The 461,373-nt window shown below is 63.0% G+C and carries 378 protein-coding genes, 5 tRNA genes and 6 pseudogenes (2 of these 389 only partly in view); 175 read left to right on the top strand and 214 right to left on the bottom strand.

The annotated features are described in order from the left end of the window. On the bottom strand, positions 1-742 hold the 5' portion of the coding sequence (gene sfnG / locus AC6I6U_RS14185) for a dimethylsulfone monooxygenase SfnG (protein ID WP_497882544.1). 359 nt of this gene lie to the left of the window's left edge; 742 of the gene's 1,101 nt are visible here — the first part of the coding sequence; it begins with the start codon at positions 740-742; the stop codon falls past the left edge of the window. Positions 743-1,103: 361 nt separating this feature from the next. Between sfnG and AC6I6U_RS14180 the strand changes: the two genes are divergently transcribed. Together AC6I6U_RS14180 and AC6I6U_RS14175 are read left to right on the top strand one after the other, a co-directional pair. Continuing rightward, complete coding sequence (locus AC6I6U_RS14180; RefSeq protein WP_497882543.1) at positions 1,104-2,342, top strand: acyl-CoA dehydrogenase family protein; 1,239 nt, start codon at positions 1,104-1,106, stop codon at positions 2,340-2,342. Between the two features lie 109 nt (positions 2,343-2,451). Beyond that, positions 2,452-3,231, top strand: coding sequence for a TSUP family transporter (locus AC6I6U_RS14175; protein WP_497882542.1), 780 nt, complete (start codon positions 2,452-2,454; stop codon positions 3,229-3,231). Here AC6I6U_RS14175 and nudC read toward each other — a convergent pair. The 5 genes from nudC to gnd form a co-directional block, all read right to left on the bottom strand. After that, the gene (gene nudC, locus AC6I6U_RS14170) at positions 3,199-4,029 is read right to left on the bottom strand and encodes an NAD(+) diphosphatase (protein WP_497882541.1); all 831 of its coding nucleotides are present in this window, start codon (positions 4,027-4,029) and stop codon (positions 3,199-3,201) included. The genes AC6I6U_RS14175 and nudC overlap by 33 nt on opposite strands. Before the next feature lie 30 nt (positions 4,030-4,059). Further along, positions 4,060-4,872 carry a crotonase/enoyl-CoA hydratase family protein gene (locus tag AC6I6U_RS14165; protein ID WP_497882540.1) on the bottom strand — a complete coding sequence of 271 codons (813 nt, stop codon included), beginning with the start codon at positions 4,870-4,872 and terminating at the stop codon, positions 4,060-4,062. A gap of 237 nt (positions 4,873-5,109) precedes the next feature. After that, complete coding sequence (locus tag AC6I6U_RS14160) at positions 5,110-5,934, bottom strand: HAD family hydrolase (RefSeq protein ID WP_497882539.1); 825 nt, start codon at positions 5,932-5,934, stop codon at positions 5,110-5,112. Continuing rightward, a complete protein-coding gene (gene zwf, locus AC6I6U_RS14155; RefSeq protein WP_497882538.1) occupies positions 5,931-7,454 on the bottom strand; it encodes a glucose-6-phosphate dehydrogenase in 1,524 nt (507 codons plus the stop codon). The genes AC6I6U_RS14160 and zwf overlap by 4 nt, the downstream gene beginning before the upstream one ends. After that, positions 7,451-8,434: a phosphogluconate dehydrogenase (NAD(+)-dependent, decarboxylating) gene (gene gnd / locus AC6I6U_RS14150; RefSeq protein WP_497882537.1), complete on the bottom strand. Its 984-nt coding sequence runs from the start codon at positions 8,432-8,434 to the stop codon at positions 7,451-7,453. The genes zwf and gnd overlap by 4 nt, the downstream gene beginning before the upstream one ends. Positions 8,435-8,731: 297 nt before the next feature. On the opposite strand from gnd, the gene AC6I6U_RS14145 reads away from it, so the two are divergent. The 3 genes from AC6I6U_RS14145 (at position 8,732) to AC6I6U_RS14135 (ending at position 11,347) form a co-directional block, all read left to right on the top strand. Further along, complete coding sequence (locus AC6I6U_RS14145) at positions 8,732-8,911, top strand: DUF6026 family protein (protein ID WP_497882536.1); 180 nt, start codon at positions 8,732-8,734, stop codon at positions 8,909-8,911. A 192-nt stretch (positions 8,912-9,103) separates the two neighbouring features. Then, entirely contained in the window at positions 9,104-10,840 is a 1,737-nt protein-coding gene (locus tag AC6I6U_RS14140) for a phosphoethanolamine transferase CptA (protein ID WP_497882535.1), read from the top strand. A 282-nt stretch (positions 10,841-11,122) separates the two neighbouring features. Beyond that, positions 11,123-11,347 carry a DUF2790 domain-containing protein gene (locus AC6I6U_RS14135; RefSeq protein WP_497882534.1) on the top strand — a complete coding sequence of 75 codons (225 nt, stop codon included), beginning with the start codon at positions 11,123-11,125 and terminating at the stop codon, positions 11,345-11,347. Between the two features lie 884 nt (positions 11,348-12,231). Here AC6I6U_RS14135 and AC6I6U_RS14130 read toward each other — a convergent pair. From AC6I6U_RS14130 to AC6I6U_RS14110, 5 genes are all read right to left on the bottom strand, one after another. Further along, positions 12,232-12,723, bottom strand: coding sequence for a GNAT family N-acetyltransferase (locus AC6I6U_RS14130; RefSeq protein WP_497882533.1), 492 nt, complete (start codon positions 12,721-12,723; stop codon positions 12,232-12,234). A gap of 140 nt (positions 12,724-12,863) precedes the next feature. After that, a complete protein-coding gene (locus AC6I6U_RS14125) occupies positions 12,864-17,750 on the bottom strand; it encodes a dermonecrotic toxin domain-containing protein (protein WP_497882532.1) in 4,887 nt (1,628 codons plus the stop codon). A 172-nt stretch (positions 17,751-17,922) separates the two neighbouring features. Continuing rightward, entirely contained in the window at positions 17,923-19,032 is a 1,110-nt protein-coding gene (gene zapE, locus AC6I6U_RS14120) for a cell division protein ZapE (RefSeq protein WP_497882531.1), read from the bottom strand. 46 nt (positions 19,033-19,078) lie between these two features. Further along, on the bottom strand, positions 19,079-19,426 hold the full coding sequence (locus AC6I6U_RS14115; RefSeq protein WP_497882530.1) for a nuclear transport factor 2 family protein: 348 nt from the start codon (positions 19,424-19,426) through the stop codon (positions 19,079-19,081). Positions 19,427-19,478: 52 nt separating this feature from the next. Next, the gene (locus tag AC6I6U_RS14110; RefSeq protein WP_497882529.1) at positions 19,479-20,198 is read right to left on the bottom strand and encodes a helix-turn-helix transcriptional regulator; all 720 of its coding nucleotides are present in this window, start codon (positions 20,196-20,198) and stop codon (positions 19,479-19,481) included. A gap of 129 nt (positions 20,199-20,327) precedes the next feature. Here AC6I6U_RS14110 and AC6I6U_RS14105 point away from each other — a divergent pair, with 129 nt between their 5' ends. Continuing rightward, a complete protein-coding gene (locus tag AC6I6U_RS14105; protein ID WP_497882528.1) occupies positions 20,328-20,795 on the top strand; it encodes an LEA/WHy family protein in 468 nt (155 codons plus the stop codon). 125 nt (positions 20,796-20,920) lie between these two features. On the opposite strand, the gene AC6I6U_RS14100 is transcribed toward AC6I6U_RS14105, so the two are convergent. Further along, on the bottom strand, positions 20,921-21,847 hold the full coding sequence (locus AC6I6U_RS14100) for a carbon-nitrogen hydrolase family protein (protein ID WP_497882527.1): 927 nt from the start codon (positions 21,845-21,847) through the stop codon (positions 20,921-20,923). Positions 21,848-21,933: 86 nt separating this feature from the next. On the opposite strand from AC6I6U_RS14100, the gene AC6I6U_RS14095 reads away from it, so the two are divergent. Then, positions 21,934-22,848, top strand: a complete 915-nt coding sequence (locus tag AC6I6U_RS14095) for a LysR family transcriptional regulator (RefSeq protein ID WP_497882526.1) — start codon at positions 21,934-21,936, stop codon at positions 22,846-22,848. A gap of 140 nt (positions 22,849-22,988) precedes the next feature. Continuing rightward, a complete protein-coding gene (locus tag AC6I6U_RS14090) occupies positions 22,989-23,984 on the top strand; it encodes a FecR family protein (RefSeq protein WP_497882525.1) in 996 nt (331 codons plus the stop codon). A gap of 107 nt (positions 23,985-24,091) precedes the next feature. On the opposite strand, the gene pvdQ is transcribed toward AC6I6U_RS14090, so the two are convergent. Beyond that, positions 24,092-26,404, bottom strand: a complete 2,313-nt coding sequence (pvdQ, locus tag AC6I6U_RS14085) for a bifunctional acylase PvdQ (protein ID WP_497882524.1) — start codon at positions 26,402-26,404, stop codon at positions 24,092-24,094. A 301-nt stretch (positions 26,405-26,705) separates the two neighbouring features. Between pvdQ and AC6I6U_RS14080 the strand changes: the two genes are divergently transcribed. Continuing rightward, positions 26,706-27,080: a fe2+ zn2+ uptake regulation protein gene (locus AC6I6U_RS14080; RefSeq protein WP_497882523.1), complete on the top strand. Its 375-nt coding sequence runs from the start codon at positions 26,706-26,708 to the stop codon at positions 27,078-27,080. 108 nt (positions 27,081-27,188) lie between these two features. On the opposite strand, the gene AC6I6U_RS14075 is transcribed toward AC6I6U_RS14080, so the two are convergent. Next, on the bottom strand, positions 27,189-27,377 hold the full coding sequence (locus AC6I6U_RS14075; RefSeq protein WP_186683971.1) for a hypothetical protein: 189 nt from the start codon (positions 27,375-27,377) through the stop codon (positions 27,189-27,191). 177 nt (positions 27,378-27,554) lie between these two features. Here AC6I6U_RS14075 and AC6I6U_RS14070 point away from each other — a divergent pair, with 177 nt between their 5' ends. Continuing rightward, positions 27,555-27,713, top strand: a complete 159-nt coding sequence (locus AC6I6U_RS14070) for a hypothetical protein (protein WP_017905539.1) — start codon at positions 27,555-27,557, stop codon at positions 27,711-27,713. Positions 27,714-27,772: 59 nt separating this feature from the next. Here the strand turns inward: AC6I6U_RS14070 and AC6I6U_RS14065 are convergent, their stop codons facing one another. Next, complete coding sequence (locus AC6I6U_RS14065; RefSeq protein ID WP_497882522.1) at positions 27,773-28,684, bottom strand: LysR family transcriptional regulator; 912 nt, start codon at positions 28,682-28,684, stop codon at positions 27,773-27,775. A gap of 121 nt (positions 28,685-28,805) precedes the next feature. On the opposite strand from AC6I6U_RS14065, the gene AC6I6U_RS14060 reads away from it, so the two are divergent. Then, complete coding sequence (locus tag AC6I6U_RS14060; RefSeq protein ID WP_497882521.1) at positions 28,806-29,810, top strand: aldo/keto reductase; 1,005 nt, start codon at positions 28,806-28,808, stop codon at positions 29,808-29,810. Between the two features lie 164 nt (positions 29,811-29,974). Here AC6I6U_RS14060 and AC6I6U_RS14055 read toward each other — a convergent pair whose 3' ends face one another. The 3 genes from AC6I6U_RS14055 to AC6I6U_RS14045 all read right to left on the bottom strand — a co-directional run bounded on the left by AC6I6U_RS14055 (position 29,975) and on the right by AC6I6U_RS14045 (position 36,093). Next, positions 29,975-33,652 carry a translocation/assembly module TamB domain-containing protein gene (locus AC6I6U_RS14055; protein WP_497882520.1) on the bottom strand — a complete coding sequence of 1,226 codons (3,678 nt, stop codon included), beginning with the start codon at positions 33,650-33,652 and terminating at the stop codon, positions 29,975-29,977. After that, entirely contained in the window at positions 33,649-35,376 is a 1,728-nt protein-coding gene (locus AC6I6U_RS14050; protein ID WP_497882519.1) for an autotransporter assembly complex protein TamA, read from the bottom strand. Before AC6I6U_RS14050 ends, AC6I6U_RS14055 begins: the two co-directional genes overlap by 4 nt. Before the next feature lie 66 nt (positions 35,377-35,442). Then, the gene (locus AC6I6U_RS14045; RefSeq protein WP_497882518.1) at positions 35,443-36,093 is read right to left on the bottom strand and encodes a GNAT family N-acetyltransferase; all 651 of its coding nucleotides are present in this window, start codon (positions 36,091-36,093) and stop codon (positions 35,443-35,445) included. 193 nt (positions 36,094-36,286) lie between these two features. Between AC6I6U_RS14045 and xthA the strand changes: the two genes are divergently transcribed. Further along, positions 36,287-37,099 (top strand): exodeoxyribonuclease III, encoded by an 813-nt coding sequence (xthA, locus tag AC6I6U_RS14040; RefSeq protein ID WP_497882517.1) that lies wholly within the window; start codon positions 36,287-36,289, stop codon positions 37,097-37,099. Positions 37,100-37,270: 171 nt separating this feature from the next. Next, complete coding sequence (locus AC6I6U_RS14035; RefSeq protein WP_497882516.1) at positions 37,271-38,599, top strand: substrate-binding domain-containing protein; 1,329 nt, start codon at positions 37,271-37,273, stop codon at positions 38,597-38,599. 234 nt (positions 38,600-38,833) lie between these two features. On the opposite strand, the gene AC6I6U_RS14030 is transcribed toward AC6I6U_RS14035, so the two are convergent. Then, a complete protein-coding gene (locus AC6I6U_RS14030; protein ID WP_497882515.1) occupies positions 38,834-40,063 on the bottom strand; it encodes an acyl-CoA dehydrogenase in 1,230 nt (409 codons plus the stop codon). Positions 40,064-40,216: 153 nt separating this feature from the next. Here AC6I6U_RS14030 and AC6I6U_RS14025 point away from each other — a divergent pair, with 153 nt between their 5' ends. The 3 genes from AC6I6U_RS14025 to AC6I6U_RS14015 all read left to right on the top strand — a co-directional run bounded on the left by AC6I6U_RS14025 (position 40,217) and on the right by AC6I6U_RS14015 (position 42,638). Next, on the top strand, positions 40,217-41,146 hold the full coding sequence (locus tag AC6I6U_RS14025) for a LysR family transcriptional regulator (protein WP_497882514.1): 930 nt from the start codon (positions 40,217-40,219) through the stop codon (positions 41,144-41,146). 170 nt (positions 41,147-41,316) lie between these two features. Beyond that, positions 41,317-41,700 carry a MerR family transcriptional regulator gene (locus AC6I6U_RS14020; protein ID WP_497882513.1) on the top strand — a complete coding sequence of 128 codons (384 nt, stop codon included), beginning with the start codon at positions 41,317-41,319 and terminating at the stop codon, positions 41,698-41,700. Positions 41,701-41,738: 38 nt separating this feature from the next. Beyond that, a complete protein-coding gene (locus tag AC6I6U_RS14015; protein ID WP_497882512.1) occupies positions 41,739-42,638 on the top strand; it encodes a hydroxymethylglutaryl-CoA lyase in 900 nt (299 codons plus the stop codon). Between the two features lie 675 nt (positions 42,639-43,313). Here the strand turns inward: AC6I6U_RS14015 and AC6I6U_RS14010 are convergent. Further along, positions 43,314-43,931, bottom strand: a complete 618-nt coding sequence (locus tag AC6I6U_RS14010; RefSeq protein WP_497882511.1) for a LysE family translocator — start codon at positions 43,929-43,931, stop codon at positions 43,314-43,316. A 66-nt stretch (positions 43,932-43,997) separates the two neighbouring features. Here AC6I6U_RS14010 and AC6I6U_RS14005 point away from each other — a divergent pair, with 66 nt between their 5' ends. The 9 genes from AC6I6U_RS14005 (at position 43,998) to AC6I6U_RS13965 (ending at position 55,251) form a co-directional block, all read left to right on the top strand. Next, positions 43,998-44,915, top strand: a complete 918-nt coding sequence (locus AC6I6U_RS14005) for a LysR family transcriptional regulator (protein WP_497882510.1) — start codon at positions 43,998-44,000, stop codon at positions 44,913-44,915. Positions 44,916-45,271: 356 nt separating this feature from the next. After that, positions 45,272-45,655, top strand: a complete 384-nt coding sequence (locus AC6I6U_RS14000; RefSeq protein WP_497882509.1) for a hypothetical protein — start codon at positions 45,272-45,274, stop codon at positions 45,653-45,655. A gap of 12 nt (positions 45,656-45,667) precedes the next feature. Continuing rightward, positions 45,668-47,038: a dermonecrotic toxin domain-containing protein gene (locus AC6I6U_RS13995; RefSeq protein WP_497882508.1), complete on the top strand. Its 1,371-nt coding sequence runs from the start codon at positions 45,668-45,670 to the stop codon at positions 47,036-47,038. Next, a complete protein-coding gene (locus AC6I6U_RS13990) occupies positions 46,947-48,566 on the top strand; it encodes a leucine-rich repeat domain-containing protein (protein ID WP_497882507.1) in 1,620 nt (539 codons plus the stop codon). The genes AC6I6U_RS13995 and AC6I6U_RS13990 overlap by 92 nt, the downstream gene beginning before the upstream one ends. A 33-nt stretch (positions 48,567-48,599) precedes the next feature. After that, positions 48,600-49,265 (top strand): NEL-type E3 ubiquitin ligase domain-containing protein, encoded by a 666-nt coding sequence (locus AC6I6U_RS13985; protein WP_497882506.1) that lies wholly within the window; start codon positions 48,600-48,602, stop codon positions 49,263-49,265. A 229-nt stretch (positions 49,266-49,494) separates the two neighbouring features. Next, positions 49,495-50,658, top strand: coding sequence for an isovaleryl-CoA dehydrogenase (locus AC6I6U_RS13980; protein WP_497882505.1), 1,164 nt, complete (start codon positions 49,495-49,497; stop codon positions 50,656-50,658). An 11-nt stretch (positions 50,659-50,669) separates the two neighbouring features. Then, a complete protein-coding gene (locus AC6I6U_RS13975) occupies positions 50,670-52,277 on the top strand; it encodes a carboxyl transferase domain-containing protein (protein ID WP_497882504.1) in 1,608 nt (535 codons plus the stop codon). A 218-nt stretch (positions 52,278-52,495) separates the two neighbouring features. Continuing rightward, positions 52,496-53,308, top strand: coding sequence for a gamma-carboxygeranoyl-CoA hydratase (locus tag AC6I6U_RS13970; RefSeq protein WP_497882503.1), 813 nt, complete (start codon positions 52,496-52,498; stop codon positions 53,306-53,308). Next, positions 53,308-55,251 carry an acetyl/propionyl/methylcrotonyl-CoA carboxylase subunit alpha gene (locus tag AC6I6U_RS13965; RefSeq protein ID WP_497882502.1) on the top strand — a complete coding sequence of 648 codons (1,944 nt, stop codon included), beginning with the start codon at positions 53,308-53,310 and terminating at the stop codon, positions 55,249-55,251. The genes AC6I6U_RS13970 and AC6I6U_RS13965 overlap by 1 nt, the downstream gene beginning before the upstream one ends. Before the next feature lie 170 nt (positions 55,252-55,421). On the opposite strand, the gene AC6I6U_RS13960 is transcribed toward AC6I6U_RS13965, so the two are convergent. Continuing rightward, positions 55,422-56,078: a LexA family protein gene (locus tag AC6I6U_RS13960; protein WP_497882501.1), complete on the bottom strand. Its 657-nt coding sequence runs from the start codon at positions 56,076-56,078 to the stop codon at positions 55,422-55,424. 128 nt (positions 56,079-56,206) lie between these two features. Between AC6I6U_RS13960 and AC6I6U_RS13955 the strand changes: the two genes are divergently transcribed. The 3 genes from AC6I6U_RS13955 to AC6I6U_RS13945 all read left to right on the top strand — a co-directional run bounded on the left by AC6I6U_RS13955 (position 56,207) and on the right by AC6I6U_RS13945 (position 59,554). Continuing rightward, the gene (locus tag AC6I6U_RS13955; RefSeq protein WP_497882500.1) at positions 56,207-56,575 is read left to right on the top strand and encodes a DUF6124 family protein; all 369 of its coding nucleotides are present in this window, start codon (positions 56,207-56,209) and stop codon (positions 56,573-56,575) included. A 548-nt stretch (positions 56,576-57,123) separates the two neighbouring features. Next, positions 57,124-58,275 (top strand): M14 family metallopeptidase, encoded by a 1,152-nt coding sequence (locus AC6I6U_RS13950; RefSeq protein WP_497882499.1) that lies wholly within the window; start codon positions 57,124-57,126, stop codon positions 58,273-58,275. Between the two features lie 127 nt (positions 58,276-58,402). Next, positions 58,403-59,554, top strand: coding sequence for an MFS transporter (locus AC6I6U_RS13945; RefSeq protein WP_497882498.1), 1,152 nt, complete (start codon positions 58,403-58,405; stop codon positions 59,552-59,554). Between the two features lie 82 nt (positions 59,555-59,636). Here the strand turns inward: AC6I6U_RS13945 and AC6I6U_RS13940 are convergent, their stop codons facing one another. The 3 genes from AC6I6U_RS13940 to AC6I6U_RS13930 all read right to left on the bottom strand — a co-directional run bounded on the left by AC6I6U_RS13940 (position 59,637) and on the right by AC6I6U_RS13930 (position 63,708). Next, positions 59,637-62,087, bottom strand: a complete 2,451-nt coding sequence (locus AC6I6U_RS13940; protein ID WP_497882497.1) for a TonB-dependent siderophore receptor — start codon at positions 62,085-62,087, stop codon at positions 59,637-59,639. 96 nt (positions 62,088-62,183) lie between these two features. Beyond that, complete coding sequence (locus tag AC6I6U_RS13935; RefSeq protein WP_497882496.1) at positions 62,184-63,167, bottom strand: FecR family protein; 984 nt, start codon at positions 63,165-63,167, stop codon at positions 62,184-62,186. A gap of 40 nt (positions 63,168-63,207) precedes the next feature. Next, complete coding sequence (locus AC6I6U_RS13930; RefSeq protein ID WP_497882495.1) at positions 63,208-63,708, bottom strand: sigma-70 family RNA polymerase sigma factor; 501 nt, start codon at positions 63,706-63,708, stop codon at positions 63,208-63,210. A gap of 223 nt (positions 63,709-63,931) precedes the next feature. Here AC6I6U_RS13930 and potE point away from each other — a divergent pair, with 223 nt between their 5' ends. Together potE and AC6I6U_RS13920 are read left to right on the top strand one after the other, a co-directional pair. Next, complete coding sequence (gene potE / locus AC6I6U_RS13925; RefSeq protein ID WP_497882494.1) at positions 63,932-65,332, top strand: putrescine-ornithine antiporter; 1,401 nt, start codon at positions 63,932-63,934, stop codon at positions 65,330-65,332. Beyond that, on the top strand, positions 65,325-67,610 hold the full coding sequence (locus AC6I6U_RS13920; RefSeq protein ID WP_497882493.1) for an Orn/Lys/Arg family decarboxylase: 2,286 nt from the start codon (positions 65,325-65,327) through the stop codon (positions 67,608-67,610). Before potE ends, AC6I6U_RS13920 begins: the two co-directional genes overlap by 8 nt. Before the next feature lie 42 nt (positions 67,611-67,652). Here the strand turns inward: AC6I6U_RS13920 and AC6I6U_RS13915 are convergent, their stop codons facing one another. Beyond that, positions 67,653-68,330, bottom strand: a complete 678-nt coding sequence (locus tag AC6I6U_RS13915) for a phytanoyl-CoA dioxygenase family protein (RefSeq protein WP_497882492.1) — start codon at positions 68,328-68,330, stop codon at positions 67,653-67,655. Between the two features lie 63 nt (positions 68,331-68,393). After that, a complete protein-coding gene (locus tag AC6I6U_RS13910) occupies positions 68,394-69,581 on the bottom strand; it encodes an MFS transporter (protein ID WP_497882491.1) in 1,188 nt (395 codons plus the stop codon). Between the two features lie 94 nt (positions 69,582-69,675). Here AC6I6U_RS13910 and AC6I6U_RS13905 point away from each other — a divergent pair, with 94 nt between their 5' ends. Further along, positions 69,676-70,569, top strand: a complete 894-nt coding sequence (locus AC6I6U_RS13905) for a LysR family transcriptional regulator (RefSeq protein ID WP_497882490.1) — start codon at positions 69,676-69,678, stop codon at positions 70,567-70,569. Positions 70,570-70,572: 3 nt separating this feature from the next. On the opposite strand, the gene AC6I6U_RS13900 is transcribed toward AC6I6U_RS13905, so the two are convergent. Continuing rightward, positions 70,573-71,502 (bottom strand): LysR family transcriptional regulator, encoded by a 930-nt coding sequence (locus AC6I6U_RS13900; protein ID WP_497882489.1) that lies wholly within the window; start codon positions 71,500-71,502, stop codon positions 70,573-70,575. Positions 71,503-71,773: 271 nt separating this feature from the next. Between AC6I6U_RS13900 and AC6I6U_RS13895 the strand changes: the two genes are divergently transcribed. The 6 genes from AC6I6U_RS13895 (at position 71,774) to AC6I6U_RS13870 (ending at position 77,245) form a co-directional block, all read left to right on the top strand. Beyond that, on the top strand, positions 71,774-73,210 hold the full coding sequence (locus tag AC6I6U_RS13895) for an NAD-dependent succinate-semialdehyde dehydrogenase (protein ID WP_497882488.1): 1,437 nt from the start codon (positions 71,774-71,776) through the stop codon (positions 73,208-73,210). Positions 73,211-73,220: 10 nt separating this feature from the next. Then, positions 73,221-73,559: a carboxymuconolactone decarboxylase family protein gene (locus AC6I6U_RS13890; protein WP_497882487.1), complete on the top strand. Its 339-nt coding sequence runs from the start codon at positions 73,221-73,223 to the stop codon at positions 73,557-73,559. Continuing rightward, entirely contained in the window at positions 73,556-74,563 is a 1,008-nt protein-coding gene (locus AC6I6U_RS13885; RefSeq protein ID WP_497882486.1) for an NAD(P)H-quinone oxidoreductase, read from the top strand. Before AC6I6U_RS13890 ends, AC6I6U_RS13885 begins: the two co-directional genes overlap by 4 nt. A gap of 120 nt (positions 74,564-74,683) precedes the next feature. Then, positions 74,684-75,052: a hypothetical protein gene (locus tag AC6I6U_RS13880; RefSeq protein ID WP_497882485.1), complete on the top strand. Its 369-nt coding sequence runs from the start codon at positions 74,684-74,686 to the stop codon at positions 75,050-75,052. Positions 75,053-75,308: 256 nt separating this feature from the next. Continuing rightward, a complete protein-coding gene (locus AC6I6U_RS13875; protein ID WP_497882484.1) occupies positions 75,309-76,388 on the top strand; it encodes a type IV toxin-antitoxin system AbiEi family antitoxin in 1,080 nt (359 codons plus the stop codon). Then, positions 76,376-77,245 (top strand): nucleotidyl transferase AbiEii/AbiGii toxin family protein, encoded by an 870-nt coding sequence (locus AC6I6U_RS13870; RefSeq protein WP_497882483.1) that lies wholly within the window; start codon positions 76,376-76,378, stop codon positions 77,243-77,245. Before AC6I6U_RS13875 ends, AC6I6U_RS13870 begins: the two co-directional genes overlap by 13 nt. Here the strand turns inward: AC6I6U_RS13870 and AC6I6U_RS13865 are convergent. Continuing rightward, positions 77,211-77,465, bottom strand: a pseudogene (locus AC6I6U_RS13865) (hypothetical protein); the annotation flags it as partial. The gene AC6I6U_RS13870 and the pseudogene AC6I6U_RS13865 sit on opposite strands and share 35 nt — an antisense overlap. A gap of 106 nt (positions 77,466-77,571) precedes the next feature. Between AC6I6U_RS13865 and AC6I6U_RS13860 the strand changes: the two are divergent. After that, positions 77,572-77,748: a DUF2986 domain-containing protein gene (locus AC6I6U_RS13860; protein ID WP_497882482.1), complete on the top strand. Its 177-nt coding sequence runs from the start codon at positions 77,572-77,574 to the stop codon at positions 77,746-77,748. Positions 77,749-77,808: 60 nt separating this feature from the next. On the opposite strand, the gene AC6I6U_RS13855 is transcribed toward AC6I6U_RS13860, so the two are convergent. The 11 genes and pseudogenes from AC6I6U_RS13855 to AC6I6U_RS13805 form a co-directional block, all read right to left on the bottom strand. After that, entirely contained in the window at positions 77,809-80,055 is a 2,247-nt protein-coding gene (locus AC6I6U_RS13855; RefSeq protein ID WP_497882481.1) for an ATP-binding protein, read from the bottom strand. Then, a complete protein-coding gene (locus tag AC6I6U_RS13850; RefSeq protein ID WP_497882480.1) occupies positions 80,052-80,666 on the bottom strand; it encodes a biliverdin-producing heme oxygenase in 615 nt (204 codons plus the stop codon). The genes AC6I6U_RS13855 and AC6I6U_RS13850 overlap by 4 nt, the downstream gene beginning before the upstream one ends. Before the next feature lie 652 nt (positions 80,667-81,318). Continuing rightward, positions 81,319-81,726 carry a hypothetical protein gene (locus AC6I6U_RS13845; protein ID WP_497882479.1) on the bottom strand — a complete coding sequence of 136 codons (408 nt, stop codon included), beginning with the start codon at positions 81,724-81,726 and terminating at the stop codon, positions 81,319-81,321. A gap of 82 nt (positions 81,727-81,808) precedes the next feature. Continuing rightward, a complete protein-coding gene (locus AC6I6U_RS13840) occupies positions 81,809-82,117 on the bottom strand; it encodes a DUF2845 domain-containing protein (protein WP_497882478.1) in 309 nt (102 codons plus the stop codon). A 54-nt stretch (positions 82,118-82,171) separates the two neighbouring features. Continuing rightward, positions 82,172-83,278 carry a hypothetical protein gene (locus tag AC6I6U_RS13835; RefSeq protein ID WP_497882477.1) on the bottom strand — a complete coding sequence of 369 codons (1,107 nt, stop codon included), beginning with the start codon at positions 83,276-83,278 and terminating at the stop codon, positions 82,172-82,174. A gap of 201 nt (positions 83,279-83,479) precedes the next feature. Continuing rightward, positions 83,480-84,337, bottom strand: a pseudogene (locus tag AC6I6U_RS13830) (IS5 family transposase). A gap of 207 nt (positions 84,338-84,544) precedes the next feature. After that, entirely contained in the window at positions 84,545-85,480 is a 936-nt protein-coding gene (locus tag AC6I6U_RS13825) for a hypothetical protein (RefSeq protein WP_497882476.1), read from the bottom strand. Beyond that, positions 85,477-86,418 carry a hypothetical protein gene (locus AC6I6U_RS13820; RefSeq protein ID WP_497882475.1) on the bottom strand — a complete coding sequence of 314 codons (942 nt, stop codon included), beginning with the start codon at positions 86,416-86,418 and terminating at the stop codon, positions 85,477-85,479. Before AC6I6U_RS13820 ends, AC6I6U_RS13825 begins: the two co-directional genes overlap by 4 nt. Positions 86,419-86,437: 19 nt before the next feature. Continuing rightward, a complete protein-coding gene (locus AC6I6U_RS13815) occupies positions 86,438-87,478 on the bottom strand; it encodes a hypothetical protein (protein WP_497882474.1) in 1,041 nt (346 codons plus the stop codon). A 196-nt stretch (positions 87,479-87,674) separates the two neighbouring features. After that, positions 87,675-88,472 (bottom strand): GNAT family N-acetyltransferase, encoded by a 798-nt coding sequence (locus tag AC6I6U_RS13810; protein WP_497882473.1) that lies wholly within the window; start codon positions 88,470-88,472, stop codon positions 87,675-87,677. Positions 88,473-88,557: 85 nt separating this feature from the next. Next, positions 88,558-89,880, bottom strand: coding sequence for a sigma-54 interaction domain-containing protein (locus AC6I6U_RS13805; protein WP_497882472.1), 1,323 nt, complete (start codon positions 89,878-89,880; stop codon positions 88,558-88,560). A 260-nt stretch (positions 89,881-90,140) separates the two neighbouring features. Between AC6I6U_RS13805 and AC6I6U_RS13800 the strand changes: the two genes are divergently transcribed. From AC6I6U_RS13800 to AC6I6U_RS13785, 4 genes and pseudogenes are all read left to right on the top strand, one after another. Further along, positions 90,141-91,025 (top strand): MBL fold metallo-hydrolase, encoded by an 885-nt coding sequence (locus AC6I6U_RS13800; protein ID WP_497882471.1) that lies wholly within the window; start codon positions 90,141-90,143, stop codon positions 91,023-91,025. A 16-nt stretch (positions 91,026-91,041) separates the two neighbouring features. Then, positions 91,042-92,310 carry an NAD(P)/FAD-dependent oxidoreductase gene (locus AC6I6U_RS13795; RefSeq protein ID WP_497882470.1) on the top strand — a complete coding sequence of 423 codons (1,269 nt, stop codon included), beginning with the start codon at positions 91,042-91,044 and terminating at the stop codon, positions 92,308-92,310. Further along, entirely contained in the window at positions 92,307-93,131 is an 825-nt protein-coding gene (locus AC6I6U_RS13790) for a sulfite exporter TauE/SafE family protein (RefSeq protein WP_497882469.1), read from the top strand. Before AC6I6U_RS13795 ends, AC6I6U_RS13790 begins: the two co-directional genes overlap by 4 nt. Positions 93,132-93,281: 150 nt before the next feature. Continuing rightward, positions 93,282-93,617, top strand: a pseudogene (locus AC6I6U_RS13785) (helix-turn-helix domain-containing protein); the annotation flags it as partial. Here AC6I6U_RS13785 and AC6I6U_RS13780 read toward each other — a convergent pair. After that, positions 93,596-94,483, bottom strand: a complete 888-nt coding sequence (locus AC6I6U_RS13780; protein ID WP_497882468.1) for a hypothetical protein — start codon at positions 94,481-94,483, stop codon at positions 93,596-93,598. The pseudogene AC6I6U_RS13785 and the gene AC6I6U_RS13780 sit on opposite strands and share 22 nt — an antisense overlap. 96 nt (positions 94,484-94,579) lie before the next feature. Beyond that, complete coding sequence (locus tag AC6I6U_RS13775; RefSeq protein WP_497882467.1) at positions 94,580-95,020, bottom strand: carboxymuconolactone decarboxylase family protein; 441 nt, start codon at positions 95,018-95,020, stop codon at positions 94,580-94,582. 171 nt (positions 95,021-95,191) lie between these two features. Here AC6I6U_RS13775 and pdxR point away from each other — a divergent pair, with 171 nt between their 5' ends. The 4 genes from pdxR to AC6I6U_RS13755 all read left to right on the top strand — a co-directional run bounded on the left by pdxR (position 95,192) and on the right by AC6I6U_RS13755 (position 100,740). Then, on the top strand, positions 95,192-96,619 hold the full coding sequence (gene pdxR / locus AC6I6U_RS13770; protein ID WP_497882466.1) for a MocR-like pyridoxine biosynthesis transcription factor PdxR: 1,428 nt from the start codon (positions 95,192-95,194) through the stop codon (positions 96,617-96,619). 119 nt (positions 96,620-96,738) lie between these two features. Continuing rightward, positions 96,739-97,236 carry a sigma-70 family RNA polymerase sigma factor gene (locus AC6I6U_RS13765; protein WP_497882465.1) on the top strand — a complete coding sequence of 166 codons (498 nt, stop codon included), beginning with the start codon at positions 96,739-96,741 and terminating at the stop codon, positions 97,234-97,236. After that, entirely contained in the window at positions 97,236-98,201 is a 966-nt protein-coding gene (locus AC6I6U_RS13760) for a FecR domain-containing protein (RefSeq protein WP_497882464.1), read from the top strand. Before AC6I6U_RS13765 ends, AC6I6U_RS13760 begins: the two co-directional genes overlap by 1 nt. A gap of 106 nt (positions 98,202-98,307) precedes the next feature. Continuing rightward, on the top strand, positions 98,308-100,740 hold the full coding sequence (locus AC6I6U_RS13755; protein ID WP_497882463.1) for a TonB-dependent siderophore receptor: 2,433 nt from the start codon (positions 98,308-98,310) through the stop codon (positions 100,738-100,740). 75 nt (positions 100,741-100,815) lie between these two features. Here the strand turns inward: AC6I6U_RS13755 and AC6I6U_RS13750 are convergent, their stop codons facing one another. Together AC6I6U_RS13750 and AC6I6U_RS13745 are read right to left on the bottom strand one after the other, a co-directional pair. After that, positions 100,816-102,279 carry a mechanosensitive ion channel domain-containing protein gene (locus AC6I6U_RS13750; RefSeq protein ID WP_497882462.1) on the bottom strand — a complete coding sequence of 488 codons (1,464 nt, stop codon included), beginning with the start codon at positions 102,277-102,279 and terminating at the stop codon, positions 100,816-100,818. A gap of 77 nt (positions 102,280-102,356) precedes the next feature. Next, positions 102,357-103,223, bottom strand: coding sequence for a pirin family protein (locus AC6I6U_RS13745; protein ID WP_497882461.1), 867 nt, complete (start codon positions 103,221-103,223; stop codon positions 102,357-102,359). A gap of 250 nt (positions 103,224-103,473) precedes the next feature. On the opposite strand from AC6I6U_RS13745, the gene AC6I6U_RS13740 reads away from it, so the two are divergent. After that, positions 103,474-104,025, top strand: coding sequence for a DUF2975 domain-containing protein (locus AC6I6U_RS13740; RefSeq protein ID WP_497882460.1), 552 nt, complete (start codon positions 103,474-103,476; stop codon positions 104,023-104,025). A gap of 9 nt (positions 104,026-104,034) precedes the next feature. Continuing rightward, the gene (locus tag AC6I6U_RS13735; RefSeq protein ID WP_497882459.1) at positions 104,035-104,256 is read left to right on the top strand and encodes a helix-turn-helix domain-containing protein; all 222 of its coding nucleotides are present in this window, start codon (positions 104,035-104,037) and stop codon (positions 104,254-104,256) included. A gap of 151 nt (positions 104,257-104,407) precedes the next feature. On the opposite strand, the gene AC6I6U_RS13730 is transcribed toward AC6I6U_RS13735, so the two are convergent. The 4 genes from AC6I6U_RS13730 to AC6I6U_RS13715 form a co-directional block, all read right to left on the bottom strand. Beyond that, positions 104,408-105,034 (bottom strand): response regulator, encoded by a 627-nt coding sequence (locus AC6I6U_RS13730; RefSeq protein ID WP_497882458.1) that lies wholly within the window; start codon positions 105,032-105,034, stop codon positions 104,408-104,410. A gap of 236 nt (positions 105,035-105,270) precedes the next feature. Continuing rightward, positions 105,271-105,987, bottom strand: a complete 717-nt coding sequence (locus AC6I6U_RS13725) for an MgtC/SapB family protein (protein WP_497882457.1) — start codon at positions 105,985-105,987, stop codon at positions 105,271-105,273. 276 nt (positions 105,988-106,263) lie between these two features. Further along, complete coding sequence (mgtA, locus tag AC6I6U_RS13720) at positions 106,264-109,029, bottom strand: magnesium-translocating P-type ATPase (protein ID WP_497882456.1); 2,766 nt, start codon at positions 109,027-109,029, stop codon at positions 106,264-106,266. Between the two features lie 496 nt (positions 109,030-109,525). Beyond that, positions 109,526-110,008, bottom strand: a complete 483-nt coding sequence (locus AC6I6U_RS13715; protein WP_497882455.1) for a sigma-70 family RNA polymerase sigma factor — start codon at positions 110,006-110,008, stop codon at positions 109,526-109,528. 278 nt (positions 110,009-110,286) lie between these two features. Here AC6I6U_RS13715 and AC6I6U_RS13710 point away from each other — a divergent pair, with 278 nt between their 5' ends. Genes AC6I6U_RS13710 through AC6I6U_RS13700 form a run of 3 tightly spaced genes read left to right on the top strand, consistent with a single transcriptional unit; the run spans position 110,287 to position 114,817 of the window. Beyond that, complete coding sequence (locus AC6I6U_RS13710) at positions 110,287-111,462, top strand: efflux RND transporter periplasmic adaptor subunit (protein WP_497882454.1); 1,176 nt, start codon at positions 110,287-110,289, stop codon at positions 111,460-111,462. Beyond that, positions 111,463-113,436: a MacB family efflux pump subunit gene (locus AC6I6U_RS13705; protein WP_497882453.1), complete on the top strand. Its 1,974-nt coding sequence runs from the start codon at positions 111,463-111,465 to the stop codon at positions 113,434-113,436. 7 nt (positions 113,437-113,443) lie between these two features. After that, the gene (locus AC6I6U_RS13700; protein WP_497882452.1) at positions 113,444-114,817 is read left to right on the top strand and encodes an efflux transporter outer membrane subunit; all 1,374 of its coding nucleotides are present in this window, start codon (positions 113,444-113,446) and stop codon (positions 114,815-114,817) included. A 256-nt stretch (positions 114,818-115,073) separates the two neighbouring features. Here the strand turns inward: AC6I6U_RS13700 and pvdP are convergent, their stop codons facing one another. Further along, positions 115,074-116,687, bottom strand: a complete 1,614-nt coding sequence (gene pvdP, locus AC6I6U_RS13695) for a pyoverdine maturation tyrosinase PvdP (protein ID WP_497882451.1) — start codon at positions 116,685-116,687, stop codon at positions 115,074-115,076. A gap of 180 nt (positions 116,688-116,867) precedes the next feature. Between pvdP and pvdM the strand changes: the two genes are divergently transcribed. The 5 genes and pseudogenes from pvdM to AC6I6U_RS13670 all read left to right on the top strand — a co-directional run bounded on the left by pvdM (position 116,868) and on the right by AC6I6U_RS13670 (position 125,013). Further along, complete coding sequence (pvdM, locus tag AC6I6U_RS13690; protein ID WP_497882450.1) at positions 116,868-118,199, top strand: pyoverdine-tailoring dipeptidase-like protein PvdM; 1,332 nt, start codon at positions 116,868-116,870, stop codon at positions 118,197-118,199. A gap of 88 nt (positions 118,200-118,287) precedes the next feature. After that, positions 118,288-119,577: a pyoverdine-tailoring periplasmic protein PvdN gene (gene pvdN, locus AC6I6U_RS13685; protein ID WP_497882449.1), complete on the top strand. Its 1,290-nt coding sequence runs from the start codon at positions 118,288-118,290 to the stop codon at positions 119,575-119,577. Between the two features lie 106 nt (positions 119,578-119,683). After that, positions 119,684-120,532, top strand: a complete 849-nt coding sequence (pvdO, locus tag AC6I6U_RS13680; RefSeq protein ID WP_497882448.1) for a dihydropyoverdine dehydrogenase — start codon at positions 119,684-119,686, stop codon at positions 120,530-120,532. An 82-nt stretch (positions 120,533-120,614) separates the two neighbouring features. Then, the gene (locus AC6I6U_RS13675) at positions 120,615-122,279 is read left to right on the top strand and encodes a cyclic peptide export ABC transporter (RefSeq protein ID WP_497882447.1); all 1,665 of its coding nucleotides are present in this window, start codon (positions 120,615-120,617) and stop codon (positions 122,277-122,279) included. Positions 122,280-122,526: 247 nt separating this feature from the next. Beyond that, positions 122,527-125,013: pseudogene (locus AC6I6U_RS13670) on the top strand (TonB-dependent siderophore receptor). 358 nt (positions 125,014-125,371) lie between these two features. Here the strand turns inward: AC6I6U_RS13670 and AC6I6U_RS13665 are convergent. From AC6I6U_RS13665 to AC6I6U_RS13640, 6 genes are all read right to left on the bottom strand, one after another. Beyond that, a complete protein-coding gene (locus AC6I6U_RS13665) occupies positions 125,372-135,937 on the bottom strand; it encodes an amino acid adenylation domain-containing protein (protein ID WP_497882446.1) in 10,566 nt (3,521 codons plus the stop codon). Between the two features lie 15 nt (positions 135,938-135,952). After that, positions 135,953-143,890 carry an amino acid adenylation domain-containing protein gene (locus tag AC6I6U_RS13660; RefSeq protein ID WP_497882445.1) on the bottom strand — a complete coding sequence of 2,646 codons (7,938 nt, stop codon included), beginning with the start codon at positions 143,888-143,890 and terminating at the stop codon, positions 135,953-135,955. Position 143,891: 1 nt separating this feature from the next. Then, a complete protein-coding gene (locus AC6I6U_RS13655; protein ID WP_497882444.1) occupies positions 143,892-150,455 on the bottom strand; it encodes an amino acid adenylation domain-containing protein in 6,564 nt (2,187 codons plus the stop codon). Positions 150,456-150,492: 37 nt separating this feature from the next. Then, on the bottom strand, positions 150,493-158,322 hold the full coding sequence (locus tag AC6I6U_RS13650; protein WP_497882443.1) for an amino acid adenylation domain-containing protein: 7,830 nt from the start codon (positions 158,320-158,322) through the stop codon (positions 150,493-150,495). Beyond that, the gene (locus AC6I6U_RS13645) at positions 158,319-161,726 is read right to left on the bottom strand and encodes an amino acid adenylation domain-containing protein (protein ID WP_497882442.1); all 3,408 of its coding nucleotides are present in this window, start codon (positions 161,724-161,726) and stop codon (positions 158,319-158,321) included. The genes AC6I6U_RS13650 and AC6I6U_RS13645 overlap by 4 nt, the downstream gene beginning before the upstream one ends. A gap of 167 nt (positions 161,727-161,893) precedes the next feature. Continuing rightward, a complete protein-coding gene (locus tag AC6I6U_RS13640) occupies positions 161,894-162,877 on the bottom strand; it encodes a TauD/TfdA family dioxygenase (protein ID WP_497882441.1) in 984 nt (327 codons plus the stop codon). A 288-nt stretch (positions 162,878-163,165) separates the two neighbouring features. Here AC6I6U_RS13640 and AC6I6U_RS13635 point away from each other — a divergent pair, with 288 nt between their 5' ends. From AC6I6U_RS13635 to AC6I6U_RS13585, 11 genes are all read left to right on the top strand, one after another. After that, the gene (locus AC6I6U_RS13635) at positions 163,166-164,374 is read left to right on the top strand and encodes a PepSY-associated TM helix domain-containing protein (RefSeq protein ID WP_497882440.1); all 1,209 of its coding nucleotides are present in this window, start codon (positions 163,166-163,168) and stop codon (positions 164,372-164,374) included. Next, positions 164,371-164,910: a PA2404 family protein gene (locus tag AC6I6U_RS13630; RefSeq protein WP_497882439.1), complete on the top strand. Its 540-nt coding sequence runs from the start codon at positions 164,371-164,373 to the stop codon at positions 164,908-164,910. Before AC6I6U_RS13635 ends, AC6I6U_RS13630 begins: the two co-directional genes overlap by 4 nt. Further along, complete coding sequence (locus tag AC6I6U_RS13625) at positions 164,907-165,263, top strand: hypothetical protein (RefSeq protein WP_497882438.1); 357 nt, start codon at positions 164,907-164,909, stop codon at positions 165,261-165,263. The genes AC6I6U_RS13630 and AC6I6U_RS13625 overlap by 4 nt, the downstream gene beginning before the upstream one ends. Next, on the top strand, positions 165,260-165,835 hold the full coding sequence (locus tag AC6I6U_RS13620; protein WP_497882437.1) for a DUF6162 family protein: 576 nt from the start codon (positions 165,260-165,262) through the stop codon (positions 165,833-165,835). The genes AC6I6U_RS13625 and AC6I6U_RS13620 overlap by 4 nt, the downstream gene beginning before the upstream one ends. Positions 165,836-165,876: 41 nt before the next feature. Further along, positions 165,877-166,806: a metal ABC transporter substrate-binding protein gene (locus tag AC6I6U_RS13615; protein WP_497882436.1), complete on the top strand. Its 930-nt coding sequence runs from the start codon at positions 165,877-165,879 to the stop codon at positions 166,804-166,806. After that, entirely contained in the window at positions 166,803-167,555 is a 753-nt protein-coding gene (locus AC6I6U_RS13610; RefSeq protein WP_497882435.1) for a metal ABC transporter ATP-binding protein, read from the top strand. The genes AC6I6U_RS13615 and AC6I6U_RS13610 overlap by 4 nt, the downstream gene beginning before the upstream one ends. Next, a complete protein-coding gene (locus AC6I6U_RS13605; protein ID WP_497882434.1) occupies positions 167,552-168,451 on the top strand; it encodes a metal ABC transporter permease in 900 nt (299 codons plus the stop codon). The genes AC6I6U_RS13610 and AC6I6U_RS13605 overlap by 4 nt, the downstream gene beginning before the upstream one ends. Further along, positions 168,452-169,414 (top strand): metal ABC transporter substrate-binding protein, encoded by a 963-nt coding sequence (locus tag AC6I6U_RS13600; RefSeq protein ID WP_497882433.1) that lies wholly within the window; start codon positions 168,452-168,454, stop codon positions 169,412-169,414. An 86-nt stretch (positions 169,415-169,500) separates the two neighbouring features. Then, the gene (locus AC6I6U_RS13595) at positions 169,501-170,634 is read left to right on the top strand and encodes a cupin-like domain-containing protein (protein ID WP_497882432.1); all 1,134 of its coding nucleotides are present in this window, start codon (positions 169,501-169,503) and stop codon (positions 170,632-170,634) included. 141 nt (positions 170,635-170,775) lie between these two features. Beyond that, on the top strand, positions 170,776-174,267 hold the full coding sequence (locus AC6I6U_RS13590; RefSeq protein ID WP_497882431.1) for a hypothetical protein: 3,492 nt from the start codon (positions 170,776-170,778) through the stop codon (positions 174,265-174,267). A gap of 82 nt (positions 174,268-174,349) precedes the next feature. After that, positions 174,350-177,202 carry a membrane-targeted effector domain-containing toxin gene (locus AC6I6U_RS13585; RefSeq protein WP_497882430.1) on the top strand — a complete coding sequence of 951 codons (2,853 nt, stop codon included), beginning with the start codon at positions 174,350-174,352 and terminating at the stop codon, positions 177,200-177,202. 41 nt (positions 177,203-177,243) lie between these two features. Here AC6I6U_RS13585 and AC6I6U_RS13580 read toward each other — a convergent pair whose 3' ends face one another. From AC6I6U_RS13580 to AC6I6U_RS13560, 5 genes are all read right to left on the bottom strand, one after another. Further along, complete coding sequence (locus tag AC6I6U_RS13580; protein WP_010446886.1) at positions 177,244-177,468, bottom strand: MbtH family protein; 225 nt, start codon at positions 177,466-177,468, stop codon at positions 177,244-177,246. 83 nt (positions 177,469-177,551) lie between these two features. Beyond that, positions 177,552-178,964 (bottom strand): aspartate aminotransferase family protein, encoded by a 1,413-nt coding sequence (locus AC6I6U_RS13575; protein WP_497882429.1) that lies wholly within the window; start codon positions 178,962-178,964, stop codon positions 177,552-177,554. Between the two features lie 144 nt (positions 178,965-179,108). Further along, positions 179,109-179,585 carry a GNAT family N-acetyltransferase gene (locus AC6I6U_RS13570; RefSeq protein WP_497882428.1) on the bottom strand — a complete coding sequence of 159 codons (477 nt, stop codon included), beginning with the start codon at positions 179,583-179,585 and terminating at the stop codon, positions 179,109-179,111. Positions 179,586-179,674: 89 nt separating this feature from the next. Further along, positions 179,675-181,006 carry a sensor histidine kinase gene (locus tag AC6I6U_RS13565; protein ID WP_497882427.1) on the bottom strand — a complete coding sequence of 444 codons (1,332 nt, stop codon included), beginning with the start codon at positions 181,004-181,006 and terminating at the stop codon, positions 179,675-179,677. Next, positions 181,003-181,677 (bottom strand): response regulator, encoded by a 675-nt coding sequence (locus AC6I6U_RS13560; protein WP_497882426.1) that lies wholly within the window; start codon positions 181,675-181,677, stop codon positions 181,003-181,005. The genes AC6I6U_RS13565 and AC6I6U_RS13560 overlap by 4 nt, the downstream gene beginning before the upstream one ends. A gap of 179 nt (positions 181,678-181,856) precedes the next feature. Between AC6I6U_RS13560 and dsbD the strand changes: the two genes are divergently transcribed. The 3 genes from dsbD to dsbG are packed head-to-tail and all read left to right on the top strand — an operon-like array spanning position 181,857 to position 185,245. Continuing rightward, on the top strand, positions 181,857-183,620 hold the full coding sequence (dsbD, locus tag AC6I6U_RS13555) for a protein-disulfide reductase DsbD (RefSeq protein ID WP_497882425.1): 1,764 nt from the start codon (positions 181,857-181,859) through the stop codon (positions 183,618-183,620). Then, on the top strand, positions 183,621-184,490 hold the full coding sequence (locus AC6I6U_RS13550) for a TlpA family protein disulfide reductase (RefSeq protein WP_497882424.1): 870 nt from the start codon (positions 183,621-183,623) through the stop codon (positions 184,488-184,490). It begins immediately after the preceding gene. Continuing rightward, positions 184,466-185,245, top strand: coding sequence for a thiol:disulfide interchange protein DsbG (dsbG, locus tag AC6I6U_RS13545; RefSeq protein WP_497882423.1), 780 nt, complete (start codon positions 184,466-184,468; stop codon positions 185,243-185,245). The genes AC6I6U_RS13550 and dsbG overlap by 25 nt, the downstream gene beginning before the upstream one ends. 174 nt (positions 185,246-185,419) lie before the next feature. On the opposite strand, the pseudogene AC6I6U_RS13540 reads toward dsbG, so the two are convergent. From AC6I6U_RS13540 to AC6I6U_RS13530, 3 genes and pseudogenes are all read right to left on the bottom strand, one after another. After that, a pseudogene (locus AC6I6U_RS13540) lies at positions 185,420-195,159 on the bottom strand (non-ribosomal peptide synthase/polyketide synthase); the annotation flags it as partial. Then, positions 195,144-195,857 (bottom strand): substrate-binding periplasmic protein, encoded by a 714-nt coding sequence (locus AC6I6U_RS13535; RefSeq protein ID WP_497883028.1) that lies wholly within the window; start codon positions 195,855-195,857, stop codon positions 195,144-195,146. The pseudogene AC6I6U_RS13540 and the gene AC6I6U_RS13535, both read right to left, overlap by 16 nt. Before the next feature lie 164 nt (positions 195,858-196,021). Next, positions 196,022-196,645: a TetR/AcrR family transcriptional regulator gene (locus AC6I6U_RS13530; protein WP_497882422.1), complete on the bottom strand. Its 624-nt coding sequence runs from the start codon at positions 196,643-196,645 to the stop codon at positions 196,022-196,024. Between the two features lie 172 nt (positions 196,646-196,817). Here AC6I6U_RS13530 and AC6I6U_RS13525 point away from each other — a divergent pair, with 172 nt between their 5' ends. The 8 genes from AC6I6U_RS13525 (at position 196,818) to ppnP (ending at position 206,137) form a co-directional block, all read left to right on the top strand. After that, the gene (locus tag AC6I6U_RS13525; protein WP_497882421.1) at positions 196,818-198,608 is read left to right on the top strand and encodes an acyclic terpene utilization AtuA family protein; all 1,791 of its coding nucleotides are present in this window, start codon (positions 196,818-196,820) and stop codon (positions 198,606-198,608) included. Positions 198,609-198,621: 13 nt separating this feature from the next. Continuing rightward, the gene (locus tag AC6I6U_RS13520; protein WP_497882420.1) at positions 198,622-199,491 is read left to right on the top strand and encodes an SDR family oxidoreductase; all 870 of its coding nucleotides are present in this window, start codon (positions 198,622-198,624) and stop codon (positions 199,489-199,491) included. Positions 199,492-199,494: 3 nt separating this feature from the next. Then, positions 199,495-201,111, top strand: a complete 1,617-nt coding sequence (atuC, locus tag AC6I6U_RS13515; RefSeq protein WP_497882419.1) for a geranyl-CoA carboxylase subunit beta — start codon at positions 199,495-199,497, stop codon at positions 201,109-201,111. A 24-nt stretch (positions 201,112-201,135) separates the two neighbouring features. Beyond that, positions 201,136-202,293 carry a citronellyl-CoA dehydrogenase gene (gene atuD, locus AC6I6U_RS13510; protein WP_497882418.1) on the top strand — a complete coding sequence of 386 codons (1,158 nt, stop codon included), beginning with the start codon at positions 201,136-201,138 and terminating at the stop codon, positions 202,291-202,293. Continuing rightward, entirely contained in the window at positions 202,290-203,081 is a 792-nt protein-coding gene (locus tag AC6I6U_RS13505; RefSeq protein ID WP_497882417.1) for an enoyl-CoA hydratase/isomerase family protein, read from the top strand. Before atuD ends, AC6I6U_RS13505 begins: the two co-directional genes overlap by 4 nt. 67 nt (positions 203,082-203,148) lie before the next feature. Beyond that, positions 203,149-205,110 (top strand): acetyl/propionyl/methylcrotonyl-CoA carboxylase subunit alpha, encoded by a 1,962-nt coding sequence (locus AC6I6U_RS13500; protein ID WP_497882416.1) that lies wholly within the window; start codon positions 203,149-203,151, stop codon positions 205,108-205,110. A 69-nt stretch (positions 205,111-205,179) separates the two neighbouring features. Beyond that, entirely contained in the window at positions 205,180-205,722 is a 543-nt protein-coding gene (locus AC6I6U_RS13495; RefSeq protein ID WP_497882415.1) for a 3'-5' exonuclease, read from the top strand. Positions 205,723-205,855: 133 nt separating this feature from the next. After that, a complete protein-coding gene (ppnP, locus tag AC6I6U_RS13490; protein WP_497882414.1) occupies positions 205,856-206,137 on the top strand; it encodes a pyrimidine/purine nucleoside phosphorylase in 282 nt (93 codons plus the stop codon). A 61-nt stretch (positions 206,138-206,198) separates the two neighbouring features. Here the strand turns inward: ppnP and AC6I6U_RS13485 are convergent. After that, a pseudogene (locus AC6I6U_RS13485) lies at positions 206,199-207,226 on the bottom strand (Fic family protein). Between the two features lie 62 nt (positions 207,227-207,288). Next, a complete protein-coding gene (locus AC6I6U_RS13480; RefSeq protein WP_497882413.1) occupies positions 207,289-209,064 on the bottom strand; it encodes an ABC transporter transmembrane domain-containing protein in 1,776 nt (591 codons plus the stop codon). 248 nt (positions 209,065-209,312) lie between these two features. Here AC6I6U_RS13480 and AC6I6U_RS13475 point away from each other — a divergent pair, with 248 nt between their 5' ends. Further along, a complete protein-coding gene (locus tag AC6I6U_RS13475; RefSeq protein ID WP_497882412.1) occupies positions 209,313-209,489 on the top strand; it encodes a PA1571 family protein in 177 nt (58 codons plus the stop codon). Between the two features lie 165 nt (positions 209,490-209,654). Here AC6I6U_RS13475 and pdxB read toward each other — a convergent pair whose 3' ends face one another. Next, positions 209,655-210,797, bottom strand: a complete 1,143-nt coding sequence (pdxB, locus tag AC6I6U_RS13470; RefSeq protein ID WP_497882411.1) for a 4-phosphoerythronate dehydrogenase PdxB — start codon at positions 210,795-210,797, stop codon at positions 209,655-209,657. Between the two features lie 191 nt (positions 210,798-210,988). Between pdxB and AC6I6U_RS13465 the strand changes: the two genes are divergently transcribed. Then, positions 210,989-212,383, top strand: coding sequence for an MATE family efflux transporter (locus AC6I6U_RS13465; protein WP_497882410.1), 1,395 nt, complete (start codon positions 210,989-210,991; stop codon positions 212,381-212,383). 15 nt (positions 212,384-212,398) lie between these two features. Here AC6I6U_RS13465 and tusA read toward each other — a convergent pair whose 3' ends face one another. Together tusA and rlmM are read right to left on the bottom strand one after the other, a co-directional pair. After that, a complete protein-coding gene (gene tusA / locus AC6I6U_RS13460; protein WP_497882409.1) occupies positions 212,399-212,650 on the bottom strand; it encodes a sulfurtransferase TusA in 252 nt (83 codons plus the stop codon). A 26-nt stretch (positions 212,651-212,676) separates the two neighbouring features. After that, on the bottom strand, positions 212,677-213,744 hold the full coding sequence (rlmM, locus tag AC6I6U_RS13455; RefSeq protein WP_497882408.1) for a 23S rRNA (cytidine(2498)-2'-O)-methyltransferase RlmM: 1,068 nt from the start codon (positions 213,742-213,744) through the stop codon (positions 212,677-212,679). 190 nt (positions 213,745-213,934) lie between these two features. Here rlmM and acnA point away from each other — a divergent pair, with 190 nt between their 5' ends. The 4 genes from acnA (at position 213,935) to AC6I6U_RS13435 (ending at position 221,547) form a co-directional block, all read left to right on the top strand. Next, positions 213,935-216,676, top strand: a complete 2,742-nt coding sequence (gene acnA / locus AC6I6U_RS13450) for an aconitate hydratase AcnA (RefSeq protein ID WP_497882407.1) — start codon at positions 213,935-213,937, stop codon at positions 216,674-216,676. Positions 216,677-216,796: 120 nt separating this feature from the next. After that, entirely contained in the window at positions 216,797-217,588 is a 792-nt protein-coding gene (locus AC6I6U_RS13445) for a CPBP family intramembrane glutamic endopeptidase (RefSeq protein ID WP_497882406.1), read from the top strand. Between the two features lie 209 nt (positions 217,589-217,797). Next, positions 217,798-219,363 carry a methyl-accepting chemotaxis protein gene (locus AC6I6U_RS13440; RefSeq protein WP_497882405.1) on the top strand — a complete coding sequence of 522 codons (1,566 nt, stop codon included), beginning with the start codon at positions 217,798-217,800 and terminating at the stop codon, positions 219,361-219,363. A gap of 345 nt (positions 219,364-219,708) precedes the next feature. Further along, on the top strand, positions 219,709-221,547 hold the full coding sequence (locus AC6I6U_RS13435) for a hypothetical protein (RefSeq protein ID WP_497882404.1): 1,839 nt from the start codon (positions 219,709-219,711) through the stop codon (positions 221,545-221,547). Positions 221,548-221,609: 62 nt separating this feature from the next. On the opposite strand, the gene AC6I6U_RS13430 is transcribed toward AC6I6U_RS13435, so the two are convergent. Further along, positions 221,610-223,826, bottom strand: coding sequence for an autotransporter outer membrane beta-barrel domain-containing protein (locus AC6I6U_RS13430; protein ID WP_497883027.1), 2,217 nt, complete (start codon positions 223,824-223,826; stop codon positions 221,610-221,612). Positions 223,827-224,190: 364 nt separating this feature from the next. On the opposite strand from AC6I6U_RS13430, the gene AC6I6U_RS13425 reads away from it, so the two are divergent. The 3 genes from AC6I6U_RS13425 (at position 224,191) to AC6I6U_RS13415 (ending at position 228,795) form a co-directional block, all read left to right on the top strand. Further along, positions 224,191-226,089, top strand: coding sequence for a hypothetical protein (locus tag AC6I6U_RS13425; RefSeq protein ID WP_497882403.1), 1,899 nt, complete (start codon positions 224,191-224,193; stop codon positions 226,087-226,089). 126 nt (positions 226,090-226,215) lie between these two features. Then, positions 226,216-228,033, top strand: a complete 1,818-nt coding sequence (locus AC6I6U_RS13420) for an addiction module component (protein ID WP_497882402.1) — start codon at positions 226,216-226,218, stop codon at positions 228,031-228,033. Between the two features lie 36 nt (positions 228,034-228,069). Then, on the top strand, positions 228,070-228,795 hold the full coding sequence (locus tag AC6I6U_RS13415; RefSeq protein ID WP_497882401.1) for a hypothetical protein: 726 nt from the start codon (positions 228,070-228,072) through the stop codon (positions 228,793-228,795). A gap of 41 nt (positions 228,796-228,836) precedes the next feature. Here AC6I6U_RS13415 and AC6I6U_RS13410 read toward each other — a convergent pair whose 3' ends face one another. Continuing rightward, on the bottom strand, positions 228,837-229,496 hold the full coding sequence (locus tag AC6I6U_RS13410; RefSeq protein ID WP_497882400.1) for an alpha/beta family hydrolase: 660 nt from the start codon (positions 229,494-229,496) through the stop codon (positions 228,837-228,839). Positions 229,497-229,679: 183 nt separating this feature from the next. On the opposite strand from AC6I6U_RS13410, the gene AC6I6U_RS13405 reads away from it, so the two are divergent. The 15 genes from AC6I6U_RS13405 (at position 229,680) to hemN (ending at position 251,624) form a co-directional block, all read left to right on the top strand. Further along, entirely contained in the window at positions 229,680-237,116 is a 7,437-nt protein-coding gene (locus tag AC6I6U_RS13405) for an immunoglobulin-like domain-containing protein (protein WP_497882399.1), read from the top strand. A 214-nt stretch (positions 237,117-237,330) separates the two neighbouring features. Next, positions 237,331-238,755, top strand: coding sequence for a cytochrome-c oxidase, cbb3-type subunit I (ccoN, locus tag AC6I6U_RS13400; protein WP_497882398.1), 1,425 nt, complete (start codon positions 237,331-237,333; stop codon positions 238,753-238,755). Between the two features lie 10 nt (positions 238,756-238,765). Continuing rightward, complete coding sequence (gene ccoO / locus AC6I6U_RS13395) at positions 238,766-239,374, top strand: cytochrome-c oxidase, cbb3-type subunit II (protein WP_497882397.1); 609 nt, start codon at positions 238,766-238,768, stop codon at positions 239,372-239,374. Between the two features lie 3 nt (positions 239,375-239,377). Beyond that, positions 239,378-239,572 (top strand): cbb3-type cytochrome oxidase subunit 3, encoded by a 195-nt coding sequence (locus AC6I6U_RS13390; protein WP_275959756.1) that lies wholly within the window; start codon positions 239,378-239,380, stop codon positions 239,570-239,572. Further along, positions 239,569-240,507, top strand: coding sequence for a cytochrome-c oxidase, cbb3-type subunit III (gene ccoP / locus AC6I6U_RS13385; RefSeq protein WP_497882396.1), 939 nt, complete (start codon positions 239,569-239,571; stop codon positions 240,505-240,507). The genes AC6I6U_RS13390 and ccoP (AC6I6U_RS13385) overlap by 4 nt, the downstream gene beginning before the upstream one ends. A 334-nt stretch (positions 240,508-240,841) precedes the next feature. After that, positions 240,842-242,284, top strand: coding sequence for a cytochrome-c oxidase, cbb3-type subunit I (gene ccoN / locus AC6I6U_RS13380; protein ID WP_497882395.1), 1,443 nt, complete (start codon positions 240,842-240,844; stop codon positions 242,282-242,284). After that, entirely contained in the window at positions 242,284-242,892 is a 609-nt protein-coding gene (ccoO, locus tag AC6I6U_RS13375; protein WP_497882394.1) for a cytochrome-c oxidase, cbb3-type subunit II, read from the top strand. The genes ccoN (AC6I6U_RS13380) and ccoO (AC6I6U_RS13375) overlap by 1 nt, the downstream gene beginning before the upstream one ends. 6 nt (positions 242,893-242,898) lie before the next feature. Next, the gene (locus tag AC6I6U_RS13370) at positions 242,899-243,084 is read left to right on the top strand and encodes a CcoQ/FixQ family Cbb3-type cytochrome c oxidase assembly chaperone (protein ID WP_032831505.1); all 186 of its coding nucleotides are present in this window, start codon (positions 242,899-242,901) and stop codon (positions 243,082-243,084) included. Continuing rightward, complete coding sequence (gene ccoP, locus AC6I6U_RS13365; RefSeq protein ID WP_497882393.1) at positions 243,081-244,055, top strand: cytochrome-c oxidase, cbb3-type subunit III; 975 nt, start codon at positions 243,081-243,083, stop codon at positions 244,053-244,055. Before AC6I6U_RS13370 ends, ccoP (AC6I6U_RS13365) begins: the two co-directional genes overlap by 4 nt. A gap of 314 nt (positions 244,056-244,369) precedes the next feature. Beyond that, positions 244,370-245,785: a cytochrome c oxidase accessory protein CcoG gene (gene ccoG, locus AC6I6U_RS13360; protein WP_497882392.1), complete on the top strand. Its 1,416-nt coding sequence runs from the start codon at positions 244,370-244,372 to the stop codon at positions 245,783-245,785. A gap of 14 nt (positions 245,786-245,799) precedes the next feature. Beyond that, on the top strand, positions 245,800-246,339 hold the full coding sequence (locus AC6I6U_RS13355; protein WP_497882391.1) for a FixH family protein: 540 nt from the start codon (positions 245,800-245,802) through the stop codon (positions 246,337-246,339). Positions 246,340-246,567: 228 nt separating this feature from the next. Next, positions 246,568-249,018, top strand: coding sequence for a heavy metal translocating P-type ATPase (locus AC6I6U_RS13350; RefSeq protein WP_497882390.1), 2,451 nt, complete (start codon positions 246,568-246,570; stop codon positions 249,016-249,018). Between the two features lie 22 nt (positions 249,019-249,040). Continuing rightward, on the top strand, positions 249,041-249,259 hold the full coding sequence (gene ccoS, locus AC6I6U_RS13345) for a cbb3-type cytochrome oxidase assembly protein CcoS (protein WP_497882389.1): 219 nt from the start codon (positions 249,041-249,043) through the stop codon (positions 249,257-249,259). Continuing rightward, a complete protein-coding gene (locus AC6I6U_RS13340; RefSeq protein ID WP_497882388.1) occupies positions 249,252-249,935 on the top strand; it encodes a sulfite exporter TauE/SafE family protein in 684 nt (227 codons plus the stop codon). The genes ccoS and AC6I6U_RS13340 overlap by 8 nt, the downstream gene beginning before the upstream one ends. A gap of 306 nt (positions 249,936-250,241) precedes the next feature. Further along, complete coding sequence (gene hemN, locus AC6I6U_RS13335; RefSeq protein ID WP_497882387.1) at positions 250,242-251,624, top strand: oxygen-independent coproporphyrinogen III oxidase; 1,383 nt, start codon at positions 250,242-250,244, stop codon at positions 251,622-251,624. Here hemN and AC6I6U_RS13330 read toward each other — a convergent pair. After that, positions 251,617-252,156, bottom strand: coding sequence for a hypothetical protein (locus AC6I6U_RS13330; protein ID WP_497882386.1), 540 nt, complete (start codon positions 252,154-252,156; stop codon positions 251,617-251,619). The genes hemN and AC6I6U_RS13330 overlap by 8 nt on opposite strands. 156 nt (positions 252,157-252,312) lie before the next feature. On the opposite strand from AC6I6U_RS13330, the gene fnr reads away from it, so the two are divergent. Continuing rightward, a complete protein-coding gene (gene fnr / locus AC6I6U_RS13325; RefSeq protein ID WP_054061459.1) occupies positions 252,313-253,047 on the top strand; it encodes a fumarate/nitrate reduction transcriptional regulator Fnr in 735 nt (244 codons plus the stop codon). A 90-nt stretch (positions 253,048-253,137) separates the two neighbouring features. Next, positions 253,138-253,686 carry an adenine phosphoribosyltransferase gene (locus AC6I6U_RS13320; RefSeq protein ID WP_497882385.1) on the top strand — a complete coding sequence of 183 codons (549 nt, stop codon included), beginning with the start codon at positions 253,138-253,140 and terminating at the stop codon, positions 253,684-253,686. Positions 253,687-253,689: 3 nt separating this feature from the next. Here AC6I6U_RS13320 and AC6I6U_RS13315 read toward each other — a convergent pair whose 3' ends face one another. The 3 genes from AC6I6U_RS13315 to moaB form a co-directional block, all read right to left on the bottom strand. Continuing rightward, positions 253,690-254,838: an acyl-CoA dehydrogenase family protein gene (locus tag AC6I6U_RS13315; protein ID WP_497882384.1), complete on the bottom strand. Its 1,149-nt coding sequence runs from the start codon at positions 254,836-254,838 to the stop codon at positions 253,690-253,692. A 184-nt stretch (positions 254,839-255,022) separates the two neighbouring features. Continuing rightward, the gene (locus tag AC6I6U_RS13310) at positions 255,023-256,249 is read right to left on the bottom strand and encodes a molybdopterin molybdotransferase MoeA (protein WP_497882383.1); all 1,227 of its coding nucleotides are present in this window, start codon (positions 256,247-256,249) and stop codon (positions 255,023-255,025) included. Continuing rightward, positions 256,233-256,772, bottom strand: a complete 540-nt coding sequence (gene moaB, locus AC6I6U_RS13305; protein WP_218224995.1) for a molybdenum cofactor biosynthesis protein B — start codon at positions 256,770-256,772, stop codon at positions 256,233-256,235. Before moaB ends, AC6I6U_RS13310 begins: the two co-directional genes overlap by 17 nt. Before the next feature lie 103 nt (positions 256,773-256,875). On the opposite strand from moaB, the gene mobA reads away from it, so the two are divergent. The 3 genes from mobA (at position 256,876) to AC6I6U_RS13290 (ending at position 258,394) form a co-directional block, all read left to right on the top strand. Continuing rightward, on the top strand, positions 256,876-257,475 hold the full coding sequence (mobA, locus tag AC6I6U_RS13300) for a molybdenum cofactor guanylyltransferase MobA (protein ID WP_497882382.1): 600 nt from the start codon (positions 256,876-256,878) through the stop codon (positions 257,473-257,475). A gap of 64 nt (positions 257,476-257,539) precedes the next feature. Continuing rightward, positions 257,540-257,761 carry a YgdI/YgdR family lipoprotein gene (locus tag AC6I6U_RS13295; protein WP_010447001.1) on the top strand — a complete coding sequence of 74 codons (222 nt, stop codon included), beginning with the start codon at positions 257,540-257,542 and terminating at the stop codon, positions 257,759-257,761. 147 nt (positions 257,762-257,908) lie between these two features. Further along, the gene (locus AC6I6U_RS13290) at positions 257,909-258,394 is read left to right on the top strand and encodes a type II 3-dehydroquinate dehydratase (protein ID WP_497882381.1); all 486 of its coding nucleotides are present in this window, start codon (positions 257,909-257,911) and stop codon (positions 258,392-258,394) included. Here AC6I6U_RS13290 and AC6I6U_RS13285 read toward each other — a convergent pair. From AC6I6U_RS13285 to AC6I6U_RS13260, 6 genes are all read right to left on the bottom strand, one after another. Beyond that, positions 258,378-259,271 (bottom strand): pseudouridine synthase, encoded by an 894-nt coding sequence (locus AC6I6U_RS13285; RefSeq protein WP_497882380.1) that lies wholly within the window; start codon positions 259,269-259,271, stop codon positions 258,378-258,380. The two genes, AC6I6U_RS13290 and AC6I6U_RS13285, sit on opposite strands and share 17 nt — an antisense overlap. An 81-nt stretch (positions 259,272-259,352) precedes the next feature. Continuing rightward, entirely contained in the window at positions 259,353-259,688 is a 336-nt protein-coding gene (locus AC6I6U_RS13280; protein WP_054058809.1) for a hypothetical protein, read from the bottom strand. A 148-nt stretch (positions 259,689-259,836) separates the two neighbouring features. After that, positions 259,837-260,037, bottom strand: coding sequence for a hypothetical protein (locus AC6I6U_RS13275; RefSeq protein WP_026145429.1), 201 nt, complete (start codon positions 260,035-260,037; stop codon positions 259,837-259,839). 135 nt (positions 260,038-260,172) lie between these two features. Further along, the gene (locus tag AC6I6U_RS13270) at positions 260,173-260,409 is read right to left on the bottom strand and encodes a glutaredoxin family protein (RefSeq protein ID WP_497882379.1); all 237 of its coding nucleotides are present in this window, start codon (positions 260,407-260,409) and stop codon (positions 260,173-260,175) included. A gap of 76 nt (positions 260,410-260,485) precedes the next feature. Then, on the bottom strand, positions 260,486-261,457 hold the full coding sequence (locus AC6I6U_RS13265; protein ID WP_497882378.1) for an acyltransferase family protein: 972 nt from the start codon (positions 261,455-261,457) through the stop codon (positions 260,486-260,488). 6 nt (positions 261,458-261,463) lie between these two features. Then, complete coding sequence (locus AC6I6U_RS13260; RefSeq protein ID WP_497882377.1) at positions 261,464-262,570, bottom strand: acyltransferase family protein; 1,107 nt, start codon at positions 262,568-262,570, stop codon at positions 261,464-261,466. A gap of 186 nt (positions 262,571-262,756) precedes the next feature. Here AC6I6U_RS13260 and AC6I6U_RS13255 point away from each other — a divergent pair, with 186 nt between their 5' ends. After that, positions 262,757-264,712: a monovalent cation:proton antiporter-2 (CPA2) family protein gene (locus AC6I6U_RS13255; RefSeq protein ID WP_497882376.1), complete on the top strand. Its 1,956-nt coding sequence runs from the start codon at positions 262,757-262,759 to the stop codon at positions 264,710-264,712. Between the two features lie 3 nt (positions 264,713-264,715). Here the strand turns inward: AC6I6U_RS13255 and AC6I6U_RS13250 are convergent, their stop codons facing one another. Then, entirely contained in the window at positions 264,716-265,924 is a 1,209-nt protein-coding gene (locus tag AC6I6U_RS13250) for an ammonium transporter (RefSeq protein WP_497882375.1), read from the bottom strand. A gap of 327 nt (positions 265,925-266,251) precedes the next feature. On the opposite strand from AC6I6U_RS13250, the gene AC6I6U_RS13245 reads away from it, so the two are divergent. The 9 genes from AC6I6U_RS13245 to AC6I6U_RS13205 all read left to right on the top strand — a co-directional run bounded on the left by AC6I6U_RS13245 (position 266,252) and on the right by AC6I6U_RS13205 (position 278,380). Beyond that, entirely contained in the window at positions 266,252-266,566 is a 315-nt protein-coding gene (locus AC6I6U_RS13245) for an ElaB/YgaM/YqjD family protein (RefSeq protein WP_497882374.1), read from the top strand. Between the two features lie 2 nt (positions 266,567-266,568). Further along, entirely contained in the window at positions 266,569-266,946 is a 378-nt protein-coding gene (locus AC6I6U_RS13240) for a phage holin family protein (RefSeq protein WP_497882373.1), read from the top strand. Continuing rightward, positions 266,943-267,284 carry a hypothetical protein gene (locus AC6I6U_RS13235; protein WP_497882372.1) on the top strand — a complete coding sequence of 114 codons (342 nt, stop codon included), beginning with the start codon at positions 266,943-266,945 and terminating at the stop codon, positions 267,282-267,284. Before AC6I6U_RS13240 ends, AC6I6U_RS13235 begins: the two co-directional genes overlap by 4 nt. A 132-nt stretch (positions 267,285-267,416) precedes the next feature. After that, positions 267,417-268,580, top strand: a complete 1,164-nt coding sequence (locus tag AC6I6U_RS13230; RefSeq protein WP_497882371.1) for an EAL domain-containing protein — start codon at positions 267,417-267,419, stop codon at positions 268,578-268,580. Positions 268,581-268,652: 72 nt separating this feature from the next. Beyond that, the gene (locus AC6I6U_RS13225) at positions 268,653-269,984 is read left to right on the top strand and encodes a deoxyguanosinetriphosphate triphosphohydrolase (protein WP_497882370.1); all 1,332 of its coding nucleotides are present in this window, start codon (positions 268,653-268,655) and stop codon (positions 269,982-269,984) included. A 266-nt stretch (positions 269,985-270,250) separates the two neighbouring features. After that, positions 270,251-270,649, top strand: coding sequence for a response regulator (locus AC6I6U_RS13220; protein ID WP_497882369.1), 399 nt, complete (start codon positions 270,251-270,253; stop codon positions 270,647-270,649). Positions 270,650-270,963: 314 nt separating this feature from the next. Next, positions 270,964-271,593, top strand: a complete 630-nt coding sequence (locus AC6I6U_RS13215) for a response regulator transcription factor (protein ID WP_026007590.1) — start codon at positions 270,964-270,966, stop codon at positions 271,591-271,593. Positions 271,594-271,601: 8 nt separating this feature from the next. Beyond that, on the top strand, positions 271,602-275,285 hold the full coding sequence (locus AC6I6U_RS13210) for a transporter substrate-binding domain-containing protein (protein ID WP_497882368.1): 3,684 nt from the start codon (positions 271,602-271,604) through the stop codon (positions 275,283-275,285). Between the two features lie 143 nt (positions 275,286-275,428). Continuing rightward, complete coding sequence (locus AC6I6U_RS13205; protein WP_497882367.1) at positions 275,429-278,380, top strand: HD-GYP domain-containing protein; 2,952 nt, start codon at positions 275,429-275,431, stop codon at positions 278,378-278,380. 7 nt (positions 278,381-278,387) lie between these two features. Here AC6I6U_RS13205 and AC6I6U_RS13200 read toward each other — a convergent pair whose 3' ends face one another. Both AC6I6U_RS13200 and AC6I6U_RS13195 read right to left on the bottom strand, forming a co-directional pair. Continuing rightward, on the bottom strand, positions 278,388-278,870 hold the full coding sequence (locus AC6I6U_RS13200; RefSeq protein ID WP_497882366.1) for a GAF domain-containing protein: 483 nt from the start codon (positions 278,868-278,870) through the stop codon (positions 278,388-278,390). Continuing rightward, entirely contained in the window at positions 278,867-279,757 is an 891-nt protein-coding gene (locus tag AC6I6U_RS13195; protein WP_497882365.1) for an ATP-binding protein, read from the bottom strand. Before AC6I6U_RS13195 ends, AC6I6U_RS13200 begins: the two co-directional genes overlap by 4 nt. 177 nt (positions 279,758-279,934) lie before the next feature. Between AC6I6U_RS13195 and AC6I6U_RS13190 the strand changes: the two genes are divergently transcribed. Next, entirely contained in the window at positions 279,935-282,253 is a 2,319-nt protein-coding gene (locus AC6I6U_RS13190; protein WP_497882364.1) for a hybrid sensor histidine kinase/response regulator, read from the top strand. Here the strand turns inward: AC6I6U_RS13190 and AC6I6U_RS13185 are convergent. The 3 genes from AC6I6U_RS13185 to msrB all read right to left on the bottom strand — a co-directional run bounded on the left by AC6I6U_RS13185 (position 282,246) and on the right by msrB (position 283,864). Then, positions 282,246-282,698 carry a MarR family winged helix-turn-helix transcriptional regulator gene (locus AC6I6U_RS13185; protein ID WP_497882363.1) on the bottom strand — a complete coding sequence of 151 codons (453 nt, stop codon included), beginning with the start codon at positions 282,696-282,698 and terminating at the stop codon, positions 282,246-282,248. The two genes, AC6I6U_RS13190 and AC6I6U_RS13185, sit on opposite strands and share 8 nt — an antisense overlap. Next, a complete protein-coding gene (locus AC6I6U_RS13180) occupies positions 282,695-283,180 on the bottom strand; it encodes a glutathione peroxidase (protein ID WP_497882362.1) in 486 nt (161 codons plus the stop codon). Before AC6I6U_RS13180 ends, AC6I6U_RS13185 begins: the two co-directional genes overlap by 4 nt. 282 nt (positions 283,181-283,462) lie before the next feature. Continuing rightward, positions 283,463-283,864 carry a peptide-methionine (R)-S-oxide reductase MsrB gene (gene msrB, locus AC6I6U_RS13175; RefSeq protein ID WP_497882361.1) on the bottom strand — a complete coding sequence of 134 codons (402 nt, stop codon included), beginning with the start codon at positions 283,862-283,864 and terminating at the stop codon, positions 283,463-283,465. 227 nt (positions 283,865-284,091) lie between these two features. Between msrB and AC6I6U_RS13170 the strand changes: the two genes are divergently transcribed. Next, complete coding sequence (locus AC6I6U_RS13170) at positions 284,092-285,303, top strand: pyridoxal phosphate-dependent aminotransferase (protein WP_497882360.1); 1,212 nt, start codon at positions 284,092-284,094, stop codon at positions 285,301-285,303. Positions 285,304-285,623: 320 nt separating this feature from the next. Next, entirely contained in the window at positions 285,624-286,511 is an 888-nt protein-coding gene (htpX, locus tag AC6I6U_RS13165; RefSeq protein ID WP_497882359.1) for a protease HtpX, read from the top strand. A gap of 49 nt (positions 286,512-286,560) precedes the next feature. Here htpX and AC6I6U_RS13160 read toward each other — a convergent pair whose 3' ends face one another. Further along, complete coding sequence (locus AC6I6U_RS13160) at positions 286,561-287,226, bottom strand: thiopurine S-methyltransferase (protein WP_497882358.1); 666 nt, start codon at positions 287,224-287,226, stop codon at positions 286,561-286,563. 103 nt (positions 287,227-287,329) lie between these two features. On the opposite strand from AC6I6U_RS13160, the gene AC6I6U_RS13155 reads away from it, so the two are divergent. Continuing rightward, a complete protein-coding gene (locus AC6I6U_RS13155) occupies positions 287,330-288,097 on the top strand; it encodes a DODA-type extradiol aromatic ring-opening family dioxygenase (RefSeq protein WP_497882357.1) in 768 nt (255 codons plus the stop codon). 75 nt (positions 288,098-288,172) lie between these two features. On the opposite strand, the gene AC6I6U_RS13150 is transcribed toward AC6I6U_RS13155, so the two are convergent. Together AC6I6U_RS13150 and AC6I6U_RS13145 are read right to left on the bottom strand one after the other, a co-directional pair. Further along, complete coding sequence (locus tag AC6I6U_RS13150; RefSeq protein ID WP_497882356.1) at positions 288,173-289,846, bottom strand: DEAD/DEAH box helicase; 1,674 nt, start codon at positions 289,844-289,846, stop codon at positions 288,173-288,175. Positions 289,847-290,222: 376 nt separating this feature from the next. Next, the gene (locus AC6I6U_RS13145; RefSeq protein ID WP_497882355.1) at positions 290,223-290,978 is read right to left on the bottom strand and encodes a spermidine synthase; all 756 of its coding nucleotides are present in this window, start codon (positions 290,976-290,978) and stop codon (positions 290,223-290,225) included. Positions 290,979-291,132: 154 nt separating this feature from the next. Here AC6I6U_RS13145 and AC6I6U_RS13140 point away from each other — a divergent pair, with 154 nt between their 5' ends. Beyond that, positions 291,133-292,479: a class II 3-deoxy-7-phosphoheptulonate synthase gene (locus AC6I6U_RS13140; RefSeq protein WP_497882354.1), complete on the top strand. Its 1,347-nt coding sequence runs from the start codon at positions 291,133-291,135 to the stop codon at positions 292,477-292,479. Positions 292,480-292,510: 31 nt separating this feature from the next. Here AC6I6U_RS13140 and AC6I6U_RS13135 read toward each other — a convergent pair whose 3' ends face one another. Beyond that, entirely contained in the window at positions 292,511-293,722 is a 1,212-nt protein-coding gene (locus tag AC6I6U_RS13135) for a winged helix-turn-helix domain-containing protein (RefSeq protein ID WP_497882353.1), read from the bottom strand. Positions 293,723-293,792: 70 nt separating this feature from the next. Next, positions 293,793-294,020 carry a DUF1127 domain-containing protein gene (locus AC6I6U_RS13130; protein WP_497882352.1) on the bottom strand — a complete coding sequence of 76 codons (228 nt, stop codon included), beginning with the start codon at positions 294,018-294,020 and terminating at the stop codon, positions 293,793-293,795. 98 nt (positions 294,021-294,118) lie between these two features. Between AC6I6U_RS13130 and AC6I6U_RS13125 the strand changes: the two genes are divergently transcribed. After that, positions 294,119-294,973 carry a LysR family transcriptional regulator gene (locus AC6I6U_RS13125; RefSeq protein WP_497883026.1) on the top strand — a complete coding sequence of 285 codons (855 nt, stop codon included), beginning with the start codon at positions 294,119-294,121 and terminating at the stop codon, positions 294,971-294,973. Here the strand turns inward: AC6I6U_RS13125 and AC6I6U_RS13120 are convergent. Further along, entirely contained in the window at positions 294,963-295,712 is a 750-nt protein-coding gene (locus tag AC6I6U_RS13120) for a sulfite exporter TauE/SafE family protein (protein WP_497882351.1), read from the bottom strand. The genes AC6I6U_RS13125 and AC6I6U_RS13120 overlap by 11 nt on opposite strands. 103 nt (positions 295,713-295,815) lie before the next feature. On the opposite strand from AC6I6U_RS13120, the gene AC6I6U_RS13115 reads away from it, so the two are divergent. The 4 genes from AC6I6U_RS13115 (at position 295,816) to AC6I6U_RS13100 (ending at position 299,195) form a co-directional block, all read left to right on the top strand. After that, on the top strand, positions 295,816-296,775 hold the full coding sequence (locus tag AC6I6U_RS13115) for a LysR family transcriptional regulator (protein WP_497882350.1): 960 nt from the start codon (positions 295,816-295,818) through the stop codon (positions 296,773-296,775). A 69-nt stretch (positions 296,776-296,844) separates the two neighbouring features. Next, the gene (locus tag AC6I6U_RS13110; protein ID WP_497882349.1) at positions 296,845-297,297 is read left to right on the top strand and encodes a MarR family winged helix-turn-helix transcriptional regulator; all 453 of its coding nucleotides are present in this window, start codon (positions 296,845-296,847) and stop codon (positions 297,295-297,297) included. Between the two features lie 430 nt (positions 297,298-297,727). Beyond that, positions 297,728-298,147, top strand: a complete 420-nt coding sequence (locus AC6I6U_RS13105; RefSeq protein WP_497882348.1) for an organic hydroperoxide resistance protein — start codon at positions 297,728-297,730, stop codon at positions 298,145-298,147. 28 nt (positions 298,148-298,175) lie between these two features. Continuing rightward, the gene (locus AC6I6U_RS13100) at positions 298,176-299,195 is read left to right on the top strand and encodes an alpha/beta hydrolase (protein ID WP_497882347.1); all 1,020 of its coding nucleotides are present in this window, start codon (positions 298,176-298,178) and stop codon (positions 299,193-299,195) included. Between the two features lie 68 nt (positions 299,196-299,263). On the opposite strand, the gene efp is transcribed toward AC6I6U_RS13100, so the two are convergent. Both efp and earP read right to left on the bottom strand, forming a co-directional pair. Continuing rightward, positions 299,264-299,833 carry an elongation factor P gene (gene efp / locus AC6I6U_RS13095; protein WP_497882346.1) on the bottom strand — a complete coding sequence of 190 codons (570 nt, stop codon included), beginning with the start codon at positions 299,831-299,833 and terminating at the stop codon, positions 299,264-299,266. Between the two features lie 48 nt (positions 299,834-299,881). Continuing rightward, positions 299,882-301,015, bottom strand: coding sequence for an elongation factor P maturation arginine rhamnosyltransferase EarP (gene earP / locus AC6I6U_RS13090; RefSeq protein WP_497882345.1), 1,134 nt, complete (start codon positions 301,013-301,015; stop codon positions 299,882-299,884). A gap of 125 nt (positions 301,016-301,140) precedes the next feature. Here earP and AC6I6U_RS13085 point away from each other — a divergent pair, with 125 nt between their 5' ends. Further along, positions 301,141-301,566, top strand: coding sequence for a hypothetical protein (locus AC6I6U_RS13085; RefSeq protein ID WP_497882344.1), 426 nt, complete (start codon positions 301,141-301,143; stop codon positions 301,564-301,566). A 14-nt stretch (positions 301,567-301,580) separates the two neighbouring features. Continuing rightward, positions 301,581-302,063 (top strand): GreA/GreB family elongation factor, encoded by a 483-nt coding sequence (locus tag AC6I6U_RS13080; protein ID WP_497883025.1) that lies wholly within the window; start codon positions 301,581-301,583, stop codon positions 302,061-302,063. Positions 302,064-302,072: 9 nt separating this feature from the next. Here the strand turns inward: AC6I6U_RS13080 and AC6I6U_RS13075 are convergent, their stop codons facing one another. Beyond that, positions 302,073-302,327 (bottom strand): hypothetical protein, encoded by a 255-nt coding sequence (locus AC6I6U_RS13075; RefSeq protein ID WP_497882343.1) that lies wholly within the window; start codon positions 302,325-302,327, stop codon positions 302,073-302,075. Between the two features lie 166 nt (positions 302,328-302,493). Between AC6I6U_RS13075 and AC6I6U_RS13070 the strand changes: the two genes are divergently transcribed. After that, on the top strand, positions 302,494-302,814 hold the full coding sequence (locus tag AC6I6U_RS13070) for an ElaB/YgaM/YqjD family protein (protein WP_497882342.1): 321 nt from the start codon (positions 302,494-302,496) through the stop codon (positions 302,812-302,814). A 41-nt stretch (positions 302,815-302,855) separates the two neighbouring features. On the opposite strand, the gene AC6I6U_RS13065 is transcribed toward AC6I6U_RS13070, so the two are convergent. Further along, positions 302,856-303,884: an Ldh family oxidoreductase gene (locus AC6I6U_RS13065; protein ID WP_497882341.1), complete on the bottom strand. Its 1,029-nt coding sequence runs from the start codon at positions 303,882-303,884 to the stop codon at positions 302,856-302,858. Between the two features lie 469 nt (positions 303,885-304,353). Between AC6I6U_RS13065 and AC6I6U_RS13060 the strand changes: the two genes are divergently transcribed. Together AC6I6U_RS13060 and AC6I6U_RS13055 are read left to right on the top strand one after the other, a co-directional pair. Beyond that, complete coding sequence (locus AC6I6U_RS13060; RefSeq protein WP_497882340.1) at positions 304,354-305,865, top strand: NCS1 family nucleobase:cation symporter-1; 1,512 nt, start codon at positions 304,354-304,356, stop codon at positions 305,863-305,865. Positions 305,866-305,927: 62 nt separating this feature from the next. Continuing rightward, on the top strand, positions 305,928-306,656 hold the full coding sequence (locus tag AC6I6U_RS13055) for an aspartate/glutamate racemase family protein (RefSeq protein ID WP_497882339.1): 729 nt from the start codon (positions 305,928-305,930) through the stop codon (positions 306,654-306,656). 190 nt (positions 306,657-306,846) lie between these two features. Here the strand turns inward: AC6I6U_RS13055 and AC6I6U_RS13050 are convergent, their stop codons facing one another. Next, the gene (locus tag AC6I6U_RS13050) at positions 306,847-307,779 is read right to left on the bottom strand and encodes a LysR family transcriptional regulator (RefSeq protein ID WP_497882338.1); all 933 of its coding nucleotides are present in this window, start codon (positions 307,777-307,779) and stop codon (positions 306,847-306,849) included. A gap of 134 nt (positions 307,780-307,913) precedes the next feature. Between AC6I6U_RS13050 and AC6I6U_RS13045 the strand changes: the two genes are divergently transcribed. Further along, entirely contained in the window at positions 307,914-308,666 is a 753-nt protein-coding gene (locus AC6I6U_RS13045; protein WP_497882337.1) for a 3-oxoacyl-ACP reductase family protein, read from the top strand. A 105-nt stretch (positions 308,667-308,771) separates the two neighbouring features. Here AC6I6U_RS13045 and AC6I6U_RS13040 read toward each other — a convergent pair whose 3' ends face one another. After that, positions 308,772-309,662 (bottom strand): LysR family transcriptional regulator, encoded by an 891-nt coding sequence (locus AC6I6U_RS13040; protein WP_497882336.1) that lies wholly within the window; start codon positions 309,660-309,662, stop codon positions 308,772-308,774. A gap of 105 nt (positions 309,663-309,767) precedes the next feature. Between AC6I6U_RS13040 and AC6I6U_RS13035 the strand changes: the two genes are divergently transcribed. Continuing rightward, positions 309,768-310,961, top strand: a complete 1,194-nt coding sequence (locus AC6I6U_RS13035) for an MFS transporter (RefSeq protein ID WP_497882335.1) — start codon at positions 309,768-309,770, stop codon at positions 310,959-310,961. 15 nt (positions 310,962-310,976) lie between these two features. Here the strand turns inward: AC6I6U_RS13035 and AC6I6U_RS13030 are convergent, their stop codons facing one another. Further along, on the bottom strand, positions 310,977-311,681 hold the full coding sequence (locus AC6I6U_RS13030) for an HAD-IA family hydrolase (RefSeq protein ID WP_497882334.1): 705 nt from the start codon (positions 311,679-311,681) through the stop codon (positions 310,977-310,979). A 247-nt stretch (positions 311,682-311,928) separates the two neighbouring features. On the opposite strand from AC6I6U_RS13030, the gene AC6I6U_RS13025 reads away from it, so the two are divergent. The 3 genes from AC6I6U_RS13025 to AC6I6U_RS13015 all read left to right on the top strand — a co-directional run bounded on the left by AC6I6U_RS13025 (position 311,929) and on the right by AC6I6U_RS13015 (position 313,112). After that, positions 311,929-312,228: a DUF6388 family protein gene (locus tag AC6I6U_RS13025; protein ID WP_497882333.1), complete on the top strand. Its 300-nt coding sequence runs from the start codon at positions 311,929-311,931 to the stop codon at positions 312,226-312,228. Between the two features lie 93 nt (positions 312,229-312,321). Further along, positions 312,322-312,663 carry a hypothetical protein gene (locus AC6I6U_RS13020; protein WP_497882332.1) on the top strand — a complete coding sequence of 114 codons (342 nt, stop codon included), beginning with the start codon at positions 312,322-312,324 and terminating at the stop codon, positions 312,661-312,663. Positions 312,664-312,731: 68 nt separating this feature from the next. After that, the gene (locus AC6I6U_RS13015; protein WP_497882331.1) at positions 312,732-313,112 is read left to right on the top strand and encodes a termination factor Rho; all 381 of its coding nucleotides are present in this window, start codon (positions 312,732-312,734) and stop codon (positions 313,110-313,112) included. 26 nt (positions 313,113-313,138) lie between these two features. On the opposite strand, the gene AC6I6U_RS13010 is transcribed toward AC6I6U_RS13015, so the two are convergent. Then, a complete protein-coding gene (locus tag AC6I6U_RS13010; protein ID WP_497883024.1) occupies positions 313,139-313,399 on the bottom strand; it encodes a DUF1652 domain-containing protein in 261 nt (86 codons plus the stop codon). A 174-nt stretch (positions 313,400-313,573) separates the two neighbouring features. Here AC6I6U_RS13010 and AC6I6U_RS13005 point away from each other — a divergent pair, with 174 nt between their 5' ends. Beyond that, on the top strand, positions 313,574-313,834 hold the full coding sequence (locus AC6I6U_RS13005) for a hypothetical protein (RefSeq protein ID WP_497882330.1): 261 nt from the start codon (positions 313,574-313,576) through the stop codon (positions 313,832-313,834). Here the strand turns inward: AC6I6U_RS13005 and AC6I6U_RS13000 are convergent, their stop codons facing one another. Next, a complete protein-coding gene (locus tag AC6I6U_RS13000) occupies positions 313,835-314,353 on the bottom strand; it encodes a DUF4142 domain-containing protein (protein WP_497882329.1) in 519 nt (172 codons plus the stop codon). It lies immediately after the preceding gene. 375 nt (positions 314,354-314,728) lie between these two features. Between AC6I6U_RS13000 and AC6I6U_RS12995 the strand changes: the two genes are divergently transcribed. After that, positions 314,729-315,223 (top strand): DUF1543 domain-containing protein, encoded by a 495-nt coding sequence (locus AC6I6U_RS12995; RefSeq protein WP_497882328.1) that lies wholly within the window; start codon positions 314,729-314,731, stop codon positions 315,221-315,223. 7 nt (positions 315,224-315,230) lie between these two features. Here the strand turns inward: AC6I6U_RS12995 and AC6I6U_RS12990 are convergent, their stop codons facing one another. Continuing rightward, positions 315,231-316,148 carry a LysR substrate-binding domain-containing protein gene (locus tag AC6I6U_RS12990; RefSeq protein WP_497882327.1) on the bottom strand — a complete coding sequence of 306 codons (918 nt, stop codon included), beginning with the start codon at positions 316,146-316,148 and terminating at the stop codon, positions 315,231-315,233. Positions 316,149-316,268: 120 nt separating this feature from the next. Here AC6I6U_RS12990 and AC6I6U_RS12985 point away from each other — a divergent pair, with 120 nt between their 5' ends. Then, entirely contained in the window at positions 316,269-316,904 is a 636-nt protein-coding gene (locus AC6I6U_RS12985) for a LysE family translocator (protein ID WP_497882326.1), read from the top strand. 96 nt (positions 316,905-317,000) lie between these two features. Further along, positions 317,001-317,969, top strand: coding sequence for an alpha/beta fold hydrolase (locus AC6I6U_RS12980; RefSeq protein ID WP_497882325.1), 969 nt, complete (start codon positions 317,001-317,003; stop codon positions 317,967-317,969). Positions 317,970-318,295: 326 nt separating this feature from the next. Here AC6I6U_RS12980 and AC6I6U_RS12975 read toward each other — a convergent pair. Then, positions 318,296-318,385: transfer RNA gene (locus AC6I6U_RS12975), tRNA-Ser, on the bottom strand. Between the two features lie 318 nt (positions 318,386-318,703). Here AC6I6U_RS12975 and AC6I6U_RS12970 point away from each other — a divergent pair. The 3 genes from AC6I6U_RS12970 (at position 318,704) to AC6I6U_RS12960 (ending at position 321,376) form a co-directional block, all read left to right on the top strand. Continuing rightward, on the top strand, positions 318,704-319,393 hold the full coding sequence (locus AC6I6U_RS12970; RefSeq protein ID WP_497882324.1) for a crotonase/enoyl-CoA hydratase family protein: 690 nt from the start codon (positions 318,704-318,706) through the stop codon (positions 319,391-319,393). A 194-nt stretch (positions 319,394-319,587) separates the two neighbouring features. Continuing rightward, positions 319,588-320,316, top strand: a complete 729-nt coding sequence (locus AC6I6U_RS12965; RefSeq protein ID WP_497882323.1) for a 1-acylglycerol-3-phosphate O-acyltransferase — start codon at positions 319,588-319,590, stop codon at positions 320,314-320,316. 88 nt (positions 320,317-320,404) lie between these two features. Beyond that, positions 320,405-321,376: a magnesium and cobalt transport protein CorA gene (locus AC6I6U_RS12960; RefSeq protein WP_497882322.1), complete on the top strand. Its 972-nt coding sequence runs from the start codon at positions 320,405-320,407 to the stop codon at positions 321,374-321,376. Positions 321,377-321,475: 99 nt separating this feature from the next. Here the strand turns inward: AC6I6U_RS12960 and AC6I6U_RS12955 are convergent, their stop codons facing one another. From AC6I6U_RS12955 to AC6I6U_RS12945, 3 genes are all read right to left on the bottom strand, one after another. Next, positions 321,476-322,204 carry an amidotransferase gene (locus AC6I6U_RS12955; RefSeq protein WP_497882321.1) on the bottom strand — a complete coding sequence of 243 codons (729 nt, stop codon included), beginning with the start codon at positions 322,202-322,204 and terminating at the stop codon, positions 321,476-321,478. 106 nt (positions 322,205-322,310) lie between these two features. Further along, positions 322,311-324,452, bottom strand: coding sequence for a 3-hydroxyacyl-CoA dehydrogenase NAD-binding domain-containing protein (locus AC6I6U_RS12950; RefSeq protein ID WP_497882320.1), 2,142 nt, complete (start codon positions 324,450-324,452; stop codon positions 322,311-322,313). A gap of 19 nt (positions 324,453-324,471) precedes the next feature. Beyond that, entirely contained in the window at positions 324,472-325,677 is a 1,206-nt protein-coding gene (locus tag AC6I6U_RS12945) for an acetyl-CoA C-acetyltransferase (RefSeq protein ID WP_497882319.1), read from the bottom strand. A gap of 563 nt (positions 325,678-326,240) precedes the next feature. Between AC6I6U_RS12945 and AC6I6U_RS12940 the strand changes: the two genes are divergently transcribed. Further along, entirely contained in the window at positions 326,241-326,717 is a 477-nt protein-coding gene (locus AC6I6U_RS12940; RefSeq protein WP_497882318.1) for a rhodanese-like domain-containing protein, read from the top strand. Positions 326,718-326,726: 9 nt separating this feature from the next. Beyond that, entirely contained in the window at positions 326,727-327,536 is an 810-nt protein-coding gene (locus AC6I6U_RS12935) for a c-type cytochrome (RefSeq protein ID WP_497882317.1), read from the top strand. A 328-nt stretch (positions 327,537-327,864) separates the two neighbouring features. On the opposite strand, the gene AC6I6U_RS12930 is transcribed toward AC6I6U_RS12935, so the two are convergent. The 11 genes from AC6I6U_RS12930 to AC6I6U_RS12880 all read right to left on the bottom strand — a co-directional run bounded on the left by AC6I6U_RS12930 (position 327,865) and on the right by AC6I6U_RS12880 (position 336,159). Further along, positions 327,865-328,203 carry a ribonuclease E inhibitor RraB gene (locus tag AC6I6U_RS12930; protein WP_010447113.1) on the bottom strand — a complete coding sequence of 113 codons (339 nt, stop codon included), beginning with the start codon at positions 328,201-328,203 and terminating at the stop codon, positions 327,865-327,867. Between the two features lie 211 nt (positions 328,204-328,414). Next, positions 328,415-328,651, bottom strand: a complete 237-nt coding sequence (locus AC6I6U_RS12925) for a hypothetical protein (protein WP_497882316.1) — start codon at positions 328,649-328,651, stop codon at positions 328,415-328,417. 125 nt (positions 328,652-328,776) lie between these two features. Continuing rightward, positions 328,777-329,382, bottom strand: a complete 606-nt coding sequence (locus AC6I6U_RS12920; protein ID WP_497882315.1) for an START domain-containing protein — start codon at positions 329,380-329,382, stop codon at positions 328,777-328,779. A gap of 34 nt (positions 329,383-329,416) precedes the next feature. Further along, complete coding sequence (locus AC6I6U_RS12915) at positions 329,417-329,671, bottom strand: YkgJ family cysteine cluster protein (RefSeq protein ID WP_497882314.1); 255 nt, start codon at positions 329,669-329,671, stop codon at positions 329,417-329,419. 149 nt (positions 329,672-329,820) lie between these two features. Next, positions 329,821-330,339, bottom strand: coding sequence for a hypothetical protein (locus AC6I6U_RS12910; protein WP_497882313.1), 519 nt, complete (start codon positions 330,337-330,339; stop codon positions 329,821-329,823). A gap of 129 nt (positions 330,340-330,468) precedes the next feature. Next, positions 330,469-331,911: an aminotransferase-like domain-containing protein gene (locus AC6I6U_RS12905; protein ID WP_497882312.1), complete on the bottom strand. Its 1,443-nt coding sequence runs from the start codon at positions 331,909-331,911 to the stop codon at positions 330,469-330,471. A gap of 417 nt (positions 331,912-332,328) precedes the next feature. Continuing rightward, complete coding sequence (locus AC6I6U_RS12900) at positions 332,329-333,141, bottom strand: OmpA family protein (protein WP_497882311.1); 813 nt, start codon at positions 333,139-333,141, stop codon at positions 332,329-332,331. After that, positions 333,138-333,494, bottom strand: a complete 357-nt coding sequence (locus AC6I6U_RS12895) for a DUF4398 domain-containing protein (RefSeq protein WP_497882310.1) — start codon at positions 333,492-333,494, stop codon at positions 333,138-333,140. The genes AC6I6U_RS12900 and AC6I6U_RS12895 overlap by 4 nt, the downstream gene beginning before the upstream one ends. Positions 333,495-333,503: 9 nt before the next feature. Then, on the bottom strand, positions 333,504-334,325 hold the full coding sequence (locus tag AC6I6U_RS12890) for a transporter substrate-binding domain-containing protein (RefSeq protein WP_497882309.1): 822 nt from the start codon (positions 334,323-334,325) through the stop codon (positions 333,504-333,506). 152 nt (positions 334,326-334,477) lie between these two features. Next, on the bottom strand, positions 334,478-335,407 hold the full coding sequence (locus tag AC6I6U_RS12885) for an electron transfer flavoprotein subunit alpha/FixB family protein (protein ID WP_497882308.1): 930 nt from the start codon (positions 335,405-335,407) through the stop codon (positions 334,478-334,480). 2 nt (positions 335,408-335,409) lie between these two features. Next, positions 335,410-336,159, bottom strand: a complete 750-nt coding sequence (locus tag AC6I6U_RS12880) for an electron transfer flavoprotein subunit beta/FixA family protein (protein ID WP_497882307.1) — start codon at positions 336,157-336,159, stop codon at positions 335,410-335,412. A gap of 558 nt (positions 336,160-336,717) precedes the next feature. On the opposite strand from AC6I6U_RS12880, the gene AC6I6U_RS12875 reads away from it, so the two are divergent. Continuing rightward, positions 336,718-338,382 carry an electron transfer flavoprotein-ubiquinone oxidoreductase gene (locus AC6I6U_RS12875; RefSeq protein WP_497882306.1) on the top strand — a complete coding sequence of 555 codons (1,665 nt, stop codon included), beginning with the start codon at positions 336,718-336,720 and terminating at the stop codon, positions 338,380-338,382. A 138-nt stretch (positions 338,383-338,520) separates the two neighbouring features. Here the strand turns inward: AC6I6U_RS12875 and AC6I6U_RS12870 are convergent, their stop codons facing one another. Beyond that, on the bottom strand, positions 338,521-339,426 hold the full coding sequence (locus AC6I6U_RS12870) for an AraC family transcriptional regulator (RefSeq protein ID WP_497882305.1): 906 nt from the start codon (positions 339,424-339,426) through the stop codon (positions 338,521-338,523). A gap of 182 nt (positions 339,427-339,608) precedes the next feature. On the opposite strand from AC6I6U_RS12870, the gene AC6I6U_RS12865 reads away from it, so the two are divergent. The 3 genes from AC6I6U_RS12865 (at position 339,609) to AC6I6U_RS12855 (ending at position 342,709) form a co-directional block, all read left to right on the top strand. Continuing rightward, a complete protein-coding gene (locus AC6I6U_RS12865; protein ID WP_497882304.1) occupies positions 339,609-340,661 on the top strand; it encodes an NAD(P)-dependent alcohol dehydrogenase in 1,053 nt (350 codons plus the stop codon). 106 nt (positions 340,662-340,767) lie between these two features. Then, positions 340,768-341,472, top strand: coding sequence for a TetR/AcrR family transcriptional regulator (locus AC6I6U_RS12860; RefSeq protein WP_497882303.1), 705 nt, complete (start codon positions 340,768-340,770; stop codon positions 341,470-341,472). 157 nt (positions 341,473-341,629) lie between these two features. Continuing rightward, positions 341,630-342,709: a nucleoside hydrolase gene (locus AC6I6U_RS12855; RefSeq protein ID WP_497882302.1), complete on the top strand. Its 1,080-nt coding sequence runs from the start codon at positions 341,630-341,632 to the stop codon at positions 342,707-342,709. Between the two features lie 136 nt (positions 342,710-342,845). Here the strand turns inward: AC6I6U_RS12855 and AC6I6U_RS12850 are convergent, their stop codons facing one another. Beyond that, positions 342,846-343,388 (bottom strand): cysteine hydrolase family protein, encoded by a 543-nt coding sequence (locus tag AC6I6U_RS12850; RefSeq protein ID WP_497882301.1) that lies wholly within the window; start codon positions 343,386-343,388, stop codon positions 342,846-342,848. Between the two features lie 215 nt (positions 343,389-343,603). Continuing rightward, positions 343,604-344,149: a histidine phosphatase family protein gene (locus AC6I6U_RS12845; protein ID WP_497882300.1), complete on the bottom strand. Its 546-nt coding sequence runs from the start codon at positions 344,147-344,149 to the stop codon at positions 343,604-343,606. Positions 344,150-344,639: 490 nt separating this feature from the next. Here AC6I6U_RS12845 and copC point away from each other — a divergent pair, with 490 nt between their 5' ends. The 3 genes from copC to AC6I6U_RS12830 all read left to right on the top strand — a co-directional run bounded on the left by copC (position 344,640) and on the right by AC6I6U_RS12830 (position 347,530). Further along, a complete protein-coding gene (gene copC / locus AC6I6U_RS12840; RefSeq protein WP_497882299.1) occupies positions 344,640-345,014 on the top strand; it encodes a copper homeostasis periplasmic binding protein CopC in 375 nt (124 codons plus the stop codon). A gap of 4 nt (positions 345,015-345,018) precedes the next feature. Beyond that, on the top strand, positions 345,019-345,870 hold the full coding sequence (gene copD / locus AC6I6U_RS12835) for a copper homeostasis membrane protein CopD (RefSeq protein WP_497882298.1): 852 nt from the start codon (positions 345,019-345,021) through the stop codon (positions 345,868-345,870). Positions 345,871-346,159: 289 nt separating this feature from the next. Further along, positions 346,160-347,530, top strand: a complete 1,371-nt coding sequence (locus tag AC6I6U_RS12830) for a GntT/GntP/DsdX family permease (RefSeq protein ID WP_497882297.1) — start codon at positions 346,160-346,162, stop codon at positions 347,528-347,530. 7 nt (positions 347,531-347,537) lie between these two features. Here AC6I6U_RS12830 and AC6I6U_RS12825 read toward each other — a convergent pair whose 3' ends face one another. The 3 genes from AC6I6U_RS12825 to AC6I6U_RS12815 all read right to left on the bottom strand — a co-directional run bounded on the left by AC6I6U_RS12825 (position 347,538) and on the right by AC6I6U_RS12815 (position 348,777). Beyond that, complete coding sequence (locus AC6I6U_RS12825) at positions 347,538-348,023, bottom strand: GNAT family N-acetyltransferase (RefSeq protein WP_497882296.1); 486 nt, start codon at positions 348,021-348,023, stop codon at positions 347,538-347,540. A gap of 63 nt (positions 348,024-348,086) precedes the next feature. Beyond that, positions 348,087-348,212 (bottom strand): hypothetical protein, encoded by a 126-nt coding sequence (locus tag AC6I6U_RS12820; protein WP_497882295.1) that lies wholly within the window; start codon positions 348,210-348,212, stop codon positions 348,087-348,089. After that, positions 348,199-348,777, bottom strand: coding sequence for a DUF4865 family protein (locus AC6I6U_RS12815; protein ID WP_497882294.1), 579 nt, complete (start codon positions 348,775-348,777; stop codon positions 348,199-348,201). The genes AC6I6U_RS12820 and AC6I6U_RS12815 overlap by 14 nt, the downstream gene beginning before the upstream one ends. A gap of 109 nt (positions 348,778-348,886) precedes the next feature. On the opposite strand from AC6I6U_RS12815, the gene AC6I6U_RS12810 reads away from it, so the two are divergent. Continuing rightward, positions 348,887-349,753, top strand: coding sequence for a LysR family transcriptional regulator (locus AC6I6U_RS12810; protein WP_497882293.1), 867 nt, complete (start codon positions 348,887-348,889; stop codon positions 349,751-349,753). Between the two features lie 9 nt (positions 349,754-349,762). Here AC6I6U_RS12810 and AC6I6U_RS12805 read toward each other — a convergent pair whose 3' ends face one another. The 13 genes from AC6I6U_RS12805 to AC6I6U_RS12745 form a co-directional block, all read right to left on the bottom strand. Beyond that, entirely contained in the window at positions 349,763-350,512 is a 750-nt protein-coding gene (locus AC6I6U_RS12805) for an iron-containing redox enzyme family protein (protein WP_497882292.1), read from the bottom strand. 217 nt (positions 350,513-350,729) lie between these two features. After that, positions 350,730-351,629, bottom strand: coding sequence for a lipid A hydroxylase LpxO (gene lpxO, locus AC6I6U_RS12800; protein ID WP_497882291.1), 900 nt, complete (start codon positions 351,627-351,629; stop codon positions 350,730-350,732). A 197-nt stretch (positions 351,630-351,826) separates the two neighbouring features. Next, positions 351,827-352,702 (bottom strand): PfkB family carbohydrate kinase, encoded by an 876-nt coding sequence (locus tag AC6I6U_RS12795; protein ID WP_497883023.1) that lies wholly within the window; start codon positions 352,700-352,702, stop codon positions 351,827-351,829. A 66-nt stretch (positions 352,703-352,768) separates the two neighbouring features. Then, complete coding sequence (locus tag AC6I6U_RS12790; protein WP_497882290.1) at positions 352,769-354,235, bottom strand: purine-cytosine permease family protein; 1,467 nt, start codon at positions 354,233-354,235, stop codon at positions 352,769-352,771. 106 nt (positions 354,236-354,341) lie between these two features. Continuing rightward, a complete protein-coding gene (locus tag AC6I6U_RS12785; RefSeq protein WP_497882289.1) occupies positions 354,342-355,346 on the bottom strand; it encodes an ADP-ribosylglycohydrolase family protein in 1,005 nt (334 codons plus the stop codon). Continuing rightward, the gene (locus AC6I6U_RS12780) at positions 355,343-356,056 is read right to left on the bottom strand and encodes a GntR family transcriptional regulator (RefSeq protein ID WP_497882288.1); all 714 of its coding nucleotides are present in this window, start codon (positions 356,054-356,056) and stop codon (positions 355,343-355,345) included. The genes AC6I6U_RS12785 and AC6I6U_RS12780 overlap by 4 nt, the downstream gene beginning before the upstream one ends. 186 nt (positions 356,057-356,242) lie before the next feature. After that, complete coding sequence (locus AC6I6U_RS12775) at positions 356,243-356,806, bottom strand: DUF1285 domain-containing protein (RefSeq protein WP_497882287.1); 564 nt, start codon at positions 356,804-356,806, stop codon at positions 356,243-356,245. A gap of 17 nt (positions 356,807-356,823) precedes the next feature. Then, the gene (locus AC6I6U_RS12770) at positions 356,824-357,429 is read right to left on the bottom strand and encodes a DUF4823 domain-containing protein (protein ID WP_017905750.1); all 606 of its coding nucleotides are present in this window, start codon (positions 357,427-357,429) and stop codon (positions 356,824-356,826) included. Between the two features lie 78 nt (positions 357,430-357,507). Next, positions 357,508-358,476, bottom strand: coding sequence for a GTP 3',8-cyclase MoaA (locus tag AC6I6U_RS12765; protein WP_497882286.1), 969 nt, complete (start codon positions 358,474-358,476; stop codon positions 357,508-357,510). Positions 358,477-358,653: 177 nt separating this feature from the next. Then, complete coding sequence (locus AC6I6U_RS12760) at positions 358,654-359,292, bottom strand: TetR/AcrR family transcriptional regulator (protein ID WP_497882285.1); 639 nt, start codon at positions 359,290-359,292, stop codon at positions 358,654-358,656. Positions 359,293-359,731: 439 nt separating this feature from the next. After that, the gene (locus tag AC6I6U_RS12755; RefSeq protein ID WP_497882284.1) at positions 359,732-360,514 is read right to left on the bottom strand and encodes a TatD family hydrolase; all 783 of its coding nucleotides are present in this window, start codon (positions 360,512-360,514) and stop codon (positions 359,732-359,734) included. 14 nt (positions 360,515-360,528) lie between these two features. After that, complete coding sequence (locus AC6I6U_RS12750) at positions 360,529-360,885, bottom strand: PilZ domain-containing protein (protein WP_017905754.1); 357 nt, start codon at positions 360,883-360,885, stop codon at positions 360,529-360,531. A 37-nt stretch (positions 360,886-360,922) separates the two neighbouring features. Further along, a complete protein-coding gene (locus AC6I6U_RS12745) occupies positions 360,923-361,909 on the bottom strand; it encodes a DNA polymerase III subunit delta' (protein WP_497882283.1) in 987 nt (328 codons plus the stop codon). Between the two features lie 151 nt (positions 361,910-362,060). Here AC6I6U_RS12745 and AC6I6U_RS12740 point away from each other — a divergent pair, with 151 nt between their 5' ends. Next, positions 362,061-362,876: a deoxynucleotide monophosphate kinase family protein gene (locus tag AC6I6U_RS12740; protein ID WP_497882282.1), complete on the top strand. Its 816-nt coding sequence runs from the start codon at positions 362,061-362,063 to the stop codon at positions 362,874-362,876. 25 nt (positions 362,877-362,901) lie between these two features. On the opposite strand, the gene prfH is transcribed toward AC6I6U_RS12740, so the two are convergent. From prfH to AC6I6U_RS12725, 3 genes are all read right to left on the bottom strand, one after another. Next, complete coding sequence (gene prfH, locus AC6I6U_RS12735; protein ID WP_497882281.1) at positions 362,902-363,519, bottom strand: peptide chain release factor H; 618 nt, start codon at positions 363,517-363,519, stop codon at positions 362,902-362,904. After that, positions 363,519-364,655, bottom strand: coding sequence for an RNA ligase RtcB family protein (locus AC6I6U_RS12730; protein WP_497882280.1), 1,137 nt, complete (start codon positions 364,653-364,655; stop codon positions 363,519-363,521). Before AC6I6U_RS12730 ends, prfH begins: the two co-directional genes overlap by 1 nt. A 326-nt stretch (positions 364,656-364,981) precedes the next feature. Beyond that, complete coding sequence (locus AC6I6U_RS12725; protein WP_497882279.1) at positions 364,982-365,602, bottom strand: TetR/AcrR family transcriptional regulator; 621 nt, start codon at positions 365,600-365,602, stop codon at positions 364,982-364,984. 209 nt (positions 365,603-365,811) lie between these two features. On the opposite strand from AC6I6U_RS12725, the gene AC6I6U_RS12720 reads away from it, so the two are divergent. Beyond that, complete coding sequence (locus tag AC6I6U_RS12720; RefSeq protein WP_497883022.1) at positions 365,812-367,035, top strand: MFS transporter; 1,224 nt, start codon at positions 365,812-365,814, stop codon at positions 367,033-367,035. A 273-nt stretch (positions 367,036-367,308) separates the two neighbouring features. Here the strand turns inward: AC6I6U_RS12720 and AC6I6U_RS12715 are convergent, their stop codons facing one another. From AC6I6U_RS12715 to AC6I6U_RS12665, 11 genes are all read right to left on the bottom strand, one after another. Continuing rightward, complete coding sequence (locus AC6I6U_RS12715; RefSeq protein WP_497882278.1) at positions 367,309-367,623, bottom strand: helix-turn-helix domain-containing protein; 315 nt, start codon at positions 367,621-367,623, stop codon at positions 367,309-367,311. Between the two features lie 5 nt (positions 367,624-367,628). Beyond that, complete coding sequence (locus AC6I6U_RS12710) at positions 367,629-367,982, bottom strand: type II toxin-antitoxin system RelE/ParE family toxin (protein ID WP_497882277.1); 354 nt, start codon at positions 367,980-367,982, stop codon at positions 367,629-367,631. Between the two features lie 228 nt (positions 367,983-368,210). Next, positions 368,211-369,395 carry an endolytic transglycosylase MltG gene (mltG, locus tag AC6I6U_RS12705; protein WP_497882276.1) on the bottom strand — a complete coding sequence of 395 codons (1,185 nt, stop codon included), beginning with the start codon at positions 369,393-369,395 and terminating at the stop codon, positions 368,211-368,213. Between the two features lies 1 nt (position 369,396). After that, positions 369,397-370,212 (bottom strand): aminodeoxychorismate lyase, encoded by an 816-nt coding sequence (pabC, locus tag AC6I6U_RS12700; protein WP_497882275.1) that lies wholly within the window; start codon positions 370,210-370,212, stop codon positions 369,397-369,399. Beyond that, positions 370,212-371,456, bottom strand: coding sequence for a beta-ketoacyl-ACP synthase II (gene fabF / locus AC6I6U_RS12695; RefSeq protein ID WP_497882274.1), 1,245 nt, complete (start codon positions 371,454-371,456; stop codon positions 370,212-370,214). The genes pabC and fabF overlap by 1 nt, the downstream gene beginning before the upstream one ends. 108 nt (positions 371,457-371,564) lie before the next feature. Beyond that, positions 371,565-371,801: an acyl carrier protein gene (gene acpP / locus AC6I6U_RS12690; protein WP_497882273.1), complete on the bottom strand. Its 237-nt coding sequence runs from the start codon at positions 371,799-371,801 to the stop codon at positions 371,565-371,567. Positions 371,802-371,998: 197 nt separating this feature from the next. Then, the gene (gene fabG, locus AC6I6U_RS12685; protein ID WP_497882272.1) at positions 371,999-372,739 is read right to left on the bottom strand and encodes a 3-oxoacyl-ACP reductase FabG; all 741 of its coding nucleotides are present in this window, start codon (positions 372,737-372,739) and stop codon (positions 371,999-372,001) included. A 16-nt stretch (positions 372,740-372,755) separates the two neighbouring features. Beyond that, positions 372,756-373,694, bottom strand: coding sequence for an ACP S-malonyltransferase (gene fabD / locus AC6I6U_RS12680; RefSeq protein WP_497882271.1), 939 nt, complete (start codon positions 373,692-373,694; stop codon positions 372,756-372,758). Between the two features lie 137 nt (positions 373,695-373,831). Continuing rightward, positions 373,832-374,842 carry a phosphate acyltransferase PlsX gene (gene plsX / locus AC6I6U_RS12675; protein WP_497882270.1) on the bottom strand — a complete coding sequence of 337 codons (1,011 nt, stop codon included), beginning with the start codon at positions 374,840-374,842 and terminating at the stop codon, positions 373,832-373,834. Between the two features lie 3 nt (positions 374,843-374,845). After that, positions 374,846-375,028, bottom strand: a complete 183-nt coding sequence (gene rpmF / locus AC6I6U_RS12670; RefSeq protein ID WP_009406838.1) for a 50S ribosomal protein L32 — start codon at positions 375,026-375,028, stop codon at positions 374,846-374,848. A gap of 13 nt (positions 375,029-375,041) precedes the next feature. Then, positions 375,042-375,569, bottom strand: coding sequence for a YceD family protein (locus AC6I6U_RS12665; RefSeq protein WP_497882269.1), 528 nt, complete (start codon positions 375,567-375,569; stop codon positions 375,042-375,044). Between the two features lie 105 nt (positions 375,570-375,674). On the opposite strand from AC6I6U_RS12665, the gene AC6I6U_RS12660 reads away from it, so the two are divergent. After that, the gene (locus AC6I6U_RS12660) at positions 375,675-376,253 is read left to right on the top strand and encodes a Maf family protein (protein ID WP_497882268.1); all 579 of its coding nucleotides are present in this window, start codon (positions 375,675-375,677) and stop codon (positions 376,251-376,253) included. A gap of 199 nt (positions 376,254-376,452) precedes the next feature. On the opposite strand, the gene AC6I6U_RS12655 is transcribed toward AC6I6U_RS12660, so the two are convergent. Genes AC6I6U_RS12655 through rluC form a run of 3 tightly spaced genes read right to left on the bottom strand, consistent with a single transcriptional unit; the run spans position 376,453 to position 379,068 of the window. Beyond that, on the bottom strand, positions 376,453-377,439 hold the full coding sequence (locus AC6I6U_RS12655) for a S49 family peptidase (RefSeq protein WP_497882267.1): 987 nt from the start codon (positions 377,437-377,439) through the stop codon (positions 376,453-376,455). Positions 377,440-377,459: 20 nt separating this feature from the next. Next, a complete protein-coding gene (locus AC6I6U_RS12650; RefSeq protein ID WP_497882266.1) occupies positions 377,460-378,122 on the bottom strand; it encodes an HAD-IA family hydrolase in 663 nt (220 codons plus the stop codon). Next, on the bottom strand, positions 378,112-379,068 hold the full coding sequence (gene rluC, locus AC6I6U_RS12645; protein WP_497882265.1) for a 23S rRNA pseudouridine(955/2504/2580) synthase RluC: 957 nt from the start codon (positions 379,066-379,068) through the stop codon (positions 378,112-378,114). Before rluC ends, AC6I6U_RS12650 begins: the two co-directional genes overlap by 11 nt. Before the next feature lie 711 nt (positions 379,069-379,779). Here rluC and rne point away from each other — a divergent pair. Further along, positions 379,780-383,130: a ribonuclease E gene (rne, locus tag AC6I6U_RS12640; RefSeq protein ID WP_497882264.1), complete on the top strand. Its 3,351-nt coding sequence runs from the start codon at positions 379,780-379,782 to the stop codon at positions 383,128-383,130. A 196-nt stretch (positions 383,131-383,326) separates the two neighbouring features. Here the strand turns inward: rne and AC6I6U_RS12635 are convergent, their stop codons facing one another. The 9 genes from AC6I6U_RS12635 to AC6I6U_RS12595 form a co-directional block, all read right to left on the bottom strand. Beyond that, complete coding sequence (locus AC6I6U_RS12635) at positions 383,327-383,926, bottom strand: nucleotidyltransferase family protein (protein WP_497882263.1); 600 nt, start codon at positions 383,924-383,926, stop codon at positions 383,327-383,329. 114 nt (positions 383,927-384,040) lie between these two features. Next, positions 384,041-385,060 (bottom strand): UDP-N-acetylmuramate dehydrogenase, encoded by a 1,020-nt coding sequence (gene murB, locus AC6I6U_RS12630; RefSeq protein ID WP_497882262.1) that lies wholly within the window; start codon positions 385,058-385,060, stop codon positions 384,041-384,043. Beyond that, positions 385,057-385,521, bottom strand: coding sequence for a low molecular weight protein-tyrosine-phosphatase (locus AC6I6U_RS12625; RefSeq protein ID WP_497882261.1), 465 nt, complete (start codon positions 385,519-385,521; stop codon positions 385,057-385,059). Before AC6I6U_RS12625 ends, murB begins: the two co-directional genes overlap by 4 nt. After that, positions 385,521-386,285, bottom strand: coding sequence for a 3-deoxy-manno-octulosonate cytidylyltransferase (gene kdsB / locus AC6I6U_RS12620; protein ID WP_497882260.1), 765 nt, complete (start codon positions 386,283-386,285; stop codon positions 385,521-385,523). Before kdsB ends, AC6I6U_RS12625 begins: the two co-directional genes overlap by 1 nt. Next, on the bottom strand, positions 386,282-386,467 hold the full coding sequence (locus tag AC6I6U_RS12615) for a Trm112 family protein (protein ID WP_017905777.1): 186 nt from the start codon (positions 386,465-386,467) through the stop codon (positions 386,282-386,284). The genes kdsB and AC6I6U_RS12615 overlap by 4 nt, the downstream gene beginning before the upstream one ends. Before the next feature lie 26 nt (positions 386,468-386,493). Continuing rightward, positions 386,494-387,504: a tetraacyldisaccharide 4'-kinase gene (gene lpxK / locus AC6I6U_RS12610; RefSeq protein WP_497882259.1), complete on the bottom strand. Its 1,011-nt coding sequence runs from the start codon at positions 387,502-387,504 to the stop codon at positions 386,494-386,496. Further along, positions 387,504-387,932: a flagellar polar localization protein PocB gene (gene pocB, locus AC6I6U_RS12605; RefSeq protein ID WP_497882258.1), complete on the bottom strand. Its 429-nt coding sequence runs from the start codon at positions 387,930-387,932 to the stop codon at positions 387,504-387,506. Before pocB ends, lpxK begins: the two co-directional genes overlap by 1 nt. Beyond that, complete coding sequence (pocA, locus tag AC6I6U_RS12600; protein ID WP_497882257.1) at positions 387,929-388,564, bottom strand: flagellar polar localization protein PocA; 636 nt, start codon at positions 388,562-388,564, stop codon at positions 387,929-387,931. The genes pocB and pocA overlap by 4 nt, the downstream gene beginning before the upstream one ends. Positions 388,565-388,901: 337 nt before the next feature. After that, positions 388,902-391,115 carry a DNA internalization-related competence protein ComEC/Rec2 gene (locus AC6I6U_RS12595; RefSeq protein ID WP_497882256.1) on the bottom strand — a complete coding sequence of 738 codons (2,214 nt, stop codon included), beginning with the start codon at positions 391,113-391,115 and terminating at the stop codon, positions 388,902-388,904. 136 nt (positions 391,116-391,251) lie between these two features. Between AC6I6U_RS12595 and AC6I6U_RS12590 the strand changes: the two genes are divergently transcribed. After that, positions 391,252-391,776, top strand: coding sequence for a DUF2062 domain-containing protein (locus AC6I6U_RS12590; RefSeq protein WP_497882255.1), 525 nt, complete (start codon positions 391,252-391,254; stop codon positions 391,774-391,776). A gap of 9 nt (positions 391,777-391,785) precedes the next feature. On the opposite strand, the gene AC6I6U_RS12585 is transcribed toward AC6I6U_RS12590, so the two are convergent. The 4 genes from AC6I6U_RS12585 to AC6I6U_RS12570 all read right to left on the bottom strand — a co-directional run bounded on the left by AC6I6U_RS12585 (position 391,786) and on the right by AC6I6U_RS12570 (position 395,001). Continuing rightward, entirely contained in the window at positions 391,786-392,565 is a 780-nt protein-coding gene (locus tag AC6I6U_RS12585) for an ABC transporter permease (RefSeq protein ID WP_497882254.1), read from the bottom strand. Further along, positions 392,562-393,494, bottom strand: coding sequence for an ABC transporter ATP-binding protein (locus tag AC6I6U_RS12580; protein ID WP_497882253.1), 933 nt, complete (start codon positions 393,492-393,494; stop codon positions 392,562-392,564). Before AC6I6U_RS12580 ends, AC6I6U_RS12585 begins: the two co-directional genes overlap by 4 nt. A gap of 180 nt (positions 393,495-393,674) precedes the next feature. Continuing rightward, entirely contained in the window at positions 393,675-394,298 is a 624-nt protein-coding gene (locus AC6I6U_RS12575) for a glutathione S-transferase family protein (protein WP_497882252.1), read from the bottom strand. Positions 394,299-394,341: 43 nt separating this feature from the next. After that, complete coding sequence (locus tag AC6I6U_RS12570) at positions 394,342-395,001, bottom strand: transglutaminase-like domain-containing protein (protein WP_497882251.1); 660 nt, start codon at positions 394,999-395,001, stop codon at positions 394,342-394,344. Between the two features lie 227 nt (positions 395,002-395,228). Here AC6I6U_RS12570 and AC6I6U_RS12565 point away from each other — a divergent pair, with 227 nt between their 5' ends. Together AC6I6U_RS12565 and AC6I6U_RS12560 are read left to right on the top strand one after the other, a co-directional pair. Continuing rightward, positions 395,229-397,676 carry an acyl-CoA dehydrogenase gene (locus AC6I6U_RS12565; protein WP_497882250.1) on the top strand — a complete coding sequence of 816 codons (2,448 nt, stop codon included), beginning with the start codon at positions 395,229-395,231 and terminating at the stop codon, positions 397,674-397,676. Between the two features lie 106 nt (positions 397,677-397,782). Next, entirely contained in the window at positions 397,783-398,190 is a 408-nt protein-coding gene (locus AC6I6U_RS12560) for a PA2817 family protein (protein WP_497882249.1), read from the top strand. Positions 398,191-398,324: 134 nt separating this feature from the next. On the opposite strand, the gene AC6I6U_RS12555 is transcribed toward AC6I6U_RS12560, so the two are convergent. Then, positions 398,325-399,269: a LysR family transcriptional regulator gene (locus tag AC6I6U_RS12555; RefSeq protein WP_497882248.1), complete on the bottom strand. Its 945-nt coding sequence runs from the start codon at positions 399,267-399,269 to the stop codon at positions 398,325-398,327. Between the two features lie 118 nt (positions 399,270-399,387). On the opposite strand from AC6I6U_RS12555, the gene AC6I6U_RS12550 reads away from it, so the two are divergent. From AC6I6U_RS12550 to AC6I6U_RS12540, 3 genes are all read left to right on the top strand, one after another. Beyond that, positions 399,388-400,029, top strand: a complete 642-nt coding sequence (locus AC6I6U_RS12550) for a LysE family translocator (RefSeq protein WP_497882247.1) — start codon at positions 399,388-399,390, stop codon at positions 400,027-400,029. A 401-nt stretch (positions 400,030-400,430) separates the two neighbouring features. After that, the gene (locus tag AC6I6U_RS12545; RefSeq protein WP_497882246.1) at positions 400,431-401,387 is read left to right on the top strand and encodes an alpha/beta fold hydrolase; all 957 of its coding nucleotides are present in this window, start codon (positions 400,431-400,433) and stop codon (positions 401,385-401,387) included. A 184-nt stretch (positions 401,388-401,571) separates the two neighbouring features. Beyond that, a complete protein-coding gene (locus AC6I6U_RS12540; RefSeq protein ID WP_497882245.1) occupies positions 401,572-403,308 on the top strand; it encodes a dipeptidase in 1,737 nt (578 codons plus the stop codon). A gap of 130 nt (positions 403,309-403,438) precedes the next feature. Here AC6I6U_RS12540 and AC6I6U_RS12535 read toward each other — a convergent pair. From AC6I6U_RS12535 to AC6I6U_RS12520, 4 genes are all read right to left on the bottom strand, one after another. After that, a tRNA-Gly gene (locus AC6I6U_RS12535) sits at positions 403,439-403,514 on the bottom strand. 3 nt (positions 403,515-403,517) lie between these two features. Further along, positions 403,518-403,593: transfer RNA gene (locus AC6I6U_RS12530), tRNA-Glu, on the bottom strand. 104 nt (positions 403,594-403,697) lie between these two features. Then, positions 403,698-403,773: transfer RNA gene (locus AC6I6U_RS12525), tRNA-Gly, on the bottom strand. A gap of 2 nt (positions 403,774-403,775) precedes the next feature. Then, positions 403,776-403,851, bottom strand: a tRNA-Glu gene (locus AC6I6U_RS12520). 348 nt (positions 403,852-404,199) lie between these two features. On the opposite strand from AC6I6U_RS12520, the gene AC6I6U_RS12515 reads away from it, so the two are divergent. Beyond that, positions 404,200-404,964 (top strand): hypothetical protein, encoded by a 765-nt coding sequence (locus AC6I6U_RS12515; protein ID WP_497882244.1) that lies wholly within the window; start codon positions 404,200-404,202, stop codon positions 404,962-404,964. A 223-nt stretch (positions 404,965-405,187) separates the two neighbouring features. Here the strand turns inward: AC6I6U_RS12515 and AC6I6U_RS12510 are convergent, their stop codons facing one another. Continuing rightward, on the bottom strand, positions 405,188-405,532 hold the full coding sequence (locus AC6I6U_RS12510; RefSeq protein ID WP_017901935.1) for a YggL family protein: 345 nt from the start codon (positions 405,530-405,532) through the stop codon (positions 405,188-405,190). Between the two features lie 233 nt (positions 405,533-405,765). Here AC6I6U_RS12510 and dacB point away from each other — a divergent pair, with 233 nt between their 5' ends. Beyond that, a complete protein-coding gene (gene dacB / locus AC6I6U_RS12505; protein WP_497882243.1) occupies positions 405,766-407,238 on the top strand; it encodes a D-alanyl-D-alanine carboxypeptidase/D-alanyl-D-alanine endopeptidase in 1,473 nt (490 codons plus the stop codon). Positions 407,239-407,250: 12 nt separating this feature from the next. Here the strand turns inward: dacB and AC6I6U_RS12500 are convergent, their stop codons facing one another. After that, positions 407,251-409,200, bottom strand: coding sequence for a sensor domain-containing diguanylate cyclase (locus tag AC6I6U_RS12500; protein WP_497882242.1), 1,950 nt, complete (start codon positions 409,198-409,200; stop codon positions 407,251-407,253). A gap of 133 nt (positions 409,201-409,333) precedes the next feature. Then, positions 409,334-411,550, bottom strand: a complete 2,217-nt coding sequence (gene rlmKL, locus AC6I6U_RS12495; RefSeq protein ID WP_497882241.1) for a bifunctional 23S rRNA (guanine(2069)-N(7))-methyltransferase RlmK/23S rRNA (guanine(2445)-N(2))-methyltransferase RlmL — start codon at positions 411,548-411,550, stop codon at positions 409,334-409,336. 620 nt (positions 411,551-412,170) lie between these two features. Between rlmKL and rmf the strand changes: the two genes are divergently transcribed. Then, positions 412,171-412,386, top strand: a complete 216-nt coding sequence (rmf, locus tag AC6I6U_RS12490; RefSeq protein ID WP_010448881.1) for a ribosome modulation factor — start codon at positions 412,171-412,173, stop codon at positions 412,384-412,386. Between the two features lie 133 nt (positions 412,387-412,519). On the opposite strand, the gene AC6I6U_RS12485 is transcribed toward rmf, so the two are convergent. The 28 genes from AC6I6U_RS12485 to AC6I6U_RS12350 form a co-directional block, all read right to left on the bottom strand. After that, a complete protein-coding gene (locus AC6I6U_RS12485; protein ID WP_497882240.1) occupies positions 412,520-413,542 on the bottom strand; it encodes a quinone-dependent dihydroorotate dehydrogenase in 1,023 nt (340 codons plus the stop codon). 71 nt (positions 413,543-413,613) lie between these two features. Then, a complete protein-coding gene (locus tag AC6I6U_RS12480; protein ID WP_497882239.1) occupies positions 413,614-414,033 on the bottom strand; it encodes a hypothetical protein in 420 nt (139 codons plus the stop codon). Beyond that, positions 414,020-414,733 (bottom strand): invasion protein OrgB, encoded by a 714-nt coding sequence (locus AC6I6U_RS12475; protein WP_497882238.1) that lies wholly within the window; start codon positions 414,731-414,733, stop codon positions 414,020-414,022. Before AC6I6U_RS12475 ends, AC6I6U_RS12480 begins: the two co-directional genes overlap by 14 nt. Beyond that, positions 414,714-415,271 (bottom strand): OrgA/MxiK family T3SS sorting platform protein, encoded by a 558-nt coding sequence (locus AC6I6U_RS12470; protein WP_497882237.1) that lies wholly within the window; start codon positions 415,269-415,271, stop codon positions 414,714-414,716. Before AC6I6U_RS12470 ends, AC6I6U_RS12475 begins: the two co-directional genes overlap by 20 nt. Then, on the bottom strand, positions 415,268-415,978 hold the full coding sequence (locus AC6I6U_RS12465; protein WP_497882236.1) for an EscJ/YscJ/HrcJ family type III secretion inner membrane ring protein: 711 nt from the start codon (positions 415,976-415,978) through the stop codon (positions 415,268-415,270). Before AC6I6U_RS12465 ends, AC6I6U_RS12470 begins: the two co-directional genes overlap by 4 nt. Continuing rightward, on the bottom strand, positions 415,975-416,283 hold the full coding sequence (gene sctI / locus AC6I6U_RS12460) for a type III secretion system inner rod subunit SctI (RefSeq protein WP_497882235.1): 309 nt from the start codon (positions 416,281-416,283) through the stop codon (positions 415,975-415,977). The genes AC6I6U_RS12465 and sctI overlap by 4 nt, the downstream gene beginning before the upstream one ends. Positions 416,284-416,337: 54 nt before the next feature. After that, positions 416,338-416,595: a type III secretion system needle filament subunit SctF gene (gene sctF / locus AC6I6U_RS12455; RefSeq protein WP_497882234.1), complete on the bottom strand. Its 258-nt coding sequence runs from the start codon at positions 416,593-416,595 to the stop codon at positions 416,338-416,340. A gap of 3 nt (positions 416,596-416,598) precedes the next feature. Next, complete coding sequence (locus AC6I6U_RS12450; protein WP_497882233.1) at positions 416,599-417,756, bottom strand: PrgH/EprH family type III secretion apparatus protein; 1,158 nt, start codon at positions 417,754-417,756, stop codon at positions 416,599-416,601. 109 nt (positions 417,757-417,865) lie between these two features. After that, positions 417,866-418,306, bottom strand: a complete 441-nt coding sequence (locus AC6I6U_RS12445; protein WP_497882232.1) for a transglycosylase SLT domain-containing protein — start codon at positions 418,304-418,306, stop codon at positions 417,866-417,868. Beyond that, a complete protein-coding gene (locus tag AC6I6U_RS12440) occupies positions 418,303-419,685 on the bottom strand; it encodes a winged helix-turn-helix domain-containing protein (protein WP_497882231.1) in 1,383 nt (460 codons plus the stop codon). The genes AC6I6U_RS12445 and AC6I6U_RS12440 overlap by 4 nt, the downstream gene beginning before the upstream one ends. 226 nt (positions 419,686-419,911) lie before the next feature. Beyond that, a complete protein-coding gene (locus AC6I6U_RS12435) occupies positions 419,912-420,190 on the bottom strand; it encodes a phosphopantetheine-binding protein (RefSeq protein ID WP_497882230.1) in 279 nt (92 codons plus the stop codon). Between the two features lie 85 nt (positions 420,191-420,275). Next, on the bottom strand, positions 420,276-421,427 hold the full coding sequence (locus tag AC6I6U_RS12430; RefSeq protein ID WP_497882229.1) for an IpaD/SipD/SspD family type III secretion system needle tip protein: 1,152 nt from the start codon (positions 421,425-421,427) through the stop codon (positions 420,276-420,278). Continuing rightward, positions 421,427-422,620, bottom strand: a complete 1,194-nt coding sequence (locus AC6I6U_RS12425) for an IpaC/SipC family type III secretion system effector (RefSeq protein ID WP_497882228.1) — start codon at positions 422,618-422,620, stop codon at positions 421,427-421,429. The genes AC6I6U_RS12430 and AC6I6U_RS12425 overlap by 1 nt, the downstream gene beginning before the upstream one ends. A 14-nt stretch (positions 422,621-422,634) precedes the next feature. Then, positions 422,635-424,416 carry a type III secretion system translocon subunit SseC family protein gene (gene sctE / locus AC6I6U_RS12420; protein WP_497882227.1) on the bottom strand — a complete coding sequence of 594 codons (1,782 nt, stop codon included), beginning with the start codon at positions 424,414-424,416 and terminating at the stop codon, positions 422,635-422,637. Beyond that, the gene (gene sicA / locus AC6I6U_RS12415; RefSeq protein ID WP_497882226.1) at positions 424,413-424,904 is read right to left on the bottom strand and encodes a type III secretion system translocator chaperone SicA; all 492 of its coding nucleotides are present in this window, start codon (positions 424,902-424,904) and stop codon (positions 424,413-424,415) included. Before sicA ends, sctE begins: the two co-directional genes overlap by 4 nt. Before the next feature lie 114 nt (positions 424,905-425,018). Next, a complete protein-coding gene (locus AC6I6U_RS12410; RefSeq protein WP_497882225.1) occupies positions 425,019-426,053 on the bottom strand; it encodes an EscU/YscU/HrcU family type III secretion system export apparatus switch protein in 1,035 nt (344 codons plus the stop codon). A gap of 1 nt (position 426,054) precedes the next feature. Further along, positions 426,055-426,834: a type III secretion system export apparatus subunit SctT gene (sctT, locus tag AC6I6U_RS12405; RefSeq protein WP_497882224.1), complete on the bottom strand. Its 780-nt coding sequence runs from the start codon at positions 426,832-426,834 to the stop codon at positions 426,055-426,057. Between the two features lie 7 nt (positions 426,835-426,841). After that, on the bottom strand, positions 426,842-427,096 hold the full coding sequence (locus AC6I6U_RS12400) for an EscS/YscS/HrcS family type III secretion system export apparatus protein (RefSeq protein ID WP_497882223.1): 255 nt from the start codon (positions 427,094-427,096) through the stop codon (positions 426,842-426,844). 10 nt (positions 427,097-427,106) lie between these two features. Further along, positions 427,107-427,766, bottom strand: a complete 660-nt coding sequence (locus tag AC6I6U_RS12395; protein ID WP_497882222.1) for an EscR/YscR/HrcR family type III secretion system export apparatus protein — start codon at positions 427,764-427,766, stop codon at positions 427,107-427,109. Beyond that, positions 427,763-428,680, bottom strand: coding sequence for a FliM/FliN family flagellar motor switch protein (locus tag AC6I6U_RS12390; protein WP_497882221.1), 918 nt, complete (start codon positions 428,678-428,680; stop codon positions 427,763-427,765). Before AC6I6U_RS12390 ends, AC6I6U_RS12395 begins: the two co-directional genes overlap by 4 nt. After that, positions 428,677-429,321 carry a hypothetical protein gene (locus tag AC6I6U_RS12385; RefSeq protein WP_497882220.1) on the bottom strand — a complete coding sequence of 215 codons (645 nt, stop codon included), beginning with the start codon at positions 429,319-429,321 and terminating at the stop codon, positions 428,677-428,679. Before AC6I6U_RS12385 ends, AC6I6U_RS12390 begins: the two co-directional genes overlap by 4 nt. A gap of 230 nt (positions 429,322-429,551) precedes the next feature. Beyond that, on the bottom strand, positions 429,552-430,007 hold the full coding sequence (locus AC6I6U_RS12380) for a SpaM family type III secretion system protein (protein WP_497882219.1): 456 nt from the start codon (positions 430,005-430,007) through the stop codon (positions 429,552-429,554). Next, complete coding sequence (gene sctN, locus AC6I6U_RS12375) at positions 429,991-431,280, bottom strand: type III secretion system ATPase SctN (RefSeq protein WP_497882218.1); 1,290 nt, start codon at positions 431,278-431,280, stop codon at positions 429,991-429,993. The genes AC6I6U_RS12380 and sctN overlap by 17 nt, the downstream gene beginning before the upstream one ends. Next, on the bottom strand, positions 431,277-431,684 hold the full coding sequence (locus AC6I6U_RS12370) for an InvB/SpaK family type III secretion system chaperone (protein WP_497882217.1): 408 nt from the start codon (positions 431,682-431,684) through the stop codon (positions 431,277-431,279). The genes sctN and AC6I6U_RS12370 overlap by 4 nt, the downstream gene beginning before the upstream one ends. A gap of 13 nt (positions 431,685-431,697) precedes the next feature. Further along, complete coding sequence (locus AC6I6U_RS12365) at positions 431,698-433,752, bottom strand: EscV/YscV/HrcV family type III secretion system export apparatus protein (RefSeq protein WP_497882216.1); 2,055 nt, start codon at positions 433,750-433,752, stop codon at positions 431,698-431,700. A 5-nt stretch (positions 433,753-433,757) separates the two neighbouring features. Next, a complete protein-coding gene (gene sctW / locus AC6I6U_RS12360; RefSeq protein WP_497882215.1) occupies positions 433,758-434,864 on the bottom strand; it encodes a type III secretion system gatekeeper subunit SctW in 1,107 nt (368 codons plus the stop codon). 1 nt (position 434,865) lies between these two features. After that, positions 434,866-436,500, bottom strand: coding sequence for a type III secretion system outer membrane ring subunit SctC (gene sctC, locus AC6I6U_RS12355; RefSeq protein ID WP_497882214.1), 1,635 nt, complete (start codon positions 436,498-436,500; stop codon positions 434,866-434,868). A 20-nt stretch (positions 436,501-436,520) separates the two neighbouring features. Continuing rightward, complete coding sequence (locus AC6I6U_RS12350) at positions 436,521-437,231, bottom strand: helix-turn-helix domain-containing protein (RefSeq protein WP_497882213.1); 711 nt, start codon at positions 437,229-437,231, stop codon at positions 436,521-436,523. A 254-nt stretch (positions 437,232-437,485) separates the two neighbouring features. On the opposite strand from AC6I6U_RS12350, the gene AC6I6U_RS12345 reads away from it, so the two are divergent. The 4 genes from AC6I6U_RS12345 (at position 437,486) to AC6I6U_RS12330 (ending at position 442,404) form a co-directional block, all read left to right on the top strand. Continuing rightward, positions 437,486-438,697: a CmpA/NrtA family ABC transporter substrate-binding protein gene (locus tag AC6I6U_RS12345; RefSeq protein WP_497882212.1), complete on the top strand. Its 1,212-nt coding sequence runs from the start codon at positions 437,486-437,488 to the stop codon at positions 438,695-438,697. 14 nt (positions 438,698-438,711) lie between these two features. Next, positions 438,712-439,287, top strand: a complete 576-nt coding sequence (locus AC6I6U_RS12340) for an ANTAR domain-containing response regulator (RefSeq protein WP_497882211.1) — start codon at positions 438,712-438,714, stop codon at positions 439,285-439,287. Positions 439,288-439,514: 227 nt separating this feature from the next. Next, on the top strand, positions 439,515-440,726 hold the full coding sequence (locus AC6I6U_RS12335) for a nitrate/nitrite transporter (protein WP_497882210.1): 1,212 nt from the start codon (positions 439,515-439,517) through the stop codon (positions 440,724-440,726). A gap of 7 nt (positions 440,727-440,733) precedes the next feature. Next, positions 440,734-442,404 carry a bifunctional protein-serine/threonine kinase/phosphatase gene (locus AC6I6U_RS12330; protein ID WP_497883021.1) on the top strand — a complete coding sequence of 557 codons (1,671 nt, stop codon included), beginning with the start codon at positions 440,734-440,736 and terminating at the stop codon, positions 442,402-442,404. Positions 442,405-442,478: 74 nt separating this feature from the next. Here the strand turns inward: AC6I6U_RS12330 and AC6I6U_RS12325 are convergent, their stop codons facing one another. The 8 genes from AC6I6U_RS12325 to ppsA all read right to left on the bottom strand — a co-directional run bounded on the left by AC6I6U_RS12325 (position 442,479) and on the right by ppsA (position 450,513). After that, positions 442,479-443,459, bottom strand: a complete 981-nt coding sequence (locus AC6I6U_RS12325; protein ID WP_497882209.1) for an OmpA family protein — start codon at positions 443,457-443,459, stop codon at positions 442,479-442,481. Positions 443,460-443,565: 106 nt separating this feature from the next. Next, entirely contained in the window at positions 443,566-444,156 is a 591-nt protein-coding gene (sigX, locus tag AC6I6U_RS12320) for an RNA polymerase sigma factor SigX (RefSeq protein WP_026007354.1), read from the bottom strand. A gap of 90 nt (positions 444,157-444,246) precedes the next feature. Next, positions 444,247-445,071, bottom strand: a complete 825-nt coding sequence (locus tag AC6I6U_RS12315; RefSeq protein WP_186682396.1) for a mechanosensitive ion channel family protein — start codon at positions 445,069-445,071, stop codon at positions 444,247-444,249. 2 nt (positions 445,072-445,073) lie between these two features. Then, entirely contained in the window at positions 445,074-445,322 is a 249-nt protein-coding gene (locus tag AC6I6U_RS12310) for a CrfX protein (protein ID WP_497882208.1), read from the bottom strand. Between the two features lie 64 nt (positions 445,323-445,386). Next, positions 445,387-446,382 carry a divalent cation transporter CmaX gene (cmaX, locus tag AC6I6U_RS12305; protein ID WP_497882207.1) on the bottom strand — a complete coding sequence of 332 codons (996 nt, stop codon included), beginning with the start codon at positions 446,380-446,382 and terminating at the stop codon, positions 445,387-445,389. A gap of 27 nt (positions 446,383-446,409) precedes the next feature. Next, entirely contained in the window at positions 446,410-446,901 is a 492-nt protein-coding gene (gene rraA, locus AC6I6U_RS12300; protein ID WP_497882206.1) for a ribonuclease E activity regulator RraA, read from the bottom strand. A 159-nt stretch (positions 446,902-447,060) separates the two neighbouring features. After that, positions 447,061-448,050, bottom strand: a complete 990-nt coding sequence (locus AC6I6U_RS12295) for an alpha/beta fold hydrolase (RefSeq protein WP_497882205.1) — start codon at positions 448,048-448,050, stop codon at positions 447,061-447,063. 93 nt (positions 448,051-448,143) lie between these two features. Next, positions 448,144-450,513, bottom strand: a complete 2,370-nt coding sequence (gene ppsA, locus AC6I6U_RS12290) for a phosphoenolpyruvate synthase (protein ID WP_497882204.1) — start codon at positions 450,511-450,513, stop codon at positions 448,144-448,146. A gap of 176 nt (positions 450,514-450,689) precedes the next feature. Between ppsA and ppsR the strand changes: the two genes are divergently transcribed. Beyond that, on the top strand, positions 450,690-451,508 hold the full coding sequence (gene ppsR / locus AC6I6U_RS12285) for a posphoenolpyruvate synthetase regulatory kinase/phosphorylase PpsR (RefSeq protein ID WP_497882203.1): 819 nt from the start codon (positions 450,690-450,692) through the stop codon (positions 451,506-451,508). 161 nt (positions 451,509-451,669) lie between these two features. Here ppsR and prpF read toward each other — a convergent pair whose 3' ends face one another. The 5 genes from prpF to AC6I6U_RS12260 all read right to left on the bottom strand — a co-directional run bounded on the left by prpF (position 451,670) and on the right by AC6I6U_RS12260 (position 458,726). Then, entirely contained in the window at positions 451,670-452,860 is a 1,191-nt protein-coding gene (gene prpF / locus AC6I6U_RS12280; protein ID WP_497882202.1) for a 2-methylaconitate cis-trans isomerase PrpF, read from the bottom strand. A gap of 146 nt (positions 452,861-453,006) precedes the next feature. Next, positions 453,007-455,601 (bottom strand): Fe/S-dependent 2-methylisocitrate dehydratase AcnD, encoded by a 2,595-nt coding sequence (acnD, locus tag AC6I6U_RS12275; protein ID WP_497882201.1) that lies wholly within the window; start codon positions 455,599-455,601, stop codon positions 453,007-453,009. Between the two features lie 241 nt (positions 455,602-455,842). Further along, positions 455,843-456,970, bottom strand: a complete 1,128-nt coding sequence (prpC, locus tag AC6I6U_RS12270) for a bifunctional 2-methylcitrate synthase/citrate synthase (protein ID WP_497882200.1) — start codon at positions 456,968-456,970, stop codon at positions 455,843-455,845. 137 nt (positions 456,971-457,107) lie between these two features. Then, the gene (gene prpB / locus AC6I6U_RS12265) at positions 457,108-458,007 is read right to left on the bottom strand and encodes a methylisocitrate lyase (protein ID WP_497882199.1); all 900 of its coding nucleotides are present in this window, start codon (positions 458,005-458,007) and stop codon (positions 457,108-457,110) included. Then, the gene (locus AC6I6U_RS12260; RefSeq protein WP_497882198.1) at positions 458,004-458,726 is read right to left on the bottom strand and encodes a GntR family transcriptional regulator; all 723 of its coding nucleotides are present in this window, start codon (positions 458,724-458,726) and stop codon (positions 458,004-458,006) included. Before AC6I6U_RS12260 ends, prpB begins: the two co-directional genes overlap by 4 nt. Positions 458,727-459,004: 278 nt before the next feature. Between AC6I6U_RS12260 and rloA the strand changes: the two genes are divergently transcribed. The 3 genes in view from rloA to AC6I6U_RS12245 are tightly spaced (at most 5 nt apart) and all read left to right on the top strand, a layout consistent with a single transcriptional unit that may run on beyond the window. Next, positions 459,005-459,544, top strand: a complete 540-nt coding sequence (rloA, locus tag AC6I6U_RS12255; RefSeq protein ID WP_497882197.1) for a retropepsin-like aspartic peptidase RloA — start codon at positions 459,005-459,007, stop codon at positions 459,542-459,544. Between the two features lie 5 nt (positions 459,545-459,549). Continuing rightward, the gene (gene rloB / locus AC6I6U_RS12250; RefSeq protein WP_497882196.1) at positions 459,550-461,082 is read left to right on the top strand and encodes an osmotic stress tolerance membrane protein RloB; all 1,533 of its coding nucleotides are present in this window, start codon (positions 459,550-459,552) and stop codon (positions 461,080-461,082) included. Continuing rightward, positions 461,082-461,373, top strand: the beginning of a protein-coding gene (locus tag AC6I6U_RS12245) for an alpha-L-glutamate ligase-like protein (protein ID WP_497882195.1). Its footprint extends 695 nt past the window's final position; 292 of the gene's 987 nt are visible here — the first part of the coding sequence; its start codon is at positions 461,082-461,084; its stop codon lies beyond the right edge, outside the window. Before rloB ends, AC6I6U_RS12245 begins: the two co-directional genes overlap by 1 nt.

Here is a 461,373-nt window from a genome sequence, read left to right as displayed (position 1 = left end):
CCTCGGTGTCGCGGGCGATGACGAAGGCATTCACCCCGACTTTCACCGAATGACCGTTGGCCGCAGCCTTGGCACGGATGTCGTCGACCTGGGCCTTGATACCTTCCGGGGTGTTGCCGTTGGTGAAGTACCAGTCCGACACCCGCGCCGCCATGTCCCGCGCGGCCCGCGAGCTGCCGCCCTGGAAAATTTCCGGATGCGGCTGGCTCAGCGGCTTGGGCTTGAGGCTGTAGTCGTTGAAGCGGTAGAAATCGCCCTTGAGGGTGAACGCGTCCTCGGTCCAGATGCCCTTCAGTGCACGAATGAATTCTTCGGAACGGCGGTAACGTTCGTCATGCTCCAGCCAGTGCTCGCCAATGGCGTGGAACTCGCCGCGGAACCAGCCGCTGACGATGTTCACGGCGATCCGTCCGCCGGTCAGTTGGTCGATGGTCGCCAGTTGCTTGGCCGCCAGCGCCGGCTGCCAGGGACCGGGCAGGATCGCCGCGATCACCTTCAGCTTGCTGGTGGCGGCCAGCAGTGCATGGCTGAAGGCGACCGACTCGTGCTGGTACTCGGCGCCGTAGCCAGCGGTGAAGCGGATCTGGGTCAGGCCGTACTCGAAGCCGGCCTCCTCCGCCAGTTGCGCCAGCTTGCGGTTGTAGTCGATGTCCCAGCGGGTACGCTGCTCGATCTTGCTGACCACCAGGCCACCACTGACATTGGGTACCCAGTAGGCGAATTTCACGGCTTGCTGACTCATGGTGTCGTACCTCGGTCCAGGGGAATGTGAGCTCACTGGAGCAGCAAGCGTGCCAGAGCCGAAACGTCCCAGCACGACACCATCTGGATGGCCCCATCCAAAATGCTCAACACCCCCTGTGGGAGTTGAACCAACCCTGTTCGCGGATGAATCCAGCTCCTACACGGGAAAAGCCTGGCGGCGCCAATGGGAGTCTGTAGCCGTACAGGACGATTTGTTGAAGATCTGTTGCCCAGACAACAGTTGCCGCCCCGCCCGACGAGACAAAGCCCTGATAACAGGGGGCCGGCGCCAACGGCATGGACCCTGCAACCGCTCCCGGCAACCACAGTTTTCTCTGCCTGTCCCAAGGAGCTGTCCCATGACCGAACACCAGGTAATCAATCCGCTGTCCCTCGGCGTCGACTACGAGTCACTGGCCGCGCGCTTGCGGCCGGTCTTCGCGCGCATCGCCGCCGGGGCCGTGCAACGGGAACTGGCTCGCGAGCTGCCCCACGAACCGATCCAGTGGCTCAAGCAGGCCGGCTTCGGCGCGGTACGGGTGCCGGTGGAATACGGCGGCGGCGGCGCGTCCCTGCCGCAACTGTTCCAGTTGCTGATCGAGCTGGCCGAAGCCGATTCCAATGTGCCGCAGGCCCTGCGCGGCCATTTCGCCTTTGCCGAGGATCGTCTCAACGCCGCGCCCGGCCCCAACCGCGACCTGTGGTTCAAGCGTTTCGTCGACGGCGATATCGTCGGCTGCGCCTGGACCGAGATCGGCAACGTGGCCATCGGCGACGTGGTGACCCAGGTCTCGCCGGACGGCGAACAGTGGCGCCTCAACGGCGAGAAGTTCTACAGCACCGGCAGCATCTTCGCCGACTGGGTCGACGTCTACGCCCGCCGCAGTGATACCGGTGGCGACGTGATCGCTGCCGTGCGCGCCCGCCAGCCGGGTGTCGAGCACAGCGACGACTGGGACGGTTTCGGCCAGCGCACCACCGGCAGCGGCACCTCGCGGTTCGTCGATGCCGTGGTGGAAAGCGGCCATGTCATCGACTTCGCCACCCGCTTCAAGTACCAGACGGCGTTCTACCAACTGGTACTGCTGGCAACCCTGGCCGGGATCGGCCGTGCCGCACTCAGGGACGTCGCGCAACAGGTTCGCGAACGCAAGCGTATCTATAGCCATGGCAACGCCCAGCGGGTCAGCGAGGATGCCCAGGTACAACAGGTGGTCGGTGAAGTCGCCGCCCGGGTGTATGCCGCCGAGGCTGCCGCAGTGCGTGCCGCGCAACCGGCACAGCGGGCCTACCTGGCGCGCTTCGGGGGCGATGACAAGGAGGAGCGCCAGGCCAATGTCGATGCCGAGATCGAGTCGGCCACGGCGCAGGTGGTGGTCTCGGAGCTGATCCAGCGCGCCACCACCGAACTGTTCAATGCCCTCGGGGCCTCCGATGTCCGCCAGGGCAAGGCGCTGGACCGTCATTGGCGCAACGCGCGGACGGTGTCGTCGCACAACCCGGTGATCTACAAGGCACGGATCATCGGCGACTGGGCGATCAACGGCAGCGAGCCGCCATTCGTCTGGCAGATCGGCAACGGACCGGCCAACGGCTGACGATATCCAGGAGGCCGGCCACCACGAGATTCGCGATGAAATCCGCAAGCCGGTAAGATGGCAGCCTTCCAGCGCCCATGGCGCCACCCTGCCAACCTAAGCCGACTCCATGCCTTTCGATCTCAGCGTAGACCTGACCACCCTCGCCATTCTTGCTGTCGTAGCCTTCATCGCCGGCTTCATCGATGCCATCGCCGGCGGCGGTGGCCTGTTGACCACTCCGGCCTTGCTGACCGTCGGCCTGCCACCGCACCTGGTGCTGGGCACCAACAAGCTCAGTTCGACCTTCGGCTCGGCCACTGCCAGCTTCACCTTCTACCGGCGCAAGCTGTTCCACCCGCGCCAATGGAAACTGGCGATCCTGGGCACCCTGGCCGGCGCACTGATCGGCGCGGTGACCGCGCACTACATGCCGGCCGAATGGCTGAACAAGATGCTGCCGGTGATCGTCTTCGCCTGCGGCCTGTACCTGCTGTTCGGCGGCACACCCAAGGCGCCGCTGGACAGCGACGCACCGATCCGCAAGAAGTGGCAGTTCCCCCAGGGCTTCAGCCTGGGCTTCTACGACGGTGTGGCCGGGCCTGGCACCGGGGCCTTCTGGACCGTCAGCAGCCTGCTGCTCTACCCCCTCGACCTGGTCAAGGCCAGCGGCGTGGCGCGCAGCATGAACTTTGTCAGCAACATCGCCGCGCTGTCGGTATTCGTGTTTTCCGGCCAGGTCGACTGGATCATCGGCCTGTGCATGGGGGTTTCGGTGATGCTCGGGGCGTTCTTCGGCGCCCGCACCGCCATCAGCGGCGGCGCGAAGTTCATCCGCCCGGTATTCATCACCGTGGTCCTCGGACTGACCGTGCGCCTAGCCTGGCAGCACTGGTTCAGCGTGGCCTAGACGACGGGCCACATAGAGGTCGATCAGGTAGCGGGCGATCGACTTCGCCGCCGGCAGCGGCGGTAGCTCGCGGATGTTGAACCACTGCGCATCCTCGATCTCGTCGACCTGGGGCACGATCTCGCCCCCGGCGTATTCGGCATGGAACCCCAGCATCATCGAATGCGGGAACGGCCAGCACTGGCTGCCGACGTACTGGATGTTGCTGACCTCGACCTGCACCTCCTCGCGCACTTCCCGCACCAGGCAATCCTCGGCCGACTCGCCCGGCTCGGCGAAACCGGCCAGGGTGCTGTAGACACCCGGCACGAAACGCGGAGAGCGGGCCAGCAGCACTTCATCACCACGGGTCACCAGCACGATCATGCTCGGCGAGATCCGCGGGTAGGCGCGCAGGTCGCATGGCTGGCAATACATCGCCCGCTCAAGCGGTACCTGGCGGGTCGGCTGGCCGCAACTGCCGCAGAAACGGTGCTCGCGAGCCCAGGTGCCGATCTGCGCGGCATAGCCGAGCATGCGGTAGGTGGTGAAGTCGCCTTCAAGCATGAACCGCCGCAGCCCCTGCCAGCGGCAACCCGGTACCTCGGCCGTCGACTTCAGCTCCAGCAGGTACACCGGCTCGCCCTCGTGATGGCCGATGCCGTGCTCGCAGAGCACTGGCAGGTCCTGGCGCTTGAGCCACTCACGGGGGAACAGCACGCCGTTGTCATCCAGCAGGAACCCCTCGGGACTGCGGGCCACGGCCCAGCCACCGGGTTGTTCGGTATCCAGTACTGCGGTTGTCCAGCCTTGAGTCATTGCGGTTCCTTAGGGACCGGGGAACCTTCCTCAGTCCAGAAATTCGGGTTTCTGCTTGCTCATGTGCGCCGCGATGGCCACACGCAGGTCGTTCGATTGCAACATGGCGGCGTTCCAGGTGGCAACGTATTCCAGGCCGTCGTCGATCCGGTGGTCGCGCATGTAGCTGAGCATTTCCTTGGTGCCGGTCACGGCGATCGGCGATTTGCTGGCAATTTCCCGCGCCAGGCCCATCACGCCGTCGAGCAGTGTCGCCTGGTCAGGATAGACACGGTTGACCAGGCCGATGCGCTGCGCCTCCTCTGCACCGAACTGCCGCCCGGTGTAGGCCAGCTCACGCAGCATGCCGTCTCCGATGATACGCGGCAAACGTTGCAAAGTGCCGACATCGGCGGCCATGCCGATATCCACTTCCTTGATCGAAAAGTGCGCGTCTTCGGCGCAGTAGCGCATGTCACAGGCGGCGATCAGGTCGATGGCACCGCCCAGGCAGTAGCCCTGGATCGCCGCCAGGACCGGCTTGCGACAGTTGTCGACGGCATTGAAGGACGCCTGCAACTGGAGAATCTTGCGCCGTAGCAGACGGGCATTGCGCCTGACATCCTTGCCCAGTTCGTTGCCGACCGAGGCCAGCAGCATCAGGTCGATGCCGGAGGAAAAGTGCTTGCCTGCCCCGCTCAGGACCACCACCCGGACCTCGTCGGTGTCGTCGGCCCACTGGAAGATCTCGGTGATCTCGCTCCAGAACGCGGCATTCATCGCGTTGATTTTTTCCGGGCGGTTGATCTGCACATGGGCGATGTTGTCGGCCAATTCGACGCGGAAGGCTTGGTATTCGGACATGACGGGCATCCTTGGCAGGGCAGTGGAAGATTGGGGAATATAGCAAGCAGGTCTGTCCGGCATAGGTAGCGGATATGCCAAAAGCCGGACTCTGGAGGGCTGGCCGCCTGCGGCGGTTCGCGGGCAAGCCCGGCTCCTACAAGTGATCGGGCCGTACAAAAGATTTGAGTTCGACGCCGGTCGCTGTAGGAGCCGGGCTTGCCCGCGAACCGCCAGAGGCGACCAGCCTCCACCAACCTACCGAGGCCCCAGGATCAATTGCTCGATGGCCTGCGCCGCCCCATCCTCGGTATTGCTGCCGGTCACCACATCCGCCTGCCGCTTGACCACCTCTTCAGCCTGGCCCATGGCTATCGCCAGTCCCGCCCGATGGAACATCGCCGGATCATTGCCGCCATCGCCGATCGCCGCGGTCTGCGCCAGCGGTACTCCAAGGAACCTGGCCAGCGTCACCAACGCCTCGCCCTTGTTGGCCTGCATCGCGGTGATATCCAGGTAGGCTGCCTGCGAACGACTGGCCAATGCCTGGTCCGCCACCAGCGGCTGCAACACCGCCTCGAGGTCGATCAGCAATTGCGCATTGCCGCTGGCGCCAACAATCTTGTCGATACGATCCAGGTAAGGTTCGAAACTCTCGACCACCTTCGGTGGATAACCCAGTGCATGCTCCTCCCGCGGCACCATCTTGCCGCGGGGATTGCGCAACAACCATTCGTTGTCGGCAAACACCCAGGTCTCCACTTCCTCATGCCGTGCAAGCAATTCCAGCGTGCAGATCGCCGCTTCCCGTGGCACGTAATGGGTGACCAGGTAACTGCCATCGGGACGCATCAGCGTACCGCCGTTGAACGCCGCCACCGGCAGTTCGACGCCCAGGGCCTCGATCAACTCGCGCATCGCCCGTGGCGGCCGGCCAGTGGCCAGGCTGAAGAACACTCCCGCCGCCTTCAGCGCCTGTACCGCCTCGACGGTACGCGGGCTGAGGCTGTGATCGGGAAGCAACAGGGTGCCGTCCATATCGCTGAGCAGCAGGCGGATGGGGTACTGCACCGAGCCGCTCATCCGATGCCATGCCAGGCACGCCCGTCGCGCGCCAACAGTTCATCGGCCGCCTCGGGACCGTTCTCGCCCGCCTTGTACAACTGCACCTGGTTGTCCTCGCGCCAGGCATCGAGGAACGGCTGCACTGCCCGCCAGCCGTTCTCGATGTTGTCGGCGCGCTGGAACAGCGTCTGGTCGCCGGTCAGGCAATCGTAGATCAGCGTCTCGTAGCCGGTGGACGGCTGCATCTCGAAGAAGTCCTTGTAGGCAAAGCCCAGCTCGATATTGGCCATGTCCAGCGCCGGCCCCGGCCGCTTGGCCAGCAGGTCGAACCACATGCCCTCGTTCGGCTGGATCTGGATCTTCAGGTAGGTCGGCTGCAACCGATCGACGTCAGTATCGCGGAACTGCGCATACGGCGCCGGCTTGAAGCAGATGGCGATTTCCGTGTCACGCACGCTCATGCGCTTGCCGGTGCGCAGGTAGAACGGCACGCCGACCCAGCGCCAGTTGTCGATCATCACCTTGAGGGCAACATAGGTTTCGGTGTTGCTGTCGGGCGCCACATTGCTTTCTTCGCGGTAGCCGGGCACGGCCTTGCCCGCCGATTCGCCTGCCGCGTATTGGCCACGGACCGAGTTGGCCCGGGCTTCCTCAAGACTCCACGGGCGAATCGCGCCAACCACCTTCGCTTTCTCGCCGCGCACCGCATCGGCGCCGAAGGCCGCTGGCGGTTCCATGGCAACCATCGCCAGCAACTGGAACAGGTGATTGGGCACCATGTCGCGCAAGGCCCCGGTGTGTTCGTAGAAACTGCCGCGGGTCTCCACGCCGACGGTTTCCGCCGCGGTGATCTGCACGTGGTCGATGTAGTGGTTATTCCAGAACGCCTCGAACAGGACGTTGGAAAACCGGCTGACCAGGATGTTCTGCACGGTTTCCTTGCCCAGGTAATGGTCGATCCGATAGATCTGCTTCTCGCTCATCACCTTGAGCAGGCAGGCGTTCAGCGCCTCGGCGGTGGCCAGGTCGGAGCCGAACGGCTTTTCGATCACCACCCGCCGGAACGCCTCGGGCGTTTCCTCGAGCAGCCCGGCCGCACCCAGGCGCCGCGCCACTTCACTGAAGAAGCGCGGCGCGGTGGCCAGGTAAAACACCGCATTGCCGGTGCCACTGGCGGCAATCTTCTCGGTCAACGCGGTGTAGGTCGAATCGTCGAGAAAATCGCCCTGTACATAGCTGATGTTCTTCGCCAGCTTGCTCCAGAGCGCGGCGTCCAGCGCCTGCTCCGGGGCCTGCCCGCTCTTGGCGGCGACCTCGGCGCGACTGAAGTCCTCCAGCTTCCTGGCGAACTCGGCGTCGGTGACGGCATTGTGATCGACGCCGACGATATGCAGGCCGTCGTCGAGCAAACCGTCGCGACTCAGGTTGTACAGCGCCGGCATCAGCAGGCGCTTGACCAGGTCACCGTGGGCACCGAACAGGAACAGCGTGGTCGGCGGGGCGGCCTCAACCTTGCTTTTCTTGCCGGTGGCATTCATTTTTTCGGTGTCTCCACGTGGCCGCCGAAGCCGAAGCGCATCGCCGACAGCAGTTTGTCACCGTAGGTGCTCTGCTGGCGCGAGCGGAAGCGGGCGAACAGCGAGCTGGACAACACCGGTACCGGCACCGCCTGCTCGATCGCCGCCTCGATGGTCCAGCGGCCTTCGCCACTGTCGGCCACGGCGCCGGAGTAGTTGTCCAGCTTGGGATCGGTGGCCAGGGCATCGGCGGTCAGGTCCAGCAGCCAGGAGGACACCACGCTGCCGCGGCGCCAGACTTCGGCGATGTCACCCAGGTCCAGGTCGAACCGTTGGTCGGCTGGCAGGCTCTCTGAGTTCTTGGTCTTGAGGATATCGAAGCCTTCGGCGAAGGCCTGCATCATGCCGTACTCGATGCCGTTATGGATCATCTTGACGAAGTGTCCGGAACCCGGTGGGCCGGCATGGATGTAGCCGCGCTCGGCACGGGCGTCGGTCGCCGGATTGCGATCCTTGGTCCGCGGAATATTGCCCAGGCCCGGCGCCAGCGCGTCGAACAGCGGATCGAGACGGCGTACCACCTCGGCATCACCGCCGATCATCATGCAGTAGCCGCGCTCCAGGCCCCAGACGCCGCCGGAGGTGCCGACGTCGATATAGTGCAGGCCCTTCTGCGCCAATTCCTGGCCGCGACGGATATCATCCTTGTAGTAGGTGTTGCCGCCGTCGATGATCACATCGCCCGGCTGCAGCAGCTTGCCCAGTTCGGTAATGGTGTCTTCGGTGGGCGCGCCCGCCGGCAACATGACCCAGACCGCTCGCGGCGCAGTCAGCCCGGCGACCAGCGCCGGCAGGTCGGCGACACCGGTGGAGCCTTCCTTGCTCAGGGTCGCGACGAAATCGGCGTTGCGGTCGTAAACCACGGTCTCATGGCCCTTGAGCATCAGTCGCCGTGCGATATTGCCGCCCATGCGGCCCAGTCCGATGATTCCAAGTTGCATGTAGCGTTACTCCAAAACGACGAGTTCGAAAAAACTCGAAAAAGATAAAGGCGACACCTTAGCCCACCGTAACGGCATGTGTCCTGCCAAAGGTTAGTCAAATACGACGGTTATTGGTTCGCGGGTATCGCGGGCGACCCTCTTCTTACGCTCGAACTCGCTGCCAAGACACGGCGACAGCAAAAAATAAAAAAGTTCCCATAAACTGAAAAAGAATCCAAAATTGTCTTGAACGAACCGCCAGCCTCCATCCGGCCGGATCGGTTCCACCGAAACAGACCCTTCGCGAGGTGAGCAATGGGTACGGTATCCGCAGTACGTCCCCCACAAACCCTGTACGTCACGATCCGCCGCGATGAGTTGCGGCAATTGCGCGACGAACGCGAGGCCCTGCTGCTGCAGGTCGCACAATTGCAGGACGCTTTGCAGGCCCAATCCCTGACGGCCCAGGCCCCGCTCCCGCGACTCGGTAACTGAAGGCCGCTCGACCGCACCTGATACATCCCCTTCCAGGCGCGCCGCCGGTGCGCCTACCCCCTGAACGTTTTTTTCACACGCCGTTACAGATACTCCAAGCCTTCCAGCCGTGCGCAATTCGTGCGGCCATTGCCCATGGCGACCGTTTCAGTCTCGTCCCATGGTTCAGTTGGCGATTGATGGGAGTGCTAAATGGCGCGGTACGAACGCAGCAACAAGTCTGCGAAAGGTTTTGATTGGGCCGGACTCGGCTGGCTGTTCCTGTTCTTCTGGTATTTCTCCGGCATCACCCAACTGCTGATCCAACTGAGCGGAACCTCCGGCTTCAGCGGTTTTCGCCAGGCGTTCTTCCTCAGTGCCATCTGGCTGGCGCCGATGTTGCTGTTCCCCGGCCGCACCCGCCTGCTCAGCGCCCTGATCGGCCTGGTGCTGTGGGCCTGCTCGCTGGCCAGCCTGGGCTACTTCTTCATCTATCAGCAGGAATTCTCGCAGAGCGTGATCTTCATCATGTTCGAATCGAACCTGGCCGAGACCCGCGAGTACCTGACCCAGTATTTCCAATGGTGGATCGTGTTGGCGCTGCTCGCCCACAGCGGCGTGGCGTTCCTGCTCTGGAGCCGCGTGCGCCCGGTCCACCTGCCACGCGGCCAGGCCCTGGCGGCGGCCACGGCGATCCTGGCATCGGTGATCGGCTATCCACTGGTCAGCCAGATCAATCGCAGCGCGAACCTCACCGAAGGCCTGGAACGCTTCGAAAGCCGGATCGAGCCGGCAGTGCCCTGGCAGATGCTGGTGGCCTACCGCAGCTATCGCGACCAGTTGGACAACATGCAGGGCATGCTCGACAGCGCCAGCAAGATCCCGCCGCTGCACAACCTCAAGGACCGCCAGGCCGGCTTGCCGACCACGCTGGTGCTGGTCATCGGCGAGTCGACCAACCGCCAGCGCATGAGCCTGTACGGCTATCGTCGGGAAACCACGCCGAACCTCGACAAGCTCCGCGAGCAACTGGCGATCTTCGACAATGTCGTGACCCCGCGCCCCTACACCATCGAGGCCTTGCAGCAGGTCCTGACCTTCGCCGACGAAGAAAACCCCGACCTGTACCTCAAGACCCCGTCGCTGGTCAGCGTGATGAAACAGGCCGGCTACAAGACCTGGTGGATCACCAACCAGCAGACCATGACCAAGCGCAACACCATGCTGACGACGTTCTCCGAGCAGGCTGACGAGCAGGTGTACCTGAACAACAACCGCAACCAGAACGCCCGCCAGTACGACGGCGACGTGCTGGAGCCGTTCAACAAGGCCCTGGCCGACAGCGCCCCGCGCAAGTTGATCGTGGTCCACCTGCTGGGCACGCACATGAGCTACCAGTACCGCTACCCGCCGGCCTTCGAGAAATTCACCGACCGCAACGGCGCTCCGCCCGGCCTGAGCGACGACCAGATCCCGACCTACAACAGCTACGACAATGCGGTGCTGTACAACGATTTCGTGGTGTCGAGCCTGATCAAGGACTACGCCAGGACCGACCCGAACGGCTTCCTGCTGTACCTGTCGGACCACGGCGAAGACGTCTTCGACTCTGCTGGCCATGGCACCCTGGGGCGTAACGAAGCCAAGCCGACGGCGCCGATGTACACCATTCCGTTCATCGCCTGGGCTTCGCCGAAATGGCGCGAAACCCATGACTGGAGCTTCGCTTCGGACCTGGGCCGACCCTACAGCAGCTCGCACCTGATCCACACCTGGACCGACCTGGCGGGCTTGAGCTTCGATGAACAGGACCTGAGCAAGAGTGTGGTCAACGATCGGTTCAAGACACGACCATTACTGATTGGCGATCCCTACGCTCGCCCGCAGAAGGCACTGATCGATTTCAGCCTGATCAAGCCGAAGTCACAGGGAGATGTGGCGAAGAAATGAGGGTTTGGCCTGTTCTCGCGGCTGGCGTGGGAACAGGTCACTTGCCTGCTCGCCGTTGTGCAAGATCAAACAGACCGGCTTCAAGGCCGGCATTAACTTGTAAAGATTAAATAAACATTATGTAGCTTGAATATTTTTAATCTTCGCAGTACCTGACAAGTAAGCTACCGCTCATCCGGCATTATTTCATGTTAATTACCACTTAATATCACATCCCTAGAGTTGTCCTGAATTTCAGATCGCCACGGCGACACCCTCTCAACAATTCAGGAAACATGACTCATGAAACTGCCTACCCTGCTTATCGCTGGCTTATTGTCCGTTACTTCTTTCGCGGCACTCGCCGAAGGTGGCTCCGACCGCGCCCGTGAGCGCTGGGAGAACTTCCAGGCCAGCCAGCAACTGGCCCGCGAACAGGCCGAACAGAAGACGATGACTGCCCAGGCGCAGAAGAACGACGCGGCTTCGGGTGAAGTGAAAGCTGTTCAGCAACAACCTGAAACCTGATTTGCTTGATCGAGCTCCCGATAACACCTCTGAATGCTCCGCAAGTTTTCTTGTGAGAGGTGTTTTCTTTTAGCGCCCTGTGATTGGGCGCTTTTTTCGTTTGGATTTTATTTAACTGGGCGTGCGGATACATAGCCGTTTGTGCGGTTGACTGATGTATTGGTTTCGCCCCTTATGGGCGAGTTCTCCATTACACGAGGGCGCCATTCGGCCTGCTGGACGGAGCCGGGTAGATCAACAGCTAAAGCGATGACACAGATATCGCAAACGGCCTGAACGTTTCCGGAGATTTCAATGGCCCATTCGCGGGCAAGCCCGGCTCCTACAAGGATAGGAGTACACGGAGCCTCTGTACGACACAAAACTGTAGGAGCCGGGCTTGCCCGCGAATGGGCCCGCAAAAACACCACACAAACCAGATTGTCCCTGGCCTCTCGCTTTTGATCTGGCGTTGGCGTTGGCTTTTGCTTTGGTTTTTGATCTACCCGGCCCCGCCCAGCAGGCTGAGTGCAGGTTCTGTTTCGAGAGACGCCCGGCAGGGATGCCGGGCGAGCCGTGTTGGGCCATGGATGGCCCATCGCGGCGTGCTCTCGAAACGGGACAGGAGCGAAGGAACCCTCGCATGGCGAGGGCCGAATGGAGGGGCAAGCCCTTTTGGTTCCTTTTGGGGCGTTTGCCAAAAGGGACTCGCCCGTAAGGGGCGAAACCGCGCCATCAGCTAAACGCGCCGACGGATATACACCCAAAACCCGACGGGCAAACAGACCCAGATGGGTCGATCGGGTTGCCAAACGAGGTCAACCCCAATCGCAGAAAGATAACACCGCCCATAAACGCCTCGCACCGGCCAGGTGCCCCTGTTGGCTCATGCCAACCCTCGACGGTTAAAGGTATTTGTTCCAGAACATCATCTGGCCATGGCTCGGATCGAGCTGAGTCCCACTGAAACCGAACTTCTCGTAGGCAGCCCGAGCCACCGCATTACCTTCGAGCACTTCGAGCGTGATCTTGCAGCAACCGCGCTGACGAGCGATGTCCTCGACCTTCTGCAGCATCTTCTGGCTCAAGCCCAGCCCGCGGAACTTGCTCAGCACCGCCACGTCATGCACGTTCACCAGGGGCCGGCAGGCGAAGGTAGAGAAACCTTCGAAGCAGTTCACCAGGCCCGCCGGCTCGCCACCGACAAACGCCAGCACGCTGAAGGCATGGGCACGCTTGGCCAGTTCGGCGGGCAGTTGTTGCAGCAGGTCCGGGTCCAGCGACTGGCCGCCACCCATCGGATCCTCGGCATAGTGATTCAGCACCTGGGCAATCGCCTCGGCGTGCACCGGGTTGGTATAGCTCGCTTGCAGTACCAGTACTTCCGCAACGTCCATGTTCATCCTCGACGGCATCATGAAAAGTAAGATCTTGTTTCTGAAAAGCCGATTGTAAGCCCGCGCCAGAGTCCGCATGAAGGAAATTCGGCCTGCGCGACAGGCCAGCGATGGCCTGCAATTGCAACCGGTCATTCGAATCAGGCAATCGGGAAAAAGTATTTCTGCGCCGACGCCAGGTCAATGGCACTGCGATGGATCTGTAGCGCCAGTCTGGCCCGGCCGCCTTGTCCGGCCTGAATCTTCCTGAACGCCTCTTCCTCCTGCTGCGACTGGTAGTGGCCGCCGATCTTGCGTTGCTCCTGGGTTTTCAGGTGGGCGGCGGTGAAATCCACCTCGGCGGCCTGCAGGCTCGGGTAATGAAAGTGGGCGTACCAGAGCGGGTTGCCGCTGGTATCGACTATCGCGAACTCCTGCAGGCAATCGTCCTTGTGTTTCTTCTGCCTGGCCAGTTGAATCCGTCGCCCCTCCCGGCGCACGGTCACTTCGCCCAGCCCCAGCAGGTACTCGATTCGCGGCAACTGCGGCGGATTGGCCTTGATGACGTCGATCCGCACCTGTCGCCCCGCCGCGATGAGCCTGGGCGCCGCTTCACGCAACTGCCGGGCCACCGAGCGTGCACTCTTGACCCGGTCCGGGTTGCGCGGGGGCGTTTGCGGCAGGTCCAGCACCTTGTCGATCTCGGCGGCCTGGTGCTCCATCATGTCGGCGCGAATGCGCAGGATATCCTGCTGGGCGCCGGGTGCATCCGAGTGCCTGGCCTGCGCGGTCACCCGCCGGATAATCGCCACCTCGTCGTCAAGCCACTGTTGTCCGGTGCCCAGCAGCTTCTCCAGGCCGATCGCCGGCCGGGGCGGTGCCGGTAGCGCCGGAGCGAGCGTGACCCGGTCCCACAGGCCATCCGCGGCACTCTGGCGAAAGCGTTCCGCCGCACGCCCATGGGGATCGCTGACCTCGACCTCTTCCGCGCCATCCTGCGAGGTCTGGACCTCACCGGAGAGCATCTGGTCGTGCCGGGTGCGGATGATCTTTTTCCGGCCGTGGCCGGCCGATGTCGACGCCACCGGCAACGGTGGCAGATCCCAGTCCCCCTGGCTCAACTGCTTGCGCAAATCCTCCTCGGTGTCCTGCTCGAGCTGCCCCAGCAAGCCGAGGACCTTCTCCAGTTGTCCAGTCGCGGGTTGACGGTGGTCGAGGCTGATTCGACAGAATTCGAGCTTCTGCCGAAAATCGGCGGACTGCCCGAGCAGCGACTCCAGCAGCCTTATGCATTCGCTGGTCGGCAGCTCACTGTGCTGTATGGCATCGAACGACGAGTAATAGGATTGGTACACGCGCTCGCCCTGGCTCCAGACTTCCTCGAGCATCTGCCTGCCGATATCGTCAGTATGGATTTCGGCCCTTACAAAACGCGTATAGAACTGCTCGATGCGCCACAACCGCGCCTCTGTTTCGGGGGACAGGTTGGACTTGAAGCTGGCGACCAGCCGCTGGTGCTCCTCGCGCCCCTCCCGAATGGCGTCCAGCCGCACCAGCAAATCCCGTTTGCGAGCGGACCAGTCGACCATCTTGTCCATGATTTCGGCGTTACGCTCCAATATCGCGTAGCTGCCGACGCGCGCTGCCGGCTCCAGGTCCTCCAGCAACAGTTGCTGGCGTGCCGGCGACATCAGCACGGACGAAGACGGTGATTTTTTCCACACCTCGAACAAGTCCGGCAAGGGGATTTTCCAGCGTTCCTTGAGCCAGGTGGAATGCGAGTGCAGCAACGCGTGCAGATCGAGCAGGGTGTTTTTCAGCACACTGACGGTGGCCCTCGGGTCAAGCCGGCGCAAAGCCTTGTACTGATCGATCAGTTTCAACTGTTCCAGGTAACGTTCCAGCCGCGGTTCGAGCATCCGGCTCAAGGCCTCGAGTTCCTGGGTGAAACGCTCGAAGCCGAGCCGTTCGATCATGGCTGCGGAGGACACCGTGACCCAGCGCTTCTGGGCGCTCATCAACGCCTCGTCCTGCGCCTCGTTCAACCGGTCGAACCTGAGGAGTTCATCCTGGAGCACACGCAGTTGCTGCTCGACCGGCGCCGAGACACTCGACACGACACGCCGGGGAGAACCACCGCGCAAGCGCTGGTCGAGGCTCCAGCGCCCTTCGGCATCGGCACGCACCCAGGGGCCGGCGTTGCCGCTGGCATCGACGATACGCACCCCCTCGCCATCGGCCTCCCAGGCCACTTCATACAGATCGTGCTGGATCAGCGCGCACCATTTCCCACGGGTGTCCTGCTGGATGTACACCAAGCCACGCGCCGGCCCCGACGTGACGACGGTACCCAGTTCGGACAGGGCTGAGGCCGGCTTGTCGAAGGCACGCAGACGATAAGGCCTGACCCGCTTCATCAGTGCCTCCGATGCCGGCCAGCCGAACGACCACGGCTGCACCAGCGGACGGGGCAGATCGGCGACCCGGCTGATGCTGACGGCTGCCGTGCCCACAGGTACCGACGGTTCCGCCGTGTGCGGCGCGACCCTGCCGGGCGCGCTGGCGATACGCTTGTGCAACAGCAGCGTGGCGAGGTTGAACAGCAGGTCCGCCAACCCCGCCGACTGCTCCTCTCGGCTGCCCTGACCAAGGATCTGCAGGTCGTCGTGGACGATCTTCACCCCCACCAGCCAGGACAGCACTTGCACCAGGCGTCCGAAATAAGGCACCAGCCCGGCAAACGGCAACTGGCTGATGGTGAGCAGGACCAGCCAGGCGCCAGACTTCCACTGTGCCCAACGCTGCTCGGCATTCGATACCGAACGCCGGTCGGCCTGCTCGACCAGGGCGGTGACCGTCGCGGCAAAGATCGCCCGCAGGCAATCCCCTTCGACAGGCGCCTCGGCCAGGGTCGCCGGGCCGTCCGGGCGAGGCTCGGGAGCGAACTCGTCACCCTGGCGGAACGTCTGGATATGCGGCTCGGCAAAACCACCCGACTGATAGCGCTGGCGAGCCGAATCGCTCATCCAGGTCAACACGCCGTCCTGCAGGTCACCGGCCTGGCGAATCGCCGCGAGCAGCGCCTGACCATTGTCGAACTGTTGCAGTGGCTGCTGCAGGAACAACGGCCGATAGAGGACCACCGGTCCACGGGCCATGTCCCGTGGGCCGATGAGGAACATCGCCATCACCGGGTCCGCCGGCCAGTCGGCCCTGGCCTTGAACGCCAGGGGCCGCAGCACCACCTCCATGCCCTGCCACTGCCGGGCGCCGGCCTCCGGGTGGACCATCGCCCGAACCAGCCCGGCACCGTCCTCGTCGAACCCCGCCAGCGCCCGGATCTTCAATTCCAGGGCCCGCAACGGCAGGCTGGCGCGCACCTGGGCGACGAACAACGCCTCGCGGCGTGAAGCCTCGGCGGCATCGGTGAGCAGCCGCGCCTTCAGCAGGTCGGGGTACGACTGGCCGATATCCGCCCGCGTCACCAGGCTGCGGACGTAGTCGGGCGTGAGCCAGGCCGGCAGCGGCGACTCGATCCCCCGCCGACGAATCGCGATCCGCAGGTTCACATGCCGAAAGCCCCCGAGATTGGCCAGGGCGAACTCCGTGAGGCTCATGTGCACCGTTTCCACCGTGCCCACCACCGAACCCGCCGCACCGGGCGATGGCACGGCCTGCGCGAAGGTCTTGTCCAATTGCAGGTGGATGTCGCCCGGATGGGCGATGCCGACGACATCGGGATGATCCTTGTGCATCAGGTCTTGCAATTGCCGGACAGCGAACTGGTCCAGGGTGCCGATATCCTCCAGGTAATGCCGGCCTTGCGAAGCGCACTGCACCCGCGCCAGTTCAGTCAGGTGGTCACTGTAGAGCGCACGATCGGCCGCACTGGCCTGCCACAGCCAGTCCGGCAACGAATCGCTGCCCAGCGTGAAGGCCGGCGTGCCGCAACTTTCCGGGCGGACGACACGGACGCCGCCACTCGCGTGATTTCTCGCGGGCAGGGCGAACCAGCGGCCCGGATCGGTGATCAGGTCCAGCCGCTGCTGCAGCGCATGGCGACCGTGCCATTGACCGCGCTCCAGCAGGTCCAGTGCCTGCAACTGATATTCGAGCAGGCCACGTGCCAGGCTCTCGCCGATCTGCTCCACGGGCTCGTTCCAGCGCCAGATGACCTGCTCGGCGATTTCCAGATCGCGCCCGGCCATGCCCTGGCCGATCAGCAGCCCGACCAGTTCGCCGTGCGTCTCCCGCCCCGCACGCAGGCCGCCTTCGGCCGGATGGAAGTACAGCGGGTAAGGCAGCGGACGGTTCTGTTCATAACGGGTGAAGCTGATCACCGGGAACAGTTCCGGATAACGCCGGCCCTGGGCATCGACGCTGAAGACGCGGATCTGATGGGCACGGATATCCAGCGCCGCCAGGTCCGCGTCTGCCGTGTCAGCGCCGGACGGTGCGTAACCCATGTAGAACGGCAGGCGCGCCAGATCGGCCCGGCCGCCCGCCACGGGCGTCTGTCCGGGAACCAGCAGGCTGCCCAGCGCCGCCGCCAGGCGTTCCCAACGGCTGGCGCCGCGCCCCTGCGGCGAGGCATTCCAGGTTTCGAGCAACTGCCGCTTCAGCGCCGCGGGCAAGCCCTGCGCGGCCCGGTCCAGGTGCTGCAGCATTTCGTTGAGATCGATCGCCAGCGGCTTGCGCGTCGCCGTCGGCCGGTCACGCCACAACAGGCTGCGGGTGTCCCAATCCTGGCCGGTGGATTGCGTCCAGGCCGGACGGCCCTGGGCAAACCCTTCCACCAGCACTTCGCCGAGGCTGTAGTAATGATGCCCGGCGGGCTCGGCGTCGATCCCCTGGGCCAGCGACCAATAGGGGACCGAGAGGCACACCCGCTCGGCCGCCAGCGAGAAAGCGCCATAGTGCTCGTCCAATACCGCCTGGACCAGCGGCAGGGCGGCGGCGACCACGCTCGGAATGTCCGGGAACGGCGCTTTCGCGGCCTGTGTCGGGTCCATCGGTGGAGGTTGTACAGTGGAGGTCCGCGTTGACATGGTGAATGCCCTCGTTCAAATGACGCGTTCAAATGATGGGAACGAGCCATGACCTCCTGCAGCGTCTTGCCGGACACGACTCTGGCAGCATTCAAACCTGCGGGCACACCGCATTGGCGTTACATAACTGGCCCCTGCGCCGCAGGGGGGCATGCCTGCCGGGGCGATGCGGTCACTGGCCGAAGCGTTGCAACTGCATCTCGTGCAGGCGACTGAGGGTGCGGCGAAACGCGAACGCCAGGTAGCCTTCGCTGTACAACGCGTCCAGCGGCACCTGCGCGGCGATGTACAACGGCACCTTGCGGTCGTAGCACTCGTCCACCAGGGCGATGAACCGCCGCACGCTGTCATCGTGGATCGACAGTTGTGGCAGCTCACGATCCCCGGCGTCGACGCGCTGCGCGCCATCCTCGGTGCCGCGGGCGATCCGGCCGGGACGCTGGCGGGCACTGAGGTTCGGGACCTCGTCGAGGAAGATCGCCGCATAGCGATCACACAACGCCATGAAGTCCATGGCCGCCAACGGCTGTTCGCACAGCTCGGCATACCGGCACCAGAGCACGTTCGGCGAGGCCTGCACCACCGCCAGGTGGCGATGCCCCATGGCGACCGGCTGGTCGCCCAGGGCCTGCCCGGCCGTCAATCCCCTGAACGCCTCGGCAAAGGCCGTCCGCCCTTCCAGCGGCACCACCCAGTAACGCTGCACGAGCGTCCCGGGATGCCGACGGTGGTCCTCACCGCCGTCGACATCGATCACCGCCATGTGTCGCTCGATTGCAGCGATCGCCGGCAGGAAGCGCTCGCGATTGAAGCCATCGGCATACAACTGGGCGGGCGGCTGGTTGGAGGTGCAGACGATGACCACGCCTTCGTCGAACATGACCTGGAACAGCCGCCCGAGAATGATCGCATCGCCAATGTCATTGACGAACAACTCGTCGAAGCACAGCACCCGAACTTCCGTCGCCAGCTCGCGGGCCAGGGCACGCAACGGATCGGCGATGCCGCTCAACTGGAAGGAGCGCTGGTAGACCCAGCCCATGAAGTGGTGGAAATGCTGGCGTCGGGACGGTACCTGCAAGGTCTGGTGGAACTGGTCCATCAGCCAGGTCTTGCCACGCCCGACCGGCCCCCACAGATATACCCCGCGCGGTACCTGCCCCTGGTGCAACGCCTCATGGCAGCGCTGCAGCGCCTGCACCGCCAGCCGCTGGGCCTGGTCATCGACGAAGCCCTGCGCGACGGCTTGCTGGTAGGCATTGAGGGGAGAGTCGACAATCATGGGTGGGGCCGTTGCAAGACATGGCCCCGCAGTATGCCAGTTCGATTCAGAGGGAAATATCCAGCCGGGCGATCTTGCCCTGCTCGTCCAGGCGAAACGTGTAGCGCAACTCCACCGGACTGCCGGGAAAGCTGCCCGAGACGAGCTTGCGCACCAACACCTTGCCGGTGCGTTGCGCGACATCGAGGACTTCGACCCGCGGCTGGTATCGGCGCCCGGTTTCATCCATCCACCGAGTGATTTCCAGGGTGCCGACCTGGTGCCGGCCTTCGTCGAAGACGTTTGCGTCCGCGGCGAAGAAACTCTCGACGGTCGAGCTGTCATGGGCATTGGCGGCGGCAATATAGGCTTCGATAGCCGGGGCCAGGGTGGTCATTGCGGATGAGGTGGTCATGGGGCACAGCTCCTTGCTGGTGGGACTGGCACCATCCTAAGCCAGGCCCGCGTCAGTTTTTGTCAGGAGTGAAAGGCTGGGTTTTCTGCATCTGTACACAGGCCTGCTGCCAGCCGCGCAACAGGTCGCTGCGCCGCCCCGGATAACGCTCGCCCTGCTCGCAGGCAGCCGCTATACGGTCGGTACGAAAGGTCCGATAGTCGCTGCGCAGCTCGCACCAGGCGACGATCACCCGCACCTCGTTCAGGAAGCCCAGGGCCAGGGGCCATATCAGCCGCTGGCTGGGGACCTGGTTCGCGTCGGCATAGTCGATGTACAGCTTGGTCTGCTGGCCGATCGCCTGGCGCAGCACGTTCAGCGGCACGATGTTCTCCGGGAAACCAAAGCCGGCGGGGCCGGCCAGCACGGTGGGATTGCGCAAGGCTTCCTGGGCCGCCGGCCCGAGCACTGCGCAGATCTTCGCCAGCGCACCAGAGGCCGCCTTGCCCAGTACATCATCGCCACGCTGGTTGACGTACTGCAGCCCCAGCATGATTGCCTCGGCTTCATCGGCATCGAGCATCAACGGCGGCAGGAACAACCCGCTGCGCAGCACGTAGCCGATCCCCGCCTCTCCCTGGATCGGTGCGCCAAGGGCGATGAGTTCGGCAATATCGCGATAGACCGTGCGCTCGGAAATCTCCAGCTCACAGGCCAGGGCCGCCGCGGTGGCCGGGCGGCTCCGGGCCCGCAGCACCTGCAGCAGCGTCAACAGACGGGAAGTACGGGACACGATGGACTCAACCTGGGCAGACGCGGATGCGCGCAGCCTAGCAGAGAGCCCTGTCAGAATCTGTCAGGAGCCGTGTTGTCCAAGCTTTGTTGTATCGTGACGCCAGCCATTCATCCAGGAGACTTCACCATGCGCAAACTCCTCGGCCTGGGCCTGCTGTTCCTGACCCTCAGCGCCTGTGCCCTGTTCTCCGGGCGCGACCCACTGAACATCAACGTGGTCGGCATCGAACCGTTGCCCAGCCAGGACATGGAGGTGCGCTTCGCCGTAACCCTGCGCGTGCAAAATCCTAACGATACGGCAATCGCCTACAACGGCGTGGCCCTCGACCTGGAGGTGAACGACCAGCCACTGGCCTCCGGCGTCAGCAACCAGCAGGGCACGCTCCAGCGCTTTTCCGAAACCACGCTGACGGTGCCAGTCAGCGCCTCGGCCTTTTCCATGCTGCGCCAGACCCTCGGCCTGAGCCGGGCGCGCAGCCTCGACGGGCTGCCCTACGTGTTGCACGGCAAATTGGCCGGCGGGCCGTTCGGCACGATGCGTTTCGTCGAACGGGGCCGGCTGGACCTGGGCGGGTCGGGAGCCAGCGGTTGGTGAATGCTGTATCGCTGACATCAAAGGCTGTTATGGGACGGGGGCCTTGAGCTAACTGCGGGATGTCGCCCTACCCGCCGCCGAGCGCGGCGAGCAGTGGCGGCACAACCAGTCAGTCGCCCGGCGCTTCAGTCCTGGATGAAGCGCACGCCCGGCTTGGCTCGCTCGTCCACCCGCAGTTCGAACACGTCCGGGCGCGAGTAGTGACCGGTCACGTCGAAGTCATAACGGGCACGCACCAACTCGTCGGTGTCGATCTCGGCGGTGAGCAGACCGGCTTCGCCCACCAACGGCCCGGCCAGTACGTCGCCCATCGGCCCGACGATCAGGCTGCCACCGTTGATCAGTGGGCGCTCATCCGGCCAGTTCTCGACGCTGCTGCCCAGCGCCGCCGGCGACGGCTGGACCTGGCAGGCAGTGACCACGAAGCAACGGCCTTCACAGGCGACATGACGCATGGTCACCCGCCACATTTCCCGCTCGTCCACCGTCGGCGCGCACCAGACGTCAACGCCCTTGGCGTACATCGCGGTGCGCAGCAACGGCATGTAGTTTTCCCAGCAGACCGCCGAACCGATCCGCCCGGCCTTGCCTTCCACCACCGGCAGGGTCGAACCATCACCCTTGCCCCAGATCAGCCGTTCGGTGCCGGTCGGCATCAACTTGCGGTGCTTGGCCACAAGGCCAGCCTGTGGGTCGAAGAACAGCACGGTGCAAAACAGGCTGTGGCCGCTGCGCTCGATCACACCAATTACCAGACTGGCCCCGGTGCGGGCGGACAGGCCGGCCAGCGCGTCGGTTTCCGCTCCCGGAACGTCGATCGCATTGGCGTGATAACGGGCGAACGCCTCGCGCCCCTTCGGCAGGCGATAACCCAGCTGCGTACCGAAGGTCTCGCCTTTCGGGTACCCCCCGAGCAGCGCCTCCGGCATCACCACCAGGCAGGCACCGGACTCGATGATCGCCTGTTCGTAGGACAGAATCTGTTCCAGGGTCTCGGCCTTGCCTCCCGGCAAGGAACCAATCTGCAGCGCGGCAACGATTGATTTGGACATGAGCGGTTCTCCATGACTTGAGTTCGTGTTGCGGATTGTCGTGGCGGAGCCGATCATGAATAAAGACCCCTTCATCACTGAATGATATGAACAGCACGAATATCAAGACACTGGACCTGAACCTGCTCAAGGTTTTCGAAGCCCTGCACGACGAGTCCAGCGCCAGCCGTGCGGCAGTGCGCCTGGGCGTCACCCAGTCGGCCATCAGCGCGGCCCTGCGGCGGCTGCGCGAGGTCTACGGTGACCCGCTGTTCGTCCGCACCGGTCGCGGGTTGGCGCCGACCCTGTGTGCCAACCAGCTCAAGCCGGTGATCAGCGAAGCGCTGAACAAGTGTCGACAGAGCCTGGCGCTGGTCGATCCGCAGGCGCAGCACTACGAAGGCCGCTCGGTGATCATTGGACTGTCGGACGATTTCGAGATGGCCTACGGTCGCCGCCTGATGGAACTGATCGCCAGCCAGGCACCCCGCCTGCGCCTGATTTTTCGCCAGACCCACAGCCAGATCGTCGGCGAGGCCCTGATGCAGCGCCAGTTCGACCTGGCCATCACCGCTGGCGGCTTCGCCGAACGCCTGCTCAGCCGACGGGTGCTGGGCGAAGGTGACTACCGCTGCCTGGTCGACCCCGCGAGCCTGGAGGCCGACCAGGCCGAGTTGAGCCTGGAGCAGTTCGTGACCCGCGAGCATATCCTGGTGTCATCCGGCGGTTTCATCGGCATCACCGATGAAACACTGGCTGGCCTGGGCCTGGGCCGACATGTCAGTGCCTCGACCACGCATTTCGCCGCGTTGCCCTACCTGCTCAAGGGCAGCCAGGCGGTCGCCACCATACCGGCCCACGCGGCCCAGGCCATCGCCGAACTCAGCGGGTTGAGCCTGCTACCCTGTCCCCTGACCCTGCCACGCTACCCGATCGAGTTGGGCTGGCGCACCAGCGCCTCCCTCGACCCTGCGGTCCTGAAAGTGCAGGCAGCGATTTTTCAATGTTTTCACATCTCATGAGTCATGATGGAAACCTGAGCGTCAGACCGTTTTTCAGGACAATCCGAGGAAAAATTCGACCCGAACTGATATGCATTTGCCATCTAGTGTTCTCGGCAGGCCCCAGGGAAGGTTAGAATGTAGGAAATAGGGAAGAGTCAATGACAGAGCAGATCCTCTCAGAAGCCGAGTACGATGCGATCACCGATGCTGCCGCGCACTGGTGCATGCGTCTGCATGAGCAGGATTGCACGGCGGCCGAACGCGCGGAATTCGACGCCTGGCTCAAGGCCGCCCCCCTGCACGCCATCGAATACAAGGCGATGCTGGAAATCTGGGACGTCGCCGACCACCTGCCGCGTCCGCCCCAGGCCGAGGTCATTCCACTGCCCGTCAAGCGCCGCACCTGGCCGCGCTATGGCATCGCCGCCAGCAGCCTGCTGGCGATTCCCCTGGCCGGCTATCTCGGCTGGAGCCTGGGCTGGATTCCCAACTCATACCAGACGTTCGAGGCCGGCAACCGGGTCGAGCACATCACGCTCGCCGATGGCAGCCAGGTTGAACTGAACCTGGGCAGCCAGCTGACCTACAGCAACTACAAGGATCAGCGGCGGGTCACCCTGAAAAAGGGCGAAGCCTTTTTCGAAGTCAGCCACGACGCAGAGCACCCCTTCGTGGTGAAGGCGGCCAAGGGCCAGGTTCGCGTCACCGGGACCAAATTCAACGTCTGGATGTATGAGGACCAGGTGCGGGTGACCTTGCTGCAAGGGTCCGTGCTGGTCAGCAGCGACAGCAGCAAACCCGGCGGTTATCGCCTCGATCCGGGCATGCAGGCCCGCTACAAGGCCGGTGATTATGAGCCGCAGATCAGCCAGACCTACGCCAATGACACGTCGCTGGCCTGGCGCAACGGCAAGCTGATTCTCGACAACCTGAGCCTCGCCGATGCCCTGCCGCTGATCAACCGTTATCTGGCCACGCCGGTGTTGCTGGCCGATCCGGCGACCGGTGCGATTCGTATCGGCGGGATCTACAGCACCGGTGAGGTGAATAAGCTGGTCACTTCGCTGCCCAAGGTCCTGCCGATCTACCTGACCCAGAACAAGGACGGCAACCCGGTGCTCAACTCGATTCCCTGGGCAAAACCACGGGCCTGATCCCACCTGTAGGAATGGGCTCGCCCGCGAAGAAGACCTCCAGATCGCCAAGGCCTTCCTCCACGGAGGACGGGCCGGCCTCCAAGGCCAGCCCCGGAGGATTTGCCTCACTCCTTCGCGCGGATCACCTGCAACCGATACGCCTTGTCAGCCTTGATCTGCGCTTCGGTAAACGGCAGCACACTCCACTCCTTCCTCGAGAACGCCTCGGTCTGGTCACGGAAATGCGCCGACGCCGGATCACTGGACAATGACGGCGCCAACATCCCTACCGCCCGCGGCCCCTGCTCATCGAAGCTGACCACTTGCAGATAGCTGGTGCCACTGATCACCTCACGCTTGCCAGCCTCGCCCGGCACGCTCTGGATCGCGTTGTACACCCCGAGCGTCGCCGGCCCGCCATGCACCGGCACCGGATGCCCGCCCAGGCTGACCTGCTGGACATCGCCCCAGCGCGCCTGCGCCGTCAGCCCGGCCTTGCCGACACTCTCCAGCGACGCCAGCATCGCCTCGCGAACCGCCTTGGCCACCTCGGCCTGCTCGATATTCAGCCCACGCGGCGTGTGCTGCGGATCGGCCGGATCGAACTTGACCCGCCAGATATCACCCTGCTCGAACAGGTGCGCCATGACGTTCTGGAAGTGCACGAAGCCCACGCCGCTGTCCAGGTTGGCATGCTGGTCCCAGCTCTTGAGGCTCCCGCAGAGGGGCGCCAGGGTCGCGGCGTCCGCACCCAGATCACCGGCGCAGAACTGCAGCAGGTCAGGCAGCACCTGGCTGGCGAGATAGACCTGGTTGTCCATCACCATCCCCTGCAGGTCCTCGACCTTGACCGGCCCGGCCTGCTTCAACCGCTCCAGCTGGTCCAGGGCAAAGCGCGCACGCGGCCCCAGTGGCTGGCCGTCACGACTGATCAACGGCGAGAAGCCCTTGAGCGGTGCCGCCGGGTTGACCATCCACGCCGAATCGTTGGAGTTCTGCACGTAGTCGCCACGCTCCAGTTGCGGCAAGCGGTCCGCCGGGAAAATCCCCTTCTGCGCAGCGTTGGCGGCGACACCCCAGGCACAGTCGCGGCGCGAACCGTCGAGCACGATCAGGTCGTAGCCGGCGCGCGGATCGCTGCACTTGGCCAACTTGTCGGCGTCCACGAATGGCACTACCGACAGGTTCATGTACAGCGCGCGCCCGCGGTCATCCACCGCCAGGGTGTTGACCCACGGAATGCCCTGGATCTTGTGCACCGCCGCCTGGAAGGCCTTGAGGTTGTCGGCGCGATTCATTTCACTCCACTGCTGCAGCACCCGGACGTTGTCCTGGTTGGCATCGCGCAGACTGAACGCCACATCGTGGTTCCAGTCGAGCTTGCCGGGCCATTGCACCACCGGGCCGAACACCGAGCTGTAGACCAGCCGCGAGACCGGTTTCAGGCTGCCATCTTCCTGCTTGACCTGGACGGTCACCTGGCGCTTGTCCATGGCCTTGGACTTGCCGTCGAGCAGGTAGCGGGTCGGGTCCTTGGGATCGAGCTGCAGGCGGTACAGGGTGAAGTGTTTGGACGTGTCGACGGTATGGGTCCAGGCCAGGTGCTGGCTGAACCCGATATTGATCAGCGGCAGGCCCGGCAGCGCCGCGCCCATCACATCGAGCTTGCCGGGGATGGTCAGGTGCATCTGGTAGAAACGCATGCCGCCCACCCAGGGGAAATGCGGGTTGCCCAGCAACAGGCCACGACCGTTGAAAGAGCGTTCGCCACCGATCGCCACACCGTTGCTGCCGCGGTCCAGGGCGAACCGCTGCATGCGCTCGGCGGCCACCTGGAATCTTGCCGACGAGAGTTGTGCCGTCTGCTCCGGCGGGGTCGCCGCGGCCAGGGCCTCGACAAACTGGCCGACGCCACCTTCGACCAGCAGTCGACGGGTCAGCTTGACCTGGTCGAGCACGGTGATCGGCCGCACCCAGCTGCCCTGGCATTGCTCCGGCAGGCCCTGGGCCTGGCGCTCGCGCAACAGGCGGTTGTAGCCCGCCACGTAGCCTTCGACCCGCTGCTTCATCTCCGGGGGCTGCGCTTGCCAGAACGCGGAGACTGCCTGCGGGGTATTGAACCAGTTGAAGAACAGGTCGCTGGCGAGGTTTTCCGTCTGTTCGACGGTGGTCTCGTGGGGGCCGAAAAACTTCGACCGTTCGCCATTGACCGTGACGATTTCATTGGCCAGCAGGCACAGGTTGTCCTGGGCATAGGCGTAGCCAATGCCATAGCCCAGACCGCGCTCGTCTGCGGCCCGGATATGCGGGACACCGAAAGTGGTGCGACGAATGTCGGCGCTCAGTTCGACATTCTGGGAACGGGCATGGGCGCCCAGGCTCAGGCCGATCAACAACGTTGCAAGACAGCACCTGGGAAATGGCCGGGAAATGATCACGCAGACTCCTGATAAGACCGTCGAAAACCAGGCCGCGCGGGGGCATCACACCATCCGGGCGCCTGGAAAAACCGGCGCCCACGCCAAAGCACGGGGCAGCCGATGCCTGCCCATAAAAACGAATGGAACTGCATAAATTTAGTCGCCCGGACAGCTGCGGTTCAGCCCGGCAACAGCGCTGCGAGCTGATTCCAACAAAATTTCTACATCACAGGCTTCATGATTTATCCGTCTCGTTCGTCTTTATCTAAAGAGAGCAGACATCACTTTCCTGATCAGGCTCTGAAAAGGAGTTTTTCGCATGTACGACCAGCACAGGCCAACGGACGGTATCTCATTGCAACGTGATCCAACCTACAGCTCGGGCGCCATGTTTGCCAAACCTGCCGAGCGCAATGGCAACGAGCGTATTCGCCAACTGCTCAAGCACTTCGGCCTGCGCACCAGCCTGATCCGGCTGAAGGTGATCGACGCCCTGCTCAACGCTGGCGAACAGCGTCGCCTGGGCGTGCGTGGCGTTCACGGCCACCTGCTGGAACTGGACATCCCGCTGTCCTTTCTCAGCGTGCGCGAAGTGCTCAAGCGCTTGTGCAGCGAAGGAGTAGTGGTGCTTAACACGGACAAGACCTACAGCCTGCACTCCGACGCCCTGACGGCACTGGAACAGCAGGACTGAGGATGAGATAACGCGGTACCGGGATGTACCGCGTTGACGTTCAGCGTCGGCACGCCGCCCGAGGCAGGCTGGCGGGCACCCGCATTGCATCAGTTACGGCCAGAGGCTTCAGGGCTTGACCTTGCGGCGCATCACGCCGTTGATGATCACCACCACCACCGCTACGCCAATGGCGATGTACTGGAACAGCTTCTCGCTGATCACGCCGGTGTTCTGCAGGTAGGTGAGGCCGAACATGATCCCCAGCACTACCAGGACCACCAGAATCGAGTATTTCAAACGTTGTGCCTGGGTCATTGCCTGTTTCCTGAAAGAAGCCTGGAACGCCAGGCCTCGGGTGAAATGTATCCGCTTTGTATCGCCCTTCATGCCAAGCACCTACAGTGCACGACGAATAAGCCGACCAAAACGCAGTCTCATGATACAGGCGGGCAAATGTTTTCGCTGCCCGGCTTTAACCATGAGGATGTGTCCATGTTTCGTCGAATCACACTGCTGATTCCTGCGTTGATCCTGTTGTCACTGAGCGGCTGCATCATCATGCCGCGCGATCACGGTGGCTGGCATGACCACCGCTACTACGGCGGCGGCCCCGGTTATTACGGTGGCGGCCCCGGCTACTACCATCGCTGACATTCACGGGTGAGCCAGAGGCTCACCCGTTTCATTTCTGCCCCGGCTTTCACCCTCCCTTATCGCTTGAATCCAATGCCCGGCCGGGCACACACCTGCACCAGCCAATCGACGAACACCCGCACCCGTGGGGACAACTGCCGGTGCGGCGGATACAGCGCGGCCAGCGGCAAGCCGGGTTGCGGCACTCCCGGCAGCACTTCGCACAAGCGCCCGTCACGCAGTTGTTCGACCACGTGATAGTACGGAATCTGCACCAGGCCAAAGCCGGCCTCGCAGGCTGCCAGGTAACCATCGGCACTGCTCACTGAAACCTGCTTGGGCAGGTGCAGCTCCCGGGCCTGGCCGCCCTGGAGAAACTCCAGGCCAAAGCGCCTGCCACTGACGCTGGAAAAATACTCGACCATCCGATGCCCCGACAGCGCTTCCAGCGACTGCGGCACACCATGCTCGCGCAGATAGGCCGGGCTGGCGCAGATCAGTTGTTCGATGGTCGCCAGCGGCCGGGCAACCAGCGACTCGTCCAGCACCGCACCGCCGCGCAGCACGCAATCGACGCCGTCGCGAATCAGGTCGACAGGACGATCATTCAAGCCGATTTCCAATTCGATCAGCGGGTAGCGCTCGGTGAACTCCGGCAACGCGGGGATCACGATCAGCCGGCCGATGGCCGCCGGCATATCGACCCGCAGGGTGCCGCGAGGATTCAGGCGCGAGGAGCGAAACACCGCCTCGGTTTCCTCCAGGTCCGCCAGCAATTGCACGCAACGCCGGTAGTAGGCCTCGCCATCCAGGGTCGTGCTGACCTGGCGGGTGGTGCGATGCAGCAACTGCACGCCCAGGTGCGCCTCCAACTGCTTGACCAGGATGGTCACCGAGGCCCGTGGCAATTGCAGGCTGTCCGCAGCCTTGGCGAAACCGCCCAGTTCGACGATCCGGGTAAACACGCGCATGGCGTTGAAACGATCCATTGGCCACCCGTTCTTGGGAAACTGTTTAGATAATACGAATAGTGATAGTGCTTTTAGCCGGTTTATCGCGGTTTTGTCGAGGAACACAATGGACCACCATCCCCTCAACGGAGCGTCAGCGATGCACACTCGTCAACTGGGCAAGAACGGCCCGCAGGTTTCCGCCATCGGTCTTGGCTGCATGGGCATGAGCGACTTCTACACCACCGGCAACGCCAGCCAGGACAACCGCGAAGCCACCGCCACCCTACACCGCGCCCTCGAACTGGGTGTAACCCTGCTCGATACCGCCGACATGTACGGCCCCTACCGCAACGAGGAACTGCTCGGCCAAGCGCTTGCCGGCAAGCGCGACCAGGCCTTCCTCGCAAGCAAGTTCGGCATCCTGCGTGATCCGGCCAACCCGACGCTGCGTGGGGTCAACGGGCGACCGGAATATGTGCGTAGCTCCATCGACGGCACCCTGAAGCGCCTCGGTATCGAAACACTCGACCTGTACTACCTGCACCGGGTCGACCCAGAGGTGGCCATCGAGGAAACCGTCGGCGCCATGGCCGAGCTGGTCAAGGCCGGCAAGGTCCGTTACCTGGGCCTGAGCGAAGCCTCGGCGAGCACCCTGGAGCGGGCGCACCAGGTCCATCCGATCAGCGCGCTGCAAAGTGAATACTCATTGTGGAGCCGCGACCCGGAGCACAATGGCTGCCTGCAAGCCTGCCAGCGGCTGGGAATCGCCTTCGTGCCCTACAGCCCCCTGGGTCGAGGCTTCCTCACCGGGGCGCTGAAAACCCCGGAAGACTTTGCCGCCGATGACTTCCGGCGCACCAACCCGCGCTTCCAGGGCGAGAATTTCGCCAGAAACCTGCAACTGGTGGAGCAGGTCCAGGCCCTGGCAACGGAGAAAGGCGTCAGTACCGGTCAGTTGGCCCTGGCCTGGGTACTGGCCCAGGGTGACTACCTGATCCCGATTCCCGGGACCCGGCAGCGCAAGTACCTGGAAGAGAACGTCGCGGCGCTGGACGTGCGCCTGAGCGCGGCCGAGTTGCGGGCACTGGATGAGGTGTTCCCGGTGGACGCGGCGGCCGGTAGCCGTTATGCGGAGTCGGTGATGCAGGGTCTCAACCGCTGACGCTCAAGCAGCGACCACGATCCTCTGTGGCGAGCGGGCTTGCCCGCGATGGGCCGCCAAGCGGCCCCAAAACCTGTCCCGGGGAATTCCTGGCACACCGAGCCGGTTGGTTTGCGGCTGCCATGCAGCCGAGCGCGGGCAAGCCCGCTCGCCACCAGGCCAATTCAGAAATCACGCTTGTAGAAAATGTCCAATGAACTGGCCACGCCACTCGCCGCCTCCAGGTACACCCGCTTGCTCAGCAGGTAGCGCAAGGCGATGGTGTTGGCCGGTTCGAACACCCCGACGCCATAACGCAGGCTCAGTTTCTCGGTGATCTTGCCACTGGCGACCACTGCGGTCTTGGTGCCGCTGCCCTGGGTATCCAGTTCGAAATCCTGGACACCGAGGTTCTTCGCCAGGCTCGACGTCACCGACGAACTGCCCATCAACCCCAGCCCCAACGCCGCCTGGGCGAGCATGTTGTTGTCTTCACCGGTAGTGCTCAACGGACGCCCCAACACCAGGTAGGACAGCGCCTGCTCCTGGCTCATCGCCGGCTCGGAGAAAATCTGCGTGGTCGGTTGCTCGGCACTGCCGCTCAGGCGAATTCCGGCAATCACATCGCCCGTCTGGCGGATCGCCTCGATATCCAGGAACGGCTGGTCGACCGGGCCGGCAAACAGCAGGCGCGCCCGGCGCACATTCAGTTTCTGGCCGTAGGCGCGGTAACGCCCGTCGTTGAGCCACAACTCGCCACGGGTGTCGAGGTTGTCGCCAATGTGCACCTGGCCCTGCAAGGTCGCGGTCAGGCCAAAACCGCTGAAGCTGAGCTTGTCCTGGCCGACGATGACATCGATGTCCATGGCGATCGCCAGCGGTGGCTTGCCCTCCTCGGTCTGGTTGCCGACGATCACCGTGTCGTCGGAGACCTTCACCGTCGACGGCGGCAACTCGCGCACAGTGATTTCGCCCTTGGGCACCAACACCTTGCCGACCACCGCCAGCTTGTCGCCGTGCATCGTGATCCGCAGATCCGGGGCCACCTGCAACGCCGCGTAGGGCTCGACGTTCACCGGCAGTTGCTGGCCCCTGAGGGCAATGTCCATTGTCAGGGCGTCGGCCCAGCCGATGTGCCCGCTCAAGTTGCCCTGCCCCGACTCGCCGCCCTTCCAACTGCCGTTGAGCTGGACATTTTCCCCGGCGATCTGCGCCTGGGCCCGCAGGTCGCTGATGGTGGTCGGCAGTTCCGGTCCCGACACCGCGCCATCGCTGAGCAACAGGTTGCCGTTGACCTGCGGCGCCAGCAGTCCACCGGAAAGACGGCCACTGCCGTCCAGGCGTCCGGCCAATTTCTCGACCATCGGCACGAATGGCCGGATTACCGCGATATCGAGGCCACTGAGACGGAAGTCGCCGCTCAGCGGCTTGTTCTTCGCCAGCGGATTGATCTGTGCCTGGAGAGTCAGCTCACCGAGCTTGCCACCGCGAAAGTCCAGGTTGCTGTCGACCCGGCGCGGCGTCAGGTCGCTGGTCAGCCTGAGGGTTTCATAGGGGAACTCCAGCCACTGCCGGCGCTTCTCGCGCACGCGCAAGGTGCCGCCGCTGGCATCGACCATGATCCGGCCTTTCGGGCCGCTGGCCGGCAGGTCCAGTTGCAGGTCGGCATTGAGCCGGCCCTGCCAGGCGAAATCCCGAGGCATCCACTGCGCCAGGCTCTCCAGCGGGAACTGCTTGAGGTGCATGCGCAACCTCGGCTCGGGCATCAGCCGCTGGTCCTCGCCGCACAGACTGGCCTCGCCGGACGCCCAGCAGTGGGCACCCAACGTCAGGCGGCCATCGGCCAGCCGTTCAAGCTTGGCCGGGGCCTGCAGTATCCAGTCCTGCCCGCCGGTGCGGACGTCGCCCGAAGCCAGCCGGCCGCGCCAGTTGCCCCGGTCCAGGGTACCGTCAACCCCTAGGCCCAGCTTCAACAGCGGACCTTGCAGATCCAACTGCACCGCCTGGCGCTTGATATCGCCCTGGCCATTGACCAGCAGGTTGCCCAGGTCGGTTTCGCCGAGCTGGATCGCATTGCCCTTGAGCTCCAGGCGCGCACGCTGGGCCTTGTCGAGGTTGGCATCGAGGCTGAGGCTCTGCAGGCGGTTGTCGGCGAACGCCAGTTGCTGGCCCTGCAGGCTGGCCTTGCCCTGGGGCGCCTTGAGGCTGCCAGCGACGTCGACGCGGCCCTTGAGCTGGCCGCGCAACTGCGGCCAGAGCTGGCCGAGGCGCGGCATGTTCAGGTCGAGCTGGCCGGCCAGTTGCTGCTGCAGACGGCCGTTGCCGCTGATGCGGTTGTCACCCAGGCGAATCTCCAGGGCAGCGAGGCTCCACTGTTCGCCGGTGCCGCCGGCCTTGGCCTGCAGCACCGCCGGTTGGCCCCGCAGCTTACCCTTGAGGTCGATATCGGCATTCAGGTCAAGCTTGTCGTTCTTGAACTCGCCCTTGCTACGCAAGGGACCGGCCAGGGTACCGGGCAATTCCGCCACCCAGTAGGCGGGGTTGAGTGCGCTGAGGTCCAGTGACGTATCCCAGGCCACGCCATCGGCAAACTGCAGCTTGAGGTAACCACTGGCCTTGCCCTGCCCCGCCGTCAGTTCGAGCTGCGGCAGGGCAATCTGCTGCAGGTCGCCGCTGAACGGGCTGAGCAGGCTGAAACGCCCGGCCGGACCGTCGAGGTCGGCCTTGAAGTTGCCCAGGTAATTGCCATCGGTGTAGTGCACTTCACCGACGAAGGTCCGCGCTTTCACCGCCGGCTCGTCAATCAGCGGGTACAGGCGGTGCCAGGGAAAATCCAGCCAATCGACATTGGCATCGGCGCTGAAACCCTTCTGCCAGTCCAACTGGCCGCTGACTTTCAGGTGCTGGTCGGCGCCAGCATCCAGCTCCAGCGCGACGATCTGTGCGCCCTTGGCGTCGACCCGGCCATTCAGCGCCAGGCCCACGGCCCCCTGCTCGGCCGGCAGGCTGGCCTTGCCCTGCAACAGGTAACCGTTCTTCAGGTCGCCGTTGCCGGTCAGCTCCAACTGATTGAGCTGCAGGGTATCCGGCAGATCGGCACTGGCCTTGAAACCATCGGAGGTGATCTTCACCTGGGCCGGGAGGTTCTCCGCCAGGGCCTGCAATTGCCCGGTCAGTTGCCCCTGCAGATAGCCACTGCTGTCGGCCTTGAGGTTCAGGGTCTTGAGCAGGTCGCCCTGGATATCCAGCGCCAGTGCCCACGGCGTACCGCCGGGAGCCGGCAGCATCAGCTTGCCCTGCAAGGCCAGCGGCCACTGGGCAAGCGGTTGCAGCAGGCCGGACAGCTCCAGGCTCAAATCGTCGCGGCGCACGTGCAGGGTGTCGACCTGCAAGCCAGCGGCGGTCCAGTGGGCGGCCAACTGCAACTCACGGAACTGCTCGCTGCCGTCGAGCTGCAGGCTGCCGACCCGTACCTGGCCAAGACGAACACTCAGCGGCAGTTTCAAGTCCGGCAGGGTCAGTGGCTCGCTGTCGCTCTGCGGCGCGCTCGGCGGGAAATGCAGCTCGACCCGCTCGACGTCCAATTGATCGATACACAGGCTCAGTTGTGCCAGGCACGGCAACGACCAGTCGAAGCGTGGCTGGCTCACCTCGACGCGACTGCCGCCTTGCTCCCAATGCAGGCGGTCGGCACTCCACTGGCCACCCAGGCGGCCTTGAAAGTTGTCCACCGTCAGCCCCGGCACCTGCGCCAGGGCCCAACGGCTGCCACCCTGGGTGCCCAGCAGCGTGGCGACAGTCGCCACCACCAGCAACACTAGGGCAATCAGGACCAAGCCGAAGATTTTCAAACCACGCGTCACAGCTCAGGCCCCATGGAGAAGTGCAAACGGATACCGCCCGGATCATCCAGGGCATGGGCCAGGTCGAGGCGGATCGGCCCGACCGGCGAGACCCAGCGCACGCCGATGCCGACACCGGTCTTCAGGCTGGGAAAATCCAGGGTGTTGAAGGAGTTGCCCTGGTCGACGAAGGTCGCGATCCGCCACTTGTCGGCAATCGAGTACTGGTACTCGACACTGCCAGCGACCATGTAGCGGCCACCGATCCGGTCGCCGTCGGAGTTCTCCGGGGACAGGGTCTGGTACTCGTAGCCGCGCACGCTCTGGTCGCCACCGGCAAAGAAACGCAACGATGGTGGAACCGACTTGTAGCCGTTGGTGGCGCTGCCACCGAACTGCACCCGGCCGAGGAACCGGTGCTTGTCCCACACCGTGGTCAGCCCCTTGAGCAAGGCGGTGCCGTACAACAGGTTGTTGTCCGAGCCCAATCCTTCCTTGGCGACCTTGGCATCGAACTGCAGGCGATAACCGTTGTGCGGGTCGATGCGATTGTCGCTGCGCAAGTATGAATAGCTGACGCCAGGCATCAACAAGGTACTGAGCCCCGAGTCGTCGCCCAGGCGATATTCCTCGCGCTGCCATTTCAGCGAAATGACCCGCTGCCAGCCGTTGGGCAACTTGCTGTGCCACTCGGGGCCGACGGTGAGCAGCTTGCTCAGGCTGTCGGTGTTGGCCAGTTCTTCGTACTGGTAGCCGGCCGCCCAACGCAGCTTGTCGGTCAGTGGCGGGTCCAGTGGGTGGTCATACCAGACGCCGACGTTCTGTCGTGGCGCGGAGATTTCACTCTCGATGCCGTAGCTGTCGCCCTCGCCATTGACCCAGTGCCGGGTCCAACTGGCCTTGCCACGCGGCCCGACGTCGGTCGAAAAACCCAGGCCCAGGCCAAGAGTACGGGGTTTGCGGGTGTCCAGCTGGACATTCACCGGAATCACCTGGGCAGTGGCGGAAGTCGGCACGGCGTCGACCCGCACGCCCTCGAAGTAGCCGCTCGATTGCAGCGCCTGGTTGAGTTCGGCGATCAGTTCGGAGTCGTACGGGGTGTCGGGCTTGAACGGCACCATGCGTTGCAGCAGGTCATCGTCGAACGGCGTGTCGCCGGAAAAATGCACCGAGCCCAGGGCATAGCGCGGGCCGCTGTCGTAGATCAGCTCGATATCGGCCACGCCGGCCTGCGGGTCGACCAGCAGTTTCTGCGCGGTGAATCGCCCACTGAAGAAACCGTAGCGCGAGGCCTGGTTCTGGATCAGCCGCTTGGCGTCTTCATAATGACCATGATTGAGTACGGCACCGGGGCGCAGGGCATCGCTCTTGGGAACACGGAACGCCTTGAGGCTGGCGGCGGGCCCGTCGATGCGCACCGTCACGTTGCGCAAGTGCACCGGTTCACCGGGGTCGATCTTGAGGATCAGGCGCGGCGTCTTGCCGCCCTCGACCTCGCTGTCTATCTGCGGCTGGTAGTAGCCAAGGGCCTGGGCGGCCTTCTTCGCCTGCTCTTCGGCCCCCCGGCTGAAACGCTCGAGTGCACGCTCGCTGCGATCGCCGAGGCTGCCGATATAGCCTTCCACATTGGACTTCAACTCATCGTTGGCCGGTTTGACCCGAACATCGAGTTCACTCTGTGCCAGCGCCGCCGTGCTGCAGAGAAGCAGAAGCAGGCCGCTGGTGAATCTTCCTGAAAACGTCATAGGGGCGGATGCTACCACGGGCTGGGGACCGTCATAGAACCCCGACAGCGGTTAAAAGTTCGACCCTCAAGCCGTTGCTGTTTGTAACGCCTGCGGATTGGCGTGGTAAAACACGTGTTCAAGGACAGGTCCTACAGCAACCTCTCCGATTTCCTCGTACCCCTGGCGTTTGTAGAATTCCAGGTGGCGCGGATCGCCGGTATCGAGAATCACCCCATCGGAATGTTCGTCCTCGGCGCACCAGTCGTGTACCGCCGCCAGCAATTGTTCACCGTAGTGATGGCCCTGGAACTCCGGATGAATCCCCAACAGCGGCAGCCTATGCACCGTGTTCGAAGGCACGCAGGCCTGCACCGCCTGGTGATACTCCAGAAAACGGCGGGTGCACTTGACGCCGGTACCGAGCAGCATGCGCATGCGCCAGGCCCAGCTTTCGGTGATACCCAGGCGGCGTTGCGGCGGGGTGATCAGGGCGATCCCGACCAGCCGGTCGTTGACCAGCAGGCCGATGGCCGGCAGTTCCTGGAAAAAATGCTGCCTGACCAACTCCCGCACCGTGGCACGCACCCGCTGCTCGTAACCGGGCCGTTCGGACTCGAAGAGATAACCGAAGGTCGGCTCATGGCGGTAGGCGTGGTACAACAGGGAACGGGCTTCGCGGGAATAGCCGCTGTCGAGCAGGTGAATCCGGGCGGTGGTGTCTGGAGTGTCGGGCATTTCGGTCGATCTCCCTGAACGCTACGGGAACATAGCTTGCTGTCATGTACGAGCCCTTGACCCGCCCGACAGTTCAAATCGACTACCAAGCCAAGGCTTGTCAGCTAACGTTAGCAGTGCATTTGTCCTACCGCCACGCTGGCCCGGATCGGACTTGTCGGCTAGCATCGCTGTTTTGCCAGGACTGCCGCCCATGAAGATCGTCTCGTTCAACATCAACGGCCTGCGCGCCCGGCCCCATCAGCTGGCGGCGCTGATCGAGAAATACCAGCCGGACGTGATCGGCCTGCAGGAAACCAAGGTCGCCGACGAACAGTTTCCCCAGGCGGAAATCGAGGCGCTGGGCTACCACGTCAGTTTCCACGGGCAGAAGGGCCATTACGGCGTCGCCCTGCTCTCGCGCCAGGCGCCGCTGAGCCTGCACAAGGGTTTCGAAGGCGATGACGAACAAGCCCAGAAACGCTTCATCTGGGGCACCTTCGCCGACGAGAACGGCAACCCGGTAACCATCATGAACGGCTATTTCCCCCAGGGCGAAAGCCGCGACCACCCGACCAAGTTCCCGGCCAAGGCCAAGTTCTACCAGGACCTGCAACGGCTGCTGGAGAGCCGCTTCAGCAACGACACACCGCTGGTGGTGATGGGCGACATCAACATCTCCCCCGAGGACAGCGACATCGGCATCGGTGCCGACAATGCCAAGCGCTGGCTGAAGACCGGCAAGTGCAGCTTCCTGCCGGAAGAGCGCGAGTGGCTGGGACGCCTGAAGAACTGGGGTTTGGTGGACAGCTTCCGCCACCTGCACCCCGAGGTGAACGACCGTTTCAGCTGGTTCGACTACCGCAGCCGCGGTTTCGAGGACGAGCCCAAGCGCGGACTGCGCATCGATGTGATCATGGCCTCCAACGGGCTGCTGTCGCGGGTCAAGGCCGGTGGCGTCGACTATGAGCTGCGGGGCATGGAAAAACCTTCCGATCATGCGCCGATCTGGCTGGAACTGAGCTGATTCGCTTTCTTTAGCCTGTCTTCGCCCTTTCGCGGGCAAGTCTCCTGCAGGGGACGATGCAATCCTGCAGGAGCAGGGCTTGCCCGCGAAGAGTCCCGGCCAGCTGTCATCTTTCTGCAACCACACTGACTCATTCTTGCCGCACTTTTGTTTCCAGAAGGTGCCGCCCTCATGCTGCGTGCGCTCTCCCTGCTGTTCCTCTGCGCCCTCACATCCATCACCCACGCCGCCCTCCCCGCGCCGCCTGACGATGGCCTGGTCTTGCGTATCCAAGGCTCCAACACCATCGGCGCCACTCTCGGCCCCGCGCTGGTCAAGGCCTGGCTCATCGAGCAGGGGCTGCGCGGCGTGCACGACGCAGCCACCGGCAAGGACAATGAACAGCGGATCCTGGCCACCACCGACCAGGGCCGACGGGTGCGCGTCGAAGTGGCCGCCCACGGTTCCAGCACCGGCTTTGTCGCCCTCAAGGCCGGCACCGCCGACCTCGCCGCCGCCTCCCGCGCCATCAAGGATAGCGAACGCCAGGCCCTGGAAAACCTCGGCGACCTGAAAAGCCCCGAGGCCGAACAGGTGATCGCCATCGACGGCGTGGCGATCATCCTTCACCCGCAGAACCCGCTGACCCAACTCGATAGCCGGCAATTGGCGCAGATCTTTTCCGGAACGGTGAAAACCTGGGAAGAACTGGGCGGCATCGGCGGGGCCATCCACCTATACGCCCGCGATGACCAGTCCGGCACCTGGGACACCTTCCGCAACCTGGTCCTGCACGACAAGCCCCTGGCCAGCGGCGCCAAACGCTTCGAGTCCAGCGAGCAACTGTCCGATGCGGTCAGCCAGGACCGGGCCGGCATCGGTTTCATCGGCCTGCCCTATGTGCGCCAGGCCAAGGCCGTGGCGATCGTCGATGGCGACTCGCAACCGATGTTGCCGTTGGCCAGCCTGATCGCCACCGAGGACTATCCGCTGTCACGCCGGCTGTTCTTCTACCTGCCGCCGAACAGCGGCAATCTGTGGGCCCGGTCGCTGGTGAAGTTCACCCAGGGCCGGGCCGGCCAGGCGATCGTTGCCCGCAGCGGCTTCATCGCCCAGACGGTACAGGCCATGCCGGTGCCCGCCAGCGCGCAGATGCCCGCCGACTACCGGGCGTTGGCGAAACAGGCCCAGCGTCTATCGGTGAACTTCCGTTTCGAGGAAGGCAGTGCCAGCCTGGACAGCAAGGCCCGCCAGGATGTGCAGCGAGTACTCGATTACCTGCGCGACCGCGGCAAACTGAACGATCGGGTGACGCTGGTGGGATTTGGCGATGCCAAGAGCGACCCGGAGCGGGCGCAGTTGCTGTCGAAGCTGCGGGCCATGGCGGTGCGCCGGGAACTGCTCAAGGGTGGCGTGGTGTTTCGCGACATCATCGGTTTTGGCGAGCAGATGCCGGTGGCGGCCAATACCGCCGATGAAGGCCGGATCAGGAATCGCCGGGTCGAGGTGTGGGTCTATTGATCGACGATCTCCGGTCCGGCCAGCATTGGTGGCGAGCGAGCTTGTCGGGACGCCGCACCGCCGCGCCGGGCCGCGAAGCGGCCCCAAACCCGGCAGCATCAATCTGCCTGGTACACCGTGGACTCAGGTTTCAGGGCTGCTGCGCACCTCAGCGCGGGCAAGCCCGCTCGCCACAAAAGCAGTTGGCCAGCAGGCCCACCCAGGAAGGTGAGCTCGCCACAAGGGTTCACTCAATCAACGCTCTGGGCGCATCATTTCCCGCGGCACATACTTGCCGATCTCATACTTGCCGATCGCTGCCCGGTGCACCTCATCCGGGCCATCGGCCAGGCGCAGGGTCCGCTGCATCGCATACATGTACGCCAGCGGGAAATCATTGGATACCCCCGCTCCGCCATGAATCTGGATCGCCCGGTCGATGACCTTCAAGGCCACGTTCGGCGCCACCACCTTGATCTGGGCGATCTCGCTCTTCGCTACCTTGTTACCCACGGTGTCCATCATGTACGCCGCCTTCAGGGTCAGCAGGCGGGCCATGTCGATTTCCATCCGTGAATCGGCGATCTTGTCGATGTTACCGCCCAGGCGTGCCAGCGGCTTGCCGAACGCGGTACGGTTGACCGAACGCTTGCACATCAACTCCAGCGCACGCTCGGCCATGCCGATCGAACGCATGCAGTGGTGAATCCGCCCAGGCCCCAGGCGCCCCTGGGCGATCTCGAAGCCACGACCCTCGCCCAGCAATACATTCTCGTAAGGCACCCGCACATTCTCGAACAGCACTTCGGCGTGACCGTGCGGCGCATCGTCATAGCCGAACACCGGCAGCGGCCGGACGATCTTCACACCGGGGGTATCGACCGGCACCAGGATCATCGAGTGCTGCTGGTGACGCGGTGCATCCGGGTTGCTCAAGCCCATGAAGATGAGGATCTTGCAGCGCGGGTCGCAGGCACCGGAGGTCCACCACTTCTTGCCGTTGATCACCCACTCGTCGCCATCACGCACGGCGCGGGCGGCCATGTTGGTGGCATCGGACGAGGCCACGTCCGGCTCGGTCATGGCGAACGCCGAGCGGATCTCGCCACGCAGCAGCGGTTCGAGCCAACGCTGCTTCTGTTCTTCATTGGCATAGCGCACCAGTACTTCCATGTTGCCGGTGTCCGGCGCCGAGCAGTTGAACGGCTCCGGGCCCAGCAGCGAACGGCCCATGATTTCCGCCAGCGGCGCGTATTCCAGGTTGGTCAGCCCCGCCCCCAGTTCGGATTCCGGCAGGAACAGGTTCCACAGGCCTTCAGCGCGAGCCTTGGCCTTGAGCTCCTCCATGATCGCGGTGGGCTGCCAGCGGTCACCTTCGGCGACCTGGCGTTCGAACACCGGTTCGGCCGGGTACACGTAGGTGTCCATGAATGCGGTGACACGCTCACGCAGTTCCTGAACCTTGGGCGAATAGGCGAAATCCATGGGCAGCTACCTTCCTGTAACAGGTGGTTGGGGATATGGAATCGATGCTAGTCCCGGCTACGAAAATTTACCAAAGCTATTCTCGGCGTGTATTAACATTCATCACCGATATATGATCGGCTGATCGAATACTGACAATAAGAGCGCCGCGAAATGAATCTGAGCAAGGTCGACCTCAATCTTTTCATCGTCTTCGACGCCATCTACACCGAAGCCAACCTGACCCGCGCCGGGCAGATCGTCGGCATCACCCAGCCTGCGGTGTCCAACGCCCTGGCCCGACTGCGGGAAACCTTCAACGACCCGCTGTTCGTGCGCACCGCCCAAGGCATGGTGCCCACGCCAATGGCGCAGAACATCATCGGCCCGGTCCGCAACGCGCTGTCGCTGCTGCGCACCTCGGTCCAGGAAAGCCGCATCTTCAACCCGCTGCAGGCGAACAAGACCTACCGCATCAGCATGACCGACCTCACCGAGGCGGTGATCCTGCCGCCGCTGTTCCAGCGCCTGCGCCGCCTGGCGCCGACCGTGGCGATCGAGAGTTTCCTCTCCAAGCGCCGCGAGACCACCAAGGAACTGGCGGCCGGACGCATCGACTTCGCCGTCGACGCGCCGCTCAACACCGACCCGCAGGTACGCCACGTGCGGCTGATGGAAGACCGCTACGTCTGCGCCATGCGCAAGGGCCACCCGCTGGCGGGCAAGGACAAGCTGAACCTGGACGATTACCTGGGGCTGACCCACATCCATATCTCCAGCCGACGCAACGGCCTGGGCTACGTCGACCTGGCCCTGGGCAAGATGGGCATCCAGCGCAAGATCGCCCTACGCTCGCAGCACTACCTGATGGCTTCACAGGTGCTGCAGCAGACCGACATGGTCATGACCGTACCGGAACGTTTCGCCCGCCGGCATGAATTGCACTACTTCCAACTGCCGGTCAACGACGTGCCACCGGTGGAAACCCATCTCTACTGGCACGAAAGCACCGACCAGGACCCGGCCAACCGCTGGATGCGCGAACAGATCATCGAGCTGTGCCAGCAGGTCACCGCCCACGAGAAGAAGCTCGACAAGGCCTGAGCCACTGTGACAAGCGAGCGCCTGTGGCGAGCGGGCTTGCCCGCGCTGGGGAGCACAGCTCCCCTCACCCTCTGATGCCCCCCTCATTGCCCGCACTCAGCCGCCACCAGCTTGACGTATACGTCAACCAGCCTTTAGTTTACCCCTCATGCCCCTCCCCGAGCGCCTTCATGAGCAGCCAGACCTACAGCATCTCCGACCTCGCCCGCGAGCTCGACATCACCACCCGTGCCATCCGCTTCTATGAAGAACAGGGCATGCTCGCCCCGGAGCGCCGTGGCCTGGAGCGCATCTACTCGGCCCGTGACAAGGTGACCCTGAAACTGATCCTGCGTGGCAAGCGCATCGGCTTCTCCCTCGCCGAGTGCCGCGAGCTGATCGAGTTGTACGACCCTTCCGGAGGCAACCAGAAGCAGCTCAACAGCATGCTGGCAAAAATCTCCGAGCGCCGTGCGCAACTGGAGCAGCAACTGCTGGACATCGAACAGATGAAACTGGAACTCGACACCGCCGAGGAGCGCTGCATCCAGGCGCTGGCCCAAACCGTCGAATGATCAAGCACCGCCCCCCACATTCCAGAAGGTACCCGCCCATGTCCCTCCCCACCCACGTACGTCTGGTCGAAGTCGGCCCCCGCGACGGCCTGCAGAACGAAGCCCAGCCCATCAGCGTCACCGATAAGATCCGCCTGGTCGATCGCCTGACCGATGCCGGCCTGGACTACATCGAAGTCGGCAGTTTCGTCTCGCCCAAATGGGTACCGCAAATGGCCGGCTCGGCCGAGGTTTTCGCCGGCATCCAGCGCAAGCCCGGTGTGACCTATGCCGCCCTGGCCCCCAACCTGCGCGGGTTCGAGGATGCCGTGGCCGCCGGGGTAAAAGAGGTAGCGGTGTTCGCTGCTGCGTCCGAGGCCTTTTCCCAACGCAACATCAACTGCTCCATCAAGGAAAGCCTCGAGCGCTTCGTGCCGATCATGGATGCCGCCAGCCAGCACGGCGTGACCGTGCGTGGCTACGTGTCCTGCGTGCTGGGCTGCCCGTATGAAGGCGCGGTTAAGGCCGAGCAGGTCGCGGTGGTCGCCCGCGAGCTGTATGCGATGGGCTGCTACGAAGTGTCCCTGGGTGACACTATCGGCACCGGTACCGCCGGCGCCACCCGCCACATGTTCGAGGTGGTATCCGCCAGCGTGCCGCGGGAGAAGCTCGCCGGGCATTTCCACGACACCTACGGCCAGGCCATGGCCAACCTCTACGCCAGCCTGCTCGAGGGTATCCAGGTGTTCGACAGTTCCATCGCCGGCCTCGGCGGCTGCCCGTATGCCAAGGGCGCCAGCGGTAACGTCGCCACCGAAGACGTGCTCTACCTGCTCAATGGCCTGGGGATCAGCACTGGCGTCGACCTCGACCGCCTGCTGCTGGCCGGCCAGGAAATCTGCAGTGTGCTCGGCCGTGCTACCGGTTCGCGGGTAGCCAGGGCGCGACAGGCGGGCTGAGTGTGACAGTGTGTTACCAAGCGGAAACACAAACGAGTAACACGGAAACAGATTCGCCGATGTTGCCCACGGAAGATTGTCCTACAAAATCATCAACCAATTGATTTTAAAGGATTTTAAAAAGTTGGCACGCCACCTGCTATATCTCTGGCATAACAAGAACAAAAAGCAGCAAACCAATAAAAATAAGACGTACCGACTCTGACATAACAAGAACAACACGGCAGAGACGCAGCTAACAGATTCTTTTGGAGCAGGTGTGTTTTCAGGGAACCTCCGGGTCACCCGCAACCGGGCAGAGAACAATAAAACTACCTCAAGGTAGCTCCCGAACTGGTTGGATCTCCTGATAAAGCAGATCAGCGCTCAAAAAAATATGTTTGCTCTTGACCCCGGATGGGGGTCGCAAAAAAACAGCGGTAAAGGGTCACGGTTGACAAAAACAACAACAGACCGCCCCTCAATAACAAGAAAAGAGCACACAAAACGCATTCAAGGGGAGCTTCGGCTCCCCTTCGTGTTTCTGGTCTTCGTTGAAATCCTCCCCTGCCCCGGCCCCCGGAACACAATCGGCGCTCAGCGCCAACGGCACGATCCTTCCACTTGCCCCCAACTCCAGCCTCGACAGAAACACGCTGAAAGCCGGTATGAACAGCTTGGCAAGGCCAATCCAGCTCAACCTGAACGCTGAGTGGCGGTCAGTAAAATCCCAAAGCCTACGAGCAATCCACCAAAAACCCGGTCAATCGATTGTCGTGCGGCCACCATTTTCTCGCGTACAACTCCGGCTGAGAAACACAGCGCGACCAGGCTGAACCAAACCACATGCGCTGCTGCGATAAACAGCCCATACGCGATTTGCACGGTCAGTGTGGTGTCCTGGTGCACTACCCCCATGAACAAGCTGACGATGAAAATCGACGTCTTGGGGTTCAACACGTTCGTGAGAAATCCCGCACGTAAAGCTGCCCGGCCTGACATCGCAGCCGCCGATGCGTCCGGCGGTTCCGTCGCAGGCCTGGAGCACAGCATTTTGATCCCCAGATAGATGAGATATGCAGCTCCAGCCAACTTTAGCGCAGTGAATAACCAAGGCGTTTGCTGAAGCACCAACCCTAGCCCGAGCAGCGTGTAGCACACGTGAACAAGTACCCCCATCCCGATCCCCACCGCAGTGAGAACGCCCGCGCGTCGAGACAGCAGCAACCCGTTGCGAGAAACCATGGCGAAATCCGGCCCTGGACTGATGCATGCGAGTACCGTAATAGTGATCACTGCTATCCATTCGCTCATGCTTTATCCTTCGAGTAGTTAATGTTAGAAGTCCATATTCACTGATCCTGCACTCTGGCACTAACGATGATTTCTGACGAAAAAGGTGACTACAGCTCACTGGTTTCCGAAGTGCGCATGCCGTCTCTGCTCGCGCTGCGTTGCTTCGAATCAGCTGGGCGGCTCGAAAGCTTCGCTCGTGCTGCTGACGAACTTCACTTATCGCCCGGCGCTATCAGTCGCGCAGTGCGTTTGCTTGAGGAAGACTTGGGAGTCGATCTATTTGAGCGGCGTAACCGAAGGGTTTTTCTGACAAATACCGGAAGGCGCCTGGCGAAGGCGGTGAGTGACGGGTTTGGGTTGATGAGCCAGGCAGTCGGCGAGATTCGCACCGACGCTCGTCGCGCTCGTCAGTTGGTTTTGTCCTGCGAGCCAACCTTGTTAATGCGTTGGTTGATCCCTCGCTGGAGCGACTTCAAGGCACGTCATCAGGGGATTGACATTCATCTTGTAGCGGGGGGTGGCATCTTTTCATTCGACCACGGCATAGACCTGGCCATCCGGCGGGACGATTTTCCTCGCCCCCACAATTATCGTGCCGAGACGTTGTTTCCAGAGAAGATCGGCCCTGTATGTCGGCCAGAGATGACAGATCACTGGTTTGGCAAAAGCAGCGAATGCCTGAGCGACTGCGCCCCATTACTTCAAACCGCCAGCCGACCTGCAGCTTGGCAGGAATGGGCCAATGCAAAAGGATTGCCCACTCCAACAGTGGAGATGCAACCTTTTGAACACTTTTACTTCAGCATCCAGGCAGCTGTCGCAGGCCTCGGTGTAGCCATTGGCCCGTGGCACCTGGTGCGCGACGATATCCAGAGTGGTGTGTTGGCAGCGCCATTGGGATTTGTCGAGGACGGCTCGCGCTACTGTCTTTTCTCCTCCACAGTCCTTAAGCCCGGCAGCCTGGAAATGGATTTGCTTGAATGGTTACGGGCAGTTGGCTGAAGGCTTTTACTGGTACCCGACAGAGAAAGGCATTGGCCGTGTGCACACGCTAATCGAGCCTATCGCCCTTCCCTGCGACGGTGAAATCTGAAAATCCACTTCCTGAGACACGATCAGTCGTAGCCGGGCTGCGGCGCGCAATGGCCACGCAGCCAGGCAAGGACGTGAGCCACCGTTGAGCAGGCACATTGGCCACGCAGGCCATTAGCACAAGCCCCAGTTCCACAGGCCATAACCGGCTATTTGAAATGCTCGAATTACTAATACTAACCAACTGAATTTGCTCAGTTTTTAAACTTTTACGCGCGAATATTCGGCATAAGCTGAAAGGCTCATTCAGCCAAAAGTCGATCCTTATGAGTCCCCAGAAAACCCCACTCGCCAGCACTGCCGCAGCGCGACGCTCGACCAGAAACCATCGCCTGATACTCAAACAACTGCCCTCCTGGCTGACCCAGGCCTCTGTCGAACGACGCCAGGCCTTCGCCACGCGCCTCAAACAGAGCCAGACTTCCAAAACCACGCTGGCGAGCCTGCTGGAAGGGTTCAAGAGCGTCGAGAGCTTTCTGCTGCCCACCGTACACGGTCAGTCCAGCCCGCTGTTCAACATTGTCTTCGAACAACAGGCCCGCGACGAGCTGGCGCTGCAGGCGGAAATCGCCCTGATCAAGGGACACGTGGACGCGTCGGCGCACCAGATGCTGCAAAGCCTGCTCGACACCCGGCAGCCAACCCGCTGAGATGGTCGTCCCGTGCGCTGCTACTCCCTGACCCTGCTCGACTTCCCGAACATCGACAGCGGCGCCTGGGGCACCTTGCTCAAGGGTGTCCTGTTGATTGAACACAGTCTCGCCTCGAGTAACGGCGACCTGCCGTGCGTGGCCTGCCTCTCGGGCGATGGGCAGCAGGCCGTCAAGCGCTACCCCTCCGTCAACGCCTTCCACAACGAACTGCGCGAACGCCTGCGGGACAAGACCTACCAGGGGTTCTTCAAGCGCTATGTTCACGTACGCACTCAACCGGCGTTTTTCCAGGCCCTCGATGACCGCCTGAATCCGCTCGACCCGACCACCCGGCAGCGCAAGCCGGATCTGAACGCCAACCTGCATTTTGAAAAAAACTCGCTGGGAGACAACCCCTTCAGCGAGTTCTGTGTCCTGCAGACGGTCAAGATGCTCGACGACGCCCGTGTCACGGCAGTTCCCACGGACGAAGAGGACAAAAAGACCCGTGCCGCGCGCCTGCACTCACTGATGAACTGGACCGTCAACCTGCTGTTCCTCGTGCCCGGACTCGGCGAAGCCATGCTGGCGGTCGCGGGCGCGCAAATGCTTGTCCAGCTCTACAACGGCATCGAGCAATGGCGCCACGACGAGAAAATGCAGGCGGTACTCGGCTGTATCGGCGTACTGCTGAACGTCGAGCTGCTGGGCCTGGGCACCGCAGTGACGATGGATTTTGAAGGCTCGTCGTTTATCGAGGGGCTCAAGCCGGTCAAGCCGCCGCAAGGCGCAGAGGTCCTGCGTCAGCTGCACCTGGACCAGCAATCGCCTCCCGCCCTGCTCGAAGACAGCGTGACCCGCTTCAAGCTCGACCGTGACCTCAACCAGCTGGTGCAGAGCCTGCAAAGCGGTGGTGCGGCCGACAGTTCCCTGGATGAATTGCACATGGAACTGCAACTGCTGACCACCGAGCCGGTGTGGCCGTCGAGCAAAGTCTTGCGGTTGCTGGACGGCCGTGGCGCGCCGCTCAAGGAATACCCCGCCGGCCAGGCAAGCGCGCTGAAAACGCATCGACGTTCGATGGCCCGGGCTCAACGCCAACCAACTGCTGCGAAAGGTCCTGCAGAACCTCGACGAAAGCGAAATCCGCAGCTTGTTGGGCGAGGACTTCAGAACCGGGCCCATCAGCCGGGATGCACGCACCGTAGCCCTCAGGCGCAAACTCGCGACCCAGGCCAGCAGTCGCCAAACGGCACTGTTCGACTCCCACTACAGCTATCGCAGCCAGACCAGCGACCCCGCCGTAGCCTTGATCCGCCAGACGTTCCCGGACCTGCCGGGGCCGGTCGCGCAGGAGCTGCTCGCCAACGCCACCCCAGCCGAACGAGGCCTGCTCTATGACGCCCGCAAGGTGCCGCTGCGACTGGCCGAAGAGGCCCGCTACTACCGCCGCACGACACGTCTTGCACGGACCGGCGAGGGCCTGTACCTGGACGCGATACACAACCCCGACAGTGACAGATTGATCCTGAGCCAGATCGGCAAGCTGCCCGGCTGGTCGGATCAGGTCCGCCTGGAAATACGCGAATCCCACTTCAGCGGCACGCTGCTCGACAGCCTCGGCGCACCGCAGGCACCGATTCGCAAGGTACTGGTCAAAACCGGCAACCAGTATGAGGCCTACGATGCCCTGGGCCAGGACCTGCACGGCCCGGACACGCTCTACAGCAGCGTGCTGCACGCGCTGCCCGATGCCGAACGCAAGGCCCTGGGTTTTGCGCAAACCCAGGAAGCGGCCGGCCTGAAACAGACCGTACTCGATCAACCCCTGCCCCCGCGCAAGGAGATGGAAAAACTGCTCGGCCTGCCCCCCATCAGACCTGACTACACTCCGCCCATGCGCCTGGCCGCCCGCCGCCCTGCGGCGGCGGCAGAGACAGGGCAACGAGGCCCCGCCACCCGCTCCGTGGCCTTCACCGAGCTGGCCCAACGCCTTTACCCCGACCATCACTGGCGAACGGTCGAGACGTTTCTCGGCATGCGCGGCCTGAACGACGTCGCGGCGGTCAACCGCCTCGGGGAACTGGAGGTCGAGTACCAGACCCTGTGCAACGAGCTCGACGCCTGGGTCGGAACACTGCCGCAAACCGGACCGCAGTCGTCGGCCCGACACTACATCGCCAGATCGATCAAGCAATGCTGGCGCCGTGACCACTTCCAGGGCGCCAACTCGCAGCCGGGACGCTATCACCTGAGTCTCTTGCTGTTCGACTCGACAGTCCGGCTACCGGTACTGTCGGCCAACTTCAGCCATGTCAGCAATCTGCTCCTGACCTTGGCCCTCCCCGATCTCATGGAGGGCCTGAACGCGTTCCTCGAGACGTTCCCCCAGTTGACCCAGCTGTACATCGGCGGCGGCTTCCTCAACGAGATTCCGCCAGCGGTGGGCTCGATGTCCGGTCTAACGCTCCTCAAGCTGGGCAACAACCGCATCGTCCTGACGGAGGAATCCGCCAATCACCTGTCCGGGCTGACTCAACTGAGGGAGCTGAACCTGGCGAACAACCCGCGCCTGGGTCGCTCACCGGATTTCACCGCCCAGCCGGAACTGATCCATATCGAACTGCAGAACACCGGGCTCACCACTTGGCCGACCGGCCTGCAGAACCTGACGCAACTGACCCGGCTGGACCTGAGCGCCAACCACCTGAGCACCATCCCCGAGTCAATCCTGGGCACCAGCGAGGAAGGTCAACGGATCGCCAGTGCCATCTACCTGCATGGCAACCCCCTCGAGGACGAGGCCGTGAGCGATGTCGTGGACTACTTCACGGAAACCGGGATCGACCTGGGACTGGACATGCCGCTCGACTCGGAATCGGATACCGACTTGAGCGATGACTCGCCGGTGCATAGCCCGCAGGGCTAGCGCGAGCCTGTTTCACGCGATGAAAGCGCCTGGGTGGAGGGACTCGACCGAGGGGGGCAGGACGCCTTTCGCAACAACTGGCTGCGCCTGGCCGGCGAGGAGCCGATCGATCAGTCCGAAGCCTTCTTCCGGGTCATCGGTGACCTCAGGGAATCGGCCGACTATGCCGACCCACTCACCCGTCCCGGACTGCTGGACAAGGTTCGGCGCATGGTCGATGCCGCCGTCGAGGACACCGCGCTGCGCGAGAAACTCTTCGCCAAGGCCAACGCGCCGCAAGGTGACGCCTGTGCCGACGGCATCGCCGTGGCGTTCAGCGACATGGGCTTCGATGTGTTGGTGCATGAAGCCTACACCGAAACGGACGCCAGCAGGATCGAGGCGAAACTGCTGCAACTGGCCAAGGGCAAATCACGCCTGGATCGCGTCAACGCCGAAGCCCGGGCAGTGATCAGCAGACGCCGGGCCAGGGGCGGGCGCCCGGATGAAGCAGAAGTCTACCTGGCCTTCCGTGTCGGCCTGGGGGAAAAGCTGCAATTACCTTGGCAAGCTTCGAAGATGTACTACACCCGGATTGCCGGGATCACTCCGGAACAGGTGGAGACGGCTTACCAGCTTATCCTCGCCCAGGAAAGCCAGCCGATGGACAGGGTCAGGCAGATTCTCGGGCGATCGTGTCCCGAGAAGTGGTGTAACTGAACCAGCCGAAGGTGCCCAGTGGGCAAAAGAGGATGGTCATCGTGGTTCTTGGCTAACGTTGAGTTTGCGGACTTAACCTTCACCAGAGAAACCACGATGACCAAGCCCACTATCGCATTGACCGAGCTGGAAATGTTCAATTGACAGCTGGCCCGATCAGACTTACGTTAACGTAAAGGTAAATACAAACACCTCTTCTACTGTGCTCAGTCCATAACAAAGGTGCCCCATGAGCTATCCGACCCTGAACTTCGACCTCGGCGAAACCCTCGACATGCTCCGTGATCAGGTGCAGGGCTTCGTCGCCCATGAGCTGGCCCCGCGTGCCGCACAGATCGACGCGGACAACCTGTTCCCCGCCGACATGTGGCGCAAGTTCGGCGAGATGGGCCTGCTGGGTATCACCGTAGCAGAAGAATACGGCGGTGCCGGTCTCGGTTACCTGGCGCACGTGGTGGCAATGGAAGAAATCAGCCGCGGCTCGGCCTCGGTCGCCCTCTCCTACGGCGCCCACTCCAACCTGTGCGTCAACCAGATCAACCGCAACGGCAACCACGCGCAGAAGACCAGGTACCTGCCCAAGCTGATCAGCGGCGAGCATGTCGGCGCCCTGGCCATGAGCGAACCCAACGCCGGTTCCGACGTGGTGTCGATGAAACTGCGCGCCGACAAGCGCGGCGACCGCTTCGTACTCAACGGCAGCAAGACCTGGATCACCAACGGCCCCGACGCCAACACCTACGTGATCTACGCCAAGACCGACCTGGAAAAAGGCCCCCATGGCATCACCGCCTTCATCGTCGAGCGCGACTGGAAAGGCTTCAGCCGCAGCAACAAGTTCGACAAGCTGGGCATGCGTGGCTCCAACACTTGCGAGCTGTTCTTCGATGACGTCGAAGTGCCCGAGGAAAACATCCTCGGCCAGCTCAACGGCGGCGTGAAAGTGCTGATGAGCGGCCTGGACTACGAGAGGGTGGTGCTCTCCGGCGGCCCGACCGGAATCATGCAGGCGTGCATGGACCTGGTGCTGCCCTACATCCACGACCGCAAGCAGTTCGGCCAGAGCATCGGCGAATTCCAGCTGATCCAGGGCAAGGTCGCCGACATGTACACCCAGCTCAATGCCAGCCGCGCCTACCTGTATGCCGTGGCCCGTGCCTGCGAACGCGGCGAAACTGCCCGCAAGGATGCCGCCGGGGTGATCCTCTACACCGCCGAGCGCGCCACCCAGATGGCCCTCGAAGCGATCCAGATCCTCGGCGGCAACGGCTACATCAACGAATTCCCCGCCGGACGCCTGCTGCGCGACGCCAAGCTCTACGAGATCGGCGCCGGCACCAGCGAGATCCGCCGGATGCTGATCGGTCGCGAACTGTTCAACGAAACCCGCTGAGGGGCGCGCACATGGCTATCCTGCACACGCAACTCAACCCGCGCTCTGCCGAGTTCGCCGACAACCGCGCGGTGATGCTCGAACAGGTCGGCGCCCTGCGCTCGCTGCTCGCCCAGGTCCGCCAGGGCGGCGGGCCCAAGGCCCAGGAACGGCATACTTCGCGCGGCAAGCTGTTGCCCCGCGAGCGGATCAACCGCCTGCTCGACCCCGGCTCGCCGTTCCTGGAAATCAGCCAACTGGCTGCCCATGAGGTCTATGGCGAAGACGTTCCGGCCGCCGGGGTGATCGCCGGCATTGGCCGCGTCGAAGGCATCGAATGCATGATCGTCGCCAACGATGCCACGGTCAAAGGCGGCTCCTACTACCCGCTCACCGTGAAGAAACACCTGCGCGCCCAGGCTATCGCCCAGCAGAACCGCCTGCCATGCATCTACCTGGTGGACTCCGGCGGCGCCAACCTGCCACGCCAGGACGAGGTGTTCCCGGACCGCGAACACTTCGGACGGATCTTCTTCAACCAGGCCAACATGAGCGCCCAGGGCATCCCGCAGATTGCCGTGGTCATGGGCTCCTGCACCGCCGGCGGCGCCTATGTGCCGGCGATGGCCGACGAAACCATCATGGTCCGCCAGCAGGCGACCATCTTCCTCGCCGGCCCGCCGCTGGTGAAAGCCGCCACCGGTGAGGTGGTGAGCGCCGAGGACCTCGGCGGTGCCGATGTGCACTGCAAGGTCTCCGGCGTTGCCGACCACTACGCCGACAGCGACGAACACGCGCTGGCCCTGGCCCGGCGTAGCGTCGCCAACCTCAACTGGCGCAAGCTCGGCGAACTGCAACAACGCACGCCGATTGCCCCGAACTATCCGGCCGACGAGTTGTACGGAGTGATCCCGGCCGATGCCAAGCAGCCGTTCGACGTGCGTGAAGTGATCGCCCGGCTGGTGGATGGTTCGGGGCTCGACGAGTTCAAGGCGCTGTTCGGCACCACCCTGGTGTGTGGTTTTGCCCACCTGCATGGCTACCCGGTGGCGATCCTGGCGAACAACGGCATCCTCTTTGCCGAAGCGGCGCAGAAAGGCGCGCACTTCATCGAACTGGCCTGCCAGCGTGGCATCCCGCTGCTGTTCCTGCAGAACATCACCGGGTTCATGGTCGGCCAGAAATACGAGGCCGGCGGCATCGCCAAGCACGGCGCCAAGCTGGTGACCGCAGTGGCCTGCGCCAAGGTGCCGAAGTTCACCGTGATCATTGGCGGCAGCTTCGGGGCCGGTAACTACGGCATGTGCGGACGCGCCTACGACCCCCGTTTCCTGTGGATGTGGCCGAACGCACGGATCGGCGTGATGGGCGCCGAACAGGCGGCCGGCGTGCTGGTGCAGGTCAAGCGCGAACAGAGCGAGCGCAGCGGACAGGCGTTCACGGCGCAACAGGAGGCCGAAATCAAGCAGCCGATCCTCGACCAGTACGAACATCAGGGCCATCCGTACTACTCCAGCGCGCGCCTGTGGGATGACGGCGTGATCGATCCGGCGCAGACCCGCGACATCCTCGGCCTGGCCCTCTCGGCGGCGCTGAATGCGCCGATCGAGCAAAGCCGGTTCGGCGTATTCCGCATGTGACCTTGAGGCCCTATCGCCAGCAAGCCGGCTCCCACAGGGGCCACGTCAGGCCAGTACCTTGCGTGGGATTTACCGAGGCGTCGGACCGCCGTGAATAAGAATCCCCCACAAGGTTGTGCATGACTGCCAACTCGTGCAACGCCGCCGGACCGTGGGAGCCGGCTTGCTGGCGATAACGATCAACCAAACGCTGCAACCCTCCAGCCGGAGCGCTCAGAATGACCGATTTCAATACCCTCGAACTGCAGACCGACCCACGGGGTTTCGCCACCCTCTGGCTCAGCCGCGAAACCAAGAACAATGCGTTCAACGCCGAAATGATCCGCGAGCTGATCATCGCCCTGGACCGGGTCCAGGCCGACCCGGCCCTGCGCTTTTTGCTGCTGCGCGCCCGTGGCCGGCATTTCAGCGCCGGCGCCGACCTGGCCTGGATGCAGCAATCGGCCGAGCTGGACTACCACACCAACCTCGACGACGCCCGTGAGCTGGCCGAGCTGATGTACAACCTGGCCCGGTTGAAACTTCCCACCCTCGCCGTGGTGCAGGGCGCGGCCTATGGCGGCGCGCTGGGCCTGATCAGTTGCTGCGACATGGCCATCGGTGCCGAGGACGCCCAGTTCTGCCTGTCGGAAGTGCGCATAGGCCTGGCTCCGGCAGTGATCAGCCCGTTCGTGGTCCAGGCCATCGGCGAACGAGCCACCCGCCGCTACGCACTCACCGCCGAACGCTTCAGCGGCGTGCGCGCCCGTGAACTCGGGCTGTTGGCCGAATGCTACCCGGCCGCCGACCTGGACCAGCAGGTCGAGACCTGGATCGACAACCTGCTGCACAACAGCCCGCAAGCGATGCGGGTGAGCAAGGACCTGCTGCGCGAAGTCGGCGGCGGTGCCCTCACCCCTTCCCTGCGCCGCTACTGCGAAAACGCCATTGCCCGCATCCGGGTCAGCACCGAGGGCCAGGAGGGCCTGCGCGCCTTCCTGCAAAAACGCCCGCCTGCCTGGCAAGCCGGATCCAACAAGGAGTCCCATTGATGAACGCCCCCGTGATCACCTCCCTGCTGGTCGCCAACCGGGGCGAAATCGCCTGCCGGGTGATGCGCACCGCCAAGGCCATGGGCCTGACCACTGTCGCCGTGCACAGCGCCATCGACCGTGACGCCCGCCACAGTCGTGAAGCCGATATCCGCGTCGACCTGGGCGGCAGCAAGGCCGCCGAAAGCTACCTGCAGATCGACAAGCTGATCGCCGCGGCCCAGGCCAGCGGTGCCCAGGCGATTCACCCCGGCTACGGTTTCCTCTCGGAAAACGCCGACTTCGCCCGTGCGGTCGAGGCGGCCGGGCTGGTCCTGCTCGGCCCGCCCGCTACGGCCATCGAGGCTATGGGCAGCAAGTCCGCCGCCAAGGCACTCATGGAAACCGCCGGGGTGCCGCTGGTGCCCGGCTATCACGGCGAAGCCCAGGACCTGGAAACCTTCCGCGAGGCCGCCGCGCGCATCGGTTACCCGGTGCTGCTCAAGGCTACCGCCGGCGGTGGTGGCAAGGGCATGAAGGTGGTCGAGGACCCCGCCCAACTGGCCGAAGCCCTGGCCTCGGCGCAACGTGAAGCACAGTCATCGTTCGGCGATTCGCGGATGCTGGTGGAAAAATACCTGCTCAAGCCGCGTCACGTGGAAATCCAGGTGTTCGCCGACCGCCATGGCAACTGCCTGTACCTCAACGAACGCGACTGCTCGATCCAGCGTCGCCACCAGAAGGTCGTCGAGGAAGCCCCCGCCCCCGGCCTCAGCCCGACGTTGCGCCAGGCCATGGGTGAGGCCGCTGTACGTGCCGCACAAGCCATTGGTTATGTCGGTGCCGGCACCGTGGAGTTCCTGCTCGACTCGCGCGGCGAGTTCTTCTTCATGGAAATGAACACCCGCCTGCAGGTCGAGCATCCGGTCACCGAAGCCATCACCGGCCTCGACCTGGTCGCCTGGCAGATCCGCGTGGCCAGCGGCGAGCCGCTGCCGATCAGCCAGCAGGAAGTGCCATTGCTGGGGCATGCCATCGAGGTCCGCCTGTATGCCGAAGATCCGGGCAACGACTTCCTCCCCGCCACCGGGCGTCTCGCAGTCTATCGGGAGTCGGCAGCCGGACCGGGGCGCCGGGTCGACAGCGGCGTGGCCGAGGGTGACAGCGTCTCGCCATTCTACGACCCGATGCTGGGCAAGCTGATCGCCTGGGGCGAAACCCGCGAACAGGCCCGCCTGCGCCTGCTGGCGATGCTCGACGAATTCGCCGTCGGCGGGCTCAAGACCAACCTGGCTTTCCTGCGACGGATCATCGCTCACCCGGCCTTTGCCGCGGCGGAACTGGATACCGGTTTCATCCCACTCTACCAGGAACAGCTGCTGCCAGCGGCCGAGCCACTGGGCGACGAGTTCTGGCAGGTGGCGGCCCAGGCCTGGGTGCAGAGCCTTGGCGAGCCCCGTCGCAAGGACGACCCCTTCTCGCCGTGGGCCGAACGCAACGGTTTGCGCAGTGGGTTACCCAGTGAAACCGTGCTGCACCTGAGCTGCCGCAACGAAGACCGCGCGGTGACACTGGCGGCGAATGCGACCATTACGCTGCAAGGCGACGAGCTGTCCATCGAGCAGCAAGGCTTGCGCCAGCGCCATCGGGCGATCCGCCGCGGCGACGAGCTGTACCTGCAGTGGCAGGGAGAACTGCTGGCGCTGAGCGCGTTCGATCCGATCGCTGCGGTCGAGGCCAGCCACGGTCAACAGGGCGGCCTGACGGCACCGATGAACGGCAGCATCGTTCGGGTGCTGGTGGAGGTTGGCCAGTCGATCGAAGCCGGGACGCAGCTGGTGGTGCTCGAAGCCATGAAGATGGAGCACAGCATCCGCGCGCCCCAGGCCGGGGTAGTCAAGGCGCTGTATTGCCAGGAAGGCGAGATGGTCGCCGAGGGTAGTGCATTGGTGGAGTTGGAGTAACCCGCCCACCTACGCCCCACTCGTGTAGGAGCGGGGCTTGCCCGCGAAGAGGCCTGTAAGGTCGCCAAAAGCTTCGCGGGCAAGTCGCGTCGTTGCACCGCTTGCTCCTGCAACAATCACGGCCCCTCAGATCTGTGCACACCAACAGCCTGCGTACAGAAACAGATTCTTCAGAACTTCGCAGTCGCCTGCACGACCACTCCGATAATGCTGTAGTCATCGGTAAACAGAATCTTCGGATAAGTCGGGTTCAAAGGCTTCAGATAATTCTGACCACCCTCCTGAACCCATTGCCGGAAAACCGCTTCCTCGCTGTCCCGCAGACGCGCAACCACCAGCTTTCCAGGCTCGGGCTCAATGTCCGGGTCCACCAGGATCAACATCCCCTCCGGCACGCTGATCCCCAATGGCGCGGTCATCGCGTCTCCCGACACCTTGAGCCAGAACGCCTCGCCCGAAGCATAGTGATCCGCCACTTCGTAACAGGCGCCGGCGACGTCCTCGGCCCCTGGCTCACAAGTGCGCACCACCGTCCGCCAGTCACTGACCGGATAACGGAACGCCGACGTGGTGTCGTAAGGCTGTCCATCGCGCTCGCCAGGCAACTGCACCGCCACCGAACGGTCGCGGATCACCAGGGCGATTTCCAGATGCCCCATGCCCAGGGCCAGGAAAACCTTGTTCATGGTTTCGAGATCCGGCTGGCGACGCTTGTTCAACCAGTGGCCGACGCCGCCCTGGGATACCCCAACGCGCTCTCCGAGTTTTTCTTGGGTGAGGCCAAGTTCACGTAACTTGGCTCTCACCAGTGCAATCCATTTATCCATGGACGGCACAATACGGGCTGTACTCAACGGATCAATACACAAAATGTATTATATGTCACAAGCATCAGAGTACAGTTGGTACTAATCTGGGACTGCTGTTTCGAATTCCCCTCAAAGGCAGGCTCTCCATGACTTCCACCATCAAGAACAAGGTCGATATCGACCCCACGCCCCCCTACGAATCGCTCAGGGACGGGCCCGCAACCCGGCGGGCGCTCGATTATTATTTGAAACCAACCGTTTCAACCTCGCTTTCCGAGGGGAACACCCATCGGGTCTGCGAGGACCGGTTGTTCGCCGTGCGCCAGAATCTCAGCGCCGAAGAAGCAATGATCCATGCTTCCGATCTACTGCGCTGCGCCGCTGCCACCGCCTATGAGGCGGCCGACGCCCTGCAGGGTTCGTCCCGCGACCTGGCCTTTTCCGTGGTGCACATGATCGACATGGCCAAGGCCATGGTCGACCGCGCCGTGAATGTCCAATATCCGGCGCCGTGACACGCGCACGCGCGTAGCGGCCAATACCCGGCTACTGACAGAGAAAATCGAAGTCTGGAGAGGAGTGGAAAAATAATTTCCAAAAGGGACAGGAAAACATTTGACTTGCAAATGATAATGATTATTATTGCAAGCAGCTGATCGCGAGATCAGTCGATAACCCCGGAGACCTTAGGTCGGACTCCTGGATTATCTCCTCATCAGGCTAATCACGGTTTTTGACCCGGCTTTTTGCCGGGTCTTTTTTTTTGCACCCGTTTTACGGGTTCGGCTTCAGGCTAATGAAGACTTTGGCGCTGCCATCTTGAGGGGGCAGTCGCGATGGCGCGCATGATAGCAAAGGACTATCTATCAATGAAAGACCGCCTGGCCAGGCAGTCGAGCGGAAAAATCGCTGAAGTACTTGAGAATCAATATCATAAACACTACCCTGAGATTGCGTCAGGGACGACGCCCCCTTCCCCGTGTCAGGTCTGACACGCCTCGGCCAACCGCCGCTTGCCGTGTACAGTAGCAACCACAAGACATCATATTCGAGAACACAGACTATGACCGTGGTTCTGCCTTCACTCAAAATCAGCAGCGATTTCGACAGCGGCAACATTCAGGTACTGGACGCCAGCAACCCCCGGCACCTGCTGCTGGCCATCGAGCCGGACACCCGCAGCCAGCACTTCCAGTGGTTTCACTTCAAGGTCGAGGGCCTGCAACCGGGCCAGCTCTATACCTTCGAACTGACCAACGCCAGCCAGTCCTCCTACAACAAGGCCTGGACCGGCTACCGTGCCGCGGCCTCCCACGACCATCATGACTGGTTTCGCACCGACACCCGCTTCGATGGTGAAAGCCTGCACATCCAGTTCCAGGCCGAGCAGCCGCAAGCCTGGTTCGCCTACTTCGAGCCCTACAGCCGCGAGCGACATGGCTGGCTGATCGAGCAGGCCCTGACCCACGCCGGTACCGAACGGCTGGCCACTGGCAAGAGCGTCGAGGGCCGTGAAATCCCGTTGCTGCGCAAGGGCAACGGCGACGCGGGCAAGCGCAAGGTCTGGCTGATCGCCCAGCAGCATCCTGGCGAACACATGGCCGAGTGGTTCATGGAAGGGGTGATCGAACGCCTGCAGAACCGCGACGATGCGGAGTTGAACGCACTGCTGGCCGTTGCCGACCTGTACCTGGTGCCGAACATGAACCCGGACGGCGCATTCCATGGCCACCTGCGCACCAATGCCATGGGCCAGGACCTCAATCGCGCCTGGCAAAGCGCCAGCCCGGAAATCAGCCCGGAAGTATTCTTCGTCCAGCAGCAGATGGCCCAGTATGGCGTGGACCTGTTCCTCGACATCCACGGTGACGAGGAAATCCCCTACGTGTTCACCGCCGGCTGCGAAGGCAACCCTGGCTACACCCCGCGAATCGCCGAGCTGGAACAGCAGTTTCGCAGCCACCTCAGCGCCCTGACCCGGGACTTCCAGACCACCCATGGCTACACCCGCGACCTGCCCGGAGAGGCCAACATGACCCTGGCCTGCAACAGCGTCGGCCAGCGATACGATTGCCTGTCGCTGACCCTGGAAATGCCGTTCAAGGACAACGACGACGCCCCGGACGCGCGTACCGCCTGGTCGGGCAAGCGCTCGGCGCAACTGGGCAAGGACGTGCTGACCAGCATCGCCGATATCGTCGGACGTCTGCGCTGAGGCTGGAACTGTTTGCACCCGGCATTCCTCGAACGCAGAGGCTGCACCGTGAGGAGCCGGTTTGCCGGCTGCCACAGAAATCAGAGCAAGAGCCCAGCGTGGCTCGCCGTACCGACAAGGATTCCGCATGACCGCCCTCACCACCCAGGCCCCCACCCGTCCGGGGCGCCTGGAACAGATGTCGACCCGCATCGCCTTCTTCATCGCCGGCTTCGGCGTCGCCGCCTGGGCACCGCTGGTGCCCTACGCCAAGGCCCGGACCGGGCTCGACGAAGGTACCCTCGGCCTGCTCCTGTTGTGCCTGGGCGTCGGCTCGATCATTGCCATGCCGGTGGCCGGTGCCCTCGCCGGGCGCTTCGGCTGCCGCCGGGTGCTGACCGTCGGCACCCTGCTGATCTGTGCCGCCCTGCCCCTGCTGGCCACCGTCAGCTCGGTCCCCTTGCTGGTGATCAGCCTGTTCCTGTTCGGCGCCGGACTCGGCACGGTGGACTCCACCGTCAACCTGCAGGCAGTGATCGTCGAGCGGGCCAGCGGCAAGACCATGATGTCGGGTTTCCATGGCCTGTTCAGCCTCGGCGGCATCGCCGGTGCGGCCGGGGTCAGCGCCCTGCTTGGCCTGGGCCTGTCGCCGCTGGGCGCCATCGGCGTGGTGATCCTGTTCCTGCTGGTGTCGCTGTTCAAGGCCGCGCCGCACCTGCTGCCCTATGGCAGTGAAAGCTCCGGGCCGGCGTTTGCCGTGCCCCACGGCGTGGTGCTGTTCATCGGCCTGCTGTGCTTTACCGTGTTTCTCGCCGAAGGGGCGATGCTGGACTGGAGCGCGGTATTCCTCAGCGCCGAGCGCCAGGTGCCGGATGCCTATGCCGGACTCGGCTACGCCGCCTTCGCCCTGACCATGACGATCGGTCGCCTGACCGGTGACGCTATCGTCCGGCGCCTGGGGGCCAAGCGGGTCATCGTGATGGGCGGGCTCACCGCTGCGGCAGGATTGGCCCTGGCCACCCTGACTCCCGACTGGGAGGCGGCGCTGGTGGGTTACGCGCTGGTCGGTGCGGGTTGCTCGAATATCGTGCCGGTACTGTACACCGCTGTCGGCAAGCAGAAGGTCATGCCGGAAAGCATCGCCGTGCCGGCGATCACCACCCTGGGTTATGCGGGGATTCTGGCGGGCCCGGCGGCGATCGGTTTCATCGCCCATGCGAGCAGCCTGGGCCTGGCATTCCTGTTGATTGCGCTGATGCTGGTGGGGGTCGCGATCAGCGGCAAGATCCTGCGGGTCTGAGCCACTGCTGGCGCGCACTCGCTCGTCGCACCTGTGGCGAGCGGGCCCGGTTCCTCCAGGCCCTGTAGCGGCCACCAGCGCATCAGAAACCCACGCTTGCCTGCACGAAGAACGTCCGTGGCTCGCCCGCATAGATCCCCGCGTTGTTGTCACTCGAGCGAGTGAAGTAACGCTGGTCGAACACGTTGCGCACCCCCGCCCCAAGCTTCAGGTTCGACAACTGCGCACCGAAGTCGTACGCACCACGCACATCCCAGGTCATGTAGCCGGGAATGTTGCCGTACTGGCCATCGGCAGTCGGCTGGGTGATGTAGTTGCCGTTGAAGCTGCCGTCGGCATTGGTTCCGGTCCCCGGCGCCCGCTGGGCGGACTGGGCGAAACCGTCGAGGTTGTAGGTCCAGCGATTGACCGCATAACGCAAGCCGACATTGAGCACCTGGCGCGAGTACAGCGGCAGGTCGCGGTCCTTGAAGCCCGGGATATCGCCCTGGGAAGTGGCCTTGGTGTAGGTGTAGCCCAGGTTCGCCGTCAGGCCGTCGAGCGCCGGGTTCAGGTCCGACAGATCGTAGTGCACGGAAGTCTCGATCCCCTGGTGCCTGGTCGCACCGAGGTTGGTCCAGCCCACGTCGTTGCTGACATACTGCAGCTCATCGGCGAAGTCGATGTAGAACAGCGTCATCTCGCCGCCCCACACACCATTGTCATAGCGCGTGCCCAGCTCGTAGGTCTTGGCCTTCTCCGGCTGCAGGCCGTTGGCAGTGCTGTCGCCATTGCCGCCCTGGGCGACCTGGAAGTACTGCAGGCTGCCAAAAGAGGTCTCGTAGTTGGCGAACAGTTTCCACGCATCGGAGAGGTGGTACATCACACTCAGCGCCGGCAGCGGCTCATTGCTCTCGACACTGCGATTCTTCTCCTGGACCCGCACGCCGTTGGTGCCCAGCACCGCCCGATCATGCCAGTCGGTGTTGATGCGCTCGAAGCGGATGCCCGGGGTGATGGTCCACTTGCCCACATCGATCTTGTCGTCGATGTAGAAGGCGTTGGCCTCGGTGCCACCCGTACGGTCCTGGTAGACATGGCCATCGGACGTCGGAGTGACGGTCGGCACGTTGTTGAGCAGCGCCAGCCGGCTGGTCGATTCGTGCATCGCTTCGCGCAGGTAACGGTAGCCGACACTGACTTCCTGGCTGGTCTCGCCCAGTTCAAATACCCGGGAGGCCCGCGGCTCGACACCGATGGTGTAGTAGCTGCGCGGGAAGGAACCGAGGGTCTTCTGGTCGCGGGCGGCAATGTTGCTGCCACGGAAGCTGTCGGTGTAGTAGGTCAGCACCTCGACCTGGGTCTGGTCATCCACCTGCCGCTTGTATTTGAAGGAAATGTCCTTGCGCCGACCGGTGAAGTTGTCGTGGTCGCGCACCGACTGGTACGGCTTGGCATCGTACTGCTGCTGGGTCAGACCGCCGGGCATGTCGGCATTGGCATCGTAGTAATGCAGGTTCAGCGAGAAGTCGTCGACATCGGTCGGCGCCCAGTGAGTCTTGAGCAATACGTCGTTGATGTCGTTGCCGTTGTTGCTTTCGCGATAGCCCTGGCCCTTCACGCCGGAGTACAGCAATGCCGCGCCGAAGCCGTTATCGGCGGTACCGCCGAGGAATGCCGTGTCCAGGTGCTTGACACCACCGTAGCGGGTGGTTTCCAGGGTGGTGCCGACTTCGCCGGAGAACTTCTCGGGAATCGCCCGGGTCACGAAGTTGATCACCCCACCGACGTTCTGTGGCCCATAACGCACGGAACCGGCGCCGCGGACCACGTCGATGCTGTCCAGGTTGCCGACCGACACCGGCGCCATCGACAGTTGTGGCTGACCGTACGGCGCGAACGCCGCCGGCACGCCATCGATCAACACGGTGGAGCGTGGCGACAACCGCGACGTCAGGCCCCGCACGCCGACATTGAGGGAAATATCGCTGCCACCGGTGCCGTTGTTTTCCTGCACCTGCACGCCGGGCACGGTCTTGAGCGCATCCTTCACGTTCATCGCACCCTGCTCGAGCATCGCCTGGCGACGCACCACGGTACGCGCGCCCGGATGGTTCTGCACGATCGCCTGGTCGGCATCGCCCAGCCAGTCACCCACCACCTTGACGTCCAGCGGGGCCAGCTCCAGCGAACCGCTGGCGGCCGGAGCGGCCTGGCGCAGGGTCACCGAACCGTCCTGCAGGTCGTAGTCCAGGCCACTGCCGCGCAGCAGCACGTTCAGCGCCTCTTCCGGCGACAGGTTGCCATCGACCGCCGGGGCCTGCTTGCCGGCCACCAGTTGCGGATTGAAGAACACTTGCAGGGAGGTCTGCTGACCCAGCTGGCTCAGGGCCGATGCCAGCGGCTGGGCCTGGATATGAATGGCGCTGTCGGCCTGGGCCGCCTGGCTCACGGCCGCGGTGCCAGCTACGGCCAGCGCCAAGGCGAAGGCCTGGGAGCTGGGCAGTGCGTTACGGATCGCCTGGTAAAGCGCGTTGGGCTTGTTGTTGTTCACGTCTGACCTTGTCCTGTTGTTCGCAAACAGATGCGAGCGTTAATGCAAACCAGTTGCAGTTGGACAGAAGACGACGAGCTCGAAAAAAACCTGAATCTATTTTGAAATTATTTCCTGGCCGCCATCGGCACGGCTGCGCACGGCTACCGGCAGGATGTTCGGCAAGGCCTTGAGCAAGGCGTCGGTGTCGTTGACCTTGAACACGCTGGTCAGGCGCAGGTTACCCACCGCCGGGGTCGCGACCGTCAGCGGCTTGTCCCGGTAGCGCGAAACTTCGGCGACCACCTCGGCCAGGCTGGCGTTGTTGAACACCAGCTTGCCACTACGCCAGGCAGTCAGTTCCTCGGGTTTCACCGATTGGGCCGGCGCGACGTGGCCCTGGGCATCGATCCGCGTGCCAAGGCCGGCAGTGAGGCTGACAAACTGGTCGTCAGCGGCGTTGCGCCCCTGCACCTTGACCGTCCCCGCCTCGACCACCACCTGCGTCTGGGTCGGATCGCGGCGCACGTCAAAACGGGTGCCGGTGACCGTCACCTTGCCGACGCCGGCCTGCACCACGAAGGGTCGACTGCTGTCGTGTTCGACGCTGAACATCGCCTCACCCTGCTCCAGCTCGACCGAACGCCGGTCACGCTCATAGTTCACCAGCACCCGGCTGCGGCTGTTGAGATCGATCACCGAACCATCCGGCAACGCCACCTGGCGGCGCTCGCCGAGCACCGTGGTGAACGTCGCACTGTAGGGCGCCGGATGATCCAGGCCACTGAACAAGCCCAGCCCGAGCGCGACCGCGACCACCCCGGCAGCCACCGCATGACGCAGCAGTGGCCGACGCCGGGCACGCTCCGGCGGCACCTCGCAGAGTGCCTGCAAGCGCGCCTGGGGCAGCTGGTCGGTGGCGCTCCAGAGTCCCTTGAGCAGGTCGAACTCGTCCTGGTGCAACGGATGTTCGTGGCGCCAGGCATCGAACTCGGCCTGCTGTGCAGCGCTCAGAGGCGCCTCCTGTACCCGCACGAACCAGGTGGCGGCTTCGTCGCGAACCGTGTTGGGATCGCAACTGCAATCACGGGTATCCATCATGGAAAGTCCTGTCCGGGTGAAGTGTGCATCGCCTTGTCCATCATTGACCCGGACCATCCAGGCGCTCACGCAGATGCCGCAGGGTGCGGATCATATACTTCTCGACCATGTTCTTGGACAGTCCCAGGCGCTCGGCGATCTCCGCCTGGCTCAGGCCTTCGATCTTCTGCCAGACAAATGCCTTGCGGCAGTTGACCGGCAACTCGGCCAGGGCCCGCTCAATGGAATCGGCCAGCTGGATGGCATGCATGAAATGCTCCGGGTCGCCGCTGGACGGCGCACTGTGATCGATCGCTTCCAGTTCCAGGGTGCCACGCCGGTCTTCGCGACGATAGGCATCCACCGCGATATTGCGTGCGGTCTGGTGCAGGTAGGCCCGCGGCTGCTCGACGCTCCCGGCCTTGCTCTCCAGCACTCGCACGAAGGTATCGTGCGCCAGATCCTCGGCTTTCTGCCGGTTGCGCAGGCGGCGAGTCCAGGTGCCGATCAATTCTTCGTAATGCTCGAAAAAACCGGGTCTGCGAGGTGGCTGGAGGTTCATGGCGGCGGGCTATGAAGGCGGGGCGTTAATAGTAATGCTTCCTATTAATAGCCGCAATTCATTACCGAACCCGAGCCGACAGGAAGGGATGAATCGGAAACATTCTTGCTTAGCGGGGCGGCTCTGCTATAGCTAAACCCACTCACCTTTTCTTGTAGGGCAACGGACTGCCAGTGGTCGGGACATGCCGGTAGCCACCGCCCTCGTATCGGAGGAAAAAGGAATGGCTGCGGCGAAAAAGATGAGTGTCGTACAGTTGACCATGCTCACCGCGGTGAACATGCTCGGTTCCGGCATCGTGCTATTGCCGACCAAGCTGGCCGAGGTAGGCGGCATCTCGATCCTGTCATGGCTGGTCACCGCCACCGGCTCCCTGGCCCTGGCCTATGCCTTCGCCCGCTGCGGCATGCTCAGCCGCAAGACCGGCGGCATGGGCGGCTACGCCGAATATACCTTCGGCAAGGGTGGCAACTACATCACCAACTACACCTACGGCCTGTCGCTGTTGATCGCCAACGTGGCGATCTCGATCACCGCCGTCGGCTATATCCAGACCCTGTTCCACCTCACCCTCACACCGGTGCAGATCTGCCTGACCACCATCGGCCTGCTGTGGCTCACCACCTTCGCCAACTTCGGCGGTGCGAGCATCACCGGGCGCATCGGCGCGGTGACGGTATGGGGCGTGATCGCCCCGGTGCTGTTCATTTCCACGGCAGGCTGGTTCTGGTTCGACGGCGCCAAGTACATGGCCGCCTGGAACCCCCACGGCCTCAGTTGGTGGCAGGCGGCCAACGCTTCGGTGGCGATCACCTTGTGGGCCTTCCTCGGCCTGGAGTCGGCCTGCGCCAATACCGACGCGGTGGAAAACCCCGAGCGTAACGTGCCCATCGCCGTGCTCGGCGGCACTCTCGGTGCGGCAGTCATCTACATCGCCTCCACCAACGCCATTGCCGGCATCGTCGACAATGCCGAGTTGGTCTCCTCCACCGCGCCGTTCGGCCTGGCCTTCGCACAACTGTTCACGCCCATGGTGGGCAACGTGGTGATGGGCCTGATGGTGATCGCCTGCATCGGCTCGCTGCTCGGCTGGCAGTTCACCATCGCCCAGGTGTTCAAGAGTTCGGCCGACACCGGCTACTTCATCCCGATCTTCGCCAAGGTCAACAAGGCCGGCACGCCGATCATCGGCATGCTGATCCTGCTGGCGGCGCAGACCGCCATCGGCCTGCTGACCATCAGCCCGGACCTGTCCAAGCAGTTCGACGTGCTGGTGAACCTGGCCGTGGTGACCAACCTGGTGCCGTACATCCTGTCGATGGCCGCCCTGATGACGATCCAGAAAGTCGCCAACGTGCCACCGGGCAAGGCCCTGGCCTCGAACGTCGTGGCCCTGATCGCCGCGGCCTACAGCTACCTGGCGCTGTTCAGCTCCGGCGAGCAGGCGCTGATGTGGGGTGGGCTGGCCACTTTCTTCGGCTACACCCTGTTCGGCTTCGTCAACAACCGCCTGATCCGCCTGGAAACCGAGGGCCGCGTCAGCGTACCGGTACAATCGGTCAGTGCCCGGCACATCAGCCCTGAAGAGCGGGCCGCGTCCCGCCTGGAGACCCTCCATGAGTGAGCCCAGGAGCAACCTCGGCATGCTGGCCCTGCTCGTCAGCACCGCCCCCGACAAGCGCACCGTGTTCGGCCGCGCCCTTGGCCAACTGATCACCGAAGTCGAAGAGCGCTCGATCAGCGTGCTGCTGTCCGAGTCATTGCCCGACGCCAGCGCCATCCTCCGTTCGGACCCGGCCATCCAGTGCCTGCTGCTGAACTGGGGCATGGACCACAGCGAGGGCCACCAACAGTGCATCGACCTGCTGCACAACCTGCGTGAACGCAACACCCGGGTCCCCGTGTTCCTGATCAGCGACCGCAGCACCGCCAGTAACATTCCGCTGGTGGTGATGCAGCATGCCGACGACTTCATCTGGCTGCCCGAAGACACCAGCCGCTTCCTCAGCGGGCGCATCCTGGCGGCCATCGAGCGCTACCGCCAGGCCGTGCTGCCACCGATGCTCGGCGCGCTGCTGCGCTTCTCGCGCTCCTACGAATACTCCTGGCACACGCCGGGCCATGCCGGTGGTACGGCGTTTCTCAAGAGCACGGCGGGACGGGCCTTCTACGAGTATTTCGGTGAGAACCTGCTGCGCTCGGACCTGTCGATCTCGGTCGGCGAACTCGGCTCGCTGCTCGACCATTCCGGCCCCATCGGCCAGGGCGAGCGCTATGCCGCCAAGGTGTTCGGCGCCCACCGCACCTACTACGTCACCAACGGTTCGTCGACCTCGAACCGGGTGATCCTGATGGCCAGCGTCACCCGCAACCAGATCGCCCTGTGCGACCGCAACTGCCACAAGTCCGCCGAACACGCCATGACCCTGTCCGGAGCGCTGCCCACCTACCTGCAGCCGACCCGCAACCGCTACGGCATCATCGGCCCGATCCTGCCGCAAACCCTGGAGGCCGGCGCCATCCGCGAGGCCATCGCCCGCAACCCGCTGGTCAAGCCCGGCATCGACCCGACGCCGATGCACGCGATCATCACCAACTCCACCTATGACGGCCTGTGCTACAACGTCACCCGCGTGGAAGAGCTGCTCGGCGCCAGCGTCGACCGCCTGCACTTCGACGAGGCCTGGTACGGCTACGCGCGCTTCAACCCGCTGTACAAGGACCGCTTCGCCATGCACGGCGACCCGGACGAGCACGACGCGGACAAGCCCACGGTGTTCGCCACCCAGTCCACCCACAAGCTGCTCGCGGCCCTGTCACAGGCCTCGATGATCCACGTGCGCAACGGCCGCAAGGCCATCAGCCACGCGCGCTTCAACGAGTCGTTCATGATGCACGCCTCGACCTCGCCGAACTACGCGATCATGGCTTCGTGCGACGTCAGCTCGGCGATGATGAGCGAGCCCAGCGGGCAGATCCTCACCAACGAATCGATCGAGGAAGCGATCTCCTTCCGCCAGGTGATCGCGCGCATGCACGCCGACCTCGAAAGCCAGGGACAATGGTTCTTCTCATGCTGGCAGCCGCCCTCGGCGAATGTCGACGGCCAGACCGTGGACTTCCACCAGGTCGACCCGGCGCGCCTCAAGAGCGAACCGCAACACTGGGTACTGCACCCGAACGACCTATGGCATGGCTTCGGCAACATCGAAGACGGCTACTGCATGCTCGACCCGATCAAGGTCTCGGTGCTCACCCCCGGCATGGGCGACGACGGCAAGCTGCAGTCGTTCGGCATTCCCGCCTATGTGCTCAGCGCCTACCTGTCGCGCCAGGGCATCGTGGTGGAGAAAACCACCGACTTCACCATCCTCTTCCTGTTCTCCATCGGCATCACCAAGGGCAAGTGGGGTACGCTGGTGAATGCCCTGCTCGACTTCAAGCGCGACTACGACACCAACCTCGACCTCGAACTGTGCCTGCCCGATCTCGCCCAGGCGCACCCGGACCAGTACCAGAACCTGGGCCTCAAGGATCTGTGCGAGCGGATCTTCCAGGCCATGAAGCAGCACAACACCACCCGCGCCATGGCCAATGCCTTCGCCACGCTGCCCGAGGCGGTGTACAGCCCGGTGGAAGCCTACGAGAAACTGGTCAAGGACGACGTGGAACTGGTGACGCTGGAGGAAGCCGCCAACCGCGTGGTCGCCACTGGCATCGTGCCCTACCCGCCGGGCATCCCGCTGCTGATGCCGGGTGAAAATGCCGGTCCGCTCGACGGCCCGCAACTGACCTACCTGCGCGCCCTGGAAAGCTTCGACCGGGCGTTCCCGGCCTTCGCCCATGACACCCACGGCATCGAGAGCCTGGGCGGAGTGTATCGGCTGCTGGTCATCAAGTAGGGCCATGGGCGGGTGATTGCCGGTGGCAGGCGCTACCGGCAATCAGCGCTGCCAGGGCAAGTCCGCAGGGTCGAAGCGTTCGCTCGTGTCCATGCGGATATTTCGCAGGCCCAGTGTCTCCAGGTGCGAGGTGTACAAGGGCTCGGCAAAATAGCTGGCCAGCAGCGAGCGACGACGCCTGCCACTGGGATTCAGGCTGCCGGCATGCACCAGGTCGGCATCGAACACCAGGATGTCGCCCGCGCTGCCGCAAAGCTGCACGGCGCAGGACTCATCATTGAAATCGAAGGGCGGTGCAGCAGGGTCCGGGCGATGGCTGCCGGGGACGATACGGGTCGCGCCGTTGTCGGAGCCATAGTCGTCGAAATACACCAGCGCGTTGACCGTATCGCCGGGCCGCAGCGCCGACAAGTCCCGGTGCAATACCTGATGACCGCCATCGGCCTGCGGCTCACGGCCTTCCACCTGGGACAGGAAGAACCGCTCGCCGATCAACTCGCCGACCGCCATCAGCACCGGGGGCAGCCGACACACCGCCTGGACCTGGGTATCGACATCCAGCAGGGAATGTCGCCAATCCAGGCCCCGTGGCACCGGCCAATGCTGCGAGGGTACGACACTGGCATCGAACACGGCGCGAAGCCCATCCAGCCACGGCGCCGGGATCGCCCGGCGCAACAGGACATAGCCGTCTCGATGAAGTTGTTCGCGGTCGATCATGCTTGCCCTGGCTCCGTCATTTCGATTCCGTTGCCAGCAATGTCCAGAACGGCGCGATACTCGTCAAGCCGCCGCGTCCGGCTTGTAGCCACTCGTCGCCGTCGCCGCCCGGGAACGCCAGCTAAACACCAGTACCATCGCCAGCCCCAGAGCCGCCATCGCCGCGCCGGCCAGGGAAATCGCCGGATAACCCAGCCCGGCATTGATCACCGCCCCACCCAGCGCCGCGCCAATGGCATTGCCGAAGTTGAACGCGCCGATGTTCACCGCGGAGGCCAGGTTGGGCGCATCCTTGGCGGCTTCCATCACACGCATTTGCAGCGGTGGCACCAGGGCAAAACTCGCAATACCCCAGATCAGGATCGCCACCGCAGCCGGCAGTGGCCAGCGCACCAGCACCGAGAACGCCAGCAACACGGCGATCAGCACCACCAGCGAAACGACCAGCGTACGGTCGATCGAGCGATCCGCCGCCTTGCCACCCCACATGTTGCCCAGCGTCAACCCGACCCCGAACAGCACCAGCATGCCGGTAATGAAGGTAGTGGAGGCATGGGTTTCACTGCTCAGGATCGGCGCAATATAGGTGAAGACGGTAAACATCGCCGCCGAACCGACCACGGTCAGTGACAACGCCGACAGCACCGGTCCACGGCCCAGCACGCGGATCTCGGCCAGCACGCCATCGTTCTTCGGCAACGGCAGGTTGGGCAAGGCGAACCACAGCGAAACCATCGCTACCAGCCCCAGGGCCGCGATGCCCCAGAACGCGGTACGCCAGCCCATCAACTCACCGAACCATGTAGCCAGCGGCACGCCGCCGATGGTCGCCAGCGTGAGCCCCATGAACATCGCGGCGACGGCGCCCGCCCGCTTGTCCGGCGGTACCACGCTGGCCGCCACGATCGAACCGACACCAAAAAAGGCGCCGTGGTTGAGCGAAGTCACCACGCGGGCGACCAGCAGGCTCTCGTAACTGGTCGCCAGTGCCGACATCAGGTTGCCCAAGGCAAAAATGGCCATCAGGCCGATTAACAGGTAACGCCGTGGCACCCTGACCGTGGCCAGGGTCATCAGCGGCGCGCCGATCAGCACGCCCATGGCATAGGCGCTGACCAGCAACCCGGCGGCTGGAATGGAAACACCGAGATCGGCGGCGATGCTCGGCAACATGCCCATGGGGGCGAACTCCGTGACACCGATGCCAAAGGCACCGATGGAAAGCGCTACAAGGGGGGGATTGATACGCATGGCTGACTCCTCATCTATGCCGCAAATGCTACAATTCGTCACTTCTCGGCAGTAGCCCGCCTTCACGACAATCACCTTTGCTTATGAGGCACAAATGGATTTCAACGGCCGCTCCGGCGAGATGGAGGTGTTCGTCAAGGTGGCGCAGGAAGGCAGCCTGTCGGCCGCGGCACGGGCCCTGGGCCTGACGCCTTCGGCGGTCAGCCGCATCATTGCCCGCACCGAGCAGCGCATCGGCAGCCGCCTGCTGCTGCGCACCACCCGTGCCATCACCTTCACCGCCGAAGGCGAAGCGTACCTGCGCGGTGCACGGCGGATCCTGGCCGACATGAATGAAGTCGAGGAAGCGATCGCCGACCAGGGCGTACCGAAGGGCCGGCTGCGAGTCAGCGCGGCACTGGCCCACGGCCGGCTGACCGTGGTGCCGCTGATCGCGGCGTTCAGCGCCCGGTACCCGAAGATCCTGGTCGACCTGATGCTCGGCGACGAAGTCGTCGACATCCTCGGCGGCCAGGCGGATGTCGCCCTGCGCTTCGGCCACCTGCCCGACAGCCCCTTGAGTGCCCGCTGCATCGGCGAAACCGGCCAGGTGGTGGTCGCATCCCCCGAGTACCTGGCACGTCACGGTACCCCGCAAACGCCGGAAGACCTGCTGCGGCACAACTGCCTGCGCTTCAACTTCCGCCGGGCCGAGCCCGACTGGCCGTTTCTGCGGGAGGGGGAACATTTTTCGTTGAAAATCGCCGGCACCATCGAATGCAGCAGCGGCGAAGCGCTGGCCCAGTTGGCGCTACTGGGCGCCGGTATCGCCCGTATTGGCGCGTTCTCGGTGACCACCGAACTGAAGAGCGGCCAACTGGTGCCACTGTTGGAGGACTACAACCCCGGAGACCGCGAGCCGATTCACGCAGTGTTTGCCGGGGGCAGCGCGATGACGGCCAGGGTCAGGGTGTTCGTGGACTTTCTACTGGAACACCACAGGGTTTGACGCTCAAGCGCCGACCAGCTCCCCGGCGATCTCCGCCAACTGGCCCCCCACCCGAGTCTTCAGGGTATCGATGAAGCGGGTGATTTTCGCGTCGACGAATTGCCGGGAAGAGTAAACGGCGTACACATTGCGCTCCTGCGTGTGGTAGTCCGGCAACACCCGCACCAGCCTGCCCGAACGCAGGTCGTCAATCGCCGAGAAGCCAGCCAACAGGCCGATACCCGCACCTTCGCGCACCGCCACCGTCATGGCTTCCATGTCGTTCACGCTGAAGCTCGGTCCGGCGGGTACGAAGGTCCTGCTGCCGGCGTTGCTGCTCAACTGCCATTCATCCCGGGCGTAGTCGACGGTGCCCAGCAACAGACATGCGTGATCGACCAGATCTTCCGGTTGGGCCGGCGCCCCATGCTTGGCCAGGTATTCGGGAGACGCAACCAGCACACAATGGCTGACCCCGATCTTCTGGCTGACGTACGTCGAATCCGGCAGCGTCCTGGCGATCAGGATCGACACATCCAACTGGTCCTCAAGCAGATTGGGCATACGCTGGGACAGCAGCAGATCGACCGAGACTTCCGGATGTTCCTGGCGATAGCCGAGTATGGCGTGGGTCACCAACTGACGGGCCAGGCCCGGCACGCAATGCACCCGCAGCATCCCCCTGGGCTCCTGGAGCGCATTGCCAGCCTCCGCTTCCGCATGTTCGAGGTCGGCCAGGATCGCCGTGCAACGCTCGTAGAAACGGCGCCCCGCATCGGTAACCGAGAGGCGCCGCGTCGAGCGCTGCAGCAGCCGGGTATTGAGCAATGATTCGAGCGCCGAAACAGCCCGGGAGACGTTGCCGACCGTCGAGTCGAGGTAGTTCGCCACCGCGGTGAAGCTGCCCATCTCGACCACCTTCACGTACACCGCCATGTTTGCAAACTTGTCCATGCCTACCGTCCTCATGCCCGTGCCAGGCGTTGTCGATGAATGCCGTGCAGCAAGCCTGGGCGGCAAGTGACGGCGCGTGGTGGATGAGAGTACCGCATATCGCTCGCCGGATATTTCCTCTGCGCACAACAGTCCTTCCCTCCTGCCCGGCTAAATCAACGGGACCGTCCTCCATAGACTGGATTGCACGGATCGCCTGAACGGCCTCCTCGACAAGCCGCCGCTGGCGACATTGCCATCAACTCCAGACAACTCAATGAAGGCCACAGCCATGCACACGTCCTATGACACGCTCTACCTTTTCATCGGTGGTGAATGGATCGGCACCCAAGGTCGCGAGACCGCCGCCGTCATCAACCCGGCCACCGAAACCGAAATCGGCCGGGTACCGCTGGCCACCCCGGCCGATCTGGATCGCGCCCTCGACGTGGCCCAACAGGGCTTCGCCACCTGGCGCCAAACCGTGCCCGACCAGCGTGCCAAGGTGCTCAAGCGCGCCGCCGACCTGATCCTGGAGCGGGCAGCGCCTATCGCCACGCAGATGACCCTGGAGGAAGGCAAGCCCCTCGCCGAGGCCATGGATGAAGTCACCCGCGCCGCCGAGTATTTCGAGTGGTTCGCCGAAAGCGCCCGGCGTATCGATGGCCGTGTGGTGCCGGCCAACCGTCCGGGCGTGCTGCAACTGGTCAAGCGCCAGGCGATTGGCCCGGTGGCCGCGTTCACCCCGTGGAACTTCCCGGCGATCACTCCGGCGCGCAAGCTCTCGGCAGCTCTGGCGGCCGGTTGCAGCGTAATCCTCAAGCCCGGCGAGGAAAGCCCCTCCACCGCCCTGGCACTAGCCCGCGCGCTCGACGATGCGGGGCTGCCCAAAGGGGTCCTGCAGGTGGTTTTCGGTGTACCGGACCAGGTTTCCAGCCACCTGATCGCCTCGCCGATCATTCGCAAGGTGACGTTCACCGGTTCGGTGCCGATTGGCCGCCTGCTGTCAGCCAGGGCCGCCGAAGGGGTCAAGCCGATCACGCTCGAACTGGGCGGCCACGGGCCGGTCCTGGTCTTCGATGACGCCGAGGTGAGCAAGGCCGCCCGCGAAGGCGTGGCGAACCGCTTCCGGGGCACCGGCCAGGTGTGCATTTCCTCCACCCGGTTCCTGATCCAGCGCGGGGTGTACGCACAGTTCGTCGATGAGTTCGTGACCGCAACCAAGGCCCTGCGCATCGGCAATGGCCTCGATCCCCAGACCCAGGTCGGGCCGCTCGCCAACCCGAGGCAACTGGCCAAGATGGAAGAGCTGGTCGCCGATGCGGTCGCCAAGGGCGCGCGGGTACTCGCCGGCGGAGAGCCACTGCCAGGCCCCGGTTTCTTCTTCGCACCCACGGTGCTGGTCGATGTGCCCATGGAAGCGCGGGTGATGCATGAAGAGCCCTTCGGCCCCATCGCCATCCTGATGCCGTTCGATGAATTGGCCGACGGACTGGCGGAGGCCAACCGCCTGCCCTACGGGTTGTCGGCCTACGCCTTCACCCGCGATGCCCGCACCGCCATCGACGTCGCCGACGGGCTGGAAGCCGGCATGATCGGTATCAACCAGTACCGCATCGTCGCCACCGAGCTGCCGTTCGGCGGCCTGAAGGAAAGCGGTCACGGATCGGAAGGCGGCATCGAAGGCATCGAACACTACCTGACCCACAAATTCATCAGCCAGATCTGAGGACTGCCCCATGTCGAACATCAACTTCAACAGCCCGCGCGAAGCCGCGCGGGCCTTCACTCCCCAACTGTCGCACTTCGTCGACTCGACCCTCTACCCACAGGTCTGGAGCGACCCGGCCCTCTCGCCCCGCGAGCGCAGCCTGATCACCGTCGCGGCGCTGATCGCCGCAGGCCACGCCGACGAACTGCCGGCTCACTTGCGCCGTGCAGTCGCCAACGGCGTCAGCCACGAGGAACTGGCCGCGGCGATCACCCATCTGGCGTTCTACATCGGCTTCCCGGGCGCCATCAGCGCCTCGGCCATCGCCAACGCCACCCTCAACCCGGCACAGGACACCCCAGCATGAAAGCCATCACCTTCGAAACCTTCGGTGACGCCGATGTACTGGAACTGACAGACGTGCAACGACCCGAAGTGCGTCCCAGCGATCTGTTGGTGCGGGTATACGCGGCGGGCGTCAATCGCGCCGACCTGACCCACCGCAAGGGCGGCTACGGTCGCCCGAACTTTGGCGACTCGTCGATCATCGGCCTTGAAATCGCTGGGGAAGTCATCGAAGTCGGCAGTGATGTCGTCGGCTACAAGGTCGGCGACCGGGTGATGGGTGTCGTCGGCGGGGGTGCCTATGCCGAGCTGGCGCGCATCCACTACCGCATGGCGATGCCGATTCCGGCGCAGTTGGACTACGTGCAGGCTGCCGCTATCCCCGAAGTCTTCGTCACCGCCCATGAGGCGATGCTCCACCTGGGCCGGCTGAAGCCCGGCGACTCGGTGCTGATCCATGCCGCCGCCGGCGGCGTGGGCTCCGCCGCGGTCCAACTGGCCTATGCAACGGGCGCGACCATCTACGCCACCACCGACGCCAGCAAGCTCTCTCGCGTCGAGCACCTGGGAGCCGACTTCGCCATCGACTACAAGACCCTGGACTTCGCTGAATTCATCGCGAACAAGACCGACGGCCGAGGCGTCGACGTGGTGATCGACTTCATCGGCGAGCCCTACTTCGCACGCAATATTGCCTCACTGGCCAAAGGCGGGCGGCTTATCCAGGTCGGTATCCTCGGCGGTGGCGGCGACGTGGCGTTGAAACTGGAAGACATCCTCTACCGGCACTTGCAGATCATCGGCACGGTGATGAAATCACGCACCCAGCACGAGAAGCACGAGATGATCCGGCGATTCCGCGAGCATTGGCTGGAACGTTTCGAAGGCGGTGAAAGCCTGGAGCCGGTGGTCGACAGCACCTTCGCGCTGTCCCGTGCCGCCGATGCCCACCGCCGCATGGAGTCCGCTGAGAATATCGGCAAGATCATCCTGACGATGCAGCCCGAGGACCTGCTTCACCCATGATCGCACCACTCGTCGAGTGACTGCCGTTGCAGGGCCCCGCCCCCTGGGGCCCTTGCCAGGGTGCAAGGCATCGTTATCTACTTCCTGCCCCCGTATCGCCACGGAGCAGGTAGACAGTCGATGGACATCCAATTTCTCGGCAACGCGCAACCACATAACCCGTCGGCCGGCACCTGCGACGAGTACAGCGTAAGCGCCATTTCCAACCTGGATGAACTGATCGAGGCTCACCGGACGATCGCCGCCAACCACCCCGGCTTCATCCCCCTGTTCTCTCTCGATGACCTGCCCCAGGCCCGCTATACCTCCGGACATGCGCGCCACAGCATTGATCTGGACGACGCCTCGGAAGAAGACATCGCCAAGCTGCCAGTGGAGTGTTTCGAAAATGGCGAGTACCTGGGTTATCCCACGACCAAAGCCGAGTTCGCCATCTGCCTGCACAACTTCACCCAGCTGATTGCCGGCAGCTCGTTCGAGGACGCCTGAGCCCATGGCCTGACTCTCGATGAAGGGGCCCTCCAGATTTCTGTGCGCTCTACAACGTTGCCGAAGAGCATCGACAGGCCTTGGTTTCAGCCTTCACCACAGCTATTTCCGGCCGAAGGCATTTGTGGATGCGTTACGTGGAGTGACGCTCACCTACATGAATTTCACTACTCGCAAAGCTTTCAACACTTGTTGAAACAACTAAACCCAGTGAACACCATTGACCAATTTTCACTGAAAGTAGTAGTTTCAGCAAATGATGAAAAACCATGATTCAGTGAAAATTGAACAACAGGCAGCCGAGGCGCTTCGCAGCATCCTGGCGGAAGTACCGGCTATCGATCGGCTGGAGATTCTGCCCCGTGCAAGAGAAGGCAACAGCGATATTGACCTGATGGCCTATATCGAGGTTTTCGGGCATCGGCATACGCTGGTGGCCGAAGTGAAATCCAGCGGACAACCCCGGTACGTACGGTCTGCCTTGCTGCAACTGCAGGAGTACGTGAAGCAGCGAACCGACCTCGTCACGCCCGTGTTCATTGCCCCCTATCTATCAGCCGAAGCGCAAGACCTTTGCCGCAAATACCAGACAGCCTACCTCGATCTGGAGGGCAACGCGCGGCTGGCCTTTGGCACCTTCTTCATCTCCCGTCATGTCGACAGCAGACCCCCGGTTGAACGACGTGAACTGCGCTCACTGTTCAAGCCAAAATCCGCCCAGGTACTACGACAGATGCTGCGTAATCCCAGCTATGCATGGCGGGTCGCGGAGCTGGCACAAGTAGCTGGAGTCAGTCTCGGCCTGGTGAGCAACGTTCGCACCGGCCTGCTGGATCGGGAATGGGCCAAGCTATCGAACGCCGGCATGTTCCTGTCAGATCCGGATGCACTACTGGACGCCTGGAACACTGAGTACGAATCCCCTCCCCACCAACGCCTTGGTTTCTACACAACGTTGCACGGTGCGTCATTCGACGAGGCCGTGCGCAGGCTGCCCGCCCCTTCGACTGAAACAGGCTCGACCGCACTGGCGTCGTTCTCCGCAGCACAGTGGCTTGCTCCCTACGGGCGAACCGGCACCCAGTGCTTCTATGCCGATCAACAAGGCCTGGAAAACCTGCGTTCAACCCTGAGGCTCTCCCCTGCCAGCAAGGGAGAAAATGTGGTCGTGATGCTGCTCGACGACCCAGGTCTTTTTCTGGACATCGTAGAACCGGCACCCGGAGTGATTTGCACCAGTCCTGTCCAAACTTACCTGGACCTCTTTAAAGCCGGAGAACGTGGACAGGAGGCGGCCGACCATCTTCGGCGGGAGCAATTGAAATGGTCGCAATGACGCCCAACGAACCGCAGCACGCCAGCGATTACGACGACCGTACGACTGCGGCAGTCAAGTCTGTCCTGATCGAGATCGGACAGATTCTCGGTAGTTTCAAGGGTAAGTTCGCCGTCGTGGGCGGTGCCGTACCCTGGCTGTTGCTGGGCGATAACGATGACATGCAGCATGTGGGAACACTGGATATCGACCTAGGGCTGAACCCCGAAGCACTCGGCAACGGCGAATATGCACATCTGGTCGAGGAGTTGCTGAAGCATGGTTATGCACAGAGCAATGGATTCAGAAAGTTCCAACTGGTTCGTCAGCTTAATGTGGACGATGGCGGACCACCCATCAATATCGTCATCGACTTCCTGAGACCCAAGGATGTCGAACTGGTCAAGAACGTACCACCGCTGATTAGCGACTTTGCCGTGCAACGTGCCGACGGCACCGACCTTGCGCTGCGCTTCTACCAGATGGTCGCCATGTCCGGTGAAATGCCCAACGGCGGCACCAACTGTGTAGAGGTTGCGGTTTGCTCCATCCCGGCATTACTGGCGATGAAGGGGCATGCCATTGCCGGGCGCTACAAACAGAAAGATGCCTACGACATCTACTACTGCATCCGGAATTATCCAGGGGGAATAGAAGCGCTGGCCACGGAGTGCAGGCAATTGCTTGAAGTAGCCAGCGGTTTGGCTGGCTACGGCTACATTGCCCAGAAGTTCGACTCTGTTGAGGGTTTTGGCCCGACCTGCGTGCGCAGGTTCGTCGAAGAAACGCAGATCCTGGGGGAGCGCACCCCGGAGCAATGGCAGCAGGATGCGTTCGGACAAGTCAATGCATGGTTGCAGGCTTTGGGTCTGCGATAACTCCACCGCGCCTCCGGGTCACCCAGGCGCCCCAAAACAAGCTGCTGAAGAAGCGCTGACTCTCGCCAAAACCGCACTCACACAAGAGGCTGCAAACCGCCTCTTCGGAGCCGGGCGGATCGGCGCCCTGCATGATCTTGGCACGCTTGGCCTTGACCTCATCCGGCGTCGCCCCCTGCTGTCGCCAGCGCTCGGCCCAGGTCTGGAGCAGCAACGTTTCATGATGGCCTCTGTTCATCTTGAAACCACTCTATGCCGCAGAAGATAATTACTGAAACTTATAATTTTTATTTATTTCATTCCCACAAGGAATAGGACGCCGCGACATGAACCGCCGTAAGAAAATCAGCCAGCTATTGAAAGCCCACGCCAAAAAGGCCAGTGCCAAATTGGCGCCGAAGAACAAGCCCAAGTACATCAGCAAGGCTGACCGCCTGAAGATGGCTGAAGAGGCCAGCCAGAACGAAACGTCGTCTTCGCAGACGGATCAGGCGTCGCAATAACTAGAGGCGTTACTTTTACGCCTGAGCGGCGCTATCGATCCATCTGAGGCCGACACGCCGTCAGGTACTCTCCATGAACATCGGCAAGGTGAAACGAAACTCGGCACCCTGCCCCGGTTCGCTATTGGCAACGATTTGCCCACCGTGGGCATGAACGATGCCCTGGGTGATATACAAGCCAAGGCCGGTGCCGGTCGGATTGCCTTCCTTCATCGTCCAGTAGCGACTGAACACATGCGGCAAGTGTTCCTGGGCGATGCCCTCACCGCTGTCACGCACGGTGAAGACGATTTCATCACCGGAGGACTGCGCGCGTACCCCGACCTTGCCCAGCCGCGGGGTGAACTTGATCGCGTTGCCCACCAGGTTCGACAGCACCTGGAACAACCGCTCGGGGTCGGCATGGATACGCAGGTCTGGGCCTGCCTCGAAGGAAATGCTGATGTCCTTGTCGTGCGCCAACGGCGCCAGCAGCGATTGCGCCTCTTCGAACATTTGCGCGACATCGAGCTTCTGCGGCTTGATGGTGTAGCGCCCGGCGTCGATCTTCGACGTGTCGAGCAGGTCTTCCAGCAGCGTGTTCATGCGCCCCGCAGCCTGCTGCATGGTGTCGATGGCGGTGGAAATGCGCCGCGAGGTATGCGGGCCGTCCGAGCTGAAGGTCTTCTGCATCATGCCGCAGAGCATCGAGATGACCGTCATCGGATTGCGCAGGTCATGGGAGACCACCGCGACCAGGTCATCCCGGGCACGCACCGCCTCCTGCTCGCGGCGCACCTGCCGGGCCAGGTCGTTTTCCAGCGCCGAGCGGCGCAGGTCGTTCGCTGCGAACAGGTCGCCGTGGCTCCACTTGGTGGAGATCCCGGCCATCTCGACCTTCCAGATCTCGAATGACGTCCGCGGCCGCAGGCGCAGGCCGGTTTCGGAGTTTTCCATATTCAGCGGCTTGCGCGGATCGCCGCTCCAACTGAGGCTCTCCTTGACCTCCGGACGGAACCACAACACGCCGTTTTCCACCGGTTTGGGCAGACTCATGGCGAGCACACCGCTGGCCACCTGCTGGTAACGCTCGGCCAGAGGATAGACGCTAGACAGATGATGGCTGGCGAACACCGGCTCGCCGGACGCCTGCCACCATTGGTGCAGCGCACGGATCTCCTGCGGCTGCGGGCAGTTTCCATAACAGTGCAACTGCTTGTCCTCGATGATCGCGATGCCGCCGGCATTGACCAACGCCATCAGCATTTCCGGCTGGTGGGCCAGGCCGTCGAAAACGTTCTGCGGCGAATCGATCATCGCCTGGTTGAGCAGAGCCAGGGCTTCGACCTTGGCTTCGCGCTGGCGACTGATCTCCAGCGCCTCCATGGCACTGATCTGCAGCGACAGCACCTGGCCGATGGTCTGGCAGGCGATGCGCAATTCATAGGGAACATGCAAGGGCTGGCGGTTGCCACAGGTGATCAGGCCCCAGAGCTTGTCGTCCTTGAGCAGGGAAATGCTCATCGACGACAGCACGCCCATGTTCTTCATGTACTGGCAGTGGATCGGCGACACACTGCGCAAGGTCGCAAAACTCAAGTCCAGCGGCATTTGCGTGTCGGGACGCAACTTCGGCACCAGCGGCACCGGCTCGTAGTCGGCATTGGGGATGATCCGCAGCCAGTTGGTGCGATACAGCTCGCGGGCCTGCTGGGGAATGTCGGACGCCGGGAAGAACAGGCCGTTGAACAACTCCATCGAAGGCGACGACGCCTCCGCGATGACCTGGCCGTGGCCCTCCTCCTCGAAACGGTAGATCAACACCCGGTCGTAACCGGTCATGACCTGCAGTTCCTTGACGCAGATGTCGTACAGCGCCTGCAGCGACGTCGCTGCCTGCAGCCGTTGCAGCATCCGCCCCAGGTTGGCCTGGTTTGCGGCCACGTTGAGTGACTGGAAGTTCTCGACGTGGATCTCCAGCTCGAGGATGAGCACGCCGTCATGCCGATGCAGCAAACCCTCGAACGAGGTGCCGTTGAGGTGGAAATGCAACGGTGGCGCATCGAAGAACGCCGGTTGCCGCAATGCCTCGCGGACGGCCGCGGTGTGTTCCTCGCCGATCAGGCTGGACAAGGGCTGGCCGACCACCGTCTGCGACGCACGGCCGAGCAGGGTCTCGACGTTGGCGCTGACCTGGATGATCTCCAGCGCCGGCTCGCCCAGTGTCAACAGCAGGCCATGGGGCTGGATGGCGCCGGGGAAACGGATCGGTTCGTTGGCGCAGTTGGCCAGCAGTTCTTCAAATGCTTCTTGGTCTTGTGGGGTCATGCCAGTACCTCCCGACTTTCAAGCCAGTGCTCGAAACGGCTGAATGTGGATTGTGCTGCGGTGACGACCGCCTCGCGCTCGTCGGCGCCCATCGGACGGCTGCCCAAATACTCGATGAAATCTCGCCAGCGCCGCCCGGTGGCGTCGCCGTAGACATGCAGGAATGCTGCGCCACTGTCGGCTTCGATCCCCAGGCGCCTGGAGATTTCCCGGCGCAGGATCTGCCCGCCAAGGGTCGCCCCTTCCAGTACGTACAGCACGCCCAGGCAGGCGGCGCTGGAGTCGATGACAGGCAAGGCCCCGCAGGTCGGCAGGCCATCGATGGCCTCGGCCGACAGCCCCAGGGCATGCAGGTCATCGCGCAGGGTCTGGGCCTTGAGGCGCGACGTGAGGTCAAAATCGGCGAGGAGCTCGCCGCTGTCGTGCAACGCGCGTTCCAGGGGCAGATAGAAGCCGTAGTAGGCCTGTATCAACCGTCGAAAGGCATTCGAGTCGAGGGCGTCGGAGAAGAACGGAAGACGCTTCTCCAGTGCAATGTGCAGCTCGGCCGTGCCGGCTCGCAGATCCTGCAGAACCGGGGGTACATGAACTTCACGGGCCGTTGCTTGCATGACATCGCTCTTGGTGGGACCGCTAAGGCCGTTCGTGATGGGGTTACGAATCGCCGCAATTTAACACGGTAGACCCGGTGCGGACGGAATAGTTGGTTTTTCCTGTAGGTGAAGTCGTCAAACCTGCATCTGACGTAAGGATCGGCCTACCTATTCTTCTACGACGCCTATCGATACTTCAGGCCCGAAGGTTATGACCTGTTCTTCTGGCGAAGACCCCGAGAACGGCGGAGCCAGATCCACTTGACCCTGGGCATGCCTGGCACGCCATCAACCTGCAACGTTGGGATGCCGTCGAGCTGGAAAGCTTGAGTCTGTAGTTATCTACGCGACTAGGTCCCTGATACTTCGCGAGAGCAGCGCCAAACAACCATGTGGCGAGCAGGCTTGCCTGCGCTGGGGTGCGAAGCGCCCCCTGAAACCGGCCAATGCAGTGCCTCTGGCAGAATGGGGGCGCCGGGTTTTCGGCCGCTTCGCAGCCGAGCTCGGGCAAGCCCGCTCACCACAAGTTTTTGCTTTCCCCAAACGCAGCCGTGGAGCCCACCTCACCATTGCAGGCGCTTTTTCCATGCCCGCGATGCTGTGGTTACGAGTTGTCGAAACGCGCACTATTGGCTGATTTTCGATCGTTTAAGAAAACAATCCCAAACTATCATCCGTGGCGATCACCGCCCCCGTCACCGCCGCAGCCGCCCCCCCCTGCCGCCACCGCAACCGGCACCACCGAATCTCCCGCCGAAGACGACTGTGATGCCCCCGAATCCCTCGATTCCGTCGCCGCGCTCGGCTCACTTGGCTCACCGATCACTTCCTGGCGAAGCGCCTCAACATCGCGTTTCGCCTCCTGGACCGTATCAATCACCAGCGTCCGCAGGCTGGTCGTCATATCCGTCGCCCAATAAACCAGCAGATCCAGCGGACTATCCCGATACGCCGACACCGGATCATCCACCGTCGTGCAACTCGGCTCATTGGCATAGAGCGACGAGGACGTGTAATCCCGATCCGGGACATACGGCCGCTCATCATCCTTGCGAGCCGCCCGTGCCAGCGTGGCCAAGTGCCGAACCTGCTCCTGCATCCTGTGTCCGATGAGGCATTCCCGCGTGGGAGCATGGGAACGATCAACTATAGCGAATCGACTACATGCGCCTGCTTTCCACCTTCACCAAACGCCCATCGATAAATCTAAGGAAGCTACGGGCCCCATTCTCAGGGCCGTAGACCCACGTCTCGACGGTAACCGAATTTCTTACCGGATTACCATTGGGCAGGCGCACGGGTTGAGTAACCTGGCGGTCGGCAGGTTCCCCACATTTCTCACGGACTTCGAGTGCAGTGTCCCCCTCGCTGATCAACACCCGACCACAGCGCAGGGTAGCAGCATTGGCCTGATCGAGCCCCAACGCCATGTTAGCCAGTAGGGCGAGGATGCTGCTGGAGATGCTCATGCATCACTCCTTGATAATCACGATGGAAGAAACTGGACCCTGCATAATCCGATCTCAACCGGCTGAGTCGATTACCTGCAGGAGTGTTGTCAGTGAAGCGGATTCGGCGGATGTCAGTGTGATAGAGCTATTTGTCCCAGCGGCGGATACGGCTCGCTGGAGGTTGCTTCCAGACAAACGAGTTCCATCAAAAGTAGCCGAGAAATTCCTTGTATTTCCAGCTATGGCGATTGCGGCAAGCAGCGAGGTGATATTTGCAAGCTCCGCAGAACTGACTGAAATGACTGTATTTGCACCCGATGCCTCAACAGCTTGCTGAAGATGGTTGGACGTAAGCTGTGCACCATTAAAATCGGCGCTGAAGATTTTGTTGTTTCCTGAAATCTGCAAAATAAAAATCAGTGTATTTATATTTACGGCCTGAGCGGTATTAACACCAACCCTAACCAATGCTCCTGCGGCAGCTACAGCTTGCTGCAAGTGATCAGCGGTTAGTTGAGCGCCATTGAACTCAGCGGAGAACTGCTTTGAATTTCCGGCAGCCTGAATGACCGACAGAAGACTCCCAATATTAATTGCTTGAGCTGTATTTGCCGAAATACGCGTAAGAGCACCGGAACTTTCAACAGCGAGCTGGAGCTGGTTGCCCGTGAGCTGTGCCCCATTAAAGACAGCGAAGAAATTCTTACTATTTCCAGCAGTATTCAGAATAGACAGTAGCGTAGACAAATTTACCGCTTGCGCGGTATTAACGCCTATCCGAATCTGGCCACCTGCCAATCCCACAGCTCTTTCCAGGTTATTCCCGGTGAGCTGAGCACCATTAAATACCGCAGACAACTGCTTGCTGCTCCCTGCTGCTAAAATAACTTCTTCTAGCACATTAAAATTGACGGCTTGAGCAGTATTTATTGAAATCCCAACATTAGCACCCGCAGCGGCTACTGCTTGCTGAAGGTTATTGGATATCAAGCCAGCGCCGTTAAAATCTACATTTAGAATTTTATTACTTCCCGCCAACCCAATGGCAGCAAGAAGTTTATTTATATTGACTGCATGCGCATCCCCGACACTGACGACAGTATTCACACCCGCAGCATCTATTACTTGCTGAAGAACATTAAGATTAACAGAATTAGTAAAACTTATATTGAGCTTCATTTTATAGCTCCCTCATGTGAGCTGACGCTCAGCTCATAACAGTAGTGAGCGGCTTCAATTTCACCACACTCAAGGAGCGTATTAAATATCCAACAGGAGGCCATGTAGGATGAATTTTATTTTATTGTAAGCCATTTCTATATAAGCAGACTTAAACGTCCAACATATAAATATACCGATCATCCCCACGCAGACCGGGCACTAGGCTCTGTACGAAAAGAGATGTCGTAAACACCGCCGGCAGCAGGCCAATGTGACCATGGCCGCATAACTTGTTGCGAGCTTGCAGTAACGCGTAGTGAGCCGGCGGTGCTCTTTCAGCCCGCCAAATAGACGCTCGATGACGTTGCGCTCTCAGTATTTGGGCTTATCGAATAGCCGCGGTAGGCCGGGTTTTGGCTTGCGCTTCATGGTTCGGTAAGGGATGACAGGCTGCATGCGATAGCGATCGCAATACTTCCTGAGTGATTCAGCGTCGTAACCCTTGTCAGCTACGAGTTTGCGGCACCGCTTGCGAGGTCTGCCCCAGCCAGTAGACACCTGGACACCATCGAGTAGCGGTTGAGCATGGGAGATGTCGCTGGCTTGTCCACCAGATAGAGTGAAGTGCAGTGGCACACCTCGGGCGTCGCAGACCATATGAATTTTCGTCGTTAACCCTGCCCGACTTCGCCCAAGCGCGTGGTCCGCTGGTTCTTCCGCCCCCCTTTTTGGCCTGCTCCAGATGAGGCCCGGGTCGCTTTCACTGCCGTTGAGTCAATGCACCAGGTATCCAGATCGATCAGCCCTTGTGCGTTGAGTTTGACGTGCATCCGCTTGAGCATCTTGTTGAACGTGCCCTGATTTCGCCAATCTCGAAATCGCTGATAAACCGTGGACCAAGGGCCATATCGCTCAGGCATGTCTCGCCAGGTTGCGCCGGAGCAAAGCACCCAGAACAACGCCGTTAAGCATCAATCGGTCATCGGCACGCGGACGTCCTGTGCGACGTGGCGTATTGAATAGGTCCGCGACCAATTCCCAGTCGGCGTCGGAAATTTCGTATCGCTGTTTGGGCATGGCTGAGTTCCGCGCTGAAAAGGCCAGAACTCTACGGAAACTCAGGCGGGCTGGGGCGTTGGCGGAATTTCAAAGGTTTTCATACAGAGCCTAGTGTGCATATTCCTAGGTTCAAATACGTCTACATAATCGTAGCCGAAGACCATTTCCGCCATTCACTATAGCCCACAACTTGCCGATAGGCAGCCTTTCACTTAATAGTACCCCTCACGAAAACAACCCCAAACTATCATCCGTAGCTATCACCGCCCCCGTCACCGTCACCGCCGCAGCCGTCACCCCTGCCGCCACCGGCACCACCGAATCCCCCGCCGAAGACGACTGTGATGCCCCCGAATCCCTCGATTCCGTCGCCGCGCTCGACTCACTTGGCTCACCAATCACCTCCTGACGGAGCGCCTCAACATCGCGTTTCGCCTCCTGAACGGTATCAATCACCAGCGTCCGCAGGCTGGTCGTCATATCCGTCGCCCAATAAACCAGAAGATCCAGCGGACTATCCCGATACGCCGGCACCGGATCATCCACCGTCGTGCGACTCGGCTCATTGGCATAGCGCGACGAGGAGGTGTAATCACGATCCGGCACGTACGGCCGGTCATCCTCCTTGCGAGCCGCACGGGCCAGCGAGGCCAAGTGCCGAACCTGTTCCTGCACCTGCGGCGGCAACGGCGTGCCTTGCTGCCTTGCCTGGCGCAGCAACGCCAGCAACTCCCCGGTCGCCTTGCGCTGGGCCTGCAGCCCTTCCCGCTGCGCCAACACCTGGCCGAGCTCGTCGTCGCGCTCGCGCAGTCCGGCGTATTGGAGTTGGTCCAGGTGGCTTGCCAACCGGGTCTGCAACAGCGCCAGGGTATGGGCGTAATCCTTGCTGGCGAACAGCCCGAGAAACTTGCGCTGGCTGTCGAAACTGTCTTGCACCTGCTGGGTGACGAACCCTGGCGCCTGATCGCGCAGTTTCGCCAATACCCCATTGGACAGTTTCGGTAGCAGGTCGTAGGTGACTTGAGTCAGATAGAGCTTGCGCTGGCGTGCCAGCTTGTCGACGACACGCTCGCTGTCCTGGGCGCGCCACTCAAGGGTGGTGAGCACATCGCTCAGCTCGGTGATGGCATCGTCCAGGTCCGGGTTGTGGAAATCGTTCATGCAGGGTTCTCCTGAATCGCCTGGATGCCGTCCTCGCGACGGCTGGCAAAGTAGTTGGCGAAGTACTGGCGCAGCCCCGGCTTGTCCATGCCCTCGGCCCACTCCAGCGGGGCGCCGGGGGCGATCTGCAGATCGGTCCAGGGGTCGAAGCCAAGGTCGGTGATGTCATGCATGCGCAGGAAGTAGCGGCGATTCACGGCATCGCCGTGCCACAGGTGGCGGATGCGGCCCGGCACCAAGCCGAGGCGGCCCTGTACCCGCTGGTGGAAGCGGCGGCCCCAGGCCTTGAGGTGGTCTATCTGCCGGGGGTCGTGCTTGAGGGCATTGCGGATGCAGAAGTTGTAGTCGTCGAAGATCGCATGGGCCATGAAATGGTCGGCGCTGCCAGAGACGGCGCACTCGTACAGCCCCACTTCATCGAAGATCTCGCGGCGCATGGCCCAGCCGTAGCCGGTGTGACCGTGCAGGTCGTAGCGGCCGGCGTCCAGGCTGTCGGGCTTGCTCTTCATGACCGAAGCGAAGGAATGCGCGATATCGGCCGTGGCGCCCTCGACGTTGCCGCGCTCCAGGCGCAGGCAGCTTTCGAAGACCTGGGCCACCGGGTATTCGCGCAGCACGCGTACCAGGTCGCTGGCCCAGGACCGGTTGTCGAAGAGGATGTCGCAGTCGAGCCAGGCGACATGGCGGCAACTGCCGGGTAGCCAGGAGGCGGCCAGGTTGAGCAGGCGCTCCTTCTGCCAGAGCAGTGTGCGGGCGCGGACCTGGATGACGTCCAGGCTCGGAGGCAGCTCGAAGGGTTCGTCGCCAAAGGCGCATTCGACGGTGATGCAGGTCACCTCGGCCTTGCGCATGCCGGCGATGAACAGGTCGTAGTTGTTCCGGCGGGTGGCGTAGCCGCAGGGGTTGAAGTAGGTGGTGATGACAACGAGTCCGTTCATCGACTGAAAACTCCTACCTTTAAGTCGTTACCCATAACACAAGGAAGCCCCAAATGAAATTAACGAAAAACGGGAGTTCCCAAACACACCACTTGACGATGCCAAATAGAGGAACAATACACCACCAAAGAACTACAGCCATGAAAAAAACACACCCAAAAGCGAAAAAACCAACCACCTTGAGAATATCAATCACCGGCATAGAAAAGAAACTCAAAACCCGGTCAATCCAACCCAGGATCTTTTTGTCTTTTTCAGGGACGCTGGGTACTACACCGACGGCCCAGACCATCTGGCGAATATATCTGTAGAGCATTCGCTCGGTAGTCCCTGGAATATCAAGCAAATCAAGCAAGGACAGAAAAATTTCCTTCAACATAATCTTTAGAGCCAACAGCGGAAGTGCGGCGTAAGCGATTAAAATGGCCAAGACAGCCCAAAGCTTCAGATAACTTTCCCAAGAGCCCCATAGCTCGAAATAGGCATCCGGACTAGCACCGAGCGTGATAACCAACGTTGCAATAATTGCAAAAAAACCTACAACCAGCGTCATGAAACGCCCTGGTTCCGGGAGCGTGCCATAAAACGCCTTGAAATCACGCGTGTAATCAGGAGCGGCTTTCAAGTCAATGCGCTGCCAATTGCGCCAGTCATTCTCCAACTCAAATGCCTTTTTTGCCAACTCATCGCTACGACACCCGTAGCGCTTACAAAACCACTGTAGCTCCTGAAGCTGTATACCAATAGCTGCCGAACAATCTTCTGGCAAATTTATTCCGGCCCTTCGTTCAATCTCGGCCGCGCGCACCAACGAAATAACATCAACACATTGCAACATTGAAATAAGCAATACAAAAACACAGTAAGACATCGACCAGGAAAAAACGGAAAATTCCGCTATCCGCCCTGACCAAGCAATACAAAACATGGCCGCCAGAATTATCAAAAGATAGACAAGAGTCACAAAATACTGGCGAACCCGCCACACCTTGCCCAGCGGAACACGAACAAACAGACTCCGATGCTCACGAACATCCCTGCGCAACTTTTGAATATCCATCAATACCCCAAGAACGAAAACCGACCCCCTCATGGAAGGGGGAAAACGCCGCAGATACTACCATCCAGCGCATGGCCCATGCCGTAACACGCATGATCATGCAGGTCGTATTGTCCGGGTGAGTGGAGTCTGAAGAATCACTGATGTGATGGTGTTACCGCCCGATACCCTACTCCGTTATCAGGTCACATGACCGTCAAGAAACCAGCCCGTAGGTAATGAACCGAGTGGTACGGTGATACCCCAGCCGCAGATAAACCGGGAGTCCCGCATCAGTGGCATGCAATGTGGTACGTCGTAGCCCGGTCGCCTCATGGGCCGCCTGCAGGGCGTGGCGCACCGTGGCTTCGCCGAAGCCCTGGCGCTGGGCGTCGGGCCGGGTCGCGACCAGGGCCACGTAGAGTTGCCCTCGGTTGACGATGGCCGCTGCCGTCGACACCGGCCGGCCCTCCTGGTAGCCGATGAAGGCAAACGCCTCCTGCGTCCAGAACGTCGAGCCCGCCAGTCCCGCGCGTCCGGCATCGAGGGTGGAGCCGTAGCCTTCGCTGTTGATATCGGCGTAATGCTGCAAGGCAACCTCATCCCGGACCCGCTCGAAGGTCAGCAACGGGTGCCCGGCCGATGGTTCGAATGGCAGGAGATCACCCACCATGCCGATGATATCCAGGGCAAAGGACAATCGTTCCTCAGCGGCAATCGATTCCAGCGCCTGGCGGGCCGAACCACCCAGGTAATCCTCGCAGACATACACCAGGCCATCCTGGCTGCGGGCGCGCAGGTAGGCAGCCCCGGCCCGCAGGCGCTCGCGCAACAGGTGTTCGTCGGTCATCCGTTCGTTGAGAAACGCAGCGTTCCAGAACGAAAACGGGCTGTCGGCCCAGCACAACGACAGCCCTGGCTGCTCCGACAGGTCGGCACCGCAACGGTCGCCGACCAGCACTTTCCACATGGAGATGTATTGTTCGACCGACTCAACGGCTTCGGGCACGCTCATCAGGCTACCTGCAAGAAAGGTGAATACCCCTAGCTTAGACGGGCTCTGCGGACAGGCTCGCATGGGGCGAGTGCTACCAGACGAGTCAGGCCTTCAGCCCCAACGCCTGCAACCGCCGATACAGCGTCCGCTCACTCAGCCCCAGCTCCCTCGCCAGCTCGCTACGCGAACCCTCGAACACCTCCAGCGCATGGGCCAGTTGCTCCAGGTCCTTGCGTCCCCGACGACGTAACGGCGCGGCGGCCAAGGGCGCCTCATGACGCAGCTCCGGCGGCAGGTCCTTTAGACGAATCACCCCGTCGTCAGTAAACAACCGCGCCCGTTCCAACACATTGCGCAGCTCGCGGACATTGCCTGGCCAGGCGTACAAGGTCAGCGCCTGCAACGCCTGCGGGTCGATACGCGGTACCGCACCCGGTGCCAGGCGCTGAAACAGGCTGTCGATCAGCAGCAGCAGGTCATCACTGCGCTCACGCAACGCCGGCAAGCGGATCGGAAAGGCACTGATGCGATAGAACAGGTCCTGGCGGAAACTGCCGGCCGCGACCATGTCCTTGAGCGGCTTGTGGGTGGCGCAGACCAGGCGGAAGTTCGAGTGCACGGTGCGCAGGCTGCCCACCGGACGGAAGCTGCCGGACTCGATCAGCCGCAGCAACTTGACCTGCATCGCCAGCGGCACCTCGCCGATCTCGTCGAGAAACAGCGTGCCGCCGTGGGCCGCTTCAGCCAGGCCGATCTTGCGCTGCAAGGCACCGGTAAAGGCACCCTTCTCGTAGCCGAACAACTCGCTCTCCAGCAGGGTTTCGGTCAGGCCCGTGCAGTCGACCACCACCAGCGGCCCGCCGGCTCGTGGGCTGCCTTCGTGCAGGGCGCGGGCGAAGAGTTCCTTGCCGGTACCCGACTCGCCTTGCAACAGCACCGGGATCGGCGACGGCGCCGCCCGTTGCAGCGCGGTCAACGCTTCCTTGAACGCCGCCGAACGCCCCACCAGGCCCTGGTGCTGGGGTTGCGCGGCCGCCACCGAAACGCTGTTCAGGCGCTCGACATAACCCACCACTTCGCCCTCGTGGCCAAGCAGCGGGCGCAGTTCCACGTCGACATGCTCCGGCCCCCGTGGCGTGTGATGGATGTGCAGCACCCGCTCGGGCAGCCGCGTCTCGAACGCCTTGCGCATCGGGCAGTGCTCGCCAGCCTGGTCGCAGGGCACCGCAAACTGGTGGGACACCCGAAAGCACTTGGCGCCGACATGGGGCCTGCCTTCGACACCGAACTGGCGCTGGTAAGCGGTATTGGCCGCTACGATGTTGTAGTCGGTGTCGAGCACGATGGTTGGCTGCACGTCGTGTTCGAGGTAGGACACCAACGCCTGCATGTCGGGTTGGTAGAGATCGGTGGCAATCAGGTTCATGACGACTCCAGGGCGAAGGCCGCAGCTTAATACAGCTGGCAGGCCTCTGCCATTTAACTGCCACTGACCGCCATGAAAACTGCCATTTCTGCCAGACTGATTTCCGGATGCACAAAAAACCGCCAATCATGCTGACAAACATCAATAAACAGTGGGAAAACCAAATGCCAGCCCGTTGGCATGCTTATTGAAATCCTCGACGAACAAGGGATGGCCCCCGACACCGTCGGTCGCCGCCCCTCTTTGCCTGGAGTTACGCAATGAACATCGGCGACAAGCTGACCGTAGAAGCCTTCTTCGATCCCAACACCTGGACCATCAGTTACCTGGTGCTGGATCGCGACACCCGCTGCTGTGCGCTGATCGACAGCGTGCTCGACTACGATCCCAAGTCCGGACGCACCCGTACCGAATCGGCCGATCGCCTGGTCACGCGAATTCGCGAACTGGATGCGCGGGTGGAGTGGATCCTGGAAACCCACGTGCACGCCGACCACCTGTCGGCGGCGGCGTACCTCAAGGAGCAATTGGGTGCCAAGGTGGCGATCGGTAGCCGCATCACCCAGGTGCAGCAGGTCTTCGGCGAGTTGTTCAACGAAGGCAGCGCCTTCCGCCGCGACGGCAGCCAGTTCGACGTGCTGCTGGCCGACAACGGCGAGTTCGCCATCGGCAAGCTGCGTGCCACCGCACTGCACACACCGGGACACACCCCGGCGTGCATGAGCTACCTGATCCACGACGGCGATGAAACCGTCGCCTTCGTCGGCGATACCCTGTTCATGCCCGACTACGGCACCGCCCGCTGCGACTTCCCCGGTGCCGATGCGCGCACCCTGTACCGCTCGATCCAGAGCCTGCTGGCACTGCCGCCGCAGACCCGGCTGTTCATGTGCCACGACTACCTGCCGGGCGGTCGCGAGCTGCAGTACATGACCACCGTCGCCGAGCAGCGCGCACGCAACATCCACGTGCACGAAGGTATCGATGAGGATGCCTTCGTCAGCATGCGCGAGGCCCGCGACGCGACCCTCGACATGCCGGTACTGATGCTGCCCTCGGTGCAGGTCAACATGCGCAGCGGCCAGTTGCCGGAGCCGGAAGACAACGGCGTGCGCTACCTGAAGATTCCGCTGAATGCCCTTTGAGCCAGGACCCCTTCCCATGACTTCGAACCACAGCAACACCCCGATCCAGAACCATGTGCTGATCGTCGGCGCCGGTGCCGCCGGCATCGCCACCGCCTCCAGCCTGCTGGCCCGCGCGCCCGGCCTCGACATTGCGATCATCGACCCGGCCGACACCCACTACTATCAACCGGGCTGGACCCTGGTCGGCGCCGGGGTGTTCAGCCCCGAATCGACCGCCCGCCCGCTGGCTTCACTGATTCCCCGTGGCGTGCAGTGGATCAAGGCCGCCGTCAGCGCCTTTGAACCGGACGCCAACCGGGTGGTGCTGGCCGACCAGCGCCGCATCGGCTACCAGCAATTGATCGTCTGCCCCGGCCTCAAGCTGAACTGGGGCGCCATCGATGGCCTGGAGGAGACCCTGGGGCGCAACGGCGTGACCTCCAACTACCGCTACGACCTGGCACCCTACACCTGGAAACTGGTGCAGGAACTCAAGGAAGGCCAGGCGCTGTTCAGCCAGCCGCCGATGCCGATCAAGTGCGCCGGGGCGCCGCAGAAGGCGCTGTACCTGTCCTGCGACCATTGGCGCAAAAGCGGCCGCCAGGGCAAGGTCAAGGCAAGCTTCCTCAACGCTGGCGCGGTGCTGTTCGGCGTTGCCGACTACGTGCCGGCATTGATGGAATACATCGACAAGTACGCCGTGGACCTGCAGTTCGGCCACAACCTGATGGCCGTCGACGGCCCGGCGAAACAGGCGACCTTCGCTCGCAGCCTGCCCGATGGCAGCCGCGAAACCCTGGTACGACCGTTCGACATGCTCCACGTGGTACCACCGCAGATCGCCCCGGACTTCATCCGCAGCAGCCCGCTGGCCGATGCCGCCGGCTGGGTCGATGTCGACCCTGCCAGCCTGCGCCATCGCCAGTTCGCCAATATCCACGGCCTCGGTGATGTCACCAACACCAGCAATGCCAAGACTGCAGCGGCGGCGCGCAAGCAGGCACCGGTGGTGGCGAACAACGTACTGGTGGCCTTGGGACGGCTGACGCGCCCGGCCGTCTACGACGGTTATGGTTCCTGCCCGTTGACGGTGGAACGCGGCAAGATCGTCCTCGCCGAGTTCACCTACGGCGGCAAACTGGCACCGACCTTCGCCCCGTGGCTGCTCGATGGCCGCCGACCAACCCGCCTGGCCTGGTGGCTGAAGGAACGCCTGCTGCCACCGCTGTACTGGCGCGGCATGCTCAAGGGGCATGAATGGCTGGCCCGACCGACCCTGCAAGCGGACAAGCCGGCGGTATGAACGAACATCTCTTGCTGGGCAGCGGGCTCGGGGTACTGATTGGCGCAATCCTCGCCCTGACCGGCGCCGGCGGTGGCATCCTGGCAGTGCCGCTGCTGGTATTCGTGCTGGGGCTGTCGATGGTCCAGGCAGCACCGATCGGCCTGCTGGCAGTGGGCCTGGCGGCGGCGGTTGGCGCCCTGCTCGGTCTGCGCCAGGGCATCGTGCGTTATCGCGCGGCCGGTTTCATCGCCGGCATCGGCATCCTGCTCACGCCGGTAGGGCTGTGGCTCGCCCACCGGTTGCCGAACGAGCCGCTGGCACTGGGTTTCGCCCTCGTGATGGTCTATGCCTGCGTGAGAATCTTCAAGAAGGCCCGCCATGAACTCAAGCACGGCCAGCCGGCACCACGTGCCGAGTTTCGCCCTTGTGTACTGAACCCGCTGCAAGGTCGCCTGCGCTGGACCCTGCCCTGCGCTCGCGCACTGACCGTCACCGGAATGCTGTCCGGCGTGCTGTCCGGATTGCTCGGGGTCGGCGGCGGCTTCGTGATCATCCCGGCGCTGACCCGCTACACCAACCTGGACAGCAAGAGCATCGTTGCCACCTCCCTGGCGGTGATTGCCCTGGTGTCCACCGGCAGCGTGGTGACGGCGAGTCTGTCCGGGGTGATGCACTGGTCGGTCGGCGCCCCCTTTGCCGGTGGTGCGGTGCTGGGCCTGGTGCTCGGGCGCCAGCTCGCCGGACGGCTGGCCGGGCCACGCTTGCAGCAGTTGTTCGCGGTGGTCGGGGTGACAGCGGCGCTGCTACTGGCCAGCCGTGCACTCGGCCTCTCTCTCTAGGCGCGGCGGGCACTGCCCGTCGCTGCAGGTCCACACACTCCACGCCAAGCCAGCAGCAGCGCCGTCGCCCCGCAGCCCAGCAGGCTGGCCCCCAGCCCCGACCCCAGGGCCAGCCCCAACAGGCCGAACAACACCCCGTGATAGCCGCCGCGTCAACCAATGCTTCTGCCACTGCCACAGGACAAGCGCCTGACGCCACTGCTGTCGTCATTGGAGCAATTGCCGCCGGAGTTGCAGGCGTTGACCGAACGCATCGGTGCCAGCAGCCGGACCATCGGCCGGATCTTCCGGCGGGAAACCGGCATGGGCTACCAGCAATGGCGCCAGCAGTGGCGACTGATGCGCGCCATAGAACTGCTGGCCACCGGTCGCAATATCGCCTACACCGCCTTCGAACTGGGCTTTGCCAGCGACAGCGGTTTCATCGGTTTCTTCCGGCAGATGACCGGCACCACCCCAGAGGCCTACCTGCAGGCGTCCAGGTAATTGCAGCCCAAGACCTCATGCAGGCGCCGTCCATCACTCAACCGCCGAAAGAAACCCGGCGAACGCCACGGCGCGTGGCCATCGACATTCGACGCGCCGCGCCCGGCCAGCACATCGTCGATCCAGACCGTGCGGGTCTCGAAAGAGATCCGTGTCAAATCCGTGTGATTGGGTACGCCGGCATGGGCATGGGCCCCGGAAAAGGCCAGCAGGCTGCCCGGTTCAATGACCACCGGCACGGTAACTTCATCATCGATGGACTCCAGCAGGTGGGGAATCGCCTGGTCGGCATCCACCGAATTTCTCCCATCGCGGTGCGAGCGCTCCAGCACCCGGCTCAGGTCGAAATCGGCGCTGCTGTTGGCCAATGCCCGCTCCCAGAGCTGTGGGTAAAGGGCGAAGGTCCGTCCGGCGCTGATCGGGTAGATCGGCGCCCACCAGTTGGTCTGGGCGTAGAGGTTAGAACCCCAGGTGTCGCGGTGGAAGGCGATGGTGGCCGTCGCGCGGTCACGGGGTGCAGCTTCCCCAGGCAGGTGCGGCGGCTGGAAGCGCAGGTGCAGGCGATCGCAGGCAATGCCGCTGGAAACCAGGCCAAGGCTGTCGAGGACCTGGAGCCAGTTGCGCTGGATACCGTCGTGCCGGTGGAACAATGTCTGCAGGCGGGTGAAGCACTGTGCCTGCTGGACAGGGTCCAGGTGCTGATGGATGTGGGTCGGATCGAACGGATACAGCGTTTCTTCCAACAGGCCACGGGCGGCCTCGACCAGTGCCTGCATGGCCGGTAACGCCAGGGCAAACACCTCCCCGGCGTAGATCCGCGAGTGAAACGCTTCAGGCATGGCCGGTGGCTGCAACTGGCTGTACATCCGATAGCGCTCCCATGAGACAGATACCCGGACTCTAGAGCATGCGCGTGCGGCACCAACAGGCTCAGTGGCGGGAAAAAACCACCGTACAGCCGGTCACTCCTTCGGCATCTTGCGAAAGCCCACCGCCAGGCGGTTCCAGCTGTTGATGGTGTTGATCGCCAGGGTCAGGTCGACCTGTTCGGTGGGGCTGAACTCGGCGTTGAGCAGTTCGTAGTCCGCGTCCGGCGCGTGGGTTTCGGAGATGCGGGTGAGCGCTTCGGTCCAGGCCAGGGCCGCGCGTTCGCGGGCGCTGAAGAACGGCGCCTCGCGCCAGGCCGACAGGGTGTACAGGCGCCGCTCGGTTTCACCGGCCTTGCGTGCGTCGGCGCTGTGCATGTCCAGGCAGAACGCACAGCCGTTGATCTGCGAGGTGCGCATCTTCACCAGTTCCAGCAGGGATTTCTCCAGCGGCAGTTTGTTCACCGCGCCTTCCAGCGCCATCATGGCTTTCATGGCATCCGGGGAGGCGGTGTAGAAGTCGATACGAGGTTGCATGGTGTCACTCCTGGGCGGGTTGGCAATGGCGCTACGTTAAGCCCGGCAGGCTCCAGGCCAAATAGCCAATTCCGGGCAAGATCGGGAAGCCAATCGGTAGACCGCTGCCAAGAGCCCAAGCGGCAGGCTAAACTGCCGGGCAGCATGCCCCTCCCCCCAGCGAGCCCTCACATGGAACTGCACATCACCCTCGAGGGTCGTCGCGACCTGGCCAGGCAGATCACCGATCAACTGCGCAGCGCCATCACCCGTGGCCAACTGGCGACCGGCACGCAACTGCCGCCGACCCGCCTGCTCGCCGAACAGCTGGGGGTGTCGCGCAAGACCGTGGCCGATGCCTACGCCCAATTGACCTACGACAATCTGCTGGTCGGCCGGGTCGGCGCCGGGACCTTCGTCAACGCTTACCGCCCCCAGGTTCGCACGCCCACTGCCGACGATGAACTGGCCGGCGCGGCGGTGATACGGCACTGGCGCGAAGCCTCGATACCCCTGCATCACCCCACCAGTATCCTGCGCTACGACTACCTCGGCGGAGCCACCAGCAAGCACCAGTTCCCCCATGACGAATGGCGCCGCTGCGTGCTCTTTGCCCTGCGCCAGACCGCCCAGGCCCGCGGCCTGTACAGCCAGCCCGAAGGCATCCCGATGCTGCGCGAGGCCGTTGCCCGGCACATCGGCTTTGCCCGTGGCGTACGCTGCAGCGCCGATGACCTGCTGGTGACCAATGGCGCCCAGCAAGCCCTGGACCTGGTCGCACGGGTACTGGTGGAGCCTGGCTGCACCGTCGCCGTCGAGGACCCCGGCTACCCGCCGGCACGCCTGCTGTTCGCCGCCCAGGGCGCTCGGGTGGTCGGGGTGCCGGTGGATGCAGAGGGCATCCGGGTCGACCTGATCCCCGAGGGCACGCGGCTGGTCTATGTCACCCCGGCGCACCAGTTCCCCCTCGGCATGCCGATGAGCCTGGAACGGCGCCTGGCCTTGCTGCAACGGGCGCGGGAACTGGGGGCGATCATCATCGAGGACGACTACGACTGCGAGTTCCGCTACGAAGGGCGGCCCACCGACTGCCTGCAGAGTCTCGACCAGCATGGCCTGGTGGCCTATGTCGGGACGTTCTCCAAGACCCTGCTGCCGGAGCTGCGCCTGGGTTACCTGGTGGCGCCGCCGGGCCTGCTCAAGGCGTTGATCTCGGCCAAGCAGTTGACCGACTGGCACACCGCAACCCTGACCCAATGGGCACTGGCCAAGTTCATCGGCGACGGTTACCTGGTCAAGCATATCCGCCGTTGCCACCAGGCCTACGCCAGCCGTCGCGACAAGCTGATCGAACGCCTGGACGGCGACCTGTCACCCTGGTTCGAGCGCATTCACTCCACCGCCGGCTACCACCTGGCCGTCCTCGACCGAGGGCAGGTGGATATCCCGCAACTGGTCGAGTTGGCCAAAAGATTCGAGGTCGGGCTGTATCCGCTGGCGCCCTTCTACTACACCGCCCCACCTCGCACCGGCCTGCTGATGGGCTACGGCTCGATCGAAACCCTGGATATCCAGCCGTCGCTGGACCGGGTGCTGGAGCTGCTCCAGCAGATCGCCTGAAACCGCAATCGACCGTTCGTTGACAGGAGGCAATTGCCAGCCCATGGCGCACCCCGCTAGAATGAGATCAATTCTTAATTACATTCATGCAGGATGCAGTCCAGCGAGCAGTCGGTGCCATGTCGTCAGCCCATCACCCGCACATTCACACGCTCTACAGCGAGCATCACGGCTGGCTGCATGGCTGGCTCAACCGCAAGCTGGGCAATACCTGCGATGCCGCGGACCTGGCCCACGATACCTTCCTGCGCCTGCTCAGCCGCCCTGCCGGGCGTTCGCTGGGCAGTGAACCGCGGGCACTGCTGACGCACATTGCCAAGGGCCTGGTGATCGACCGCTGGCGCCGCCAGGAGGTCGAACGGGCCTACCTGGAAACCATCGCCCATTTACCGGCCCAGGAAGTGCCGTCGCCGGAAACCCGCCTGCTGATCCTGGAAACCCTGTGGCGGATCGAGGCGTTGCTGCGGGAAATGCCGTGCAAGACCCGCGAGGCGTTCCTGCTGTCGCAGATCGATGGCCTCACCTACGGGGAGATCGCCGAACGCCTGGGCGTCTCGCTGATCAGCGTCAAGCGCTACATGCGTGATGCGTTCATTGCCTGCCTGAGCGTCGCCTGATGAGCCCCAAGCCGATCAATCCGCATATCCTCGGCGAAGCGGCCGACTGGCTGGTGCAGTTGCATTCCGGCACGGCTACGGCGGCCGATCGCCTGGCCATCGAACAGTGGCGCCAACGCAGTGCCGAACATGCCCAGGCCTGGCAACGGGCCGAAGCGGTGCTGGGCGACTTTCGCAACGTGCCGGGCGGGATCGTCAGGGACACCCTCAAGCGTGCCGAACGCCAGCAGGGCCTCGGTCGCCGACAGGTGCTGAACCGCATCGGCCTGTTGTTGCTGGCCGCCCCCCTGGGGGTGGCCTGGCAACGCGGCACCTGGGAACAGTGGACCGCCGACCAGCGCACCGCCGTTGGCGAACAGAAAACCCTGACCCTGGCCGATGGCAGCCAGGTACTGCTCAACACCGACAGTTCGCTGGACATTGCCTTCAGCAGCCAGGAGCGTCGGCTGATCCTGCTGACCGGCGAAATCCTGGTCAGTACCGCTCGGGATCCGGCGCCGACCCATCGACCATTTATCGTCGAAACCCCGCAAGGAACAGCGCGGGCCCTGGGCACCCGCTTCAACGTCCGGATCGACGGACAGCGCAGTGAAGTCGCAGTACTCGAAGGTAGCGTGGAGCTCAAGGCCCAGGCCACTGACGCCCACTCGACATTACAGGTAGGGCAACGAGCGAGACTGCACTACAGCCGGGTCGAACCCGCGGAGAACTTCGACGTCGCCAGCCTGACCTGGGACCGCGGCATGCTGCTGGCGCGCAACATGCGCCTGGTGGACGTGCTGCAGGAACTGGGACGCTATCGGCCCGGCGTGCTGCGCTGCCAGTCGGCAGTAGCCGATTTGCGGGTGTCGGGGGCGTTTTCGCTGAAGGACACCGATTCGAGCCTGCAATTGCTGCAGAACACCTTGCCGCTGAAGGTCAGCCGGTTGACCCGCTACTGGGTGTCGGTCGAGGGCTGGGCCTGATCTCCAGGCTCCCAGAAAAAAATCTCCCCTGAACTGATACCTTTTTCACGCTCGTCCGGTGTGTGGATAACCCCCTGCGTTTCCACGCTTCCGACAGGATTGCTAGATGATCTCCAGGCACCACCCCCTGACGCCCCGCCTGCCGCTCCAGGCGCTGACCCTGGCCCTCGGCCTGACCCTCGGCGTCACCCTGCCCGCCACCGGCCATGCCGCCGAAATCGCCGCCGAAAACGCCCAGCGTCCCTACAGCATCGCCCCCGGCCCGTTGCACCAGGTGCTGGCGCAGTTCGCCGTCAGCGCCGGCGTGCCGCTGTCGTTCGACCCGGCGCTGCTGGGCAACCGCCAGAGTTCCGGGCTCAACGGCAACTATAGCGTGCTCGAAGGCTTCCAGAACCTGCTGCAGGGCAGCGGCTTCGACCTGGTCAGCAGTGGCAGCAGCGGATACACCCTCGCCCCGCATGTCGAGGCCAATGGTGCCCTGGAGTTGGGTGCGACCAACATCAGCGGCCAGTCCGGCGAGAACGCCGAGGTCTACAGCGGTGGCCAGGTGGCCCGCAGCGCCCGCCTGGGGATGTTCGGCACGCAATCGGTCGAGGACGTGCCCTTCAGCGTCACCAGCTACACCGCCCAGACCATCCGCGACCAGCAGGCCCAAACCGTCGGCGACGTGCTGCTCAACGATGCCTCGGTGCGCCAGTCCTCCGGTTTCGGCAATTTTTCCCAGGTGTTCATGATCCGTGGCCTGCCGCTGAACGGCGACGATATATCCTATAACGGCCTGTACGGCGTGCTGCCGCGGCAGATCATCGCTACCGAGGCGCTTGAGCGGGTCGAGCTGTTCAAGGGCCCGAACGCCTTCGTCAACGGCGTCACCCCCGGCAGCAGCGGTATCGGCGGTGGCGTCAACCTGCAACCCAAGCGCGCCGAGGACACTCCGACTCGCAGCGTCACCCTCGATGCCGGCGGCTCGGGCAGCACTGGTGCGCATGTCGACCTGGGCCAGCGTTTCGGCGAGGACAATCGCTTCGGTGCCCGCCTCAACCTGCTGCAACGCGAGGGCGATTCCGGGGTTGAAGACGAGGACCGGCGCTCGACCCTGGCCACCCTCGGCCTGGACTATCGCGGCGAACGCCTGCGACTGTCGGCGGATATCGGCTACCAGAAGCAGGTGATCAACCAGGGCCGACCGGTGATCTATCTCGATGCTGGCCTGAACAAGGTGCCCCATGCCCCATCGGCCAAGGACAACTACGCCCAGTCCTGGAGCTATTCGCAACTGGAAGACACCTTCGGCATGGCCCGCGCCGAATATGACTTCAACGACAACTGGACCGGCTACGTCGCCGGTGGTGCCAAGTACACCCGGGAGAACGGCGTGTACTCCTCGCTGACCCTCACCGACACTGCCGGCAACGCCCGCGGCGGCATGCTCTACTCGCCTCACACCGAGGAAAACCAGAGCCTGATGGCCGGCCTCAATGGTCACCTGCAGACCGGCCCGGTCAGCCATCAACTGAGCTTCGGCCTGGCCGGCATGTGGGGCGAACAGCGCTCGGCCTACGAGAACATCGCCAGCGCCGGGCGCTACTACAACAACATCTACGATGTGGTTCCGCGCCCACGGCCGGTGGCGACCTCATTCGGCAGCGACATCCATGACCCACGGGTAGTGGGCAGGAACCAGATCCGCAGTACGGCAGTGGCCGACACCCTCGGCTTTATCGACGACCGCGTGCTGCTGACCGTCGGTGCGCGCCGTCAGTCCATCGTGGTCAACGGCTGGAACACCGTCACCGGCGTGCACAACGCCAGCTACGACGAGTCCATCACCACGCCGGTCTATGGCCTGGTGATCAAGCCATGGGAACACGTGTCGTTCTATGCCAACCGCATCGAAGGCCTGGCCAAGGGGCCCTCAGCCCCCACGACTGCGATCAACAACACCGAGACCTTTGCACCGGTGCGCAGCAAGCAGGTCGAGGCTGGCGTACGCCTGGACATGGGCAGCTACGGCGGCAGCCTCGGCGTCTATCGCATCGAGCAACCGTCCAGCTACACCGGCTCCGACCGGATCTTCCGGGTCGAGGGCGAGCAGATCAACAAGGGCGTCGAGCTGAATCTGTTCGGCGAACCGCTGCAGGGCCTGCGCCTGCTGGGCGGTGCGACGGTGATGAAGACCGAGTTGAGCGGTACCCTCAACGGCACCAACGACGGCAACCGTGCGGTCGGCGTGCCGAGCTTCCAGTTCAACCTGGGCGCCGACTGGGATGTGCCGGGCATCGAAGGGGCCGCACTGAGCGCGCGGATGCTGCGTACCGGCGGGCAGTACGCGAACGCCAGCAACACCCTGAGCCTGCCAAGCTGGAATCGCTTCGACCTGGGCGCGCGGTACCGTCTCAAGCTGGATGAGAAGGAAGTCACCCTGCGGGCCAACCTGGAGAACGTGGCCAATACCGCCTACTGGGCATCGGCCAACGGCGGGTACCTGACCCAGGGGACGCCGCGGACCTTGAAAGTATCGGCGACCGTGGACTTCTGATCGACTGCGGCGCCTGCTTCGCGGATAAACCGGGACGTCGGACCGGTTCATCCGCGAAAGCGATATCCCTACCCCCTAAACGCCACGGCTGCGCAACCACTGCAGGAACCCGCGCTTGACCACCGGCTTGGGCACCTCGCGGGTGAAGTTCTGCGCCGCATGCAGGCGGTGATCGAGCAGGCTTCTCATCGCCTCGCCGATATCATGCCGGGCATCCAGGCACGGCTTGAGGTATTCCTTCTCGATCCGGTACAGCAGGCAATCGGTCTTGGCCGTGAAGTCAGCCGGCATCCCCTGCTCGGCCACGATCCCGGCCTCGCCGATCACCTCGCCCGGCCCCATCCGTGCCGCTTCCACGGGCTTGTCGCCGCGCAACAGGGTGACCGAAACCACGCCCGACTCGATGATGAACAGGTGATCGCTGACCTCGCCTCGTGGCAGGATCATGCTGCCGGCGCGGAACAACTGCGCAACCATGTTCTGGCTGAAGGTCTCCTTTTCCTCGGAGCGCAGCGTCGAGAAGATCGTCGAACCTTCCAGCAGCGCCCGTGGCCGCGAGGTGGTATTGGGCAGCGTACTCTCCGCCGTCGACAGCAGGCTCACGCCCGAAGCCTGCAGATGCCGGAACGCCAGGTCGAAGAGTTGGTTGCGCACCTCGCGCTTGAGCCCCATCGCGCTGACGAAACCACTGATTTCATATTCCACGCCCGTCGCGCTGGAGCTCTTGAGCGCCACGCTCGGCGCCGGCGTAGCCAGTAGCGCCCGGCAACCCAGGACCGCCCGCTCCAGTGCCTCGACCACCACGTGCGGCCGCACATGCGGACTGACCTGCAGGCTGATGGCCAGGCCGTGCACATCGCTGGGCCGGCTGAAGTTGATGATCCGCGCCTTCGCCGCGAGGGAGTTGGGCACCACCGCCAGGCTGCCCTGGGAGGTCTGCAGGCGCGTGGTGCGCCAGTCGATATCCACCACCCGGCCCTCAGTACCGTCGATGGAGATCCAGTCATCGACCTGGTAAGGCTTGGTCGTATTGAGCACGATGCCGGAGAACACGTCGCTGAGGGTGCTCTGCAACGCCAGGCCGACGATGATCGCGAACGCCCCGGAAGTCGCCAGCACGCCCTTGACCGGCAGGTCGAGCACATAGGCGGCCGCCGCGATGATCGCGATCAGGAAAATGATCGCCCCCACCACGTCCTGCAGCAGCCGCCCGGCATGCCCGACCCGTTGCATCATCACCGTGCCGACCAGCACCGTCAGGGTTCGCGCACCGAACAGCCACCAGCCGATCTGCAAACCGGTGGCGGCCAGGTGCCGGGAGATGTCTTCGGGCCACGGCGCGATCTGCATCGGGTTCATGCCTTCGTTGAACAGCACTAGGCTGTACAGCGAAAACACGGTCAGACGGACCACCAGCTTCCAGTTGCTGCTGCGCGAGCCGAGCAGGCGCCACAGCAGCAGGTCGATCACCAGCAGGAACAGCGCGCACAGCAGCGGGTGGTCGGACAGCAGGGGGTGTTGGGTGAACAGGTCAGGCATCGCATGGCTCCGGAAACAGCTGGACAGCTGCAGGTGCCAAGGATAGCCCGCTTTCACCCGTGGCTTACAGTGCGCCGTCAGTCGCTCATGTGACCGAAACGGCCGCTGTGGAAGTCGGCGAAGGCCTGGTGGATCTCTTCCTCGGTATTCATCACGAACGGCCCGTGGCCGACGATCGGTTCGTCGATCGGCTCGCCACTCAATACCAGCAGCACGGCGTCGGCTTCGGCCTGTAGTTGCAGGCGCTCACCGGCCTGCTCGAACACCACCAGTTGCCCGGCACTTGCCGTCGCCTCGCCATTGAGCCGGACGCTGCCACGCAGCATCACCAGCACCGAGTTGTGACCGGCGCGCAGGTCCAGCTCCAGCGTCTTGCCACCCGCCAGGCGGATGTCCCAGACATCTATCGGCGTGAAGGTCCGCGCCGGGCCGCGCTGGCCATCGAACTCACCGGCGATCAGGCGCAGGTGGCCAGCACCGTCCTGGAGGGCGATGTTCGGAATGTCGCGATCCAGGATGCCCTGGTAGCCCGCCGGCGCGGATTTGTCGCGCGCAGGCAGGTTGACCCAGAGCTGGACCATCTCCAACCTGCCACCACGCCGGGCAAAGGCTTCGGAGTGGAACTCCTCATGGATGATCCCTGCCGCCGCCGTCATCCACTGCACGTCGCCAGGCCCGATGATGCCGCCAGCGCCGGTGGAGTCGCAGTGCTCGACCTCACCGTCATAGACGATGGTCACGGTTTCGAAACCGCGATGGGGATGCTGGCCGACCCCGCGACGCTCGGTAGTCGGGGTGAATTCGGCAGGACCGGCGTGATCGAGCATCAGGAACGGACTGATCTGCTGGCCGAGGCCGTCGTAGGAAAACAGCGTGCGCACCGGGAAACCGTCGCCGACCCAATGGCCGCGCGGGCTGGTGTAGATGCCAAGAATCTTTTTCATGGATGCCTCCATCAAGTCATGGCGCATAGCTTAGATTCACTGCGTTTTTAGCGGTAGTCGGCAAAAATCGGCCTGATCGTTCCGCCTATGGAACGATCAGGCCCATGGCGCTACGCGAGCTGGAGGGAATCGCTCGGTTACAAATGCATTAAATTATCGTTTTACAATAATTAATTGCTTCAATATATTCATTTCATGCCCTGACTCCTGGCGCTTACCCGCAAAAATCATCGACCCTAAAGGATGTGTCATGACCTTCGATCGCCTCTCCAACCAAAGCCGGCTCCTGGCCCACGCCACCCTGCTGCTGATCATTGCCATGCTGCTGGTCAATATCGCCTGCTGGTTCTACCCCAACCTGGTCAGCGACTACGGCATCGGCTTCAACCTGGGCCTGCTGGCCAACAGCTACAACATCAGCGTCAACGACATGCCCCTGTGGCAACGGGCCGGCTGCATCGTGCTGTCGAGCATTCCATTGCTGCTCCTGGCCCGGGGGCTGCTGGCCCTGCGCAGCCTGTTCCTGGCCTACAGCCGCGGCGACTACTTTTCAGTTGGTTCAGCCGAGCACCTGGGCAAGGTCGGCAAGAGTGTCGCTTTCTGGGTACTGGGCACCCTGCTGCTGGAGCCGGCCCTGAGCGTATGGATGACCTTCCTGCTGCCGGCAGGCGAACGCATGCTGACCCTGGGATTCAGTTCGGCCCAGTTGGTCGCCCTGTTCCTGGCCGCCTCGATCACGCTGATCGCGAAGATTCTCTACAATGCCTGCTCGCTGGCCCGCGAAAACCAGCAGTTTGTCTAGGACCCCACGATGCCAATCGAAATAAAACTGGATGTCATGCTCGCCCAACGCAAGGTCAAGTCCAAGGACCTGGCGGTGGCCATCGGCATCACCGAACAGAACCTTTCGCTGCTCAAGCAAGGCAAGGTGAAGGGCTTCCGGCTGTCGACCCTGGAGGCGATCTGCGCCTTTCTCGACTGCCAGCCGGGCGATCTGCTCAGTTACACACGGGGCGAGCCGGTGGAGGCGTAAACGGCTATTCCTGGACCCGGTAAAGAGTCCTTTGCTCGACTCCCCATTCTTCTCAAAACGGGGATGGGGGATACCCGTGCCCATTCCCACCGCCATTCCAGGAATCAACCTCGTCTGTTCCTGTCCAGGCGCCCCGGCCTGGGACTGACCTTCAGAGCAACTGGTTGCGCTTGGCGAACTCCGCCAGCGCCACCACCGACTTGAGGTTAAGCTTGTCGATCAGCCGGGTCTTGTAGGTGCTCACGGTCTTGTCGCTGAGCAGCATCAGTTCGCTGATTTCCTTGTTCTTCATCCCCCGGGCGATGTAGCGCAGGATGCTCAGCTCTCGGTTACTGAGATGTTCAATCTGCCGCGCCTCGGATTCGTTGACATGGGTGGCCATGCGCCCGTGGTCTTCGAGCCGGGGAAAGAAACTCTTGTTGAGCATCACCGCCCGCACCGCCAGTTGCAGTTCATCGAGCTCGGCGGTCTTGGACACGTAGCCGAGCGCTCCGGCACGCATGCAACGCTCGGAGTAGAACTCCGGCGCCTGCTCGGTCAGCACCACGATCCGGCTGGACAAGCCCAGCGAGCTGATGCGGGTGATCACCTCCAGGCCATCGAGCCTGGGAATGTTCAGGTCCATCACGATCAGTTGCGGTTCCAGTTCCCTGGCCCTCTGTACCGCATCGACACCGTTGTCGGCCTCGGCCAGCACTTCGTAGTCGAGTTTCTCCAGCAATATCTTGATAGCCAGGCGAACGAACGGGTGATCGTCCACAATCAGTGCTGTACGCATCGCAAATCCTTGAGAAGTACGCCGGCCACTGCTTGAGACAGGTACGTGCTTGCATCGATCGAAATAGAAAGAACTTCAACGACCTCAAGTGTAGGAAAGTTCTCGGACACTTGCCTGAGCACGGCCCCCTTGCGGCCTCGCAGGCCAACCGGACGGATCGCGCACTTTATCGACCGGGTCCGGCGAGATATGTAGGAATAATCCCAAGACCGGCCCTCCGCAACGGAAGATATCGCTCAATCGGTCGTACTCGGGCTCCAGAATGCCTGTTGCACCCGGCTGGAGGTCGACAGCCGCGCCACCAGCGCATCCAGCTCGTCGCCGTCGATCGAGGTGGCCGCCAGGGTCGCCTCGATTTCCACTTCATCGTCGCCGACCGGTCGCACCTCGACGTCGCTGGCCGGATAGTTGCTGCGTTCCAATTCCTTTTCCAGCAACGACAGCACGACCTTCTGCTCGGCCCGCAATGCGGTCAGGTAGAGGATGTAGGTGACCTCCGCCGAAACCACGTCCAGCGGCTGGCGGTTGATGTAGTTGACGATCGGCCGCAGCATGGTGTTCGCCGCCAGCACGAACAGCGTACCGAGCAGGGCTTCGAGGATCAGGTCGGCACCGGCACAGGCGCCGACCGCCGCCGAGGCCCAGAGCGTGGCGGCGGTGTTCAGGCCACGAACGTTGCCCTCTTCGCGCATGATCACCCCGGCCCCGAGAAAGCCGATGCCGGAAACCACATAGGCAACCACCCGCACCGCGCCCTCGGCGCCACCCAGACGGTTGGCCATGTCGACGAAGATCGCCGCCCCCACCGCCACCAGCACGTTGGTGCGCAGGCCGGCGGTGCGCTGGCGATACTGGCGCTCGAAACCGATCAGCCCGCCGAGAATGAAGGCCGCACCGAGGCTGACCAGGGTATCGGTCAATGATTCGAGGTTGATGTTGTCGAGGGCCTTCATCCGCTCACTCCCCGTCTGATGATGTTGTCTACGTGGCTATCCGGCCGTGGCAGGCACTCCACTGCACGGCCTGACGCAACCCTGTGGCGAGCAGGCTTGCCTGCGCCCGGCTGCAAGGCAGCCGCAAAACCCAGCCACGCGGTCTGCCTGATACACCAGGACTGCCGGGTTTGGGAGTGCTGCGCACTCCAGCGCGGGCAAGCCCGCTCGCCACCAAAAGCCCGCGCACCACAAAAAACACATGGCACCCATGGCCCACTTACATACGACCCCAGCTCACTGCCAGCCGAACCGCCGGCTGTAGAAACCCTTCACCGCCTGCGTCAGCGCCATGTACGCCAGCAGGATCGCCGGCAGGAACACGAAGTACAGCGACGGCAAGGCCTGCAGCTTGAAGTAGTGCGCCAACGGGCCCATCGGCAGGAAGATCCCCACTGCCATGATGACCCCGGTCATCACCATCAGCGGCATCGCCGCGCGGCTTTGCAGGAACGGAATCTTCGGCGTACGGATCATGTGCACGATCAGCGTCTGGGTCAGCAGGCCGACCACGAACCAGCCCGACTGGAACAGCGTCTGGTGATCCGGGGTGTTGGCATCGAAGACATACCACATCAACGCGAACGTAGTGATGTCGAAGATCGAACTGATCGGCCCGAAGAAGAACATGAAGCGCCCGACATCCGCCGGCTGCCAGCGCTGCGGCTTGCGCAGCAGTTCCTCATCGACATTGTCGAACGGGATGGCGATCTGCGAGATGTCGTACAGCAGGTTCTGCACCAGCAGGTGCATCGGCAGCATCGGCAGGAACGGGATGAAGGCACTGGCCACCAGCACCGAGAACACATTGCCGAAATTCGAGCTGGCGGTCATCTTGATGTACTTGAGCATGTTGGCGAAGGTCCGGCGCCCTTCGAGCACGCCCTCCTCCAGCACCATCAGGCTCTTTTCCAGCAGGATGATGTCGGCCGCTTCCTTGGCGATGTCCACCGCGCTGTCCACCGAGATACCGATATCGGCAGTGCGCAGCGCTGGCGCGTCGTTGATGCCGTCGCCCATGAAGCCGACCACATGGCCGTTGGCCTTGAGCAGGCGAACGATGCGTTCCTTGTGCGACGGGGTCAGCTTGGCGAAGACGTTGGTGGTCTCGATCGCCTTGGCCAACTGCTTGTCGCTCATGCGCTCGATGTCATTGCCCATCAGCAGGCCCTGTTGCTCAAGGCCGACCTCGCGGCAGATCTTCGCGGTGACCAACTCGTTGTCGCCGGTCAGCACCTTCACCGCGACACCATGGGCGGCCAAGGCCCGCAGCGCTGGAGCAGTGCTTTCCTTGGGCGGATCGAGGAAAGCCACGTAGCCGATCAGGGTCAGGTCCTGTTCATCGGCCAGGCTGTAGACATCACCCCCGGCCTCCATCGAACGTGCAGCGACCGCCACCACCCTCAGGCCTTCTTCGTTGAAGGCGGCGGTGACCTGGCGAATCCGCGCCAGCAGTTCGTCGGTCAGCGGCTCCTCGGCCTCGCCGTGCCGAACGCGGGTGCACACCGACAGCACTTCCTCCACCGCACCCTTGCAGATCAGCAGGTGGGGATGATCCTGCTCGACCACCACCACCGACATGCGCCGCCGATTGAAATCGAACGGGATCTCATCGACCTTCTGGAACGCCGTGCCGACCTGCAGCTCACGGTGCACCTCGACATGCTCGAGTACGGCGACATCCAGCAGGTTCTTCAGGCCGGTCTGGTAGTAGCTGTTGAGATAGGCCATTTCCAGCACATCCTCGGACTCTGCCCCCCAGACATCGACATGGCGGGCGAGAAAGATCTTGTCCTGGGTCAGGGTGCCGGTCTTGTCGGTGCACAGCACGTCCATGGCACCGAAGTTCTGGATCGCGTCGAGGCGCTTGACGATGACCTTCTTGCGCGACAGGAACACCGCGCCCTTGGCCAGGGTCGAGGTGACGATCATCGGCAGCATTTCCGGGGTCAGGCCGACCGCGATCGACAGCGCGAACAGCAGCGCCTCCATCCAGTCACCCTTGGTGAAGCCGTTGATGAACAGCACCAGCGGCGCCATCACGAACATGAAGCGGATCAGCAGCCAGCTGACCTTGTTCACCCCGTGCTGGAACGAGGTCGGCGCCCGATCGGTGGCGCTGACCCGCTGGGCCAGGGCACCGAAGTAGGTGTTGTTGCCTGTGGTCAGCACCACCGCGCTGGCCGCCCCGGAGACCACGTTGGTGCCCATGAACAGGATGTTGTCCAGGTCCAGCGGATTGGTGGCACTGGGGTCGACCTGGCGGACGAACTTCTCCACCGGCATGGATTCACCGGTCATCGCTGCCTGGCTGACGAACAGATCCTTGGCGGTGAGCACCCGGCAATCGGCAGGGATCATGTCGCCGGCCGACAGCACGATCAGGTCGCCCGGCACCAGTTGACGGATCGGCAGCTCGATACGCTGGGCGCCCTGCACCTGCAAGGAAGCACCATGGAACTTGCCGAATACCGGCGCGGTGCCCGCGGAAAAATCCCGGCGCATTACCGTCGCGGTGTTGCTGACCATGGCCTTGAGCGCATCGGCTGCCTTGTTCGACTTCGCCTCCTGCCAGAAACGCAGCAGGGTCGAGAGCACCACCATGGAGAAAATCACCGTCGCGGCCTTGAAGTCTTCGGTGAGCCAGGAGATCAGCGCCAGCAGGGTCAACAGCAGGTTGAAGGGATTCTTGTAGCAGTGCCACAGGTGCACCCACCACGGCAGCGGCTGCTCATGCTCGACCTCGTTGAGCCCGAACTTCTCCCGCAGCGCCTGGGCCTGGGCTTCGCTCAAACCCTCGGCATCGGCACCCAGGCGCTCCAGCAGCCCCTGGGGATGATCACTGGCGGCCGCCACCAGGGTCTGCGCCAGGGTGGGTGGGACCTCGCGGCTGACCGTCGCGTCGGTCATGCTGTCGAGCAAGGCCAGGCGGCGGAAGTGCCGGGCGAAATGCCGGGTCCGCAGGAAACCGGCGAAGAACTCTTTCAACAGGGTAAGTTTCATGGGGCTGACTCCCGCGCCACCGGCCCGGTTCCTGCAACGACAGGGGCACGGGCAAGGTTGATCTTGCGAGCAGAAACCGCATGCGCAATACCGCCAGGCCGCATCGGCCCCGAGGGGACAGGCGCAGCCAGCCACCCGGCAAAAACGCCAGGCGTGTCGATAGCGTCGCGACGGGCCAAGGGCCACATCACAGGCTGTTCAGTGTCGGGAAAAGGGACGTCGGGATACAGCCGCCAGGGGCTGCCATCGAGATGCCGCTTCTCGCTTTCGGGCGAGACAACGGCAGGGAGAAACTGCGCGTTATCTTGCCGAGAATATGCCGGTCATCGGAACCGGCCGACTACTGTCACTCGAACAAGTACCCACATGGGCCTCCGCAATGGATGAAAACGCGCGAAGCTTACACTTCGACATTTGCAGCGTAAACGGTAACAAGACGTTTCGCATGGCTACCGAAAGGTTCTTCAGGAAGGGTTCAGGTTTGGGATAGCCAGCGTCACTCGCAGTCCCACTGACGCATACGCGCACGGCAGTGTTTCATCGCATTGACGATATGTTTTTCCACCAAGCTGCCGGAAATATTCAGGCGCTGGGCAATCTCCGGATGCGACAACCCCTCCAGCTTTCGCAACATGAAACTGTCGCGGCACAAGCTCGGCAGCTCGGCCAGGGCACGCCGCAGCATGTCCAGGCGCAGACCATGGTCCAGTTCGGTTTGTGGCGAGGGACTGAAGAAACGCTCGTCAGCATCGAGCACTTCAAGAGACTCGTTCTGGCGCACGGCATTACGCCGGTGGTCATCAATCACCAGATTCATTGCCGTGCGATAGAGAAACGCCCGAGGCTCTTTAATCGGTGTGTCACTGGAACGCTCCAACACCCGCACATAAGCATCGTGCACCACATCCTCGACAACCTCGCGGTTGCCCAGTCTTGCATTGAGGAAAGACACCAGCTCGCGGTAGTAGTTTTCCAACATGGCTCCTGTCCGCACGCTGGGCGGGGCCGGTCCTTGAGTCATCGACGACGAAGGTTCGATGGTGGCAATTTGAGAATACGTAATTTATAGTAATTCTCATATAGATTTAAAGTGCCGCCAAACAAAAGACTGAAACGTCTGGAAAAGCAGCTCCGGACAAAGGCTTAAATTCACAGCAGGACTCCTCGTCTAACTGAAAGCTCCCGTATCCCTGCCTGCGACCGATATCGACTCGTCGGCGTGGCCACGGTTCGATCTTCCATCGGCTGGAACCCTGCATGAAACGTCCTCGACGCACCCGACGCGCCCTGCTTGTCTCACTCTGCCTGATCCCTGTCGTCGCCTTCGCCACCTGGCAGATCCTGCCGCCGGGACGTGACAGCTTCGCCACCGTCACGGTCAACCGCGGTGATATAGAAAGCAGCGTTACCGCCCTGGGCACCCTGCAGCCACGTCGTTATGTCGATGTCGGCGCCCAGGCTTCCGGGCAGATCCACAAAATCCACGTTGAAGTCGGCGATCAGGTCAAGGAAGGCCAGTTACTGGTCGAAATCGACCCCTCGACGCAGAAGGCCAAGCTCGACGCGGGCCGCTATTCCATCGAAAACCTCAAGGCCCAGCTTCAGGAACAACGTGCCCTGCACGATCTGGCCCGACAAAAATACCAGCGCCAGTTGCAACTCAATGCTGGCGGAGCGACCCGAGTTGAGGACATCCAGAGCGCCCAGGCCGAAATGCGTACTACCCAGGCACGCATAGACATGTTCCAGGCCCAGATTCTCCAGGCCCAGGCCAGCCTGCGCAGCGATGAGGCGGAGTTGGGTTATACCCGCATCTACGCGCCCATGACCGGCACCGTGGTCGCCCTCGACGCCCGCGAGGGTCAGACCCTCAACGCCCAGCAGCAGACACCATTGATCCTGCGAATCGCCAAACTGTCGCCAATGACCGTCTGGGCCGAGGTTTCCGAAGCCGACATCGGCCACGTCAAGCCAGGCATGAGCGCCTACTTCACTACTCTAAGCGGCGGGAACCGCCGCTGGAGCAGCACAGTGCGACAGATTCTGCCGGTGCCGCCCAAGCCACTGGAGCAGGCCAGCCAGAGTGGCAGCAACAGCCCCAGCGGCAGCAGCAAGAGCGGTGCCGCGCGAGTGGTGCTGTATACCGTGTTACTGGACGTCGATAATGCCGATCAGGCGCTGATGGCGGAAATGACCACCCAAGTGTTCTTTGTTGCCGACCGCGCACAGAACATCCTTACCGCACCGATCGCCGCCCTGGTCGGTGGCAATGAACCACACCGGCAGACCGCCAGGGTGGTAACCCCGGAGGGTCGGATCGAGACCCGCGAAGTCCGCACCGGCATCAGCGACCGTTTACGCATACAGGTGCTCGACGGCCTGGCCGAGGGCGATCACCTGCTGATCGGTCCGGCCGTCGGTAGCGGAGGCTGAATGCAAACGCCACTGATCGAACTGCAGGACATCCGTAAATCCTACGGTGGAGACGACAGCCCTCTGGTAGAAGTGTTGCGCGGCATCGATCTGTCGATCCATGCCGGGGAGTTTGTCGCCATCGTCGGCGCCTCAGGCTCGGGCAAGTCGACCCTGATGAACATCCTCGGCTGCCTCGACCGCCCCACTTCAGGCAGCTACCGCTTCGCTGGCGAACCGGTGGCAGAACTCGACACGGACGAACTGGCCTGGCTACGCCGGGAAGCCTTCGGCTTCGTATTCCAGGGATATCACCTGATACCCTCCGGCTCGGCCCAGGAAAACGTCGAAATGCCGGCCATCTACGCCGGCACCCCGGCAGCCGAACGCCATGCCCGAGCTGCCGCCCTGCTGGACCGCCTGGGCCTGGCCAGTCGCCGCGGCAACCGTCCGCACCAGCTTTCTGGCGGCCAGCAACAACGGGTATCAATCGCCCGCGCCCTGATGAATGGCGGCCATATCATCCTCGCCGACGAGCCGACCGGCGCTCTCGACAGCCATAGCGGCGCCGAGGTGATGACCCTGCTCGACGAACTGGCCAGCCAAGGCCACGTAGTGATCCTGATCACCCATGATCGTGAGGTGGCCGCCCGCGCCAATCGCATCATCGAAATCCGCGACGGCCTGATCATCAGCGACAGCGCCAGCCAGGCTGATGCCCCCCCACCCAGCACTACCCCCGGCTCCCTGCAGGCCGTGGACCTGCGCCAACGCCTGAGCGATGGCAGCGAATATAACGGTGCCTGGAAAAGCGAACTGCTCGAAGCCGTACAGGCCGCCTGGCGAGTGATGTGGATCAACCGCTTCCGTACAGCCCTGACCCTGCTCGGCATCATCATCGGCGTCGCCTCGGTAGTGGTCATGCTGGCCGTGGGCGAAGGTAGCAAGCGCCAGGTCATCGCGCAGATGGGCGCCTTCGGCTCCAACATCATCTACCTGAGCGGAGCATCACCCGCACCACGCGCCCCACTGGGCCTGATCACTCTGGACGACGTGGCTGCATTGTCAGCACTGCCCCAGGTGAAAATGATCATGCCGGTCAACGGCAACGACGCAACAGTACGTTTCGGCAATCTGGACCACAACGCCTACGTAGGTGGCAATGACACCCAGTTCCCGGCGATCTTCAACTGGCCGGTGGTCGAAGGCACCTACTTCACCCAGGCCGATGCCCAGAGCGGTGCCGCAGTGGCGGTGATCGGCCACAAGATCCGCGACAAGCTGTTCCACGACCTGCCCACCCCCGTCGGCCAATACCTGCTGATCGAGAATGTGCCGTTCCAGGTGGTCGGGGTACTCCAGGAAAAAGGCGCCGCCTCCGGCGAGACCGACAGCGACGAGCGGGTAGCAATCCCCTACACCGCCGCCAGTGTCCGCTTGTTCGGCACCCGCGACCCTCAGTACGTGGCAATCGCCACCAGCGACGGGCGCAATGTCAAGGACGCCGAACAAGCCATCGACCAGGTGATGCTGACCATGCACAAGGGCCGCCGCGACTTCCGCCTGACCAATAACGCAGCGATGATCCAGGCCGAAGCCCGCACCCAGAACACCCTGTCGCTGATGCTCGGCTCGATTGCCGCCATCTCGCTGCTGGTGGGCGGGATCGGAGTGATGAACATCATGTTGATGACCGTACGCGAACGCACCCGTGAAATCGGTATCCGCATGGCCACCGGCGCCCGCCAACGGGACATCCTGCGCCAGTTCCTCACCGAAGCGGTGATGCTCTCGGTGGTTGGAGGTCTGGCCGGCGTGGTGCTGGCCATGGGCGTCGGCGGCATCCTGCTGTTGAGCAAGGTCGCCGTCGCATTCTCCCTTGCCGCCGTGGCCGGAGCCTTCGCCTGCGCTCTGGTCACCGGCGTGATCTTCGGCTTCATGCCTGCCCGCAAAGCCGCCCGGCTCGATCCGGTGGCAGCCCTTACCAGTGAATGATCGATCTATGAAGCCGCAACTCTCCCTGCTTACGGTCTGCCTGCTGCTCAATGCCTGCAGCGGCACCACCCCCCATCCGGACAGCGGCCTGGTGCCGCCGGCCGGCTGGCAGTTCACCCGACACCAGGCACTGCAACAGGACAATAGCCAATGGTGGAGTCAGTTCGGCAGCCAGGAACTCGACCAACTGATCGAACAGGCGCGCCTGGGCAGTCACGACGTCGCAGCCGCTGCGGCACGAGTGCGCCAGGCCCATGCCAGTGCGGTGATCGCCGGCGCACCGTTGCTGCCACAGGTCGACCTGAACCTGGACGCCAGCCGTAACAAGCTGCTGCACGGCACCGCCGACAGCGACAACGACAGCAAGAGCTTCGGTGCCGGTATCGGCGCCACCTATGAGGTGGACTTCTGGGGTGGGCTGGCAGCTACCCGCGATAGTGCCCTACAGAGCCTGCGGGCCAGTGAATTCGACCGTGCCACAGTGGAACTGACCCTACTCGGCAGCGTCGCCGACCAGTACGCCCGCACCCTGTCCGCTCGCGAACAGCAGCGCATCGCCGAACTGAATCTGGTCAATGCCCAGAGCGTGCTCAAGCTGGTACAAACCCGCTACGACTCCGGCTCGACCACTGCCCTGGAACTGGCTCAGCAAAAAAGCCTGGTGGCCGCCCAACAACGACAACTGCCGCTGATCCAGCAACAGGCCGCAGAGTCGCTGATCAGCCTGGCCGCCCTCCTCGGCCAACCGGTGCAGACCCTGAAGATCGGCAGCCAGCCCTTCTCCAGCCTGAGCTGGCCACGGATCGATGCGGGCCTCCCCAGTGAACTGCTGACCCGCCGACCGGACATCGCCCGAGCCGAGGCACAATTGGCGGCGGCTCAGGCCGATGTCAAGGTGGCGCGAGCGGCGCTGCTGCCGAAACTGACCCTGAGTGCCCGATTGGGCTCGGAATCCAGCGAAGCCTCCGAAGCCCTGCGCACCCCGTTCTACAATCTTACCGCCGGGCTGCTTGCGCCCGTGTTCAACAACGGGCGCCTAAGGGCGGAGCGGGACAAGGCCACGGCCCGCCAGGAAGAATTGCTGGAGACTTATCGCGCAGCGATTATCAATGGTTTCGCCGATGTCGAGAAAGCGCTGAACAGCATCGACCGCCTGGACCAGCAACGCCAATGGCAGGAAGAGGAACTGCGCCAGGCCAAGGCAGCCTTCGATATCTCCCAGAGCCGCTACCAGGCGGGCTCCGCCGACCTGCTGACCGTACTGGAAACCCAGCGCACGCTGTACGCTGCCGAAGACCTGAACGTACAACTGCGACTGAGCCGCCTGCAAGCCAGTATCGCCCTGTACAAGGCGTTGGGCGGCGGCTGGAACGAGCGCTGAGCCTGTTTCGGGGGGGGGGTGACGCAGAGCTCAATGGCTGCCCGGGTCGGCCTTCAGTGTCGGGGTGGCCGAACACGGCCCCGTGGCGAGCGGGCTCGCCCGCGCTCGGCTGCAAGGCAGCCGCAAACCCGGCGCCTCCGAGCTCATCCTGATACACCGTGCTGGCTGGACCTTGGGCCGCGATGCGGCCCAGCGCGGGCAAGCCCGCTCGCCACACCCAACCTCAGCAGCCCGGCAGTGGCCTTGCAGCAGCCATTCAGAGGTTTTTCAACGACAGGTGACGGGCATACCACGGACGCCGCGGCACTCGCCGCAGCAAGTCGGAAAGCCCCTTATCGTCGGCAAAAGTGATACGCAGTGCCAGTTTCATGGTCTCGGGGTCCATCTCCACCGACTTGCCGATGCTCAAGCCCGGCGTAGTACTGCAACCGTGAGTGCTGGGCCCCAACCACGGGTCATCCACCTCGACCCAGCGCCCCGGCGCGAACCACGGTACGCCATTGACCTCCATCCGCGCGACCTCGCCCGGATGGAAACGCTCATGGGCACGAAACCAGTCTTCGATACGATCATCGATCCAGCCATGGAACGACCAGAACACCGGATGCACATGGGAGGAGAACGGATCACCGAGAAAATCGTTTTCCGGCTCGAACCAGCGCGGGGCAAAATCGGTGAACTCGCGAGCCATCGGCACCGGCGCGCCGTTGGATGGATCACGGGGCACCGCAGCCCAGCGCATGTGCAGCCAGTCATGCAGGCCCAGTTCGAGTTCGGAGCCGAACTGACCAAGCGTCAGCCTCGACAGGTAGCGCGGGTCGGTATACTGCGACTCCCAGACTTGGAAGTTGCCATGGTAGGTCTCGTGGCTCTTGATATCGCTGACCCAAATGCCGTAGTCATCGTCGTCTTCGGCCACCCAGGCCGGCGGCACGGCCCACCCGTCATGGTTGTCAACGTAGTCAAAGAACCCCTGGCGATCACGCTCCAGCTCCGGTTGCGGCTGCGGGAAACGTCGCCAGGACGGCAGCGGCTGGATCGAGCGCGCGGCCTGCAACATATGTCGGTGCATGAAGAAGAAATCGACACCCGAGCCGTTGCGGTCCTTGCGCGGCCCGCGGGCGTCACGCTCCTTATCTCGGGGGCCGGGCTGCCAACCGATGCCGCGCAAGCCGTTACGTTTGTCTTCAGGCAACTTGTGCCACTTGTCCCGGGTGGCGTGCCAGAGCTGGTGGAACAAGCGATGCTCGGGCGACACCAGGCGCGCCAGCAGGGGGGGGGACAGGCCGATACGCTCTCGGGCCTCGGGAAAAGTATGCTTGGTGGCAACGAAACGGCTGTCCAGCTGGGTCGATGCCAGCGGTCGGTCAAGCCGTTCGATACGCCCGGAGAGGGTTCCAGTGCCGGCATTGCCATAAGTAGCCCAGACCTCATCCAGGGTCATGCTCAATTCGTATTCGGGAAACGCCTGACCAACCCGGAAGAGGCGCCAGAACAATTGCGCACCATCAGCCACCGTAAGGTCACCGACCACTCGCAGGCGCGGCTCGGCCTCGCCGCGCAAGCCCTCGGCGGTGTCGATGAAACCGTGCACGGCACGACCGCGTTGCGCAATATCGAGCAACACCTGCACCCCTTCCAAGGGCAACCCGACCAGACCGGCATCACGGCCCTCGAAACGAATACTCCAGACGCCACGCAAGTTGTTCGCCAAGCGCTGGCCGGCCGTGTCGAGCAGCTCGACAGTTGCCTCGCCCGGCGTGACGGGCTCGTCCTCGCGCGTCAGTTCACGGCGTGCGTAATAAGCTGCGGGGATGGCGGCGCCGGTAAGCGCCAGGCCCGCTATGAACCCTCGTCGAGAAATCGTCATCGCCCTACCTGTATCAGCCTTGAAGCAGGCCTTATCCCAGCTAGGACGTTGAGCCCGGAGCAAAATTTAGCCCACCACCAGTTTGCGAAAGCGCTAAATTCCTCGAGCGTCCACTCGTTCCTCCCAGATAGCAAAGGCCCTTGTGGCTGCCTGTGACCTGCGAACCAGAATGAGATGGCAATGACAAAACCGCGTTCGAAAAAGGCTCTCTATATCGGCCTGCCCCTGGCCCTGGCCATCGGCGTAGCCTCCGCCTGGCTGGGCTGGCAGTACTGGTCCAACCCGGGTTACCCGCTGAAGATCGTCAAGCAGGCGGACGAGCTGCAGGACCGGATCATCTCCTTCGACAGCCATGTTACCGTCCCCCTGACCTTCGGCGCCGAAGGGCGAGAAGCCGACAAGGATGGCTCCGCCCAGTTCGATCTGGCGAAAGCTGCTCGCGGGCGCCTGTCAGGCGCGGCGCTGACGGTTTTCGGCTGGCCGGAAATCTGGAACGGCCCGAATGCCCCCCATCGCCCGACGGCGGGTTTCGTCGATGAGGCCCGCAAGCAGCAGGAAGTTCGCTACAAGATCATCACAGGAATTGCCCGCGACTTCCCCAACCAGGTGGGAATCGCCTACACCCCCGACGACCTGCGTCGCCTGCATGGCGAAGGCAAGTTCGCAATTTTCATCAGCATGCTCAACGCCTACCCCCTGGGCCACGACCTGAGCCTGCTCGATACCTGGGCCGCGCGCGGCATCCGCATGTTCGGCTTCAGCTATGTGGGCAACAACGACTGGGCCGACTCTTCACGTCCACTGCCCTTTCTCAACGACACTCCCGATGCCCTCGACGGTCTTTCCGACATCGGCAAGCAGGCGGTCCATCGCCTCAACGACCTGGGGGTGATCATCGATGTCTCGCAGATGTCGACCAAGGCCCTGGAGCAGGTCCGTCAACTGAGCCGAGCGCCAATAGTCGCCTCCCACTCGGCCCCTCGTGCCCTGGTGGATATCCCACGCAACCTCAGCGACAAGGAAATGCAACTGATCAAGGACAGCGGCGGCGTGGTCCAGATCGTCGCCTTCCCGGCCTACCTGCGGCCACTGAGCCAATCGACCCAGGACAAGCTCAATGCCCTGCGCAAGCGCTTCGACCTGCCGCCGCTGCCCAACCTGGCCATGGCCCTGATGCCAGGTGATCCGATCATCACCGTCTGGCCGGAACAACGCTTCGGCGAATATGCCAGCGAGCTGTACGCGATCCTCGACAAGGAGCCCAAGGCCGACCTCAAGGACTTTGGCAATGCCATCGATTATGCAGTGAAGAAAATCGGCATCGACCACGTGGGCATCAGCTCGGACTTCAACGACGGCGGCGGCATCGACGGCTTCAAGGACGTCAGCGAAGCGCGCAACGTGACCGCCGAACTGCTCCAGCGCGGTTATTCCGAAGCCGATATCGCCAAGCTCTGGGGCGGCAACTTCCTGCGGGTCTGGGACCAGGTACAGAAGGCAGCCAAGCACTGAGCACTCCCCCTGCCCCCCAGCGGGAAAAGGGTTTACCCGCTTCGCGCAGGGCACCGATCCATTATCCAGACCACCCAAGTGATCATTCATGACTGACCGCAGAACCTTTCTCAAGCAGGCCGGCCTGCTCGCCGCCAGCCTGCCACTGGGTGCCAGCCTGGACCTTGCCGCTGCAACGACCAACCCAGCCGCCAAACCCGCGCAGGGCGGCGACAAATGGGCTCGATTGCGCCAACTGTTCGACCAGGACCCGGACTATCTGCATTTTTCCAATTTCCTCGTCACCAGCCATCCCAAGCCGGTGCGCGAGGCAATCGAACGCCATCGCGCAGCCATCGATCGCAACCCGGGCTTGGCGATGGACTGGGACCTGGCAGAAACCTGGAAACGCGAGAGCCAGGTACGCCACGCCGCCGGACGCTACCTGAAGGCCCAGCCGGGCCAGATCGCTCTGACCGGCAGCACCACCGAAGGCCTGGTGATGATCTACGGCGGCATTCATGTACGTCCCGACCAGGAAATCCTCACCACCGAACACGAACATTACTCGACCCGCAATACCTTGCGTCTACGTACCGAGCGCGAAGGTACCCGTGTACGCAAGATCAGCCTGTTCAAGGACCCTCACCTCGTCTCGGTCGATGAGGTGCTAGGCAACATCGCTCGCGCCATCAAGCCCGAAACCCGTGTACTGGGCATGACCTGGGTGCACTCGGGCAGCGGGGTCAAGCTGCCGATCGGCGAGATCGGCAAGCTGGTGGAGGAAAGGAACCGCAATCGCGACGACAAGGATCGCATCCTCTACGTGGTCGACGGGGTGCATGGTTTCGGCGTCGACAACCTCGATTTCCCGCAGATGAACTGCGATTTCTTCATTGCAGGTACCCACAAGTGGATGTTCGGCCCGCGTGGTACCGGCATCGTCTGCGCGCGCTCGGAAGAGGTCAAGGACGTGACGCCGCTGGAGCCGACCTTTTCCGAAGACACCAACTTCGCCACCTCGATGAGCCCCGGCGGCTATCACGCCTTCGAACATCGCTGGGCCCTGGACCAGGCCTTCGAACTGCACCTGGAGCTGGGTAAGGCCGATGTCCAGGCGCGGATCCATGCGCTCAACAGCGAACTCAAGCAGCGCCTGCAGGCCGACTCGCGCATCGAGCTGGTCACCCCAATGAGCCCGGAGCTTTCAGCCGGCTTCAGCTTCTTCCGAGTCAAGGGCCGGGACAGCGACCAGATCGCCGCCAACCTGCTGAAAAACAAGGTGGTGATCGATGCGGTGGACCGAGATGTCGGGCCGGTAGTGCGTACCGCCCCAGGGCTGCTCAACACCGAAACCGAACTGGACCGGTTCATGACGCTGCTCGGCCAGCAACTGTGAGCCCGGCTCGACAGCGCCGCCCATTGTTTTCCGATTTCTGCCTGCGAGATATCCCATGACAGCACAATCCCCCAGCACCAGAACCCGCGCCGTCCTCCGGTCGGCCATGACCCTCGCCACTCTGTTCGCGGCCGGACTGTGTGGCAACGCCCTGGCCGCCAGCGCTCCGATGCCTGGCAAGGTGTTCAAGGACTGCAAGGACTGCCCGGAAATGGTGGTACTGCCCGCCGGCACGTTCACCATGGGCAGTCCCGAGGACGAAGTCGGCCGCGAGCCGGACGAAGGACCGATGCATGAGGTCACCTTCAAGAAGGCCTTCGCCATCAGCCGTTTCCAGGTATTGGCCGGCGAATGGAAGGCCTACCTGCAAAGTACGGGCTACAAGATGCCGAATGGCACTCCGCGTCCGGGCCGCGAATGCCTGGCCGGTGTGCCGAGCTACCCGATGACCGATCGGCAGCCGGCAATCTGCATGGATTTCCACGAGGCCGAGGCCTATACCAAATGGCTGTCGAAAAAAACCGGCAAGGACTATCACCTGGTCAGCGAGGCCCAGCGCGAATATGCCGTACGGGGCGGTACCACTGGCCCGTTCCCCTTCCCCTTCGACGAGGGCAAGGAGTACAGCATCGCCAAGCACGCCAACACCTATGGTCCAGCGGACGGTTTCAGCTATACCTCGCCGGCCGGCAGCTTCCCACCCAACGCCTTTGGCGTCTATGACGGGCACGGCAATGTCTGGGAATGGACCGCCGACTGCTATGTCGACACCTACAAGGGCGCACCGACCGACGGCAGCCCGCGCCTGGATAGCCAGGAATGCGAGGATCGCCGCTCGATCCGCGGCAACGACTGGAGCGAAGCGCCGGTCTTCTCCCGTTCAGCCAACCGCAACGAACGCAACGAGTACACCCGCGGCGACTGGCTGGGTTTCCGCGTCGCCCGCGAACTCTAAATCCCACCGCGAAACACTCGTCTAAAGAGTTCAAGGCGCCGTACGCGGCGCCTGTTTCCCAAGACCTTCACGAGTAGCCCCCATGCCTCTCCAAGCACAAAGCCTCGCCCAGGAAACCCTGAGGATCCTCAAGCCCTTCTGGCTGCTGGTGGTCCTCTCGGCTGCCCTGGGGGTTGTCAGCGGACTCAGCGTCACGGCCCTGCTGGCGACCATCAACGACGCCATGAATGCGGATGGCGGCCCCGGCACCCGCATCGCCCTGCTGTTTGGCGGCCTGTGCATACTGACCCTGGCCTGCTCGACCGTTTCCAACCTGCTGACCAACTATGTGGGCCAGCGGGTGGTCGCCCGATTGCGCCAGGAACTGGCCGCCAAGGTCCTGGTAGCACCTATCGAACAACTGGAACGTTATCGTGCCCATCGACTGATCCCGGTGCTGCTCAATGATGTCAGCACCATCAGCACCTTTGCCCTGTCGGTGGCGCCGATGGTGATCGCCTTCACCGTCACCATCGGTTGCCTGGCCTACCTGGCCGCGCTGTCCTGGCAGATTCTCGCCTTGACCCTGTTGACCGTGATCATTGGCGGCGGCGTACAGTGGTTTGCCCACCGTATCGGCATGCGCAGCATCCTGCGGGCGCGGGACGATGAAGACGAGTTGCAGAAACACTACCAGGCGATTTCCGCCGGTGCCAAGGAACTGCGTATCCAGCGCCAGCGTCGCCAGTACATGCACGACCAGCAGATCCACGGCACCACCGAGCGCATCAGCCAAGCCAACATCCGCGCGGCAAGCATCTTCGTCAGCGCCGAAACCTTCGGCTCGATGCTGTTCTTCGCGGTGATCGGTATCGCCATCACCTTCCAGGCACTCTGGCCGACCACCGACAAGACCGTACTGGGCGGTTTCGTGCTGGTCATGCTGTACATGAAGGGGCCGCTGGAGCGCTTGGTCACAACCATACAGAGCATCAGCCGCGCCGAGGTCGCGTTCCGCCGTATCGCTGAACTGTCGTGGCGCTTCTCCTCGCCGGAGCCGCACCTGCTGGTCAGCGACCGGGACATCGATCCAACGCCGTTGCAGAGCATCGAGCTGCGCCAGTTGCGCTACGACTACCCCTCGGTCGAGGGCGTCCCGCCATTTCACCTGGGGCCGGTTGACCTGACCATCCGCCGGGGCGAAATCGTCTTCATCGTCGGCGAGAACGGCTGCGGCAAAACCACCCTGATCAAGCTGCTGTTGGGCCTGTACACACCGCAACAGGGCGAGGTACGCCTCAATGGCGCGCCAGTCGCCGCCCAGGGCCTGGACGACTACCGACAGCTGTTCACCACCATCTTTGCCGACTACTACCTGTTCGATGAAGTGGCTCAAGGTGGCACGCCGCTGCCGCCAGAATCGATCAAGTATCTGGAGCGTTTGGACATCGCCCACAAGGTCAGCATTCGCGACGGCAGCTTCAGCACCACTGACCTGTCCACAGGCCAGCGCAAGCGCCTGGCACTGCTCAATGCCTGGCTGGAACAACGCCCGGTGCTGGTATTCGACGAATGGGCGGCAGACCAGGATCCGGCGTTTCGCAGGGTGTTCTACACCGAACTGCTGCCCGAGTTGCGGGACCAGGGCAAGACCATCATCGTCATTTCCCACGATGATCGTTACTTCCCGGTGGCCGACCAACTGGTGCGCATGCAGGCCGGACAGATCCAGGTCGAACGCGTACAACGCGAGGCCGTGCCAGCCTGACACCGTCACCCCGCGTGCAACGCGCGGGGTGACCCCGCCTAAATTCCGCTCTCGCCGCTTCGTTCTTCCTATAGCCAGCGCTACGACATTTCCTGCGGACTGCGCCCCGCACGCAGCGTGCCGTGGAAGAAAGCCCCCTCACCGAAATATTTCTTCTTTGTTTTCCGATTTTGTCGGGCTGGTGCGTCTTCTTCTCAAGTAATAACAATTCCTAGTTGCTTTTCCACACTTAGAAAGAGCTGAAAGAATGCCGACAACACACCGACTGACCCCCTTGAGCAAAGCCTTGCTGGTTCGCAAGATGCTGCGCTCGCCTGTCGTGCTCGGCGCCATGGGGATGGCGCTGGCACTGCCGATGGCTGCGCAGGTACAGGCCCAGGAGTTCGAATTCAACATCGCTGTCCAGCCACTGGCCACGGCCCTGCAAGAGTTGGGGCGCCAGGGCAATATCCAGGTGCTGTACAACCCGGAGCGGGTGCAAGGCCTGCAGGGGGCAGCGGTCAAGGGCAAGTTCACGCCGGGCCAGGCGGCCAGTGAATTGCTGAAAAACACCGGTGTGAACTACAACTTCCAGGGCGGCACCCTGACCTTGAGCAGTGCCCCGGCCAGCAGTTCCGGCTCGGGGCTGAACCTGGCAGCAACCACCATCAGCGCTCAGGCCCAGACCCTGGGTACGAGTACTGACGGCACCGGTTCCTACACCACCGGCGCGGTCACCATCGGCAAGACCCCGCACACCTTGCGTGAAACGCCACAGTCGGTCACGGTGGTAACTCGCCAGCAGATGGATGACAAGAACCTCACCAAGCTCGATGAGGTATTGGCACAGACCACCGGCCTGACTCGCTCCAACCGCAACTTCGGCGGCAACATGTTCAACTCCCGGGGGTTCACCCTGGAAGACGACAGCTACATGATCGACGGTGTACCAGGCCTGGCCTACAACGTCAGCGGCTGGATCCGTCCGGACATGGCAGTCTTCGACCGCGTCGAAGTCTTGCGCGGTGCTTCCGGCCTGCTGGTCGGCGCTGGCAACCCCGGCGGTGCCGTGAACCTGGTGCGCAAGCGGCCTACCGCCGAGCCACGCTTCTCCATCAGCACCAGCGCCGGTTCCTGGGACAACTACCGCATGGACCTGGATGGCAGCAGCAAGCTGAACGAACAAGGCACCCTGCGCGGCCGTGCGGTAGTTGCCTATGAAGACCGCGGCTACTTCCAGGATGACCTCAATTCCCATACCCCGCTGCTGTACGGGATTGTCGAAGCCGACCTGAACGACTCGACGACCCTGGCCGTCGGCCTGCGTCACCAGCGCACGGTGTATTCCGGCTACACCATTTTCGGCCTGCCGCGCTACAGCGACGGCAAGGCCCTGGATGTGTCACGATCCACGTCGCTGGGTCAGGACTGGAACCGTCACTCGATCGAAGTCAACGAGGTGTTCGCCGACCTGGAACACCACCTCAACGACAACTGGAGCACCAAGGTCTCGGTCAGCCAGTCGCAAAGCATGTTCAACCAGCGGGTAGCCTATTCCTAGGGCATTGTTGACACTGTGACCAAGGATGGCACTTTCCTCGCCAACACCCAGTTTCGCCGGGAATACGTCACCAGCAAGGGCATCGACGGCCACATCGCCGGCAACTTCGATGCCTTCGGCCTGACCCATGAGCTGATGCTGGGCGCGAACTGGTCGCAGCAACACATCCTGAGCAAGCAGTCGCTGGTCGACATCAGCAAGCCGATCGACGTCTTCGATCCCGATCATCACATCATTGACAAGCCGACACAGCCGGCATGGCAAAGCCTAGACGACATCACCCAGCGCCAGTATGGCCTCTACAGCACCCTGCGCCTGCGCCTGGCCGAGCCCCTGAGCCTGGTACTCGGCGGCCGTCTGAGCTGGTTCAAAAACGACAACACAAGGTATGACTACACGCAAACGCCGATCCAGGAGACCCCCAACAACTACCGTGAAGACAAAAAATTCACACCCTTCGCCGGGCTTATCTACGACTTGAACGAAGAGTGGTCGTGGTACGCCAGCTATGCCGATATCTTCCGTCCGCAAAGCAACTACCGGACCGAAACCAACAAGAACCTGAAACCGACCCTTGGGTCGAACTATGAAACCGGCATCAAGGGTGCTCTGTATGATGGTCGCCTGAACGTCTCCGCCGCAGTGTTCTACATCAAGCAGAAAGACCTGTTCCAGACAGACGACGCTGCTACCGCTGCTAACCCAGATGCCTGTCAGCGAAACAACCCCAGCAGCGGTTCCTGCTACGTGAACGGCCCACCCAGCACCAGCAAGGGCGTAGAACTCGAAGCCACCGGCGAGGTCGCGACCGGCTGGCAGATGGCGGCCGGCTACACCTACAACATCAGCCGCAATGACGATGGCAGCCCCCTCGACGCCGAGACCCCGAAACATATGCTGCGCCTTTCCACCATGTACAACCTGCAAGGTGACCTGAATCGCCTGAGCGTGGGCGGTGGTGTATCGGCACAGACCTACTCCACATACGAGTCCCAGGGCCAGACCGTCACCAATCAGGGCCGGGCTGTCTGGGATGCGCGTACGCAGTACAAGCTGGACGATCACTGGAAACTGTCGTTCGACCTGAAGAACGTGTTCGACAAGAAGTACTATGAAGCCACCGGCGAAATACGTCGCGGCAGCTACTACGGCGAACCGCGCAACTTCATGGTCACCCTGCGCGGCGACTTCTGACCGCACAAGGTTGGCGTTAAAAGAACCAAGGGGCGACCCTTGGTTTTTTCATGGGCGACTGTTTCTGTGGCGAGCGGGCTTGCCCGCGCTCGGCTGCGAAGCGGCCGCAGGTCCCCAGTATCCGGTCCTTCCGATACATCGGGGATACAGGTTTCAGGGCCGCTGCGCGCCCCAGCGCGGGCAAGCCCGCTCGCCACTACAAGGTGATTCGCCCCGGATCACCAATCACCAATCACCAATCACCAGTCACCAGTCACCAGTCACCAGTCACCAGCAGGACGACCGTAGCCACACGTCCATTCACGACATGAAAAAGCCAGGGCACAGGCCCTGGCTTTTTCATGTCCCGCCGGCTCAGTCAGACTGACTTCAGACGCTCCAGTACCGCTGCCAGCAGCCCCTGGGAGAGGATGATGCTGTCGTGGTTCTCCTCCAGCACCGTCGAAGCCGACAATCCATTGCGCGAGCACTGCTCCACCAGCACCGCCTGCGCCGCACCGATTTCCCCAGCGGTCTTGCTTGCCCCCGCCCACCAGCAGTCCGGCTTGACCTGCAGTGGCTTGAGCGTGAAAGCCTCGCTCAGGATCGCGTTGATGCGCAACAGGCGGTAACCGGTTTCGATTTCGTCCTGTACGGCGATATCGCGATAGACCTCACGCAAGCCCTCGGCACTGACACCACCGGCCAACGCGACCTGGTCAATGACCCAATCGGCAATCGCCTGTTCGTCGTGCAGTTGCGCCCTGGCCTGCTCGATCAGCCCGACGATAGTCTGTTCCTCGACACCCGGGACGAATGCCAGGAGGCTGCCGACCAGGTTCGCGAACAGGCTCTGTTCCTCCTGCGCGGCGTCCTGCGCAGGCTCCTGCTCAGGCGCAAAGACCTCCAGCGCCGCAGGCAGACTGGTGTCCACCAGGCCGAGGAAGCTCACCTCGTCGCCGTCCTGTTCCAGCACATGCGCCACTTCGATCGCCAGGGCTCCTCCGAGGGACCAACCCAACAGGTTGTACGGCCCCTCAGGCTGAGTGTGTCTGATCTGCTGAACGTAGTAACCGACCATTTCATCCCATGTGCGGTCGAACCAGCCCGGTACCACATAGCTCTTGTTGACCAGCCCGTAGACCCGCCGGTCGTCCTTCAGTTGCCCGGCCAGCGGATAGTAGGAGTAGGTACCACCACCGCCCGGAGGCAGGCAGAACAACGGTGCGTTGTCCGTACGGCAGCCGTTCATGCTGATGACCGGCGTCTTCACTTTCGCCTCGCCTTCACGCATGAAGTCGGCCAGGTCGGCCAGTGTTTCCATCAACAGGAAGTCGTGCAGCTTGATGGTCACATCGAAAGCTTCACGCAGCCGGCCGACCAGGGAGATCACCAGCAACGAATGCCCGCCCAGCTCGAAGAAATTATCGTTCAGGCCGACCGTCTCGACCTTCAGCACCTCGGCCCAGATATCGGCCAGGCGCTGCTCCAGTTCGGTCCGCGGAGCGACATGGGTGCGCTGGGCCGCGTTGGCATCCGGCAGCGGCAGTGCCTTGCGGTCGAGCTTGCCGTTCGGAGTCAGCGGCATCCGTTCGAGCAGCACCAGGTGCGACGGCACCATGTAGTCCGGAAGACCGGCCTTTAGATACGCCTTGAGCTGCGCGTGCAGTATCTCCCAGGATTGCTCGGCGCCCGACTCATTGAGCACCAGATAGGCGGCCAATTGCTTGCCAGTAGGCCCATCAAGATCGATGACACTGCTTTCACGGACCGAGGCATGTTCCTGCAAGCGGGCCTCGATTTCTCCCAGTTCGATACGGAAGCCACGGATCTTCACCTGATGGTCAAGGCGGCTGACGTACTCGATCACCCCCTGCTCACGATAACGAGTCAGGTCGCCCGTGCGATACAGGCGACCACCCTGCTCGTCGAACGGGTCGGGCACGAAACGTTCGGCGGTCAATCCCGGGCGCTGATGGTAGCCACGAGCCAGGCCGCGGCCACCGATCAGCAACTCGCCACGAGCCCCCAATGGCAGGGTATCGAAGTCATCTCCAAGGATATGCAGGCTGGTATTGGCGATCGGACGCCCCAGCCAGACATCGTCACTGGAGGTCAGGTAATGGGCGGCCGACCAGATCGTCGTCTCGGTCGGGCCATAGACGTTCCAGACATGCCCGGCCTGCTCGATCAGTCGTTGCGCCAGCTCGGCGCTCAGCGCCTCGCCACCGCAGAGAACCTTGCGCCCAGCCAGCAGGCCGGCCGGTGCCTGGTCGAGCAGCATGCGCCAGGTCGATGGCGTCGCCTGGACCAGAGTGACCCCGTGGTGCTCGATCAACTCGACCAGCGCCTGCGGGTCCTTGTTGCCACCGTTGTCCAGCAATACTACCGAAGCGCCACACAGCAACGGCAGATACAGCTCCAGGCCGGCGATGTCGAACGACAGCGAAGTCAGCGACAACACCCGGTCCCGGGCATCGATACCGGGTTGTTCGGCCATGCTGAAGAGGAAGTTGGTCAAGCCTTCATGGCGCACCTCGACGCCCTTGGGCTTGCCGGTGGAGCCCGAGGTGTAGATCACGTAGGCCAGGTTGTCCGGGTGTGCCAGATTCTCCAGCGGGGCCTCTGCACCGTGGAGCCATTCCTGCTCACGGTCCAGGCAGATACTGCGCACGCCTTCAGGGAGCGGCAGTTGCGCCAGCAGTTGGCTCTGGGTCAACAGCAGTTGCAGGCCACTGTCCTGTATCATGTAGCCCAGCCGGTCCTGGGGGAAGTCCGGGTCCAGCGGCACATAGGCGCCCCCGGCCTTGAGAGTCGCCAGCAGACCCACCAGCATGTCCGGGCCGCGCTCCACCGCAATCCCCACCAGCACGTCAGGCCCCACACCCGCACGGCGCAATGTATGCGCCAACTGGTTGGAGCGCTGGTCCAGTTGCCGGTAGCTCATGCGTCCATCACGCCAGATCAGCGCCGTGTCTTCGGGGGTACGTTCGGCCTGGGCCTCGATCAGGCCATGCACGCAGGCCTCGGTCGGATATGCCGCTTCGGTCTGGTTCCATTCCCGCTCGATCTGCTTGCGCTCAGCCTCGTCCAGCAACGGCAGGTCTGCAACCCGCTGTGTAGCATCGCCGCTGATAGCCACCAGCAACGTACGCCAGTGGCGGGCCATGCGCTCGACCGTGCTACGGTCGAACAGGGCCGTGGCATAGGTCAGGGTGACGCCTAGTCCTTCCTCATGTTCGCTGGTGTCCAGTGTCAGGTCGAACTGTGCGGTGTGGCTGTCCAGCGCCAGCCCCTGCACATGCAGACCGGACAGTTGGTGCCCTTCGCCACTCACCTGGTTCTGGTGGTTGTACATCACCTGGAACAATGGGCTATGGCTCAGGCTGCGTTCCGGCTGCAATGCCTCGACGAGTTGCTCGAATGGCAGGTCCTGATGTCCCTGAGCTTGCAGGGCCGTTTTTTTCACCTGCTGCAACAGCTCGGTAAAGGTCAGCGTCGGCTTGAACTCGGCCTTGAGCACTTGGGTATTGACGAAGAAACCGATCAGGCGCTCGGTTTCGACCCGGGTCCGGTTGGCGACAGGAACACCCACACGGATATCGGCCTGCCCGGAGTAGCGCTGCAGCAAAGTCTGGAACGAGGCCAGAAGCAGCATGAACAAGGTGACCCCCTGCTCGCGGGCAGTGGCCTTCAAGGCCTGGAACAGCTGCGTATCCAGTTCGACCGTCAATCGATCGCCTGCATGGCTTTGGTGAGTCGGACGTGGCCGGTCCAGGGGTAGCTCGAGTATCGGCTGCTCGCCACCCAACTGGGCTTGCCAGTATTCCAGTTGCCGACGCTGCTCGCCGGCGTCCATCCACTGCCGCTGCCACATGGCATAGTCGGCATACTGGATCGGCAGGGCTGGCAGTTCGACTTCACGCCCCTGGCTGCCGGCTTCATACAACTGCACGAGTTCGTCGACCATGACCGGCATCGACCATCCATCGGCAACGATATGGTGCACGGTCAACACCAGGACATGGGCATCCGGCGCAAGACGCAGCAGTTTCACTCGCAACAGCGGGCCCTGCTCCAGGTCGAAAGGACGGCGGATTTCCTCATCCACATACCGGGCGACCTCATCTTCGGTTTGCGATTGCGTGCAAGCATCGAAAGCCAGCTCAAACGCTGCCGCCGGATGGATGACCTGCACCGCGCGCTCGCCATCCTGATGGAAGGTCGTACGCAACGTCTCATGGCGCGCACACAGTGCCTCGAAGCTGCTTCGCAACGCCTCGATATCCAGCGCACCCTCAAGCCGCAGGGCAGCCGGAATGTTGTAGGCGGCACTTTCCGGCTCCAATTGCCATAGGAACCACTGGCGTTGCTGGGCATAGGACAGCGTCAACGGCTGGTCACGGCCGATCTGCTGCAGGGCAGGCGCCTTGTTGGCCGTACCCTCGGCGACCCGCTCGGCGAACTCTGCCAGGTTGTCGGCCTCGAACAACGCACGTAGGGGCAGCTCGACATCAAGCCCCTGACGAACCCGTGAAATAACCTGGGTCGCGATCAGCGAATGTCCGCCCAGCTCGAAGAAGTTGTCGCCCAGACCGACACGTTCAACCTTCAGTACCTCACCCCAGATCCTCGCCAGTGCTTGCTCCAGTGGGGTCTGGGGGGCCAGATGCAGGGATAGCGACAGGTCTACCCTCGGGGCTGGCAGTGCCTTGCGATCAACTTTGCCATTCGGAGTCAGTGGCAGTTTTTCCAGTAGAACCAGGTGGGACGGCACCATGTAGTCCGGCAGTCCCGCCTTCAACAGCTCCTTGAGTTCCCGACGGAACGCCTCCTGCAACGCCGCAGGCCCCTGGTGGAGGCTCTCCTGCTCGGCCACCAGGTACGCAGCCAACTGTTTGCCGGCCGCACCGTCAATATCGATGACGACGGCCTCACGAACCCCGGCATGCTCTTGCAGTCTGGCCTCGATCTCCCCCAGCTCGATCCGGAAACCGCGAATCTTCACCTGATGGTCCAGACGCCCGGCGTACTCGATCACACCATCGCCATGGTAGAGCGTCAGGTCGCCGGTACGGTACAACCGACCACCGCCCTTCTGGTCGAACGGGTCTGGAATGAATCGCTCGGCGGTCAGGCCCGGGCGCTGGTGATAACCCCGCGCCAGTCCGTCGCCGCCGATCAGCAGCTCGCCACGGGCGCCCGGCGGCAGCACGTCGAAGTCGTCGCTCAGGATATGCAGGCGGGTATTGGCGATCGGCCGGCCAAGCCAGATGTCGTCGCTCGACGTCAGGTAATGTCGTGCCGACCAGATGGTGGTTTCGGTCGGGCCATAGACGTTCCAGACGTGTCCGGCCTGCTCGATCAGCCGCTGCGCCAGTTCGGCGCCAAGGGCTTCACCACCGCAGAGTATCTTGCAGCCGGCCAGCAATCCTGGCGGTGCACTGTCGAGCAGCATGCGCCAGGTCGAAGGCGTCGCCTGGATCACCGAGACCTGGTACTTGCCGATAACCTCCAGCAACGCCTGTGGATCCTTGTTCTGCTGTTGGCGCAGCAGAACGACCGCGGCACCACGCATCAGGGTCAGGTACAGCTCCAGACCGGCGATGTCGAAGGACAACGAAGTCAGCGACAGCACGCGATCCGAAGGTGCGATACCCGGCTGGTCGGCCATGCTGAACAGGAAGTTGACCAGTGCACCATGGGAAACCGCAACGCCCTTGGGCTTGCCGGTGGAGCCCGAGGTGTAGATCACATAGGCCAGGTTTTCCGGCTGCGCCAGATTGACCAGCGCCGCGTCGCTGACCTCGCCCAGCCAGTCCTGCGACTGGTCGAGGAACAGGCTGCGCACGTCGGGGCTGACGGCCTGGTGGATACTCAGGTGACTCTGGGTCAGCAGCAATGCCAACCCACTGTCCTGCACCATGTACACCAGTCGATCCGCCGGGAAGTCCGGGTCCAACGGCACGTAGGCACCACCGGCCTTCAGGATCGCCAGCAGACCCACCAGCATCTGCGGACCACGCTCGACAGCAACCCCCACCAGCACATCCGGGCCGACGCCCAACTCACGCAGCTTGCGCGCCAGGCGATTGGAATCCAGGTCCAGTTGCTGGTAGCTCATCCGGGCATCATCGAACAGCAACGCCGCAGCCTGCGGCGTTTCGCGACTCCGCTCGGCAATCAGTTGATGAATGCAGCGATCCGTCGGGTAGCTGGCTTCGCTCTGGTTCCAATCCACGACGATCCGCTCACGCTCGTCGTCGCTCAGCATCGGCAACTCAGCCACTCGACGATAAGCACCGACGGCAATGGCCACCAGCAGGTTGCGCCAGTGAGCGGCCATGCGCTCGATGGTCGAGGCGTCGAACAGCGCGCTGGAGTACGTCAGGGCGGCACTCAGGCCGGCGGTGTTTTCATGGGTGTCCAGGGCCAGATCGAACTGCGCGACATGACTGTCCCAGGACAGCCCCTGGACAGTCAGGCCGGGCAATGCATGCAGCTCGCCAGCCGCTTCGGCCTGGTGGTTGTACATCACCTGGAACAACGGGCTGTGGCTCAGGCTGCGCTCGGGTTGCAGGGCCTCCACCAGTTGCTCGAACGGCAGGTCCTGATGAGCCTGGGCTTCCAGGGACGTTTGCCGGACCTGTTGCAGCAGTTCGCTGAAGGTCATGTTCGAGGTGAACCCGGCTCGCAGCACCTGGGTATTGACGAAGAAACCGATCAGCCGCTCGGTTTCGACCCGGTTACGGTTGGCTATCGGTACCCCGACCCGGATATCGGCCTGCCCGCTATAACGATGCAACAGGGTCTGGAACGAAGCCAGCAGCAATACGAAGAGGGTGACACCCTGCTGCCGGGCCGCGCCCCTGAGGGCATCGGCCAGCTCGGGAGGCAGGTCAATGGCCAGGCGCTCGCCGACGTGACTGCGAATGGTCGGGCGCGGCCGATCGGTAGGCAATTCGAGTACCGGCTGTTCGCCGCCCAGTTGCCCGGTCCAGTAGTCCAACTGGCGAGCCTGCTCACCTTCGGCCATCCAGCGCCGTTGCCATTGGGCGTAGTCGGCATATTGCACCGGCAAGGCCGGCAGGTCGACGGCAACACCCTGGTGGTAGGCGCTGTACAAGCGCACCAGCTCGTCGACCATTATCGGTGTGGACCAGCCGTCGGAAACGATATGGTGGACTGTCAGCACCAGCACGTGCTCGGTGTCCTCTACCCGCAGCAGGCGAACCCGCAATAGGGGGCCCTGCTCCAGGTCGAACGCTTGCCCGGCTTCGCGCTCGACATACTCGCGGATGGCCGCTTCGCGTTCAGGCCCGGAGATGCCTGCCAGGTGCTCCACGGATAAGTCGAATGCCGTGGCCGGATGAATGACCTGCACGGTCTGCTCACCCTCCTCGCGGAAGGTGCTGCGCAAGGTTTCATGACGGGTGATCAGCGCTTCGAAGCTGCGCCGCAAGGCCTCGACATCCAGTGTGCCGCTGAGCTGCAAGGCCGCCGGGATGTTGTAGGCAGCACTGTCCGGCTCCAACCGCCAGAGAAACCACTGGCGCTGCTGGGCATGGGAAAGCAGCAGGGGTTGCGTGCGGTCGGCCGGCTCGATGGTGGCGACCGGCGTCGGGGCGGCGGAGCCGTCCTCGGCATTGCGTACAAATGCCGCCAGGTCCTGGGCCTCGAACAGATCACGCAAAGACAACTCCAGGGCGAGGCTCTGGCGAATTCGCGAGATGACCTGTGTCGCCAGCAGCGAGTGCCCGCCCAGCTCGAAGAAATTGTCGTCCAGTCCCACCCGCTCGATCTTGAGCACCTCGGCCCAGATCTGCGCCACCTGCTGCTGCACAACGGTCACGGGGGCCACATGGCTTTTTTGCGCCTGGGCAACATCCGGTGCGGGCAAGGCGCGACGGTCCAGCTTGCCGTTCGCGGTCAACGGCATCTGCGGCAGCAGGACCCAGTGTGCCGGAACCATATAGTCGGGCAGCACGGACTTGAGGTGTTCGCGCAAGTCACGTCGCCAATCCCCCTGAACATGCGGATCGGCTTCCAGCAGTGTCGGATCGGCCGGCACCAGATAGGCCACCAGTTGCTTGCCGCCCGGGCCGTCGATGTCGATGACACTGACCTCCTGGACCGCCGCGTGCTCTCGCAGCCTGGCATCGATTTCGCCCAACTCGATGCGGAAACCTCGGATCTTCACCTGGTGATCAAGCCGTCCGATGTATTCGATGCAATGCTCGGCCCGATAACGGGCCAGGTCGCCCGCCCGATACAGGCGACCGCCACCCTTCTCGTCAAACGGATCGGGGACAAAGCGCTCGGCGGTCAGCGCCGGGCGCTGGTGGTAACCACGCGCCAGGCCAGCGCGCCCAACATGCAACTCGCCGCTGCAGCCCTGGGCGACAGGGTTGAAATCGGCATCCAGCACATACCAGGACAGGTCGGGAATGACCTCGCCAATCGGGCTGACGCCCGCCTGCAACAGGTCCTCGTGCCGGATCGGACGGTAGGTCACGTGCACCGTGGTTTCGGTGATGCCGTACATGTTGACCAGTTGCGGAGAACGATCGCCAAAACGCTCGAACCAGGGTTGCAGGCTGCCGACATCCAGCGCTTCACCACCGAACACCACGTAGCGCAGGGCCAGCGGCGAGGACGGTGGCGCTGCCTCGCAGGCCACCCGAACCAGTTGCTTGAATGCCGAAGGGGTCTGGTTCAGTACTGTGACCCCTTCGCTGAGCAGCAGCGGGTAGAAATCCTGCGGCGAACGGCTGATATCCCGTGGCACGATGACCAGGCGACCTCCGTGCATCAGCGCACCGAAGATCTCCCAGACCGAGAAGTCGAAGGCATAGGAGTGGAACATGGTCCAGACATCCTGAGGCCCGAACCCGAACCATTCATCGGTGGCCTGGAACAGCCTGAGGATGTTGTGGTGTGGCAGCAGCGTACCCTTGGGCTTGCCGGTGGAACCCGAGGTGTAGATCACATAGGCCAGGTTGTCGGGATCGGTCAGCGTCGCCAGGTTTTCCTGTGGATAACCCTCCAGCCAGTCGCCCTCCTGGTCCAGGCACAGGCTACGCACGCCGTCGGGTATCGGCAGTTGGTCGACAAGTCGGCTCTGCGTCAGCAGCAGGCGGATGTTGCTGTCCTGGATCATGTACGCCAGGCGATCCTCGGGATAATCCGGGTCCAGCGGTACATAGGCGCCACCGGCCTTGAGGATAGCCAACAGCCCGATCATCATTTCCAGCCCACGGTCCACCGCCAGCCCGACGAGGACGTCAGGTCCGACCCCACAGCTGCGCAGGTGGTGCGCCAACTGGTTGGCACGGCAGTTCAGCTCACCATAGGTCAGGCTGCGCGTGCCATGGGTCACAGCCAGCGCCTCCGGAGCGCTCAGGGCCTGGGCTTCAATCAGTTGATGCGCACAGGCAGCCCCGGGATATGCCGCAGGCGCCGGGTTCCAGGCCCGGAGGGTGTGTTGCTGCTCCGCCAGGTCAAGCATTGGCAAGGCGGCAATACGTTGTTGCGGGTCGGTACCGATGGCCTCCAGCAGGCGCCGCCAATGCCTGGCCAGGCGCTCGATGGTGGCAGGCTCGAACAGGTCGCTGGCATAGGTGAAAGCCGCGCCAAGCCCCTCATCGCTTTCGAAGGTGTCCAGGGCCAGGTCGAACTGCGCGGTGCGTTTTTCCCACGGCAGGCCCTCGACACGCAAGCCGGCCAGTTCGCGAACCTCGCCACGGACCTGGGTCTGGTGGTTGTACATCACCTGGAACAACGGGGTACGGTTCAGGCTGCGCTCCGGCTGCAGTGCCTCAACCAGTTGCTCGAAAGGCAGATCCTGGTGGGCCTGGGCATCGAGCGCAGTTCTCTTCACCTGTTGCAGCAACTGGGCGAAGGGGGCCTGGGCATCGATCTCGGCCCGCAGGACCTGGGTGTTGACGAAGAAACCGATCAGCCCTTCCGTTTCAACGCGGCTACGGTTGGCGATGGCCACCCCGACGCGGATATCGGTCTGGCCACAGTAGCGGTGCAACAGGGTCTGGAAAGATGCCAGCAGCAGCATGAACAGGGTGACACCCTGTTGCCGGGAAACCGCCTTGAGGGCCTGGGCCAGCTGCGGCGGCAGGTCGATGGCCAGACTCTGCCCCGCCAGGCTCTGATGGGCTGGACGTGGCCGGTCGATGGGCAGTTCCAGCACCGGCTGCTCACCACCCAACTGTGCTTTCCAGTAGCCGAGCTGGCGTTCCTGCTCGCCCGCCTCCATCCAGTCACGCTGCCACTGTGCGTAGTCGGCATACTGGATCGGCAAGGCAGCGAGTTCGACCTCCCGGCCCTGGCGAAACCCGTCGTAGAGACGGACCAGTTCATCGACCATGATCGGCATCGACCAGCCATCGGAGACGATGTGGTGCAAGGTCAGGATCAGTACATGATCTTCTTCGGCAATCTGCAACAACCGAACCCGCAGCAAAGGCCCGCGCTCCAGGTCGAAGGGCCGCTGTACCTCGCCCTCCACGCAAGCGCGGATCTGTTCGTCGAGTTCTTCGGGAATGAGGGTCGCCAGGCGCTCTGGCGACAGCGTGAAAACATCGGCCGGATGGATAACCTGTACCACCTGCCCGGCTTCCTGCCGCAAGGTCGTACGCAAGGTTTCGTGGCGCCGGATCAGCGCCTCGAAACTGCGCCGCAGCGCTTCGGTATCCAGGCTTCCCTTGAGGCGCAATGCCGTAGGGATGTTGTAGGCGGCGCTGCCCGGCTCCAGTTGCCAGAGAATCCACTGGCGCTGCTGGGCGTAGGACAGCGCCGAAGACGACTCTGACTCCCGCCTGAAAATCGGGGTCACCCCGTAGAGGTTCACCCCTTGTCGCTTGAGCAACGCCGAGAGCGCCTTGCGCTCCCGGATGGACAGCGATTTTACGGAGTCGAGCAGCTCTTGCACTTTGATGTTCTCCCGCTATGCGATCAAATTATCGATTTCCTCCGCAGTAAGACGTTTGAGGGCGGCCAGCGATTTAGCCAATTCGTCCTGAGCCTGGTCACTTTGGCCGGTTTTCTGCCGGACCGCACGACTGAAGTCTGCCAGTACCGGCAACTCGAACAACTCGTTGAGCGACACTTCGACATGCAACTGGTCACGGATGCGCACCATCACCTGCATGACCAGCAGCGAATGCCCGCCCAACTCGAAGAAGTTGTCCTCCATCCCCACGCGCTCGACCTTCAGCACATCGGCCCAGATATCCGCCAGTTGCTGCTCCTGTTCGCTCTGCGGGGCCACATAGTGGTGCTGCAACAGGCTGACGTCCGGCTTGGGCAGGGCTTTGCGATCGAGTTTGCCGTTAGCGGTCAACGGCATCCGCTCCAGGACCACCAGGTGCGTCGGAACCATGTACTCCGGCAAGTGCTCCCTCAGGTGTTCCTTGAGTCCATCGCGCAACGCCGGAACATCGTCAGCTGTCCAGTCGCTGTTCCTGGGCACCAGGTAGGCCGCCAGTTGCCGGCCACCCGGGCCGTCGATGTCGATCACCACCGCATCGCGCACCGCCTCATGCTGCTGCAACCGGACTTCGATCTCGCCCAGCTCGATACGGAAGCCGCGAATCTTCACCTGGTAGTCCGTACGCCCGACGTACTCGAGCACACCATCGGCAGCCCGGCGCCGAACCAGGTCGCCGGTGCGGTAGAGACGCTCGCCCGGAGCCTGGCCAAACGGGTTGGGCACGAAACTTAGTGCAGTGCGTTTCGGGTCGCCCAGGTAACCGCGCCCCACTCCCACGCCGGCGATATGCAGTTCGCCCGTAGCGCGCTCCGGCATCGGTTCGAGCAGGTCGTTGAGAACACTCAGGCGGTTGTGATCAGTGTCCAGGCCAATCGGCAGATAGGCACGTTCACGATCCTGCAATTGCACCCGGTGCAAGGCAACGTCATCGGAACATTCGGCCGGACCATAGGCATTGATCAATGGAATATCCGGATACTGGAGCAACCAGCGTTCGGCCAACGCCGGCGCCATCGCCTCCCCGGTGGTCAGCAGGTAGCGCAGGCTCGCCAACTGCGCTACGGGCTGGTCGAGCAGACCCTGGACCAGCGCCGGCACCACTTCAAGCACGGTAATGCCTGTCTGCTCCACATGCCTTAGCAAAGCGGCCGGGTCCTGGACGATGGCCGAAGGCACGATCTCGACACGGGCACCGCAGAGACCGGCGGTCAGCAGTTGCCAGACGGAAATGTCGAAACTCTGGGAAGCGGTCTGAGCGATTACATCATTTTCGGTCAGCCCCAGGTAGGGCACCTTGCTCAGTTGGTTGTTCAACATCCCACCCTGCTCCACCATCACGCCCTTGGGCAGGCCGGTAGAACCCGAGGTGAAGATCACATAGGCCAGGTGTCGAGCACTGATCGCCGGCAAGCCAGCCGGCAGTGCGATCGACGCCTCCTGTTCCAGCACCCGCTCCCAGACCATCAGCCGGGGACGGGCCTCTACGACGATACGCTCCAGCAACTGCTCGGCCAGTTCCAGGCAACCGGCACTGCAGACCAGCACACGGCTGCCGCTGAGGGTAAGGATATCCGCCAGCCGCTGGGCCGGCAGCGCCGGGTCCAGCCCCAGATAACCGGCACCGGCCTTGAACCCGGCAACCACCATGCCCAGCAGTGGCAAGCCGCGCTCACCGAGAACGGCTACCAGGTCGTCGGCCACCACCCCTGTGGCCAGCAGCGCCTGGGCCATGCGTGAACTGTACCGGTCAAGTTCGGCGTATTTCCAGCTCTTCCCCTGGCAGGTAGCCGCCAGGCGATCCGGGAGCCGCTGCACGGTACGCTGGAACAGATGCGCATAACCTTTGTCGAGATCACCACCGATCTCGCTGCCGGCAGTGGAGTCCACGACCATCGGTGCCTGTAGGGTCGCCACCAGGTCCTGGAAGTCCTGGTCGACCCCCCCGGCAAATGCCTGGAGCACTTCGCGCAGGTCGCCCAGCAGGCGCTCGACCGTTGCCACTTCGAACAGGCGCTGATCATAGGACAGATGCAGGCCCAGGCTGGAGCCCGGATAGATCACCACGGTGATCGGATAGTTGGTGTGGGTCCGCGAGGAACCGGACTCGATCTTCATGCTATCGGCCTGCTCGCCGATACTGTCCTCGATCGGAGCGTTCTCGAAGACGAACAGGCTGTCGAACAGCGCCTGGCCCTTGCCGACGTCACTGCCACCCTGGATGGTCACCAGGTGCAAGTGCTCATGCTCGCGCAACTCGAGATTGTGTTCCTGCAGCCCCTGCAGCCAGGCCTTTACCGTCTGCGGGTTATGCGCGCCGGGGATCCGCACGCGCAGCGGAATGCTGTTGATAAACAGCCCCACTGTGGCCTGCATCTCGGGGAACTCGACCGGACGCCCGGAAACCGTGACGCCGAACAGCACGTCGCGATCACCGCTGTAGCGGTGCAGGACCACCGACCAGGCCGCCTGCACCAGGGTATTGAGCGTCAGTTGGTTGGACTGGGCAATCCGGGACAACTGCTGGGTCTGTTCATCGCTGAGGCGAGTCAGGCAGTCGCCGGTCGACGAGGTCCCGGCATCGCGACTGATCAGCCGGTCGAACGGCAAGGCTGTCGGCTGTTCGAAACCGGCCAGCTCGCGCTCCCAGAATGTCCTGGAAACCTGCTCGTCGTGTCCCTGCAGCCAGGCGATGAAGTCCCGGTAGCGCGGTGGCAGCGGCAGTTGCGTGGTGCGACCCTCAACCTCGGCAGCGTACAGTTCGAAGAACTCCGCCACGATCCCCATGCGGCACCAGGCATCGAGCAGGATATGGTGATTACTCAGGACAAAACCATAGCGTTGCGGCCCCAGCTGGATCAGCCGCAGGCGGAACGGTACTTCGCCGGACAGGTCGAAGCCCTGTTGCAGTTCGGCACTGAGTTCGGCATTCAGGCGGGCTTCGTAGTCGGCGGCATCCACCCCTTGCCAATCCATGAAGCGGATGTCGGGGGCGACATTGCGCCGGACGATCTGCACGATCGTATCGCCGATATCCCAGCAGAACGAGGTGCGCAGCACCTCATGCCGTTCGACCACTGTACACCAGGCGCGGGTGAAGGCCTCCCGGTCGATATCATGATCGATCAGGTAGCAGTACTGCATCAGGTAGATACCCGAGCCGGCCTCGCGCAGGGTGTGCAGCAACAACCCTTCCTGCATCGGCGACAGCGGATAGATATCGGCAATGTCCTGCGTCGCCACCGGCAGGCGCTGCAGTTGCTCACGACTCAGGCGAACCAGCGGGAAGTCCGATGGAGTCACGCCCTGGCCGGCACCAGAGGCGCAGTGGGCGATCACCACCTCCAGCTCACGGGCATACTCGTCGGCCAGTTGTTGCAGGGTGGACGTGTCGAATACCTCGCGACTGAACTCCCAGTGCAACTCCAGTTCGCCGCCCTGTACCTGGCCATTGATGCTGATCAGGCTGCCCAGCGGTGCCTTCTCGTCCTGGCCTTGGCCGCTGTCCTCGCCTGCAAGCTGGAACAGGCCGTTGTCGTGATCGACACCCTGCTCGACCTGGCCCAGGTAGTTGAAGACGATGCTACCCTCGGCCATGCCCTGCAGTGCCTGACGCGCCGACGGCGTACCGAGGTAGCGCAACAGGCCATAGCCGATGCCCTTGTTCGGCACCGCACGCAGTTGCTCCTTGATTGCCATGATCGAGCCACTCAGCGAGTCCTCGGGGCTCAGCCGGACCGGATAGAGGGTACTGAACCAACCGCTGGTACGGCTCAGGTCCAGCCCGTCGAACAGGTCTTCACGACCGTGCCCTTCGAGACGGATCAGCGCATCGGGCTGCCGGGTCCAGCGGCTGATGACCCGAGCCAGTGCGGTCAACAGCAGATCGTTGATCTGGGTCCGGTAGGCTGCGGGGGCCTGCTGGAGCAACTGCCGGGTCAGTTCGGCGCCCAGCCGGGTCTGCACGGAGGCAGCATGGCGCCGCTGCTGGCCGCCTTCGGGGCGGTCGCAGGGCAAGGTATCGCTGACACCACGCAACTGTTCCTGCCAGTAAGCCAGTTCCTGCTCCATCAGCGGGCTCTGCGCATGCTGGTGCAAATGCTCGGCCCAGGTCTTGAGCGAGCTGCTGCGGGCCGCCAATACAGGAGGCTGGGCCAGGGCAATCGCCTTGTAGGCCGCCTGCAGATCCTCCAGCAGTACGCGCCAGGATACGCCATCGACCACCAGATGGTGGATCACCAGCAACAGGCGTTGTTCACCAGCAGGCAGGTTCACCAGCACCGCACGCAGCAACGGCCCCTTCGCCAGGTCCAGGCTGCGCTGTGCTTCGTCCAGCAGCCCGGCCAGTTCCGCCGGCGACGACAGGTCACGTACCCACAGCATGGCGCCGGGCTGATCCGCCTGGTAGCGGGCCCGCCAGCCGTCGGCCTGTTCCTCGAAGTTCAGGCGCAGGCCGTCGTGCAGCCCGACCAGGGCCGACAGTGCCCGCTCGATATGCGCTGCATCCAGGGGTTCACGGGCCTTGAGCAGTACCGACTGGTTCCAGTGATGACGCTCGGGGATCTGCGTTTCGAAGAAGCGCACCTGGATCGGCAGCAATGGTTGCTCGCCGCTGACCTGCTGCGGCGCCTCGACGGCCGCCTTCTTCTCGATCAGCTTGGCCACCGTCGCCAGTTGGGAGATGGTCTGTTTCTCGAACAGTTGCTTGGGACTGAGCTTGATCCCCTGGCGCTTGGCCCGAGCGATGATCTGCAAGCTGAGGATCGAGTCGCCGCCCAGCTCGAAGAAGTTATCCGTGCTACCGACCCGCTCGAGCTTGAGTACATCGGCCCAGACCGCCGCCAGCTTCTCCTCGATCTCGCCTACAGGTGCGACATAGCGTTGCTGTGTCGCGCCCGGCACGGGCAAGGCCCGCTTGTCCAACTTGCCGTTGGCGGTCAGCGGCAGGCGCTCCAGCATCAGGATATGCGCCGGCACCAGGTATTCCGGCAGTCCTGCCTGCAATTGCTGGCGCAAGGCGTCGCCACTCAGACTGACACCTTGCGCCGCCACGCAGTAGGCCACCAGCTGCAGCCGCGTGGCATCGCTCTCCAGGGGCAGTGCAAGCACCACCGCTTCGGCCACGCCAGCGAGCCCCAGCAGCAATTGGGCGACTTCTCCCGGCTCGACCCGGTAGCCGCGAATCTTCACCTGGTCGTCGGCGCGCCCCAGATATTCCAGCCGGCCATCGACCCAGCGCGCACGGTCGCCAGCCCGGTACAGGCGTTCGCCGTGCTCCGATGCGGGGTCGGGCACGAAACGTTCGGCGGTCATTGCCGCGCGCCCCAGGTAGCCCTGGGCCAAACCGGCGCCGCCCAGGTACAACTCGCCAGGAACACGTTCCGCCACCGGGTTCAGGTAGGCATCCAGCACCCGTGCCTGATCGTTGGCCAGCGGCAGGCCAACGGGCACCGTGCGGCACCCCTCCAGGCGCTCGTGCACTTCGTGGGTCAGGATACCCACGGTGGTCTCTGTCGGCCCGTAGTGGTTGATGATGCGGCAGTCCGGCGCCAACTGGCGGATGTGCTCGATCAGCGCCCAACTGCTGGCCTCGCCTCCAAGAATCAGCAACTGCCGTGGCAGCACATCCGCCGCACGACCGGCCTGCAACAGGCCCTGCAGATGGCTGGGGACGATCTTCAGCACGTCGACCTGATGCTCGTGCATGTAGGCGGCGAAGCTGTCCGGATCAAAGGCATGCTCATGGGACATCAGGTGCAGTAACCGGCCGCTGGCCAGGGCACCGAACAGCTGGGTATGCCCCAGGTCAGCAGCAATGGTCGAAACCAGCGCCAGGCTCGCGTCGGGAGCCAGTTGCAGGCGCTGCAACACCGCCTGGACGTAGTTGGCCAGGCCGCGATGGCTGATCACCACACCCTTGGGTTGCCCGGTGGAGCCAGAGGTGTAGATGATGTAGGCCGGCTGCTCGGGATCGACCCGCAGTACCAGAGCCGAGCTGTCCTGGTCGGCCCATTGCTGCGCCTCAATGGCCAGCGTCGGGCACACCCCCAGGTTGGCCGCCATGCTGTCGCCCGTGGCATGAATCAACAGCGCTGCCGAGCTGTCCTTGAGCAGTTGCTGCAAACGCTCGGCTGGCTGGCGATTGTCCAGCGGCAGGTACACTGCACCGGCCTTGAGCACGGCAAGCAGTGCCACCACCCAGTCGATGGAGCGTTCCTGGCACAGCGCAACTACATCCCCGGCACCGATGCCTTCGGATTGCAGCAGGCGCGCCAGTTGGTTGGAACGGCGCTCGAGTTCGTCGTAGTCGATCAACTCTGCAGCGCAACGCAACGCCGGCTTGCCGCGCCCGGCGTGCAGGCCCTGCTGCCAGAGCGCCAGGAAATCGTTGCAGGGGAACTGCGCCTGGGCCGCGGCCGGGTAATCGGCGGACAGGCCCGGCTGCTCCAGCAGGCTCGCCCCGGTGGAACTTGCCATCTGCTCCAACACCTGCTGCCAGGCCAAAGCCAGACGCTCGATGGTCGCGGCCTCGAACAGATCGGTGGCGTAGGTGAACTCGGCCTCGATACCCTCCGGGGTATCGGTGAAGTCCAGGGCCAGGTCGAAGCGCGCATCGGCCACGCCGATGGCGAATGCCTCGACGCTGAGTGCCGACTGTACCGGGGCACTGTCGCTGCGTGCCGAAAGCACGTTCTGGTTGATCTTCACCTGGAACAACGGGTTGTGGCTCAGGTTGCGCTCCGGGGCCAGGGCATCCACCAATTGTTCGAACGGCAGTTCCTGATGGGATTGTGCGCCGGTCACCACCAGCTTGACCTGCTCCAGCAATTGTTCGAGGCTGTCGCGCTCATCCACCTGGATGCGCAGCACCTGGGTATTGATGAAGAAGCCGATCAGCCCTTCCAGTTCCTCGCGGTTGCGCCCGGCGTTCGGTGCACCGATGCGGATATCCGCCTGGCCGCTGCTGCGCGCCAGCACCACGGCCAGGGCCGCCAGAGCCTGCATGAACACGGTCTGGCCGCTCTGACGGGCCCGGGTCTTGAGTTGCTCCGAGAGCAGTGGCGACAGGTTGGCGTGGACGATTGCCCCACGGTGGCTGGCCACGGCCGGACGTTCATGGTCCAGTGGCAACTCAAGGAGCGGCTGTTCCTCACCCAGTTGCCGTTTCCAGTAGGCCAGTTGGCGCTCGCCTTCGCCGGCTTCCAGCCAGGCGCGCTGCCAGATCGCATAATCGGCGTATTGGATCGGCAGTGGTGCCAGCCCCGCCGGGCTGCCACTCTCCTCAGCCAGGTAGAAGCGGATGAACTCCTTCACCAGCAGCTCGCCCGACCAGCCGTCCGAGACACTGTGGTGCATGCACAGGGTCAGCACATGCTCGTGCTCGCCCAGGTGCCAGAGCCGGACCCGCAGCAACGGTCCCTGCAGCAGGTCGAAAGGTGCAGCCAGCTCGGCGGCCACCAGGGCCTGCAGGTGCGCTTCACGGCTCTCGGCAGGTTCGTCAGCGATGTCCACCCGCTGCAGCAGCACCGGCGACTCGTCGAGGATCTCCTGGTGGAACTCCCCCTCGACCGAGACGAAACGGGTACGCAAGGCCTCGTGGCGATGCACCAGCAAGGCCAGGGCCCGGCCCATCGCTGCCTCGTCCAGGGCGCCCGTCAGGCGCACCGCCATGGGTACGTTGTAGGCACTGTTGTCCGGGTCCAGTTGCCAGAGGATCAGCATCTGCTGCTGGGCATAGGACAGCGGGATACGTGCGACGTCATGGCGCGTTTCGGCGATTGGCAGCAGCTTGAAGCTCTGCCCGGTCTCGCTCATTTTCTGCAGGATCTGGCGCCGCTGCTCCAGCGGCAGGCCGACGAAGCGCTGGGCAATCCGTTGTGCCGTGGTCTTGTCCATCTCAGGCCTCCGCCATTTCGTTCATCATTCGTTCGATGTCGGATAGCCCGTCATCGGTCAAGGCAAGACCTGCGTCTTCACATGCTTGGGAAAATTCGTTCAATTGCGGTTTCTCGAAAATAAGTCGCAGAGGAATGTCGATGCCAAGACTCGAATGAATCCTGGAGATCACCTGGGCCGCCAGCAGTGAATGGCCGCCCAGCTCGAAGAAGTTGTCGTGCAGGCCAACCCGCTCGACCTTCAGCACCTCGGCCCAGATCGCCGCCAGCTGCTGCTCGCGCTCATTGCGCGGCGCCACATAGTCCTGTTGCCAGAGACTCGGATCCGGCTTGGGCAGGGCCTTTCGATCCAGCTTGCCGTTGGGCGTCATGGGCATCTGCGCCAATACGAGCAAGTGCGTCGGGACCATGTAGTCCGGCAGGCTGGCTTTGAGGTAGTCACGCAGTTGTCCCCGCAGGAGCTGCTCGGTCGTGGCGTCGGCCAAGGACAGCGCCGGGTCGTTCGGCACCAGGTATGCCGCCAGTTGCTTGCCCGACGGCCCATCGATATCGATCACCAGCGCTTCGCGAACCTGCACATGCTCCTGCAGGCGCGCCTCGATCTCGCCCAGTTCGATGCGGAAACCACGAATCTTCACCTGGTGGTCGATGCGCCCCACGTACTCGATAAGGCCCTCGTCGCGATAGCGAGTGACGTCACCGGTGCGATACAGCCGGCCCCCACCCTGCTCATCGAACGGGTCCGGGATGAAGCGTTCGGCGGTCAGCGCCGGACGCTGGTGATAACCGCGAGCCAGCAGCGCACCGCCAATCAGCAGTTCACCACTGCCTCCCTGAACCGCCGGGTTGAATGCCGCATCGAGGATATACATGCGCCGTGCACCCAGCGGTCGACCGATCGGCATCAGCGCCGGCCGTGGCAACTCGCCACGCACGTAGGGTGCGCATTCCAGGTAGCTGGCGGTGATGGTGGTTTCGGTCGGGCCATAGGTGTTGAGCAGGCGGATATGCTCGAGCCCCGCCTGTTTCCACAAGGTGATACCCTCGGCCGGCATTGCCTCGCCGGTGGCGCTGACCTGGCGCAGCGCGCCGAAGTCGCGCAGGCCCAGGCGACAGAAATCCTGGGCCAGCAGGTACCAGTAGGCAGTACTCAGATCCGCCACGGTAATACCCGAACGCAGCACTTCGCGCTGGAAGGTGGTGCTGTCCCAGACTTCGTTGCCACGTACCACTACCCCTGCCCCACGGCACAGGGCCGGGAACAGCTGCTCGACAAAACCGTCGAAGTTCAGGGTCGAGAACAGCAGCACGCGATCCTGCGGCACCAGGTGGAAGTACTCGATGGCCACCTGGCAGTGGGCACTCAGGGCATGGTGCTCGATGGCCACACCCTTGGGCTTGCCGGTGGAACCGGAGGTGTAGATCACATAGGCCAGGTTATGGAGTCGGGCCGGGCTCGACAGCGGTTGCCCGTCGTAGCCCTGCAGCCAGTCTTCGGCCTGGTCCAGGCACAACACCGGCAACCCCGCCGGCACTGGCAGGTGCGCCAGCAACGGACTGTGGCTGAGCAGCAGGCGAACACCGCTGTCTTCCATCATGTAGGCCAGGCGATCCTCGGGGAATTCCGGGTCCAGCGGTACATAGGCGCCGCCGGCCTTGAGAATCGCCAGCAGCCCGACCACCATGTCCAGCCCGCGATCGACCGCGATCCCCACCGCCACTTCCGGGCCGACGCCCATGTCCCGCAGCTTGTGGGCAAGGCGGTTGGCCTGAAGCTCCAGTTCGCGATAACTCAGTTGCTGCTCGCCAAATACCAGCGCCACCGACTCAGGAGTGCGTTGCGCCTGGGCCTCGATCAGTTCGTGAACACACTGCTCGGCCGGATAGTGACCTTCGATTCGGCTCCAGTCCTGCAACACCCGCTGTGTTTCGGAGACATCCAACAATGGCAGCTCGGCGACCGCCTGCTGCACACCCTCGTTGACGAGGGCCTGCAACAGGTTGCGCCAATGGCCGGCCAGACGCTCGATGGTGCCCGGCTCGAACAGCGCGGTAGCGTAGGTCAGCGCCGCGCGCAGGCCGTCCTCGCTCTCGAAGGTATCCAGGGTCAGGTCGAACTGGGCGGTATGACCTCCGCTGTCCAGCGCCTCGACCTCAAGGCCCGGCAGTAGCCGCACCGCGCCCTTGAGTTCGGTCTGGTGGTTGTACATCACCTGGAACAGCGGACTGTGGCTCAGGCTACGCTCCGGCTGCAAGGCCTGGACCAGGTGCTCGAAAGGCAGGTCCTGGTGGGCCTGGGCTCCCAGCACGGCCTGTTTGACCTGCTGCAACAACTGATCGAAACGGGTGTGCAGGTCGAACTCGGCACGCAGCACCTGGGTGTTGACGAAGAAGCCGATCAGGCCTTCGGTTTCTACCCGGTTCCGGTTGGCCACCGGCACACCGACACGGATGTCGTTCTGCCCCGAATGGCGATGCAACAAGGTCTGGAACGAAGCCAGCAACAGCATGAACAATGTCACGCCCTGTTGCCGGGCAATGCCCTTGAGCCCCTCTACCAGGGCACGATCAAGCGCGACCTGGGTACGGGCACCCTCATTGCTCTGCAGCGACGGACGTGGTCGATCGGTCGGCAGCTCCAGCACCGGCTGGTCGCTGCCCAACTGGGCGCTCCAGTAGGCCAGTTGGCGGGCCTGCTCGCCAGCCTCCATCCAGCCACGCTGCCATTGTGCATAGTCGGCGTATTGGAACGGCAGTGGTCTGGGATGCGGCTGCTGGCCCTGGCTGAAGGCGACATAGGCCTCTATCAGTTCGTCGACCATGATCGGCATCGACCAGCCATCGGAAACGATATGGTGCAGGGTCACCACCAGCACATGGCGTTCATCGCCGAGGCGGAACAACCGGGCACGCAGCAACGGTCCCTGCTGCAGATCGAACGGCACCAGCACCTCACGATCGATGCGCTCCAGCAGTGACGCGCGCTCGGTTTCGGTACTGTCAAGCACCTCAACCGGCAGTTCGAAGGTCGCTGCCGTATGCACCACCTGCACTGCTTCGCCGTCCTGCTGGGCGAAAGTGGTACGCAGACTTTCATGACGCCCGACCAGCGCCTCGAAACTGCGGCGCAGCGCCTGCTGGTCGAGACGACCGCTCAGGGCCAGGGCCGCCGGAATGTGATAGGCGCTGTTGTCCGGCTCCAACTGCCAGAGGAACCACTGGCGTTGCTGGGCATAGGACAGCCGCAACGGCGCCTGGCGATCGGCGGCGACGAACACCGGTGCCGAACTGCTGGCGCCCTGCCCGGCGCTTTCGGCGAAAGCGGCCAGGTCACGGGTTTCGAACAGGCTGCGCAGCTCCACCTCGAGACCCAGGGCCTGGCGTGCACGGGCGATTACCTGGGTCGCCAGAAGCGAGTGGCCGCCCAGTTCGAAGAAGTTATCGCCGAGCCCCACCCGCTCGACCTTGAGCACTTCGCTCCAGATCGCCGCCAGTTGCTGCTCAAGACTGCTGCGCGGCGCAACATAGGCTTGCTGCAGCAACGCCGTATCGGGAGCCGGCAGGGCCTTGCGGTCGAGCTTGCCATTGGTGGTCAGCGGCAGTACCGACAGCAACATCAGATGTGCCGGCACCATGTAGTCGGCAAGATGCTGTTTCAGGTAGTCACGCAGGTCCGCGCGCAATGTGGCCTGGCGCTCGGCGTTGTCCAAAAGCGTGGGATCCGCTGTCACCAGGTAGGCTACCAGTTGGCCGTCCAGGGCCAGCACTGCGGCCTCCCGGACTTGCGCGTGCCCCTGCAACCGCGATTCGATTTCGCCCAGTTCAATACGGAAACCACGGATCTTGACCTGCTGGTCGCGACGGCCGATGTAGTCGATCACCCCGTCGCTGCGCATGCGAGCCAGGTCACCGGTGCGATAGAGCCGACCGCCCTCGGGATCGAAGGGGTTGGCGACAAAACGCGTGGCCGTCAGCCCCGCCTGGTTCAGGTAACCACGCGCCAGTCCTGCACCGGCGACGTACAACTCGCCGATGCAACCCTGCGGTGTCAAGTTCAGGGCGTCGTCCAGCAGGCACCAGGACAGATCGGCGATCGGCTCGCCGATCGGACTGCCCGCCGACTGTTCGAGATCTGCCAGGGACAACGGCCGGTAGGTTACGTGTACAGTGGTCTCGGTAATGCCGTACATGTTCACCAGGGTCGGTGCATGCTCACCGAAACGCTCGAACCAGGGGCTCAGGCTCTGCACCTCGAGGGCTTCGCCACCGAAGATCACCTGGCGCAGCGCCAGTTCACGCGGCGACGCCAGGGCCACTGCCATCAGGGACTTGAAGGCCGAGGGGGTCTGGTTGAGCACTGTCACCCGCTCCTCGCACAGCAGTGCATGGAACGCCTCGGGCGAGCGGCTGACGTCGTGGGGAACCACCACCAGCCGACCACCATGGATCAACGCACCGAAGATTTCCCAAACCGAGAAATCGAAGGCGTAGGAGTGAAACAGCGTCCAGCTGTCGTTGCTGTCGAAGCCGAACCATTGCCGGGTGGCGTCAAACAGGCGCAATACGTTGCTGTGGGGCAGCAGCGCGCCCTTGGGTTTGCCGGTGGAACCAGAGGTGTAGATCACATACGCCAGGTTATCCACTGCGACCTGACACACCGGATTGTCCTGGCGGCCGCCCGGGTCGACGACACTCAGGTCCAGGCACTCGACATCCGCCGGTACCGGCAGGCGTTCCAGCAGATGCCCCTGGGCCAACAGCAGCTTCAGGCCACTGTCGTCGATCATGTAACGCAGGCGTTCCTCGGGATAGGCCGGGTCCAGCGGCACATAGGCACCACCGGCCTTGAGTACGGCGAGCAGGGCCACGATCATTTCCAGAGAGCGCTGTGCCGCGACCCCCACCAGCACATCGGCGCCCACCCCGCGGGCGATCAGCCGATGGGCCAAGCGGTTGGCCCGGGTGTTGAGTTCGGCATAGGTCAACTGCTCACCGGCGCAGACCACCGCGACGGCATCCGGCCGCTGCCCGGCCTGATCCTCGATCAGCTGATGCAGGCAGCGCCCGACCGGGTGTACCTGCGGTGCCGGGTTCCAGCTCGCCAGCACCTGCTGCTGTTGCGCCGCATCGAGCAGCGGCAGCTCAGCGATGCGCTGGCGCGGATCGCTGACGATCGCCCGCAGCAGGGTAGCCCAGTGCTGCAGCAATGCTGCGACGGTAGCGCCATCGAACAGGTCGGTGGCGTACTTGAACACGGCTTCGATGCCATGAGCCTGCTCGCTGGTGTCCAGCACCAGGTCGAACTGGGCGGTCTGGCTCTGCCATTGCAGCGGCTCGATCCGCAGGCCATCCAAGACGGTGCCCGGCTTGATCCGGCTCCGTGCCTGGTGATTGAACATCACCTGGAACAGGGGGCTGTGGCTCAGGTTGCGGCCTGGTTCCAGGGCGTCGACCAGTTGTTCGAAGGGCAGGTCCTGGTGGGCCTGGGCCTCCTGCACGGTCTGCCAGACCTGACGCAGCAGTTGCTCGAAAGACTGCTGCCCATCGACTTCGGCACGCAGCACCTGGGTGTTGACGAAAAAGCCGATCAGGCGTTCGATCTCCGGCCGCTCGCGATTGGCCACCGGCACACCGACACGGATATCGGCCTGGCCGGTGTAGCGATGCAGCAATGCCTGGAACGAAGCGAGCAGCAGGCAGAACAGACTGACACTTTCGCGTCGAGCCAGGGCCTTGAGGCCTTCACTCAGATCAGGATCGAGGGTCAGGTTGCAGCTCGCTCCAGCAAAACTGCGGGACACGGGACGCGGATAGTCGGTCGGCAGCTCCAGCACCGGCTGTTCGCCGCCGAGTTTCTGCTGCCAATAGGCCAGTTGGCGCTCCTGCTCTCCAGCCTCCATCCAGTGGCGTTGCCACAACGCATAGTCGGCATACTGGATCGGCAATGCCGGCAGCTCCAGCACCAGGCCCTGGCTGAGGCCCTGGTAGCACTGCACCAGTTCCTCGATCATCACCTGAAGCGACCAGCCATCGGCGACGATGTGGTGCAACGTCAGCACCAGCACGTGCTCCTCGTCCGCCACGCGCAGCAGCGCGGCGCGCATCAGCGGCCCGCTGCGCAGGTCGAATGGTGCCTGGCCGTGATCGAGAACGAAGGCCTGGATGCGTGCATCGCCCTCGCCGACAGCCAGGCTCTCGACCGGCAGCTCGAAAGTCCCGGCGGGCAGCACCACTTGCAGTGGCTGCCCATCGGTCTCGGTGAATACCGTGCGCAGGGGCTCATGACGCGCCACCAGGGCCTGCAAGCTGCCCTGCAACGCTGTCACATCGAGCCGACCCTGCAGGCGCAGGGCCACGGCAATATTGTACGCCGAACTCTGCGGCGCCCATTGCCAGAGGAACCACTGACGCTGCTGAGCATAGGACAGGCGCAGCGGCTCATCGGCCGCCCGCTTGAACACCGGCGCGATCTCGAACAGGTTGATGCCCTTCTGCCTGAGCAGAGTGGCCAACCCCTTTCGCTGCATCGCCGAGAGCTGCCCTACCGACTCGATTAACTCCTGCACGCGTTGTTCCCTCTCAAAAAATCAGCCAAGAAACCGGTCAGGAAACCAGTTTTTCCAGATCGTCGAGGGATAGACGTTTGAGGGCCTCCAGTGATTTAGCCAATTCATCCTGAGCCGGCGATAAACCGCCGCGCAGGGCCTCGATGCGCTCGCAGAACGCCTGCAACGTTTGCGCGGCGAACAATTCCTTGAGTGCGATCTTGTAGCCGAGGCGCTCGGCGATCCGCGTCACCACCAGGGTCGCCAGCAACGAATGACCACCCAACTGGAAGAAGTTGTCGCCCAGGCCCACCTGCTCGACCTCCAGCACCTCCTGCCAGAGGCTGGCGACCTCGCGCTGCAGATCCGTCTGCGGAGCCTGGTAGTGCGTCTGCAGCGGGTTGCCGCCAAGTGCGATCAGCGCCTTGCGATCAAGCTTGCCGTTGGGCGTCAGCGGCAAGGCTTCGATCAGGTGCAGATGGCTCGGTACCATATGCGCCGGCAGTTGCCCGGCCAGCGCCGTACGCAGACCATCGGTAAAGGCACGTGCATCACCGGCCTGCGTCGCCACGACATAGCCATGCAGGTGCTTGCCCGCCGCCCCGTCCTGGGCCAGCACGACCGCCTCGCGCACCGCCGGCTGTTGCAGGAGGCGCGCCTCGACTTCACTCAGTTCGATACGGAAACCACGAATCTTCACCTGGTGGTCGGCCCGCCCGATGTATTCGATCTGCTCCCCTTCGCCCTGGCGTACCAGGTCGCCGGTGCGGTAGAGACGTTCGCCAGCGACCCCGAACGGGTTCGGCACATAGCGCTCGGCGGTCAGCCCCGGCCGCATCAGGTAGCCACGGGTGACCCCGGCACCGGCCAGGTACAACTCCCCCGCCACTCCTTCCGGTACCGGCAGCAACTGGGCATCGAGCAGATAGGCATCGGTGTTGTCCAACGGCCGGCCGATGTTCGCCGAACCCTGGGCGGTACGCAGGGTAAAGGTCGAGTAGGTGGTATCCTCCGATGGACCATAGAGGTCGTAGACCTGTTTGACCGCCGTGCTGGCGTAGAGAGTATCCACCAGCGCCTGCTTGAGTGGCTCACCGGCCAGGTTGATGGTGCTGACCGACCCCGGGATCTGGCCGGCGCGCTGCAGGGCGGCAATCGCCGACGGCACGGTGTTGATCAGCCTGACCCGCTCACGCTGCGGCAGGTCGGCCAGCGCCAGGGCGTTGTCGGCCAGTACCAGGTAGCCGCCGGCGGCAAGGGTGACGAAGATCTCCCAGACCGAAAGGTCGAAGCAGATCGAAGTCGAGGCCAGCACCCCACGCAGTCGTTCAACGCCATAGACGCCCAGGGACCACTGGATCAGCGCCGCGAGGTTGCCGTGATTGATCGCCACGCCCTTGGGCTTGCCGGTGGAACCGGAGGTGTAGATGACGTATGCCAGGTTCTGCGGTTGGGTCGAAACCTCTGGCGCCTGGGTCGGATAGTCCTGCAGCCAGTCCTCGCCCTCCTCCACCAGCAGCACCCGGGACGACAGCTCCTGTGGCAGGTATTGCAACAGGCGCGACTCGCTCAACAGCACCGTCGCGCGGCTGTCTTCCAGCATGTGCAGCAACCGCTCCTGCGGATATTCGGGGTCCAGCGGCACGTAGGCCCCCCCGGCCTTGAGGGTCGCCAGCAGGCTGATGATCATCCGCGGGGTACGGCTCAGGCAGACGCCAACCCGTACTTCCGGTCCCACGCCAAGTTCGCGCAGCTTGTGGGCCAGGCGATTGGCGCTGCGCTCGAGGCTGGCGTAGTCCACTTCGCGGTCGGCAAACAGGATCGCCGGCGCCTGTGGCTGGGCACGCACCTGGGCGTCGATCCAGGCGAGCACATGGCGTGGGTCGGCTTTCGTCACGACACCCTTGCCCCAGTCCAGCGCGGCCTGGCGCGAGTCGCCGGCCAGCAGCTCCAGATTGCCCAGCGCCTGCTGCGGGCCGGCCATGAAGGCCGTCAGCAGATGTTCGAGCTGGCGGCCCAGGCGTACCACGGTCGCTGCGTCGAAGCAGGCCCGGTCATAACTCAACTCCAGATTCAGTTCGGCACCGGTCACCGCCACCAGCGTCAGCGGGTAGTTGGTCTGTTCCTGGCGGCTGATGGCCGAGAATGCAAGACCCGTCCCCGAAGCCTGGCCGAGCGCTTCGGCCATCGGGTAGTTCTCGAACACCAGCAGGCTGTCGAACAGCCCGCCCGCACCGAGCCCGGCCCAGCGCTGGATATCGTACAGCGGCGTGTGTTCGTGCTCGCGCAGCGCCAGGTTGAGGTCCTGTACCTGTTGCAGCCAGGTCGCCACCGGAATCTGCGCCGAAGGCGAAGCCGCTACCGGCAGGGTGTTGATGAACAGGCCGATCTGCTGCTCCACCCCGGCCAGGTCGGTCGGCCGACCCGCCACGGTGGCGCCGAAGGCCACGCAATCCTGCCCGGTGTAGCGTTGCAGCAGCACCAGCCAGGCGGCCTGTACCAGGGTGTTGAGGGTGACCTTGTATTCGCGGGCGAAGCGATTCAGGTCGGCGGTCAGCACAGTACCGAAGCCATGCCGGTGTTCGCCATGCCCAACTGCCAGCGATTGTCGGCTACCGACAGCATTGGCCAACCGGGTCGGCTCCTCCAGGTCAGCCAGGGCGGTCGCCCAGAATGCCTGGCTGGTATGGTCGTCGCGCTGGCCGAGCCATTCGATGTAGTCGCGGTAACGGCCGGCCCCTCGGGTAACGGTCGCACCTGCATAACGCTGGAGTACCTCGCCGAACAGTTGCGACGTACTCCAACCGTCCATCAGGATGTGGTGGCTGGTGTAGATCAGGTGATAATCGCTGGCGGTGGTACGCACCAGGGTGACGCGTAACAGAGGGGCCCGGCCCAGCTCGAAACCAGCCGCCAGGTCATCCTGCGCCAGCTGCTCGAGAGCCGCCGACAAATCACGGCGCTCGCGCCAGTCATGCACCACCATCGGCATTTCGACCTGACGTCGCACAATCTGCAACGGCGCGGCCAGATCCTGGGGCCAGACGAACACCGAGCGCAGCACTTCATGGCTGTCCAGGCCCTGCTGCCAGGCGGCACGGAACCGCTCGACATCCAGTTGCCGCACGTCGGCCCGCAACTGGTTGGTGTAGGCCGCGCCATCCGGTTCGTCGACCGCATGGAACAGGATACCCTGCTGCATCGGTGACAGCGGATAGATGTCCTCGATATCCGGCATGACCACCGGCAGGCGTTCCAGTTGCGCCGAACTCAACACCGCCAACGGGAAGTCGGACGGCGTCACGCCCAACTGCCCGCCCTGGCTGCAGTGCTCGACCAACCGGGCCAGTTCCTGCTCGTAGGCCCGAGCCAGCGCCTCGATCGTCGAAGGCTGGTACAGCGCGCGACTGAAGCCCCAGTCCAGTTCCAGTTCGCCGTCGAACACCTGGCCATTGAGGCTCAACCAATTGGCCGGCAGTTCTTCGGACTGGTTGGCGCCGCTGCTCTCGCCGCTGGGCACGAACAGTGCGCCCTCGGCCTGGTCGAAGCTGCCGTCGAACTGCCCGAGGTAGTTGAAGGTCACCCGGGCTTCGGGCAAGGCCTGCAACTGACGGGAGAAATCCGCATCCGCCAGGTAACGCAGGAGGCCATAGCCGATACCCTTGTTCGGTACCGCCCGCAGTTGTTCCTTGACCGCACGGATCGAGCCGCCCAGGTCCGCCTGTGGGGTCAGGCGAACCGGGAACAGGCTGCTGAACCAGCCGACCGTGCGGCTCAGGTCGAGATCGTCGAACAGATCCTCGCGGCCGTGGCCCTCCAACTGGATCAGCACCGACGGCTGCCGGCTCCAGTCGCAGAGAACCCGGGCCAGGGCCGACAGCAGCAGGTCGTTGATCTGGGTACGGTAGGCGGCCGGGGCAACGCTGAGCAATTGCCGCGTCAACGCCTTGTTCAGCCGCGAGGTGGCATGGCCGACGCCAGGCAGCGGGCTTTCCAGGTGATCGCCAGGCAGTTGTGCACCAGGCTCGGCCAAGGTACCCAGCCAGTAATCGCGCTCAACTGCCAGGGCCTCGCTGCGCGCGTGAGCCTGCAGGCGTTCGCCCCAGAGTTTGAATGCACTGCTCTTGGCCGGCAGTTGCACGCTACGGCCAGCAGCAACGGCGGCATAGACACTCTGCAGGTCCTCGAGCAGCACCCGCCAGGACACGCCATCGACCACCAAGTGATGCACTACCAGCAACAGGCGTTGCTCACCCTCGGGCAAATGTACCAGCAGCGCACGCAACAGCGGGCCGTCCTTGAGATCGAGACTGCGTTGCGCCTCATCCGCCAGGGCGGTGAGCTCGGCAACATCATCCAGTTCACGCAGCCACAACACGGCACTGCTGGCCGGCTGATAACGGGCCTGCCACTGCCCGCCCTGCTCGACAAAACCTAGGCGCAAGGCGTCGTGGTGGTCCAGCAGGCTGGCCAACGCCACCTCCAAGTGGGTGGCATCCAGCACCTGCAGCGGCTTGAGCATCACCGACTGGTTCCAGTGGTGGCGCTGGGGAACATTCATTTCGAAGAAGCGTGCCTGGATCGGCAGCAATGGCTGCTCGCCGCTGACCTGCCGGGGTGCCTCGACGGCCGCCTTTTTCTCGATCAGCCTGGCCACCGTCGCCAGTTGCGCGATGGTCTGCTTCTCGAACAACTGCTTGGGACTGAGCTTGATCCCCTGGCGCTTGGCCCGGGCGATAATTTGCAGGCTGAGGATCGAGTCACCGCCCAGTTCGAAGAAGTTGTCGTTGCTGCCGACCCGCTCTAGCTTGAGCACATCGGCCCAGACCGCCGCCAGCTTTTCCTCGATTTCGCCCACCGGGGCGGTGTATTGCTGCTTGACCAGCCCCGGCTTGGGCAGCGCCCGCTTGTCCAGCTTGCCGTTGGCGGTCAGCGGCAACTGCTCCAGCAGCAGGATCTGCGCCGGAACCATGTAGTCGCTGAGGGATGCCTGTAGCCGCTGGCGCAGGTCCTCGACCTGCAGCACCGCACCGGCCGCCGGTACGCAGTAGGCCACCAGTTGCAGGCGCGTGGCATCGTCCTCCATCGGCACTGCGAGTACCGCTGCCTGGGCAACCGAATCGAAGCCCTGCATCAAGCGAGCGACTTCCGCCGGCTCGACGCGATAGCCGCGGATCTTCACCTGGTCGTCGTTGCGCCCCATGAACTCCAGCAGGCCCTGGCGATTGCAGCGCACCCGGTCACCGCTGCGGTAGGCCCGGCTGCCCGGCTCGCCATAAGGGTCCGGCAGGAAGCGCTCGGCAGTCAGCCCCGGTTGCCCCAAGTAACCCAGGGCGACGCTGGCACCACCGATGTACAACTCACCCGGCACCTGCGCGGCGGCGATGTTCAGCACATCGTCCAGCACCAGGGTCCGTGCGCCTGGCAGCGGCTGGCCGATGGCGATACCACGGTCGATGGCTGCATCGGCGCGCACTTCGTGGGTCAACACGCCAACGGTGGTTTCGCTGGGGCCGTAGTGGTTGATGAAACGGCAGGCCGGCTTCAGCTCGCGAACCTGGCGCACCAGCACTGGCGAACAGGCCTCGCCACCAACGATCAGCGCGTGTTCCGGCAGGACATCCGCTGCCCGGGTCGCCTGCAGCAGGGCCGAGAGATGCCCTGGAACGATTTTCAGGATGCCGACACGGTGCTCGCTCATGTACTGGGCAAAACCGTCCGGATCGAAACCCAGGGCTTCGGGCAGTACATGCAGGGTACGACCGCCGCACAAGGCGCCGAACAGCATGGTGTGCCCCAGGTCGGCGGCGATGGTCGAGACCAGCGCCATGCTGGCGCCTGGCGCCAGGTCCAGGCGTCGTGCCAGGCCCTGCACGTAGCTGGCCAGGGCACCATGGCTGACCAGTACGCCCTTGGGTTGTCCGGTGGAGCCGGAGGTATGAATCACATAAGCCGCAGACTGGGCCGACAGCTCCAGTTTCGGTGCGGTGGCCGGCCGGTCGCGCCAGTCGACCGGGCTGAACGCCTGTGCGTCGCAGCCGGACGGCACCAGGCCATCCAGTCGTGAATCGTCTTCGCTGCACAGCAACAGTCGCGCCCCAGCCCGCTCAAGCATCTGGCGCAGGCGCGCATCCGGGGCCTTGGTATCCAGCGGCATGTACACGGCACCCACCTTGAGAATCGCCAACAGGCTGGTCAGCCAGTCCAGCGAGCGCTCCATCAGCAGTGCCACCGGCTCGCCGATGCCCACGCCTCGCGCCCGCAGGTGGTGGGCCAGGCGGTTGGCAGCCTGATCCAGTTCGGCAAAGCTCAGGGTCTGTTCCAGACAACGGGCGGCCAGTGCCTCAGGCTGGCGCAGAACCTGGTCGTCCCAGTGCTGCAGCACCAGCGGCGCGGCCTCCTGGCTGGCTGCCGGCAGTTCGTGCACCGGCTGGTGCAGGCTGAACAGTGGCGCCTGCGGAGCCTGCAGCAACGCATCGAACAGTTCCAGCAGGGCCGGAACGAAGCCTTCGACTGTCGAGTGCTGGTACAGATCGCTGGCGTAGGTCAACTCGCCGTGGATCAGCGTGCCATCGTCGGTGATGTCCAGAGCCAGATCGAAGTGCGTACCGTCCTTGTGCAGCGGATATTCCGCCACGTTCAGGCCCGGCAACTGCATCGAGCGCTGTTTCTGCATGCCGACGTTCTGGTTGAACTTGGCCTGGAACAGCGGGTTGTGGTCAAGATTGCGCTCAGGGGCCAAGGCATCCACCAGTTGCTCGAATGGCAACTCCTGATGAGCCTGGGCACCGAAACTGCTTTCGCGCAGATGGCCCAGCAGGTCGAGGAAACTCTGGCGCTCATCGACTTCGCAACGCAGCACCTGGGTGTTGACGAAAAAGCCGATCAGGCCTTCGACTTCCGGGCGGCTGCGGTTGGCGTTCGGCACGCCGACGCGGATATCCCGCAGGCCGGCCTGGCGCGAAAGAAACAGCGAATAGCCGCCCAGCACCAGCATGAACAGGCTTATACCCTGGCTGCGGGCGAAGGCATTCAGTCGCCGTGAGCGCTCGACCCCGAAGTCGAAGCCCAGGGTCCGCCCTTCGAAGCTTTGCACCGGAGGGCGTGGGAAGTCCGCGGCGACATCCAGCAGCGGTTGCTCCTCGCCCAGTTGCCGACGCCAGTAATCGAGTTGTCGCTCCCCCTCGCCGGCCTCCAGCCAACTGCGTTGCCAGATCGCATAGTCGGCGTATTGCAGCGGCAAGGGCGCCAGGCCCGGTTCGCGCCCCTGGGTGAAGGCCTGATAGGCCTGGACGAACTCCTTGACCATCACGTCCATCGACCAGCCGTCGGAAACGATATGGTGCATGCTCACCACCAGCACCCACTCGTCCACCGCCAGGCGGATCAGGCTGGCGCGCAACAAGGGCCCGTTGAGCAGATCGAAGGGTTGCGCGGTGATCGCCCGCACCCGTTCGGCCAGTTCGGTCTCACGCGCCTCGGTCGCGCAAGCCGACAGATCGATCCTGGCCAGTGGCACGGCCAGATGTTCGAGGATCAGTTGCCGCGGCTGCTCGCCGTCCACCTGAAACACCGTGCGCAGCACTTCGTGACGCTCGACGATGTGTTCGAAGGCACGCTGCAGGGCCAATTCGTCCAGCTGACCACGCAAGCGCAGGCCGGCAGCCATGTTGTAGGCGGCACTGGCGGGATCGAGCTGCCAGAGGAACAGCAGGCGCTGCTGGGCATAGGACAGGGGAATCTGCGCCACATCATGGCGGCTGACCGGCATCGGCAGCAGGCTGAAATCCTTGCCCTCCTCGCTCAGCTTCGCCAGGAACTGCCGGCGCTGCTCCAGGGGCAGGCCGATGAATCGTTTGGCGATACGTACCGCAGGGTTGCCACTCATGCTTCAAACTCCTCCAACGAACTCATGAACTGCTCCATATCGGCCCAGTCGTTATCTGCAGCACCCTGCCCCAGCGTCGCCAGTTCGGCGGCCAGTTCGCTGAGCAGGGGTTTATCGAACAGGCTGCGCAGCGGCAGGCTGACCTCAAGACGTGTCTTGACCCGGGCAATCACCTGGGCGGCCAGCAGCGAATGCCCACCCAATTCGAAGAAATGATCGTCAAGCCCGACCCTGGATACCTGCAGCACTTCTTCCCAGATGCTCGCCAGGCAACGCTCGGTATCGGTTTGCGGTTCGCGGTAGCTGGCCTGCAACTGGCTCGGGTCTGGAACCGGCAGGGCCTTGCGGTCCAGCTTGCCGCTTGGCGTCAACGGCAGGTGCGACAGGACCAGCAGGTGCGAGGGCACCATGTAGTCCGGTAGCCGGCCCTGCATGAACGCCTTGACCTCAAGACGCCAGGCGCTCTGCTGCGCCGGTTCCAGGTGCTGATCGGCAACCAGGTAACCGACCAGTTGCGTAATACCGCCCAGGGGCAACGCGAGTACCGCAGCCTCGCGCACACCGGGAGCCTGCAACAGCCGGGATTCGACCTCACCCAGCTCGATGCGGAAACCGCGGATCTTGACCTGGTGATCGACCCGGCCGATGTACTCCACGGCACCGTCTTCGCGCAGGCGCGCGCGGTCGCCGGTGCGATACAGGCGTTCCCCCGGGGTGAAGGGATCGACGATGAACCGTTCGGCGCTGAGGGCCGGCTGGCCCTGGTAACCGCGGGCCAGGCCCGGGCCACCGATGTACAGCTCGCCGACTGCACCCTGGGGCAGCAATTCGAGATCACCGTCGAGTACCAGCAGGCGTCGCTGCTCAAGGCCGAAACCGATAGGCACGCCGCGCCAGGAAACCGCCTCGACCGGCAAACCGGTGCAGTCGTAGGTGCTCGAGACCACGGTCGCCTCGGTCGGGCCGTAGGTGTTGACCAGGCGCACGCCGCCCAGCCCGGCCTGCTGCCACAGACGCAGGCCATCCACGGCCATGGCCTCACCACCGATATGGATCTGGCGCAGGGCGCCATAGCCGGCTGGTGGCCGGGCCGCCCAGTCCTGTACCAGCAGGTACCAGTAGGCCGCCGGCAGGTCGGCCAGGGTGATGCCGTGGCGCAGGATCGCCTCGTGCAACGTGGCACTGTCCCACAACCGCTCGTCGCGTAGCACCACGCAGGCGCCCAGGCTCAATGGCGGGAAGAATTGCTCGACGAAGCCGTCGAAACTGCTGGTGGCGAACTGCATGACGCGATCACTTTCCACCAACTGGCTGTATTGCGTGGCCCGGGCGACGAATTCGGCCAGGGCATGGTGGCTGATGGCAACTCCCTTGGGCCGCCCGGTGGAACCCGAGGTGTAGATGACATAGGCCAGCGATTGCGCAGCCGGTGTCAGCTCCAGGTCGGTCTCGGCATAACCACTGTCGTTGATCCAATCCAGGCACAGGGCCTCGACATCCCCCAGCGGTGGCAGGCCTTCCAGCCACTGACTGTGGGTCAGCAGCAGCTTCAGGCCACTGTCCTGCAGTACATGGGCCAGTCGCGCCGGCGGGGTCTGCGGATCCAGGGGCACATAGGCGCCACCGGCCTTGAGCACCGCCAGGATCGCGACGGCCAGGTCCAGCGTGCGGCCGATCGCCAGCCCCACCAACACCTCCGGCCCCACGCCATGGCCACGCAGCAGATGCGCCAGGCGATTGGCCCGGCGGTTCAGTTCGGCATAACTCAGGGTCGGCGCCTGTGCCGCGTCGGCCAGGACCAGTGCAGTGGACTGCGGTGTGCGTCGGGCCTGGGCCTCGAACAACTGCACCATGGACACCGGGCTGTCAGTGCCTGCCTGGCCACCAACCTGCAGCAGGCTGGCGACTTCCTCAGCCACCAACATGGGCAACTGGCTGATCGGCAACTGCGGGTCACGACACACGGCGACCAGCAGGTTGCGCCAGTGACCGGCCAGGCGCTCGATGGTCACGCCATCGAAAATATCGGTGGCATAGGTGAAGGCGGCGAAAAGCTGCTCGCCTTCCTCGCGGGTCTCCAGCATCAGGTCGCTGGCGGCCGCGTGCTGGCGCGATTGCCCGACGCCTTGCTCCTCATCCAGATGCGCTACCCGCAAGCCGCTCGCCAACTGCCGGCCCTGCACGTCGGTGACCAGCGGCTGATGGTTGAACATCACCTGGAACAGCGGATTGTGGCTCTGGCTGCGGGCAGGCTGCAGTGCTTCGATCAAGGCGTCGAACGGCAGCTCCTGATGCGCCTGCGCCCCCAGGGATGCCCGACGCAGGCTCTGGAGAAGTTCGCTGAACGGGGTCTGGCCGTGTACTTCACTGCGCAGTACCTGGGTATTGACGAAAAAGCCGATCAGGCCTTCGGTTTCGCTGCGGGTCCGGTTGGCGATCAGGCCGCCGACGCGGATATCGCTCTGGCCGCTGTAGCGATGCAGCAGGCTCTTGAACGAGGCCAGCAGCACCACGAACAGCGACACACCCTGGCGCTGGGCCAGAACCTTGAGTTGCTGGCGCAGCCCGCTGTCGACCTGCACTTCCAGGCGCGCGCCACGATGACTGGCCTGGGCCGGGTGCGGCCGGTCGGTGGGCAGCTCGAGCACCGGATGCTCTTCGCCCAGGTGCTCACGCCAGTAGGCCAGTTGCCGTTCCTGCTCGCCGGCTTCGAGCCAACTACGCTGCCATAGCGCGTAGTCGCGATAGTGCACGGCCAACGCTGGCAGCTCGGCCGTGGCGCCAGCCACGCAGGCGTCGTAGCAGCGGCTGAATTCCTCGATCAGGATATTCATCGACCAGCCATCAGCGATGATGTGATGCAAGGTCAGCAACAAGATGTGTTCGTGTTCAGCCAGGCGCAACAGTCGGATACTCAGCAACGGCCCCTGCTGCAGGTCGAACGCCTGTCCGGCCTCCTCGGCCATGATCTGCCGGGCACGGGACCGACGCTGCAGCTCGGCCAGGGCTTGCAGGTCATCGACCCGCACCGTCGCCGCAGCCGGCGGGGCGACACACTGGAAAGCCCGCTCGCCATCCTGGCCAAAAGTGGTGCGCAGGCATTCATGCCGGGCCACCAAGGCACTGAAGGCCTGTTCGAGCGCCGCCAGGTCCAGCGGACCATCCAGACGAACGGCCATCGGCAGGTTGTAGGCAGCACTCTGCGGATCAAGCTGCCAGAGAAACCACATACGCTGTTGCGCATAGGACAGGCCGTCCCGTTCGGCGACACCATCGCAGGCGACGATGGGCAGCAGCGAGAAGTCGACCCCCTCCCTGTCCATGGCGGCCAGGAAGATACTGCGCTTCTCCTGGGGCAGCTCGATGAAACGACGGGCGAGTTTCTGTGCGTCTTGGGGCTTCATGTGAGAGGGTCCTTGCTGATCGGCGGCACGGCCGGTGGGGCCTGGTCGTATCAACAAGGACGAACCGCCAACCCGAGGATTTAGCGTGCTGGCAGGCGGTTTCTCGGGTATGGCGAAGGAGAGGGGTAGAAATCTGCGGATCGGTGCGGCAATTGCGACGAGTGACGTCAGTCGGCAGGCTGCGAATAACCTTCGGCCATCGCTACCACCACCTTGCGCTTGCCGGTGAACGGCGAACGGGCATGGGCGGCGAGCATGTTGTCGAGCATCAGCACGTCGTTTTCCTGCCAGGGGAAACTGATGGTGCATTCGTCCAGCACCCCACGCACCTCGTCGAGCAGGTCGACCTCGATGGCTGAACCATCACCGTAGTAGACGTTACGCGGCAGGTCTTCCTCGTCCACCACATCGAGCAACGTCTCACGCACCTCCGGCTGCAGGTTCGAGACATGGAACAGGTGCGCCTGGTTGAACCAGACCATTTCCCGGGTTACCGGGTGATGCGCTACTACCTGGCAACGCTGGCGCGTGCGCAACTCACCATCGTCCTTCCATTCGCATTCGATGGAGTGGGCTCGACAGTAGGCTTCGACCACGGCCTCGTCCTCGGTGTTGAACACCTGGCTCCAGTCCACGTCCAGGCCATTGCCGTAGTTGCGCACATACATCAGGCCCTTGCTGACCAGGCGCTCGCGAATTCGCACCGGCACCCGGCGATAGACTTCGCGACTGTTGCAGATCGGGGTTTCGCCACCGGTCTGGGCGGCGATCACGCTGTAGAACCAGATCTTCATAGGCCATTCGAGGGTGTAGGCCTGTTCGTTATGTAGCGGAATGCTCTGGTGCGCCGGGTACTCGGTGGAGGTGTAGACCCCCTTGGTCACATTGCTGCGCGGGGTCGAGCCGAACTCGTAGTTGAGCAGCGGGTGACCGAAAGCTGCGGCGAACTCACGAAAAGCCTCGGCGCCACCGACATCGAAACCGCGCAGCAAGACGCCGCCCGCCCGATAAAGGTGCTGGTCGATCAGCACCTTGCACTCGGCAAACGCCTCACGCAGGTCAAGTCCGGGCTCGGGCGCCTGGATCAGCATGGGCAAACTGCCCGAACCGGTCAGCAGCGGCCGGATATCCAAACTCAACGCATTGTTCATGAGCACTTTTCTCCCTTGATCCTAGGCCGCGGCACCCCATCCCTGAACGTGGGATGCACCGGGTTTCAAAGGATGAAACGGATAATCGACAGCGAAAATTAGCGGGCGCCCATCCCGGCGCCAGGCCACCGAAACATTTGCTTTCATATAGTCCTACGTTTTTTGCCTGCTCATCCGTCTCATTAAGATGCAGTTGGTCGCGTAGGCAAAAGCCACGACCGGCTTTCCAGAGCTCGCGGCTCCTTCTCAGGCCTCAAGCCTTCCTCCGATGTCGAGAATCCGCTTCCCATGTCCAAGAAGTCCCGCTCGAAAATCTGGTTCCTGGTCCATAGTTGGCTGGCGCTACCCATCTGGTTCTTTGTGCTGATCGTCTGTGTCACCGGTACCCTCGCGGTGGTCAGCCAGGAGATCGTCTGGCTGGCCAATCCTGATATACGCGCCGGCAAGCCCTCCGATGACGCACCGTTGCTCAGTTACGACCAGGTACTGGCTGCCATCAAGAAAAACGAACCTGAGTTGATCGTGCAGTCGATCCAACGACCGGATGAGAGCCACTTCGCGCTGCTGGCCGATATCAGCTATCCGGATGGGCGGTCAGTGACCGTTTACGTCAATCCCTACACCGGGGTCATCCAGGGCATCAGCCCGCAATTCAACTTCAAGAACTTCACACGGGCCCTGCATGGCTGGTGGCTGGTGCCGTTCACCAACGGCTACAGCTGGGGCTGGTATCTGGTGTCGATACTGGGATTACCGATGTTGGCTTCGCTGATTACCGGCCTGGTGGTGTACAAGCGCTTCTGGAAAGGCTTTTTCAAACCAACCCTGCGTTTCAACCATGGGGCTCGAATCTTCTGGGGTGACTTCCATCGTCTGAGCGGCATCTGGTCGATCTGGTTCATCGCTGTGATTTCCATCACCGGTACCTGGTTCCTGATCCAGGCCATTCTCGCCGACAACCAGATCAACATAGCCACCCGCCCCATTCCGGCCATCATCTCTCACGACAGTGCACCGTTGATGCCCGATGGTCAGCCGGCACCCAGACTCGGCGCAGACGAAGCCCTGCGCATTGCCCGTGAACAGGTACCCGGGCTCGATGCCAGTTTCATCAGCCTGCCGGCCAACGCCTATAGTGCATTCGAAGTCGGCGGCCGCAGCTGGTACCCGCTGATGTACCAGACCCTGGAACTGAACCCCTACAACGGCAAGGTCGAGCAGTCGCGATTACTCACGGAACGCACCGGCCTGGAGTTCGTCACCGAGTCGATGCGCCCATTGCACACAGGGGATTTCGGCGGGCTGTGGGTCAAGTTGATCTGGTTCTTTTTCGGCCTACTCCTGAGCATGATGGTGCTCAGTGGACTACTGATCTGGAGCAAGCGCACCGCGCTGGCAACGCTCAATGCCCTGAAACGCAGCAACAAGACTGAACGCGCCGACAAGTCCAGGCCCCACACCGCGCTCGGCACCGAAACCCCGGAGGTCAATCTGTGAGCAAGGCTGAAGCAACACTACCGATCTCTCCCCTGAACCGACTCTGGCACAAATGGCGCTTCCACCTGAATATCCTGCTGGTACTGATCCCGTTGGGCTTCATGCCCCGCTACTTTTCCGACGCAGCACTGTTTCGTGGTGATACCGGGCTGGGCCAACATGTCCACGAGCTGCAGGTAGGCCCCTGGAGCCTGCAACTGGCCGAACTATGGGATGAGGCGCCTCGCCGCGACGGCCCGGCCGGCTACTTCAAGGCCTTCAATGCCAGCCTCTGCGCCGACTGCATCACGCAGGTCAAGGCCACCTACCTGCGGGTTAGCAAACCCCGCAGCCTGCGCGCCGCCGGCGTGATCTTTTTCGGCACGCCCTATCGCATGGGCGCCGTGGTTCCGATCCCGCAGAACACTGCCGACGACGCAGAATTGTGGGTGACCCTCGAAGGCTGGGACGGGTCGGTCCACCAGGCCTACATTCCCCTAGGCCAGGCATCGCCCCTAACCATCGCCTGGCTGAAAAAACAAGGTGCACGCCCATGACCTCATTGCATCGTTTCACCCTATCTCCAACCCTGCGACGCCTGCTGACCGGTACGGCGCTGCTGGCAGCCGGTGGCCTCAGCCTGAATGCCTGGGCACATAATCCGATGTGCGAGTGCAAGCAACTCGACGCCGAGCAGATACAATGCAAGGGCGGCTTTTCCGACGGCAGCGGCGCTGCTGGCGTAACCCTAGACGTGATTGGCTACGACGAAACGGTACTGCTGCCCGGAAAGCTGGGTGAAGACTCGACCCTGACCTTCAAGAAACCCGCCACCGACTTCTATGTGCTGTTCGATGCCGGCCCCGGCCATGTCGTGGAAGTGGACAAAGCAGATATCGAGGCACCATGAGTACAACCACTACCCAGGTCGTACGCCCCGCCGGCGCCGGCCATGAAACCCTCTACGTGCTGCTGTTCTGCCTGGTCGTGCTGCTCGCCGCCGGCTCCGTGGTGGCGCTGCACGGCGAGAAGCAGGAGGTCGCCCCGGTCGCGGCCCACCAACTGGACGCGCGGCGCGACCTCACGCCGGGCGAACAGGGCATCTACGCCGACCTGCGGGTCACCCTCGACGAGATCCACCTGCTGCAACAGGACCAGCAGGCATTGCCCGCTCCCGCGCAACTGGCCGAGGAAGGCTTCGCGCCCTTCGCCCAGGATGCCAGTTCGGTCAGCCGCGGTGGTCACACCTGGCAACTGCTGGAGCAGCATGCCTACCTCGGCCTGAGCCAGGCCAATGCGACCGCCGGTTCGTTCCTGATGCGGGTCGGCAGCGACACGAATGCCGCACCGGATATCTGGCTCACTCGCAACGCCACCCCGACAGTACCCGGCGACCTCGCCGACAGCGCCCTGGTTGCCGCTGGCTGGCAGCAGGTGGTGGCGCAATTCGACGCCGGCGTAACCCGCCAGCATCGCCACTGAGCCGCTCCAAATACCGTTCACCCGGAGAAGATCGCCCTCTCATGTCCATTTCAGCCCTGTTCAGCCGTCGTCGCCTGCTTCTGGTACTGCTGCTCGCCCCACTCCTGTCGACCTTCCAGGTCCACGCCGACTCGGCCAAGCGCTTGCGCATCGGCATCACCCTGCACCCCTACTACAGCTACGTGGCCAATATCGTCGGCGACAAGGCCGAGGTGGTGCCGCTGATCCCGGCCGGTTTCAATCCCCACGCCTACGAGCCACGGGCCGAGGACATCAAGCGCATCGGAACCCTGGACGTGATCGTGCTCAACGGCGTCGGTCACGACGACTTCGCCGACCGCATGATCGAGGCCAGTGAAAAACCACAGATTCCGCTGATCGAGGCCAACGAAAACGTGCCGCTGCTGGCCGCCACCGGCGTCGCTGCCCGGGGTGCCGGCAAGGTGGTCAACCCGCACACGTTCCTGTCCATCAGTGCGTCCATCGCCCAGGTCAACAATATCGCCCGCGAATTGGGCAAGCTCGACCCGGACAATGCCAAGTTCTATACCGCCAACGCCCGTGCCTATGGCAAGCGCCTGCGCCAGTTGCGCGCCGATGCCCTGGCCAAGCTGACCCAGGCGCCCAACGCCGACCTGCGGGTGGCGACGGTGCATGCGGCCTACGACTACCTGCTGCGTGAGTTCGGCCTGGAGGTCACCGCAGTGGTCGAGCCGGCCCACGGCATCGAGCCGAGCCCGAGCCAGTTGAAGAAGACCATTGACCAACTGCGCGAGCTGGATGTGAAGGTGATCTTCTCGGAACTGGACTTCCCCTCCACCTATGTCGAAACCATCCAGCGTGAGTCCGGGGTGAAGCTCTATCCGCTGTCGCACATTTCCTTTGGTGACTACACCGCCGACAAGTACGAGAAGGAAATGAGCAACAACCTCGACACCGTGGTCCGGGCGATCCAGGAGGCGGGGGCATGACCGCCGCCGAGAGCATCGATCGCGTCGCCGTCGGCCCGACCCTGGACTTCGAGGCGATCAACCTCACCCTGGGCCGCACCACCATTCTCGACCAGGTCAGCTTTCAGGTCCGCCCCGGCCATGTGCATGCGCTGGTCGGCCCCAACGGTGGTGGCAAGAGTTCGCTGATCAAGACCCTGCTCGGGCAGATGCCGCACCAGGGCCGCCTGAGCCTGCAATGGCCGGGCACGCCAGGCACCATCGGCTATGTGCCGCAGGCCCTGGAATTCGATCGCGGCCTGCCGATGACCGTCGACGATTTCATGGCAGCCATGTGCCAGCGCCGCCCGGCATTCCTCGGTCTGTCCCGACACTTCGCCGGGGCGATCGGCGAAGCGCTGGAACGGGTCGGCATGCAGGACAAGCGCAAGCGGCGCATGGGTGCCCTGTCCGGTGGTGAACGCCAGCGGGTGCTGCTGGCCCAGGGACTGATCCCACCACCCCAACTGCTGGTGCTCGACGAGCCGATGTCGGCGCTGGATGAAGCCGGCATCCAGGTGTTCGAGCGGCTGCTCGGCGACTGGCGCCGCGCCGGCATCACCGTGCTGTGGATCGAACACGACCTGGAGGCGGTCAAGCGCCTGGCCGACCGGGTTACCGGTCTCAACCGACGGATCCTGTTCGACGCCTCCCCTGCCGAGGCACTGACCCCGGACCGCCTGCTGACCCTGTTCTCCACCCACCCACGCGGCGAGGGCACCCGACCATGAGCTATGAAGCTTTTCGCCTGATGATCCAGGGCTGGGCCGCCGACGGCCTCCTGCCAGCGGCGCTGGCCTACGGTTTTGTCATCAACGCGCTGCTCGCCGGCCTGCTGATCGGTCCGGTGCTTGGCGGTCTTGGCACCCTGGTGGTGGTCAAGCGCTTCGCGTTCTTCTCCGAGTCGGTGGGTCATGCGGCGCTGACCGGCGTGGCCATCGGCATCCTGCTCGGCGAGCCCTACACCGGCCCCTATGGCAGCCTATTCGGCTACTGCCTGCTGTTCGGCGTGTTGCTCAACTACCTGCGCAACCGCACCGGACTGGCCCCCGACACGCTGATCGGGGTGTTCCTGTCGGTGTCCCTGGCACTTGGCGCCAGCCTGCTGCTGGTGCTGGCTGGCAAGATCAACGTGCACATCCTGGAAAACGTGCTGTTCGGCTCGGTGTTGACGGTCAACGGTAACGACCTGCTGGTGCTGCTGGTGGTGGGCGCACTGGTGCTGGGCCTGAGCCTGCCGCTGTACAACCGGATCATGCTGGCCAGCTTCAACCCGCAGCTGGCGGCGGTGCGTGGTGTGGCGGTGAAGACCCTCGACTACCTGTTCGTGGTGCTGGTGACGCTGATCACCGTGGCGGCCGTCAAGGTTATCGGCGCGATCCTGGTGGGCGCCCTGCTGGTGATCCCGGCTGCCGCAGCACGCCTGCTCAGCCAGTCGCTCAAGGGTTTCTTCTGGATCTCCGTGGCGATCGCCACCGTCAGCACCCTGAGCGGCATCCTGCTGCCGATCCTGTTCGACCTGCCCGTGCCGTCCGGCGCGGCGATCATCCTGGTGGCCGGTACCGCCTTCGCCCTGGCGGCGATTGCCCGTGGCACCGTACCCAGTCTCAAAGGGAATATTGGATAAATGCCGAACCTTCGCCCTCTCGCCCTCGCCCTGCTGCTGGGCGGCCTGTACAGCAGCGTATCGTTCTCCAGCCAGGCGCCGATGCCGATCACCGCCAATCAAGGCCTGGGCAATATTGCCTTGCACGCCAGCACCGAGAACAAGCCGGTGTGTATCCTGGCCAGCCTGCCAATTACCTATGGTCTCGGCGAGATCCTGCTCAAGGACAGCGGCGTGGAACTCAAGCGCGCCGCCGACGCCAACCTGCCGGGTAGCCGCCAGAGCGCCTACTTCAGCGGCCGTGGCGCCCCGGCCCTGCAGAAGCTGGCAAACCAGGCCGATGCGGTGATCGGCCTGCGCTCGCTGTGGCCCGATGATCCGCTCTACATCATGGCCCGACGCAGCAATGTGCGCATCGTCGAAGTCGACGCCGCCCGTCCGGTCGACGGCGGCCTGCCGGGTATCGCGGTGCAGCCGGGCCAGGGCAGCGATGGCCTGAACAGCCAACCGTGGCTGTCGAGCAACAACCTCGGGCGCATGGCCGATGTGACCGCCGCCGACCTGGTACGCCTGGCCCCCACGGCCAAGCCGAAGATCGAGAGCAACCTGGCGACGCTCAAGCAGCGCCTGCTCAAGCTCAGCGCCGACAGCGAGACACGCCTGGCCAAGGCCGACAACCTCAGCGTGTTCAGCCTCTCCGAGCGCTTCAACTACCTGGTGGGTGGCCTCAACCTCGACATGATCCAGGTCGATGCGCGCAGCGATGAACAGTGGACCCCCGAGGCCCTGGAGAAACTCGGCGAAACCCTCAAGGATGCCGATGTGAAGCTGGTACTGGACCACCGCCAGCCGCCAGAGGCGGTGAAGGCGGTGATCGCCAAGGCCGGCAGCACCCTGCTGGTGCTCGACAGCGAAGGCAGCGATCCACTGGCCGGACTGGAAGCCTCGATCAGCCAGGTGCTGGATACACTGGCGCCGATCTAGCATGGAAACCGGGTGGATCACGCTAAATTTCCACCACAAGCACTCGTTCCCTCTTCGGGCCTAAACCACAATACAGAGGGAACGCCGTGGATCTGCAGAGCATCCTGTCAAAGCTGTTCGCCAATGCCGGCTCGGTCGGTATCGAAGGTGTATTTCAATTCGTCTTCGGCCCGAACCAGGCCTTCTGGTCCGATGTCGGCAGCAACACCGTCACTGCCGCAGGGCGCCATGCCCGCCCGGATGTGACCATCAGCGTCGCACAGCCGGACTTCCTGGGCATCATGACCGGCAGCGCCAACGTCGAGGAACTGTTCGCCAGCGGCCGCCTGAAGATCGACGGCAACATGGGCCTGGCGACCCTGCTTCCACAGATCATCGACAGCGCCCGGAACAATGGTGGCAAGGCCGAAAAAGTCGAGATGAACAAGCGCTACCCGACCCCGCCACGGACCAGCGAGCAGGTTTCGGCCGCACAGCCGGTACTGCGTGAGGTGGAGCGACGCCCACGGCAGGGACTGAGCGTCAGCGAGTTTCGCGAGCATTACCTGCCGGGTGGTATCCCCGTGGTGATCAGCGATGCCCTTCAGGACTGGCCACTGTTCAATATGAGTCGCGAAGAATCGCTGGTGCATTTTGCCGAATTGCAGGGCATCACCCGTCACGGCGACTACGTGAAAAAGACCTTCTCCACCGATCGCGATTTCCGCTCCACCTCGATGGCCGAGTTCATCGCCTCGCTGGACCGCCCGGCACAGAAGAGCGCCGACGGCTCGCCTCCCGCCTACATGGGCAACAACATCGTGCCGGCCCAGTTGCTGGAGCAGATCCAGTACCCGCCCTACTTCGACCGTTCGCTGTTCATCGCCCCACGGATCTGGATCGGCCCCAAGGGCACCCTGACCCCGCTGCACCGCGACGACACCGACAATCTGTTCGCCCAGGTCTGGGGCCAGAAGTCCTTCATCCTTGCCGCGCCGCACCACCGCCAGGCCCTGGGGACCTGGTCCACCGCACCCCAGGGCGGCCTGGATGGCTGTGACGTGAACCCCGATGCGCCGGACTACGAGCGCTTCCCGGCCTCGCGACACGTGCCGTTCCTGCGCGTAACCCTGGAAGCCGGCGACCTGCTGTTCCTGCCTGAAGGCTGGTTCCACCAGGTCGAATCGGTGTCCACCTCGCTGTCGGTGAACTTCTGGGTGAACTCCGGGCGCGGCTGGTAACCGGCCCCGTCGACTTGCCCGCACCCTGCATGGCGTGGGCAAATCCGCCGCGACCATAAACAAGTACCTCATGGACAAGGACACCGCTGGCGATACTCCTTCGTGCGTTTCCCCCGAAGCTCACGATAAAAGGATTTATCCATGGCAAACACCTACAGCAGGGATGAACGGATCACCCAGTCCATCGACGGCCTGGTCATCTCGGACCTCGATACAGGCTCCGTCCCGCACAAGTCCCATGTCCTGTCGCCGACAGCGCCCAACCTGGCAGTGGCCAGGGGCAGGACCGGCCTCGCCGAACTGGATGCGCGCCTGGGGCCGGTCACCCTGGACACTTTCGTCATCACCCGGGTGGAACTCTACGACATGGGGGCCCGCCTCAGTGGCAAGCCCCTCGACAGCCACGACCCGCAACTGCATGACCGTGGCAGTTCCCTGGTTGACGACCTGCAATTCGAGCCCGCTGAACTGCAAGCGCATCTGGAAAGCGGCAGCGATATCGACCAGCGCCCGGTCGACGTGCTGTTTGAAATCGCCTCGCGACGCTCCTTGCAGGCCCCACCCCTGCTCGGGACCCGGCAACCGCCGCTCACCGCCAACCTGATGAAACATCTGCACCACCTGCTCGTCCGCCTGCAGGACATGCAGATCCTCGCGCGCAAATATGTCACCTTCAGCCTGCCGGGCTGGATCGATGCCGCCAAGAGCCGCGGCATGCTCACCTCGGGAGCCGGCATGCAGGCCTACGGGATCTACAGCGGCCTGGTAGGTATCCGCGAAGCGTTGAAACATGGCGAGGTCACGGATGTCGTGTTGAACACCGGCAGCGTTGCCAGCGAACTGACCTCGGTGTTGCTCGAACGCGGCCTGAGGAAAACCGGCGAAGCCCTGCTTGGCCAGGGCGGCAGGATTTTCCAGGGCTTTCGCGCCACCTCCGCCGGCCTGATGCTCAGCCGCAGCGCTGGCCTGCTGGGCAATGTGCTGACCCTGCCGTTCGACATCCACAGTGCTGTCACGGCGTTCAAGAACGCTGCCAGGACCACGGGCAAGGAGGCCATGGACCATTACGTCACGGCCGGTTTCAGCATCGCCAGCGCCACCTTGTCGCTGGCACTTGGCGCAGCCGCCGCAGCGGGTTTCAGCTCCGCCGGTCCGATCGGACTGGTAGCGTGCGCCGTGTTGATCGTCGGCGCGAAGATCTATGGCGCCGTTCGCCAGGTCGACGATATCGACGACTATATCGAGCTGACCGTCAACGAACGCTGGCGCTCGGGTTGGTTCGCCTTTACCGGACAGGAACTGGACCGCGAGGTCACGGACCGCTACCTGATCGAACGCACCCGGGTCGAGCATGGCAAAGCCCTGGAGGCCCGCGCCAGGGCACTGCTCGAAGGAGAGATGCAGGAAACCCTCGCCGGGGTGGTGAACGGCAACTTCCACGTCGAGCTGGAACCAGTCAAGCAGTGGGCCCATCGCTGGGAGGGCGAGGAGCAGGACTCTACGCACATCAATACACCCGTTGTCCGCGATGGCGACGATGTCATCGACGCGTCGGCGGGGCTGGAACAGGTGCCCGGCGCCATCAGCGGGACACCTGGGAAAAAAAAAGCCGTGCTCTGGCAGTTGGGCGGCGGCAACGACCAGGTCATCGGTGTGCGCGACCAGGCCAACTACTTCGCGTTTTCCACCGGCGAAAAGAACCTGGCCGGCGGCGACCACGATGACGCCTTCCTGTTTCAGGCCCAGGAGACCCTGAGTTCCACCCGCACACCCGCGACCCAACCGGCCCTCAGCAGGCTGCAGGGTGGCGACGGCGAGGACTCGCTGTCGCTGCAAGGGCAGGTGCCGCCGCGTCACGACCTACGGTTCGTCGGCCACGAGATCGACCTGGACAGCGGCAAGCTGGGCTTGCGGCGCAACGCCACCGACCCCGACCCGCTCGCCTACGCCACGCTGGCCTCCATCGAGCACGTCGAAACCCTTGCCGGGGGCAGCAGCCACGTAATCGGCAACCCAGGCGCCAACCATATCACCCTGCTGGGTCTGGATGACCAGGCGAGCGGTGGCGCCGGCGATGACCGTTTCATCCTCAAGGGCACGGACGCCACGGTCGCCGGCGGCCCTGGCAAGGACTACTACCGGATGGCCCCGACGGGTAGAACCGTGACCCTCGACGAAGACGGGCAGGAACCCAGCACACTCGAACTGGGCTGGCCCATGGAGCGTATCCAGGGCTGGCGTATCGTCGGCACCTCGCTGGTCGTCACTTCGCTGCGTGGCGAGCATGGCGAACTACCCAGCCATCAATTGACCATCAGGGGGGTCTACAGGAACGACAACGGACGGCAGTTGCAAAACGACCTGCTGCTGTTTGTCACCCAGGACGGCTACCTCTTCAAACCCGACCTGCCGACCGTGCTGGAAGGCAGCGGCGACCAGGACATCCAGGTCACGGTGCTGACCCTCGGACAACTGCCACCGGCCCCGCAACCGGTCAACGGCGGCGATTGCCCGCTTCCCGGAGCCTCGACGAGCGGCTATTTTCTAGCACGGAACACGCAGGAGACGGTCTTCCAGATCAGCGCTGACGACACCCGACCGTCAACGACCCTGTTCCTCGACTACGACAGCGAAGAGATCGAACAGGTCAACGTGCTGTATCACGTCGAACCGAAGCGCGTCGGCGCCTTCAACTACCTTGCCTACAGCAATGCCAGCCTGATCCTGCGGTTCAACGATCAGACCCGCCTGACGCTCAAGGACTGGGTGATCGCCGGTGCTGGCAAGCCGGCCGATGTCGGCACCTCCCTGCACACTTCCGGGTTGGAACTGATCCATCGGATTGTCCTGGTGCTGCGCGATGGCAGTTCCTACCTGGTTGGCGCCCCGCCGCCCCGCTATACCGATGACCAGCGTCATCCGGGGGCCAGGAGCGTCGAGGGCCGGGGAGCATTGCACAAGCGTACGGGCCATTGCCTGTTCCGCTTGCCGGAAAACCGCGCCGCCGTGCTGAAAGACCATGCGCAGCGCGTCGACTTCAAAGCCGGCAGCGACTCGACGATCTACCACCTCGAAGGCATGAGTTCCACCTATGAACTCCATCCCCGTGCCGGCGCGACCCTGCACCTGTCGACGCCGGCCGCCCTGGGAAAAACCGCCAACGCCTCGACCTGGCACATCCATACCCAGGCGAGCGGGCAGATCATGACCCGCAGCGACATCAGGATCGAGCCCCAGCAGCTATGGATCGGCAACATCCGCCTGCTGCTGCCTGCCGACGACGATCCCACGCAACCCCTGGACCTGATCTACATCGTCCTGACCTCTGGCGAGCGCTATGAGGTCGACCGGATATTCGAGCAGTTGTTGCTGCATGAACTGGACGCTCGCCCCCACACCGACATCGAAGCCATAAAACGGTGTATCGAGCAGCATCAGGCGGACAACGAACTGGCCAGCAGCCGCGTCAGGGTCAGAGGCCTGAAGGTCACCAGCTCATCGGCTTCGAGTGCACGCTCGCACAGCGCCTATGGCGCGCTCATCTACGACACCCGGACACAACAGTGGTGCACGGACAACGACGAGTCGTCCCTGGTCGACCCTGCGGACCTGTTTATCCATACCCCTCGCTAATGCGCGGACAGGGCCTGCCGGCAGCGCAAGACGCACCAACAGCGGGCCCTGGTGAGAACACAACCCACGAAAGGATTCCACCATGTCTCCCAAGCCCCCCATTCGCCCTGCTACATCAGGTGCCAGCCAACCCGCCACGCCGGCAACCAGACCGCCCGACACCAGACCGCCCGACACCAGCCCGGCGATACCCAGCCGCCTACCCGGCAGCACCACGCCGGTGCTGCCCGGCGGGACCGGGCATATACCGGCCAGCACGCTGGCGACCATCCCCGCCACGCAGGCCCCCGGCCCTGCCACGCTGGTCATCAGCCGCCTCAGCAGTGCCACTACCGATAGCCTGCCAGTGGGCCGCCCCTTGAGTGCTTATGCCAGGCCCACGCCGAAAAACCTGCCGCCCGCCGACAGCGACGGCTTTCGGCTGGTCCAGCAGCGCCGGTTCGTCAATCTCGAGGATGGCCAGGTCGTCATGGTCCGCTATGACGAAAGTGTCCGGTCCTACTGCGCCCTGACCCGGGAAGAACACCGGCCCTCGGGCCCGGCCTTGTACCGGGTCGGGAGCAGCGATATCTGGAAAGAAAACCGCGCGGCCAGCACTTTGCGCCAGTATCAACTGCCAGTGACGCGCTCAGCCGAGCCCGAGTCGGCCAGAGGCACGGCGGCGAGTGGGCACACCGACGAAAGCGCCAACGACCAGGCACTCCTGCAATGCCGGGCACGCTTGCTGGCCGATGCCGAGGTTTTCTTCAAGGACTACACGTTGCCCGAGCGCCCGCGTTTGCCTGAGCTGAAGCCGGAGATGGGCGAACGAGCCCTGATCGAGACACTTTGCCGAGACAGCGACGGTGTGGTCATCGGCGAAAACCACGCCGATTCAGGCGGCAAGCTGTTCCTGGTGAGCAATATGGCGACCCTGGCTGAACACGGGGTCAGGACACTCTATCTGGAACGCCTGAGAACGGACGTCGAACAGGTTCACCTGGACATGTTCCATGACACCGGGACCCTGAGCCCCGCCCTGGACCGTTACCTGCGAACACTGGACGGCGACTACGGCGACGCCTCACCAGGCACTTGCAGTTACCGCCAGTTGATCCTCACCGCCCGTGCCCACGGCGTCCGGGTGCAGGCGCTCGATTGTGCCGCCAGTGATTCGCTGCGCGTGCGCGACCCTGACCTTCTTGCCCGGGCTTCGGCACTGGGCTATCACGCCCATCAAGTCATCCAGGCAGCTCAACCGGCTGGGCAGCAAGGCAAGTGGCTGGCACTGGTGAATGTTCATCACGCCAATGGCTTTGCCCCCAAGGCCGCGCCAGGACTGAGCTGGCTGCAAGGGGTCATGGGAGTGGAGGTCGAAGATGCCATGAGCGGCCCCGCCATACGCGTGGCCCCGGCCCGCAAGCATAAGGCGGACGACCCGATGCGCCTCGTCGGTGCCGACCTGAAGCTGGCCGTGAAGGTGTCATGGCAACAGGCCTTTGAACTTCCCTTGCAATATCGAACAACACTGCAGGATCGGATTCGAAGCCCGGAAGAAATCGTCAGGAGAACCCACGTCAGGCTCAACGAACGCGCTACGGGCGAGACGGCCATCAGTGACTATCTTCAGCGCGTGGGCAGCCTGAACGACGCCAGCACGACATTTTTCTCAGGGTATAACGGCAACCGCCGTGCCAAAGCGCAGATTCCCACACTACCGGCCGACAGCACCGCACCACGGATCTTTGAAACGCTCTATGAAAACAATAATGGCCTGGTACTGGCGGCCGAGCAGGGATCCCTCACCGCGAGGAAGCTTGTGCTCGACCATATGCAGACCCTGGCGACACTCAAGGTTGAAACACTCTACGTGCAAAACCTGCTGAGCGACCTCGACCAACCCTTTATCGACAGCTTTCAGGCAACAGGCATCATGCCCAAGCGTTTTGAAAGAACCCTGGTAGCCGAGGATCTGCACCAGGCGCTTGGCCTGACGAGTGAATATTCACTACAACGCCTGCTGGTCAGCGCGCGCGAGCACGGCATCAGGATCCAGGCACTCGACATGGCCGCCAGCTACCGGAAACAGCAGCACAAGCACAATGTGCCCGCCTTCAACTACATCGCCCATAAAATCATCGACGGCGACCAACACCACCAGGGTACGCACAAATGGCTGGCACTGGTACTGGATGTCCACGCCGGCAACGTCAGGGGAGTACCGGGCCTGGGGCAACTGCAAGGCGCCCCCAGCCTGCGGACTGTCGCCATAGGGCCGCTGGCCGCGCCGAAGGTCAGCCCCGACTCAGGGTCCGTAGAGCGCTTTTATGGTCGCGAGGAGTATGTACGCGCGGACCTGACGCTGGAGGTCAACACCCCATCCGCCCCCAGACAGCAGGTTGCCCAGAACATCAGGCATTGCTTGAGCGTACGGGAGGTGGAGCCAAGCTTCCTGATTGAAAGGCAGGGGGACAATTTCATCGTCGTGCAGAGAAGCTATCGCATGGACGCGGATCACTACGAGGAGACCCTCATCGAAATACACGATGGCAAATACTCCCTACCGCAAGGCTCCACCCTGTTCAATGGTGTGCGATACCACAGCCTCGCGGACCTGGCCTGGGGGCTCAGGGGTGAGGGCCGCGTACAGGTCGCGGACGTCCCTGGAGTCATACCGATTCCCGCGACGCCCAGGCTCGATACCCACCCGCAACTCAATCGACCCGGCATGTTTCTCATCGACGAGGTGGCAAATGGCCCCGTGCTGATCAATCGCTCCCGGGATCGCTCACTGAGCGTGACGCCGATCCGGCGCGACCCGGCAGGCAAGTGGTACATCAACCACAGCCGCTGGGGCTACGATGAATCCAGACACTTTGACAGCCTGGACGAACTGAGCCGTGACTTGATACAGCATGTGAACCTCAGCGCCTACAGCGCCTCTTCCGATCTCTGAGAGCCGCCCCCCGATCCATTTTCTGGAACGGGGGCTACCCTTCAGCCGGCCAGGGCCTGGGCATCCATTTTCTGGCGCAGGCTCAATGGACGCATGTCGGTCCAGACTTCCTCGATGTACTCCAGGCACTCTTTCTTGAAACCGCTCTTGCCGACGGTGCGCCAGCCGTTGGGGATCGCCTTGTAGTCTGGCCAGATGGAATATTGTTCCTCGTGGTTGACCACTACCTGAAAGACGATGTCGTCGCGGTCGAATACTGAAGTCATTGCGGTTCTCCCTAAGAGTGGAATGAGGCCACGCCAATCGCGCAGCACTCGTGTAGATGAAAACGTTCGGCGCTGCCGAAAAATTAGAGTGCAGCCACCGCCGCAGCCACGGCCTTGCCAAAAATCCGCGCCACCTCGTCCACCTGGGCCGGTGTGATCACCAGCGGCGGCAGGAAGCGCACGACCCCGCCGTGCCGCCCACCCAGTTCGAGGATCAGCCCGCGCTTTAGGCACTCGCGCTGAATCAGCGGCGCCAGGCGCGGCAAGGCCGGCGGATGGCCCTGGGCATCCGGGGTACCTTTCGGATCGACCAGTTCGACGCCCATCATCAACCCGCGCCCACGAATATCGCCCAGGTGCGGGAAATCGCGCTGCAACAAGCGCAGGTGTTCAGTCAGGCGCTCGCCCATCGCCGCCGCGTGGGCCGGCAGGTCATGCTCCTTGAGGTAGCGCATCACCGCGGAACCCGCGGCCATCGCCATCTGGTTGCCACGGAACGTTCCGGCATGGGCACCCGGCGCCCAGGTGTCGAGCCAGTCGCGATAGACCATCACCGCCAACGGCAGGCTGCCGCCAATGGCCTTGGACATCACCACCACGTCCGGGACGATACCTGCATGTTCGAAGGCGAACATCTTGCCGGTACGGCCAAAACCGCTCTGGATCTCATCAACGATCAGCGCCACGCCGGCTTTCTCGGTGATCTGGCGCAGGCCGCGCAACCACTCGATATCGGCCGGGATCATGCCGCCCTCGCCCTGCACCGCCTCGACGATGATCGCCGCCGGCAGTTGCACACCGCCTTCCGGGTCGTTCAGCAGGTTTTCCAGGTAATGCAGGTTGACCTTGACCCCGGCCGCGCCGCCGAGGCCGAACGGGCAACGGTAGTCGTAGGGATACGGCAGGAACTGCACGCCGTTGCCCAGCAGCGCGCCGAGGGGTTTCTTCGGCCCCAGGCTGCCCATCAGGCTCAACGCGCCCTGGCTCATGCCGTGATAGGCGCCCTGGAACGACAGCACGGTGCTGCGCCCGGTGGCGGTGCGCACCAGCTTGAGGGCCGCTTCCACCGCATCGGTGCCGGTCGGGCCGCAGAACTGGATCTTCGCTTCCTTGGCCAGGGCTTCAGGCAGCAGGCCGAACAGGTCCTGGACGAACTGGTCCTTGACCGGCGTGGTCAGGTCGAGGGTATGCAGTGGCAGTTCGTCGGCCAGCACCTGCTGGATCGCCTCGATCACCACCGGGTGGTTGTGCCCCAGAGCCAGGGTGCCGGCACCGGCCAGGCAGTCGATGAAACGACGGCCCTCGACGTCCTCGACATACAGGCCCTTGGCCCGCTTGAGGGCCAGCGGGATGCGCCGCGGGTAGCTGCGCGCATTGGATTCCTGGCGGTTCTGCCGGGCCAATAATGGCGACTCTTCGAACTGGTAGAGCGTTTCCGCAGCAGGATGGCCGGAGTGGACCGACGGCTTTTCGATAAGGCTGGTGGCGACTGACATCTCTCTATCCCTCAATACGCAGGTGTGATGGCCAAAACCTTCCACTCGCGCGCGGGTACGTGCACGCGAATTTCATGTTCAGGAAACGCACCAGCCGAGTCGGGATTTACACCCGCCGAGGGATTTATCCGCGAAGCGCCCCACTCACGGCAACCGCTTGTGCATCGGAATCGCGGTCAGCCCCTGTACGCTGAATGTACGCTCCGTCTGGCGATAGCCCAGATGCCGGAAAAAACCCTCGCCAGTCAGGGTACTGTTGAGCCACGCCATACCGTGTCCCGCCTCCACCAGCCAGGCTTCCAGCCCATCGACCAGCGCCCGGCCAACACCATGCCGGAACCATTCCGGCTGCACATAGCACAACAGGATCCGCCCATCGTCCCGCGCCATGCCCAGGCCCGCCGGCTTGCCTTGCAGGTACGCCAGGTTCAGGTGCAACCGTCGGTCGGACAGCCAGGGCAGGATATGCTCGGCGCTGCGGGTACGGGTCCAGGCCTTGAGCCGCGAGGGCTCGTTGCGGTGGTCGAGCGAGCAGCCGACCTGGATCGACCGCAGGAGTATCCGGCTGATGATGCCGGCATCGGCGGCACTGGCCGGTCGAATATCGATGGCTGTGTCCATGGCGCATGACCTCAATCCGTTGAGTGACAGGCGTCAGACGATACTGCCGGGGGATACGCCCGGCGAGCCGGGCGCGGTGACAGGATTTTTCAGGTGCCGGTCGGCTGCAGCGGCATGGTCAGTTCGACCCGCAGGCCATCCGGCCGGCTGTCGAAGTGCAGCACGCAGCCGCAGCGCTGGACGATCGCCTGGACAATCGCCAGGCCAAGGCCGCAGCCGGTGCTCTTGCCGTTGCGCCAGAAGCGCTGGGTCAGGTGCTGCAGGTCGTCCTCGGCGATGCCGGGCCCATGGTCACGGACCTGGAAGCGCACGCGATTGCCGATGGTTTCCACGTTCAACTCTACCGGCGCATCCCCCGGTGTGTGGCGCAGGGCGTTGTCCAGCAGGTTGCGCAAGGCGGCAATCGACAGGGTCGACGGCATCTCCAATGGTGCCGAGGAGCAGTGCTCCGGCAGGTGCAACTCGATACGCTGGCGGGCGCCGGTGGCCGAATCCTGGATCGCCAGGCGCGCCACCTGTTCGGCGGTGCACTGCACGCCATCATCGAACGACAGGCTGCCTTCGACCCGGGCCAGCAGCAGCAACTGCTCCAGGGTCCGGTGCAGGCGATCGGCACCGGCCTCGGCGTGGGCCAGCGACTGGTCGCGGGCCGCACCGTCGGTCATGCGCGCCACTTGCAGGTGGGTCTTGATCGCCGTCAGCGGGCTGCGCAGTTCGTGGGCGGCATCGCCGGTAAGGCGACGTTCACGCTCGATAGCCTTGCCGATGCGCTGCAGCAATTGGTTCTGGGTTTCCAGCAAGGGTTTCAATTCGCTGGGCAGCGGATGGATCTGCAACGGCTCAAGGGAATCGGGGCTACGCCGTTTCAACGCGTCGCGCATGCGCTTGAGCGGTGCCAGGCCTTGGCCGAGCCCCAGCCAGAGCAGGAACAGGCAGACCAGCAAGGCCACGCCCACCGGCACCGAGGCCGCCAGCAGCACCGACAGGTTTAGTGCCTCGCGCTCGACCTGGCGATCGGCGGTGGTGATATGAATGTCGCCGCGCACCAGGGTGAAGGTGCGCCAGGGCGCGCCGTCGATCATCTGGTCATGGAAGCCGACGCTGTGAGCCTCCAGGGCCTGCTCGGGGTTGTTATGGCTGCGGGCCAGCACCTCCCCGCGCAAGGAACTGACCTGGCAGGCCATGCCGCCGGTGATATTGAGCTGTTCGGAACTGAAATGCGTGACCTCGCCCCTGCCCGACATCGCCGGCAACTGTTCCAGCAACCCGGCCACCATCCGCGCCGAAGCCACCAGCCGCTGGTCGAGGGAGAACATCATCTGGTGGCGCAGGTCGCTGAGCATCCAGGTGGCGGCCAGGGCCCAGATCAGGATGAACGCCGAGCCGATGGTCAGGCTAAGGCGCAGTCGCAGGCTCATCATGCTTCTCCGTCACCCGCCGGCCCCAGGCGATAACCCAGGCCGCGCACGGTCTCGACAATGCCATTGCCCAGCTTGCGGCGCAGGTGGTGGATATGCACGTTGAGGGCATTGCTTTCCAGCTCGTCGCTGAAACCGTAGACACTGTCCTTGAGCTGCTCGCTGGACAGCACCCGGCCACGGTTGTGCAGCAGTGCCTGCAGCAGCGCCTGTTCGCGCCGCGAGAGGTCCACCGACTGACCGTTGAGGGTGGTGACGCGGCTGCTCGGGTCATAGCTGAGCGGGCCATGCTCGATCAGGTTGACACTGCGCCCGGCCACCCGGCGCAGCAAGGTCTGCAAGCGGGCGAACAGTTCGCGCAGGTCGAACGGTTTGAGCAGGTAGTCGTCGGCACCGGCCTGGAGGCCGTCGACACGGTCGGTCACCGAGTCGCGGGCGGTCAGGATCAGCACCGGCAGTTCCAGCCCCTTGCTGCGCAACTGGGTCAACAGCTTCAGGCCGTCTTCGTCGGGCAGGCCGAGGTCGAGCACCATCACGTCGAATTGTGCCGCACGCAGCATGGCCCGCGCCGCGGATGCCGTGGCGACGTGCTCCACGGTCATGCCCTGGGCGGTCAGGCCGGCGACGATGCCGCTGGCGATCAACTCATCGTCTTCGCAAACCAGTACGTGCATGGGATTACCTGTGCAAATATGTCCATTGGAACCCGGACGGATTAAGCGGCGATTATGCCGCGACTCCTTAAAGATAGTAACGTTCACGCCCGCGACAGCCACCGCTGGCGCGGGTTAATGATCGGTTAATCGCTGGCCAGCACTCTTGGCCGGACAAGCTTGTGCACCAAGGACTTTTTATGCGTTGGGTGTTGACCTTTTTTTTCCTGATCTTCGCCAACCTGGCCCAGGCCGGCAATGACCCGTTCGCGGTGAAAAAGCCGGACTTTCCCCCCGCCAGCCAGGTTTTTGTCTTCAGTTCGGAAAAGCTGGCATCCGGCCAGACCCGCCTGTACTGGCAGATCAGCGACGGTTACTACCTGTACCAGAAACGCCTGAAGTTCGATGGCCTGGAGCCGGCGCAACGCCCGGCCCTGCCAGAGGCGCTGGCCCACAATGATGAGTTCTTCGGCGACCAGCCGGTCTATCGCACCGAGCTGGAAGTGCTGGTTCCGGCCGACGCCCATGGCAAGGTCAGCGTCGGCTGGCAAGGTTGCGCCGATGCCGGTCTGTGTTATCCGCCGCAGACCCAGGTGGTCGACCTCGGCGATCAGGCGGCAACGCCACAGAAACAGGCCAGCCCGCAAGCGGCTTCCACCCAGCCGGCGCAAGCCCAGGACCAGTCCCTGGCCAGCAGTTTGAGCCAGCAGACGCTGGGCTGGAGCCTGCTGGCGTTCTTCGGTCTCGGCCTGCTGCTGGCCTTCACCCCCTGCACCCTGCCGATGCTGCCGATCCTCGCCGGCATCGTCGTCGGCAGTGGCGCCAGCCCGCGGCGCGGTTTCGCCCTGGCCGGCAGCTACGTGGTGAGCATGGCCCTGGTCTATGCCGGCCTCGGTGTGCTCGCCGCGCTGCTCGGCGGCAACCTGCAGGCATTTCTGCAACAGCCCTGGCTGCTGGGCAGCTTCGCCGCGCTGTTCGTGGTGCTGGCCCTGCCGATGTTCGGTTTCTTCGAATTGCAGTTGCCCAGCGCCCTGCGCGACCGCCTGGAGCGCGCCGGTGAAGGTCGCCGCGGTGGCAGCCTGGTCGGCGCAGGGATCATTGGCGCCCTCTCGGCCCTGCTGGTCGGACCGTGCATGACCGCACCGCTGGCCGGCGCCCTGCTGTACATCGCCCAGAGCGGCAACCTGGTGCTCGGCGGCCTGGTGCTGTTCAGCCTGGGGATCGGCATGGGCCTGCCGCTGTTGCTGCTGGTGACCGTGGGCAATCGTTTCCTGCCCAAGCCGGGGCTGTGGATGGATCGGGTCAAGGCGCTGTTCGGCTTCCTGTTCCTCGGCACTGCGATCGTGATGATCCGCCCGGTGGTCGGCGAGTCGCTGTGGATTGGCCTGTGGGGCGCCCTGGCCCTGGTGGTGGCCCGCTCGCTCTGGACCTTGGCGCGGCAACCCGGCCGCACGGCGCTGGCCGCCGCCTGCATCAGCCTGTTGCTGGGCCTGTGGGGCAGCCTGCTGGTGATCGGCGCCGCCGGTGGCGGCAACGACCCGTGGCGCCCGCTGCAGATCTACACCGGAGGTAACGGTCCGGTGGCGGCGAGCCATGCCAGCTTCGTCACTGTCAACGACCCCGCCGCGCTGCAACGCGAACTGGACGCAGCCAAGGCCAACGGCCAGTGGGTATTGGTGGATTACTACGCGGACTGGTGCACCTCGTGCAAACTCATGGAGAAACAGGTATTCGCCAGGCCCGAAGTGATCGACGCCCTGCGCAATGTGCACCTGGTACGCCTGGACGTGACCCGCGACAACGCCGCCAGCCAGGAACTGCTCGGTCGCTTCGAGGTACCCGGTCCGCCGACCCTGCTGTGGATCGCCCCGAATGGCAGCGAACACCGGGCCAGCCGCATCACCGGCGAAATCGACGCCGCCGGTTTCCTGCAGAACTGGAACAGCACACGGGATGACCGCTAAATGCTGACCCTGACCCTCGGAACCTTCGCCCTGTCGATCAACCACCTGCTGTTGCTGCTGGCCCTCGCCCTGGCCACGCTGGTGGGCTGGTGGGTGGCCAAGCGCGGTGGCGACAACCCGGAGTCGCTGCTGTTCAGCCTGTTCATCCTGGGGATGCTCGCGGCCCGCGGCAGCTTCGTGATCGCCTACTGGAGCTACTTCCGCAACGACCCGCTGCAGATCCTCGACATCCGCGACGGTGGCTTCCTGCCCTGGCCCGGCCTGCTGGCGATCCTGCTCGGTGCGCTGTGGCGGGCCTGGCGTCGGCCGGCGCTGCGCAGGCCCCTGGGTTTCGGCCTGGGCAGCGGGATCGCCTTCTGGCTGTTGGCGACCTTCTTCACCACATTCTATGAACAAGGCTCGCGCTTGCCGGCCATCACCCTGCTCAATGCCGAGGGCCATGCGGTGCAGTTGAGCGACTATCAGGGCGGGCCGCTGGTGATCAACCTCTGGGCTACCTGGTGCCCACCCTGCCGTCGGGAAATGCCGGTGCTGCAGAAGGCCCAGCACGAGCGCCAGGACGTGACCTTCCTGTTCGTCAACCAGGCCGAAAGCATGCAGAGCGTGACCACTTTCCTGATGACCCAGGGCCTGAACCTCGACAACGTACTGTTCGATGGCCGTGGCCAGTTGGCCCAGAGCGTCGGTTCCATGGCCCTGCCCACCACCCTCCTGTACAGCGCCGAAGGCCAGTTGCTGGGCAGCCACCTGGGCGAACTGTCCGAAGCCAGCCTGGCCCGCGCCCTTGAAAATTTCGGCCCCCCACCCTCCAACAAGGCCGCCGTGGCCGCTGCAAGGAAACCGTTATGCCCTTCAAACGCCACCTGCTGAACCTGAGCTTGGGCAGCGCCATCGGCGCCTTGCTGTTGCAGGCGCCTGTGTCGCAGGCCGAAGAACTGCCCGCGCCGATCAAGAGCATCGAAGCCAAGGGCGCGAAGATCGTCGGCAGTTTCGATGCCCCCGGCGGCCTGCGCGGCTACGCCGCCCAATACCAGAACCGCGGCATGGCGCTGTACCTGACCGCCGATGGCAAACATGTGATCGCCGGCAACCTGTATGACGCCGACGGCAAGGACCTGAGCCAGGCACCGTTGCAAAAGCTGGTTTATGCACCGATGTCCAAGGAGGTCTGGGGCGAGATGGAAAAAAGCAACTGGATCGAGGATGGCAAGCCGGATGCGCCACGCATCGTCTATCTGTTCAGCGACCCGAACTGCCCGTACTGCAACATGTTCTGGGAGCAGGCCCGGCCCTGGGTCGAGTCCGGCAAGGTGCAGTTGCGCCACATCATGGTCGGAATCATCCGCGAGGACAGCCCGGCCAAGGCCGCGGCGCTGTTCGCCGCCAAGGACCCGCAACAGGCCCTGCACGACCATGAAAAGGCCGGCAAGGGCAGCTCACTCAAACCGCTGGCGAAGATCCCGGCAGACATCCAGGCCAAGCTCGACGCCAACAGCAAGCTGATGGATGAGCTGGAGTTGTCGGCTACCCCGGCGATCTTCTACCTCGACAACAACGGCGACCTGCAACAGCAGCAGGGTGCGCCGTCGGCGGACAAGCTGGTGAAGATTCTCGGGCCGAAGTGACACCTGCTGGCGATACCGGCGACGACACCACACCTGTAGGAGCAGGGCTTGCCCGCGAAGCTGCTAGCGGCCTTGAGGGCCCTTTCGCGGGCAAGCCACGCGCCTACAGGTGCGTCGGGTACCCGAACCGGTAGCAGCAGGGCGTACCGGGCCGGTATCCTACAGTGCCCTGGACTACAACCCCTCCAACTCCGCCATCAGGTCGCTCAAGCGATCGACCTTCTCCTCACTGATCTCGTCGGCCTGCAAGCCATCGATATAGCCGGCCAGCTCCTCCACGGTGCTGCACTCGAACATGGCCCGCAACGGCACATTGCGCTGCAGGGTCTTTTGCACCCGTGACGCGATCTGCGTGGCCAGCAGCGAGTGCCCGCCCAGCTCGAAGAAGTTGTCCCGCACACCGACCCGCTCGACCTTCAGCACCTCGGCCCAGATGACCGCCAGGGTCTCTTCCAGCTCATTGCGCGGGGCCAGGTAGTCCTGGCTCTGCAACTGGCCGATTTCCAGCGCCGGCAGCAGCTTGCGGTCGAGCTTGCCGTTGGCGTTGAGCGGCAGGCGCTCCAGCCACAGCCAGTGCAACGGCACCATGTACTCCGGCAGTTCGGCGCGCAGGCGCTGCTTGATCCGGTCCAGGCACTCGGTCTGGCCCAGCGCCGAGTCGGCGGCCACCAGGTAGCCGACCAGGTGCTTGCCGTTGACACCCTCCTGCACGCCCACCGCCGCCTCGCGGACTTCCGGCTGCTCGTGCAGGCGCGCCTCGATTTCCCCTAGTTCGATCCGATAGCCGCGGATCTTCACCTGATGGTCGATCCGACCGACGTACTCCAGCACGCCATCGCTGCGCCGCCGCGCCAGGTCGCCGGTGCGATACAGACGCTCGCCCGGTGCCCCGAACGGGTTCGGGACGAAGGCCTGGGCCGTGCGCAGCGGATCGCTGACGTAACCGCGGCCGACACCGGTACCGGCCACGCACAACTCACCCACCGCACCCAGCGGCACCAGTTCATCGGCACCGTCGAGCAGGTACAGGCGGTTGTTGTCGGTCGGCGTACCGATCGGCAGGTAGCTGCCACGGGTCGAGGCCAGGTCGACGCGGAAGAACGCCACGTCGTCCGAGCACTCCGCCGGGCCGTAGGCATTGACCAGCCCGACCTGTGGATAACGCAGCAGCCACTGGTGCGCCAGCTCCGGCGGCATCGCCTCACCGGTCGGCAGCATCCAGCGCAGGCCGTCGAGGCTGATGTGGTCCTGGGCCAGCATGCCCTGGATCAGCGACGGCACGCTTTCCAGCACGGTGATCCGTTGCTGCCGGACGTGTTCGAGCAGCCCCTGCGGATCATGGGCGATCGCATTCGGCACGATGTCCACCCGCGCACCAAACAGCGGCGCAGCGAGGAACTGCCAGACCGAAATGTCGAAGCTCTGCGAAGCGGTCTGGGCAATCACGTCCGATTCGTCCAGTTGCAGGTACGGCACCTTGCTCAACTGGTTGTTGAGCATGCCACGCTGCTCGACCATCACGCCCTTGGGCAGGCCGGTCGAACCGGAGGTGTAGATCACGTAGGCGAGGTTGTCCGGGCCACTGTAGATACCCGGGTTGGCCAGCGGATACGCGCCCTGCTGCACCTCTTCCCAGACCAGCAGCCGCGGCCGCTCGCCACTCAGCTCGTCGAGCAGCGCCTCGGCCTGGACACGGCAGGCCGCCGTGCAGACCAGCAACGGCGTGCGGCTCAGTTCGATGATCCGGCCCAGGCGCTGGCTCGGCAGGCCCGGATCCAGCGGCAGGTAGCCGGCACCGGCCTTGAAGCTGCCGACGATCATGCCCAGCAGGTCGAGACTGCGCTCGGCCAGCAGCGCCACCGGCTGGTCGACCTTGACCCCGGCGGCCACCAGGGCATGGCCCAGGCGGTTGCCGGCGTGGTTCAACTGCTCGTAGCTGAGCTGCAGGTCCTGGCAGGTCGCGGCGATCCGCTGCGGATGAGCGGCGACCTGCGCCTCGAACAGCGCCACATAGCTCTGTTCCAGCGGATACTCGTGCTGACTCTGGTTGCACCCCTCAAGCAGGAACTCACGCTCCTCGGCCCCCAGCAGCGGCAACTGGTCCATGTCGCCATGGAAGCCCTCCACCAGCGCCAGCAACAGGCGCTTGAACTCGCCCAGCAGGCGCTCGACGCTTTCGGCCTCGAAGTAACGCTGGTCGTAGGACAGGTGCAGCCCCAGGTCATCACCCGGGTAGCAGACCGCAGTCAACGGGAAGTTGGTGTGGGTACGGCCCGAGTCCGACGTGGCATTGAGGCTCTGCGCCCGATCCAGCACCGAGACTTCCACCGGCGCGTTCTCGAACACGAACAGGCTGTCGAACAGCGGCTGGCCCTTGGGCAGCTCGCTCTGCTCCTGGATGGTCACCAGTGGCAGGTATTCGTACTCACGCAGTTCCATGTTGCGTTCCAGCAGCCCGCCGAGCCAGTCGCGCACGCTGCAGCCGGCGCCGTCTTCCGGCAGTTTCACCCGCAGCGCGATGCTGTTGATGAACAGGCCGACGGTGCGTTGCATCTGTGGCATCTCCACCGGCCGCCCGGCCACGGTGACCCCGAACAGCACATCGCGTTCGCCACTGAAGCGACGCAGGACCAGGGCCCAGGCCGCCTGGGCGAAGGTGTTGACGGTCAACTGGTGCTGCTGCGCCAGCTCGCGCAGGCGCGCTCCGTCACGCGGGTCGAGACGGGTATAACGGTCACCTACCACCATGCCGCCGCTGTCGCCGGCATGTTCACGCAGGAACGGCCGGTCGCTCGGGATGTGGGTGGCGCGCTCGAAGCCCTGCAGGTTGCCCTGCCACCAGCGCCGGGCCTCGGCCAGGTCGCGGCGTTGCAGCCAGCCGATGTAGTCGCGGTAGCGCGGCGGTACCGCCAGTTGCGCTTCGCGGCCCTCGCCGAGCGCGGTGTAGATCTCGAAGAAGTCGTTCATCAGCAACGAACGGCACCAGGCATCGATCAGGATGTGGTGGTTGCTCATCATGAACCAGTAGCGCGCCTCGCCGACCTTGATCAGGCGCAGGTGGAACGGCGCCTCGCGCAGCAGGTCGAAGCCGGCCTCGCGTTCGGTCTTGAGCAGTTGTTGCAGGCGCGGTTCCTGCTGTTCCTCGGCCTCGGCGCTCCAGTCCAGGTATTCGAACGGCGTACCGCCCGGCTTGTGGATAACCTGCAGCATGTCTTCGCCGACGTTCCAGCAGAACGAAGCGCGCAAGGCTTCGTGGCGGCCGATCACCGCCTGCCAGGCCTGGGCGAAACGCTGCGGATCGAGTTCGCTGTTGATCCGGTAGCGGTCCTGCATGTAGTACAGGCCGGTCCCCGGTTCCAGCAGGGTGTGCAGCAGCATGCCCTCCTGCATCGGCGTCAATGGGTAGACGTCTTCGATCTGCCCGGCGGCCACCGGCAGCACGTCCAGTTGTGCCTGGGTCAGGCGCGCCAGCGGGAAGTCCGAAGGCGTCAGGCCGCCAGCGTCGTCGCCCAGGCAATGTTCGACCAGGCTGCCCAGCTCCGCCAGGTAGGCGTTCGCCAGCTCGGCAATGGTCGCGTTATCGAAACGCTCGCGGCTGAAGGTCCAGCGCAGCACCAGCTCGCCGCCATAGACCTGGCTGTCGATGCTCAACTCGTTGGGCAGCGGTGCCTCGGCGCCATGGGCTTCGCCCGCCGACTCCTCCAGCGGCCGGAACAACGCTTCGTCGCCAAAACTCTGGTCGAACTGCCCCAGGTAGTTGAAGGTGATCGATGCGACCGGCAGGCTCACCATCGCCTCGCGCAGCGACGGCTCGGCCAGGTAGCGCAGCACGCCGTAGCCCAGGCCCTTGTGCGGCACGCCGCGCAGTTGTTCCTTGATCGCCTTGATCGAATCACCCTGCCCTGCGGCCTCCTCGATGTTCAGCGGGGTCAGGCGTACCGGGTAGGCGCTGGTGAACCAACCGACGGTGCGGGTCAGGTCGATTTCGTCGAACAGGGTCTCGCGGCCGTGGCCTTCCAGCTGTACCAACGCCGACGGCTGGCCGGTCCAGCGGCAGACCACCCGCGCCAGGGCGGTCAGCAGCAGGTCGTTGACCTGGGTACGGTAGGCGCTCGGCGCCTGTTGCAACAGGGCCCGTGTGCGGGTCGCATCGAGGCGCACACTGACGGTGTCGGCATGACGGTTCTGCAGTCCGCCCTCGGGGCGCTCGCACGGCAGCCCAAGGTTCGGCCCGGCCAGTTGCGCCTGCCACAGTGCCAGTTCCTCACGCAGCGACTCGCTGCCGGCATAAGCCTGCAGGCGGTTCGCCCAGTCGCGCAAGGAGCTGGTTTTCGCCGGCAATTGCACCGGTTCGGCAGCCAGCACCTGGCGATAGACGTTCTGCAGATCTTCCAGCAGCACACGCCAGGACACGCCGTCGACCACCAGGTGGTGAATCGCCAGCAGCAGGCGTTGCTCGCCCTGCGGTCCCGCCACCAACAAGGCGCGCAGCAGCGGCCCGTGTTGCAGGTCGAGGCTGCGTTGCGCCTCGGTGAACAGCGCCGTGCACTGGCTCATCGCCGAGACCTGAACCTGTTGCAGCAGTGTCGCCTCGTTTGGCGCCCGGTACTCGGCGCGCCACTGGCCAGCCGCGGCGGTGAAGCCCAGGCGCAGCGCATCGTGATGCTCCAGCAGGGCCGCCAGGGCCTGCTCCAGGGCATGGGGCTCAAGTGCACGAACCGGTTCCAGTACCAGCGCCTGGTTCCAGTGCTGGCGCTCGGGGATGTCGCTGTCGAGAAACCAGTGCTGGATCGGCGTCAGGCTCGACTCGCCACTGAGCAGGCCCTGCTCGGCGGTGATACGTTCGCTGCGGGTCGCCACAGCCGCCAGGCTCTGCACGGTCTGGTGCTGGAACAGGTCGCGGGGGCTGAAGTGAATGCCCAACTGCCGCGCGCGGCTGACCACCTGGATCGACAGGATCGAGTCGCCACCGAGTTCGAAGAAGTTGTCATTCAGGCCGACCTGGCCGACGTTGAGCACGTCGCGCCAGATACCGGCCAGGTGTTGCTCCAGCTCGTTGCTCGGCGCCACGTACTGCTGGCGGTTGAGCTCCGGGTCCGGCGCTGGCAGCGCGCGGCGGTCGAGCTTGCCGTTGGCGGTCAGCGGCATGCTGTCCAGCAGGATCAGGTGGGTGGGCACCATGTAGTCCGGGAGCTGGCTCTTGAGGTGCACCTTGAGCGCTTCGCGCAGTTGCAGTTGCTCGGCTTCAGGCCCGGTCGCGACATCGCTGACCAGGTAGCCGGCCAGTTGCTTGCCACCCGGCGCATCGAGCGCCAACACCACGGCCTCGCGGATCGCCTCATGCTCCAGCAGGCGGTTCTCGATTTCCCCCAGTTCGATACGGAAACCACGGATCTTCACTTGATGGTCGATCCGGCCCATGTATTCCACCTGGCCGTCGCCACGCTGGCGAACCAGGTCACCGGTGCGATACAGACGCGCACCGTCAGCCCCGAACGGGTCGGCAACGAAGCGTTCGGCGGTAATCCCCGGACGCTCGTGATAGCCCACGGCTAGGCCGGCACCGCCGACATACAGTTCCCCGGTGGCACCTTGCGGCACCAGTGCCAGGTCGGCATCGAGGATGTAGGCCACCCGCGCACCGATCACGGTGCCGATCGCCACACTGCCCGCGCCCTCTTCCAACTGCTGCGGCGCCAGGCTGGCCAGCGGCATGACCACGGTTTCGGTCGGGCCGTAGGCGTTGAAGAACAGGCTCGGCTGGAAGGCCGCGCGAATACGCTGCAGGTGCTCGCCGGTCAGCGCCTCGCCGCCGGTGATGCACATGCGCACCGGCAGGGTCTGCTCCTGGGTCGCCAGCCATTGGGCCAGCTGGCTGCCGTAGCTCGGGGTGAAACCGAGGATGTTGACCTGCTGCTGGCGGATCAGTTGGCAGATTTCCTCGGCATCCCACTGGCCTTGTGCACGCAGTACCACGCGGGCACCACTGAGCAGCGGCACCAGCAGGCGCTCGGTGGCGGCGTCGAAGTTGATCGAATAGAAGTGCAGCTCGCAATCGTCCGAGCGCATGTCGAAACGGCGGATCACCGCCTCGCAGTGCATGGCGATTTCACCGTGGGAGACCACCACGCCCTTGGGCTTGCCGGTAGAACCGGAGGTGTAGATCAGGTACGCCTGGTGTTGCGGCAGGCTGATGAACGGCATTTCTTGACCGAGTGGTCGGCCAACGCCGGGCCGTCCTGCTCCAGGCACCACTGCGCGACACCGGCCGGCAACGGACCGAGGGCTTCGAGCAGCGCACGATGGCTCAACAGCAGGCCGACGCCGCTGTCCTCGATCATGTAGTGCAGGCGGTCGAGCGGGTATTCCGGGTCCAGCGGCACATAGGCACCGCCGGCCTTGAGGATCGCCAGCAGGCCGATCACCATTTCCAGCGAGCGCTCCAGTGCCAGGCCGACCCGCACCTGCGGGCCCACGCCCTGCTCACGCAGGCGCCAGGCCAGGCGGTTGGCCTGGGCGTTCAGTTCGGCATAGCTCAGGGTCTGGCCAGCAAAGGTCAGTGCCGGCGCATCAGGACGGGCTTCGGCCTGCTGGCGGAACAGTTGGTGGATGCACTGGTCGAGCCGCTGCTCGCCGGCTTCCGCGCCGAGACTGGCGAACAGCGCCTGCTGCTCGTCGGCCTGCAGCAGCGGCAACTCGCTCAGGCGCTGCTGTGGATCGCCGATCAGCGCCTCCAGGAGATTGCGCCAGTGGGCGGCCATGCGCGCAATACGCGGCTCGTCGAACAGGTCAGTGCTGTAGGTCAGGCAGCAACCCAGGCGATGGTCGAGGTCGGTAACTTCCAGGTTGAGGTCGAACTTGGTCGCCCGGGCATCGTTGACCAGGTACTCGACGCGCATGTCGCCGAGGCTGCGGCTTTGCTGGAATTCCCAGCGCTGGACGTTGCACATCACCTGGAACAGCGGGTTGTAGGCGGCGCTGCGTGGAGGTTGCAGGGCTTCCACCAGATGGTCGAACGGCAGGTCCTGGTGGGACTGGCCCTCGATCACGGTGTGGCGGACCTGTTCGAACAGTTCGCCGACACTCATCTGCCCGTCGAGCTGGCAACGCAGCACCTGGGTATTGAGGAACGCACCGATCAGCCCTTCGCTTTCCGGACGGATACGGTTGGCAACCGGCGCGCCGATGCGCAGGTCGGTCTGGCCGCTGTAGCGATAGAGCAGTACCGACAGCGCGGCGGTCATGGTCATGAACAGGGTCAGGCCATGCTGCGCGTTGAAGGCACGGACCCGTGCCGCCAGCTCGTCGCTGAGGTCGAAGCGGTACAGCTCGCCACGGTGGCTCTGCACCGGCGGCCGTGGGCGGTCGCTCGGCAATTCGAGCAGTGGATGTTCGCTGCCCAGCTGTGCGGTCCAGTAGTCCAGCTGGCGTTGACGCTCACCGGATTCCAGCCACTGGCGCTGCCAGACACTGTAGTCCAGGTATTGCACCGGCAACGGCGGCAGCGGCGACTGGCGTTCATCAATGAAGGCTTCGTAGAGCGCGCTCAATTCACGGGCGAAGATGTCCATCGCCCAACCTTCGGTGACGATGTGGTGCAGGGTCAGGACGAAGTAATGCTCCTGCGCCCCGGCCTTGACCAGGCAGGCACGCAGCAGCGGCCCGGTTTCCAGGTTGAACGGCAGGTGCGCCTCGCTGTCGGCCAGTTGTTGCAGGCGTTGCTCGCGCGCTTCGCGATCGAGGGCGGAGAAGTCCTTCCAGGCCAGGCGTACGCCGGTCTCGCTGGACACCCGCTGGTGCGCCACGCCGTTGCTGCTCGGGAAGGTGGTGCGTAGGGTTTCATGCCGCTGGATCAGCGCCTGCAACGCGGCCTCGAAGCAGGCCACGTCGAGCACGCCGGTAAAGCGCGCCATACCGCCGACGTTGTAGGCCGGGCTGTCCGGCTCCATCTGCCAGAGGAACCACATGCGCTGCTGTGAATAGGACAACGGCACCGGCTGGCTGCGGTCGACCGTGCCGATGGCCGACTGCTGGTTACGTCGGCCGGATGCCTGGAGCTGCTGCACCTGCTCGGCAAACGCGCCCAGTTCCGGGGCCTCGAACAGCACCCGCAGCGGCAGCTCGACATCGCAAGCCTGGCGAGTGCGGGAAATGATCTGGGTGGCCAGCAGCGAATGGCCGCCCAGGGCAAAGAAGTCATCGCCCAGGCCGACCTGCGGCTGGCCGAGCACTTCACGCCAGATCGCGGCGATCTGCTGTTGCAGCGCGGTCACCGGCTCGATGTGTTCGCGCACCTGCCACTGCGGTTCCGGCAGGGCCTTGCGGTCCAGCTTGCCGCTCGGGCTCAGGGGCATTTCATCCAGGCGCAGCAGTTGTGCCGGCACCATGTACTCCGGCAGTTCCGCCGCCAGGGCCGCCTTCAGCTCGGCGACCTGGGCCTGCTCGGTCTCGGTCGAACCGGGGCTGGTGAAGTAGCCGATCAACTGCGCACCGGCGACAGTCTCGCGCACCAGCACCACGGCCTGGGCGACCCCTTCCAGGGCCAGCAGGCGTGCCTCGATTTCCTCGGGTTCGACGCGGAAGCCGCGCAGCTTGACCTGCTGGTCGAGACGGCCGAGGTATTCCAGCACACCATCGGCGGCCCAACGGGCACGGTCGCCAGTGCGATACAGACGTTCGCCGATTTCGCCCAGCGGGTCGGCGACGAAACGCTCGGCGGTCAGGCCGGCGCGTCCCAGGTAGCCACGGGCCAGGCCGATGCCACCGATGCACAGCTCACCCGGCACGCCGTTGGGCAGCGGGTTCAGCTCGGCATCGAGCACCCGGCAGATCACGTTGCCCAGCGGACGGCCGATCGGTGAACGCTCGCCATCACTCGACTGGCAGTGCCAGTGGGTGACGTTGATCGCGGTTTCGGTCGGGCCGTAGCGGTTGTGCAGTTGTACCTGCGGCAATTGCTCCAGCACCCGGTTGCGCAGTTCGGCCGGCAGCGCCTCGCCGCCGCAGAACAGCCGGCGCAGGCTGCTGCACTGGGCCACCAGCGGCTCGTTGATGAACAGTTGCAGCAGTGGCGGCACGAAGTGCAGCGTGGTCACGCCAAAGGTTTGTACCAACTGGGCGATGCGATAGGGATCGCGATGTTCGCCGGGACCTGCGATTACCAGTTGGCAACCGGTGATCAGTGGCCAGAAGCATTCCCAGACCGATACGTCGAAGCTGATCGGTGCCTTCTGCATCAGCACGTCGCTGGCATCCAGGGCATAGGTCGCCTGCATCCATTGCAGGCGCTCGGCCAGTGCCGCGTGGGTATTACCGACGCCCTTGGGCTGGCCGGTGGAGCCGGAGGTGTAGATCACGTAGGCGAGGTTGTCGCCGTGCAGGTGCAAGCCCGGTGCCTGGCTTGGCCAGGTGTCGAGCTTGAGCAGGTCCATCGCCACCGCACAGACGCCCGCTGCCGACGGCAGGCGGTCGACCAGGTGGCTCTGGGTCAGCAGCAGTTCGACACCGCTGTCGGCAAGCATGTAGGCCAGGCGTTCGCTCGGGTAGTCCGGGTCCAGCGGCACATAGGCACCACCGGCCTTGAGGATCGCCAGCAGGCCGACCAGCAACTGCGGCGAGCGCTCGGCGGCGATAGCCACGCGAACATCCGGGCCGACACCCTTGTCCCGCAGGTAGTGGGCCAGGCGGTTGGCCTGGGCATGCAACTCGGCGAAGTCTAGACGACCACCGTCCCACACCAGCGCGGTACGCTCGGGGGTCAGTTGGGCCTGGCGGTTCAGCTGTTCCGGCAGCCATTCGCTGGCCGGGGCGCAGGGCGCGGCACCCCACTCGGCCTGCTGCTCACGCTCACGGGCAGTCAACAGTGCCAGGTCACCAATGGCCTGTTCCGGCTGCCGGGTCACCTGTTGCAGCAGGCTGACAAAATGCTCGGCCAGGCGGGCGATGGCAACTGCTCCAGCAGCTGGCTAAACGCCTCCCCTGTAATGGGCGCCTTGGGCCGCAGCAGTGCGTAATGGTGATAAACCTGATCGATCCGATCCGAAATCAGCAACTCCTTGGCCGTCCCCGGATTACGGCTCAGGTAATCGAACAGATACGAGCGCGTGACCAACGCGATATCCGCCCTTCCCCGCAGCACCATCAACAGATTGCTGTCATGCGAATAGGTCAGTGTGGCGTTGTAGGTCTCGGCCAGATACTTGGGATCGGCATTGAACTGCGCAAACTCATAGTGATACCCACTGAACAACGCCAACCGCTTTCCCTTCAGGTCAGTGAAATACCCCTGTCCCCGATCCGGCTTGCGCTGGGCGACGAACACCTCGGCATCCTCCAGCCCCATGTCGACATTCACATGGGCGATATCCTTCCACCCCCACTCCGGATTCTCGAAGATCGCCATATCGGTACGACCGTCCTCGAAATCGCGAAAGCGCCGGGGAATCGACGTCGGCACCAGCACGAAATGATAGTCGCCCTGCAGCGCATTGAGCGCCTCGGCCAGTTGCGGCAACACGCCAGTATCAGCGCCCTGCTCGGGCCGAATGGTGTAGGGAGGGAAATGCGCGGCACCGATCCTGACTTCCTGGGCCGCCGAAACCGGTTGGACCATCAGCACACCCAGCGCCAACCCTAGAACTCGGAATGCCGTCCGCACTGGCGAAAACTTCAAGGCCACGCACCTCAGAATAAATATCGTTGATATCACTAAGCTAGGCGTTTTTGTTCACATAGACAACTTCACGCGCGTGAATTAATCACTTGCACAACACGCACTTAGCTGTCCTTGAGAATCAGCGCCAAAGCCTCGTCGGCCAACTGATCCAACGTCAGGCTGCCCTGGGGACGAAACCAGGTGGTGGTCCAGGACAAGGCACCGGTCAGAAAGCGCCGGGCAATGAACACGTCGCCCTTGATATAGCCGGCATCACGAGCTTCGCCCAGCACCTGCAGCCAGATCTGCTCGTAGATATCGCGCAATGCCAGAACCTGGGCCTGGGCCAGCGGTGACAGCGACCGCCATTCGTAGACCAGTACCGCCATGGCTTCGCCGGTACCGCCCATGATCGACTGCAGTTCGCAGCGGATCAGCGCCAGTACCCGCTCGCGCACACTGGTCGCCTCGGCCAGGGACGCACGCATCAGAGCGGTGTTGTAGAGGATGGTTTCCTCCATCACCGCCCGCAAGATCTCGTCCTTGCTCTTGAAGTGATGAAAGATGCTGCCGGACTGGATACCAATGGCGCTGGCCAGGTCACGCACCGTGGTGCGCTCGTAACCCTTGTTGCGAAACAGGTGTGCGGCGGTCTGCAGCAGCTTGCCGCGGGCGCTGTCCGGGTCGGTCAGTTGCCCCGCCTGCACCAGATCCCCCATTACCTGCTGGGCTTGTTGCTCGTTCACGGCAGTCTCCTCATTGCTGGTGCCGTTGCACGCCCGGAAACCGGGAGGTTGCGCGCGCAATTTAAGCCGAGCAGCGCGCCCAAGCAAGCGCTTGGGACAAACTCATCGACGGGGTTTACAAACCAAGCGCTTGCTTGGTAGCCTCATTCCACCACTTTCGGAGATCGTGCGGATGAACAGAACGGTTCGTGTCGGTTGTGCCAGCGCCTTCTGGGGCGATACCTCCACGGCCGCCAGGCCGCTGGTGGAGCGCGGCAAGCTGGACTACCTGGTGTTCGACTACCTGGCGGAGATCACCCTGTCGATCCTCGCCGGAGCGCGCATGAAGGATCCCCAGGCCGGTTACGCCACCGACTTCGTCGAAGTCCTCGAACCCTTGCTGGCAGATATCGCCCGGCAGCGCATCCGCGTCATCAGCAATGCCGGCGGGGTCAACCCACACGCCTGTGCTGCCGCACTGCAGCAGGTCTGCGACAAACTCAGAGTGAAGCTGAAGATCGCCGTCCTGCAAGGTGACGACCTGCAACCCCAGTCCCGGCAACTGGCGGCCAGCGGTATCGAGGAAATGTTCAGCGGCGCACCGCTGCCGCCCATGTGCGTCTCCATCAACGCCTACCTGGGCGCACCGGGGATTGTCGAGGCCCTGCGCCTGGGGGCCGATATCGTGATCACCGGGCGGGTGGTGGACAGCGCGGTGGTCAGCGCGGCGCTGGTGCATGAGTTCGGCTGGGCCTGGGACGACTACGACAAGCTGGCCCAGGCGGCACTGGCCGGGCACATCATCGAGTGCGGCGCGCAGTGCACCGGCGGCAACTTCACCGACTGGCGCGACGTGCCGGACTACGAACATATCGGCTTCCCCATCGTCGAAGTCGGCGCCGACGGGCACTTCGTCGTCAGCAAGCCCGAAGGCTCCGGCGGGCTGGTGTCGCCCCTGAGCGTCGGCGAGCAACTGCTCTACGAGATCGGCGACCCACGGGCCTACCGGCTGCCGGATGTGATCTGTGACTTCACCCGGGTCAGCCTGGTCCAGCAGGGCGAGAACCGCGTGGCCGTGCACGGTGCCAGGGGCCTGCCGCCGACCGGGCAATACAAGGTCAGCGCCACCTGGCCCGATGGTTTCCGGTGTACCGCCAGTTGCCTGATCGCCGGCATCGATGCCGTGGACAAGGCCCGGCGCGTCAGCCAGGCGATCATTGCCAAGACGTCCGAGATGTTCCAGCTACGGGGCTGGGCGCCCTACAGCGAGGTGAACATCGAACTGCTCGGCAGCGAAGCCAGCTATGGCCCCCACGGTCGCCGCCAGGACAGCCGCGAGGTGGTGATCAAGCTCGCCGTACGCCATCCGAGCAAGCAGGCACTGATCCTGTTCTCCCGGGAAATCGCCCAGGCCGCCACGGGCATGGCACCGGGATTGACCGGCATCGTCGGCGGTCGGCCAACGGTATACCCACTGATCCGGCTGTTTTCGTTCCTGATCGACAAGGATGCCTGCGAACTGGGCGTACGCCTCGACGAACAGACCCATTCTTGCACACTACCCGTCCTGTCGGACTTCGACCCTGCCGGGCTTGCCGAAGATCTGCAGCCCGCGCAGCCCCAGGGGCCGGCCGAAGCCAGCGTGCCGCTGGTGAAGCTGGCGGTGGCGCGCTCCGGCGACAAGGGCAACCACAGCAATATCGGGGTCATGGCCCGGCGCCCGGAATACCTGCCGTGGATCGCCGCGGCGCTGACCACGGCGGCGGTCGTCGACTGGATGAACCACGTGCTCGATCCCCTGCACGGGCGCGTCGCGCGCTGGTACCTGCCCGGCAGCCACAGCCTGAACTTCCTCCTGGAAAACGCCTTGGGCGGCGGCGGTGTCGCCAGCCTGCGCATCGACCCGCAGGGCAAGGCCCTGGCCCAGCAACTGCTGGAATTCCCGATTGCCGTGCCGCAACAGCTGGCCGATCAACTTGCCTGAAAGGAGCGTGACCGTGGCCTATGCCTCCGTATTCAAACCCGATCTGTTCAACGGCCAGACGATTATGGTCACCGGCGGCGGCAGCGGCATCGGTCGTTGTACGGCCCATGAACTGGCGGCCCTCGGCGCCCGCGTGCTGCTGGTGGGGCGCAAGGCGGAAAAGCTGCAGCGGGTCGCCACCGAAATCACTGAAGATGGCGGCCATGCGGCCTGGCGAAGCTGCGACATTCGTGACGAGGACGCGGTGAAACAGCTGGTCGCCGAGCTGGTCGCCGAATACGGCCCGATCCATGGCCTGGTCAACAACGCCGGTGGCCAATACCCGGCCCCCCTGGCCTCGATCAACCAGAAAGGTTTCGAAACCGTGCTGCGCACCAACCTGGTGGGCGGGTTCCTGGTGGCCCGGGAGGTGTTCAACCAGTCCATGAGCCGCCACGGCGGCAGCATCGTCAACATGCTCGCCGACATGTGGGGCGGCATGCCCGGCATGGGCCACTCCGGCGCCGCCCGTGCCGGCATGGACAATTTCACCAAGACCGCCGCCTTCGAATGGGGCTGCGCCGGAGTCCGGGTCAATGCGGTGGCACCGGGTTGGGTCGCCTCCAGCGGCATGGACACCTACGAAGGCGCATTCAAGCAGATCATCCCGACCTTGCGCGAGCATGTGCCCCTCAAGCGCATCGGCACCGAATCGGAGGTCAGCGCGGCGATCGTGTTCCTGCTCAGCCCGGCGGCCGCCTTCATCAGCGGCAGCACCCTGCGCATCGACGGCGCCGCCAGCCTCGGCAATCGCGCCTGGCCGTTGCAGCCGGTGCGCAACAGCGAGTCGTACAACGGCTTCCATCGGGCCTACCTGCCGGATGTGCTCAAGGACAAGGAGTGAACCATGCCGGTGATCGAATCCCAGCTTGACCGCCACAGTGCCGATTTCACCCGCCATCGCGATGCCCTGCTGGCCAGCCTCGAACAGGTTCGCCAACTGGAGCAGAAACTGCTGGACAAGGCCGAGCAGGCCCGTGACAAGTTCACCAGCCGTGGCCAGTTGCTGCCCCGCGAGCGCCTGAACCTGCTGCTCGACCCCGGCGCACCCTTCCTCGAACTGGCCAGCCTGGCCGGCTACAAGCTGCATGACGACAAGGACGGCAGCCAGGCCGGTGGCGGCCTGATCGCCGGGATTGGCTATGTCTGCGGCGTGCGCCTGCTGGTGGTGGCCAACAACAGTGCGATCAAGGGCGGGACCATCTCCCCCAGCGGCCTGAAAAAGACCCTGCGCCTGCAACAGATCGCCATGGAAAACCGGCTGCCGGTGATCACCCTGGCCGAAAGCGGCGGGGCCAACCTGAACTACGCGGCGGAGATATTCGTCGAAGGTGCGCGCTGCTTCGCCAACCAGGCGCGGATGTCGGCCATGGGCCTGCCGCAGATCACCGTGGTTCACGGCTCGGCGACCGCCGGTGGCGCCTACCAGCCGGGGCTGTCGGACTACGTGGTGGCGGTGCGCGGCAAGGCCAAGCTGTTCCTCGCCGGGCCGCCATTGCTCAAGGCCGCCACCGGCGAAGTGGCCACCGACGAGGAACTCGGTGGCGCCGAGATGCATGCGCAGGTGGCCGGCACCGCCGAGTACCTGGCCGAGAACGATGCCGATGGCATTCGCCTGGCCCGCGAGATCGTTGCCGCGCTGCCGTGGAATGCACGGCTGCCAGTGGCACTCGCGCCGACGTTCGCCGAACCGCTCTACCCGATCGACGACCTGCTGGGGCTGATTCCCGACGACCCGAAAAAGCCCTATGACGTCCGCGAGATCCTCGCCCGCCTGGCCGACGGTTCGCGGTTCCTCGAGTTCAAGGGCGAGTTCGACCAGCAGACCGTCTGCGGCCACCTGCAGATCCACGGCCGCCCCTGCGGGGTGATCGGCAACAATGGCCCGATCACCCCACGGGGCGCGAGCAAGGCGGCGCAGTTCATCCAGCTCTGCGACCAGAGCCACACTCCGCTGCTGTTCCTGCACAACACCACCGGCTTCATGGTTGGCACCGAGTCCGAGCAACAGGGGGTGATCAAGCACGGCGCGAAGATGATCCAGGCGGTGGCCAATGCCCGGGTACCCAAGCTGACCATCGTCGTCGGCGGCTCCTACGGCGCCGGCAACTATGCCATGTGTGGCCGCGGCCTCGACCCGCGCTTCATCTTCGCCTGGCCCAACAGCCGTACGGCGGTCATGGGCGGCGCCCAGGCCGGCAAGGTCCTGCGGATCGTCACCGAGGCCCGACAGCTCAAGGAAGGCCAGGTCGCCGAGGAAAAGATGCTCGACATGCTCGAACAGGTGACCGCGCAGAAACTCGACAGCCAGTCCACCGCCCTCTATGGCACCGCCAACCTCTGGGACGACGGCCTGATCGACCCACGGGATACCCGCACACTGCTCGGCTACCTGCTGGACATCTGCCACGAAGCCGAGGTGCGGCCGTTGCAGGCCAACAGTTTCGGCGTAGCCCGCTTCTAAACGATCACAGGGAGAACAACAACAATGATCTTTACCCAGGAACATGAAGCGTTGCGCCGGACCGTTCGCCAGTTCGTCGATCACGAGATCAACCCCCACGTCGAGGAATGGGAAAAGGCCGGTCGCTTTCCGATCCACGAGATCTTTCGCAAGGCCGGCGAACTCGGCCTACTGGGCATTTCCAAGCCGGAGAAGTTCGGCGGCATGGGCCTGGACTACAGCTATTCGATCGTTGCCGCCGAAGAGTTCGGCACCGTCCATTGCGGCGGCATCCCCATGTCCATCGGTGTGCAGACCGACATGTGCACCCCGGCCCTGGCACGTTTCGGCTCCGATGAGCTGCGCGAGGAGTTCCTGCGCCCGGCCATCACTGGCGAGCAGGTCGGCTGCATCGGCGTCTCCGAGGTCGGCGCCGGCTCCGACGTCGCCGGGCTCAAGACCCAGGCGCGCAAGGATGGCGACGACTACGTGATCAATGGCAGCAAGATGTGGATCACCAACTCGCCGAGTGCCGACTTCATCTGCCTGCTGGCCAACACCTCGGACGACAAGCCGCATGTGAACAAGTCGCTGATCGTGGTGCCGATGAACAGCCCCGGCATCAGCCTCAGCCCGCACCTGGACAAGCTCGGCATGCGCAGCTCGGAAACCGCCCAGGTGTTCTTCGACGACGTGCGCGTGCCACAACGCAACCGCATCGGCCAGGAAGGCGCGGGGTTCATGATGCAGATGCTGCAGTTCCAGGAGGAACGGCTGTTCGGTGCGGCGAACATGATCAAGGGCCTGGAATACTGCGTCGACAGCACCATCGCCTACTGCCGGGAACGCCGGACCTTCGGCAGCCCGCTGATCGATAACCAGGTCATCCACTTCCGCCTCGCCGAGCTGTCCACCGAGATCGAGTGCCTGCGGGCGCTGGTCTACCAGGCCACCGAGCAGTACATCAAGGGCCGCGACGTCACCCGCCTGGCCTCCATGGCCAAGCTCAAGGCCGGGCGACTGGGCCGGGAAGTCACCGACAGTTGCCTGCAATACTGGGGCGGCATGGGCTTCATGTGGGACAACCCGGTGTCCCGCGCCTATCGCGATGTGCGCCTGGTGTCGATCGGCGGCGGTGCCGACGAGATCATGCTGGGCATCATCTGCAAGCTCATGGGCATCCTGCCGGGGAAAAAATCGTGAGTGCCCTGCCCGACTGCCAGACCCTGCGCCTGGAGGCCGAGGGCGGCGTACTGCGAATCACCCTTGACCGCCCGGACAGCCGCAATGCGATGAGCCTGCAGATGGTCGGCGAACTGCGCAGCGTACTGGCCGCGGTACGTGAGGATCGCGGCGTGCGCGCCGTGGTGCTGCGTGGGGCCGGTGGCCATTTCTGTGCAGGGGGCGATATCAAGGACATGGCCCAGGCCCGTGCCCAGGGTGCACAGGCCCATGAGCAACTGAACCGCGCCTTCGGTGCGTTGCTGGAAGAAGCCCAGCACCAGCCGCAGGTGGTGATCGCGGTGCTGGAGGGCGCGGTGCTCGGCGGTGGATTCGGCCTGGCCTGTGTCAGCGATATCGCGCTGGCCGCCCATGACGCCCGCTTCGGCTTGCCGGAAACCAGCCTTGGGTTGTTGCCGGCGCAGATCGCACCGTTCGTGGTGCGGCGTATCGGCTTGACCCAGGCTCGGCGGCTGGCGTTGACCGCGGCGCGTTTCGACGGCGATGAGGCGGCGCGATTGGGGCTGGTGCATTTTGTCGAGCGTGATACCCAGGGATTGGAGGATCGCCTTGATGAAATCCTGAGCCAGGTGCTGCGTTGTGCGCCGGGAGCCAATGCGGCAACCAAGGCGCTGCTGCTCGATGAGCAGCCACTGGGGGCGCTGCTCGATCAGGCGGCGCGCGGGTTTGCCGAGGCGGTGACCGGGGCGGAGGGCGTCGAGGGGACGCTGGCCTTCGTGCAGAAGCGGGAACCGCGCTGGGCCGGATGACGTCTTCGCGGCGGCTCGGAGCCCCGACAAGCCCGAAACATTACCCTCCAACCAAAGGACCGCCACCATGCCCGCCTTCAAAAAGATCCTGATCGCCAACCGCGGCGAAATCGCTTGCCGGGTCATTCGCACCGCCCAGGCCCAGGGCTATCGAACCGTGGCCGTCTATAGCCAGGCCGATGCCGACGCCCGCCACGTACAACTGGCCGATGAAGCCGTGTGCATCGGCGCACCACAGGTGGCCGAGTCCTACCTCAACCGCCAGGCCCTGCTCGACGCCGCGCGCCGCTGCGGCGCCGATGCGATTCACCCCGGCTACGGTTTTCTCTCGGAAAACGCCGAGTTCGCCCGCGCCTGTGAACAGGCCGGGATCACCTTCATCGGCCCCAGCCCCGAAGCCATCGAGTTGATGGGCAGCAAGCGCCAGTCGAAAATCGCCATGCTTGCCGCCGGCATACCCTGCATCGATGGCTATCAGGGCGCCGCACAGGACGATGCGACCCTCGCCCGCGAAGCCCAGCGGATCGGCTACCCGCTGATGATCAAGGCCAGTGCCGGCGGTGGCGGACGCGGCATGCGCCTGGTCCATGAGCCCGAGCAACTGGCCGAGCAACTGCGTACCGCCCGCTCGGAAGCCCTGAACGCCTTTGGCAGCGACGAACTGATTCTCGAACAGGCGCTGGTCGAGCCGCGCCATGTGGAAATCCAGGTGTTCGGCGACAGCCACGGCAACCTGCTGTACCTGGGCGAACGCGACTGCTCGATCCAGCGCCGTCACCAGAAGATCGTCGAGGAGGCGCCCTGCCCGGTCATGACCGGCGAACTGCGCCAGGCCATGGGTGAAGCCGCATTGCAGGCCGGACGGGCGGTGAACTATGTCGGTGCCGGCACCGTCGAGTTCCTGCTCGATGCCGCCGGGCGCTTCTATTTCCTGGAAATGAACACCCGGTTACAGGTGGAGCATCCGGTCACCGAACTGATCACCGGGCTGGACCTGGTGGCCTGGCAGCTCGATGTCGCAGCCGGGTTGCCGCTGCCCCTGCGCCAGGACCAGGTCGTCCTCCAGGGCCATGCCATCGAGGTGCGCCTGTACGCCGAAGACCCGACCCAGGGTTTTCTGCCACAGACCGGCCAGGTGCTGGGCTGGGAACCGGTACAGTCGGAAGGCGTGCGGATCGATCATGGCCTGCTCGAGGGGCAGGCGGTCAGCCCGTTCTATGATCCGCTGCTGGGCAAGCTGATCGCCCATGGTGCGACCCGCGAGGAAGCCCGCCGCCGGTTGCTGCGCGCGGTCGAGGACTGTGTGCTGCTCGGTCTCGAGAGCAACCAGCGCCTGCTGGTGAACCTGTTGCGTCACCCATTGTTCGCCGCTGGCGACTTCAGCACGGCCTTCATCGCCGAGCACTTCAACGCTGATCCGAGCTTGCAACCCCATCAGCCGTCGAGCAGCGAACTGGCTCTGGCCACCGCGCTGTTCTATCAGGCCGGAGCCGGACGCCATGACGCCGGACTTGCCGGCTGGCGCAACAACGTCGGCACGGCGCGGCGCTACCGACTGGCGCAGGGCGAGGCCGCGTTCGACCTGCAACTGCTCGCCAGGCCCGGCGCACCGCTGCTGGTCAGCCATGCCGGGCAGCAGGTCGAAGTCCGGCTGCTGGCCTGTGACGGCCGCTGGGTCACGGCAGAACTCGACGGTGTGAGGCGGCGCCATGCCTATCGGCTGGAAGGCGAACAACTCTGGCTGTTCACCCGGCCGGGCAACCTGTTGCTGCGGGACCTGAGTTTGGCAGCGACACAAGGCCAGGCGACGGCGAGTTCGGGCACCGTGAAAGCGCCAATGGATGGGGCGATCGTCGATGTGCTGGTCAGCGAGGGCAGCGAGGTCCGCAAAGGCCAACTGCTGATGGTGCTGGAGGCGATGAAGATGGAGCATCCGTTGAAGGCCGGTATCGACGGCGTGGTGCGACGGGTGCAGGCCAACCGGGGGGACCAGGTTAAAAGCCGGCAGATTTTGCTGGTGGTTGAATGACCGGCTAGGCGGATTCGTCGGCATTGGCTACGCTTGACGCGGACTAGGATGCTGTCTTCGGAGCTTGAGATGCCCCACTGGCTGGTGATTGATCTGGAAGCCACGACGGATGATGGGGGCTGGCCGCTGGCGGAGATGGAAATCATCGAAATCGGTGCGACCCTGGTCAACCGCGAGGGCCGGGAGCTGGACCACTTCCAGCGTTTTGTGCGGCCGTTGCGCCGGCCGCTGTTGACCCCTTTCTGCCGGGAGCTGACGCATATCAGCCAGGCCAATATCGATACGGCGGCGCCCCTGGCCGAGGTCTGGGAGGCCTTCGAGCGCTGGCTTGGCCAGCATCAGGCGCGGCTGGAGGGCTGGGCCAGTTGGGGCGACTATGATCGCCGACAACTGGAACAGGACTGGCAGCACTTGCAGTTGACCAGCCTGTTGAGCCAGGTGCCCCATGCCAACCTCAAGCAGCGCTTCGCCAAGGCGCGCAAGCTACAGAAACCCTTGGGACTGAACGGTGCCTTGCAGTTGGCGGGACTGCAATTCAGTGGGCAACAGCATCGGGCACTGGAGGATGCACGCAATACCGCGCGGTTGTTGCCGTTGATCCTGCCGGCCTGAGGGGGAATGGCCGCCGTTGACGGATCGCGGGCAAGCCCGCTCCCACAAGGGGCGATCGGCAGCAGGTGACGGGAGCAGGCGGCTTGGGCATACTGGCCGGCCAAATTTTCCAGCTCATTTCGAGGAATCGCCCATGTTTAAAGTCAACGAGTACTTCGACGGCACCGTCAAGTCGATTGCCTTCGCACAAGCCGAAGGCGCGGCCACCATCGGTGTCATGGCTCCGGGCGAATACGAATTCGGCACCGCCCAGCGTGAAATCATGCACGTGGTTTCCGGCGCCCTGACCGTCAAGCTGCCAGGCAGCAGCGAGTGGGAAACCTTCGCCACCGGCAGCCAGTTCAACGTGCCGGCCGACAGCAAGTTCCAACTGAAAGTCGCCGTGGAAACCGCCTACCTGTGCGAATACCGCTGAATCCTGGCGAGTAATACCGAAACGGCGCCCAAGGGCGCCGTTTTTCATGGTGTATCCGACCTCAATACTGGCGAGCAAGTACCTCACGACCTTTTTCGGTCAGGCGATATCTCTGCGCCGGGCTGCGTGGCGAAGCCGGATCGGTCATTTCCATCCAGCCGGCAGCCAAGGCAGGTGCAAGATAGGTACTACGAAAGCTCGGACGATGGGTCAGTTCCAGGCGAGCCATCAACTCACTGGAGCGCAGTTCGGGCGTGTGTACAAGCACGGTCAGCAAGCGCTTTACTTGATCGGTTACTTGATCGGTTACTTGTACGGTCAAGTGCTCGCTGCGCACCGCCTCGGAGAGTGCACGGAGTAGAGCCTGGAGCATGAATTCCACGAAGGGCGTGGCTTCGGCCAACTGATCCGCAGCAGCCAGCGCGGTGTAATAGTCTTCCTGTTGTTCACGAATCACCGTTTCCACAGGCAGGTAGGCCAACATCGGTCGCCATTGCCCCAGGATCAGCGTCTGCCACAAACGCCCCATACGCCCATTGCCATCGGCAAAGGGATGAATGAACTCGAATTCGTAGTGAAAGACACAGCTTGCAATCAGCGGATGCAGGTCCGTACCGTCAAGCCAGGACAGCAGATCGTCAATCAGTTGCTCCACCCGACTGGCCGGAGGCGCCATGTGCAGCAGGCGCTCACCCGATAGATCCCGACACCGGACTGGCGCAATCGACCACAATCGTCAATCAGTCCGCGCATCAACAGGGCGTGGGCCTGCAACAGATCGACCCGGCTCCCGGGTCGCCAGCCGGTCATGGCCTCATAAGTCGCAAAGGCATTGTGTACTTCCTGGATTTCCCTGGGTAACCCCAGGACCCTCTTCCCATCCAGTAGGGCAGTGACCTGCTCCAGGCTCAGCGTATTGTTTTCGATAGCCAGCGAGGCCTGGATGGTACGGATGCGATTGCCCCGGCGCAGTTGTGGGGTAAGCCCCAGGCCACGCACGGCAGACAATTGTCCCAGAAGCTCGCTGATCTCGGCGATCAGCGAAAACATCCGCAGGGTCAACGTCAGGGGGGGTTGGTAATGGGGCATCGCCTGATCCGGAATGACTGACAAGGGCACCATAATGCCTGATCACCCGGCACTGCGGCATCTCAGCCGTCAATCTCCTGCGCCCGTGCATTGAACTGCAACGCAGCCAGCCGCGCATACAGCGGGTTGCTGGCGATCAGTTCGGCATGGGTGCCGATTGCCACCAGTTTGCCCTGGTCCATCACCGCGATGCGGTCGGCGTTCTGTACTGTCGCCAGGCGATGGGCGATCACCAGCGTGGTCCGGCCCTGCATCAGGCTCGGCAGGGCCTGCTGGATCAGGTGTTCGCTCTGGGCATCGAGGGCGCTGGTGGCTTCGTCCAGCAACAGGATCGGCGCATCCACCAGCAGCGCCCGGGCAATCGCCAGGCGCTGGCGCTGGCCGCCGGACAGGCCAAGGCCGGCATCGCCCAGATGGGTCTGGTAGCCCTGGGGCATCTGCATGATGAAATCATGGGCATGGGCGATGCGCGCTGCCTCGCGGACCTGCTCGTCGCTGGCCGTCGGATTGCCATAGCGGATATTCTCCTCGACGCTGCCGAAAAACAGCGCCGGGCTCTGCGACACCAGCGCGAAGCAGCGGCGCAGGTCCAGCGGGTCGAGCTGGGTCAGCGGTTGCCCATCGAGCAACAGGCGCCCCTGTTGTGGGTCGTAGAAACGCAGCAGCAGGTCGAACAGGGTCGATTTGCCCGCCCCCGAAGGCCCGACCAGCGCCAGGGTTTCACCGGCCCGCACGCTCAGGTCGAGGCCGTCGATGGCATGGCTGTCGGGGCGCGACGGGTAGCTGAAACGCAGGTTCTCCAGCACCAGGTTGCCTGCCACCCGCGCGGCCAGGCGTACCCCGCTGCCATCAGTTGGAGCGGTGATGGCATTGCTCGATTGCAGCAGCTCGCCGATCCGCTCGGCAGCCCCCGCCGCCCGTTGCAGCTCGCCGATGACTTCGCTGAGAGTGCCGAAAGCGCTACCGACGATCAGGCTGTAGAACACGAAGGCCGCCAGCTCGCCGCCGGAAATCCGTCCGGCGATCACGTCCATGCCACCGACCCAGAGCATCACCCCCACCGCCCCCAGCACCAAAACGATCACCAGGGTGATCAGCCAGGCACGCTGGACGATGCGCTTGCGGGCGGTCTGGAACGCCTGCTCGACGGTCGCGGCAAAGCGCTGCTCGTCCTGTAGTTGATGGTTGTAGGCCTGTACGGTCTTGATCTGCCCGAGGGTTTCGGAGACATAACTGCCGACGTCGGCGATGCGGTCCTGGCTCTGGCGGGACAGGCTGCGCACCCGGCGTCCGAAGATCAGGATCGGCGCCAACACCAGTGGCAAGGCGACCACCACGATACTGGTGAGCTTGGGATTGGTGATGAACAGCAACACCACGCCGCCGATCACCATCAGCGCATTGCGCAGGAACAACGACAGCGAAGAACCGATCACCGATTGCAGCAAGGTCGTATCGGCAGTCAGCCGTGACTGGATTTCCGAGCTGCGGTTGTTCTCGTAGAACCCCGGATGCAGATAGATCAGGTGGTTGAAAACCTGGCGACGGATATCGGCCACCACCCGCTCGCCGATCCACGAGACCAGGTAGAACCGGCTGAACGTGCCCACCGCCAGGCCCAGCACCAGCAGCAGGAACAGCCCGATGGACTGGTTGAGCAAGTGCGGCGACTGGGTCATGAAGCCCTTGTCCACCAACAGGCGGATGCCCTGCCCCATGGACAGGGTGATGCCGGCGGTGACGATCAGCGCCAGCAAGGCTGCAACCGCCTGCCAACGATAGGGAGCGACAAATCGGCTGGCCAGGCGCACGGCCCGGCGTTGACGAGCAGAAAGCATGATTCGAATCCATTGTGGGATGAGCAGAGCCTACACCCAAGTTCGAGTGAACTTCTGCGAAACGTAATCAGTCAGGTTGATTATGACCGGCTACGCTAGCCCCTAGAGATTATCGGTCTAAGGTTCGGCTGGCGGGAATACGTCATTTCTGTTGCACTGAATCCAGCGGCAGCCAGCTGTAGAAGGCTGTCATAGCCTGGTCATGCCGCGGATATAAACTCGACAAGCACCTGATGAGGAGACAGGCCATGGACTTGCAACACAGCACTAACCAGATCCCGGTGATTCGTCATCCCAAGCCCGAGACACTGGGCTGCGCGATTATCGACGCGGCAGGACGCGAAGTTCCGATCACCGAAGAAATGATCCAGCACGCCTGCCGTGAACTGGAACAGCGATTGGTCAAGCCTGCGCAGCAAGACTGACAGCCCGAACTCTTTTTATCGACCCGGCCCTTGATGCCGGGTTTTTTCTGCCTGTGGGGAGCATGGAACCTGTGGGATGCGGGGTTGTGGGAGCAGGATTCATCCGCGAAGAGGCCCTCATGATCGCTAAAAGCTTCGCGGATAAATCCTGCTCCCACGGGGTGGTCAGACGAGTACGGCACCCAGCGCCAGCACCATCCGACGCAGTTCCTCGGACTCACCGTTGATCTTCACCGCCAACCCTTCGATTTCGCGGCGCTCCGGATAGTGCTTGCGCAAAAGATCGAAGGCTGCCCGCTGTTCGGCAACGCTGCCGACCAGGCTGCGGCGGAAGGCTGCGTCGTCGCGGCGCGGGTCATACACCGCCCGACAAATCATGGCCATGGCCGAGGCCGGGTCGCTGCCGGAATTAAGGGTGATTTGCGCCAGGCCGGGCGCCGGCAGCAGGTCCTCCAGGCGCACCACTGGCTGCTGGCCGCTGAAGGCGCAATAGGCCTGGTAGATCTGCGCGGTGCCGCGTTGCTTGCCATCGAGGCTGTAGCCGCCGATATGCGGCGAACCGAGTACACAGAGGTCAGCCAGTTCGACATCGACCTGTGGCTCGGCCTCCCACACGTCGAGCACCGCCTGCAGATCCTCGCGCTCCAGCAGCACTTCGCGCAAGGCGCTGTTGTCCACCACCGGCCCGCGCGCCGCATTGATCAGCCAGGCTCCCGGACGCAGCCGCTGCAGGCGCTCGCGGTCGAGCAGGTGCCAGGTCGCCAGCGCGCCGGAGCGGGTCAGCGGGGTATGCAGGCTGATCACGTCGCACTGTTCGAGGATCTGCTCCAGCTCGACATACTCGCTGCCCTCGGCGGCCTGACGTGGCGGATCGCACACCAGTACCTTCCAGCCCAGGCCGCGCAAGACCTTGACCAGGCGCCCGCCGACCTCGCCGGCGCCAATCACGCCATAGGTGCGCGTGGCCAGTTCGGCACCCTCGATCTCCGCCAGGGTCAGCAGGCTGCCCAATACGTAGTCGACCACGCCACGGGCGTTGCAACCGGGGGCGCTGGACCACTGGATGCCTGCCTCGTGGAAGTACTCCAGGTCCAGGTGATCGGTGCCGATGGTGCAGGTGCCGACAAACCGTACCCGACTGCCTTCGAGCAGCTCACGGCTGACCGGGGTCACCGAGCGCACCAGCAGCACATCGGCCTCGGCAACCGCGGCACGGTCGATGGCGCGCCCCGGCAGGCGGCGGATTTCGCCGAAGCCGGCAAAAAATGCATCGATCAGGGGGATGTTTTCGTCGGCGACAATCAGCATGGCAGGCTCCTTTGGCAGGCCGGCAGTGTGGCGCAGATCGCCCGCCGCCACCAGCCGCAGAGCGGTTGCCAGTGCAGAAAACCCCTGGGCGCGGCCCACACCCTTACAAATACGCTACAGAGGAGATTTCCTGACCGTTGCGTCAAGGAGTAAAATCCGCAGTTTTCTTCGCGAAACTGGATACATCACTGGTGAACACCCTGACTGACACCCCCGCCCTCGGCCGCCCGGCGCGCGTCCTGCTGGAAATGCGCAATCTGCTGGGACTGGCCCTGCCGATCATCATTGCCCAGTTGGCCCACACCGCCATGGGCTTCGTCGATGCGGTAATGGCCGGGCGTGTCGGCCCACGGGACCTGGCTGCGGTGGCGCTGGGCAACTCGATCTGGGTGCCGGTGTTCCTGCTGATGACCGGCATCCTGCTCGCCACCACACCCAAAGTCGCCCAGCGCCATGGCGCCGGCACCCCGGAGCAGATCGGCCCGCTGGTGCGCCAGGCCCTGTGGCTGGCGCTGGTGGTCGGCCTCGGCGCCGGGGTGATCCTGTACAACGCCGAGCCGATCCTGCACCTGATGAAGGTCGACCCGGAACTGATCGGGCCGTGCATGGACTACCTGCGCGGGATCGGCACCGGCCTGCCGACGGTGGCGCTGTACCATGTGCTGCGCTGCTGCAGCGACGGCATGGGCCGTACCCGGCCGAGCATGGTCCTGGGTCTGTGCGGGTTGGCGCTGAACATTCCGCTGAACTACGTGTTCATCTACGGCCACCTCGGCATGCCGGCCCTGGGCGGCCCCGGCTGCGGCTGGGCCACGGCGATCGTGATGTGGGTGATGCTGCTGGGCATGGCCGGCTGGGTGCGCTGGGCCAAGGTCTACCAGCCGAGCCAGGTGTTCAGCCGTTTCGACTGGCCGCAGTGGCCGGTGATCAAGCGCCTGCTCGGCATCGGACTGCCGATCGGCATCGCGGTGTTCGCCGAGTCGAGCATTTTCGCGGTGATCGCCCTGCTGATCGGCAGCCTTGGCGCCCACGTGGTGGCCGGGCACCAGATCGCCCTGAACATCAGTTCGCTGGTGTTCATGGTCCCCTACTCCCTGGGCATGGCGATCACCGTGCGTGTCGGCCAGGCCCTGGGTCGCGAGCAGCCACGGGAAGCGCGCTTCACCGCCGGGGTCGGGGTGGCGACGGCGCTGGCCTATGGCTGCGTGTCGGCCAGCCTGATGCTGCTGTTTCGTGAACACATCGCGACCATCTACACCAGCGATCCGGTGGTGATCCAGGTGGCGACCATGCTGATCGTGTATTCGGCGCTGTTCCAGTTCTCGGACGTGATCCAGGTGACGGCGGCCGGGGCGTTGCGCGGTTACCAGGACACCCGGGTGACGATGATCCTGACCCTGTTCGCCTACTGGGGCATTGGCTTGCCGGTGGGCTACGCCCTGGGGCTGACCGACTGGTTCGGCGCGCCGAGCGGCCCGAGCGGGCTGTGGGAGGGCCTGATCGTCGGGCTGTCGTGTGCGGCGGTGATGCTGTCGATCCGCCTGGCGCGCAGTTCGCGCAAGCGGATCAGGATGAGCCGGGCGTAGCCCAGGGAAGGCCGATCACTCGGCCTTCTTGCGAATCCAGTACAGGTAGGTACCGGCCTCTTCGCGCTGTTCCACCAGTTCGTGATCGAGGAACACGCAGAACTTGGGGATGTCGCGGCGGGTCGACGGGTCGGTGGCGATCACCTTGAGCAGGCCGCCCGGCTGCAGGTCGCGGATGTGCTGGTGCAGCATCATCACCGGCTCCGGGCAGTTGAGGCCGGTGGCGTCGAGGGTGCCGTCAACGTTGGGGTCGTAAGACTGGGTCATTCTTCACTCCTGAAACCGATTCGGCATTATCGCGGCTTTTTCACGTCCAGTCGACGCAGATGGCAGGTCACTTCCTCGCGGTCGTGGTACAGCTGCTTGCAGCCGATCGCCACCTTGATCCCGCGGGCCTTGAAGCCTTCCTCGATGCGATCCAGCAGGCGCCGCACCTCGGCATAACGCTGCTTCATCGGCAGCTTGAGGTTGACCACCGCTTCCCGGCAGTGCCCCTCGCCCACCCAACTTTCCAGCATGGCCGCGGTACGTGCCGGTTTCTCGACGATGTCGCAGACCATCCAGTCCACCGGCTGCCTGGGCTTGTAGGTGAAGCCGTCGGCCATCAGGTGCTGGACCAGCCCGGTGTCCATCAGGCTTTCGGCCATCGGACCGTTGTCGATGGCGGTCACCAGCATGCCACGGTTGACCAGCTGCCAGGTCCAGCCACCAGGGGCCGCGCCGAGGTCGACACCGGTCATGTCGCCGTTGAGGCGTTCTTCCCACTGGTCACGCGGGATGAAGTGGTGCCAGGCCTCTTCCAGCTTGAGGGTCGAGCGGCTCGGCGCGTCCTTGGGGAACTTGAGCCGCGGGATACCCATCGGCCACATCGCCGAGTTGCCGGCCTCGGCCATGCCGAGGAAGACTTCCCGGCCGCTCTTGAAGGTCAGCAGCAGCCGTGGCTTGCTGGCGTCATCCACCAGCCGGCCGGCCTTGACCAGGGCCTTGCGCAGCGGCGCCTCGAACTTCCTGCAGAAATTCGACAATTCCTTGCCGTCGTTGGTGTCGAGCACTTCCAGCCAGAGGCTGCCACATACCGGATACTGCGCCAGGTTCTCCAGGATCACGCTGATGCGGTCGGTTTCCGGCAGGTCGAGGAAGCGCCCACGGGCCCACTGGCGTGGAAAGATCAGTTCGGCAAAGCGCAGGCCGGCCATCAGCCGCGCTGCGCCGACATCGTCGCCGCAGACGAACTCGGCGCAGGCACTGCTCGGCTTGGCCTTGGCATAGCCGGGCACGTCGAGGCGCGCGGCAAGCTCGGAGATCTCGGAGCAGACTTCGCCTTCGAAGCCAGGGCGGCAGTGCATGAAGAGGGTGTTCAATTCGATTCTCCTGGGTGTCGACAGCCACTCGGCAGGAGCCTGTCAAAAACCCGCGCATGATAGCCGAGTTCGGAACCTTGGGCGCGCCCGTGCAGTCCAGTGAAGTAGCCAGATCATTCGAACAGGGCTAGATTCAAGGCTCTGCTTGTACCACCCGGCCCGTGCCGTGCGGGCCTCAAGGAGTCGTTTCATGTCATCTCTCGATAGCCTGAAAACCCTTAAAACCCTGCAGGTGGGCGCCAAGACCTACCACTACTTCAGCCTGCCGCAAGCCGCCAACGCACTCGGCGACCTGGGCAAGCTGCCGATGTCGCTCAAGGTATTGCTGGAAAACCTGTTGCGCTGGGAAGACGGCAAGACCGTCACCGAAGCCGACCTCCGAGCCCTCGCCGCCTGGCTGCAGACCCGCAGCTCCGACCGGGAAATCCAGTACCGCCCGGCGCGGGTGCTGATGCAGGACTTCACCGGCGTGCCGGCGGTGGTCGACCTGGCTGCCATGCGTGCCGCCGTGGCCAAGGCCGGTGGCGATCCGCAGCGGATCAACCCATTGTCACCGGTCGACCTGGTGATCGACCACTCGGTGATGGTCGACAAGTTCGCCAGCGCCGCGGCCTTCGGCGAGAACGTCGACATCGAGATGCAGCGCAACGGCGAACGCTATGCCTTCCTGCGCTGGGGCCAGAACGCCTTCGACAACTTCAGCGTGGTGCCGCCGGGCACCGGGATCTGCCACCAGGTCAACCTGGAGTACTTGGGGCGTACGGTCTGGACCCGCGACGAGGACGGCCGCACCTACGCCTTCCCTGACACCCTGGTCGGCACCGACTCCCATACCACTATGATCAACGGCCTCGGGGTGCTCGGCTGGGGCGTCGGCGGGATCGAGGCGGAAGCGGCGATGCTCGGCCAGCCGGTGTCGATGCTGATTCCCGAGGTGATCGGCTTCAAGCTGACCGGCAAGCTCAAGGAAGGCATCACCGCCACCGACCTGGTGCTGACCGTGACCCAAATGCTGCGCAAGAAGGGCGTGGTCGGCAAGTTCGTCGAGTTCTACGGCGACGGCCTCGCCGAGCTGCCCCTGGCAGACCGCGCGACCATCGCCAACATGGCCCCGGAATACGGCGCCACCTGCGGTTTCTTCCCGGTCGACGAGGTCACCCTGGACTACCTGCGGCTGTCCGGTCGCCCCGCCGAAACCGTCGACCTGGTGGAAGCCTACAGCAAGACCCAGGGCCTCTGGCGCCTGCCCGGCCAGGAGCCGCTGTTCAGCGACAGCCTGGAACTCGACATGGGCAACGTCGAAGCCAGCCTGGCCGGACCGAAACGCCCGCAGGACCGGGTACCACTGCCGAAGGTGGCGCAGGCTTTCAGCGACTTCATCGGGCTGCAGCTCAAGCCACCCAGCAAGGAAGAAGGCCGCCTGGAAAGCGAGGGCGGCGGTGGCGTCGCGGTCGGCAATGCCGACTTGGTCGGCGAGGCGGACTACAGCTATGAAGGCCAGACGCACCGGCTGAAAAACGGCGCGGTGGTGATCGCCGCCATCACCTCCTGTACCAACACGTCCAATCCCAGCGTGATGATGGCCGCCGGACTGCTGGCGAAAAAGGCCGTCGAGAAGGGCCTGAAACGCCAGCCCTGGGTCAAGAGTTCCCTGGCACCCGGCTCCAAGGTGGTCACCGACTACTACCAGGCCGCCGGCCTGACCCGCTACCTCGACGAGCTGGGCTTTGCCCTGGTCGGCTACGGCTGCACCACCTGCATCGGCAACTCGGGACCACTGCCGGACCCGATCGAGAAAGCCATCCAGCAGTCGGACCTGACCGTCGCCTCGGTGCTTTCGGGCAACCGCAATTTCGAGGGCCGGGTCCATCCCCTGGTGAAAACCAACTGGCTGGCCTCGCCGCCGCTGGTGGTCGCCTATGCCCTGGCCGGCAGTGTGCGCATCGATCTGAGCAGTGAGCCGCTGGGTACCGGCAGCGATGGACAGCCGGTGTACCTGCGCGATATCTGGCCGAGCCGCAAGGAAATCGCCGATGCCGTGGCCCGGGTCGATACCGAGATGTTCCACAAGGAGTACGCCGAGGTGTTCGCCGGCGACGCCCAGTGGCAGGCCATTGAAGTGCCGCAGGCCGCCACCTATGCCTGGCAGCCGGATTCGACCTATATCCAGCATCCGCCATTCTTCGAGGGTATCGCCGGCCCGCTGCCGGTGATCGAGGATATCAAGGGGGCGCGGGTACTGGCGCTGCTCGGGGACTCGGTGACCACCGACCACATCTCTCCCGCCGGCAATATCAAGGTCGACAGCCCGGCCGGGCGCTACCTGCGAGAACAAGGCGTCGAGCCGCGGGACTTCAACTCCTACGGCTCACGGCGCGGCAACCATGAGGTGATGATGCGCGGCACCTTCGCCAACATCCGCATCCGCAACGAGATGCTCGGCGGCGAGGAAGGCGGCAATACCTTGCACGTGCCCTCCGGGGAAAAGCTGGCGATCTACGACGCCGCCATGCGCTACCAGGCCGAGGGTACGCCGCTGGTTGTGATCGCCGGGCAGGAGTACGGCACCGGTTCCAGCCGCGACTGGGCGGCCAAGGGTACCAACCTGCTGGGAGTCAAGGCGGTGATCGCCGAGAGTTTCGAGCGCATCCACCGTTCCAACCTGGTCGGCATGGGCGTGCTGCCCCTGCAGTTCAAGGACGGGCAAACCCGCAAGAGTCTGCAGCTCACTGGCCGGGAAACCCTCGACATCGAAGGCCTTGACGGCGCCGAGCTGCAGCCGCGGATGAACCTGGCGCTGGTCATCCACCGTGAAGATGGCAGTTCGCAGAAGATCGACGTGCTCTGCCGCATCGACACTCTCAACGAAGTCGAGTACTTCCGCTCGGGAGGCATCCTGCATTATGTGCTGCGACAACTGATCGCTTCCTGACCGCAAAACGGGGGACATCTGAAAGAACACCGGCCTGGCCGGTGTTTTTTCATTGGTCAGGAGGACCGGGGCACGGGTTATCATGCGCCGCCCTGCCCGCCCGACTCGCCAAGGAGTTGCATGTTCGTTCCCGCCTGGCCTTACCTGGCCCTGCTTTGCCTGGGTTATGCACTGGCATTGAGTGTCGGTCACCTGGGCCTGCCCAGCCTGTTCACCTTCCTCCTGCTGCTGCTCGGCGCCGCGGCCGCCCTGCAGACCCGCAGTCACCTGGGGCGCTACCTGGGACACGGGCTGTTCGTGCTGCTGGCCCTCGCCCTCGCCCTGCACAAACTGCCGGGTTTCCAGAATGGCCAGGTGATCAGCGACGCCTACCTGACGCCGGATGCGGTAAAACTCAACCTGTACCTCAACCTGGACAAACCCCTGATCGGCTTCTGGCTGCTATTGGTTTGTCCCTGGCTGGTCAATCGCCAGGCCCCGGCGCGCGTCCTGCTCAGTGCAACGATTACCTGGGCAGTGACCTCGCTGCTCGCACTGGGCTGTGCCGCTGCCCTGGGCATCATCGCCTGGGCACCGAAATGGCCCGAACAGGGTGGCTGGTGGCTGCTGAACAACCTGCTGCTGGTGAGCCTGGTCGAGGAAGTCCTGTTCCGAGGCTACATTCAGGGCGGCCTGGGCCGTTGCCTGAAGTCCTTGCCACGGGGCGAAACCCTGGCACTGGCAGGGGCGGCCCTGATCTTCGGGCTAGCGCATGCGGGCGCGGGCTGGCAATGGATGCTGCTGGCGACAGTGGCCGGTGTCGGCTATGGTCTGGCCTACCGCTTCGGCGGGCTGGCCGCGGCCATACTGGCCCATGTCGCGCTTAATACGGTGCACTTCGTATTTTTTACTTATCCGATGTTGCAACCGTGATAACAAGAACGAAAGTACCAAATGGATATTTCATGCAACACCCGCCGAAGGGCTGAACTGATTAATTTCCAGCGTGTTCGACTCGTATTCAAGGACGAGTGCGAGTGCGCAAGAGCAAAAATGTGAAACGGTCATGAAAGTTGAAAAATATATTTAACATTTCTCTTGCCGTGCCGAAAACCTGTCAAAGCCTTGCGGATTGAAAAACCATGCGTAATAACCAACCCATTACTCAACGTGAACGCACCTTTCCCGCTCAGCAACGGTTGATTTCCACCACCGACACCAAGGGTCTGATCACCTACTGCAACGACGCGTTCGTCGAAATCAGTGGGTTTTCCCGTGAAGAACTGATCCGCTCGCCGCACAACCTCGTGCGTCATCCGGATGTTCCGACCGCGGTGTTTGCGCACATGTGGAATACTCTGAAACAAGGCCTGCCATGGATGGGCATTGTCAAGAACCGCTGCAAGAGCGGTGATCATTACTGGGTCAACGCCTATGTCACGCCAGTTTTCGAAGGCAACCAGGTGGTTGGCTACGAATCGGTGCGGGTCAAGCCCACCGCCGAGCAGATTCGCCGGGCCGAGGCGCTGTACCTGCGTATCAACCAGGGCAAGTCGGCGGTTCCACGCCGGGACAAGTGGCTGCCCATCGTGCAGGACTGGCTGCCGTTCATCCTGGTCAGCCAGGTAAGCTTCCTGATCGGTGTCTGGCTCAACTCCTCATGGGGCTTCGGCCTCGCCGCCGCCGTCTCCGTGCCGCTCGGCCTGCTCGGCCTGACCTGGCAGCATCGCGGCCTCAAGCGCCTGCTACGCCTGGCCGAGCAAACCACTTCGGACCCGCTGATCGCCCAGATGTACACCGACAGCCGGGGCGCCCAGGCTCGCCTGGAAATGTCGATCCTCAGTCAGGAAGCGCGCCTGAAAACCTGCCTGACCCGCCTGCAGGACACCGCCGAACACCTCAACGCCCAGGCGCGGCAGTCCGACGACCTGGCCCAGAAGAGCTCCAGCGGCCTCGATCGCCAGCGCCAGGAAACCGAACAGGTAGCGACCGCCGTCAACCAGATGGCCGCCACCACCCAGGAAGTCGCCAGCCACGTCCAGCGCACCGCCGACGCCACCCAGGAAGCCAATCGCCTGACCAGCCGTGGCCGCGATATCGCCGGGGAAACCCGCGAAGCCATCGAGCGGTTGTCGGTGGTGGTCGGTGAAACCGGCGGCACCGTGACCCAACTGGCCAAGGACAGCGATGAAATCGGTGGCGTGGTCGATGTGATCAAGGGCATCGCCGACCAGACCAACCTGCTGGCCCTGAACGCCGCCATCGAAGCCGCCCGTGCCGGCGAGATGGGCCGTGGCTTCGCGGTGGTTGCCGATGAGGTGCGCCAGTTGGCGCAACGTACCAGCGAATCCACCGGGCAGATCCATGCCCTGATCGCCAAGCTGCAACAGACCGCCAACACCGCCGTGCAAACCATGGACGCCGGTCATCGCCAGGCCCAGGAAGGCGTGGCGCGGGTGCTGGAAGCCGACCAGGCATTGGTGGGGATCAGCGAAGCGGTGGCCAACATCACCGACATGACCACCCAGATCGCTGCCGCCACCGAGGAGCAGAGTTCGGTGGCCGAAGAGATCAGTCGCAATATCAGCACCATTGCCCAACTGGCAGACCAGACTTCGGAGCAGGCGCACAACTCGGCGCAACTGAGCGAGGAACTGACCCATACGGCGCATACGCAATATTCGCTGGTGGAGCGTTTCAACCGCTGACCTCAAGTTACGCAGGACAAAAACCCGATGGCCGAAAGGCATCGGGTTTTTTATTGCAAGAATATTGAAGACTTCTTTTTTACAAGTAAGAAATCTCCTAAAAAAACAAACCTGAAACTTACAAGACAGCACTCACACAAACAACCCCACAACTACTTGACAACCCCCAGCACTTAATATTCGTTGAGCAACTGGCAGTATATCGCCTAGACAGCTAACACCCAAAAGACTCGAACGCCTTATCTGCCAACAATGCCCGCATCGGCAAAAAAACCTCCAAATAAGCTGAAACAGCCGATAGCGATCCGCCCATGACAACACTCAACTGAATAAAGGAACATGCTGATGAAAGATTTGGAGATGCAAGCCTCAGGCACTTTCCTGCGAGCCCCATTCGTTGAAGTCGCAGCCTCCGAAGACGGACTCTTGCAGGTAACCGACCTGGACAAACCGTTGGCCGTGACAATTACCCTGTGGCACGAACTCAGTGCCACAGACACTTGCCAACTGATCTGGGACGGCATGCCAGTAGGAACACCGACCCTGTTGCGTGAGTACAAGGCGGGAGAGCAACTGACCCTGCCATTGCCCGTCCAATGGCTGTCCGCAGAGGGAAGACATGCACTTCAGTACAGGGTGCGTGGCACTTTCAATGAGCAATCGACGGACTCCCCCATCACTCCCGTTATCATTGATCGCTGCGCTCCAGGAGGCACGCTCCTTGCCCCTCTTATCCTGCCGAGTACCGCTCTCGACGGAGTTACCCACGACGAACTGATGGAACAGGGGAAGCAACTCATCGTCACTGTCCCGGGTTATTTCGACATGAAGTGGGGCGATGTCATACAAACTTACTGGGGCAGGCATATCGGCCCGACGTACAGGGTCCGGACTGACGAACCCGGCACCGACAAGATCCGCATCAGCGTCGATCAGGATTTCCTTGAAAGACTCGGTAATGGCGAATGTGCCGTCAGCTACCGTGTTCGAGACCGCGCCGGCAATGTATCAGTGCGCTCGCAACCGGCGCTGCTCAAGCTGCAACTGCGACGATTGCCGACCCACCTGGCGGCGCCGGTTGCCTTGAAGATCGAAAATGGCCAGGTTCACGATATTCAAGCTCGACTGGGGGTGAAGATCGCCGTGCCGGTCTATGAGCACATCGCCGTTGGCGACGAAATCCGCGTGTTCTGGAATGGCGAACCGGTCGCGGGCAAACGGGTGATCAGCGCCCACGAGCTGGGCAAACCCTTGTTGCTGAAAGTACTGGTCCGCTACCTGTGTATCTCCCGCCATGGCGACGGCCCTGCCCGAGTGAACTATCAGGTATGGCGCGATGGCGAGCGCTTCATCTCGGCGGACCTGCACCTCGAGGTTTTTCTGCAACTGCCCGGCCCCCAGGACCCGACACCGCAGACATTGGTCAACGAAGCACTGGCGATACCGTTGATCAAGGGCAGGGGCACGACCCCCGGAGCGCTGGACAACTACCTCGACGAGGACAATGCGCAATTGTCCGCCGACGTGATCATCGCCTGGCGCGACGCCTTCCAGGCCGGTGACACGATCAACCTGTTCTGGGGCAGGTCGACGCGGCCACTGGTACGTCCAGTGACCCTCCAGGATGTCGAGAACGGTCGCCACCTGGTGCTCCATGTGCCCAACAGCCTGATCGTCGAACAGGGCTGCGGCGTGGATATCGGCGTGCACTACACCGTGACCCGCGCAGGCAATCCCAATACCTCCTACTCGCCCAGGCAGTCGGTAGCGGTGATCTTCCAGTTACGCCTGCCGGGCGGCGTACAGGGGCTGCCGGAACCGGTGTTCAGCGGCGCCAGCGTGCTGAACGTGATCGATCCACGCAAGGACCCGGAAGGGACCGTGGTGCACGTGCAGCCCTATCGCAACATGCAGGTCGGTGACCGCATCATCCTGCGTTTTTGCGGGTTCGATGCACCGAGCGCCGGTAACGTGATCGACCGGGCAACCTTCAGCGCTGAGCATGTCGTGGTCGCTCGCGACCTGCGCTACGGTTACCGCTTCCGGGTGCCGCTGGCCCGCCTGCTGGCCATCGAACACGGGCGTGGCCGAGCCCATTATGAAGTGTTCAATGGCTTGGGGCGGGCCACCTCGCTGCCGGCCGATGTCTACATATCATCGCGTACGGCCGTCCCGGTACGCTGACCGCACCATGAAAAAACCCTCGACGCGTCGAGGGTTCTATCGACCATCGAGGTACGCCAGGGTCAGAAGCCGTAGCGCACACCGATGTTCACCCCCCAGGGCTGCTCAATGTGCTCGCCCTTCATGTAGTCGAAGTGGGCATGCAACTGCAGGTTTTTCGACAAGGTCGCCGAGACACCGGCCCCCAGCTCGGCACGGGAGCCGAACAGACTGTTGTCGAACGCGACATCATTGACCTTGACGGTATTGCCATGGCGGGAGAACTCATGGCTCACTGCGGCCCGCAGGTAGGGCTGCAACAGGCCGCCATCCGCCAGTTGCAGATTGCGCCCCAGCGTCGCCCCGGCCTTGCCAAGCACCGACAGGGTGTGGTCGTTCTGCGCGCGCAAGCCGTTGTCCAGGGTATAGCGCTCGCCCTTGACTCTGACCGTCGACAACTGGACATAGGGCTCGACGAACACATCCTGCAGCCACGGGATATGCCTGCCGAACTCCAGCGAACCGCCATAGGCGAAGGTGTCGTAGCTGCCCTTGGTCTTGACACCGTTGGTCATCGCGATATCGGCCTTGTTGCGCAAATGGTTCAACTTGGCCACCGCATCCAGGTAATAGCCTTCGTCCATCAGCCAGGTAGCGGAGGTACCGAGGTAACCACTGCCGACCTTGCCGGCGGTACCACGACTCAGGCTCAGGTCGGACTCGCTATGACCGGCCAGCACCCCGACCAGCAGTTGCCCGTCAGACACCGGCACGGGCAGGTCGAAGCCGAAGGACACGCCACGCTGGCGCTGCTTGTAGCCGAACCCGGCGTCTGCGGTCACGTTGTACTGGCTGCCATAGCTGCGCATCCAGCCACCGCCCGCGCCGCTGGTACGGATCTCCCCCAGGCGGCTGCGCAAGGTCGCCAGCTCACCGTACCACACGGTCGGGCCAACACTGAACAGGCCCAGGGCAGCCTGGGTCGAGGGGCTGATGGTCTTGCCGGAGCCGACGACGAACCAGTCGTCACCCTGCCTTTGCAACTGGTAGGAATAGACACCCAGGTCGATACTGCCGCCGACCACCTCGAACAACGCATCGCCACCTTCGGTATGCACCACCTGCAGCGGGGTGATTTCCGGCGAATCGGGCTCCACGCCGGTGTTCTCGATGTCGAGCAGGAACCGGCCATCGGCCTCGCCCTCGACATTCAACAGGTCGCCGGTGCCACCCCGCAGATTGACCTGCATGTTGAACAACCCGGTGCCGGACAACTCACCCAATGACAAGGTGCGAAACTGGCCGGCCGAACCCAGGGTCACGCTGCCGCCCCCCAGCGAAAGTGACTTGAGTTCGGCATCGTCGACCATTGTCCAGTTCGCGCCACTGTTGATGGCGACGCTCCGCGTATTGATCAGGTTGCCGGTGAGCTGGGCATTGTTCTGCAGGGTGACATCCAGGGTACTGCTGCCGTCGGCGACCAGGTCACCCCTCAAGACCGAGTTGCCCACGGTGAAACCGACCGTGCTGTTTTCCCTGACATCCAGCAGCGTGCCGTTGCCGGACAGCAGGCTGGAGCCGTTCTGCACCACGATGTCGGCCCTGGAGCCGTCGACGATCCGGATGGCCGGGCCGCCCAGGCCTTCCAGCGTCGAATGGTCCAGCACCACCTGGGTCGACACATCGATCGGCGGCGAACCGGGGCCGCTGGTATCGCCGATGATATGCAGGCCAACCGACTCCCCGCGTGCATAGCTGCCATTGGTCATCTGCAGGGTACTGCCCGCCAATCGGATCGCCTCGCCATCATTGCCGGCACCGGCCACGGCGGTCACGCTGGAACGGTCCAGCGTGAGTTGCCCCAGCGGAGAGACAATCGCCCCGATCCCCATGCCGGCCACGCGACTGTCTTGCAGACTCGCCGAGGAACTCAGGGGCGACCCGCCATTCATGACCGTACCGACCAGCAAGGCCCGGCCGTTGGCATTGTTGACGGTCCCGTTGACGAGGGTGGCCCGGCCATGGGACAGGGATAACTCACCATTCACCGTCCCATTGTTGATCTCGACGTCGGAAGCCCCTGTGGCGTTCCCCCTGACACTCACCGACTGGGTGACCGCGCCGTCGAAGATCTGCAGAAGCCCCCGATCAATGACTGACCAGGACTCAACCGGACTGGAGGCATTCAAGGTTTCAATCCGATTGCTGACGGTACCGGTAACGGCATTGCCGTTATCGACCTGAATCGCGTGGGCCTGAAAGCTGAGCGTTGCACCCCAGGATAATCCTATGACCTTCAATCCGGTTTTATGGATAAGCCCGGAGTTCATTCGATTTAGGTACAACATATCTTTCCCTCGCCTGAGTATTGAGGGAACCATTTTGCGGAGCACTCATCAGTGTTAACACGAAACATCTCCGGGGCACTGACAAGGTGATTCTCTTAATTCAATAAAAAACCTCCTACAGGCAAAATAAAAATTAAACATATTATTTTTCGGAAACCCCATTGACACCAAAAACAAAAGCCGCTTACTTCAAATCCAGATAAAGAATTTTATTTTCTTTATCGTCAATACTTATCAAACATAACTTGAATACTTGCACACTCATTAACCACGAGCGGCATTTATTCGCCCGCAATTCCCCAAGAGGAAATAAACCATGTGCAACCTGAAGACTCATATCAGCCTGGGACTGACCGGCTACCACAGGACCCAACTCGACAAATACCCGCAACCCGACGTGCCGCTGGCTCTTATCGATGGTTTGTTGCCGATCACCGCCTTGAACTCGCCGCTGGATATCACCTTTCCCTTGCCGCCCGACGCAGGGCTGCATTATTCCTATCGACTATTATGGGAGGGCGAAGAAATAACGGACGACTGGACAGATATCACCCAGGATGATCTGGACAATCCGACCCGACACTTGCACCTGCAGGTTCCGCAGGACTATCTGGTGGAAAAAAGAGATCCGCTCAACCCCACGGACAAGAAATACCGGGTGGGCTACGAGATCAAGAACAACGATAACGGCGTCAAGGAACCCTCTTTCGATTACCTGCTGGAAATCGACCAGACCGCCCCGGGCCTGCCATTCCATGGCCCGATGATTTTTCCCCGTGAAGTGGAAGGTGGCCTGACCTCCGCGGAGTTGACCGCGCTGGGCGACAGACTGGACGTGCTGGTGACCAGCTACAGCACCATGGCCGATGGCGATGAAATCCAGACCTGGTGGGGTTCCATCCAAGGCCCGAGCATTGCGGTGCAATGGGCCGATGTGGAAAACGAACGCGTCACCCTGTCCTTCAGCCGCGCCTTCCTCGAGCAAGTCGAGACGCAGATCGGCAGCAGCGAAGCCGCCGTCACCTACTTCATCACCGACCGCGCGCTGAACCTTTCGCCACGCTCCGAGCCGACCTATGTCAGGTTGCTGCTGGCCGACATCCCGGAGGACCTGCCAGCGCCGCTGGTTGCCCAGGCCGATGACGGCCTGATCGATTACCAGGACGCGAAGTCCGGTGTCACTGTCGGTATTCCACGCTATGACGGGGCCCTGTCGGGTGATCGGATCCGGCTGTTCTGGGGCGCCGACAACCCGCTACCCGAGCTGGAACTGCGCCCAGGCGACGAAAACAATGACCCGGTACTCGAGCCCGTCCTGCAGTTCGACGTTATCAATCTGATTCCGGAAGGCCGGGTCGATGTCCGCTACGAGGTCTATCGCCAGGGCGACCTGGTGGGCAGTTCATTGATCAAGCCGGTGGAGGTGTTCCTGACTTTGCCCGTCGCCGAAGACGATCTGCGCGTGCTGACTGTCCAGGGCACCAGCAGCAACCCGAACGTCGAGGACAACGTCATCGACCCGGATGACTACGACCTCGATGCCCGCGCCCTCTTCCGCTGGGTGACCGGGCTGCGGGCCGGTGACTGGCTCAATCTGCACTGGGGCGAGCAGGAGGTTGCGCAGTGGTATGAAATCAAACAGTCCGACTTCGACGCCGGCGTGGATTTCACCATCCCGATCCTCAACGCGATTCTCAAGGCCCAGGGCACCGGAGCCGCCATTCCCGTGCGCTACAGCGTCACCCGTGTCGGCAACCCGAACATGGTGGTCGCGCCTGCGCAGAACGTGGCGGTGCGCTCCAGGACCGAACAACCTGGCGGGGAACTCGGCCCGCAGGCGCCGCGCTTCACCCGGACCACTCCCGGCGGTGTCGTCGGTCCCATCGAGAACCCCGATGGCACGCCCCTGCATGTCGATCCCTACGACAACATCAAGGCAGGCCACACGGTCCATATGACCTTCGATGGCTTCGACCGCAACAACAACCCGATCCCGGGCACCCACCATATCGACCAGCGCGAACTGGACCAGTGGGACATCGTCAACGGCTACAGCTTCCAGATACCGGCCACGGTATTGCGCACGCTGTGCGTGGGCCGTGCTGAAGCCAGTTTCCGCGTCGAACCCAAGCCGGAACACAACCAGGAACCGGCCACGTCCGCCGTGGCTCACGTGCGCGTCGACATGAGCCGCCCCGGACTCGGCTGCCAGTAACCGCCGGCCCCTGGGTCGATGCGGCCCAGGGTTGCCTTGCACAGCCACTCGTCAATCACCCGCGGCAGGTCTGAGCGACCTGTCCGCGCCTGCCGTCCAGCCGAGCTGGACTGGGGATGAAATGCCATGAACCACTCATTGGAAAACAAAGACCGCCGCACCCTCGAACCGGCCCTGGAAAAACCCAGGGTCGAATCCGCACTGGACGACGGTGAAGGGCTGCTGCCCATCGCCATCCTCAACGCCCCCGTTCCCGTGACCTTCGCCGTCTGGGACAACCCCAGTACCAACGAAACCTACCAGTTGCTCTGGGACCAGGTGCCCCTGGGAACGCCGACCCCGATCGAAGACGACGATGCCCCCGGCGATCGGCTGACACTCTGGCTGCCCGTCGACGTGTTGACCCAAGGCAAATACCAATTGGCCTACCGGGTGCGCAATACCGACAACAACAGTACGACCGAATCGTTCCCCACCCCGATTGAAATCGACACCACCGCGCCCGGCTTCCCCAGCCTCGCCCCCCTGGAGTTTCCCGCCCAAGTCCGCGATGGCCTGACCCACGAGGAACTGACGCAACTGGGCGACTTGCTGCCTGGCACTGTTCACGGCTACAACGGTTTCGACCTCGGCGACCGGATCAGGACGTTCTGGGGCGCGACCGAAGGCCCCGGCGGGCAGGTCGACGAGGACGACATGGCGGCGCGCAAGGTCATCATCGAGTTTCCCCGGGACTTTCTCGAATCGTTGGGCGACTTCAACGGCCCGGTGCACTACAACGTCACCGATCGCGCTGGCAACCTCTCCCAGGACTCGACCGCCACCGATGTCCTGCTGTTGCTGAACGAACCGGTGACCGACCTGCCGGCCCCGATCATCGTCGGCTATGCCGAGCCCATCGACCACGAACAGGCGCAAGCCGGCATCGAAGTCTCGATTCCCACTTCGGATCTGGTCGGTGCGGACGACCGGATCCTGCTGCACTGGGGCACCGTCGAACTCGGCCCGTTCGCCCCCGAATCCCTCGGCCAACCGATCATCCTGCGCATCGAGGCGAACTTCGAAACCATCGAGCGGGCCGGAGACGGTGATATCCGCCTCAGCTATGACCTCAGCCGCGAAGGCCATGTGATCGGCTATTCGCTACCACTGGATATCGTCGTCCGCGCCCGGCTGCCGGTGCCCGGCGAACTGCGCCAACCACGCATTCGCGGGGCCTCGCCGGAGGCCGTCGACAATCTGATCGACGAACATGACTTCGAGCGTGACGCCAGCGCCATCATTGCCTGGAACCCCGGCTTCGTCGAAGGGCAGCAACTGCAGTTGCATTGGGGCGGACAACCGATGTTCGAACCACCCTATGTCATCAGCAGCGGCGACGTCAGCGCCGGCCGCGAACTGACCCGCCCAGTGCCCAACAACCGCTTTCGGCCGGTAGGGACCGGCACCGATATCCGGGTCAGCTACAGCGTCACCCAGGCCGGCAACCCGAATACATCCGTGTCGGTCGAACAGGGCATCATCGTCCGTTCCCGCGACGAACTGCCCGGCGGACCGGTCGGACCCGAGGCGCCGATTTTCACCGCACTGAACGAACACGGTGCGATCAATCCGGTCAATGGCGGCGAAGGTGCCCCCGTCCACATTGGACCCTACCTCAACATCAGCGAAGGCGACGTCATTCATTTCCTCTACGAGGGCTTCAACCGACTGATTGGCGGCGACAAGCAGGTCGAATGGCCCCACACCTCGGATCCGCTGACGGCGCAGCAGGTGAACAACGGCTACGACCTGCGCGTGCCCAAGGCCGTGCTGGACAGCCATTGCTACGGCCACGCCGAAGCCACCTTCCGCGTCGATGGCCGTGGCGGAACCGGCCGCTCGAAGCGCCAGAGCGCCTATGTGGACATGCGCGTGAGCGGCATCTGCCCGCCTTCGGCCTGACCCCTTACCCGTTTTTATCACCAGGAGACTTCATCCATGTCCGCGAACATCAACCCGCGAAATCTGGATCAACCCGTGATCCTCAGTGCCCATCCCGCCGGCGTCGGCGTCGTCGACGTAGAAGACCCGGCAAAACCCCTGCCTGTGCTGGTCGGCCCGCTGAACCTCAAGCCCAGGGACCGGATCGACCTGTACTGGGGCGAGGGTATCGACCCCGTCAGCCACTACGAACACCCCGAGGACGAACCGCCGATCGATGACTTCGTGACACTGGCGGTGGCGCTCACCCACCTTCATTCAACCAGCGAGCCGGTGCCGGTTCGTTATCGCTTCACGCCCTTTCCCGGCGGCACCCCGCAGGACTCCGACGTCACCCTCATCCAGGTGAAGCTGGAGCCACCCGGCGGCATCGACATCGATCCGGCGACGCCCTACGAAAACGAAGCGCTGTCGGCGCCGACCGTGCAACCGCCGGGGGTGATCGTCAATCCGCAGGGCGTCCGGGTGATCGTTGCGCCGTATGCGCAGATGAGCGAAGACGATCGGATCCGCGTCAGGTGGGGCCCATTGACCCTCGATCACCCGCCCCTCGCCAGCACGGACCTGGACCGCGAAGTGGTGATTGCGATCCCCGCCAGCCTCGTCGCCTCAGCCGGCAATTCCACTGGCCTGCCGGTGCGCTACGAGATCCATGACCGGGTCGGCAACTGGTCGAAGCAGTCGCCCGCCAACCCGGTGGTGGTCAGCCTCGGTTCGTCCTGAACCGCCTTGCGACACCTGCCAACCCGCGGGCACTCGGTGTTTCAGCCGGCATGCCGGGCAATGAACGCCTGCACGTGCAGGGCCGCCGTGTCCAGGTGTTGTTCATGGCTGAAACCACTGGACTTGAGCGGCTTGAGATCATGGTCGGCGGCCGGCAACCAGCAGAGTTCGATCTGCGCCGACAGCGCGTAGGCTTCCACCGCCTGCCGATTGCCCAGGGCATCGCGCTCGCCCTGGACGATCAGGGTCGGCGTGGCGAGATCGGCCAGATGCGCCACCCGCGGTTTCTCCGGTTTGCCTGCGGCATAGAAGGGGTAGCCCAGGCAGACCAGGCCCCGTGCCCCGAGCTCGTCGGCCAGCAGACTGGCCATGCGCCCGCCCATCGACTTGCCACCGATGAACAGCGGCCCGCGGGCCTGATGCCTGGCCTCCTGGAAAACCTCGCGCCAGCACTCCAGCAGCCGAGCCTGCGGATTCGGCGGGCGCTTGCCTCCGTCCACGCGCCGCTGAGCCATGTAGGGGAATTCGAAACGCAACACGTCGATCCCCTGCTTAGCCAGGCGAGCGGCCATGTGGTTCATGAAATCGCTGTCCATCGGCGCTCCGGCGCCGTGAGCCAGGATCAGCGTCGGTACCACCCCGCCGGCCTCTGCCGTGTCATGCAGCCAACCCTGCCGGCCTGTTCCTGCCTGCCCGTCCATCTCGCTCCTCACTGTTCAATTCACTCGATCCGATCTACCCGGCCAGCCCGCGACCTAGATATGTAACGCCTCGCCAACGAGGTCTTTTTCGAGAATGACCGCACAGCTTCCGACAACTCAGAAGCCTCGGGCCGCCGCCCCTGGGACGGCCACCCGCCTTCATTTTGCCAAACGGGTAATGTCATGACCTCAGAACCGTCGCACAGCGATTCCCGCGCTAGCGTTTCGCCCCCTGCGTCGCCCACCGTCGGCGCAGCCTTCACCAGCCTCGATGCCGCCATGCTCGACGCACGGGCCCGATGCAACGCACTGCGGGCCACCTACCAAGCCTCGCAATTCAGCACCGATATCCGCTTCAGGGGGATTCTCACACGGGACCCACAGGGCATGTTCCACGCCAGTCCCCCGCAAGAGTTCATGGCCCGCGAGGGTAACACGGGCACGCCATGGCCCGCGCCAGACAGCGAAGCGCCCGAGGGGCATAGGGTTGCCGGTGGCTATGTGTCCTACAGCTCCCGCCCGGTCGCCGCCGGCCCGTCCCGCGACGAACAGGTACAAACGGCACTGGGCTCGGGCTTTGCCGACAAGATCGGCTACCTGTATCCGGCGCTGGCCCAGCGCTCGTTGTTCGGAACGTTCTACCTGGCGGTGGACGATACCCTGCTGCTGCGCTACGTCTCCAGTGATTCGAAGGCCGAGCAGGAACTGAGGGCGGGCCTGGAAGCGCCCTCGGCCATGCTCGGCAACCTGCTGCAACTGCCGGCGCCACTGCTCGCGGCCTTGAAGAGCCGCACACTGACACCACTGGCACTGATTCACCTGGTGGCCGCGGCTGGCGAGTTGTCGATCATCGACACGGATGCCTTCTGGGGGCCGGTGCAACGTATCGATGCGGCCTGGAAACCGGTCGACGCCGCCGTCAGGATCGCCAAGGCGCGCCTGGACAGCCCCGCCGTCGCCCTGAGCCGGACCTTCTCCAGCCTGGATGAGGCCGTGCGCCATGTACATGGCCAGGTCGGTTTCAAGGGCTTGTACCGGCAACAGTCGCTCCTCGTGAAGAACTCGCTCAAGGATGAATTCGCCGGCACGGAGCCCGTGGCCGCCAGCACCTCGCTGTTCGAGCCCATTGACCTGCGGCAGCTAGCGCCGGCCGTGGTGCCGGTCGGTCTCTACGCCCAGGCCGACCTGCTGCCTGGACACTCGCCCCCGAGGGAAAACTGGCTCTATGAAAACACCCTGCGCCCGCATGACCTGCTCGCCGGCCTCGACCAGGCCCGACGCCTGCGCAAGCCGGGAGCATTGCCGTTGCCGTTGCCGTTGTTCCTCGGCACCGCCGACGGGGCCCTGCTGAGCTACCAGTCGCGCGACAGCGAACTGGAGGAAGTACTGTTTCCTTCGCACGGGGACTGGCAGGAACGCGCCGAGCGCTTTCAACAGGAACTGCTCGACGGGGTACTGGCGACATCGCAATGGGTCCGCCGACTGGCCGAGGCCGGGACCCTGCGGGTCCTGATCGGCAGTCGCCTGTGGAATCGGCTGGGTATCGTCTCGGCCGACACCTGGGCGCCTTTCGCCGATATCCCCGTCCCGCAGCTTGGCCCCGCGTTTCTATCCGCCGACGACGCCGCACGCCACGCCCAGGAAATCACCCTGGGCGGCCGCGCCCAGCAGTTGGGCGGACTGATCTTCCAGCGCGACGACCAGAGCTTCGTGGCTACCCGCCCGCAAGCCACCCAGGATAAGCAGTTCGACGCCAGCCAGCTCTATCCCACCACGGCAACCGGCCTGTCGGCCTTCCCCGCCGGACACCGGCTGTACGCCGTGTATCGCTCCAACATCAACCTGAGGGAGGTCAGCCGCTCCGGCTCACTGGCGAATCTGCCCGAGGACGAATTCCGCCTGGCCCACCGCAGCATCACCGGCCAGGAAGTGCTGGCCACCCTCGCCGGCCGCTCCACCGGCCTGCAAGCCTTCTATGTGCTGATGAGCGACCTCAACCTGATCAAGTACATGCCCAGCGACAGCCGCGCGGAGGACGAACTGGTCATTCGCCTGCTGCCCAAGGCCCGCTCGGGCCGCAGCGCCATCGACGAACAGCTGGACAATGGCGAGCTGCTGCCCAGCGACTTCATCAAGCTGCTGGCCCAGGCCCAGGGCCTGCACCTGGTCCGGGGTGATCGTTACTGGGGCGCGCCTGGCAAGCTGCCGGCGCAGTGGAGTCCCTATCCGATCACCCAGCCGGCCTTCCAGCCTGCGCCGACCCTGGGGCCGCTGTTCGACACCCTGGAAGCCGCCGCAGGCCATGCCCACCAACGCCTGGTGGGCAAACACCAGGAGCAGCGGGTCAGCTTCATCCTCAAGCATCGACAACTGGCGCGTTATGTCGCTTGCGAGCCACTCAAGGCAAGCCACCCGACATTCGCCCCGGCATCGGCCTTCGGTACCGACGCCGACGGCAACCCGCGACTGCCCGGCGATTTCGAGCTGGCGGCCATCAGCTATAGCGCGGCACTGTATCCAACGCCGCTGCCCACTGGCGACAGCTGGCAATACCGCAACGGTTTCACGCCGACCGACCTGGCCGCCGCACTGCCCTACCTGCGCCCGGATGCTTCGCCGGACGCGGCCCTGCCGCTGTACCTCAGTACCCACGAGGGCGCCCTGCTCAAGTACCAGTCGCGCGACACCCAGGCCGACGATCTGCTGCTCAAGCGCCAGGGTAGCCAACCCAGCCTCGGTGAACAGGTCACACTGGGCAATCTGGAGGCCAGGTATTTCGTCCATGGGCTGGCCCGCGCCGGCGCCCTGAGCGTACTGCAGACCAGCGAGATATGGGACCGGCCGGGCACCGTCAGCGACAGCTGGCAGCCGTACCAGCACTTCCAGCGCCGCCTGCTGGGGCCGCTGTTTGCTCGCGCCGATGACGCGGCGCGCCATGCCCATGGGCAGATTCCCAAGCGCTATGACCAAATCCATGGTGGCCTGGTCCTGCAGCGACCGGACGGCCTGTTCGTTGCCACCGAACCGTGGCCATCGCCAACCGCAACCTTCGATCACACGCTGATCTTTCCCGCTGCGATCAGGGAGGCGTTCTTCCCGGAACACCACAGCATCGTCGGCATCTATCACTCGCGCCTGGGCACGTCCGATATCCACCTGCCCGAAGACGAGGCCGAACTGAACGACAACCTGTTTCCTACCTGGGCCATCCACCAGGCGATCCAGGAGCGCAGCACCATTCGCTATCGCTACTTCTCGGGCAGCGACGGCTCGCTGACTCGCTACACCGCCAGCGGCTCGGCCCATGAACAGGTGCTGTTCAAGCAACTGGCGCCTCCCGTCGAGCACCCGTTGCAGGTGATGGACAATACGCTGCAACGCCGGATCGGCAGCGGCAGGAGCGAAGACAAGGGCATACTCGCCAGCTATGCCCGCGACCTGTTGCAGGCCGGCGAATTGCTGGTGCTGGTGCCGAGTGCCATCTGGGTACACAAGGGCGTGGTCTCCAGCCTTGACGCCACGGCCGACGGTTTCAGGTCAGGCAACGGCCGCCCGATTGCCAACCATGGATATACCACGGCCTTCCCGGAACTGGGCCCGGTCCATATCGACGCCCAGGACGCCCTGCGCCACGCCCTGGCGCCGCTACGGCAACGCAGCGATACGCTGTTCGGTTTCATCTTCAGGAAGACCGGCCGCGAAGAATATGTAGCGACCACCGCCGTCGCCGACGAAGGTTCCCGGTTCAACCGCTATCGGGTGTTTCCGGAACATGTCGACCTGTTCAAAATGATCGCCCAGGGCTACGACTTCGCCGGAGTCTATGTCGCCCCGGCCCGGTCCGGCCCGACCCGGCTGCAGGACGACCCGTTGTACCGGAACTTCATCGGTGCCCGGGATTTCGCCCACCTGATCGCCACTGCCCGTGGCGTCTGTCCGGTATCGCAGACGCCCGGCCTGGAGTCGAGCGTCAATCTGTACCTGTCCAGTGCCGATGGCGCTTTGCTCCAGTACCAGGTCGAGCTGTTTCCCACGAAGGACGAAACCGCCGAGGGCGCGATATTCGCCGGCGACGGTATCGCCACCCAAGACCAGTTGGAAAATGGCAGCCTGACGCCACTGGCCTATCTGCGCCAGGTCGCAGCCTCGGGCAAGCTGCAGGTGCTGCACGGCGGCAGCTTCTGGTCGACACGGGGGCCGATCACCGCGCACTGGGACCCGGCAGGGACGGCAGCCGTGGTGCTGGAGCGCTACGAGGTCGGCCCATTGTTCAATCATGCCGATGACGCCGCGCGCCACAGCCACCAGCGGATCAACCGTCGTCATGACCAACTGCTGGTCAATGCCATCTACCGGCGCCAGGACAATCACAGCTATGCGAGCCTCGAACCCTTCAGCCATGACCAGGCGGTCAAGGTCACCCGTGCCATCGACGCGACCAGCACCCAGGAGCTGGAGCAGGAACGCCTGGCACTGACCTTCGACGCCACCTACGACTTGTACGGCCTGCACACCGCCCATGCCACGGGCCCGGCCTATCAGGACAACGGCCGCCTGGCGGCACCGGATTTCTTTTCCAGCACCTCGATCTGCTTCGTCACCCAGACTCTGGCACAACAGCAGATCTACCTTAGCGGGCTCTATCTGTCCGCCGCCGACGGGGCGCTGCTCAAATACACCCCGCGTGCCTCCGAGGCGCAACGCCAGTTGTGCAGCAACGGTGCGCTACCGCAGCAGGCCACCTCGCCGGACCACCAGGTACTCGAACTGGCCGACGCCGCCTTCATCCGGAAAGTCGCCGCCACCGGCAACCTGAGTGTCCTGCTCGGCAGTACGCAATGGCTGCGCCCTGGCCCGGTGGACAGCACCTGGACGCCGGCGACAGTTGCCAGCCTGCGCCGACCAAGAGCCGCACGGGCCCTGGCCCCACCGCTGGTCAACAGCTTCCACGACCTGGGCGTGGGAGCGACCGATGTGATCGATCCGCAACGCGCCCTGCCGGTATTGGTCGGGCCCCTGCAACTGCAGCCCAGGGACCAGATAGCCTTGTACTGGGGCGAGCATCCCGAGCCCGTCGCCACCTATACCCACCAGAACAATACCCCGGTCACGGGTCATATCACCCTGAAGGTCGAAACCCGCTGGATCGCCTCGGGCATGACCAGGGTCCGTTATGTCCTCACCCCTTTCCCCGGTGGAGAACCGGAGGAGGCGGAAAAAACCATCCGGGTCAAACTGGACGTTCCGGGCGCTCCGGATCGCTCGTGCAAGACCGACAACGGTGGCACGGTCTGCGAGAACGACAAGCTCGAACTGCCGCAGATCCTGCCTCCCGGCGTGATCGAAGACTCGGAAGGCGTCAGCGTGGTGGTCAAGCGTTATCCGAACATGGCGCCGGGCGACCGCATCACCGTGTCCTGGCATGGTCGCCACGTCCGCCATCCGCAACTGCCGGAGCCAAGCGATGAAGTGGTGATTCCCATCGATCCGGCCATCATCAACGATGCAGGCAACTCCGACTCGATCATCGTGCGCTACGAGATTCGCGACGCGGTCGACAACTGGTCGCAATGGTCACGTCCGGCCATCATCGAAGTCGGCATCGGCGATCCGTCGCTGCAGGCACCCGTTGTGCCGCGGGCCCAGGGCATGATGCTGAACCTGGACGAACTCGGCGGCGCCGACGTCCAGGTGCTGGTACTGCGCTACGAGGGGATGAGCAGCCTGCACAACCTACGCCTGGTGGTCGAGCGCGAGGACGCCGAGGGCAAGCCACTGGAACCCTATACCCACACCAGCCCCGGTCATGACACGGCCCCCTTCGTCTCCTTCCTGGTGCCGAACCAACAGTTCATTGCCATCCTCCAGGGCCAGGCGCGCTTCTATTATTTCGTCGAGGTGGCGGAGCAACCGACTCGACGCTCCAAGAGCCTGCCCCTGCGCATCACCGGCCAGGCCCGGATTCTCAAGGCGCCACGAGTGCCGCTCGCCGAGCAGAACGGCAACGTGCTGGACCCGGCTTTTCGCAAGGTGATTACCCATGTCGAGCCCTACGCGTTCATGGCGGCCAACCAGCAGGTCAGGCTGGTCTGGCTCGGCAAGATGGCCAATGGCGACGAAGTGCCCCATGACCAGACTGTCACCCTGCGCGAAGACGAAATCGGCAAGGATCTCCTGTTCCTGATTCCCGATGACAAGGTCAGCGTACTTGGCGGCGGCTCCGTCACCCTGCACTATGAGGTCACCACCACCGCCGGCGACACCCTGGCCTCGCTGGCCCTGCACTTGCCGGTCAGCACCGGCGCCCTCGACCTGCCCCGGCCGCAGGTGCGCGAGGCCTTCGACACCCTGCTGCTGCCGGAACTGGCCTTGCGCGGTGCCACGATTGACGTGCGTTATGCCGACATGCGCCAGAGCGACAGCGTCCAGGCCTACTGGCGCGGGACACCCGGCAGCGGAACGCCGACGCTGCCCGCCCAGCCGGGCAGCCCCGAGGGGAGCCTGGCGTTTTTCACCGACCACGCCGCCGTCAGCGCCAATATCGGCAAGCGCGTGGACGTCGGTTATGTCGTCACTCGGGGCAGCGTCCTGTCACCCGCCGAGATCCTCCCTCTGGACGTGCTGCCCATCGCCCAGGAAAAACTGCCGGTGCCGTTCGTGCGCCAGGCCCCGGACAATCGGATACTGGACCTCAACACCTTCGCCACCGACGCCAACGTCGAAATCCGGAAATGGCCACACATCCAGGTTGGCCAACGGATCTGGCTGCACGTCGCCGGCACTCGCGCCAACGGTACGCGCTACCACTTCACGCTGTGGAGCGCGGAGGCCGTCACCAGCATCGCCGATGTCATCGATGGCGCGCTGCCACGAGTCGATCTCGACAGCCTGAAAGACCTGAGCGGCCTGACGCTGACCTTCAAGGTGAGCTTCGACGGCAGCCTCGACGAAACGACGGCACTGGTGTTCCCCCGGTTGATCCTCACCGTGCGTGCCAAGACGCGAGTGCCCGAACTGGTGCTCGATACCAGCCCGGTCGACCTGCGCGGCCAGATCTTCCTGATTCCCTGCCGCCCCCAGGTCCTGCCGGAATTCGGTCCGGGCACCTCGCTCAAGCGGGTCGCCAGCGGTGGAGTCCCCGGCTACACCTACAGCAGCGAAAACCCGCAGGTCGCGGCTGTCGACCAGCAGGGTCGGGTGACGGTCCGCAGCAATGGCAGCACCCATATCGTGGTTCGCGACAAGGTCGGGCAGTTCAAGAAGTACCGGGTCAACGTCCATGGCGTGCTGCTGTGCTACGACCTGGGCGTCGGCAACAGTGACAGGACCGCCCAGCGCGCCACGACCAAAGGGCTGCGCTTGCCGGGTATCGATGAGCTCAAGCGCATCCGCAAACTCTATGGCAGCCGCTGGCCCCTGCAGCCCGCCACGGAGAAGTTCACCTGGTCGATGACCCCCAAGACCGGTTCGCTGGGCCTCATCCTGCTGGTACTGGAAATGAACAAGCCGGATGCACCGGAAACCACCCACCCAGGACTCACCGTCGACCTTGGCCTGGTGACCCTGACCCACCATGCCTCGGGCCTGGGCATCGGCACGCAATTGCTGCCCTGCCACTGATCGTCCGCACCGGGCGCTGCCGGCGATGGCCGGGCGGCGCCCACTTTCCCTGCACGAAACGGGCTCATGGAGGAGCCCATTGACCCCCGTCAATACCCGCCACTGGCTATTTGCCCATGCTTGGCGTGCTTTAGTCTGCCTATAACTCCGGGCCGGACATGCAGGCCGCCTGGCAGGCCGTCTGCGCGTTGGCCCGAACCGTGGATGGGGAACCATGAACACTTCAATCAGTACCGCCTACAACTACCGGGTGGTCCGCCAATTCGCCATTATGACGGTGGTGTGGGGCATCGTCGGCATGGGGCTCGGGGTTTTCCTCGCCGCCCAATTGGTCTGGCCCGAACTCAACTTCAACCTGCCGTGGACCAGCTTCGGCCGCCTGCGCCCGCTGCACACCAACGCAGTGATCTTCGCCTTCGGCGGCTGCGCACTGTTCGCCAGCTCGTACTACTCGGTACAGCGCACCTGCCAGACCCAACTGTTCTCGCCCAAGGTGGCGGCGTTCACCTTCTGGGGCTGGCAACTGGTGATCGTGCTGGCGGCCATCAGCCTGCCGCTGGGCTACACCAGCTCCAAGGAATACGCCGAACTGGAATGGCCGATCGACATCCTGATCGCCATCGTCTGGGTCGCCTACGCCTATGTGTTCTTCGGCACGGTGATGAAGCGCACCACCAAGCACATCTATGTCGGCAACTGGTTCTTCGGCGGGTTCATCCTCACCGTGGCGATCCTGCATATCGTCAACAACCTGGAAATCCCGGTCAGCCTGAGCAAGTCCTACTCGCTGTACGCCGGCGCCACCGATGCCATGGTGCAGTGGTGGTACGGGCACAACGCCGTGGGCTTCTTCCTGACCGCCGGCTTCCTCGGGATGATGTACTACTTCGTGCCGAAACAGGCCGAACGCCCGGTGTATTCCTATCGCCTGTCCATCGTCCACTTCTGGGCGCTGATCACCCTGTACATCTGGGCAGGCCCGCACCACCTGCACTACACCGCCCTGCCGGACTGGGCCCAGTCGCTGGGCATGGTGATGTCGCTGATCCTGCTGGCACCGAGCTGGGGCGGCATGATCAACGGCATGATGACCCTCTCGGGCGCCTGGCATAAGCTGCGCAGCGACCCGATCCTGCGCTTCCTGGTGGTATCCCTGGCGTTCTACGGCATGTCGACCTTCGAAGGCCCGATGATGGCGATCAAGACCGTCAACGCCCTCTCCCACTACACCGACTGGACCATCGGCCACGTTCACGCCGGCGCCCTCGGCTGGGTGGCGATGATCTCCATCGGCGCGCTGTACCACATGATCCCGAAAGTCTTCGGCCGCGAGCAGATGCACAGCATCGGCCTGATCAACGCGCACTTCTGGCTCGCCACCATCGGCACCGTGCTCTACATCGCCTCGATGTGGGTGAACGGCATCGCCCAGGGCCTGATGTGGCGCGCGGTCAACGAAGACGGCACGCTGACCTACTCCTTCGTCGAAACCCTGGTGGCCAGCCACCCCGGCTTCGTCGTGCGGCTGATCGGCGGCGCCATCTTCCTCAGCGGCATGCTGCTGATGGCCTACAACACCTGGCGCACCGTGCGCGGCGCAGTACCTGCCACCGTCACCGCCAACGCGCAGATGGCCTGAGGAGTTCGCCATGAAACACGAAGTGATCGAAAAGAACGTCGGCCTGTTGATGCTGCTGATGATCTTCGCCGTCAGCATCGGCGGCCTGACCCAGATCGTCCCGCTGTTCTTCCAGGACGTCACCAACAAGCCGGTCGAAGGCATGAAGCCCTACACCGCGCTGCAACTGGAAGGTCGCGACATCTACATCCGCGAAGGCTGCGTCGGTTGCCACTCGCAGATGATCCGGCCGTTCCGTGCCGAGACCGAACGCTACGGGCACTACTCGGTGGCCGGTGAAAGCGTCTGGGACCACCCGTTCCTGTGGGGTTCCAAGCGCACCGGTCCGGACCTGGCACGGGTCGGCGCCCGCTACTCGGACGACTGGCACCGCGCGCACCTGTACAACCCGCGCAACGTGGTCCCGGAATCGAAGATGCCGGCCTATCCATGGCTGGTCGCCAATGCCCTGGACAGCAGCCACACCGAAACCAAGCTGCGCGCCATGCGCACCCTGGGCGTGCCCTACACCGACGACGACATCGCCGGCGCCGTGGCCAGCCTCAAGGGCAAGAGCGAAATGGACGCGCTGGTCGCCTACCTGCAGGTGCTCGGCACCGCGATCAAGAGCAAGAGGTGAGCCATGGAGATGAGTAGCGGAATGATCCGCGGCCTCGGCACCCTGGTGGTGATGATCGCCTTCGTCGGCCTCGCCATCTGGGTGTTCAACGCCAAGCGCAATCCGGAGTTCGCCCAGGCGCGCATGTTGCCGTTCGCCGACGATCCATTGCCCGAAACACCTGAACAAGACCCTGCCACAAGGAGCAATCGGCCATGACCACCTTCTGGAGTACGTACATCTGCGTACTGACCATCGGCAGCCTGATCGGCCTGACCTGGCTGCTGATCGGCACGCGCAAGGGCGAGACCAAGGGCAGCGTCGACCAGACCATGGGCCACAGCTTCGACGGCATCGAGGAGTATGACAATCCGCTGCCGCAGTGGTGGTTCATGCTGTTCGCCGGGACTCTGGTGTTCTCCGTCGGCTATCTGGTCCTTTACCCCGGCCTGGGCAACTGGAAAGGCATCCTGCCCGGTTACGAGAACGGCTGGACCGGCGTTCACGAGTGGGAAAAGGAAATGGACAAGGCCGACGCCAGGTTCGGCCCGATCTTCGCCAAGTTCGCGGCGATGCCCGTGGAAGAAGTGGCCAAGGACCCACAGGCGCTGAAAATGGGCGGACGCCTGTTCGCCTCCAACTGCGCCGTTTGCCACGGTTCGGACGCCAAGGGCGCCTATGGCTTCCCGAACCTGGCCGATGACAGCTGGCGCTGGGGCGGCAGTGCCGACACGATCAAGGCCACCATCATGGGAGGGCGCATCGCGGCCATGCCGGCCTGGGGCGAAATCCTCGGCGAGGATGGCGTGCGCAACGTCGCCGCCTACGTGCGTCACGGCCTGGGCAAACTGCCCCTGCCAGAAGGCAACGGTGCCGACCTCGCCGCCGGCCAGCAGACCTTCAACACCAACTGCGTCGCCTGCCACGGTGCCACCGGCCAGGGCACCCAGGCCATGGGCGCACCCGACCTGACCACGCCTGCCGCATTCATCTACGGCACCAGCCTGGCGCAATTGCAGCAGACCATCCGCCACGGTCGCCAGGGCCATATGCCAGCCCAGAGCGAACTGCTCGGCAACGATAAGGTGCAGTTGTTGGCCGCCTACGTGTACAGCCTCTCCCATGGCAGTCAAGGAGAAAACAAAGCTCAATAAATACCGGATATTTCCTGCCGCATCGATCAGGATGCGGCAGTTCCCCGCCACTACGCGACCGAGTGTCGCACCTCCCTTTCAGTCCGCCTACCCACTCCCGGGAATCGGTACTAAGCTTTCCAAACCTCGATCAATCCGCAACCCCTCGCCAACCGCTAGGCCACGGTTTTCGCGAGGGCGCGTTTTGACCCTACACCGAGCATGGAAAGGCCGCAGAATCAGCGTCGCACGGTATTGACCCAGGTCATGGCGCGTTGCAATGACCCTACTCTTTATCCATACTTGCGGCCGATTTTCACCCCTAATAACTATATCCAAACCGTGGAACCTTAGAATGAGCACAGCAATAAGTCAGACGGCTTATAACTATAAGGTAGTCCGCCAGTTCGCCATCATGACGGTGGTCTGGGGGATCCTGGGCATGGGGCTCGGTGTATTCATTGCCTCTCAACTGGTCTGGCCGGAGCTGAATTTCGGTCTGCCGTGGACGAGTTTTGGACGCCTGCGCCCACTGCACACCAACCTGGTGATTTTCGCCTTCGGTGGTTGTGCGCTGTTTGCCACTTCCTACTACGTCGTGCAGCGTACCTGCCAGGTACGACTGATCTCCGACAGCCTCGCAGCCTTCCACTTCTGGGGTTGGCAAGCGGTGATCATCGGCGCCCTGGTCACCCTGCCGCTGGGCTACACCACCACCAAGGAATACGCCGAACTCGAATGGCCGCTGGCCATCCTGCTGGCCATCGTCTGGGTGGTCTATGCCCTGGTGTTCTTCGGCACCATCGTCAAGCGCAAGACCAAGCACATCTATGTCGGCAACTGGTTCTACGGCGCCTTCATCGTCGTCACCGCGATGCTGCACATCGTCAACCACGCCTCGCTGCCGGTGAGCTTCTTCAAGTCCTACTCGGCCTACTCGGGTGCGACCGACGCGATGATCCAGTGGTGGTACGGGCATAACGCAGTGGGCTTCTTCCTCACCACCGGTTTCCTCGGGATGATGTACTACTTCGTGCCGAAACAGGCCGAACGCCCGATCTACTCCTATCGCCTGTCCATCGTCCACTTCTGGGCACTGATCACCCTGTACATCTGGGCCGGCCCCCACCACCTGCACTACACCGCCCTGCCGGACTGGGCCCAGTCGCTGGGCATGGCCATGTCGATCATCCTGCTGGCGCCAAGCTGGGGTGGCATGATCAATGGCATGATGACTCTCTCGGGCGCCTGGCATAAGCTGCGCACCGACCCGATCCTGCGCTTTTTGGTGGTGTCCCTGGCGTTCTACGGCATGTCGACCTTCGAAGGCCCGATGATGGCGATCAAGACCGTCAACTCGCTCTCGCACTACACCGACTGGACCATCGGCCACGTCCACGCCGGCGCCCTCGGCTGGGTGGCGATGATTTCCATCGGCGCGGTCTACCACATGATTCCGAAGCTGTTCGGTCGTGACCAGATGCACAGTGTCGGCCTGATCAACGCGCACTTCTGGCTCGCCACCATCGGCACCGTGCTCTACATCGCCTCGATGTGGGTCAACGGCATCACCCAGGGCCTGATGTGGCGCGCGATCAACGACGACGGCACGCTGACTTACTCCTTCGTCGAAGCGCTGCAAGCCAGTCACCCCGGCTTCATCGTTCGCGCACTGGGCGGGGCGTTCTTCGCCAGCGGCATGCTGCTGATGGCGTACAACACCTTCCGTACCGTTCGCGCCTCGAACCCGGCTGAAGCTGAAGCCGCCGCTCAGATCGCTGTCGTTGGAGCCCACTGATGAAGCACGAAGTAGTCGAGAAGAATATCGGCCTGCTGGCCTTCTTCATGGTCATCGCCGTGAGCATCGGCGGCCTGACCCAGATCGTCCCGCTGTTCTTCCAGGACGTCACCAACAAGCCGGTCGAAGGCATGAAACCCCGCACCGCGCTGGAACTGGAAGGCCGCGACATCTACATCGCCAACGGTTGTGTCGGCTGCCATTCGCAGATGATCCGGCCGTTCCGCGCCGAGACCGAACGCTACGGGCACTACTCGGTGGCCGGTGAAAGCGTCTGGGACCACCCGTTCCTGTGGGGTTCCAAGCGTACCGGGCCGGACCTGGCCCGTGTCGGCGGGCGTTACTCCGATGACTGGCACCGGGCGCACCTGTACAACCCGCGCAACGTGGTGCCCGAGTCGAAAATGCCGGCGTACCCGTTCCTCGTGGAAAACAAGCTCGACGGCAAGGACACCGCGAAGAAAATGGAAGTCCTGCGCACGCTCGGCGTGCCCTACACCGACGAAGACATCGCCGGTGCCAGGGATGCCGTGAAGGGCAAGACCGAAATGGACGCACTGGTGGCCTACCTGCAAGGCCTTGGCACCATCATCAAAAGCAAACGGTGATTGTTCATGGATATCGGGATGATTCGTGGCCTGGGCACCGTCGTGGTGATGGTGGCCTTTGTCGGCCTGGCCTTGTGGGTGTTCAGCCCCAAGCGCAAGTCGGAGTTTGAAGACGCGACCTTGCTGCCTTTCGCGGACGATCCCGAAGCCATCAAGCACGTCGAGCAAGCTTCTAGGAGTAACAAAGAATGACTACGTTCTGGAGTCTGTACGTCACAGTCCTCAGTCTGGGTACCATCTTCGCGCTGACCTGGCTGCTGCTGTCGACCCGCAAGGGCCAGCGCGCCGAGCAGACCGACGAAACCGTCGGCCATTCCTTCGACGGGATCGAGGAGTACGACAACCCGCTGCCGAAGTGGTGGTTCATGCTGTTCGTCGGCACCATCGTCTTCGCCCTCGGCTACCTGGTGCTCTACCCGGGCCTGGGCAACTGGAAAGGCGTGTTGCCAGGCTACAACTACCTCGACAACGAGAAGCAGACCCCCTTCGCCAACGGCCAGGCCGGCTGGACCGGCGTACACGAGTGGGAAAAGGAAATGGCCCGGTCGGAAGCCAAGTTCGGGCCGATCTTCGCCAAATATGCCGCCATGCCAATCGAAGAGGTGGCCAAGGACCCGAAAGCCTTGAAGATGGGTGGCCGGCTGTTCGCCTCCAACTGCTCGGTGTGCCACGGTTCCGACGCCAAGGGGGCCTACGGCTTCCCTAACCTGACCGACGAAGACTGGCGCTGGGGCGGTGACCCGCAGACCATCAAGCAGACCATCATGGGCGGTCGCCATGCGGTCATGCCGGCCTGGGCCGAGGTGATCGGCGAACAGGGCGTGGCCGACGTCGCCGCCTTCGTGCTGACCAACCTCGACGGGCGCAAGCTGCCGGAAGGCACCAAGGCCGACCCGGCCAATGGCCAGAAGCTGTTCGCCACCAACTGCGTGGCCTGCCACGGGCCGGAGGGCAAGGGCACCCCGGCCATGGGTGCGCCGAACCTGACGCACCCGGCCGCGTTCATCTACGGTTCGAGCTTCGCACAACTGCAGCAGACCATCCGTTACGGCCGCCAGGGCCAGATGCCTGCCCAGGAGCAGACCCAGGGCAACGACAAGGTCCACTTGCTGGCCGCCTACGTCTACAGCCTGTCCCACGGTAACGACAAGCCCGCCGAATAAGCCCCGGATTGCCGCGCCCTCCAAGGCCCCGCCCGTGCAGACTGGCGGGGCCTTGTTCATTGCGGCGCGCCCGCAAAACCGCTGGAATCGCCCGGTTCCATCCACGGGTTTGACCTATAGTCAATTGATCTGCGTCACCCTTTGTTACATTCGCTACACCATTCCAGGCCTTCACCCAACGCGACCAAAGGTCGCACCCGATGAGCCGGACCAGAGGCGTATCATTGGGCCACTGCAGTAAGCTTCAACCAGCTATCCGATCACGGTCGGCATGTACTGACCGAGACATTTTCCCCCTGCCGTGGGATGCAATGATGAGCAATCAGATTCCGGTACACGACGTTACTCCGCCTGCCAAGAAACAGAGCAACACTGTCGACCTCTACGCCTCACGCGAAAAAATCTACACCCGTGCCTTCACCGGCCTGTTCCGCAACCTGCGGATGGCGGGCGGCGCCCTGCTGTTCCTGCTCTACTTCGGCACCGTCTGGCTGGACTGGGGCGGGCACCAGGCAGTCTGGTGGAACCTGCCGGAGCGCAAGTTCTTCATCTTCGGCGCGACCTTCTGGCCGCAGGACTTCATCCTGCTCTCGGGCATGCTGATCATCGCCGCCTTCGGCCTGTTCTTCATCACCGTCTACGCCGGGCGCATCTGGTGCGGCTACACCTGTCCGCAGAGCGTCTGGACCTGGATTTTCATGTGGTGCGAGAAAGTTACCGAAGGCGACCGCAACCAGCGCATCAAGCTCGACAAGGCGCCGATGAGCGCGAACAAGTTCCTGCGCAAGTTCAGCAAGCACAGCCTGTGGCTGCTGATCGGCTTCGCCACCGGCATGACCTTCGTCGGCTACTTCTCGCCGATCCGCGAACTGGTGATCGAGTTTTTCACCGGCCAGGCCGATGGCTGGTCGTATTTCTGGGTCGGGTTCTTCACCCTGGCCACCTACGGCAACGCCGGCTGGCTGCGTGAGCAGGTGTGCATCTACATGTGTCCCTATGCCCGTTTCCAGAGCGTGATGTTCGACAAGGACACGCTGATCGTCTCCTACGACCCGCGTCGTGGCGAGAGCCGTGGCCCGCGCAAGAAAGGCGCGGACTACAAGGCCCAGGGCCTCGGTGACTGCATCGACTGCACGATGTGCGTGCAGGTCTGCCCGACCGGCATCGATATCCGCGATGGCCTGCAGGTCGAGTGCATCGGCTGCGCCGCCTGCATCGACGCCTGCGACAGCATCATGGACAAGATGGAGTACCCACGCGGCCTGATCAGCTACACCACCGAACACAACCTGTCCGGGCAGAAGACCCACATGCTGCGCCCTCGGTTGATTGGCTATGCGGTGGTACTGCTGGCAATGATCAGCCTGCTGGTTACCGCATTCTTCATGCGTTCGCTGGTCGGCTTCGACGTCAGCAAGGACCGCGTGCTCTACCGCGAGAACGCCGAGGGCCGGATCGAAAACGTCTACAGCCTGAAGATCATGAACAAGGACCAGCGCGACCACACCTACGTGCTCGACGCCGCTGGCCTGCCGGACCTGCGCCTGCAGGGGCGGCGCGAAATCCGCGTGGCGGCCGGGGAGATCTTCAGCATGCCGGTCGAACTGTCCAGCGCTCCCGAACAACTGCCGTCAAGCACCAACGAGGTGAAGTTCATCCTCAAGGATGCCGATGACGACAGTGTCCATATCGAAGCCAAGAGCCGGTTCATCGGCCCGCAAATCCGCTAGGGGAATCCACGATAATGTCCGTCGCAACTGCCACCAGTCCCTGGTACAAGCACCTCTGGCCCTGGATCATCATCGGTATCCTGGCCTGCTCGGTGACCCTGACCCTGTCGATGGTGACCATCGCGGTGAAGAACCCGGACAACCTGGTCAACGACAACTACTACGAGGCCGGCAAGGGCATCAACCGTTCGCTGGACCGCGAGTTGCGCGCCCAGTCGCTGAAGATGCGCGCCAACGTGCACTTCGACGAAGTGACCGGTGAAGTCGACCTGCGCCTGAGCGGTGACAGCAATCCTGCAACCCTGGAGTTGAACCTGATCTCGCCGACCCAACCGGAAAAGGATCGCAGGATCAGCCTCAACCGCAGCCAGACCGAACAGGGCCGCTACATCGGCCAGTTGAGCGACCGGATCGAAGGCCGGCGCTTCGTCGAGCTGCTGGGTACCCAGGCCGACAAGACCTGGCGCCTGTTCGAGGAAGAGCAGGTCAGCCAGGATCGCGACCTGCTGCTGGGCGACGAACCGCTCAAGGGTGCCGAAGACCTCGACAACTGAGAGTAGCGAGTCGGTTGCTGTAGCGCTTCTGTGGCGAGCGGGCTCGCCCGCGCTGGGCTGCAGAGCAGCCCCAACATCAGCTGCGCGTCGTGTCAGGCACAACGCGGTGGCAGGTTTCAGGGCCGCTGTGCGTCCCAGCGCGGGCAAGCCCGCTCGCCACAAAAACTCCCTCATAATGAGAGACTGAACACCCCAAAGTCTCACCGGAATTGATCAATCCACATCGACATGACCACTCCACTCCCCTGTTACCACTGCGCCCTGCCCGTTCCTTCGGGCAGCCGCTTCACCGCCGCAGTGCTGGGCGAGACGCGCGAGTTCTGCTGCCCGGGTTGCCAGGCCGTGGCCGAGGCCATCGTCGCCGGCGGCCTGGAACACTACTACAGCCACCGCAGCGAGACCTCCGCCAACCCGGATGCCCTGCCGGTGCAATTGCCGGATGAGTTGGCCCTGTACGACCGTGCCGACGTGCAACAGCCCTTCGTCCGCCACGACGGCGAACTGGCCGAAACCACCCTGCTGATTGAAGGCATCAGTTGCGCGGCCTGCGGCTGGCTGATCGAAAAGCACCTGCGCCAGTTGCCGGCGGTGGCCGAAGCGCGGCTGAACCTATCCAATCACCGCCTGCACGTCAGCTGGACCGACAGCCAGTTGCCACTGAGCTCGCTACTGGCCGAACTCCGGCAGATCGGCTACGCCGCGCATCCCTATCAACCCGATCGCGCCAGCGAACAGTTGGCCAGTGAGAACCGCAAGTCCCTGCGCCAACTGGGCGTGGCCGGCCTGCTGTGGTTCCAGGCGATGATGGCGACCATGGCGACCTGGCCGGAATTCAACATCGACCTCAGTCCCGAACTGCATGTCATCCTGCGCTGGGTCGCGCTGTTCCTGACCACGCCGATCGTGTTCTACAGTTGCGCGCCGTTCTTTCGCGGCGCCCTGCGCGACCTGCGCACCCGCCACCTGACCATGGACGTCTCGGTCTCGCTGGCCATCGGCAGCGCCTATTGCGCGGGGATCTGGACCTCGATCACCGGCGTCGGCGAGCTGTATTTCGATGCGGTGGGCATGTTCGCGCTGTTTCTGCTGGCCGGTCGTTATCTGGAGCGCCGAGCCCGCGAGCGCACGGCGGCGGCCACCGCGCAACTGGTCAACCTGCTGCCGGCTTCCTGCCTGCGCCTGCAACCGGATGGCCAGAGCGAACGGATCCTGCGCGACGAGCTACGCCTAGGCGACCATGTGCTGGTACATCCGGGCGCGGTGCTGCCGGCGGACGGCAGGATTCTCCAGGGCCAGTCGAGCATCGATGAATCGCTGCTGACCGGCGAGTACCTGCCGCAAGCGCGCGGCCCAGGCGACCGGGTCACCGCCGGCACGCTGAACGTCGAAGGCGCGTTGACGGTGGAGATTCTTGCCCTCGGCCAGGACACCCGGCTGTCGGCCATCGTCCGCCTGCTGGAGCGGGCCCAGAGCGAAAAGCCGCGCCTGGCACAGATCGCCGACCGCGCCTCGCAGTGGTTCCTGCTGCTGTCGCTGATTGCGGCTGCGGCCATCGGCCTGCTCTGGTGGCAGGTCGACGCGCAACGGGCGTTCTGGATCGTCCTGGCCATGTTGGTAGCGACCTGCCCCTGCGCCCTGTCGCTGGCCACTCCCACGGCTCTCACTGCGGCCACCGGCACCCTGCACAAGCTCGGCCTGCTGCTGACCCGCGGGCATGTGCTGGAAGGGCTGAACCAGATCGACACGGTGATTTTCGACAAGACCGGCACGCTGACCGAGGGCCGCCTGGCGTTGCGGGCCATTCACCCGCTGGCAACGCTGGACAGCGAAACCTGCCTGGCCCTCGCCGCCGCCCTGGAGAACCGCTCCGAGCACCCGATCGCCAAGGCCTTCGGCCGCGCCCCGCAAGCGGCCGAGGAAGTGCTGAGCACGCCTGGACGCGGCCTCGAAGGACGGGTTGGCGAGCGACAGTTGCGAATCGGCCAGGCGGATTTCGTCTGCGCGCTCAGTGGCTGCGCCCTGCCGACGGCGCCCGCTGCCAGCGGGCAGTGGCTGCTGCTGGGCGACACACAGGGCGCACTGGCCTGGTTCGTCCTCGACGACCGCCTGCGCAATGACGCCCCGGCCCTGCTCGACGCTTGCCGGGCCCGCGGTTGGCGGACCCTGCTGCTGTCCGGCGACGGCTCGCCGATGGTCGCCGATGTCGCCAGGCAACTGGGCATCGACGAAGCGCGTGGCGGCTTGAGCCCGGATGACAAGTTGCAGGTACTCAAACAATTGCAGCAGCAAGGTCGCAAGGTGCTGATGCTCGGTGACGGGGTAAACGACGTGCCCGTGCTGGCGGCGGCCGATATCAGCGTCGCCATGGGTTCGGCCACCGAACTGGCCAAGACCAGCGCCGACGCGGTACTGCTGTCCAATCGCCTGGACGCGCTGGTGCAGGCCTTCACCCTGGCCCGCCGGACCCGCCGGGTAATCATCGAGAACCTGGCCTGGGCGGCGCTGTACAATGGGCTCATGTTGCCGTTCGCCGCCCTCGGCTGGATCACGCCGGTGTGGGCGGCAGTCGGCATGTCCATCAGTTCGTTGACCGTGGTCCTGAATGCCTTGCGGCTGACCCGCCTGCCCGGCCCGAAGGCAGACCACGCCCTGACCGAGACCCGCCCGCAACCGGCCTGAGCCGAGCGGGCCTGGAGTAAAGATGCCAGCACTCTACGTGATGATTCCGGCAGCACTGCTGATCGTCGCCATCGCCGTCTACATTTTCTTCTGGGCGGTGGACAGCGGCCAGTACGACGACCTGGACGGGCCGGCCCACAGCATCCTGTTCGACGACCAGGACCCGAACCACAAGGCCGCCATCGACGAAGCCGACGGCACGGCCGACGAGCGCGACCGGCGCACGCCACCCCATGCTTGAGCTGGCGCCACTGCTGGTTTCGGCGGTCATTCTCGGCCTGCTCGGCGGTGGCCACTGCCTGGGCATGTGCGGTGGCCTGATGGGTGCCCTGACCCTGGCGATTCCCAAGGAGCAACGCGCGCGACGCCTGCGCCTTTTACTGGCCTACAACCTCGGACGGGTACTCAGCTACGCGGCGGCCGGACTGCTGACCGGGCTGGCCGGCTGGGCAGTGGCCAGCAGCCCGGCGGCGACGGTGTTGCGGGTGCTGGCCGGCCTGTTGTTGATCTGCATGGGCCTGTACCTGGCGGGCTGGTGGAGCGGCCTGACCCGCATCGAGAACCTTGGCCGTGGCCTGTGGCGGCATATCCAGCCGCTCGCCAATCGCCTGCTGCCGGTATCGAGCCTGCCCCGCGCACTGCTGCTCGGCGCACTCTGGGGCTGGCTGCCCTGTGGCCTGGTCTACAGCACCCTGCTGTGGGCGGCGAGCCGTGGCAACGCGCTCGACAGTGCGCTGCTGATGCTGGCCTTCGGCCTGGGCACCTGGCCGGTGCTGCTGGCAACCGGACTGGCAGCGGAGCGAGTGACGGCGCTGCTGCGCAAACGTAGCGTTCGCCTGGGCGGCGGCCTGCTGGTAATGCTGTTCGGCCTGTGGACCCTGCCTGGCCCGCACCAGCACTGGTTGATGGGCCACTGAGCCAGATTTCGGCCAAACAGGCTGGGATATTTGTGTGGCGAGCGGGCTTGCCCACGCTGGGGTGCGCAGCGCCCCCAAGAGCTGTCGCCGCGTTGTACCTGACACAACGTGGTGGCAGGTTTTGGGGCTGCTTTGCAGCCCAGCGCGGGCAAGCCCGCTCGCCACAAGAGCCCGCGCCGACACCTGATGTGGGCCTGTTGCCCTCTGACCCGGAACAGCCCAGGCCGCCGTTGATACAAGTCAACATGCCGCACCCGCGATCCCCCTAGACTCCGGGCATTGCAGCCAATCCGGGGGAACGCCCGCATGCTCGACGCCATTCGTTGGGATTCTGATCTTATCCACCGCTACGACCTGGCGGGACCGCGCTACACCTCCTACCCCACCGCCGTACAATTCAACAGCCAGGTCGGCACCTTCGACCTGCTGCATGCCCTGCGTGACAGCCGCAAGGCCTCGCGTCCGCTGTCGTTGTACGTGCACGTGCCGTTCTGCGCGAACATCTGCTACTACTGCGCCTGCAACAAGGTCATCACCAAGGACCGCGGCCGCGCCCAGCCCTATCTGCAACGCCTGGAGCAGGAAATCCAGCTGGTGGCCTGCCACCTCGACCCGAACCAGAAAGTCGAGCAGTTGCACTTTGGCGGCGGCACGCCGACCTTTCTCAGCCATGACGAACTGCGCCAGTTGATGGCGCGGCTGCGCCAGCACTTCAACCTGCTGGATGACGACTCCGGCGACTATGGTATCGAGATTGACCCGCGGGAGGCCGACTGGTCGACCATGGGCCTGCTGCGCGAACTGGGTTTCAACCGGATCAGCATTGGCCTGCAGGACCTCGACCCGAACGTCCAGCGGGCGGTCAATCGCCTGCAAAGCCTGGATGAAACCCGTGCGGTGATCGAGGCGGCGCGGACCCTGCAATTCCGCTCGATCAATATCGACCTGATCTACGGCCTGCCCAAGCAGACCCCGGAGAACTTCGCCCGCACCGTCGACGAAGTGATCAACCTGCAGCCGGACCGTCTCTCGGTCTTCAACTACGCCCATCTGCCCGAGCGTTTCCTGCCCCAGCGGCGGATCAACAGCCACGAACTGCCCGCCCCTGCCGACAAGCTGGAAATGCTCCATCGCACCATCGAGCAACTGACCGCCGCCGGCTACCGCTACATCGGCATGGATCACTTCGCCCTGCCGGACGACGAGTTGGCGATCGCCCAGGAAGAGTCGACCCTGCAGCGCAACTTCCAGGGCTACACCACCCATGGCCATTGCGACCTGATTGGCCTGGGCGTATCGGCCATCAGCCAGATCGGCGACCTGTACTGCCAGAACAGTAGTGACCTGAACCAGTACCAGAACACCCTCGCCAGCGCGCAACTGGCCACCAGCCGCGGCCTGCTGTGCAACGCCGATGACCGCCTGCGCCGGGAAGTGATCCAGCAGATCATCTGTAACTTCAGCCTGGAGTTCGCCCGGATCGAGCAGCAGTTCACCATCGATTTCCGCGGCTACTTCGCCGACCTGTGGCCACGCCTGATGGGCATGGCCGCCGATGGCCTGATCGAGCTGGACAACGAGCGGCTCACCGTCCTGCCGGCCGGACGGCTGCTGGTACGCTCGGTGTGCATGGTGTTCGATGCCTACCTGGAACAGCAGAACCGCCAGCGGTTCTCCCGGGTCATCTAGGCGGCGCCGCCAGTTGCTGCGCCAGCTTGCGGGCGTCCTGGCCGAGGGAGTCCTGGTCCATGACCCTCTCCAGCGCGCCATTGGCCTTGACCAGGGCGGCGCTGATGCCGCTCAGGGCCGCCGTGACGTTGGCGATCTTGATCTGGGCGATCTCGGGGTCGAGGTCCTTGTCGTTGCGGATCTTTTCCAGCTCTGCCCGCAGCTGCGCCATCTTGCGCTGCAGGTCACGGATGTTCTTGATCATCGACTGGGTCCTGCCCGGCAGGCCGCTTTCCTCGATATCGCCATACTCCTCGGAGCTGGAGCCGAACATGATGGGGTCACCCGCTTTCTGCTTGCCCTCCGCGGACAGGCTGACCTTGACGCCTTCGGGTGCCGTGGGTGTTTGCTGTTCGGTTGCGTTGGCCTGAGCGTTGTCGGGCTCGGCGCGGCTGGCCTTCGTCGCCGCCGCCGCTGCTGCGGTCCGGCTGTCCGGGCTGACAGGGATATCGCTGACGCTATAAGCCAAGGGGGAATTGCCGATCACGGTCATGTCGAATGCTCCATGCATTGAATTATTTTATTTTGTATCGACATTGATACGCACAACTTGAACAGGGGGTGCGCCATTTTGGCGCAGGCTGGCCTGAACAAGCCTTGCTGGGGTACCCTTACGCCTTATGTGTGATTTCCCACAAGGATTTAAGAAATGTCCGAGCCCGTGAAGCTGCGTGCCCACAGCCAGGCCAACTGCAAGGATTGCAGCCTGGCGCCCCTCTGCCTGCCACTTTCACTGAATCTGGAAGACATGGATGCGCTGGACGAAATCGTCAAACGCGGACGCCCGCTGAAGAAAGGCGAATTCCTGTTTCGCCAGGGCGATACCTTCGGCTCCGTTTATGCCGTGCGCTCCGGCGCACTGAAAACCTTCAGCCTGAGCGACGGCGGCGAAGAACAGATCACCGGCTTCCACCTGCCGAGCGAACTGGTCGGGCTGTCGGGCATGGACACCGAGACCTACCCGGTGTCGGCCCAGGCGCTGGAAACCACTTCGGTCTGCGAGATCCCCTTCGAGCGCCTCGACGAACTGGCCCTGCAACTGCCGCAGTTGCGCCGCCAGCTGATGCGGGTGATGAGCCGGGAAATCCGCGACGACCAGCAGATGATGCTGCTGTTATCGAAAAAGACCGCCGACGAGCGGATCGCCACGTTCCTGGTCAACCTCTCCGCACGGTTCCGCGCGCGCGGCTTCTCCGCCAACCAGTTCCGCCTGAGCATGTCGCGCAACGAGATCGGCAATTACCTGGGCCTGGCGGTGGAAACCGTGTCGCGGGTGTTCACCCGTTTCCAGGGCAGCGAACTGATCGCCGCCGAGGGCAAGGAAGTGCACATCCTCGATCCGATCCAGCTCTGCGCCCTCGCCGGCGGATCGCTGGAAAGCTGACCGATTGGCCTGTGCGGCTAATTCGCACAGGCCACCAGGGGCCGTCGCGGGTATACTGGACGCCTACAGCTTTCCAGGAAACCCGCGACGATGGCTTTCGACACCTTCGACATCAAATCCCTGATCCGCCCGGTTATCGACTTTCCGAAACCGGGGGTGATCTTCCGCGACATCACGCCACTGTTCCAATCGCCACGGGCGGTTAGGCTGGTAGTCGACAGTTTTATCCACCGCTATGTCGAAGCCGACTTCAGCCACATCGGCGCGATGGATGCCCGCGGTTTCCTGATCGGCTCGATCATCGCCCACCAGTTGAACAAGCCGCTGATCCTGTTCCGCAAGCAGGGCAAGTTGCCGGCAGATGTGCTGTCCGAAGGCTACCAGACCGAATACGGCGAAGCGTTCCTCGAAGTACATGCCGACAGCCTCTGCGAAGGCGACTCGGTGCTGCTGTTCGATGATCTGATCGCCACTGGCGGCACCCTGATCGCCGCTGCCAACCTGATCCGCCGCATGGGCGCGCAGGTGTTCGAAGCCGCGGCGATCATCGACCTGCCGGAACTGGGCGGCTCCCAGCGGCTGAACGACCTCAACGTGCCAACCTACTGCCTGACCCAGTTCTCGCTGTCGGAAAAATAGGGTTCAGAGCCCCATCTGCTTGCCGATGATCTCGTTCATCACTTCACGGGTACCACCGCCGATGGACAGGATACGGTTGTCGCGATACAACCGTTCCACCAGGCTCTCGCGCATGTAGCCGAGGCCGCCCAGGATTTGCACCGCATCGTGGGTGATCCGTTCGGCGGTGTCGGTGGCGAAGTTCTTCGCCATCGACACTTCCTTGACCACGCTCTGCCCCGCCGCCATCTTCGCCGCCTGGCGATAGGTGAATTCCCGTGACACTTCCAATGCCGTGGCCATCTCGGCCAGCCGGTGCCGGATCACCTGGAACTTGCCAATGGGCTTGCCGAAGGCTTCGCGCTCGCGCGCCCATTTCAGGCTTTCCTCCAGCGCCAGTTGGGCGGTCATGTTGGCCATGATCGCCAGGGCCAGGCGTTCGCTCTGGAAATTGCCCATGATGCAGGCGAAGCCCATGTTCTCGGCACCGATCAGGTTGCCCAGCGGAACCCGGCAATCGTCGAAAAACAGTTCGGCGGTATCCGACGCCCACCAGCCCATTTTCTTCAGCTGCCGACCAACGGTGAAACCCGGCGTGCCCTTTTCGATCAGCAACAGGCTGATGCCGCCGAAACCCGGCGCCCCGGTGCGTACGGCCACGGTGTAGTAATCGGCGCGCACGCCGCTGGTGATGAAGGTCTTGCTGCCACTGACGCGATAGCAGTCGCCATCGCGCACCGCGCGGGTCTGCAGGTTGGCGACATCCGATCCGCCGCCCGGCTCGGTCACCGCCAGGGCGCTGATCTTCTCTCCGGACAATACGGCGGGAACCACTCGCTCGCGGACTTCGGGGCGTGCCCATTTGACGATGGGAGGCAAACCGATATCCAGGGAGCCAAGGCCTGCCACCAGCCCCCCTGAGCCACAGCGCATCAACTCTTCGCTGGCCGCGACCTTGGCGAACAGATCACCCTCGTGGCTGCCGCCCAGGACTTCGGGATAGCCAATGCCGAGAATGCCGGCGGCGCCGGCCTTGAGGTAGAGCTCGCGGGGGAAGCTTTCGGCCTCTTCCCATTGGTCGATGTCGGGGAGGATTTCCCGTTCAACGAAACGCCTGACACTGTCGCGCACCAATTGGTGGCCGGGATCGAAGTATTCCTGAAAGGCAGACATCGGCAAGCTCCCTGGGAAGTCCCAGAGAACTTACCTAGCGCTTGCTTGGTTTTCAAGCCATTCGTGGTGTTTTTCAGGACGCCTTCGCGGGCAAGCCCTGCTCCTACAGGTCATGTGTCATATGCAAACTCAGCGTACGATCACAGGACTGTAGGAGCAGGGCTTGCCCGCGAAGCTCTTGAACCTAGCCGAGCACTTCGCTCAAGGGAATGAAATTCAGCCAATCCCCTTCCACCAGCGTCGTCCCTTCGAGCACTTCCACCAGCCCTTCGGCCCACGCCGCGCTGCGCAGCACACCGGAGCTCTGGTTGCGGTAGATGATCGCCCGGCCATTCTCCATCCGCGCACGCAGGTACTCGCGGCGATTACCGGCCTTGGGCCAGACGAAACCCGCCGGCACCTGGAAGCGCAACGGCTCGACCTCTTGCACACCCTGGCGACGCAACAGGTAGGGCCGCGCCAGCAGGGCAAAGGTCACCAGGGTCGACGCCGGATTACCCGGCAGGCCGATCACTGGCACGCCACGGAAATGCCCGAAGGTCAGCGGCTTTCCGGGTTTTATCGCCAGCTTCCACAGGTCCAGTTCACCTTCTTCGCGCAAGGCAATACCCAGGAAGTCCGCCTCGCCGACCGATACACCGCCAGTGGACAGGATCAGGTCGACAGTCCCCAGTTCCGCCAGGCGCTGGCGGGTGGCCGGCAGATCGTCCGGCAGGATACCGGCATCGACCACTTCACAGCCCAGGCGCTTGAGCCAGCTGCAGAGCAGGACCCGGTTGCTGTTGTAGATCTGCCCCGGCCCCAGCGGCTGGCCCGGTTCGACCAGCTCATCGCCGGTCGACAGTACCGCGACCCGCACCGGGCGGATCACCGCCAGTTCGGCGCACCCCAAGGACGCGGCCAGCCCCAACTCCACCGGGCCCAGGCGAGTCCCCGCCGGTATCACCAGCTCGCCGACCGTGGTTTCCTGGCCCTGGGGACGGATGTTCTGCTGTGGTTTCAGCGGCTGGGTGAAACTCACGCGCTGGTCATCCTGGACCTCGGCGTTTTCCTGCATTTCCACGCAGTCGGCACCCTCCGGTACCGGCGCGCCGGTGAAGATCCGCGCGCAGGTGCCGGGCAGCAGCGGCTCCGGCGCCTGGCCGGCGAAAATCCGCTGGCTGACCGGTAATGGCTCACCCTGCCAATCGGCCACACGCAGCGCATAACCATCCATGGCACTGTTTGGCCAAGGCGGCAGGTCGAGGCTGGAGACCAGGTTCTCGGCCAGCACCCGGCCCTCGGCGGACGCCAGCGGCAGACGCTCGGCTTCGCGGATCGGTGCCGCCTCGGCCAGCTCCAGCAGCCGGGCCAGGGCCACTTCGACCGGAATCAGCGCACCACTCTTGCCCGGCTTACCCGCGGGATTCACAAGGCGCCGCCTGTTTCAGGTGAGGGACGAAATTGCACGGGCGATGGCGCGAGTCCAACTGCTCAGCGAGGATGCCGTCCCAACCGGTGCGCACCGCGTTGGTCGAGCCCGGCAGGCAGCAGACCAGCGTGCCGTTGGCCAAGCCCGCCAGGGCCCGTGACTGCACGGTGGAGGTGCCGATATCGGCCACGGAGATCTGTCGGAACAGTTCGCCGAAGCCGTCGACCTGCTTGTCCAGGAGGCAGGCGACCGCTTCCGGGGTGCTGTCGCGGCCGGTGAAGCCGGTACCGCCAGTGATCAGCACGACCTGGACCACGTCCTCGGCGATCCAGGTGGCAACCTGGGCACGGATCCGATACAGGTCGTCCTTGAGCAGCACTCGCTCGGCGAGGTGGTGGCCGGCCGCAGTCAGGCGATCGACGAAGACCTGGCCAGAGGTGTCGGTGTCGAAGGTACGGGTGTCACTGACAGTCAGGACCGCAATGTTCAGCGGTACAAAAGGGGTATCAGCCTTGGCTTTCATAGGCTCGGTCCAATGTAGGAGAAACAGCCCGGTGTTATATCACAGCGTTGCTTGTTATAAGTGCGCTCCTGACCTGCACGATCACTGCCTTCGAGACCCTGCCATGCCGCTGACCGACTTCTCCATCCTGCTCCTCGCCGGCGGCCGCGGCCAACGCATGGGCGGCCAGGACAAGGGCCTGCTGCCGTGGCGGGGCGCCCCCTTGATTGCGCACTTGCATGCCACGGTGCGGCCACTGACCGACGACCTGATCATTTCCTGCAACCGCAACCAGGAACGCTACGCGGCTTATGCCGATCGCCTGGTGACGGACGACAGTCGCGATTTCCCCGGTCCCTTGGCCGGAATTCGCGCCGGCCTGGCGGTGGCGCGTCATCCACATCTGCTGGTATTGCCCTGCGATGTGCCACAGGTCGATCGTTCATTGCTGCAGAACATGCTCGAACTGGCTGGCCAACATCCGCAGCAGCCGCTGATGGTGCGCCAGGGCGAACATTGGGAGCCGCTTTTCTGCGTGATCCCCGTGATGCTGGCCGAAGCCTTCGAGCGCGCCTGGGTCGCGGGCGAGCGCAGCCCGCGCCAGGTCATGCTACCGTTGCAGGTCAAGGCCCTGCAGTGCCCGGCAGGCGATCCCAGGCTGGCCAACCTCAATACTCCGCAGTTGCTTCAGCATTGCGACAGCCGGCTTGATGGACAGCACTGAGGAACTTGCCGAAAATACTGTCGTCTGATTCGTAATCCATCCGTACTCTTTCTGGAGAAGCACCATGACCCAACGGACCCTCGCCGCACTCATGCTGACTGTGGGCCTGGCCACCCTCGCCGGTTGCTCGACGCCAACCGTGATCACCCTGAACGACGGGCGTGAGATCCAGGCGGTGGACACTCCGAAGTATGATTCCTCGTCGGGCTTCTATGAGTTCAAGCAACTGGACGGCAAGAACACCCGCATCAACAAGGATCAGGTGCGCACCGTCAAGGAGCTGTAAGGCCCTTCGCGATCACCAGCAAAGCCCGCCTCGTGCGGGCTTTGTCGTTTCCGACGAGTAGAAAGTCGACGCCAGGCACGATGGGGCGCCGAAGCCTATCCTGTAAGTGTCCCCCCTTTCGGGGCCTGTCCGCTGGTGGAACCCATCATGAAAGTGCTCATGCTCCACGGCATCAATCACGACCTGTTCGGCAAACGCGTGCCGATCCGCCATGGCGGTGTCACGCTCAAGCAGATCGATGCCCGTTTACTGAAACTGGCCAGGGAGTTGGGCGTCGAGGTCATCAGCTACCAGACCAACGATGAAGGCGCGATGTGCGCCAGGATCCAGCAAGGTGCCCGCGAGCATGTGGATGCGGTGCTGATCAACCCCGGGGCTTGGACCCACAGCAGCTACGACATTCACGACGCCCTGGCGGACCTGAGGGTACCGGTGGTGGAGGTGCACATGTCGAACATCCATGGACGCGAGACCCTGCACCAGGCCTCGCTGCTGGCCGACGTGAGCATGGGGCAGATCTGCGGGTTCGGTGTCGACAGCTACCTGCTCGGCCTGCGCGCGGTGGTCAACATCACCCACGGCATGACGAGCCGAATGTTCCGCGCGCCATTACGAGCTACCAACGCAGGATGATTTCGCTCTGGAACTGGCGCTCCTGCCCGGTCACCGGGTCGACGAAGCGCAATCCCCTGGCCAGCAGCTTGAGCGGGTTGGCGTAATCGTCCTCGACGTCCTTGAGCACCTGTGGATAAAACGGATCGTTGCAAATGGCCGCACCCAGGGCAGCCATGTGTACACGCAACTGGTGCTTCTTGCCGGTCACCGGAGACAGGGCATACCGCCACAGTTCACCGTTTTTCTCGGCGACCTCAATCAGCGTCTCGGTGTTGCTGGCGCCCTCGCCCTCACACATGCGGAAAAACGGCTCGCCGTCGACCAGCCGGCTCCTGTGTACCCGCGGGAAGGACAGCTCAGGCAAGGCCGGGGCAATCGCCTCGTAGTACTTATCGATCTTGCGGGTAGGGAACAACGATTGATAGGCCGAGCGAGTCGCGGGGTTCGCCGAAAACAGCACCAGCCCGGCGGTGTGCCGGTCGATGCGATGCAGTGGCACCAGGTTCGGGTTGTCCAGGCGGCGAATGAGCCGACGCAGCAAGGTCTGCTCGACGTACTCGCCAGCCGGGGTCACTGGCAGAAAATGCGGTTTGTCCGCTACCACCAGTTGCTCGTCGGCGTACAGGATCGTCTCGGTGACCGGAATCGGTGCCTCGTTCGGTACCTCGCGAAAGTAATAGATCTTCAACCCTTCACGATAGGCCAGTTGCGTGGTGATCGGTGCCCCCTGGGCATCAAGCACCCTCCCCCGGGCGATCCGATCGAGCCACTGCTCGCGACCGATGGCCGTGAAATGCCCACAGAGGCAGTCCAGCACCGTCGACCAGCTACCCGGAGGCAAATACAGGGTGCTGGCCTGGTTTTCAGCGGCATTGAAAGGTGAAGCGGACGACATGGCGTAGGCTCGAACGGCGGGCTGGACCGATATTATCCGGCAAGACCCCGCCGCCCCGTCAATCGATCGTGTCCCGACGCCTCAACCGGCGGCCACCTGGCTCTTGAGCAGCGGCGAACCGCTGGCCGCCTCGGTGTAGTCCTTCAGCCAGCGCAGCACATCCACCGCTTCCCAGCGCCCCGGATCATAGAGCGCATAAAGCAGCCCCTGGTAACCCACCACGTCCAGCTGGCGGTGATAACCGGCACGCTGGAACAGCGCTTCGATTTCCGCGAAACAGGTGTTGAAATGCAGCTTGTTGAACGGCGTCTTGCCTTCCGTCACCAGCCCATCGAGCCGCAACTCCAACACCGCTTCACGCACCACATCAGCGGACATTCGATTCACGCTGGATTTCAATTGTTCGACATTGACCATGCTTTACCCTCTTGATCTTCCTGGTTCTATCCCTGGGTGCGCATGTCGTGGTGGACATCCTGTCACCAACACCGGGACAAAACTGTATGAATATACAGTAACTGAATTTTGCGCAATTCGCCAACGGATTACCCCACCGCGCGAGCGGTCATGACTCCCTGGGGTGAACCTTGCCATAGACATTGCCGCCGATGAACGAGCCCACCGTGCCGAGGATCACCATGGCATAGGTTGCGCCATCAATCTTTCCATACCATGTCAGGGTGGCGGTGCTCATACCAACCACCAACATGGCGAGAAACTTGCGTCCTCCCAGTTGGTTGACCAGCAGTACTTGTCTCCCTTTCATTTTCATCTCCTCCCTGCACCACGCTGCGTGCTGCATCAAAACGTCATGCTTGGACGTAAGCACAGGCGTTTTCCAGGTGCAAGCCAGGGCAATTTGATGAAACAGAAGCGACCGGGAGGGGGGGCGCAGGCGTATTCAGCGAACGAAGGCCACGACCTGCTCGGTATCGAAGGGCCAGCCAAGTTCGGCACCGGTGTCCACCCGGCGCAGTACCGGAATCCGCAGGCCGTAGGCCTCGAACAGCGATTCGTCGTCGGCGATGTCTACCAGTTCCACCAGCAGGCCATGCTCCACCAGCGGCATCAGCACCGCTTCGGCGACTTCGCAGAGATGGCAACCCAAGGTGCCGAAGAGTTGGCATTCAGGCAGCATGGCAAGGGGTCCTGGACAGGGGGAAAGCCTTATTCTAGGCCTGGCCCCCGCCCCCGTCGAGCCGACGACACAGCGCTCAGAGCACGAAGCGCAGCCTGCGGCTGAGCAGGATCAGCAACGGCGCCGCCGCCAGCGCCAGCAGCAACACCACGGCGGTCATGCCGTTGCCGTAGGGGATACCCAGCGACAGCGCGCCGTAGAGAAACAGCGGGTGCACGTAGTACAGCGCCGAGGATAGCTTGGCATTGCGGCTGCTGGTGGAGGCACGGAAGAACACGAACGGCAGCAGGAAGAGCGCCGGCGTGATCAACGGCAACGACAGCAGGAAGTCGAAGTTCTGCCGGGCATCGGCCTGGTGCGAATAGTTCAGCCAGGCCTCGCCAAACACCGCCAACAGGCTGACTACCAACGCCGTGCATACCTGCGTCCGGGTCACGCGCTCCGATACCTGGTGACGGGCCAACAGGAAACCCAGGGCCATGAACGGAAAGCCCATGAACAGGAAATTGCGGGCAGTGTAGTCGTTCTGGTTGAAGTGCTGGAGAAAGGCGTTGGGCAGCTCGAAATAGACCCGCGCATACTGCAGCACCAGGCCGATGGTGAAGGCGCCCAGCGCCAGGACCGCCAACAGCACGCTCGGGCGCCCGCGCAACAGGTAGAGGATCAGGCCGCCGCCGAGCATGCCCAGCAGGTACCAGAGGTGGAAGTAGCCGATCACGAACTGTTTCACGATCCACAGCAGCCCGCCAACACTGTGCAACGCCTCGAGGCTGACATAGGTCGGGCTGTAGACCAGCATCCAGAACAGATACAGCAGCAGCCCGCGCTTGAACCAGACCGCGAACGAGTGGCCGGCGTCCAGGGTTTTCCACAGGTAGTAGCCGTTGATGACGAAGAACGTCGGCACTGCGACCCGGAACAGCCCGTTGCACAGCAGGTAGCCCACCTGCGTGTAGTTGCCGCCCATGAAATGGCAATGCAGCACCACCACGAACACCGCCAGCAAGACCTTCAGTGCATCCAGGTTACCGTTGAGAACTTTGGACATCGGCACTCACCTGCTTTCCGGCAAGGAATCGGACGATTTACGCGACGAAGCGCGGCGGAAACGATGGTTGCAATAGCGGGTGGCCCGGTCGAGCACAGGTTTCTCGAAAAACGAATAGCCGACCCAGCCGTAGCACAACACCGCCGTCATCATCAGCACCACGAACAGCAGGTTGTCGAGCAGGCTGCCCGGCCAGTTGCCGATCACCAGCCAGGCCCGGCCGACCACTCCGAGTACCAGCAGGTGCGACAGATAGATCGTATAGGACATGTCACCGGTGAACACCAGCGACGTCGGAACACGAATCAGCTGGCGCCGTTCCAACAGTACCAGCGACAGCACCAGCGCCCCGAACACCAGGCCCACCGTGAGCATCCGCACCAGCCCTTCCTGCAGGAACAGCTGGAAGTGATGGATCAGCGGGAACCCCACCAGCAGGCTCGCCGCACCCAGCAGCCAGACCACCGCCGTCGGCACCTTCGCGCTGTGCGGGCCATAGAAGAACAACGCCAGGGCGCTGCCGACGATGAACTCCAGCGCATAGGGGTGCAGGATGATTTTCAGCGCCGGCCCATGGTCCTGCCAGGAACCAAGCAGATTGAACGCCACCAGGCCCACCGCCCAGGCCAGCAGCAGGAACGACAACCAGCGCTCGCGAAACGCCAGCAGCACGCTGAACACCAGGTAGAACCACAATTCGAACACCAGCGACCAGGCCACCATCACCAGCAACACCCGTTCGTTGGGCAGCAGCAGGAACGACATCAGCAGGTTGGAGCCGCCGTGGGAGCTGTTGACCAGCGCCGGCGACACCAGATACACCGACAGGGTGATGAAAAAATACAACCAGTAGTTGGGGTAGATCCGTGACACGCGGTTGAACAGGAAGCGCTGGAATTGCACCTTGTCCTGGAAACGGCCACGGGTAACGATCACCATGACGAAACCGCTGATGACGAAGAACAGGTCGACGCCGAGCTGGAAGAAATCCACCAGTGCCGGCAGCAGCGCATCGCCACCGGAGTACTTGAGCTCCACCGCCGCCATATGAAACAGCACTACCCCAACAACTGCCAAACCCCTAAGGCCCTGCAGCGAATACAGCCGCTCCATGCTTCCTCCGTTGTCGTGCCTTTTCCCCGGTACTCCGGCATTGAGCATAGCGAACCGTGCCAGATATGAGACATTGCCACCCGCGGATGATTTCCATCAATCCCCGTGTTGGCCCCCTGCGAGATACTCGCGGCTTTTTTCCGGTTCCTTTTCCGGGCCTTTTTCCGAACCGTTGCGGAGATGCTTGTGTTTGCCAATCTGTTGATCATTCTCGCCTCGTCACTGGTAGTGATTGCGCTGTTCCGGCGCCTGCAACTGCCACCGGTGCTGGGCTACCTGTGTGTCGGGCTGCTGGTGGGGCCGACCGCCTTCGACTGGGTCAACGACAACGAAGCCCTGCCGGACCTGGCCGAGCTGGGCGTGGTGTTCCTGCTGTTCTCCCTGGGCCTTGAGTTTTCCCTGTCGAAGATGCTTGCCCTGCGCCGCGTGGTGTTTGGCCTCGGCAGCCTGCAGGTGGCCTGTACCGGCGCGGTACTGGGCGGCCTGCTGGCGTTCTTCGGCATGCCGCTGGCTGCGGCGCTGATGCTCGGGACGGGGCTGGCCCTGTCCTCGACGGCCATTGTCAGCAAGGAACTGACCAGCCTCGGGGAAATCTTCAGCAGCCACGGCCAGAACGCGATCGGCGTGCTGCTGTTCCAGGACGTTATCGCGGTCCTGCTGCTGACCCTGGTCCCGGTGTTCGCCGGCAGCAGCGACCAGGCCTGGTACTGGGCCCTGCCGCTGACCCTGGGCAAAACCGTGGTGCTGTTCGTTGGCCTCCTGCTGGCCAGCCGCTGGTTGCTGCCCCGGTTGTTCCATGAGGTCGCCGCGTCGCACTCGGCGGAGCTGTTCGTGCTGCTGGCCCTGGTGATCGTGCTGCTGACCGCCTGGCTGACCCACCTGCTGGGGCTGTCACCGGCCCTGGGCGCGTTCCTCGCCGGCATGCTGCTGGGGGAAAGCCACTACCGTCACCAGATCGAGGCCGATATCCGCCCGTTCCGCGACATTCTCCTGGGCCTGTTCTTCGTCAGTATCGGCATGCTGATCGACCTGCAACTGTTCGCCCATCATGGCCTGCTGATTCTGGGGCTGACCCTGGCCTTGCTGCTGATCAAGGGCTCAGTAGTGGCGCTACTGGTCAAGAGTCGCGGCAGCGATGCCGAAACCGCCTGGCGCAGCGGCCTGGCCCTGGCCCAGGGCGGCGAGTTCTGCTTCGCGCTGATGGCGCAGATGCAACAGAACCAGCTGATGCCTGCCGAGATCAGCGGACCGTTGCTGGCGGCGACCTTCTGCTCCATGGTCATGACCCCGCTGCTGCTGCGCGCCGCGCCGCGTATCGCCGCCAGCCTGCACCGCAAGCCGAACGAGGAAGCCCACCTGGAAGAAATCAGTGCGCTGAACGCCGAGTTGCACGGGCATGTGGTGATCTGCGGCTACGGTCGTGTCGGCCAGTCCATCGGCCGTTTCCTGCGCCGCGAACAGCAGCCCTTCGTTGCCCTCGACGATGACCCGGTGCGGGTCCGTGAAGCCGCTGCCGGGGAAAGTTGCGTGCACTACGGCGACTCGCGCCGTGGCGACCTGCTGGGCGCCGTGGGCCTGGAACGGGCACGCCTGCTGGTAGTGGCGGTGGACAAGACCGACATCGCCCTGCAGGTGCTCAAGGAGGCCCGGCGGCTCAGCGCCACGGTGCCGATTCTGGTCCGGACCCGCGACGACAGCCAACTGGCGGAGTTGAAGGAAGCTGGCGCCAACGAGGTGGTGCCGGAGCTGCTGGAGTCGAGCCTGATGCTCGCCTCCCATGCGCTGATCATGCTCGGGGTCGAGGAGCAGCGGGTGCAGGCCGGGGTCAACGAAGTACGGCACAGTCGCTACAAGCTGCTGCGTGGTTTCTACCATGGTGCGCAGACCAACCTGCTGGGCAGCCAGGGCCAGCCCAAGGTGCTGATGCATGCGGTGAACCTGGGGGCTGACGCCCACGCCTGTGGTCGCACGGTCAATGACCTTGGCCTGGAACAGCTGGGAGTGGAGTTCCAGGGACTGCAGCGCGGTGGCAGCGAACTGGAGGTCGACGCCGACACCACGCTGCATGCAGGGGACACCGTCCGGGTGTCGGGGCCGCTGGCAGCCATCGAGGCCTGTGAAGCCCGATTGCTCGGTGGATAGGCGTCAGTCCTGGCTCACGGCGCCGATCTTGTGAATCGATAGGTCGGCCCCGTAGTACTCCTCCTCCTGGCTCAACCGCAGCCCATGCACCGCCTTGATCAGCCCATACACCGCAAACCCGCCGGCCAGCGCCACGACCACGCCCAGCGTCGTGCCGATCAACTGGCTGACCAGGCTGACCCCGCCCAGCCCACCCAACGCCTGCTGGCCAAAGATACCGCAGGCGATCCCGCCCCACACGCCGCACAAGCCGTGTAGCGGCCAGACGCCCAGCACATCGTCGATCTTCCACTTGCTCTGAACGGCGATGAAGCACCAGACGAACAAGCCACCCGCCACCGCCCCGGTCGCCAGGGCACCGACCGGGTGCATCAGGTCGGAGCCGGCGCAGATCGCCACCAATCCGGCCAGCGGCCCGTTATGCAGGAACCCCGGGTCGTTGCGACCGATGATCAGCGCCGCCACCGTTCCGCCAACCATGGCCATCAGCGAGTTGACCGCCACCAGCCCGCTGACGCCCTGCAGGGTCTGGGCACTCATCACGTTGAAGCCGAACCAGCCGACGATAAGGATCCAAGAACCCAGTGCCAGGAACGGAATGCTCGACGGCGCGAATGCCACCAACCGGCCCTCGCGGTAACGCCCCTGGCGCGGTCCCAGCAACAACACTGCCGCCAACGCCAGCCAGCCGCCCATGGCGTGCACCACCACGGAGCCGGCGAAGTCATGGAAGCTTGCGCCAAAATGCCCCAACAGCCAGGCCTGCAAGCCAAAGTTGCCATTCCAGACCATGCCCTCGAAAAACGGGTAGACGAAGGCCACGATCAGCGCCGTGGCGCACAATTGCGGGGCAAACCTGGCCCGCTCGGCGATTCCTCCGGAGATGATCGCCGGGATGGCTGCGGCGAAGGTCAGCAGGAAGAAGAACTTCACCAGCCCGTAACCGTGGTCGCCGCTGATCTGCGCCGCCGGGTGCAGGAAGCTCACGCCATAGGCGATCCAGTAGCCGATGAAGAAATAGGCCAGGGTCGAAATGGCGAAATCGCTGAGGATCTTCGACAGCGCGTTCACCTGGTTCTTCTGGCGTACGGTGCCGACCTCAAGAAACGCGAAGCCGGCGTGCATGAACAGCACCATGATCGCGCCGAGCAGGATGAACAGGGTGTTGGAACCATGGACCAGACTATCCACGGCACTTTGCAAATTTTCCATGGGACGGCAGACCTGAAGTCAGGGAAAAGCACCGCTGCTGTTTGGCGCGTCGATTTTTCGCACTTTATTGGCGCACGCCGGACAGGCGGCGAACCGCTTTGGCGCAGCACGAAAAACAGGGCCAGGGGCCGCTTCGGTTTTTTCCGCGTATTTCGATTATTTAGGGTAAGGTTTTCGCAGTTCGCGCCCATAAACGCCCGGATACGGCGCACGTGCCCGCGACCACGCACCAGCACACAGCAAAAGCTGTACCAGTCGATTGCAGTGAACCTTCGGACAAGGCCTGCACTCGAACCTTCCACACGCCTCTCAAGGAGATATGCCCCCATGGTCAGCAAAACGGCAAAGACTGCTCAGGAAATACTGATGGCGGATTTTCAGACCCTGGTCAGCGACACCGAACGCCTGCTGGAACACACCGCGACCCTGGCTGGCGACCAGGCCGACGAGTTGCGCGCGCAAATCCACGACAGCCTGTTGAAGGCTCGGGAAACCCTGCAACTGACTGAAGCGTCCCTGCGGGAACGGGGCAAGGAGGCGGTGGTGGCGGCCGAGGACTATGTCCAGGCCAATCCGTGGCAATCGGTGGGTATCGCCGCCGGCATCGGCTTCCTGGTCGGCCTGCTGGCGACGCGGCGCTGATCATGGCTAACGACGAAACGGAAAACACCGGCTCCTCCACCCGGCGCCTGGGCGCTGCCTTTCTTGGCCTGCTGCACAGCCATGTCGAGCTGTTCGGCATCGAGTTGCAGGAACAAAAGGCCCGTACCGTCAGCCTGCTGCTCTTCGCAGGGCTGGCCCTGGTCTTCGCCCTGCTGTTGCTGATCGGGCTGTCGGCACTGGTGCTGATCCTGGTCTGGGATACCTATCGCCTGACCGGCATCATCGGCCTATGCGTCTTCTATAGCCTGGCTGCGCTGTTCTGTGGCCTGCGCCTGAAGGCGGCAGTCTTCGATGAGTCCTCCCCTTTCCATGCCACGCTCGAAGAGCTGGCCAACGACCGCAAGCGACTACTGCCATGAGCCTGCCAGAATTGCCACAAAACCACTCGCGCCGGGAGATGCGCAAGGCTCTGATACGCCTGCGCATGGAAATGCATCGACAGGAAATTCGCCACGAATCCCAGCAGTTGCTGCTGCCGCTGCAGCGCATGCGTGGGCTGGGGAGCAGTTGGCAGTCCAGCCTCGGCATCAAGCATGCGCCACTCTGGGGTATCGGCGTGGTCACGCTGCTGGGGTTCCTCGGTGGCAAGGGCGCCAAGGGTGCTGGCACGGGCGGCCTGTCCCGGTTGATCCGCCTGGGTACCAGCCTATTGCCGCTGATCAAGCTGGCGATGCAGGGCTCATCCGCAAAACGCTGAAAACCACGGCGGATCTGGCTGCATTCTTGCAATGACAAGGGCTCGAACAATAACCGCCGGTTGTTTTCGGCGATTGGCGCCTCGAGCCCCTGTCCGCCCGTGAACAATCGCCAACCTGCCTCAGGAGGCTCCGTGATCGACGGGCAACCGCTCGCTTGCTTTCAGCCCTTCATCGACACCGCCACCGGGCGGATTGCCGGTGTCGAGGCCCTGGGACGGTTGCGCCAGGATGACGGCCAATTAATCTCCGTCGGGCCCCTGTTCGAAGACCCCCTTACCCCCGAGACAGCCCTGCTGGACCTTGACCGGCAACTGCGCGACAACGCCCTTGGGCGCCTGCACGAAGCCCCGGTCGAGTGGTTCCTGAGCCTCAACATATCGCCGCGCTGGATCAGCCTCCTGCAACCGGGACAGATCCTGCCTAGCCTGCAACAGTTGCAGCGGCACGGGGTTGATCCGGCACGCATCGTCTTCGAGATCACCGAGCTGGACGGCGATGCCAGGCAGCTCGCGCAGGTTGTCGAGCGCTATCGCGAAGCCGGCGCGCGGATCGCCATCGACGATTTTGGTGCCGGCTACTCGCAGTTGGATCGGGTACTGGCCCTGCAGCCGGACATTCTCAAGCTCGATATGCGCCTGTTCCAGGCGGCGGCTCGTGGCGGCCCCAGCAGCGAGGTGGTCAAGGCGCTCGCGCAGATGGCGGAAAAAACCGGCTGCTGGATCATCGCCGAGGGGGTCGAAACGGCGGAAGAACTGAGCTTCGCCCTGGAGTGCGGATCACGCTACGTCCAGGGTTATCTGTTCGCCAAGGCCGAACAGGATTTTTTTCCCAGCGATACCTTCGTTGCCCAATTCGCCGAACTGCGCGAGCGCTACGTACAGCAGAAACTCGCCGAACGGAACCGCTTGATGAAACTACGCCTGCAGCTAGGCGAGCTGATGGGGTTACTTCAGGATTGGGCCCTGGCACAGGCACCGCTCAGCCGGCTGCCACGGCTGGACAACTATCCCTGGCTGCTGCGTTTCTACCAGTGTGATCGCCATGGCACACAACTCACGCCGAACCTGGAATGGCGCCACCGGGCCTGGCACGCCGACCACAGCTATGTCGGGCACAACTGGTCCTGGCGCCCGTACTTCTATCACCTGCTCGCCGAGGGCTGGGACGGACGTCGATTGACCCTGTCCGGCACCTATCGCGACGCCACCACCAACCAGTACTGCCTGACCGCCGGACAAGTGTTTGACGATGGGCAGCGCCTGCTGCTGATCGACATCGACGCCGCCGCGCTCTAGCAGTTTTTGCTTGCAGACGCGCCAGCTAACCGGGAAGCTGGCGGTTCGATCATCCGATGGAGGGAACCCGCCTTGGACTGGCAAACCCTGCTAAACCGCGAACGCCTGGGAAAGCCCCTGCACAGCCCGCAAGAGCTGGGCCGCAGTCCGTTCCACAAAGACCATGACCGTATCATCTTCTCTGGAGCGTTCCGCCGCCTGGGCCGCAAGACCCAGGTGCACCCGGTATCGAGCAACGACCACATCCACACCCGCCTGACCCATTCGCTGGAAGTCAGTTGTGTCGGTCGTTCCCTCGGCATGCGCGTCGGCGAGACCCTGCGTGACGCCCTGCCCGACTGGTGCGAACCCAGTGACCTGGGGATGGTCGTGCAGTCGGCCTGCCTGGCCCATGACATCGGCAACCCGCCTTTCGGGCATTCGGGTGAAGACGCGATCCGTCACTGGTTCCAGCAGGCCGCCGGGCGTGGCTGGCTGGACGACATGAGCGTTGCCGAGCGGGCCGATTTTCTCAATTTCGAGGGCAATGCCCAGGGATTCCGGGTACTGACCCAACTGGAGTATCACCAGTTCGACGGCGGCACCCGCCTGACCTACGCGACCCTCGGCACCTACCTCAAGTACCCCTGGAGCGCCCGTCACGCCGACTCGCTGGGTTACAAGAAGCACAAGTTCGGCTGCTACCAGAGCGAGTTGCCGATCCTCGAACAGATCGCCCACAAGCTCGGCCTGCCGCAACTGGAAGAACAGCGCTGGGCCCGGCATCCGTTGGTCTACCTGATGGAGGCCGCCGACGACATCTGCTATGCCCTGATCGATCTGGAGGACGGCCTGGAGATGGATCTGCTCGAATACGAACAGGTCGAATCGCTGCTGCTTGGCCTGGTCGGCGACGACCTGCCGGAAACCTATCGGCAACTGGGGCCGCAGGACTCCCGCCGGCGCAAGCTGGCCATCCTGCGGGGTAAGGCCATCGAGCATCTGACCAACGCCGCCGCCCGGGCCTTCGTCGAGCAGCAGGACGACCTGCTGGCTGGCACCTTGTCGGGAGATCTGGTGGAACACATGCATGGCCCGGCCAAGCGCTGCGTCCTCAACGCCAAGGACATCGCCCGCAGGAAAATCTTCCAGGACAAACGCAAGACGCTTCACGAAATCGGTGCCTACACCACCCTGGAGATTCTCTTGAACGCGTTCTGTGGTGCCGCCCTGGAGCAGCAGGGAGGCCGTACGCCATCGTTCAAGAATCGACGGATTCTCGACCTGCTCGGCAACAATGCTCCACACCCGGACTGGTCGCTGCACCGGTCGTTCCTGCGCATGATCGACTTCATCGCCGGCATGACCGACAGCTACGCCACCGAAATGGCCAGGGAAATGACCGGGCGCTCCAGCCCCCAGTGACGCTGCTGGCCCTGTCCTCGGCAAGGACGCCCGTGCTTGCCGAGGAACGTCACCCCGCAAGCCACGCAGAGGGAGCCTACATTTGCCGAGGAATCACCTGATGGAGCTTTCGTTCGACACGCTGAAATAATCCATTCCCCTCTTAGTCTGCCGCTCAGACTCAATCCGCCTCCTCGCTCGACAAGCTCCTTTCTCCAGGCTCGACACTTCACCGCGTGCCTGTCACCAAGCCTTGTTCGAAACAGGTAGCCCGCCTGGAAGATCACATGTGCAAAGAAAACCTGCGCGTATTGCTGGTGGAGGATCACCCCTTTCAACTGGCCGCTACGCAGAGCCTGCTCAACAGCTACGGTTTCCACCTTCTCACCCCAGCCTCCAACGCAACCGAGGCCCTGAGGGCAATGGAAACCACATCAATCCCCTTCGACCTGATGCTCTGCGACCAGTGCCTGCCCGATATACCGGGGCTGGAACTGATCCACAAGGCCAATCAGCGCGGCAAGATCAGGCAGGCGATCCTGCTCAGCAGCCTCAGCCTCGAAGAACTGCGGATACTCAACCAGACCGCCTTGCTGCGTCATATTCCCTTGCTGGGCTGCCTGAGCAAACCCCTCAACGGGCCCGCCCTGCGAAACGTCCTGGGCACACGCGCAATTCCATCGTAGAAGAGAGAACGTGAATGTTGGCCGGTGCCAGGGACACCCCGGCCAATTGCATACAGGACTACAAAGAGCCCCTGAAAACACGTAGGACCAATCCTAAATATCGCTAAACGAATTTAAACATTTCACCCTCATTAATAACAAAAAATTATAAAAGCAGACAAATCCCTATTTTCAGTTCGATCAGGATGTAAGTCGACAGCTCAATTAAAGTAGGAATATTCCTATACAGCTTCTGTAGGCATCTCTATTCATGTGTCTCGGGAAGCAAGTGAGCTAATGTGCGCGCTTTCTACGCAGCTCGCATGGGATTTATTATGAACTCGGTTTTTATCGTCGACGACCATCCGGTGGTCCGTCTTGCCATTCGCATATTGCTGGAACAGGAAGATTGTTATGAGATAGTGGGTGAAACGGATAATGGCGTAGACGCCATGCAGATGGTCCGCGAGTGCATGCCGGATCTCGTCATCCTCGATGTCAGCATCCCCAAGCTGGACGGCCTGGAAGTGCTGGCCCGCCTGGACGGAATGAACCTGCCACTGAAAACCCTGGTGCTGACCGGACAATCGCCCTCGCTGTTCGCCATTCGCTGCATGCAATCGGGAGCTGCGGGATATGTCTGCAAGACCGAGGATTTGAGCGAACTGATGAGCGCGGTCAAGGCAGTATTATCCGGCTACAATTACTTTCCCAGCCAGGCGCTGATTGGTGGTCGAAAAGATGAAGTCATCAATCCGGAAATGGAACTTTTCAAACTGGTGAACGACCGGGAATTGATGGTATTGCAATTATTCGCCCAAGGCAGGACAAACAAGGAAATCGCCAAGGGCATGTTCCTCAGCAACAAGACTGTCAGCACCTACAAGAAGCGCCTGATGCAAAAACTGAAAGCCAAGACCCTTGTAGAGTTGATCGAAATGGCCAAACGCAACGCGGTAGTGTGAGAAAACGGATGCCCACGCGCTTGAAGGATTATCTGACAATTATCACGGGAATATTCCTGTGTCTGTCAGCGCATGCAAAACCCGACGAGGTTACCAGCTTCGCCCTGCTCAGCCGCTCGGGCACTTCCCCTATGGAGGTGCGGCTCGACCAGGAGCAACGCCGCTGGATACAGAATCGACGTGGGCTGGTACTGGGTACCTCCTCCCCGGACTATCCGCCGTTCGATATCACCGCCAGCGGGCGCGACTACGAAGGGATCACTGCGGACTATGCAGGCATTCTTGCCAGCGCCCTTGGGCTGCCCGTCAAGGTACACAGCTTCGCCACACGGGAGGCGGCAATCCAGGCACTGGGGGACGGCCAGATCGACCTGCTGGGTAGTGCCAACGGCTTCGAGGCCGTCAACAAGAACATCTCGCTGTCGATCCCCTACGCCATCGACCAGCCAGTGCTGGTCACCCGCGAGGGCGAAACGCGCTCGTTGACCGACGGCCTGGCAGGCATGCGCCTGAGCATGGTCTATCACTACCTGCCGCTGGACGAGATAAAGGCGCAGTACCCCGAAGCGATCATCCAGTTCTATCCGTCCTACCTCAATGCCATCAATGCCGTGGCCTTCGACCAGGCCGACGTGTTCCTCGGCGACACCATCTCGACCCACTACCTGATCAACAAGGGCTACCTGCGCAACGTGAAGATGGCCAATTTCGGCAAGCATGAAGCCTACGGTTTCAGTTTTGCCGTACGCGGCGACGAGCCGATGCTGCTGGGCATCGTCAACAACGTCCTCAAGGCCATCCCCACCGGCGAGCGCGAAAGCATCGCGCAACGCTGGAGTGCCGGCAGCGATATCCTGCTGACCGACCACAAGCTGCAACTGAGCCCACGCGAGACGCAGTGGCTCAAGGCCAATCCGCAGGTGCGCGTGGTGGTCAACGAGGCCCTGGCGCCGATTACCTTCTTCGATGCCGACGGCAACTTTCGCGGCGTAACCGCCGACCTGCTTGAACTGATTCGCCTGCGCACCGGCTTGCGCTTCGACATCCAGAAATCGCGCAACCTGGACGACATGATCAACCGGGTCGGCAGCGGCAAGGCCGATATCATCGCGGCCATCAGCCCGACCAACGCCCGTGAGGACCTGCTGCACTTCAGTCGGCCCTACATGGAGAACTCTTTCGTCCTGCTGAACACCCGGAGCCAGGACAGCCCCGCCAACCTCGAGCAGATGCAGGACAAGCGCCTGGCCATCACCCGTGGCAACCCGTTGATCGACTACCTGCACCGGGAGTACCCACGGGTCCGCCTGGTGGAAACCGATGACAGTCTCAAGGCCGTCGAACTGCTCGCCCAGGGCCAGGTGGAAGGTGCCGTGGGGTCGCTGGTGATCGCCAATTACCTGATCGCCTCGCAGGTGTTCGATGACAAGCTGCAGATCAGCGCGACCATCGGCACCCAGCAGGCGGTCTTCGCCCTCGCCACCGCCCGCGGCGCGACCGAGCTGGGTTCGATCCTAGACAAGGCGCTGCTGAGCATCGCCCCCGACGAGCTGGGTATCGTCAACAGCCGCTGGCGCGGATACACACCAGCCTCCGACAGTTACTGGCGCAACTATCAGCGCCTGATCATCCAGATCATCATCGGCGCCAGCGTGCTGTTACTGCTGTCGCTGACCTGGAACGCCTACATGCGACGGCAGATCCGTCAGCGCCAATTGGCGGAACGAGCGCTGAGCGACCAGTTCGAATTCATGCGCGCCCTGGTCAACGGTACGCCGCACCCGATCTACGTACGCGACCGCCAGGGCTTGCTGCAGACCTGCAACGACAGCTATCTGCAAGCCTTCTCGGCGAAACTGGAAGACCTGGTCGGCAAAAGTGCGCTGGAAGGTGCGCGGGCACTCGGCAACGAACAGGAGGCCAGCGAGTACCAGGCCGACTACCAGCAGGTCATGGAGGAAGGTACCGCGAGAATCTGCGATCGCACCCTGCACATCCGGGGCCGCGAGCTGACCATCTATCACTGGATACTGCCTTACCGAAACTCCCTGGGAGAGGTGCAGGGCATCATCGGCGGCTGGATCGACATCAGCGAGCGGCGCCAATTGTTCGAGGAGCTGCGCAGCGCCAAGAATCAGGCCGATGACGCGAACCGCGCCAAGAGCACCTTCCTGGCGACCATGAGCCATGAAATCCGTACGCCCATGAATGCCGTGATCGGCATGCTCGAACTGACCCTGAAACGCGCCGACCAGGGCCATCTCGACCGCCCGGCCATCGAAGTCGCCTACAACTCGGCCAGGGACCTGCTGGAGCTGATCGGCGATATCCTCGATATCGCCCGTATCGAGTCCGGACGCCTGAGCCTTTCCCCCGAGCGGGTCAGCCTGGAGGACCTGGTGGATTCGGTGGTGCGGGTCTTCGATGGCCTGGCACGCCAGAAAAGCCTGAGTCTGGTCATGGAAGAGCCGGTCCGCGAGCGTCGTTGTGACGTGCTGGTCGACCCGCTGCGCTTCAAGCAGATCCTGTCCAACCTGATCAGCAACGCGATCAAGTTCACGGAGCAGGGTCAGATCCGTGTCGGCCTGGCTCTTCAGCCCACCGACTCGGGACGCCAGGTCGAGGTACAACTGCGGGTCGAAGATACCGGCATCGGAATCAGCGAAGCCGACCAGGTACGCCTGTTCCAACCCTTTGCCCAGGCCGACAATTCCGGCCAGTTGGCCCGCAGCGGCGCAGGGCTCGGGCTGGTGATCTGCCGCAGCCTCTGTGAAATGATGGGCGGCACGCTGACGCTCGCCAGCGTACCCGGACAGGGCACGCAGGTCACGGTATCCCTCAGGTTGGAGAGCCTGGAGCCGCTGTTGGGACAGGTCGAGCGCGAACCGGAAATCCCCCCAGCCGTGCATGAGTTGAATGTGCTGGTGGTCGATGATCATCCGGCCAACCGCCTGTTGATGTGCCAGCAACTCGGCTACCTCGGCCATCACTACAACACTGCGCAGAATGGCGCTACCGGCCTGCAACTCTGGAAGGAAGAACACTTCGACCTGGTGATCGTCGATTGCAACATGCCCGTCATGAATGGTTATGACCTGACCCGCCAACTGCGCGACCACGAGGCGCAACATGCACTGCCGCGCTGCACGGTGTTCGGTTTCACCGCCAACGCCCAACCGGAAGAACGCGCCCGTTGCCTGCAGGCCGGAATGGACGACTGCCTGTTCAAGCCCATCAGCCTGGCCGCCCTGAGCAGGAAACTTGCCGATCTGCGGGCGCTGCCGTTCGACCCACCGTTCAGTGTCGAAGGCCTGAACGCCTTGACCGGCGGAGAACCGCAGTTGGTGCGCCGGTTGATGGACGAACTGCTCAACAGTTGCGAGGCCGACCGCCAGGAACTGCAGGCAATGCCCCAGGGCTTCGGCGCGACAGCCTTCATCGACCTCGCGCACAAGATCAAGGGAGCAGCCCGAATCATCCAGGCCGCTACCCTGGTCGAGCAGTGCGAAAGACTCGAATCCGCCTGTGAGCGGAATGCCGCCGCGAGTACGATCGAAAGCGCCCGTGAGGCGGTCGTTCAGACCCTGTCGACACTGGAGAAGGCCCTACGGCAGCACCTCGATGAACTGGATAAAAAAAAATCCGTACAGGATGGCCCCAGCCACCAGACAAATCCCCCTCAAATGGAGTAAAACTGCCCTGGGCTGGGCATGTTCCGTGCACAGCCCCACCTCAGGCAGGGCCATAAGGGAAATGTGACCGCCGCCGCTTCGGCGAACCATTGACTGTCCCTGGACGCTGAGCAGTGCACCGCACCACCAAGGAGATAGCTGCGATGCCCAGTTCGACGCCCGTCCAGAAGCGCCGGTTCCCGCTGCACATCCATATCAGCATCCTGTTCACCTGCCTGCTGTTACTGACCGGCACGCTCCTTGGGATATTCAACTATCGGCACACCACCAGCATCATCCTATCCAGCAGCGAAAAGCTCTTCGGCAAGATCCAGGAGGATGTCCAGCGGGACCTGCAGAACACCTACCAACCGATCCGCCACTTGCTGAGCCTGCTGGCCATCGATAAATGCAACTCGGCAACCACCCTGGAAGAACGCCTGACCCTGCTCAGGCCCTTTACCCAGGCGCTCAACGACAATCCCGACCTCGCCTCGCTTTACCTGGGCTACACCGACGGCGACTTCTTCATGGTCCGCCCTCTGCGCGAGCCGGCACTACGCGCCTACGTCAAGGGCCCGGAGAACGCTGCCTTCCAGGTCTGGAGCATCGAACGCGATGTAGACAAAGGCAGCGTTCAGTCGCTATCACTGTTCTACGATGCCAACCTTACCCTGATCAGCCGCCAGGAAAACCCCGAGGAACTCTATGATCCTCGCAGCCGTGCCTGGTTCGACACGGCACTGGGCGGTATCGGGCAGATCACCACAGCACCCTACGTATTCTTCTCGACCCACAATGTCGGCACCACCCTGGCCCGGCGCAGTTCATCGACGGTGGTGGTGGCTGCCGACCTGACGCTGGCGGACCTGTCGGCCACCCTGGGCAAGCACAAGGTCACCCCCGATACCGAGATCGTCCTGTTCGACGAACTGGGCAACGCGGTGGCCTACCCCGACTACAGCAAGGTGACCGCCCAGGGTGGCGATCGGTTGACCCCCGTCCGCAAGCTGGGCCCCGCCCTGCAGCAGTTCATGGACCCGGCCAACAAACCCGGTCGCCACATGACTACCCAGGATCGGCGATGGATCGTCGCCCGCAGCGATCTCGCCGAAGGCGGGCCGAACGGCTTGCACCTGGCCCTGCTGGTGCCAGAGGACCAGTTGCTGGCCGATGCCTACCGGATGCGCTGGCAGGGTGCATTGCTGACCCTCGCGACATTGCTGATGTGCCTGCCGCTGGGCTGGCTGACCTCGAGGATCCTGGTCAAGCCGCTGCATGCGCTGGTCCGCGAAGCCGATGCGATCCGCAGCTTCAACTTCAACTACCCGGCCACGCCAAACTCGCCGGTGCTGGAAGTCGACCAACTGACTGTCTCGATGAGCCGGATGAAGGGCACGCTCGCCAGTTTCTTCGAGATATCCGCCAGCCTGTCGGCGGAAACCCGTTTCGAACAGTTGTTGCAACTGGTGCTCAACGAAACGATGAAGATTGGACAAGCCCGTGCGGGCCTGCTCTATCTGGTCAATGGCGAAAGCCGGCGGCTGGAACCCCAGGGCCTGATCATCGATGGCGTTCAGCAAGACCTGCAACTGTTCGATATTCGCAGCGACGCGATCACCGACAGCCGACGGACAGACTGGCTGAGCCAACTCGACAGCAACAACAGTACGGTCAGCACCCTGGGCTTCGAGCAGGCCGGTGATCTGCAGAAAGTGATGATCGCCCTGGAGACACCGAGCATTCACCTGATCGGCGTTCGCCTGCACAACCGCCACGGTGAGACCGTCGGTGTCCTGGCATTGCTGCTGCCCGACAGCGGCACCGAAGCCGACCTGGAAAACCTCAGGCCGGACCGGATCGCCTTTATCAGTGCGGTGTCCGGTACTGCGGCAGCCTGCATCGAAAGCCAGCACCTGCAGGTCCGGCAGAAACAACTTCTCGATGCTTTCATTCAATTGCTGGCCGGCGCCATCGACGCCAAGAGTCCCTACACCGGCGGTCATTGCCAGCGCGTCCCCGTGCTGACCCTGATGCTGGCCAAGGCGGCGGCCGCCAGCGAACAGCCGGCGTTCCGGGACTACAATCCTTCCGAAGACGAGTGGGAGGCCCTGCACGTGGCGGCATGGCTGCATGACTGCGGCAAGGTCACGACGCCGGAGTACGTAGTCGACAAGGCGACCAAGCTGGAAACCATCCACGACCGCATCCACGAAATACGCACGCGCTTCGAAGTGCTCAAGCGCGATGTCTGGATCGAGTATTGGCAGACACGCGCCACGGATGACGCCGACGAACAGGCACTGGCGGCCTCGCGGGATGCCCGCCTGAGTGCCCTGGACAACGACTTTGCCTTCGTCGCGCAATGCAACCTCGGCGGCGAGGCCATGGCCGAGGCCGATCTGCAACGTTTGCGCACCATCGCCCAGCGCACCTGGAGCCGAACCCTGGACGACCGTCTGGGCGTCTCCTGGGAGGAGAACAAACGCCAGGCTCGCACCCACTCACCGACCTTGCCCGTGACCGAGTACCTGCTGGCCGACAAACCCGAACACCTGCTCGAACGCAACGACAACGAACGGATGCCAGCCAACAATCCCTGGGGTTTTCAGCTCGACGTGCCATCCCACAAGTTCAACCGCGGCGAGCTGTACAACCTGAGCATCACCCGCGGTACGCTGACCCGCGAAGAACGCTACATCATCAATGACCACATGGTGCAGACGATCATCATGCTCAGCCGCCTGCCCTTCCCCGGCCATCTGTCGACGGTCGCGGAAATCGCTGGTGGCCATCACGAGAAGATGGACGGTACCGGTTATCCAAAACGGCTGAAGCGCGAGCAGATGAGCCTGCCGGCACGCATGATGGCGATTGCCGATATCTTCGAGGCACTGACCGCTGCCGACCGCCCCTACAAGAAGGCCAAGTCACTGAGCGAGGCGTTGGGCATCATGGCCGCGATGTGCCGAGACGCCCATATCGACCCGCAGTTGTTCGAGCTGTTCATGCAGGAGGAAATCTACCTGCACTACGCCAACAGCTACCTGCAGCCCCAGCAGATCGACGCAATCGACGTACCGGGGCTCTTGGCCAAGGCGGGACTGAAGGCCTGAGGCCGGATCAGCAGTCGGTCAGGCGCAGGAAAATCGCCGCCAACTGCTCGATGCCCGCCTGGTCCTCGACGGTGAAACGGGCCAGGCGCGGGCTGTCGAGGTCGAGCACGCCGATCAGCTTGCCTTCCTTGACCAGCGGTACCACCAGTTCGCTGTTCGACGCGCTGTCACAGGCGATGTGCCCGGGAAACGCATGCACATCCTCGACCCGCTGGGTTTGCAGGCTAGCCGCCGCCGCCCCGCAGACACCACGCCCGAAGGCGATGCGCACGCAGGCGATCTGTCCCTGGAACGGGCCGAGCACCAGCTCGCCATCGCGGTTGAGGTAGAAACCGGCCCAGTTCAGGTCCTCCAACTGATTAAACAGAAACGCCGAGAACTGTGCCGAGTTGGCGATGAAATCGCGCTCGTCCGCCAACAGCGACTCCAACTGCGCACAGAGCAGGCCGTAGCCGTCCAGTCCTGCGCCAGCCTTTTGCAAATCGATCATGGTGCTTGCTCCAACAACTTCAACCCAACCCAATAACGCGCAAACTGATAGGCGCAACGACCGTTGCGGTTGCCCCGTCCGGTAGCCCAGCGTACCGCCAGGACATCCAGCTCGGCATCGCGCTGCCACTTCAAACCGGCCTTGCGCGCCAACTCGCCGATCCAGTGTTCGACCACGCTGAGGTAATGCTCCTGGGTGAACGGATAGAACGACAGCCATAGCCCGAAGCGGTCGGAGAGCGCGATCTTGTCCTCCACCGCTTCGCTCGGATGCAGTTCACCATCCACGCGTTTCCAGTTCTCGTTGTCGCTTTCCTTCTCGGGGACCAAGTGCCGGCGGTTCGAGGTCGCATACAACAGCACATTGTCCGGTGCCTGCTCCAGCGAGCCGTCGAGCACACTCTTGAGCACCCGGTAGTCACCCTCGCCGGACTCGAACGAAAGGTCATCACAGAACAGCACGAAACGCTGCGGCAGCTTCGTCAGTTGCTCCACCACCCGCGGCAGGTCCGCCAGGTGATCGCGCTCGATCTCGATCAGGCGCAGCCCGGCGCCGGCATGTTCGGCCAGCAGAGCCCGCACCAGCGAAGATTTGCCGGTGCCACGCGATCCCCAGAGCAGCGCATGGTTGGCCGGCAGGCCATCGATGAACTGACGGGTATTGCGAGCCAGTTGCTCACGCTGCTTGTCGACACCGATCAGGTCGGACAGGCGCATGTCCAGGCTGACCTCAAGCGGCAACAGGAACCCCGTACGGCCCTCGCGTTGCCAGCGCGCTGCCAGGCAGCGATCCCAGTCGATCACCTGGCGGGTGGCAGGCAACAGCGGTTCCAGGCGGGTGAGGAACGCATCGGCGCGTTCCAGAAAAGCATTCAATCGAGCATCCACGACTTTTCCTCGGGCAAGTTCACACTCATGATGTCGCGTCGGCGCACAGGGCGCTTGAAAATCAAGCAGGCTGTCTCGGCAAACACCCGATCAGGGCGCCACCACTTGTCTGCCGGTGCTATCGAAGGATCAGCTATGCTTGCCCGGCGAAGGGAAACGAATGTGGTACATCATCCCATGGATATAAAATTCACCCAGCGCTTGTCCTACAAGCAAGCCCGATTGACCGTGGTAGTCGGGTTCATTCTGGGGACGCTGCTCAGCCTGCTGCAGATCGGTCTCGATTATGCCAGCGAAAACGCCTCCATCAATCGTGAAATCCTTTCCCTGCTGGAAATCAGCCACAATCCGGCCTCGCGGATCGCCTACAACATCGATGCCGAACTGGCCCAGGAACTGGCGCTGGGGCTACTGCGCTCGCCGGCGGTGCTGCGGGCGAAACTGACCGACAACAACAACTTGGTACTGGCCAGCGTCGACCGCCCGCGCCAGACCGGCCGTTATCGAGCACTCAGTGACTTCCTGTTCGGCGCCGACCGGCAGTTCGAGGACCGCCTGTTCCTCAACCATCTGCCGAACGAATCCCTGGGCACCCTGCATCTGGATGTCGACACCTACACCTTCGGCATCCGCTTCCTCAAGCGGGCCGAGATCACCCTGCTCAATGGTTTCGTCCGTGGCCTGATCCTGACGGTCATCCTTCTGGGGCTGTTCTACATGATGCTGACCAAGCCCCTGGTCAAGGTCATCCACGCCCTTGCCAGTACCCAGCCGGGGGCCCCCAGGCAGGCGCGCCTGGAGTTTCCGCCGGGCCATGAAAAAGATGAGATCGGCATTCTGGTCAAGGTGACCAACCAGCAGTTCGATACCATGGCCACCGAAATCCAGCAGCGACGCAACGCCGAAAATCGCCTGACCGATTATCTCGGGCAACTGGAAAACATCGTCTCGGCCCGCACCACCGAACTCAAGGCGATCAACGCCCGCCTCAGCCAGTCCAACCAGGAACTGGAAGTCGCCCGCAGCACCGCGCTGAGCATGGCCCAGGCGCGCTCCGCGTTCCTGGCCAACATGAGTCATGAAATCCGTACGCCGCTGAACGGCCTGCTCGGGATGATCGCATTGTCGCTCGACAGTTCGCTGAATGCCGAGCAACGCCAGCAGTTGTCGATTGCCCACGACTCGGGAAAAGTCCTGGTCGAATTGCTCAACGATATCCTCGATCTGTCGAAGTTCGACGCCGGTCAACTGGATCTGGAGCGGATCCCCTTCGACCTCGGGGCCCTGATCGAGGACACCGCCAACCTGCTCTCGCAGAACGCCGCACCGGGCGTCGAGCTGGCATGCCTGATCGAGCCGCAGTTCCCGGCCCTGGTACTGGGCGATCCAACCAGGGTGCGGCAGATCGTCAGCAACCTGCTGTCCAACGCCTTGAAGTTCACTCGTTTCGGGCGCGTCGATGTTCGCCTGAGCGCTCGTGACGGCGGGGTACGGATCGAGGTCTGCGACACCGGCATCGGTATCGCCCAGGAAGCCCAGGCGAAAATCTTCCAGCCGTTTACCCAGGCTGGTTCCGGCATCACCCGCCAGTACGGCGGCACCGGGCTCGGGCTGGCGCTCACCTACAACCTCTGCGAAGCGATGAAGGGGCGCCTGACCATCAACTCCGAGGTCGGTTTCGGCAGCCAGTTCTGCGCCGAACTGCCCCTGCCCTGCCACACCCCGGCCACGCCGCCGAAACCGCTCAATGGCCGCATCATCGCGATCAGCTCGGCAGGCAGTGGCCTGAGCGAACTGCTCGACAGCCAGTTGCCGGCCTGGGGCCTGCACTACAAGCGCTACGGTCTCGACGACAGCCTGGCGGGCCTGCAGATCGACCTGCTGATCACCGATTGCCCGGAATGCCTGTTCGGCCTGCGCCCGGCCATCAGCGCAGCGATCCTGCTGGTGACGGCCTACGGCAACTTCATGCCCAACGAGGAGGCCACTGCCCTCGCGCCGCTGCAACAACAGGCGCGGCCGCTGTCACGCAATGCGCTGTACCAGATCCTGCAACGCACCCTGCAAGTGGATGACCCTGCGGACCAGGCGATCGAAGCGCAGGCCAGCCAGCCGCAGCGGCGCGGCCGCATCCTGCTGGTCGAGGACAACCCGGTGAACCAACTGGTGGCCAAAGGCATGCTCGGCAAGCTGGGCTGCGAAGTGATCGTCGCCGCCCACGGTGGCGAAGCTCTGAGCCAGTTGGAGCAACAGGATTTCGACCTGGTGCTGATGGATTGCAACATGCCGGTCATGGACGGGTACGAGGCCAGCCGGCAGATACGCCGCAGCGGGCGCTGGCCGGACCTGCCGATCGTCGCCCTGACCGCCAACGCCATGCCCGAGGAGCGCGAACGCTGCCGGGCGGCGGGCATGAACGATTACCTGGCCAAACCGTTCCGCCGCGAGGAACTGATGGCGCTGCTCGAGCTATGGGTCAGCCCAGGACTTACCTGACGTACGCCAGCAATTGGTCCAGGCCGTCGCGCAGCTCATCGAGCCGGGCCAGATCGATACCACTGTCGCAGAGCAGCCGGGCCTTGAGCGGCGCAACCTGCGCGCGCAGGGCCAAGCCGGCCGGCGTCAGGCTCAGGTGCACCTCGCGCTCGTCATCAGGCGAACGCCGGCGCTGCACCAGCACCATCTGCTCCAGGCGCTTGAGCAGCGGTGTCAGCGTTCCCGAATCGAGTAACAGCCGCTCGCCCAGCGCTTTCACCGTGGGCTGTGGCGGTGCCCCGTCGTGCCACTCCCACAGGACCAGCATCGCCAGGTACTGTGGATAAGTCAGCCCCAGTTGGTCGAGCATCGGCTTGTAGCCACGAATGACCGCCCGCGACGCAGCATAGAGTTTGAAGCACAGTTGGCGGTCGAGTCGCAGCGAATCGGTAGGCAGATCATTCATTCGAGCAGGGCTTCAATCTCGCGGACAAGGTCCTCGGGCTTGGTCAGCGGGGCGAAACGCTTGACCAGCTTGCCGTCCTTGCCGATCAGGAACTTGGTGAAGTTCCACTTGATGCGCTCGGAGCCCAGCAGCCCGGGGGCGTCCTTCTTCAACTGGACAAACAGTGGGTGTGCCCCGGCGCCGTTGACCTCGATCTTCTTGAACAGCGGGAAGCTGACGCCGTAGTTCAGCTCGCAGAACTCGGAAATCGCCCCGTCGTTGCCCGGTTCCTGCTTGCCGAACTGGTTGCAGGGAAAACCAAGCACCACCAGGCCCTGGTCCTTGTAATGCTGCCAGAGTTCTTCAAGCCCCTTGTACTGCGGGGTGAAACCGCACTTGCTGGCAGTGTTGACCACCAGCAGGGCCTTGCCGGAGAAATCGGCGAGGGTCTTTTGCTCGCCCTTGATGGTGGTGCACGGAATGTTCAGCAGGTTTGCACTCATGACGGTTCCTCCATTGAATGTCGATCAAGATAGCGAGCAATTAGATTGCACACAATTCAATTGCCCGGGTTTATACAGAGTCATACCCCTACCGAATAACACCGGACTGCGGCAACTCCACCAGCCGATGGGAACGACACCTGACCTGCAGGAGCAAGGCTTGCCTGTGAAGGGAGCCTTTCGGTCGCCAAAAGCTTCGCAGGCAAGCCTTGCTCCTGCAGGTTCGGTGCTGCAGCCACGACGTTCAGCGTTTCCCCACAAGACTCGGGGCAGCCCTCAACTTCAGCTCTGAACCCGCGGCACCAGGTCCAGGCATACCGAGTTGATACAGTAGCGCAGGCCGGTCGGTGGCGGCCCATCGGGGAACACATGCCCCAGATGCGCATCGCAACGCGCGCAGACCACTTCGGTACGAATCATTCCGTGGCTGGTATCGCGGATCTCGACCATCGCGTGGCCGTCGATCGGCTCGTAGAAGCTCGGCCAGCCACAACCTGAATCGAACTTGGCCTTCGAATCGAACAGCGGCTCGTTGCAACAGATGCAATGATAGACACCATCGATCTTGGTGCCATTGTATTTCCCCGAAAACGGCCGCTCCGTGCCTTTCAGGCGACAGACGTTGTACTGCTCCGGATCGAGCATGGCACGCCATTCGTCCAGGGTTTTCTCCAGCTTTTCCATCGTTGTACCTCGGCGGCTGATAAAACCCCGATCTGTATCTTTTCCACGGATCGGGTGGCACGTATGATTGCGCCTCGTTGAACGCCAGTCTGGCACCCGCTTCAACCGCATTCAAATCGGATTTTCCGTCGCGGCAGCAAGGGGCCACGGGACGTGCCGCAAACGCAGTATTGCCACAGCGACCCCAGCAGGTCGCCTGGATCGTCCATTTTCGGGATCACATCACCATGCAGGTCAGCAAATCGAACAAGCTCGCCAACGTCTGCTATGACATTCGCGGCCCGGTGCTCAAGCACGCCAAGCGCCTGGAAGAGGAAGGCCATCGCATCCTCAAGCTGAACATCGGCAACCCGGCCCCCTTTGGTTTCGAAGCGCCGGACGAAATTCTCCAGGACGTGATCCGCAACCTGCCGACCGCCCAGGGGTACAGCGACTCCAAGGGGCTGTTCAGCGCGCGCAAGGCGGTGATGCAGTATTACCAGCAGAAGCAGGTCGAAGGTGTCGGCATCGAGGACATCTACCTGGGCAATGGCGTGTCCGAACTGATCGTGATGTCGATGCAGGCCCTGCTCAACAACGGCGACGAAGTGCTGGTCCCGGCCCCGGACTATCCGCTGTGGACCGCTGCGGTCAGCCTGTCCGGCGGCAAGGCGGTGCACTACCTGTGCGACGAACAGGCCAACTGGTGGCCCGACCTGGCCGACATCAAGGCCAAGATCACCCCGAACACCAAGGCCATGGTGATCATCAACCCGAACAACCCGACCGGTTCGGTGTATTCGAAGGAAGTCCTGCTGGGCATGCTCGAATTGGCCCGCCAGCACAACCTGGTGGTGTTCTCCGATGAGATCTACGACAAGATCCTCTACGACGATGCCGTGCACATCTGCACCGCCTCGCTGGCACCTGACCTGCTGTGCCTGACCTTCAACGGCCTGTCCAAGTCCTACCGGGTAGCCGGCTTCCGTTCCGGCTGGATCGCCATCTCCGGGCCCAAGCACAACGCCCAGAGCTACATCGAAGGCATCGACATACTGGCCAACATGCGCCTGTGCGCCAACGTGCCGAGCCAGCATGCGATCCAGACCGCCCTCGGTGGCTACCAGAGCATCAACGACCTGGTACTGCCGCCTGGCCGCCTGCTGGAGCAGCGCAACCGCACCTGGGAGCTGCTCAACGACATCCCGGGCGTCAGCTGCGTGAAGCCCATGGGCGCGCTGTATGCCTTCCCACGGATCGATCCGAAGATCTGCCCGATCCACAACGACGAGAAGTTCGTCCTCGACCTGCTGCTCTCGGAAAAGCTGCTGGTGGTGCAAGGCACGGCATTCAACTGGCCATGGCCGGATCACTTCCGCGTCGTTACCCTGCCGCGGGTCGATGACCTGGAGCAGGCCATCGGTCGCATCGGGCACTTCCTGAAATCCTACCGTCAGTAATATCCTACAACCGGCAGCGACTCCCGAAAGGAGTCGCTGTACGCGTCCCTCTCTCATCAGCTGTTTTTTGTATGCACTTGCGTCATTCACCGAACTGTCCGGCGCCGCGCGGTCAAAGCCTCTGCAACAGTGGTTTTCGGGGACTGGCAGCGGCTGCCAGACGAAAAAAGCCGACCTCTGCAATTCGGAAATAGCCGGCAGGATTCTACAATCGAACTGTAGGACACAGTTTGAAATAGTCACCCGGTTGAATAGGCAGAAGCGGCACCTTATATACCCCGCATGAAGCTACATCTTTAGATGAGGAGAAACTTTCAACCATGATGCGCATCCTGCTGTTCTTGGCTACCAACCTGGCGGTCGTGCTGATTGCCAGCATCACCCTGAGCCTCTTCGGCTTCAACGGGTTCATGGCAGCCAACGGGGTTGACCTCAACCTCAATCAGCTGCTGATTTTCTGTGCGGTCTTTGGTTTTGCCGGTTCGCTGTTCTCGCTGTTCATATCCAAATGGATGGCGAAGATGAGCACCAGTACCCAGATCATTACCCAGCCACGCACCCGCCACGAGCAGTGGCTGCTGCAAACCGTCGAGCAACTGTCCCGCGAAGCAGGGATCAAGATGCCGGAAGTCGGGATCTTCCCGGCCTACGAGGCGAACGCCTTCGCCACCGGCTGGAACAAGAACGACGCGCTGGTAGCGGTCAGCCAGGGCCTGTTGGAACGCTTCTCACCCGATGAAGTGAAGGCCGTGCTGGCCCACGAGATCGGCCACGTGGCCAACGGCGACATGGTCACCCTGGCACTGGTCCAGGGCGTGGTGAACACCTTCGTGATGTTTTTCGCGCGGATCATCGGCAATTTCGTCGACAAGGTCATCTTCAAGAACGAGGAAGGCCAGGGTATCGCCTACTACATCGCGACCATCTTCGCCGAAGTGGTATTGGGCTTCCTCGCCAGCGCCATCGTCATGTGGTTCTCGCGCAAGCGCGAGTTCCGTGCCGACGAAGCCGGTGCCAGCCTGGCCGGCACCGCCGCGATGATTGGCGCCCTGCAGCGCCTGCGTGCCGAACAGGGCCTGCCAGTGCACATGCCAGACACCCTCAATGCCTTCGGTATCAACGGTGGCCTGAAGCAGGGCCTGGCGAAGATGTTCATGAGCCACCCACCGCTGGAAGAGCGGATCGACGCCCTGCGTCGCCGCGGCTGACAGACCCTGTAGGAGCCGGCTTGAACTGGCTCCCATGGGTATTACACCCTCAGTCTGTCTCGTTCCTCTGCAACCGATACACCCGTTCCTCAAGGCGAGTCACCCCCGCCTTGAGGAACTTCCAGCTCTCGCCAAGCACATCCTTCTCCTCTTCCACTCGAACCTCCCACGCCGGCTCAAGCAGACTGCGTACCTCGCCGTCGAGCACCGCGAACGGTGGCCCGCTCAACAGCGACTGATCGTAATCCAGGGTAATCAGCAACCCCTGGCAACCTCCCGGCAGAATCTGCGTCAGATGGCGCGCATACCGCTCACGCATGTCGGCCGGCAAGGCAATCATCGCCGCACGGTCATAGACAGCCGAACAGTCGGCGACATCCTCGGCGGTCAGCGCAAAAAAGTCGCCACACCAGAGTGCCAATGGCCCGGCCTCGTAGATCCGGAATCCACCGTGTTCACGCACCCGGGGCTGGAGTTCGTGCTCTCGAAAGAAGTCCTCGATCGCCCTGCTCGACAGCTCCACGCCCAGCACCCGCAGCCCCTGCGCCGCCAGCCAGGCAAGGTCGAGGCTCTTGCCGCTCAGCGGCACCAACACCCGCGCCCCGGATTCCAGCGACAGGTCTGGCCAGTGGCGCTGCAGATAGGGATTGACCTGGTCGAGATGAAAGCCGATCTGACCCAGCTCCCAACGTTTGTGCCAAAACTCAGGCTGCATGTTTAACCCCAATAATTCGATCAAAACCCACTAAAACTTATATTAGATTTAGATCAATGATTTGAATGAAGATGGCATCATCTTAACGCTCAGGACCTTGCTCATGTTGCCCAGCCTGTTCATCTCCCATGGTTCGCCGATGCTGGCCCTCGAACCCGGCGCCAGCGGCCCGGCCCTGGCCCGGCTGGCCGCCGAGCTGGCGCGCCCGAAGGCCATCGTGATCGTCTCCGCGCACTGGGAAAGCCAGGGCCTTCTGGTCAGCAGCAACCCCCGGCCGGAAACCTGGCATGATTTCGGCGGGTTCCCCCGCGAACTGTTCGCCGTGCAGTACCCTGCTCCCGGCCAGCCGGAGCTGGCCGCCGAGGTGGCCCAATTGTTGACGGATGCAGGCCTGCCCGCACGACTGGACAATACTCGCCCCTTCGACCATGGCGTCTGGGTGCCGATGAAACTGATGTACCCCGCTGCCGATATCCCGATCGTGCAAGTCTCGCTGCCCAGTCACCTGGGCCCGGTCCTGCAGACCCGCATCGGACAAGTGCTGCGCAACCTGCGCGAGCAGGGCATTCTATTGGTAGGCTCCGGCAGCATCACCCATAACCTCGGCGAACTGAGCTGGCGCGCCGGGCCGGAGGTCATCGAGCCCTGGGCCAGGGACTTCCGTGACTGGATGGTGGACAAGCTCGCCGCCGATGACGACGCAGCGCTGAACGACTATCGCCGACAGGCCCCCCATGCTGTGCGCAACCACCCCAGCGACGAACACCTGTTGCCGCTTTACTTCGCCCGCGGCGCGGGCGAACGCATGGGCATCGTCCACCAGGGCTTCACCCTGGGCGCGCTGGGCATGGATATCTACCGCTTCGACTGAATGCCTTGATCGCAGGCAAAAAAAATCCCCGAACCAGTCGGGGATTTTTTTATCGATCAATCAACCCAGGGCTGATCAATCTTCGCGGTAGCGACGCAGTTTCAGCTGCTTGCCGGCAACACGGGTGTCCTTCAGCTTGGTCAGCAGGCGGTCCAGACCGTCTTCAGGCAGTTCCACCAGGCTGAAGCTGTCGCGCACCTGGATGCGACCGATGGCTTCACGCGCCAGGCCACCTTCGTTGAGGATGGCGCCCAGCAGGTTCTTCGCCGCGATACCGTCACGCGCGCCCAGCGCGGTGCGGCAACGGGCACGGCCTTCGGCCAGCGGCATTGGGGCACGACGTTCGCGCTCACCACGCTCGGAACGCTCGCCGGAACGCTCCGGACGATCGCCACGCGGCATGCTGTTCGGCACCAGCGGACGCTCTTTCTCGATCGCCGCCAGGTTCAGTGCCTGACCGTTGGTCGCCTTGCGCAGCAGGGCTGCGGCCAGGGCACGTGGGGTGCAACCGATATCGGCAGTCAGGCGATCGAGCAGATCACCGTGGGTCGATTCGGCGTCAGCCACCAGTGGCGACAGGCTGTTGGTCAGCTTCTTGATGCGCGCATCGAGAACGGCCTGGGCATCCGGCAGACGCACTTCAGCGACCTTCTGGCCGGTCACACGCTCGATAACCTGCAGCATGCGGCGCTCACGTGGAGTCACCAGCAGCAGCGCACGGCCTTCGCGACCGGCACGGCCGGTACGACCGATACGGTGAACGTAGGATTCCGGGTCGTACGGCATGTCCACGTTGAACACGTGGGTGATGCGCGGAACGTCCAGGCCACGGGCCGCTACGTCGGTAGCCACCACGATGTCCAGGCGACCATCCTTGAGCGAGTCGATCACGCGCTCACGCTGGTTCTGGGCGATGTCACCGTTCAGCGCCGCGGCCTTGTAGCCCTTGGCCTCGAGAGCGCTGGCCAGGTCCAGGGTCGCTTGCTTGGTGCGCACGAACATGATCAGCGCGTCGAAGTCCTCGACTTCCAGCAGGCTCAGCACAGCCGAGGTCTTCTGGTCGGCGTGAACCAGCAGGTGGGCCTGCTCGATCGCGGTGACGGTCTGGGTCTTGCTCTGGATCTTGACGTGTTTCGGATCCTTGAGGTGACGCTCGGCAATGGCGCGGATCGAAGCAGGCAGAGTGGCCGAGAACAGCACGGTCTGGCGGCTTTCCGGCATCGCCTTGAAGATGACTTCCAGGTCATCCATGAAGCCCAGCTTGAGCATCTCGTCGGCTTCGTCGAGAACCAGGTGGTTCACGGTCGCCAGGACTTTTTCGTCGCGACGCAGGTGGTCGCACAGACGGCCCGGGGTGGCGACAACGATCTGTGCGCCATTCCGGATTGCTTTCAGTTGTGGGCCCATCGGCGCGCCGCCGTAGACAGCCACGACCGTCACGCCAGGCATCTGCTTGGCGTAGGTTTCGAAAGCGGTTGCAACTTGCAGCGCCAACTCACGGGTTGGGGCCAGGATCAGAGCTTGCGGCTCGCGCTTGGACGGATCGATGCGGTGCAGGATAGGCAGGGCGAAAGCGGCCGTTTTACCGGTACCGGTTTGTGCCTGACCAATCATGTCGTGACCGGCAAGGATGATCGGGATCGACTGCTGCTGAATGGCCGAAGGCTCTTCGTAGCCGGTGGCGACTACTGCAGCGACAATACTGGGATGAAGTTCAAGAGCGGCGAAGCCGCCGATTTCCTGGGTCATGGGTCTGCCTCTAAGTGCATCCGCAAAGACCCATGCTCCAAAGCTGCGCATGCCGTGTAAGACTCGGAGAGTCACCCTGGCAGCTTTGTCGGCGGGGATTTGCGAAAACGATTGAATGAAAGGATCGTCGAGGGTAGTCCGCAGGGCGGACAGCACCCGAAGTTGACTTCGGGGAATTGCATACCTAAACGCGGCCCGGCTAAAGGCCGGCGCGCACTATACCGGAACTGGCGAAAAAAGGGAGATTTTTTTATCGCAAAAGGCCACGTCACGGCCCTTCGCAGCAGGCTTTGCGGATAATCGACCAGCCGCTTGCCGGCTATCCACGTGGCTTGCTGCTTAAACGGTTCACTCGTCGGATGGATCTCGACGGTTTTCAGGTCGCCGGACGAATGTCCTTGATCAGCGAACGCAACGAATAACCCAGGCGTGGTGCCAGATCGTCGGCGCGGGCAATCAACGCCTCCATGTCGAGCGACTGCTCCAGGTCCGCCGGAATGATCAGGATGACATTGCCCTCCTTCACCGGCAGTTCCCAGTAGTGCCGATGGTACAGGCCACGCAGCAGCGCCGCTCCAAGGGGCTTGCCGTCATCGGTGGCCCACTGGTTGATCACCAGCCAGCCGCCAGGGTTGAGTTTCTTCTGGCAGTTTTCCAGGAAAACCCACGCCAGGTGCCCCGCGCCCGGGCCGACATCGGTGTACAGGTCGACGAAAATCAGGTCCGCAGGTTCCGCCGTCTCCAGCAAGTCCAGAGCATCGCCGACACGAATGTAGAGCCGCGGGTCGTCGTCCAGGCCCAGGTACTCGATGGCCAGACGTGGCACGTCGGGACGCAACTCGATGGCTTCGACATCCTCCAGGGGCAGGAATTTCAGGCAGGCCTGGGTCAGTGTCCCGGCACCCAGCCCGAGGAACAGGGCACTTTCCGGCTGCTCGTGACACAGGGCGCCGATCAGCATCGCGCGGGTGTAGTCATACTCCAGCCAGCTCGGGTCGGCGGTAAACACGCAGCTCTGCTCGATCGCATCGCCAAATTCGAGGAAGCGGTAGTCCTCCACTTCCAGCACGCGAATCATGCCGAAGTCGTCATGCACTTCAGCCAACAGGCGCTCGACGCGCTCCTCACTCATTTCATCTCCTTGGCGCGACCGGCCGCTGCCGTCGCGATGAATCAACCGCTCGGCAACGAGCGGCAAAGCGCGATTGTCGGCCATGCCACGGCAGCAGGTCACGCACTAATTGCTGCTAACATGGGCCTCCGACCGTCCATAACTAGAGTGCATGATGAGCCAACCCTGGAGCCCCGACAGCTGGCGTCCCCTGCCGATCCAGCAACAACCGCAGTACCCGGACGCCGCTCATCTGCTGCGCGTCGAGCAGACCCTGGCCAGCTACCCGCCGCTGGTGTTCGCCGGCGAAGCCCGGGAACTGCGCCGCCAGTTCGCCGAGGTGACCGAAGGCCGCGCCTTCCTGCTCCAGGGCGGCGACTGTGCGGAAAGCTTCGCGGAGTTCTCGGCGGCGAAGATTCGCGACACCTTCAAGGTGCTCTTGCAGATGGCGGTGGTGATGACCTTTGCCGCTGGCTGCCCGGTGGTCAAGGTCGGGCGCATGGCCGGCCAGTTCGCCAAACCACGCTCGGCCAACGATGAAACCATCAACGGCGTGAGCCTGCCGGCCTACCGCGGCGATATCGTCAACGGCATCGGTTTCGACGAGAAGAGCCGCGCCCCCGATCCCGAGCGCCTGCTGCAGTCCTACCACCAGTCGACGGCCACTCTCAACCTGCTACGGGCCTTTGCCCAGGGCGGTTTCGCCGACCTGCACCAGGTGCACAAGTGGAACCTGGACTTCATCGCCAATTCGGCCCTGGCCGAGAAGTACAGCCAACTGGCCGACCGCATCGACGAAACCCTGGCGTTCATGCGTGCCTGTGGCCTCGACACCGCGCCGCAACTGCGCGAGACCAGCTTCTTCACCGCCCACGAAGCCTTGCTGCTGAACTACGAGGAAGCCTTCGTCCGCCGCGACAGCCTGACCAACGACTACTACGACTGCTCGGCGCATATGCTCTGGATCGGCGACCGCACCCGCCAGCTGGACGGTGCCCACGTCGAATTCCTGCGCGGGGTGAACAACCCGATCGGGGTCAAGGTCGGCCCGAGCATGAACACCGACGAACTGATCCGGCTGATCGACATCCTCAACCCGGACAACGATCCGGGCCGCCTCAACCTGATCGTGCGCATGGGCGCGAACAAGGTCGGCGAGCACCTGCCACAGCTGATCCGCGCAGTGGAAAGTGAAGGCAAGCGGGTACTGTGGAGCTCCGACCCGATGCACGGCAACACCATCAAGGCCAGCAGCGGCTACAAGACCCGCGACTTTGCGCAGATCCTCAGCGAAGTGAAGCAGTTCTTCCAGGTGCACCAGGCCGAGGGCAGCTATGCCGGCGGTATTCATATCGAGATGACCGGGCAGAATGTCACCGAGTGCATCGGTGGCGCGCGGCCGATTACCGAAGATGGCTTGTCGGACCGGTATCACACCCACTGCGACCCACGGATGAACGCCGACCAGTCGCTGGAATTGGCGTTCCTGATTGCCGAGACGCTGAAGCAGGTGCGGCGCTGAGTCAGTAAAACAGTCTGTGCGGGACAGCTCTTCAGAGCAACCCGCGCAACCGCTGAGCACTCGCCCTTGGGCAATTGAGCTGGATATCCGCCAGCCCCAGCCAGTCCGCCAACTGCCGCAGGCTGGCTGCCAACGCCACCATCCCCGCATCGTCCAAACCTTGCGCTTCCTCGTGCACCGCATGCACCGCCAAGCGCCCTTGCGCCCGCTCGGCCCGCAGGTCGACCCGAGCGGCAATGCGCTCGCCATGCAGGAACGGCAACACGTAATAGCCATAGACCCGCTTGTGCTGTGGCGTATAGATCTCCAGCCGATAGCGGAAATCGAACAGCCGCTCGGTACGGCTGCGCTCCCAGATCAATGAGTCGAACGGCGACAGCAAGGCGCTGGCCTCGACCTTGCGCGGTACCTTGATCGCCACGGGACAATACGCCGGCTGGCGCCAGCCCTGCACCTGGCAAACCTCTATCTCACCCGCCTCGACCAGTTCCGCCAGGCGCGCCCGACTGTCGACCGGATCGAGTCGATAGTAGTCGCGCAAATCCTTCTCCGTCGCCACACCCAGTGCAACGGCCGCCTGACGCAGCAAACCGCGCTGGGCCTCGGCTTCGTCGATCAACGGTTGTGCCAGCAGCGCCTGGGGAATCACCCGCTCCGGCAGATCATAGAGCCGCTCGAAACCGCGACGCCCGGCCACGGTGACCTCGCCGGCGGCGAACAGCCATTCCAGCGCATGCTTCTCGGCACTCCAGTCCCACCAGGGGCCGGCCTTTTCCTCGCGACTCGACAGACTCCCAGCCCCCAGGGCTCCGCGTTCCTCGACCAGCGCCAGCACCCGGCGAATGGTCGCCTGCTCTTCACGACCGAACCGCGCCATCTGCTGATAGATACCCTCGCCGCGGGATGCCCGCGCCATGCGCCAGCGCATCAGCGGGTACAACGCCATCGGCAGCAACGAGGCCTCGTGCCCCCAATACTCGAACAGCGTACGCTGCCGCCCCTGGCTCCAGGCGGCCTGGTCGAGCAGATCGGCGGAGTAATTGCCCAGGCGGGAAAACAGCGGCAGGTAGTGGGAACGCACCAGGGCGTTGACCGAATCGATCTGCACCACACCCAGGCGCTCGATCAGCCGATTGACCTGCAATGGCCGGACCGCCGCCGGGCTCCTGCGGCCATGGAATCCCTGGGCCGCCAGTGCCAGGCGACGGGCTTGCTTCAACGAGAACGACAGGTCTGCGGGCATGGGTGCCTCCTTGTGAACCCGCAAGCTACTCCAGAGCGACCCGGTTTGTGTAGCACCCATGTGTTCGCCATCAGCGCCCCTTGCCCAGCGGATCGTTCCAGAAGTGCTGATGGGTTTCCCCCTCGATATCGGCGCGGCTGAGCCCGATGTCCTTGAGAGCATCGTCGCTCAACGACGCCAGCATCTGGCGCTCCCGGGACAACTCATGCCAGCGCTCCAGGCGCTGCCATAAACCCGCCAGCGAGAAACCCTTGCGCGCACTCCCATCCACCAACAGATAACCTTTCTGACCTTTCATCATCCTGCCCTCCAGTAGGGGATGACTGGAGTCTGTGCCTGGGGCTAAGATCAATCCAACGAATGTTTCTTATGCAACACATCTCGGAGATTGATGAATTGTCCAGCTACCCGAGCATCGATACCGACGTCCTGCGCACATTTGTCGCGATTGCCGAACACGGCGGTTTCACCAAGGCCGGGGAAATGGTCAACCGCACGCAATCGGCCGTGAGCATGCAGATGAAACGGCTGGAGGAGGATGTGCTGCAGCGCCAGTTGTTCGAGCGCGAGGGCCGGCAGATGCGCCTGACCGCCGAAGGCCAGGTCCTGCTCGGCTATGCCCGGCGGATACTGAAATTGCAGAGCGAGGTATTCAATACCCTGCGCGAGCCGCACATGGTCGGCCTGGTGCGCATCGGCGTACCCGATGACTACGTGATGCGTTTCCTGCCGGGCATTCTGTCGCGCTTCGCCCAGTCTTATCCACTGGTGCAGATCGAGGTGAACTGCGAATCCTCGACGCAGTTGCTGCAACGCCAGGACCTGGACCTGACCATCGTCACCCGCAAGCCGGGTGACGAGCTTGGCCAGTTGCTGCGCCAGGAACGCCTGGTATGGGCCGAGGCGCAGAACGCGGCGATCCATGAGCAGAATCCGCTACCCCTGGCCATGGATGGCATGGCCTGTTTCTGCACGCAATGGGCCTGCAACGCCCTGGACGCCCGTGGCCGCGACTACCGCCTGGCCTACAACTGCCCGAGCCTGTCGACCATCATGGCGGTGGTCAATGTCGGCCTGGCGATGACTGCCCAGCTGGAAAGTCTGGTTCCCCAGGACTGGCGTATTCTCGGCGAAGCCGAAGGCCTGCCACAGCTGCCGCTGCTCAATATCATGCTGGTGCGCAACCCGAACAAGCCTTCGCCGATCACCGAGTGCCTGGCCGACCACATTGTCGACGGTTTCAGGCCTTGAGGCCGAGCAGCAGCGCGCCAATCACCAGGTAGACACAGAACAGCGCGCGCAGCATTTTCTCCGGCAAGGCATAGGCCATTTTCACGCCCCAGCTGATACTGAGCAGGCCGCCAATAGCCATTGGAATTCCCATCTGCCAGTCCACTTCGTGGTGAACTGCATAGGTCACCAGCGTCACGCTGGTGCTGGGCAGCGCCAGGGCCAGCGACAAGCCCTGGGCCACCACCTGCGAAGTGCCGAAGACGATGGTCAGGAATGGCGTGGCCACTACCGCGCCACCGACTCCGAACATCCCGCCCATGGCTCCGGATCCGGCGCCCAGAACGCCCAGCCACGGCCAGGGGTAACGCATCTGTGCCGACTCGGCCGAAGGCGCCATGAACGAGCGCACCAGGTAGAACAGCGCCAACGCCAGCAGGAAACCGACAAAGCACAGGCGCATGCTGCGCGGGTCCAGTCCCACCGCCCAGAGGGCGCCGAACCAGGCGAAACAGAAACTCATCACCACCAGCGGCAAGGCGTGCTTCAACTGGATGCGATTGCGCTGATGGTAGCGGTACAAGGCCAGCACCACGTTCGGCACCACCATCACCAATGCCGTGCCCTGGGCCATCTGCTGGTCCAGGCCGAACAGGATACCCAGCACCGGAATCGCGATCAGGCCGCCGCCAATGCCGAACAGGCCACCCACCGCGCCCATCGCCACACCCAGTACCAAGTACTCGATCAATTCAATCACAACGCACTCCCCGCTCAATGGGCGCCATGCTACGCAGTCGCCTCTGGTAGGGAAACGCACAACAACGCACAATGGCTATGCCAATTACGCACAAGCGAATTTCATGAATCCCACTAGCCTTACAGACCAACTCGGCTTGTTCCTCGATGTGCTGGAGGCCGGCAGCTTTTCCGCCGCCTCCCGCCGCCATCCGCTGACACCCTCGGCGGTGGCCAGGCGGATCGACAGCCTGGAAGCTTCGGTCGGATCGCGCCTGTTCATTCGCAGCACCCATGCGGTACGTGCCACTCCCGCCGGGCTGGCGTTCGCCGAACGGGCCCGGCGGATCGTCGCCGAGCTGCGCATGGCGCGGGCCGAGGCGGTGTCGCTGAGCAATGCGCCAGAGGGCCTGATCCGCATCGACGCCCCCGCCGCGTTTGGTCGTCGCCACCTGGCCCCGGCCATCGCCGACTTCCTCGTCGACTATCCGGGACTGGATGTGCAACTGCACCTGATCGACAGCTTTGTCGACATGCAGGGCTCCAACCTGGGCAAGGTCGACCTGGTCCTGCGTGCCGGGCAATTGGCCGATACACGACTGGTAGCCACGCCCCTGGCCAGCCTCGTGCGCATCGCCTGCGCCAGCCCGGCCTACCTCAAGGCCCGTGGCAAGCCGCTGCGCCCCGAGGAGTTGAGCGAGCATGACGGCCTCGACTGGGACGCCCTGGCACCACCCATGGCCTGGCGCTTCCAGCAGGACGGGCAGATGCAATTGCAACGCCCGGCGCGGATCCGCATGACCTCCAACAATGCCGAGGCGCTGTTGTCCGGCGCCCTGGGTGGCCTGGGCGTGGCCCATCTGCCGACCTGGCTGACCAGCGAGTACCTGCTGCGCGGCGAACTGCTGCCACTGTTCTGCGACAACGGCCTGCCGAAGGTGGAAACCTCCGGCATCTATGCGTTGCGCCTGGACCAGCCCGCCAACTCCCGCAGCCGACTGCTGCTGGAATTTCTCAAGAGCCGGTTCAGCCCCGTCCCGCCCTGGGACCTGGCGCTGCAGAGCGGGCTGGGCCGACATTCATAGGGAAAATTCCCTGGCGCATTAAAGATTCGCCCGCTAGATTCAACAGATGTGACACACAAGGTTTCAGTGATGAACAGCAATACCGACAACTGCGACGACCTGCTCCTGGACAACCAGGTGTGCTTTGCCCTGCACTCCACCTCGTTGTTGATGACCAAAGTCTACAAACACCTGCTCCAGGCTCTGAACCTGACTTATCCACAGTACCTGGCGATGATCGTGCTGTGGGAACAGGACCGCCTGACCGTCGGCGAGATCAGCAACAAGCTGCTGACCGATCCCGGCTCGCTGACCCCGCTGCTCAAGCGGCTGGAGGCCGAAGGCCTGCTGAGCCGAACCCGCAGCAAGGAAGACGAGCGCGTGGTCATCATCGAACTGACCGACGCCGGCCGTGCCTTGCGTGACAAGGCCCGGAACATTCCGCAGTGCATCCTGGCCGCCGGTGGCGGCTCCATGGAACGCCTGAAGGCACTGCAAGCCGAGCTGCTCGAATTGCGCGCGCATCTACAGGACAGTCTCTAAGGGTAAACCCGCGTCAGGTAGGAAAATTTTCCCACTGGGGCGAGCGGGCTTGTCGAGACACCGCACCGCCGCGCTCGGCTGCAAGGCGGCCGTAAATCAGCCATTTCATATCTCCTGGCACTATGAGTTGCCTGGCGTCAGGGCTGCTTTGCAGCCCAGCGCGGCGGTGCGGCGTCCCGACAAGCCCGCTCACCACAATCACAAGCACAGCTCCCTCCGATTACAGCACCAGCGTACAAGCCGACAGCCCTGGCTACCGCGAAAATCCACACCGCACTGCCCCGCTCACGGACGCCCTTAAAAGCCTGCGAGCAATTTTTTTGAAAAATTACATTGCGCGCAAAATATTTGTGCAGTACATTTAAATCGTACTCAGTTAGCGCACAAACATTTAGCGCAAAATCAATCATCTGAAATGACGAGGTCCACCATGAAAGCTCTCTATACCGCAGTTGCAACCGCTACCGGTGGCCGTGATGGCCGTGCTATCTCCAGCGACAACATCCTTGACGTGAAACTCGCCACACCGAAGGAACTCGGTGGTGCCGGTGGTGAAGCCACCAACCCTGAGCAACTGTTCGCCGCCGGCTACTCGGCCTGCTTCATCGGCGCCCTGAAGTTCGTTGCCAGCCAGAACAAGCGCCAGATCCCTGCCGATGCATCGATCACCGCCCATGTCGGCATCGGCCAGATCCCTGGCGGCTTCGGCCTGGACATCGACCTGCACATCAGCCTGCCAGGCCTGGAGCAGGCTGACGCACAGAGCCTGGTCGACGCAGCCCACCAGGTCTGTCCGTACTCCAACGCCACCCGTGGCAACGTCGACGTCCGTCTGCACGTAACCGTCTAACCCGAGCCGAAAAACCAAGGAGCTGCACATGAACACTTTCAGCAAGGTCCTGACCGGTACTCTGCTCGCGCTGTCCGTCCAGGGGGCGTTCGCCGCCGAAAACACCGGCGTCGAACACAACACCCAGGCGTTTCTCGATGCACTGAATGCCGGTACCGGCAAGCCGATGGAGCAGATGACGCCGACCGAGGCCCGCGCCGTGCTGTCCGGCGCGCAGTCCGGGGTCAAGTTGACCCTGCCGCGCACCGACATCAGCCAGAAGACCATCCAGGTCGACGGCAAGCCGCTGCAACTGACCATCGTCCGCCCGGCCGGGGTCAAGGGCAACTTGCCAGTGTTCATGTTCTTCCATGGTGGCGGTTGGGTACTGGGGGACTTCCCCACCCATGAGCGGTTGGTCCGCGACCTGGTCGTGGGGTCCGGAGCGGCGGCGGTGTTCGTCAACTACACCCCGTCCCCCGAGGCCCACTACCCGGTGGCGATCAACCAGGCCTATGCCGCGACCCAGTGGGTTGCCGAGCACGGCAAGGAAATCGGCGTCGACGGCAAGCGCCTGGCAGTGGCCGGCAACAGCGTCGGCGGCAACATGGCGGCGGTGGTCAGCCTGATGGCCAAGGACAAGGGCACCCCGGCGATCAAGTTCCAACTGCTGCTGTGGCCGGTGACCGACGCCAACTTCGAGACAGCGTCCTACAACCAGTATGCCGAGGGGCACTTCCTCACCAAGAACATGATGAAGTGGTTCTGGGACAACTACACCACCGATGCCGCGCAGCGCAGCGAGATCTACGCCTCGCCACTGCGGGCCACCACGGCGCAGCTCAAGGGCCTGCCGCCAGCGCTGATCCAGACCGCCGGGGCCGATGTGCTGCGCGATGAAGGTGAAGCCTACGGTCGCAAGCTGGACGAAGCCGGCGTACCGGTGACCAGCGTGCGCTACAACGGCATGATCCACGACTACGGCCTGCTCAACGTCGTCAGCCAGGTGCCGGAAGTCCGCTCGGCCCTGCTGCAGGCGTCCCAGGAGCTGAAGCAGCACCTGAAGTAATCCAGGTCCTGCAAAAAGGCATAAAAAAACCCGGAAAATTCCGGGTTTTTTTATGTGACATCGAGCAATTACTTCTTGCTGCGACCCTTGAAGGAGTTGTCACGGGTGTCGATATCGATCCACTCGTCGATTTCGATGAAGTCGGCAACCTGGACTTCAGTACCGTTCTTCAGCTTGGCAGGCTTCATGACCTTGCCGGAAGTGTCGCCACGAGCAGCGTTCTCGGTGTAGACAACCTGACGGCTGATGGTGGTCGGCAGTTCTACGGAGACCAGGCGGCCTTCGAAGAAAACGGCTTCGCAGACGTCTTCCATGCCTTCTTCGACGAACGGCAGAACGGACTCGATGTCCTCGGCGTTCAGTTCGTACATGGTGTAGTCAGAGGTATCCATGAACGTGTAGGAGTCACCGCTGATGAAGGACAGGGTGGCTTCCTTGCGATCCAGGATCACGTCGTCCAGCTTGTCGTCCGCACCGTATACGGTTTCGGTCTTGTAACCGGTCAGCAGGTTCTTCAGCTTGGTCTTCATGATCGCGCTGTTACGACCAGACTTGGTGAACTCGGTTTTCTGGACCAGCCAAGGATCGTTGTCGATACGCAGCACGGTACCGGGTTTCAGTTCTTTACCAGTTTTCATTGCGAATATCCGAATTTGGATGGGATGTACAAAAATCTAGGCCGCATATCATATCGAACTTTGGCGAAACTGTACCAGCGCTGTCGACAGATCGACCTGCGAGCCCAGTTCATCGCACCAGCGCTCGGCGTGCGCGTTCAGCTCCAACTCATGGCGCAACAGCGAAGACCAGGCCCGCCCCATGTCGCCCGCGGTATTCCAGGCCCGCCACCAACCGCTGAACGCCTCCTGTGCTGGCGCCGACAGTTCGCGGGTGTAGAGGGCGAGAAACGCCTCCAGCTTCTCCAGGTGGACGTCCTCCTCCTGCCGGTAGATATGCCAGAGCAGTGGCCGCCCGGCCCACTGTGCACGGATGAACGAGTCTTCGCCGCGGATCGCGTTGAAATCGCAGCTCCACAGCAGGCGGTCGTAATCCTGCTGGGGGACGAACGGCAGGACCTGCACCGTCAGCGCCCCGCGCACCTGGCTATCGCCAACGTCGAAAGCCGCAACGCCAAGCCAGTCACGCACATCCGTCAACACCCGGCCTTCCGGCACCAGCAGCCGGGTTGGCCGGGTATCGGCAGCCAGGGCGTCGAGCCAAGTGGCCACCGCCGGGTTCTCGTAGGCGAACAGCGAAACCAGCCGCTCACCGTCCATCGGCTCAACGCCCAGGCCACGCAGGAAGTCCCGACGCGCCTGCGGGTCGGCCTGGAACGCCCGCCGCTCCTCCAGCAACCCGGCCTCGCGCAGAAGCCCCCCAGTTCCCGGAACAAAGCCTGGGAAAAAGAAGAATTTCTGCACCTGCCTGTACTTGACCGACGGCAGCCCATGACAACCGACGATCCAGTCCTCGGCACTCAGGTAATCCAGGTTGAGCCACAACGGAATAGTCTCGCGCTCGGCCATCGCCTCCAGGTATTCGGCAGGCAACTGGCAGGCAAACGCCGCGATCACCACATCCGCCGCCGGCACCGGCTGCCAGGCGCCCGACCAGCGGCGCACATCGACGCCCTGACGGATCTGCTGCGCGCAATCGATGTCGAGTTCCGGACACAGGCGCTCGAATGAACGCAGATCGTCGACCCACAGGCGCACCGCCAACCCGTGCTCCGCCACCAGTTGCCGGGCCAGGCGCCAGGTCACGCCGATATCGCCGTAGTTGTCGACGACGGTGCAGAAAATATCCCAGTTGGCCGGCATGCAGGGGCTCCGTTTGGCAAAGGCGTCGATTGTCCGCGCAAATCTCCCTGCGCAGAAGGGCCCACGTCGATTAATCTTCATGGGACAATCGCATCCTGCTCCGACCCAACCGCCAGGAGGCCGCCATGGCTTATCGCCCCCAACCGCCGCGCCGCTTGTATGTCACCCTCAACCCACTGCAACTGACCGGCTGCATCGCCCTGGGCATCTGGCTCGGTTTCGTCGCACTGGCCCTTACCGCCTGGCTGCTGGCACGGGTGTTCGTCACCCAGCCGCTGGCGCCCCTCGCCGATGCTGCCCGGCAACTGAGCCAGCCCAACGCGGCCAGCACCCCTGCCGCCCCCGCCGCACCGCAGGCTCCGGGCGACTCGACGCAGATGTTCGAGCAGTACAAGGACAACCTGCGCAAGAACGAAGAACAGCAGCGCCTGGAGCAGGCCCGCAACAGCTATCGCAACCTGTCCAACCCAAAGTGCCAGTTCTGGCTGCAGCAGGACCAGACCGCGCCCAGCGACAAGAGCCGGGCCAACGTCCTGCAGTTCTGCAATTGAACGGGCTGGAGAGCGTGGACAAGCGCGGCGTGCATCAGTTGATAATCGATACCTTGGCGGTCGACCTCGACGTGCTGCAGCGGGCGGCACAAACCGCCTACGAAGCCGCAACTCATGAAGAGAACGTCGCCGAGAACAAGTACGACACCCTCGGCCTGGAGGCGTCCTACCTGGCGACCGGCCAGGCGCGACGCACCGAGGAAATCCGCCAGGCCTTGAAGCGCTGCCGGGAACTCCCCCTCAAGCCCCATGACGAACAGGCCGGCATCCAACTCGGTGCCTTGCTGACCCTCGAAGCCGAGAACGGTAGCGAACAGTTGCTGTTCCTGGCCCCGGACGCGGCCGGCCTGAAGGTGGAGTGGAAGGGACGTTCGATCACCGTGATCAGCCCGCGCTCGCCGCTGGGCCAAGCCTTGCTGGGCAAGCTCGATGGCGACGAGGTACAGATCGCCGTGGCCGGTGTGCGCCAGCGCTATTGGGTAACCGGCGTCAGTTGAACAGCGGCGTTACTTGGCTGCAGCCATCAGGCGATTGACCTCGCTGCGCACCATGCTGGTGTATTCCGGAGGGGACAGGGTATCGAGTTCGGAGCGTACCCATTCCGCCCACTTGCCCTTGCGCTTGGCGCGCTCGCCGAACAGTCGTGCCGCCTCGCCCTTGGCCTTGCCCAGGTTGCTCTGCCAGAGCTCGAACAAACGGGATTTCTCATCCTCGATGGCGGCCCGCTCGGCCAGGGACTTGTTAGCCAGATTGAAGCTCATTGGAAAATCCTGCGGTACAAATAGAAGCGTATCTTACACTGTCACTGGCCACATCCGACCGGGGATTTTCGCTCGTCCCGGGCACGACAGGAAAAAATTGCAACTTTCCCGGCCCCGCGCGACTCCCATTGTTCAGCACCTCATTCACTTGCAAAGGAACATTGCCATGGCCCGTAAATCCGCCGTACAAGCCGCCGAGGATCAGATCAAGGACCAGGCCTTCAGCGAGTTGCAGGCACTGATCCAGGAGTCGGAAAAACTGCTCAAGGACAGTGCTTCGCTGGTGGGCGAGGAAGGCGAGAGCCTGCGCGCCCAGGTCAGCCAGAAACTCAAGCAGGCGCTGGACTCGGTCACCCATGTGCGCGACACCACCCGTCCGGTGGTGGAGGCGACCGAAACCTACATCGGCGGTCACCCCTGGCAGACCGTGGCGATCTCCGCAGGTTTCGGCCTGGTGGTCGGTCTGCTGCTGGGCCGCCGTTCCTGAGTTAGCCCCCAGGGCCATGCCCACCCCGTAGCCGAGCTGGTTTATTGACCGGCCAGCTCGCGCAACTGCCGCAATTCTTCGCTCGACAGTTCGATTCCATGCGCCATCGAGGCAGCTCGTTGCCGATGCCGCCGGTCCCCCGGCAGGCGCTGCAAACCGACACCCTGCATCTGGCTGACCAATGCCTGACTGCGCTCGGCGAAATCCCGTCCGGCAGAGCGCGCCGGATCGATGACAATAATCAACTGCCCGGTCCAGGGCGTCTTGGCACCGGGATGCCGCGACCAGTCGAACTCGAAGGAAAAGTTGCCGCCAGTCAGCGCAGCCGCCAGCAACTCGACCATCATCGACAGCGCCGAGCCCTTGTGCCCGCCGAACGGCAGTAGCGCCCCGCCCTCCAGGATCGCCTTGGGATCACAGGTCGGCCGTCCCTCACGATCCACGCCAATACCCGCCGGCAAGAGTTCGCCCTTGCGCGCCGCGATCTGCACATCGCCGTGGGCCATGGCACTCGTAGCCAGGTCGAACACGATCGGGTCGGCACCGGCGCGGGGCGCTGCAAAGGCAATCGGGTTGGTACCGAACAGCGGCCGCTCGGCGCCGTGGGGCACCACGCAGGTCATGGAGTTGACCACGCTCAGCGCCACCAGGCCTTCATAGGCGAACGGCTCGACATCCGGCCACAGCGCCGCGAAATGGTGGGAATTACGAATCGCCAATACCGCAATCCCGGCGCTGCGGACCTTTTCCAGCAACAGCTCGCGGGCCGCAGCCAGTGCCGGCTGGGCGAAACCGTTGGCGGCATCGACCCGCACGAAGCCCGACGCCACGTCCTCGACCACCGGCACCGCCTGGCCATCGACCCAGCCGCTGGCCAGTGTCGAGACATAACCCGGTATGCGAAATACCCCATGGCTGTGGGCGCCGTCCCGTTCGGTACTGGCGCAGTTCTCGGCCAGCACCCGCGCGACCTCCGGCGACGTGCCGTGGCGCTGGAAAATCTGCTGCAAAAGCGCAATCAGATCAGCGTGGGAAATGTGTTGAGTAGCCGTATTGCAAGGTGCAGACATCCGAGACTCCGATTCCGATTGGTTTTATTGGAAGAACGAGAGAAAGCGGTACCAGGGCAGACATCGGCACTATCGAACGGCCATCGTGAACCTGTCAAACAGCCGAAAATCAAAGTGTACACACGACTGTAACCATAAGTGTCACATCAGTGTGCACATATTCTTCTCCCGCACCATTAAGTGACATGTCGGGTCCAGATCAGCACGGGAGCGCTCCCGCTTGAATTTCTGCGCTGAAAGAAATTGCTGTTCGAACGGTCAACTTATATTTCTTTTATTTCATGATGTTAGCTATATAAAAAAGAAACCGAAATTAGCAGATCATTTTATAGACCGAAACCTGGCACAGAACTGGCTTAGCTCCACATAGAATTTGTATACAACTTCATAAAAACCTACATACAAAAAGCTCACCGAGCGCTGCCCCGCCACCCTGCGGGACTCAGCCCGGGGCCAGGAGCCAGCCGGAATGCCTACCAGTCTCTCGTCACACGTCGCACTGGATCTTCCCGTCTCATCGCTCGATCTGCACACCACCCTCAGCCCGCGCCTGCACAATCCGGACCTGGCGCCGACCAAGGTCGAAGGACGGCGCTGGGGCGGTTACAGCATCTTCGCCCTGTGGACCAACGATGTGCACAACATTGCCAACTACTCCTTCGCCATCGGTCTTTATGCGATGGGCCTGGGCGGTTGGCAGATCCTGCTGTCACTGGGCATCGGCGCGGCCCTGGTGTATTTCTTCATGAACCTCTCGGGCTTCATGGGCCAGAAGACCGGCGTGCCGTTCCCGGTGATGAGCCGGATCAGTTTCGGTATCCACGGCGCACAACTGCCAGCGCTGATCCGGGCGGTGATCGCGATCGCCTGGTTCGGCATCCAGACCTACCTGGCCTCGGTGGTCTTCCGGGTGCTGCTGACCGCCATCCACCCCGGCTTCGCCGATTACGACCACAACTCGATCCTCGGCTTGTCGACGCTCGGCTGGGTCTGCTTCGTAATCATCTGGTTCGTGCAGTTGGTGATCCTCGCCTACGGCATGGAAACAGTGCGCCGCTACGAAGGTTTTGCCGGGCCGGTGATCCTGCTCACCGTGGCCGCCCTGGCCGCCTGGATGTACACCCAGGCCGGTGCAACCATCGCCTGGTCGATCCGCGAGCCACTGACCGGTGGCGAGATGTGGCGCAACATCTTCGCCGGCGCAGCACTGTGGCTGGCAATCTACGGCACGCTGATCCTCAATTTCTGCGACTTCGCCCGCTCCTCGCCAAGCCGCCGGACCATCCTGGTCGGCAATTTCTGGGGCCTGCCGGTGAACATCCTGATGTTCGCCAGCATCACCGTGCTGCTCTGCGGTGCGCAATTCCAGATCAACGGCCAGGTGATCCAGAGCCCTACCGATATCATCGCCTCGATCCCCAACACCTTCTTCCTGGTGCTCGGCTGCCTGGCGTTCCTGATCGTCACCGTGGCAGTGAACATCATGGCCAACTTCGTCGCCCCGGCCTTCGTCCTCAGCAACCTGGCGCCACGCCTGCTGACCTTCCGCCGCGCCGGGCTGATCAGCGCCGCGATCGCCGTACTGATCCTGCCGTGGAACCTCTACAACAGCCCGCTGGTGATCGTCTATTTCCTCTCAGGGCTGGGCGCCCTGCTCGGCCCGCTGTACGGCGTGATCATGGTCGACTACTGGCTGCTGCGCAAAGGCCGCGTCGATGTCCCGGCGCTCTACAGCGAAGACCCGACCGGTCCGTACTACTACAGCCATGGCGTCAACCTGCGGGCGGTGGCGGCATTCGTTCCGGCGGCACTGATCGCCATCGTGCTGGCCCTGGTACCGGGCTTTGCCAGCGTCTCGCCGTTCTCCTGGATGTTCGGCGCTGGCATCGCCGGCTTGCTCTACCTGGTCATCGCCAAGCGCGAAGCCCACTACACCGAGGTCAGCGGCGCCGCGATCGCCGTCGACAACCCCTGCCACTGAACATCTGACACTGAAACAGGCCCGCCCGCCTGAGGCGGGCCCTGCCGAACAAGGATTGATCCATGCGGATTCTGATCGTCAACGTCAACACCACTGCCTCGATCACCGAGGCCATTGCCCGCCAGGCCCAGGCTGTCGCCGCGCCGGGTACCGAAATCGTAGGCCTGACACCCTACTTCGGCGCCGATTCGGTGGAAGGCAATTTCGAAAGCTACCTGGCCGCCATCGCCGTGATGGACCGCGTGCTGGCCTATGACCAGCCCTATGACGCGGTGATCCAGGCCGGCTACGGCGAGCACGGCCGCGAAGGCCTGCAGGAGTTGCTCGATGTACCGGTGGTGGACATCACCGAAGCCGGCGCCAGCACGGCGATGTTTCTCGGCCACGCCTACTCGGTGGTCACCACCCTGGATCGTACCGTGCCGCTGATCGAGGACCGGCTGAAGCTGGCCGGGCTCCATCAGCGCTGCGCCTCGGTGCGCGCCAGCGGCCTGGCGGTGCTGGAACTGGAAGAAGATCCGCAACGGGCGGTCGATGCCATCGTCCGGCAGGCCGAGCGGGCCGTACAGGACGACAAGGCTGAAGTGATCTGCCTGGGCTGTGGTGGCATGGCCGGCCTTGATGAACAGATCCGCCAGCGTACCGGCGTACCGGTGGTGGATGGCGTGACGGCGGCGGTGACCATTGCCGAGTCGCTGGTGCGCCTGGGCTTGTCGACCTCCAAGGTGCGCACTTATGCCAAGCCCCGGCCGAAGCAGATCATCGGCTGGCCGGGGCATCTGCGCCGCTGAAGGGCCAGGCATGGGGGAGGATGGCCGCCCTTGGCGGTTCGCGGGCAAGCCCGGCTCCTACAGGGGGGCGGTGTGCACGGATCAGATGTTGGCGCCGCTCTTCTGTAGGAGCCGGGCTTGCCCGCGAAGAGGCCCGCAAATCCGGCCCGGATCAATGGAGACCTCTGCAAGACCAGGAAAGGAGGTTTCTTCAGGATGGCTGGCGGGCGTCAAAGCGCACCGCCAGTTGCTGCTCGGCGAACTGCTCGATGATGAAGTCGACGAAGGAGCGGGTCTTGCCCGGCAGCAGCCTATGCTCGGCGTAGTAGATCGAGATATGCCCATCGTCCACGTGCCAGTCGGGCAGCACCCGCTGCAAGGTTCCGGCCCGTAGCCAGGGCACGGCGAAGGGCATGCTCACCAGCGCCACTCCCAGGCCCTGGGCCGCCGCCGCGCAGGCCGCTTCCGAATCGCTCATGGTCATGCACGGCGGCAGGCTCAATGGCTGTTGTTCGCCATCCCGACAGGTCAACTGCCAGGAGCGCACGCGACCGGTCTGCGGTGAGCGGATCAGGATGCCGGTGCAACGGCGCAGGTCGTCCGGCAGCAGGACCGGGTCCTGTCCCGCCAGATACGCCACTGAAGCCACCAACACCCGATGGGCCACCGTCAACTTGCGCGCTACCACCCCCAGGGGCAACTCGAACCCCCCACCGATCGCCGCATCGAAGCCCTGGCCGATCAGGTCGACCTGGCGGTTATCGAAATGCCAGTCCGGACGGATATCCGGGAAGCGCCGCAAGAACTCGCCGAGCAGCGGCACGATATACAGGCGCCCGAACACCGTGCCCATGCTGACCTTGAGCGTCCCTGCCGGCCGTCCCTTGGCACTGGCCAGGTTGGCCACCGCATTCTGGATGCTGTGCAGGCTGGTGCCGACCTCGGCCAGGAACAGTTGACCGGCTTCGGTCAGGGTCAGCCGACGGGTGCTGCGCTGAAACAGCCGCACACCCAGGCGCGCCTCCAGCTTGGCGACACTCTTGCCGACCGCCGCGGGTGTCAGGCCAAGGCGCCGCGCCGCCTCGGCAAAGCTGCCGACTTCAGCGCTGCGGACGAAACATTCGATACTGCCAAGGCTTTCCATGACCACCACTATAAACTTTTGGTTTACACAGACTGTAGCAATTACCGTCTACCGGGTCATCAATCCAAGGTCAATACTTGCTCCCAACGACAAGGCCTTCCCAACCTTCCCTTTCCGGCCTTGAACTTTGGAGCATGAAAATGAGCGAACATGATCTGAGCGGTAAAGTGGCCCTGGTCCAGGGTGGTTCCCGTGGTATCGGCGCGGCCATCGTCAAGCGCCTGGCAGCCCAGGGCGCCGCAGTGGCCTTCACCTACGTCAGTTCGGCAGCCAAGGCCGAGGAGCTGCGTGACAACATCATCGCCGCCGGCGGCAAGGCCCTGGCGATCCAGGCCGACAGCGCCGATGCCACGGCGGTGCGCCAGGCGGTCAAGCACACGGCCGAGACCTTCGGCCGGCTGGATATCCTGGTCAACAATGCCGGCGTACTGGCCCTGGGGCCGGTGGAAGAGTTCAGCCTGGAAGACTTCGACCGGACCCTGGCAATCAACGTGCGCAGTGTCTTCGTTGCCACCCAGGAAGCCGCCCGATACATGGGAGACGGCGGCCGGGTCATCAGCATCGGCAGCACCAATGCCGAACGCATGCCGTTTGCTGGCGGTGCCGCGTATGCGATGAGCAAGTCGGCGCTGGTCGGCCTGACCAAGGGCCTGGCCCGCGACCTCGGCCCCCGCGGCATCACCGTGAACAACGTGCAGCCAGGACCGGTGGACACCGACATGAACCCGGCCGACAGCGACTTCGCCGACAGCCTGCTGGGGCTGATGGCCAGCGGACGTTATGGCAAGGTCGAGGAAATCGCCAGCTTCGTGGCCTACCTCGCGGGCCCGGAAGCCGGCTACATCACCGGGGCCAGCCTGACCATCGATGGTGGCTTCAGCGCTTGATCATCGCCGGGCCGCTGACCCGATAAATGGGGCCTGGCAGGTAGCGCTTCGTTGCCAGGCATTCCCTCTTCGCGGGCAAATCGGATCGCGAAGAGGGGAATCCGATCAGACCACTCCCTCACGACGGCCCAGTGCCTGCTCCAGCAACACCAGGAATGCCGCAGCCGCCGGCGTTGGCTGATGGGACCAGACCGCATACAGATGCCGCGAGGGCGCGTCGTACACCGGCACCGTCACCACGCCCCTGAAGCCCTCGGCAGTCTGGCTCGGTACCAGGCCCAAGGCCAGGCCGCGCCGCACGAACTCGCCGACCAGCATCACGTTACCCGCCTCGAACTGCACCCGGTGATGCAACCCGGCCGCCGCAAAGGCCTCGTCGGTCTGCCGGCGTCCCACGGTGCCCGCCTGGAAATCCACCAGCGGCTGGTTCTCCAGCTCCGCGAGGGGCAGCCGGTCGTAGCTGGCCAATGGATGATCGGGCGGTACCACGGCCACCAGCTCCTCCCTGGCCAGCAGGCGCACCGCCAACCCGTCGATCTTCTCCCCCGGCCAGAGCCCGACAAAGGCCAGGTCCAGCCGGCGTTCGCGAACATCCGCCATCAGCAACTCGCTCTTGCTCATGTTCAGCCGAATATCCACTTGTGGATAAAGCCCGTGGAAACGGGCCAGCAATTCCACCAGATCGACTTCGGTCAGCGACGATATCTGGCCGATGGACAAGCTGCCGCGCACCTCCCCGGACACCGCCGCCACCTCGGCGGCAATCCGCCGGGTGGCTTCCAGTGCCGGTCGGGCGCTGCGCACGAAGGCTTCGCCAGCGGCAGTCAGCCTGACCTTGCGCGAACTGCGCTCGAACAGTGGCGTGCCGAGGTGTTCCTCCAACCGGGCAATCTGGTGGCTTAGCGCCGACTGCACGATGTGGCAGCGTTCCGCGGCACGGGTAAAGCTGCCCTCGTCCGCCACCGCCAGGGCGTATTCGATCTGCTTCAGGTTCATTGCATGTATCTCGTTTCCAGATGGATAAAATGAAAACAATGCATTGGCGTCATGCTAAGACATTCCGAATACTTCGCACACCCAGATCCCATAACGAGACAGACAATGTCCGACACCCAGAACAAACCCTTGAGTTCTGCCCTGATCCTGCTGATGGCCACCGCCACCGGCCTGGCAGTGGCCAGCAACTATTACGCCCAGCCGCTGCTGCACACCATCGCCCAGCAATTGGGCCTGAGCATGGCCACCGCCGGGACCATCGTCATCACCGCCCAATTGAGCTATGGCGCCGGCCTGTTGCTGCTGGTGCCGCTGGGCGATCTGTTCGAGCAGCGCCGACTGATCGTCGTCATGACCCTGATCAGTGCCATCGGCCTGCTGATCAGCGCCTTCGCCCCCGGCCTGCCCTGGTTGCTGCTGGGCACGGCGCTGACCGGCCTGTTCTCGGTGGTGGCCCAGGTGCTGGTACCAATGGCCGCCAGCCTGACCGCCCCGGAACAACGCGGTCGGGTGGTCGGAACGCTGATGAGCGGTTTGCTGCTGGGCATCCTGCTGGCACGCACCGCAGCCGGGGCACTGTCGTCGTTCGGTGACTGGCGGGCGATCTATCTGCTGGCCGCCGGCTTGATGTTCGTCTGTGCCTTTGCCCTGTCCCGGGCCTTGCCGCATCACCGGCAAAACGCCGGACTGACCTACCCAGCGCTGATCGGCTCGGTGTTCCGGCTGTTCGTCGAGGAGCCGGTGCTACGCCTGCGGGCGGTCCTGGGCCTGCTGAGTTTCTGCCTGTTCGCCCTGTTCTGGACGCCGTTGGCGTTCCTGCTGGCCAATCCGCCCTATGGCTACTCCGATGGCGTGATCGGCCTGTTCGGCCTGGCCGGTGCCGTCGGCGCCATGGCCGCCAACCTTGGCGGGCGCATGGCTGACCGTGGCAAGGGCGAGTTCGCCACCACCATCGGGCTGCTGGCGCTGCTGCTGTCCTGGCTGCCGCTGGGCTTTGCCGGGCACTCGCTGGCGGCATTGCTGATCGGCGCGCTGGTACTCGACTTCGCCGTGCAACTGGTGCACGTGAGCAACCAGAATGCGGTCTTCAAGGTCCGCCCGGCCGCGCGCAACCGGCTGAATGCCGGCTATATCACCTGCTACTTCATCGGTGGCGCCCTGGGCTCACTGCTGGGGGCACAGTTGTGGGGGCCTTACGGCTGGAGCGGGATCGTCATCGCTGGCGGGTTGATTTCCGCGCTGGCGCTGGGGATCTGGACGCTGGTACAGCGGCGGATCGGGGCGACAGTGTCGGCCTGACCCGCCACTCCCCCGTCAGGCACGTGCCCAATCGATCGCCGGCAACCCCATCGGCTCCAGGGCAAAGTGCTTGAGCGAGGTCACCACCCGATCCGCATGGTGGTATTTCTCCACCGCCATCGCCGGATCGGGCACCGCCACCGCGTACATGCCGGCAGCCTTCGCCGCCGTCACGCCGAACGGCGAATCCTCGAACACCAGGCAATCCTTGGCCGCGACGCCAAGACGGCTGGCCGCCAGCAGGAAGATATCCGGTGCCGGCTTGGCCTGGCCCACCTGCGGGTCATCCGCCGTGACGATGGTGTCGAACAAGGCAAACCACTCCCGGTGCCGGGTGGTCTTGAGCTCGAACGATCCTCGCGATGAGCTGGTTCCCACCGCGATCGGGATGTTGTGCGCCGACAGGTGCCGCACCAGCGCTTCGGCCCCGGCCATCGAGCCTGCCGTGGGGAAGCGTTCGCGCATCAGAGGCTCGCGGACCGCGAGAAACTCCTCGGGGCTGATCGGCAGGTCCAGGGCTTGCACCACATAACGCGCCAGGTCACCCGCGCCGCGGCCAATGATGTGCTGCTTGTGGCTCCAGTCGAAACGGCGGCCGTAACGACCGACGATGATCTGCGTAACCTCCGAATAGATACCCTCGGTATCCAGCAGCAAACCGTCCATGTCGAAAATCACGGCCTTTATCGGGCCCGGGGAAGCATAATCAACAGCAGTCATCGCATCCAATCCGTATACAGGAAGTTGAACTCAGGGCGGCTCAGGTGCGGCCAGGGAAGTGCAAGCCTCGCAGAGCCGGGCAATTGTTTCCATCGTTGAATGACGTGGTGATGTCTGCACGCAGAAAAATTGCCATCGCTGCATGCCAACGCCGGAGACCAAATTTGAGCAGTCATTTTCCCCACGGCGCACTATCATGTCCGCAGTTTCCAGGCCCGTGGCCATCGCATCGCACAGAGACGCCAGCATGATCCCCAAAGAATCCCGCAGCGAGGTCGCCCTCGCCAAGTTCCTCGACGCCAACCCGCACCTGCGCGAAGAGACCCAGGGCCTGAGCCCGACCGAGCAGCAACAGCAATTCCAGTGGGCCTTCGACGACGAAGCCGAAAACCAGGGCATCGAACCCTGGGAACTGACGCTGCAACTGATCGCCGAGAGCCCGCAGGAACTGCAGGCCATGCGCCTGGAAGTGCACCGTGAAGTGGCGCAAGCGCTGGACATGGATTGGGACGAATACTGCTCGCTCAACGAAATTTCCGAAGACTGAGGCCCCACCCCGCCATTCGTCGATTCGACGGCACCAACACCCGGCAAGCAAGGCCCAAGATCAGGTAAGGACTCTCGAGCAAGGAGACTGACCATGATTTCCTCAAGGTTTGCGACGCTGGTGTTGACCGGCCTGCTGTCATCGGTATCCCTGGCGAGCTTCGCCGCAGAATCGACTACCGGACCGACCAACCCGGTAGAAGCCCCCAAGCCGCCGCAACTTCCCGGCGGCATCAATACCGACAATAACAGCGTGATCAAGAATGGTGCCCAGCCGCCCGGCACCGGCATCGACCCACGCAACCAGGGCAACGATACCGGTCGCCAGGGTGGCCTGAACACCGATGGCAATGGCCCCATCGGTGACGGCAACACCCCGGGCTCAGGCACCAAGGGCCTCGGGGAGGGTGGAGCGAGCGGCTCCGGTACCCCATAGATTCTCCGTCGGCGCCGCCGCGCTCCGGGGGCGCCCTTGCGACCATTACCGTCAAAAGGAGTCAGAAGATGCCACGAGCCAGCAAAGCCAAATACACCGCTGCGCAAAAGCGCCAGGCGGCTCGTATCGAATCCAGCTATGAAGAGAGGGGTCTGCCTCGGGCAGAGGCCGAAGCGCGTGCCTGGGCCACAGTCAACAAGCAGTCGGGCGGTGGTGAGCGCGCCGAAGGCTCCGGGCGCGAGAAGTCCGAGGCCGACAAGGCCAAGTCCCGCTCGGACTCATCGAAACGCGCGGCGGCCACCCGCCAGGGCCATTCGCGTGACAGCCAGGCCTCGCTGCAGACCCAGAGCAAGGCCAGCCTGTTGCAGGAAGCCCGCGCCCGGCACATCGTCGGGCGCCACAGGATGCGCAAGGAAGAACTGATCGAGGCCCTGCGCAAGGCGGCCTGATCACTGGAGGAGCCGGTGGCCGGTGTCTAGCCGGTCACCCGTGCCCCCTGCGCCGAAGAAGCCTGGTTGCTGTGCAGCTCCGCACGCAACTCGGCCACGAGGTTGGAAATTGCCCTGGAACTGGTAAGGGTATTGCTGGAGATCCCCGTCACCAGCAAGTCCACCCTGCCACTCGCCTCGTCGAACACCTTTACCGTCAGCGACGAATCAGGCCCCACCGTGCACTGGCAGCGCAGGGGCAGGAATCCGAGTTCGATGATATTGCGCAGTTCAAGAATGGAAATCACGTCGCACATCCTTTTGAAGTGATAAGGCAGACGGGCAATCATTGCCCCACCTGTGAGCCTAGCAGGCCCGCGCCAACAGATTTGGCGTAATATAAACTTACATTCTTGTAACACGGCGCAATGTGAGATTCTATCCTTTTTAGTGGGTACCCTACCGGACATGGAGCCTTTGGAATGGACACACTGAGCAAGTCGGAAATCGAGACCGAACTGGCCTCCCGTTTGCCCAGCTATGAGGTCGAATGCACGCTGCATTCTGATGGCACCCTGTCGGCCATCCTCAGTGGCCCGAATGCCGATCACTTCGCCGTGACCGGCATCGTCCGGGCCGACTACCGTGGACAGGAATCCCTGGCCCGACTGGCCAGGGAAATCCTCGAGGAAATGGTCATGTCGCGCCAAGGCAGCAAAACCAACCGGCTGCAGCGGCTGTGATCACTCGCCCTTGTGATGGCTCATCTCCAGCTTCCTGGCCATATCCAGGTGCATGCGCAGCTTGGGCAGGGTTTGCTCGGCGAATGCCTTCAACTCGGGTGACTGCGACTGACTGGCCTCGTCCTCGAACAGCTTGATCACCTCTTCATGGCTCTTGATCTGGTTGGCCACGTACGCCACGTCGAACGACTCCCCTTCCTGTACCTGCAGGATCAGCTTCCTGGCGCGGTCCATGATCTGCTCGTCCGAAGCCATCGGCAGTTGGTGCTTGCTGGCAATGGCCTTGAGATCGCGGTTGGCATCGGTGTGATCCTTGATCATCTCCACGGCATAGCTGTTGATGTCCGTGGATGTCGTCTTCTGGATGGCCAGGCGACTGGTTTCAATCTCGGCAATACCGGCGGCCGATGCACTGTCGATAAACTCGGCCGGGGTCTGCGCCATCACCTGGGTGGCCAGGCTCGCGCCCAGGATCAGGCTGAAAAACATCGGGCGTAGTCGTGGGGCCTTGCGGCTCATGGAGGTCCTCCTGCTGAAAAAGGGTACTGAAATGGGAATCCGCAGGAGGACAAAGGTTTAGAAAAACCTGCTGGCCGCGACGAACGGCAGGCGAAAAAAAGCCCGCGGGAGGGCGGGCAAGGGAAGCTTTTGAACGAGCGAGCACACTATATAAGCGGGGCGGAACCCTCACAGTGAAAGAATTTTCATCTTCGCCATGGCTTGCTGCAGATCATTGCAACAGGGAGATCGGCAAGACCGGATGATCGAGAAGACCCTGGGCATGCGTCGATGCCGACGCCTTGCACCAGGGCCGTCTCCCATCCGATCAACTGCGACATAATGAGCGGCATCGTTGATACGGCCTGCGCCGTTCACCTGGAAAAAGGAACAAAGATGTTGTGGGTGGTGATGCTCGGTGGAAAACATCCACGGGCCAAGATAGAAGTGCATGACGTGGCCTTCGTTCGCGCCGACAGTCTGGCGGCGAGCTATCCACAGTTGCGCCAGGACTGGTTCGGCAGCCAGGTGGGGCTGCACATCGATGCCTGGATGCGGGTCGATGGCGTTGAGCGCTGGAAAATCGGCTTCAGCGACCTGGCCCCCGCGCCGGGCTCGCCACGGTTGTTCTTCATCAACCTCGGCGGCTACGAGGCCGGCGTCTATGGCGAAGCCCACCGGTATCTGCTGGTGGTTGCCGAAAACAGGGAACAGGCCAAGGCCAAGGGCAAGCGGCAGATGCTAGCCCACTGGGAGAAAGCCCACACCGATGCCCTGCTCGACGTCGACGACTGCCTGCCGATCGACCAGGTCGGCGGACGTTATGTCGAACTGCTTGAAGCGCCTCACCAGGGCATCGTGCAGCGAAACGACTACATTATCGTGCCCTGATCCAGGCTCAGAGAAAGCGGATCTCCGGCAGATCCAGTTGTGGCAGTTCGCCATTGAGGAAATCGCGGAAGGCCAGGATCCGCTCCTTGCGCAGGCTGCCCTTGAGCCAGATCAGGTAATAGCTGTCCCCGGTGCTGACGGCGGTGTTGAACGGCAGGGCCAGCAATCCGTCACGCACATCCTCCAACACCAGCCCGAGGTCGGCGATCGACACACCATGGCCGCGCATCGCGGCTGAAATGCCCTGGTCCAGGGAACCGAATACCTTGCCGCGGTCGAGCCGGACCCGCTCGTCGAGGTCGAGGCGACGCAACCAGCGCCGCCAGTCCCGACGGTCAGAAGACGGGTGAATCAACTCGTGGTGGTCCAGGGTCTCCAGGCTCCACGCCTCGGAGCCCAGCGCGGCGCTGGAACAGATGGGAATCAGCCATTCGTCGAACAGCTTGCAGCATTCGGTGTGCGCCCCGAAATGCCCATCCCCTAGCAGGATCGCGCAGTCGTAGGGCTCGGCATAGAAATCCACGCTGTCGATGTCCATCCACACGCTGGAAAGCTGCACCGGCAGATCCGGATCGACCGCCTTGAGCTTCTCCAGCACCTGCAACAGCCAACGCATGGTCAGGCTCGACGGTGCCTTCAAGCGCAGGTGACCGGCATTGGCCCGAAATGGCAGGCAGGCATCCTCGATCAACTTGAAGCCGGCCTTGAGTTCCTGGGCCAGGCCCTGCCCGGCATCGGTCAGTTGCAATCTCGGGCCCTTTCTCTCGAACAGATGACAGCCGAGCAACTCTTCCAGGTTACGGATATGGCGACTGATCGCACTCTGGGTCAGCGACAGTTCCTCCGCAGCCCGGGTAAAGGAACAGGAACGCGCTGCAACTTCGAAGGCACGCAAGGCATAAAGCGGAGGAATACGTTCGGCCATGAACCAACCAACCATGATTAATAATCATAGTTGGTCACAGATTTATCCATTTTTCAAACCTCTCGCCGCGCCTCAGGCTTGGCGCCCACGAATCCCCCGGATACAGGCGACATCCCAGCCATGAATTTCTCGCTACTGCTGCTCTACGTGCTCAGCGTCTCGCTGCTGATCGTCACTCCCGGCCCGGTGGTCGCCCTGGCGATCAACACCAGCCTGAAGGCCGGCACCGGTCGCGCCATCCTCACCGTCCTTGGCACCAATGGCGCCTCGCTGGTGCTGGCGCTGCTGGCAGTACTGATCCTGGCCGGCAGCCTCTCGCTCAATGAACAAGTACTGAACCTGGTGAGCTTCATCGGCTGCCTGTTCATCGGCCATCTCGGTGTCCAGGGACTCAAGGATGCCCTGCGCACGCCAGCCGACGACAGCGTGCAACAGCCACTGCCCAGTTCCCGTGCCGGTTTCGTGAAAGGGTTCCTGGTGGGCATCTCCAACCCCAAGGACATCATCTTTTTCGTGTCCTTCTTCCCGCAGTTCATCCAGATCACGCCGTCGTTCAGTCATAGTGCCGTGCTGCTGACCGTACTCTGGGCGCTGGTCGACTTCACCGTCCTCGGCCTGTACATCTACCTGGCCAACCGGATGTTCTCCGCCCGACACAAGGCCAAGGTGACATTCGCCTCCAGCCTGATGCTGCTGTTGGTGGCGATCTTCGGTGCCGGCTTCGCGGCCCGCTCGATGCTGGTGGCACTGAATTGAAACGCGGATTTCAATCATCATTCGATCAATGAATGATGATTAGCGGCGGACCGGGTTTCTGCTAGGTTCGATGCATCTGGCCAGGGAGCTCATGGGATGCACGCATTCGAACAACACAGCTTGCCCGTCAACGGCATCACCTTGAGCGTACATGTGGCGGGACCGCAGGATGGCCGGCCCATCTGGCTGCTGCACGGTTTCCCGGAGTGCTGGCACTCCTGGCGCAAACAGGTATCGGCACTGGTGCAGGCCGGTTATCGGGTCTTCGTTCCGGAAATGCGCGGCTATGGCCGCAGCAGTGCTCCACAGGACAGCGCGGCCTACGAACTGCTGACCCTCTGCGGCGACATCCAGGCCGCCATGCAGGCTTTCGGTCACGAGCAGGTCGCCATGATCGGCCACGACTGGGGCGCCCCGGTCGCCTGGCACCTGGCACTGCTGGAACCGCAGCGGGTTCAGGCACTGGTGACCCTATCGGTGCCTTTCGCCGGCCGTTCCAAGCGCCCGGCTATCGAAAGCATGCGCGAATTCTTCGCCGGTCGCTTCAACTACATCCTCTACTTCCAGCAACCGGGGGTTGCCGAACAGGAGCTGGATGCCGACATCGACCGCACCCTGCGGGCCTTCATGGGCGACACCGAGGTGTTCCTGCAGAACAAGCCAGCCGACGCCAGGCTGTTTGATGGCGTCAACGTCCCAGCGACACTGCCGCATTGGTGCACCGAAGAAGACTTCGAGCCCTATCTCCAGGCCTTCGCCGGAAAAGGCTTCCACGGCGCCCTGAACTGGTACCGCAACTTCGAGCGCAACTGGCAGAACACCGAGTTTCTTGCCGGTGCCCAGGTGCGGCAACCGACACTGTTCCTGGTCGGCGACCGCGACCCGGTGGGCGCCCTGGAAGCGCATACCATCAAGCGCATGCCCAGCGTGGTGCCCCAACTTGAACAGCAGGTGCTGAAGGACTGCGGGCACTGGATACAGAACGAGAAGCCTGGGGAAGTGAATGCGGCGTTGCTCGATTTTCTTGGGCGGAATTATGCGCAGGGAAACTCAGGGAATTTCTGACGACACCGGACGCTGAGAACGAACCGCTCTCTGCGAGTGCCGCTTGAGCCCCGAGAGGGCAATAACCTCCCCGGTCTGCAGGACAAAACTGATCAACACACAGACAGCGGCAATGATCAGCGTAATGCCTTCACTGCCAATCTCGTGACCGAAGGCACTGACCATTCAGGCAATCGCCAGGACCTTGATGGCGACAAAAGCAACGCTGGCCCCAACAGCTCCAGCCAGCTACTCACCGGCACCGATTCAACTGGATATTTTTCGACCACAGAAACACAAAACCCCTGGCTCTCTTGAGAAAACCAGGGGTTTTACGCTATCTAATTTGGCGGTGAAGGAGAGATTCGAACTCTCGATACAGTTTCCTGTATACACACTTTCCAGGCGTGCTCCTTAAGCCACTCGGACACTTCACCGTATCTCGTCAAACCGATTCAGTCTGTCGAGGCGCGCTAATGTAGTCGAAGTCGTTTCCAATGGCAAAGGTTTTTTTCAGAATTTTCATGCGGTTAAGTGAAATAGCCGTTTTTCCGCACCGGGCGCGCCCACCGATCAGGGCAAACCCGCCAATCTCCGGCCTGCCTTGCCACCTCCGACCCAACTCGAGCAGACGCTTGGCAGCACCTTTGGCCCGATCCGGAGGCAAAAGCCTGACTCACCAGTCAGTCACGGCGCTTTACCTGTCCCCTGCGGCTGGGTAACGTCTGCTGCACTTCTTTATAAGGAATTGCGTCATGAGTGAATTGATCTCCTACCACCTCGAAGACGGTATCGCGACACTGACCTTGAGCAATGGCAAGGTCAACGCGATTTCCCCGGACGTGATTGCCGCTTTCAACATCGCCCTGGACCAGGCCACCGCCGACCGCGCCGTGGTGATCATCACCGGCCAGCCCGGCATTCTCTCCGGCGGCTATGATCTGAAAGTGATGACCGCCGGCCCCAAGGAGGCCGTCAGCCTGGTGACCGCCGGTTCCACCCTCGCCCGCCGCCTGCTGTCGCACCCGTTCCCGGTGATCGTCGCCTGCCCCGGCCATGCCGTCGCCAAGGGCGCCTTCCTGCTGTTGTCGGCCGACTACCGCATCGGCGTCGAGGGGCCGTTCAGCATCGGCCTGAACGAAGTGCAGATCGGCATGACCATGCACCACGCCGGCATCGAACTGGCCCGTGATCGGCTGCGGCGCTCGGCGTTCCATCGCTCGGTGATCAATGGCGAGATGTTCTCGCCCCATGACGCAGTGGACGCCGGCTTCCTCGACAAGCTGGTCGCTCCGGAAGCCCTGCGCGAGACCGCCCTGAATGCAGCCCAGCAGTTGAAGAAGATCAACATGAACGCACACAAGAAGACCAAGCTGAAAGTGCGCAAGGATCTGCTGGAGACCCTCGACAACGCGATCATTCTCGACCAGGAACACCTGAACTGATCCCGCCGTTGCACTGACCTCGAAGCCCGGCCCCACGCCGGGCTTTTTTCTGGCAACTCCCGGTGCGAAAGTCCTGTACTACCTCCGAGTGCTTAACCTGCGAGCACCCAGCCCCACCCCGCTCCTGGCGACAATTGCCGAAACCAGTGCACAACCGTACACTCATCGGCCTTTTCCCAGACGAGCATGGCACGATGCTGTTTCTATTGCGTATGTCATTGATGGGACTGCATTTCATCGTTGCCGGCTGCATCGGCCTGCTGCTGGTGATGTGTCGTCCGTTCAATCCGGACAACAGCCGATTGTGCGCCCGCCTCTATGGCAGGCCAGCGATGCGCCTCCTGGGGTTGCGGCTCAAGGCCGACGTCCAGTCACTCAAGGACAAGCCAGCCAGCTGCGTGATCATTGCCAATCACCAGTCGAACTACGACCTGTTCGTGTTTGGTAACGTGGTGCCGTTCCGTACCGTCGCCATCGGCAAAAAAAGCCTCAAGTGGGTGCCGCTGTTCGGTCAGATCTTCTGGCTGGCGGGCAACGTGCTGATCGATCGCGGCAATGCCTACAAGGCCCGTCGGGCGATGCTGACCACCACCGATACCCTGCAGCACAAGAACACCTCGATCTGGGTCTTTCCCGAAGGCACCCGCAACCTGGGACAAGACCTGCTGGCCTTCAAGAAAGGTGCATTCCAGATGGCAATTGCCGCCGGGGTGCCCATCGTCCCGGTGTGTGCCAGCAGCTACATCCGGCACATGCGCCTGAACCGCTGGAACAGCGGCGAGGTGATGATTCGCTCGCTGCCGGCAATTCCTACCGCCGGGCTGACATTGGAAGACATGCCGCGGTTGATGGCGCAGTGCCGGGAACAGATGAGCGAATGCATCCTGGCCATGGACCGGCAGGTAAACACCGGGCATGCATGAACCGGACGAATAGCGCAATCTCCTGAAAAAGGGCCAGGCAGGCTAAGCTGCAACCTGTCGTTCCCCTTCAGAAGAAGCGATCAGGATTATGGGTAGAGTCGTTGCGGCCGCGGTCTACAGCGCCGGTAGGAAAGTCACCAATATCACCCTCGATGAAGGCGCCGCCTGGGCGGCAAAACCGGGGCATTTTGTCTGGATCGGCCTGGAAGAACCCAACGCCCAGGAACTGGCCAACTTGCAGAAACAGTTCAACCTGCACGAACTGGCGATTGAGGATGCCTTGGAAAAGCACAGCCGACCGAAGCTGGAAACCTTCGGTGACGCGCTGTTCATCGTCACCTATTCGCCGATCCGCGATGAGGGCAAGCTGGAGTTCATCGAAACCCACATCTTTGCCGGCAAGGGCTACATCATCACCTGCCGTAATGGCCACTCGAAGTCCTATGCCTATGTGAGGCAACGCTGCGAAGCCCGCCCGCTGCTGCTGGAGCACGGCGAGGACTTTGTGCTCTATGCTCTGCTGGACTTCGTGACCGAGAGCTACCAGCCGGTCAGCGAAGCCATCCACGCCGAGATCGACGAGCTGGAGAAGAACATACTCTGCAGCACGCTCAACGAAGGCGATATCCAGCGCATCCATCACCTGCGCCGGGACGTGCTGCGCCTGCGCCGCCATGTGGCACCGATGGTCGAGATCAGCGAGGAGGTCTCGCGCCTGGCCTTCCCGTTCATCGACAAGAACATGCGCCCGTATTTTCGCGATGTGCAGATCCATGTCACCCGGCAGATGGAAGACCTGGCGACGCTACGCGATATCGCCAGCCAGACCATCGAGATCGGCGCGTTGCTGGAGTCGACCCGACAGAGCATCGTGCAACGCAAGTTCGCCGCCTGGGCGGCGATCCTGGCGTTTCCCACTGCCGTTGCGGGAATCTATGGGATGAACTTCCAGAACATGCCGGAGCTGAGCTGGCACTACGGCTACTTCACCGTGCTGGGGGCGATTGCGGTGGGCTGCACGGCCTTGTGGGCCAGCTTCAAGCGCTCTGGCTGGTTGTGAACAGACCTGAGGGAACCGGATTCATCCGCAAACAGGCCCTTGAGATCACCAAGAGCTTCGCGGATGAATCCGGCCTCCAAAAACGAGCGAGGCCTGGGATCAGGCGGATTTGGCTTGCGGCTTGTGGGCGACGAAGCGCATCATCCACTCGGCGACCGTCGTGCCGTGGTGCTCCTGGTCGAGGCTGGCGACGCCCTTGGCGTAGATCGATTCGCCGAGGTTCTGCTGGCGGATGTCCAACAGTGCCCGCGAGTAGTCATGGATGAATTCCGGGTGGCCCTGGAAGCACAGCACCTGATCATTGATGTGGTATGCCGCGTACGGGCAGAAATCGCTGCTGGCGATCACCGTGGCGTTTTCCGGCAGAGCGGTGACCTGGTCCTGGTGGCTGATCAGCAGCGTCAGTTCTTCACGCACCGGGCTCATCCACGGCGCCTTGGCGGCCAGCTTGTATTGATGGATGCCAACGCCCCATCCCTGGTGCGCACGTTCGGTCTTGCCACCGAGCAGCAACGCCAGCAACTGGTGGCCAAAGCAGATGCCCAGCAGCTTGTCGCCACGCTCGTAGCGGTTGAGCAGGTAGGTCTTGAGCGTCTGGATCCACGGGTCGCTGCCGAAGGAGTCGGCCTTGCTACCGGTCACCAGGTAGGCGTCGAAGGTCAGGTCGTCACTCGGATAGTCGCCCTGCATCACGTTGTAGATGCTGAACTGGGCAGTGATGGGCTGGTTGGAGAACAGACGCTCGAACATCTTCCCATAACCCTGGTACTGCTCGACCAGCTCTGGACGCAGGACATCGGTTTCCAGAATACAGATGTGTAACGACATAAAAGTACCTGACGCGAAAGACCAAAGAGTAAGGCCTGAGCCTGCCTTGAAACCTGTATTCAAGGCAAGCACATAACACGCTGGCGCCAGGCCTGGTTCAGCCTGGTCAGAAGCGCTCGCCCCTGGCGGCCTTGCCCAGCAACAGGGCCGGTGGCGCGAAACGCTCGCCGTACTGTTCGCTCAGGTAGCGGGCACGGGCGACGAAGTCCCCCAGGCCGTACTGGTTGATGAACTGCAGGGCGCCACCGCTCCAGGCGGCAAAGCCTATACCGAAGATGGAGCCGACATTGGCATCGGCCACCGAATGCAGCACGCCCTCCTCCAGGCAGCGCACGGTCTCCAGGGCCTGTACGAACAGTAGGCGGTCACGCACATCCTGGGGCGAAATCTGCCGCTCGGGGTTCTCGAAGCGCTCCTTCAACTCCGGCCACAGGTGTTTCTGTCCGCCCGCAGGGTAATCGTAGAACCCGCCACCGCCGGCCTTGCCCGGACGCCTGGCCGCCAGCAGCAGATCGATCACCGCAAACGCCGGATGGCTGGGCGGCGCCTTGCCTTCGGCCAGCAGGTCGCGGGCACCCTGCTGGCGGATATGGCTCATCAGGCTCAACGAAACCTCGTCGGACACCGCCAACGGCCCCACCGGCATGCCGGCCTTGCGCGCTTCGGTCTCGATCATTGCCGCCGAGACGCCTTCACCGAGCATGGCAATGCCTTCGTTGGTGAAGGTGCCGAATACCCGCGAGGTGAAGAAGCCGCGGCTGTCGTTGACCACGATCGGCGTCTTGCGGATCTGCTGGACGAAATCGAAGCCCTGCGCCAGGGTTTCATCGCTGGTCCGGGCGCCCCTGATGATTTCCACCAATGGCATTTTTTCCACCGGGCTGAAGAAATGCAGGCCGATGAACCGATCCTGACGTGACACTGCCGTGGCCAGGCCGGTGATGGGCAGGGTCGAGGTATTGGAGGCAATCACCACCTCGTCGCCAACGACCCGTTGCGCGGCCGCCGAAACCCGGGCCTTGAGCTCGCGATCTTCGAACACGGCCTCGATGATCAGGTCGCAGCCGTCCAGGTCGTCATCCATCCCGGTGGGCTGGATGCGTGCCTGGATCGCCTCGCGCTGCTCGCTGGTCAGTTGGCCACGGGCCAGCTTCTTGTCCAGCAATGCCGCCGAGCGCGCCTTGCCCTGCTCGGCGACCGCCAGACTGACGTCCTTGAGTACCACCTCGATCCCGGCCACGGCACTGACGTGGGCAATACCCGCGCCCATCATCCCGGCCCCCAGCACGCCGACCTTGCGGGTGACATAAGGAGCAAAACCCTTGGGACGGGAGCCGCCGGCATTGATCTCGTTCAACTGGAACCAGAAAGTGCCAATCATGTTCTTCGCCACCTGGCCGGTGGCAAGCTCGGTGAAATAACGGGTCTCGATCAGGTGCGCCGTGTCGAAGTCGACCTGGGCGCCCTCGACGGCTGCGCAGAGGATCTTCTCCGGGGCCGGGAAGCAACCGTGGGTCTTGCTGCGCAGGATCGACGGTGCAATGGCGAGCATTTGTGCAACCTTCGGATCGGCCGGGGTGCCGCCCGGCAGCCGATAGCCCGGCAAGTCCCAGGGCTGGCGGGGTGCCGGGTTGGCAATGATCCAGCCGCGAGCCTTGACCTGCAGGTCGTCGATATCGCTTGCCAGTTCATCGACCAAGCCAGCCTGTAACGCTTGCCGCGCCGAGACCTTCTTGCCTTCAAGCAGGTATGGCAGGGCTTTCTCCAAACCCAGCAGGCGCACCATGCGCACCACCCCGCCACCGCCGGGCAACAGGCCCAGGGTGACTTCCGGCAACCCCAGCTGCACGCCCTTATCGTCCAGGGCAATCCGGTACTGGCAGGCCAGGCAGATCTCCCAGCCGCCACCCAGCGCAGCGCCATTGATCGCCGCCACCACGGGCAGGCCGAGGGTTTCCAACGCGCGCAACTGGGCCTTCAGCGCGAGTACACCGTCATGGAAGACCTGAGCATCCGCTGGCGTGACCTTGATCAGTTCATTGAGGTCGCCACCGGCAAAGAAGGTCGGCTTGGCCGAGGTGATGATCACTCCGGCCAGATCCTCGCGCTCGGCGCCAAGGCGCGCGACGCAGGTGGCCATCGCCTCGCGGTAGGCGGCGTTCATGGTGTTGGTAGTCTGGCCGGGCATGTCCAGGGTCAGGACGACGATCCGGTCGGTACCCTTTTCGTAGCGAATGGCATCAGTCATGGCAGATTTCCCGATCGGTTCAGAGGCGTTCGATGATGGTGGCAATGCCCATGCCGCCACCGACACACAGCGTTGCCAGCCCGTAGCGCAACTGCCGGGCCTCGAGTTCGTCGAGCAAGGTGCCGAGCATCGCGCAACCCGTGGCTCCCAACGGATGGCCCAGGGCAATCGAGCCGCCATTGACGTTGACCTTGCTCGGATCGACCGCCATGTCCCTGATGAACTTGAGCACCACCGAGGCAAAGGCCTCGTTGACCTCGAACAGGTCGATATCGGTGATCTGCAGCCCGGCCTTCGCCAGCGCCTTGCGGGTGGCCGGTGCCGGCCCGGTGAGCATGATGGTCGGATCGGTGGCGGTGACGGCGCTGGCAACGATCCGCGCCCGCGGCCGCAGGCCCAGCTCACGGCCCTTGTCCGGCGAACCGATGAGCATCAGCGCGGCACCGTCGACGATCCCGGAGCTGTTGCCCGGCGTATGCACGTGGCGGATCCGCTCGACATGGCTGTACACCCGCAGAGCCGTCGCATCGAAGCCCATCTGCCCGATCATCTCGAAACTCGGCTTGAGCTGGCCCAGGCCGTCGAGGGTCGAGTCGGCACGAATGAACTCATCATGGTCGAGCAGGACGATGCCGTTCTGATCCAGCACCGGCACCAGGGATTTTTCGAATGCCCCCGCAGCCTGCGCCCGTGCAGCCTTCTGCTGGGATTGCAGGGCGAAGCCGTCGACATCCTGGCGGCTGAAGCCCTCCAGGGTGGCGATCAGGTCCGCGCCGATACCCTGGGGCGTGAAGTGACTGTGCAGGTTGGTCTGTGGATCGAACACCCAGGCGCCGCCATCGCTGCCCATGGGCATCCGCGACATGGATTCGACGCCACCGACCACCACCAGGTCCTCGAAGCCCGAACGGACTTTCATCGCCCCGAGGCTCACCGCCTCCAGGCCCGAGGCGCAGAAGCGGTTGATCTGTACCCCGGCAACACTGACATCCCAATCCGCCACCAACGCCGCTGTCCGAGCGATATCGGCACCCTGATCGCCCACCGGTGTCACGCAGCCGATAACGATGTCGTCCACTTCACGAGTGTCGAACCCGTTGCGCCGCTGCAAAGCCGTGAGCAACCCGGCCAGCAGATTGACCGGCTTGACGCTGTACAAGGCACCACCGGCCTTGCCCTTGCCTCGGGGCGTGCGCACCGCATCGAATATCAAAGCCTCTGTCATGACGTCCTCGAACCGTTCGGGTGGGGGTAAAAGCCGCGTTTCCACCTTAGGCTCGGCTCGCCAGGATTCAATGACCGAACCGCTCATCGGCCTTGACTCTCACGCTCGGACGAACGGTAGGTAGCTAAGCGCCTAGCCATTGGAGAGGCTGCAAGTGTCTAGCATATGGCCCGCTAGCCAGCTGGCCATATGCTTCATGCGTTTTTTAAAGGATATTCTGCTAAATACATGGCAAAGAGTTCTAAGCCAAGTGTAACGCGGGCCCTAAGGTTATTCCTGTGAGGGCCGCTGCCGGGTTTTGCCGGGGCACCCACACCCTGTTGTCGAGCCGTACCCCAGGAATAACAAAAAAAGGCAGTCAGCCATGTTCAAGCATTCGAAAGTCCGCCAGGCAGGTTTGATCGTATTCGCCACCACCTTGCTGCTCATCCTGCCAAACCTCACCAGACTGGCCGGCTAGAGGCCGTGGCATTTTTCTGCAAAACCGGATTCTTGCCCCGCTCAACTACCGGGGTACGGTTTTGTGTGCCAATCTTGAGCCATGACTTGATGGAGACAGGCTCATGCGCCACTGGATCGCCGCCGCCACCCTGGCAACAGGACTGTCGGGCAGCTTCTGTGCCCAGGCAGGCATCATCGATGTGAACCGTGCGGTCGACGAGATCCGCGACGGTGCGCTCATTCTCGACCTGCGCAACAACAGTGACTTCGCCGCCGGCAACATCCACAACTCCCTGCAGGTGGACCTGACGCTGGAGGACGGCACCGGCATCAGCGCCGAAGGCCTGGCCTACCAACTGCGCCTGGTGGTGCTCGATCCCAATGCCACCGTGGTGATCTACAGCGACACCAACCAGCACGCCCTCGAAGCCGAAGACACGCTGATCAAGCGTGGCTACTTCGGTATCGTCAATGGCGGCAACTACAGCGAATTGCGCGATGCGTTGTTCGACCATGTCGAGGACACCCCGACCTGGGTCTTCGACAATGATGACGACATTGCCGACCAGTCCAACCCCACCACCGAACCGATCGAATAAATAAAACGAATGAAACGCCTGATACTGCTGACGACCGCCCTGCTCTGTAGCCACCTGCATGCCGCACAACTCACCCTGGACCTCGGCTCCGGCAACCGGACCTGGGAAACCGAGGCGCTACTGGCCCACCCCAAGGCACAGACCATCACCATCGACAACGATGTTTCCTACAAGCGCCAGATGACTTATCGCGCGGTGCCGGTGGCCGTCTTGCTGGATGGCGTCAAGCCTGACGATCATCTGCAAGCCGTGGCGCTGGACGGGTTTGCCGCCGAAATGAGCGCGGCACCACTGCTCGCCAAGAACGGCGCCCAGGCCTGGCTGGCAGTGGAAGACCCGGCCAGGCCCTGGCCACCGCTCGCCGAAGGCAAGCCGGGTGCCGGGCCGTTCTACCTGGTATGGACGCACCCGGAAGCCGGACATATCAGCCCCGAGCAATGGCCTTTCCAGGTGGCCAGCATCAAGCGCCTGTCCCCGGTGGCAGAGCGTTTTCCAGCGCTCCTGCCGGATCAAGGGCTGGCGGCCGACGATCCGGTGAACAAAGGTTTCGCGTTGTTTCAGAAAAACTGCCTGGCCTGTCACAAACTCAACGGTGCGGGAGATGCGCAGGTGGGGCCAGACCTGAACGTCCCGTACAGCCCGACCGAATACTTCGCCGACGGTTATCTCGAGCGTTATATCCGCGACCCGCAGAGCCTGCGCCACTGGCCACAGGCAAAGATGCCGGCGTTCGCCCCGGCGGTGCTGCCGGACAGCGACCTCAACCTGCTGGTGAGCTACCTCAAGCACATGGCCAAGCATAAGGTGCCTGTCCAGTAGCCCGCTTGCCTCAGCAAGTCCCACGGGCCTCTTCGCGGATTCATCCGCGAAGAGGCCGCACAATCCTGCAACACCTCACAAAACAGGCTTTTGGCTATCAGCCACATAGCCAGAGTTCATTTCCGCCAGCCAAAGCGCTGGCAGATAATTCCACCATCCAGCCAGTCAAGGCTCCCATCTCTTCACGTGGTCCGACCGATAACTCGCCCACGCCATGGACTTCCCATTCGGCCACCCTCTGCGGTGGCCTTTTTTTTGCTGACCAGACACCGGAAATAAAAACGGCCGACCCAGGTGGGTCAGCCGTTGTTATCGGGATTCAGTGCGTTCAGTTGAGCGCACGTATCGGATGCTTGACGCCCCAGCCCTCGATCACACCGCCAAGCGGTTCTACCACCGCCCCGAAGTCGTGCTCGAAGTCATCGATGCCGCCATAGGTGGCATACATCACCTTGCTCAGTTCCAGATACCAGGCACCGTCGTCCCTGGGGCTGACCTGAGCGTTGAGGGATTCACCACGAAACTGACCTGCTGCCCTGCGCGCCCGCTCCTCGTCCGGGAAAATGGCATAGAACTCGATGGGATGGATACGTGCGAAATCAAAACCGCCTTCTTTCATACGGCGCAGCACCTGGCTGCTGATGTCTTCTTGATAGGCTGTGCTCATGAAACGTCCTCCTCAGCAAGCGTTGGATAGACTTTCCGCGATCCCGAGCCAGGCACCCACGGTGCTGGCGTTGCGACAGATGCCCGCCGCCGGGAAACAAGCATGTAGCTGACAAGATCAGACCACCTTAGCGAATCTCTCGCTGATCTCGATTGCAGAGTAGCGTGATGCCAGCAGCTCTGCCAGAGGGTCTGAGGTGGAAAAATCGACTTTATGAAGCCGGCGCAATGCGCAGGATCTGAATGCTGTTCTGTTGCTTGAGACTCTTGACTGTCGGCTCGTCCATGCGCCCGTCGAGATCATTCAGGTCCAGCTCGGCCGGAACCGGCAGTAACCGGGCACGAACCCACTGCGCGGCCTGTTCCATGCTGGGTCGTTGCTCGTAATCGAAGTGCTCGACGCTCTGAACACCATGATCATCCACGAAAGTGACTGCCCACATCTTCATCGGTGTCTCCTCGCTCAAGCCCGTCACGGGCCCACAACTATCTGGACCGTGGGACGGCGAGGATCGTTCAAGGAGTTTTGAGCAGTCCGCTGCCACGACGTAGGCAGGGGACTGCCATCAGAAGGTTACTTCTCGGCGCGTTCCTTGAGGGCCTGGAGGGTGTTGAAAGGCGCCTCGACCACGAACTTGTTCGCCAGCCACGAAGGCACGCTGCCGCCTGGCTCGGTGTGCACCTGGTAGGTCACTTCGGTGAGGTTGTCGCCCTTGGGCACCAGCTTCCAGAACCCCTCGACCTGGGCGACGCGCACATAGCCCTTCGCTTCCGGCTTGTAGGTCGGCACGCCCTGCAGCTTGCGGGTCAGGCTGCCGTCAGCATTCTGCACGGTGGTGATATGCAGGTAGGAATCACGGTCGGTCACCGGGAAAGGTGCCTTGAACTGGGTGTAGGTCCAGCTCTCGTCGCCTTTCTTGTCCACCAGTTCCTGCGACTTGCACTCGTGGATCCAGGCACAGGCGCCGGCCACGTCTTCCTGCAGGGCGCGAATCTTGGCCACCGAGGCCTTGATCGTCGTCACGCCCTGGTAGGCCTTGTATTTGGAACCGTTCACTTCGGCGAGCGATACCTTGATCCCGTTTTCGTCCTTGGCCGTCTCCCAGGTTTCTGCGTGTGCAGTACCGACCAACAGGACAGTCAAACCACCAACCACAGCCATACGATGCAGCGAACCCATTTTCTTATTCCTTATTGTCAAAGGTGAACACGCTTCAAGCCGCCGTCATTTTCTCCCACCAGCCGATCAGGCGGATGGCCTCTTCACGACTACCGCCACACACTTGCGGGTCGGCCTTGAAACCGCCGCACACAGCCGGCCGCTCGGGCAGGCCAAACAGCTCACAGAGGTTTTCGACCGAGAGCTGCACACAACGTTCTCCGGCCGGCTTGCCATTGGGCATGCCGGGAATCGGCGAGCTGATGGAGGGAGCGATACAGCAGGCACCACAACCTTCACGGCAGTTCATGGCGACACGCTCCCTGCAACGGACCCAAGTGTGAAAAGACAGAGTAACCGCTAAAACGGCTGTTTAAAATTGGTCGCACAATTGTTTTTCAATAACAGGGTAGATGACTGGCCAGTCACCGACGAAGCGTCATGACTGAGTGGGGATTTTTACTGCTTGAACTCGAAATCCAGCGCCGCGCCCTCGATATCCCGACGGCTGTCGTTGCGCAGTTGCAGCTCCATTTCGTTGCTCAGCAGCCGACCGTTGAGTTGAAAAGGCGTCTGCGATGCCGGTTTTTCAACGAACATCTGCGGCAGCAATGGTCGGCTCCTGGACAGTGGCACCTTGCCGACCGGCTGCATCTTGTTGACCAGGTCCTGGGGCAGGCTCAGGTCCAGCTTGGGCGCAGGCAGGCGAGTTTTCGCCACTTCATTGTCGGTCAGGCGGGACTTGCCAGTAGCGGCCTTTTTTGTAGGAGCGGTCTTTTTCGACTGGGCTTTTTTCTGAGTAGCCTGGGTTTTCTTCGTGGCGGCGCTGGTTTTCTTCGACGACGTGGCCTGAGTTTTCTGCGCGGCACTGCTGGCCGCTGGCGTTTTTTCCTGGGCCTGCGCCATGGCCGCCCCACCGGCGCCCAGGCCGGTCAGCAAGGCAAGCAATAGCATGCGCACAGCGAAAGTCGCGTTCATGAACTCTACGGCATCAACAACGGAGTTCTCTATGCTCGCTCGTTGAGCCTTCGATGACAAGCAATGAGATTGGCAATCGTCCCCAGATGCCGCCGCCGGGAGCCCCGATGGGCGCTCCCGGCCGTCGGCTCAGAACAGCCCGGCAGCCGTTTCCTGGCACAGCTGGCTGGCCAGCATGCCGAGGGTCATCAAGGCCCGCTCGGCCTCGCGGTTCCAAGGAATCCCGCAGTTGAGCCGGATACAGTGGTTGAACTGCTCGGTGTTGCTGAAGATCAGCCCCGGCGCGATGCTGATACCCTGCTGCAGGGCACGAACATGCAACTCCTGGGTATTGACCCGTCCGGGCAGGCTGACCCAGAGAATGAAGCCGCCGGTCGGCCGGGTCATCTGCGTACCTTCGGGGAAGTACTGCTGCACCGCCAGTTGGAAAGCACTGAGGTTCTTGCGGTACTCCTGCCGAATGAAGCGCAGGTGCCGGTCATAACCGCCGTTTTCCAGGTAGGCGGCCACGCCCATCTGCGTCACGCTGCAGGCCGAATGGGTACTGAACGTCTGCAAACGCTGGATTTCCTGCTGGAACTTGCCGGCGATCATCCAGCCGATACGCACGCCGGGCGACAGGGTCTTGGAAAAGCTCGAGCAATAGATCACCCGATCCAGACGGTCATAGGCCTTGAGGGCCTTGGTGCGACCGACCTCGAACATCAGCTCGCCGTAGATGTCGTCCTCGACGATCTGGATATCGAAATCCGAGGCCAGGCGCAGCAACTGTTTCTGCCGCTCCTCGGGCATGGTCCCACCCAGTGGATTGCTCAACCGCGTGGTCAATACCAGCGCCTTGATCGACCATTGGTTGGCCGCCAGTTGCAGGGCCTCCAGGCTCATGCCGGTGGACGGATCGCTGGGAATCTCGATGACCTTCAGCCCCAGCAGGTCAGCCAGTTGCAGCAAGCCGTAATAGGTCGGCGATTCGGCGGCGATCAGGTCGCCGGGACGGGTCAGTACCCGCAACGACATCTGCAGCGCATCCACGCAGCCATGGGTGATCACCACCTCGGAGGGATCGACCACCACGCCAGCATCACGCATGCGAATAGCCACCTGGCGCCGCAACGGCTCGAAGCCGGGGCTGAACATGTAGCTGAAGGCCCGCGGGCTATGAAAACGGGTGACCTTGGCCAACTGCTGGTGCAGCGCCCGCACCGGCAGGTAATCGACCGAGGGCACCGCTGCGCCGAACGGAAACACCCCCTCACGGCGGGATTCGACCAACACCTGGTGAATGATGCTGCTGCGAGTGACCAGGCCCGGGCGCTCGACCCGGGCGATATCCGGCGTCGGCGCGGTCAGCGCGGGCGTCTGGTGAACGTAGTAGCCCGATTGCGGGCGGGCACGGATCAGCCCCTGGTCTTCCAGGTTGGCGTAGGCCTGCAGCACGGTGGCATGGCTGACGTTGAGCTGCGAGCTCATCTTGCGTACCGAAGGCACGCGCTCGCCTGGCTGATAGACACCGCGGCGGATATCGTCGGCCAGTTGCTGCGCAATACGTTGGTAGAGCAATAGGTTGGTCATGAAGCGGCACTCGGTTTCAACGGCATTTTTATTCTTGGAAGCAACGATACCGGAACAGTTTTAAAGTGTACTGGCACAGTTCCTACAATAGTCGACAATACAGTGACGAGAGAAGCAAAACTGTACGGGAACACTTGTCTGTGGCATTGGCTTGATCTTTTCGCCATGAGCCCCCCCTGTGGCGAGCGGGCTCGCCCGCGCTGGGCCGCAGAGCGGCCCCAAAACCTGCGACCGGGCCTGTCAGGCACAGCGAGTGACCTGGGGTGGGGGCGCGTTGCACCCCAGCGCGGGCAAGCCCGCTCGCCACACTTGATGTGCATTGCCCAATTGACCTTTGTTCCGACCGGCCCAAGTGGCCGAGTATGAAAAAACCCGGCACCTTGCGGATACCGGGTTTGTTCCTGAAGCGCCTGTGCCTCAGCGGGCCGCGCCGAGATGGCCCTTCTCGTCGGAGAAGACCACCTCGACCCGACGGTTCTGTGCCCTGCCCCGTTCGGTGGCATTCACGTCGATCGGATATTCGTCGCCATAACCGACCACATCGATACGCTTCTCATCGATCCCCAGGTCAACCAGCATGTCCGCCACGGACTGGGCCCGATCGCGGGACAGTTGCAGGTTGTTGTCCTTCTCGCCGGTGCTGTCGGTATAGCCCTCGATGCGCACGATGCGTTTCGGATTGAGTTGGAGAAACTGCACCAGCTTGAGAATCGCCCGGTTGGCGGAGCTCTGCAGTTGCGCCTCGCCGGTGTCGAACAGCACATCACCGAGGGTCATCACCAGGCCGCGATCGGTCTGGGTGCTGGCCTGGCTGATCTGCTCCTCGACCCACTTCCCCTGTTGCTGCACGCTGACCAGCTTGGATTCGCGCAGGGCCAGTTGCAGGCGCTGGCGCTCCAGCTCCAGCTTGGCCGCACGCTCCTGGTTCAGGGCCTGCTCGGTGTGCTGGCGGGCGATGTCCGAGTAGCGCTCGCTCAGGTAGGCGTAGTGCGCCACATCGCCACTGCTGCCCCAATAGCCGGACAGGCGATCGGCGCGCGCGAGCGACTCACCGGCGCGGATCACGTCCTTGGGCGCAAAGCGCAGCACATTGCTGTCTTCCTTGACCTTCTGGAAACTGGCCGAAGCCTGCTGCAGGGCCGTCTCGCTGGCCTGCTGGCCGGCGCAACCGTAGAGACTGGCACAACCCAGCGCCAACAGGATGCCGACCATTCGGCTCGGATAGATCATTGCGCATCCCCCAACTGCTTGCGCAAGCGCGTGATACGGGTATTGAGCAGCTTCAGCTCTTCCTGGCTCTTTTCGGTCAGCACCCGGGCTTCGGCCAGGCGCGCGTCCAGTTCGGCCTGCTCGGCGCGCATACGGGCTTTCTTGAAGGATTGGTCGGCCATCGCGGACTGGGCGCGTTCGAACTTGCCCTCGGCGAGTTTCAGTTCGGCGACATCGTCAGTCTTGGCGCCGACGGCCCGGGCCTGTTCGAGTGCACGTTCGGTGAGACGCATCTGTTCATTCGGCGCCGGATCGGCCGCGCAGCCCGCCAGGGCCACGACGGCCAGGGCAGCGAATAAGGGTCGAATACTCAAAGCAAATTCCTACTGTTTTGGCGCGCCGGCCGGTTGCAGTTGTGCCTTCCAACGCTCCAGATTGCGCTGCAACGCGGCCTCGGTCAGGCCGGAAGCGGGCAATTCTGTCATTTTTTTTGCCAGCTGTCCGCGCAACCAGGCGTCATTGCAGGCCGAGTTGTGGGAGACCGCGAGAAACAGGCCGGGCTGATCGACCGGCTGGGCCCGCGGGCCGATATCCCTGGCCATGCCCAGGCTCTGGGCGGTGACCATGCCGGCGTAGCGCCCGGCCAGGACGTACTCGACTTCGCCCAGCAGCAGTTTCTGGAACGCCTGGGGCAAGGCCGGGGTGTATTGCAGCGTCAGCTGGGTCTTGCTGAACTCCACGAACGGCTGGGTCAGCCGGGCCTTTTGCGAAACAGCGCCGCTGTGTCCATGCAGGTCGTGGGCGGCGTTGTAGACGAGGGGCGAATCGTTGCGGGTCCAGACCAGGAAGTCGTTCTGCACCAGGGCCGGATGGATGTAGTCCAGCGAATCCAGCTCGTTGACGGTAATCGGCGCATCCACCAACAGGTCCATGCGCCCGCTGCGCACCTCCTCCTGGGCCTGGGAACGCTTGCCACCGTAGAGTACCTCGACCTTGAGCCCCAACTCGCCGCCCACCTGGCGCAACAGGTCGGCACTGGCGCCGATCAGGTGCACCGGATCATCGGGGTCGCGCCACAGGTAGGGCGGCGCATCGGGGCTGCCGGTGACGATCAGGCGCTCGCACTTGCCCACGGCCAGGGCCTGCATGGACAACGCGGGCAAGCCCAGCAACAGCGATAGTGCGGCGACGCGAAGCACGTCCATGACAAATTTCTCCAATCAACACCGCTGACTGCAGGAGCAGGATACCGGTGTAAGCATGATGCCAGCGCACGCATGAAGGGGTGTAGGCACGATGATTCGGTAAAAAAAACCCGGTCGCAGGACCGGGTTCTTTTATAAGTGAAGCTGCTGGATCAGACCAGCTTTTCCAGCTCAGGCACGGCTTCGAACAGGTCCGCGACCAGGCCGTAGTCGGCCACCTGGAAGATCGGCGCCTCTTCGTCCTTGTTGATCGCGACGATCACCTTGGAGTCCTTCATACCGGCCAGGTGCTGGATCGCGCCGGAGATACCGACGGCGATGTACAGCTGTGGCGCGACGATCTTGCCGGTCTGGCCGACCTGCATGTCGTTCGGTACGAAGCCTGCATCGACCGCGGCACGGGAAGCGCCGACTGCCGCGCCCAGCTTGTCGGCCAGGGCGTACAGGTGCTTGAAGTTGTCGCCGTTCTGCATGCCGCGGCCGCCGGAAACGACGATCTTGGCAGCGGTCAGTTCAGGGCGGTCGGACTTGGCCAACTCTTCGCCGACGAACGACGACTTGCCTGCATCGTGAGCCGCGCCCACAGCTTCAACGGCAGCCGAGCCACCTTCGGCGGCAACCGGGTCGAAACCGGTGGCACGCACGGTGATGACCTTGACCGCAGCGCTCGATTGCACGGTGGCAATGGCGTTACCGGCGTAGATCGGACGCTTGAAGGTGTCGGCGCTTTCCACCGAGATGATCTCGGAGATCTGGTCGACGTCCAGCTGGGCGGCAACGCGCGGCAGGATGTTCTTGCCGTTGGAGGTGGCGGCAGCCAGGACGTGGCTGTAGCCCTTGCCCAGCTCGGCCACCAGGGGAGCTACGTTTTCCGGCAGTTGGTGCGCATAGGCGGCGTTGTCGGCCACCAGCACTTTCGACACACCGGCGATTTTCGCGGCGGCTTCGGCGACAGCGCCAACGCCCTGGCCAGCGACCAGCACATGAATGTCACCACCGATCTTCGCGGCAGCGGCAACGGTGTTCAGGGTGGCCGGAGCCACGGTTTTGTTGTCGTGTTCGGCGATTACCAAGATAGTCATGATCAGATTACCTTCGCTTCGTTTTTCAGTTTCTCGACCAGTTCTGCAACCGACTTGACCTTGATGCCCGCGCTGCGTGCAGCCGGTGCTTCAACCTTCAGGGTCTTGTTGGTGGAGGCGGTAGAAACGCCCAAAGCATCAGGAGTCAGCGTCTCGAGCGGCTTCTTCTTGGCTTTCATGATGTTTGGCAGGGACGCGTAGCGCGGCTCGTTCAAACGCAGGTCGGTGGTGACGATGGCTGGCAGGTTCAGCGAAACGGTCTGCAGGCCGCCGTCGATTTCGCGGGTCACGGCAACCTTGTCGCCCGACACTTCGACTTTCGAGGCGAAGGTGCCTTGGGCGTAGCCGCTCAGGGCAGCCAGCATCTGGCCAGTCTGGTTGTTGTCGCTGTCGATCGCCTGCTTGCCGAGGATCACCAGCTGTGGCTGTTCCTTGTCGACAACGGCCTTGAGCAGCTTGGCCACGGCCAGGGAGTTCAGTTCGTCGGCGGATTCGACCAGCACGGCGCGGTCGGCACCCAGCGCCAGCGCAGTACGCAGTTGCTCCTGGGCGGTGGATGGGCCGATGGTGACGACGACGATTTCAGTGGCCACGCCTTTTTCTTTCAGACGTACCGCTTCTTCCACTGCGATTTCGCAGAACGGGTTCATCGACATCTTGACGTTGGCGAGGTCGACAGCGGAATTGTCCGCCTTGACGCGAACCTTGACGTTGTAATCGACAACGCGTTTGACAGCTACAAGAACCTTCATGGATTCCTCACTCTCCGGTGAAAAGAAAGTCGCCCAGGCGTACCTGGCGGTTGGATGCTCAGCGGCGCGCGCGTGAAGCTCAAGGGCACCTCCAAAAACGCCGACATCTACACGAAAGCCTGGTCATTTCCCGGTTTACGACCGTCGGTCCGGAGTGACTGTACAGTCACGAGGCCGGTGGACGTGTAAACTTCGCGCCAGAATCGGCATGCCACTTCACTTTCGTTGTCTTCGTCCTGTCTTTAGACGTGCTCCTGCAGCCTGCGTTTAGCCTACGGCGAACGCAAAACCGCTCGTATCTTGACCGGAACGCCTATTCTGGTCAATACGGCAAAATGGTCAGTCATAAGCCGCGCTACTTTGATTTATCTGGCTTCCAGCGAATTCAAACAAACGTTTGTATTGGACGCTGGTAGTGGTGTAGATATAATGGCGCCACCTAGAGAGAAAGATGTCTGAGCCACCATCCGCCTGCCTGCCGTGGCAGGGGAACGACGGTGCGGGACACCAAACCTCCAATCAGAAGAAAACTGTTGAGCCTTGAGTAGGAGAGAGTCTGTGGAACGCGAATACATGGAATTCGACGTGGTCATCGTCGGTGCCGGCCCCGCAGGCCTGTCCGCCGCTTGCCGGCTGAAACAGAAAGCGGCCGAAGCGGGTCAGGAAATTAGCGTCTGCGTCGTGGAAAAAGGTTCCGAAGTCGGCGCCCACATCCTTTCCGGCGCGGTCTTCGAACCACGGGCCCTGAACGAACTGTTCCCGGACTGGAAAGAGCTCGGCGCCCCGCTGAACACACAGGTCAAGCGCGACGACATCTATGTCCTGCGCAACGGCGAGACCGCCACCAAGGTTCCGGACTTCTTTGTGCCCAAGACCATGCACAACGAAGGCAACTACATCATCTCCCTGGGCAACCTGTGCCGCTGGCTGGCGCAGCAGGCCGAGAACCTGGGCGTGGAGATCTACCCGGGCTTCGCGGCCCAGGAAGCGCTGTTCGACGAAAACGGCGTGGTCCGCGGGATCATCACCGGTGACCTGGGTGTCGACCGCGAAGGCAACCCGAAGGAAGGCCTGTACACCCCCGGCATGGAACTGCGGGGCAAGTACACCCTGTTCGCCGAAGGCTGCCGCGGCCACATTGGCAAACAACTGATCTCGCGCTTCAAGCTCGACAGCGACGCCGATGCCCAGCACTACGGCATCGGCCTCAAGGAAATCTGGGAAGTCGACCCGGCCAAGCACCAGCCTGGCCTGGTGGTCCACACTGCCGGCTGGCCGCTGGACATCATGGGCACCGAGAACACCGGTGGTTCCTTCCTCTATCACCTGGAAAACAATCAGGTGGTGGTCGGCCTGATCGTCGACTTGTCCTACAGCAACACCTACCTGTCGCCGTTCGACGAGTTCCAACGCCTCAAGCACCACCCGGTGCTCAAGCAGTACCTCGAAGGTGGCAAGCGTATCAGCTACGGCGCCCGTGCCATCTGCAAGGGTGGCCTCAACTCGCTGCCGAAGATGGTCTTCAACGGCGGCGCGCTGATCGGCTGTGACCTGGGCACCCTGAACTTCGCCAAGATCAAGGGCAGCCACACCGCGATGAAATCCGGCATGCTCGCCGCCGAAGCCGTGGCCGAGAAGCTGCTGGCCGGTGCCGAGGGTGGTGACCAACTGGACAACTACGTCACTTCGTTCAAGGCCAGTTGGCTCTACGAAGAACTGTTCGCCAGCCGCAACTTCGGCGCGGCGATCCACAAGTTCGGCCCGATCATCGGCGGTGGTTTCAACTGGTTCGAGCAGAACCTGTTCGGCGGCAAGCTGCCCTTCACCCTGCACGACAACAAGCCGGACTATGCCTGCCTGAAGCTGGCCAAGGACTCGGTGAAAATCGATTATCCGAAGCCGGACGGCAAGCTCAGCTTCGACAAGCTGAGCTCGGTGTTCCTCTCCAGCACCAACCATGAAGAAGAACAGCCGTGCCACCTCAAGCTCAAGGACCCAAGCATTCCGCTGAGCAAGAACCTGCCGCTGTACGACGAACCCGCGCAGCGCTACTGCCCGGCTGGCGTGTATGAAGTGATTACCCAGGAAGACGGCGAAAAGCGCTTCCAGATCAACGCCCAGAACTGCGTCCACTGCAAGACCTGCGACATCAAGGACCCGGCGCAGAACATCACCTGGGTCACCCCGGAAGGTGCTGGCGGGCCGACCTACCCGAACATGTGATTCGGCGGTTGGCACAATGAAAAGGCTCCTTCGCAGGGGCCTTTTTACTTTGAGGTATTTTTTTGGAGCGGATGGCCTGTTCGCGGCGGTTCGGCGCGAAGAGGCCATCCAACACACCACAAATCCCGGATCAGCCGCTCAGGCCGACTGCCCCGTCAACACCCCCTCCTCTCCCGGCGTACGCTCGAAGTAGCGCTTGTACTCCCGGCTGAACTGCGACGTGCTCTGGTACCCCACCCGATGCGCCACCTGGGCCACGCCCAGGCCGTCGCCGGCCAGCAACCGCTGGGCCTTGAGCAGGCGCAGGCGCTTGAGGTACTGCACCGGCGAAAGCAGGGTGCTGCGCTTGAAATGCTCGTGAAAGGTCGAGGGGCTCATGTTCGCGTAGCGCGCCAAGGTGTCGACGTTCAGTGGCTCGGCGAAATGCTCGTGCAGATGGCTGAGGGACGCCGCCAACCGGGCGAATTGCCCCTGCTGCTCCACCAGTGCCCGCAACACGTCGGCCTGGGGCCCGCGAAGGGCGGTGAACAGCACCTCGCGCAAGCGCGCCTGGCCCATGATTCGGCATTCCATGGGATCGTGCAGGCAGCGCAGCAACTGCTCGACGCTATGACGCATGGCATCGTCGAGCGCCACCGAGGTCATCGACTCGGGCGTCTGCGCCGAGGCACCGCGCTCGCCCGCCAGCCCCATCGCCAGCACCAGCTCGCTCAACACCGCACGGTCGATGCCGATGGACACCCCGAGCAGGGGCTCCTCCGGCGTGGCAAAGGTCTCGTACTCGAACGGCACTGGCAGCGCCTGGATCAGGTAATGCCCGGCACCATATTCCAGGGTCCGCGGCCCCAGGTAGGCCAGCTTGCTGCCCTGGGCGATCACCATCAGGCTCGGCTCATAGATCTGCGGGCAGCGCGCGACATTGCCCGATGCCGCGACGATCTGCACCTCAGGCAACAACGTCGGCAAGAATCCCGAGCGGGTCGCCAGCGGCTGGAGCAATGAAACCAGCGTGGCATTGGCGTCGAGATGACGGGTCAACTGCATGGCAAAAACTTCACGGAAAGAGGGATGTGAGCATCATCGCAGGTCTGGCGCCAGAGGAAAGTGACCGCGGACCAATCCCGGAGGATTAGGCATGACACCCGGAGGAATCGTCATGGCCCTCCTCCTGGCCGATCACGAAAATGGCGCGCCTCATCTGTTAGTGCTTTTGCAAGGTTTGTCCCATGTATACCGCCATTGGTTATGCCACCCAGTCCGCCACCACTCCCCTCGCCCCGGTCACCTTCCAGCGTCGCGCGCCGCGGCCGGACGACGTCGCCATCGAGATTCTCTACTGCGGCGTCTGCCACTCGGATATCCACCAGGCCCGCAACGAGTGGGGCATCGCCGTCTATCCATTGATGCCCGGCCATGAAATCGTCGGCAAGGTCACCGCCATCGGCAGCCAGGTCACCCGGCACAAGGTCGGCGACCTGGTCGGCGTCGGCTGCATGGTCGATTCCTGCCGCGACTGCGCCGCCTGCAACGCCAACCTGGAGCAGTACTGCGAAAACGAGCCAACCATGACCTATGCCAGCCCGGACAGGGTCGACGGCAGCAATACCATGGGCGGCTACTCCGACAGCATCGTGGTCAGCGAGCATTTCGTCGTGCGTATTCCGGAAAAACTCGACCTGGCCAGCGCCGCACCGCTGCTCTGCGCCGGCATCACCACCTACTCGCCACTCAAGCACTACGGCGTCAAGCCAGGCGACAAGGTCGGGATTCTCGGCATGGGCGGCCTGGGCCACATGGGCATCAAGTTCGCCAAGGCCCTGGGCGCCGAAGTCACCCTGTTCACCCGCTCGGCGAGCAAGGCCGAGGAAGCCCGCCGCCAGGGTGCCGACCATGTGATCGTGTCCACCGATGATGCGCAGATGCAGGCCGCTGCCGGGCGCTTCGACTTCCTGCTCGACACCATCCCGGTGCAGCACGACCTTAACCCCTACCTGGACACCCTGACCTTCGACGGCGTGCACATCCTCGTCGGCCTGATCGAACCGGTCGACCCGGCGCTGCATGCGGGCAAGCTGGTGATGAAACGCCGGGTACTGGCCGGCTCGCTGATCGGTGGCATCGCAGAAACCCAGGAAGTACTGGATTTCTGCGCCGAGCACGACATCAACTGCGATATCGAAATGCTCGACATCCGCCACATCAACGAAGCCTACAGCCGGATGATCGCCGGTGATGTGAAGTACCGCTTCGTGATCGACATGGCGACGCTGAAGGTCTGACGGTAGAGATTGTGACAGCCCCGCTTGTGTGGCGAGCGGGCCCCGGCCAACACAATGGGCCCATTCGACACTGGAGGCCCGGCAGGTGGCGCCACACCAGCGTGGTATGATTGATGCCGAATCAACCCTGTCGAAGGACCGCCAGACGGTGACCAGGAAAACCGGCATCCGCGCCCAGCAAGCCGACCAGACCCGCGCCCGCATTCTCAAGGCAGCCGTGAAAGTCTTCGCCCGCGACGGCTATTCCGGCGGACGGGTCGAGAGTATCTCCCAAGAGGCGCAATCCAACGACCGCATGCTCTACTACTATTTCGGCAGCAAGGAACGCCTGTTCCTCTGCGTGCTGGAACACATCTACGAGCAGTTCAACAAGGCTGAAGGCAAGCTGCGCCTGGATCTGGAAAATCCCCAGGAGGCACTGCGCGAGCTGGTGGCATTCGTCTGGCACTACTACGTCCGCCACCCGGAGTTCGTCGCCATCCTGAGCATCGAAAACCTGCACCAGGGCAAGCACGCCCGACAGTCCGGAGAACTGCGACGACTGTCGGGAGAGGCGGTGGGCGTCTTGCGTCCGATCATCGAGGCCGGCCAGACCCAAGGCAGCTTTCGCCAGGACCTGGATATCAAGCACGTATACCTGATGATTGCCTCGCTCTGCTATTTCTACAATTCCAACCAGCACACCCTCAGTTCATTCCTCGGCGAGCCGCTGGCGGAGAAGAACCAGCGGCAGGATTGGCTGGCGTTCATCAGCGACCTGGTGATCCGTGGCGTCCTGCGCTCCCCAGTGCAGGAGCAGGCTTGCCCGTGAGCAGGCCGGCCCACGCCCCCCACAGCCTGACAGCTTGGCAGTCCCCTCCCAGGCAGCCCCTGGTTAAGTAACCACTTACCTGCCGATAGCGTTTCCCCGCACCAACAGGCATGCTGGGCCACCGCACTACAACAATAACTCATTGGGACAAACCACCATGCAAGGCTTTCTCAAGAGCTGCGCGCTGGCGTTGGCTGTCGGCTGCTCGGCCGGCTCGCTGCACGCCGCGGAAAAAGTCATTCTCGACACCGATTTCAATGTACTCAACGACGACGGCCAGGCGTTCATCATGCTTGCGCAGTTGCATGCGCAAAAGAAAATCGACCTGCTGGGCATGACCCTGGTCAGCGGCAACGCCTGGGTCGACCAGGAGCAGGTCGACGCGCTGAAGGCCGTCGAGCGCATGGGCGTGGAAAAGGAAATCGGCGTCTACTCCGGCGCGGCCTATCCGCTGCTGCATGACTTCGCCACCTACCCTCAGGAACAGGCACTGTTCGGCTCCGGCTGGCCGGGCGCATTCAAGAATCCGCGGCCGACCTCGGCGGCGCAACTGGTGGCACCGCCCGACGGCATGGCCACCCACACCCGACTGCGCAGCGAGACCGCCCCGCAGTTCATCATCGACAGCGTGCGCAAGAATCCCCACGAAGTGACACTGCTGGCGATCGGGCCGCTGACCAATCTCGCCCTGGCCATTCGCCAGGCGCCGGACATCGTGCCGCTGATCAAGCGCATCGTGTACATGGGCGGCGCCATCGAGATCCCCGGCAACACCACCCCTGCCGCCGAATTCAACTGGTGGTTCGACCCGGAGGCGGCACGAATCGTCCTGCGCTCGCCGATCGAACATGTAATTTTCCCCAACGATGTCTGCGAGAAGGTCATTTTCGATGCGTCGGTGTACAAGCGGGTGATCGCCGCCAAAGGGGCGGTGCCGGAGCTGTACAAGAGCGTGTTCGGACCGGAGTTCGCCAAGGACCCGGTCTATCACAGTTTCACTTGGGACAGCTTGCCGGCACTGTTCCTGACCGAACCTGAAATCGTCACCGAATCGCGGGAGATGTGGATCGACGTCGACACCCACTTCGGCCCGGATTACGGCCGTGCATTGGGCTACAAGAAAGGTGCGCCGGTAGGCACGCAAAAGGCCAAGGTGGTGTTCGCGGTCGACCAGAAGAAGTTCTGGAACGACTATGTGTCGCTGGTGACCCTGCCGACGCCGGTCAAGAAACCTTAAGATCGTGTAGCCAGGAACAGCGCTATCGCCAGCAAGCCGGCTCCCGCAAAAATCTTGCGTCACACACAGGCTTTGCGTCTGGCGCAATGCCCTGTGGGAGCCGGCTTGCTGGCGATGGCTACGCGGCGATACCTCTTCAGAAATTCACATCGGCCGCACTCAGCACTTGCACAAATGCCCCGTTCAAGGTCGCATTGTGATGCTCGACAATCGCCCGGGCCGACAATCCGGGCGTGTCCATGCAAGTATGGGCATCCCCCACCAGCACCGCCTCGAAGCCCAGGTCCCGAGCCAGGCGACACGTGCTGTCGACGCAATACTGGGTCTTCATTCCGACAATCACCAGCCGCTTCACTCCGGCATCGTCCAACTGCTCGGCCAGGCCGGTTTTAAAGAAACAACTGGGACGGGCCTTATCCAGCAGGTGATCCATCGCCGGGTCCAATCCCAGCTCCGGCAATACCTGCCACGCCGCGCTCCCCGCCGCGATCGGCGAACCCTGAGGCCCGGTATGCCGCAGCGCAAAGATCGGCGCCTGCGCCTCGCGCGCCTGCCCGATCAACGTGGTAATGCGTGCCAGAACCTGCTCACCTTCCCATGGTTTCTCAGGGCCGTGGAACAGGCCAACCTGCATATCGATGATCAACAGCGCCGAGCGCTGGGGACGGTGAACCTGCATGGTACTTCTCCTTCCTGGTGATGCCAGCAAAGGCCCGGAAACCAAAAGGCCCCGTCCATTGCTGGCGGGGCCTTGGTTCACTGCGCTTCAACCACTCACACAGCAACCTCGCACCCGCCGTGGGCGGTCGCGGTGGTCGTGGTGGTCAGGTGCAGCGAGATCATGTTCATGGGACCGATCATGCCAAGCTCCGAGAGCAAATGGCAACCGTTACTTCAGAACCGCAAACGCCAGCGCCCGTTGCGGCGCAGGTCGACCACCGACAGCGGCTCGATGTCGATGGCGTTGAACGAGGCAGGACTGGCCTGCAGGGCGTGCAGAATCGCCGCACGGATCACGAAAGGATGGGTGACGACAACGAAGTGGCCATCCTCCTGGAAACCGTCGAGCCAAGCCGCCACCCTGGCACAGAGTTCGATCACCGACTCGCCCGCAGGCGGGGCTGCTTGCGGCTGGCTGACCCAGGCCGACAGCGCATCGGGAGCGTTTTCCTGCAGATCGCCCAGGCTGAGCCCCTGCCACTCGCCAAAATCGTAGTCCCCCAGTTCCGGCACGATTTCGATCTCGCTCCCCAACGCCTCGGCTGTCTGCCAGGCGCGGGTCTCCGGAGCGCTGAGGATACGTACCGGCTTTTTCAGCCGATTGGCCAACTCGGCAGCCTTGGCCAGTCCCTTGGGCTCAACCGGCTCGTCCAACGGGAAACGCCCCAGACGCTGAGCCTCGGTGCGGGCATGGCAAACAACGCTGAGCCGGATCGACATATGGACATTCTCCCGTTCTGCCCCGGTGCGGGCATACGCCGCACGAGCACGTGTATCTATTGTAAGAATAGAAGCCGGTGAGAACCCGGCACGATGGCGCCACTGTAATCGCATTCTAGGCTATGCACGAAATCGCTTGAAACTTGGTTATGCGGCGTTAAAAACCGGCTCGGAATGCTCATTGACAACCAGTCAACTCCGCTTCCTCGCCGCTTTTTGCCTTGCATAACCTGCGTTTCAAACAATTTCGTACACAGCCTAGATGCCGAACGTCAGCCCCTGCCACGCACTTTCACTTCTCGGACCTGGCGCACGATAGCGGGAGAGTTTTCAGAGGGGCGACACGTTTGGCACCAGCAATACAAAAAAGGAGCCGGTCATCCCGCTTCCCCTTTGTATCGCAGGTGCCAAACGTGTCCATAGCGGCTATTGTGGCCTCCATGCCACTGCGCAGCATCTTCACCTGCTCCCATCATCAAGGTACTGATCGATGTCATCTTCCTCCATGAAAAAACTCATCGGCGCCGTTGTCCTGCTCGGCGGTTTCGCCACGACCGGCTCCGCCTTCGCCCACGCCCACCTGAAAAACGAGACCCCGGCAGCGGACAGCACCGTCAGTGCCCCGAGCGAATTGCGCCTGGAGTTCAGCGAAGGCGTCGAAGCCGCATTGACCAAGGTCGAACTGAGCAAGGGCGACACCAAGGTCGAGCTGAAAAGCATCGCCACCGACCCCGCCGACCAGAAGATCCTGGTGGTGACCCCGGCCACCGCGCTGCCAGCCGGCGACTACAGGGTCAACTGGCATGCAGTGTCGGTCGACACCCACAAGAGTGAAGGCAGCTACAGCTTCAAGGTGGGCCACTGAGTTCATGCTGGATGCCATGGTCCTGTGTCGTTTCCTGCATTTCACCATGGTCCTGTCGCTGTTCGGGGCCTGCCTGTTTCGCCCCCTGCTGATCGGTTCAGCGCCAACTGCGGCGCTCGATTCACGGCTGCTCACGATGCGCCGCTGGATGGCCGTGCTGGCCTTGGCCAGTGCGGTTGCCTGGCTGTTGCTGACCATCGTCGGCATCACCGATGACTGGTCGGACGCCGTCCGCCTGCCCACCCTGCAACTGGTGCTGGGAAAAACCTTCTTCGGCACGGTCTGGACCTGGCACCTGGGCTTGAGCCTGCTGCTGTTGATTGCCCTGGGCGCCAATGCGCCACCCAGGCTCAGCCTGCTGCTGGCATTCCTGCAACTGGCGACCCTGGCACCGGTTGGCCACGGGGCGATGCTCGACGGGGTCGGCGGACAGTTGCTGATATTCAACCAGATGCTGCACCTGAGCGGTGTCGGCGCCTGGATCGGTGGGTTGATATTGCTGGTGCTGGTACTGGGTCGACCGAGCGAACATGACATAGAGCGGATCCTGCGCCGCTTCAGCAACCTCGGCTACCTGATGGTCGCAGTGATCATCGTTACCGGCATGATCAATGTCCGGGTACTCACCGGTGCCCTCTGGCCAACGCCACTGTTCCAAGGCTTCGCGCTGATCCTGCTGATCAAGGCGCTGTTGGTTCTGCTGATGCTCGGGCTGGCCCTGTTCAACCTGGTGATGAGCCGTCGCGGGCGGTTCACGGTGCTGCGGCGCAGCGTCACTCTCGAATGGCTGCTGGGCCTGGGCGCAGTGCTCACGGTTTCACTGCTGGGCACGCTGCCGCCCGTGCTGACGAACTGATCCGCCCAACCTTGTAGAAGCAAGACTTGCCAGCGAAGCTTTCAGCGGTCTTGAAGGCCCCTTCGCTGGCAAGCCAGGCTCCTACAAGAACCGTGGCGCACTTCACATCCGACGCGCCCCCCAAAACCTGTAGGAGCAGAGCTTGCCCGCGAAGCTTTCCGCAGCCCAAGCCACTCGTCGCCCTCCCTGGCCCAGGCGTAAAAAACCCGACCCAGATAGTCATCTATATGAATCCTTCAGGTATATTCCTTCGAAACACGTAACAAAACATTACAAGAAGGGGTTTTCGTTGGATCTTTCACATGCCACGTGGCTCGCCCACGACACTCGACTGATCGTCTGTTGCCTGGCCGCCATTGCCAGCATCATCGTGCTGATCAGCCTGACCAAGCTACCGCCCTTCCTGTCGATCCTGATCGGCACTTTCGTCGCCGGACTCGGCGCGGCCCTGCCGCCCGAGGAGGTCGCCAAGGCCTTCAGCAAGGGCGCCGGCAGCCTGCTCGGCGAGGCCGGGATCATCATCGCCCTGGGCGCGATGCTCGGCGCCTTGATGGCCGAGTCCGGCGCCGCCGACCGGATCGCCTCGACCCTGCTGCGCCATGCGAAGGGCAAGGCGCTGCCCTGGGTCATGGCGTTGGTGGCAATGGTCATCGGCCTGCCGCTGTTCTTCGAAGTCGGGCTGGTGCTGATGGTGCCGGTGATCTTTGTCATCGCCCGGCAATCCGGCCAACCGCTGCTCAAGGTGGCGATCCCGGCCCTGGCCGGCATGACCACCCTGCACGCACTGATGCCACCGCACCCAGGGCCACTGATCGCCGTCAGCGCGCTGCACGCCGACCTGGGCACGACCATGCTGCTGGGCTTCTGTATCGCCGTACCCGCCGTGATTCTCGCCGGCCCGCTGTATGGCATCTGGCTGTCGAAACGCCTGGATGTGCAGGAGCCGGCCGAACTCGGCGCCCTGTTCACCGCCAAGGTCGAAACCCGGCGCAAGCCAAGCTTCGGCATTTCCCTGCTGATCATCCTGCTGCCAGTACTGTTGATGCTCGGCAGTACGCTGGCCAAGGTCGCCATGGCACCGCAGAGCAGCCTGGCGATTACCCTGAAGTTTCTCGGTGAGCCGTTGATCGCACTGGGCATCGCGGTGATCGCGGCGGTGATCTGCCTCGGCTGGTCGATCGGCATGGCTCGCGACCAGGTCGGCGGCGTACTGCGCAAAAGCCTGGCGCCAATTGCCGTGTTGCTACTGACCATCGGTGCTGGCGGCGGCCTGAAGCAGACACTGCTGGAGGCCGGAGTCAGCGACACCATCAGCAAGATCGCCAGCGGTGCACATATATCCTATGTGCTACTGGCCTGGCTGATCGCCGTGGCCCTGCGCCAGGCGACAGGTTCGGCCACCGTGGCGACCACCACCACCGCCGGTATCCTAGCCCCGCTGATGGCAGGCCTGGCGACCACCCAGAGTTCACTGGTGGCCCTGGCGATTGGTGCCGGGTCAGTGTTCTTCTGCCACGTGAACGATGCCGGGTTCTGGATGGTCCGCGAGTACTTCGGCCTGCAGCTCAAGCAGACGATCTGGGTCTGGTCGGTCTTGCAGACCATCGTCTCGCTGGTCGGGCTGATCGGTGCACTGCTGCTGTGGCAGTGGTTCCAGTAAAGCGGGATCAGTCCTGCGAGTAGGCGAAGTTCCTCAGCACTTCGCCATCCATCCGGTAGCGTACCCATTCACTCTGTGGTTGCGCACCGATGGACTCGTAGAAACGGATGGCCGGCTCGTTCCAGTCCAGCACGCTCCACTCCAGGCGCCCGCAGTCATTGGCACAGGCGATCTTCGCCAGGTGCCGCAGCAACTTCTTGCCCGCCCCCGCGCCGCGCTGCTGCGGCGACACATACAGGTCTTCCAGGTACAGGCCATTACGACCGAGCCAGGTCGAATAGCTGAAGAAGAACACCGCAAAACCGACTGGCTCGCCATCACGCAGGCAGATCAGGCCATGGGCCGTGGCGCCTTCACCGAACAAGCTGCGCTCGATGTCCACGACACTGGCGATCACTTCGTGGCGGGCACGTTCGTAGTCGGCCAGCTCGGTGATAAAGGCCAGGATCTGCGGCGCATCGCTGGGCCGTGCTTCGCGTATTTCGAGGGACATGGGCGCTTCCGGAATCAATGAAGTCGCCCATGCTATTAGGAATGTGTTGCCGCTTGAATCATTTCAGTAAAAATTCCCACGCAAAAGCAGGCAAGCGGCCAGGGTCAGCGCCAGAATCAGCAGTGCACCGCCCCCCAAGCCCAGCAGATGGGCGAACAGCGCGCCGCCCCTCTCCTCATCCGCGTCCATGACGCAGCGCCTCAACACCGGGACGAGCCAGGTACAACACCTCATAGGCCTGGCTGGCCCGTTTGCGATCGGGCAAGGCTGACGACAAAGTGATGCGCACCAGCCGCCAGTTCGCCGTGTCCAGCACCAGGAACACGGCGAAGGTGTCTTCCTGTTCCCGGATGACCTTGTTCTGCTCGATCTGTGCGGCAAGCAAAACCGCCCGATCCGCCTCCGGCTCGACCAGCACCTCTTCGCGATAGAGCGCCCGCGCCTCGGTCGCGCCGCCCAGCTGGAAATCCAGTGGCAGCCACGCCTCGATCTCGGGCCGACCGAACGAGTCGATCACCTTCTGGAACCGCTCATCCATCAGGAACGCACCCGCTTCAGCCGGCTCGGACCACAGGTAGACCGATGAATACCGGTTGGTCGAGGCTCCGTGAACCCCGCGCTCCTGGGCGACGAAGGCCTTGAACAGCAAACCCCGGGCATCGTCCCAGAGCGGCCCAAGCTCACTGGCTCGGCGGCGAATGAGGCCCATGTCGTAGTGGGCGGGCAAGCGGTGTGAGTACTGTTTGGCAAACATGGCTGCGCTCCTGGGCAGATGACCGACTGTGGATAACCTGGGACCAGCTTGCGCAAGCTGGAGAATTACAACAACATATCTCCAGATATATGTGTGATAAGGGTTTGATATGATCGATGGCGGCAAACCTCTCGATATCGATACCGTCCAGGCCTTTGTCCTGATCGCCGATTTCGCCAGTTTCACCCGTGCCGCCCAGGCGCTGGACACCTCCCAGGCGGCCATCAGCCTCAAGCTCAAGCGCCTGGAAGAACGTCTCGGCTACCGCCTGCTCGAGCGCACCCCGCGCCACGTCCGGCTGACACCCTGCGGCGAGCAGTTCATCCAGGCCGCGCGCAACCTGCTGCTGGCCCATGAACGCGCCCTGGGCGACATGACCGCCCCACCCACCCGCCGCCTGGTCATCGGCATCAGCGACCATGTCGCCGGACCGGACCTGCCACTGCTGCTGAACCGGCTGGCCCAGTACGATCCACTGCTGATCATCGAAGTACGCATCGCCTCGTCCCGCGACCTGAGCGCGTCCTTCGATCGCAATGAGCTGGATGCCGCTATCGTCCGTCGTGAGGGTGACCGGCAGGACGGCGAGGTATTGGTGGTCGAGCGCTTCGGCTGGTTCGCCGCCCCGACCTGGCGGCATGTGCCCGGCAGCGTCCTGCGCCTGGCCACCCTGGCATCCCCCTGCGGCGTACGGCACTTGGCGGTACGCGTACTGGACGATGCGGGGATCGCCTGGACCGAAGTGTTCATCGGTGGCGGCGTGATGGCGGTGGGCGCGGCGGTCAGTGCCGGGCTCGGGGTAGCCGCCCTGGCGAGGCGAGTGGCACCGGCCGGCGCAGTCGAGGTGGGCGAGCAACTGGGACTACCACCATTGCCGCTGACGGAAATCATCCTGCATGCGCGCCCTACGGATGCCCGCTCCCGGGAAACACTGCGGGCCCTGAGCGCAACGTTTCGCGGGGTGTTGGAGCGTTAGCCAGCCAGCTCAGCGTGCTGGCCGGGCGCTCATGGCCCTGGCGATCCCGCGCCAGTAGAGTTCGGTGATATGCAGGAAACTGCTGAACGCCGTCGACAGGTATTCGAAATCCTCCGGCGTCTTGCACTCCAGGGCCGCGGCCTTGATTGCCTGTTCCTTGTGGTCCTTTTCCGCATTGGCGATATGCACGTGGAAGTACTCGCAGTGCTCATGGAACTCGTCGTCGCAGGCATAGAGAAACTTGTAGTTGCGCGCGCCCTCGTAAAGGCGAGTCAACATCGAGTAGGCCAACCATTCCTGGGCCAACAGCGCCCCCAGCACCCGCAACGAACCTCCTGGCTGGCCCGCCCCCTGATAGAGCCCCTGCTGGGCCTGGATGAAATGCTCGGTGGTGACGAGTACCGGCACCCTTTCCAGATCGACCATCGAATAGACACGTCCCTTGGCCCGGCTCAGCAGATCGAGGAGGAAGTTCTGCAGCAGCACGACATGGGCCTTCTCCAGTTGGCCGTTGCCAAATTCGGAGAACAGGTTCTTGGCGATTTCAACCTTGGCGCTCAAATGGCTCGCATGGATCAGTGAGCGGGCGACCATCGTCGCGGTGTTGAGCGTTCTCGACCAGTAATTGCGGGCAAATATCTCCAGGTCATGAACCTCCAGCGCCGAGCCCATCCAGCGCTCATAGAAGTCGTTGTTCAAGGCCTGATGGGTCGCCACGCTTTCAGCGAGGTTCCTGATGCGCTTGCTCATTTTGTACATGATGCTGGCTCCTGCTCCTGACGGGACGAGAAGTGAGCATAGGGGCTGGATCGCTCGATCCCAGGCCCAGGATTCGGGACCAGGCACAGGGCTTTTCCCGAATAGGATGCGAAAGTTCCTACCTGGCAGAAACCAAACACCGAGCAAAGGCACGGGCCAAAAAAAACCGGACTCAACGAGGAGTCCGGTCTTTTTTGACAACGCGGTTGCGACTGGGTCAGATCAGCAGGAACAACGCCAGCAGACCACCGAAGATCGCCCACTTTTCCAGGTAGTAGCGCGTACGGTTGGTCTTCTTCAGGGCCTTGCCACGCTGGCGGATGCCGTACAGCTTGGTAAAGGCCCGGTTGATGCCACCGGTCTTGTCGCCGTCGCCATTCGGCGCCGCAGCGGCAGCCATCACGTTGCGGCTGAACCAGCGGTTGAATGCCGATGCCCAGCGATACTTCAGCGGCCGCTCGATATCACAGAACAGGATCACGCGGTCCTTGTCGGTAGTGTTTTCGGCGTAGTGGATGAAGGTTTCGTCGAACATCACCGGCTCGCCGTCGCGCCAGTGGTAGTTCTGGCCATCGACATTGATGTAGCAACCCGGATCGTTCGGGGTTTCGAGCCCCAGGTGATAACGCAGGGAGCCGGCATAGGGGTCACGGTGGCGAACCAGTCGCGAACCCGGTGGCAGTTCGGCGAACATCGCCGCCTTGACCGTGCCGATGCTGTTGAGCAGTTCGGTGGTACGCGGGCACAGTTCCAGGGCGGACGGATGGTTATCGCCGTACCACTTCAGGTAGAAGCGTTTCCAGCCGGTCTTGAAGAAGGAATTGAAGCCGACGTCGTCGGGACGCTCGGATTTCTTGATTTCGCCGGCACGCAGCAGCGCCAGGGCCTCCTCACGGATTTCCTGCCAGTTGTCCTGCAGTGGCTTGAGTTCGGGGAAGTCGCTGACCTGAAGGTACGGGCGGCTCGGGATCTTCGAGAACAGGTAGAGGAAGCAGTTGATCGGTGCCAGGAAGCTGGAGTGGTCGCTCAGTTGGCGGCCCAGCTTGTGCCGGACTTTGCCGCGCAGGTGTACATACGCGATCGACAGTACGTAAACAGCAATGATGATGAGTTTCACAGGCTTCGTCACAAGAGTCGGGAGGAACGCTACCCTTTGTGCACACTGGTAGCCTGGGGCAGAAACCGGAATCCAGGTGTCGGGAAAGGGAAGCCAACGTACTAGGGTAGAACAGCCACTACGCTGGTTTCCAGTCTTTCCTGATCAACCTGGCGGGGAAAACCGCCAATCCATGGACCCCGGTCAATTTTTCAAGGTCAGCCCCGCGCCAGCAAGGCGTCGACCTCCTCGGCTCCCGGCGCCGTCGCTGGCCCCCAGCGGGTGACCGCAATGGCTGCCGCGGCATTGGCGCGCCGGGCCGCCTCGACCGCGTCCAGCCCGTTGGCCAAGCCGGCGATGAACACCCCGGCATGGGCATCGCCGGCACCATTGCTGTCCACCGCCTGCACCTTGAAGCCCGGCACCTGCTCGACCTGCCCTGCCCGGCTGATCCAACAACCCAGCGGACCGTCGCGTACCACCAGCAGCGCCTGCTTCAGCAGCACCTGGGCCAACCTTTGCAGCGCCACGCCGATCTCCGCCGCCCCGCTGAACCGCTGGGCCTCGACGGCATTGCTGGTCCAGATGTCGATACGCGGCAGCAACGCGGCCATCGGCACGCTATCCGGCGAGTCGACCAATGGCCCCGGGTCGAACACCACGGTCACGTCACGCGGCAACGCCAGCAGCCAGTCCAGCAGCGGCCGGACCTTGTCCGGCTGCAGCAGGCTGTAGCCGCTGACATAGACATAGTCGTCGCCGCTCACCACAACCGGCGCCAGATCCTCGGCCGACAGGCCGCCCTCGGCACCGATATGGGAAATGAAGGTGCGTTCGGCACTGGCGTCGGTCAGCGCGACACACAGCCCGGTGTCGCGGCTGGTGTCAGGTTCAAGCGCCATGCGAATACCTTCGGCAGTCATCGCCTGGCGCGCCTGGTCGCCGAAACGCCCGGTGCCATGGCGCCCGAGGTAGACCACCGGCAGGCCATTACGCTGCGCCGCCGCCATGACGTTGAAACCACCACCGACTTCGAAGGCGGCTGAATGAGCCAATGTGTCGCCACCGCTGCTCGGCAGTTGGTCGACAGACATGACCAGGTCGACGATGACCTGACCGGTGTGCAGCAATCGTGTGTTGCGTTTCACAGACAGGAGTCCTCAGCCATTGGCCTTTTCCACGAGGGCTGCACGACGGTCCGTCGCGCCCCCCAGCAGGCCATAGAAACCACCCGCGACGAGGAAGGTGACGATCCAGCCGAGGCCGTTGTGACCCAGCCAGGAGTCGGACAGGAACCCGCGGAACCAGACGTCCTGCGCCGTGGTGCCGATGGTGGTGAAGCTGAAACCAAGCACGATGGCCACGGCCCACGCACCGAAGGCACGCCACTCGATGCCGCCACGATACCAGTAGGCGCTTTCCGGCCCGACGTTCATCAGGTCCTTGGCGCTGTAGTGCTGGCGATGGATCAGGTCGACCACGAAGATCCCGACCCAGGCGGTGATCGGTACCGCCAGCAGCGAGATGAAGGTGATGAACGGACCATAGAAGCTGTCGGCGATCAGCATGAAGTAAATGGAGCCGGAAAAGATCGCCACGATATCGACGATTACCGCATGCACGCGCTTGACCTTGAGCCCGAGGGTCAGGGTGGTCAGGCCCGCCGAGTACACCGAGAGGTTGTTCGACAGCAGCAGGCCACCAAACGCGGTGATCAGGTAGGGCACGGCCATCCAGGTCGGCAGCATGTCACGGATCGCGATGATCGGGTCGTTGGCCTGGGCCAGGTCATGGTTGCCCACCGACAGCAGCCCGCCAAGGGTGATCAGCAGCACCAGGGGAATGCCCGCACCGAAGGCCGCCGAAGCCACCAGGCGTGCCGCCTTGACGCTCTTGTGCTGGTAGCGCGACATGTCCGCACCGGCGTTGGCCCAGCCGATCCCGGTGCCGGCGGCCATGGTGCCAATACCGATGATCATCGCGCTCAGCGGCGCCGGCGTGGCATTGAACACCGCGCTCCAGTCGATGGTGGCGCAGAGGAAACCGCCGACCAGGATATTCAGGGCACCGAAGACATAGGTCGCCCACTTCTGGATCACCAGCAGGGTCGCATGGCCCAGACCCGAAACGGACAAGGTCAGCAGCACGAAGATGGCAATGAACAGCAGCGTCAGCAGCGGCGCACTCTTGGCCTCGACCGGCGAATGGAACAGGATCGAACACAGCGACAACAGCACGAAGGCCGCCGTGGTGGTATTGACCGTCTCCCAGCCCAGGCGCGACATCAGCGAGACGATGGTCGGACCGATGTTGCCGCGCACCCCGAAGATCGCCCGCGACAAGGTCAGGCTTGGTGCCCGGCCGCGTCGACCGGCAATGGAAATCACGCCGACCACGGCGAAGGAGCCCGCCGCCCCGATGATCGCGACGATGATCGCCTGCCAGATCGCCAGGCCGCGAAAAGCCACCAGGGTCGCCCCCAGTGGCAGGCCGAGGATACTGATGTTGGCGGCGAACCAGACCCAGAACAGTTGCAGCGGATGGCCATTGCACTCCGCTTCGGGAGCCGGCTCGATACCACGGGTTTCCAATTGCCCGGCACCTTGCCCGGCGGTTGATGAGGTCATGCTGTTCAGCTCCTGGTGCCATTGTTGTGGTTGTGGGCAGTGCCGAAGGCCTGGTGCGGCTTGTGCCACGCCAGCCTTCATTTGCAATCCATTGCAGGTGTTGCAGTCAGGCGTTGCGCAAGGCGATCAGGCCCTGGACCAACGGGGCCAGTTCCAGGCCGTTGACTTCGATGATCTGCGCGATCAGCTCCGGCGGCCAGCACTCCAAGCCATCACAGGCGCCGAGCATGGCGCCAAGAATCCCGGCGATGGTATCGGTGTCGCCGCCGATGCTGGCAGCCAGGCAGACGGCATCGAAGGTGCTCAACTGCCCACGGGCCACGCGCTGCGCCAGCGCGAAGGCGACCACCACCGACTCCTGGCTGGCCACCGAAGTGCCGACCACGTCGTAAAGCAGGTCGGCCAGCTCCGAGGCGGCGCAGTCGGCAGCCAACTGCCGGCCCCAGCGCAGCCGTGGGCCGATACGGCCACCGGCGACCCAATGCCCATACTGCTCGGCGGCAAAGGCCATCTCGATGCCCGCTTCAAGGGCCTGGACCAGGCCCTTGCCGTTGATGCCGCTGGAGATCACCGCTGCCACGGCGGCAGCACTGGCGATGCCCAGGGTTGTGTTGTGGGTCACCTGGCAGGCCTGTACCACGGCTTCGATGAAGCGTTGGGGGTCGGCGATGTCGGCGGCAATTCCTACTGGTGTGATGCGCATCGCCGCGCCGTTGGTGGTGCCATAGCGCCCGGCTTCATCAGGGCTGCGTCCGGCGAGGATCATCTCGATTGCCCGCTTGGTCGAGGGCCCCAGCAGGTCCTGGGAGCCCTTGGCCTTCATGCCCGCCTCCCAGGCAATCAGCCGTTCGGCAAGTACGCCGGGCTCGATCCGGCCCTTGCCATCAATCAGCAATTGGCCGACCAGGATCGCCTGCTCGGTGTCATCGGTGATGGAGCCGGCGGGCATGTTCGGGGCGATCGGCTGGTCCGGCCCTGCGTCCACCAGGGTGCGGATGCTGCCGAAGCGCGCCTGGATCTGCGCGCGGCTCAATGATTGGGTGGGCATGCCAAGGGCATCGCCCAGGGCCAGCCCGTAGAAGGCGCCAAGGGCGCGGCTGGTCGGGGTCATGTCGGGTTTCCAAAGGCCAGGTGCAGGCGGAAATGCAGGGGATCGAGCAGGCTTTCGACCTGTTCCATGAAACGCCCCTGGCGGTCATAGGTGGTGCGCAGGGCCTTGAGGAAGACCGTGCCGACCGGCCGGCCGAGGCGTTCGGCCTCTACCTCGCCGAGAGGCTCGGCACCGATCCACTGGTCGCCGCGTTCGCCGATGAAGCCGTGGGCGGCCAGGGTGATGGTCAGGGAATTATCGATCAGCCCGCTTTCCGGCAGGCGTTCCAGGCCACTGCTGGCTGGCATCAACGAGTACTCGAGGGAGACCACGACGCCCTCGGTATTGCGCCGGCGCCGGTCGAGGGCGATGAATTGCTCGGTACCGTAGCGACTGGACAGGTCAGGCCGCTGTACGGCCTCGAAGCGCAGGATTTCGGTGTTGATCAGCGCACCGGTATCGGCCAGGGCCTGGGCCCAGCCGGCGCCCTGGTCGAGGGCCATGCCGTCGTAGGTGACGATCGAGCCGACGCCACTCTGGGTCGCGATGTAGTTGCGCCGCTTGAGTTCGGCCAGGGCCTCGCGCAGGGTGCCACGGCTCACCGAAAATTCTTCGGCCAACTGATGCTCGCCCGGCAACAGAAAGCCATCTGCGAGAAGACCGCTTTCGATGCGCCGGATCAGCTCATCGACCACCCGTTTTTTCTTGTCAAATCGAACATGTCTAATCATGTACAATTTGATAACCGAAACAGGCCCGTGGCTGCAAGGAATTTATCGTTCAGGGGATGAATGGAGACTGTCTTGTAGGAGCAGGGCTTGCTCGCGAAGGGAGCCTTGAGATTGCCAAAAAGCTTCGCGGGCAAGCGCTGCCCTACAGGAAAGCGCAGCGGGTGAACCGTGGGGGCTCCGGAAGCCTCAGGGTTCCAGGCCGATGGGGAAGAACTGGCCGCCGCTCCACACGCCCAACCAGGATTGGCCATCGATCTGCCGGGTCACCGCCAGGTCGACCAATTGGTAGAACACATTGCGGTGAATCAGCGCCTCCAGGTTGCTGCGCACATGGATATACGGTGCCGGCTCTTCGCTCCGGGGATCGATAAGCACCCGGATCGGGTGTTCGGCACCGGCCGTCACCTGTTCGTCGACCTGGGTGGTGAAATGCAGTTGCTGAGCCTCGCCCTGCCCCTCGACCTCCAGGGTCACCGCGACAAACGGCGCATCGTCGACCTTGATGCCGACCTTCTCCACTGGGGTGACCAGGAAATAATCGTCGCCATCCCGGCGCAGGATGGTCGAGAACAACTTGACCATCGGCTTGCGCCCGATCGGCGTGCCCAGGTAGTACCAGGTGCCGTCGCGGGCAATACGCATGTCGATATCGCCGCAGAAATCCGGGTTCCACAAGTGAACCGGCGGCAATCCCTTTTCCGTCCTGGGGATCTGCGCCAACAGGTCGTTGGCCTTGCCTGATTCACTCATGTCCGCTCCCGAATGACTTACTGATCGCTCAAGCCCAGCAGGCTACGGGCATATTGTGCCAGGGGCTTGGCGATCAGGTCTTGCGGTTTGTTGTCGTGGAACGTCAGTAAACCGCCACGGCTCTTGATCCGCGCCGTGTCGATCAGGTACTGGGTGCTGGTTTCGATCAGCATGATCTGCAGCACACCGGTGTCGAGCCCGAGGCGGTCGACCGCTTCCTGGTCGGCCCATTCGTCGTAGTTGCCAATGCGATCATCGGCCTTGGCGAAACGGGTGTACAGCAGGTAGTGGGCACCGGCGGAACGGGCTTCGGCCATGGCCTGGTCGAGACCGACCGGGGCACGGGCACGGCGCACCATCGGGAAGTATTCGACGAAGCCGTTGAACGCCTCCTCCGCCACCACGTTGGGCCGCGGATAGGCGCTACCGGGTGGGGCGAATGGCCCTTGCGCGATGTAGATGAAGGAATCCGGCTGGATGCGGAACGAGTGGATCCGGCGCGTATCGCTATGATCGAGCAACCCCGCGTCGCTCATCTGATAACGAGCCCCTTCTTCCAGATCGCTGACTTTCATGCAGCCGCCCAACGCCAACAGCGCCAGCAGCATAACCAGGCTACGCATCCTAATCCTCCAGAGGCCGGTGACGGAAAACCGGCGAATAGCCGCAGGATGCAGCTTTTGCGCCAGATCGTCAGCCGATCAACCGCCGATGATTTTCATCACCGTCGCACCGCCGGAGAACGCCACCGACTGCTTGTCGCCCAAGGCCTTGACCAGCAGGCGCTGCAATGCCGGCAGGGCCTCGTGGCGCGGCTTGTCCAGCAGGTCGCCGACATAATGCCGATTGCTCGATGACAGACAGCCATGCAGCCACCCCGTGGAAGACAGCCGCAGGCGCGAGCAGGTGCGGCAGAACGGCACGCTCTCGTTGGCAATCACCCCGAAATAGCCCTGGCCAGGGATCTCGTAGCGCACCGCCGTGGCATCGACCGGAGCATTGGCCTGCAGGTAGGGATAACGCTCGCCGATCAACTCCAGCAACTGCTGGAGGCTGACGAATTGCTGGAGAAAGGCATTGCTGTCGCTGGCCAGGTGGCCCATGCGCATCAGCTCGATGAAGCGCAGCTCGTAGCCACGTTCCAGGCAGTAGTCGAGCAGTGGCATGACCTGGTCCAGGTTCTGTCCACGCAGCGGCACCATGTTGACCTTGATCTTCAACCCGGCGGACCGCGCCTGCTCCATGCCGTCGAGCACGCTGGCCAGGTCACCGCCACGGGCAATACCACGAAAGGCGTCAGCATCGAGGGTATCGAGGGAAACGTTGATCCGCCGGATCCCGGCATCCAGCAGCAGGGGCAGCTTGCGCGCCAGCAACTGGCCGTTGGTGGTCAGACTGATATCTTCGAGGCCCAACTTGCCAACCGCGCCCATGAAGGACTCGAGCTTGGGACTGACCAGTGGCTCGCCGCCAGTGATGCGCAGCCGTTCGATACCTGCGGCCTCGATCAGGTAGGCCACGCCACGCGCCATCGCTTCGGCCGACAACTCGTCCTGCGCAGCCACCAGCCGCTTGCCATTGGGCACGCAGTAGGTACAGGCGTAGTTGCAGGCGGAAGTCAGGCTGATACGCAGATTGCGAAAACGCCTGCCTTGACGGTCAACGATCATGGGACACTCCGACGGAGGACGTGGAAACTGGCAAACCCGAACCCGGCAGGAACCCGCATGCTGGTTCCTACAGGTGCAGTGCCAATACCCAGGCACTGCACCTACCAAAACCTGACTCCAAAATCAGGTTATGGCAAGCTCTTTCTCGGAAGTCCCTTCCTGTGACAAGTATAGAACTCAGGCCATCGGATGATCGGTGTCGCGCTTGCGCTTGTTGCCCATGCGCACGCCAATATCCATCAGAAACTGGAAGAAGCCTTCCTGATCTTCCAGCACGTTGCTCCAGAAAGGCGAGTGGTACAGCGCGACCGCGCCGTGCACCAACGCCCAGGCAGCGCAGTAGTGGAAGTAAGGCGGTACGTCCTCGAGCTTGCCTTCGCTGATGCGCCCCTTGATCAGCAGGGTCAGGCGTTCGAAGTTGGAGGCGCGGATCTTGTGCAGTTCCTCGACCATCTCCGGCACCTGGTGACCCTTGACCACCTTCTCTTCCAGGCGATCGAACAACCGGTAACGCTGGGGGTCGCGCATGCGGAATTCGAAGTAGGCGCGCGACAGTGCTTCCTTGTCCTTGTCGACGTCAGCCGAGTGCAGCAGCTCGTTCAGGTCGCGCTCATAGTCGAGCATCAGGCGCAGGTAGATCTCCGCCTTGGACTTGAAGTGCTTGTAAATGGTGCCTTTGCCGATACCGACGGCATCCGCGATCATCTCGACGGTGACACTGTCTTCACCCTGTTCGAGGAACAGCTTTAGCGCGGTATCGAGAATTTCCTGCTCACGGCGGCGAAACTCACGGACCTTGCGGGGTTCTTTGTGCATAAGAAAGGTCTGAAGAGGCAAAATCGAAGCGAGCTATTATGCCTGAGCCGCGCCAAATTGCACGAATCATCAGCGGCTTTTCGTTTTCACTGTCGACGAATCAGCCTTCGCTGGTCAAAAAGTCTTCGCCGGAGTCACGCCGCGTCGCTCTACGACAAGGCCCTCGTTGTCGAAGAACAGGCGAGTACTCAAGCGCAGCGCATGTATTCCAAATCTGTTTAAAAAATGAGCAGAGCTGACTGGACGTACCGCGATACTGGCCAATACTTGAACTGTCGGCGGGCATATCCCCCAAGTGTCACGTCGATAAGGGTGCCAAGGGACCGCGCGCCTTTGTTTTACTCCTAATGGTCTTAACCCGGATTCACCCCCCAGAACCCGGGTTTTTTTTGCCTGCGATTTACCTCGGCGCCCTGGGGGCCCTCAGGTCCGACAAGGCTCAGCCGACATGCGCCAGCGGAAACAACCGCTTGAAGTTCCCGGTCGTCTGCTCGGCGAACTGCTCGTAGGGCACACCCCGCAGCATCGCCAGGTACTCCGCCACTTCCCGCACATACTGCGGCAGGTTCGGCTTGCCACGATGGGGAATCGGCGCCAGGTATGGTGAGTCGGTCTCTACCAGCAGGCGGTCGGCCGGCACCTGGCGGGCGACATCGCGCAAGGCATCGGCATTGCGGAAGGTGACGATGCCCGACAACGAGATATAGAAGCCCAGGTCCAGCGCCGCCTTGGCCATGTCCCAGTCTTCGGTGAAGCAATGCAGCACGCCGGCCTGGGGCAGCTGGGCGTCACGCAGCAGTTGCAGGGTATCGGCACGGGCGCCACGGGTATGCACGATCACCGGCTTGCCGGTCTTCTGCGCCGCCTCCAAGTGCAGGCGGAAGGACGCCTGCTGAACCTCGGCCGCCTCCGGCTCATAGTGATAGTCCAGGCCGGTTTCGCCAATGGCCACCACCCGCGGGTGATCGAGTTCACGCAGCAGCCAGTCGAGTGCGGGGGTAGCATCGGGCTTGACGTCCAGCGGGTGCACGCCGACCGAACAGTCGACGTCGGCATAACGATCGGCCAGGGCCTTTACCTCGGCCGCGTTGTCGGCACTGACGCCGATGCACAGAAAATGGCCGACACCGCGCTGGCGCGCAGCCTCAAGCGCGGCATCCAGGGAGCCCTCGTGCGCGGTCAGGTCCAGACGATCGAGGTGACAATGGGAATCTACAAGCATAGGAAAGGTGACAACTACATCGTATGAGTGGGACGGTCGGACTTCAGGGCACCGGCCAGATGGGTTTCGATCTTGCTGCGGGCGGTGTTGTCGCCGTCGTTGAACTGCACGCCGATACCGGCCGCGCGATTACCCTGGGCCCCCTTGGGGGTGATCCAGGTGACCTTGCCGGCGACCGGAATCTTCTCCGGTTCGTCCATCAGGTTAAGCAGCATGAACACCTCGTCGCCCAACTTGTAGCTCTTGTTGGTGGGGATGAACAGGCCGCCATTCTTGATAAAGGGCATATAGGCCGCGTACAGCACCGACTTGTCTTTGATGGTCAGCGACAGGATGCCGTTGCGCGGGCCAGGACCAATAGGTTCGTTCATGCGGACTCCCTGAATGCAGATGACCCGATTCTAGGCCTTAGTTCTGGCTAGGCAAAGCGGCCCATTGCACCAGGAGGGCCTCGAGCAGCAGCACGCGGTTGAGGTTGGCCTTGCCCAGGACCTTCTGGCGCTGGGCGAGAATCCAGTCCTGGATGTTCAGCACCTTCTCCCGCGAAGCCTTCTGCGCCAGGTACTGCACCACCTTGCGCATATCCGGCAGGCCGAGGCCGTCCTCGTCCTGGGTCAGTTGGTAACGCAGGATCAGGTTCGACCAGTCGCAGAACCAGTCGAACAACAGCAACAGAGGAATGGCGTTCCAGCCCTCGGCCAGTTGCGTCGCCGACGCCTGTTGCTTGAGCAGCTTCTTCACCCCATCGACCACCTGGGCCCGTTGCTCGCGCACGCCCTGGGCCTGCAGGTTGGCCGCCATCAGTGGCGAGCCGGCCGCCAGGGTCAGCAACTCCACCCGCTCCTCTTCACTGCAATCGGGCAAGGCCGCGGCCAGCCATTGCAGGCTCATCGCCTCGCTCGGCAACGGGCAGGCCTGCTGCACGCAGCGGCTGCGCACGGTAGGCAGCAAGCGGCTGGACTGGTGGCTGACCAACAACAGCACGGTGTCGCCGGAGGGTTCCTCAAGACTCTTGAGCAAGGCGTTGGCGGCGTTGATGTTCATCGACTCCACCGGCTCGATCAGCACCACCTTGCGTCCACCCAACTGCGCGGTCTGGGCGACGAAACCGACCAGGTCACGGACCTGATCGACCTTGATCGCCTTGTCCGCTTCCTCGGGCTCCAGGATGTAGTTGTCCGGATGGCTGCCGGCTGCCAGCAGCAGGCACGACTTGCACTGTCCGCACGCGTCCAGGCCCGCCGGGCTCTTGCACAGCAGCAGCGCCATCAGCCGTTCGGCCAGCGCACGCTTGCCGATCCCCGCCGGGCCATGCAACAGGTAGGCATGGGCATGCTGGGTACGACCGGCCAGTTGCTGCCAGAGCGTGTCCTGCCAGGGATAGGCTTCAGCCATGCTGTAACCCCGTCGCGCGCCACGGCGCGCCAGCCTGTTGTTTTATCTTGATAAAAAATCTAAACACAGCAGTATGGGTATCCTTTCGACAACAGGTAAACAGGGAGGCCGTCTGCGCCGGCCGCCCTGGCAACGCTCCAGGAGCAACAGTTTGAGAACCATCATCGGGCTCGCCGCACTCGCCAGATCCGGCAAGGACACGGTAGCGTCAATGCTGCTCGCACAAGCGGAAATCGCCGCCTTTGCCCTGGCCGACCCCCTCAAGGTCGGTTGCCAGGCCCTCTTCGGCCTGAGCGATGAACAAACCTGGGACGATACATTAAAAGAGCAGAAAATCGACCTGTGGAACCGCTCCCCGCGCGAGTTCTTCCAGCAGGTCGGCACGGAGTGGATGCGCAATCATAACCCAGACCACTGGTTGCAGCGGGCGGATCGCGAGATCAATCCGCCGCAGGACGACAGTGCCTGGTTCGGCACAGCGGATCTTTCTGCTGTCGATGCGCCCTTCCGCCTGGCAGCCCAGTCCTTCTTCGACTTCTCGGATGCGCAGATCTGGGACGCCGGGCAATACTCGCAGGTCGATCCGAGCTGGAACATTTCCCCACGGGATGCCGTCGACCTGATCGAACGGCATGCGCTTGCATTCGATGCCGACTACGCCGCTAAACGCGCGCAACTGCCGCTGACCTCGCTCAAGCGCCGCCCGCCACTGCCAGCCAGCGCCTCGACGATCATCATCAAGGACATCCGCTTCGAAAACGAAGCCAGGTACCTGCGCGAACACCATGGTGTCATCTGGCACATCACTCGCCCCAACCTGCAAAGAATCAACGCGCACTCCTCGGAACTGGGCGTGGCACGCCAGCCCGAGGACGTGCTGATCGTCAACGACGGCAGCCTCGAACAACTGCAGGCAGCCGTGATGCACGCGTGGCAACATCACAAAACCAGCCGACAGGCAGACTGAGAATCCTGCCGCCGCCCTCGCGGTTTCAACCCAACGGTTCGAATCGCTCGCCGACAAAGACCCGGCTGGCATTGCCCCGCTCCAACCGGTGGTGTAGCAAACGCCGCGCCGCCCGCTCGCCAGCTGCGCCCTGCTCCAGCAACTCTTCCAGCTTCAACGCGATCAGCCCCAGGGCCAACCGCTTGTTGGCATGCTGGCTGCGCTCCGACTGCACCTTGACGCTGATGCCGCTGGCCAGGTGCGTGGCACGTACCGCCGATTCGGTGCGATTGACGTGCTGACCACCGGGCCCGGAAGCACGCAGGGTTTCGAAGCGGATTTCACCCGCCAGCCCGACGGCCGGCTCCGGACAGCGCGCCACGCCGACAAACCAGTTCTTGCGCTGATGGCGCGGCCGGTAGGGACTGGTTGCCCGCCATTGCAGCGTGCCGATCCATCGTGCGGCCAGCACCTCAGCGGCAGCACCGTCCAGGCTCAACAACGCCGAGCGCAACGTACCGGGCCGCGGGCCTTGCTCTTGCTCCAGCAGGTCCAGCCGCGCGCCCTGGGCATCGGCCTCCTCCTGCAAGCGCGCCAGCGCCTTGGCCACGGCCAGGCAGCATTCTTCCGGCCCCTGGGCCGCGGAAAATTGCAGCAGAATCATCAGCAGCACTCCCCGCGGGTTTTATAGGTCAACACCGGCGCCAGTCGCGCCAGTGGTCGTACTAGGCCAGCCTGGACCAGAGTGTCGACGATGCTGTCCACCGGTTTGTAGGCCTCTGGAGCCTCTTCGTAGATCAACTGACGGTCTTCGCAGATCACATGCCCACCCAGGCGGGTGCGCACCAGTTGCGCCGGGCTGAAACGCCGCGACAAGCGATCCTTGCACTCGCTGCGCATCCACTTGCGACCCGCCCCGTGAGCCAGCGACAACAGGCTAAGTTCACTGGGCAGCGGCTCCACCAGATAGGTGAAATCACCGCGCGAGCCGGGAATCGCCACCAGCCCGGCGTCCGCTGGCGTCGCGCCCTTGCGGTGCAACCAACCGTCGACGCCGCCGATGCGGGCCGGCGACACCAGGTTGTGATTGACGTCCAGCAGCGGCTCGCCCTCGGCGCGCAGCCGCTCCAGCATACGCTGTGCAATCAGCAACCGATTGGCCTCGGCAAAGCGCAGGCCTTCGTTGTGACGGGCCAGGTAGGCGGCGAAATCCGCACTGCCCTCCAGCAGGCCGGCGTGGCCATGCAGGTCCACTTGTTCACGCAAAATGGCTTGGCCCAGACCACGCGAACCACTGTGAACCAACAGCAGCAGTTTCCTGGGATCAAGCGCCAGTTCGGCGCTACGCTCGGTGTCGTAGATCTGGTCTACACGCTGTAGCTCGGCGAAATGATTTCCGCCGCCGATAGTGCCCAGCGCGCTGTCAAAACCGCTGGACGGCAGCGCCAGCGCCGCTACCTGCTCATGCCAGCTCTCGTCCAGCGGCCGGTCCAGATTGCCCAGGCGCTTGTCCAGCTTGTCCGCGCTCAATTTGCCCACGGCCAGATCCGTGCGCCATAGCGCCATGCCGCAGCCAATATCGCCACCGATCAAGGCCGGATACACCCGGCCGACGGCAAAGAAGGCCGCGCCCACCGGATAGCCGCGGCCGGGGTGCAGGTCCGGCATGCCGGCCACGCGGGCCATACCCGGTAGCGCAGCGGTAGTGTGAAGTTGCTGGATCGCGGTGCCCTCGATCCAGGTGTCGTCCGAGGCCAGCAACGTGACGGTCTCGGACAGGGTTTGCATGCAATTGCCCATGAATAGTCCCATCCATCCGGCAGGACACGACGGCCTGTCGCAAAGAGCGCGCAGGCACGATACGGTCCCGAACCGGACGGTTCAGTAAAACGAAAATCAGGAAATGAATTGGCTAGGACAGAGCCGGGGCCGGAGGCCATTCGAGGTGCACGGCAGCAGTGCCGGGCACGGGGGAATTCAAGCTTGGGCGCGCTCTGCCAGGGAAGATGCGATGTTTTGCATGATGGTCTCCTTGGCTGCGTGGTGGAAGAAAGGCCGGCATGCTAGCGCAGAAACGGTGGTGATACAACACATCGGCGGATTGGATTCCGTCGCGCCAAATTATTTCAAGATCGAGTCGTGCTGGCTGCTGAAACGTCCCACAGCCCCATCACTGCGGTGATCGCCTCCTCCATCGCCTCTATGCCCACCCCATCCCGGGAGAGCGTCGAGAGGCCAACCAGGAAACTGTCAAAGACGGTAGCGAGCATCGAAGCGTCGGCCTTCAAGGTGCCGGACTCGATGCCTCGTTCGACGCAGGACCGGATGCCGGCACGCGTTCGTGCACGTGAACGCGCCAGCGGAGCCGTTACGCTGGCCAGTTCCGGAGAAGGCGCGCTCATCACCGCCAGTCCAACCATGCAACCCTTGGGATGCCCGCTTTCGCACTGCATCCGCGCCGAACTGCGCAAAGCCAGTTCAATGGCCTCCCTCGGGTCAAGTTCGATATTCCAGAGACATTCGGTCACCTGGGCAAAAGTAGCCAGGTAGCGCTGGACGCACTCCTGGAACAGCGCTTCCTTCGAGCCGAAGGCCGCATAGAAGCTGGGGGCGGAAATACCCCCCGCGATCGCAGCCTTCAGTTGGCTGAGCGAGGTCGACTCGTAACCCTGCTGCCAGAACAGGTACAAGGCCTGGTCGATCGCGGAGTCGCGATCGAAGGTCCGGGGTCTGCCCATCTGTGCCATGGAATGCTCCCTTGAGAGGACTTAAATACTAGTCGATACATAAATCATTGACAAGAAATCGGTCTGGCGCCTAAATTCTGTATCGAGTGGTATATATATAGCCGTGCCGACGCCCTGGCCATACACCGGGACGTGCTCTTCGTCCCACCTAGGCGGGAGTCAGTGCCGTCAATATATGTACCGATCGATATATTTGTAGATCAGGAGAGATCGTGAATTCCTTGAGCGCCACCACCCATACCGCCACCGAGCGGTTACCCCTCTCGGCCCTGCTCGCGCTGGCCATGACAGGCTTCGTCTGCATCGTTACCGAAACCCTGCCCGCCGGCCTGCTGCCGCAGATTTCGGCAGGACTGGAAGTCAGCTCCTCCATGGCCGGCCAGACCGTGACCGCCTATGCCCTTGGCTCAGTACTGGCGGCCATCCCGCTGACCATCGCGACCCAGAACTGGCGGCGGCGCAGCGTCCTGCTGCTGACGATTGTCGGTTTCCTGCTGTTCAACTCGCTGACCGCGCTGTCGTCGAACTTCTGGCTCACCCTGGCCGCGCGCTTCTGTGCCGGGGCGTCGGCCGGCCTCGCCTGGAGCCTGCTGGCCGGTTATGCCCGGCGCATGGTCCAGCCTCATCAACAGGGGCGGGCCATGGCAATTGCCATGGTCGGCACGCCAATTGCGCTGTCTCTTGGCGTGCCGCTGGGGACCTGGCTGGGTGGTTCGGTCGGCTGGCGCAGCGCCTTCGGCATCATGTCGGCCCTGACTCTCGTACTGATTGCCTGGGTGTTGGCGAGGGTTCCGGATTATCCCGGCCAGGGTGGGCAGCACCGGATTGCGCTAGGTACCGTCCTGACCACACCCGGTGTGCGTCCCGTGTTGGGAACTGTCGTGCTCTGGATGCTGGCGCACAACATCCTCTACACCTACATCGCGCCGTTTGTCGCCCAGGCGGGACTACTTGAACGGGTCGATCTGGTGCTTCTGGTCTTTGGTGTTTGCGCACTGGGCGGCATCGCGGTTACCAGCCGATTGATCGATCGTCACCTGCGCGCGGCCGTACTCGGCAGCCTCGGCGTTTTCTCGCTGGTATCGCTAATGTTCTGCTGGCTGTCGGGCAACGGGGTGGCGATCTATGTCGGGGTTGCCATCTGGGGCCTGGCCTTTGGCGGCGCGGCGACGTTGCTGCAGACGGCATTGGCGGATACCGCCGGTGAAGGCGCCGATGTGGCGCTGTCGATGAACGTGGTGGCCTGGAACAGTGCCATTGCCGGCGCCGGCCTGATCGGTGGGATCCTGCTGAGCGATTGGGGAGTCGGGGCCTTTGCCCCGAGCGTGCTTGCCCTGGCGCTCATTGCCTTAGGCGTGGCCTGGTCAGCCCGGGCGAACGGTTTCCGCCCCGGTCCACGGGCCAGTGGGGCCGGCCAACCTATCGGACACTGAGCCTCAAGGGCTTTGGGAGCTATTGCACGCATTCCACCTCAGGCTTGGTGATCGGCAACATTTCTGTCGATGCGCCGGCTAGGGAAAAGTGATTTGAAGCTACCCACATCAGCGGCCATGAGCGGCCGCTTTCGTAGGAATTCAGCGCCACCTTCTGCAGTTCAGCAAAATACATCCAGGATGCTGTAGAGGGCACAGCATGATCACACCGCTCTCCCGCTAAATTCCCCCCATTCCTCCATAGGACATATCGATGGATAGCTACGTTTATGATCAGATGTCAGAAAACTGTTTGATTCTGACGCAGTGGTCGGCAAATTTTGCGGTCACCACCAGCTCCCCGCCCATAGCCTCAATAAACCTACGCATGGAGCTGATGTAGAGATCCGTTCTTTTTTCCATTTTGGCAACACTGCCCTGGCTCACCCTGAGTGCTTGAGCCAAGGCCTCTTGAGAGAGATGTCGTGCCTTGCGCAACTCCGCCAAGTCCATCTCGTCTCGCAGTTGCTCTGCCCTGGCGGCGCCAAGTGCCTGGGCCTCAGGAGACATTTTCTCACGCAAGGTCGAGAAAGGTTTCTTTTCTGACATGGCGCTCACCTACCTTTTTCCAGTTCATCCAGATGGTCGTCATACAGCTTGTCGGCCACGGGTATCATTTGCACATAAAATCGATCGTCTCCGGTTTTGTCGCCGCCAATTAGAAGAATCGCTGTTCGGGTCGGGTCGAATGCATAGAAAACCCGGAGAGGATTTCCACCACTCTGCACTCGAAGCTCACGCATGTGATCGTGCTTTGCTCCCTTGATGCCGCTACTGTACGGATACGGCAAATGAGGCCCACGTTCTTCAAGAAGCGTTACACAAGCATCGACATCCACCTGCATCGCATCAGTCAGGCAAAACCACCATTGTTCAAACTCATCGGTGTATTCAACATCCCATGCCATGAAGTCAATTTATTCCCTTGAGTGCATATTTTCAACGACTGCCAGTGCCGAAGTTCACCGCAGTGAGCCTCGACAGGTGACAAGCCATAAACGCAGCCGATGATCCAGCACAAAACAGGCAGCCTCCATCGGAAGCTGCCTGTATTCAAAAGGAAATGTCGATTTTCAGATCAGACTTTTCGGCCCCGACCGAACAGGCTCAGCCAGACCAGCCCGTAGCCAGAATCACTACCCGCCCTTCGCATCGGGCTCGGAGGCTGACGGGACTTCTGACGGAGTAGCGGCCGGAGCCGTCGCGGGCTCGTCAGCATCCTGGACTGGCGGAGCAGGCTTCACTTCAGCGCCCGGTGCAGGACTCGCCGTGGCACCCGCAGCCGGAGTGGGCGCCGGACTGGAACGGTAGTCGGCCCGCCGCTTGAGCTGGAACTCGCGCACCGCATTGTTATGGGCATCCAGGTCGTCGGAGAAGACATGGCTGCCATCGCCGCGGGCGACGAAGTACAGGCTCTTGCCTTCTACCGGGTTCAACGCGGCATGGATCGCCTCGCGGCCGACCATGGCGATCGGGGTCGGTGGCAAACCGGCGTTGAGGTAGGTGTTGTAGGGATTGGCCTCGCGCAGATGAGCGCGGGTCAGCTTGCCGGTGTAGCGCTCACCCAGGCCGTAGATTACTGTCGGGTCGGTCTGCAGCAGCATACCCAATTGCATGCGGCGGACGAAGACGCCAGCAATCTGCCCACGCTCCTGCGGAACACCGGTTTCCTTCTCCACCAGCGAGGCCATGATCAACGCCTGGTAGGGCTCGGTATACGGCGCATCGGCCGAACGCTTTTCCCATTCCTGAGCCAGGACGCTCTGTAGACGATCGTAGGCTTTTTCCAGCAGCTCGGCATCCGTCATCCCGCGCACGAAACGATAGGTATCCGGGAAGAAGCGCCCCTCCGGAAACACATCCTTGTGGCCCAGCCTGGTCATGACTTCGCTATCGCTGAGGCCCGCCAGGGTTTGCTGGAGTTTTTCCTGCTTGGCCAGTGCATTGCGCACCTGGCGGAAGTTCCAGCCTTCGACCAGGGTCAGGGTGTACTGCACCACCTCGCCACGCTGCCAGAGGCCAAGCAGCGAGCGAACATTCATGTCCGGGGTGAGGCGGTACTCGCCGCTGTGCAACTGCACACCGGACAGGTTGAAGCGCCAGTACAGGCGCAGCCAGAAGGCATCACGCAGGGTGCCATCTACTTCCATGCGGTTGAAGGTGCCGGTGGGCGTCGCACCAGCGGGCACGTCGAGCAGTTGCTCCTGCTTCACGTCGAGGGTCTGCTCCAGGGCGGAGTGGATCTTCCAGGCCGATATGCCCAGCAGCAGTCCCGCCAGCACCAGCCCCGTCTGCAGCAGCAACAAGAATTTACGTCTCAATTCAAACTTCCAATAACCCGCGAGCAATGCCTTGCAGTTTACGGGTGAGCGGCCCCACCGACCAGCTCAGATCAGCCAAGGCACGAACCGGCCAGACGCCGTAAACGCTGTTACAGAGAAAGACCTCATCAGCCTGCTGGAGTTGCTCCATGCTGATGTCGGAGATATCCACAGGCACACCCAGGGCACGGGCCTGGTCGAGCAGTTCGGCACGCATCACCCCCGCCACGCCACAACGGCTCAGGTCTGCGGTACGCAGCACGCCATCGCAGACCAGGAACAGGTTGCTGAACACGCCCTCGATCACCCGACCGGCGGCGTCGAGCATCAGCCCTTCGGCATGCTCGCCGTCCTGCCACTCATTGCGGGCCAGCACCTGCTCCAAGCGGTTGAGATGCTTGAGGCCGGCCAGCAAAGGCTGCTCGGACAAACGGGTGGTGCAGGAAAAGAGGCGGATCCCCAGGTTCTGCAGGTCCGGTGAATAAGCTGGAAGCGGGCTGCCTTGCAGGATGCGCCGTGGCTGCGCATCGGCAGCAGCCGCGTAACCACGCAGGCTGTCGCCACGGGTGAGGATCAGCTTGAGCACGCCCTCGCCCATCGCGGCGCTGTAGACCAGCAGCTCGCTGCGAATCAGCGGCTGGTTGGCCACCAGCCCCAGGCGCCGACAACCGTCGGCCAGGCGTTGCAGGTGCCGTTCAAGCAGCACCGGGCGCCCGCCCTTGACGGCAATGGTCTCGAACAGACCATCACCATAGGCCAGGCCGCGGTCCTTGAGCGGCAGTGAATCAGCCGGCTGACCGTCGACCCAGCTCTGCATCACTCGGCGAACCGGCGGAACACCAGGGAACCGTTGGTGCCACCAAATCCGAAGGAGTTGGACAGCACCACGTCGATCGGCATGCGACGCGCTTCGTGTGGCACGAAGTCGAGGTCGCAGCCTTCTTCCGGCTCATCGAGGTTGATGGTCGGCGGCGCCACCTGGTCGGTAATCGCCAGGACGCTGAAAATCGCCTCGATGGCGCCGGCAGCGCCCAGCAGGTGACCGGTCATCGACTTGGTGGAGCTGACCGCCAGCTTGTAGGCGTGCTCGCTGAACACGGTCTTGATCGCCTCGACTTCAGCGATATCGCCAGCCGGGGTCGAGGTGCCGTGGGCATTGATGTACTGCACCTGGTCGGGCGCGATCCCGGCGTCACGCAGGGCGTTGGCAATACAACGTGCCGCGCCGGCGCCGTCGGCGGGTGGCGAAGTCATGTGGTAGGCATCGCCGCTCATGCCGAAGCCGATCAGCTCGGCGTAGATGGTGGCACCACGCGCCTTGGCGTGCTCCAGCTCTTCGAGTACCAGCGCACCGGCACCGTCGGACAGCACGAAGCCATCGCGCCCCTTGTCCCACGGACGACTGGCGCGAGTCGGCTCATCATTGCGGGTAGACAGTGCGCGCGAAGCGCCAAAGCCGCCCATGCCCAGGCCGCAAGCGGCCATTTCCGCACCGCCGGCAATCATCACGTCGGCTTCGCCGTAGGCAATGTTGCGCGCGGCCATGCCGATACAATGGGTACCGGTGGTGCAGGCGGTGGAGATGGCGTAGTTCGGTCCCTGTGCACCCAGGTGGATGGACAGGAAGCCGGAAATCATGTTGATGATCGAGCCAGGCACGAAGAACGGCGAAATGCGCCGAGGCCCGGAATCATGCAGGGTGCGGCTGGTTTCCTCGATATTGGTCAGACCACCAATACCCGAGCCCATGGCCACGCCGATACGTTCACGGTTGGCGTCGGTGACTTCCAGGCCCGCGTCGCGGATTGCCTGGAAACCGGCTGCCAGGCCGTATTGAATGAACAGGTCGAGTTTGCGGGCTTCTTTGGCCGACAAGTATTCTTCGACATTGAAGCCTTTTACCGAGCCACCAAAACGGGTGGTATAGGCAGAAAGGTCTGTGTGTTCGATCAGACCAATGCCACTGCGGCCAGCCAGAATGCCCTGCCAGGTACTCGGAACATCCGTACCCAAAGGCGACAACATCCCCATACCGGTGACTACGACGCGTCTACGCGACACAGCACTCTCCTTTATCCTGTTGAGCAGTTTGCCTCACACCTAAAGAAAAAACCGCACGCCACGATGGCAGTGCGGTTTTTTCCATGACAGCGGCAATGATTACAACTATTAACCCTGGTGGGCGTTGATGTAATCGATAGCAGCTTGTACGGTGGTGATTTTTTCAGCTTCTTCGTCAGGGATTTCGGTCTCGAATTCCTCTTCCAGAGCCATCACCAGCTCAACGGTGTCAAGGGAGTCGGCACCCAGGTCTTCAACGAAGGAAGCAGGGTTGGTAACCTCTTCTTCCTTGACACCCAGTTGCTCGGCAACGATTTTCTTGACGCGTTCTTCGATGGTGCTCATACCTTGTTTTCACTCCTAATGGAAAAATTCAGGCAGCTGGCCGGTGGGTAAGTGTATAGAAAGGCTTTTCAGCTTTTCAACCGAAAGCTTTCGCCTTCACCCCGCCGTGTCCCCCTGCCCGTCAATAAGTTGCAGCTTTATAACGGATTTTAGACAGCTGGTATGACATTTTTTTGAAGCAATCCGTCACATTTGAATTACATGTACATCCCGCCGTTCACCGGAATTGTAGCTCCGGTCACGTATGCCGCACCCTCCGAAGCCAGGAACGCGACCACTTGCGCGATCTCCTGGGCCTGGCCCAGACGGCCCAGCGGAATCTGTGTCAACAGGGCTTCGCGCTGTGCTTCCGGCAGTTCGCGGGTCATATCGGTGTCGATGAAGCCTGGCGCTACCGAGTTTACCGTAATCGACCGCGAGCCGACCTCACGCGCGAGTGCGCGACTGAAACCTTCGAGGCCTGCCTTGGCTGCCGCATAGTTTACTTGGCCTGCGTTGCCCATGGCACCCACTACCGAGCCGATATTGATAATTCGGCCCCAGCGCGCCTTGGTCATGCCGCGCAGAACGCCCTTGGACAGGCGATACAGGCTGTTGAGGTTGGTGTCGACCACGTCGTACCACTCGTCATCCTTCATGCGCATCATCAGGTTGTCGCGGGTGATGCCTGCGTTATTGACCAGCACCGCTGGCGTACCGAACTGCTCGGTGATGCTCGCCAATACGGCAGCGACCGATTCGTCACTGGTGACGTTGAGTTCCAGGCCTGTGCCCTGGATACCGTGTTCCTTGAGGGTGGCGGCAATGCGCTCGGCACCCGAGGCGGACGTCGCGGTGCCGATGACCACGGCCCCCAGGCGACCCAGCTCGAGGGCGATGGCTTGGCCGATGCCACGGCTGGCGCCGGTGACCAGTGCAACTTTACCTTGCAGACTCATGCAGGCTTCTCCTAATTCAGGCCTGCGCCGCGCGCGTGGCGGCGAAGGCATCCGGGGTATTCAGGTTGGAGGTGTTGACGCCATCGGCGCAACGCTTGTTCAGGCCGGCCAGGACCTTGCCCGGGCCGCACTCGACCAGTTCAGTCGCGCCCTGGGCTGCCAGGTACTGCACGCACTCGACCCAACGCACCGGCTTGTAGAGCTGCTCCAGCAGGTCGCGCTTGAGGCTGTCGAGGTCGGCGGCCACGCCCGCGCTGACGTTCTGCACCAGCGGGATCTGCGGTGCCTGCCAGTCGATGGCGGCAACCGATTCGGCAAAACGCTCGGCAGCCGGGCGCATCAGTTCGCAGTGCGACGGCACGCTCACCGGCAATGGCAGGGCACGCTTGGCCCCCTTGGCCTTGCAAGCTTCCATGGCGCGCTCGACAGCAGCCTTGGCACCGGCAATCACCACCTGGCCAGGCGAGTTGAAGTTGACCGCGCTGACCACTTCGCCCTGGGCGGAGTCGGCACAGGCAGCAACGACAACGGCATCTTCCAGGCCGAGGATCGCCGCCATGGCGCCCTGCCCGGCCGGTACGGCCTCTTGCATCAATTGACCGCGACGCTCGACCAGGCGCACGGCATCGGCCAGGCTCAGGCTACCCGCGGCAACCAGAGCACTGTATTCACCCAGGCTGTGACCGGCGACATAGGCCGGGCGCTGGCCGCCTTCAGCCAGCCAGAGGCGCCACAGGGCGATCGAGGCGGTGAGGATGGCCGGCTGGGTCTTGTCGGTCTGGTTGAGCTGTTCTTCCGGACCTTGCTGGGTCAGCGCCCAGAGGTCGTAACCCAGGGCCTGGGAGGCCTCGGCGAAGGTTTCCAGGATCAGCGGGTACTGCGCGCCCAGCTCGGCCAGCATGCCGAGGGACTGCGAGCCCTGCCCTGGAAAGACAAATGCGAGGGAAGTAGACATGAAACGGCCCCTAATGATCTTATCGTCGGAGAGTTGACGTCCCGCCAGAACACAATGGACGGAAACGCAATAAACTGTCAGTTGGATGGCCCATTGAACCGGGCGGTCACATTGTAAGCGCCTGCCAGGCAAAACGCCTAAAGCAACAGATCCCCCAGACGCCCATGGAGGCGCTCGGGAAGGTTTTCCTGAATCTCGACCAGCGCCCGCTGGATCGCACTCTGCAAACCCTGCACACCGGCCGAGCCGTGACTCTTGACCACGATCCCCTGCAGCCCGAGAAAACTCGCGCCGTTGTGTCGCGCCGGTGCCAGGTCGGCCCGCAGGCGACCGAGTAGCGGCAACGCCAGGGTACCGACCAGCCGCGAGGCCAGGTTGCGCCGGAACAGCGCCTCGACCCGAGCAGCAATCATGGTCGCCAGCCCTTCGCTGGACTTGAGCAGGATATTGCCGACAAAACCGTCGCAGACTACCACGTCGGCCTCACCGCGATACAAGCCATCGCCCTCGATGAACCCGATGTAGTTCAACCCGCGCGCCTGCTGCAGCAACCCCGCCGCCAGCTTGACCTGCTGGTTACCCTTGATGTCTTCGGTACCGACATTCAACAGCGCCACGCGTGGGCGCACCACGCCCAGGGCCTCGGCGGCCACCGACCCCATCACGGCGAACTGGAAGAGGTGCTCGGCGGTGCAATCGACGTTTGCCCCGAGGTCGAGCAACTGGCAGTAGCCGTGCTGGGTCGGGATCGCCGCGACCATCGCCGGCCGATCGATACCTGGCAAGGTCTTGAGCACGTGGCGCGACAGCGCCATCAGCGCCCCGGTATTACCGGCACTGACCACCGCCTGGACGCGATCATCACGCAGCAACTGCAGGGCCACCCGCATCGATGAGTCCGGTTTGCCGCGCAAGGCCTGGGATGGACGGTCGTCCATGGTAATGACTTCGGTCGCTGGAACGATGTTCAAGCGCGCACGATGAACCGCCGGATAACCAGCAATCAGTTCTTCGAGAAGGGAGGGTTGACCGACAAGGGTCAGGGAAAGCGAGGGTGTAGCACAAAGACAGGCAACACTAGCCTGGACAATGTTGCGGGGACCGAAGTCCCCGCCCATTGCGTCGATCGCGATGATCTGAGCGGACAAGATTTACTCGTCAGCGCCCTTGTCGATCACTTTACGACCACGGTATACGCCTTCTGGCGAAACGTGGTGACGCAGGTGAACTTCACCAGTGGTTTTTTCCACGGACAGAGCGTTGGCCTCGAGGGCGTCGTGCGAACGACGCATGTCGCGGGCAGAGCGGGATTTTTTGTTCTGCTGAACAGCCATAATTGATTAACTCCTAAACGTTTGGGTCACGCTTTAACTGCGCCAATACACTGAACGGGTTGGACCGCGTTACCTCGTCCTCGGCTGGTTCGGGCTCATCGAGCCCCGCCGGCTGCTGGCATTCTTCCGGATGATGAGCAGGCACAATGGGCAAGGCGAGCAGAAGCTCCTCCTCGATCAATGCCTGCAGATCCAAAGGATCTTCGCCCAGTTCCAGCACGTCATAACCTTTCGGTAACGACTGGGTATTCGCACCCTCCTTCACCACAGCGTAACTGCATTCGCTGTGAATCGGCAGGGTGACCAGCTCAAGACAACGCTGGCAAACCATCTTGACTTCGGTGTCGATAAAGCTGTGGATAACCACGGCCTTACGTTCATCTCGTTCAAAAACGAATTTGGCCTGCACCGTACCGACTGTATCGGAAAGCGGGTCGCAGAGTCTCTCCAAATCGGCCAGCAGCAGCTCACCCTGGAGGGTGGTGCCGCGATCAGCCAATTTGCGCGGGTCAACGTGAGGTGGAATCGGGTCATTCAACATAGGCGCAGCATTATAGGGATGCCCCCGCCCATGTCAAAGGAAATTCAGCCCTGTCCGTCGGCTTCGCCTGTAGATAGAATCGTCGACCACCTTCAGGAGAAGCGCATGCTGCCGTTGTTACTCGCCTCAAGCTCGGTCTACCGCCGGGAATTGCTCGACCGCCTGCGCCTGCCCTTCACGTGCAGCTCGCCCGATATCGACGAAAGCCACCGCCCCGGAGAGACCGCCGAAGCACTGGTGCAGCGCCTCGCCGAAGAGAAGGCACGAGCCTTGGCCGCCACCCACCCACAGCATCTGATCATCGGTTCGGACCAGGTCGCAGTGCTGAATGGGCGCATCCTTGGCAAACCCCACACCTTCGAGAAGGCTCGGGAACAACTGCAGGCCGCCAGCGGCATCAGTGTGAGCTTCCTGACCGGGCTGGCACTGCTCAACAGCCACAATGGCCGCTGCCAGGTGGATTGCGTGACCTTCACCGTGCACATGCGCCCACTCGACGACCAGCGCATCGAACGCTACCTGCGTGCCGAGCAGCCCTACGACTGCGCCGGCAGTTTCAAGGCCGAAGGTTTGGGGGTGAGTCTGTTCCAGAGTACCGAAGGGACGGACGCCACCAGCCTGGTGGGCCTGCCGTTGATTCGCCTGGTGGACATGCTGCTGACAGAAGGCGTCGAGATACCCTGATTCCATCGCCCATGCCCGCCCTGCCACTTGTGGCGAGTGGGCTTAACCGCGCAGGGGGGTGCAAAGCACCCCTGAAACCGACTATCGCAACCTGCCAGGCAAACCGAAGCGACCGACCTGCAACTGCACTGCGCCAAGCACGGCGGTGCGACATCCCGACAAGCCCGCTAGCCACACAGTGGTCAGCCTGCCCGCCGGGTCAGCGCAGGGTCGGCCCCTGGAAGCCCATCCACATGGCCAGATGCTCTGCCACGCTGGCCCCGAGTTTTTTCGAGAAACGGTCGAACGGCGACTCCTGGACAGTGAAGTCCACCAGTTTTTTCTCGCCGATCACATCCCGCGCCACCGAACTGGCACTGCCCAGGCCATCGATCAACCCCAGTGGCAGCGCCTGCTCGCCGGACCAGACCAGCCCGGAGAACAACTCCGGATGCTCCTTGTCCTTCAGGCGATCACCGCGCCCTTTCTTGACGCTGGCGATGAACTGGTTGTGAGTGGTGTCCAGCACGCCTTGCCAGAAGCGGGTTTCATCTGCTTTCTGCGGCTGGAACGGATCGAGGAACGACTTGTGTTCGCCCGAGGAATAGGCACGACGCTCGACACCGAGCTTCTCCATGGCCCCGACAAACCCGTAACCCGCCGCCGTCACGCCAATGGAGCCTACCAGGCTAGCCTTGTCGGCATAGATCTGGTCCGCTGCGCTGGCAATGTAGTACGCCCCCGACGCCCCCAGATCGGAAATCACCGCATAGACCTTGGTATCCGGGTGCAGGCCGCGCAGCCGACGGATTTCGTCATAGACATAGCCCGATTGCACCGGACTGCCGCCCGGGCTGTTGATACGCAGGATGATGCCCTTGACCTTGGGATCCTCGAAGGCCGTACGCAGGCTGCCGACGATATTGTCAGCGCTGGCCGACTCCTTGTCCGCGATCACCCCACGCACCTCGATCAATGCGGTGTAGTGAGCGCCACGGTTGGCACTTTTCTCCAGATCCACCAATGGCGAGAGGGCCAGCAACGCGACAAACAGATAGACAAAGATCAGCAGCTTGAAGAAGATCCCCCAGCGCCGCGCACGCCGCTGCTCAATGATGCCGGCCTGGAGCGTGCGCTCCAGCAGCTTCCAGCTTTTATCCTCGCCATCGGCATTCGCCTTGGGCGGTGCATTCCATTCATCAGCCATGCGCGCTCATCCCAGTAAAATCAATTGGCCTGGCGATTCAACCAGGCATGCAATTCAGGAAAACTATCGATCGCCAACCGCGGCTCGAACACCTGCAACTCGTCCAGGGACAAGGCGCCGTATCCGACCGCCACGCTGTCCATGCCGGCATTGCGAGCCATCTGCAGGTCAAAGGCCGAGTCACCGACCATCAACGCCTGGGAAGCCGGCACACCACAATGCTCGAGAATCTGCTCGAGCATCAGCGGATGCGGCTTGCTCGCGGTTTCATCGGCGGCTCGAGTGATATCGAAATAATCCAGCCAGCCATGGGCCTTCAACACCCGATCCAACCCGCGGCGAGCCTTGCCGGTCGCCACGGCCAACTGGTAGCCCGCCTCCCGAAACGCCGACATGGATTCGACCACCCCCGGAAACAACGGCGAAGGCACCGCCTCCAGGGAGATGTAGCTGTCGGCGTAGTGCTGGCGAAAAACCACCAACTCCTCGTCAGAGATTTCTGGATAAAGAGTACGAATCGCCTCTGGAAGCCCCAGACCGATAATCCCCTTGACCGACCGCTCGTCACGTAGCGCCAAGTCGGACCGTTCGGCCGCCATGCCCATCGCCTGGACAATCCGACCAATGGAATCGGCCAAGGTGCCGTCCCAATCGAAAATCAGCAGTTTGTAGTCAGCCTGCACTCAAGCGCTCCACGGTCTTGGCCCACATTTCATCCACCGGCGCCTGCAATTTCAGTTCGCCACCATCGGGCAACGGCACCGTCAGCATGTAGGCATGCAGGAACAGGCGCTTGCCGCCCAGCTCGCGGATTTCCCGGGTAAAGTCTTCATCCCCGTACTTGCTGTCGCCGGCGATGCAATGGCCGGCATGCAGCGTGTGCACACGAATCTGGTGGGTCCGGCCAGTCACCGGCTTGGCTTCGACCATGGTGGCGAAATCGTTGAAGCGGCGCAGCACCTTGAATACCGTCAGCGCATCCTTGCCCTCGTCGTTGACCTCGACCATGCGCTCGCCGGAGCGCAGGTTGCTCTTGAGCAACGGTGCCCGCACCTGCTTGACCGAGGTTGCCCAGTGACCACGTACCAGCGCCATGTAGCGCTTGTCGACACCGTCGCCGCGCAGCGCCTCGTGCAGATGGCGCAGCATGCTGCGTTTCTTGGCGATCATCAGCAACCCGGAGGTGTCGCGGTCGAGGCGGTGCACCAGCTCCAGTTCCTTGGCATCCGGGCGCAACTGGCGAAAGGCCTCGATCACGCCAAAGCTCAGGCCGCTGCCGCCGTGCACGGCAATGCCGGCCGGCTTGTTGATCACGATCAGCGCCTTGTCCTCGTACACGATCGAGTCCTCCAGGCGCTGCAGCAGACCCTGGGCCACGGGTACGGGTTCGTCACGCTCAGGAACGCGCACCGGCGGCACACGGACGATATCGCCGGCCTGCAGCTTGTACTCGGGCTTGATGCGCCCCTTGTTCACGCGCACCTCGCCTTTACGCAAGATGCGGTAAATCAGGGTCTTGGGCACGCCCTTGAGCCGGGCAAGGAGAAAATTGTCGATGCGTTGGCCGGCATATTCCGGCGAAACCTCAAGCAGTTGAACGCCTGAAGTCGGGGGGGTAGTCGTCGTCATGTCGCGGATGATAACAATTTTTTATGGAATTGAAGCACTTAATCATTACTGCTATAGTCGCGAACGCCGCCAAAAGCGGCCGGGCAGCGGAACAACGGCAAACAGCCGACCCTGACCCACGCAATTCATCAGGACGCGAGGCCGTCCTACGGGGCTTTCGCCACAATGGCAGGTTCGCGATTGTAACAAGCGCAGGTGACATGAGGCCTGAAGCGAGCCGGGAAACTGAGTAACCACTCGTCTCCCGAGCCGATATTCACGGACAGTTCACAAAGTGCAGTCAGTCGCAGTACCGGTCCAGGCGAAGGCTACGGAAACAACGCCTAAATTAGCCATGATGCGTGAACTCCCCTTTCGGCGTTCACGGTAAATGCAACCCGCTGCGGATTCAGCGCGCGGCAGCACCCGAATTATCAGGGATACGTGTAGGGTGGAGATGCACAACCGCCGGACTGTGTAGCATTAGGCTTGTTCAAGACGCTTCATATCGTCCACACCCGCGGTTGATTCCTCCTCCTGACTCAGTTTTGCTTAAAGCGGGGCTTATGCCACCACAGCAAGCAGGAAGCGTCGGTCGCGACTTCGCCACTCAGGTCGAAATCTCGCTAGACACTGGAATGGCCCGCCACTCCATGACGCACCTGACACCGACCGTGAGAAGTCGTGTGTGCCGAACGCCGTTTCCGGCAGCCCGGAAACCGACGGTACTACATGAAAAGAATGCTGATTAACGCAACTCAACCCGAAGAGTTGCGTGTTGCGCTGGTAGACGGCCAACGCCTCTATGACCTGGACATCGAGTCCGGCGCGCGCGAACAGAAAAAGGCCAACATCTATAAAGGCCGAATCACCCGCATCGAGCCCAGCCTCGAGGCCGCTTTCGTCGACTTCGGTTCCGAGCGCCACGGCTTCCTGCCCCTCAAGGAAATCTCCCGCGAATACTTCAAGAAGTCTCCTGAAGGCCGCGTCAACATCAAGGAAGTCCTGAGCGAAGGCCAGGAAGTCATCGTCCAGGTCGAGAAAGAAGAGCGTGGCAACAAGGGCGCCGCCCTGACCACCTTCATCAGCCTGGCTGGCCGCTACCTGGTGCTGATGCCGAACAACCCGCGTGCCGGTGGCATCTCCCGCCGCATCGAAGGCGAAGAGCGCAACGAACTGCGTGAAGCCCTGAACGGCCTGGTTGCCCCTGCCGACATGGGCCTGATCGTCCGTACTGCCGGCCTCGGCCGCAGCAGTGAAGAAATGCAGTGGGACCTCGACTACCTGCTGCAACTGTGGACCGCGATCAAGGAAGCCTCCCAGGACCGTTCCGCCCCTTTCCTGATCTACCAGGAAAGCAACGTGATCATCCGCGCGATCCGCGACTACCTGCGCCAGGACATCGGCGAAGTGCTGATCGATAGCGTCGAAGCCCAGGACGAAGCCCTGACCTTCATTCGCCAGGTGATGCCGCAGTACGCCAGCAAGATCAAGCTGTACGAAGACAGCGTTCCGCTGTTCAACCGCTTCCAGATCGAAAGCCAGATCGAGACCGCCTTCCAGCGCGTCGTCGAGCTGCCGTCCGGCGGTTCCATCGTGATCGACCCGACCGAGGCCCTGGTGTCCATCGACATCAACTCGGCACGCGCCACCAAAGGCAGCGACATCGAAGAGACCGCGCTGCAGACCAACCTGGAAGCCGCGGAAGAAATCGCCCGCCAACTGCGCCTGCGCGACATCGGCGGCCTGATCGTGATCGACTTCATCGACATGACCCCGGCCAAGAACCAGCGCGCCGTGGAAGAAAAAGTCCGCGAGTGCCTGGAAGCCGACCGCGCCCGCGTGCAGGTCGGTCGTATCTCGCGCTTCGGCCTGCTGGAAATGTCCCGCCAGCGCCTGCGTCCATCCCTGGGCGAGAGCAGCGGCATCGTTTGCCCACGCTGCAGCGGCACCGGCATCATCCGTGACGTCGAATCGCTGTCCCTGGCGATCCTGCGCCTGATCGAAGAAGAAGCCCTGAAGGACCGCACTGCCGAAGTCCGTGCTCAGGTACCGATCCCGGTCGCCGCGTTCCTGCTCAACGAAAAACGCAACTCGATCACCAAGATCGAACTGCGCACCCGCGCCCGCATCGTGATCCTGCCGAACGATCATCTCGAGACGCCGCACTTCGAAGTGCAGCGCCTGCGCGACGACAACCCGGAAGCGAACAACAGCCAGTCCAGCTATGAAATCGCCGCGGCTGCCGCCGAAGCGGAAGAAGTTCAGCCGGCTGCTGCAACCCGCACCCTGGTACGCCAGGAAGCCGCGGTCAAGACCGCTCCGGCCCGCGCCAATGCTCCGGTACCGACCGAAGTGGCCGCCCCGGTTGCCGTTGCTGCCCCGGCACCTGCTCCGGCTGCCGAACCAAGCCTGTTCAAGGGCTTGGTGAAGTCGCTGGTCAGCCTGTTCGCCAGCAAGGAAGAACCGGCCGCCCCAGTCGTGGTCGAGAAGCCTGCCGCCGAGCGCCCGGCGCGCAACGAAGAGCGCCGTAATGGCCGCCAGCAGAGCCGCAATCGCAACGGTCGTCGCGACGAGGAACGCAAGCCGCGTGAAGACCGTGCACCGCGTGAAGAGCGCGCCCAGCGCGAGCCTCGCGAAGAGCGTGCGCCACGTGAGGAACGTGCGCCACGCGAACCGCGTGAAACCCGTGACGAAGCGCCAGCCGCCCGTGAAGAACGTGCACCACGCCAGCCACGTGAAGAACGCGCACCGCGCGCTCCACGTGAAGATCGCAAGCCACGCGGCGAGCGCGAAGAGCGTGTCCGCGAACTGCGCGAGCCCCTGGACGCAACGCCAGCGGTCGGTGCCGTAGCCGCTACCGCTGCTGCCGCTGCAACTGCCGTTACCGAGGAACGCCCAGCCCGTGCGCCGCGTGAAGAACGTCAGCCACGCCAGCCACGCGAAGAACGCCAACCGCGCACCGAGCAGGCCGAAGCGGCCAGCGAAGAAGAAGTGCTGCAGGGTGAAGAGCAACTGGAAGACGGCCAGGACAACGCCGAAGGCGGCGAGCGCCCACGTCGTCGCTCCCGTGGCCAGCGTCGCCGCAGCAACCGTCGTGAACGTCAGCGCGATGCCAACGGCAACGTGATCGAAGGTTCGGACGAAGCCGGCGAAGGCAACCAGGCCGAAGCCACTGGCGCCGAATTGGCAGCCGGCCTGGCAGTGACCGCTGCCGTTGCCAGCAGCGTGATCAGCGCCAACGCCGAGGCCGAAGCACACCAGCAGGCTGAACGTGCTACCGCGACCACCCTGGAAACCCCTGTGGCTGAAGCACCTGTCGTGGAAGCGACCACCCCGGTTGAAGCCACTGCGGCTCCGGAAGTGGAACTGGCGCCGACCCAGGAGGCTGAACCAGTGGCTGAAGCACCGGCAGAAACCGCTGCTGCGGAGCTGCCTGTGTTCGTGGCACCTGAGCCGGCAATCGAAGCTCCGGTTGTGGACGCGCCTGCCGTTGAAGCTCCGGTTGTCGAGGCCCCCGCTGTCGAGGCCAGCCCGGTTGAAGCACCGGCCGTTGAAGCTCCAGCCGCCGAGAAGGCTGAGCAACCCGCCCAGGAAATCCAGGCCACCTTCCAGTGGTCTGCCGAACCTGCCGCTGCCGCTGCCGAAGCGCCGGTTGCCGAGCCTGTGGTTGCTGAATCGGCTCCAGTAGAACCTGAAGTCGTCGCTCAGCCTGAGCCGACTCCAGTAGTCGAAGCCGCACCCGTGGTCGTCGAACAAGCCCCGGTAGCTGAAGAAGCGCCTGCCGTGGTCCTGACCAGCAACGGTCGCGCCCCGAACGACCCGCGCGAAGTGCGTCGTCGCAAGCGCGAGGAAGAAGCACGCAAGGCTGCCGAACTGGCCGCTGCCGCCGCTGCTCCCGCTGAAGAAGCGGCCGTTGTTGCTGAGCCGGCCCCGGTGGTCGTCGAAGCCGAGCAGGCTCCTGCAGCACCGGTTGTTCACAACGAAGCGGCCACCGAGGAAAACTCGCCAGCCGTAGAGGAAGTGACCGACCACGCGCCAAAAGCCCTGGAAGCAGCCGAAGAGCGTAAGCCTCACGCCTGATTTCAATGGCCAATGAAAAGCCCCGCCTGCAGCGATGCAGGCGGGGCTTTTTTATTGGTTCAAGGATTCGGTTGTCTGGGCGGGCGCTTTCGCGAGCAAGCTCTGCTCCTACAGAGGCTTGTCTTTCACCAGACTTGTTTGCGACTCAACTCTGCAGGAGCAGAGCTTGCTCGCGAATAGGCCGCAAAAGCCACCATCACCCTTGAGCCTCAAACACCAGGGCAGCAGGCAGATCGACATCCCAGAGGATCCCACGATCCTCCACCGGCACCGGCTCGACCCGTCCCGTGGCAAACAGCGCCTTCGCCCCGCGATCGCCGGACAACGCCCGCAAGGCCGCGCCGAAATCACCACCAAAGCCCACCGGATGACCATACTCGCCAGCCAGCACCGGCACTCGAATCCGCTCTCTGGCCATGCCCGCCAGCACCCGTTCGAAGGTCTCCGGCAGGGTGAATGGCATATCCCCCAACACCATCAGCCAACCACCGGCCCCGGCGCTGGCTGCGATCCCGGCAGCAATGCTGTCGCCCATGCCGGTGGAGTCCAACAGCAGCACCTGGCAGCCATGGGCACGGCCCAGGCGAATGACCTCAACTCGGTCCGCCGTAGTAACCAGCACCCGTGCACCCAAGCTGTCAGGCAGGTTGCGCAACACCTGCTCCAGTACAGGACGAACGACACCGTCCCGGCCTCGGCAGGCCGCCAGCAATTTGTCCTGGTCAGGCCCGGCCACCTGTCGGAAACGACTGCCCTTGCCCGCCGCCAGGATGATTGCCGCTATCGGTTCATTCACCGTGCACAAGCCCCGCTTTCTTCCAGTGTGTTCTCGAAAAAAGCCCTGAGCAGTCCGACTGCACAGGGCTTGATGAGGAGCGTCCCGATTGGACAACAATCAGCATAGCCTCACTCAGTAGAGATTCGGCTCCATCTCCAGCTCGACCTCGAAACGCTCGGCGACATCGGCCTGGATCCGCTGGGCCAGGGCGAACAATTGTTCACCCGTGGCGGCGCCATGATTGACCAGTACCAGCGACTGCAAGCGATGCACGCCGGCATCACCGTCGCGGAAACCTTTCCAACCAGCCGTTTCGATCAACCAGCCGGCCGCCAGCTTCACCTGCCCATCAGCCTGTGGATAACCGACCAGGCCAGGATGCGCCTGTTTCAGTTCAGCCGCGTGAGTGGCCGAGACCAGCGGGTTCTTGAAGAAACTCCCGGCATTGCCGAGTACCGTCGGGTCCGGCAACTTCTCGCTGCGAATACTACAGATGGCACGGCTGACATCCAGCGCACCCGGCTCACTGACACCCTGCTCTTTCAGCCGCTCGGCCACCGGGCCGTAGCCCAGGTGCAGTTGCTCGACCCGGCTGAGGGCAAAGCGTACCCGCAGGATCAACCAGCGTCCCTGAGCATGCTTGAACAGGCTGTCGCGATAGCCGAACTGGCATTCCTCCAGGGAGAATTCGCGCAGCTCGCCGGTCTGCCGGTCGAGGGCGGTGAGGCCGGCAAACACATCCTTGATCTCGACGCCGTAGGCGCCGATGTTCTGCATCGGCGCGGCGCCGACGGTGCCCGGGATCAGGCTGAGGTTCTCCAGGCCATACCAGCCTTGGGCCAGGGTCGACAGCACGAACGGATGCCAAGGCTCGCCCGCCTCCGCCTCGATGACCACACGCTGGCCGTCATCGCTGAGCAGGCGAATGCCACGGCTCCCCATGCGCAGCACCAGCGCCTGGACATCCCGGGTCAGCAGCAGGTTGCTGCCACCACCGATCACCAGCAGTGGTAGCTGCCGTTGCGCCGCGAAAGCCAGGGCCTCGCGCACGTCGTCATCACTCCGGGCCTCGGCGAACCACTGCGCGCGAACCTCGACGCCAAAACTGTTGTAGGGCTTGAGGGAAACATTGGCTTGCGGTTGCAGGCTCATAGACGCCCCCTGAGTTCGCTGACCAGCCGATCACTGGCCTGTTCGATCAGGTCCAGAACCTGTTCGAAACCGTGTTCTTCGTCGTAGTACGGATCCGGCACCTCATCCACCGCACCGTCATAACGGCGCAGGAACAGATCCAGTTCGGCCTTGCCCTGGGCAGGTTGCAGCAACTGGAGGTTGCGCAGGTTGCTCTGGTCCATGGCGAGAATCAGGTCGAAGCGATTGAAGTCGGCGCTGCTGACCTGGCGGGCGCGCTGCGCCGACAGGTCGTAGCCGCGTAGCCGCGCCGCACGCTGGCTGCGGCTGTCCGGCGCCTTGCCGACATGCCAGTGGCCAGTACCGGCGGAATCGACCTCGATCAGCTCGACCAGGCCGGCTTCGCGCAACTTGTGGCGCAGCACGCCTTCAGCCGTGGGCGAACGACAGATGTTGCCCAGGCAGACAAACAGAACGCGCATCAGGCCTCCAGCAAGCGACGAACGCGTTCGAGGTCTTGTGGCGTATCGACGCCCGTGGGCGGCGCTTCCAGGGCATCGGCGACATGGATCCGCACACCGTGCCACAGCGCCCGCAACTGCTCCAGGCGCTCGGTGGTTTCCAGCCAGCACGGGCCCCAGCTGACGAAGTCATGCAGGAAGCCGGCACGGTAGGCATAGATACCGATATGACGACGGAACGGCACGCCCTCCGGCAGATGCTCGCGGTCCCTGGCAAAGTCGTCGCGGGCCCAGGGCAAGGTGGCCCGGCTGAAGGTCAAGGCCAGGCCGTTGACATCGCTGACCACCTTGACCACGTTCGGGTTGAACAGCGCCTCGACTTCCTCGATCGGCTCGGCCAGGGTGGCCATGCGCGCTTCGGGGTGGGCCGCCAGGTTGGCTGCGACCTGGTCGATCACCACCGGCGGGATCAACGGTTCGTCACCCTGGACGTTGACCACGATCGCTTCCGACTCCAGCCCCAGCAGGCTGGCGACCTCGGCCAGACGGTCAGTGCCGGACTCGTGGTCTTCACGGGTCAGCAGCACTTCGGCACCAAAGGCCCGGCAGGCCTCGACGATCCGCGGATCGTCAGTGGCCACCACCACTCGCTGGGCGCTGCTTTTGCAGGCCTGCTCCCAGGTGTGCTGGATCATCGGCTTGCCGGCGATCAGTTGCAGCGGCTTGGCCGGCAGGCGCGTGGAGGAAAAACGCGCCGGAATCACGACGATGAACGGGGTGCTCATTTGTCCAGGCGCTCATCGGCGCTCAGGGTGCGTGCCTCGCTTTCCAGCATCACCGGGATGCCGTCGCGAATAGGGAACGCCAGGCCGGCGCCCTTGCTGATCAGCTCGGTCTTGTCGGCGCTGAGCTTGAGCGGCCCCTTGCAGATCGGGCAAGCGAGGATATCGAGCAGTTTGGTGTCCATGAGGGATTCCCTGGATAAGAAGGAGTTTAGGGCAAGAGACGATCGGGCAGCAGGCGCAGCAGTTGCGTGTCGAACCAGGCCACGAACGCCTCCGAAGGCACCGCGTCGACCGCAAGGTACCACCAGTCGGCAGAGGCGAACGCGCGGCACTTCACCGCGTCCTTCTCGGTCATGACCAACGGCAGCGGCGGCATGAAGCTCAGGGCCTCGGCGCTGTATTCGGCATGATCGGCAAAGGCGTGGGGCACGGGCTGCCAGTGTAGCGTCTCGAGGGTATTGAAGAAACGTTGCGGGTTGCCGATTCCGGCCACCGCGTGCAACGCCTGTCCGGCGGCAAAATGCTCCAGCGACTTGCGCTCGCCGTTCTGCAGATTGACCAGCGCCGTCGGCTGCAGGCGAAAGGCAAAACCGTCACCACGATCGGCCTCGGCACCGTTGTACATCAGCGCGTCAACGCTCTGCAGGCGTTCCAGCGGCTCACGCAAGGGGCCGGCCGGCAGGCAGCGGCCATTGCCCAGGCCACGGGCGGCGTCGATCAGCACCAATTCGAGGTCGCGGGCCAGGCGGTAATGCTGCATGCCGTCGTCGGAAAGAATCAGGTCGAGCTTTTCCTCGGCCAGCAGGGCGCGGACCGCACGACTGCGATCCGGATCGATCATCAGCGGTACATCGTTGCGCTGGACGATCAGCAGCGGCTCATCGCCGGCTATCGCGGCATCCTGGTCAGCACGCACCCGCCATGGCAGGCTCGGCGGCTTGGCGCCATAGCCACGACTGACCACACCGACGCGCAGGCCGCGGCGCCGGCAGTGCTCGACCAACCAGAGAATCATCGGGGTCTTGCCGGTTCCGCCAACCGTGATGTTGCCGACCACGACCAACGGCACCGGCGGCTGGTAGATATCGCCTTCACCAGCAATGAAGCGCGCACGCTTGCCATCGACCACGCGACGGTACAGCCATTCCAGCGGACGCAGCAGCGTCAGGGCCGGATGGCCATCGTACCAGGCGCGCAACACACGATCCGAGAGAGCCATCAGGGCGCCGGCGCCGCCTCGACAGTGGTCATGCGCAGATGGCTGAAGCCGAGCTTGCCGGCGGCATCCATCGCAGTGATCACGGCCTGGTGCTGGGTCTTGCCGTCGGCACTGATCGACAGTGGCATGTTGGTGTCACCGTTGGACTCCTTCTGCAGCGCCGCCATCAGGGTCGACAGGTCATTCTTCGGCAGGATCTGGTTATTCACCGAAAACACCCCATCGGCGCTGATGGCGATGTCCAGTTGCTTGATCAACTGGTCCTCGGCCGGCGAACCGCTGACCGCCTGCGGCAGGTCGACCCGCAACTGGGTCTCACGGGTAAAGGTGGTGGTAACCACGAAAAACAGCAGCAGGACGAAGACCACGTCGATCAGCGACGCGAGGTTGATATCGATGGTTTCCCGAGGCTTGCGGCGGAACTTCACGCTTTGCCCCCGGGCATTTCCACATCGCGGTCGCCCTGTACCACTTCGACCAGCTTGATCGCCTGCTGCTCCATGCCCACCACCAGCTCATCGATGCGCCGTTGCAGGAAACGGTGGAAGAACACTGCGGGAATACCGACGATCAGGCCCGACGCGGTGGTGATCAGCGCCTTGGAGATACCGCCGGCGAGGACAGCCGCATTGGTGGTCATGCCCGAGCCCATGAACGAACTGAAGATATCGATCATGCCCAGTACCGTACCCAGCAGGCCGAGCAGCGGCGACATGGCGGCGATGGTGCCGAGGGCGTTGATGTAGCGCTCCAGCTCGTGAATAACGCGAGCGGCGGCCTCTTCGATGCACTCCTTCATGATCTCGCGACCGTGCTTGGAGTTAGCCAGGCCAGCGGCGAGGATTTCACCCAGGGGTGAGTCGGCGCGCAGTTGCTTGAGCTTTTCCTTGTCCAGTTGCTTGTCGCGAATCCACACCCAGACCTGCCCCAGCAGGTGGTCCGGGGTGACGCGGCTGGCGCGCAAGGTCCAGAGACGCTCGGCAACGATCCCTACCGCAGCGATGGAACTCAGAATGATCGGCAACATCATCCAGCCGCCGGATTTGACCAATTCCCACACAGTGACAGTCCCCTCGAAAAAGTGCGCCACTCTAACATAGGGGTTCGCCGTGCCGAAGAACGTGATGTCGCATTAGGCGGCGGTTTAATAACCCTGGGCTATTTGAATCCTGCCAGCACGGCACTTCAGTTTTTGTATGTGCACAATGAATGCAGACCGCCGCCTGTGGAGAGCAGGCTTGCCTGCGCTCGGCTGCCAGGCAGCCGTAAACCCGGTGGGCGCGTTGCGCCTGATACACCGCGGTGGCAGGTTTTGGGGCCGCTGCGCGACCCAGAGCGGCGGTGCGGCGTCCCGACAAGCCCGCTCGCCACAAGGGCCTCTTCTCGGCCGCCATGAATCAGCGCCAGAAACGCCTTTCCTCACGCTGCGACTGCACGCTGCCAAAAGCGCCGAGCAAGAGGCGAACAGCGCCCTCCTCGGCACTGTCGTGCACCGACATGCCCAATACCTGGTAACGCGCCGTCACCTGCGGATGCGGATGGCCAAAGCTGTTTCCACGACCACGAGAGATCAGCACGGCCCTGGGCGCCAGTCGCTGGAGAAAACTCATCGACGAGGAGCTGCGGCTGCCATGATGAGGCGCCTGCAGCCAGTCGGTACCCACCGCCAACGGGCTTTCGAGGAAGGCCTGCTCGGCCTGGGTATCGATGTCACCGGTCAGCAGCAACCGCTCGCCCCGTGCCTCGATCTGCAGGACACAGGAACGCTGGTTGCTGTCTTGCGCCTGCGCCCATTGCCAGAGTTCGAAGCTCACTCCATCCCAGTGCCAGCGCAGGCCACTGGGGCAACCGCCGGAGTGCAATTGCGCCGGCAAGCCCTGGGCGTCGCCACTCATCACTCGGCCCACCGGCAGGCCGTTGCGGATCGCCATGGCACCGCCAGCATGATCGGCGTCGGCGTGGCTGATCAGCATCAGGTCGAGCTTGCGTACACCCAGCTTGCGCAGAGATGGCAGGACAACGCGCTGGCCGAGGTCGTAGTCGCCAAAACGCGGTCCCGTGTCATACAGCAGGCTGTGATGGCGGGTGCGGACCAGGATGGCCAGGCCCTGCCCAACATCCAGTTGCCAGACTTCGGCATGCCCCTCTGGCACTCTCGATGTCGGCGCGAACAGGACCATCGCCACCAGCGGCCAGCCCAGGGGGCGTAACGGCAGGCCCGCCGGCAGCAACAGCAGCAGGATGCCCAGGCAGCTCAACCCCCAGGCCCAGGGCGCGATGGTTTCCGGCAGCCAGGCCGGTACCCGCGTCGCCACTTGGGTCAGGCCCTGGAAGAGTATTTCCAGCAAGCCGCCTGCCAACCACAACAGGGATTCGCCGACCCAGGGCAGCGGTAATGTCAGCGTACCCAGCAACGCCAATGGCAGCACCGCGAGGCTGATCCAGGGCACCGCGACCAGGTTGACCCAAGGCCCGCTGAGGCTGATGGGCAGCCCTAGCGCCAGCAGCAACGGCAACAACCCGAGGGCGATGGTCCATTGCGCACGGGTCCAGGTCTGCCAAAGGCTCCAGCGACCCAGCCGCCCGGCGAAACAGAAGACCAGCACCGCCACTGCGCCGAAGGACAGCCAGAAACCCGGCTGCAGACTGGCCAGGGGCTCGAACAGCAAGACAAGGTCGAGCGCCAGCAATAGCGGCAACCATACGCCAAGATGGCGATAGCGCAGGCGCCAGAGCAGCACCAGGCCGATCATCGCGCAAGCCCGCCTTACTGGAATACCGAACCCGGCCAGCACGCCATAGCCCAGCGCGGCGGTAAAGGCCAGGCCACAGGCCCAGGGCAGCCACGGCAGGCGCCGCGACCACAGGCCGTAACGGGCCAACCCCGCCACCAGCGCATAGACCAGCGCGGCAAACAGGCCGATGTGCTGCCCGGAGATCACCAGCAGATGCACCGTGCCAGTCTCCTGCAACACCCGCCATGTCTCGGACGACAATCCCGAGCCATCGCCCAGCACCAACGCAATGAGGGTCGCCGAATGGCCCCAGGCATCGACCTGGCGCATGCGCTGGCGAATCCCGTCGCGCCAGGAGCCTGGGGATGCAGCCAATAACTGACCATCCTTGATCGTGCCCGTGGCGCCGATCCGCTGAGCCAGCAACCAGGCTTCACGATCGAAACCACCGGGGTTGAGCAGGCCGGACGGCGCCTTGAGCCTGACCGCCAGCCGCCAGCGTTCGCCGCTGCTCACGGGCGGCCCCGCGTACCAGGCCAGGCGCATCCGCTGCGGCAACACGGCGCGCCGGGAGATTGCCCCGTCCAGCACGAAGCGCTGTACTGCTCCATCATTCTCCGGCAGCCCGACCACCTGCCCCTCCAGCCACAAGGTCTGGCCATCCAGCCCGGGGGCCAGGCGATCCGCCAAGGCCCAATGGGCCTGCAGGCCAGCCCAACTGAAACCGAACAGAAACAGTGCAATGGCGTAACTGCGAAACGGCAGCAGCATCAGGCCGACCCACAATAAAACCGGCAGCCACCCGAGCGGCGGCAACTGCGGCAAAAAACGCAGGCTCAGCAGTCCTGCCGCCAGCGCCAACATCCCTGTGCGCATCTCTCACTCCGTGAACGCCTTCAGTTCTCGGAATAGCTCGATTGGCCGACAGCTGCTTTATCAATTGTCACAAAGTCTGAATCGGCCGTCGGTAGAATCCGGGCATACTGCCCGCGTGAACCGACCGAGAAGCCCTATGCCGCGTCGCTTATTCAAACGCTACATGCCCGACCCGCAGAGCATACGGGAACACAAGCATTTACGATTTTTCGGCAGGCTGCTCCACGACCCGAACCTCTGGCACCTCAATCGTCATTCGGTGTCACGGGCGATGGCGGTTGGCCTGTTCGCCGCGCTGATGCCCATCCCGCTGCAGATGCTGCTGGCCGCGTGCCTGGCGATTCTGTGGCGCGGGAATATGCCGATCGCTGTCAGCCTGGTGTGGCTGACCAACCCGCTGACCATGCCGCCGATCTTCTATTGCACCTACAAGCTGGGTGCCTGGGTGATGAGTGTACCGTCACGCAGCCTGCCGGACGAACTGACCTGGGCATGGATCAGCGACCAGTTGTCCACGCTGTGGCAGCCGTTCCTGCTGGGGTCGGTGCTGTTGGGATTGATACTGGCGGCCCTGGGTTACTGCCTGACCATGGGCTATTGGCGCTGGTGGGTAGCCCGGCAGTGGCAGCGGCGCCGGGAGCAGCGCCGCGCAAAACAGTGACCCACCCGGTTACTGGCGCATGCCCCGCCCGCTGACCAGCAGGCGCGTGCAACCGAAATACAGCACCACGGTTGCCATCAGCATGAAGCCGATCGCCACACTGATGCGGATATCCGATACGCCAAGAATGCCGTAGCGAAAGGCGTTGACCATGTGCAGTACCGGGTTGGCCAGCGACACGGTCTGCCAGAACGGTGGTAGCAGGCTGATGGAGTAGAACACCCCGCCCAGGTAGGTCAACGGTGTCAGCACGAACGTCGGGATGATCGAAATATCGTCGAAGTTGCGCGCGAACACGGCGTTGATGAAGCCCAGCAGCGAGAAGATGGTCGCGGTCAGCACCACCACCAGCACGGTCACGCCCAGGTGATGGACCTGCAAGTGGGTGAAGAACAGTGACAACAGGGTCACGATGATCCCGACCATCAGGCCACGCAGCACACCGCCCAGGGTGTAGCCGATGAGGATGGTATGCGGCGAAACCGGCGAGACCATCAGCTCCTCGATGGAACGCTGGAACTTGCTGCCGAAGAAGCTTGAGACCACGTTGCCGTAGGAGTTGGTGATCACCGACATCATGATCAGCCCCGGCACGATGTACTCCATGTAGGTGAAGCCACCCATGTCGCCGATCTGCCGGCCGATCAGGTTACCGAAGATCACGAAGTACAGGACCATGGTGATGGCTGGCGGCAGCAGGGTCTGTGGCCAGATCCGGGTAAAGCGCCGGACTTCGCGGTAGACGATGGTGTTGAGGGCGACCAGATTGGCTTGCAGCTCCGAACTCATACCGCCACCTTCGACAGATTTTTTTCCACCAGGGACACGAACAGTTCCTCAAGGCGATTGGTTTTGTTACGCAAGCTAAGGACTTCGATCTGCTGCGTGGCCAGTTGGCCGAACAGCGCGGTAATGCCCACGGACTTGTCGACCTGCACTTCCAGGGTATGGCTGTCGAGCAGCTTGCTCGGATAACCGATCAGGTTCGGCGCGACCGTTTGTGCATGCTTGAGGTCGAGCAGGAAAGTCTCGACATGCAGTTGGCTGAGCAACTGGCGCATGCTGGTGTTCTGGACGATGGTGCCGTGGTCGATGATGCCGATGTTGCGGCACAACTGCTCGGCCTCTTCCAGGTAATGGGTAGTGAGGATGATGGTGATGCCCTTCTCGTTCAGCTCGGTGAGAAAGGTCCACATCGACCGCCGCAGTTCGATGTCCACCCCGGCGGTCGGCTCGTCGAGGATCAGCAGGCGTGGCTCATGGACCAACGCACGGGCGATCATCAACCGGCGCTTCATGCCGCCGGACAGCGAGCGGGATGGCACGTCGCGCTTGTCCCACAGACCCAATTGGGTCAGGTATTGCTCGGCGCGCTCCTTGGCGACTTTCGCCGGGATGCCGTAGTAGCCGGCCTGGGTCACGACGATGTCGAAGGTCTTCTCGAACTGGTTGAAGTTGAACTCCTGCGGCACCACGCCAATGCTGCGCTTGAGTGCGGCCGGTTGCCGGTCGAGGTCGTGACCGAAGACATTCACAGTGCCGCTGGTCTTGTTCACCAGGGTCGAGAGAATGCCGATGGTCGTGGATTTGCCGGCACCGTTGGGGCCGAGCAAGGCGAAGAAGTCACCTTCGGCAACGTCCAGATCGATACCACTCAGGGCCTGGAAACCGTTGCCGTAGGTTTTGGTTAGCTGCCGGATGGACAGAGCGGAACTCATATCGGACGATGCACCAAGAAGGAAGGAAAGAGTCGGGAAACTGCGCGAAAACCAACCACATGGCCGGCCTTCCATAGCCCCACATAAGGGCGCGCCGGATCAGGAGCAAGAGCGGCGCGACTGCCCATATGGTGCTTGGCTACGCCGCACAAGTACAGCAACCCGCGTTAATAGTAGCTATTAAGTCAACGCGGTCATGACTGCACGCTGGTACGCCGGACGCTGTTTCAGGCGCTCGTACCAGGCACTCAGGTGGGGCAGCGCCGGCCGTTCGATGGGCATTTCGAACCAGGCGTAGATGTAGCTGCCCAGAGGGATGTCGCCCATGCCGATTTCCTGGCCGGACAGGTAGGGCTGCTCGGCCAGGGCTCGATCAGCCATGGCCAGCAGCTCGCCACAGGCTTTCAACGCAGCGTTGATGGCGGTCCAGTCCTGCTGCTGGACGGTCGTGCGCATGACACCCCAGAACACCACGCGAAACGGTACGGCGAAGGACGAGGTTTGCCAGTCCATCCATTTTTCAGAACGCGCTCGCGCCTGCAGGTCCGCAGGCGACCAGATGGAGTCGGCGGCGTGCTTGGCCGCCAGGTAGCGGACGATGGTGTTGGACTCCCAGAGGACGAAGTCGCCATCCTCGATCATCGGCACCAGGCCATTGGGATTCTTGTCACGGTATTGCGGTGTGTTCACCACACCAAAGGTACCACCGGCATCGATGGACTCGTAGGACAGCCCCAATTCCTCGGCTATCCACAGTGCCTTTCTGACATTCGACGAATTCTTCCGACCCCAGATCTTCAGCATGACGGCCTCTCTCAGGATAAATGCCGACGCAGTCTACGCCCGATCAGCCACGACTCAAATCACTGCGAAGATCGCCCCGCAGCGGCAAGGCGTCGGGCAGGAACAGATGGGGATAACACTCGGCCAGGTGGCTGAAGAACAATGTTTCCGGCACGTCGGAGAACTGGCCGTGGTCGCGCAGGTACTCCATGTGCCGCTGGCCATCATGGGTATAGGGATGGAACACGCTGTCGGTCTGCCCATCGAACTCCAGCGGGATCACCCCGAAGGCTTCGCACAGGCCCTTGTCGAAGGCTGGCGTGGCCTTGACCCAACGTCCGTCCAGATAAAGTTCGGTGTAGCCGTGCATGGCGAACACTTCGCTCTTGAGCAACTCCAGCACCCGTGGCGTCGACAGGTGATTGCGCACATCCGCCAGGCCGATCCGTGCCGGTATCGCGCAATGCCGGGCGCAGGCGGCGAGCAGGGTCGCCTTGGGCACGCAATAGCTCTGGCCCAGCGCCAGGGCATGGCTGCCGCACAAGGTCTGCGGGTTACGACTGAAGGCATAGATGTTGTAGCGGATCTCGTCCCGCACGGCGTAATACAAATTAATGGCCTGCTGCCGTGGATCACCGCTGGCACCGCGACGACTCTCGGCGAACTCCACCACCGTCGGGTGGTCACTATCGATGAAGCGTCCTGGATTCAGATACTCGTGCATGAGGACAGTCTCCCTGGGAAGCCTCGAGTCTAGCCTTGGACACCACGCGTCGAGCACGACGATTCGGCCAAGTCACAGACCCACTGCGCCTTTCTTGCGAGCAACCGCGGATGACACTGGCCCGGATGCCCGCTCCCACAGATTTGGACACACAGCCTCGACATCCGGCTCGCCAGATGCCGACTAAGCTCTGAAGTATTTTTGCCCTGTCTCACGGAGGATTGAATATGTTGCTGTTGTGGATACTGGTCCTGCTGCTCGGCGTCGCCTACCTGGCACACCGGCGCATCGCCGCCCTGCCCGCCTTGGGCGTGGTGGCCGTGTACCTCCTGGCGATGGGAACCCTCGGTCATGCGCCAGGCGGGCTGATGCTGGTGCTGTGGCTGGTCCTTGCGGCAGTCGCCGTACCGCTGCTGCTGCCCGACCTGCGGCGCCGGCTCTTAACCGCCCCGCTGTTCGCCTGGTTCCGCAAGGTGCTGCCACCGATGTCCGCAACCGAACGCGATGCCATCGATGCCGGCACGGTCTGGTGGGATGGTGAACTATTCAGTGGCCGCCCGGACTGGGACAAGCTGCTGGCCTATCCCAAGGCGCAACTGACCGAAGAGGAACAGGCCTTTATCGACGGCCCGACCGAAGAGCTCTGCGCCATGGTCAGCGATTGGCAGATCGGCCAGGACATGGACCTGCCGCCCGAAGCCTGGGCGCATATCAAGCAGCACGGTTTCTTCGCCCTGATCATCCCCAAGGAATACGGCGGCAAGGGCTTCTCCGCCTACGCCCACTCCCAGGTGGCGATGAAGCTGGCGACCCGCAGTGGCGACCTCGCCTCCACCGTGATGGTCCCCAACTCCCTCGGCCCTGCCGAACTGCTGCTGCACTACGGTACCGAAGAACAGCGCAATCATTACCTGCCACGCCTGGCTCGCGGCGACGACATCCCCTGCTTTGCCCTGACCGGGCCATTGGCAGGCTCCGACGCCGGCGCGATGCCCGATACCGGGGTAATCTGCAAGGGTGACTGGAACGGCGAGGAAGTCATCGGCCTGCGCCTGAACTGGGAGAAGCGCTACATCACCCTCGGGCCCGTCGCGACCTTGCTCGGCCTGGCCTTCAAGGCCCATGACCCGGATCACCTGCTGGGTGAAGAAGAGGACCTGGGCATCAGCCTGGCGCTGATTCCCACCGATACGCCTGGCGTCGACATCGGCCGGCGCCACCTGCCGCTGGGCGCCGCCTTCATGAACGGCCCGAACGCCGGCAAGGATGTGTTCATTCCCTTGGACTACCTCATCGGCGGCCGGGACATGCTCGGCAAGGGCTGGATGATGCTGATGAACTGCCTGTCGGTGGGGCGCTCGATCTCCCTGCCGGCGGTGGGCACCGGCGCGGCCAAGTTCACCAGCCTGGTGACCGGCCAGTACACCCAGGTTCGCGAGCAGTTCAACGTACCGCTGGCGGCCTTCGAAGGCATCCAGGAAGCCCTGGCGCGAATCGGCGGCAATGCCTGGCTGATGGACAGCGCCAGGATGCTCACCGCCAACGCCGTGGACCTCGGCGAGAAGCCCTCGGTGCTGTCGGCGATCCTCAAGTACCACCTGACCGAGCGCGGCCGTGAATGCATTGGCCACGCCATGGACGTGCATGGCGGCAAGGGCATCATCATGGGCCCCAACAACTACCTGGGCCGCAGTTGGCAAGGCGCGCCGATCTTCATCACCGTGGAAGGCGCAAACATTCTGTCGCGCAACCTGATGATCTTCGGCCAGGGCGCGATTCGCTGCCATCCGTTCGTACTCAAGGAAATGGCCCTGGCCGCCCGCGAGGACCACGACCAGGCGCTGAAGGAGTTCGATGGCCTGCTGCTGCGGCATATCGGCTTTGCCGTGGGCAACGCCGGCAGCACCCTGCTGCTGAACCTCGGCCTCGGGCATTTCGAAGCGGCACCGGGCAACCGCCTGAGCCAGAAGTACTTCCGTGCACTGAATCGCCAGGCGGCGGCCTTCGCACTGTTGGCCGACCTGAGCATGATGCTGCTCGGTGGCGAACTGAAACGCCGCGAGCGCCTGTCGGCCCGCCTGGGCGATGTACTCAGCCACCTCTACCTGGCCTCGGCGGCACTCAAGCGCTACCACGACCTGGATTCGCCGGAGGCACTCGACCCGCTGCTCGCCTGGGCCATGGAAGAAAGCCTCGGCCACTCCGAGCGCGCGCTGGACGAACTGCTGCGCAATTTCCCCAGCCGCGTGCTCGGCTGCCTGTTGCGGGTCATCGTGTTTCCGTTCGGTCGCCGGCACACCGGGCCGTCGGATGCGCTGGACGCCGAAGTCGCCGCCATACTTGGCCGAGCCAAGGGCGATCCGGCCCTGGAGGCGATCCTCGCCGGCTGCTACCGCCCACAATCGGCGGACGATCCGGTGGGCGCACTGCAGCATGCCCAGGACCTGCTGAATGCCAGCCATGAGTCGCGGAAAAAACTGCACACGGCGCTCAAGAACGGTCAGTTCGATCCGGCTCCCGGCGAATCGGCGATCGACGCCGGCCTGGAAGCCGGGGTGCTGCAACCACGTGAAGCGCAAAGCCTGCACCAGGCCGAAGCGGCACGGCGCAAGGTGATCGACGTCGACGACTTCAGCAAGGAGGAACTCAGCCCGAGCGCCGGCAAGGTGCGCTGACACTGCCAAGGCGACGCCCCGTCCGTCGCCCCATCGCACCCGACGGGACAACAGGCGTGTGGAGCTTTATACTCCCGCGCCTGTTTTTGTTCTTGAGGCCCCTGCCATGTCCAACGTACTTGCCGATCATCTGGTCCTGCTCGACCACCTGCGCAGCATCCTGGTCGCCGTCGGCGAAGCCGAACAGGTGCCCGAGGAAAGCCACGCGTTGTTCCTGGAGCGTTTCGATGAACTGCGCGCACAACTGCCGGTCGACCCGATCGAAAGCCAGTACCTGGGCCAGGACCTGCTATGCCAGGTAATCCAGCGCTACCCGCAGATTGCCCACCTGGTGCCGCGTGACCTGCTGTGGTTCTTCGGTGGCGATTGCCTGCACTACATGCCCGACGAGGAACTGGACATGTACCAGGCCCTGGAAGAACGCCGCTACGAAGCCGAACAGAACGACGAACCGTTCGACTGGAACCAGGAAAAGCAATTGCTGGCTTTGTCGGATCACGACAGCAAGCACTGATTTCCGAGTTTCCCCTCCTTTGGCTTGACGCCATCCTGTAGGCGCCGGGCTTGCCCGCGAAGCTTTGAGCGTCCTCAAGGGCTTCGCGGGCAAGCCCGCCTCCTACAAGGTCCGTGGCGCCTTCAGGTTCAAGGTCATGTCGAGGTCTGCGCCGACTTCAGGGTCGGCTCCCTCGCCAGGCACTCCACCAGGTAGTCGATCAGCACCCGCAACTTTGGGGACTGGTAAGGCGTTGGTGGATACAGCAGCCACAAGCCACCGTGGTACGAGGCCAGGAAAGTCCAGGCCGGCAATACCTGCACGATCAAGCCCTGTTCCAATGCGTGCTTCGCCGTGAAATACGGCAGGCTGCCAATACCGATATGCTGCAACACCGCATCCAGTCGCACACCGGTGTGATTGGCCGCATAACGTCCACTCACCCCGACCGTCACCGTCTTGCCACCGCGCCTGAACTTCCAGCGCGAATCATTGGGCGTGTCCCCCAGGTAGATACAACTGTGTTCCAGCAGATCATGGGGATGCTGCGGCAGGCCATGCTCGGCCAGGTACTGCGGGGTTGCGCACAGCAAGTGCTCGATGGGCATCAACTGGCGCCCCACCAGGCCGACCGGCGGGTGATCGGTGATGCGCAGGATCAAGTCGACATTATCCTCGATCAGGTCGACAGGGCGGTCCTCCAGGATCATCTGCACATCCACCTGTGGATAACGCCGCAGGAACGCCGGCATATGCGGATGCACGACGAAACGCCCGACCGCCTTGGGCACGCTGACCCGTACCAGGCCTTGGGCCTCATCAGTGTACTGGCCGCTGATCTCCATGACCGAGCGGGCCGCATTGACCATCTCCCGGCAGCGCTTGAAGGTTTCCTCACCGCTGTCGCTCAGGCGCAGCTTGCGCGTGGTGCGCTGCAGCAGACGGGTCGCCAGGGCCTTTTCCAGACGGGAAATCGAGCGACTGACGGCCGAGGGGGATGAGCCGAGCTGGCGCGCCGCTTCGGAAAAGCTGCCGGTCTCGACCACCTTGACGAAGATCGCCATTTCTCCGAGCAACGCCAGGGGAGGATTGATGCTCATGACGCACAAGTCCATTGAGATTTGAACGGATTATCACATGTCCAGGCCATTTTTATACTGGCCACCGACAAGGCTGATCGCCAATTCCCCTCAAAGACCTCTCGCTCTGGAAACCGTCATGCATTCCCAGTACCTCCATGAATTCATTGCCCTGGCGACCATTCATTTCCTCGCCGTGGTCGCCCCCGGCCCGGACTTCGCCGTGACCATCCGCCAGAGCGTACGCTTCGGCCGCCTGGTCGGGCTGCTGACCGCCGTCGGTATCGGCGCGGGAATCTCGGTGCATGTGCTGTACACGCTGCTCGGCGTCGGCGCACTGATGAACAGCGCGCCCTGGCTGCTGCACGTCGCCAAGGCCGTCGGTGCCGGCTACATCCTTTACCTGGGCATCAACCTGCTCAGGAGCAAACCGCAGGCGGCCCGCCCGGACATCGCCACGCCGGCGACGGACGAAGCACCACGCCAAGGCCTGCTGAAAGCCTTCTCGACAGGCTTCCTGACCAACGCTACCAACCCCAAGGCCACGCTGTTCTTCCTGGCGATCTTCACCACGGTAGTCAGTACCTCGACACCGCTGGAGATCCAGGCGCTCTACGGACTGTGGATGTGCGCCGTCAATGCGCTGTGGTTTATCCTGGTCAGCCTGCTGTTTTCCAGCGAGCGGGTGCGCCAGGCTTTCCTGAAGATGGGCCACTGGTTCGAACGCAGCATGGGGGTGGTGCTGATCCTGTTTGCCGGAAGATTGATGCTGTCGCTGTAGTCACTGGTCAACCGTTGTCACGGGCGATCGCTCCAACACGACACTTTTACTCCATGTAACTCAAAATATTCAGAAATATTCGAACCCGAACATAAAAAACAGTTAATGGTACGCTCCCCAAAACAACCCCGACAAAGTTTAAAACATCATCCACACCACTCTCACCTGTATGCGTACTGGATCTCAGCGTAACTACTCACACGAGAATATAGCTCTACAATTGCACCGACCTGCTATATTCAGAAACCAGGCGTAGTTAAAGAAGTGCCAATGACCATAATGCGGCATAAACACCGTGCAGATCTGTTCAGCAGATGATCAGAACCGCCCTCATGTTTGCACCGCAGAAAGTCAAAGCTCTCTTGCAGAGACCGGTGCATCTATCAAGGGATCAATGAACATTGATAACTCTACGCCTTGCAAAAACAGCCGCGCTTGCTGCCAGTTTTTATCTCTGTGCTGTCAACACAGCCTCCGCCACCGAGAGCGGAAGATCGCAAGTGATCGAAGGCGAGCGATTCAAGCATGGATTTGCCGACATCAACGGTATGCGAATGCATTATCTGATCGCCGGCGACGGGACAAAGCCCGTATTGCTGATACATGGCTTTCCGGGGGACTGGCGAAACTGGAAGCTGCTGATGGGACAGTTGGTCAGCCAGGGCTACACCGCTGTGGTTCCGGATTTTCGTGGCGCCGGTGAGTCTTCCGTTTCCACAGCCGGCTACGATAAAAAAACCATGGCCCAAGACATGCAAGCGCTCATGCACAGTCTCGGATTCAAGGAAACGGCGATAGTAGGTCACGATATCGGTACCAACATTGCCTACCTGTATGCGGCGCAGTTTCCGGCCGAGGTAAAAAAACTGGTACTCATGGATTCTTTTTTACCCGGCATTCCAGGTTGGGAACAAGGCTATGACGGTCGCCCAGGAAAGTGGCACTTTCGATTTTTTGGCGACACTGCCTTGCAATTGATTAAAGGACGTGAGCGCATCTATGTGGATATGTTCTGGAATGATTTTGTCTTTCCCGGAAACCCCTCCGTTCCCGAAATGGATAGGGACGCATTGGCCAAGGGTTACGCACGACCAGAACGGATGAAGGCAGCGTTTGCGCTTTATTCGACATGGACGACAAATGACGCACCCGACAATCAGGCGTACGCCAGGAAAAAACTCACGATGCCAGTCTTATCGATAGGTGGAGAGCACTCCCGCGGTAAAACACTGGCAGAGCAGATGCCGCAGATTGCCGAAAAGCCTCAGTCCCTGATCATAAAAAACAGCGCACATTTTGTGCTGGAGGAGAAGACCGAGGAAACCAGCACGGCGATTCTGAATTTCCTGAAGGATTAACATGAATCCATCAGCGAGAGCATGCGGATAGACAACAGAGCGGCCTGCTGGACGCGAGCCCTTCTGCGAAAAATCCTCCGTCAAAGCCTCCCGTATTACGTCTCTGTGGTGGTAGCGTGGGGAGGTTTTTGTCTTATCGATCAGAATTTTCTCACTTCCCACCTGCAAAGGAATGCCTCCCGCAATGAACTTCGCACTCAAGAAACTGGCCTGCGCCACACTACTGGCCAGCCTTTCGGCAATCACCGTACCTGCCTTCGCCAACCTCAGCGCACAGCAGAACGAGGCGGTCCTCAAATCCTTCGGCAATACCTCGGTCACGGATTTCCGGCAGTTCCTCGGCCACCTGGGCAAAAGCGAGTTGGCGAAGACCGTCGGGCTGGGCCCGGCCATCAATGCTTTTCTCGACAACAAGAGCCTGTCTACGGAACAGCAGAACGAGATCCATCGCCTGCTTGGCCTCTATGCACGGGTGAAATACGGCAAGGCCGCCACCGAAACCTTGCGTGAGCTGGTGGAGATACCGACCTTCCAGGTCGACGGCGTGGCACAGCACGACAACCCGGAGCTCATCAGAATCGCCGACAAGATCAAGAATCTGGCGCAGTCCTTCAACCTGAACTTCCGCAATATCGACAACCGCGTCTACGAGATTTCCCTTGAGGGCAGCGGCAAGGAGGTCGTAGGCATTCACGCTCACGCCGACGTGGTACCGGTGACACCGGAGAACTGGGTGTTGAAGGACGGCACTCGCCTTGATCCGTTCAAGATCACCCTGATCGGCGACCGCATGTATGGCCGCGGCACCGAGGATGACAAGAACGGCATCGTAGTGGCGTTGTACGCGATGAAAATCATCAAGGAAGAGAAACTGCCGCTGGCGAGGAATTTCAAGCTGCTGATCGACACCACCGAAGAAACCAGCGGCGATGCCATCCCCTACTACTTCGAACGCAACCCGACGCCCGACTACAACCTGGCGCTGGATGGTGGCTATCCGGTGGTGATCGCCGAAAAAGGCTACGGCACCGTCATGGCCAGTTTTGCCCGACGCACCGCCGAGGGCCAAGGTGCTGAAATCGTCGCACTGACCGGCGGCCTGGCAACCAACCAGATTCCCTCGGCCTCGGTCGCCACCCTGGTCACCGACAAACCCACCGAACTGGCGGCCAGCCTGCAGAAGGCCGGGGCTGACTACATCAAGCGGCATGGCGGCAATTTCGAAGTGAGCGCCAAGGTGTCCGGCAAGGACGTCATCCTGACCGTCACCGGCGTATCCGCCCACTCCTCCGAGCCTGAATCGGGGGTCAACCCGGTGGCGCGGATGCTGGATTTCATCAACAGCCTGGGCGGTAAGATCGCCCTCAAGCACAACCACATCACCGACGCGGCCCTCTACGCGGCCGACAACTGGGGCCTGGACTATCTGGGTGGCAAGCTGGGTGTCGGTTTCTCCGATGATTTCATGGGGCCACTGACCACCTCGCTGACCTATGTCGGCCTGGATGAAAAAGCCTTCAAACTGGCGGTGAACCTGCGGGTACCAAAGGGCAAGACTCCGGAGGTTCTAAAGGCCGAAATCGCCGACAAGCTCGCAGCCTGGAGCAAGAAAAGCCATGTGGCGGTGAACTTCGACTACAAGATCGCCGAGCCGATGTATCGCAATCCCGAGGGTGAATGGGTCAAGGCCCTGCTGGCGGTCGCCAGCGAAAACCTCGGCATGCCGCACAAGTTCGGCACGTCCGCTGGCGCCACTTCGGTCCATGAGCTGCCCAACGGCGTGCAATTCGGCCTGGCCCGGCCAGAGGTCAAGTACACCGGGCATACCGACAACGAGTTCAAGACCGTCGAACAGTTCCAGCTAGACCTGCAGATCGTCACCGAGATGATGGGGCGTATCGGGCAGTTGCCGAAACTCTGAGCGCGACCACGGGGTAGGACAGGCAACAAATGCCTGCCCCGTTGGTTATCCCTGTACTGATCGAGACGAACCGAAAAAATGAACACGAACAAAAACGCCGCTCATTGCTGAGCGGCGTTTTTGTTTAATTTGGAGCGGGAAACGAGACTCGAACTCGCGACCCCGACCTTGGCAAGGTCGTGCTCTACCAACTGAGCTATTCCCGCAAATGGCGTCCCCTAGGGGACTCGAACCCCTGTTACCGCCGTGAAAGGGCGGTGTCCTAGGCCACTAGACGAAGGGGACACGCTACCCGGAACACATGGTGTGTGTTTCGGTGTCCAGCATCGCATCCGAGGATTTGATCCTGGTTTCACTCGACCCTGCTCGAAAGCAGAATCGTTTAAAATTGGAGCGGGAAACGAGACTCGAACTCGCGACCCCGACCTTGGCAAGGTCGTGCTCTACCAACTGAGCTATTCCCGCATTGGCGTCCCCTAGGGGACTCGAACCCCTGTTACCGCCGTGAAAGGGCGGTGTCCTAGGCCACTAGACGAAGGGGACACACTACAACATTCACTCCCTGCTGCGTTTCGCTGTGTGCTTTACGCTGCAAGTGGCGCGCATTCTATGGATGGTTCGCAGGGTCGTCAACCCCCAAAGATAAATTTATTTAAATCAATGACTTCGACCTGCTTTACAGGCCTGCGGGAGCCTTTCTAGCGCGCAAGGTTTGACGCCTGTATTCTGGCGCGCGACAAGACGCTATAGTCCGCCGGCCTAAATAGTGGCAATGTGCACACATCTTATAGAGAAGCGCTCTGGCACCGTGCAGCACGTCATTCAACGCTATCGGCAACAACGCCAAGCCACTACACTGAATCTGCACTACACCTTGAAGAGGTCTTAACGGTGACACCACTCATGATCACCCTGCTGGTCGCAGCCGGGATCTTCCTCCTGATCGCGATTGTCTTCCTCAACCATGTGTCCGAGAACAGCAAGCTGGAAAAGGCTCGTCTCAAGGTTGAACTCAGCGATCGCCTGCGCCGCTGCGGCGAACTCACCGAAACCTTTCCCGGCCAATTCATGAGCCCTGGGCTCAAGCTGCTGCTGACGCGCCTGGAACTCAACGTCACTCAGCGCCTGCTGAACATGGAAAAGGGTAACGAGCGCCTCAAGACGCGGATCGAAGAGCTCAACGGCATGATCGCCCAGGGCGAATCGATCGCCATCAACAATCCACAGGCGCCGATCCAGACCGAAGCCAGGGCCAAGGACATCCGTTTCCTGCTCGAGGCCCTGCACAGCCAGATCACCCGCGCCGCACAGGAAGGCTTCCTGCCTGCCAATGAAGCCAAGCAATGGATCCGCGAGGTTCGCCACATTCTGGTACTGCTGCATATCGAGTTCTTCAACAACCTCGGGCAACAGGCCCTGCAGCAGGAACAGCCGGGACAAGCCCGCCTGGCCTTCGAACGGGGTGCGCAGTACCTGCGCAAGCAACCGGAGCCGGCGGTTTATGCCGAACAGTTGCAACTGATGGAAAAACTGCTGGCGCGGGCCAATGCGATGGTACTGGCGACTTCCCAGCCAGCTGAGGATGATGTGAACGAATTGACCCAGGGGCTCAAGGAAGTCGAGGCGGACTGGAAGAAGAAGGCTATCTACGACTGACGGGGAATGTGAACGATTGCTGGCGGGGAATGGCCGCCTTCGGCGGATCGCCAGCGAGCCGGCTCCTACTAAGGAATTGCGTCAAACACACGTTTCCATTACGTCCTCCTGAAACATAGCTCAGAAGGTGTAAACCTTATTCAGGATGGGGCAAATGGACAAAAAAAAGGACACGCTCTGGCGTGTCCTTTTTTTCGTGCCTCGGGCGAATGCCCGAATAGCATCAGGCTACCGGATTCAGCGGCTTTTCCGGGTACCAGACGTCCAGCAGCGGGCTGACTTCAACCGAGGTCAGTTCACTGCGGCCCTTGAGCCAGGCTTCGACGGCAGCGCGCTGCTCTTCGGAAACCGAGCCACGCTTGATCAGGCAGACCAGACCGAAGTCATCGCCACCGACATAACCCAGACCGTTGGCTTCCATGGCTTCTTTCAGGAAAGCGTCGAGGAAAGCATCGATAGCCTGTTCGCTCAGGTCTTCTTTGAAATCCAGGTTCAGCTCGAAACCCAGCTCTTGAAACTCATCAACGCACAGTTTTTTGCGCAGACGCCGGGAACGGTTGGTCGCCATGAAACAAATCCTCAAAATTGATAACGGCCGGCACTTTAGCAGTTTAAGGGCGCAATTGCCCGGACCAGTGCATAACTCCGACCGAACGACAGGAAAAAATCGCGCCAACGCCACAACCGGCTGCCCCCCAATATCACCAGCCTGGTGCATAATGCCGTCACTTTCATGACCGTTGAGGGCTTTTTTTATTCATGCCCTCGTATTTCCCCCTCGGCTGTAGGGCTTTATTTCATATGATCAAATCTTTGCGTCCATTGGTACTCGCAGGTCTTCTTTTCCCCGCGGCACTCTACGTTTACACAGCTCCCGCCCATGCCGCCCCCGTCAACACCTCCCTGTCCCCCAAGGTGCAGCAGGCCATCAAGGCCAACAAGTTGCAGGACAACGCCCTGTCGCTGGTCATGATGCCGCTCGACGGCCCCGGCACCCCGACAGTGTTCAATGCCGACGTGTCGGTAAACCCCGCTTCGACGATGAAGCTGATCACCACCTATTCCGCCCTGGAAATGCTCGGCCCCAATCACCAGTGGAAGACCGAGTTCTACACCGATGGCACCCTGAGCGATGGCATCCTCAACGGCAACCTCTACCTCAAGGGCGGCGGCGACCCCAAACTGAACATGGAAAAGCTCTGGCTGCTGATGCGTGACCTGCGGGCCAACGGCGTGACCCAGGTGACCGGCGACCTGGTTCTCGATCGCAGTTTCTTCATCCCCCCGCAACAATTGCCGGAGTTCGACGACGATGGCAACGACGAAAACCGCCCGTTCCTGGTCAAGCCCGATGCCCTGCTGGTGAACCTCAAGGCGCTGCGCTTCGTCGCCCGCAACGACTCGGGCAAGGTGTTGGTCTCGGTCGAACCGCCCATCGCCAGTATCCACATCGATAACCAGGTCAAGGTGATCAACGCCAAGCAGTGCAGCGGTGACGTGCGCTACAACCCGGTAGCCCAGGCCGATGGCACGACCACCGTCACCGTCAGCGGCCAACTGGCCGAGGGCTGCAGCTCGCAGACCTACCTGTCGCTGCTCGATCACCCGACCTACACCGCAGGCGCCGTGCGGGCCATCTGGCAGGAACTGGGCGGGAGCATCCAGGGCAAGGATCGCCAGGATGTGGTACCCAAGGACGCCAAGCTCCTGGCCCGCGCGTTTTCGCCGGACCTGGCGGAAATCATCCGCGACATCAACAAGTACAGTAACAACACCATGGCCCAGCAGCTGTTCCTCAGCCTGGGCGCGAAGTTCCGCAACGATGCCGACGGCGACGATGCCAAGGCCGCCCAGCGGGTCATCCGCCAGTGGCTGGCACAGAAAGGCATCACCGCCCCGCACCTGGTGATGGAAAACGGCTCCGGCCTGTCCCGCGCCGAGCGGGTCAGCGCGCGGGAAATGGCGAGCATGCTGCAGGCGGCCTGGAAAAGCCCCTATGCCGCCGAGTTCATCAGCTCGCTGCCAATCGCCGGCATGGACGGCACCCTGCGCAAACGCCTGAAGCACACGGCGATGTCGGGTGAGGCGCATATCAAGACCGGTACCCTGAACACCGTGCGGGCGATTGCCGGTTTCAGCCGCGACAGCAATGGCACGACCTGGGCGGTGGTGGCGATTCTCAACGATCCGAAACCCTGGGGCGCCTCGGCGGTCCTGGACCAAGTCCTGCTGGACCTGTATCGCCAGCCACGACCGGCCAAGGCGGACGACTGATCCATCCAGGTCTCAGTCCTGCTCCACCGTTACCTGGTCACGGCCATTCTGCTTGGCCAGGTACACCCCCAAGTCCGCACGCAGCAACAGCGCATCGGCGCCCTCGCCGACCCGCCAGCTGGCGATACCGAAGCTGGCCGTCACCTGCCCGACCCGCTCGAACGGCGCGCAACGCAGCCCCAGCCACAGCTCCATCGCCAGGGTACCGGCCTGCCCGGCATCGGTATTGGGGCACAGCACCATGAACTCCTCGCCGCCCAGGCGGCAGAACACATCGGTTCGGCGCAGTCGATGGCCAACCCGCAGGCACAGTTCCTTGAGTACCCGATCGCCCTCGGCGTGGCCGTGCTGGTCGTTGATCCGCTTGAAATGATCGATATCGAGCATGATCACCGAGAGCTTGCCGGGGCCACGCTGAGCCTGCGCCATCTCGACGCCCAGCCGCTCCTGGAAGTAGCGCCGGTTGTAGATACCGGTCAGGGAATCGGTAACCGACAAGGCTCGCAACTCCTCCTCGACCCGCTTGAGATCGGAAATATCCGAGAGATAGCCATGCCAGAGCACCGCACCATCAGGCAAACGCTCGGGCAAGGCCTCACCCCGTAGCCAGCGTACCCCGCGTGTCGGCAGGATCACGCGAAATTCCTCGCGCCAGGGCTCGAGCTGCAAGGCCGAAACCTGGATCGACGCCCGCAGCTCCGCCAGGTCATCCGGATGAACACGGTCGAATGCCGGCCCGGCGTCCTCCTGCAGCAACTGGACATCGACTTCGAACGTATCCGCAGTGCCAGCACTGGCATAGACGAAGTGCGAACTGCCATCGAGGTTGAGCTGGTACTGGTAGATGCTGCCGGGAACGTTGGCGCAGAGTTTTTCCAGCAGCAGGTCGCGCCCGTGCAACTGCGCGGTCCGCTGTTCCACCAGGCGCAGGGCACGCTGGCGCTGGCTGACCAGGTTGTAGAGCAAGGTGCTGAGCAGCAGGCTCAACAGCCCACCCAGCACCACCAGGCTGGCCACTGACGAATGATTGGTTTGAATGAAGGCCTCGCTGGGGCTGATGCTCACTTGGTAGTCACGATCGGCCAGGCGCAACAGGCGCACTGCGCCCAATGAGCTTTCCACCGGCGGATTCAGTGACTGGTACAACAACTCGTGCTCGCCTTCGGTCGACAGGTCGAGAATGCGCACCGAAAGGTTGTCGTGACTCTGCTCCGGCAAGCCGTCAGCCACCAACTGGCGCATGCTGATCACCGCCAGCACATAGCCGAGGGGCCCCGGTTGTGGCTGGCCGACCGCCATAGGCATCACCACCGGAGCCACCAGCAAAGCGCCCCGGTCGTAACCTGGCTCGACACCCACCAGGTTCAACGGTTGCGAAATGGCCATGAGGCCCGAGTCGCGGGCCCGCTCCAGCGTTCCCCGGCGCAGGGGCTGTGCCAGCAGGTCGTAGCCAAGCGGAGAGCCCAGCGGGCTCTGCGTCTCGCTGTAGAGCACCGGCACGTACTCATCGCGCACGCCGGCCAGGCGTAAATGGCCCTGTGCATCGAGTTCACGAATGGCAAAGTCGGTGAGCCCCTCGGCACGGACACGCCGCTCGAACAGCTCCCTGGCGCGGCCACCGACCCGTGGCGCCCAGGCGTAGGCCTGGGTACGCAGCAGCAACGGCTGGGCATAACCGGCGAACTCGCGGCGGGAGACCACGTCGGAATTGACGAAAAAGCGCCGCAGGCTGTCGAGCCGCTGCACCTGGTCGCCAAAGCGCTCCTCGATGCGACTGAAGCGTTCGTTGGCCAACAGTTCGAAACGCTGTTGCAACTGGCGCTGATAAAGATTGCGGGTTTCCACCGCCAGCAGCAGTGTCAGTACCCCACCGGCCAGCAGCACCAGCAGGGCGACCAGCCACGCGGAAGCGTCTTCGCTGATAAAGCCAAGAATCTTGGGGCGTACGGCATGCGACGACATAGGCGACAACTCATCACACCGGCGTGTTTACATCACTTTGGCTTCGATTGAGTTATAGCTATTAGCCAGTAGATTAGCCAGTTCCGTTGACCTCGGAGCCCGCAAAAATCGTGGCTCCGAGGCATCTACCGGATCAGCGGGCGGTGATTTTCCAGGCGCGGTGGATCTTGCTGTTGCGGGCAAAGTCCGGGTCCAGGGTCTGGCTGCTGATTTCCTCGACGGCATAGCGCGTGGTGAAGTTTTCCTCCAACTGGAACTTGCGGAAGTTGTTGGAGAAGTACAGCACGCCACCTGGCGCCAGGCGGGCCATAGCCAGGTCGAGCAGTTGCACATGGTCACGCTGGACGTCGAAGACGCCCTCCATTCGCTTGGAGTTGGAAAAAGTCGGCGGATCGATGAAGATCAGGTCGAACTCGTCGCGGTTGCCTTCGAGCCAGGCCATCACATCGCCCTGCTCCAGGCGATTCTTGTCGGAAAAGCCGTTCAACGACAGGTTGCGCCGTGCCCAATCCAGGTAGGTTTTCGACAGGTCGACACTGGTCGTGGTACGCGCGCCCCCCTTGGCCGCGTGCACGCTGGCGGTCGCGGTGTAGCAGAACAGGTTGAGGAAGCGCTTGCCGGCCGCCTCTTTCTGGATCCGCAGGCGCATCGGCCGGTGGTCGAGGAACAGCCCGGTATCCAGATAGTCGGTCAGGTTGACCAGCAGCTTGACCCCGCCTTCATGGACCTCGGTGAACTTGCCCTGGGCGCCCTGGCGCTCGTACTGGCGGGTGCCGCTCTGACGCTCGCGGCGCTTGATGATCACCCGGCTCTTGTCGACGTTCAGCGCCTGGGGAATCGCTGCCAGGGCATCGAACAGGCGGGCCTGGGCCTTTTCCGGATCGACCGACTTGGGCGCGGCATATTCCTGGACGTGAACCCAGTCGTGGTACAGGTCGATGGCCAGGGAGTATTCCGGCATGTCGGCATCGTAGACACGATAGCAATCGACACCTTCGCGCTTGGCCCACTTGCCCAGTTGCTTGAGATTCTTCTGCAGGCGGTTGGCGAACATCTGCCCGCCCTCGCTCAGGCGCGCCGGCTCGCTGGCCGGTGCCGCGATAGCGGTTTCCTCGCCCGCCTCGGCCAGTTCACGCTCGACCTGGCGTTGCTCGGCAGTACGCCGCTCGCCGGTGACGAACTGATCCGGGTGAACCTTGATCAGCAGCAGCTTGCACGGCAACGCGCCGTTCCAGAACGCGTACTGCTTGTGGCTGCGGATACCCATGCGCTTGCCCAGGTCCGGTGCGCCGGTGAACACCGCCGCCTCCCAGTTCAGGCAAGCCTGGCGCAGGCGCTCGCCAAGATTCTGGTAAAGATAGAGCAGGCTCGCCTCATCGCCCAGGCGCTCGCCGTACGGCGGGTTGCAGATCACCAGGCCTTTCTGGTTCTGGTCCGGACGCGGTTCGAAGGTACCGACCTCGCCCTGGTAGATCTTGATCCAGTCGCTCAGGCCCGCCCGCTCGACGTTGTTGCGGCCCGGCTGGATCAGTCGCGGGTCGGCTTCATAACCCCGGATCCACAGTGGCGGCCTGGCCAGGCCGGCCTCGGCACGGGCTTGGGCTTCGGCATGGACCTTTTTCCACACGGCCGGCACATGACCCAGCCAGGCATCGAAGCCCCAGTGGATACGATTGAGGTTCGGCGCGATATCGGCAGCGATCATCGCCGCCTCTACCAGGAAGGTACCGACGCCGCACATCGGGTCGGCCAGGGCACCGCCTTCGGCGGCAATACGCGGCCAGCCGGCACGGATCAGCACCGCTGCCGCAAGGTTTTCCTTGAGCGGCGCGGCGCCCTGCTGCAGGCGATAGCCACGCTGGTGCAGGCTGTGCCCGGAGAGATCGAGGGAGAGGATTGCTTCGCCACGGTCCAGGCGCAGGTGGATGCGCAGGTCCGGGCTGAGCTTGTCGATGCTCGGACGGGCGCCGGACGGCGTGCGCAACTTGTCGACGATCGCGTCCTTGACCTTGAGCGCCCCGAAATGGCTGTTATCGATACCCGAGCCATGGCCACTGAACTCCACCGCCAGGGTACCATCGGCGAGCATATGGTCCTGCCAGTCGACATCAAGGACCCCATGGTAGAGATCCTCGGCGTCCTTCATCGGGAAGCGCTTGAGCACCAGCAGCACACGGTTGGCCAGGCGCGACCAGAGGCACAGGCGATAGGCCGTCTCCATGGAGGCCTGGCCGCGAATGGCCGAGGTGTGCTCGCGTGCTTCCTCAAGGCCAAGCCCGATGGCTTCCTCGAGGAGCAGGCCTTCAAGGCCTTTGGGGCAAGTGAGGAAGAGTTCGTAACGATCGGACATGGGAGTTCCAGGGCTTTGAGCAGTCAATGAACGGGCGACGCATCGCCCGCTCGGTTTTGATCGAGCACTTTTCTTGAAGAGTGCCCGTGTAGCGCACCGTTGCGCCATTCCACCCCGGCTGGATTGCTTGCCCTAATGCTGAAAAAGCAGGGGTCAAACACATTTGGACGCCGGAGCAGGTCAATCTTTCCGTAACAAAAGGTCACATCGTGACCCTTCGTCGAATAATACCTGAGTACAAGGGGTCGGTATTCACAGTGGCGAATTGGACTCATTGTTCATGCAAGGGCTGATGATAGCTGGATTTTCTGCCGCTGACCGAGCAAATGGCCAGCCAATCTTATGGCCTTAACACTCATATCGTTACGTCCTTATGACAAAACGATCATTCACACACCACCGCGCATTGGTTAGAAATCAACTCAGGTTGACGTCGCAATGGCGTCAACATCCCGCCCCGGACGAAACACGCCGACCAACGCGTGTCGGGTCGTTACGTACGGAGCGGAGCTCGCCACGCCGGCAGCGAGCACCAAGCAGATGCAGAGCAAGGCAATCTGCGCGACCTCCATGAGAGGTCGACGGGACATATAACAGTCAACCAGTGAGGGCAACACCCTATGAGAAGACTCAAGCGTGATCCGTTGGAAAGAGCGTTTTTACGCGGATATCAATACGGCGTTAACGGCAAATCCCGTGAGCTTTGCCCTTTTACTCTACCGTCGGTACGCCAAGCCTGGATCAACGGCTGGCGAGAAGGACGTGGCGACAACTGGGACGGTATGACCGGCACCGCGGGCATCCACAGACTCAACGAACTTCACGCTGTCGGCTGATCAGGGCACATTCCGACATCACAATTCGAGCATGACGATTTAACCAAGCGCGCCCCATCCGGGCGGCGGGCTTCGGCCCAGGGGCTCCAGGTGGAGCCCTTTTTAATGCCTGTGATTCACCGTCCGTCCGGTTTCAGCGACGATAGGCCGCGATAGCGTCCACCGATTCGCGGATCAGCGCCGGGCCCTTGTAGATGAAGCCCGAGTACAACTGCACCAGGCTGGCCCCGGCAGCGATTTTCTCGGCCGCATGCTCCCCCTCGGTAATCCCGCCTGCGGCGATGATCGGCAGGCGCCCTGCCAGTTCCGCCGCGAGGATCCTGACCGTGTGGGTGCTCTTCTCACGTACCGGCGCGCCGGACAGGCCACCGGCCTCGTCACCATGCTCCAGGCCCTCGACGCCAACCCGGCTCAGGGTGGTGTTGGTGGCGATCACCGCGTCCATGCCCGATTCCAGCAGGGCCTGGGCCACCAGTACGGTTTCCTCGTCGGTCATGTCCGGGGCGATCTTGATGGCCAGGGGTACATGCTTGCCGTGCTGCGTGGCCAGCTCCTGCTGGCGTTTGTGCAGGGCTTCGAGCAACTGCTTGAGCGAGTCGCCGAACTGCAGGCTGCGCAGGCCGGGGGTATTCGGCGAGCTGACGTTGACCGTGACATAGCTGGCATCGGCGTAGACCTTGTCCAGGCAGATCAGGTAGTCGTCGACCGCGCGCTCCACCGGAGTGTCGAAGTTCTTGCCGATGTTGATCCCGAGGATACCGCTGTAGCGCGAGGCACGAACCCGGGCCAGCAGGTTGTCCACCCCGAGGTTGTTGAAACCCATGCGATTGATGATCGCCGTGGCCTCGGGCAGGCGGAAGATCCGTGGCTTGGGGTTGCCTGGCTGCGGTCGTGGCGTGACCGTGCCGATTTCAACGAAACCGAAACCCAACTGGGAGAAACCGTCGATGGCCGCGCCATTTTTGTCCAGCCCCGCCGCCAGGCCCACCGGATTGGGGAAGTTCAAACCCATGACGGTCACCGGATTCGCCGCGGGCGCCTTGCACAGCAGGCCGTTGAGTCCCAGGCGACCTCCCGCACCGATCAGGTCCAGGGACAAATCGTGGGAGGTTTCCGGGGAAAGTTTGAACAGCAGCTGGCGGGCCAGGTTATACATGGGCGGACTTGACTCGGATGGCGGCGAATTGAGCCGGTCATTATAGCCGGGCAGTTCCCAGACAAGCGAGGTCACCAGTCTGCGTTTTGCCAACTATCGTCATCCTGCTGCTGGAATATCTGGTGCATGTACTGGCTGATGAACAGGCTGCTGCCAAGCAGACGGGTCATCACCCCACGCAGCTCACGCTCCTGGGCCGAGCCTGCCAATCCGTCCTCCTTGAACCGTGCCAGGGCCTGTCCGACGACCGTCAATTGCTCATTGACGGTAAGGTAGGCCGGCCGGCCTTCACCACTGCCGCGGTAGGTGCTGATGAATTGCAGGATCTCCTGCTCCCCCAGGCCAGACAGTTCCAGCAAACGCAGGTAGAAATCCTCGAAACCCGGCTCCGGTGGCAAGGCTTCGGCCATACGCTGCTCCAGGGTGAAGATCGGAGCCTGTGGCGAAGCGGTGACCCGAGGGGTTCCCAGCTTACCTTCAATCCCCATCATCGATTTCCTCCTGCACCGGTTCACGACCTTCGGAGAAGGTCGCGACCAGTCTTGCCAGGGCTTGCCGTGCCTGCTCGTCCAACTCGCGCGAGCTTCCGGGCAGGCCCGCCAGGCGGCCCAGCACCCGCGGCGCCAGCTGTTCCCGGGCAGACTCGAGTTCGAACTCGAACAGTTGCTCATCCAGGCGAACCACATGCCGCTCCTCATCCGCGAACTCGAAGTTGACCGAGGCCACCCCCAGCCCTTCCAGTTGCTCACGCAGGATCGCCACCCGTCCCCGATAACGCTGGGGCAGCAGCACCTGCAAGGTCATCCTTGAAGTATCGGCCTGCTCCGCCAGCCAATGCTCCAGCATCTCGTCGAACCAGCGCGGGTCCTCCAACAGGTGCTTCAGCAGTTGCCGGACCGCCTCGGCCATCTGCCGGTGCAACTGGTCAGCCAGGCGTTGGGACGCACACAAGCCCCGTGCCAGATCGACCGCCGCCTGAAGCACCCCCTCGCCATAGCCCTCGGCAAAGGCTGCAGCCTGGATCATCTCGACTTGCCTTTGTGCCTCGTCGAGCAAGTCACGGGCACGGCGCCGGGCCTCAAGTTCCAACACCCGGCAGCGCCGGACCGTCGCCAGTTCCTCGCGGCGGATGTGCACCCTGTCCGAGTCGGCAACCGGCCACTCACCCAGGTTACGCAAGGCGTCGAACATGCTGTGCGGCCAGGAAAAACAGTGCGGGATCAGCGGCCACGGCGGGCAAGCGGGCCTGCCAGGCGACCACCGATTCGGGAAACAGCAGTACCAGCCGCTCAAGCAGGGCCGCCGGCAATACCTCGCTGAACGCCCGCAAGTGGGCCAGGCCGACACCATCCACCTGTTGCAGCAACGGACACTCGCCACTCAGTTCCAGCGCCAGGCGGTGACCAATGTTACAACGGGCGAAATCCCGCACCTGGGCCGGCAACTGTCCCATTCGCGCGCCTCGCGCCAACTCCGGCCAGACACGCTGTGCGCCCATCAACCGGGCGATATGCGGCAAGTCTTGCCACTGGCGTACGCAGGCAGTCGCCAATGGGCCAGATAGCGCCGCCGTCATGGGCAACTGCAGCCCCTCCAGCAGCAGGCGATTGAGCGCCTGTCGTGCCGGCTCGGCCTCGAACGCGTCAGCCAGGTCCAGGCGCGCGCAGGCGAGATAGTCCAACGGCTGCCAGAGAATCTGCCGCAGGCACTCATCCAGATCGTCCGTCATCGCGCGGGCCTGGTCCGCAGGTGGTAGAGGCCGCCAGCGACGGCCAACAGCCCCAGGGTCGCGACCAACACCACGCCAGGCAGCCACTGGTTACCGCCCTGCGGCTCGGCGATTGTCGGTGCCACATGCTGGATGGGCGCGCGACGACTGAGCACCACCGAAATATGTTCGTACTCGAGCGCGGCGAAGCTGTTCTTCAGCAAGCGCTTGATATCACTGATCAGCAACCCCGGCTCGACATCGCGCTCATGCACTGCCAAGGCCGACAGGTGCACCGGCAAGGCTTTGCGCCCGCCATCGCCAGCATCCAGGTCGTAGCTGACGTGCACCCGCGCCGATACCACCCCCTCGAGCAGGCTCAGCGATTGTTCCAGCCGCTGTTCCAGGCCCGAGTAGAGACGGGCCTTTTCCGCCCGTGGAGAGGCAACCAGGGAATCGGCGGGAAACAGCTCGGCCACTTCCAGGCGTGGCCTGGACGGCAGGGAATAGAGGTTCAGCAGGTCCACCGCCGCCGGGAAATCGATCCTGGCCACCTTGACGCTGTAGCCGGCCTTGCCGTTGTCCTGCTTGGTCACTCCAATGTTGTTGCGCTGCAACACCGCCAGCACCTCATTGGCCTGGTGCTGGTCGAGCCCCTCGAGCAGATCGGGTTGCCGACAGCCCGCCAGGACCACGCAAAGGAGCAGAAGCCAGGCATACGCTTTCATGACGAGCGTAGCAGGGTTTCTGCGGTACCCACGGCCTTGCGCACCAGGGTATTGAGCAGGTTGATGTCGACACTGTACTGCCCAAGCCGCTCTTGCAGCAGCGCCAATCGCTCCGGATGGGTGACATCCGGGCTGTTGAGTATCTGCCAGATAGCATCGACCTGCCCCGTCGAATCCACCACGGAACCGGCTAGGGCCTCGATCAGGCGCGACTCCAGGGACACCGCAGAGCGCTCCTGGGGACTCTGCAACTCGACGCTGTTGATCTGCTCGAGCAGGCTGACAGCCTGGTTCGAAGGGGGCATGGTGGTTACTCCTGCTGGCCGGTTAACAGCACCGGCCAGCTCGTTGGCAGAACGTCAGCGCGCCGCCTGGATGATGGTCTGGCTGGTGTCCTTGAAGCCCTTGACGGTGTTGGTCTGGACATTGCGGAACACGGTGTAGGAAGAAAACGCAGCCTGGTAACTGGCCAGCAGCCCGGGATTCGATGGGTCGCCCTTGAGTGCGAGCAGCGCATCGTCCAGTATTTCCTTGAGGTCCTGGGCTCCCGACTCGAAAGCGGCTGCCTGCTTGCCCAGGAAATCGTCGGCAAACTCGATACGTTTTGGAGCATCCATCCATCACCTCACTTGTTGCGTCGTTGGAAAATGCCAGGACGACTGGCTCGTCTTGATGTAACCCTCGGGACCGGCCTGGAACGAACGGCCCTTGAACGGATCGTCACGCAGTTCGATGTTGAACCGCACCTGGCGGCTGCCCCAGCGCCGATAGAACTCGTCGACGAAACGCCGGGCATCTTCCCGCTCGGCATCGCGCAGATCGCCAGCGATGGTGAATAGCGTGCCTGCACCCTGTTCGACCCGTTCGAACGACAAACCCAGTTGCTCCAGCCCTTGCGCGGCCAGCATGCCGGGCACGCGCTCGTCGAATACCTCGAAATCCACCTGCCGCACGTAGGCGGCCTCGCCGAGCAAGAGTCGCGAGACCTGCTGCCGGAGCCCGGCATCGACCAGGTCGTCCGCAGCGCCATGGAGTACCCGTACACTGGCGGGCCGCTCCAGGTCCACGCGATGAACCCTCAAGATGGGAAACCGCTCGGCCAGCAGCCTCTCCAATCGCCGGCTCTCATCCTGCACATCCAGCACCGTGCCGGAGACCCTCTGGCGCATCAGCACCTGGCGACTCCAGCCCGCATCGTGCTCGGACCTGACGAACACATAGATCCGCTCATCCCGTCCCTGCTGCACCGTGGTGGGTTCGTGCGTTCCTGCGACCAGCGCCGCGATATCCGCCCGCGAACTTTCCATCGGCAGCGACGAGACCGCCGCGCAGACCACCAGCAGGATGAACAGCAGGACCGTGACCAGCACTTTCTTCAGCCATGGCCGCCTGTTGCGAATGGCCGGTGCTGGCTCGCCCGATGCCATGGCGCTGAACAACCCACTCCCCCACGGCTCGCTTTCGGGCCGCAGCGCTACAAGCAATTCGCCGATCCGCTCGCTGCGCTGGAATACCACGTCTCGCTCCTCGACTTCCTCGCCGAGTATCCGCAGGCTCGCGCCCTTGTCGCCGAGCAGTACCTCGAAGTTGCAGGAGGGCTGCTCCAGTGGGACGAAAATCGCTTCAGCGGGTACGGCTGCGACCAATCCATCGTCACCAAGCACGTCGTGGGTGCCGACGATGAACAGCGTGCACCGACTGCGAAGCCTGAACTCACAGCCTTGCAACAGGCCACTGCCGATTCTCAGCACACAGGGTAAAAAGGCGTTATCCGACATCACCACCCTCTACGATGGGAAAGCGTTCGGGAATGTTATCCAGCCCCCCTGGGTCGATCCTGATCGGCCCACCGCTGCTGCAGGAATATTCCGATCAGAATCCTCCCGCTCAAGGCACCAGTTGTCGATAGACATGCCAGACCTTGCGCGCATAACGCTCGCGGATATCCTCACGGTCCACGCCACTGCCAGCGTTGTAGGCACCCACCGCCCTCCAGCCGTAGCCATGCTGGCCGATGAACTGTGCCAGGATCGACGCCCCGACCTGCACGCTGAGACAAGGGTCGTCCAGCAACCGCTGTTCGCTGATCCCCTGCCCGGCGAGTCGCGGCAGGTGCAGGCTGTTGATCTGCATCAGGCCGATGTCGCGGCTGCCATTCGGGTTGTGGTTCATGGCCTGCGGGCGCAGTCCGCTCTCAACATGGGCAATGGCGTACAGCAGTTCCGGCTCGATGCGATGCTCGCGCCCAGCGGTTTCCCAGCAGAAAGCCGCCAGCGGTCCCGCCCATGCCAACAGCAGCCAGCCTACGCGGTGATACTGCCTGTTCATGCCCCGCCTTGCGGATGCGCGCCGGACGGATCCAGGCTCCGGCAATGGGCCTCGATGGAGGCATACTGGTCCTGCAGCACCGGGTGCTGGTCGTCCTGCCCCTCCAGCACCTCGCGGGTCATTGCCAACGCGGTGCGTGGATCACGGGCGAAAGCGATCCGAATGCGCATCAGTTGCGCGGCGATCGAGGAAGGATCATGCCGCAGCGCCGATTCCAGGCACTCCAGCGCCCGATCAGTGCGCCCGCCGAACCAGTGATGCCAGGCGTGCAGGTAGTGGATGTCAGCCCGATCACAACCCAACAGGCAACGCTGAAACAACACGTGGGCGGCATCGGCACAGCCTTGCAGGCTGGTAACCAACGCCAACCGTGCCAGCGCCTCGCGATTTCCAGGCTCCAGCAGCAGGGCCTGTGCCACGGCATCGCGGGCATTGCCAACCGCACTCTGCTGGTCGACCAGCCCCAACTGCGACAGCGCCAGATACGCGTCGGCCACGCCACACCAGGGGGGCACATAACTGGCGTCCATCTGCACGCACTGGCGAAAATACAGCAGGGCTTCCCTGACGCTTTGCGGAGTATGACGCTGCAGGCCGTACATGCCCTTGAGAAAAGCCAGCGCCAACGGGTAGGACGAACAACCACCGACAGCAGGACGCACATCGGGCAGATGGTGGGCGACCATCGAGACCATCGACCGAAGCAGGTCCTCGAGCGTGCCCTTGATGGCCATGGGGCCATGTACCAGATGGTGACCGTTACCACGGATCAGTTCCACCGACAGTTCCAGTTGCTCACCCCGGGCATGGAAACGCCCACTCAGGTAATAGTCGGGCGCCAACTGTTCCATCAGTTGCCGGGTGTCGGCCGCTCCAGGACCCGGCATCGTCAGCGCTGCCGGCAGAATTCGCAGGGCGCCATCGAACGCCGCCTTCATTTGCCTGATCGTCGCCTCCTGGAGACTCGACGCCGCCAGGTCATCCGCGTGGCGAAACGGCAGGACCGCCAACGAGGAGGCCATGGGTTGCTCCTCGAGTACGGGGGCCAGCGGCGCCACCGCACCGGTGAAGCGATAGCCCTTGCCATAGACGGTCGCGATATAGCCCCGCCCCGGCCCGAGCAATTTACGCAGGGCATAGATACAGCGCGTCAACGACTCCTCGGCGGCGTCGCTGCCGGCCCAAGCGTAATCCAGCAGATAATCCTTGGTAACCAGCCGACCAGCAGCACCGAGCAGCAGGCGCAGGACATGCAACTCCTTGGGCGGCAGATGAACGGCCTTTCCATTGCGCAGCAGCACTCCATCGCCCTGCAGTATCCACTCGCCGAACGCGAAGGATTTTTTCAGGAAGTTAGCATTGGCAGTGGCCAGACTCATATCAATCTTGAAACCTCTATGCAGATGTACTGACATTCAAAAACAAGCCTTGGGCAACCAGGGCTTGTCGCGAGGAACCAAGCGACTATAGAAACTTGACCAACAACAGTCCGTAGGACTTTTCTCCATAAAAACAAGAAAAACACTACAAGCCTTCAACATCTAAAAAACTTCATGCAGCGACAGACAGATAACATCAGAAAAATCTCTACAGGACCTCGGTTATCTACATGGTTTCCCTTTTTTGCCGGGTAATTCCTACAAGCCGACAGACATCCGCGACCGTACGCCATCCGGCCACGCCGCTCTCCGGCAGGTCAATCTCAAAGGCGTCGTTGATCAACAGCGCCATCTCGATGATGCCCATCGAGTTCAGGTACAGATCCTCGATCAGCCGCGAGTCGAGCAGGACCTTGCGCCGCTCCAGCTGAAAATATCCCGCCAGCAGCACCATGACCTGTTGCTCGATGAAATACTCGCAATTGCCTGGTTTCAGATAGCTCATCGGTAGTTTGTCCAAGGCAGGACGAAGCCGACGGAAGTTCCGCAGGCTTCGCCTTCAAGAAGTAGTGAAAGGGTTCAGGCGGGGGTCAGAAATGGGCCATGGCCTTCAACATGTCCGCGAACTGGTTGAGATGATTGGACAAGACCTTGATGAAGTTGTCGTATGTGGCGTTGGCACTGGAGTACTTCTGCGTGAACTCCTGGAGTTTGTTCTTCAACCGGTCGACCTGAACATTGAAACCGGACTGCCAGGCCTGGAAACTCGCACTGTCGAGTACCACCTTGCCATCGGAACCGACAGCGAGTCGATCCAGATCCTCCAGCATCTGATTCAGTGGGTCCAGGTCGATCATGACCGACCAACTGCCATCGGCATTTTTCTTCACGCAGCTTTCCGGCAGCCCCAGGGCCTCACACCACTTACGCGCATCCGTCTCGGAGCCCTTGAACAGCTCGCCATCAAGATCGGCCATCAATGCCTGCAGGGCGTCTTTCAGTTCGGCGACATCAAGTTCGATGTCCTTGCCCTCATTGACAGCCTTCATCCATTGCTGGAGCCTGGAGGTAATCGCACTGTTGAACTTGTCGAAAAAGGCCGAGTATTTACGGACGATGTTCTGGTTGACGTTCAGGTAACGCTCGCCAATCCGGTCGATCAGCTCGATCAACTGGTCGAAAAACGCCGGAGCCCTGGCGGCAATCTCTTCGCCCTGCCCATGAACCTCGGGCGGGAGCAGGCCCAGCAACTCGTCGACGACCGATGCCTGCCAGGCCGCCACACCGGCAATCACACCAGGCTCCTCGACGATCATCGCGTTCGCTTGCTGTTCGACGGCTTTCAAGCGTTGGCCCAGCACTTTTTCGGCGTATTCGCGACGACTTCCGCTACTTACCTCCAACAGCGATATCACCTGCTTCATCGAGTCACCAACGTACAACAGATCATCCCGCCAGTGCCCTACTCGTTCGATAGCACTTTCATACGGCGTCAGTGCCGATGCATTGCCATCCGGCAAAGGTCCGGACCCTGACTTTGCTCTATCGAGCAGTTGTTGCACCCGATTCAGGTTTTTCGGTCGCAGCCGTTCCAACTGGCTCTGGATGTCCCCCAACAGGACCTCCAGCGGCTCATCGGCTCTCGGCGGTGGCGCTGCCGGTCCAGGAGCCGGCAACGATTGAACGACAGGGCCAGTCACCAGATCCGGGGCCTGGACGGTTGGATTGTTCGAGATTTCCATCAGGCTCGCACCAGGGCGTCGATGACGCTGTTACGCGATTGAGTGATCTGCTGGATGATTTCCATCAGTTTCTGCAGCAGCGCGGTGTCCCTGGCGTCGACCTGGCTCTCCTCGTCCGCCAGGCTCTTGTGGACGTTCTGGTTGCTCTGCTGCAACACCTGCCGCTCTTGCTGGGCAATCTCGTCAAGACGAATGGTCGCGCTCAACACGTTGCTGAGGACCATGGCCATCGAGTTCATGCTGGTACCCATCGCGATCAGCCGGTCCGGCCCTCGCGCCCCCAACTCACTCAACCACAGGGCATTCTCGCGGCGCTTGCCGGCGTCGCTGATCTGGCTCTCCAGCCAGTTGCGATAGGCCTGCCGGTCTTCGGGAGTGGAGACGTTCAGTTTGTCGGGCTCGCGCAGTTGCCTGCGCAGGTCGGTTTCCAGGCGTCCGGCATCCAGGGCTTCGCGCCGATTGCCGACGATATCGGCATGCTTGCCCTGGTAACTCTTGAGCGTCAGGGCCAAGCCGCCGATGGACAAGGCACCGGCGACCATTGCTCCACCGAGCGCCGCATACAGGCTGGCGCTGCCGCCCTCACGGATCGCCTTGCCCTGCTCCACCGCGGCATTAGCGGCCATCACGCTGAAGTGTCCGCGCAGTTGGGCATTGGCCACCCGGGCGATGTTCATGGCGATGATCGCCGTCAGCAGCACACCGATATGCTGCTCCCAGACCCTAGGGTCGAAACCTGACGACTGCAGTTGCTCGTCATCGGATTGTCTGGCGACTGCCTGCCTGAGAATCTCCAGGTCGGTATCGCTGAACTCACTGATATCAGTCAGCCGTTGAAACGCCTGGTCGTCCAGACGGCCGACCAGGCTGATAAATTCGGAATGGCCGAACGAACCGAGCGCCCGCAGCGTCTCGAACTGTTTCTCGTCCATCCGACTGTCCAGGGTTGCCAACTGCACGTCGGTGAACCCCAGGACATCCAACGATCGTTTCAAGTCGCCCATGACATTCGAACGGGCGACGCCCAGTTGGAGCAACCGATCGGGCGTGACCTGCCTATCGAGACCGGCCTGCAAAAGCGCGCCCTCAAGGGCTGGCCTCGCCGGTTGGGCCGGCTGGCCTGCTGGAGACTCAGGCAGATTGAGTTCCGCGGCGACTTGGGGCATCTGCGATGTAGGGGAAACTCCGAGCATGACACTATCTCCGTTCAAAGCCTGATGTTGCGGGCAACCTGCAGGGCTGCGCCGTGACCATGCTGCATGTCGGCCATGAGCCGTTTCATCTGCTCGTCCTTGTGCTCGATCAACCGGGCGAAGGTCCCCAACGCCTCTTCCAGATACCCTCCCAGCGAATCGACGATAGCCATGCTGACGCGGATATCGGCCAGATGCTCGGCCCCCTGTTTCTGATGGACTCCGGTCTTGACCTGCAACCCCGCCTGGGTGCTGGTACCCGCCGCCTGGACCGTCGCCAGGAGCATTTCGAGGCGGTTCTTCAGTTGGTTCATCGTCACGTCATCGCTGGATGAGGCCACCAGGCTCCGCAATTGCTCCACCAACCGCGACAGGCTCTTGCCGACACTGGTGAAGGCCTGCTTGAGCAACTCCGGCACCAGTTTGGAAAACACGTCGCCGAGCTTTTCCATGAGTTTGTTCACCACCGAGCCGAGCACCGGTCCGGCAGCCTGGACACCCACCACGGCAGCCGCGATGACCGTGGCCACCGCGGCTATCGCACCGATGATCGCCCCGACCATCTTGGCTTTCTCCTCGGCAACGCCCATCGCCAACAGGACCTGGGTGTACATGTCCGCCATCACCTTGACCAGTTTCTGGAACAGTTCCATTACCGGCTTCATGGCCTTTTCCATGTATGAGCTACCGGTGAGTTCCTTGACGATCATGTCCGATAGCGAGGTCAGCACGCCGACCACCCCGATCGCCGCACCGATCAGGGCGCCGGCAGCAGGTGCCGCCGCCCCCAGGGTGGCGACGGTACTGACCACCGCGACCACCGCGCTGACGGCCAGCACCAGCCAGCCGAGGATCTTGCCAATGCACCCCATGGCCTTCTGGGCCGCCTCGGCCTTGCGCACCTCTTCCTGGTATTCCTCGGACTTGATCTTCATGAACTCCTGGCGAGCTGCCTGCATGGTCAGGAACAGCTCCTGGTCGGCCTGCAGCTGTCGATCGGCCGACTCGCCCAGCAACCCGATCAACCGGGCCATCGCCAGTACCAGGGCACCCGCCGCGTTCAGGTGCTGCTGGTCCGCTCCATCGCTGACGGGCTGCCCGGTCGCCTTGCCCTGCACCCGCCTGGCCAGTTCTTCGGCCTTGATCGCGGCGAGCCGGGCCGTAGCGATCAACTGCCCGTGAGCCTCCACCGCCTGCCGGAAACCCTGTTGCAGGTTGCTGGCAACGCCCCTGGCCTGCTCCCGACGGGCCAGGGCTGCGGCATACTCCGGCGATGACGGGCTCAACGAAGCGAGGTGCGATTCAGCCGCCGCCAGGTCGAGCAGCGCCCGGTCGAGCCTGGCTTGCAACGCCTCCAACTGTTCCAGGCTGGTATCGACCGCTCCCTGGGCCGCCACCAGTTCGGCCAACGCCTGCACATACTCGCCGGACAGCCGCTGCAGGGCCTGCTGGGAGGCCTGTGCCATGGTGCGCAGCAACGACAGGCGGTTTTTCAGGCTTTCCAGGCTGGTGTTGCCCAGCAGTTCGACCAATGAGGCGATCAGCCGCACGAACTCGCCCTCGGCATTCAACTGCCCCTCCCCAGGCCGCGTTGGCGGCGGTTGCAGCCGCGGGCGGGAGTCGCTCCGGGCACCACCGGCGGACTCGTAGTCCACCGACTCCAGGGACGCCAGCAACTCGTGATTGAGCCGCTGGAACTCATCGGTCCGCGCCGCCTTTCGGGCAGCTTCGGCATAGGGGCTGGCGTCAGGCATAACCAGCGGCCCGGCGCCCGGAAACCCATTGATTTCTGTCATTGCTGATCCTCCGTTGCTGAGCTGTCGATATGACTCAAGGCATCGAGGTAGACCTGGGCCTGCCTGCGCAAGTCATCATGGGTGACCCGTTCGAGCACATACTCGAAACACAACCTGGCCTTGCCGCCCTGCCCGAGTGCAAGCTGGCATTGGCCGGTATAGAACATCGGTCGGTAATCGTCCTTGCCCTGGGCAAAGGCCACGGCATACAGCTCGATGGCCTTGTGATGGTTGTTCCGCAGCTGGTGCACCGCTGCCAGTCCCATCCAGTACTGGCTGTTGTAGAAGTCGTAGATGCACAGGAAGTGAAAGAACTTCTCCGCATCGTCCAGCCGTCCCTGCTCGTAGAACTCGTAGGCATAGGCATAAAGACTATCCATCTGCTCATCGCTGATCCCGCGCACATCCTTGAGCGGCATGCCCTCCAGGACGGCCTGCACCGCCTCGAAGGCCATCTGTTCGTCCTCTTGCCTGTCTTTGCGACTCATCGACCACACTCCTGAAGATGGCGCCAGCCTGATTGACGCCCGCATTGAGCCAAAAAACCCACCTGACCACCGCCAAAATGCGCTCATGCTGGCGTCCGGCGAGGTACTGTCGCCTCAGGCCTGCTCGACCTGTTCGAGCCAGATCAGCAGGCGCAGGACTTCCTCGATCGCCTCCAGCCTGATGAAGCTGTAGCGCTGGTGCGTGCGATAGATCCGGCGGGCCAGGCGAATGTCGTTGACCACTGGAATGCCCATTTCCCGGGCATAGGCGCGTACCGCCAAAGCCCGTTGGTTGGTTTCGATCACGCTGACCAGGGGGATGAAGCTGATGTCCGGGCGGAAGTAGATGCCAATGGCGATGTGCGTCGGGTTGGCGACGATGATCCGCGAGCCGCGAATATCCGACCTGACCTGCTCGGAGAGCAGCTCCAGGTGCAGGTTGCGGCGCTTTTGCTTGATCTGCGGGTCGCCTTCCTGCTCCTTGTGCTCGCGCTTGACCGAATGCAGGTCCATCTTCAGTTCCCGGATATGCAGCCAGTACTCGCATAGCGCATCAAGCAGCACGATCAATAGTGCACAGAGCATGAAGGCCAGCAGCAGGATCAGGAGCAGCCGCCCCCATACCGGGAACAGGTCGGGCGGCTGGGCAAACAACTGGGCGAACAGCAACTGGCGCTCCGAATGCCAGACCGCCCACAGGGCCAGCGCGAAGCTGCCCAGGTAGAGCACGGCCTTGAGGCTGTCCTTGAGGGTACGCAGGCTGAACAGTTTCTTGAATCCGTTGATCGGATTGAGCGCCCCCAGATCCAACTTCAGGGCCTCGGTGGCCAAGGCAAAACCGCTTTGCAACAGCGCCGGCAACGCGCTGCTCAACACGCACACCAGAGCCAGCGGCAGCACGCACAGCAGGGCCAGTTGCAGCAGCTGCAAGGTGTAGCGCTGGGCATCATCGGCGAAACCGGCGGCGATGATCCGTCGATAGACTTCCATGACCTCAAGCAGGGAAATGCCGGAAACCAGGAACAGCATCGCGCACAACATCATGCAACTGATGACCAGATCCTTGGCCTTGAAGGTCTGGCCCTTGCGCGCCGAATCACGCAGGCGCTTGGCCGTGGGCTTTTCGGTCTTCGAGGCACTGGAGGACATGTCAGCGCTGCCCCGCCCCACCCAGCAGGGCATCGACCCGTTCCAGGGACTGCCCCATGCGCTGAACTTCATCGCCAAGGTGGCTGGCGAAGTACAGCATCAGCACCGCCAGCGCCACCAGGCTCTTGACCGTCAGCGAGACGGAAAAGGCATTCATCTGTGGTGCATAGCGTGACAGCAGGCCCAGCAGCAGCTCGCTGACCAGCAGGCTGGCAACCACCGGGGCACTGATGACCAGGACCTTGCCGAGCACACCATCGAGCAATGCCATCTGCAGCGCCAGGCTCATCGGGCAATCGAGTCCCGGTGCACACAGGCGATAGCTGCGGGCCACGGTCTCAAGCACCAGTTGCATGCCGCCGCCTTCGAGGTAGACGACCGCTGCGAACAACTGGAGAAAGGTGGCCAATTCCGAGCTGTCGACGCCGTTGGCCGGGTCGACCGTACTGCTGAGCATCGCCCCGCGCTGGTTGTCGATCAGGTTGCCCATGCCATGCAACACCCAGAGCGGCCAGCACAGCAGGCAGCCGAGCAGGATACCGATGCCCACCTCGCGGATCAGCAGGCCAATGAAAGCCAGGCTGTCCATTGCCGGCAGGGCCATGCCGGCGCTGGGCGAAAAACCCAGCGCCACCAGGATGATCACCGCCTGGCGCGGCGCTCCGGTCAGTACACCACTGTTGAGAAACGGCAGCATGAAAAAGATCGGCGCCCACCGCGCGGAGGCCACCAATGCAGCCGCCAGCCAGCCGTGCAGGTCGAAAAACAGGCCTATCGACATGCCGTCCTCAACCCAGTGCCAGGTGCATGATTTCCCGGCTGAACCCCAGCAGCGTCTCGCCGTACCAGTCCGCCAGCAGGAACAGGCAGACCGATACCGCCAGCAGCTTGAGCGCGAACGGCAGGGTCTGCTCCTGCAACTGGGTCACGGTCTGGATCACCCCGACCACCAGGCCCACCACGGTCGCGGCAATGATCGGCCAGGAGACCATCAGCAGGATCAGGTACAGAGTCTTGTTGCCGGCATAGACCAGATCGCTCATGCGCCGTCCCTCATTCCAGCAGTGTCAGGTATTGCCCGACCAATCCGGTGGACAGCAGGGCCCAGCCATCGAGCGCGACGAACAGCACCAGCTTGATCGGCACCGAGATAATCATCGGGCTCATCATCATCATGCCCAGCGCCAGCAGGATGCTGGAGATCACCAGGTCGACAATGACAAAGGGCAGGTAGAGATAGAAGCCGATCTTGAACGCACTCTTGATTTCACTCAGCGCATAGGCCGGCAGCAAGGCGAACAGCGAGGGCTCGGTTTGCTCATCGGGCAATGCCATCGGCTCTTCCTCGCCGACGCGCTGGGCCCGCTCGAAAAACAGCGCCAGCTCCGGGTCGGTATAACGACGCAGGTAGTCCTTGTAGCTGCCCAGGCCATTTTCGCTGAATGCCACGAACGACTCGACGCTATCGAAGCGCACCTGGTTGTCCTGGTAGTAGGCGTACCCCTGCTGCACCACCGGGCTCATCACGAACAGCGCGAGCAACAGCGCGATCGCATTGAGGCTCATGTTCGACGGCACCTGTTGCAACCCCAGGGCATTGCGCACGATCACGAACACGATGGAAAACTTCAGGTAACAGGTACCCGCCGCTACCAGGAATGGCAGCAACGAAGCGAACGCCAACAGCGCGATCAGCGAAACATCATTGTTCATCCGGGCGCTCCCGCGCCGATCTGCTGCAATTCCACGCCCAACTGCTCACCCAGTTGCACCAGCTCACCGCAGGCGATGACCCGGCCATTTACGCGGACCTCGATGTTGCGCAGGACCGACGCCTCCAGCAACAGCATCCGGCCCTCGATCAGTGCCGCCAACTCGATCAGGTCGAGGCGCTGCTCATGCAACACGAACTCCAACTGTACGGGTACGCTGCCCAGCACAGCATCGGGTTCGGCCAGCTCGGCTTGCGGTGAATCGATTGGAGTGACTGACAGGGTCATGTGCAGGCCTTGCTCTGTGAAGGTGAAGTCGCCGACCGGCTGGCCGGCGAGTTGCCATTGCCGGGTCACGCGACTGATGCGCAGCACGTCGCCCTCGGCAAGCAGGTGCAGGGCTACCGACCCGATCCGGCTGTAGCCCAGCGTGGTGCGCAACGAATGCGGCAGGCCCGTCAGCCACGGGTAGTGCGACAACGGTTGCGCCGGCGGCGACCCCGAAGGCAGGCGCGACAGCCACAGCGCCCCGCGGGGTGTTGCCAGGCGCGGTAACGGCTGCGGCGGCGCAGCACTCACCCTGACGGCCGACAGATGTTCGTAGCCCAGCTCATCCAGATCGATCGCCAGCGGCCGCGCCAGGGCCTGGAACAACCCGACGATCCGCTCGATGGAGCACGGCACCTTCAGCAATGCGCGCAAGGTCGGCAACAGGCCATCGAGCCATTCGCGGGCCTCGACCAGCCCCTGCCAACCGCCGCCCTGACCCTCGACAGAGAATTCCAGGTAGACGCCATCCGCCGACGGCTGATGCAGGTCGGCCCGGTAGCCCGCCAACCGCCAGCGCTCGACGGCCTGCTGTCGTGCGTGATCCAGCGGGTCAATGCGACGCAGGCCCGCAAGCAAGCAGCTCACGATGACCGCGCCCCGTTCTCGGGCAACGTCGCCTCGGCCAGTCGCCAGTGCGGTTGCCGGGCCTGGTCGAGGTGCCCACGCAGTTGCTCGAATACCTGCCGGTCGGTGGCCCGGATCAACAGCCCACCGGTTCCGGCCCCCTCCCGGCTGATCAGCACGCTGCCCTGGGCTCGCTCGTTGCGAAACGGCACCTGGAGGAAATCGCCGGTCATCTCATCATCCTGGTCCGGTGACTCCGGCGGGCCCTCATGCAGGTCGGCCGTTGTCTCCCGGTCACTTCCCAAACCCTCGAGGAGGGTTTGAGCCGACTGGGACTCAGACCGGGCCGAAACCACCGGTGGCGCCAGTTCGTCGCCAGCGCGCCAGGCCAGCTCAATCTGCCCTGGCGTCTCTAGCGCTGACCCGGCAGGAGCATCGCCCTCATCACTGGCCATGGCCGCTGCGTCCCCGCCATCCACTATCGTCCCGGCCGAGGCACCTGGCGTGCCGCGCAGTAGCTCCCCGGACTCGCCGGGCAACACGTCCCCGGCCACGCCAATGCCCTTCGCTGTCGACAGCAGGTCACCCTTTTCCAACACCCCGACGACCGCCAGGCTGTCGCGGCCCTGCCCGTCCCAGGCATCGGTTGCGAGCCCGATCACCACGTCCGCCTGCTGCCCCAGCCGCACCATTGGCGGTCCATCGCCGCGCCTCGGCCGGCCCCCTGCCCAATCAATCCTGGACACGGGCGCAAACCCGGCCAGCAACAGGGCAACCCCTTCGGGCATCGACTCCTCGTCGAGGTCCGACGTGCCTGGCTCGATCGGCCCCGCCCCGGCCACCTGATCGTCCAGGACTGGCTCGACGACAGGCCACACCGGAAAAATACTATTCATCGTCTCACCTCGATCAGTTCATCGACTTCACGCTCAGCGCGGCGCAACCGCGCCTGCCACAGTTCTCGGAGCAAGCGTTGGTGCAACGCAGCGAATCTGGACTGCTGGTGCTGCAACCGCTGCAACGCCTGCTGCCCCTGCCGCACCTCCTGGTCCAGTTGCCTCCGCTGCTCCGCCAGCGGTTGGCGCTCCAGCGCAACGATCTGCAACTGCCGACGAATCACCGCCTGGCGGCGCAAGGTCTCCAGCAACTGCCAGTGTTCGAACACGCAGTTCTCGGCGCGATGACTATCCAGCAAGGCCCGCAGTGAATCCTCCTGCTCGGCCAACGCCGACAGTTCGCCCAGCAACTGCGCCCGTCGCTGCCTTAGCCGCAGCAGTGCCGCCTCCTGCCGACGCAGGCGCCAGGCGCCAAAGCTCAGCAAACGGTCGATATCAGCCAATGAGTTCATGCAGGCTCCGCAAGGTCTCGTCTGCTGCGCTCGACTCGTCGGCGGCCTGGCGCAACCAGGCGTTCAGGCCATCCCGGCAGGCCAGGGCCCGGTCATTGGCCGCATCGGCACCCGGGCTGTACTCGCCCAGGTCGAGAAACACCTGCAACGCTTCCAGGCGCGCCAGCACCTCGCGGGCGGCGACCGCCAGGCGCTGCGTCGCTTCATGCGTCACCTGCCGCGCGACCCGACTGGCGCTGCGCAGTACATCGATCGCCGGAAAATGGCCCTTGGCGGCCAGGTTGCGGCTCAGGTAGATATGCCCATCAAGGATCGAACGGATCTCCTCGGCAATGGGATCGGGCTCATCGTCGCCTTCCAGCAGCACCGTGTAGTACGCGGTGATACTGCCAAGCACCGTGTGTCCGGGACGTTCGAGCAGACGCGGCAAGGCATCGAATACCGAAGCCGGATACCCACGCCGCGCCGGCATCTCGCCGGCCGCCAGGGCCAGGTCACGACGGGCGCGGGCATAACGGGTCAGCGAGTCGAGCAGCAGCACCACGCAATGCCCCAGGTCGCGAAAGTACTCGGCGACCGCTGTCGCCTGCAGGGCCGCGTTGCAGCGGTCCACCGAGGACAGGTCGGAGGTGGCATAGACCACCACGCAACGCGCACGCTTGGGGCTGTGGCGTAAATGCTCGATGAACTCGGTCACCTCGCGCCCACGCTCGCCGATCAGGCCGATGACGAACACATCGGCCTCGGTATGCCTGATCAGCATGTTGATCAGCGAAGTCTTGCCCGAGCCGGCTGCGGCGAAGATGCCCAGGCGCTGGCCGACCCCACAGGTCAACAGGCCGTCGATCGCGCGGATACCGGTCAACAGCGGCTCGCTCACCGGACGGCGCTGCTGGTAGGCAGGCGGATCGGCATCCACCGGATAGTCCCGGCCATCGAGCCCCGCTGCCGGTGCCAGACGCTCGACGATGCTGCCGCGGGCATCGAGCACGCTACCCAGCATCGCCGTGCTGCAATGCAGCCGCAGCGACGTACCGGTCGGCACGATCATCGACTCACGCGACAGCCCGCGGGCCTCGCCCAGCAGGCTGAGAACCACCACATCGGGCTTGAAGCCGATCACCTGGGCCCTCGCCAGCAGCTCGGTCGAGCGCCAGTGCCGGCGGACCTCACAGACCTCGCCGATGGACACCCCGCGCAACGCCGCCTCGATCAGCGGGCCGCTGAGGCGTCGAGGATGGGCGCCCCGGCGTTCGAGCCGCAACCCGCTCATTGGCGAATGATACGGCTGAGTTCCTCGGTGTCCTGCATGAACCCGTCGATCGCTTCGGCAAAGGAGCGATCGCTGCCCAGTGCCTGCTCGCCCAGCATCAACCGCGCCTCGAACTGGCCGTTGGCCTCGAACAGTTGCAACTGCCCGGTGCGGGAATCGGCATTGCCCTTGAACAGGTAGCGCAACAGCGCCTCGGCACTGTAGGCAAAAACCGCAGGGGTCATCTGTGCCAGCGCGCTCCACAGCCAGACGTCGCCGTCGACCACGTCGACGCAGATATTGGGTTGATCCTTCATTTCCATCTCGATCGTACTGTGGGCATCGAACCGTCCCAGTTGCGCGTCGGTACAGCCGCTGTACAACAGCGCAGCCCGCAAGCGTTCGGCGATATCCATATTCTGCATGGGTACTTTTCCTTCAGAGGGTCTTGATGACATTTACGGAAATGGTCTCGCTGATCTCGCCGAAGGACATGACGTCCAGCTCGCGAAATCGTCCTTCGACCAGTTTTTTGATATAGCGCCGCACATCCACCGAACAGAGCAGCACCAGGTCCTTCTGCGGCACGTGCAGGCCTTCCAGGCCCAGGCTCAGCCGATCGACCAGCTCTTCGGATTGCGCAGGCTCGAGGTTGAGAAAGCTGCCACCAGAGGTCTGCCGGATGCCGTTGCGCACCACTTCCTCGAACTCCGGCGACAGCAGCAGCACGCGCAAGTCATTGCCATGGGCGAACTTGTTGCTGATATAGCGCCCCAGGCCGCCACGCACATGCTCGACCAGGGCGATGCTGTCCTTCTCCCTCGAAGCCCAGTGGGCCAGGGATTCGAGCACCAGCTTCAGGTTGCGCACGGAGATCCGCTCGCCGACCAGGCGCTGGAGTATCTCGGCGATCTTCTGCACGGTGACATGGCGATAGACTTCCTTGAGCAGGTCCGGGTAGCGACCCTCCATTTCATCCAGCAGCGCCTTGGTTTCCTGCACCCCGAAGAACTCGTTGATGTTGCGCGCCAACAGGGTCACCAGACAGCGGTAGCACTCGTCATGCGCCGCGCGCAATTGATAGCCCAGCTCCGTTGCAGTGGCCCTGCCCGAGGCGGCGATCCAGACACTCTCCAGGTTGTTGCTGTCACGTCCGCGCACCAGCGGCAGGCCCATGGCGGCCAGCTCCGGCGAATAGTCGAGCACTCGCCAGTGCTCGAAGTGGATGTCGAACTGGTCGGCGCGCACCTCGTTGATCAGCACCGCGACGTGGTGACCGGGCAATGCGTCGGAGGCGCGCAATTGCGGTTGCGGGATTTTCAGGCCGTAGTCGACGAAGAACTGGTTGCGAAACCGTTCGGCGAGCCTGGCCGACCGCAGCTCGTCCAGCCGCGAGGACGGCACCAGGAGAATCAGTGCCACCGTCTCGGTGGCTATTTCGTCGAGGTTGCCCTGCAGTCCCAACTCGCCCTCCTCCGCCCCCTCGACCGGCGCCTGTGGCTCTCCCCCGCGGGCATCGCCTGCCGCCATACGCTGCCTGCGCCACCGCAGGAACACCACCAGCGCCAGCAACGCGGCGATCACCAGGAACGTCGCCAGCGGAAACCCCGGCAGCGTCCCCACCGCCACCGCCAGCAACGCGGTCACTCCAACCACGAAAGGATTGGCGAACATCTGCGCTAGCATGTTGCGCCCCAGGTTGGCCTCATCGCCGTTGACCCGGGTGACGATGAAACCGGCACCGATGGCAATCAGCAGGGCAGGGATCTGCGCCACCAGGCCATCGCCGATGGTCAGCAGGGTGTAGATCGACAGCGCCGCGCCGAAGTCCATGCCCAGTTGGCCGACGCCAATCGCGATGCCGCCGAGAAAGTTGACGAAGATGATGATGATCCCGGCGATGGCATCACCCTTGATGAACTTCATCGCGCCGTCGAAGGAACCATAAAGTTGGCTTTCGCGCTCCAGCACGTTGCGTTTCTCGCGGGCCTGAGCGGCATCGATGGCGCCGGCCTTGAGGTCGCCGTCGATGCTCATCTGCTTGCCCGGCATGCCGTCCAGGGAAAATCGCGCTGCCACCTCGGCCACCCGTTCCGAGCCCTTGGTGATGACGATGAACTGCACGACCGTGACGATTGCGAAGATCACGAACCCGACCACCAGGTTCTCGCCAATCACGAACTCGCCGAAGGAAGCGATGATCTCGCCGGCATCCGCTTGGGTCAGGATCAGCCGACTGGTGCTGATGGACAGGGCCAGGCGGAACAGCGTGGTCAGCAACAACAGCGCCGGGAAGGTGGAGAAGCCAAGGATGCGCTCGATGTAGAACGAGCCCATGAAGATCAGCAGCGAAATGACGATGTTCAGGCCGATCAGGAAATCCACAAGGGGCGTGGGCAGTGGAATGATCAGCATCGCAATGATCATCACCATCAACGACAGGATCAGCAGTTCGGGACGGGCCGCGACGGCCCTTAGAATTCGCTCGGACATGTCGGCTAGCTACCTGTTCCGTCCGAGATACCGCGCCGGCGCTCGATCTGCTCCTGGGCTAGGGCGACCTCGGCCAGCGCGGCAAATTGGTCGGCCAGTCGCGGCAAGGCGTCATCCTCGGCGAACAACCCGTGAGGCAGCTGCAGGCAGGCGCGCCGCACCGCCTGCAGCAGCATCGAACGCTCGCGATGCAAGGCCAGCAGCAAGCGTTCGCCGAGCACACCGTACAACAGCTGGTCGAGTTCACCGGGATGGCCGAGCACGCCGAAGAAAAACACCAGCCAATCAGCCTCCTCGGCGTTGTATTGACGCACTCGCTCATTGCCCAGGAGCCCGCCGACAAAGGCCGTGTCTGCCGAGCGCAGGCGCTTGAGGTCGGCGAGCCGGGCGAGCAGCGGGCCAAATTCGAGACGCGAACAGCTGGGGTCCAGGGCAGCGATATCGGTCAGCAGCGCCGCTTCGATGAAGGCCAATACCGTGGCCCGCCGACCAGCGCCGAACAGCGCCACCCAATCCTCGTAGCAACCGACGGCCCCGAGCCCGCTTTCCAGGTAATCCCGGTAGGCTTCGCGCAACAGCCCGGCACGCAGGGCCATCGCCCGGCCGAACAGCCGGGCTTTCAGCGCACTGTTGATGCCGGCCTTCAGTCGTCGGGGCGGTGCCTGGGCGACGACCGTTTCCAGCAGTTGCTCCAGGCGCTGGCGAGTGCTGGCTTCAAGCTGGCGACGCCGTAGCAGCTCGCGCAGCACCAGCACCAGGTCACTGTCATCGGGGAACAGCTCGCGGGCCGCCCGCAACAGCCACTCCACCGGCTTTTCCGCCGCCCTGGCCAATGCCAGCACCTGGTGAGCCTTGGGCAATGCATCCTCTTCGAGAACGGCCTCGAAGCTCTCCGCCTGGCCTTCAGCCCTGAGTTCGAAATGCCGGCGATGGCGAAAACGCGCGAGGGCCGCCGACATGTCGTCGCTGTTCTGGATAAAGCGCTGCAACAGCGCCACCGGGCTCGAGTCCGGATCATTCGACTCGCTGCCGGGCTGCGCCTGGGCATCCTGCCGGGTAGCATCGAGGCGCGCCATGAACGCGCGATTGGCGGCAGATCCGATCGCGACCATCTCAGCCGTCCACCGCACGCATGAAGGCCCGGCGCACCGCTTCCTGCTGCTCGTCGCTCATCAGGCCACGGCCCAGTTCCTGGGGGCTGTCCTGCAGTGCACCGAGAATTTCCCGGGGCTGGATCAGAAACACCCGAGCGGTATTCGCCGAGCTGTTGATCCGATAGCGAAACAACCCGCCGATCAGCGGAATCGAGCCGAGCAATGGAATGCGCGCCACCTGTTCTCGATAGTCGTCACGGGTGAAGCCGCCGACCAACAGGCTCTTGCCCTGGGGCACACGGGCGACGGTATTGATCCGGGTACGCCCGACAACCGGCAGCGCCGCGACTTCGTGCTCCCCCCGCTCGACCTCGCTACCATCCTCGATGTTCAGCGACATCTCGATTTCATCGGCGATGGCGAAGCGCGGCAGGACGCTGACCAGGGTGCCGTAGGTGACGCTTTGCAGGTCGACGCTGCGCTCACCGAGCAACTGGGTGTAGAAGGTGCGGTTGTTGTCGAATAGCGCCGGCACGTTTTCCTGGGTCAGGATCACCGGCCGCGCCACCACGTTGGCACGGTTTTTCCGGGCCAGCGCCATGACCCGGGCCATGAAGGAAATGCCGTCCAGGGTGGTCACCGAACCGGCGTTGAGCGACAGCTCCAGCTGCGAGCCCACCTTGAGCCCGCCTTGCCAACTCACCCCGAGCTGATTCAGTTCGTCCTGGTTCAGGTCGATGATCCACAGCGACAATTCGACATGGCGCTTGGGCACGTCCAGCGCCGCCACCAGATTCTCGATGAAACGCACCTGTTCTGGCAGGCCCTTGACCAGCAGGCTGTTGGTATCCGGATACGCCACTACGCGGATGTTGCCAGCGGCAGCCTCCCGCGCCAGCACCCGCGGCGCGGTGGGATCGTCCGCGGCGATCGGCATCGCCAATCCCTCCAGGGGGAACTGCGGCATGCGCATCGGGCTGCCCGCCAGGGTCTTCACCTCGACCTGAGGTTCGACACCTCCGGGCTCGCCCTTGAGCAGACTTTCGATCACCGTGGCCATGCCGGGAATCGAGACCTTCCGCTCGCGCTGTTCATACTCGCGATCACCGACGAATGTGTTGAGCAAGTGGATGACGCCGATCCGTTGCTGGCCAAGCAGCAGTTCCGAAGGCCTATTGTCCATCAGCTGCGCCGCCTGCATGACCAGGTCGACGTAGATCGGCGGACCGGAAACGTAAAAGGTCCGGCGCCCGTCATTGCGTAACGGATAACGCGGATCCTCAAGGCCCGACTGGCGCAGGAACTGCTTGAGGGTGTCGACACTGATGACCCGCAACGCAACGACCGAGCTTTTCACCTCGCCGGCGTCATACAGGTAGATGGCCTGGCCGTCGCTGTACCAGATCAGCCCCATCTGGCTGACGATCCGGTCGAAGGTCTGGCGGGCCGAGTGCAACGGGAATTCACCGCTGATGCGCTTGCTGGCGGCCGCCTTGCTGACGATGATCGGTTTGCCCAGGGGCCCCGACAAGGCAGAGAAAAAGCTGCGCAAGCCTTCCTCGCGCGCGACGTAGTCGCCACTCCCCCCAGGCGCGGCACCGACGCCCCAGCACAGCGAGCCCAGCAGGAGCACCGCGCCGAACCGACAGCACACGGTTCGCAGCCCGGCCGATCTCAACCCGGCTGCTCCACGATATCCAGTAGCCGGCTTGGCGCCACACCGAGCAGCTCGCGCACCTCCTTGGAAAAATGCGACGAGGATGCATAACCGTACTCAAGCGCCACATCGGTAAGCGAGCCGCCACCGCGGATCATCCGCAACAGCGCCTTGGCCGCACGCCAGTCACGCAGCTCAGGCTTGGCCGCACCGCCCAGCGCCTGGTGGCACAAGCGCCGAAAATGCGAAACCGAGACCCCGTAGCGCCGGGCCAGGGCAATCAGTTTTTCGCTGGCGGTGCCCTGTTCCAGCAGGAACCGCACCAACCAGTAACTGGCACTCTGGCGCAGCACAGCAGCAAACACCCGGTAGGCGGGATCGTCACGCAGTGCACGATCGATGTACCACCGCTCCAGGCACGCCCGGCTGTGGCTCGTCGCGGCTGGCATCGGCAAGGCGGCCAGGGAGTGCATGCATGGACGATCACGCTCGAAGGCCACGCCCATGTCGATGAACACCTGCAGCTTCATCAGGCAGGTACCGGGGCAGGCGAGACTGCTCCAACTGCCAGAGACCTTCTTCAACGCGCTGCGCCCGACCACCAGTCCCTGCCAACCGGGCGGCAGGTACCAGCAGACCATCACGTCTTCGGGGGACAGGCATACACCGGCGTCGCCGGCCCGCACGAACGCCACCCGCTGCGCGGACAAGCCCCCTGGACACGTCATTGCGAAGCATTCGTCAGCCTGCACCTTGCATCCACCTGTCTGTCGATCAACCGTGAACGATGATGGCTCGATCCCCCGGGCAGATCATGATGAGAAGCTGATGAGCCCCGCAGGCTGCCGGCGACGGTGGCATATGCCTTGCTACAACGGGTAAACCCTCGCCAACGTCGGCCGGGAAAAGACAGCGATGCCGTACCCGAGAGTGCCATTGGCACCGATTGGATACGGCATTTCTCATCAAGAGTGCACAGCCGATGAACGAACTTCCAGTCTCTGCCCTGGCCTGGGTCAATGGCAGCGACGCCCCGGAAAAACCAAGCCTCGACCTGGGTTTCATGCCGCTAAGCGACTGCGCCTCGCTGGTGGTCGCCGCCACCCAGGGGTTTGCCCAGCCGTACGGCCTGACCCTGAACCTCAAGCGCCAACCATCCTGGGCCAGCCTGCGCGACAAGCTGGTCAGCGGCGAACTGGATGCCGCCCACAGTCTGTACGGAATGATCTACGCCGTGCACCTGGGCATCGGCGGCAGCCCGGCCACCGACATGGCGGTGCTCATGGGCCTGAACCAGAATGGCCAGAGCATCAACCTCTCCTCGGCCTTGCAGGAAGCCGGCGTGACCAGCGCTGAAGCACTGGCCCGACAGGCGCACCAGAACGGCGCAAGACTGACCTTCGCCCAGACCTTCCCCACGGGCACCCACGCAATGTGGTTGTATTACTGGCTGGCCAGCCAGGGCATCCATCCCCTGCATGACGTCGACAGCGTGGTGGTGCCGCCACCGCAAATGCTCGCGCATCTGCAGGCCGGGCGAATCGACGGGTTCTGCGTCGGCGAGCCCTGGAGCGATAGCGCAGTCAAACAGGGCCTGGGCTTCACCCTGGCGACCAGCCAGGCAATATGGCCCGATCATCCGGAAAAGGTACTCGGCTGCACGCGCACGTTCGTCGAGCAGTACCCCAACACCGCACGGGCGCTGGTGATGGCGGTGCTCGAAGCCAGTCGTTTCATCGAACAGAACCCGGAAAACCGCCGCGGCACCGCACAACTGCTCAGCGGCAGCGACTACCTCGATGCACCGCTGGAGCAGATCCAGCCGCGCCTGCTCGGCCACTACGAAGACGGGCTCGGCCAGCGCTGGCAAGACCCGCACCCGTTGCGCTTCCACGCTGGCGGTGCGGTGAACCTGCCCTACCTGTCCGATGGCATGTGGTTCATGACCCAGTTCCGTCGCTGGGGGCTGCTGCGCGAGGACCCGGATTACCTCGGCGTGGCGCGCCAGGTGCAGCAATTGGCGCTGTATCGCCAGGCGGCGGCCGCGATGGGCATCGAATACGGTCCAGAGGTGATGCGCAGCAGCCGACTGCTCGACGGCCAGGTCTGGGACGGCAGCGACCCGGCCGGCTATGCCCGTGGTTTCAGCCTGCATGCCATGCACGACGAGCCGATCGCGCTCGGGCGTCACTGATCGGAGGTCCGGACATGCTGCGTATCCTGCTGATCAACGACACGGCCAAAAAGGTCGGGCGGCTCAAGAGCGCCCTGGTCGAGGCCGGTTTCGACGTCATCGACGAGTCGGGCCTGACCATCGACCTGCCCGGTCGAGTGGAAACCGTGCACCCCGACGTGATCCTGATCGACACCGAATCCCCCAGCCGCGACGTGTTGGAACAGGTGGTGCTGGTCAGTCGTGACCGACCCCGGCCGATCGTGATGTTCACCGACGAACACGACCCGGATGTGATGCGCCAGGCGATCAAGTCCGGCGTCAGCGCCTACATCGTCGAAGGTATCCAGGCCCAGCGCCTGCAGCCGATCCTCGACGTGGCCATGGCCCGTTTCGAGAGCGACCAGGCGCTGCGTGCCCAATTACAGGCACGGGACCAGCAACTGGCCGAACGCAAGCGCATCGAACAGGCCAAGGGCCTGCTGATGAAAATGAAGGACTGCAAGGAAGAAGAGGCCTATACCCTGATGCGGCGCCAGGCCATGAGCCGCCAACAGAAGCTGATCCAGGTCGCCGAACAGATCATCGCCATGAGTGAACTGCTCGGCTGAACTGCCCACGGGACTGGCCCGCCTCTTGCTTACTCGATCCTGCAGGTAACCAACGGCGGTTGCCCCACTTTACGACAAAGACGTCGCCCACCCCTTCTGCACTGATGACAGAGCGGGTGGCGACGTCTTTTGCGTTCTGGTCCCGCAAATCCGGGCCGGTGGTGCAGCCGCACCACCTGATTGCCCCTTGCGATAGCCCCCTGAGACTCTTACCGCTGAGGTGCGTGATGAATGCAAGCTTCTGGAAATCCGGCCATACCCCGACCCTGTTTTCGGCCTTCCTGTATTTTGACCTGAGTTTCATGGTCTGGTACCTGCTCGGCCCCCTGGCCGTGCAGATTGCCACCGACCTGCACCTGACCACGCAACAGCGCGGGCTGGTGGTGGCCACGCCGATCCTCGCCGGTGCGGTGCTGCGTTTCGTGATGGGGATGCTGGCCGACCGACTGTCACCAAAGGCCGCCGGGATCATCGGCCAGGTCTGCGTGATCGCCGCGCTGTTCGGCGCCTGGCAACTGGGTATCCACAGTTACGAGCAGGCGCTGCTGCTCGGACTGTTCCTCGGCATGGCTGGCGCCTCGTTCGCCGTCGCCCTGCCGCTGGCCTCGCAGTGGTATCCGCCGCAACACCAGGGCAAGGCCATGGGCATCGCCGGGGCTGGCAACTCTGGCACGGTGTTCGCCGCCCTGATCGCGCCGTTGCTCGCCGCCTCGTTCGGCTGGAGCAATGTCTTCGGCTTCGCCCTGATTCCGCTGGTCGCCACCCTGATGGTGTTTGTCCTGCTGGCGCGCAATGCACCACAACGACCCAAGGCAAAGTCCATGGGCGACTACATGAAGGCCCTGGGCGACCGCGACAGCTGGTGGTTCATGTTTTTCTACAGCGTGACCTTCGGTGGTTTCATCGGCCTGGCCAGCGCACTGCCCGGTTACTTCAACGACCAGTACGCCCTGAGCCCGGTGACCGCCGGCTACTACACCGCCGCCTGCGTGTTCGGCGGCAGCCTGATGCGACCGCTGGGTGGTGCCCTGGCCGATCGCTTCGGCGGCATCCGCACCCTGCTCGGCATGTATGCCGTGGCCGTGACCTGCATTGCCGCCGTCGGCTTCAACCTGCCCAGTTCCTATGCCGCCCTGGCGCTGTTCGTACTGGCGATGCTTGGGCTCGGTGCCGGTAACGGCGCGGTGTTCCAATTGGTCCCACAACGTTTCCGCCTGGAAATCGGCGTGATGACCGGCTTGATCGGCATGGCCGGCGGCATCGGCGGCTTCGCCCTGGCGGCCGGCATGGGCGCGATCAAGCAGAGTACTGGCAGCTATCAACTGGCCCTGTGGTTGTTCGCCAGCCTGGGGGTGCTCGCCTGGTTCGGCCTGCACGGAGTCAAGCGGCGCTGGCGGACCACCTGGGGCTCGGCTGCCGTGACCGCGGCACGGGTCTGACATGCCCATGGCCCTGCAACTGAGCTTCGCCCAGGCCAGCGCCACCGGGCCCCGCGCGGAAAACCAGGACGCCCTGCGCCTGGTCACCCCGGCGCCGGAGCTGGCAGCCAGCAAGGGTTATCTGTTCGCCATCGCCGACGGTGTCAGCCAATGCGCCGATGGTGCGCTGGCGGCCCAGGCCACCCTGCAGGCGCTGGCGCTCGACTATTACGCCACGCCGGCAACCTGGGGCGTGGCCCAGGCACTGGACCGGCTGTTGCTGGCACAGAATCGCTGGCTGCAGGCCAATGGCGGTGGGCAGCCGCTGCTCACCACCCTGAGCGCCGTTGTGCTGCGCGGGCGGCGTTTTACCCTGGCCCATGTCGGCGACTGCCGGGTCTATCGCTGGCATGACGGCCAGTTGCAGCGGATCAGCCAGGATCATGTATGGGAACAACCGGACATGCAGCACGTGCTCAAGCGCGCGCTGGGCCTGGACCAGCATCTTGTGGTCGACTACCTCGATGGCGAATTGCGCCAGGGCGAAAGCTTCGTGCTGCTCAGCGACGGGGTCTGGGCCACCCTCGGCGATGCGGCGATCGCCAATATCCTGCGTGAACAACCGGAGCCGAATGATGCGGTGAAAACCCTGGTGAATGCCGCACACCTGGCCGGCAGCCAGGATAACGCCAGTGCCCTGCTGGTAAGGGTCGAGCAACCGGGAGAAAACAGCCTCGGCGATACCCTGGTCCAGTTGCAGCAATGGCCGCTGCCGCCGCTGCTCAAACCTGGCCAATCGTTCGAGGGGTGGCAGGTCGAGAGCCTGCTGGGGCAGACACGCCAATCGCTGCTCTACCGGGTCCGGGACGCCCAGCAGCAACCCTGGTTGCTCAAGACCCTGCCCGACAGCCGCCATACCGAACCGGATGCCGGCCAGGGACTGTTGCTGGAAGAATGGTTCCTGCGCCGGGTCGCCGGGCGCTGCTTTCCCGAAGTGCACCCTGCCCCGCAACGCCAGCACCTGTATTACCTGATGCGCGAGTATCCGGGGCAAACGCTCGCCGAACTGCTCCGGCAGGTCGGGCCGTTGCCACTGGCGCAGTGGCAGGAGTTGGCCGGACGTACCTTGCAGGCGGTGGGCATGCTTCATCGACGCAACATCCTGCACCGCGACATCAAACCCGAGAACCTGCACCTGGGGGACGACGGAGAGTTGCGCCTGCTGGATTTCGGCCTGGCCTATTGCCCTGGCTTGAGCGGGGAGCCCGGCCAGGAATTACCGGGCACCCCCGGCTACATCGCACCGGAGGCCTACGAAGGGCAGCCACCGGATCCTCGCCAGGATCTCTACAGTGTCGGTGTCAGCCTGTTCCACCTGCTGACCGGACACTATCCCCACGGCGAGATCGAGGCTTTCCAGCGTCCGCGCTTTGGTACCCCGGTCAATGCCGGACGCTATCGCCCGGACCTCCCCGACTGGCTCGCCCATAGCCTCGATCGCGCGCTCGCGGTCGACCCTGCGCAACGCTACGAGACGGCCGAGCAATGGTTGCTGGTACTGGAGAAAGCTGAACGGAATGTGCTGGGTCTTCGCCCCAGGCCATTGCTGGAACGCGAACCGCTGAGAGTCTGGCGCACCGTGGCGCTGCTTTCATTGCTGGTCAACCTGGGCCTGCTGCTCTGGGCACTCAAGCCTTGAATGGCAGCTCGCTGGACAAATCGCAGGCAAAGAAAAGCCCGGCATGAGCCGGGCTTTTCCTGCGACCAGGCTAATTACTTAGCTTGGGCTTCAACGGACGCTTCTACGCGACGGTTGATAGCGCGACCAGCTTCAGTGGCGTTGTCAGCCACTGGACGGGTTTTGCCGTAGCCAACCGACTGGATGCGGCTGCCGTCGATACCGTCTTTGATCAGAACCTGTTTCACAGCGTCAGCACGACGCTGGGACAGTTTCTGGTTGTAGGCATCGGTACCAACGCTGTCGGTGTGACCAGCAACCACGGTAGTGGTTTGTGGGTACTGCTTCATGAAGTCAGCCAGGTTTTTCACGTCGCCGTAGCTGTTAGGCTTGACCACGGACTTGTTGAAGTCGAACTTCACGTCCAGCTCAACTTTGACCACTTCAGCTACTGGAGCTTCTGGAGCCGGAGCTGGCTCTTCAGCAACTGGAGCTGGAGCTGGTGCTGGAGCAACCTTGCCGCCGCTGCCACCGAAGTTCACGCCCAGGCCTACCAGAGCAGCGTAGTCCCACTTGCCGTTGTCCAGCTTGTAGTCGGCTTCAACGCCGGCACGAGCGTACAGGTTGTCGGTGATGTACCACTTGGCGCCAGCGCCGGTGGTCAGGAAAGTCGACTGATCACGACCAGTGTGGCCATCAGCAGCAACGTTGGTCAGGCTGCCGTGGGCAACGCCGCCTTCAACGTACGGACGGATTGCATCGCCAACGGTACCGAAGTGGTACTGACCTTTCAGGCCGAACTTGTCGCCACCCAGCTTCTGGTTGCCAGTGCCGTCGTTCGAACGAGTGTGGTTGGACTTGTCGTAGGTCAGGTTGACCGAAACGTCGTCAGTGATGAAGTAGCCCAGCGAAGCGCCTGGGTTGTAGCCGTCTTCGACGTGCTTGACGCTGTCGTTGTACTGCTTTTTGTAGAACACTTCACCCTCGACCGCGCCTTGGCCTTGTGCCAGAGCGCCGAACGAAGTTGCGGCTACAAGTGTACCAACGGCAATGCCCAAGGTGTTTTTCAGTTTCATCCGTTAAATCCCCATCTGGTGATTGTGAATCAGTCCCCAAACCGGGGGACAACTCGGCGACAAGTCTAGCAGAACTTGCCTGAACGTAAGAGATATTTGCGTCGAACTAAGTTTCAGCAATGCCCGCAAATTTCTCACGCAATTTATCAAGCGCTCTCTTGTAGCGCATTTTCGTAGCACTCAAGCCCATGTGCATGATGTCCGCGATTTCCTGGAACTCCAGCTCTGCGACAAAACGTAGCACCAGAATTTCCCGATCGATCGGATTGACATGCACCAGCCAACGGTCAAGCCCACCCTTTTCTTCCGGCGCCGGCGTCTTCTCTTCGGAGGCCTCCTCGAGCGGGTCGAGGCTCAGGGCATCCATCAGGCGACGCTTGCGCCGTTCTTTACGGTACTGCGTGATGCATTCGTTGTAGGTGATGCTGTAGAGCCAGGTCTTGAACTTCGATTTACCCTCAAAGTTCTTGAGGCCATACAAGACCTTCAACATCACTTCCTGACAGACATCATCCGCATCACGATCGTTCCCTAAATACCTTGAACAAACGCTGAACAAAGTTCGTTGATAGCGCCGCATCAACTCTTCGTAGGCGCGGGTCACATGAAACAGCTCCGCATGCGAACGCGCCACAAGCTCCTCATCGGTAAGCTCGCGGGGGTCGTAACGCATCGATAGCGATTGGGTTTTATTCAAAACGAGTCTTGCCGACAGTCAGGTCAATGGCCGCCGCAGCCCCAGGCTGTGGGCTTTTTGCGGCGGCATACATTAGCAGGGTTCGCCGGATTAGCGGCTACTCACATGCTGTTCCAGCAGGATCCGATTGGAGAGAGAGACTAGCTCACCCTCGTCGGTCAGCAATGTGGTTTTAACCGTGCCGATCTCTTCGATCTGGCCTTCGACCTCGCCAACTCGCACTTGTTGCCCAACCTGGTACAACTCACGCACATAGATTCCCGCCAGGATCTGCCCGGCAATTTCCCGACTGCCCAGGCCCATGGCCAGGGCAACGGCCAGACCAACGGTAATCAGGACGATCACGATCACGTGGTTCAGCAGGTCGGTCTTGACCTCCAGCTGGCTGATCGCCACGGAAATACTGATGATCACCACCAGCCCCTGGGCCACCCGCCCCAGGCCACTGGCGTAATCCAGGCCGACGCCTTCGGCGGCGCCGCGCACCAGACCGTTGACCAACTGGGCCAGGAGCATGCCGACCAGCAGCACCAGCGCCGCCCCGAATACCTTGGGCAGATACAGCGCGAGCATGTCGAGCGTCGCCGACACCCGCTCCAGGCCCAGGGATTCCGCAGCCGAAACCAGGAAAATCAGGAGGATGAACCAATAGACGATCTTGCCGATCAGGGTCGAGATCGGCACCTGGATGCCCGCCCGGCTGAGCAGCTTGGTCAGGCCGGTCCCCGCCATGAGACGATCCAGGCCGAGTTTCGCCAGCAATTTGGACAACAGGGTATCGAGCAGCTTCGCCACGACGAAACCCAGCAGCACAACGACCAGGGCGCCAAACAGGTTCGGGATGAAGTTCGCGACCTTCGTCCACAACGCCGTCATCGCCGTCACCAGACTCCGAGTCCAGAGATCAAGTTCCATATTCAATCAGCCTTATCCGCACTGCGACTAGTAGGGGTACGACGAGAAACCGGCATCACATGGGCCGATCCATTGTTCAGGGCGATCATCAGCGCTTGCAGCCAGCGCCCCAGCAGACTGAAGAGATCGCCCGCGCCAACCTGGCGGTTGGCAGTTTTCAGGACACGTCCAAGACACGCATCGTCGTCACGGGGAGTGGACGGCGAGGCCTTGAGCATGTCACGCAGAGACTGTTCAAACGGATCGTGCATAAGCACCTCTCGGAATGTCTTGGAAAGACGCGATCGGATTTTTCCGGGTCACATGCAAACTGTTTCAAAGCCAGCGTAAACGACGAAACAGCCACCACTGCCCGAGCGCCACGCCGACGATCAGCAGGCAGGCGATGACAAAACCATAGGGGTCCTGGGAGCCCGGAATCCCGCCGACGTTGATCCCCAGGAGACCGGTGAGAAAACTCATCGGCAGGAAGATCCCGGTGATGATACCGAAGCGGTACATGATCTTGTTCATGTGCTGGCTCAGGCGCCGGTCTTCGGCGTCAAGCAGCAGCCCCACGCGCTCCCGGGTCAATTCGAGCTCTTCCAGATAGCGGGTCAGGCTGTTGTTCAATTCATTCCAATAGTCGGCATCGTCACTGGCAAACCAGGACAGTTTGATCCGCGTCAGCTGGCCGAAAATATCCCGTTGCGGTGCCAGGAAGCGCTTCAGTCCGGCGGCTCGACGGCGGATCTGCACAACCGCTCCATGCTCGGGACAATACCGTTCATCGGAATCTGCCTTCTCTTCCTCGGCGTCGACCACTTCCGAGAGTTCGCCGATCAGATCCTGAACCTTCATCGTCAGGTGCTGGGCTATGTAGAGAACGAGTTCGGAGGCGGTTTTCGGCCCCACGCCGTCCTCCAGTTGCGCCAGCAACTCGTCGGTGGCACGCAGTGGACGCAGGCGCAGGGAGATCACCCGCTGGGCCGAGGCGAAGATACGCACCGAGACCATGTCTTCGGGCTCGGCATCCGGATTGAGGTTGACTCCGCGCAGGAACAGCAGCAACTCGCTGTCAGGCAACGGCAGCAGGCGTGGACGGGTGTTCTCTTCCAGCAACAGGTTGCAACTGAAATCGCTCAGGCCACTGGTGTTGCGCAACCAGGTCTGGGTTTGCGGATGGCTACGGTCCCAATGCAGCCAGAGGCTTTCCTCCGGCTGCAACTGCAGGTCATCCAGCTCGGTTCGAGCAATTGAGCGCGCACCACCCCGACCATCGAGAACCAGGGCATGGACCAGCCCCCATTGCGCGTTGTCTTCCTCGAACATCCCTACCCCTGTGGTCTTTTTCGAAATTTACTCAGGCATCTTCAACGGACTGGGCGAGATGATCACCCCGTTGTTGTCCGCATAAACGTATTCGCCCGGCCGGAAGGTGACGCCAGCGAACGTCACCGGTACGTTCAGGTCACCGATACCGCGCTTGTCTGTTTTCATCGGGTGGCTGGCCAGGGCCTGTACACCCAGATCGGTCTGCGCGATCACATCGACATCGCGGATGCAGCCATAGATCACCAGGCCTTCCCACCCGTTCTTCGCCGCCTTCTCGGCCAGCATGTCGCCGAGCAATGCACGCCGCAGCGACCCGCCACCATCGACGACCAGCACCTTGCCGGTGCCGTTGAGCTCGACCTGGTCCTTGACCAGGGAGTTGTCCTCGAAACACTTGATGGTCACGATCTCGCCACCGAAGGAATCGCGACCACCGAAGTTGCTGAACATCGGCTCAAGCACCTGCACCAGCTCCGGATAGGCATCGCACAGGTCGGGAGTGACGTAATGGTTCATGGACAAACTCCTGTTAGGTGAGAGACCGCAATCGAGGTGCCAACCATCCCCGGCACCTACCTGAAGAAACGCTCTGCCCGATCGATTGTTTAGACAATGACCAAAAATGCTCAATGCGTCATATATTAGCCGCAACCACCTTGAAGCGAAATGCCCTTGTCAGAGCGCTGGCTGAACCTCCGCTGACTGAGCCGGCATAAAAGCTTGCGGGTCATGCAGCCAGTCGGCCACAAACGGCCACACCTCTACCTGCGCCGGCTTGCTGACCAGCATCTCGACGTGACCGAACGCCGAGCTGAACCCGGCTTCGCGACCCAGGCAGATAAAGCGCTTGAGCGGCGAACCGATCTGCTCGAACAACTTTCGGCAGGCCCACGCCGGGTCCTGGTGATCACCCTCGGCACTGACCGCCAGGACCGGCACATCGACCTCGGCCAGACCGTCCCACCAGTTGTGCTCCTTGTCACCGAAACGACCGAACAGGCCATGCCAACGCATGCTTTCCAGGGCCAGGCCGATCGGCTCGTCCTCCGGGCCGCGCTTGAGGCGCGAACCGGACAGGTGGGGAAAGCGCTTGAGCAGGAAACGCCCGCTCCATTCCACCGGCGGAATCTTCAGCGGCCAGTAGGTGCGACTGACCTGGCAACCGAACAAGGCCGCCGAGGCCACCGCTGGCGCGCCCAGGTACTGGCCGCCGAGGGCCGCGGCCAGGGTCGTACCGCCCAGGGAATGGCCGATCCAGTGGGGAATCTGGCCGCTTTGCTCGCGAACGAACGCGGCAATGGCTGGCAAATCGTAGCGGGCGTAGTCGGCAACGCGATTGTTGCGGTAGTCCAGGTTGCGCGCCGAAAGCCCATGGCCACGCATTTCCGGGACCCAGACATCGAAGCCGGCACGCGCCAGGTAGGCGCCCAGGCCGATCCCCTTGGGGGAAAACCAGAAACGCCGGTTGGAAAAGCTGCCATGCAGGAGAACCACCGGCACCCCGCGGGCCTGTGGTTCGTCGGCCATGCCCAGGCGGGTCACCGCCAGCTCGACCGAGGAATCGGGGCTATTGCCCGGTTTCAAACGATAGACGTCTTCGCTCAGGTCGCCACGACGCTCGGCGCTGAGCAAAGCCACCGGAAAAAGATCACTGCTGCTTTGCATAAGGCTCTTGCACAAAAAAGGGCGATGCCTGCACGGCTTCGCCCCATATGACACAAAGTACCAGCGCCTGGGCGCCGGTACCCTCGTTCGGACTTACACCTGGCCTTCAGCCAGGAAGAACCAGGTTTCCAGCACGGTGTCCGGGTTCAGCGACACGCTTTCGATGCCCTGTTCCATCAGCCAGCGCGCCAGGTCCGGATGGTCCGACGGGCCCTGGCCACAGATGCCGATGTACTTGCCGGCCTTGTTGCAGGCCTGGATGGCGTTGGACAACAGCTTCTTCACCGCCGGGTTACGCTCGTCGAACAGGTGCGCGATGATCCCGGAGTCACGATCCAGGCCCAGGGTCAGTTGGGTCAGGTCGTTGGAACCGATGGAGAAACCGTCGAAGTGCTCGAGGAACTCGTCGGCCAGGATCGCGTTGGACGGCAGTTCGCACATCATGATCACCCGCAGGCCGTCCTGGCCACGGGCCAGGCCGTTGGCCGCCAGCAGCTCGACCACCTGGCTGGCTTCGCCGAGGGTACGGACGAACGGCACCATGATCTCGACGTTGGTCAGGCCCATCTCGTTGCGCACGCGCTTGAGTGCACGGCACTCCAGCTCGAAGCAGTCACGGAACGACTCGCTGATGTAGCGCGAGGCGCCGCGGAAACCCAACATCGGGTTTTCTTCTTCCGGCTCGTAGAGCTTGCCGCCGATCAGGTTGGCGTATTCGTTGGACTTGAAGTCCGACAGGCGCACGATGACCTTCTTCGGCCAGAACGCCGCGGCCAGGGTGCTGATGCCCTCGACCAGCTTCTCGACGTAGAAACCGACCGGATCGTCGTAGCCGGCGATGCGCTTGTCGACGCTTTCCTTGATTTCCAGCGGCAGGCCGGCGTAGTTCAGCAGCGCCTTGGGGTGCACGCCGATCATGCGGTTGATGATGAACTCCAGGCGGGCCAGGCCCACGCCGGCGTTCGGCAACTGCGCGAAGTCGAAGGCGCGGTCCGGGTTGCCGACGTTCATCATGATCTTGAACGGCAGCTCCGGCATGGCGTCGACGGAGTTTTTCTTGATGTCGAAGCCCAGTTCGCCTTCGAAGATGTAACCGGTGTCGCCCTCGGCGCAGGAAACGGTCACGCCCTGGCCATCCTTGAGCAGCTCGGTGGCGTTGCCGCAACCGACCACTGCCGGGATCCCCAGTTCACGGGCGATGATCGCCGCGTGGCAGGTGCGCCCGCCACGGTTGGTGACGATGGCGCTGGCGCGCTTCATCACCGGTTCCCAGTCCGGGTCGGTCATGTCGGAGACCAGCACGTCGCCCGCCTGGACCTTGTCCATCTCGGACACGTCCTTGATGATCCGCACCTTGCCGGCGCCGATGCGCTGGCCAATGGCTCGGCCTTCGGCCAGCACGGTGCCGGTTTCCTTGAGCAGGTAGCGCTCCATGACGTTGGCCTGGGTGCGGCTCTTCACGGTTTCAGGGCGGGCCTGGACGATGTACAGCTTGCCGTCGTCACCGTCCTTGGCCCATTCGATGTCCATCGGGCACTTGTAGTGCTTCTCGATGATCATCGCCTGCTTGGCCAGTTCGCTGACTTCGGCGTCGGTCAGGCAGAAACGCGCGCGATCGGCCTTGTCGACCTCGACGGTCTTGACCGAACGACCGGCCTTGGCCTCGTCGCCGTAGATCATCTTGATCGCCTTGCTGCCCAGGTTGCGGCGCAGGATCGCCGGGCGGCCAGCGCTCAGGGTGTTCTTGTGAACGTAGAATTCGTCCGGGTTGACCGCACCCTGCACGACGGTTTCGCCCAGGCCGTAGGCACCGGTGATGAACACCACGTCACGGAAGCCCGACTCGGTGTCGAGGGTGAACATCACGCCGGCGGTGCCGGTTTCCGAGCGGACCATGCGCTGCACGCCGGCCGACAGGGCGACCAGCTTGTGGTCGAAGCCCTGGTGGACGCGATAGGAGATGGCGCGGTCGTTGAACAGCGAGGCGAACACTTCCTTGGCCGCGCGGATGACGTTGTCGACGCCGCGGATGTTCAGGAAGGTTTCCTGCTGGCCGGCGAAGGAGGCGTCCGGCAGGTCTTCGGCGGTCGCCGAGGAGCGCACGGCCACGGCCACGTCCGGGTTGCCAGCCGACAGCGCGGCGAAGGCGGTGCGGATCTCGCTGTTGAGGCGCTCGGGGAACTCGGCCTCCATGATCCACTGGCGAATCTGCGCGCCGGTTTTGGCCAGGGCATTGACGTCATCCACGTCCAGCGCGTCCAGCGCGGCATGGATGCGGTCGTTCAGGCCACTCTGTTCGAGAAAATCGCGATACGCCTGAGCCGTAGTGGCAAAGCCGCCGGGAACCGATACACCGGCGCCCGCGAGGTTACTGATCATCTCGCCAAGGGATGCGTTCTTGCCCCCTACGTGCTCCACATCATGGACGCCGAGCTTATCGAGGGAAACTACGTACTCTACCAAGGTGATCTCTCCACTGACTGTGTTGGATGAAGCTCAGGGCGGGCCATTTGCAATGGCTGGTGGATCCGCTCTGTGGCCTGGACCTGGAAAATAAGTGAGAATGCCAGCCATTCCAGACTGGCAAATCCTGCCTATCATATCCAAGATTCGTCATCAGCTTAAGGCCCAAGGTGCAAATGAAACGATCTGCTTTCTTTATCTCCGATGGCACCGGCATCACCGCCGAAACCCTGGGTCAAAGCCTGTTGGCGCAGTTCGAGAACATTACCTTCGCCAAATCCACGCAACCCTACATCGATAGCGTGGAAAAGGCCCGGGCCGTGGTCCAGAAGATCAACAGCGCCGCCGAGCGGGACGGTTTGCGCCCGATCATCTTCGACACCATCGTCAACCAGGACATTCGTGAGATTCTCGCAACGTCCAATGGTTTCATGATCGACATATTTTCCACCTTCCTGGCGCCGCTGGAGCAGGAACTGAGCGAGCATTCCTCCTACTCGGTGGGCAAATCCCACTCCATTGGCGGCAATTCCAACTATATGGAGCGGATCGAGGCGGTGAACTTCGCCCTCGACAACGACGACGGCGCCCGTACCCACTACTACGACAAGGCCGACCTGATCCTGGTGGGCGTGTCGCGCTGCGGCAAGACACCGACGTGCCTGTACATGGCGATGCAGTTCGGGATTCGCGCGGCCAACTACCCGCTGACCGAGGAAGACATGGAGCGCCTGCAGTTGCCGACGGCCCTGCGCGCCCACCAGCACAAGCTGTTCGGCCTGACCATCGACCCCGACCGCCTGACCGCGATCCGCAACGAACGCAAGCCCAACAGCCGCTATTCGAGCTACGCCCAGTGCGAATTCGAGGTGCGCGAGGTAGAAAACCTGTTCCGCCGGGAAAATATCCCGCATATCAACTCCACGCATTTTTCCGTGGAGGAGATTTCGGCGAAAATCCTCGTGGAGAAAGGCGTGGAGCGGCGATTCAAGTAAGGATCAGAAGGGTGTGGTGAAGGAGCGGGCCTCTTCGCGGGCAAATCGGATCGCCGTACCGCCTGCTCCTACAGTTTCTCGTCGTGCCCGCAATTGTGTGCGACGCTCTCCTTGTAGGAGCAGGGCTTGCCCGCGAAGAGGCCGGCCCCGATAGCTCCAACTCAGAAGGCGTCGCCCGGCACCCGCACCCAACCTTCCATCAATACCCGTGCGCTGCGGCTCATGATGGCCTTGACCACGGTCCACTCACCGTCGGCCTGGGTCGCCTCGGCGCCGACCCGCAAGGTCCCCGACGGATGGCCGAATCGCACCGAGCTGCGTTCGCCGCCACCTGCCGCCAGGTTCACCAAGGTACCGGGAATCGCCGCTGCCGTGCCGATGGCTACCGCCGCGGTGCCCATCATCGCGTGATGCAGCTTGCCCATCGACAACGCCCGTACCAGCAGGTCCACATCCGCCGCGACCACCTGCTTGCCGCTCGATGCGGTGTAAGCGGTCGGCGGCGCGACGAACGCCACTTTCGGCGTGTGCTGGCGCTTGGCCGCTTCGTCGACATGGCTGATCAGCCCCATGCGCAGCGCACCATGGGCGCGAATGGTTTCGAACCGTGCCAGGGCCTGAGGATCGCCATTGATATCGCCCTGCAACTCGGTGCCGGTGTAGCCGATATCCGCAGCATTGACGAAGATCGTCGGAATCCCGGCATTGATCAAGGTTGCCTTGAACGTGCCGACACCCGGCACTTCCAGGTCATCCACCAGATTGCCGGTGGGGAACATCGAACCACCCGCGCCCTCCTCCTCGGCCGCCGGGTCCATGAACTCCAGTTGCACCTCGGCAGCGGGAAAGGTCACCCCGTCCAACTCGAAGTCGCCGGTTTCCTGGACCTGGCCGTTGGTGATCGGCACATGGGCGATGATGGTCTTGCCGATATTCACCTGCCAGATCCGCACCACCGCCACGCCATCCACTGGAACCCGCGCGGCATCCACCAGTCCGGCGCTGATTGCGAACGAACCGACCGCCGCCGACAGGTTACCGCAGTTGCCGCTCCAGTCGATGAAAGGTTTGTCGATCGAGACCTGGCCAAACAGGTAGTCGACGTCGTGATCGGCCTTGATGCTGCGCGACAGGATGACCGTCTTGCTGGTGCTGGAGGTCGCCCCGCCCATGCCGTCGATCTGTTTTTCATAGGGGTCGGGACTGCCGATCACCCGCAGCAACAGCGCATCACGCGCCGCGCCAGGCAACTGTGCGACCTCGGGCAGGTCGTCGAGGTTGAAAAACACCCCCTTGCTGGTGCCGCCACGCATGTAGGTGGCGGGGATTCTGATTTGTGCTGCGTGGGTCATAAGGTCTCCTGCGGAGTCCAGGACATGAATGGGATCGTTTCCTGTAGGAGCCGGCTTGCTGACGATGGCAATTTAACAAGCAACATTTTTGTTGACTGATACACCGCTATCGCCAGCAAACCGGCTCCTACAAAGGTTTTCTCTTGTCAGCTCACGGTGACCGACTGGAGGAAATCCTGGGCAAAACGCTGAAGCACACCGCCGGCCTCGTAGATCGACACCTCCTCGGCGGTATCCAGGCGGCAGGTCACCGGTACTTCAATATGCTCGCCGTCCTTGCGCTGGATCACCAGGGTCAGGGTCGCCCGTGGCGTACGCTCGCCAAGCACGTCAAACGTCTCGGTGCCGTCGATGCCGAGGGTCTTGCGATCGGTCCCCGGCTTGAACTCCAGCGGCAGCACGCCCATGCCCACCAGGTTGGTGCGGTGGATACGCTCGAAGCCCTCGGCAACGATCGCCTCGACCCCCGCCAGCCGCACGCCCTTGGCCGCCCAGTCGCGGGACGAGCCCTGGCCGTAGTCGGCACCGGCAATGATGATCAACGGCTGCTTGCGCTCCATGTAGGTCTCGATGGCCTCCCACATGCGCATCACCTGGCCTTCCGGCTCGACTCGCGCCAGGGAACCCTGCTTGACCTTGCCATTCTCCTGGACCATTTCGTTGAACAGTTTCGGATTGGCGAAGGTCGCACGCTGGGCGGTGAGGTGGTCGCCGCGGTGGGTCGCGTAGGAGTTGAAGTCCTCCTCCGGCAGGCCCATTTTCGCCAGGTACTCGCCAGCCGCACTGTCCAGCAGGATCGCGTTGGACGGCGACAGGTGATCGGTGGTGATGTTGTCCGGCAGCACCGCCAGCGGGCGCATGCCCTTGAGCGGCCGGGCACCGGCCAACGCGCCTTCCCAGTACGGCGGACGGCGGATGTAGGTGCTCATCGGCCGCCAGTCGTAGAGCGGCTCGACCTTCGGCCCGTGGTCCTCATGGATGGCGAACATCGGCGTGTAGACCTTGCGGAACTGCTCGGGCTTGACCGAGGCCTTGACCATCGCGTCGATTTCCTCGTCGCTCGGCCAGATATCCTTGAGGCGGATTTCCTTGCCGTCGGCATCGCGGCCCAGCACATCCTTCTCGATATCGAAGCGGATGGTGCCGGCGATCGCATAGGCCACCACCAGCGGCGGCGAAGCCAGGAACGCCTGCTTGGCGTAAGGGTGGATACGCCCGTCGAAATTGCGGTTGCCCGAGAGCACGGCCGTGGCATAGAGGTCACGGTCGATGATTTCCTGCTGGATCACCGGGTCCAGCGCTCCGGACATGCCGTTGCAGGTGGTGCAGGCGAAAGCCACCACGCCAAAGCCCAGCTGTTCCAGCTCGTCGGTCAGCCCGGCTTCATCCAGGTACAACGCCACGGCCCGGGAGCCCGGCGCCAGCGACGACTTGACCCACGGTTTGCGGGTCAGTCCCAGGCGGTTGGCATTGCGCGCCAACAGGCCGGCGGCGATGACGTTGCGCGGGTTGCTGGTATTGGTGCAACTGGTGATGGCGGCAATGATCACCGCGCCGTCAGGCATCTGCCCCGGCACTTCGCTCCACTGCCCGGCGATCCCCTTGGCCGCCAGGTCGCTGGTGGCGACGCGCGCATGCGGGTTGCTGGGCCCGGCCATATTGCGCACCACCGACGACAGGTCGAACTGCAGGCCGCGCTCGTACTGCGCGCCCTTGAGGCTGTCGGCCCACAGGCCGCTCTCGCGGGCGTAGGTCTCGACCAGTTGCACCTGCTCGTCTTCACGACCGGTGAGCTTCAGGTAGTCGATGGTCTGCTGGTCGATATAGAACATCGCCGCCGTGGCACCGTACTCCGGAGCCATGTTGGAAATGGTCGCGCGGTCACCCAGGGTCAGCGCACTGGCACCTTCACCGAAAAACTCCAGGTAGGCCCCAACGACTTTCTGCTTGCGCAGGAACTCGGTCAGCGCCAGCACCATGTCGGTGGCGGTGATGCCCGGCTGCAGCTTGCCGGTCAGCTCGACGCCGACGATTTCCGGCAGGCGCATCCAGGAAGCGCGCCCGAGCATCACGCTTTCGGCTTCGAGGCCGCCAACACCAATGGCGATCACGCCCAGCGCATCGACATGAGGCGTGTGACTGTCGGTACCGACACAGGTGTCGGGAAAGGCCACGCCGTCACGTGCCTGGATCACCGGGGACATTTTCTCCAGGTTGATCTGGTGCATGATGCCGTTGCCCGGCGGGATTACGTCGACGTTCTTGAAAGCCTTCTTGGTCCAGTCGATGAAGTGGAAACGGTCCTCGTTGCGACGATCCTCGATGGCGCGGTTCTTGGTGAACGCATCCGGGTCGAAACCACCGCACTCCACCGCCAGCGAGTGGTCGACGATCAATTGGGTCGGCACCACCGGATTGACCTGGGCCGGATCACCGCCCTGGTCGGCGATGGCATCGCGCAGGCCGGCCAGGTCCACCAATGCGGTCTGGCCGAGGATGTCGTGGCAGACCACGCGGGCCGGGAACCAGGGGAAGTCCAGGTCACGCTTGCGCTCGATCAGTTGCTTGAGCGAATCGGTGAGCGTCGCCGGCTCGCAGCGGCGCACCAGGTTCTCGGCCAGGACCCGGGAGGTGTAGGGCAAGGTGGCGTAGGCCCCTGGCTGGATCGCCTCGACCGCCGCGCGGGCGTCGAAAAAGTCCAGGTGACTGCCGGGCAACGGTTTACGGTATTGGGTATTCATGGTCTGGGACTCGATCACGGTAAGGTCAACGGCAGGCGCAGGTCCCCTGAGCCGCCTGGCACTCATCCATGGCGAGTGGGCTTGCCCACGCTCGACGGCAAGGCCGTCGCAGAACCAGGCGGCGCGCTCTCACGGGGAGAACGTATCGCCTGGACTCGGGGTTGCTGCGCAACCCAGCGGAGGCAAGCCCCCTCGCCACAGTCCGAGGTGGCAGGCCTCAGGGATGGCTCGCGCCCTCCAGTCAGCGACGCTCGATTGGCACGAACTTGCGCTGGTCGACGCCGGTGTACTCGGCGCTCGGACGGATGATGCGATTGTTGGCACGCTGCTCGAACACATGCGCCGCCCAGCCGGTCAGGCGCGAGCAGACGAAGATCGGCGTGAACAGCTTGGTCGGGATGCCCATGAAGTGATAAGCCGAGGCATGGTAGAAATCGGCGTTGGGGAACAGCTTCTTCTGCTCCCACATGGTCTTGTCGATGGCTTCGGAAACCGGGAACAGCACGGTATCACCGACTTCCTCGGCGAGTTTTTTCGACCAGCCCTTGATGACCTCGTTGCGTGGGTCGCTGTCCTTGTAGATCGCGTGGCCGAAGCCCATGATCTTGTCCTTGCGCGCTAGCATGCCGAGGGTGCCTTCGATGGCCTCCTGGGCCGAACCGAAACGTTCGATCATCTCCATCGCCGCCTCGTTGGCACCGCCGTGCAGCGGGCCGCGCAGCGAACCGATGGCCGCCGTGACGCAGGAAAACAGGTCGGACAGCGTCGACGCACAGACCCGCGCGGTGAAGGTCGAGGCGTTGAACTCATGCTCCGCGTAGAGGATCAGCGACACATCCATCACCTTGCGGTGCAGCTCGCTCGGCGCCTTGCCGTGCAAAAGGTGCAGGAAATGCCCGCCCAGGGACTCTTCGTCGGTCGTGCAGTCGATACGCTTGCCGTCATGGCTGAAGCGGTACCAGTAGCACATGATCGCCGGGAAGGCCGCCAGCAGGCGGTCGGTGGTTTCATGCTGGCGGGAGAAATCGCCTTCGGGCTCGATGTTGCCCAGGAAGGAACAGCCGGTACGCATCACGTCCATCGGGTGGGCGTCGGCCGGAATGCGCTCCAGCACTTCTTTCAGCGCCTGGGGCAGGTCGCGCAGGGTGCGCAGCTTGCCCATGTAGGCCGCCAGTTCGGTGGCGTTGGGCAGTTCGCCGTACAGCAGCAGGTAGGCGACTTCCTCGAAGCGCGCCTCGGCCGCCAGTTCACGCACGTCATAACCACGATAGGTCAGGCCGGCACCGGCCTGGCCCACGGTGGACAAGGCGGTTTGCCCGGCGACCTGGCCGCGCAGGCCGGCACCGCTCAATACTTTTGCTTCAGCCATTGCTCTCTCCAAATTCTTGTAGGTTGTCGGGGATTGGCATCTATCAGCCTCTACACCCTGCAGGAGCGCGGCTTGCCGGCGAAAGGGCCCTCAAGCCCTGCACCGCCCGGCGAGCCGCCGCCTGCCAAGGCAATAAATCAGCCCTTCTTCTGGGCGAACAACGCATCGAGCTTCTGCTCGAAGGCGTGATAGTCGATGCGATCGTAAAGCTCCATGCGGGTCTGCATGGTGTCGATCACGTTCTGCTGGGTACCGTCACGCCGAATCGCGGTGTAGACGTTTTCCGCCGCCTTGTTCATGGCGCGGAACGCCGACAGCGGGTAAAGCACCAGCGACACATCGGCGGACGCCAGTTGTTCGGTGGTGTACAGCGGCGTCGCGCCGAACTCGGTGATGTTGGCCAGGATCGGCGCCTTCACCCGGTTGGCGAACAGCTTGTACATCTCGAGTTCGGTGATGGCCTCGGGAAAAATCATGTCGGCACCGGCTTCGATGCACGCGGCCGCCCGGTCCAGGGCCGATTCCAGGCCCTCTACCGCCAGGGCGTCGGTACGCGCCATGATCACGAAGCTGTCATCGATACGGGCATCGACGGCCGCCTTGATCCGGTCGACCATTTCCTGCTGGGACACGATTTCCTTGTTCGGCCGGTGTCCGCAACGCTTGGCGCCAACCTGGTCCTCGATGTGGATCGCCGCCGCGCCGAACTTGCTCATCGAGCGCACGGTGCGCGCGACGTTGAACGCCGAGGAGCCGAAGCCGGTGTCGACATCCACCAGCAGCGGCAGGTCGCAGACATCGGTGATACGCCGCACGTCGGTCAGCACGTCGTCCAGGCCGGTGATGCCCAGGTCCGGCAGGCCGAGGGAGCCGGCAGCGACCCCGCCACCCGACAGATAGATCGCCTTGAACCCGGCACGCTTGGCCAGCAGGGCGTGGTTGGCGTTGATCGCCCCGACCACCTGCAGTGGATGTTCGCTGGCGACCGCATCACGGAAACGCTGACCGGGCGTGTTTTTGTTGGAACCCTGACTCATGACTCACCTCGTGGAGTGGCTGTCGGTTTCGCGCTGTCCTGGTAGTGACGCGCAATATTGCGTTTCGAGGCGCCGATGTGACGGCGCATCAACAATTCGGCCAGTTCGCCATCGCGATCGGCGATCGCATCGAGAATCCGGTGATGCTCGGCAAAGGCCTGGCGTGGCCGGTTGGGTGTCGCAGAGAACTGGATGCGATACATGCGCACCAGTTGATACAGCTCGCCGCAGAGCATCTGGGTCAGGGTCCGGTTGCCGGCGCCCTGGATGATCCGATAGTGAAAGTCGAAGTCGCCTTCCTGCTGGTAATAGCCGACACCCGCCTGGAACGCCGCGTCGCGTTCGTGGGTGTGCAGCACCTGGCGCAGTTCCTCGATCTCTTCATTGGTCATGCGCTCGGCCGCGAGGCGGCAGGCCATGCCTTCGAGGGATTCGCGGATTTCATAAAGCTCGATCAGTTCGGCATGGCTGAGCGAGACCACTCGCGCGCCGACGTGGGGCACCCGCACCAGCAGGCGTTGCCCCTCCAGGCGGTGAATGGCTTCGCGCAACGGGCCACGGCTGATGCCATAGGTGCGCGCCAGTTCCGGCTCGGAGATCTTGCTGCCAGGGGCGATCTCGCCCTTGACGATAGCCGCCTGGATACGCCGGAAGACGTTCTCGGACAGGGTTTCCGAATCTTCCTGGGGAGTCGCCAGCGGCTCCAGATTCTCCAGCATATTGTCGACACCTTTAAAATCAATGAGGCTAAAACTAGCCAAAACAACCAGGCCAGTCAAAGAATTAATCGATATTGTCGACAATAGTCTAAGAGCGCTGATCAATAGCGCATCATGCCGGGGAGCGTTGATCGGGTAGGCCCGCGGCGCTGGCGCCATAAAACCAGCATGCTAGAATGCCGCGCGCACCTGAAGATGCCATGCCTGTCATCTTCATCTGACAGACGCACGAGCGCTTGCGCGGTATTGCCAGTCACCTTGAATACGCGCCAGGAATTATGAGACTCAAGCTCTTCCCCCTACTGCTCCTGTTCCTGCTCGGCCTGCCGGGCATGGGCTTCGCCGCTGAGAAGACCGTATACGGCCTGAACGAATACGCGACCCTGGCCGGCATCGATCTGGAAGTCGCAGCCAAACTCGACACCGGCGCCAAGACCGCCTCCCTCAGCGCCCGCGATATCAAACGCTTCAAGCGCGATGGCGAAAGCTGGGTACGCTTCTACCTGGCCATAGACACCGCACACTCACACCCCATCGAACTGCCACTGGCCCGGGTCAGCAAGATCAAGCGCCGCTCCGGCGACTACGACCCGGACGAGGACAAGGCCTATACCGCCCGCCCGGTAGTGACCCTGAATATCTGCATGGGCACGGCCTTGCGCACGATAGAAGTGAACTTGACCGACCGAAGTGCTTTCCAATATCCGCTCCTGATTGGCTCCGAAGCGCTCAAGCGCTTCGATGCGCTGGTAGACCCCAGCCTTAAATACGCTGCCGGCAAACCCGCCTGCATCGCCGACGCTCAAACCGCCGAGTAATTCGCATGCGTTCTCTTACCCTCCATCTGAAAATCCTGATCGCCATCCTGGTGGTGCTGGGTATTTCGGTCACGGCCTATCAGATTTTCGTGCTGGGTATTCCGGTCACTGAAGACGCCACCGATGACCTGTGGAACATCGACGCCAAGGTCGAGTTCGTCGCCGCCAGCAAGGACCCGGTGAAGATCCAGATGTTCGTGCCGCCACTGAGCCGCGACTATGTGAGTCTCAACGAGAGCTTCATCTCCAACAACTACGGGGTCAGCGTCAACCGCACCGACGGCAACCGCAAAGTCACCTGGTCGGCCCGTCGGGTCAGCGGCAAGCAGACGCTCTACTACCGCCTGGTGCTGACCAAGCGCTACACCGGCGAAAAACCCAAGGTAAAGGGTCCGACCTTCCGTGACAGCATGGCCATCGAAGGCCCGGAAAAAGTCGCCGCTGAAGCCCTGATGGCACCGATCCGCCAGCACTCGGCCGACGTCGAAACCTTCATCGGTGAAACCATCAAGCGCGTCAACAACCTCGCCGACGACAACGTCAAGCTGCTGCTGGCGGGCGATCCGTCGACCCCGCACAAGGCGCAGATCATCGAACTGTTGCTGTCCATCGCCCACGTGCCGCTGGAAAAGGTCCACACCATTCGCCTGGTGGCCGACCAGCCACAGACGCCGGAACTCTGGCTGCGCAGTTTCAACGGCAACGATTGGCTGTACTTCAACCCGGACACCGGCGAACAGGGCCTGCCCGAGGACCGCCTGGTGTGGTGGACCGGCGACGACAACCTGATCAGCGTCGAAGGCGGCAAGAAGGCCAGCGTCAATTTCAGCCTCAACAACAGCGAGATGAATGCCATCCGCCTGGCCAAGCTGACCGACGAGAATTCCGACGCCAACTTCCTCGAATACTCGCTCTACGGCCTGCCGCTGCAGACCCAGCAGACGTTCATGATCATGGTAATGATCCCGATCGGCGTGCTGGTGATCCTGATCCTGCGCAACCTGATCGGCCTGCAGACCCTCGGCACCTTCACTCCGGTGCTGATCGCCCTGGCATTCCGCGAGACCCAGCTGGGTTTCGGTATCGTGCTGTTCACCATCATCACCGCGCTCGGCCTGTCGCTGCGCTCGTATCTGGAACACCTGAAGCTGCAGATGCTGCCACGACTGTCGGTGGTGTTGACCTTCGTCGTGGTGCTGATCGCCGCCATCAGCCTGTTCAGCCACAAGCTCGGCCTGGAACGCGGCCTGTCGGTGGCGCTGTTCCCGATGGTGATCCTGACCATGACCATCGAACGCCTGTCCATCACCTGGGAAGAACGCGGCGGCGGCCATGCGATGAAGGTCGCGATCGGCACCCTGTTCGCCGCCTCGCTGGCGCACCTGATCATGAGCGTGCCGGAGCTGGTGTATTTCGTCTTCACCTTCCCGGCGATCCTGCTGATCCTGGTGGGCTTCATGCTGGCCATGGGACGCTATCGCGGTTACCGCCTGACCGAGCTGGTACGCTTCAAGGCCTTTCTCAAGGAAGACGCCTGATGTTCGGCCTGTGGAAAACCTGGAAGGCCCTGGAAGCCAAGGGCATCATGGGGATCAACCGGCGTAACGCCGACTACGTGCTCAAGTACAACAAGCGCAGCCTGTATCCGATCGTCGATGACAAGATCATCACCAAGGAACGGGCAATCGCCGCCGGCATCCACGTGCCGGAAATGTACGGGGTGATCTCCACCGAAAAGGACATCGACAAGCTCGGCGAAATCATCGGCGGGCGCAGCGACTTCGTCATCAAGCCAGCCCAGGGCGCCGGCGGTGACGGCATCCTGGTGA

This window comes from Pseudomonas sp. UTLPPB19802, assembly GCF_059730225.1.
This window is presented reverse-complemented; position numbering and strand designations above follow the sequence as displayed.

Bases quoted from the DNA above. Each gene is read 5' to 3' on its own strand.
- AC6I6U_RS14180 (WP_497882543.1), top strand. From the start codon at position 1,104: ATGACCGAACACCAGGTAATCAATCCGCTGTCCCTCGGCGTCGACTAC.
- AC6I6U_RS14175 (WP_497882542.1), top strand. From the start codon at position 2,452: ATGCCTTTCGATCTCAGCGTAGACCTGACCACCCTCGCCATTCTTGCT.
- nudC (WP_497882541.1), bottom strand. From the start codon at position 4,029: ATGACTCAAGGCTGGACAACCGCAGTACTGGATACCGAACAACCCGGT.
- AC6I6U_RS14165 (WP_497882540.1), bottom strand. From the start codon at position 4,872: ATGTCCGAATACCAAGCCTTCCGCGTCGAATTGGCCGACAACATCGCC.
- AC6I6U_RS14160 (WP_497882539.1), bottom strand. From the start codon at position 5,934: ATGAGCGGCTCGGTGCAGTACCCCATCCGCCTGCTGCTCAGCGATATG.
- zwf (WP_497882538.1), bottom strand. From the start codon at position 7,454: ATGAATGCCACCGGCAAGAAAAGCAAGGTTGAGGCCGCCCCGCCGACC.
- gnd (WP_497882537.1), bottom strand. From the start codon at position 8,434: ATGCAACTTGGAATCATCGGACTGGGCCGCATGGGCGGCAATATCGCA.
- AC6I6U_RS14145 (WP_497882536.1), top strand. From the start codon at position 8,732: ATGGGTACGGTATCCGCAGTACGTCCCCCACAAACCCTGTACGTCACG.
- AC6I6U_RS14140 (WP_497882535.1), top strand. From the start codon at position 9,104: ATGGCGCGGTACGAACGCAGCAACAAGTCTGCGAAAGGTTTTGATTGG.
- AC6I6U_RS14135 (WP_497882534.1), top strand. From the start codon at position 11,123: ATGAAACTGCCTACCCTGCTTATCGCTGGCTTATTGTCCGTTACTTCT.
- AC6I6U_RS14130 (WP_497882533.1), bottom strand. From the start codon at position 12,723: ATGGACGTTGCGGAAGTACTGGTACTGCAAGCGAGCTATACCAACCCG.
- AC6I6U_RS14125 (WP_497882532.1), bottom strand. From the start codon at position 17,750: ATGTCAACGCGGACCTCCACTGTACAACCTCCACCGATGGACCCGACA.
- zapE (WP_497882531.1), bottom strand. From the start codon at position 19,032: ATGATTGTCGACTCTCCCCTCAATGCCTACCAGCAAGCCGTCGCGCAG.
- AC6I6U_RS14115 (WP_497882530.1), bottom strand. From the start codon at position 19,426: ATGACCACCTCATCCGCAATGACCACCCTGGCCCCGGCTATCGAAGCC.
- AC6I6U_RS14105 (WP_497882528.1), top strand. From the start codon at position 20,328: ATGCGCAAACTCCTCGGCCTGGGCCTGCTGTTCCTGACCCTCAGCGCC.
- AC6I6U_RS14100 (WP_497882527.1), bottom strand. From the start codon at position 21,847: ATGTCCAAATCAATCGTTGCCGCGCTGCAGATTGGTTCCTTGCCGGGA.
- AC6I6U_RS14095 (WP_497882526.1), top strand. From the start codon at position 21,934: ATGAACAGCACGAATATCAAGACACTGGACCTGAACCTGCTCAAGGTT.
- AC6I6U_RS14090 (WP_497882525.1), top strand. From the start codon at position 22,989: ATGACAGAGCAGATCCTCTCAGAAGCCGAGTACGATGCGATCACCGAT.
- AC6I6U_RS14080 (WP_497882523.1), top strand. From the start codon at position 26,706: ATGTACGACCAGCACAGGCCAACGGACGGTATCTCATTGCAACGTGAT.
- AC6I6U_RS14075 (WP_186683971.1), bottom strand. From the start codon at position 27,377: ATGACCCAGGCACAACGTTTGAAATACTCGATTCTGGTGGTCCTGGTA.
- AC6I6U_RS14070 (WP_017905539.1), top strand. From the start codon at position 27,555: ATGTTTCGTCGAATCACACTGCTGATTCCTGCGTTGATCCTGTTGTCA.
- AC6I6U_RS14065 (WP_497882522.1), bottom strand. From the start codon at position 28,684: ATGGATCGTTTCAACGCCATGCGCGTGTTTACCCGGATCGTCGAACTG.
- AC6I6U_RS14060 (WP_497882521.1), top strand. From the start codon at position 28,806: ATGCACACTCGTCAACTGGGCAAGAACGGCCCGCAGGTTTCCGCCATC.
- AC6I6U_RS14050 (WP_497882519.1), bottom strand. From the start codon at position 35,376: ATGACGTTTTCAGGAAGATTCACCAGCGGCCTGCTTCTGCTTCTCTGC.
- AC6I6U_RS14045 (WP_497882518.1), bottom strand. From the start codon at position 36,093: ATGCCCGACACTCCAGACACCACCGCCCGGATTCACCTGCTCGACAGC.
- xthA (WP_497882517.1), top strand. From the start codon at position 36,287: ATGAAGATCGTCTCGTTCAACATCAACGGCCTGCGCGCCCGGCCCCAT.
- AC6I6U_RS14035 (WP_497882516.1), top strand. From the start codon at position 37,271: ATGCTGCGTGCGCTCTCCCTGCTGTTCCTCTGCGCCCTCACATCCATC.
- AC6I6U_RS14030 (WP_497882515.1), bottom strand. From the start codon at position 40,063: ATGGATTTCGCCTATTCGCCCAAGGTTCAGGAACTGCGTGAGCGTGTC.
- AC6I6U_RS14025 (WP_497882514.1), top strand. From the start codon at position 40,217: ATGAATCTGAGCAAGGTCGACCTCAATCTTTTCATCGTCTTCGACGCC.
- AC6I6U_RS14020 (WP_497882513.1), top strand. From the start codon at position 41,317: ATGAGCAGCCAGACCTACAGCATCTCCGACCTCGCCCGCGAGCTCGAC.
- AC6I6U_RS14015 (WP_497882512.1), top strand. From the start codon at position 41,739: ATGTCCCTCCCCACCCACGTACGTCTGGTCGAAGTCGGCCCCCGCGAC.
- AC6I6U_RS14010 (WP_497882511.1), bottom strand. From the start codon at position 43,931: ATGAGCGAATGGATAGCAGTGATCACTATTACGGTACTCGCATGCATC.
- AC6I6U_RS14005 (WP_497882510.1), top strand. From the start codon at position 43,998: ATGATTTCTGACGAAAAAGGTGACTACAGCTCACTGGTTTCCGAAGTG.
- AC6I6U_RS14000 (WP_497882509.1), top strand. From the start codon at position 45,272: ATGAGTCCCCAGAAAACCCCACTCGCCAGCACTGCCGCAGCGCGACGC.
- AC6I6U_RS13980 (WP_497882505.1), top strand. From the start codon at position 49,495: ATGAGCTATCCGACCCTGAACTTCGACCTCGGCGAAACCCTCGACATG.
- AC6I6U_RS13975 (WP_497882504.1), top strand. From the start codon at position 50,670: ATGGCTATCCTGCACACGCAACTCAACCCGCGCTCTGCCGAGTTCGCC.
- AC6I6U_RS13970 (WP_497882503.1), top strand. From the start codon at position 52,496: ATGACCGATTTCAATACCCTCGAACTGCAGACCGACCCACGGGGTTTC.
- AC6I6U_RS13965 (WP_497882502.1), top strand. From the start codon at position 53,308: ATGAACGCCCCCGTGATCACCTCCCTGCTGGTCGCCAACCGGGGCGAA.
- AC6I6U_RS13960 (WP_497882501.1), bottom strand. From the start codon at position 56,078: ATGGATAAATGGATTGCACTGGTGAGAGCCAAGTTACGTGAACTTGGC.
- AC6I6U_RS13955 (WP_497882500.1), top strand. From the start codon at position 56,207: ATGACTTCCACCATCAAGAACAAGGTCGATATCGACCCCACGCCCCCC.
- AC6I6U_RS13950 (WP_497882499.1), top strand. From the start codon at position 57,124: ATGACCGTGGTTCTGCCTTCACTCAAAATCAGCAGCGATTTCGACAGC.
- AC6I6U_RS13945 (WP_497882498.1), top strand. From the start codon at position 58,403: ATGACCGCCCTCACCACCCAGGCCCCCACCCGTCCGGGGCGCCTGGAA.
- AC6I6U_RS13935 (WP_497882496.1), bottom strand. From the start codon at position 63,167: ATGATGGATACCCGTGATTGCAGTTGCGATCCCAACACGGTTCGCGAC.
- AC6I6U_RS13930 (WP_497882495.1), bottom strand. From the start codon at position 63,708: ATGAACCTCCAGCCACCTCGCAGACCCGGTTTTTTCGAGCATTACGAA.
- potE (WP_497882494.1), top strand. From the start codon at position 63,932: ATGGCTGCGGCGAAAAAGATGAGTGTCGTACAGTTGACCATGCTCACC.
- AC6I6U_RS13920 (WP_497882493.1), top strand. From the start codon at position 65,325: ATGAGTGAGCCCAGGAGCAACCTCGGCATGCTGGCCCTGCTCGTCAGC.
- AC6I6U_RS13915 (WP_497882492.1), bottom strand. From the start codon at position 68,330: ATGATCGACCGCGAACAACTTCATCGAGACGGCTATGTCCTGTTGCGC.
- AC6I6U_RS13910 (WP_497882491.1), bottom strand. From the start codon at position 69,581: ATGCGTATCAATCCCCCCCTTGTAGCGCTTTCCATCGGTGCCTTTGGC.
- AC6I6U_RS13905 (WP_497882490.1), top strand. From the start codon at position 69,676: ATGGATTTCAACGGCCGCTCCGGCGAGATGGAGGTGTTCGTCAAGGTG.
- AC6I6U_RS13900 (WP_497882489.1), bottom strand. From the start codon at position 71,502: ATGGACAAGTTTGCAAACATGGCGGTGTACGTGAAGGTGGTCGAGATG.
- AC6I6U_RS13895 (WP_497882488.1), top strand. From the start codon at position 71,774: ATGCACACGTCCTATGACACGCTCTACCTTTTCATCGGTGGTGAATGG.
- AC6I6U_RS13890 (WP_497882487.1), top strand. From the start codon at position 73,221: ATGTCGAACATCAACTTCAACAGCCCGCGCGAAGCCGCGCGGGCCTTC.
- AC6I6U_RS13885 (WP_497882486.1), top strand. From the start codon at position 73,556: ATGAAAGCCATCACCTTCGAAACCTTCGGTGACGCCGATGTACTGGAA.
- AC6I6U_RS13880 (WP_497882485.1), top strand. From the start codon at position 74,684: ATGGACATCCAATTTCTCGGCAACGCGCAACCACATAACCCGTCGGCC.
- AC6I6U_RS13875 (WP_497882484.1), top strand. From the start codon at position 75,309: ATGATGAAAAACCATGATTCAGTGAAAATTGAACAACAGGCAGCCGAG.
- AC6I6U_RS13870 (WP_497882483.1), top strand. From the start codon at position 76,376: ATGGTCGCAATGACGCCCAACGAACCGCAGCACGCCAGCGATTACGAC.
- AC6I6U_RS13860 (WP_497882482.1), top strand. From the start codon at position 77,572: ATGAACCGCCGTAAGAAAATCAGCCAGCTATTGAAAGCCCACGCCAAA.
- AC6I6U_RS13855 (WP_497882481.1), bottom strand. From the start codon at position 80,055: ATGACCCCACAAGACCAAGAAGCATTTGAAGAACTGCTGGCCAACTGC.
- AC6I6U_RS13850 (WP_497882480.1), bottom strand. From the start codon at position 80,666: ATGCAAGCAACGGCCCGTGAAGTTCATGTACCCCCGGTTCTGCAGGAT.
- AC6I6U_RS13840 (WP_497882478.1), bottom strand. From the start codon at position 82,117: ATGAGCATCTCCAGCAGCATCCTCGCCCTACTGGCTAACATGGCGTTG.
- AC6I6U_RS13835 (WP_497882477.1), bottom strand. From the start codon at position 83,278: ATGAAGCTCAATATAAGTTTTACTAATTCTGTTAATCTTAATGTTCTT.
- AC6I6U_RS13825 (WP_497882476.1), bottom strand. From the start codon at position 85,480: ATGAACGATTTCCACAACCCGGACCTGGACGATGCCATCACCGAGCTG.
- AC6I6U_RS13820 (WP_497882475.1), bottom strand. From the start codon at position 86,418: ATGAACGGACTCGTTGTCATCACCACCTACTTCAACCCCTGCGGCTAC.
- AC6I6U_RS13815 (WP_497882474.1), bottom strand. From the start codon at position 87,478: ATGGATATTCAAAAGTTGCGCAGGGATGTTCGTGAGCATCGGAGTCTG.
- AC6I6U_RS13810 (WP_497882473.1), bottom strand. From the start codon at position 88,472: ATGAGCGTGCCCGAAGCCGTTGAGTCGGTCGAACAATACATCTCCATG.
- AC6I6U_RS13805 (WP_497882472.1), bottom strand. From the start codon at position 89,880: ATGAACCTGATTGCCACCGATCTCTACCAACCCGACATGCAGGCGTTG.
- AC6I6U_RS13800 (WP_497882471.1), top strand. From the start codon at position 90,141: ATGAACATCGGCGACAAGCTGACCGTAGAAGCCTTCTTCGATCCCAAC.
- AC6I6U_RS13795 (WP_497882470.1), top strand. From the start codon at position 91,042: ATGACTTCGAACCACAGCAACACCCCGATCCAGAACCATGTGCTGATC.
- AC6I6U_RS13790 (WP_497882469.1), top strand. From the start codon at position 92,307: ATGAACGAACATCTCTTGCTGGGCAGCGGGCTCGGGGTACTGATTGGC.
- AC6I6U_RS13780 (WP_497882468.1), bottom strand. From the start codon at position 94,483: ATGTACAGCCAGTTGCAGCCACCGGCCATGCCTGAAGCGTTTCACTCG.
- AC6I6U_RS13775 (WP_497882467.1), bottom strand. From the start codon at position 95,020: ATGCAACCTCGTATCGACTTCTACACCGCCTCCCCGGATGCCATGAAA.
- pdxR (WP_497882466.1), top strand. From the start codon at position 95,192: ATGGAACTGCACATCACCCTCGAGGGTCGTCGCGACCTGGCCAGGCAG.
- AC6I6U_RS13765 (WP_497882465.1), top strand. From the start codon at position 96,739: ATGTCGTCAGCCCATCACCCGCACATTCACACGCTCTACAGCGAGCAT.
- AC6I6U_RS13760 (WP_497882464.1), top strand. From the start codon at position 97,236: ATGAGCCCCAAGCCGATCAATCCGCATATCCTCGGCGAAGCGGCCGAC.
- AC6I6U_RS13755 (WP_497882463.1), top strand. From the start codon at position 98,308: ATGATCTCCAGGCACCACCCCCTGACGCCCCGCCTGCCGCTCCAGGCG.
- AC6I6U_RS13750 (WP_497882462.1), bottom strand. From the start codon at position 102,279: ATGCCTGACCTGTTCACCCAACACCCCCTGCTGTCCGACCACCCGCTG.
- AC6I6U_RS13745 (WP_497882461.1), bottom strand. From the start codon at position 103,223: ATGAAAAAGATTCTTGGCATCTACACCAGCCCGCGCGGCCATTGGGTC.
- AC6I6U_RS13740 (WP_497882460.1), top strand. From the start codon at position 103,474: ATGACCTTCGATCGCCTCTCCAACCAAAGCCGGCTCCTGGCCCACGCC.
- AC6I6U_RS13735 (WP_497882459.1), top strand. From the start codon at position 104,035: ATGCCAATCGAAATAAAACTGGATGTCATGCTCGCCCAACGCAAGGTC.
- AC6I6U_RS13730 (WP_497882458.1), bottom strand. From the start codon at position 105,034: ATGCGTACAGCACTGATTGTGGACGATCACCCGTTCGTTCGCCTGGCT.
- AC6I6U_RS13725 (WP_497882457.1), bottom strand. From the start codon at position 105,987: ATGAAGGCCCTCGACAACATCAACCTCGAATCATTGACCGATACCCTG.
- mgtA (WP_497882456.1), bottom strand. From the start codon at position 109,029: ATGAAACTTACCCTGTTGAAAGAGTTCTTCGCCGGTTTCCTGCGGACC.
- AC6I6U_RS13715 (WP_497882455.1), bottom strand. From the start codon at position 110,008: ATGTTGGAAAACTACTACCGCGAGCTGGTGTCTTTCCTCAATGCAAGA.
- AC6I6U_RS13710 (WP_497882454.1), top strand. From the start codon at position 110,287: ATGAAACGTCCTCGACGCACCCGACGCGCCCTGCTTGTCTCACTCTGC.
- AC6I6U_RS13705 (WP_497882453.1), top strand. From the start codon at position 111,463: ATGCAAACGCCACTGATCGAACTGCAGGACATCCGTAAATCCTACGGT.
- AC6I6U_RS13700 (WP_497882452.1), top strand. From the start codon at position 113,444: ATGAAGCCGCAACTCTCCCTGCTTACGGTCTGCCTGCTGCTCAATGCC.
- pvdP (WP_497882451.1), bottom strand. From the start codon at position 116,687: ATGACGATTTCTCGACGAGGGTTCATAGCGGGCCTGGCGCTTACCGGC.
- pvdM (WP_497882450.1), top strand. From the start codon at position 116,868: ATGACAAAACCGCGTTCGAAAAAGGCTCTCTATATCGGCCTGCCCCTG.
- pvdN (WP_497882449.1), top strand. From the start codon at position 118,288: ATGACTGACCGCAGAACCTTTCTCAAGCAGGCCGGCCTGCTCGCCGCC.
- pvdO (WP_497882448.1), top strand. From the start codon at position 119,684: ATGACCCTCGCCACTCTGTTCGCGGCCGGACTGTGTGGCAACGCCCTG.
- AC6I6U_RS13675 (WP_497882447.1), top strand. From the start codon at position 120,615: ATGCCTCTCCAAGCACAAAGCCTCGCCCAGGAAACCCTGAGGATCCTC.
- AC6I6U_RS13660 (WP_497882445.1), bottom strand. From the start codon at position 143,890: ATGGACAAGACCACGGCACAACGGATTGCCCAGCGCTTCGTCGGCCTG.
- AC6I6U_RS13650 (WP_497882443.1), bottom strand. From the start codon at position 158,322: ATGAGTGGCAACCCTGCGGTACGTATCGCCAAACGATTCATCGGCCTG.
- AC6I6U_RS13645 (WP_497882442.1), bottom strand. From the start codon at position 161,726: ATGAAGCCCCAAGACGCACAGAAACTCGCCCGTCGTTTCATCGAGCTG.
- AC6I6U_RS13640 (WP_497882441.1), bottom strand. From the start codon at position 162,877: ATGAACAATGCGTTGAGTTTGGATATCCGGCCGCTGCTGACCGGTTCG.
- AC6I6U_RS13635 (WP_497882440.1), top strand. From the start codon at position 163,166: ATGTCCAAGAAGTCCCGCTCGAAAATCTGGTTCCTGGTCCATAGTTGG.
- AC6I6U_RS13625 (WP_497882438.1), top strand. From the start codon at position 164,907: ATGACCTCATTGCATCGTTTCACCCTATCTCCAACCCTGCGACGCCTG.
- AC6I6U_RS13620 (WP_497882437.1), top strand. From the start codon at position 165,260: ATGAGTACAACCACTACCCAGGTCGTACGCCCCGCCGGCGCCGGCCAT.
- AC6I6U_RS13615 (WP_497882436.1), top strand. From the start codon at position 165,877: ATGTCCATTTCAGCCCTGTTCAGCCGTCGTCGCCTGCTTCTGGTACTG.
- AC6I6U_RS13610 (WP_497882435.1), top strand. From the start codon at position 166,803: ATGACCGCCGCCGAGAGCATCGATCGCGTCGCCGTCGGCCCGACCCTG.
- AC6I6U_RS13605 (WP_497882434.1), top strand. From the start codon at position 167,552: ATGAGCTATGAAGCTTTTCGCCTGATGATCCAGGGCTGGGCCGCCGAC.
- AC6I6U_RS13600 (WP_497882433.1), top strand. From the start codon at position 168,452: ATGCCGAACCTTCGCCCTCTCGCCCTCGCCCTGCTGCTGGGCGGCCTG.
- AC6I6U_RS13590 (WP_497882431.1), top strand. From the start codon at position 170,776: ATGGCAAACACCTACAGCAGGGATGAACGGATCACCCAGTCCATCGAC.
- AC6I6U_RS13585 (WP_497882430.1), top strand. From the start codon at position 174,350: ATGTCTCCCAAGCCCCCCATTCGCCCTGCTACATCAGGTGCCAGCCAA.
- AC6I6U_RS13580 (WP_010446886.1), bottom strand. From the start codon at position 177,468: ATGACTTCAGTATTCGACCGCGACGACATCGTCTTTCAGGTAGTGGTC.
- AC6I6U_RS13575 (WP_497882429.1), bottom strand. From the start codon at position 178,964: ATGTCAGTCGCCACCAGCCTTATCGAAAAGCCGTCGGTCCACTCCGGC.
- AC6I6U_RS13570 (WP_497882428.1), bottom strand. From the start codon at position 179,585: ATGGACACAGCCATCGATATTCGACCGGCCAGTGCCGCCGATGCCGGC.
- AC6I6U_RS13565 (WP_497882427.1), bottom strand. From the start codon at position 181,006: ATGATGAGCCTGCGACTGCGCCTTAGCCTGACCATCGGCTCGGCGTTC.
- AC6I6U_RS13560 (WP_497882426.1), bottom strand. From the start codon at position 181,677: ATGCACGTACTGGTTTGCGAAGACGATGAGTTGATCGCCAGCGGCATC.
- dsbD (WP_497882425.1), top strand. From the start codon at position 181,857: ATGCGTTGGGTGTTGACCTTTTTTTTCCTGATCTTCGCCAACCTGGCC.
- AC6I6U_RS13550 (WP_497882424.1), top strand. From the start codon at position 183,621: ATGCTGACCCTGACCCTCGGAACCTTCGCCCTGTCGATCAACCACCTG.
- dsbG (WP_497882423.1), top strand. From the start codon at position 184,466: ATGCCCTTCAAACGCCACCTGCTGAACCTGAGCTTGGGCAGCGCCATC.
- AC6I6U_RS13535 (WP_497883028.1), bottom strand. From the start codon at position 195,857: ATGGTCCAACCGGTTTCGGCGGCCCAGGAAGTCAGGATCGGTGCCGCG.
- AC6I6U_RS13525 (WP_497882421.1), top strand. From the start codon at position 196,818: ATGAACAGAACGGTTCGTGTCGGTTGTGCCAGCGCCTTCTGGGGCGAT.
- atuC (WP_497882419.1), top strand. From the start codon at position 199,495: ATGCCGGTGATCGAATCCCAGCTTGACCGCCACAGTGCCGATTTCACC.
- atuD (WP_497882418.1), top strand. From the start codon at position 201,136: ATGATCTTTACCCAGGAACATGAAGCGTTGCGCCGGACCGTTCGCCAG.
- AC6I6U_RS13500 (WP_497882416.1), top strand. From the start codon at position 203,149: ATGCCCGCCTTCAAAAAGATCCTGATCGCCAACCGCGGCGAAATCGCT.
- AC6I6U_RS13495 (WP_497882415.1), top strand. From the start codon at position 205,180: ATGCCCCACTGGCTGGTGATTGATCTGGAAGCCACGACGGATGATGGG.
- ppnP (WP_497882414.1), top strand. From the start codon at position 205,856: ATGTTTAAAGTCAACGAGTACTTCGACGGCACCGTCAAGTCGATTGCC.
- AC6I6U_RS13480 (WP_497882413.1), bottom strand. From the start codon at position 209,064: ATGCTTTCTGCTCGTCAACGCCGGGCCGTGCGCCTGGCCAGCCGATTT.
- AC6I6U_RS13475 (WP_497882412.1), top strand. From the start codon at position 209,313: ATGGACTTGCAACACAGCACTAACCAGATCCCGGTGATTCGTCATCCC.
- pdxB (WP_497882411.1), bottom strand. From the start codon at position 210,797: ATGCTGATTGTCGCCGACGAAAACATCCCCCTGATCGATGCATTTTTT.
- tusA (WP_497882409.1), bottom strand. From the start codon at position 212,650: ATGACCCAGTCTTACGACCCCAACGTTGACGGCACCCTCGACGCCACC.
- acnA (WP_497882407.1), top strand. From the start codon at position 213,935: ATGTCATCTCTCGATAGCCTGAAAACCCTTAAAACCCTGCAGGTGGGC.
- AC6I6U_RS13445 (WP_497882406.1), top strand. From the start codon at position 216,797: ATGTTCGTTCCCGCCTGGCCTTACCTGGCCCTGCTTTGCCTGGGTTAT.
- AC6I6U_RS13440 (WP_497882405.1), top strand. From the start codon at position 217,798: ATGCGTAATAACCAACCCATTACTCAACGTGAACGCACCTTTCCCGCT.
- AC6I6U_RS13435 (WP_497882404.1), top strand. From the start codon at position 219,709: ATGAAAGATTTGGAGATGCAAGCCTCAGGCACTTTCCTGCGAGCCCCA.
- AC6I6U_RS13425 (WP_497882403.1), top strand. From the start codon at position 224,191: ATGTGCAACCTGAAGACTCATATCAGCCTGGGACTGACCGGCTACCAC.
- AC6I6U_RS13420 (WP_497882402.1), top strand. From the start codon at position 226,216: ATGAACCACTCATTGGAAAACAAAGACCGCCGCACCCTCGAACCGGCC.
- AC6I6U_RS13415 (WP_497882401.1), top strand. From the start codon at position 228,070: ATGTCCGCGAACATCAACCCGCGAAATCTGGATCAACCCGTGATCCTC.
- AC6I6U_RS13410 (WP_497882400.1), bottom strand. From the start codon at position 229,496: ATGGACGGGCAGGCAGGAACAGGCCGGCAGGGTTGGCTGCATGACACG.
- AC6I6U_RS13405 (WP_497882399.1), top strand. From the start codon at position 229,680: ATGACCTCAGAACCGTCGCACAGCGATTCCCGCGCTAGCGTTTCGCCC.
- ccoN (WP_497882398.1), top strand. From the start codon at position 237,331: ATGAACACTTCAATCAGTACCGCCTACAACTACCGGGTGGTCCGCCAA.
- ccoO (WP_497882397.1), top strand. From the start codon at position 238,766: ATGAAACACGAAGTGATCGAAAAGAACGTCGGCCTGTTGATGCTGCTG.
- AC6I6U_RS13390 (WP_275959756.1), top strand. From the start codon at position 239,378: ATGGAGATGAGTAGCGGAATGATCCGCGGCCTCGGCACCCTGGTGGTG.
- ccoP (WP_497882396.1), top strand. From the start codon at position 239,569: ATGACCACCTTCTGGAGTACGTACATCTGCGTACTGACCATCGGCAGC.
- ccoN (WP_497882395.1), top strand. From the start codon at position 240,842: ATGAGCACAGCAATAAGTCAGACGGCTTATAACTATAAGGTAGTCCGC.
- ccoO (WP_497882394.1), top strand. From the start codon at position 242,284: ATGAAGCACGAAGTAGTCGAGAAGAATATCGGCCTGCTGGCCTTCTTC.
- AC6I6U_RS13370 (WP_032831505.1), top strand. From the start codon at position 242,899: ATGGATATCGGGATGATTCGTGGCCTGGGCACCGTCGTGGTGATGGTG.
- ccoP (WP_497882393.1), top strand. From the start codon at position 243,081: ATGACTACGTTCTGGAGTCTGTACGTCACAGTCCTCAGTCTGGGTACC.
- ccoG (WP_497882392.1), top strand. From the start codon at position 244,370: ATGAGCAATCAGATTCCGGTACACGACGTTACTCCGCCTGCCAAGAAA.
- AC6I6U_RS13355 (WP_497882391.1), top strand. From the start codon at position 245,800: ATGTCCGTCGCAACTGCCACCAGTCCCTGGTACAAGCACCTCTGGCCC.
- AC6I6U_RS13350 (WP_497882390.1), top strand. From the start codon at position 246,568: ATGACCACTCCACTCCCCTGTTACCACTGCGCCCTGCCCGTTCCTTCG.
- ccoS (WP_497882389.1), top strand. From the start codon at position 249,041: ATGCCAGCACTCTACGTGATGATTCCGGCAGCACTGCTGATCGTCGCC.
- AC6I6U_RS13340 (WP_497882388.1), top strand. From the start codon at position 249,252: ATGCTTGAGCTGGCGCCACTGCTGGTTTCGGCGGTCATTCTCGGCCTG.
- hemN (WP_497882387.1), top strand. From the start codon at position 250,242: ATGCTCGACGCCATTCGTTGGGATTCTGATCTTATCCACCGCTACGAC.
- AC6I6U_RS13330 (WP_497882386.1), bottom strand. From the start codon at position 252,156: ATGACCGTGATCGGCAATTCCCCCTTGGCTTATAGCGTCAGCGATATC.
- fnr (WP_054061459.1), top strand. From the start codon at position 252,313: ATGTCCGAGCCCGTGAAGCTGCGTGCCCACAGCCAGGCCAACTGCAAG.
- AC6I6U_RS13320 (WP_497882385.1), top strand. From the start codon at position 253,138: ATGGCTTTCGACACCTTCGACATCAAATCCCTGATCCGCCCGGTTATC.
- AC6I6U_RS13315 (WP_497882384.1), bottom strand. From the start codon at position 254,838: ATGTCTGCCTTTCAGGAATACTTCGATCCCGGCCACCAATTGGTGCGC.
- moaB (WP_218224995.1), bottom strand. From the start codon at position 256,772: ATGAAAGCCAAGGCTGATACCCCTTTTGTACCGCTGAACATTGCGGTC.
- mobA (WP_497882382.1), top strand. From the start codon at position 256,876: ATGCCGCTGACCGACTTCTCCATCCTGCTCCTCGCCGGCGGCCGCGGC.
- AC6I6U_RS13295 (WP_010447001.1), top strand. From the start codon at position 257,540: ATGACCCAACGGACCCTCGCCGCACTCATGCTGACTGTGGGCCTGGCC.
- AC6I6U_RS13290 (WP_497882381.1), top strand. From the start codon at position 257,909: ATGAAAGTGCTCATGCTCCACGGCATCAATCACGACCTGTTCGGCAAA.
- AC6I6U_RS13285 (WP_497882380.1), bottom strand. From the start codon at position 259,271: ATGTCGTCCGCTTCACCTTTCAATGCCGCTGAAAACCAGGCCAGCACC.
- AC6I6U_RS13280 (WP_054058809.1), bottom strand. From the start codon at position 259,688: ATGGTCAATGTCGAACAATTGAAATCCAGCGTGAATCGAATGTCCGCT.
- AC6I6U_RS13275 (WP_026145429.1), bottom strand. From the start codon at position 260,037: ATGAAAGGGAGACAAGTACTGCTGGTCAACCAACTGGGAGGACGCAAG.
- AC6I6U_RS13270 (WP_497882379.1), bottom strand. From the start codon at position 260,409: ATGCTGCCTGAATGCCAACTCTTCGGCACCTTGGGTTGCCATCTCTGC.
- AC6I6U_RS13265 (WP_497882378.1), bottom strand. From the start codon at position 261,457: ATGTCCAAAGTTCTCAACGGTAACCTGGATGCACTGAAGGTCTTGCTG.
- AC6I6U_RS13260 (WP_497882377.1), bottom strand. From the start codon at position 262,570: ATGGAGCGGCTGTATTCGCTGCAGGGCCTTAGGGGTTTGGCAGTTGTT.
- AC6I6U_RS13250 (WP_497882375.1), bottom strand. From the start codon at position 265,924: ATGGAAAATTTGCAAAGTGCCGTGGATAGTCTGGTCCATGGTTCCAAC.
- AC6I6U_RS13245 (WP_497882374.1), top strand. From the start codon at position 266,252: ATGGTCAGCAAAACGGCAAAGACTGCTCAGGAAATACTGATGGCGGAT.
- AC6I6U_RS13240 (WP_497882373.1), top strand. From the start codon at position 266,569: ATGGCTAACGACGAAACGGAAAACACCGGCTCCTCCACCCGGCGCCTG.
- AC6I6U_RS13235 (WP_497882372.1), top strand. From the start codon at position 266,943: ATGAGCCTGCCAGAATTGCCACAAAACCACTCGCGCCGGGAGATGCGC.
- AC6I6U_RS13220 (WP_497882369.1), top strand. From the start codon at position 270,251: ATGTGCAAAGAAAACCTGCGCGTATTGCTGGTGGAGGATCACCCCTTT.
- AC6I6U_RS13215 (WP_026007590.1), top strand. From the start codon at position 270,964: ATGAACTCGGTTTTTATCGTCGACGACCATCCGGTGGTCCGTCTTGCC.
- AC6I6U_RS13210 (WP_497882368.1), top strand. From the start codon at position 271,602: ATGCCCACGCGCTTGAAGGATTATCTGACAATTATCACGGGAATATTC.
- AC6I6U_RS13205 (WP_497882367.1), top strand. From the start codon at position 275,429: ATGCCCAGTTCGACGCCCGTCCAGAAGCGCCGGTTCCCGCTGCACATC.
- AC6I6U_RS13200 (WP_497882366.1), bottom strand. From the start codon at position 278,870: ATGATCGATTTGCAAAAGGCTGGCGCAGGACTGGACGGCTACGGCCTG.
- AC6I6U_RS13190 (WP_497882364.1), top strand. From the start codon at position 279,935: ATGGATATAAAATTCACCCAGCGCTTGTCCTACAAGCAAGCCCGATTG.
- AC6I6U_RS13185 (WP_497882363.1), bottom strand. From the start codon at position 282,698: ATGAATGATCTGCCTACCGATTCGCTGCGACTCGACCGCCAACTGTGC.
- AC6I6U_RS13180 (WP_497882362.1), bottom strand. From the start codon at position 283,180: ATGAGTGCAAACCTGCTGAACATTCCGTGCACCACCATCAAGGGCGAG.
- msrB (WP_497882361.1), bottom strand. From the start codon at position 283,864: ATGGAAAAGCTGGAGAAAACCCTGGACGAATGGCGTGCCATGCTCGAT.
- AC6I6U_RS13170 (WP_497882360.1), top strand. From the start codon at position 284,092: ATGCAGGTCAGCAAATCGAACAAGCTCGCCAACGTCTGCTATGACATT.
- htpX (WP_497882359.1), top strand. From the start codon at position 285,624: ATGATGCGCATCCTGCTGTTCTTGGCTACCAACCTGGCGGTCGTGCTG.
- AC6I6U_RS13160 (WP_497882358.1), bottom strand. From the start codon at position 287,226: ATGCAGCCTGAGTTTTGGCACAAACGTTGGGAGCTGGGTCAGATCGGC.
- AC6I6U_RS13155 (WP_497882357.1), top strand. From the start codon at position 287,330: ATGTTGCCCAGCCTGTTCATCTCCCATGGTTCGCCGATGCTGGCCCTC.
- AC6I6U_RS13150 (WP_497882356.1), bottom strand. From the start codon at position 289,846: ATGACCCAGGAAATCGGCGGCTTCGCCGCTCTTGAACTTCATCCCAGT.
- AC6I6U_RS13145 (WP_497882355.1), bottom strand. From the start codon at position 290,978: ATGAGTGAGGAGCGCGTCGAGCGCCTGTTGGCTGAAGTGCATGACGAC.
- AC6I6U_RS13140 (WP_497882354.1), top strand. From the start codon at position 291,133: ATGAGCCAACCCTGGAGCCCCGACAGCTGGCGTCCCCTGCCGATCCAG.
- AC6I6U_RS13135 (WP_497882353.1), bottom strand. From the start codon at position 293,722: ATGCCCGCAGACCTGTCGTTCTCGTTGAAGCAAGCCCGTCGCCTGGCA.
- AC6I6U_RS13130 (WP_497882352.1), bottom strand. From the start codon at position 294,020: ATGAAAGGTCAGAAAGGTTATCTGTTGGTGGATGGGAGTGCGCGCAAG.
- AC6I6U_RS13115 (WP_497882350.1), top strand. From the start codon at position 295,816: ATGAATCCCACTAGCCTTACAGACCAACTCGGCTTGTTCCTCGATGTG.
- AC6I6U_RS13110 (WP_497882349.1), top strand. From the start codon at position 296,845: ATGAACAGCAATACCGACAACTGCGACGACCTGCTCCTGGACAACCAG.
- AC6I6U_RS13105 (WP_497882348.1), top strand. From the start codon at position 297,728: ATGAAAGCTCTCTATACCGCAGTTGCAACCGCTACCGGTGGCCGTGAT.
- AC6I6U_RS13100 (WP_497882347.1), top strand. From the start codon at position 298,176: ATGAACACTTTCAGCAAGGTCCTGACCGGTACTCTGCTCGCGCTGTCC.
- efp (WP_497882346.1), bottom strand. From the start codon at position 299,833: ATGAAAACTGGTAAAGAACTGAAACCCGGTACCGTGCTGCGTATCGAC.
- earP (WP_497882345.1), bottom strand. From the start codon at position 301,015: ATGCCGGCCAACTGGGATATTTTCTGCACCGTCGTCGACAACTACGGC.
- AC6I6U_RS13085 (WP_497882344.1), top strand. From the start codon at position 301,141: ATGGCTTATCGCCCCCAACCGCCGCGCCGCTTGTATGTCACCCTCAAC.
- AC6I6U_RS13075 (WP_497882343.1), bottom strand. From the start codon at position 302,327: ATGAGCTTCAATCTGGCTAACAAGTCCCTGGCCGAGCGGGCCGCCATC.
- AC6I6U_RS13070 (WP_497882342.1), top strand. From the start codon at position 302,494: ATGGCCCGTAAATCCGCCGTACAAGCCGCCGAGGATCAGATCAAGGAC.
- AC6I6U_RS13065 (WP_497882341.1), bottom strand. From the start codon at position 303,884: ATGTCTGCACCTTGCAATACGGCTACTCAACACATTTCCCACGCTGAT.
- AC6I6U_RS13060 (WP_497882340.1), top strand. From the start codon at position 304,354: ATGCCTACCAGTCTCTCGTCACACGTCGCACTGGATCTTCCCGTCTCA.
- AC6I6U_RS13055 (WP_497882339.1), top strand. From the start codon at position 305,928: ATGCGGATTCTGATCGTCAACGTCAACACCACTGCCTCGATCACCGAG.
- AC6I6U_RS13050 (WP_497882338.1), bottom strand. From the start codon at position 307,779: ATGGAAAGCCTTGGCAGTATCGAATGTTTCGTCCGCAGCGCTGAAGTC.
- AC6I6U_RS13045 (WP_497882337.1), top strand. From the start codon at position 307,914: ATGAAAATGAGCGAACATGATCTGAGCGGTAAAGTGGCCCTGGTCCAG.
- AC6I6U_RS13040 (WP_497882336.1), bottom strand. From the start codon at position 309,662: ATGAACCTGAAGCAGATCGAATACGCCCTGGCGGTGGCGGACGAGGGC.
- AC6I6U_RS13035 (WP_497882335.1), top strand. From the start codon at position 309,768: ATGTCCGACACCCAGAACAAACCCTTGAGTTCTGCCCTGATCCTGCTG.
- AC6I6U_RS13030 (WP_497882334.1), bottom strand. From the start codon at position 311,681: ATGACTGCTGTTGATTATGCTTCCCCGGGCCCGATAAAGGCCGTGATT.
- AC6I6U_RS13025 (WP_497882333.1), top strand. From the start codon at position 311,929: ATGATCCCCAAAGAATCCCGCAGCGAGGTCGCCCTCGCCAAGTTCCTC.
- AC6I6U_RS13020 (WP_497882332.1), top strand. From the start codon at position 312,322: ATGATTTCCTCAAGGTTTGCGACGCTGGTGTTGACCGGCCTGCTGTCA.
- AC6I6U_RS13015 (WP_497882331.1), top strand. From the start codon at position 312,732: ATGCCACGAGCCAGCAAAGCCAAATACACCGCTGCGCAAAAGCGCCAG.
- AC6I6U_RS13005 (WP_497882330.1), top strand. From the start codon at position 313,574: ATGGACACACTGAGCAAGTCGGAAATCGAGACCGAACTGGCCTCCCGT.
- AC6I6U_RS13000 (WP_497882329.1), bottom strand. From the start codon at position 314,353: ATGAGCCGCAAGGCCCCACGACTACGCCCGATGTTTTTCAGCCTGATC.
- AC6I6U_RS12995 (WP_497882328.1), top strand. From the start codon at position 314,729: ATGTTGTGGGTGGTGATGCTCGGTGGAAAACATCCACGGGCCAAGATA.
- AC6I6U_RS12990 (WP_497882327.1), bottom strand. From the start codon at position 316,148: ATGGCCGAACGTATTCCTCCGCTTTATGCCTTGCGTGCCTTCGAAGTT.
- AC6I6U_RS12985 (WP_497882326.1), top strand. From the start codon at position 316,269: ATGAATTTCTCGCTACTGCTGCTCTACGTGCTCAGCGTCTCGCTGCTG.
- AC6I6U_RS12980 (WP_497882325.1), top strand. From the start codon at position 317,001: ATGCACGCATTCGAACAACACAGCTTGCCCGTCAACGGCATCACCTTG.
- AC6I6U_RS12970 (WP_497882324.1), top strand. From the start codon at position 318,704: ATGAGTGAATTGATCTCCTACCACCTCGAAGACGGTATCGCGACACTG.
- AC6I6U_RS12965 (WP_497882323.1), top strand. From the start codon at position 319,588: ATGCTGTTTCTATTGCGTATGTCATTGATGGGACTGCATTTCATCGTT.
- AC6I6U_RS12960 (WP_497882322.1), top strand. From the start codon at position 320,405: ATGGGTAGAGTCGTTGCGGCCGCGGTCTACAGCGCCGGTAGGAAAGTC.
- AC6I6U_RS12955 (WP_497882321.1), bottom strand. From the start codon at position 322,204: ATGTCGTTACACATCTGTATTCTGGAAACCGATGTCCTGCGTCCAGAG.
- AC6I6U_RS12950 (WP_497882320.1), bottom strand. From the start codon at position 324,452: ATGACTGATGCCATTCGCTACGAAAAGGGTACCGACCGGATCGTCGTC.
- AC6I6U_RS12945 (WP_497882319.1), bottom strand. From the start codon at position 325,677: ATGACAGAGGCTTTGATATTCGATGCGGTGCGCACGCCCCGAGGCAAG.
- AC6I6U_RS12940 (WP_497882318.1), top strand. From the start codon at position 326,241: ATGCGCCACTGGATCGCCGCCGCCACCCTGGCAACAGGACTGTCGGGC.
- AC6I6U_RS12935 (WP_497882317.1), top strand. From the start codon at position 326,727: ATGAAACGCCTGATACTGCTGACGACCGCCCTGCTCTGTAGCCACCTG.
- AC6I6U_RS12930 (WP_010447113.1), bottom strand. From the start codon at position 328,203: ATGAGCACAGCCTATCAAGAAGACATCAGCAGCCAGGTGCTGCGCCGT.
- AC6I6U_RS12925 (WP_497882316.1), bottom strand. From the start codon at position 328,651: ATGAAGATGTGGGCAGTCACTTTCGTGGATGATCATGGTGTTCAGAGC.
- AC6I6U_RS12920 (WP_497882315.1), bottom strand. From the start codon at position 329,382: ATGGGTTCGCTGCATCGTATGGCTGTGGTTGGTGGTTTGACTGTCCTG.
- AC6I6U_RS12915 (WP_497882314.1), bottom strand. From the start codon at position 329,671: ATGAACTGCCGTGAAGGTTGTGGTGCCTGCTGTATCGCTCCCTCCATC.
- AC6I6U_RS12910 (WP_497882313.1), bottom strand. From the start codon at position 330,339: ATGAACGCGACTTTCGCTGTGCGCATGCTATTGCTTGCCTTGCTGACC.
- AC6I6U_RS12905 (WP_497882312.1), bottom strand. From the start codon at position 331,911: ATGACCAACCTATTGCTCTACCAACGTATTGCGCAGCAACTGGCCGAC.
- AC6I6U_RS12900 (WP_497882311.1), bottom strand. From the start codon at position 333,141: ATGATCTATCCGAGCCGAATGGTCGGCATCCTGTTGGCGCTGGGTTGT.
- AC6I6U_RS12890 (WP_497882309.1), bottom strand. From the start codon at position 334,325: ATGGACGTGCTTCGCGTCGCCGCACTATCGCTGTTGCTGGGCTTGCCC.
- AC6I6U_RS12885 (WP_497882308.1), bottom strand. From the start codon at position 335,407: ATGACTATCTTGGTAATCGCCGAACACGACAACAAAACCGTGGCTCCG.
- AC6I6U_RS12880 (WP_497882307.1), bottom strand. From the start codon at position 336,159: ATGAAGGTTCTTGTAGCTGTCAAACGCGTTGTCGATTACAACGTCAAG.
- AC6I6U_RS12870 (WP_497882305.1), bottom strand. From the start codon at position 339,426: ATGCAGTTGACCCGTCATCTCGACGCCAATGCCACGCTGGTTTCATTG.
- AC6I6U_RS12865 (WP_497882304.1), top strand. From the start codon at position 339,609: ATGTATACCGCCATTGGTTATGCCACCCAGTCCGCCACCACTCCCCTC.
- AC6I6U_RS12860 (WP_497882303.1), top strand. From the start codon at position 340,768: ATGATTGATGCCGAATCAACCCTGTCGAAGGACCGCCAGACGGTGACC.
- AC6I6U_RS12855 (WP_497882302.1), top strand. From the start codon at position 341,630: ATGCAAGGCTTTCTCAAGAGCTGCGCGCTGGCGTTGGCTGTCGGCTGC.
- AC6I6U_RS12850 (WP_497882301.1), bottom strand. From the start codon at position 343,388: ATGCAGGTTCACCGTCCCCAGCGCTCGGCGCTGTTGATCATCGATATG.
- AC6I6U_RS12845 (WP_497882300.1), bottom strand. From the start codon at position 344,149: ATGTCGATCCGGCTCAGCGTTGTTTGCCATGCCCGCACCGAGGCTCAG.
- copC (WP_497882299.1), top strand. From the start codon at position 344,640: ATGTCATCTTCCTCCATGAAAAAACTCATCGGCGCCGTTGTCCTGCTC.
- copD (WP_497882298.1), top strand. From the start codon at position 345,019: ATGCTGGATGCCATGGTCCTGTGTCGTTTCCTGCATTTCACCATGGTC.
- AC6I6U_RS12825 (WP_497882296.1), bottom strand. From the start codon at position 348,023: ATGTCCCTCGAAATACGCGAAGCACGGCCCAGCGATGCGCCGCAGATC.
- AC6I6U_RS12820 (WP_497882295.1), bottom strand. From the start codon at position 348,212: ATGGACGCGGATGAGGAGAGGGGCGGCGCGCTGTTCGCCCATCTGCTG.
- AC6I6U_RS12815 (WP_497882294.1), bottom strand. From the start codon at position 348,777: ATGTTTGCCAAACAGTACTCACACCGCTTGCCCGCCCACTACGACATG.
- AC6I6U_RS12810 (WP_497882293.1), top strand. From the start codon at position 348,887: ATGATCGATGGCGGCAAACCTCTCGATATCGATACCGTCCAGGCCTTT.
- AC6I6U_RS12805 (WP_497882292.1), bottom strand. From the start codon at position 350,512: ATGTACAAAATGAGCAAGCGCATCAGGAACCTCGCTGAAAGCGTGGCG.
- AC6I6U_RS12795 (WP_497883023.1), bottom strand. From the start codon at position 352,702: ATGTCTGTCGACCAACTGCCGAGCAGCGGTGGCGACACATTGGCTCAT.
- AC6I6U_RS12790 (WP_497882290.1), bottom strand. From the start codon at position 354,235: ATGACCTCATCAACCGCCGGGCAAGGTGCCGGGCAATTGGAAACCCGT.
- AC6I6U_RS12785 (WP_497882289.1), bottom strand. From the start codon at position 355,346: ATGACCCCGACCAGCCGCGCCCTTGGCGCCTTCTACGGGCTGGCCCTG.
- AC6I6U_RS12780 (WP_497882288.1), bottom strand. From the start codon at position 356,056: ATGATTAGACATGTTCGATTTGACAAGAAAAAACGGGTGGTCGATGAG.
- AC6I6U_RS12775 (WP_497882287.1), bottom strand. From the start codon at position 356,806: ATGAGTGAATCAGGCAAGGCCAACGACCTGTTGGCGCAGATCCCCAGG.
- AC6I6U_RS12770 (WP_017905750.1), bottom strand. From the start codon at position 357,429: ATGCGTAGCCTGGTTATGCTGCTGGCGCTGTTGGCGTTGGGCGGCTGC.
- AC6I6U_RS12765 (WP_497882286.1), bottom strand. From the start codon at position 358,476: ATGATCGTTGACCGTCAAGGCAGGCGTTTTCGCAATCTGCGTATCAGC.
- AC6I6U_RS12760 (WP_497882285.1), bottom strand. From the start codon at position 359,292: ATGCACAAAGAACCCCGCAAGGTCCGTGAGTTTCGCCGCCGTGAGCAG.
- AC6I6U_RS12755 (WP_497882284.1), bottom strand. From the start codon at position 360,514: ATGCTTGTAGATTCCCATTGTCACCTCGATCGTCTGGACCTGACCGCG.
- AC6I6U_RS12750 (WP_017905754.1), bottom strand. From the start codon at position 360,885: ATGAACGAACCTATTGGTCCTGGCCCGCGCAACGGCATCCTGTCGCTG.
- AC6I6U_RS12745 (WP_497882283.1), bottom strand. From the start codon at position 361,909: ATGGCTGAAGCCTATCCCTGGCAGGACACGCTCTGGCAGCAACTGGCC.
- prfH (WP_497882281.1), bottom strand. From the start codon at position 363,519: ATGATTCTGCTGCAATTTTCCGCGGCCCAGGGGCCGGAAGAATGCTGC.
- AC6I6U_RS12730 (WP_497882280.1), bottom strand. From the start codon at position 364,655: ATGGGCAATTGCATGCAAACCCTGTCCGAGACCGTCACGTTGCTGGCC.
- AC6I6U_RS12725 (WP_497882279.1), bottom strand. From the start codon at position 365,602: ATGGCACAGATGGGCAGACCCCGGACCTTCGATCGCGACTCCGCGATC.
- AC6I6U_RS12715 (WP_497882278.1), bottom strand. From the start codon at position 367,623: ATGTCAGAAAAGAAACCTTTCTCGACCTTGCGTGAGAAAATGTCTCCT.
- AC6I6U_RS12710 (WP_497882277.1), bottom strand. From the start codon at position 367,982: ATGGCATGGGATGTTGAATACACCGATGAGTTTGAACAATGGTGGTTT.
- pabC (WP_497882275.1), bottom strand. From the start codon at position 370,212: ATGCAGAGCTGGGTCGACGGTCAGCCGGCTGATTCACTGCCGCTCAAG.
- acpP (WP_497882273.1), bottom strand. From the start codon at position 371,801: ATGAGCACCATCGAAGAACGCGTCAAGAAAATCGTTGCCGAGCAACTG.
- fabG (WP_497882272.1), bottom strand. From the start codon at position 372,739: ATGAGTCTGCAAGGTAAAGTTGCACTGGTCACCGGCGCCAGCCGTGGC.
- fabD (WP_497882271.1), bottom strand. From the start codon at position 373,694: ATGTCTACTTCCCTCGCATTTGTCTTTCCAGGGCAGGGCTCGCAGTCC.
- rpmF (WP_009406838.1), bottom strand. From the start codon at position 375,028: ATGGCTGTTCAGCAGAACAAAAAATCCCGCTCTGCCCGCGACATGCGT.
- AC6I6U_RS12665 (WP_497882269.1), bottom strand. From the start codon at position 375,569: ATGTTGAATGACCCGATTCCACCTCACGTTGACCCGCGCAAATTGGCT.
- AC6I6U_RS12660 (WP_497882268.1), top strand. From the start codon at position 375,675: ATGCTGCCGTTGTTACTCGCCTCAAGCTCGGTCTACCGCCGGGAATTG.
- AC6I6U_RS12655 (WP_497882267.1), bottom strand. From the start codon at position 377,439: ATGGCTGATGAATGGAATGCACCGCCCAAGGCGAATGCCGATGGCGAG.
- rluC (WP_497882265.1), bottom strand. From the start codon at position 379,068: ATGACGACGACTACCCCCCCGACTTCAGGCGTTCAACTGCTTGAGGTT.
- rne (WP_497882264.1), top strand. From the start codon at position 379,780: ATGAAAAGAATGCTGATTAACGCAACTCAACCCGAAGAGTTGCGTGTT.
- murB (WP_497882262.1), bottom strand. From the start codon at position 385,060: ATGAGCCTGCAACCGCAAGCCAATGTTTCCCTCAAGCCCTACAACAGT.
- AC6I6U_RS12625 (WP_497882261.1), bottom strand. From the start codon at position 385,521: ATGCGCGTTCTGTTTGTCTGCCTGGGCAACATCTGTCGTTCGCCCACG.
- kdsB (WP_497882260.1), bottom strand. From the start codon at position 386,285: ATGAGCACCCCGTTCATCGTCGTGATTCCGGCGCGTTTTTCCTCCACG.
- AC6I6U_RS12615 (WP_017905777.1), bottom strand. From the start codon at position 386,467: ATGGACACCAAACTGCTCGATATCCTCGCTTGCCCGATCTGCAAGGGG.
- lpxK (WP_497882259.1), bottom strand. From the start codon at position 387,504: ATGGCTCTCTCGGATCGTGTGTTGCGCGCCTGGTACGATGGCCATCCG.
- AC6I6U_RS12595 (WP_497882256.1), bottom strand. From the start codon at position 391,115: ATGCGCACAGGGATGTTGGCGCTGGCGGCAGGACTGCTGAGCCTGCGT.
- AC6I6U_RS12590 (WP_497882255.1), top strand. From the start codon at position 391,252: ATGCCGCGTCGCTTATTCAAACGCTACATGCCCGACCCGCAGAGCATA.
- AC6I6U_RS12585 (WP_497882254.1), bottom strand. From the start codon at position 392,565: ATGAGTTCGGAGCTGCAAGCCAATCTGGTCGCCCTCAACACCATCGTC.
- AC6I6U_RS12580 (WP_497882253.1), bottom strand. From the start codon at position 393,494: ATGAGTTCCGCTCTGTCCATCCGGCAGCTAACCAAAACCTACGGCAAC.
- AC6I6U_RS12575 (WP_497882252.1), bottom strand. From the start codon at position 394,298: ATGCTGAAGATCTGGGGTCGGAAGAATTCGTCGAATGTCAGAAAGGCA.
- AC6I6U_RS12570 (WP_497882251.1), bottom strand. From the start codon at position 395,001: ATGCACGAGTATCTGAATCCAGGACGCTTCATCGATAGTGACCACCCG.
- AC6I6U_RS12565 (WP_497882250.1), top strand. From the start codon at position 395,229: ATGTTGCTGTTGTGGATACTGGTCCTGCTGCTCGGCGTCGCCTACCTG.
- AC6I6U_RS12560 (WP_497882249.1), top strand. From the start codon at position 397,783: ATGTCCAACGTACTTGCCGATCATCTGGTCCTGCTCGACCACCTGCGC.
- AC6I6U_RS12555 (WP_497882248.1), bottom strand. From the start codon at position 399,269: ATGAGCATCAATCCTCCCCTGGCGTTGCTCGGAGAAATGGCGATCTTC.
- AC6I6U_RS12550 (WP_497882247.1), top strand. From the start codon at position 399,388: ATGCATTCCCAGTACCTCCATGAATTCATTGCCCTGGCGACCATTCAT.
- AC6I6U_RS12540 (WP_497882245.1), top strand. From the start codon at position 401,572: ATGAACTTCGCACTCAAGAAACTGGCCTGCGCCACACTACTGGCCAGC.
- AC6I6U_RS12510 (WP_017901935.1), bottom strand. From the start codon at position 405,532: ATGGCGACCAACCGTTCCCGGCGTCTGCGCAAAAAACTGTGCGTTGAT.
- dacB (WP_497882243.1), top strand. From the start codon at position 405,766: ATGATCAAATCTTTGCGTCCATTGGTACTCGCAGGTCTTCTTTTCCCC.
- AC6I6U_RS12500 (WP_497882242.1), bottom strand. From the start codon at position 409,200: ATGTCGTCGCATGCCGTACGCCCCAAGATTCTTGGCTTTATCAGCGAA.
- rlmKL (WP_497882241.1), bottom strand. From the start codon at position 411,550: ATGTCCGATCGTTACGAACTCTTCCTCACTTGCCCCAAAGGCCTTGAA.
- rmf (WP_010448881.1), top strand. From the start codon at position 412,171: ATGAGAAGACTCAAGCGTGATCCGTTGGAAAGAGCGTTTTTACGCGGA.
- AC6I6U_RS12485 (WP_497882240.1), bottom strand. From the start codon at position 413,542: ATGTATAACCTGGCCCGCCAGCTGCTGTTCAAACTTTCCCCGGAAACC.
- AC6I6U_RS12480 (WP_497882239.1), bottom strand. From the start codon at position 414,033: ATGATGGGGATTGAAGGTAAGCTGGGAACCCCTCGGGTCACCGCTTCG.
- AC6I6U_RS12475 (WP_497882238.1), bottom strand. From the start codon at position 414,733: ATGTTCGACGCCTTGCGTAACCTGGGTGAGTGGCCGGTTGCCGACTCG.
- AC6I6U_RS12470 (WP_497882237.1), bottom strand. From the start codon at position 415,271: ATGACGGACGATCTGGATGAGTGCCTGCGGCAGATTCTCTGGCAGCCG.
- AC6I6U_RS12465 (WP_497882236.1), bottom strand. From the start codon at position 415,978: ATGAAAGCGTATGCCTGGCTTCTGCTCCTTTGCGTGGTCCTGGCGGGC.
- sctI (WP_497882235.1), bottom strand. From the start codon at position 416,283: ATGCCCCCTTCGAACCAGGCTGTCAGCCTGCTCGAGCAGATCAACAGC.
- sctF (WP_497882234.1), bottom strand. From the start codon at position 416,595: ATGGATGCTCCAAAACGTATCGAGTTTGCCGACGATTTCCTGGGCAAG.
- AC6I6U_RS12450 (WP_497882233.1), bottom strand. From the start codon at position 417,756: ATGTCGGATAACGCCTTTTTACCCTGTGTGCTGAGAATCGGCAGTGGC.
- AC6I6U_RS12445 (WP_497882232.1), bottom strand. From the start codon at position 418,306: ATGAACAGGCAGTATCACCGCGTAGGCTGGCTGCTGTTGGCATGGGCG.
- AC6I6U_RS12440 (WP_497882231.1), bottom strand. From the start codon at position 419,685: ATGAGTCTGGCCACTGCCAATGCTAACTTCCTGAAAAAATCCTTCGCG.
- AC6I6U_RS12435 (WP_497882230.1), bottom strand. From the start codon at position 420,190: ATGAGCTATCTGAAACCAGGCAATTGCGAGTATTTCATCGAGCAACAG.
- AC6I6U_RS12430 (WP_497882229.1), bottom strand. From the start codon at position 421,427: ATGGAAATCTCGAACAATCCAACCGTCCAGGCCCCGGATCTGGTGACT.
- AC6I6U_RS12425 (WP_497882228.1), bottom strand. From the start codon at position 422,620: ATGCTCGGAGTTTCCCCTACATCGCAGATGCCCCAAGTCGCCGCGGAA.
- sctE (WP_497882227.1), bottom strand. From the start codon at position 424,416: ATGACAGAAATCAATGGGTTTCCGGGCGCCGGGCCGCTGGTTATGCCT.
- sicA (WP_497882226.1), bottom strand. From the start codon at position 424,904: ATGAGTCGCAAAGACAGGCAAGAGGACGAACAGATGGCCTTCGAGGCG.
- AC6I6U_RS12410 (WP_497882225.1), bottom strand. From the start codon at position 426,053: ATGTCCTCCAGTGCCTCGAAGACCGAAAAGCCCACGGCCAAGCGCCTG.
- sctT (WP_497882224.1), bottom strand. From the start codon at position 426,834: ATGTCGATAGGCCTGTTTTTCGACCTGCACGGCTGGCTGGCGGCTGCA.
- AC6I6U_RS12400 (WP_497882223.1), bottom strand. From the start codon at position 427,096: ATGAGCGATCTGGTCTATGCCGGCAACAAGACTCTGTACCTGATCCTG.
- AC6I6U_RS12395 (WP_497882222.1), bottom strand. From the start codon at position 427,766: ATGAACAATGATGTTTCGCTGATCGCGCTGTTGGCGTTCGCTTCGTTG.
- AC6I6U_RS12380 (WP_497882219.1), bottom strand. From the start codon at position 430,007: ATGAACTCATTGGCTGATATCGACCGTTTGCTGAGCTTTGGCGCCTGG.
- sctN (WP_497882218.1), bottom strand. From the start codon at position 431,280: ATGAGCGGGTTGCGGCTCGAACGCCGGGGCGCCCATCCTCGACGCCTC.
- AC6I6U_RS12370 (WP_497882217.1), bottom strand. From the start codon at position 431,684: ATGCAGAATATGGATATCGCCGAACGCTTGCGGGCTGCGCTGTTGTAC.
- AC6I6U_RS12365 (WP_497882216.1), bottom strand. From the start codon at position 433,752: ATGTCCGAGCGAATTCTAAGGGCCGTCGCGGCCCGTCCCGAACTGCTG.
- sctW (WP_497882215.1), bottom strand. From the start codon at position 434,864: ATGGTCGCGATCGGATCTGCCGCCAATCGCGCGTTCATGGCGCGCCTC.
- AC6I6U_RS12350 (WP_497882213.1), bottom strand. From the start codon at position 437,231: ATGACGTGTCCAGGGGGCTTGTCCGCGCAGCGGGTGGCGTTCGTGCGG.
- AC6I6U_RS12345 (WP_497882212.1), top strand. From the start codon at position 437,486: ATGAACGAACTTCCAGTCTCTGCCCTGGCCTGGGTCAATGGCAGCGAC.
- AC6I6U_RS12340 (WP_497882211.1), top strand. From the start codon at position 438,712: ATGCTGCGTATCCTGCTGATCAACGACACGGCCAAAAAGGTCGGGCGG.
- AC6I6U_RS12335 (WP_497882210.1), top strand. From the start codon at position 439,515: ATGAATGCAAGCTTCTGGAAATCCGGCCATACCCCGACCCTGTTTTCG.
- AC6I6U_RS12330 (WP_497883021.1), top strand. From the start codon at position 440,734: ATGGCCCTGCAACTGAGCTTCGCCCAGGCCAGCGCCACCGGGCCCCGC.
- AC6I6U_RS12325 (WP_497882209.1), bottom strand. From the start codon at position 443,459: ATGAAACTGAAAAACACCTTGGGCATTGCCGTTGGTACACTTGTAGCC.
- AC6I6U_RS12315 (WP_186682396.1), bottom strand. From the start codon at position 445,071: ATGGAACTTGATCTCTGGACTCGGAGTCTGGTGACGGCGATGACGGCG.
- AC6I6U_RS12310 (WP_497882208.1), bottom strand. From the start codon at position 445,322: ATGCACGATCCGTTTGAACAGTCTCTGCGTGACATGCTCAAGGCCTCG.
- cmaX (WP_497882207.1), bottom strand. From the start codon at position 446,382: ATGTTCGAGGAAGACAACGCGCAATGGGGGCTGGTCCATGCCCTGGTT.
- rraA (WP_497882206.1), bottom strand. From the start codon at position 446,901: ATGAACCATTACGTCACTCCCGACCTGTGCGATGCCTATCCGGAGCTG.
- AC6I6U_RS12295 (WP_497882205.1), bottom strand. From the start codon at position 448,050: ATGCAAAGCAGCAGTGATCTTTTTCCGGTGGCTTTGCTCAGCGCCGAG.
- ppsR (WP_497882203.1), top strand. From the start codon at position 450,690: ATGAAACGATCTGCTTTCTTTATCTCCGATGGCACCGGCATCACCGCC.
- prpF (WP_497882202.1), bottom strand. From the start codon at position 452,860: ATGACCCACGCAGCACAAATCAGAATCCCCGCCACCTACATGCGTGGC.
- acnD (WP_497882201.1), bottom strand. From the start codon at position 455,601: ATGAATACCCAATACCGTAAACCGTTGCCCGGCAGTCACCTGGACTTT.
- prpC (WP_497882200.1), bottom strand. From the start codon at position 456,970: ATGGCTGAAGCAAAAGTATTGAGCGGTGCCGGCCTGCGCGGCCAGGTC.
- prpB (WP_497882199.1), bottom strand. From the start codon at position 458,007: ATGAGTCAGGGTTCCAACAAAAACACGCCCGGTCAGCGTTTCCGTGAT.
- AC6I6U_RS12260 (WP_497882198.1), bottom strand. From the start codon at position 458,726: ATGCTGGAGAATCTGGAGCCGCTGGCGACTCCCCAGGAAGATTCGGAA.
- rloA (WP_497882197.1), top strand. From the start codon at position 459,005: ATGAGACTCAAGCTCTTCCCCCTACTGCTCCTGTTCCTGCTCGGCCTG.
- rloB (WP_497882196.1), top strand. From the start codon at position 459,550: ATGCGTTCTCTTACCCTCCATCTGAAAATCCTGATCGCCATCCTGGTG.